General features: G+C 65.9%; 396 protein-coding genes, 17 tRNA genes, 3 rRNA genes and 7 pseudogenes (2 of these 423 cut by a window edge). 153 read left to right on the plus strand and 270 right to left on the minus strand.

Going from position 1 to position 461,373, the window contains the following annotated elements; translation table 11 throughout:
* Positions 1–190 carry the 5' end (the start) of a dTMP kinase gene (tmk, locus tag LMA02_RS09595; RefSeq protein WP_006755651.1) on the minus strand. 431 nt of this gene lie to the left of the window's left edge, so the window shows 190 of its 621 coding nt (coding positions 1–190); its start codon is at positions 188–190; its stop codon lies beyond the left edge, outside the window.
* Positions 190–1,209 (minus strand): endolytic transglycosylase MltG, encoded by a 1,020-nt coding sequence (gene mltG / locus LMA02_RS09600; RefSeq protein ID WP_228904545.1) that lies wholly within the window; start codon positions 1,207–1,209, stop codon positions 190–192. The genes tmk and mltG overlap by 1 nt, the downstream gene beginning before the upstream one ends.
* Positions 1,210–1,286: 77 nt before the next feature.
* On the opposite strand from mltG, the gene LMA02_RS09605 reads away from it, so the two are divergent.
* Positions 1,287–2,321, plus strand: coding sequence for a YgfZ/GcvT domain-containing protein (locus LMA02_RS09605; protein WP_228904546.1), 1,035 nt, complete (start codon positions 1,287–1,289; stop codon positions 2,319–2,321).
* Between the two features lie 76 nt (positions 2,322–2,397).
* The gene (locus LMA02_RS09610; RefSeq protein ID WP_228904547.1) at positions 2,398–3,243 is read left to right on the plus strand and encodes an NRDE family protein; all 846 of its coding nucleotides are present in this window, start codon (positions 2,398–2,400) and stop codon (positions 3,241–3,243) included.
* 45 nt (positions 3,244–3,288) lie between these two features.
* Here the strand turns inward: LMA02_RS09610 and LMA02_RS09615 are convergent, their stop codons facing one another.
* The 5 genes and pseudogenes from LMA02_RS09615 to LMA02_RS09635 form a co-directional block, all read right to left on the minus strand.
* Complete coding sequence (locus LMA02_RS09615; RefSeq protein WP_228904548.1) at positions 3,289–3,729, minus strand: GNAT family N-acetyltransferase; 441 nt, start codon at positions 3,727–3,729, stop codon at positions 3,289–3,291.
* Positions 3,730–3,763: 34 nt separating this feature from the next.
* Complete coding sequence (locus LMA02_RS09620; RefSeq protein WP_228904550.1) at positions 3,764–4,723, minus strand: alpha/beta hydrolase; 960 nt, start codon at positions 4,721–4,723, stop codon at positions 3,764–3,766.
* A 61-nt stretch (positions 4,724–4,784) separates the two neighbouring features.
* A pseudogene (locus tag LMA02_RS09625) lies at positions 4,785–5,108 on the minus strand (NADP-dependent oxidoreductase); the annotation flags it as partial.
* A gap of 70 nt (positions 5,109–5,178) precedes the next feature.
* Entirely contained in the window at positions 5,179–5,658 is a 480-nt protein-coding gene (locus tag LMA02_RS09630) for a PaaI family thioesterase (protein ID WP_006753420.1), read from the minus strand.
* A complete protein-coding gene (locus LMA02_RS09635) occupies positions 5,655–5,969 on the minus strand; it encodes a Dabb family protein (RefSeq protein ID WP_228904551.1) in 315 nt (104 codons plus the stop codon). Before LMA02_RS09635 ends, LMA02_RS09630 begins: the two co-directional genes overlap by 4 nt.
* On the opposite strand from LMA02_RS09635, the gene LMA02_RS35395 reads away from it, so the two are divergent.
* Entirely contained in the window at positions 5,950–6,342 is a 393-nt protein-coding gene (locus LMA02_RS35395) for an Arm DNA-binding domain-containing protein (protein ID WP_324251165.1), read from the plus strand. The two genes, LMA02_RS09635 and LMA02_RS35395, sit on opposite strands and share 20 nt — an antisense overlap.
* A gap of 39 nt (positions 6,343–6,381) precedes the next feature.
* On the opposite strand, the gene LMA02_RS35520 is transcribed toward LMA02_RS35395, so the two are convergent.
* Positions 6,382–6,564, minus strand: coding sequence for a hypothetical protein (locus LMA02_RS35520; protein ID WP_416378648.1), 183 nt, complete (start codon positions 6,562–6,564; stop codon positions 6,382–6,384).
* On the minus strand, positions 6,561–7,091 hold the full coding sequence (locus LMA02_RS09645) for an isochorismatase family protein (protein ID WP_228904552.1): 531 nt from the start codon (positions 7,089–7,091) through the stop codon (positions 6,561–6,563). Before LMA02_RS09645 ends, LMA02_RS35520 begins: the two co-directional genes overlap by 4 nt.
* Positions 7,092–7,796: 705 nt before the next feature.
* Between LMA02_RS09645 and LMA02_RS09650 the strand changes: the two genes are divergently transcribed.
* The gene (locus LMA02_RS09650; RefSeq protein ID WP_228904553.1) at positions 7,797–9,938 is read left to right on the plus strand and encodes a hypothetical protein; all 2,142 of its coding nucleotides are present in this window, start codon (positions 7,797–7,799) and stop codon (positions 9,936–9,938) included.
* Positions 9,939–10,083: 145 nt separating this feature from the next.
* Here LMA02_RS09650 and LMA02_RS09655 read toward each other — a convergent pair whose 3' ends face one another.
* From LMA02_RS09655 to LMA02_RS09675, 5 genes are all read right to left on the minus strand, one after another.
* Complete coding sequence (locus tag LMA02_RS09655) at positions 10,084–11,484, minus strand: GGDEF domain-containing protein (protein ID WP_228904554.1); 1,401 nt, start codon at positions 11,482–11,484, stop codon at positions 10,084–10,086.
* A 299-nt stretch (positions 11,485–11,783) separates the two neighbouring features.
* On the minus strand, positions 11,784–12,962 hold the full coding sequence (locus LMA02_RS09660) for an acetyl-CoA C-acyltransferase (RefSeq protein WP_228904555.1): 1,179 nt from the start codon (positions 12,960–12,962) through the stop codon (positions 11,784–11,786).
* A gap of 45 nt (positions 12,963–13,007) precedes the next feature.
* Positions 13,008–13,640: a bifunctional nicotinamidase/pyrazinamidase gene (pncA, locus tag LMA02_RS09665; protein ID WP_228904556.1), complete on the minus strand. Its 633-nt coding sequence runs from the start codon at positions 13,638–13,640 to the stop codon at positions 13,008–13,010.
* 45 nt (positions 13,641–13,685) lie between these two features.
* Entirely contained in the window at positions 13,686–15,770 is a 2,085-nt protein-coding gene (locus LMA02_RS09670; RefSeq protein ID WP_228904558.1) for a 3-hydroxyacyl-CoA dehydrogenase NAD-binding domain-containing protein, read from the minus strand.
* 182 nt (positions 15,771–15,952) lie between these two features.
* Entirely contained in the window at positions 15,953–17,596 is a 1,644-nt protein-coding gene (locus LMA02_RS09675; RefSeq protein WP_228904560.1) for a 3-(methylthio)propionyl-CoA ligase, read from the minus strand.
* A 163-nt stretch (positions 17,597–17,759) separates the two neighbouring features.
* Between LMA02_RS09675 and LMA02_RS09680 the strand changes: the two genes are divergently transcribed.
* The 5 genes from LMA02_RS09680 to LMA02_RS09700 all read left to right on the plus strand — a co-directional run bounded on the left by LMA02_RS09680 (position 17,760) and on the right by LMA02_RS09700 (position 21,564).
* Positions 17,760–19,328, plus strand: coding sequence for a protein adenylyltransferase SelO (locus LMA02_RS09680; RefSeq protein WP_228904562.1), 1,569 nt, complete (start codon positions 17,760–17,762; stop codon positions 19,326–19,328).
* Positions 19,329–19,366: 38 nt separating this feature from the next.
* Positions 19,367–19,798 (plus strand): peptide-methionine (R)-S-oxide reductase MsrB, encoded by a 432-nt coding sequence (msrB, locus tag LMA02_RS09685; protein WP_228904565.1) that lies wholly within the window; start codon positions 19,367–19,369, stop codon positions 19,796–19,798.
* 124 nt (positions 19,799–19,922) lie between these two features.
* Positions 19,923–20,453: a septation protein A gene (locus LMA02_RS09690; protein WP_006753406.1), complete on the plus strand. Its 531-nt coding sequence runs from the start codon at positions 19,923–19,925 to the stop codon at positions 20,451–20,453.
* 1 nt (position 20,454) lies between these two features.
* On the plus strand, positions 20,455–20,763 hold the full coding sequence (locus tag LMA02_RS09695; protein WP_228904567.1) for a BolA family protein: 309 nt from the start codon (positions 20,455–20,457) through the stop codon (positions 20,761–20,763).
* A gap of 18 nt (positions 20,764–20,781) precedes the next feature.
* Entirely contained in the window at positions 20,782–21,564 is a 783-nt protein-coding gene (locus LMA02_RS09700) for a peptidylprolyl isomerase (RefSeq protein ID WP_228904568.1), read from the plus strand.
* 225 nt (positions 21,565–21,789) lie between these two features.
* On the opposite strand, the gene LMA02_RS09705 is transcribed toward LMA02_RS09700, so the two are convergent.
* The 3 genes from LMA02_RS09705 to ltrA form a co-directional block, all read right to left on the minus strand.
* Positions 21,790–22,332, minus strand: coding sequence for a GNAT family N-acetyltransferase (locus LMA02_RS09705; protein ID WP_228904570.1), 543 nt, complete (start codon positions 22,330–22,332; stop codon positions 21,790–21,792).
* A complete protein-coding gene (purL, locus tag LMA02_RS09710; protein WP_228904571.1) occupies positions 22,332–26,396 on the minus strand; it encodes a phosphoribosylformylglycinamidine synthase in 4,065 nt (1,354 codons plus the stop codon). The genes LMA02_RS09705 and purL overlap by 1 nt, the downstream gene beginning before the upstream one ends.
* Positions 26,397–26,546: 150 nt before the next feature.
* Complete coding sequence (gene ltrA, locus LMA02_RS09715) at positions 26,547–28,247, minus strand: group II intron reverse transcriptase/maturase (RefSeq protein ID WP_228904573.1); 1,701 nt, start codon at positions 28,245–28,247, stop codon at positions 26,547–26,549.
* Positions 28,248–29,566: 1,319 nt separating this feature from the next.
* Here ltrA and LMA02_RS09720 point away from each other — a divergent pair.
* The 3 genes from LMA02_RS09720 (at position 29,567) to pgi (ending at position 34,202) form a co-directional block, all read left to right on the plus strand.
* On the plus strand, positions 29,567–30,871 hold the full coding sequence (locus LMA02_RS09720) for an FAD-dependent oxidoreductase (RefSeq protein WP_228904576.1): 1,305 nt from the start codon (positions 29,567–29,569) through the stop codon (positions 30,869–30,871).
* Positions 30,872–30,923: 52 nt separating this feature from the next.
* Complete coding sequence (locus LMA02_RS09725) at positions 30,924–32,468, plus strand: NAD(P)H-hydrate dehydratase (protein WP_228904578.1); 1,545 nt, start codon at positions 30,924–30,926, stop codon at positions 32,466–32,468.
* A gap of 111 nt (positions 32,469–32,579) precedes the next feature.
* Positions 32,580–34,202: a glucose-6-phosphate isomerase gene (pgi, locus tag LMA02_RS09730; protein WP_228904580.1), complete on the plus strand. Its 1,623-nt coding sequence runs from the start codon at positions 32,580–32,582 to the stop codon at positions 34,200–34,202.
* A 75-nt stretch (positions 34,203–34,277) separates the two neighbouring features.
* On the opposite strand, the gene LMA02_RS09735 is transcribed toward pgi, so the two are convergent.
* Entirely contained in the window at positions 34,278–34,979 is a 702-nt protein-coding gene (locus LMA02_RS09735) for an ABC transporter ATP-binding protein (RefSeq protein ID WP_011657158.1), read from the minus strand.
* On the opposite strand from LMA02_RS09735, the gene LMA02_RS09740 reads away from it, so the two are divergent.
* Entirely contained in the window at positions 34,978–35,655 is a 678-nt protein-coding gene (locus LMA02_RS09740; protein WP_228904582.1) for an arylesterase, read from the plus strand. The genes LMA02_RS09735 and LMA02_RS09740 overlap by 2 nt on opposite strands.
* Positions 35,656–35,745: 90 nt before the next feature.
* Here the strand turns inward: LMA02_RS09740 and LMA02_RS09745 are convergent, their stop codons facing one another.
* The 7 genes from LMA02_RS09745 to tig all read right to left on the minus strand — a co-directional run bounded on the left by LMA02_RS09745 (position 35,746) and on the right by tig (position 44,408).
* A complete protein-coding gene (locus tag LMA02_RS09745) occupies positions 35,746–37,680 on the minus strand; it encodes a SurA N-terminal domain-containing protein (RefSeq protein ID WP_228904584.1) in 1,935 nt (644 codons plus the stop codon).
* 137 nt (positions 37,681–37,817) lie between these two features.
* Positions 37,818–37,894: transfer RNA gene (locus LMA02_RS09750), tRNA-Asp, on the minus strand.
* A 23-nt stretch (positions 37,895–37,917) separates the two neighbouring features.
* Positions 37,918–37,993, minus strand: a tRNA-Val gene (locus LMA02_RS09755).
* A 216-nt stretch (positions 37,994–38,209) separates the two neighbouring features.
* Entirely contained in the window at positions 38,210–40,633 is a 2,424-nt protein-coding gene (gene lon, locus LMA02_RS09760) for an endopeptidase La (protein ID WP_006754178.1), read from the minus strand.
* 197 nt (positions 40,634–40,830) lie between these two features.
* Positions 40,831–42,102, minus strand: coding sequence for an ATP-dependent Clp protease ATP-binding subunit ClpX (clpX, locus tag LMA02_RS09765; RefSeq protein ID WP_006754177.1), 1,272 nt, complete (start codon positions 42,100–42,102; stop codon positions 40,831–40,833).
* Positions 42,103–42,267: 165 nt separating this feature from the next.
* Positions 42,268–42,921, minus strand: a complete 654-nt coding sequence (clpP, locus tag LMA02_RS09770; RefSeq protein WP_006496351.1) for an ATP-dependent Clp endopeptidase proteolytic subunit ClpP — start codon at positions 42,919–42,921, stop codon at positions 42,268–42,270.
* Between the two features lie 140 nt (positions 42,922–43,061).
* Entirely contained in the window at positions 43,062–44,408 is a 1,347-nt protein-coding gene (gene tig, locus LMA02_RS09775) for a trigger factor (RefSeq protein ID WP_228904585.1), read from the minus strand.
* A gap of 386 nt (positions 44,409–44,794) precedes the next feature.
* Here tig and LMA02_RS09780 point away from each other — a divergent pair, with 386 nt between their 5' ends.
* Positions 44,795–45,940 (plus strand): glycerate kinase, encoded by a 1,146-nt coding sequence (locus tag LMA02_RS09780; protein ID WP_228904586.1) that lies wholly within the window; start codon positions 44,795–44,797, stop codon positions 45,938–45,940.
* Positions 45,941–46,002: 62 nt separating this feature from the next.
* Entirely contained in the window at positions 46,003–46,452 is a 450-nt protein-coding gene (locus LMA02_RS09785) for a MarR family winged helix-turn-helix transcriptional regulator (protein ID WP_166726741.1), read from the plus strand.
* Positions 46,453–46,723: 271 nt separating this feature from the next.
* Here the strand turns inward: LMA02_RS09785 and LMA02_RS09790 are convergent, their stop codons facing one another.
* Together LMA02_RS09790 and LMA02_RS09795 are read right to left on the minus strand one after the other, a co-directional pair.
* Positions 46,724–47,722: a 2-dehydropantoate 2-reductase gene (locus LMA02_RS09790; RefSeq protein WP_228904588.1), complete on the minus strand. Its 999-nt coding sequence runs from the start codon at positions 47,720–47,722 to the stop codon at positions 46,724–46,726.
* 100 nt (positions 47,723–47,822) lie between these two features.
* On the minus strand, positions 47,823–48,968 hold the full coding sequence (locus LMA02_RS09795; RefSeq protein ID WP_228904591.1) for a helix-turn-helix transcriptional regulator: 1,146 nt from the start codon (positions 48,966–48,968) through the stop codon (positions 47,823–47,825).
* Positions 48,969–49,263: 295 nt separating this feature from the next.
* Here LMA02_RS09795 and LMA02_RS09800 point away from each other — a divergent pair, with 295 nt between their 5' ends.
* From LMA02_RS09800 to LMA02_RS09815, 4 genes are all read left to right on the plus strand, one after another.
* Positions 49,264–50,310, plus strand: a complete 1,047-nt coding sequence (locus LMA02_RS09800) for a porin (RefSeq protein WP_228904593.1) — start codon at positions 49,264–49,266, stop codon at positions 50,308–50,310.
* Between the two features lie 22 nt (positions 50,311–50,332).
* The gene (locus tag LMA02_RS09805) at positions 50,333–51,550 is read left to right on the plus strand and encodes an MFS transporter (RefSeq protein WP_228904594.1); all 1,218 of its coding nucleotides are present in this window, start codon (positions 50,333–50,335) and stop codon (positions 51,548–51,550) included.
* A gap of 16 nt (positions 51,551–51,566) precedes the next feature.
* Positions 51,567–52,676 carry a class II histone deacetylase gene (locus tag LMA02_RS09810; RefSeq protein ID WP_228904595.1) on the plus strand — a complete coding sequence of 370 codons (1,110 nt, stop codon included), beginning with the start codon at positions 51,567–51,569 and terminating at the stop codon, positions 52,674–52,676.
* A 101-nt stretch (positions 52,677–52,777) separates the two neighbouring features.
* Positions 52,778–53,008, plus strand: coding sequence for a hypothetical protein (locus LMA02_RS09815; protein ID WP_006752038.1), 231 nt, complete (start codon positions 52,778–52,780; stop codon positions 53,006–53,008).
* Between the two features lie 108 nt (positions 53,009–53,116).
* Here the strand turns inward: LMA02_RS09815 and LMA02_RS09820 are convergent, their stop codons facing one another.
* Together LMA02_RS09820 and LMA02_RS09825 are read right to left on the minus strand one after the other, a co-directional pair.
* A complete protein-coding gene (locus LMA02_RS09820) occupies positions 53,117–53,410 on the minus strand; it encodes a hypothetical protein (RefSeq protein ID WP_228904599.1) in 294 nt (97 codons plus the stop codon).
* A 199-nt stretch (positions 53,411–53,609) separates the two neighbouring features.
* Positions 53,610–53,696, minus strand: a tRNA-Leu gene (locus LMA02_RS09825).
* A 237-nt stretch (positions 53,697–53,933) separates the two neighbouring features.
* Between LMA02_RS09825 and hpnD the strand changes: the two genes are divergently transcribed.
* Positions 53,934–54,767, plus strand: coding sequence for a presqualene diphosphate synthase HpnD (hpnD, locus tag LMA02_RS09830; protein WP_228904600.1), 834 nt, complete (start codon positions 53,934–53,936; stop codon positions 54,765–54,767).
* 25 nt (positions 54,768–54,792) lie between these two features.
* Here the strand turns inward: hpnD and LMA02_RS09835 are convergent, their stop codons facing one another.
* The 3 genes from LMA02_RS09835 to LMA02_RS09845 form a co-directional block, all read right to left on the minus strand.
* Positions 54,793–56,004, minus strand: coding sequence for a DUF1501 domain-containing protein (locus LMA02_RS09835; protein ID WP_228904602.1), 1,212 nt, complete (start codon positions 56,002–56,004; stop codon positions 54,793–54,795).
* A 67-nt stretch (positions 56,005–56,071) separates the two neighbouring features.
* Entirely contained in the window at positions 56,072–57,634 is a 1,563-nt protein-coding gene (locus LMA02_RS09840; protein WP_228904604.1) for a DUF1800 domain-containing protein, read from the minus strand.
* A 120-nt stretch (positions 57,635–57,754) separates the two neighbouring features.
* On the minus strand, positions 57,755–58,033 hold the full coding sequence (locus tag LMA02_RS09845) for a hypothetical protein (RefSeq protein WP_228904607.1): 279 nt from the start codon (positions 58,031–58,033) through the stop codon (positions 57,755–57,757).
* Between the two features lie 258 nt (positions 58,034–58,291).
* On the opposite strand from LMA02_RS09845, the gene ompR reads away from it, so the two are divergent.
* The 4 genes from ompR to LMA02_RS09865 all read left to right on the plus strand — a co-directional run bounded on the left by ompR (position 58,292) and on the right by LMA02_RS09865 (position 61,769).
* On the plus strand, positions 58,292–59,026 hold the full coding sequence (gene ompR, locus LMA02_RS09850) for a two-component system response regulator OmpR (RefSeq protein WP_004192636.1): 735 nt from the start codon (positions 58,292–58,294) through the stop codon (positions 59,024–59,026).
* A 40-nt stretch (positions 59,027–59,066) separates the two neighbouring features.
* Positions 59,067–60,428 carry an ATP-binding protein gene (locus LMA02_RS09855; RefSeq protein ID WP_175764088.1) on the plus strand — a complete coding sequence of 454 codons (1,362 nt, stop codon included), beginning with the start codon at positions 59,067–59,069 and terminating at the stop codon, positions 60,426–60,428.
* A gap of 188 nt (positions 60,429–60,616) precedes the next feature.
* Complete coding sequence (locus tag LMA02_RS09860) at positions 60,617–61,165, plus strand: peroxiredoxin (RefSeq protein ID WP_006478563.1); 549 nt, start codon at positions 60,617–60,619, stop codon at positions 61,163–61,165.
* Positions 61,166–61,241: 76 nt separating this feature from the next.
* Positions 61,242–61,769, plus strand: coding sequence for a carboxymuconolactone decarboxylase family protein (locus LMA02_RS09865; RefSeq protein ID WP_006752031.1), 528 nt, complete (start codon positions 61,242–61,244; stop codon positions 61,767–61,769).
* Between the two features lie 160 nt (positions 61,770–61,929).
* Here LMA02_RS09865 and ispF read toward each other — a convergent pair whose 3' ends face one another.
* Together ispF and ispD are read right to left on the minus strand one after the other, a co-directional pair.
* Positions 61,930–62,415: a 2-C-methyl-D-erythritol 2,4-cyclodiphosphate synthase gene (gene ispF, locus LMA02_RS09870; protein WP_228904609.1), complete on the minus strand. Its 486-nt coding sequence runs from the start codon at positions 62,413–62,415 to the stop codon at positions 61,930–61,932.
* 29 nt (positions 62,416–62,444) lie between these two features.
* Positions 62,445–63,155: a 2-C-methyl-D-erythritol 4-phosphate cytidylyltransferase gene (gene ispD / locus LMA02_RS09875; protein WP_043173613.1), complete on the minus strand. Its 711-nt coding sequence runs from the start codon at positions 63,153–63,155 to the stop codon at positions 62,445–62,447.
* Between the two features lie 108 nt (positions 63,156–63,263).
* Here ispD and mfd point away from each other — a divergent pair, with 108 nt between their 5' ends.
* From mfd to LMA02_RS09890, 3 genes are all read left to right on the plus strand, one after another.
* Complete coding sequence (gene mfd, locus LMA02_RS09880; RefSeq protein WP_228904611.1) at positions 63,264–66,734, plus strand: transcription-repair coupling factor; 3,471 nt, start codon at positions 63,264–63,266, stop codon at positions 66,732–66,734.
* A 96-nt stretch (positions 66,735–66,830) separates the two neighbouring features.
* Positions 66,831–68,051 carry an acetylornithine deacetylase gene (gene argE / locus LMA02_RS09885; RefSeq protein WP_105834009.1) on the plus strand — a complete coding sequence of 407 codons (1,221 nt, stop codon included), beginning with the start codon at positions 66,831–66,833 and terminating at the stop codon, positions 68,049–68,051.
* Positions 68,052–68,113: 62 nt separating this feature from the next.
* Entirely contained in the window at positions 68,114–69,133 is a 1,020-nt protein-coding gene (locus tag LMA02_RS09890; RefSeq protein ID WP_228904614.1) for a threonine/serine dehydratase, read from the plus strand.
* Positions 69,134–69,578: 445 nt separating this feature from the next.
* Here LMA02_RS09890 and LMA02_RS09900 read toward each other — a convergent pair whose 3' ends face one another.
* On the minus strand, positions 69,579–72,095 hold the full coding sequence (locus LMA02_RS09900) for a penicillin-binding protein 1A (protein ID WP_228904616.1): 2,517 nt from the start codon (positions 72,093–72,095) through the stop codon (positions 69,579–69,581).
* 437 nt (positions 72,096–72,532) lie between these two features.
* Between LMA02_RS09900 and LMA02_RS09905 the strand changes: the two genes are divergently transcribed.
* The 4 genes from LMA02_RS09905 to LMA02_RS09920 all read left to right on the plus strand — a co-directional run bounded on the left by LMA02_RS09905 (position 72,533) and on the right by LMA02_RS09920 (position 75,955).
* Positions 72,533–73,213 carry a PspA/IM30 family protein gene (locus LMA02_RS09905; protein WP_006752024.1) on the plus strand — a complete coding sequence of 227 codons (681 nt, stop codon included), beginning with the start codon at positions 72,533–72,535 and terminating at the stop codon, positions 73,211–73,213.
* A gap of 78 nt (positions 73,214–73,291) precedes the next feature.
* Positions 73,292–74,482 carry a tetratricopeptide repeat protein gene (locus tag LMA02_RS09910; RefSeq protein WP_228904617.1) on the plus strand — a complete coding sequence of 397 codons (1,191 nt, stop codon included), beginning with the start codon at positions 73,292–73,294 and terminating at the stop codon, positions 74,480–74,482.
* A gap of 250 nt (positions 74,483–74,732) precedes the next feature.
* Positions 74,733–75,164 (plus strand): large conductance mechanosensitive channel protein MscL, encoded by a 432-nt coding sequence (gene mscL / locus LMA02_RS09915; RefSeq protein WP_050013307.1) that lies wholly within the window; start codon positions 74,733–74,735, stop codon positions 75,162–75,164.
* A 344-nt stretch (positions 75,165–75,508) separates the two neighbouring features.
* Complete coding sequence (locus LMA02_RS09920) at positions 75,509–75,955, plus strand: hypothetical protein (RefSeq protein ID WP_027784713.1); 447 nt, start codon at positions 75,509–75,511, stop codon at positions 75,953–75,955.
* 77 nt (positions 75,956–76,032) lie between these two features.
* Here LMA02_RS09920 and LMA02_RS09925 read toward each other — a convergent pair whose 3' ends face one another.
* On the minus strand, positions 76,033–76,926 hold the full coding sequence (locus LMA02_RS09925) for an NAD(P)-dependent oxidoreductase (RefSeq protein ID WP_228907628.1): 894 nt from the start codon (positions 76,924–76,926) through the stop codon (positions 76,033–76,035).
* A gap of 146 nt (positions 76,927–77,072) precedes the next feature.
* On the opposite strand from LMA02_RS09925, the gene LMA02_RS09930 reads away from it, so the two are divergent.
* Both LMA02_RS09930 and LMA02_RS09935 read left to right on the plus strand, forming a co-directional pair.
* A complete protein-coding gene (locus tag LMA02_RS09930; RefSeq protein ID WP_006755984.1) occupies positions 77,073–77,282 on the plus strand; it encodes a dodecin in 210 nt (69 codons plus the stop codon).
* Between the two features lie 215 nt (positions 77,283–77,497).
* Positions 77,498–78,427: a LysR substrate-binding domain-containing protein gene (locus LMA02_RS09935; RefSeq protein WP_006478550.1), complete on the plus strand. Its 930-nt coding sequence runs from the start codon at positions 77,498–77,500 to the stop codon at positions 78,425–78,427.
* Positions 78,428–78,533: 106 nt separating this feature from the next.
* Here the strand turns inward: LMA02_RS09935 and LMA02_RS09940 are convergent, their stop codons facing one another.
* The gene (locus tag LMA02_RS09940) at positions 78,534–79,946 is read right to left on the minus strand and encodes an 8-oxoguanine deaminase (protein ID WP_228904618.1); all 1,413 of its coding nucleotides are present in this window, start codon (positions 79,944–79,946) and stop codon (positions 78,534–78,536) included.
* Between the two features lie 510 nt (positions 79,947–80,456).
* On the opposite strand from LMA02_RS09940, the gene uraH reads away from it, so the two are divergent.
* Positions 80,457–80,810, plus strand: coding sequence for a hydroxyisourate hydrolase (gene uraH / locus LMA02_RS09945; RefSeq protein WP_011657188.1), 354 nt, complete (start codon positions 80,457–80,459; stop codon positions 80,808–80,810).
* Between the two features lie 53 nt (positions 80,811–80,863).
* Entirely contained in the window at positions 80,864–82,057 is a 1,194-nt protein-coding gene (locus LMA02_RS09950; protein WP_228904619.1) for a urate hydroxylase PuuD, read from the plus strand.
* A gap of 96 nt (positions 82,058–82,153) precedes the next feature.
* On the opposite strand, the gene LMA02_RS09955 is transcribed toward LMA02_RS09950, so the two are convergent.
* The 13 genes from LMA02_RS09955 to LMA02_RS10015 all read right to left on the minus strand — a co-directional run bounded on the left by LMA02_RS09955 (position 82,154) and on the right by LMA02_RS10015 (position 93,114).
* On the minus strand, positions 82,154–82,564 hold the full coding sequence (locus LMA02_RS09955; protein ID WP_228904620.1) for an ACT domain-containing protein: 411 nt from the start codon (positions 82,562–82,564) through the stop codon (positions 82,154–82,156).
* An 84-nt stretch (positions 82,565–82,648) separates the two neighbouring features.
* Positions 82,649–82,876 carry a hypothetical protein gene (locus LMA02_RS09960; RefSeq protein WP_228904621.1) on the minus strand — a complete coding sequence of 76 codons (228 nt, stop codon included), beginning with the start codon at positions 82,874–82,876 and terminating at the stop codon, positions 82,649–82,651.
* Positions 82,877–82,882: 6 nt separating this feature from the next.
* Positions 82,883–83,395: an ureidoglycolate lyase gene (locus LMA02_RS09965; protein ID WP_166723331.1), complete on the minus strand. Its 513-nt coding sequence runs from the start codon at positions 83,393–83,395 to the stop codon at positions 82,883–82,885.
* Positions 83,392–84,405 carry an allantoicase gene (gene alc, locus LMA02_RS09970; protein ID WP_175762889.1) on the minus strand — a complete coding sequence of 338 codons (1,014 nt, stop codon included), beginning with the start codon at positions 84,403–84,405 and terminating at the stop codon, positions 83,392–83,394. Before alc ends, LMA02_RS09965 begins: the two co-directional genes overlap by 4 nt.
* 62 nt (positions 84,406–84,467) lie before the next feature.
* Positions 84,468–84,989 carry a 2-oxo-4-hydroxy-4-carboxy-5-ureidoimidazoline decarboxylase gene (gene uraD, locus LMA02_RS09975; protein ID WP_228904622.1) on the minus strand — a complete coding sequence of 174 codons (522 nt, stop codon included), beginning with the start codon at positions 84,987–84,989 and terminating at the stop codon, positions 84,468–84,470.
* On the minus strand, positions 84,986–85,939 hold the full coding sequence (puuE, locus tag LMA02_RS09980; protein ID WP_228904623.1) for an allantoinase PuuE: 954 nt from the start codon (positions 85,937–85,939) through the stop codon (positions 84,986–84,988). The genes uraD and puuE overlap by 4 nt, the downstream gene beginning before the upstream one ends.
* Before the next feature lie 150 nt (positions 85,940–86,089).
* On the minus strand, positions 86,090–86,929 hold the full coding sequence (locus LMA02_RS09985; protein ID WP_228904624.1) for an aspartate/glutamate racemase family protein: 840 nt from the start codon (positions 86,927–86,929) through the stop codon (positions 86,090–86,092).
* Between the two features lie 10 nt (positions 86,930–86,939).
* Complete coding sequence (locus tag LMA02_RS09990) at positions 86,940–88,424, minus strand: NCS1 family nucleobase:cation symporter-1 (RefSeq protein ID WP_228904625.1); 1,485 nt, start codon at positions 88,422–88,424, stop codon at positions 86,940–86,942.
* A gap of 149 nt (positions 88,425–88,573) precedes the next feature.
* Positions 88,574–89,278, minus strand: coding sequence for a GntR family transcriptional regulator (locus LMA02_RS09995; protein ID WP_228904626.1), 705 nt, complete (start codon positions 89,276–89,278; stop codon positions 88,574–88,576).
* Positions 89,279–89,586: 308 nt separating this feature from the next.
* Positions 89,587–90,525, minus strand: coding sequence for a muramoyltetrapeptide carboxypeptidase (gene ldcA, locus LMA02_RS10000; RefSeq protein WP_175797905.1), 939 nt, complete (start codon positions 90,523–90,525; stop codon positions 89,587–89,589).
* Between the two features lie 109 nt (positions 90,526–90,634).
* Entirely contained in the window at positions 90,635–91,216 is a 582-nt protein-coding gene (gene tadA, locus LMA02_RS10005) for a tRNA adenosine(34) deaminase TadA (RefSeq protein ID WP_228904628.1), read from the minus strand.
* Complete coding sequence (locus LMA02_RS10010; RefSeq protein WP_006760552.1) at positions 91,213–91,614, minus strand: DnaJ family domain-containing protein; 402 nt, start codon at positions 91,612–91,614, stop codon at positions 91,213–91,215. The genes tadA and LMA02_RS10010 overlap by 4 nt, the downstream gene beginning before the upstream one ends.
* Before the next feature lie 282 nt (positions 91,615–91,896).
* Complete coding sequence (locus LMA02_RS10015; RefSeq protein ID WP_228904629.1) at positions 91,897–93,114, minus strand: MFS transporter; 1,218 nt, start codon at positions 93,112–93,114, stop codon at positions 91,897–91,899.
* A 305-nt stretch (positions 93,115–93,419) separates the two neighbouring features.
* On the opposite strand from LMA02_RS10015, the gene LMA02_RS10020 reads away from it, so the two are divergent.
* The 5 genes from LMA02_RS10020 to LMA02_RS10040 all read left to right on the plus strand — a co-directional run bounded on the left by LMA02_RS10020 (position 93,420) and on the right by LMA02_RS10040 (position 97,650).
* On the plus strand, positions 93,420–94,190 hold the full coding sequence (locus tag LMA02_RS10020; RefSeq protein ID WP_175660539.1) for a GntR family transcriptional regulator: 771 nt from the start codon (positions 93,420–93,422) through the stop codon (positions 94,188–94,190).
* A complete protein-coding gene (locus LMA02_RS10025; RefSeq protein ID WP_228904630.1) occupies positions 94,187–95,926 on the plus strand; it encodes a fumarate reductase/succinate dehydrogenase flavoprotein subunit in 1,740 nt (579 codons plus the stop codon). Before LMA02_RS10020 ends, LMA02_RS10025 begins: the two co-directional genes overlap by 4 nt.
* A gap of 17 nt (positions 95,927–95,943) precedes the next feature.
* Entirely contained in the window at positions 95,944–96,189 is a 246-nt protein-coding gene (locus LMA02_RS10030) for a 4Fe-4S dicluster domain-containing protein (protein ID WP_006755644.1), read from the plus strand.
* 148 nt (positions 96,190–96,337) lie between these two features.
* On the plus strand, positions 96,338–97,333 hold the full coding sequence (locus LMA02_RS10035; protein WP_228904631.1) for a HEAT repeat domain-containing protein: 996 nt from the start codon (positions 96,338–96,340) through the stop codon (positions 97,331–97,333).
* Positions 97,330–97,650: a gamma-butyrobetaine hydroxylase-like domain-containing protein gene (locus tag LMA02_RS10040; RefSeq protein WP_228904634.1), complete on the plus strand. Its 321-nt coding sequence runs from the start codon at positions 97,330–97,332 to the stop codon at positions 97,648–97,650. The genes LMA02_RS10035 and LMA02_RS10040 overlap by 4 nt, the downstream gene beginning before the upstream one ends.
* Before the next feature lie 110 nt (positions 97,651–97,760).
* Here LMA02_RS10040 and guaA read toward each other — a convergent pair whose 3' ends face one another.
* The 5 genes from guaA to LMA02_RS10065 all read right to left on the minus strand — a co-directional run bounded on the left by guaA (position 97,761) and on the right by LMA02_RS10065 (position 103,447).
* On the minus strand, positions 97,761–99,380 hold the full coding sequence (gene guaA / locus LMA02_RS10045) for a glutamine-hydrolyzing GMP synthase (RefSeq protein WP_175700498.1): 1,620 nt from the start codon (positions 99,378–99,380) through the stop codon (positions 97,761–97,763).
* Between the two features lie 107 nt (positions 99,381–99,487).
* On the minus strand, positions 99,488–100,087 hold the full coding sequence (locus tag LMA02_RS10050; RefSeq protein ID WP_175660533.1) for a hypothetical protein: 600 nt from the start codon (positions 100,085–100,087) through the stop codon (positions 99,488–99,490).
* Between the two features lie 6 nt (positions 100,088–100,093).
* Entirely contained in the window at positions 100,094–101,554 is a 1,461-nt protein-coding gene (gene guaB / locus LMA02_RS10055; RefSeq protein ID WP_006755813.1) for an IMP dehydrogenase, read from the minus strand.
* 276 nt (positions 101,555–101,830) lie between these two features.
* Positions 101,831–102,652, minus strand: a complete 822-nt coding sequence (locus tag LMA02_RS10060) for a DUF2182 domain-containing protein (protein ID WP_228904636.1) — start codon at positions 102,650–102,652, stop codon at positions 101,831–101,833.
* A gap of 30 nt (positions 102,653–102,682) precedes the next feature.
* Positions 102,683–103,447, minus strand: a complete 765-nt coding sequence (locus LMA02_RS10065; protein WP_228904637.1) for a DUF899 domain-containing protein — start codon at positions 103,445–103,447, stop codon at positions 102,683–102,685.
* Positions 103,448–103,560: 113 nt separating this feature from the next.
* Between LMA02_RS10065 and LMA02_RS10070 the strand changes: the two genes are divergently transcribed.
* From LMA02_RS10070 to LMA02_RS10080, 3 genes are all read left to right on the plus strand, one after another.
* Positions 103,561–104,781 carry a helix-turn-helix domain-containing protein gene (locus LMA02_RS10070; protein ID WP_228904638.1) on the plus strand — a complete coding sequence of 407 codons (1,221 nt, stop codon included), beginning with the start codon at positions 103,561–103,563 and terminating at the stop codon, positions 104,779–104,781.
* Positions 104,782–104,811: 30 nt separating this feature from the next.
* The gene (locus LMA02_RS10075) at positions 104,812–105,495 is read left to right on the plus strand and encodes a glutaminyl-peptide cyclotransferase (RefSeq protein ID WP_228904639.1); all 684 of its coding nucleotides are present in this window, start codon (positions 104,812–104,814) and stop codon (positions 105,493–105,495) included.
* Between the two features lie 180 nt (positions 105,496–105,675).
* Entirely contained in the window at positions 105,676–106,647 is a 972-nt protein-coding gene (locus tag LMA02_RS10080; RefSeq protein WP_228904640.1) for a DMT family transporter, read from the plus strand.
* Positions 106,648–106,710: 63 nt separating this feature from the next.
* Here LMA02_RS10080 and LMA02_RS10085 read toward each other — a convergent pair whose 3' ends face one another.
* Both LMA02_RS10085 and LMA02_RS10090 read right to left on the minus strand, forming a co-directional pair.
* Positions 106,711–107,034 (minus strand): RnfH family protein, encoded by a 324-nt coding sequence (locus tag LMA02_RS10085; protein WP_228904644.1) that lies wholly within the window; start codon positions 107,032–107,034, stop codon positions 106,711–106,713.
* A 4-nt stretch (positions 107,035–107,038) separates the two neighbouring features.
* Entirely contained in the window at positions 107,039–107,476 is a 438-nt protein-coding gene (locus LMA02_RS10090; protein WP_228904646.1) for a type II toxin-antitoxin system RatA family toxin, read from the minus strand.
* A gap of 98 nt (positions 107,477–107,574) precedes the next feature.
* Here LMA02_RS10090 and smpB point away from each other — a divergent pair, with 98 nt between their 5' ends.
* Entirely contained in the window at positions 107,575–108,021 is a 447-nt protein-coding gene (smpB, locus tag LMA02_RS10095) for an SsrA-binding protein SmpB (protein ID WP_228904648.1), read from the plus strand.
* A 226-nt stretch (positions 108,022–108,247) separates the two neighbouring features.
* Here smpB and LMA02_RS10100 read toward each other — a convergent pair whose 3' ends face one another.
* The 3 genes from LMA02_RS10100 to ppsA all read right to left on the minus strand — a co-directional run bounded on the left by LMA02_RS10100 (position 108,248) and on the right by ppsA (position 112,217).
* Positions 108,248–109,183 (minus strand): SPFH domain-containing protein, encoded by a 936-nt coding sequence (locus LMA02_RS10100; RefSeq protein WP_228904650.1) that lies wholly within the window; start codon positions 109,181–109,183, stop codon positions 108,248–108,250.
* Positions 109,184–109,216: 33 nt separating this feature from the next.
* Positions 109,217–109,651 (minus strand): NfeD family protein, encoded by a 435-nt coding sequence (locus LMA02_RS10105; RefSeq protein ID WP_228904651.1) that lies wholly within the window; start codon positions 109,649–109,651, stop codon positions 109,217–109,219.
* A gap of 166 nt (positions 109,652–109,817) precedes the next feature.
* Positions 109,818–112,217 carry a phosphoenolpyruvate synthase gene (gene ppsA, locus LMA02_RS10110; RefSeq protein ID WP_228904652.1) on the minus strand — a complete coding sequence of 800 codons (2,400 nt, stop codon included), beginning with the start codon at positions 112,215–112,217 and terminating at the stop codon, positions 109,818–109,820.
* Positions 112,218–112,593: 376 nt separating this feature from the next.
* Here ppsA and LMA02_RS10115 point away from each other — a divergent pair, with 376 nt between their 5' ends.
* Positions 112,594–113,409 (plus strand): pyruvate, water dikinase regulatory protein, encoded by an 816-nt coding sequence (locus LMA02_RS10115; RefSeq protein WP_228904653.1) that lies wholly within the window; start codon positions 112,594–112,596, stop codon positions 113,407–113,409.
* A 115-nt stretch (positions 113,410–113,524) separates the two neighbouring features.
* Here the strand turns inward: LMA02_RS10115 and LMA02_RS10120 are convergent, their stop codons facing one another.
* From LMA02_RS10120 to rpsB, 16 genes are all read right to left on the minus strand, one after another.
* A complete protein-coding gene (locus LMA02_RS10120; RefSeq protein ID WP_228904654.1) occupies positions 113,525–114,307 on the minus strand; it encodes a TrmH family RNA methyltransferase in 783 nt (260 codons plus the stop codon).
* Positions 114,308–114,599: 292 nt separating this feature from the next.
* Positions 114,600–115,253, minus strand: a complete 654-nt coding sequence (rnhB, locus tag LMA02_RS10125; RefSeq protein WP_228904655.1) for a ribonuclease HII — start codon at positions 115,251–115,253, stop codon at positions 114,600–114,602.
* Entirely contained in the window at positions 115,250–116,419 is a 1,170-nt protein-coding gene (gene lpxB, locus LMA02_RS10130) for a lipid-A-disaccharide synthase (protein WP_228904656.1), read from the minus strand. The genes rnhB and lpxB overlap by 4 nt, the downstream gene beginning before the upstream one ends.
* Positions 116,420–116,422: 3 nt before the next feature.
* The gene (gene lpxA / locus LMA02_RS10135) at positions 116,423–117,211 is read right to left on the minus strand and encodes an acyl-ACP--UDP-N-acetylglucosamine O-acyltransferase (protein ID WP_166724710.1); all 789 of its coding nucleotides are present in this window, start codon (positions 117,209–117,211) and stop codon (positions 116,423–116,425) included.
* Positions 117,212–117,278: 67 nt separating this feature from the next.
* Positions 117,279–117,746, minus strand: coding sequence for a 3-hydroxyacyl-ACP dehydratase FabZ (fabZ, locus tag LMA02_RS10140; protein ID WP_006495559.1), 468 nt, complete (start codon positions 117,744–117,746; stop codon positions 117,279–117,281).
* Positions 117,747–117,876: 130 nt separating this feature from the next.
* Positions 117,877–118,986 (minus strand): UDP-3-O-(3-hydroxymyristoyl)glucosamine N-acyltransferase, encoded by a 1,110-nt coding sequence (gene lpxD, locus LMA02_RS10145; protein WP_228904658.1) that lies wholly within the window; start codon positions 118,984–118,986, stop codon positions 117,877–117,879.
* Positions 118,987–119,002: 16 nt separating this feature from the next.
* On the minus strand, positions 119,003–119,500 hold the full coding sequence (locus tag LMA02_RS10150; RefSeq protein ID WP_041489826.1) for an OmpH family outer membrane protein: 498 nt from the start codon (positions 119,498–119,500) through the stop codon (positions 119,003–119,005).
* Positions 119,501–119,564: 64 nt separating this feature from the next.
* The gene (gene bamA, locus LMA02_RS10155) at positions 119,565–121,871 is read right to left on the minus strand and encodes an outer membrane protein assembly factor BamA (protein WP_006752157.1); all 2,307 of its coding nucleotides are present in this window, start codon (positions 121,869–121,871) and stop codon (positions 119,565–119,567) included.
* A 64-nt stretch (positions 121,872–121,935) separates the two neighbouring features.
* Entirely contained in the window at positions 121,936–123,324 is a 1,389-nt protein-coding gene (gene rseP, locus LMA02_RS10160) for an RIP metalloprotease RseP (protein ID WP_228904660.1), read from the minus strand.
* 11 nt (positions 123,325–123,335) lie between these two features.
* Positions 123,336–124,532 carry a 1-deoxy-D-xylulose-5-phosphate reductoisomerase gene (locus LMA02_RS10165; protein WP_228904669.1) on the minus strand — a complete coding sequence of 399 codons (1,197 nt, stop codon included), beginning with the start codon at positions 124,530–124,532 and terminating at the stop codon, positions 123,336–123,338.
* A 15-nt stretch (positions 124,533–124,547) separates the two neighbouring features.
* The gene (locus LMA02_RS10170) at positions 124,548–125,369 is read right to left on the minus strand and encodes a phosphatidate cytidylyltransferase (protein ID WP_228904671.1); all 822 of its coding nucleotides are present in this window, start codon (positions 125,367–125,369) and stop codon (positions 124,548–124,550) included.
* Positions 125,363–126,145 carry a polyprenyl diphosphate synthase gene (gene uppS / locus LMA02_RS10175; RefSeq protein ID WP_006758563.1) on the minus strand — a complete coding sequence of 261 codons (783 nt, stop codon included), beginning with the start codon at positions 126,143–126,145 and terminating at the stop codon, positions 125,363–125,365. The genes LMA02_RS10170 and uppS overlap by 7 nt, the downstream gene beginning before the upstream one ends.
* 49 nt (positions 126,146–126,194) lie before the next feature.
* On the minus strand, positions 126,195–126,755 hold the full coding sequence (gene frr / locus LMA02_RS10180; protein ID WP_006752152.1) for a ribosome recycling factor: 561 nt from the start codon (positions 126,753–126,755) through the stop codon (positions 126,195–126,197).
* 101 nt (positions 126,756–126,856) lie between these two features.
* Entirely contained in the window at positions 126,857–127,570 is a 714-nt protein-coding gene (gene pyrH / locus LMA02_RS10185) for a UMP kinase (RefSeq protein ID WP_006752151.1), read from the minus strand.
* Positions 127,571–127,726: 156 nt separating this feature from the next.
* Positions 127,727–128,608, minus strand: a complete 882-nt coding sequence (gene tsf, locus LMA02_RS10190) for a translation elongation factor Ts (protein ID WP_228904673.1) — start codon at positions 128,606–128,608, stop codon at positions 127,727–127,729.
* Positions 128,609–128,770: 162 nt separating this feature from the next.
* Positions 128,771–129,511: a 30S ribosomal protein S2 gene (rpsB, locus tag LMA02_RS10195; RefSeq protein ID WP_011352461.1), complete on the minus strand. Its 741-nt coding sequence runs from the start codon at positions 129,509–129,511 to the stop codon at positions 128,771–128,773.
* A gap of 380 nt (positions 129,512–129,891) precedes the next feature.
* On the opposite strand from rpsB, the gene map reads away from it, so the two are divergent.
* From map to LMA02_RS10210, 3 genes are read left to right on the plus strand one after another with little or no spacing between them, the layout of a single operon-like run.
* Positions 129,892–130,707 (plus strand): type I methionyl aminopeptidase, encoded by an 816-nt coding sequence (map, locus tag LMA02_RS10200; RefSeq protein ID WP_228904675.1) that lies wholly within the window; start codon positions 129,892–129,894, stop codon positions 130,705–130,707.
* 55 nt (positions 130,708–130,762) lie between these two features.
* Entirely contained in the window at positions 130,763–133,339 is a 2,577-nt protein-coding gene (locus LMA02_RS10205) for a [protein-PII] uridylyltransferase (RefSeq protein WP_212085710.1), read from the plus strand.
* Positions 133,340–133,355: 16 nt separating this feature from the next.
* Positions 133,356–135,416, plus strand: a complete 2,061-nt coding sequence (locus LMA02_RS10210; protein ID WP_228904683.1) for a pseudouridine synthase — start codon at positions 133,356–133,358, stop codon at positions 135,414–135,416.
* A gap of 103 nt (positions 135,417–135,519) precedes the next feature.
* Here the strand turns inward: LMA02_RS10210 and def are convergent, their stop codons facing one another.
* The 5 genes from def to LMA02_RS10235 form a co-directional block, all read right to left on the minus strand.
* Positions 135,520–136,053 (minus strand): peptide deformylase, encoded by a 534-nt coding sequence (gene def, locus LMA02_RS10215; protein ID WP_166724928.1) that lies wholly within the window; start codon positions 136,051–136,053, stop codon positions 135,520–135,522.
* Positions 136,050–138,125, minus strand: a complete 2,076-nt coding sequence (ligA, locus tag LMA02_RS10220; protein ID WP_228904685.1) for an NAD-dependent DNA ligase LigA — start codon at positions 138,123–138,125, stop codon at positions 136,050–136,052. The genes def and ligA overlap by 4 nt, the downstream gene beginning before the upstream one ends.
* Before the next feature lie 171 nt (positions 138,126–138,296).
* On the minus strand, positions 138,297–139,586 hold the full coding sequence (locus LMA02_RS10225) for a cell division protein ZipA C-terminal FtsZ-binding domain-containing protein (protein ID WP_228904687.1): 1,290 nt from the start codon (positions 139,584–139,586) through the stop codon (positions 138,297–138,299).
* Between the two features lie 85 nt (positions 139,587–139,671).
* The gene (smc, locus tag LMA02_RS10230; RefSeq protein WP_228904689.1) at positions 139,672–143,184 is read right to left on the minus strand and encodes a chromosome segregation protein SMC; all 3,513 of its coding nucleotides are present in this window, start codon (positions 143,182–143,184) and stop codon (positions 139,672–139,674) included.
* 138 nt (positions 143,185–143,322) lie between these two features.
* Positions 143,323–144,264 (minus strand): DMT family transporter, encoded by a 942-nt coding sequence (locus LMA02_RS10235; RefSeq protein ID WP_228904691.1) that lies wholly within the window; start codon positions 144,262–144,264, stop codon positions 143,323–143,325.
* A 174-nt stretch (positions 144,265–144,438) separates the two neighbouring features.
* Between LMA02_RS10235 and dapC the strand changes: the two genes are divergently transcribed.
* The 6 genes from dapC to cls all read left to right on the plus strand — a co-directional run bounded on the left by dapC (position 144,439) and on the right by cls (position 150,616).
* Positions 144,439–145,671, plus strand: a complete 1,233-nt coding sequence (gene dapC, locus LMA02_RS10240) for a succinyldiaminopimelate transaminase (protein ID WP_228904693.1) — start codon at positions 144,439–144,441, stop codon at positions 145,669–145,671.
* Positions 145,672–145,716: 45 nt separating this feature from the next.
* Positions 145,717–146,544, plus strand: a complete 828-nt coding sequence (dapD, locus tag LMA02_RS10245; RefSeq protein WP_006478479.1) for a 2,3,4,5-tetrahydropyridine-2,6-dicarboxylate N-succinyltransferase — start codon at positions 145,717–145,719, stop codon at positions 146,542–146,544.
* Positions 146,544–146,912 carry an ArsC family reductase gene (locus tag LMA02_RS10250; protein WP_006755454.1) on the plus strand — a complete coding sequence of 123 codons (369 nt, stop codon included), beginning with the start codon at positions 146,544–146,546 and terminating at the stop codon, positions 146,910–146,912. Before dapD ends, LMA02_RS10250 begins: the two co-directional genes overlap by 1 nt.
* Before the next feature lie 90 nt (positions 146,913–147,002).
* The gene (gene dapE, locus LMA02_RS10255) at positions 147,003–148,142 is read left to right on the plus strand and encodes a succinyl-diaminopimelate desuccinylase (RefSeq protein WP_166724923.1); all 1,140 of its coding nucleotides are present in this window, start codon (positions 147,003–147,005) and stop codon (positions 148,140–148,142) included.
* Between the two features lie 11 nt (positions 148,143–148,153).
* The gene (gene prmB / locus LMA02_RS10260; RefSeq protein ID WP_228904695.1) at positions 148,154–149,062 is read left to right on the plus strand and encodes a 50S ribosomal protein L3 N(5)-glutamine methyltransferase; all 909 of its coding nucleotides are present in this window, start codon (positions 148,154–148,156) and stop codon (positions 149,060–149,062) included.
* Between the two features lie 114 nt (positions 149,063–149,176).
* Complete coding sequence (gene cls, locus LMA02_RS10265) at positions 149,177–150,616, plus strand: cardiolipin synthase (RefSeq protein WP_228904696.1); 1,440 nt, start codon at positions 149,177–149,179, stop codon at positions 150,614–150,616.
* A gap of 128 nt (positions 150,617–150,744) precedes the next feature.
* Here the strand turns inward: cls and LMA02_RS10270 are convergent, their stop codons facing one another.
* A complete protein-coding gene (locus LMA02_RS10270) occupies positions 150,745–151,224 on the minus strand; it encodes a glutathione peroxidase (protein ID WP_166724920.1) in 480 nt (159 codons plus the stop codon).
* 136 nt (positions 151,225–151,360) lie between these two features.
* Here LMA02_RS10270 and LMA02_RS10275 point away from each other — a divergent pair, with 136 nt between their 5' ends.
* On the plus strand, positions 151,361–153,292 hold the full coding sequence (locus LMA02_RS10275) for an ATP-binding cassette domain-containing protein (protein WP_228904697.1): 1,932 nt from the start codon (positions 151,361–151,363) through the stop codon (positions 153,290–153,292).
* Between the two features lie 180 nt (positions 153,293–153,472).
* On the opposite strand, the gene LMA02_RS10280 is transcribed toward LMA02_RS10275, so the two are convergent.
* From LMA02_RS10280 to alr, 3 genes are all read right to left on the minus strand, one after another.
* Positions 153,473–153,739, minus strand: a complete 267-nt coding sequence (locus LMA02_RS10280; RefSeq protein WP_228904698.1) for a DUF2866 domain-containing protein — start codon at positions 153,737–153,739, stop codon at positions 153,473–153,475.
* 148 nt (positions 153,740–153,887) lie between these two features.
* Positions 153,888–155,264: a DNA repair protein RadA gene (gene radA / locus LMA02_RS10285; RefSeq protein WP_228904699.1), complete on the minus strand. Its 1,377-nt coding sequence runs from the start codon at positions 155,262–155,264 to the stop codon at positions 153,888–153,890.
* A gap of 11 nt (positions 155,265–155,275) precedes the next feature.
* Entirely contained in the window at positions 155,276–156,346 is a 1,071-nt protein-coding gene (gene alr / locus LMA02_RS10290; protein ID WP_228904700.1) for an alanine racemase, read from the minus strand.
* A 218-nt stretch (positions 156,347–156,564) separates the two neighbouring features.
* Between alr and lplT the strand changes: the two genes are divergently transcribed.
* The gene (gene lplT, locus LMA02_RS10295; protein ID WP_006759633.1) at positions 156,565–157,872 is read left to right on the plus strand and encodes a lysophospholipid transporter LplT; all 1,308 of its coding nucleotides are present in this window, start codon (positions 156,565–156,567) and stop codon (positions 157,870–157,872) included.
* A 58-nt stretch (positions 157,873–157,930) separates the two neighbouring features.
* Positions 157,931–158,740 (plus strand): bifunctional hydroxymethylpyrimidine kinase/phosphomethylpyrimidine kinase, encoded by an 810-nt coding sequence (thiD, locus tag LMA02_RS10300; RefSeq protein WP_228904702.1) that lies wholly within the window; start codon positions 157,931–157,933, stop codon positions 158,738–158,740.
* An 18-nt stretch (positions 158,741–158,758) separates the two neighbouring features.
* On the opposite strand, the gene LMA02_RS10305 is transcribed toward thiD, so the two are convergent.
* From LMA02_RS10305 to tsaB, 4 genes are read right to left on the minus strand one after another with little or no spacing between them, the layout of a single operon-like run.
* Entirely contained in the window at positions 158,759–159,718 is a 960-nt protein-coding gene (locus LMA02_RS10305; RefSeq protein WP_228904703.1) for a DUF1853 family protein, read from the minus strand.
* Entirely contained in the window at positions 159,715–160,770 is a 1,056-nt protein-coding gene (locus LMA02_RS10310; RefSeq protein ID WP_228904705.1) for a uracil-DNA glycosylase, read from the minus strand. Before LMA02_RS10310 ends, LMA02_RS10305 begins: the two co-directional genes overlap by 4 nt.
* Positions 160,757–161,257 (minus strand): ribosomal protein S18-alanine N-acetyltransferase, encoded by a 501-nt coding sequence (gene rimI, locus LMA02_RS10315; RefSeq protein WP_228904708.1) that lies wholly within the window; start codon positions 161,255–161,257, stop codon positions 160,757–160,759. The genes LMA02_RS10310 and rimI overlap by 14 nt, the downstream gene beginning before the upstream one ends.
* Positions 161,254–162,021: a tRNA (adenosine(37)-N6)-threonylcarbamoyltransferase complex dimerization subunit type 1 TsaB gene (tsaB, locus tag LMA02_RS10320; RefSeq protein WP_228904710.1), complete on the minus strand. Its 768-nt coding sequence runs from the start codon at positions 162,019–162,021 to the stop codon at positions 161,254–161,256. Before tsaB ends, rimI begins: the two co-directional genes overlap by 4 nt.
* Before the next feature lie 147 nt (positions 162,022–162,168).
* Between tsaB and LMA02_RS10325 the strand changes: the two genes are divergently transcribed.
* From LMA02_RS10325 to aceA, 3 genes are all read left to right on the plus strand, one after another.
* Positions 162,169–162,438 (plus strand): acyl-CoA-binding protein, encoded by a 270-nt coding sequence (locus LMA02_RS10325; RefSeq protein ID WP_228904712.1) that lies wholly within the window; start codon positions 162,169–162,171, stop codon positions 162,436–162,438.
* Positions 162,439–162,799: 361 nt separating this feature from the next.
* Positions 162,800–164,344, plus strand: coding sequence for a DEAD/DEAH box helicase (locus tag LMA02_RS10330; protein ID WP_228904713.1), 1,545 nt, complete (start codon positions 162,800–162,802; stop codon positions 164,342–164,344).
* A gap of 378 nt (positions 164,345–164,722) precedes the next feature.
* Positions 164,723–166,030, plus strand: a complete 1,308-nt coding sequence (aceA, locus tag LMA02_RS10335) for an isocitrate lyase (protein WP_006755975.1) — start codon at positions 164,723–164,725, stop codon at positions 166,028–166,030.
* Positions 166,031–166,250: 220 nt separating this feature from the next.
* Here aceA and LMA02_RS10340 read toward each other — a convergent pair whose 3' ends face one another.
* Together LMA02_RS10340 and LMA02_RS10345 are read right to left on the minus strand one after the other, a co-directional pair.
* Complete coding sequence (locus LMA02_RS10340) at positions 166,251–166,685, minus strand: universal stress protein (RefSeq protein WP_006755353.1); 435 nt, start codon at positions 166,683–166,685, stop codon at positions 166,251–166,253.
* A gap of 159 nt (positions 166,686–166,844) precedes the next feature.
* Complete coding sequence (locus LMA02_RS10345) at positions 166,845–167,750, minus strand: LysR family transcriptional regulator (RefSeq protein ID WP_228904715.1); 906 nt, start codon at positions 167,748–167,750, stop codon at positions 166,845–166,847.
* Between the two features lie 154 nt (positions 167,751–167,904).
* Between LMA02_RS10345 and LMA02_RS10350 the strand changes: the two genes are divergently transcribed.
* Both LMA02_RS10350 and aceB read left to right on the plus strand, forming a co-directional pair.
* Positions 167,905–168,666 carry a haloacid dehalogenase type II gene (locus tag LMA02_RS10350; protein ID WP_228904717.1) on the plus strand — a complete coding sequence of 254 codons (762 nt, stop codon included), beginning with the start codon at positions 167,905–167,907 and terminating at the stop codon, positions 168,664–168,666.
* A gap of 67 nt (positions 168,667–168,733) precedes the next feature.
* Complete coding sequence (gene aceB / locus LMA02_RS10355) at positions 168,734–170,326, plus strand: malate synthase A (protein ID WP_228904719.1); 1,593 nt, start codon at positions 168,734–168,736, stop codon at positions 170,324–170,326.
* A 132-nt stretch (positions 170,327–170,458) separates the two neighbouring features.
* Here the strand turns inward: aceB and LMA02_RS10360 are convergent, their stop codons facing one another.
* Positions 170,459–170,872, minus strand: coding sequence for a gamma-glutamylcyclotransferase family protein (locus LMA02_RS10360; protein ID WP_228904721.1), 414 nt, complete (start codon positions 170,870–170,872; stop codon positions 170,459–170,461).
* Positions 170,873–171,173: 301 nt separating this feature from the next.
* On the opposite strand from LMA02_RS10360, the gene LMA02_RS10365 reads away from it, so the two are divergent.
* Positions 171,174–172,055 carry an AraC family transcriptional regulator gene (locus tag LMA02_RS10365; protein ID WP_228904723.1) on the plus strand — a complete coding sequence of 294 codons (882 nt, stop codon included), beginning with the start codon at positions 171,174–171,176 and terminating at the stop codon, positions 172,053–172,055.
* Between the two features lie 27 nt (positions 172,056–172,082).
* Here the strand turns inward: LMA02_RS10365 and LMA02_RS10370 are convergent, their stop codons facing one another.
* From LMA02_RS10370 to gltX, 9 genes are all read right to left on the minus strand, one after another.
* Positions 172,083–172,547 (minus strand): GNAT family N-acetyltransferase, encoded by a 465-nt coding sequence (locus LMA02_RS10370; RefSeq protein WP_006762691.1) that lies wholly within the window; start codon positions 172,545–172,547, stop codon positions 172,083–172,085.
* A 208-nt stretch (positions 172,548–172,755) separates the two neighbouring features.
* Positions 172,756–172,832, minus strand: a tRNA-Asp gene (locus LMA02_RS10375).
* 73 nt (positions 172,833–172,905) lie between these two features.
* Positions 172,906–172,981 (minus strand) — tRNA-Glu (locus tag LMA02_RS10380).
* A 65-nt stretch (positions 172,982–173,046) separates the two neighbouring features.
* Positions 173,047–173,123 (minus strand) — tRNA-Asp (locus LMA02_RS10385).
* 80 nt (positions 173,124–173,203) lie between these two features.
* Positions 173,204–173,279 (minus strand) — tRNA-Glu (locus LMA02_RS10390).
* 63 nt (positions 173,280–173,342) lie between these two features.
* Positions 173,343–173,419, minus strand: a tRNA-Asp gene (locus tag LMA02_RS10395).
* Between the two features lie 79 nt (positions 173,420–173,498).
* Positions 173,499–173,574: transfer RNA gene (locus tag LMA02_RS10400), tRNA-Glu, on the minus strand.
* A 139-nt stretch (positions 173,575–173,713) separates the two neighbouring features.
* Positions 173,714–173,789 (minus strand) — tRNA-Ala (locus LMA02_RS10405).
* Positions 173,790–173,917: 128 nt separating this feature from the next.
* Entirely contained in the window at positions 173,918–175,327 is a 1,410-nt protein-coding gene (gltX, locus tag LMA02_RS10410) for a glutamate--tRNA ligase (RefSeq protein ID WP_228904726.1), read from the minus strand.
* Between the two features lie 280 nt (positions 175,328–175,607).
* Here gltX and LMA02_RS10415 point away from each other — a divergent pair, with 280 nt between their 5' ends.
* On the plus strand, positions 175,608–176,534 hold the full coding sequence (locus LMA02_RS10415) for a patatin-like phospholipase family protein (RefSeq protein ID WP_228904729.1): 927 nt from the start codon (positions 175,608–175,610) through the stop codon (positions 176,532–176,534).
* A 146-nt stretch (positions 176,535–176,680) separates the two neighbouring features.
* Here the strand turns inward: LMA02_RS10415 and LMA02_RS10420 are convergent, their stop codons facing one another.
* The 6 genes from LMA02_RS10420 to LMA02_RS10445 form a co-directional block, all read right to left on the minus strand.
* Positions 176,681–177,355 carry a C40 family peptidase gene (locus LMA02_RS10420; RefSeq protein ID WP_228904731.1) on the minus strand — a complete coding sequence of 225 codons (675 nt, stop codon included), beginning with the start codon at positions 177,353–177,355 and terminating at the stop codon, positions 176,681–176,683.
* A 128-nt stretch (positions 177,356–177,483) separates the two neighbouring features.
* Complete coding sequence (locus LMA02_RS10425; protein ID WP_228904733.1) at positions 177,484–179,106, minus strand: ABC transporter ATP-binding protein; 1,623 nt, start codon at positions 179,104–179,106, stop codon at positions 177,484–177,486.
* Positions 179,103–180,200, minus strand: a complete 1,098-nt coding sequence (locus LMA02_RS10430) for an ABC transporter permease (protein ID WP_006754533.1) — start codon at positions 180,198–180,200, stop codon at positions 179,103–179,105. Before LMA02_RS10430 ends, LMA02_RS10425 begins: the two co-directional genes overlap by 4 nt.
* Before the next feature lie 48 nt (positions 180,201–180,248).
* On the minus strand, positions 180,249–181,292 hold the full coding sequence (locus LMA02_RS10435; protein ID WP_228904735.1) for a microcin C ABC transporter permease YejB: 1,044 nt from the start codon (positions 181,290–181,292) through the stop codon (positions 180,249–180,251).
* A gap of 52 nt (positions 181,293–181,344) precedes the next feature.
* A complete protein-coding gene (locus LMA02_RS10440; protein WP_228904738.1) occupies positions 181,345–183,228 on the minus strand; it encodes an extracellular solute-binding protein in 1,884 nt (627 codons plus the stop codon).
* A 222-nt stretch (positions 183,229–183,450) separates the two neighbouring features.
* Positions 183,451–183,813, minus strand: a complete 363-nt coding sequence (locus tag LMA02_RS10445) for a hypothetical protein (protein WP_175672289.1) — start codon at positions 183,811–183,813, stop codon at positions 183,451–183,453.
* 324 nt (positions 183,814–184,137) lie between these two features.
* On the opposite strand from LMA02_RS10445, the gene LMA02_RS10450 reads away from it, so the two are divergent.
* The 4 genes from LMA02_RS10450 to LMA02_RS10465 all read left to right on the plus strand — a co-directional run bounded on the left by LMA02_RS10450 (position 184,138) and on the right by LMA02_RS10465 (position 190,297).
* Positions 184,138–187,356: an efflux RND transporter permease subunit gene (locus LMA02_RS10450; protein WP_228904739.1), complete on the plus strand. Its 3,219-nt coding sequence runs from the start codon at positions 184,138–184,140 to the stop codon at positions 187,354–187,356.
* A complete protein-coding gene (locus LMA02_RS10455; protein ID WP_228904743.1) occupies positions 187,346–188,521 on the plus strand; it encodes an efflux RND transporter periplasmic adaptor subunit in 1,176 nt (391 codons plus the stop codon). The genes LMA02_RS10450 and LMA02_RS10455 overlap by 11 nt, the downstream gene beginning before the upstream one ends.
* Positions 188,514–189,929 carry an efflux transporter outer membrane subunit gene (locus LMA02_RS10460; RefSeq protein WP_228904745.1) on the plus strand — a complete coding sequence of 472 codons (1,416 nt, stop codon included), beginning with the start codon at positions 188,514–188,516 and terminating at the stop codon, positions 189,927–189,929. The genes LMA02_RS10455 and LMA02_RS10460 overlap by 8 nt, the downstream gene beginning before the upstream one ends.
* A gap of 110 nt (positions 189,930–190,039) precedes the next feature.
* Complete coding sequence (locus tag LMA02_RS10465; RefSeq protein WP_228904747.1) at positions 190,040–190,297, plus strand: DUF4148 domain-containing protein; 258 nt, start codon at positions 190,040–190,042, stop codon at positions 190,295–190,297.
* Positions 190,298–190,382: 85 nt separating this feature from the next.
* On the opposite strand, the gene LMA02_RS10470 is transcribed toward LMA02_RS10465, so the two are convergent.
* The 3 genes from LMA02_RS10470 to LMA02_RS10480 are packed head-to-tail and all read right to left on the minus strand — an operon-like array spanning position 190,383 to position 193,148.
* Positions 190,383–191,048: a response regulator transcription factor gene (locus LMA02_RS10470; protein ID WP_228904749.1), complete on the minus strand. Its 666-nt coding sequence runs from the start codon at positions 191,046–191,048 to the stop codon at positions 190,383–190,385.
* Positions 191,049–191,067: 19 nt separating this feature from the next.
* The gene (locus LMA02_RS10475) at positions 191,068–192,462 is read right to left on the minus strand and encodes a sensor histidine kinase (RefSeq protein WP_228904751.1); all 1,395 of its coding nucleotides are present in this window, start codon (positions 192,460–192,462) and stop codon (positions 191,068–191,070) included.
* An 11-nt stretch (positions 192,463–192,473) separates the two neighbouring features.
* Positions 192,474–193,148, minus strand: coding sequence for a response regulator transcription factor (locus LMA02_RS10480; protein ID WP_059679325.1), 675 nt, complete (start codon positions 193,146–193,148; stop codon positions 192,474–192,476).
* A gap of 216 nt (positions 193,149–193,364) precedes the next feature.
* On the opposite strand from LMA02_RS10480, the gene LMA02_RS10485 reads away from it, so the two are divergent.
* Entirely contained in the window at positions 193,365–193,667 is a 303-nt protein-coding gene (locus LMA02_RS10485; RefSeq protein ID WP_228904753.1) for a DUF4148 domain-containing protein, read from the plus strand.
* 99 nt (positions 193,668–193,766) lie between these two features.
* Here the strand turns inward: LMA02_RS10485 and cyoD are convergent, their stop codons facing one another.
* The 7 genes from cyoD to LMA02_RS10520 all read right to left on the minus strand — a co-directional run bounded on the left by cyoD (position 193,767) and on the right by LMA02_RS10520 (position 201,462).
* Positions 193,767–194,099 (minus strand): cytochrome o ubiquinol oxidase subunit IV, encoded by a 333-nt coding sequence (gene cyoD / locus LMA02_RS10490; protein WP_006759069.1) that lies wholly within the window; start codon positions 194,097–194,099, stop codon positions 193,767–193,769.
* The gene (gene cyoC / locus LMA02_RS10495) at positions 194,100–194,708 is read right to left on the minus strand and encodes a cytochrome o ubiquinol oxidase subunit III (RefSeq protein ID WP_006753712.1); all 609 of its coding nucleotides are present in this window, start codon (positions 194,706–194,708) and stop codon (positions 194,100–194,102) included. It abuts the gene before it with no gap.
* On the minus strand, positions 194,708–196,714 hold the full coding sequence (gene cyoB / locus LMA02_RS10500) for a cytochrome o ubiquinol oxidase subunit I (protein ID WP_228904755.1): 2,007 nt from the start codon (positions 196,712–196,714) through the stop codon (positions 194,708–194,710). Before cyoB ends, cyoC begins: the two co-directional genes overlap by 1 nt.
* 3 nt (positions 196,715–196,717) lie before the next feature.
* On the minus strand, positions 196,718–197,605 hold the full coding sequence (gene cyoA, locus LMA02_RS10505) for a ubiquinol oxidase subunit II (RefSeq protein WP_228904756.1): 888 nt from the start codon (positions 197,603–197,605) through the stop codon (positions 196,718–196,720).
* Between the two features lie 287 nt (positions 197,606–197,892).
* Positions 197,893–199,422 (minus strand): complex I subunit 4 family protein, encoded by a 1,530-nt coding sequence (locus tag LMA02_RS10510; protein WP_212062922.1) that lies wholly within the window; start codon positions 199,420–199,422, stop codon positions 197,893–197,895.
* A 581-nt stretch (positions 199,423–200,003) separates the two neighbouring features.
* Positions 200,004–200,097: transfer RNA gene (locus LMA02_RS10515), tRNA-Ser, on the minus strand.
* A 111-nt stretch (positions 200,098–200,208) separates the two neighbouring features.
* A complete protein-coding gene (locus tag LMA02_RS10520) occupies positions 200,209–201,462 on the minus strand; it encodes an aspartate kinase (protein WP_011657335.1) in 1,254 nt (417 codons plus the stop codon).
* Here LMA02_RS10520 and LMA02_RS35525 point away from each other — a divergent pair.
* Positions 201,445–201,682 (plus strand): annotated as a pseudogene (locus tag LMA02_RS35525) (hypothetical protein); the annotation flags it as partial. The gene LMA02_RS10520 and the pseudogene LMA02_RS35525 overlap by 18 nt on opposite strands.
* 122 nt (positions 201,683–201,804) lie before the next feature.
* Here the strand turns inward: LMA02_RS35525 and tilS are convergent.
* The 4 genes from tilS to cysS form a co-directional block, all read right to left on the minus strand.
* Positions 201,805–203,226, minus strand: a complete 1,422-nt coding sequence (gene tilS / locus LMA02_RS10525; protein WP_228904757.1) for a tRNA lysidine(34) synthetase TilS — start codon at positions 203,224–203,226, stop codon at positions 201,805–201,807.
* Positions 203,227–203,269: 43 nt separating this feature from the next.
* Entirely contained in the window at positions 203,270–204,241 is a 972-nt protein-coding gene (locus tag LMA02_RS10530) for an acetyl-CoA carboxylase carboxyltransferase subunit alpha (RefSeq protein WP_006478433.1), read from the minus strand.
* Between the two features lie 99 nt (positions 204,242–204,340).
* On the minus strand, positions 204,341–205,204 hold the full coding sequence (locus LMA02_RS10535) for a DNA-3-methyladenine glycosylase family protein (protein WP_228904758.1): 864 nt from the start codon (positions 205,202–205,204) through the stop codon (positions 204,341–204,343).
* 43 nt (positions 205,205–205,247) lie between these two features.
* Complete coding sequence (gene cysS, locus LMA02_RS10540; RefSeq protein WP_228904760.1) at positions 205,248–206,645, minus strand: cysteine--tRNA ligase; 1,398 nt, start codon at positions 206,643–206,645, stop codon at positions 205,248–205,250.
* Between the two features lie 234 nt (positions 206,646–206,879).
* Between cysS and LMA02_RS10545 the strand changes: the two genes are divergently transcribed.
* The 4 genes from LMA02_RS10545 (at position 206,880) to LMA02_RS10560 (ending at position 209,624) form a co-directional block, all read left to right on the plus strand.
* Positions 206,880–207,602: a tetratricopeptide repeat protein gene (locus LMA02_RS10545; RefSeq protein WP_228904762.1), complete on the plus strand. Its 723-nt coding sequence runs from the start codon at positions 206,880–206,882 to the stop codon at positions 207,600–207,602.
* Between the two features lie 39 nt (positions 207,603–207,641).
* A complete protein-coding gene (locus LMA02_RS10550) occupies positions 207,642–208,217 on the plus strand; it encodes a peptidylprolyl isomerase (RefSeq protein ID WP_006760912.1) in 576 nt (191 codons plus the stop codon).
* 88 nt (positions 208,218–208,305) lie between these two features.
* Complete coding sequence (locus LMA02_RS10555; protein WP_006751616.1) at positions 208,306–208,797, plus strand: peptidylprolyl isomerase; 492 nt, start codon at positions 208,306–208,308, stop codon at positions 208,795–208,797.
* Between the two features lie 26 nt (positions 208,798–208,823).
* On the plus strand, positions 208,824–209,624 hold the full coding sequence (locus LMA02_RS10560) for a UDP-2,3-diacylglucosamine diphosphatase (protein ID WP_006751615.1): 801 nt from the start codon (positions 208,824–208,826) through the stop codon (positions 209,622–209,624).
* Positions 209,625–209,681: 57 nt separating this feature from the next.
* Here the strand turns inward: LMA02_RS10560 and cysE are convergent, their stop codons facing one another.
* Both cysE and LMA02_RS10570 read right to left on the minus strand, forming a co-directional pair.
* Positions 209,682–210,455, minus strand: coding sequence for a serine O-acetyltransferase (cysE, locus tag LMA02_RS10565; RefSeq protein ID WP_006751614.1), 774 nt, complete (start codon positions 210,453–210,455; stop codon positions 209,682–209,684).
* 288 nt (positions 210,456–210,743) lie between these two features.
* The gene (locus LMA02_RS10570; RefSeq protein WP_228904763.1) at positions 210,744–211,565 is read right to left on the minus strand and encodes an RNA methyltransferase; all 822 of its coding nucleotides are present in this window, start codon (positions 211,563–211,565) and stop codon (positions 210,744–210,746) included.
* 279 nt (positions 211,566–211,844) lie between these two features.
* Here LMA02_RS10570 and LMA02_RS10575 point away from each other — a divergent pair, with 279 nt between their 5' ends.
* Positions 211,845–212,648 carry an inositol monophosphatase family protein gene (locus tag LMA02_RS10575; protein ID WP_006751612.1) on the plus strand — a complete coding sequence of 268 codons (804 nt, stop codon included), beginning with the start codon at positions 211,845–211,847 and terminating at the stop codon, positions 212,646–212,648.
* Positions 212,649–212,958: 310 nt separating this feature from the next.
* A complete protein-coding gene (locus tag LMA02_RS10580) occupies positions 212,959–214,581 on the plus strand; it encodes an NAD(P)/FAD-dependent oxidoreductase (RefSeq protein WP_228904765.1) in 1,623 nt (540 codons plus the stop codon).
* Positions 214,582–214,932: 351 nt separating this feature from the next.
* Here the strand turns inward: LMA02_RS10580 and LMA02_RS10585 are convergent, their stop codons facing one another.
* Positions 214,933–216,054 carry a sensor histidine kinase gene (locus tag LMA02_RS10585; protein ID WP_228904767.1) on the minus strand — a complete coding sequence of 374 codons (1,122 nt, stop codon included), beginning with the start codon at positions 216,052–216,054 and terminating at the stop codon, positions 214,933–214,935.
* A 682-nt stretch (positions 216,055–216,736) separates the two neighbouring features.
* On the opposite strand from LMA02_RS10585, the gene mutS reads away from it, so the two are divergent.
* Both mutS and LMA02_RS10595 read left to right on the plus strand, forming a co-directional pair.
* On the plus strand, positions 216,737–219,394 hold the full coding sequence (gene mutS, locus LMA02_RS10590) for a DNA mismatch repair protein MutS (RefSeq protein WP_228904769.1): 2,658 nt from the start codon (positions 216,737–216,739) through the stop codon (positions 219,392–219,394).
* On the plus strand, positions 219,375–220,634 hold the full coding sequence (locus LMA02_RS10595) for a hypothetical protein (protein ID WP_228904771.1): 1,260 nt from the start codon (positions 219,375–219,377) through the stop codon (positions 220,632–220,634). The genes mutS and LMA02_RS10595 overlap by 20 nt, the downstream gene beginning before the upstream one ends.
* Here the strand turns inward: LMA02_RS10595 and LMA02_RS10600 are convergent.
* A complete protein-coding gene (locus LMA02_RS10600; RefSeq protein WP_166722624.1) occupies positions 220,614–221,162 on the minus strand; it encodes an FKBP-type peptidyl-prolyl cis-trans isomerase in 549 nt (182 codons plus the stop codon). The genes LMA02_RS10595 and LMA02_RS10600 overlap by 21 nt on opposite strands.
* 32 nt (positions 221,163–221,194) lie before the next feature.
* Between LMA02_RS10600 and LMA02_RS10605 the strand changes: the two genes are divergently transcribed.
* Both LMA02_RS10605 and LMA02_RS35530 read left to right on the plus strand, forming a co-directional pair.
* Complete coding sequence (locus LMA02_RS10605; protein WP_228904772.1) at positions 221,195–222,415, plus strand: cupin domain-containing protein; 1,221 nt, start codon at positions 221,195–221,197, stop codon at positions 222,413–222,415.
* Positions 222,416–222,469: 54 nt separating this feature from the next.
* Entirely contained in the window at positions 222,470–222,715 is a 246-nt protein-coding gene (locus tag LMA02_RS35530) for a hypothetical protein (protein WP_011657350.1), read from the plus strand.
* 20 nt (positions 222,716–222,735) lie between these two features.
* On the opposite strand, the gene LMA02_RS10610 is transcribed toward LMA02_RS35530, so the two are convergent.
* The 11 genes from LMA02_RS10610 to LMA02_RS10660 form a co-directional block, all read right to left on the minus strand.
* The gene (locus tag LMA02_RS10610) at positions 222,736–222,918 is read right to left on the minus strand and encodes a hypothetical protein (RefSeq protein WP_011657351.1); all 183 of its coding nucleotides are present in this window, start codon (positions 222,916–222,918) and stop codon (positions 222,736–222,738) included.
* 112 nt (positions 222,919–223,030) lie between these two features.
* A complete protein-coding gene (locus LMA02_RS10615; RefSeq protein WP_228904774.1) occupies positions 223,031–223,807 on the minus strand; it encodes an MBL fold metallo-hydrolase in 777 nt (258 codons plus the stop codon).
* A gap of 4 nt (positions 223,808–223,811) precedes the next feature.
* Positions 223,812–224,954 carry an outer membrane protein assembly factor BamC gene (bamC, locus tag LMA02_RS10620; protein WP_006751603.1) on the minus strand — a complete coding sequence of 381 codons (1,143 nt, stop codon included), beginning with the start codon at positions 224,952–224,954 and terminating at the stop codon, positions 223,812–223,814.
* Positions 224,955–225,062: 108 nt separating this feature from the next.
* The gene (gene dapA, locus LMA02_RS10625; protein WP_006751602.1) at positions 225,063–225,968 is read right to left on the minus strand and encodes a 4-hydroxy-tetrahydrodipicolinate synthase; all 906 of its coding nucleotides are present in this window, start codon (positions 225,966–225,968) and stop codon (positions 225,063–225,065) included.
* Between the two features lie 47 nt (positions 225,969–226,015).
* Positions 226,016–226,618 carry a class I SAM-dependent methyltransferase gene (locus LMA02_RS10630; RefSeq protein ID WP_228904777.1) on the minus strand — a complete coding sequence of 201 codons (603 nt, stop codon included), beginning with the start codon at positions 226,616–226,618 and terminating at the stop codon, positions 226,016–226,018.
* Positions 226,619–226,627: 9 nt separating this feature from the next.
* Entirely contained in the window at positions 226,628–227,830 is a 1,203-nt protein-coding gene (locus LMA02_RS10635) for a tryptophan--tRNA ligase (protein WP_011657355.1), read from the minus strand.
* Between the two features lie 8 nt (positions 227,831–227,838).
* Positions 227,839–228,501 (minus strand): site-2 protease family protein, encoded by a 663-nt coding sequence (locus LMA02_RS10640; RefSeq protein WP_011657356.1) that lies wholly within the window; start codon positions 228,499–228,501, stop codon positions 227,839–227,841.
* 49 nt (positions 228,502–228,550) lie between these two features.
* A complete protein-coding gene (locus LMA02_RS10645; protein ID WP_228904778.1) occupies positions 228,551–229,183 on the minus strand; it encodes an L-threonylcarbamoyladenylate synthase in 633 nt (210 codons plus the stop codon).
* Between the two features lie 72 nt (positions 229,184–229,255).
* Positions 229,256–230,086, minus strand: coding sequence for a 3',5'-nucleoside bisphosphate phosphatase (locus tag LMA02_RS10650; RefSeq protein ID WP_228904781.1), 831 nt, complete (start codon positions 230,084–230,086; stop codon positions 229,256–229,258).
* An 82-nt stretch (positions 230,087–230,168) separates the two neighbouring features.
* Positions 230,169–231,059 (minus strand): alpha/beta fold hydrolase, encoded by an 891-nt coding sequence (locus LMA02_RS10655; RefSeq protein WP_228904782.1) that lies wholly within the window; start codon positions 231,057–231,059, stop codon positions 230,169–230,171.
* 207 nt (positions 231,060–231,266) lie between these two features.
* A complete protein-coding gene (locus LMA02_RS10660) occupies positions 231,267–232,118 on the minus strand; it encodes a ferritin-like domain-containing protein (RefSeq protein WP_228904785.1) in 852 nt (283 codons plus the stop codon).
* Between the two features lie 146 nt (positions 232,119–232,264).
* Between LMA02_RS10660 and LMA02_RS10665 the strand changes: the two genes are divergently transcribed.
* The 3 genes from LMA02_RS10665 to LMA02_RS10675 all read left to right on the plus strand — a co-directional run bounded on the left by LMA02_RS10665 (position 232,265) and on the right by LMA02_RS10675 (position 234,260).
* Entirely contained in the window at positions 232,265–232,789 is a 525-nt protein-coding gene (locus LMA02_RS10665; RefSeq protein WP_006761906.1) for a gamma carbonic anhydrase family protein, read from the plus strand.
* Between the two features lie 24 nt (positions 232,790–232,813).
* Positions 232,814–233,764, plus strand: a complete 951-nt coding sequence (gene hslO / locus LMA02_RS10670) for an Hsp33 family molecular chaperone HslO (RefSeq protein ID WP_105834244.1) — start codon at positions 232,814–232,816, stop codon at positions 233,762–233,764.
* Positions 233,765–233,903: 139 nt separating this feature from the next.
* Positions 233,904–234,260, plus strand: a complete 357-nt coding sequence (locus tag LMA02_RS10675) for a hypothetical protein (RefSeq protein WP_228904786.1) — start codon at positions 233,904–233,906, stop codon at positions 234,258–234,260.
* Positions 234,261–234,354: 94 nt separating this feature from the next.
* On the opposite strand, the gene ftsB is transcribed toward LMA02_RS10675, so the two are convergent.
* From ftsB to LMA02_RS10705, 6 genes and pseudogenes are all read right to left on the minus strand, one after another.
* A complete protein-coding gene (ftsB, locus tag LMA02_RS10680) occupies positions 234,355–234,780 on the minus strand; it encodes a cell division protein FtsB (protein ID WP_006751591.1) in 426 nt (141 codons plus the stop codon).
* A gap of 81 nt (positions 234,781–234,861) precedes the next feature.
* Positions 234,862–236,145, minus strand: a complete 1,284-nt coding sequence (gene eno / locus LMA02_RS10685; protein WP_006751590.1) for a phosphopyruvate hydratase — start codon at positions 236,143–236,145, stop codon at positions 234,862–234,864.
* A 106-nt stretch (positions 236,146–236,251) separates the two neighbouring features.
* On the minus strand, positions 236,252–237,106 hold the full coding sequence (gene kdsA / locus LMA02_RS10690) for a 3-deoxy-8-phosphooctulonate synthase (RefSeq protein WP_006761902.1): 855 nt from the start codon (positions 237,104–237,106) through the stop codon (positions 236,252–236,254).
* Positions 237,103–238,761, minus strand: coding sequence for a CTP synthase (locus LMA02_RS10695; RefSeq protein ID WP_006751588.1), 1,659 nt, complete (start codon positions 238,759–238,761; stop codon positions 237,103–237,105). The genes kdsA and LMA02_RS10695 overlap by 4 nt, the downstream gene beginning before the upstream one ends.
* Before the next feature lie 171 nt (positions 238,762–238,932).
* Positions 238,933–239,778, minus strand: a complete 846-nt coding sequence (locus tag LMA02_RS10700; protein WP_228904787.1) for an alpha/beta fold hydrolase — start codon at positions 239,776–239,778, stop codon at positions 238,933–238,935.
* A 22-nt stretch (positions 239,779–239,800) separates the two neighbouring features.
* Positions 239,801–241,510, minus strand: a pseudogene (locus LMA02_RS10705) (DNA internalization-related competence protein ComEC/Rec2); the annotation flags it as partial.
* A 61-nt stretch (positions 241,511–241,571) separates the two neighbouring features.
* Between LMA02_RS10705 and LMA02_RS10710 the strand changes: the two are divergent.
* Together LMA02_RS10710 and LMA02_RS10715 are read left to right on the plus strand one after the other, a co-directional pair.
* Positions 241,572–243,416 (plus strand): recombinase family protein, encoded by a 1,845-nt coding sequence (locus tag LMA02_RS10710; protein ID WP_228904788.1) that lies wholly within the window; start codon positions 241,572–241,574, stop codon positions 243,414–243,416.
* Between the two features lie 66 nt (positions 243,417–243,482).
* Positions 243,483–244,187, plus strand: a complete 705-nt coding sequence (locus tag LMA02_RS10715) for a hypothetical protein (protein ID WP_228904789.1) — start codon at positions 243,483–243,485, stop codon at positions 244,185–244,187.
* 13 nt (positions 244,188–244,200) lie between these two features.
* Here LMA02_RS10715 and LMA02_RS10720 read toward each other — a convergent pair whose 3' ends face one another.
* The 7 genes from LMA02_RS10720 to LMA02_RS10750 all read right to left on the minus strand — a co-directional run bounded on the left by LMA02_RS10720 (position 244,201) and on the right by LMA02_RS10750 (position 252,778).
* On the minus strand, positions 244,201–244,488 hold the full coding sequence (locus LMA02_RS10720) for a PAAR domain-containing protein (protein WP_228904790.1): 288 nt from the start codon (positions 244,486–244,488) through the stop codon (positions 244,201–244,203).
* A gap of 8 nt (positions 244,489–244,496) precedes the next feature.
* Entirely contained in the window at positions 244,497–245,840 is a 1,344-nt protein-coding gene (locus LMA02_RS10725; protein ID WP_228904791.1) for a type VI immunity family protein, read from the minus strand.
* A 38-nt stretch (positions 245,841–245,878) separates the two neighbouring features.
* Positions 245,879–247,144, minus strand: a complete 1,266-nt coding sequence (locus LMA02_RS10730; protein ID WP_228904792.1) for a VRR-NUC domain-containing protein — start codon at positions 247,142–247,144, stop codon at positions 245,879–245,881.
* 25 nt (positions 247,145–247,169) lie between these two features.
* The gene (locus tag LMA02_RS10735; protein WP_228904794.1) at positions 247,170–250,022 is read right to left on the minus strand and encodes a type VI secretion system Vgr family protein; all 2,853 of its coding nucleotides are present in this window, start codon (positions 250,020–250,022) and stop codon (positions 247,170–247,172) included.
* A 257-nt stretch (positions 250,023–250,279) separates the two neighbouring features.
* Entirely contained in the window at positions 250,280–250,732 is a 453-nt protein-coding gene (locus LMA02_RS10740; protein ID WP_228904796.1) for a YbjN domain-containing protein, read from the minus strand.
* 92 nt (positions 250,733–250,824) lie between these two features.
* Positions 250,825–251,139 carry a hypothetical protein gene (locus tag LMA02_RS10745; RefSeq protein WP_228904798.1) on the minus strand — a complete coding sequence of 105 codons (315 nt, stop codon included), beginning with the start codon at positions 251,137–251,139 and terminating at the stop codon, positions 250,825–250,827.
* Positions 251,140–251,173: 34 nt separating this feature from the next.
* A complete protein-coding gene (locus LMA02_RS10750) occupies positions 251,174–252,778 on the minus strand; it encodes a lysozyme inhibitor LprI family protein (protein ID WP_228904800.1) in 1,605 nt (534 codons plus the stop codon).
* A 103-nt stretch (positions 252,779–252,881) separates the two neighbouring features.
* Here LMA02_RS10750 and LMA02_RS10755 point away from each other — a divergent pair, with 103 nt between their 5' ends.
* Positions 252,882–253,124, plus strand: a complete 243-nt coding sequence (locus LMA02_RS10755; RefSeq protein ID WP_228904801.1) for a helix-turn-helix domain-containing protein — start codon at positions 252,882–252,884, stop codon at positions 253,122–253,124.
* Here LMA02_RS10755 and LMA02_RS10760 read toward each other — a convergent pair.
* On the minus strand, positions 253,119–253,754 hold the full coding sequence (locus LMA02_RS10760; RefSeq protein ID WP_228904804.1) for a recombinase family protein: 636 nt from the start codon (positions 253,752–253,754) through the stop codon (positions 253,119–253,121). The genes LMA02_RS10755 and LMA02_RS10760 overlap by 6 nt on opposite strands.
* A 1,504-nt stretch (positions 253,755–255,258) precedes the next feature.
* Here LMA02_RS10760 and LMA02_RS10765 point away from each other — a divergent pair.
* Positions 255,259–256,041, plus strand: a complete 783-nt coding sequence (locus LMA02_RS10765) for a hypothetical protein (RefSeq protein WP_228904806.1) — start codon at positions 255,259–255,261, stop codon at positions 256,039–256,041.
* Positions 256,042–257,043: 1,002 nt separating this feature from the next.
* Here the strand turns inward: LMA02_RS10765 and LMA02_RS10770 are convergent.
* The 10 genes and pseudogenes from LMA02_RS10770 to LMA02_RS10815 form a co-directional block, all read right to left on the minus strand.
* A complete protein-coding gene (locus tag LMA02_RS10770; protein ID WP_228904808.1) occupies positions 257,044–257,406 on the minus strand; it encodes a hypothetical protein in 363 nt (120 codons plus the stop codon).
* 413 nt (positions 257,407–257,819) lie between these two features.
* Positions 257,820–258,872 (minus strand): GTP pyrophosphokinase, encoded by a 1,053-nt coding sequence (locus tag LMA02_RS10775; protein WP_228904809.1) that lies wholly within the window; start codon positions 258,870–258,872, stop codon positions 257,820–257,822.
* 146 nt (positions 258,873–259,018) lie between these two features.
* Positions 259,019–259,948 carry a restriction endonuclease gene (locus LMA02_RS10780; protein ID WP_228904810.1) on the minus strand — a complete coding sequence of 310 codons (930 nt, stop codon included), beginning with the start codon at positions 259,946–259,948 and terminating at the stop codon, positions 259,019–259,021.
* 70 nt (positions 259,949–260,018) lie between these two features.
* Positions 260,019–260,483 carry a hypothetical protein gene (locus LMA02_RS10785; protein ID WP_228904811.1) on the minus strand — a complete coding sequence of 155 codons (465 nt, stop codon included), beginning with the start codon at positions 260,481–260,483 and terminating at the stop codon, positions 260,019–260,021.
* 95 nt (positions 260,484–260,578) lie between these two features.
* Positions 260,579–262,081: a caspase family protein gene (locus LMA02_RS10790; protein WP_228904812.1), complete on the minus strand. Its 1,503-nt coding sequence runs from the start codon at positions 262,079–262,081 to the stop codon at positions 260,579–260,581.
* A gap of 171 nt (positions 262,082–262,252) precedes the next feature.
* Positions 262,253–263,209, minus strand: a complete 957-nt coding sequence (locus LMA02_RS10795) for a toll/interleukin-1 receptor domain-containing protein (protein WP_228904813.1) — start codon at positions 263,207–263,209, stop codon at positions 262,253–262,255.
* Positions 263,210–263,404: 195 nt separating this feature from the next.
* A pseudogene (locus tag LMA02_RS10800) lies at positions 263,405–264,199 on the minus strand (ComEC/Rec2 family competence protein); the annotation flags it as partial.
* Between the two features lie 57 nt (positions 264,200–264,256).
* The gene (locus LMA02_RS10805) at positions 264,257–265,045 is read right to left on the minus strand and encodes a TatD family hydrolase (RefSeq protein WP_228904815.1); all 789 of its coding nucleotides are present in this window, start codon (positions 265,043–265,045) and stop codon (positions 264,257–264,259) included.
* Positions 265,046–265,110: 65 nt separating this feature from the next.
* Positions 265,111–265,869: a lipoprotein-releasing ABC transporter ATP-binding protein LolD gene (gene lolD, locus LMA02_RS10810; RefSeq protein ID WP_392840290.1), complete on the minus strand. Its 759-nt coding sequence runs from the start codon at positions 265,867–265,869 to the stop codon at positions 265,111–265,113.
* On the minus strand, positions 265,862–267,115 hold the full coding sequence (locus LMA02_RS10815; RefSeq protein ID WP_105787636.1) for a lipoprotein-releasing ABC transporter permease subunit: 1,254 nt from the start codon (positions 267,113–267,115) through the stop codon (positions 265,862–265,864). Before LMA02_RS10815 ends, lolD begins: the two co-directional genes overlap by 8 nt.
* Positions 267,116–267,267: 152 nt before the next feature.
* Between LMA02_RS10815 and LMA02_RS10820 the strand changes: the two genes are divergently transcribed.
* The 5 genes from LMA02_RS10820 to LMA02_RS10840 all read left to right on the plus strand — a co-directional run bounded on the left by LMA02_RS10820 (position 267,268) and on the right by LMA02_RS10840 (position 274,014).
* Positions 267,268–268,344 (plus strand): regulator, encoded by a 1,077-nt coding sequence (locus LMA02_RS10820; RefSeq protein ID WP_228904817.1) that lies wholly within the window; start codon positions 267,268–267,270, stop codon positions 268,342–268,344.
* A gap of 10 nt (positions 268,345–268,354) precedes the next feature.
* Complete coding sequence (gene recJ / locus LMA02_RS10825) at positions 268,355–270,052, plus strand: single-stranded-DNA-specific exonuclease RecJ (RefSeq protein ID WP_228904819.1); 1,698 nt, start codon at positions 268,355–268,357, stop codon at positions 270,050–270,052.
* 152 nt (positions 270,053–270,204) lie between these two features.
* A protein-coding gene (gene prfB / locus LMA02_RS10830) for a peptide chain release factor 2 (protein WP_098143590.1) occupies positions 270,205–271,309 on the plus strand; the annotation gives its coding sequence in 2 pieces (ribosomal slippage) (positions 270,205–270,285 and positions 270,287–271,309; 1,104 coding nt in all).
* A gap of 75 nt (positions 271,310–271,384) precedes the next feature.
* On the plus strand, positions 271,385–272,911 hold the full coding sequence (gene lysS, locus LMA02_RS10835; protein ID WP_228904825.1) for a lysine--tRNA ligase: 1,527 nt from the start codon (positions 271,385–271,387) through the stop codon (positions 272,909–272,911).
* Between the two features lie 347 nt (positions 272,912–273,258).
* A complete protein-coding gene (locus LMA02_RS10840; protein WP_228904827.1) occupies positions 273,259–274,014 on the plus strand; it encodes a glycine zipper 2TM domain-containing protein in 756 nt (251 codons plus the stop codon).
* Between the two features lie 132 nt (positions 274,015–274,146).
* On the opposite strand, the gene iscX is transcribed toward LMA02_RS10840, so the two are convergent.
* From iscX to LMA02_RS10900, 12 genes are all read right to left on the minus strand, one after another.
* Entirely contained in the window at positions 274,147–274,356 is a 210-nt protein-coding gene (iscX, locus tag LMA02_RS10845) for a Fe-S cluster assembly protein IscX (protein ID WP_006754136.1), read from the minus strand.
* Positions 274,357–274,432: 76 nt separating this feature from the next.
* The gene (gene fdx, locus LMA02_RS10850; RefSeq protein WP_011657374.1) at positions 274,433–274,774 is read right to left on the minus strand and encodes an ISC system 2Fe-2S type ferredoxin; all 342 of its coding nucleotides are present in this window, start codon (positions 274,772–274,774) and stop codon (positions 274,433–274,435) included.
* An 88-nt stretch (positions 274,775–274,862) separates the two neighbouring features.
* Entirely contained in the window at positions 274,863–276,731 is a 1,869-nt protein-coding gene (gene hscA / locus LMA02_RS10855) for a Fe-S protein assembly chaperone HscA (RefSeq protein ID WP_228904829.1), read from the minus strand.
* A gap of 54 nt (positions 276,732–276,785) precedes the next feature.
* Positions 276,786–277,313: a Fe-S protein assembly co-chaperone HscB gene (gene hscB / locus LMA02_RS10860; protein ID WP_043174956.1), complete on the minus strand. Its 528-nt coding sequence runs from the start codon at positions 277,311–277,313 to the stop codon at positions 276,786–276,788.
* Positions 277,314–277,407: 94 nt separating this feature from the next.
* On the minus strand, positions 277,408–277,731 hold the full coding sequence (gene iscA, locus LMA02_RS10865; RefSeq protein WP_014896627.1) for an iron-sulfur cluster assembly protein IscA: 324 nt from the start codon (positions 277,729–277,731) through the stop codon (positions 277,408–277,410).
* 62 nt (positions 277,732–277,793) lie between these two features.
* The gene (gene iscU / locus LMA02_RS10870; protein WP_006754131.1) at positions 277,794–278,201 is read right to left on the minus strand and encodes a Fe-S cluster assembly scaffold IscU; all 408 of its coding nucleotides are present in this window, start codon (positions 278,199–278,201) and stop codon (positions 277,794–277,796) included.
* A gap of 68 nt (positions 278,202–278,269) precedes the next feature.
* Positions 278,270–279,493, minus strand: coding sequence for an IscS subfamily cysteine desulfurase (locus LMA02_RS10875; RefSeq protein ID WP_228904831.1), 1,224 nt, complete (start codon positions 279,491–279,493; stop codon positions 278,270–278,272).
* 63 nt (positions 279,494–279,556) lie between these two features.
* Positions 279,557–280,096: a Fe-S cluster assembly transcriptional regulator IscR gene (gene iscR, locus LMA02_RS10880; protein ID WP_006401955.1), complete on the minus strand. Its 540-nt coding sequence runs from the start codon at positions 280,094–280,096 to the stop codon at positions 279,557–279,559.
* A gap of 117 nt (positions 280,097–280,213) precedes the next feature.
* Positions 280,214–280,696 (minus strand): low molecular weight protein-tyrosine-phosphatase, encoded by a 483-nt coding sequence (locus tag LMA02_RS10885; protein WP_228904833.1) that lies wholly within the window; start codon positions 280,694–280,696, stop codon positions 280,214–280,216.
* 101 nt (positions 280,697–280,797) lie between these two features.
* The gene (locus tag LMA02_RS10890; RefSeq protein ID WP_166725150.1) at positions 280,798–281,025 is read right to left on the minus strand and encodes a hypothetical protein; all 228 of its coding nucleotides are present in this window, start codon (positions 281,023–281,025) and stop codon (positions 280,798–280,800) included.
* A gap of 127 nt (positions 281,026–281,152) precedes the next feature.
* Complete coding sequence (locus LMA02_RS10895; RefSeq protein ID WP_228904840.1) at positions 281,153–282,565, minus strand: lactate utilization protein B; 1,413 nt, start codon at positions 282,563–282,565, stop codon at positions 281,153–281,155.
* Positions 282,566–282,599: 34 nt separating this feature from the next.
* On the minus strand, positions 282,600–283,322 hold the full coding sequence (locus LMA02_RS10900; RefSeq protein WP_228904844.1) for a (Fe-S)-binding protein: 723 nt from the start codon (positions 283,320–283,322) through the stop codon (positions 282,600–282,602).
* Positions 283,323–283,505: 183 nt separating this feature from the next.
* Between LMA02_RS10900 and LMA02_RS10905 the strand changes: the two genes are divergently transcribed.
* Complete coding sequence (locus LMA02_RS10905; RefSeq protein ID WP_006754125.1) at positions 283,506–284,315, plus strand: IclR family transcriptional regulator; 810 nt, start codon at positions 283,506–283,508, stop codon at positions 284,313–284,315.
* Between the two features lie 102 nt (positions 284,316–284,417).
* Here the strand turns inward: LMA02_RS10905 and pbpG are convergent, their stop codons facing one another.
* A complete protein-coding gene (gene pbpG, locus LMA02_RS10910; protein WP_228904846.1) occupies positions 284,418–285,572 on the minus strand; it encodes a D-alanyl-D-alanine endopeptidase in 1,155 nt (384 codons plus the stop codon).
* Between the two features lie 658 nt (positions 285,573–286,230).
* Here pbpG and LMA02_RS10915 point away from each other — a divergent pair.
* Positions 286,231–286,797: a phasin family protein gene (locus LMA02_RS10915; protein WP_006755449.1), complete on the plus strand. Its 567-nt coding sequence runs from the start codon at positions 286,231–286,233 to the stop codon at positions 286,795–286,797.
* Between the two features lie 205 nt (positions 286,798–287,002).
* On the opposite strand, the gene lpdA is transcribed toward LMA02_RS10915, so the two are convergent.
* The 4 genes and pseudogenes from lpdA to LMA02_RS35535 all read right to left on the minus strand — a co-directional run.
* Positions 287,003–288,769: a dihydrolipoyl dehydrogenase gene (gene lpdA, locus LMA02_RS10920; RefSeq protein WP_228904848.1), complete on the minus strand. Its 1,767-nt coding sequence runs from the start codon at positions 288,767–288,769 to the stop codon at positions 287,003–287,005.
* Positions 288,770–289,038: 269 nt separating this feature from the next.
* Positions 289,039–290,694: a dihydrolipoyllysine-residue acetyltransferase gene (aceF, locus tag LMA02_RS10925; RefSeq protein WP_228904853.1), complete on the minus strand. Its 1,656-nt coding sequence runs from the start codon at positions 290,692–290,694 to the stop codon at positions 289,039–289,041.
* Positions 290,695–290,764: 70 nt separating this feature from the next.
* Complete coding sequence (gene aceE, locus LMA02_RS10930; RefSeq protein ID WP_228904856.1) at positions 290,765–293,461, minus strand: pyruvate dehydrogenase (acetyl-transferring), homodimeric type; 2,697 nt, start codon at positions 293,459–293,461, stop codon at positions 290,765–290,767.
* 136 nt (positions 293,462–293,597) lie between these two features.
* Positions 293,598–293,815, minus strand: a pseudogene (locus LMA02_RS35535) (hypothetical protein); the annotation flags it as partial.
* Between LMA02_RS35535 and fixL the strand changes: the two are divergent.
* The 4 genes from fixL to LMA02_RS10950 all read left to right on the plus strand — a co-directional run bounded on the left by fixL (position 293,735) and on the right by LMA02_RS10950 (position 300,332).
* Positions 293,735–296,251, plus strand: a complete 2,517-nt coding sequence (gene fixL / locus LMA02_RS10935; RefSeq protein WP_228904858.1) for an oxygen sensor histidine kinase FixL — start codon at positions 293,735–293,737, stop codon at positions 296,249–296,251. The pseudogene LMA02_RS35535 and the gene fixL sit on opposite strands and share 81 nt — an antisense overlap.
* Complete coding sequence (gene fixJ / locus LMA02_RS10940; protein WP_006493245.1) at positions 296,248–296,886, plus strand: oxygen response regulator transcription factor FixJ; 639 nt, start codon at positions 296,248–296,250, stop codon at positions 296,884–296,886. The genes fixL and fixJ overlap by 4 nt, the downstream gene beginning before the upstream one ends.
* Positions 296,887–297,131: 245 nt before the next feature.
* Positions 297,132–297,989, plus strand: coding sequence for a bifunctional methylenetetrahydrofolate dehydrogenase/methenyltetrahydrofolate cyclohydrolase FolD (gene folD / locus LMA02_RS10945; RefSeq protein WP_228904860.1), 858 nt, complete (start codon positions 297,132–297,134; stop codon positions 297,987–297,989).
* A 255-nt stretch (positions 297,990–298,244) separates the two neighbouring features.
* A complete protein-coding gene (locus tag LMA02_RS10950; protein WP_228904865.1) occupies positions 298,245–300,332 on the plus strand; it encodes a M3 family metallopeptidase in 2,088 nt (695 codons plus the stop codon).
* 60 nt (positions 300,333–300,392) lie between these two features.
* On the opposite strand, the gene dinB is transcribed toward LMA02_RS10950, so the two are convergent.
* Positions 300,393–301,676 carry a DNA polymerase IV gene (gene dinB / locus LMA02_RS10955; RefSeq protein ID WP_228904867.1) on the minus strand — a complete coding sequence of 428 codons (1,284 nt, stop codon included), beginning with the start codon at positions 301,674–301,676 and terminating at the stop codon, positions 300,393–300,395.
* Between the two features lie 136 nt (positions 301,677–301,812).
* Between dinB and LMA02_RS10960 the strand changes: the two genes are divergently transcribed.
* Positions 301,813–302,505, plus strand: a complete 693-nt coding sequence (locus LMA02_RS10960) for an aspartate/glutamate racemase family protein (protein WP_228904869.1) — start codon at positions 301,813–301,815, stop codon at positions 302,503–302,505.
* 326 nt (positions 302,506–302,831) lie between these two features.
* The gene (locus LMA02_RS10965) at positions 302,832–303,635 is read left to right on the plus strand and encodes a DUF3472 domain-containing protein (RefSeq protein WP_228904870.1); all 804 of its coding nucleotides are present in this window, start codon (positions 302,832–302,834) and stop codon (positions 303,633–303,635) included.
* Positions 303,636–303,731: 96 nt separating this feature from the next.
* Here LMA02_RS10965 and LMA02_RS10970 read toward each other — a convergent pair.
* Positions 303,732–303,808, minus strand: a tRNA-Met gene (locus LMA02_RS10970).
* A gap of 181 nt (positions 303,809–303,989) precedes the next feature.
* Here LMA02_RS10970 and xth point away from each other — a divergent pair.
* On the plus strand, positions 303,990–304,766 hold the full coding sequence (xth, locus tag LMA02_RS10975; RefSeq protein ID WP_228904872.1) for an exodeoxyribonuclease III: 777 nt from the start codon (positions 303,990–303,992) through the stop codon (positions 304,764–304,766).
* 25 nt (positions 304,767–304,791) lie between these two features.
* Here the strand turns inward: xth and LMA02_RS10980 are convergent, their stop codons facing one another.
* The 4 genes and pseudogenes from LMA02_RS10980 to glnA all read right to left on the minus strand — a co-directional run bounded on the left by LMA02_RS10980 (position 304,792) and on the right by glnA (position 311,288).
* Entirely contained in the window at positions 304,792–306,915 is a 2,124-nt protein-coding gene (locus tag LMA02_RS10980; protein WP_228904874.1) for a prolyl oligopeptidase family serine peptidase, read from the minus strand.
* An 80-nt stretch (positions 306,916–306,995) separates the two neighbouring features.
* Positions 306,996–308,523, minus strand: a pseudogene (gene ntrC, locus LMA02_RS10985) (nitrogen regulation protein NR(I)).
* Between the two features lie 45 nt (positions 308,524–308,568).
* Positions 308,569–309,711 carry a nitrogen regulation protein NR(II) gene (gene glnL, locus LMA02_RS10990; protein ID WP_006755023.1) on the minus strand — a complete coding sequence of 381 codons (1,143 nt, stop codon included), beginning with the start codon at positions 309,709–309,711 and terminating at the stop codon, positions 308,569–308,571.
* 161 nt (positions 309,712–309,872) lie between these two features.
* Entirely contained in the window at positions 309,873–311,288 is a 1,416-nt protein-coding gene (gene glnA, locus LMA02_RS10995) for a type I glutamate--ammonia ligase (RefSeq protein ID WP_228904876.1), read from the minus strand.
* Between the two features lie 409 nt (positions 311,289–311,697).
* Between glnA and LMA02_RS11000 the strand changes: the two genes are divergently transcribed.
* Positions 311,698–312,162 carry a rhodanese-like domain-containing protein gene (locus tag LMA02_RS11000; protein WP_166724911.1) on the plus strand — a complete coding sequence of 155 codons (465 nt, stop codon included), beginning with the start codon at positions 311,698–311,700 and terminating at the stop codon, positions 312,160–312,162.
* Positions 312,163–312,289: 127 nt separating this feature from the next.
* Here the strand turns inward: LMA02_RS11000 and LMA02_RS11005 are convergent, their stop codons facing one another.
* The 5 genes and pseudogenes from LMA02_RS11005 to hrpA all read right to left on the minus strand — a co-directional run bounded on the left by LMA02_RS11005 (position 312,290) and on the right by hrpA (position 320,414).
* Positions 312,290–313,105 (minus strand): competence/damage-inducible protein A, encoded by an 816-nt coding sequence (locus tag LMA02_RS11005; RefSeq protein WP_228904879.1) that lies wholly within the window; start codon positions 313,103–313,105, stop codon positions 312,290–312,292.
* Positions 313,102–313,929 (minus strand): EI24 domain-containing protein, encoded by an 828-nt coding sequence (locus LMA02_RS11010; RefSeq protein WP_166724913.1) that lies wholly within the window; start codon positions 313,927–313,929, stop codon positions 313,102–313,104. Before LMA02_RS11010 ends, LMA02_RS11005 begins: the two co-directional genes overlap by 4 nt.
* Before the next feature lie 111 nt (positions 313,930–314,040).
* The gene (locus LMA02_RS11015) at positions 314,041–315,015 is read right to left on the minus strand and encodes a sterol desaturase family protein (RefSeq protein WP_228904881.1); all 975 of its coding nucleotides are present in this window, start codon (positions 315,013–315,015) and stop codon (positions 314,041–314,043) included.
* A gap of 16 nt (positions 315,016–315,031) precedes the next feature.
* The gene (locus tag LMA02_RS11020; protein WP_006755029.1) at positions 315,032–316,021 is read right to left on the minus strand and encodes a beta-propeller fold lactonase family protein; all 990 of its coding nucleotides are present in this window, start codon (positions 316,019–316,021) and stop codon (positions 315,032–315,034) included.
* A 179-nt stretch (positions 316,022–316,200) separates the two neighbouring features.
* Positions 316,201–320,414: pseudogene (gene hrpA, locus LMA02_RS11025) on the minus strand (ATP-dependent RNA helicase HrpA).
* 23 nt (positions 320,415–320,437) lie between these two features.
* Between hrpA and argA the strand changes: the two are divergent.
* Together argA and LMA02_RS11035 are read left to right on the plus strand one after the other, a co-directional pair.
* A complete protein-coding gene (gene argA, locus LMA02_RS11030) occupies positions 320,438–321,817 on the plus strand; it encodes an amino-acid N-acetyltransferase (RefSeq protein WP_011657403.1) in 1,380 nt (459 codons plus the stop codon).
* A 49-nt stretch (positions 321,818–321,866) separates the two neighbouring features.
* Entirely contained in the window at positions 321,867–322,142 is a 276-nt protein-coding gene (locus LMA02_RS11035; RefSeq protein ID WP_006755553.1) for an oxidative damage protection protein, read from the plus strand.
* A gap of 147 nt (positions 322,143–322,289) precedes the next feature.
* Here LMA02_RS11035 and LMA02_RS11040 read toward each other — a convergent pair whose 3' ends face one another.
* From LMA02_RS11040 to LMA02_RS11050, 3 genes are all read right to left on the minus strand, one after another.
* A complete protein-coding gene (locus LMA02_RS11040) occupies positions 322,290–323,723 on the minus strand; it encodes an MFS transporter (protein ID WP_228904883.1) in 1,434 nt (477 codons plus the stop codon).
* A 163-nt stretch (positions 323,724–323,886) separates the two neighbouring features.
* On the minus strand, positions 323,887–325,116 hold the full coding sequence (locus LMA02_RS11045) for a CaiB/BaiF CoA transferase family protein (protein ID WP_228904884.1): 1,230 nt from the start codon (positions 325,114–325,116) through the stop codon (positions 323,887–323,889).
* Entirely contained in the window at positions 325,113–326,867 is a 1,755-nt protein-coding gene (locus LMA02_RS11050) for an acyl-CoA dehydrogenase family protein (protein ID WP_228904885.1), read from the minus strand. The genes LMA02_RS11045 and LMA02_RS11050 overlap by 4 nt, the downstream gene beginning before the upstream one ends.
* Before the next feature lie 172 nt (positions 326,868–327,039).
* Between LMA02_RS11050 and LMA02_RS11055 the strand changes: the two genes are divergently transcribed.
* The gene (locus LMA02_RS11055; protein ID WP_228904888.1) at positions 327,040–327,942 is read left to right on the plus strand and encodes a LysR family transcriptional regulator; all 903 of its coding nucleotides are present in this window, start codon (positions 327,040–327,042) and stop codon (positions 327,940–327,942) included.
* Between the two features lie 10 nt (positions 327,943–327,952).
* On the opposite strand, the gene LMA02_RS11060 is transcribed toward LMA02_RS11055, so the two are convergent.
* The 4 genes from LMA02_RS11060 to LMA02_RS11075 form a co-directional block, all read right to left on the minus strand.
* Positions 327,953–329,371, minus strand: a complete 1,419-nt coding sequence (locus LMA02_RS11060; protein ID WP_228904889.1) for an amino acid permease — start codon at positions 329,369–329,371, stop codon at positions 327,953–327,955.
* Positions 329,372–329,463: 92 nt separating this feature from the next.
* The gene (locus LMA02_RS11065) at positions 329,464–330,525 is read right to left on the minus strand and encodes a porin (RefSeq protein WP_228904891.1); all 1,062 of its coding nucleotides are present in this window, start codon (positions 330,523–330,525) and stop codon (positions 329,464–329,466) included.
* Positions 330,526–330,635: 110 nt separating this feature from the next.
* Complete coding sequence (locus tag LMA02_RS11070; protein WP_228904892.1) at positions 330,636–331,022, minus strand: RidA family protein; 387 nt, start codon at positions 331,020–331,022, stop codon at positions 330,636–330,638.
* Between the two features lie 30 nt (positions 331,023–331,052).
* Positions 331,053–332,267, minus strand: a complete 1,215-nt coding sequence (locus tag LMA02_RS11075) for an amino acid aminotransferase (protein WP_228904894.1) — start codon at positions 332,265–332,267, stop codon at positions 331,053–331,055.
* A 191-nt stretch (positions 332,268–332,458) separates the two neighbouring features.
* On the opposite strand from LMA02_RS11075, the gene LMA02_RS11080 reads away from it, so the two are divergent.
* Complete coding sequence (locus tag LMA02_RS11080) at positions 332,459–332,941, plus strand: Lrp/AsnC family transcriptional regulator (protein WP_228904896.1); 483 nt, start codon at positions 332,459–332,461, stop codon at positions 332,939–332,941.
* An 82-nt stretch (positions 332,942–333,023) separates the two neighbouring features.
* Positions 333,024–333,098 (plus strand) — tRNA-Val (locus tag LMA02_RS11085).
* 152 nt (positions 333,099–333,250) lie between these two features.
* On the opposite strand, the gene LMA02_RS11090 is transcribed toward LMA02_RS11085, so the two are convergent.
* The 10 genes from LMA02_RS11090 to hutH all read right to left on the minus strand — a co-directional run bounded on the left by LMA02_RS11090 (position 333,251) and on the right by hutH (position 345,643).
* Positions 333,251–334,645, minus strand: coding sequence for an aspartate aminotransferase family protein (locus LMA02_RS11090; RefSeq protein WP_228904898.1), 1,395 nt, complete (start codon positions 334,643–334,645; stop codon positions 333,251–333,253).
* A gap of 28 nt (positions 334,646–334,673) precedes the next feature.
* The gene (locus LMA02_RS11095; protein WP_165751698.1) at positions 334,674–336,011 is read right to left on the minus strand and encodes a glutamine synthetase family protein; all 1,338 of its coding nucleotides are present in this window, start codon (positions 336,009–336,011) and stop codon (positions 334,674–334,676) included.
* Between the two features lie 12 nt (positions 336,012–336,023).
* A complete protein-coding gene (locus LMA02_RS11100; RefSeq protein WP_228904899.1) occupies positions 336,024–336,830 on the minus strand; it encodes a gamma-glutamyl-gamma-aminobutyrate hydrolase family protein in 807 nt (268 codons plus the stop codon).
* Between the two features lie 724 nt (positions 336,831–337,554).
* Positions 337,555–338,352: an N-formylglutamate deformylase gene (gene hutG / locus LMA02_RS11105; RefSeq protein WP_228904900.1), complete on the minus strand. Its 798-nt coding sequence runs from the start codon at positions 338,350–338,352 to the stop codon at positions 337,555–337,557.
* Positions 338,353–338,411: 59 nt separating this feature from the next.
* Complete coding sequence (locus LMA02_RS11110) at positions 338,412–339,788, minus strand: formimidoylglutamate deiminase (protein ID WP_228904901.1); 1,377 nt, start codon at positions 339,786–339,788, stop codon at positions 338,412–338,414.
* Positions 339,789–339,811: 23 nt separating this feature from the next.
* Positions 339,812–341,035 carry an imidazolonepropionase gene (hutI, locus tag LMA02_RS11115; protein WP_228904902.1) on the minus strand — a complete coding sequence of 408 codons (1,224 nt, stop codon included), beginning with the start codon at positions 341,033–341,035 and terminating at the stop codon, positions 339,812–339,814.
* Between the two features lie 4 nt (positions 341,036–341,039).
* Entirely contained in the window at positions 341,040–341,690 is a 651-nt protein-coding gene (locus LMA02_RS11120; protein ID WP_228904903.1) for a HutD family protein, read from the minus strand.
* 2 nt (positions 341,691–341,692) lie between these two features.
* Positions 341,693–343,381, minus strand: coding sequence for a urocanate hydratase (gene hutU, locus LMA02_RS11125; RefSeq protein WP_166725203.1), 1,689 nt, complete (start codon positions 343,379–343,381; stop codon positions 341,693–341,695).
* A gap of 38 nt (positions 343,382–343,419) precedes the next feature.
* Complete coding sequence (hutC, locus tag LMA02_RS11130) at positions 343,420–344,115, minus strand: histidine utilization repressor (protein ID WP_006754586.1); 696 nt, start codon at positions 344,113–344,115, stop codon at positions 343,420–343,422.
* A 4-nt stretch (positions 344,116–344,119) separates the two neighbouring features.
* Positions 344,120–345,643: a histidine ammonia-lyase gene (hutH, locus tag LMA02_RS11135; protein ID WP_228904904.1), complete on the minus strand. Its 1,524-nt coding sequence runs from the start codon at positions 345,641–345,643 to the stop codon at positions 344,120–344,122.
* A 226-nt stretch (positions 345,644–345,869) separates the two neighbouring features.
* Here hutH and LMA02_RS11140 point away from each other — a divergent pair, with 226 nt between their 5' ends.
* Entirely contained in the window at positions 345,870–346,790 is a 921-nt protein-coding gene (locus LMA02_RS11140) for a glutamate/aspartate ABC transporter substrate-binding protein (RefSeq protein ID WP_175670762.1), read from the plus strand.
* A gap of 21 nt (positions 346,791–346,811) precedes the next feature.
* Here the strand turns inward: LMA02_RS11140 and LMA02_RS11145 are convergent, their stop codons facing one another.
* Positions 346,812–347,567: a 4'-phosphopantetheinyl transferase family protein gene (locus tag LMA02_RS11145; protein WP_228904906.1), complete on the minus strand. Its 756-nt coding sequence runs from the start codon at positions 347,565–347,567 to the stop codon at positions 346,812–346,814.
* Between the two features lie 142 nt (positions 347,568–347,709).
* Positions 347,710–348,759, minus strand: a complete 1,050-nt coding sequence (locus LMA02_RS11150; protein ID WP_228904908.1) for an alpha/beta fold hydrolase — start codon at positions 348,757–348,759, stop codon at positions 347,710–347,712.
* Positions 348,760–348,877: 118 nt separating this feature from the next.
* On the opposite strand from LMA02_RS11150, the gene LMA02_RS11155 reads away from it, so the two are divergent.
* The 3 genes from LMA02_RS11155 to LMA02_RS35255 all read left to right on the plus strand — a co-directional run bounded on the left by LMA02_RS11155 (position 348,878) and on the right by LMA02_RS35255 (position 351,475).
* Positions 348,878–349,819 (plus strand): LysR substrate-binding domain-containing protein, encoded by a 942-nt coding sequence (locus LMA02_RS11155; protein WP_175726170.1) that lies wholly within the window; start codon positions 348,878–348,880, stop codon positions 349,817–349,819.
* Positions 349,820–350,129: 310 nt separating this feature from the next.
* The gene (locus LMA02_RS11160; RefSeq protein ID WP_228904910.1) at positions 350,130–351,362 is read left to right on the plus strand and encodes an MFS transporter; all 1,233 of its coding nucleotides are present in this window, start codon (positions 350,130–350,132) and stop codon (positions 351,360–351,362) included.
* Positions 351,353–351,475, plus strand: a complete 123-nt coding sequence (locus LMA02_RS35255) for a hypothetical protein (RefSeq protein ID WP_267478966.1) — start codon at positions 351,353–351,355, stop codon at positions 351,473–351,475. Before LMA02_RS11160 ends, LMA02_RS35255 begins: the two co-directional genes overlap by 10 nt.
* A gap of 9 nt (positions 351,476–351,484) precedes the next feature.
* On the opposite strand, the gene LMA02_RS11165 is transcribed toward LMA02_RS35255, so the two are convergent.
* Positions 351,485–352,987, minus strand: coding sequence for a cryptochrome/photolyase family protein (locus tag LMA02_RS11165; protein ID WP_228904912.1), 1,503 nt, complete (start codon positions 352,985–352,987; stop codon positions 351,485–351,487).
* A gap of 380 nt (positions 352,988–353,367) precedes the next feature.
* Here LMA02_RS11165 and LMA02_RS11170 point away from each other — a divergent pair, with 380 nt between their 5' ends.
* Complete coding sequence (locus LMA02_RS11170; protein WP_228904914.1) at positions 353,368–353,847, plus strand: SRPBCC domain-containing protein; 480 nt, start codon at positions 353,368–353,370, stop codon at positions 353,845–353,847.
* A 141-nt stretch (positions 353,848–353,988) separates the two neighbouring features.
* Here LMA02_RS11170 and LMA02_RS11175 read toward each other — a convergent pair whose 3' ends face one another.
* Genes LMA02_RS11175 through LMA02_RS11190 form a run of 4 tightly spaced genes read right to left on the minus strand, consistent with a single transcriptional unit; the run spans position 353,989 to position 358,118 of the window.
* The gene (locus LMA02_RS11175; RefSeq protein WP_228904916.1) at positions 353,989–354,969 is read right to left on the minus strand and encodes an acetyltransferase; all 981 of its coding nucleotides are present in this window, start codon (positions 354,967–354,969) and stop codon (positions 353,989–353,991) included.
* A 17-nt stretch (positions 354,970–354,986) separates the two neighbouring features.
* Positions 354,987–355,778 (minus strand): SDR family oxidoreductase, encoded by a 792-nt coding sequence (locus LMA02_RS11180; RefSeq protein WP_228904918.1) that lies wholly within the window; start codon positions 355,776–355,778, stop codon positions 354,987–354,989.
* A 40-nt stretch (positions 355,779–355,818) separates the two neighbouring features.
* Complete coding sequence (locus LMA02_RS11185; RefSeq protein ID WP_228904920.1) at positions 355,819–357,012, minus strand: sulfotransferase family protein; 1,194 nt, start codon at positions 357,010–357,012, stop codon at positions 355,819–355,821.
* A complete protein-coding gene (locus LMA02_RS11190; RefSeq protein WP_228904921.1) occupies positions 357,009–358,118 on the minus strand; it encodes a DUF1214 domain-containing protein in 1,110 nt (369 codons plus the stop codon). Before LMA02_RS11190 ends, LMA02_RS11185 begins: the two co-directional genes overlap by 4 nt.
* A gap of 213 nt (positions 358,119–358,331) precedes the next feature.
* On the opposite strand from LMA02_RS11190, the gene cysD reads away from it, so the two are divergent.
* The 5 genes from cysD to LMA02_RS11215 all read left to right on the plus strand — a co-directional run bounded on the left by cysD (position 358,332) and on the right by LMA02_RS11215 (position 365,181).
* Entirely contained in the window at positions 358,332–359,228 is an 897-nt protein-coding gene (cysD, locus tag LMA02_RS11195; protein ID WP_228904922.1) for a sulfate adenylyltransferase subunit CysD, read from the plus strand.
* On the plus strand, positions 359,228–361,141 hold the full coding sequence (gene cysN / locus LMA02_RS11200; protein WP_228904924.1) for a sulfate adenylyltransferase subunit CysN: 1,914 nt from the start codon (positions 359,228–359,230) through the stop codon (positions 361,139–361,141). The genes cysD and cysN overlap by 1 nt, the downstream gene beginning before the upstream one ends.
* A 150-nt stretch (positions 361,142–361,291) precedes the next feature.
* Complete coding sequence (locus tag LMA02_RS11205; RefSeq protein ID WP_228904925.1) at positions 361,292–362,479, plus strand: helix-turn-helix transcriptional regulator; 1,188 nt, start codon at positions 361,292–361,294, stop codon at positions 362,477–362,479.
* A gap of 304 nt (positions 362,480–362,783) precedes the next feature.
* The gene (locus LMA02_RS11210) at positions 362,784–364,145 is read left to right on the plus strand and encodes an MFS transporter (protein ID WP_228904928.1); all 1,362 of its coding nucleotides are present in this window, start codon (positions 362,784–362,786) and stop codon (positions 364,143–364,145) included.
* On the plus strand, positions 364,132–365,181 hold the full coding sequence (locus LMA02_RS11215) for a lactonase family protein (protein WP_228904930.1): 1,050 nt from the start codon (positions 364,132–364,134) through the stop codon (positions 365,179–365,181). Before LMA02_RS11210 ends, LMA02_RS11215 begins: the two co-directional genes overlap by 14 nt.
* A 69-nt stretch (positions 365,182–365,250) precedes the next feature.
* On the opposite strand, the gene LMA02_RS11220 is transcribed toward LMA02_RS11215, so the two are convergent.
* Positions 365,251–366,288, minus strand: coding sequence for an AraC family transcriptional regulator (locus tag LMA02_RS11220; protein WP_228904931.1), 1,038 nt, complete (start codon positions 366,286–366,288; stop codon positions 365,251–365,253).
* Positions 366,289–366,514: 226 nt separating this feature from the next.
* Between LMA02_RS11220 and LMA02_RS11225 the strand changes: the two genes are divergently transcribed.
* On the plus strand, positions 366,515–367,627 hold the full coding sequence (locus LMA02_RS11225) for a fatty acid desaturase (protein ID WP_228904933.1): 1,113 nt from the start codon (positions 366,515–366,517) through the stop codon (positions 367,625–367,627).
* A 41-nt stretch (positions 367,628–367,668) separates the two neighbouring features.
* Here the strand turns inward: LMA02_RS11225 and LMA02_RS11230 are convergent, their stop codons facing one another.
* Positions 367,669–368,289, minus strand: coding sequence for an HAD family hydrolase (locus LMA02_RS11230; protein WP_228904935.1), 621 nt, complete (start codon positions 368,287–368,289; stop codon positions 367,669–367,671).
* Positions 368,290–368,509: 220 nt separating this feature from the next.
* Between LMA02_RS11230 and LMA02_RS11235 the strand changes: the two genes are divergently transcribed.
* Positions 368,510–368,600 (plus strand) — tRNA-Ser (locus tag LMA02_RS11235).
* Between the two features lie 436 nt (positions 368,601–369,036).
* On the opposite strand, the gene LMA02_RS11240 is transcribed toward LMA02_RS11235, so the two are convergent.
* The 4 genes from LMA02_RS11240 to acs all read right to left on the minus strand — a co-directional run bounded on the left by LMA02_RS11240 (position 369,037) and on the right by acs (position 379,221).
* Entirely contained in the window at positions 369,037–374,643 is a 5,607-nt protein-coding gene (locus tag LMA02_RS11240; protein WP_228904937.1) for a DUF3320 domain-containing protein, read from the minus strand.
* 146 nt (positions 374,644–374,789) lie between these two features.
* Positions 374,790–376,805, minus strand: a complete 2,016-nt coding sequence (locus tag LMA02_RS11245; RefSeq protein ID WP_228904938.1) for a sodium:solute symporter family protein — start codon at positions 376,803–376,805, stop codon at positions 374,790–374,792.
* A 3-nt stretch (positions 376,806–376,808) separates the two neighbouring features.
* Positions 376,809–377,153, minus strand: coding sequence for a DUF4212 domain-containing protein (locus LMA02_RS11250; RefSeq protein ID WP_228904941.1), 345 nt, complete (start codon positions 377,151–377,153; stop codon positions 376,809–376,811).
* Between the two features lie 85 nt (positions 377,154–377,238).
* Positions 377,239–379,221: an acetate--CoA ligase gene (gene acs, locus LMA02_RS11255; protein ID WP_228888706.1), complete on the minus strand. Its 1,983-nt coding sequence runs from the start codon at positions 379,219–379,221 to the stop codon at positions 377,239–377,241.
* Positions 379,222–379,547: 326 nt separating this feature from the next.
* On the opposite strand from acs, the gene LMA02_RS11260 reads away from it, so the two are divergent.
* The 9 genes from LMA02_RS11260 (at position 379,548) to LMA02_RS11300 (ending at position 386,850) form a co-directional block, all read left to right on the plus strand.
* Positions 379,548–380,456, plus strand: coding sequence for a DMT family transporter (locus LMA02_RS11260; RefSeq protein WP_228904943.1), 909 nt, complete (start codon positions 379,548–379,550; stop codon positions 380,454–380,456).
* A 113-nt stretch (positions 380,457–380,569) separates the two neighbouring features.
* A complete protein-coding gene (locus LMA02_RS11265) occupies positions 380,570–381,175 on the plus strand; it encodes a TIGR00645 family protein (RefSeq protein WP_105789192.1) in 606 nt (201 codons plus the stop codon).
* A 34-nt stretch (positions 381,176–381,209) separates the two neighbouring features.
* Positions 381,210–382,733 (plus strand): fumarate hydratase, encoded by a 1,524-nt coding sequence (locus LMA02_RS11270; protein WP_006762441.1) that lies wholly within the window; start codon positions 381,210–381,212, stop codon positions 382,731–382,733.
* Positions 382,734–382,926: 193 nt separating this feature from the next.
* Positions 382,927–383,403, plus strand: coding sequence for a bacterioferritin (bfr, locus tag LMA02_RS11275; RefSeq protein WP_047898567.1), 477 nt, complete (start codon positions 382,927–382,929; stop codon positions 383,401–383,403).
* A 37-nt stretch (positions 383,404–383,440) separates the two neighbouring features.
* Positions 383,441–384,304 carry a glutamate racemase gene (gene murI, locus LMA02_RS11280; RefSeq protein ID WP_228904945.1) on the plus strand — a complete coding sequence of 288 codons (864 nt, stop codon included), beginning with the start codon at positions 383,441–383,443 and terminating at the stop codon, positions 384,302–384,304.
* A 150-nt stretch (positions 384,305–384,454) separates the two neighbouring features.
* Positions 384,455–384,691, plus strand: a complete 237-nt coding sequence (locus LMA02_RS11285; protein ID WP_011885486.1) for a (2Fe-2S)-binding protein — start codon at positions 384,455–384,457, stop codon at positions 384,689–384,691.
* A gap of 217 nt (positions 384,692–384,908) precedes the next feature.
* Positions 384,909–385,640: an energy transducer TonB gene (locus LMA02_RS11290; protein WP_228904947.1), complete on the plus strand. Its 732-nt coding sequence runs from the start codon at positions 384,909–384,911 to the stop codon at positions 385,638–385,640.
* Between the two features lie 36 nt (positions 385,641–385,676).
* Positions 385,677–386,408, plus strand: a complete 732-nt coding sequence (locus LMA02_RS11295) for a MotA/TolQ/ExbB proton channel family protein (RefSeq protein ID WP_228904949.1) — start codon at positions 385,677–385,679, stop codon at positions 386,406–386,408.
* A gap of 13 nt (positions 386,409–386,421) precedes the next feature.
* Positions 386,422–386,850: an ExbD/TolR family protein gene (locus tag LMA02_RS11300; protein WP_006754473.1), complete on the plus strand. Its 429-nt coding sequence runs from the start codon at positions 386,422–386,424 to the stop codon at positions 386,848–386,850.
* Between the two features lie 378 nt (positions 386,851–387,228).
* Here the strand turns inward: LMA02_RS11300 and LMA02_RS11305 are convergent, their stop codons facing one another.
* Positions 387,229–388,206, minus strand: a complete 978-nt coding sequence (locus LMA02_RS11305) for a LysR family transcriptional regulator (protein ID WP_166724388.1) — start codon at positions 388,204–388,206, stop codon at positions 387,229–387,231.
* A 122-nt stretch (positions 388,207–388,328) separates the two neighbouring features.
* Between LMA02_RS11305 and LMA02_RS11310 the strand changes: the two genes are divergently transcribed.
* The 3 genes from LMA02_RS11310 (at position 388,329) to hemP (ending at position 390,166) form a co-directional block, all read left to right on the plus strand.
* Positions 388,329–389,201, plus strand: coding sequence for a pirin family protein (locus tag LMA02_RS11310; protein WP_228904951.1), 873 nt, complete (start codon positions 388,329–388,331; stop codon positions 389,199–389,201).
* 99 nt (positions 389,202–389,300) lie between these two features.
* The gene (locus LMA02_RS11315; RefSeq protein ID WP_228904952.1) at positions 389,301–389,783 is read left to right on the plus strand and encodes an SRPBCC family protein; all 483 of its coding nucleotides are present in this window, start codon (positions 389,301–389,303) and stop codon (positions 389,781–389,783) included.
* A 137-nt stretch (positions 389,784–389,920) separates the two neighbouring features.
* A complete protein-coding gene (gene hemP, locus LMA02_RS11320; protein WP_006760849.1) occupies positions 389,921–390,166 on the plus strand; it encodes a hemin uptake protein HemP in 246 nt (81 codons plus the stop codon).
* A 320-nt stretch (positions 390,167–390,486) separates the two neighbouring features.
* Here hemP and LMA02_RS11325 read toward each other — a convergent pair whose 3' ends face one another.
* The 5 genes from LMA02_RS11325 to uvrB form a co-directional block, all read right to left on the minus strand.
* The gene (locus LMA02_RS11325; protein WP_228904954.1) at positions 390,487–391,884 is read right to left on the minus strand and encodes a 4Fe-4S binding protein; all 1,398 of its coding nucleotides are present in this window, start codon (positions 391,882–391,884) and stop codon (positions 390,487–390,489) included.
* Entirely contained in the window at positions 391,881–392,723 is an 843-nt protein-coding gene (locus LMA02_RS11330; RefSeq protein WP_228904955.1) for an FTR1 family iron permease, read from the minus strand. Before LMA02_RS11330 ends, LMA02_RS11325 begins: the two co-directional genes overlap by 4 nt.
* Positions 392,724–392,781: 58 nt before the next feature.
* Entirely contained in the window at positions 392,782–393,114 is a 333-nt protein-coding gene (locus tag LMA02_RS11335) for a cupredoxin domain-containing protein (RefSeq protein WP_059467825.1), read from the minus strand.
* Between the two features lie 55 nt (positions 393,115–393,169).
* On the minus strand, positions 393,170–393,721 hold the full coding sequence (locus LMA02_RS11340) for an iron transporter (RefSeq protein WP_006754465.1): 552 nt from the start codon (positions 393,719–393,721) through the stop codon (positions 393,170–393,172).
* A gap of 219 nt (positions 393,722–393,940) precedes the next feature.
* Positions 393,941–396,031: an excinuclease ABC subunit UvrB gene (gene uvrB / locus LMA02_RS11345; protein WP_228904957.1), complete on the minus strand. Its 2,091-nt coding sequence runs from the start codon at positions 396,029–396,031 to the stop codon at positions 393,941–393,943.
* A gap of 248 nt (positions 396,032–396,279) precedes the next feature.
* On the opposite strand from uvrB, the gene LMA02_RS11350 reads away from it, so the two are divergent.
* Complete coding sequence (locus LMA02_RS11350; protein ID WP_228904958.1) at positions 396,280–397,479, plus strand: amino acid aminotransferase; 1,200 nt, start codon at positions 396,280–396,282, stop codon at positions 397,477–397,479.
* Between the two features lie 148 nt (positions 397,480–397,627).
* Here LMA02_RS11350 and LMA02_RS11355 read toward each other — a convergent pair whose 3' ends face one another.
* A complete protein-coding gene (locus tag LMA02_RS11355) occupies positions 397,628–398,416 on the minus strand; it encodes a 3-hydroxybutyrate dehydrogenase (protein ID WP_006478299.1) in 789 nt (262 codons plus the stop codon).
* Positions 398,417–398,580: 164 nt separating this feature from the next.
* Between LMA02_RS11355 and LMA02_RS11360 the strand changes: the two genes are divergently transcribed.
* Positions 398,581–399,552 carry a potassium channel beta subunit family protein gene (locus LMA02_RS11360; protein WP_006755757.1) on the plus strand — a complete coding sequence of 324 codons (972 nt, stop codon included), beginning with the start codon at positions 398,581–398,583 and terminating at the stop codon, positions 399,550–399,552.
* Positions 399,553–399,663: 111 nt separating this feature from the next.
* A complete protein-coding gene (locus LMA02_RS11365) occupies positions 399,664–400,509 on the plus strand; it encodes a 23S rRNA (adenine(2030)-N(6))-methyltransferase RlmJ (RefSeq protein WP_105789183.1) in 846 nt (281 codons plus the stop codon).
* A 15-nt stretch (positions 400,510–400,524) separates the two neighbouring features.
* On the opposite strand, the gene LMA02_RS11370 is transcribed toward LMA02_RS11365, so the two are convergent.
* From LMA02_RS11370 to LMA02_RS11405, 8 genes are all read right to left on the minus strand, one after another.
* Positions 400,525–400,893 carry a hypothetical protein gene (locus tag LMA02_RS11370; protein WP_006762479.1) on the minus strand — a complete coding sequence of 123 codons (369 nt, stop codon included), beginning with the start codon at positions 400,891–400,893 and terminating at the stop codon, positions 400,525–400,527.
* A 114-nt stretch (positions 400,894–401,007) separates the two neighbouring features.
* Entirely contained in the window at positions 401,008–401,154 is a 147-nt protein-coding gene (locus LMA02_RS11375) for a DUF3563 family protein (RefSeq protein WP_006478295.1), read from the minus strand.
* A gap of 217 nt (positions 401,155–401,371) precedes the next feature.
* Positions 401,372–401,776 carry a Cu(I)-responsive transcriptional regulator gene (gene cueR, locus LMA02_RS11380; RefSeq protein WP_228904960.1) on the minus strand — a complete coding sequence of 135 codons (405 nt, stop codon included), beginning with the start codon at positions 401,774–401,776 and terminating at the stop codon, positions 401,372–401,374.
* A gap of 220 nt (positions 401,777–401,996) precedes the next feature.
* A 5S ribosomal RNA gene (rrf, locus tag LMA02_RS11385) occupies positions 401,997–402,109 on the minus strand.
* A gap of 129 nt (positions 402,110–402,238) precedes the next feature.
* Positions 402,239–405,120 (minus strand): 23S ribosomal RNA (locus LMA02_RS11390).
* Between the two features lie 284 nt (positions 405,121–405,404).
* Positions 405,405–405,480 (minus strand) — tRNA-Ala (locus tag LMA02_RS11395).
* 86 nt (positions 405,481–405,566) lie between these two features.
* Positions 405,567–405,643, minus strand: a tRNA-Ile gene (locus tag LMA02_RS11400).
* A 62-nt stretch (positions 405,644–405,705) separates the two neighbouring features.
* Positions 405,706–407,238: ribosomal RNA gene (locus LMA02_RS11405) — 16S ribosomal RNA — on the minus strand.
* The 16S, 23S and 5S rRNA genes sit together here with 2 tRNA genes alongside, the layout of an rRNA operon.
* Positions 407,239–407,803: 565 nt before the next feature.
* Here LMA02_RS11405 and LMA02_RS11410 point away from each other — a divergent pair.
* The 4 genes from LMA02_RS11410 to LMA02_RS11425 all read left to right on the plus strand — a co-directional run bounded on the left by LMA02_RS11410 (position 407,804) and on the right by LMA02_RS11425 (position 411,600).
* Positions 407,804–409,021 (plus strand): DUF2863 family protein, encoded by a 1,218-nt coding sequence (locus tag LMA02_RS11410; RefSeq protein WP_228904962.1) that lies wholly within the window; start codon positions 407,804–407,806, stop codon positions 409,019–409,021.
* Between the two features lie 211 nt (positions 409,022–409,232).
* Positions 409,233–410,069, plus strand: a complete 837-nt coding sequence (locus LMA02_RS11415; RefSeq protein WP_228904963.1) for a LuxR C-terminal-related transcriptional regulator — start codon at positions 409,233–409,235, stop codon at positions 410,067–410,069.
* A gap of 75 nt (positions 410,070–410,144) precedes the next feature.
* Positions 410,145–410,819, plus strand: a complete 675-nt coding sequence (locus tag LMA02_RS11420) for an energy-coupling factor ABC transporter permease (protein WP_228904965.1) — start codon at positions 410,145–410,147, stop codon at positions 410,817–410,819.
* A gap of 136 nt (positions 410,820–410,955) precedes the next feature.
* A complete protein-coding gene (locus LMA02_RS11425) occupies positions 410,956–411,600 on the plus strand; it encodes a BspC domain-containing protein (RefSeq protein ID WP_228907629.1) in 645 nt (214 codons plus the stop codon).
* An 84-nt stretch (positions 411,601–411,684) separates the two neighbouring features.
* Here LMA02_RS11425 and LMA02_RS11430 read toward each other — a convergent pair whose 3' ends face one another.
* Together LMA02_RS11430 and yaaA are read right to left on the minus strand one after the other, a co-directional pair.
* Complete coding sequence (locus LMA02_RS11430) at positions 411,685–412,839, minus strand: M14 family metallopeptidase (RefSeq protein WP_228904967.1); 1,155 nt, start codon at positions 412,837–412,839, stop codon at positions 411,685–411,687.
* Positions 412,840–412,976: 137 nt separating this feature from the next.
* Entirely contained in the window at positions 412,977–413,759 is a 783-nt protein-coding gene (gene yaaA / locus LMA02_RS11435) for a peroxide stress protein YaaA (protein WP_228904969.1), read from the minus strand.
* A gap of 57 nt (positions 413,760–413,816) precedes the next feature.
* Here yaaA and LMA02_RS11440 point away from each other — a divergent pair, with 57 nt between their 5' ends.
* Both LMA02_RS11440 and LMA02_RS11445 read left to right on the plus strand, forming a co-directional pair.
* Positions 413,817–414,314 (plus strand): putative toxin-antitoxin system toxin component, PIN family, encoded by a 498-nt coding sequence (locus LMA02_RS11440; RefSeq protein ID WP_166723662.1) that lies wholly within the window; start codon positions 413,817–413,819, stop codon positions 414,312–414,314.
* A 32-nt stretch (positions 414,315–414,346) separates the two neighbouring features.
* Positions 414,347–415,519: a pyridoxal phosphate-dependent aminotransferase gene (locus tag LMA02_RS11445; protein ID WP_228904971.1), complete on the plus strand. Its 1,173-nt coding sequence runs from the start codon at positions 414,347–414,349 to the stop codon at positions 415,517–415,519.
* A gap of 47 nt (positions 415,520–415,566) precedes the next feature.
* On the opposite strand, the gene LMA02_RS11450 is transcribed toward LMA02_RS11445, so the two are convergent.
* Positions 415,567–416,223: a glutathione S-transferase gene (locus LMA02_RS11450; protein WP_228904975.1), complete on the minus strand. Its 657-nt coding sequence runs from the start codon at positions 416,221–416,223 to the stop codon at positions 415,567–415,569.
* Positions 416,224–416,434: 211 nt separating this feature from the next.
* Here LMA02_RS11450 and LMA02_RS11455 point away from each other — a divergent pair, with 211 nt between their 5' ends.
* Both LMA02_RS11455 and LMA02_RS11460 read left to right on the plus strand, forming a co-directional pair.
* Entirely contained in the window at positions 416,435–417,226 is a 792-nt protein-coding gene (locus tag LMA02_RS11455) for an oxepin-CoA hydrolase, alternative type (RefSeq protein ID WP_228904977.1), read from the plus strand.
* Positions 417,227–417,399: 173 nt separating this feature from the next.
* The gene (locus LMA02_RS11460; protein ID WP_228904980.1) at positions 417,400–418,092 is read left to right on the plus strand and encodes a glutathione binding-like protein; all 693 of its coding nucleotides are present in this window, start codon (positions 417,400–417,402) and stop codon (positions 418,090–418,092) included.
* Positions 418,093–418,143: 51 nt separating this feature from the next.
* Here the strand turns inward: LMA02_RS11460 and LMA02_RS11465 are convergent, their stop codons facing one another.
* The 28 genes from LMA02_RS11465 to LMA02_RS11600 all read right to left on the minus strand — a co-directional run bounded on the left by LMA02_RS11465 (position 418,144) and on the right by LMA02_RS11600 (position 445,058).
* Positions 418,144–418,620, minus strand: coding sequence for a MaoC family dehydratase (locus LMA02_RS11465; RefSeq protein ID WP_228904981.1), 477 nt, complete (start codon positions 418,618–418,620; stop codon positions 418,144–418,146).
* Positions 418,617–419,078 (minus strand): MaoC family dehydratase, encoded by a 462-nt coding sequence (locus LMA02_RS11470; protein ID WP_006750473.1) that lies wholly within the window; start codon positions 419,076–419,078, stop codon positions 418,617–418,619. Before LMA02_RS11470 ends, LMA02_RS11465 begins: the two co-directional genes overlap by 4 nt.
* Before the next feature lie 34 nt (positions 419,079–419,112).
* Positions 419,113–420,246: an acyl-CoA dehydrogenase family protein gene (locus LMA02_RS11475; RefSeq protein WP_228904983.1), complete on the minus strand. Its 1,134-nt coding sequence runs from the start codon at positions 420,244–420,246 to the stop codon at positions 419,113–419,115.
* Between the two features lie 19 nt (positions 420,247–420,265).
* Positions 420,266–421,462 (minus strand): acyl-CoA dehydrogenase family protein, encoded by a 1,197-nt coding sequence (locus tag LMA02_RS11480; protein WP_011657475.1) that lies wholly within the window; start codon positions 421,460–421,462, stop codon positions 420,266–420,268.
* A gap of 54 nt (positions 421,463–421,516) precedes the next feature.
* A complete protein-coding gene (locus tag LMA02_RS11485) occupies positions 421,517–421,939 on the minus strand; it encodes a DUF1178 family protein (RefSeq protein ID WP_006756910.1) in 423 nt (140 codons plus the stop codon).
* 138 nt (positions 421,940–422,077) lie between these two features.
* Entirely contained in the window at positions 422,078–422,668 is a 591-nt protein-coding gene (locus tag LMA02_RS11490; protein ID WP_228904985.1) for an NUDIX domain-containing protein, read from the minus strand.
* A 254-nt stretch (positions 422,669–422,922) separates the two neighbouring features.
* Entirely contained in the window at positions 422,923–423,219 is a 297-nt protein-coding gene (locus LMA02_RS11495; protein WP_228904987.1) for a DUF2818 family protein, read from the minus strand.
* Positions 423,219–424,673: an NADH-quinone oxidoreductase subunit NuoN gene (gene nuoN / locus LMA02_RS11500; protein ID WP_228907630.1), complete on the minus strand. Its 1,455-nt coding sequence runs from the start codon at positions 424,671–424,673 to the stop codon at positions 423,219–423,221. Before nuoN ends, LMA02_RS11495 begins: the two co-directional genes overlap by 1 nt.
* Before the next feature lie 36 nt (positions 424,674–424,709).
* Positions 424,710–426,200 (minus strand): NADH-quinone oxidoreductase subunit M, encoded by a 1,491-nt coding sequence (locus LMA02_RS11505; protein WP_228904989.1) that lies wholly within the window; start codon positions 426,198–426,200, stop codon positions 424,710–424,712.
* Between the two features lie 18 nt (positions 426,201–426,218).
* Positions 426,219–428,273: an NADH-quinone oxidoreductase subunit L gene (nuoL, locus tag LMA02_RS11510; RefSeq protein WP_212086688.1), complete on the minus strand. Its 2,055-nt coding sequence runs from the start codon at positions 428,271–428,273 to the stop codon at positions 426,219–426,221.
* 17 nt (positions 428,274–428,290) lie between these two features.
* Positions 428,291–428,596, minus strand: coding sequence for an NADH-quinone oxidoreductase subunit NuoK (gene nuoK, locus LMA02_RS11515; protein WP_004185739.1), 306 nt, complete (start codon positions 428,594–428,596; stop codon positions 428,291–428,293).
* A gap of 17 nt (positions 428,597–428,613) precedes the next feature.
* A complete protein-coding gene (locus tag LMA02_RS11520) occupies positions 428,614–429,264 on the minus strand; it encodes an NADH-quinone oxidoreductase subunit J (RefSeq protein WP_006750464.1) in 651 nt (216 codons plus the stop codon).
* A gap of 114 nt (positions 429,265–429,378) precedes the next feature.
* Positions 429,379–429,867, minus strand: coding sequence for an NADH-quinone oxidoreductase subunit NuoI (gene nuoI / locus LMA02_RS11525; RefSeq protein WP_006398806.1), 489 nt, complete (start codon positions 429,865–429,867; stop codon positions 429,379–429,381).
* A 15-nt stretch (positions 429,868–429,882) separates the two neighbouring features.
* On the minus strand, positions 429,883–430,950 hold the full coding sequence (gene nuoH, locus LMA02_RS11530) for an NADH-quinone oxidoreductase subunit NuoH (RefSeq protein WP_006750463.1): 1,068 nt from the start codon (positions 430,948–430,950) through the stop codon (positions 429,883–429,885).
* Positions 430,951–433,281, minus strand: a complete 2,331-nt coding sequence (gene nuoG, locus LMA02_RS11535) for an NADH-quinone oxidoreductase subunit NuoG (RefSeq protein WP_228904991.1) — start codon at positions 433,279–433,281, stop codon at positions 430,951–430,953. It abuts the gene before it with no gap.
* Positions 433,282–433,365: 84 nt separating this feature from the next.
* On the minus strand, positions 433,366–434,676 hold the full coding sequence (gene nuoF, locus LMA02_RS11540) for an NADH-quinone oxidoreductase subunit NuoF (protein WP_006756904.1): 1,311 nt from the start codon (positions 434,674–434,676) through the stop codon (positions 433,366–433,368).
* The gene (gene nuoE / locus LMA02_RS11545) at positions 434,673–435,158 is read right to left on the minus strand and encodes an NADH-quinone oxidoreductase subunit NuoE (protein WP_228904993.1); all 486 of its coding nucleotides are present in this window, start codon (positions 435,156–435,158) and stop codon (positions 434,673–434,675) included. The genes nuoF and nuoE overlap by 4 nt, the downstream gene beginning before the upstream one ends.
* Positions 435,159–435,326: 168 nt before the next feature.
* The gene (locus tag LMA02_RS11550; RefSeq protein WP_011657482.1) at positions 435,327–436,580 is read right to left on the minus strand and encodes an NADH-quinone oxidoreductase subunit D; all 1,254 of its coding nucleotides are present in this window, start codon (positions 436,578–436,580) and stop codon (positions 435,327–435,329) included.
* 9 nt (positions 436,581–436,589) lie between these two features.
* The gene (locus LMA02_RS11555; RefSeq protein ID WP_228904996.1) at positions 436,590–437,192 is read right to left on the minus strand and encodes an NADH-quinone oxidoreductase subunit C; all 603 of its coding nucleotides are present in this window, start codon (positions 437,190–437,192) and stop codon (positions 436,590–436,592) included.
* Positions 437,193–437,213: 21 nt separating this feature from the next.
* Entirely contained in the window at positions 437,214–437,693 is a 480-nt protein-coding gene (locus tag LMA02_RS11560; RefSeq protein WP_006398799.1) for a NuoB/complex I 20 kDa subunit family protein, read from the minus strand.
* Positions 437,694–437,756: 63 nt separating this feature from the next.
* Entirely contained in the window at positions 437,757–438,116 is a 360-nt protein-coding gene (locus LMA02_RS11565) for an NADH-quinone oxidoreductase subunit A (protein WP_006398798.1), read from the minus strand.
* A gap of 154 nt (positions 438,117–438,270) precedes the next feature.
* Positions 438,271–438,355, minus strand: a tRNA-Leu gene (locus LMA02_RS11570).
* A gap of 110 nt (positions 438,356–438,465) precedes the next feature.
* Complete coding sequence (secG, locus tag LMA02_RS11575) at positions 438,466–438,843, minus strand: preprotein translocase subunit SecG (RefSeq protein WP_114177584.1); 378 nt, start codon at positions 438,841–438,843, stop codon at positions 438,466–438,468.
* A 72-nt stretch (positions 438,844–438,915) separates the two neighbouring features.
* Complete coding sequence (gene tpiA, locus LMA02_RS11580) at positions 438,916–439,671, minus strand: triose-phosphate isomerase (protein WP_228904997.1); 756 nt, start codon at positions 439,669–439,671, stop codon at positions 438,916–438,918.
* A gap of 141 nt (positions 439,672–439,812) precedes the next feature.
* A complete protein-coding gene (locus LMA02_RS11585; RefSeq protein WP_166723646.1) occupies positions 439,813–440,832 on the minus strand; it encodes an NAD(P)H-quinone oxidoreductase in 1,020 nt (339 codons plus the stop codon).
* Between the two features lie 142 nt (positions 440,833–440,974).
* On the minus strand, positions 440,975–443,119 hold the full coding sequence (gene pnp / locus LMA02_RS11590; RefSeq protein WP_228904998.1) for a polyribonucleotide nucleotidyltransferase: 2,145 nt from the start codon (positions 443,117–443,119) through the stop codon (positions 440,975–440,977).
* 291 nt (positions 443,120–443,410) lie between these two features.
* Positions 443,411–443,680 carry a 30S ribosomal protein S15 gene (rpsO, locus tag LMA02_RS11595; RefSeq protein ID WP_006398792.1) on the minus strand — a complete coding sequence of 90 codons (270 nt, stop codon included), beginning with the start codon at positions 443,678–443,680 and terminating at the stop codon, positions 443,411–443,413.
* Between the two features lie 118 nt (positions 443,681–443,798).
* Complete coding sequence (locus LMA02_RS11600) at positions 443,799–445,058, minus strand: branched-chain amino acid ABC transporter substrate-binding protein (RefSeq protein WP_228905000.1); 1,260 nt, start codon at positions 445,056–445,058, stop codon at positions 443,799–443,801.
* Between the two features lie 190 nt (positions 445,059–445,248).
* On the opposite strand from LMA02_RS11600, the gene LMA02_RS11605 reads away from it, so the two are divergent.
* The 3 genes from LMA02_RS11605 to LMA02_RS11615 all read left to right on the plus strand — a co-directional run bounded on the left by LMA02_RS11605 (position 445,249) and on the right by LMA02_RS11615 (position 448,384).
* Complete coding sequence (locus LMA02_RS11605) at positions 445,249–445,761, plus strand: hypothetical protein (protein ID WP_228905003.1); 513 nt, start codon at positions 445,249–445,251, stop codon at positions 445,759–445,761.
* Between the two features lie 392 nt (positions 445,762–446,153).
* Entirely contained in the window at positions 446,154–446,795 is a 642-nt protein-coding gene (locus tag LMA02_RS11610; protein WP_228905005.1) for a carbonic anhydrase, read from the plus strand.
* Positions 446,796–446,833: 38 nt separating this feature from the next.
* On the plus strand, positions 446,834–448,384 hold the full coding sequence (locus tag LMA02_RS11615) for a SulP family inorganic anion transporter (RefSeq protein WP_228905007.1): 1,551 nt from the start codon (positions 446,834–446,836) through the stop codon (positions 448,382–448,384).
* 71 nt (positions 448,385–448,455) lie between these two features.
* Here LMA02_RS11615 and LMA02_RS11620 read toward each other — a convergent pair whose 3' ends face one another.
* From LMA02_RS11620 to LMA02_RS11645, 6 genes are all read right to left on the minus strand, one after another.
* Entirely contained in the window at positions 448,456–450,000 is a 1,545-nt protein-coding gene (locus LMA02_RS11620) for a 2-isopropylmalate synthase (RefSeq protein ID WP_228905008.1), read from the minus strand.
* A gap of 313 nt (positions 450,001–450,313) precedes the next feature.
* Positions 450,314–451,183, minus strand: coding sequence for a CDP-diacylglycerol--serine O-phosphatidyltransferase (gene pssA, locus LMA02_RS11625; protein ID WP_006750448.1), 870 nt, complete (start codon positions 451,181–451,183; stop codon positions 450,314–450,316).
* Between the two features lie 15 nt (positions 451,184–451,198).
* Positions 451,199–451,843: a phosphatidylserine decarboxylase gene (locus tag LMA02_RS11630; RefSeq protein WP_059468119.1), complete on the minus strand. Its 645-nt coding sequence runs from the start codon at positions 451,841–451,843 to the stop codon at positions 451,199–451,201.
* Between the two features lie 127 nt (positions 451,844–451,970).
* Positions 451,971–452,987, minus strand: coding sequence for a ketol-acid reductoisomerase (gene ilvC, locus LMA02_RS11635; protein WP_006750446.1), 1,017 nt, complete (start codon positions 452,985–452,987; stop codon positions 451,971–451,973).
* Positions 452,988–453,082: 95 nt separating this feature from the next.
* Positions 453,083–453,574: an acetolactate synthase small subunit gene (gene ilvN / locus LMA02_RS11640; RefSeq protein ID WP_034207977.1), complete on the minus strand. Its 492-nt coding sequence runs from the start codon at positions 453,572–453,574 to the stop codon at positions 453,083–453,085.
* Between the two features lie 110 nt (positions 453,575–453,684).
* Positions 453,685–455,448, minus strand: a complete 1,764-nt coding sequence (locus LMA02_RS11645) for an acetolactate synthase 3 catalytic subunit (RefSeq protein WP_006750444.1) — start codon at positions 455,446–455,448, stop codon at positions 453,685–453,687.
* A gap of 353 nt (positions 455,449–455,801) precedes the next feature.
* On the opposite strand from LMA02_RS11645, the gene LMA02_RS11650 reads away from it, so the two are divergent.
* The 8 genes from LMA02_RS11650 to LMA02_RS11685 all read left to right on the plus strand — a co-directional run.
* Positions 455,802–456,365, plus strand: a complete 564-nt coding sequence (locus LMA02_RS11650; protein WP_166723640.1) for an RNA polymerase sigma factor — start codon at positions 455,802–455,804, stop codon at positions 456,363–456,365.
* On the plus strand, positions 456,362–456,802 hold the full coding sequence (locus tag LMA02_RS11655) for a DUF3619 family protein (RefSeq protein WP_228905009.1): 441 nt from the start codon (positions 456,362–456,364) through the stop codon (positions 456,800–456,802). The genes LMA02_RS11650 and LMA02_RS11655 overlap by 4 nt, the downstream gene beginning before the upstream one ends.
* Positions 456,803–456,828: 26 nt before the next feature.
* Positions 456,829–457,593 (plus strand): DUF3106 domain-containing protein, encoded by a 765-nt coding sequence (locus LMA02_RS11660; RefSeq protein WP_228905010.1) that lies wholly within the window; start codon positions 456,829–456,831, stop codon positions 457,591–457,593.
* A 75-nt stretch (positions 457,594–457,668) separates the two neighbouring features.
* Complete coding sequence (locus LMA02_RS11665; RefSeq protein ID WP_416378664.1) at positions 457,669–458,109, plus strand: RDD family protein; 441 nt, start codon at positions 457,669–457,671, stop codon at positions 458,107–458,109.
* 236 nt (positions 458,110–458,345) lie between these two features.
* On the plus strand, positions 458,346–459,284 hold the full coding sequence (locus LMA02_RS11670) for a UDP-2,3-diacylglucosamine diphosphatase (protein ID WP_228905015.1): 939 nt from the start codon (positions 458,346–458,348) through the stop codon (positions 459,282–459,284).
* Between the two features lie 29 nt (positions 459,285–459,313).
* On the plus strand, positions 459,314–460,348 hold the full coding sequence (locus tag LMA02_RS11675; protein ID WP_228905016.1) for a glycosyltransferase family 4 protein: 1,035 nt from the start codon (positions 459,314–459,316) through the stop codon (positions 460,346–460,348).
* Positions 460,345–460,881 (plus strand): diacylglycerol kinase, encoded by a 537-nt coding sequence (locus tag LMA02_RS11680; RefSeq protein ID WP_228905017.1) that lies wholly within the window; start codon positions 460,345–460,347, stop codon positions 460,879–460,881. Before LMA02_RS11675 ends, LMA02_RS11680 begins: the two co-directional genes overlap by 4 nt.
* Positions 460,882–461,074: 193 nt before the next feature.
* Positions 461,075–461,373: the 5' end (the start) of a TetR/AcrR family transcriptional regulator gene (locus LMA02_RS11685; protein ID WP_059680581.1), read on the plus strand. The gene runs 457 nt beyond the window's last position; only the first 299 of its 756 coding nucleotides appear in the window; its start codon is at positions 461,075–461,077; its stop codon lies off the right edge, out of view.

A 461,373-nucleotide genomic window follows, 5' to 3' on the forward strand; every position in this document is an offset into this window, starting at 1 on the left:
CCATCGGCTGGTTCAGCAGGATCTCGCGCAGCTTCTCGCCGAGCTGCGTGCCGCCCGGCTCGCGGGTGACGACGACCTGCCGGCCGCTCGCGGCCAGCTTCGCCTGGAGACGTTCGCAGAACCATTGCAGGTGGGTGGTCTTCCCCGCCCCGTCGATGCCTTCGAACGTGATGAATTTACCGCTCGCCATTATTGACCTCGTATGTACTTGTCCACGGCCTTGTTGTGATCGCCGAGCGTATCCGAGAACACGCTCGTGCCGTCGCCCTTCGCAACGAAATAGAGCGCGCCCGTCTGGGCCGGATTGATCGCCGCCTGCAGCGAGGCGACGCCCGGCAGGGCGATCGGCGTCGGCGGCAGCCCGCGGCGCGTATAGGTATTGTAAGGAGTGTCTGCCTGCAGGTCGCGCTTGCGCAGACGGCCGTCGTAGGCGTCGCCGAGGCCGTAGATCACCGACGGATCGGTCTGCAGCGGCATCCCGATGCGCAGCCGGTTCGCGAACACCGCCGCGACGAACGTGCGGTCCGCCGCGTGGCCCGTTTCCTTTTCGACGATCGACGCGATCGTCAACGCTTCGTAAGGCGTCTTGTACGGCAGCCCCGGCGCGCGCGCGGCCCATGCTTCGTCGAGACGCGTCTGCATCAGGTGGTACGCGCGCCGGTAGATGTTCAGGTCGCTCGTGCCCTTGTCGAACAGGTAGGTGTCGGGGAAGAACAGCCCCTCGCCGCTGCCGCGCTGGATCGCGGCGTCCGACGCGCCGATCGCGCGCAGCAGCTCGGCGTCGCTCATGCCGGCGCTCGCGTGCGCGAGATCGGGATTGCCGTCGATTTCCGCGCGCATCCGCTTGAAGGTCCAGCCCTCGATCACGGTCGCGACGTACTCGTTCACGTCGCCGCGCGCGATCTTCTGCAGTACATCGTACGGCGTGATGCCGGTCTTGAATTCGTAGTTGCCGGACTTGAGCCGGCTCGACAGCCCGAGCAGGCGCGTCATCGCGACGAAGCCGAGCGGCTCGACCGGCACGCCGCCGCGCTTGAGCTGCAGCGCGACGCTCTTCACGCTGCTGCGCGGCTTGATCGTGACGTCGAGCGACGCGGCGCCCAGCAGCAGCGGCCGGGTCGCCCAGTAATACCCGCCGCCCGCGCCGGCAGCGGCCACAACGACGGCCAGCGCCACGACCGTCGCGGCGCATTTCTTCAGTAGGGACATGGAAACGAGACTCAGGTAAGACCCATATAATACTTGCTCGCCTCCGTCAAAGTCAGAGTTGACTGTTCCCTCATTCCATGAGCACACCGTTCGCTTCACCGGCTGCCCAGGCCGCACCTGCCTCGCTCCCCGTTTTCCGCCGCCCGTCCGCCGCCGATTTCGATGCGCCGGGCGCCTGCATGCCGCTCCCGCAGTTCGGCGTGATCGACGTGGCCGGCGACGACGCCGCGACGTTCCTGCACAGCCAGCTCACCAACGACATCGAGCATCTCGATGCCGCGAGTGCGCGCCTGTCCGGCTACTGCTCGGCGAAGGGCCGCCTGCTCGCGTCGTTCCTCGCATGGCGCGCCGGTCACGGCGTGCGCCTGCTGGTCTCGAAAGACGTCCAGGCCGCCGTTCAGAAACGCTTGTCAATGTTCGTGCTGCGCTCGAAGGCGAAACTGTCGGACGCGAGCGACACGCTCGCGGTGGTCGGCTTCGCGGGCGACGTGCGCGATGCGCTGTCGGGCATCTTCGACGCGCTGCCTGACGGCGTGCACGTGAAGGTCGACGGCCCGGCCGGGGCGCTGATCCGCGTGCCGGACGCGGCAGGCCGCAAGCGCTATCTGTGGATCGGGCCGCGCGCGGAAGTCGACGCGCGCCTCGCCGCGCTCGGCGGCACGCTGCCGGTCGTGTCGCCGGCCGTATGGGACTGGCTCGACGTGCGCGCGGGCGAGCCGCGCATCACGCAGCCGGCCGTCGAACAGTTCGTGCCGCAGATGGTCAACTTCGACGTGATCGGCGCCGTTAACTTCAGGAAGGGGTGCTACCCAGGCCAGGAAGTCGTCGCGCGCAGCCAGTACCGCGGCACGATCAAGCGCCGCACCGCGCTCGCGCATGTCACCGGCGAGACCGACACCGTGCATGCCGGTGTCGAGCTGTTCCACAGCGACGACCCGGGCCAGCCGTGCGGAATGATCGTCAATGCGGCGGCCGCACCCGCGGGCGGCGTCGACGCGCTCGTCGAGATCAAGCTGGCCGCGCTCGACAGCGGCACCGTGCACCTCGGCGCGGCCGACGGACCGACGCTCGCGTTCGACGCGCTGCCGTACGCATGGCCGACGGAAGCGTGACGCACTGATAACCTGTTCGCACGCCGGTTCGCACGTGGCGGCCGGCGCACGATGTTTCCTGCGAGAGATTCGCCTGATGTGTCTGATTGCCTTCGACTGGCAGCCTGATGCCGCCGCCGGTCCTGTCTTTACCCTCACCGCCAACCGCGACGAGTTCTTTCGCCGTACGAGTGCGCCGCTTTCGTGGTGGGAGGACGTGCCGGGTGTGCTGGCCGGCCGCGATCTCGAAGCGGGCGGCACGTGGCTCGGCGTATCCCGCGACGGCCGCTTCGCGGCGCTGACCAATTACCGCGCGCCGTTCGACATTCGCGCGGGCGCACCAACCCGCGGCAAGCTCGTGTCCGATTTCCTCGGCGGCCCGTCCGTCGCGCCGCTCGATTATCTCGGCGCGCTGGCCGAGCACGCGGCCGTGTACAACGGCTTCAACCTGCTGGTCGGCGACTGGAAGCGACGCGAACTCGCGTGGTTCTGCAACCGCGCGGCCGAAGGCGAAACCGCTGTCGCCCCGCCGGTCGCGATCGGCGCCGGCGTGCATGCGCTGTCGAACGCGCGGCTCGATACACCCTGGCCGAAAGTCGTGCGCAAGCGTGCGGAACTCGGCACGCTGCTCACCGACAATCCGACCCCGTCGCTCGACGAATTGATCGAGCTGATGCGCGATCCGCACGTCGCGGACGACGACGCGCTGCCGCACACCGGCATTCCGATCGAGCGCGAGCGTGCGCTGTCGGCCGCGTTCATCGAGACACCCGAATACGGTACGCGCGGCACGACTGCGCTACGCGTGACGATGAAGGAAGGCGTGCGGCTGACGGTCGACATCAAGGAACGCTGCGACGACGACGGCTCGCACCGCACCGTTCGCCCGGGCACGTTCGAGCGCACGTTCACGTTCGACATCGACGCGACGCAGCCGCGCTGAGCCTGCGCGTGCGGCGCCCGGACCTGTTCATACGAATAACGGGCTCTAGGGCGCGCGCGCCATCTCGACGTGCGGCACGCCCACTTCGACGAACCGGTCGCCGATCGTCGTGAAACCGTGCCGTACGTAGAACGCCACCGCGGCATCCTGCGCGTAGAGCCGCACGACCGGTTCGCCGCGATGCCGCGCCGCCTCCAGCAGCGCGTGCAGCACGGCCGATCCGGCGCCCTGCCCGCGCGCGTCGGCCAGCACCGCGACGCGGCCGATCGTGCCGGAGCGCAGCAGCCGTCCGGTCCCGACCGCGCGGCGTGTGCCGGTCGCCGCATCGACACGGTAGGCAACCGCGTGCAGCGACAACGGATCCTCGTCGTCGAGCTCCCATTCCGGCGGAATCCGCTGTTCGCGCACGAACACCGCATCGCGAATGCGTGCGGCATCGCCGCCCAGCACCGTCCAGTCGCCCGTTTCCACCCAGTCGTCGGTCATCGCTTCCTCCGCGCGGCGTCGAGCGCCGCCGCCGTCAAACGTCGTCGAATGCCGCCTTGAGCGCCGCCACCGCGTCGGCATGCGCGGCCCGTACCTCCGGTACGTAGCCACCCATCTTGAAGAACTCGTGGATCATCCCCGGATAGCAGACCAGCGTGACCGAATTGCCGGCTGCGCGCAGCTTGTCCGCGTACGCGGCGCCCTCGTCGCTCAGCGGATCGTATTCGGCCGTCGCGATCCATGCCGGTGCGACACCGGCGAACGACGGCGCATCGCGCTTGCCGTCGAGCGGCGCGAACCGCCAATCGTCGCGATCGGACCGATCGCGCACATATTGCGTGAAGAACCACTGGATCGTGTCCTGCGTCAGCAGGTAGCCGTTCGCGAGCCGCGCGTGCGATTCGGTGTCCTGGTAGCCCGTCACGCCCGGATAGATCAGCATCTGCAGCGCAAGGTCGATGCCCGCGTCGCGCGCGAGCACCGCGCAGACGGTCGCGAGCGTGCCGCCCGCGCTGTCGCCGCCGAGCGCGAGCCGCGTCGCGTCGATGCCGAAGGCGGCGGCCTCGCGATGCAGCCAGCGCAATGCGTCGTCGGCGTCGTTCACCGCGGTCGGGAACCGGTGTTCGGGCGCGAGCCGATAGTCGACCGACAGCACCGCGCACTGCGCGTCGCGCGCGAACATCCGGCACAGCGCGTCGTGCGTATCGACGCTGCCGACCGTGAAGCCGCCACCGTGGTAATAGACCAGCGCCGGCAGCGGTTCGGCGAGGCTCGGCTCGACCGGCAGGTACAGCCGCGCGCCGATCGAGCGGCCGTCGCGCGTCGGCACGACGCAGGCCTCGATCGAATGCATCGGCGCGGGTGCGACGTCGAGAATCGGTGCGCTCTTCTCGTACGCGGCGCGCGCCTGCTGCGGCGTCTGGTGGTGATAGGACGGACGTTTCGCGCGCTCGACCATATCGAGCACCTGGGCGATCTTCGGATTCAGCGGCATCGGTGAGGACGGCGCGTGCGGCGCCGTGAGCGGACAAGCGTCACATGATGCCACGCGCGGGTCAGACGAGCTGCACCAGCTGCTTGCCGAAATTGCGGCCCTTCAGGAGCCCAAGGAGCGCGGGCGGCGCCCGCTCGAGCCCGTGTGCGATCGTCTCGCGGTAATGCAGCCGCTTCGTCGCGACGAGTTCGCTCAGCTCGGCCAGCGCGGGCGGCCACGCGTCCGGATGCTCGAATACGATGAAACCCTGCATCGTCAGTCGCGAGCGCAGGATCAGGCCCGGATTCGCGAGCGGCGCGGGCACGCCGTCGTAGCCGGCGATCATCCCGCATACCGCGATCCGACCGAACGGTCTCCTTGGCTTCATTCGCGCCATATCGCCATCCCGTCGCGGATCCGTGCCGCAAAACAAAACGGCCCTGCCTTCGATCAGGCAGGGCCGCTCGTTCCGGCGCTTACGCGTCGCTCGGGCCGGGCTGGGCATCCGGCGCCGTGCGCGTGCGTTGTCGCTTGATGTCGCGGCCCACTGCGAGCCGCCGCATGTACTTGAACGTGCCGAGCGCCTTCGCGACGAAGTTGCCGTCGCTGTCGCGCACTTCGCCTTCGCAGTACGCCATCGTCGTCGAACGATGCATCACGCGTCCGTACGCGCGCAGCTCACCGCGCCCCGGTTGCATGAAGTTCACCTTCATCTCGACCGTGACGACGCCAACGCCGTCGTCGGTCAAGCTGCGCGCGGCCATCGCGAGCGCGATGTCCGACAGCGTCATCGTCACACCGCCGTGCGCGATGCTCCACGTGTTCATGTGCCGCTCGTCGAGCGGCAGCACGATCTCGCTCGCGCCGTCCTTCGCGGACACGAGCCGCACGCCGAGCAGATCGACGAACGGGCTTTCGATCGACGGGCCGTCCGTCGGGGATGCCGCGTCGCTCATCGTGCGCTTTCGGAGAAATAGTCGACGCACTGGCGCGATTCGGCCACCGCAACGACGAATTTCTTCACTTCCTGGTGAATCGGGTGCACCTGGTACGCATCGAGCGCGGCCTGGTCCGTGAAATCGGACACGAGCACGACGTCCGACGTCGCGTCGAGGCCGGGCGTCGCCACGCCGACGTCGAGCTGCAGGATGCCCGGCACGAGATCGCGGCAGCCTTCGAGCTTTTCCTTCAGCTTCAGCGCGTTCTGCGCACGCGTGCCGCCTTCCGCCGATTCCTTCAACTTCCACATGACGATATGTCTGATCACTTCGTTCGCTCCAGTTCGTGGTGGTTCCGCGATTCGCGTAGAACCCTTACCAGTGGGGCATCAACTGCCCTTTCATCGTTCGCTCACGCTCGTCGGAAATCGCGCCCAGCCGACGAAAAGACGGGTATCAAAGCGGGTTCAATTTCAAACTTCCAACGACGATACGCGCTTTTTCACCGTGCCACTTACCGACGTCAAGATCCGACAAGCGAAAGCAGGCAACAAGCCTACCAAACTTACCGACGGCAATGCGCTGTATCTCGAGGTGCGTCCATCAGGCTCGAAGCGCTGGCGATATCGATACGGATCAGGCGACGGTCGCTGCATTCAATCCCGCTTACGTTTCTGTCTTCCCGAGAAGCTACGTCACTAAGCAAGTATTCGACGACAAGCCGGGCGTCGGGTGGATGATCTATTTGCCGAAGGTCGTCACGCAATAGAGATCCGGCTCGTCGAGCAAGATCTCCTGCCCGCCTTCAGGGATCTGTAAGCGCGCTGCCGGCTCGAAAGTGCGCACCGGCATCGTCAGTTGGAACAGCCCCACAGGCTGCGCCGCGTCGTCCCGGCTATAGATGATCAGCTCGTCGTGCTTCACTTGATCAATTGCAGCACGTCGCGAAAGCGCGGATGCCGACTGGACCCGAGCCATTCGAACCCGATCATCTCGACGGTCGCGATCTCTACGCCGTTCGCCCCGAGCCTGCCGATCGCCGCTTCTCGATCGACCGTTTTGCGGGAACCCACGGCGTCGCTGACCACCGTGACTTTACGGCCGCTCCGCAACAGGCCGAAGGCCGTTTGCAACACGCAGACGTGTGCCTCGCAACCGGCCACGATGACGCTATTGCGTTCGGCCGGAAGCGCATCGGCCAGACCATCCGCACACGCGTCGAAATGGTCCTTGGTCACGGTGTCCGAGCACAACCCTTTGATCTCCGACACGCTCTCGCCGAGTCGGAGCGGGCTTTGCTCGGTCCCGATGACCGGCACCTCGAATATCCGTGCAATACGGCCGAGTCGAACGGCCTGCGCCACGACAGACGCCCCGGCGTGGATCGCCGGCATCAGTCGTGTCTGAAAATCGACCAATACGAGCACTGAATCGTCGGGTACGTGCAGCACCGCGCATTCTCCAAAATGATGTAAAGGCAACCTCGTCCGGCGCCGATCATCGATGCAACATCCAGCTACGCGAAGGACCGAAATCGAAAGCGGCGGACGCCTCCAAGCCTACCAAATTTGTCGGCGCCGACGGGCGATCGCGAACGCTGCGGTACGGGACGGAACTCGGAAGCGGCATCGCGCGACGGCACCCGGCTCCATGCCGGGAACACCGATTGCTAAAGCACCGGCAAATGGCCTATACCGACATCCATTGCCGATCGATTCTCGCCCAATCTCAAACTCGATTATTTTCAATTCATCCTGATTCGAACATTTTACCGACCCATCTGGAAATAATTGCATCCGCTTTTCAAGCAATCATCCGAGAGTTTTCAAAAACATTATTGACTCCATCTTTATCCGAACTTTAGAATCCCCTACGACAGCTTACGTTTCACTTCCCCGCCGCACACGCGCCGCTTCCGGCGCCATGCCGGGGCACCTGTAGAAGAATTCATTCGTGCCTCACCGGGGCGAAGTCTCCTTTTGCTTTTCAATTCGGGCATTTAACCGCCTGCCGGTTATTCCATCCAATTCGCCCGCATCGCGTCCGGATTAAATCGCGCATTCATCCGAATGTCGTCGCGCCGGACGAAGCAGGCCGATCGCCCGCTGATTCGATCATTCTCATAAAAAATCACCATTCACCAGGAGGGACATCACATGCATCGTTTCGCGAAGTCGCTGTGTATGGGATTCGTCTGCGCCGGCCTGCTCGCGGCCTGCAACGACGACGACGTCAAACCGGCCAATCCGCCGTCGAACCAGGCCGCACTGTCGTTCCGCATGGACGCCGGCGGACAGATCAATGCGTTCTACCGGCAGGACCAGGTCGCCGCGCATCTGCTGGTGCGCTCGTCGACGAAACCGCGCCTGCTCGTGGTGTTTCCGGCCGGCAACAGCGGCACCGGGCTGTGGTTCGACGATACGGCGCAGCCGGTGAACTGGAGCCTCGACACGCCGCCCGCCGCGCTGTCGGCGCCCGACTCGCACGGTCGTCCGCTGCACGGCATCGGTGCCGACGTGTCGGTCGACACCGATACGCTGGCGATCCGCCAGGGCCTGCTCAGCAACGTGCGCTTCCTGCGCGACTTCAACGGCGGCGCGACGATTCCGCCGGAGATCGTCACCGCCCCGACGATCCAGGGCAGCGCCGCGCAATGGCAGCGCGACAGGATCGACGGCGCCCCCGGTTACGCGCTGCGCATCACGCTGCGCGACGGCGGCAGCATCGCACCGGCCGCAGGCGGCAAGCTCGTGCTGCGCGCGGCGCCCGGCACACGCACGCTGAAACTGCACGTCGACGCGCTGTCGGGCGAGACGCCGCTGTCGCCGATCACGCGCGCCGACCTGCTCGCGCCGTCCGTGAACCCCGACCCGGTCAGCCAGAACGTGCTCGAATTCCTGAGCTTCCACGACAAGCTGCTGGCCGGCTCGTGGCAGTACGACACATACTTCGGCCGCGACACGCTGATCTCGGTGCGCATGCTGATGCCGGTGCTGGAGCCGGCGGCGATCGAGGCCGGCCTGACGTCGGTGCTGAGCCGCCTGTCGAACGACGGCAAGGTCGCGCACGAGGAAGGCATCGGCGAATTCGCGCTGGTCGACAACGCGAAGAAAGGCCGGCCGAACGATGCGACGCCGGCCTACGACTACAAGATGATCGACAGCGACTACCTGCTCGCGCCGATCGCGGCGGCCTGGCTGATCGACGACACGCGCGGCCAGGCACGCGCGGCCGCCTATCTCGCGCAACGCGGCAGCGACGGCCAGACCAACGGCAGCCGGCTCGTCGTCAACCTGCTGCACGTCGCGGCGACCGCGCAGCCATTTGCGCAGCAGCCGTCGGTCGCGAACCTGATCCGCCTGCGGCCCGGCGAGATCGTCGGCAACTGGCGCGACAGCACCGACGGGCTCGGCGGCGGCGTCTACCCGTACGACGTGAATGCAGTGCTCGTGCCGGCCGCGTTGCGCGCGGCGAACGCGTTCCTCGCGCGCGGCCTGCTCGATCCGTACCTGGACGCCGGGCAACGCGCGGCGCTCGCGAACACGGCGACCGAAGCGGCCACCTGGGAGCAACAGGCGCCGCCGCTGTTCCAGGTGAGCGTGCCGGCCGCGCAGGCGGCGACCGACGTGTCGACCTATGCGCCGTCCGCCGGCGTACCAGCCGGCACCGCGCCGAGCGCACCGCTGTCGTTCTACGCGCTGTCGCTGGACCAGCAAGGCACCCCGATCCCGGTCATGAATTCCGACGGCGGCTTCGCGCTGCTGTTCGGCACGCCGCCGGACGACGAACTCCAGCGGATCGTCGCCGACGTCACGCGGCCCTTCCCGACCGGGCTCGTCACCGATGTCGGGATGCTGATCGCGAACCCCGCGTATGCGAGCCAGGCGCTGTGGTCGAAGTTCACGAGTTCCGCGTATCACGGCACGGTGATCTGGTCGTGGCAGCAGGCGATGTGGGTCGCCGGGCTCGATCGCCAGCTCGCGCGCCAGGACCTGTCGGACACGACGCGCACGCTGCTGACGCAGGCACGGCAGACGATCTGGCAGGTGATCTCGAACGGACGTGACATGCGCACGTCGGAGATGTGGACCTGGTCGTACGTCAACGGCCAGTACCGGACCGACGCATTCGGCACGCGCAGCGCAGATGCGACCGAGGCCAACGCGGCGCAGCTGTGGAGCACGACGTATCTCGCGATCCGCGATCCGCAACTGCGCACGGGCAAGTACTGGTGGCAGGCAGCGCAGCGGATTCAGGACGCGCAGCCTGTGAACGCGGCGGCGATTGCGTCGCGATAGTCGGGCCGTCGGTGAAACGAAAGCCCCGCGCGCGGATTCGCGGGCGGGGCTTCGTTCGGGTTGCGCGCCAAACGGCGGTACGTGGCATCACGCCCTTGGCCCGCATCAACGCGCGCGGCGCCGCCGGGTGCGCAGCGGTCGCTCGTCAGTGCGCGACCACGCGATTGCGCCCGTCGCGCTTCGCCTGGTACAGCCGTTCGTCGACCGCGCGCAGCAACGCATCGACCGTACTCCCGTCGACACCGTACTGCGCGACGCCGACGCTGACCGTCACCTGCACGCGCTTGAAATCCAGCCCGAACGGCGAACTCGCGATCGACGAACGCACGCGCTCGGCCGTCATGCGGGCGCCTTCGAGCGGCATCTCGGGCAACAGCGCCATGAACTCCTCGCCGCCGACCCGCGCGAGCGCACCTGCCGGACGAATCGCCTCGAGACACTGGCGCACGACGCCGCGCAGCACCTCGTCGCCGATCTGGTGCCCGTACGCGTCGTTGATGTTCTTGAAGTTGTCGAGATCGAGCGCCAGCAGGCAAAACGGCGTGCCGTCGCGCTCCGCACGCACGATCTCGCGCTCGACCTGCCCGATGAACTGGCGGCGGTTCGAAGCCCCCGTCATCGGATCGGTCGCGGCCATGTACTCGAGCTTCTGGTTCGTGCGCCGCAACTCCTGCAGCGCGCTATCGGTGCGCGCCATCGATTCCGACAGCCGGCTCATCAGGTCTTCCTGGCGGTAGATCGCCGAGAACGAGCGCGTCGTCTGCAGCGCCTGCACGACGCCATAGCTGAGCAGGAAGAACCCGCCCGCGAAGATCGCATGCGCGAGCCACCACATGTGATTCCATGGCTTGCCGAGGATGAACGCGAGCGACGATAGCGCGAACGCCATGATCGACATGCCGTAGATCACCATCAGCGGCGAACGGATGCGCCTTGCGAGCAGCACGCCGACGTTCAGCAGCGAAAACACCAGCGCGCCGCCTTCCATCGACAGCCGCGTGCCCAGCGCGCCGGCGACCGGCGAATAAGCGATGTAGGCGACCACCACATTGATGATCACGAAGAACGCGATCCATGGCAGCCAGGTTAGCGCGCGCGTGCGCTTTTCCGGCCGATCGGGCGGATTCGAATACGACAGCATGCCCGTCAGCAGCAGGATCGACATCACGAGCCGCGACGCGGGCCCGTACAGCAGGAACAGCCAGATATTGTGGTGCGCCATCCCGGTGAAGACGCCGTGCAGCGAGTAGATCATCGCGAAACCGAGAAAGCCGAGTGTCAGCCAGCGCAGCAGCGGCTCGCCGGACGACCGGTAGCACACCCACGTCACGTAGGTGACGAATGCGCCTTCGAGCGTGGCAGCCGCGATCGCGATTTCATGGAATGCGTGGCTCTCGAACACGACGCGCGGGTCGCCGAAGAACCACAAATAGGCAATCAGATAGGCCGGCAAGAGCGCGAATCCGACCAGCAGGCATTTCGCGTAGAGCCTTGCGGCCGCGCTGACGACGCGCGGCGGTTCCCCGGATGCATAGGTCGTGCTCAATTTGAACCCCGTTTCGGTCTGCTGCGTGGTTCGAACGTCCACGGTGCCGGAAACGCGTGCTGCATCGTCTTCGCCGGCTACCGGAAACGCGTCGCGAGCGTCGGTGCAACGCACGCGCCGGCCCATCCCGCCGAAAGGCAAATGTCAGAGCAAGTATAGATGCGGCAATTCGTTTGACAAGTAAGGGGAAACGGCAGCATGAAATCTACACCTTTTGCTGCCCATTCCTTGCGAATAGCATGCGAATACCGGCGCTCGCGGCTTCCACCCACGAAGCCGCGAGCGCCGGTCGGTCAAAATCAAACGATTTCGAACAGGCCGGCCGCCCCCTGCCCGCCGCCGATGCACATCGTGACGACCACATATTTCACGCCGCGCCGCTTGCCTTCGATCAGCGCATGGCCCGTCAGGCGCGCACCCGACACACCGTACGGATGGCCGACCGCAATCGCGCCACCGTTCACGTTCAGGCGGTCCTCGGGAATCCCGAGCGTGTCGCGACAGTACAACACTTGCACCGCGAACGCTTCGTTCAGTTCCCACAGGCCGATGTCGTCGACCTTCAGCCCCGCCTGCTTCAGCAGCTTCGGCACGGCGAACACCGGGCCGATGCCCATCTCGTCCGGCTCGCAACCGGCCACCGCGAAACCGCGGAACACGCCGAGCGGACGCAGCCCTTCGCGCTGCGCGACATCCGCGTTCATCACCACGCACGCCGACGCGCCGTCCGAGAACTGGCTCGCGTTGCCCGCGGTGATCACGCCGCCGGGCACGGCCGAACGGATCTTCGACACGCCTTCGAGCGTCGTGTCGGGCCGGATGCCTTCGTCGGCCGCCACCGTCACGTCCTGCGTGAACAGCCGGCCCGTCGCCTTGTCGGCAATGCCGGCGCGTACGGTGATCGGCACGATCTCGTCGTTGAAGCGCCCGGCTTCCTGCGCGGCCGCGGCCCGCAGTTGCGACTGCACGCCGTACGCGTCTTGCCGCTCCTTCGAAATCCCGTAGCGCTTCGCGACGTTCTCCGCCGTCTGCAGCATGTTCCAGTAGATCTCGGGCTTGTGCTCGACGAGCCAGCCTTCCTGGACCATATGCCGGTTCATCTCGTTCTGAACGCACGAGATCGATTCGACGCCGCCTGCGATGTACACGTCGCCCTCGCCCGCGATGATCCGCTGCGCGGCGAGCGCGATCGTCTGCAGACCGGACGAGCAGAAACGGTTCACCGTCATCCCCGGCACGCTCACCGGCAGCCCGGCGCGCAGCGCGATCTGCCGCGCGATGTTGGCGCCGGTCGCGCCTTCGGGGTTCGCGCAACCCATGATCACGTCCTCGATGCGCGCGGGGTCGAGCTTCGCGCGTTCGAGCGCGGCCGCGACCACGTGGCCGCCGAGCGTCGCGCCGTGCGTCATGTTGAATGCGCCGCGCCACGATTTCGCGAGCGGCGTGCGTGCGGTCGATACGATTACGGCTTCGGTCATGCGAGTCTCCTTCGGTCCTGCTGTCCTGAATCGGATGGGAATGCGCTACGCCGTCGGGCGCGCGCCCGCGGACGTCACATGTGCGACGCCCGCCGCCTGCATCTGTTGCCATGCGTGCGCGAGCGACCCGTTCAGGTCGATCGCACGGCACGCATCGTTGATCACCGCGGCCTCGAAGCCAGCCGCGCGCGCATCGAGCGCGGACCACGCGACGCAATAGTCGGTCGCGAGCCCGCAACACCACACGCGCTTCGCGCCGAGCTCGCGCAGATAGCCGGCGAGCCCCGTGCGCGTCGTGCGGTCGGCTTCGACGAACGCGGAATAGCTGTCGAGCTGGGCGTCGCCGCCCTTGCGGATCACGAGCCTGGCATGCGGGATGTCGAGATCGCGATGCAGCGCCGCGCCTTCGGTGTCCTGCACGCAGTGCACGGGCCACAGCACCTGCTCGCCGTACGGCAGCGCGAGCGTCGAGAACGGCTCGTGCCCCGGGTGGTTCGCCGCGAACGACACGTGTTCGCGCGGGTGCCAGTCCTGCGTCAGCACGACTTGGTCGAAGCGTCGCGCGAGCACGTTGATCACCGGCACGACCGCGTCGCCGTCCGGCACCGCGAGTGCGCCGCCCGGCATGAAGTCGTACTGCACGTCGATCACGAGCAATACGTCGTCAGTGCGTTTCATTGCGTTTCTCCTTGCGGGCTTCGCCGTGCCGTCACGCGGGGCCCGTCAGTCGTTGAATCCGCGTCCGGCCGCCGCCCGCTCGACGATCGACGGTGCGAGCTGCCACGCGTCGCCGTTCGGCGCGGCCGCGTAGCGGCGGATCGCCCGCTCGACGTTGTAGAGGCCGACCATGTCCGCGTACAGCATCGGGCCGCCCCGCCAGAGCGGGAAGCCGTAGCCGGTCAGATAGACCATGTCGATGTCGGACGCCTTCGACGCGATCTTCTCCTCGAGAATCTTCGCGCCTTCGTTGACGAGCGCGAACACGAGCCGCTCGACGATCTCGTCGTCGCCGATCTTGCGCCGCTCGACGCCGCGCTCCTTCGAATACGCGACGACCATCTCGTCGACAAGTGCCGACGGCTTCGCCTTGCGATCGCCCGGCACGTAGTCGTACCAGCCGCCGCCCGTCTTCTGGCCGAAGCGGCCCTGCTCGCACAGGCGGTCGGCGATCTTCGAGTACTGCAGATCGGGCTTCTCGACATAGCGGCGTTTGCGGATCGCCCAGCCGATGTCGTTGCCGGCGAGGTCGCTCATCCGGAACGGGCCCATCGCGAAACCGAACTTCTCGATCGCACGATCGACCTGCGCGGGCAGCGCGCCTTCCTCGAGCATGAAGAGCGCCTGGCGGATGTACTGCTCGATCATCCGGTTGCCGATGAACCCGTCGCACACGCCCGACACGACCGCCGTCTTGCGGATCTTCTTGGCGATCGCCATCACGGTCGCGAGCACGTCCTTCGCGGTCTGCGCGCCACGCACGACCTCGAGCAGCTTCATCACGTTCGCGGGGCTGAAGAAGTGCATGCCGACCACGTCCTGCGGACGCTTCGTGAACGCGGCGATCTTGTCGACGTCGAGCGTCGACGTGTTCGACGCGAGGATCGCGCCCGGCTTCGCCACCGCGTCGAGCTGGCCGAACACCTGCTCCTTCACGCCGAGCTCCTCGAACACGGCCTCGACGATCAGATCCGCGTCCTTCAGGTCGTCGTAGGACAGCGTCGGCGTGATCAGCGCCATGCGCGCGTCCAGCTTCTGCTGCGTGAGCTTGCCCTTCTTCACCTGCGCGTCGTAGTTCTTGCGGATCGTGACCAGCCCGCGCTCGAGTGCGTCCTGCTTCGTCTCGAGGAGCGTGACGGGCAGGCCCGCGTTGATGAAGTTCATCGCGATGCCACCGCCCATCGTGCCCGCGCCGATCACGCCGACGCGGCGGATCTCGCGCACCGGCGTGTCGGCCGGCACGTCGGGAATCTTGCTCGCCGCGCGCTCGCCGAAGAATGCATGCCGCAGCGCGCGGCTTTCCGGCGTCATCATCAGCGCGACGAAGCCCTCGCGCTCCGCGACGCTGCCCTTGTCGAAGCCGTTCAGCACGCCGGCTTCGATCGCGTCGATGCACTTGTGCGGCGCGGGGAAATTCGGTGCGGCGGCCCGCGCCGAATTGCGCGCGAACTGGATGAAACCCGCGGCGTTCTCGTGGACGATCTTGCGATCGCGCACGCGCGGGTGCGGCCCCTTCTGCGCACCGACCTTGCGCGCGAACGCGACGGCCGCGTCGAGCAGGTCGCCGTCGGCCATCGCGTCGAACAGCCCGCTGTTCGCGAGTTGCTCCGACGGCACCGGGGCGCCCGACACGATCATGTTCAGCGCGGTTTCGAGGCCCACCGCACGCGGCAGCCGCTGCGTGCCGCCCGCGCCCGGCAGCAGGCCGAGCTTCACTTCGGGCAGCGCAACCTGCGCGCCGGGCGCCGCGACGCGATAGTGCGCGCCGAGCGCGAGCTCCAGGCCGCCGCCCATCACGACGCTGTGCAGCGCCGCGACGACCGGCTTCGCGCTCGCCTCCACCGCGCGAATCACGGTGTGCAGCGTGGGCTCCTGCAGGGCCTTCGGGGTATTGAATTCGGTGATGTCGGCGCCGCCCGAGAACGCGCGGCCCGCGCCCGTCAGCACGATCGCCGTGACCGACGGATCCTGCATGGCGCGATCGAGCGCGTCCATGACGCCCTGGCGCGTCGACAGGCCGAGCCCGTTGACGGGCGGATTGTTGAGCGTAATGACGGCCACGCCGTCGCGAGTCGAGTAATCCACTGCCATCTGCCTGCCTCCATGCATCGCGCGCCGGGGTGGCTGCGCTTCATTGTGCGCGGTCGAACGGCCGCATGTCCGGATCGAACGGAGGCAGCATACAACGAAAAAGCACGGTCGTTCAATTTGAATTTTTCCCGATCCGGGGGGCGGATCGGGCGACCGCGTGGCGGACCGTGGCCGGCCCTGACTTACGACTCGCTGACGGCCGTCGGCAGCACGTAGTCGCGGAACGTCTCGCGCAGCTTCAGCTTCTGCAGCTTGCCGGTCGCGGTGTGCGGCAGCGACTCGACGAACACGACGTCGTCGGGCACCCACCACTTCGCGACCTTGCCCTCGTAGAACGCGAGCAGCGCGTCGCGGCTCAGGTTCGCCCCCTCGCGCGGCACCACGACGAGCAGCGGCCGCTCGGTCCATTTCGGGTGCGCACAGGCGATGCAGGCGGCTTCGGCGACGCCCGGGTGCGCGATCGCGACGTTCTCGATGTCGATCGAGCTGATCCACTCGCCGCCGGACTTGATCACGTCCTTGCTGCGATCTGTGATCTGCAGGAAGCCGTCGGGGTCGATCGTCGCGACGTCGCCGGTGGGAAACCAGCCGTCCGACAGCGGCGACGTATCGCTCCGGAAGTAGTGATCGATCACCCAGGGCCCGCGCACCTGCAGTTCGCCGAACGCGACGCCATCCCACGGCAGTTCGTGGCCGTCGTCGCCGACGATCCGCATGTCGACGCCGCAGATCACGCGCCCCTGCTTCTCCAGCAGCCGGCGCTGCGTGTCGAGCGGCCGCTGTGACTGCGCCCAGTTGAGCTTCGCGAGCGTGCCGAGCGGCGACAGCTCGGTCATCCCCCACGCATGGATCACGCGCACGCCGTATTCGTCCTCGAACGTGCGCAGCATCGCGGGCGGGCACGCGGAGCCGCCGATCACCGTGCGGTTCAGCGTCGAGAAACGCACGCCGGCCTCGCGCATGTAGTTCAGCAGCCCGAGCCACACGGTCGGCACGCCCGCGGAAAACGTCACGCGCTCGGCCTCCATCAGTTCGTACAGCGACTTGCCGTCGAGGTCCTTGCCGGGCAGCACGAGCTTGCCGCCCGTGAGCGGCACCGCGTACGGCAGCCCCCACGCGTTCACATGGAACATCGGCACGACGGGCAGCACGGCGTCCAGCGCCGACAGGTTCATCGCGTCGGGCAGTGCGGCGCCGTATGCGTGCAGCACCGTCGAGCGATGCGAATACAGCACGCCCTTCGGATTGCCCGTCGTGCCCGACGTGTAGCACAGGCCCGACGCCTGCAGCTCGTCGAGGCGCGGCCAGTCATAGTGGCCATCTTCGGCGTCGACGAGCGTTTCGTAGCACAGGTACGGCAGCGCGCCGGACGGCACGTGCGCGGCGTCGGTCATCGCGATCCAGCCCTTCACGTGCGGGCACTGCGGCGCGATCGAATCGACGAGCGGCGCGAAATTGATGTCGAAGAAAACGTAGCGGTCTTCCGCGTGATTGACGATGTAGGCGATCTGCTCCGGAAAGAGGCGCGGGTTGATCGTGTGGCACACGGCGCCCATTCCGCCGATCCCGTAATACGCCTCCAGGTGCCGGTAGCCGTTCCAGGCCAGCGTGCCGACGCGGTCGCCCGATTCGACGCCGAGCCGTGCGAGCGCCTGCGCGAGGCGCTTCGCGCGTTGCTCGCAATCGCGGTACGTGTAGCGATGCAGGTCGCCTTCCACGCGCTTCGACACGATCTCCGTGTCGCCCGCATAACGCGCGGCATGCGCGATCAGCGACGACACCAGCAACGGCATGTCCATCATCTGGCCCAGCAACGGCTTACCCATCGTCTTGTTCTCCCGGAAGGACGCGAATCGGTGACCAGCCTTGAAGCGGTGCGCCGGCTTGCGGCCTGTCCACGGCCGGACGGGCCTCGCGCAACGCACGCGGGCCGCCGTGCGGGCGGCGCGGCGCCGCCTTACAATATCGGCTTACCCAGAGGCGCTCAACATGTCGTTTTCCCGAAGCGCAGCCGATGCGGCTGACACTCTCCCCGACCTCGCCGCCACGCTCGGCGCGCCGGCCCTTGGCGCGTTCGTCACGCTCGGCGACGCGTTTCATACGCGGCTGCCGGCCGCGCCGCTGCCCGCGCCGTACGTCGTCGGCTGTTCCGACGAAGTCGCGCAGCTGCTCGGCCTGCCGGCATCGTTCGCCGCCCAACCCGGATTCGCCGAGCTGTTCGCCGGCAACCCGACGCGCGACTGGCCCGCGAACGCGCTGCCGTACGCGTCGGTGTATTCCGGTCACCAGTTCGGCGTGTGGGCCGGCCAGCTCGGCGACGGCCGCGCGCTGACGATCGGCGAACTTCCCGGCACCGACGGCCAGCGCTACGAGTTGCAGATCAAGGGCGGCGGACGCACGCCGTATTCGCGGATGGGCGACGGCCGCGCCGTGCTGCGTTCGTCGATCCGCGAATTCCTGTGTTCCGAAGCGATGCATCACCTCGGCATCCCGACCACGCGCGCGCTCACGGTGATCGGCTCCGACCAGCCGGTGGTGCGCGAGGAGATCGAGACGTCGGCCGTCGTCACGCGCGTGTCGGAGAGCTTCGTGCGCTTCGGCCACTTCGAGCACTTCTTCTCGAACGATCGCCCGGACCTGTTGCGCCAGCTCGCCGATCACGTGATCGACCGCTTCTATCCGACGTGCCGCGACGCCGACGATCCGTACCTCGCCCTGCTCGAAGCCGCGACGCTGCGCACGGCCGACCTCGTCGCGCAATGGCAGGCCGTCGGCTTCTGCCACGGCGTGATGAACACCGACAACATGTCGATCCTCGGCCTGACGATCGACTACGGTCCGTTCGGCTTCGTCGACGCGTTCGACGCGAATCACATCTGCAACCACTCCGACACGAGCGGCCGCTATGCGTACCGGATGCAGCCGCGCATCGCGCACTGGAACTGCTACTGCCTCGCACAGGCGCTGCTGCCGCTGATCGGGCTGCAGCACGGCATCGCCGACGACGATGCGCGCGCCGAGCGCGCGGTCGAGGACGCGCAGGCCGTGCTCGCGAAGTTTCCGGAGCGCTTCGGACCCGCGCTCGAACGCGCGATGCGTGCGAAGCTCGGCCTCGAGCTCGAACGCGAAAACGACGCCGAGCTCGCGAACAAGCTGCTCGAAACGATGCACGCAAGCCATGCGGACTTCACGCTGACGTTCCGCCGGCTCGCGCAGCTGTCGAAGCACGACGCGAGCCGCGACGCGCCGGTGCGCGACCTGTTCATCGATCGCGACGCATTCGACGCGTGGGCGAACCTCTACCGCACGCGGCTGTCCGAGGAGACGCGCGACGACGCGGCCCGCGCGGCCGCGATGAACCGCGTGAACCCGAAATACGTGCTGCGCAACCATCTGGCCGAAGTCGCGATCCGGCGCGCGAAGGAAAAGGACTTTTCCGAAGTCGAACGACTCGCGCAGGTGCTGCGCCGGCCGTTCGACGAACAACCGGAACATGAAGCGTATGCGGCATTGCCGCCCGACTGGGCCGGGTCGCTCGAAGTGAGCTGTTCGTCGTGACCCGCACGACCCGACCGACCGATCAGGAGAACACCCACATGTCACACGATACCGACGATAAAACCTACCCGTACCCGAAGGATGACGACGAACTGCGCCGCCGACTCACGCCGATGCAGTACGAAGTCACGCAGCATGCGGCGACCGAGCGCGCGTTCACCGGCGAATACACCGACACCGAAGATGCCGGCATCTATAAATGCGTCGTCTGCAGCACGCCGCTGTTCGAATCCGGCGCGAAATTCCATTCGGGCTGCGGCTGGCCCAGCTATTTCAAGCCGCTGAACGGCGAGGTGATCGACGAGAAGATCGACCGCACGCACGGGATGGTGCGCGTCGAGGTTCGCTGCAACCATTGCGGCGCGCATCTCGGCCACGTGTTCGAGGACGGCCCGCGCGACAAGACCGGTTTGCGGTACTGCATCAATTCGGCTGCGTTAAACTTCGAGTCTCGACCCGAAAACGAATGAGCGGCGCCGGACGGATCGGTCGGACAGCCTTGCCGGCTGCGCCGATCCCGGACGGTGTCGCCTGGCGGGTCCCCACAACGGTGAAAGACCGCGCGATGCGGTCTTTCACGCAGCTGCGAGCGCCATGAAATTCCTGTTCGATCTGTTTCCGATCATCCTGTTTTTCGCCGCCTTCAAGGTCTGGGGCATCTTCACCGCCACCGCCGTCGCGATCGTCGCGACGCTGGCCCAGGTCGCGTGGGTCGCCTTCCGGCACCGGAAGGTCGACACGATGCTGTGGGTCAGTCTCGGCGTGATCGTCGTGTTCGGCGGCGCCACCCTCGTCCTGCATGACGAAAAATTCATTCAATGGAAACCGACAGTGCTGTACTGGTTGTTTGCGATCGGGCTGCTCGCCGCACGCTATGCGTTCGGCAACAACCTGATCGAGAAGATGATGGGCAAGCAGCTCACGCTGCCGCATCCCGTGTGGGACAAGCTGAACGTCGCGTGGGCGCTGTTCTTCGCGGTGCTCGGCGTCGCGAACCTGTACGTGGTGCACAACTACACCGAATCGCAGTGGGTGAACTTCAAGCTGTTCGGGACGACGGGCGCGATGGTCGTGTTCATCATCCTGCAGAGCCTGTGGCTCACGAAGTACCTGAAGGACGAATGACATGACCGACGCCTTTCTCGACGCCTCGCCCGACGAGCGCATCGCGCTGATCGAAGCGCGCCTGACCGCCTCGCTCGCGCCGCTGTCGCTCGCGGTGCGCGACGATAGCGCGCAGCACGCGGGCCACGCCGGCGCGGCCGCCGGCGGCCACTACACGGTCACGATCGTGTCGTCCGCATTCGCGGGCAAGCCGCGCGTGGCGCGGCACCGGCTGGTGTATGATGCGCTCGCTGATGCGATGCAGCGCGGCATACACGCGCTCGCGATCGTGGCTTATACGCCCGAAGAATTCAACGAATCTTCAATCTAGTCTCAACAGGAATTCCCGATGATCCTGAAATCCCCCCGCCTGTGGGTCGCGGCGGCTGCTTTTGCAGCGGCACCGGCATTCGCCCAGAACATCGCCGTCGTGAACGGCACGCCGATTCCGAAGTCACGCGCCGATGCGATGGTCGCGCAGCTGGTCCAGCAAGGTCAGACCGACAGCCCGCAACTGCAGCAGGCCGTGCGCCAGGAACTCGTGAACCGCGAAATCCTGATGCAGGAAGCGATCCGCGAAGGCATCCCGAACCGCCCGGACGTGAAGGCGCAGGTCGCCGTCGCGCAGCAGACGGTCGTGCTGCGCTCGATGATCGAGAGCTTCCTGAAGAAGAACCAGCCGAGCGAAGCGGATGTGAAGGCGCGCTATGACGAGCTCGTGAAGGGTGCCGGCGGCAACCGCGAGTACCACCTGCATCACATCCTCGTCGACAACGAGCAGCAGGCGAAGGACCTGATCGCGAAGATCAAGGGCGGCGCGAAGTTCGAGGATCTCGCGAAGCAGTACTCGAAGGATCCGGGTTCGGGCAAGAATGGCGGCGACCTCGACTGGTCCGACCCGAAGGCGTACGTGCCGGAATTCGCGGCGGCCGCGCAGAAGCTGCAGAAAGGCCAGATGACCGACACGCCGGTGAAGACGCAGTTCGGCTGGCACATCATCCGTGCCGACGACATCCGCGATGTCGCGCCGCCGCCGTTCGATCAGGTGAAGGCGCAGATCGCCCAGCAGCTCGTGCAGCAGAAGCTGCAGGCGTTCGAAGAAGGCCTGCGCCAGCAGGCGAAGATCCAGTAACGTCGGCGACACTCGCCCACGCAAAGGCCGCTCCCCGGAGCGGCCTTTTTCATGCGCGCGTGCTGCTGCGGCATGCGACGCGCCGGACGCAGCCGACCCGCGCGTCACGGCCCGGATGTGCATGGTTGCGGCTCGCCGCCCTGCCCGGCCGCGCAAAGAAAAAGCCGCTTCGAGGCGGCTTTTTTTCGGAACGGCTGGATCCTGTACGGACAGCGCGGTGAACCGCTATGCCGGATAGAACGCAGCGTGATAGCGGACCTCACCCGACGGCCGCGGCGCAGCTTCGTCGAACGCCAGCGCGAGGAAATACTCGCGCGGCGCATCCGCGAACACGAGATCGCCGGACGGCACGAAGCCGAAACGCGCGTAGTACGCGGGATCGCCGAGCACGACGCAGCCGCGCGCACCGCGCCGGCGCAATGCGTCGAGCCCCGTGCGCACGAGCCCCGCACCGATGCTCTGGCGCCGACATTCGGGTCGCACCGCGAGCGGTGCGAGCCCGTACCACGCGTGACTGCCGGCCGGCTCGCCGCCGATCGAGACCGGCGAGAACGCGACGTGACCGATCACGCGCTCGTCGCGCTCCGCGACGAGCGACACGCCGAGCGCGCCATCCGCGCGCAGCGCGTCGACGACCTGCCGCTCGAGCTGCCCGTGCTGCGGTTCGTCCGCGAACGCGGCCATGATCACACGACCGATCGCATCGACGTCGCCGGCGCGTTCATCGCGCAGCGTGACGATCTCGACCGGTGCGTGCGGATCGAACATCAACCGATCCAGCGGCGTGCGTTACGGAACACGCGCATCCACGGGCTTGCTTCGTCCCAATCTTCCGGATGCCAGCTCATCGTGACCGTGCGGTGCACGCGCTCCATGTGCGGCATCAGCACCGAGAAGCGGCCGTCGGCCGTCGTGACCGACGTAATGCCGGCCGGCGACCCGTTCGGGTTGAACGGATAGCGCTCGGTCGCTTCGCCGCGGTGGTCGATGTAGCGCATCGCGACCGCGACGCGATCGATGTCGCCCTGCTGCGAGAAGTCCGCATAGCCTTCGCCGTGCGCGACCGCCACCGGAATCCGCGAGCCTTCCATTCCGGCGAAGAAGATCGACGGCGACTTCTCGACTTCGACGAACGAGAAGCGCGCCTCGAACTGCTCGGACTTGTTGCGCGTGAACTTCGGCCAAGCCTCGGCACCCGGAATCATCGACGCGAGGCTCGACAGCATCTGGCAACCGTTGCAGATGCCGAGCGCGAACGTGTCGGGGCGCGCGAAGAACGCCGAGAACATGTCGGCGAGGTTCGCGTTGAAGCGGATCGTCTTCGCCCAGCCTTCGCCGGCACCCAGCACGTCGCCGTACGAGAAACCGCCGCACGCCACCGCGCCCGCGAAATCGGCGAGCGTCGCGCGGCCCGCGAGCAGGTCGCTCATGTGCACGTCGTGCGCGTCGAAGCCCGCGCGGTCGAACGCGTACGCCGTTTCGAGGTGCGAGTTCACGCCCTGCTCGCGCAGGATCGCGACGCGCGGGCGTGCGCCCGTCGCGATGAACGGCGCGGCGATGTCGTCGGCCGGATCGAACGTCAGCACCGGCGAGATGCCCGGATCCGCCGCATCGAGCAGCGCGTCGTATTCGGCGTCCGCGCAAGCCGGGTTGTCGCGCAGGCGCGCGATGCGCCAGCTCACTTCGCCCCAGGCACGATGAAGTTCGGCGCGCGGCGCGTCGAAGACCTTCTTCGCATCGCGGTACACCTCGATCACGTCGCGCTCGTTGACCGTGCCGATCACATGCGAGCACGCCGACAGGCCGAACTCGCGCAGCGCGCCAAGCACCGCGTCGCGATCGGCCGTGCGCACCTGCACGACGGCGCCGAGTTCTTCCGAGAACAGCGCGCGCAGCGTGCGATCCTCGCGACGGCCGCTCGTCTGCTTCGCCCAGTCCTTCGCGTCGCCGTAGTCGGATTCGTGATTCGGGTCGAGCGTCAGCATGTCGACGTTCAGCGACACGCCCGCGTGACCCGCGAACGCCATTTCGCACACCGTCGCCCACAGGCCGCCGTCCGAGCGGTCGTGGTACGCGAGCAGCTTGTCTTGCGCGTTAAGCGTCTGGATCGCGTTGAAGAAGCGCTTCAGGTCTTCCGGATCGTCGACGTCCGGCGTCGCGTCACCGACCTGCTGCGTGACCTGCGCGAAGATGCTGCCGCCCATCCGGTTCTTGCCGCGGCCGAGATCGATCGCGATCAGCACGCTGTCGCCCGCGTCGGCGATGCGGCGCAGTTGCGGCGTCAGGTGGCGGCGCACGTCCTCGACCGGTGCGAACGCGGAGATGATAAGCGACACCGGCGACACGACTTCCTTCGCGACGCCCTGCTCGTCCCACTTGGTCTTCATCGACAGCGAGTCCTTGCCGACCGGAATGCCGATCCCGAGCGCCGGGCACAGCTCCATGCCGATCGCCCGGACCGTATCGAACAGCGCGGCATCCTCGCCGGCCGTGCCGCACGCGGCCATCCAGTTCGCCGACAGCTTGAGCTTGTCGAGCGACGCGATCGGCGCGCTCGCGATGTTCGTGATCGCCTCGCCGACGGCCATGCGGCCCGATGCCGGCGCGTCGATCACCGCGAGCGGCGTGCGCTCGGCCATCGTCATCGCCTCGCCCTTGAAGCCCGCGTAGTCGAGCGCGGTCACTGCGCAGTCGGCCACCGGCACTTGCCACGGGCCGACCATCTGGTCGCGCACCGACGTGCCGCCGACCGAACGGTCGCCGATCGTGATCAGGAACGACTTGCTGCCGACCGTCGGGTGCTTCAGCACGTCGACCGCGACTTCCGACAGCGCGATGCCCGTCACGTCGACCGGCGCGCGCTCGGTGGCGACGCGCGCGACGTCGCGGTGCATGCGCGGCGGCTTGCCGAGCAGCACTTCCATCGGCATGTCGACCGGGTATTCGTCGGTGCCCGTCGCTTCGTCGTCGACGAGCTTCAGCTGGCGTTCGTCGGTCGCGACACCGACCACCGCGAACGGGCAGCGCTCGCGTGCGCAGATCGCCTCGAAGCGCGGCAGGTCGGCCGGCGCGATCGCCAGCACGTAGCGCTCCTGCGCCTCGTTCGACCAGATTTCGCGCGGCGACAGGCCCGATTCCTCGAGCGCGACCTTGCGCAGTTCGAAGCGCGCGCCCTTGCCCGCGCCGTCGACGATCTCGGGGAACGCGTTCGACAGGCCGCCCGCGCCGACGTCATGGATGCTCAGGATCGGGTTTTCCGCGCCGAGCTGCCAGCAGCCGTTGATCACTTCCTGCGCGCGCCGCTCGATTTCCGGGTTGCCGCGCTGCACCGAGTCGAAGTCGAGTTCGGCCGTGTTCGCGCCGGTCGCCATCGAGCTCGCCGCGCCGCCGCCCATGCCGATCCGCATGCCGGGGCCGCCGATCTGGATCAGCAGGGAGCCTGCCGGCACGTCGTGCTTGTGCGTATGCTGATCCGCGATGTTGCCGAGGCCGCCCGCGATCATGATCGGCTTGTGATAGCCGCGCACCTGACCGTCGACGTTCTGCTCGTACACGCGGAAGTAGCCGCCGAGGTTCGGACGGCCGAATTCGTTGTTGAACGCGGCGCCGCCGAGCGGGCCGTCGATCATGATCTGCAGCGGCGATGCGATGCGGTCCGGACGGCCGTACGGGCCGTGCGCATCGTTCGGGTTGCGCTCGCCGAGCGGCTGCGCCGCGTCGCGTGCGTTTTCCCACGACTGGCGCGCGCCGGGCAGGTCGAGGTTCGACACGGTGAAACCGGTGAGGCCGGCCTTCGGACGCGCACCGCGGCCCGTCGCGCCTTCGTCGCGGATCTCGCCGCCCGCGCCGGTCGCCGCGCCCGGGAACGGCGAGATCGCCGTCGGGTGGTTGTGCGTCTCGACCTTCATCAGCGTGTGCGTGAGTTCGGTGTGGCGCCCGTAGCGCTCGCCCGGCTCGCCGGCCGCGCCCGCGTTGCGCGGGAACCAGCGCTCGGCCTCGGCACCGACCATGATCGACGAGTTGTCCGAATACGCGACGATCGTGCCCTGCGGGCTCAGCTTCTCGGTGTTGCGGATCATCGCGAACAGCGACATGTCCTGCGGCTCGCCGTCGATCGTCCACTGCGCGTTGAAGATCTTGTGGCGGCAGTGCTCGCTGTTCGCCTGCGCGAACATCATCAGCTCGACGTCGGTCGGGTTGCGTTCGAGCTTGCGGAACGCGTCGACCAGGTAGTCGATTTCGTCATCGGCGAGCGCGAGGCCCAGCTCGACGTTCGCGCGCTCGAGCGCGCCGCGGCCGACGCCCAGCACGTCGACGGTCGCGAGCGGCTTGGCCGGCAGTTCGTCGAACAGGTGCTTCGCGTCGTCGCGCGCGGCGACCACGCTTTCGGTCATCCGGTCATGCAGTGCGGCCGCGACCGCTGCGCGCGCGTCATCGGACAGCGCCTTCTTGCCGCCGAGCAGGCCCGACTTCAGCGTGACCGTGAATTCGACGCCGCGCTCGATGCGACGCACCTGCGTGAGGCCGCAGTGCTGCGCGATGTCGGTCGCCTTGCTGGCCCACGGCGACACCGTGCCGAAGCGCGGCAGCACCACGAAGGTCTCGGTCGCGCCCTTCTCGGCCGCCGGCTCGAACGGCGCGCCGTAGTGCATCAGCGCGTCGATGCGTGCGCTGTCGTCGGTCGACAGCGGCTCGGCCGCATTGACGAAGTGCAGGAACTGGCCGCGCACCGCGACGATGTTGGCGTCGATTTGCCTGAGCGTGTCGAGCAGACGGGTTTGACGGAAATCGGAGAGGGCCGAAGCGCCGGGAAAACACGAGAAGTGAGCCATGGGCTGGACTGACGTCGATGAGTCGCGCGAGGTGGCGACGTGGGGCGAAAGGTAGGGTAGCCCCCCTTCCTTACGGAAGAAGGGCCCCCTAAGAACCGTACGTGCGAGTTTCCCCGCATACGGCTCAAGCCTACAAGAGCGAAATCTGGCCTACGGCCAGACCGGCTTAGTTACTGCAATTTTACCGGCGTGCACCTGCCGATGACAGTCCGGATGTAGCAAAACCCGGTTGGAGAGAGAGTCCGATCCGCCATGCATCCGATATTCCAGATGATGATCGTGCCAACCCGTCTCGTCCGTCAGGGCACTGCCGCAATGCGCACAACAGCCGCTTTGTGACATGTACAGCGAAGCCCATTGCTTCCGATAGCGCATCGAATTCCACATACGCTCCTGCCGCAATTCTTCGCCATACTGCTCCATCGTCGGATCGAAGGGATTGAAGTCCCCCTTCACCTTCTTGTGCCTTCTGATTTCCGTACCGCTGAGTTGGTACATCTCCAGAAGGCCCTTACTGCCGTCTTCGCGCACCGTGGGCGCCGCGAACACCCAATTGCGGTTTCCGACCGTGTGAAAGTACTTCCTCTTCACCCAGTCTTTACCCTTGTTTGGATGCCGCCGTTTCGACCACCGCCAGAGCCTCCTGACCACTAGGTGCTCCATGCGGGTGTACGCCTGCTTGGCAACTACGGGGCTGTGATACTGCGCCCAACCTCGTAGTATCGGGTTCAGCAGAAGGATCAAGCTCTCCTGCTTCGCCGCCTTGTTGCTGCTGATTGTTTCCTCGACCTTGCGATAGAACGTCTTTACGTTCTTCTTGCTCGGTTTGATGAGCAGCGTTCCCGAGTACTTCCGGAAATTCCACCCAAGGAAATCGAAACCGTCGTTGATGTGGACGATCCGCGTCTTTTCCTCGGAAAGTTGCAGTCCTCGTTGTGCAAGGAAGGCTTCTACCCAAGGTCTGACATCGTTTTCTAGCACCTCTTGCGAAGTGCCTGTGATCACAAAGTCGTCGGCGTACCGCACCACTCTTACCTTCAGCTTCTTGGCCCGAACAATCCCGAACGTAACATTCAGATGCCCCGCCAGTTCTCGTTCAAGCCCATTCAGCGTCACATTGGCCAACGTCGGGGAAATAATGCCTCCCTGTGGCGTACCGGCCTCAGTCGCCTGCAGCTGCCCTTCGTAAATCAGGCCAGCCTTCAACCACTTCCGGAGGATCCCCTTGTCCATTGGGACGTGGTTCACCAGCCAGTCATGGTTGATGTAGTCGAAGCAGCCTTTGATGTCTGCCTCCAGGACCCATTGGGCCGAAGCCTTCTGAGCCAAAGAAACAAACAGTTGCGACATGGCGTCGGCCGTTGAGCGGTTGATCCGAAACCCATATGAGTTCGGGTCGCTCGTCGATTCCGACACTGGCTCCAAAGCCAACAGATACAGAGCTTGCATCGCCCTGTCCCGCATGGTCGGTATGCCCAGAGGGCGTAACTTCCCATTGGCCTTGGGGATAAAGACTCTCCGTAATGGCAGAGGCTTGTATCCGCGCCGCTTCAACTTGCCGACAGCTTCCCATCGGCTCTCAGGCGTGTCCCACAGTTCGCGATCGACTCCAGCCGTTCGCGCACCTTGGTTTTGCGTAACACGTCGTACCGCGTACAACTTCGCGGACAACGTGCGGGTCAGCATCCGTTGCAGGGCTTTCACCCTGCGCCAGTCACCTTCCCGCGTCGCCTTCGCAATTCGAATCTGCATCCCTCTCACGTTCCGTTCCACGCGACGCCAATCGACGTCGTGCCAGTGGTTCGGCGCATGGGAAAGCGCAGACCCACCCTTACGGGTAGATACTTTCATGCTGCTCTCCTGCTCAAAGAAGTGAATCCCTTCGCGGAAAGCAACACGCCCCTTGCGGGAGCGTTTTGCTCCCACAAGGGAAAAGAACAACACTGATAGCTAAGAAGCCACCAGCAATCACCATTTCAGCTTGAGGGTTAGTCAGCCGTCTTGCGACGGTAGACCAGACGGAAGTCTGCCCGCTTTCGCGTGGGGTGATGTCTCAACCCCTATCCGAGCCATTACAGCCCGGCATTCGCTTTTTCCGTCCTCCCATACCCGCACGGCCAACAGCATCCCTTGCGGTCTGCCTGCCGAGCCAGTGGCCCGGCAGCCATACGGGCTTACCACGTTCCCGGCGTGTCACACGACTGGTTTAGGTCCTGCCTCTTCCCCGGCGGTCCGATGACGACGTAACCCGAACCTTCAGCGGGTTATCCGACCGCGCACCTTTTGGTCGATGCCTAACAGCAGCTTTGGCACCACAATTATTACGAGGTTTATCAGCAGTTCACTTACGTTGACCCTGCCAGTCAGCCTAGCTCCTCGATCCGATTGCTGCTCCGAATCTCTACGTGGGGATCTCACGATCTCCACGTACCCGAAACGTCCGGGGGCTTCATTGTCAGGAGAGCTTCAAACCCCACCGTTACCAGTGACGCATGTCTCCCTAGGCTACTGCTGGTCGTACAACAGGTTCTCTATCTCCCCAACTGCGGAGAGATTGAACAATGACACACCGAGCTTTCGCTCGTATCAAGCTGCGAAACCCGAACCGCGAGCGGCCCTGGGAATTGCATACGACACTCCACCCTGTCGGCGGAGATGAAGCCGCTGACTGGGCGGAACCTGATGGTAGTCAGGTCAATACAATGCGTTCAGACGACCAAAATCGGCCGCTTCACGCTTCACAAATGTGGGGTGTAGTCGTTAAACCACACACTCAGCTACTAGAAATGCCGCCTTCCCGTAGGAACTTGGCTGGTACCGCAGTCGATGCTCGTAACGTGAGCTAACGGACACGAGCGTGCGTGTCGCACGAAGGCCGTAATTATACCCGGAACTCGGTCGTCCCAGACCGGCCGATCGGGACCCGTCGCGCACCGCGACGGTGCGCCGCAATCCGCCGCAATCCCCCGCGCCCAGCCACCCGCGCAGCCGCCCGCCGGGCCGGCGTGCCCGGCCGCGGCAGCCGGCGGCCGCACGATGGCGGAATCGGATGGGCTCGCGTGGCGCCGGTTCGCGCGATTTTGGCGCTATCATTCCCGGTTCACCGGGCCGGGGCCCGTCAGCGAATTCTCACCGGGCGGCGTGCGCGCCGCCCGTCATCGAAGCAATCCATGGATGTCATCGTCATCGGCGGCGGACTCAGCGGCGTCGCCACCGCCTACCAGCTGCGCGCGGCCGGCCATCGGGTGTGCGTGGTCGAGCGCCACGCGACCGTCGCGCAAGGCGCGACCTACGGCGACGGCGGCACGCTGCTGCCGAGCCCGCTCGACGTCTGGTTCGGCCCGACCTTCATGCGCGAGCGCCAGCCGCGCGACACCGGCATCGTGTACAAGCCGGGCTTGAACGGCGGCGTACGCCGCTTCGTCAAGCAGCTCGCGGCGCTGCGCGAGCCCGACGCATTCGTCGCGCAGTACGCGCGGCTGCGCCCGCTGGTCGACGCGTCGCGCGAGTCGCTCGCCGACATCGAGGCGCGCTTCCAGCTCGAATTCGAGCAGAAACCGGGGATCCTGCACGTCGTGCGCGACACGCGCGACTGGGAAGCGCTGCAGCCGGCGCTCGACCTGCTGCGCACGCTCGACCAGCCATACCGGGTGCTCACCGCCGACGAATGCGCGGCACTCGAGCCGTCGGTGCCGGCCGAGCCCGGCTTCGCCGGCGGCGTGCTGCTGGAGGCCGAGCGCACCGGCAACTGCCCGCTGTTCGCGAAGCTGGTCAAACAGACGCTCGACGAGCACGGCGTGCAGTTTCGCTTCGGCGCGGACGTCGCCGCGATCCGCATCGACACCGGCCGCGCCGCGGTCGAGCTCGCGCCGCCAGCCGGCGGCCGGCACGCGGCAAAGGCGCACGAGGTCGACGTGATTTCGGCCGACGCGATCGTGGTCGCCGCCGGCGCCGGCAGCCTGCCGCTGCTGGAGCGACTCGGCTGGCGGCTGCCGCTGCATCCGGTTCGCGCCCATACGCTGACCGCGCCGGTCGCGTACGAAGAACATGCGCCGCACCTGAGCGTCGTCGATTCGATCAAGCGGATCTCGATCACGCGCACCCACCAGCGGTTGCGCATCGGCGGCGGCGCCGTGCTGCAGAGCCTCGCCGACACCGCGAAGCCGCTCCCCGAGCCGTTGTCCGAGGCGGCGCTCGCGCTGCTTGGCCAAGCCGTCCACGACTGGGTGCCGGGCGCCGCGAAGATTTCCGCCGCGCTGTCCTGGCAAGGCACGCAGTTGCTGTCGCCGGACGGCCTGCCGGTCGTCGGTCCGACCCCACATCCGCGCGTGTTCGTCAATTTCGGCCACGGTCCGGCCGGCTGGGGCCTCGCGTGCGGGTCTGCTAAAGTGGTGACCGACTGCGTGGGCGGCGACACGCAGCAGTGGCCGGCCGACACGCTCGCCGCGCTGAGCGCCGCGCGCTTCACGACCTGACCGCCGCGGGCCCGTCCCGGGGCGGCTCCCTCCCCGCCGCCATGACCCCGCGATGACGAATGCCCGCCCGCTTCCCGACTCCGCCCCGCTTGCGCTGCTGCGCGTCGCCGACCTGCGCGCGGCCGAGGCCGCCGCAACCGCCGAACTGCCGCCGCACACGCTGATGGGCCGCGCGGGCACCGCCGCCGCGCGCTGGCTGTCCGAACGGGTCGCCGGCGACGAACTCCCGGTCTGGTTCGCGGTCGGCCCCGGCAACAACGGCGGCGACGCGCTGGTGGCCGCCGCGCAGTTGCAACAGCTCGGCGTCGCCACGCAGGCGTGGATGCCGTTGGAGGTCAAGCCGGACGATGCGCAATGGGCGCTCGGCCTCGCGCGCGCGGCCGGCGTGCCGCTGTCGACCGAACCACCTGCATCGCTGGACGATTACGCGTGGGTCGTCGACGGACTGTTCGGCATCGGCCTCGGCCGCGCACTCGACGGCCCGTTCGCCGCACAGGCCGCGCGCATCGCCGCGCACACACGAAACGGCGGCCGCGTGCTCGCGCTCGACGTGCCGAGCGGACTGGACAGCGACACCGGCCGGATCGTCGGCGCGGGCGTCGCCGTCGCCGCGACACATACACTCACCTTCATCGGCGCGAAGCCGGGCCTTTACACGGGCGACGGCCGCGATCTCGCCGGCAAGATCGACATCGCGTCGCTCGACGTCGCACCACCCGCCGCGCCGGCCGTCGTGCTGAATGCGCCGGCCCGGTTCGCCGCCGCGCTGCCCGCCCGCGCGTTCGCGTCGCACAAGGGCACGTTCGGCAGCCTGGCGGTTCTCGGCGGCGATACCGGCATGTGCGGCGCGCCGATCCTCGCCGCGCGTGCCGCGCTGTTCGCGGGTGCTGGCAAGGTGCATGTCGGCTTCCTCGGCGCCGGCGCGCCGCCGTACGACCCGCCTTTTCCGGAGCTGATGCTGCATCCCGCGGACGGCCTCGACCTCGATGCGATGTCCGCGATCGCGGCAGGCTGCGGCCTCGGCACGCGCGAGGCCGCGGCAACCCTCGTGCGTGACGTGCTCGCGCACGACGCCGTGACGCTGCTCGACGCCGACGCGCTGAACCTCGTCGCGACCCACGCCGAGCTCGCGACTGCCATTGCCGCCCGCGGCACGCGCGGCCTCGCGTGCGTGCTGACGCCGCATCCGCTCGAGGCGGCCCGGCTGCTCGGCAGCGATACCGCGACGGTGCAGCACGATCGGCTGGCCGCGGCTCAGGCGCTCGCCGCGCGCTACGCGAGCATCGTCGTGCTGAAGGGTTCGGGCACGGTGATTGCGGCGCCCGACGGCCGCCTGACGATCAACCCGACCGGCAATGCCGCGCTCGCGACCGGCGGCACCGGCGACGTGCTCGGCGGCCTGATCGGCGCGCTGCTCGCGCAGCGCGTCGCGCCGTACGAAGCCGCGCTCGCGGGCGTGTATCTGCACGGCCTCGCGGCCGACACGCTGACCGCGGACGGCAACGGCCCGGCCGGCCTCGTCGCGGGCGAACTCGCGCCGATGGTGCGCACGCTGATCAATCGCCTTTTTTACCCGTCGCCGCGCGCCGACATATAACGCCGCTATACTGAGTGCCCCGCCGCACGGCGGGTCCTCTCGTCCGCCGGCCTTCCGATCCCGATGAGCCGGCGCGGCATTCCTCCCGATTCACGCTTCACTCGAACCGCCATGACGCTGAATTCGCTCCCCGCCTGGACTGCCCTTCAATCCCACTTCGAACAAATCCGCCATGCGCGCCTGCGCGACTGGTTCGCGCCGGAAAACGACCGCGCGCCGACTCGTGCCGAACGCTTCACGATCCCCGGCGGCGGCCTTGCGGCCGACTTGTCGAAGAACCGCATCAACGACGACACGCTGCGCCTGCTCGTGCAACTGGCCCGCGAAGCGGGCGTCGAAGCGCGCCGCGACGCGATGTTCGCCGGCGAGATCGTCAACCCAACGGAAGGCCGCGCCGCGCTGCACACGGCATTGCGCGCGACCGACCCGCACGCGCCGTTCCATGCGCAGATCAGTGCCGAGCGCGCGAAGATGGCGACCTTCGCACGCGCCGTGCGCAGCGGCGCGTGGACCGGCTACACCGGCAAGCGCATCCGCCACGTGATCAACATCGGCATCGGCGGCTCGGATCTCGGACCGAAGATGGTCACGCATGCGCTGCATCACGTCGCGAGCCCGGACATCTCGACCCACTTCGTGTCGAACGTCGACGGCGCCGATCTCGCGCGCGTGCTCGAACAGGTCGACCCGGAGGAAACGCTCGCGATCATCGTGTCGAAGACCTTCACGACGCTCGAGACGATGACGAACGCCCGCTCGCTGCGCGACTGGTTCGTCGCGCGCGGCTGCCCCGAGGCCTCCCTCGCGAAGCACTTCGTCGGCGTGTCGGCGAACCCGGCCGAAGTCGTGAAGTTCGGCATCGACGCGGCCAACGTGTTCGAAATGTGGGACTGGGTCGGCGGCCGCTATTCACTGTGGTCGGCGGTCGGCCTGTCGATCATGATCGCGATCGGGCCCGAGCAGTTCGATGAACTGCTCGCCGGCGCGAACGACATGGACCGCCATTTCCGCCAAGCGCCGCTCGAGCGCAACCTGCCGGTGCTGCTCGGCCTGATCGGCATCTGGTACCGCAACTTCTTCGGCTCGCAGAGCTATCTCGTCGCGCCGTATTCGGAAGCGCTGCACTACCTGCCGTCGTACCTGCAGCAGCTCGAAATGGAAAGCAACGGCAAGTCCGCGCGCCTGGACGGCACGTTCGTCGACTATCCGACGTCGGCCGTCACGTGGGGCGAGCCGGGCACCAACGGCCAGCACGCGTTCTTCCAGATGCTGCACCAGGGCCCGACGATCGTGCCGATCGACTTCATCGCGGTGCTGACGCCCGAGCATCCGCTCGCGAGCCATCACCCGAAGCTGCTCGCGAACTGCTTCGCGCAAAGTGAAGCGCTGATGCTCGGCCGCACGCTCGACGAAGCGCGCAAGGTCGCCGGCCCGGGCAAGGAAGCGCTCGCGCCGCACCTGACGTTCCCGGGCAACCGGCCGACGACGACACTGCTGGTGGATGCGCTGACGCCGCGCACGCTGGGCGCGCTGATCGCGCTCTACGAGCACAAGGTGCTGGTGCAGGCGACGGTGTGGGACATCAATCCGTTCGACCAGTGGGGCGTCGAGCTCGGCAAGATTCTCGGCAAGGTCGTCGAAGCCGACCTGTCGGCCGAGTCGGTCGATCCCGCGAAGCACGATTCATCGACGACCGCGCTGATCGAGCGCGCGCGTGCGGCGCTCAAGCGCTGACGCGGCAACGTCATGCGCATGCCGGTCGCACCGGCAATTTACCGTGTGCGACCGGCGCAAGCATTCAGCGCCGTGCTACGCCGCCTGCGGCGCGACGATGCGTCCGGCGTCGATGGTGACCGTCGTCGCGCAGCGCCGCGCGAGTTCGGCATCGTGCGTGACGAGCACGAGCGTCGCGCCGTGCGCACGATTCAGCTCGAACATCAGGTCGATGACCGCATGGCCCGTGGCCGCATCGAGGCTGCCAGTGGGTTCGTCGGCGAACAGGATCGCCGGGTGCGTGACGAACGCGCGCGCGAGCGCGACGCGCTGCTGTTCGCCACCGGACAGCAGCTTCGGATAATGCGCGGTGCGCTCGCCTAGACCGACCTGCACGAGCAGCGCGCGGGCCCGCTCGGCCGCTTCGCGCGCACCGATGCCGCCCCTCAGCTCAAGCGGCAGCATCACGTTCTCGAGCGCCGTCAGGTGCGGCATCAACTGGAATGACTGAAACACGAATCCGACGGCGCCGTTGCGCAGCGCGGCGCGCTCGTCCTCGTCGAGCTGGTCGAGCGCGCGACCGAGCAGGCGAACCGTGCCGCTCGTCGCGCTGTCCAACCCCGCAAGCAGGCCGAGCAGCGTCGATTTGCCGGACCCCGACGCACCGACGATCGCGAGGCTGCTGCCGGATCGCACACTGAGCGTGATGCCGTCGAGGATCGTCAGCTCGCCCGTTGCGTCGGCGACCCGCTTGCATACGTCTTGGACTTCGATGATCGGATCGGTAATCTTGAACATGGACACGACATTCCACTGGAAGAGACGCGCGGCGCTCGCCGCGCTGCTGGGTACGCTGCTCGCAGCAACCGTGCCCGCACGCGCCGCGACGGCGGCGCCGACATCGGGCCAGGGCCGGCCCGCGCTCGTCGTGCTCGGCGACAGCCTGTCGGCCGAATACGGACTGCCGCGCGACACCGGCTGGGTTGCGCTGCTGCGGCAACGGCTCGCGACCGAGCGAATCGATTATAGCGTCGCGAACGCAAGCGTCAGCGGCGACACCACGAGCGGCGGCCGCGCACGGCTGCCCGCGGTGCTGCAACGGCTCAAGCCGTCGATCGTCGTCGTCGAACTCGGGTCGAACGACGCACTGCGCGGCGTGCCGCTCGCGACGACCGAACAGAACCTGCGTGACATCATCGCCGATGCGCGGCAAGCGCGCGCGAAGGTCGTGCTGGTCGGCATGTACGTGCCGCCCAACTACGGGCCCGATTACACGCAGAAATTCCATGCGGTCTATACGCGGCTGTCGAAGGAACTCGGCGTCCCGCTCGTGCCGTTCCTGCTGGCCGGCATCGAGAACAAGCCGGCGATGTTCCAGTCGGACCAGATGCACCCCGCTCAACAGGCGCAGGGCATCCTGCTCGACAACGTCTGGCCGGCGCTGAAACCGCTGCTCGGCAAACCGCGCGGCTGACCTGACGATTCACCGTTGCCGGAAAACAAAAAGCCCCGCTTGAAGCGGGGCTTTCTGTTGTTGCGTGCGAAACCGTGAACGGCGCTTCGCTCAGTTGCCGCTGTCCTGCGACTGGCTCGGCGTGGTGCCGTACAGCTTCACCTTCGAGCGGTCGCGCAGCGCGGCGAGATACGCTTCGCCTTCGCTTTGCGCTTCGACCTGCGCCATCTGCTGCTGCGCGGCCGCGAGCTGCTGCGGATCGACGGCCGTGCCCGGGATCACCGCGTTCACGCGATAGATCGCGTAGCCGTCCGCACCGAGATCGACACCGACGTAGGCCGGCAGCGTCTTCGCATCGACCTTGTAGACGGCGCTCAGCGCCGCCGGCGTCAGGCCTTGCGATTGCATGCGCGACACCTTCTGCACGGCCGTGAAGCCATCGGCCGATTTCGACTTCTGCAGCTCGGCCAGCTTCGCCGCGCCGTCCTTCTTCGCGAGTTCCGCGGCCTGCTCGGCGACGACCTTCTGACGCACCGCGTCCTTGATCGTGTCGAGCGCCGGCACGGCAGCCGGCTTGTAGTCGGTCACGCGTGCCGAGATCAGCGTGTTGTTGCCCACGTCGATCGCCTGCGTGTTGTTCTGGCTCTTCACCGAGTCGCTCGCGAACACGGCAGCGAGGAACTTCGGATTGTTCAGCGGGCTCGTCGGCGGCAGTTGCGGATTCGGCGTCGGCATGACCGTGGCCGTCTGGATCGTCAGCTTGTACTTGTCGGCGGCCGGCTGCAGCGTCTTCGCCTTTTCGTACACGGTCGACGTAAAGCCTTCCGCGTTGTCCGTGAACGCCTTCGCTGCATACTGCTGCTTCAACTGCACCGCGATCTGGTCCTTCACGTCGGCGAACGGCTTGACCACCGACGGCTTCACTTCCGTCGCCTTCAGGATGTGGAAGCCGAGATCCGACTGCACGACACCGCTGACGTCGCCCTGCTTCAGCGCGAACGCGGCATCGTCGAACGCCTTGCCGCCCGCCGTCGAGCCGCGCGTGATGAAGCCGAGATCGCCGCCCTTCGCTGCCGACGGTGCATCCTGCGAGTTCTTCTGCGCGATCTGCGCGAACTGGTCCGGATGCGCCTTCACGTCGGCCAGCAGCTGCTCGGCCTTCGCCTTCGCGGCCGCCTTGTCGGCAGCGCTCGCGTCGCTCGCCGCGGCGATGAAGATGTGGCTCACGCGTACCTGCGCTTCCGAGCGGAAGTGCGTCGGGTTGTCGTCGTAGAACTTCTTGATGTCCGCATCGTTCGGCTGTGCGCTCGCGGCGGCCGCGGCCGGCGAATAGACGAGATACTGGATCGTCGCCGTTTCCGGCGTCGCGAAGCTCTGCTTGTGCGCGTCATAGTACGCGGTGAGCTGCGCGTCGGTCGGCTGCACCTTCGCCGCGTAGTCGCTCGTCTTCAGCACGAGCGCCTGCACTTCGCGCTGCTGCGCGGCCAGATCCGACAGGCGTTGCGCCGGGCCCTTCGGGGTGAATGCGCTCGCCACGATGCTGGCCGGAATCTGCTGCAGCGCGAGGCTGTAGCGCACGCGCTCCTGGTACTGCTCGGGCGTCATCCCCTGGAACGACAGCAGCTGGGCATAGCGCTCGACGTCGATCGAACCGTCGGGTTTCTTCAGCGACGCGATCATCGGGTCGCTCATCAGCGCGTCGCGCACGGCGTTGTCGGATGCGGTCAGGTGCAGACGTTGGGTCTCGTCGGCCAGCACGCGTTGCTGGATCAGGCCGTCGAGGACCTGCTTGCGATGTTCCGGCGTGTCGAATGCCTTGATGTCGAACTGCCCACCGAGCGCCTGGCGCGCCTGGTCGATCTGCTGGCGGAACGCGCCGTCGAATTCGACCCGCGTGATCTTGTGTCCGTTGATCGCCGCGACGTTCGCGCTGTCGTCGAAGAAGCCGCGGAAACCTTGGATCCCGACGAAACCCAGCCCCGGTAACACGATCAGGAGCAGGAGCGCCATCATCAGGCGCTGGTGATTACGGAAGAAATCGAGCATGCGTGACGGGAAAATTGGACAAAACGTCCGATATTACAACATACGGGGTGGCACGGGAGAAAAGCAGGTGCGCAACGAACGGGCGCGACCGGCGATGCAAATGAAAAAGCCCGCACAAGGCGGGCTTTCTCATTTTCTGGCGGAGCGGACGGGACTCGAACCCGCGACCCCCGGCGTGACAGGCCGGTATTCTAACCAACTGAACTACCGCTCCTTGGTCTGGCTGAATCGGGAAACTGGTGGGTGCTGAGGGGTTCGAACCCCCGACCTACGCCTTGTAAGGGCGCCGCTCTACCAGCTGAGCTAAGCACCCGTTTCCGATTCGTTCTGGCTGCGATCTGCGTTTCCGCATCAACAACCAGCGAGCCCGCAAGTTTAATTCATCCCCGATCATTTTGCCAAGCCCGCACGAGAATTTTTTTCAACGCCCATTGTTCAACGCGCACGCACGCGATGCCGATGCGCATAAAAAAACCCGCGGACACGCCGCGGGTTTCGTGAACAACCGTCAGTGACGGTGTTCAGCTTCTCAGTGCTTGACGACTTCCGTCGAGCCGGCATCCTTCGCCGCCTCGCCAACCGGCGCCGCAGCCTTCGCCTCTTCTTCCGGCGGCAGCGGGGTCGGCGTACGTTCGAGCGCGAGCTCGAGCACCTTGTCGATCCAGCGGACCGGCACGATCTCGATCGCGTTCTTCACGTTGTCCGGAATGTCCGCGAGATCCTTCACGTTCTCTTCCGGAATCAGCACGAGCTTGATGCCGCCGCGATGCGCAGCCAGCAGCTTTTCCTTCAGCCCGCCGATCGGCAGCACTTCGCCACGCAGCGTGATCTCGCCCGTCATCGCGACATCGGCACGCACGGGAATCCCCGTCAGCACCGATACCAGCGCGGTCGTCATCGCACCGCCGGCCGACGGACCGTCCTTCGGCGTCGCACCTTCCGGCACGTGGATGTGGATATCCTGCTTCTCGAACGCTTCGTCCTTGATGCCCAGACGCCGCGAACGCGAGCGCACGACCGAACGCGCAGCCTCGACCGACTCCTTCATCACGTCGCCGAGCGAACCCGTGCGAATCACGTTGCCCTTGCCCGGCATCACCGCGGCTTCGATCGTCAGCAGGTCGCCGCCGACTTCCGTCCACGCGAGGCCCGTCACCTGACCGACCTGGTTTTCCTTCGCCGCGAGGCCGAAGTCGTACTTGCGCACGCCGAGGAACGTATCGAGGTTCTCGCCATCGACCTTGATCGCGCCCGATGCCTTCTTCAGCAGCAGCATCTTCACGACCTTGCGGCAGATCTTCGACACTTCCCGCTCGAGCGAACGCACACCGGCTTCGCGCGTGTAGTAGCGGATGATGTCGCGGATCGCCTGTTCGGTGACGTCGACCTCGCCGTCCTTCAGCCCGTTGTTCTTCTTCTGCTTCGGCAACAGGTAACGCTGCGCAATGCTGACCTTCTCGTCTTCCGTGTAGCCCGACAGACGGATCACTTCCATCCGGTCGAGCAGCGGCGGCGGGATGTTCAGCGAGTTCGACGTCGCGACGAACATCACGTCCGACAGGTCGAAGTCGACTTCGATGTAGTGATCAGCGAACGTGTGGTTCTGTTCCGGATCGAGCACTTCGAGCAGCGCCGACGACGGATCGCCGCGGAAATCCATGCCCATCTTGTCGACTTCGTCGAGCAGGAAAAGCGGATTGCGCACGCCGACCTTCGCGAGGCTTTGCAGGATCTTGCCCGGCATCGAGCCGATGTACGTCCGGCGGTGACCGCGGATCTCGGCTTCGTCACGCACGCCGCCGAGCGCCATCCGGACGAACTTGCGGTTCGTCGCACGCGCGATCGACTGGCCGAGCGAGGTCTTGCCGACGCCCGGAGGCCCGACGAGGCACAGGATCGGCGCCTTGACCTTGTCCACGCGCTGTTGCACCGCGAGGTACTCGAGGATGCGTTCCTTCACCTTCTCGAGGCCGAAGTGATCCTCGTCGAGCACCTGCTCGGCGTTCGACAGATCGTTGTTGACCTTGCTCTTCTTGCGCCACGGCAGGCCGATCAGCGTGTCGATGTAGTTGCGCACGACGGTCGCTTCCGCCGACATCGGCGACATCAGCTTCAGCTTCTTGAGCTCGGCGTCGGCCTTCTTCTTCGCTTCCTTCGGCATGCGCGCGGCGTTGATGCGCTTCTCGAGTTCCTCGAGATCCGCACCTTCCTCGCCTTCGCCCAGTTCCTTCTGGATCGCCTTGACCTGTTCGTTCAGGTAGTACTCGCGCTGGCTCTTTTCCATCTGGCGCTTCACGCGCCCGCGGATGCGCTTTTCGACCTGCAGGATGTCGATCTCGGCTTCGAGCTGCGCGAGCAGGTGCTCGAGGCGCTCGATGACCGGGAACATCTCGAGGATGTGCTGCTTCTGGTCGAGCTTCAGCGGCAGACGCTCGGCGATCATGTCCGCGAGGCGACCGGCTTCATCGATGCCCGACAGCGACGTGAGAATCTCCGGCGGGATCTTCTTGTTCAGCTTCACGTACTGGTCGAACTGCGACACGATCGCGCGGCGCAGCGCTTCCGTTTCCGCGCTGTCGGCGTGATCGGGCTCGAGCGGCATCACGTCGCAGGAGAACTGCGTCTCCTGTTCTTCGATCGACAACGCCTTCGCACGCTGCAGGCCCTCGACGAGCACCTTCACGGTGCCGTCCGGCAGCTTCAGCATCTGCAGGATGTTGGCGATACAACCGACCTCGTACATGTCCTTTTCGGTCGGTTCGTCCTTGGCCGCGGTTTTCTGGGCGACGAGCATGATGTGCTTGCCGCCTTCCATCGCTGCTTCGAGGGCCTTGATCGATTTCGGCCGGCCCACGAAGAGCGGGATCACCATGTGCGGGAAAACGACGACGTCCCGCAGCGGCAGCAGCGGGAGCGTGATGCGTTCCGGCGGGAGAAGTTGGGTGCCTGACATTTCATTTCCCCATGAGTGGAATCAATTGTTCGGTAATTGAGGCCGCCACAACGAATTGCAAGCCTTCAAGTGCGGGAAATATTCGGTAAGAAAGTAACCACCGCGTGTCGAGTCAGAGTTACCCACAAGATAAACGAAAAAAAGCCGCCCACGGACTCATGAACGGCCTTTTTCGCAGAACATCGTCGGCAAGCCGGTCAGTTCGAACCCGCCACTTTCGGCGTGTCCTCATAGATCAGCAGGGGTTTGCCGTCGCCATCGATCACGTTCTCGTCGATGATGACCTTGCTGACCCCTTTCATCGCCGGCAGCTCGTACATCACGTCGAGCAATGCCTGTTCGATGATCGAACGCAAGCCGCGCGCGCCGGTCTTGCGGCGGATCGCCTTGCGGGCGACTGCCTGCAACGCGCCCGGCCGGATTTCCAGCTCGACGCGCTCCATCGCGAACAGCTTGTGATACTGCTTGACGAGCGCGTTCTTCGGCTCGACGAGGATCTTCATCAGTGCGGCTTCATCGAGCTTGCCGAGCGTCGCGACCACCGGCAGGCGGCCGATCAATTCGGGGATCAGACCGAATTTGATCAGGTCTTCCGGTTCCGTCTCGCGCAGCACTTCGCCCGCGTCGCGTTCCTGCTTGCTCTTGACCGTCGCGCCAAAGCCGATGCCCGTCTTTTCCGTGCGATCGGTGATCACCTTCTCGAGACCGTCGAACGCGCCGCCGCAAATGAACAGGATGTTGGTCGTGTCGACCTGGATGAAATCCTGGTTCGGATGCTTGCGGCCACCCTGCGGCGGCACCGACGCCATCGTGCCTTCGACGAGCTTCAGCAGTGCCTGCTGGACGCCCTCGCCCGACACGTCGCGCGTGATCGACGGGTTGTCCGACTTGCGGCTGATCTTGTCGATTTCGTCGATGTAGACGATCCCGCGCTGGGCCTTGTCGACCTCGTAGTTGCAGTTCTGCAACAGCTTCTGGATGATGTTCTCGACGTCCTCGCCGACGTAGCCGGCTTCGGTCAGCGTCGTCGCATCGGCGATCACGAACGGCACGTTCAGCAACCGCGCGAGCGTCTGCGCGAGCAGCGTCTTGCCGGAGCCCGTCGGGCCGATCAGCAGGATGTTGCTCTTCGACAGCTCGACGTCGTCCTTCTTGTCGAGATGCTTCAGGCGCTTGTAGTGGTTGTACACGGCCACCGCGAGGATCTTCTTCGCGCGCTCCTGCCCGATCACGTACTGATCGAGGATGTCGCGAATTTCCTGCGGGCTCGGCAGATCCGACCGGGACAGGCTGGCCTCGACGCCGGCGGCAGCCGCCTCGTCGCGAATGATCTCGTTGCAGAGGTCGATGCATTCATCGCAGATGAATACCGACGGGCCGGCAATGAGTTTCTTCACCTCATGCTGGCTCTTTCCGCAGAACGAGCAATACAACAGCTTCTCGCTGTTCGAACCTTTTTTGTCCGCCATGAATGTAGAGCCTCCGGACAGGTAAATGACATGATACGCCGAATGCTCCGAACGCCGCGCCTAGGGCGCGACCGGAGCCGGCTGGATGCGCTTGCCGCAGATGCTCAAGGCACTCGGGACGTTGCAGGGGGCGCCGCCCGAATCGGGGCGGCACCCCACTTAAATTCAGGGGCGCTTCAGCAGCACCTGGTCGATCAGCCCGTACGCCTTCGCGTCCTCGCTCGACATGAAGTTATCACGGTCGGTGTCGCGCGCGATGCGCTCGACGTCCTGGCCCGTATGTTGCGCGAGCAGGTTGTTCAGCCGTTCCTTCAGGTAGAGGATTTCGCGCGCCTGGATCTCGATGTCGGATGCCTGGCCGCGTGCGCCGCCGAGCGGCTGGTGAATCATCACGCGCGAGTTCGGCAGCGCGAAACGCTTGCCCTTCGCGCCCGATGCGAGCAGGAACGCGCCCATGCTGGCCGCGAGGCCCATGCAGAGGGTCGACACGTCCGGCTTGATGAACTGCATCGTGTCGTAGATCGCCATGCCGGCCGACACCGAGCCGCCCGGGCTGTTGATGTAGAGGCTGATGTCCTTGTCGGGATTCTCGCTCTCGAGGAACAGCAATTGCGCGACCACGAGGTTGGCGGTCTGGTCGTTCACTTCGCCGACCATGAACACCAGACGCTCCTTCAGGAGACGCGAATAAATATCGTACGAACGCTCGCCGCGGCCGCTCGTTTCGACGACGATCGGCACCAGCCCCAGCGCTTGCGCCTCGAAACCCTGCGGCGCGTTCGAAGCAAGCATGTCCAGCAATTCAGCGCGAGTGATCATTCAATGAACCTTGTTCGAATGGAAAATTGAACGGAAGGAAGCCGCCCGCTCAATCGCCATATTAATGGCAACCGTGCGCTTGACGTAAAAACGGCGTGCAGGCCGTCGCTCAGACAGCCGGCACGCCGCTAGAGCGAAACTTACGCTTGCGCCGATGCGCTCGCGAGTGCCTCGAAGCTCACTTCCTTGTCCGTCACCTTTGCCTTGCCCAGCACGAAGTCGACGACGTTGCTTTCAACGACGAACGCTTCCATCTCGGCGAGGCGCTGCTGGTTGGAATAATACCAGCGGACCACTTCCTTCGGGTCTTCGTAGCTCTTCGCGAACTCGTCGACTTCCGCACGGATCTGTTCCGGCTTCGCTTCGAGGCCGTTCGACTTCACCAGCTCGGCCAGCACGAGGCCCAGCTTCACGCGACGCTCTGCCTGCTCGGCGAACATCTCGGCCGGGATCGGTGCGTCCTTCGCGTTCGGCACGCCGCGCTGCGCCAGATCCTGGCGAGCCATTTCGACGAGGCGTTGCTGGTCCTGCTCGATCAGCGCCTTCGGCACGTCGAGTTCGGAAATCTTCAGCAGCGCGTCCATCACCTGGTTCTTGACGATCGACTGCGTGCGGCGCTTCGCTTCGCGCTCGAGGTTTTCCTTGATCTCGGCACGCATCTTCGTCAGGTCGCCGTCTTCGATGCCGAGCGACTTCGCGAATTCGCCGTCGATTTCCGGCAGGTGCGGCCACTCGATCTTCTTCATCGTGACTGTGAATTGCGCGGTCTTGCCCGCCACGTCCTTGCCGTGGTAGTCGTCCGGGAACTTCAGGTCGAACGTACGCGCTTCGCCGACCTTCAGGCCGAGCGCCGCCGTTTCGAATTCCGGCAGCATGCGGCCTTCGCCGAGCACGAACGGGAAGTCTTCGGCCGTGCCGCCCTGGAACGCGACGTCGTCGATCTTGCCGACGAAGTCGACCGTCACGCGGTCGCCGTTCTTCGCCGCGGTGTCCGCGCCGCCGTCGCCGTGCTCGCCGGCTTCGCCGCGAGCGTGGAAGTGCACGCGCTGCTTGCGCAGGATGTCCAGCGTGCGGTCGATTTCGGCGTCGCCGATCGACGTCGTCGAGCGCTCGACTTCAGCCATCGCCAGGTCGCCGATCTTCACTTCCGGGTACACCTCGAACGTCGCGTCGAACGCGTATGCGTCCTCGGCCTGCTCCTGCTTCGGCTCGAAGCTCGGCTGGCCGGCCACGCGCAGGTTTTCCGCGCGGCTGATCGTGAAGAATTCCTGGCCGATCTTGTCGCTCAGCACTTCCGCTTCGACCTGACCCGAGTACTGCTGGGCGACCATCTTAAGCGGCACCTTGCCCGGGCGGAAACCCGGCATGCGAACGTTCTTCGCGAGTTTCTGGATACGGGCGTCGATTTCCTTCTGCACGGTGTCTTTCGGCAGGGAAATCGTCACGCGGCGTTCAAGCTTGCCGAGGTTCTCAACAACGTTAGCCATGGCTTCAATCGTCCTAAAATTATTCGAGCGAATCGGGTTTTCCTTGCCGTGCCTGCCTGCGGCGAGATGTGCATCACATGCACACGCCGCGCCGGAGCGCCACGCCATCCCTGCACGCGCCGAATGGCTAGCGCAAGCGGCTCGGAGCACGGCTTTGGCCGGAAGAATCGACTATTCTAGCAAACAATTTTCCTCGTACCGCCAGATCCCTCATGACAGGGGTGCGCACCCGCGTGCCGCCCGCGCCCGTGCAAGGCAATGCGCGCGGATTGTCGCTATGCCGAACGCCGTATCCACCGCGTGCCCGCCATCCTGTAAGCTCCGATTGAGGGTGCGCCACCGTCGCCGCCCCATTTTTCACACCAATTACGCTTCCCGGAGACACCATGCCGCACCACCCGTCCGCGCCTGTCGTCGTCATCGCGCCCGATTCGTTCAAAGGCTCGCTTTCCGCCGAGCAGGTCGCGGACGCGATCGCCACCGGCATCCGCCGGGCCCGGCCCGACGCGATCGTGCGCTGCTGCCCGATGGCCGACGGTGGCGAAGGCACGCTCGATGCGATGCTGGCAGGCGGCGGCACGCGTCGTGCGCTGCGGGTGGCCGGCGCGTCGCTCGCGGCACGCGACGCGGCGGTCGGCGTGATCGACGCGCGCACCGCGATCGTCGAGACGGCCGAGATCGTCGGCATCACCGACGCGGTCGGCATGAGCGTGCCGGTCGACGCGCGCAGCACGCGCGGGATGGGCGAAGCGATCCGCACGCTGCTCGACGAAGGCGTGCGCCGCTTCTTCGTCGCGCTCGGCGGCAGCAGCACCAACGACGCGGGCGCAGGGTTGCTTGCGGGCCTCGGCCTGCAATGCTTCGACGCGGCCGGCCAGCCGGTCGAGCCCGTCCCCGCGCGGCTCGCCGACATCGCGCGGATCGACGCGTCGGGGCTCGATCCGCGCCTGAAGGAAGCGGAATTCATCGGCATGTCCGACGTCGACAATCCGCTGACGGGCGCGCATGGCGCGACCGCGGTGTTCGGTCCGCAAAAGGGCGTGGCGCCCGAGCAAGTCGCGACCCTCGACGCCGCGCTCGGCCACTTCGCCGACGTGCTCGAGGCGGCGCTCGACCGGCGCGGCCGCGACCTGGCCGGTGCCGGCGCCGCGGGCGGCCTCGGTTTTGCGCTGCACATGCTGGGCGCGCGGTTCGAAGCCGGCGCGGAGGTCGTCGCGCGCCAGGTCGGGCTCGACGCGGCGCTCGTCGGCGCCGACTGGCTGATCACCGGCGAAGGCCGCTCCGACGTGCAGACGCTGCACGGCAAGGCGCCGTTCATCGCCTGCCGTCACGCGCAGGCCACAGGCGTACCCGCGTCGCTGCTGTCGGGCGCCGTCGACCCGGCCGCGCTGCCGCGCCTGTCCGAACACTTCGCCGGCTGCTTCTCACCGGCACCCGGGCCGATCACGCTCGACGTCGCGATCCGCGACGCGGCGAATCTGCTCGCGAACGAAGCTGAGCAGTTGACACGGCTGAAGTACGGCGCACACTGACCGTTGACCCGAGCGCGCGATACAGGAACAATCGGGCCCGCCCTTTTTCTTCAGGATTCGACATGAAAGGCCGTCAAGCCGGGCTCGATCAGTTTCTGACCTATCGCCTCCATGCGCTCGCGAAGCGATCCGACCGCGGGATCGCCGACGTGTACCGGCACAAGCTGGACATCTCGCTGCCCGAGGCGCGCGTGATCGCCGCCGTCGGCGCCTTCGGTCCGTTTTCGATCATGGATCTCGCACGCCACACCAATCTCGACAAGAGCCAGGCGAGCCGCGCGGCGGAAGCGCTGCTGCGCCAGGGGCTGCTCGAGCGCAGCGCGAGCGAGGACGACGGCCGGATCGTGCTGATCGCGCTGACGACCGACGGTCGCGCGCTGCATCGTCGGATCATGCCGATCGTGCGCAAGTGGAATGAAGGCTTGCTCGCATGCCTGTCCGACAACGAGCGCCAGACGTTCGAGCGGCTGCTCGACAAGGTGGTCGCGCACGCGGTCGAACGCGACGAGTGAATCGCCCGGCCGGCGCGATCCGTGCCCTACCCGCGTTGCGAATGTGTGGCGCATGCACCGGAATCGCCACGCTGGCCGCGCAGAGGCGTCACGAGCGATCCAGCGCCCGCCGCTTTATTCAGACGAATCCTGCAGATCGCCCCAGTCGTCCCAGTCGAGTGAATCGCGCAAGCGCATGGGCGGCGGCCCGGTTTTCCCTGCCGGGCATGTATCGAACGACTGCCCGTCGTTCTTCATCAGGCCAGACCATCGCCGCGGCGATCCCCTTGCGCTATAGCCCGCTGTTCGCCGCGCGCTGACGCAGCAACCCCAGCACCGCGTCGCAATACGGCGTCGGCACGTCGAGCTTGCGCCCCAGTTCCGGAAACACGCCGAGGATCGGCCCAATCTCGAGCGGTCGCCCGGCCTCGAAATCCTGCAGCATCGACGTCTTGAACGCGCCGAGCTTGCGCGTCACGGCGATCCGCTCCGGCCCGCCCATCCCCGCATCGAGACCGAGCTTCGCGCCGATCGCGGCCGCCTCCTCCATCATCCGCAACGCGAGATCCCGCGTGAACGGATCGTCGAGCAGTTGCTCGGCGGTCGAACCCGTGAGCGCGCTCAACGGATTCATGTTCATGTTGCCCCACAGCTTCGCCCAGATCTCGGTGCGGATCGCCGGCGTCGATTCGACGTCGAAGCCGCCCGCGGCGAGCGCCGCTGCGAATCGTGCCGTCGGCGCGTCAAGGCGCGCATCGGGCGAGCCAATGATCAGGCGGTTGCCGCGGCCGCGGCGCACGACACCCGGCGCATCGGTACTCGACGACAGGTGCACGACGCAGCCGATCGCCTGCTCGGGCGGCAGCGCCGCCGAGACCGCACCGTCCGGGTCGACCGCGTCGAGCCGCACGCCGTCGAGCGGGCCCGCGAGCCCGTGCGTGAACCACCACGGCAGCCCGTTCATCGCGGCGACGATCACCGTGCCGGGCCCGACCAGCGGCGCGATGCGCGCGGCCAGCGCCGGCAACGCCTGCGCCTTCAGCGCGATCACCACGTAGTCCTGCACGCCGAGCGCGGCCGCGTCGTCGCTCGCGCGCACCGGGACCGACGACACCGCGCCCGCCTCGTCGATCACGCGCACGCCGTGCGCATTCAGCGCATCGAGCGTCGCGCCACGCGCGTAGGCGCTCACCGTCATGCCGGCGCGCGACAGCGCAGCCGCGAGCAATCCGCCGATCGCGCCGACACCGACCACCGCGGCGCGCACCGACCCTGAATTCGTGTCGTTCATGATGGAATTCCGTCTGCTGGGAGCTGACGAGCATAACGCTCAATGGTTGCGGGCACAACCATTTACGCAAGCGCCCGCAGCATCGCTTCGCACGAGCGATTCAGCGCGACGCGCCGCTCGCCCCCGGCGGCTCGTCGACGCTCGGGCCGCCGGCCGCGCCGAGCACGCCGGCGATCTGGCTCTTGTCGTGCATGCCGAGCTTGCGGTACGCGCAGCGCAGGTAGTGACGCACGGTCGTCGGCGAAATCGCCATCTGCTGCGCGACCTCCTTGTGCGAGCGCCCGGTGCCGTAATAGCGGATCGCCGCCAGTTCGCGCGGACTCAGCCGGTCGAGCAGCGAGCGCGGCCGTGCCTCGATCTGGAACAGCCCCGCAACGGGCACGCACTGGATGCGCAACGCCTCGCCGATGAACGGCTGGCCCGACTGACGCCGCCCATGCGCGACCAGCGGCTCCGGGACGCGCGGGCCCGTCCACGTCGGCCATTCGGTGCGCAGCACGTCGTCGAAGCCGTGATCGGCGTGATGCAGCACGCCGAAGTTGTCGCACAGCGCTCGTGCCGCCGGCGCAACCGCGTCGTCGCGCTCGCGCGTGAGCTGCGCCGCGCGGTTGATCGTCAGCGCGGCCGCCAGATGCGGGATCACTTCCTCGAAGCGGCTCGCATCGTCGTCAGTGAACGGACGATTCAGGCCCTGGCGATAGATCGACATGAAGGTCGTCAACCCGAAGCGGCGATCGAGCGTACACACGCACATCAACTGAGCCAGCCCGTACTTCACGCACCAGTCGCGAAACCGCGCGTCGAACCCCGGTTCGACGACCGACAGGCGCACCGCTCGACCGTGTGCGCCGAGCAGCGTGCGTTGCGCGAGCGGATCGCAGTCGCGCACGCGTTTCCAGTCGCTGAAGAACGCGTGCGGAAGGCGATACAGGAAACTGTTGTGCATCACGGGGCCGGTCGGCACGTGCGTTGCGACGCCGGTCCACGCGGCGTCGAAGGGGATGAGCGCCTGCAGCAGCGAAAAGAAGCGGCACTCGAATTCGCCGATGCCCGACTGCGCGGCGACCGCGTACAGGTCGAGCAGCATCAGGCCGAGTTCGCGCTGCGCTGCATCGCCGCGCGTCACGCCGTCGAAATCGGCCCGCCGTGACGGCAACGCCGGCCATGCGGATTCGTCGAGCACGATCGCAGCCGGCACGTCGCGCAGCGCGTCGAGATCCTGCCCGATATCCGTCGTGATCCTCACCTTCCGCTCCCCTGCCCGACCGGGCCGCTGATGCGCGCAACGCAGACCGGCCGATTATAGCGACCGGCATTTTTGGCGGGCGTCGCTGCCGGAACACACGCCAGCCCCATCCATTTGAACGGTACGCCCCCGTTGCTGCCGCGCAGCACGCCGCATCGCGGCGTCGCGGCACGTCCACGCCGCGCACCGCGGGTTTTCCACACCGTTCATCTGCACGACTGTTCGCCCGCTTTCCCGCTGCGGACACTGCGTCGCGACAACAACACACGATGCAGGACGGTATGGAGAACCCCACGTGATGACACCCCGCTTCATCCGCACGGCCACGGCCGCCGCGGCGCTCGCCGCGTGCAGCGTTGCCGCGCACGCGCAATCGACCCTCACGCTGTACGGCGCGCTCGATGCCGGCGTGCAGTACCTGACGCATGCCGACGGACGGCACGCGGCCGTGCAGCTGCAGAACTACGGAATCCTGCCTTCGCAGGTCGGACTGAAGGGCCACGAGGATCTCGGCGGCGGCTGGCGCGCGCTGTTCAAGCTCGAACAGGGCCTCAACCTCAACGACGGCACCGCGACCGTCCCCGGCTACGCCTTCTTTCGCGGCGCGTACGTGGGTATCGCGGGCCCGGCCGGCACCGTCACGCTCGGCCGGCAATTCAGCGTGCTGTTCGACAAGACGCTGTTCTACGACCCGCTGTGGTACGCGTCGTACAGCGGCCAGGGCGTGATCGTGCCGATGACGGCGAACTTCATCGACCACTCGATCAAGTATCAGTCGCCGACGTTCGCCGGCTTCGACGTCGAGGCCCTCGCGGCGACGGCCGGCGTCGCGGGCAATGCGCGCGCCGGGCGCGTGCTCGAACTCGGCGGCCAGTACACGAGCAACGGGTTGTCGGTCAGTGCGGTGCTGCATCAGGCGCACGGCGACGCATCCGCCGCGGACGACGCGTCCGCACGCCGCCGCGACCTCGGCACGCTCGCCGCACGTTATGCATTCGCATCACTGCCGCTCACCGTCTATGCGGGCGTCGAACGCCTGGGCGGCGACCTCGAGGCGGCGCGCACGATCGTGTGGGGCGGCGCGCGCTACCTGACCTCGAGCGGAGTCGGACTGAACGCGGGCGTCTACCACACCGATTCGCACACGCCGGCGATCGGCCACCCGACGCTGTTCATCGCGAGCACCACCTACGCGCTGTCGAAACGCACCGTCGCCTACGCGAACCTCGGCTACGCGCGCAACAGCGGCCAGAGCTCGCAGACCGTCTACGAATACGACCCAACGCCGCTTGCCGGCGCATCGCAGTTCGGCGCGATGGTCGGCATGTACCACCTGTTCTGATTCCGTCCAGCGAGATCCCGCCATGAAAACCCTTTGCTCCGATGCCGCACTGCCGTGCGACGGCCGCGCAGCGCCCTTCGCGCGCTCGACACTCGTCGCACTCGTCGTGTTCGCGGCCATCACGCCGCTGCTGCTGCTCGTCGCGCCGGCCGTCGCCGGTCAGCTGGCGACGCAGCTCGGGCTGTCCGCGTCGCAGATCGGCACTTACTTCTTCGTCGAACTCGGCGCGTTCAGCCTCGCAACCGTACCGTCGTACCTGTGGCTCGGCCGCGTCGATGCGCGCCGCGTCGCTGCCTGCGCGATCGCCCTGTTCGGTATGGGAAACCTGCTGACCGCGCTGTGGATGCCCGGCTTCACCGCGCTGCTCGCGCTGCGTGCCGTCACCGCGCTCGGCGGCGGCTCGCTGATGGTGCTCTGCATGACCAGCGCGGCCACGAGCGAGAACAGCGATCGCGTGTATGGACTGTGGGTCGTCGGCCAGTTGACCGCCGGCGCGATCGGCCTGTTCGTGCTGCCTCACGTGTTCGCCGCGTTCGGGCTGCGCGCGCTGTATGTCGCGCTGGCCGTGCTTGCGCTGCTCGCGGCGCCGCTGTCGCGCGGCTTTCCGGCGACGCTCGGTGCACGGACCGCATCGGCGCAGGCCGCGCGCGGCGCCGCGGCGGATGCATCACGACGTTTCGTCGCGCTCGCGATCGGCGCGGTGCTGACGTTCTATCTCGCGATCGGCAGCGTGTGGACGTTCGCGAGCCGCGCGGCAGCGGAAGCCGGACTCGATTCGCAGTCGACCGGCAACGTGCTCGCGATCGCGAGCGTGATGGGGATTGCCGGCGCAGCGCTCGCAGCGTGCGCGGGCGGCCGGCTTGCCCGGCGCGCGATGCTGGCCGCCGGTTACGCGCTGCTCGCGGCATCGCTCGTCGCACTCGCCGCGCTGCCGGATGCGAGCGGCTACAGCGCCGCGATCTTCGCGTTCAAGTTCGCATGGACGTTCGTGCTGCCGTTCATGCTCGCGACCGTCGCGCGGATCGATACGTCGGGGCGCCTCGTCGCGACGCTCAATTTCGTGATCGGTGCGGGCCTCGCGGCCGGCCCGCTGCTCGCGGGGCTGTTGCTCGATGCCGGCGGCACGATGCATGCGCTGTTCGCGGCCGCCACCGCCGGCGCGATCGCGTCGTTCGCCGCGCTGCGCCATATCGATCGCCGCGCGCGCACGCCCATGACTTCCGTTTCTTCCCAACCGTGACAGGTCAAGCTCATCCATGAATCGCACTGCCTTCTTCACCGACGAACGCACCTTCTGGCACACCGGCGGCACACACGCGCTGTTCTTCCCGGTCGGCGGCTGGGTCCAGCCGCCATCGAGCGCCGGCTACGCGGAGTCTCCCGATTCGAAGCGCCGCTTCCTGTCGCTCGTGCAGGCGTCGGGCCTTGCCGCTCACCTCGACATGCGCGGCGCCGCGCCGGCCACCCCCGGCGATCTGCTGCGCATCCATCCGGCGAGCTATCTCGACGCGTTCCGCGCGCTCAGCGATGCGCACGGCGGCGACCTCGGCGATCTCGCGCCGTTCGGCAAGGGCAGCTACGAGATCGCCACGCTGTCCGCGGGCCTCGCGATCGCGGCGATCGACACCGTCGTCGCCGAGCATGCGGCCAACGCGTTCTCGCTGTCGCGGCCGCCCGGCCATCACTGCCTGCGCGATCGCCCGATGGGCTTCTGCCTGCTCGCGAACATTCCGATCGCGATCGAGGCCGCGCGCGCGAAGCACGGCATCGGCCGCGTCGCGGTGATCGACTGGGACGTGCATCACGGCAACGGCACGCAGTCGATCTACTACGACGATCCGGACACGCTGACGATCTCGCTGCATCAGGACCGCTGCTTTCCGCCCGGCTACAGCGGCGGCGGCGACCGCGGCGAAGGCGCGGGCGTCGGGGCGAACCTGAACGTGCCGTTGCTGGCAGGCAGCGGCGATGACGCGTATCGGTATGCATTCGAGCGGATCGTGCTGCCGGCGCTGGAACGGTTCCGGCCGGAACTGATCGTCGTCGCGAGCGGCCTCGACGCGAGCGCGGTCGATCCGCTCGCGCGCATGCTGCTGAATACCGACAGCTACCGGTTCATGACGCGGGCGGTGAAGGACGCAGCACAGCGCCACTGCGGCGGGCGGCTCGTGATCGTCCATGAAGGCGGGTATTCGGAGGCGTACGTGCCGTTCTGCGGGCTCGCGATCGTCGAGGAACTGGCCGGCGTGCGCACCGAGGTCGCCGATCCGATGCTCGACCTCGCGATCGCGCAACAGCCGGGCGAGCGGTTCGTCGCGTTCCAGCGCGAACTGCTCGACGAACTGGCGGCGTCGTTCGGGTTGTAACGCGCCTTCACACAAGATACGGGGCCGGCATGCGCCGGCCCTTGCGCGATCGATGCGGATGGGGTTTCCTGTGCTTTTACACTTGCCAGGCCCCTCGTCAGATGAAATCGTCTCCGCGCGAACCCGACACCAACGACAAAGCGCGCCGCCAGCCTTCAAAGCTGGCTCTGAATATCGCCGCCGTGCTGGTCGGCCTCATCACGTTCGCGATCGGCGTGGCGTGGTTGATCTATAGCTGGATCGTCGATCGCGAAGCGCAGTATTTCGCGATTCCGCTGGTGTTTTCGGTGCCGGTGATCGTGGCGGTCGCGGTGCGGAGTTTCTGGGACTAGACGCGTCACTCAAAACGACAAAGCGCTGCGGTTGGGCGATGCGCGACGCGGGTTATCGGGTTTGATTCAGGGTGAAGCGATGATCGCTGCGGTTCGCTTGCGCGCCCATCACAAGCCGGGCCGCGCGCACGGATTGGGGGCTGCGCCCTGGTGCGCGCCAATGACGAGGGGGGGTGCTGTGCCGGCCAGCGCCCTGCCGACCGCTTTCAGCACGGTTTCCGTCGTCATCCGGTCACCGCTCGAAATCACGCGCCCCAAATAAGCAGAGCACACCGACGACGATGCAACCGTCTGCGCCGGCCCGGTGCTCCATGCGATGTTATCGGCGGGCGTTGATGCACATGCCGGCGCGGCGAGCATCAGCGCCAGAACGGAAATCGGGGCGTACACGGTGGTCTTCATCGATTGCCCTCGGTGTAGTTGTGCTTCTTATAGGTAAAGTGAGCACGATATTACACTCGCCAGGCACGATTTTCCGTGCGTGCGCGTGGACGGATCCCCGGCGGAGAAAAACACCGGCGTCAAGAAAAAAGCGCTGCCGGTCGGTCGACCGGCAGCGCTTTTTCGGGAACGGCCCCCTGACGGGAGCGCGTCCAACTTCTGGTGCGTGAGGCCGGACTCGAACCGGCACACCCTTGCGGGCGTCAGGACCTAAACCTGGTGCGTCTACCAATTTCGCCACTCACGCGCATTGTCCGTCACCTGACCGCGCGGCACGCAAGATGCGTTCTCCACGCGCCCGGGACTTCATGCCGGTCCGAAAACCGGCACGCCCGATCAGGCGAGCGCGAGATTCTACCCGATCTGTGCAGCATTGTCTCGCCCCGCCGGCGCCCGCCGGACAGCGGTGCTAGAATGCCGCGCTCGACGTGCCGGCCACGCGCCGGCGCGCGCCCCCGAACCCGCCTCCGCCACGATCCCACCCGTGAACTTCGACGACTACTGTCAGCAAAAGGCCGCCCCCGCGGGCTCCAGCGTCTACTACGCGCTGCGCCAGGCGCCGCTCGCCGCCGAACCGCGCCTGACCGCCCTGTTCGCGCTGCGCCGCGAACTCGAGGAAACCGTCAAGGAAACCAGCGACCCGACCGTCGGACACACGAAGCTCGCGTGGTGGCACAAGGAACTCGCGGCGCTCGCCGCCGGCGAACCGTCGCACCCGGTCACGAAGGCGCTCGCGCAGCATCACCCGGCGATCGCGGCCGAAGCCGATGCGCTGCGCACGTTGGTGAACGGTTACGGGATGGATCTCGAACAGGCGCGCTACCTGGATTTCGCGAACCTGCAACGCTACATCGCGCAGGTCGGCGGCACCTTCGCGTCGCTGGTCGCGCGCGCAAGCGCCGCGAATCCGGCCGACCCGCAGCCGTGGGCCGCGAATGCCGGCCACGCGCTGATGCTCGCGCAATTCGTTCAGGAGCTCGGCAACGATGCGCGCCATGGCCGCATCTATCTGCCGATCGACGAACTGCAACGCTACAACGTGACCGCGGCCGACCTGCTGAACCGCCGCTACAGCCCGGCCTTCACCGAGCTGCTGCAGTTTCAGACGGCCCGCGCGCGCGAAGCGCTCGCCGCCGCCGAAGCAGCGATCCCCGCCTCCGAACGCCGCATGCAACGCACGCTGCGTGCGCAGATCGCACTGGCCGGCGCGCTGCTCGACGAAATCGAGCGCGACGGCTACCAGGTGCTGCACCAGCGCATCGCGCTGACGCCGATCCGCAAGCTGTGGATCGCATGGCGCGCCGCGCGCCGCCGCTGACCCGCGCCGCAACGCGCGACCCCCATCACACCTTCAGCAGCGGCAGCGTGTCGAAGCGCTGCTGCAGCACGCGCGTCGCATCGAGTCCCCACCACGGCCCGAGCACGGTCGCATACAGCTGACGGAAATCGACCGCGACCGGCAGGTTGCCGTTGCCGTCGAGGTGCCCGAGCGCGGGCGCCGCACCGTACAGCCCGCCGGCCACGCGGCCGCCCATCACGAAGTGCGGCGCAGCGGTACCGTGATCGGTGCCGTTGCTCTGGTTCTCGCGCACGCGCCGTCCGAATTCCGCATACGTCATCACGAGCGTCTGGTTCCAGCGCCCGAGCTCGATCAGCGCGTCGCGCATCGCACTCATCCCTTCCCCGAACTGCTTGAGCAGCGCGGCGTGCTGCCCCGGCTGGTTCTGGTGCGTGTCGAACCCGTTGAGCGTGAGCCGCAGCACCGCGACGCCGTCCTGCGCGCCGGGCCCCGACGCTTCGCATGCCGCGAGCACCTGCATGGCGGTCTTCACCGACGTCCCGAACGTACCGGCCGGAAAGGCCGTCCTGAACTCGCGCATCCCGCCGCGCGGGCGCAGCCGGTCCGCTGCCTTCACGATGTCGTTCTCGACGTCGATGATGTGTGCGAGCGCCGGGTTGCGTTCGCGCAACGACGACGGCTCGGCCAGCCGCGCCGCGCGGATGAACTGTGCGGGATTGACGAGCGCGATTGCGCGCGCGCCGTTCGCGAGCGGTCCCATCTCGGCGCTGCCGAGCACGACGCCGTCCGCCGCGAAGCCCGGCGGCACCGGCGCCTGCGCGAACGTGCGCGTGAGCCAGCCTTCGTGCAGGTACTGGTCCGAGCGCGACGCGGTATCCCAGATCTCGATCGAACGGAAATGCGACAGGTTCGGCTGCGGATAGCCGACGCCCTGCACGATCGCGACCTGCCCGTCGCGCCACAGCGGCATCAGCGGCGCGAGCGCCGGGTGCAGCCCCGTATGTTCATCGAGCTGCAGCACCTGGTCGCGCTTGATGCCGATGCCGCGGCGGAACGGGTAGTAGAGCGGATCCGCATACGGCACCACCGTGTTGAGGCCGTCGTTGCCACCCTTCAGCTCGACGAGGATCAGCACGTTCGCATAGCCGGCCCGCCCCGCCGCGGCCATCGAAGCCGCCTGCGCGGCCGGCTGCCACAACGACACGCCCGCCGCGGCCGCGGCGCCCGTGAGCGTCAGAAAATCACGTCGGTTCATCGTGCATCCTTCGGTTCGCCGCGCGGCATGGCCGCCGCTGCAGCACGCCTGTTCGTCGTCGTTTCGGTCATTTCAGTTGATAGGCCGGATCCATCAGCAATGCCTCGAGATACGCGCTGCCGGTCGAGTCCGTATCGATCGCCGCGACCGGCGACACCGGCAGCACCGCGTGCTGCAGTTGAAGCTCGGTGGACAAGCCGGCGCGCGCCTGCGGCCGGACACGATACTGCGCGAGCCAGCGTTCGAGGTCGAACCGCAGGCCGCCGCGTGCCGGCTTGACCGGCGCGCCGGGCATACCGGCACCGGGCGTACCGGCACCGGGCGTACCGGCACCGGGCATACCGGCCCCGGGCATGCTGGCACCGGAGGCGGTGTCCGCAACCGGCATCGCATGCGCACGCGCATTCGGCAACGGCTGCGCCATCGCATGCGCGGGTGCCCGCATGCCGGCCGCCTCGGTCGCGCGGAACAGCTGTTCGACGAACTGCTTGCGCGCGAGCAGCGTGGTGCTGTTGATCCACATCGCGCCGCCCGGCCAGCCCTTCACGTTCGGCGGATAGAACAGGTTCTGCCCGAGCGTGCGCACGGTGTTCGCGAGCATCTGCGGATCGCCGTACGCGACGTCGAACAGTCGCACCGACCCGACGACGAACTCGGCCGGCGACTTGACGAGCACGCCGCGATTGTCCGGGTCCCAGAACGCGTCGGTCGACCATAGCGCGGCGAGCGCCGTGCGTATGTCGTAGCCGCTCGCGCGAAACCGTTCGGCCACGACCTCGAGCGCGCCGGCGTCCGGCGTATCGGACACGAACTCGCGCCACAGCTTGCCCGCGATGAAGCGTGCGGTGTCGGGCCGCTTCAGCAGGATGTCGAGAAACCCGTCGCCGTCGAACGCACCGGTCTCGCCGAGTATCGTCTTGTCGCCGGTGTCGTGCCACTCGGGCCGCGCCACGAAGCGCAACGTATCGGGATCGACGCTCCAGCCGGTCATCGCGCGCGCGGCTTCGGTCACGTCGTGCTGCGTGTAGTGCCCTTCGCCGAGCGTGAACAGCTCCATCACCTCGCGCGCGAAATTCTCGTTCGGGCGTCCCTTTCGATTGCTCGCGCCGTCGAGATACTGGAGCATCGCCGGATCCTTCGCGACCGCATGCAGCAGCGTGTCGAAGCTGCCGAGCGCCTCGCGGCGAAACAGCGCATGCTGCGCGGCCATCGTCTGCGGATACGGGACCTTGTCCTGCCCGGACGTGAAGTGCCCGTGCCAGAACAGCGTCATGCGCTCGGTGAGCGGCGACGGCGTCGCGACCATCTCGTTGACCCACGCCGCGCGCAACGCATCGTAGCGGCGATTGCGTTCGCGCTGCTCGTCGCGCCGCATGTCGGGCGTCAGCGCCTGGCGCTGCGCGCGGGTCGGCGGCAACTCGGCGACCCAGTCGGGCCAGGGCGTCACGGGGTCGCGGCGCACGTTGCCGAGCGTGTCGGCGACGACCTGCGCGCGCGTCATGCCGACGATGCGGGCGACCTCGGCCGGTGCGGGAGAAAAGCCGGTACGGCTCAGGAAGAACAGCGCGTCGTCGGCGTCGAGCGGCGCCTGCATCGCGGGCGATGCCGGGGTGGCAGCGTTCGCTTTCATCGTCGTGGACTCCCGGAACGCACCGGCGGTGCGGATGCAGGTTCAACGGCAGCACGCATGCGAAAGTTGACGGGAAAATTGCTACGGAATCTTTCGTTGCCGTGCGAGCACGCGTGCGTGTCAGCGCTTGTACAGCTCGCGAACGGCGTCCTCGATGTGCTGGCGCAGCAGGTGGCGCTCCTCGGGCGTCATGTGCCCGTCGCGGCGGTGCTGGTCGAGATCGGGAGGCACGGCGGACCGGACCGCCGTGTCGGCGGCGCGGTCGGACTGCGGCGCCTTGCCGCGCGGCAGCTTGCGCGACGATGCGCCCGGCTCGGGGCGCTGCGCATACGCGAAGTTCGACGCATATGGACCGGCAAGTGCGATCGTCAGCATCAGTGCAATCCGCGCAGATCGCATGACCGTCCTCGCTTCTCTGGTCGATTTGTTCGCTTCGTCACGCGGCAACCGGTTACCTCTGGTACTTGAAAAACCCTGCGGAATTCGGGTGTACAAAGATGAAAGATGGAGTGCAGGGGAGTATCTACCGAACTCCGGCTTCGAGTAAAGGAATCTCTATAGCGTGCCTTTACTCCGCGCGACACTACGGGTAAATTTTGTAACGGACTGTAACGCGCGAAATTACGCGACCGTGCGTGATTTCCCATTCGCGATAAGATGCCGCTCATGGAAACGAAAAACCCCTCCAAGATTCTCGTCGTCGACGACGACCCGCGCCTGCGCGATCTGCTGCGCCGATATCTCGGCGAGCAGGGTTTCAACGTATACGTCGCGGAGAACGCGACTGCGATGAACAAGCTCTGGGTGCGCGAGCGCTTCGACCTGCTCGTGCTCGACCTGATGCTGCCGGGCGAAGACGGCCTGTCGATCTGCCGCCGCCTGCGCGGCAGCAACGATCGCACGCCGATCATCATGCTCACCGCGAAGGGCGAGGATGTCGATCGCATCGTCGGCCTCGAGATGGGCGCCGACGACTACCTGCCGAAGCCGTTCAACCCGCGCGAACTCGTCGCACGCATTCACGCGGTGCTGCGCCGCCAGGCGCCGGCCGAACTGCCGGGCGCGCCGTCGGAAACCACCGAGGTATTCGAGTTCGGCGAGTTCTCGCTGAACCTCGCGACGCGCACGCTCACGAAGTCGGGCCAGGAAATTCCGCTGACGACCGGCGAATTCTCGGTGCTGAAGGTGTTCGCGCGCCATCCGCGCCAGCCGCTGTCGCGTGAGAAGCTGATGGAGCTCGCGCGCGGCCGTGAATACGAAGTGTTCGACCGCAGCCTCGACGTCCAGATCTCGCGCCTGCGCAAGCTGATCGAACCGGATCCGGGCAGCCCGCGTTTCATCCAGACCGTCTGGGGCCTCGGCTACGTGTTCATTCCGGACGGCGCCGCCTGATCTTTTTCCTTTCCGGTTTCGCCTGTCCTCGGCCCGTCCCATGCGTATCGACCGGCGCCTCCTGCAGCTCGCGTTCGGCGGGCTGTTCTGGCGCACCTTCCTGCTGATCGCGCTGCTGATCTCGGTCAGTCTCGCCGCGTGGTTCCAGAGCTTTCGCGTGATCGAGCGCGAGCCGCGTGCGCAGCGCGTCGCGCTCCAGCTCGTCGCGATCGTGAAGCTCACGCGCACCGCCCTGCTCTATTCCGATCCCGATTTGCGGCGCGCGCTGCTGCAGGATCTCGAGAGCAACGAGGGCGTGCGCGTCTACCCGCGCGAAAAAACCGACAAGTTCAAGCTGCAGCCCGACGAATCGCTGAACCGCCTGATCGAACACGATATCCGCAGCCGGCTTGGCGACGAGACCGTGATCGCGCAGTCGGTCAACGACATCCCCGGCGTGTGGATCAGCTTCAAGATCGACGACGATGACTACTGGGTCGCGCTCGACCGCGACCAGCTCGACAGCGTCACGGGCCTGCAGTGGGCGGGCTGGGGCCTGTTCGCGCTCGCGCTGTCGCTGTTCGGCTCCGCGTTCATCACGAGCCTCGTGAACCGGCCGTTCTCGCGGCTCGCGCTCGCCGCGCGCCAGATCGGCTCGGGCCAGACGCCCGAGCTGCTGCCCGAGCGCGGGATGGGCGTCGCGGCCGAGACCAACCGCAGCTTCAACCAGATGGTGCGCGACCTCGAACAGCTCGAGGCCGATCGCGCGCTGATGCTCGCGGGCATCTCGCACGACCTGCGCACGCCGCTCGCGCGGCTGCGGCTCGAGACCGAGATGAGTCCGTCCGACCAGGCGACCAAGGATGCGATGGTCGACGACATCGAACAGATGGACCGCATCATCGCCGCCTTCATCGACTACGCGCGTCCGTCCCAGCGCAAGCCGGAGCCGGTCGACCTGTCGTCGATCGCGCACGAAGTCGCCGCGCGCGTGTCGAGCGAGGACGGCGTCGAGATCCGCACGCGGCTCGCGCCGAGCGCCGTGATCGAAGCCGACGAGACCGACATGCGCCGCGTGATCGGCAACCTCGTCGAGAACGCGCGCAAATACGGCCAGAGCCGGCAGGACGGCGTGTCGCGCATCACGCTCGAGACGCGCGTGACGCACGCGCGGGTCGAGCTGTCGGTGAGCGACGAAGGCCCCGGCATCCCCGAGGACCAGCTGCCGCTCGTGATGCGGCCGTTCTACCGCGTCGACACGGCGCGCACCAAGGCGGACGGCACGGGGCTCGGCATGGCGATCGTGCTGCGCCTCGTCGGCCGCTATCGCGGCGCGCTGCGCCTGCGCAACCGCAGCCCCGACGCGGGCCTCGAAGTCACGCTCGAATTTCCCGGCGCCGGCAAGGCGCGTGCGACGGCGTGACGCGTTCGCGCACGCCGCTTGCGCGTCACACTATCGCCGCGGTTGAAAAAAACTATGGGGATCGTTAGTCAAAATCTATTGAATCGCCTGGTTAATAGTGTTACAGTCTTCGCATGCTGTCACATCAACGTTGCAGCACCGAGGTAGCTTGACTCAGTCTTCTTCCCAACTCATACAGGAGTATCCGCATGAAAACCGTGGGCGATAAACTCGAAGCATTCACCGTCGTAGCCGCGAAGCCGGGCTTCAACAATCACGAGGAAAACGGCCAGTCGGCGTTCGAGACCGTCACCGAAGCGTCGTTCCCGGGCAAGTGGAAGATCATCTACTTCTATCCGAAGGATTTCACGTTCGTGTGCCCGACGGAAATCGTCGAGTTCGCGAAGCTGACGAAGCAGTTCGAAGAGCGCGACGCCGTCCTGCTGGGCGGCAGCTCGGACAACGAATTCGTGAAGCTCGCATGGCGCCGTGAGCACAAGGACCTCGACAAGCTGAACCACTACTCGTTCGGCGACGTCAAGGGCGAGCTGATCGACCAGCTCGGCGTGCGCGACAAGGAAGCCGGCGTGGCCCTGCGCGCGACGTTCATCGTCGATCCGGACAACACGATCCAGCACGTTTCGGTGAACAACCTGAACGTCGGCCGTAGCCCGGAAGAAGTCCTGCGCATTCTGGACGGCCTGCAAACGGACGAACTGTGCCCGTGCAACCGTGCAGTCGGCGGCGCAACGCTGTAAGCGCATCGATGCACGAAGCCCGCGGCGCACGTCCTGCCTGCGGGCTTTTTTAACGGCCAACCCATAGGAGATATCAATGGAATTCATCGACTCGATTAAGGCGCGTATCCCCGACTACGCGAAGGACATTCGCCTGAACCTCGACGGCACGATCTCGCGCTCGTCGCTCGAAGGCAACGATGCGGTCGGCGTGGCGCTGGCGGCGGCGGTCGCGGCGAAGAGCACCGTGCTCGTGAAGACGATCCGTGAAGCCGGCGTGCTGTCGCCCGAAGAGACGAACGCCGTGCTGACGGCGGCCGCGCTGATGGGGATGAACAACACCTGGTATCCGTATGTCGAGATGGCCGACGACGCCGACCTGAAGACGCAGCGCGCCGAGCTGCGGATGGGCGCGTATGCGTCGCACGGCGGCGTCGACAAGCGCCGCTTCGAGATGTACGCGCTCGCCGCGTCGATCGTCGGCAAGTGCCACTTCTGCGTGAAGTCGCACTATGCGCTGCTGAAGAACGAGCAAGGGATGACGACGACGCAGCTGCGCGACGTCGGCCGCATCGCGTCGGTGATCAACGCCGCCGCGCAGGTGATCGCCGCCGAAGGCGAGTAAGCGCACCGCGCGGCCGGCAGCGCGGTGCGGCGGTCATTCGACGCCGCACCCGCCGCTCCGGGCCAAAAATGAAAAATGCCACGCAAGCGCGTGGCATTTTTCATTGCGGCGGCGCAACCTGCGCGCCGCTTCGGGCCGGCGTCAAACCGGCCTCAGGCGCTCACGCGCCCTCTTTCACCAGCAGCGCGGCGGCCTGCGCCTCGATGCCGTCGCCGCGGCCGAGGTAGCCGAGCTTCTCGTTGGTTTTCGCCTTCACGTTCACGCGCTCGAGCGGCAACCCGAGATCGGCCGCGATGTTCGCGCGCATCCCGTCGATATGCGGCGCGAGCTTCGGCGCCTGCGCGATCACGGTGCTGTCGACGTTCTGGATCGTGAAGCCGGCCGCCTTAATGCGGGCGGCGCACTCGCGCAGCAGCACGCGGCTGTCCGCCCCCTTGAACGCGGCGTCGGTGTCGGAGAAATGACGGCCGATGTCGCCGAGCGCCGCCGCGCCGAACAGCGCGTCGGTGATCGCGTGCAGCAGCACGTCCGCGTCCGAATGGCCGAGCAGGCCGCGCTCGTACGGAATCGTCACGCCGCCGATGATGAGGGGGCGCCCCGGGACGAGCTGGTGCACGTCGTAGCCTTGTCCGATTCTGAAATCCATGCGTATTCCGGTGTGAGATGAGGTGAAAGTCAGGAAGCGTTCGTGGCGCGCGCGAGGATTGCCTCGGCGAGCGCGAAATCTTCCGGGTACGTGACCTTGAAGTTGCGCAGGCTGCCCTGCACGACGCGCGGGGTATGACCGGCCCATTCGATCGCGCTGGCCTCGTCGGTCAGGTCGTGCCCTTCCCGCTGCGCGCGCAGGATCGCGTCGCGCAGCATGCCGATGCGGAACATCTGCGGCGTCTGCGCCTGCCACAGCGCGTCGCGCGACTCGGTGCGGGCGATCGCGTCGCCGCCGGCCGGCACGCGCTTGAGCGTATCGGCCACCGGCAGCGCGACGATGCCGCCGACCGGATCGTCCTTCAGCGCCGCGACCAGCGTGCGGATCAGCTCCGGCGTGATGCCGGGGCGCGCGGCGTCGTGCACGAGCACCCAGTCCTGGTCGGTCGCGCCGAATTCGCCCAGCTCCAGCAGGCCGTTCAGCACCGACGCCTGCCGCGAGCCGCCGCCGCAGCGGCGCACCGCGAAGCGCAGGCCCGCGAAGCGGCGCGCGTCGAAGTGCGTGTCGTCGGGCGCGAGGACGACGAGCGTCTGCGCGAATTCGCTGCACGCGTCGAACGCGGCGAGCGTGTAATGCAGGAGCGCGCGGCCGGCCAGCGTGCGGTATTGCTTCGGCACGGCCGAACCGGAGCGGCTGCCCGTGCCGGCGCAAGGAATCAGGGCGAAAAGTCGGGGAGTCACGAAGTGGAAACGCCGGAAAGATGAAATCGAGAAGCGGATTTTATAATAGGTCTTTCGTCTCGACCGGCGCACCGCGCCGCGCCCGTGCCCGCCACCCCTGCCGTCCCTATGCCAGACAACGCTTCCATCCCGTTCGCCTCGCCCGTCGCCCGCGTCAAACCGGGCCAGCGGTTCGCCTTCGACGGCACGCACGGCTCCGCCGACGCACTCGCCATCGCCCGCTATCTCGCCGAGAACCGCGCCGCGGTGCCGCTCCTTGCGGTGATCTGCGCGAACGCGGTCGACGCGCAGCGGCTGTCGCAGGAACTCCGCTACTTTTCGCCCGATGCGCGCGTGCGCCTGCTGCCGGACTGGGAAACGCTGCCGTACGACACGTTCTCGCCGCACCAGGATCTCGTCTCCGAGCGCCTCGCGACGCTGCACGACCTCGGCGAGGGCCGCTGCGACATCCTGCTGGTGCCCGCGACCACCGCGCTGTACCGGATGCCGCCCGCGTCGTTCATGGCCGCGTACACCTTCGCGTTCGCGCAGGGCGAGCGGCTCGACGAGGCGAAGCTGAAGGCGCAGCTCACGCTGGCCGGCTACGAACACGTGAGCCAGGTCGTGCGGCCCGGCGAATACTGCGTGCGCGGCTCGCTGATCGACCTGTACCCGATGGGCTCGCCGCTGCCGTACCGGATCGACCTGTTCGACGACCAGGTCGACTCGATCCGCGCGTTCGATCCCGATACGCAGCGCAGCCTCTACCCGGTGCGCGACGTGCGCCTGTTGCCCGGCCGCGAGTTTCCGTTCGACGAAGCCGCGCGCACGGCCTTTCGCAGCCGCTGGCGCGAGACCTTCGAAGGCGACCCGAGCCGCGCGCCGATCTACAAGGACATCGGCAACGGCGTGCCGTCGGCCGGCATCGAGTACTACCTGCCGCTGTTCTTCGACGAGACGGCCACGCTGTTCCACTACCTGCCGCAGGACGCGCACCTCGTGTTCACCGGCGATCTCGAGGTGTCGATCCGCCGCTTCACGGCCGATACGAAGCAGCGCCACGCGTTCCTCGCGCACGACCGCGAGCGGCCGATCCTCGAGCCGCAGCGCCTGTTCCTGTCCGACGAGGATTTCTTCGCGTTCGCGAAGCCGTTCGCGCGCGTCGTGCTGCCCGCGCAGCCGGCCGGCGGCTGGGCGACGGGCCTGCCCGAGCTCACGGTCGATCGCCATGCCGACGATCCGCTCGCCGCGCTGCGCACGTTCGTCGAATCGTCGGGCAAGCGCGTGCTGCTGACGGTCGAATCGGCCGGCCGCCGCGAAACGATCCTGCAACTGCTCGCCGAGCATCACCTGCGCCCCGCGTCGAACGACCACTTCGCGGGCTGGCTCGAAAGCGATGCGCCGTTCGCGCTCGGTGTCGCGCCGCTCGCGAGCGGCTTCGCGGTGCCGGGCGAAGGCTACGCGATCGTCACCGAAACCGAGCTGTACGGCGCGCTCGGCCGGCGCGCGGGCCGCCGCCGCCAGGAACAGGCGAGCAACGTCGATGCGATGGTGCGCGACCTGTCCGAGCTGAAGGTCGGCGATCCGGTCGTCCATGCGCAGCACGGCATCGGCCGCTACATGGGCCTCGTGTCGATGGATCTCGGCGAAGGCGAGACCGAATTCCTGCACCTCGAATACGCGGGCGACAGCAAACTCTACGTGCCGGTCGCGCAATTGCACGTGATCTCGCGCTACAGCGGCGCCGATCCCGACAGCGCACCGCTGCACGCGCTCGGCTCGGGCCAGTGGGAGCGTGCGAAGCGCAAGGCCGCGCAACAGATTCGCGACACGGCGGCCGAGCTGCTGAACCTGTACGCGCGCCGCGCGGCCCGCGAAGGCCATGCGTTCGCGCTCGAGCCACGCGACTACGTGAAGTTCGCGGAGAGCTTCGGCTTCGAGGAAACGCCCGACCAGGCCGCGGCCATCGCGGCCGTGATCGGCGACATGACGAGCGGCAAGCCGATGGACCGCCTCGTGTGCGGCGACGTCGGCTTCGGCAAGACCGAGGTCGCGCTGCGCGCCGCGTTCATCGCGGTGATGGGCGGCAAGCAGGTCGCGCTGCTGTCGCCGACCACGCTGCTCGCCGAGCAGCACACGCAGACCTTCGTCGACCGCTTCGCGGACTGGCCGGTGCGCATCGTCGAGCTGTCGCGCTTCAAGACCACGAAGGAAGTGAATGCGGCGATCGCGCAGATCAACGAAGGCACCGTCGACATCGTGATCGGCACGCACAAGCTGCTGTCGTCGGACGTGCAGTTCAAGCGCCTCGGCCTCGTGATCATCGACGAGGAACACCGCTTCGGCGTGCGCCAGAAGGAAGCGCTGAAGGCGCTGCGCGCGGAAGTCGACGTGCTGACGCTGACCGCCACGCCGATCCCGCGTACGCTCGGGATGGCGCTCGAGGGGCTGCGCGACTTCTCGGTGATCGCGACCGCGCCGCAGAAGCGGCTCGCGATCAAGACCTTCGTGCGCCGCGAGGAAGAAAGCGTGATCCGCGAGGCGATGCTGCGCGAGCTGAAACGCGGCGGCCAGGTGTACTTCCTGCACAACGAGGTCGAGACGATCGAGAACCGCAGGGCGATGCTCGAGGAACTCGTGCCCGAAGCGCGCATCGTGATCGCGCACGGCCAGATGCACGAGCGCGAACTCGAACGCGTGATGCGCGATTTCGTCGCGCAGCGCGCGAACGTGCTGCTGTGCACGACCATCATCGAGACCGGCATCGACGTGCCGAGCGCGAACACGATCATCATGCACCGCGCGGACAAGTTCGGCCTCGCGCAGCTTCACCAACTGCGCGGCCGCGTCGGCCGTTCGCACCACCAGGCGTATGCGTACCTGCTGGTCCACGATCCGCAGTCGCTGACCAAGCAGGCGCAGCGCCGGCTCGAGGCGATCCAGCAGATGGAGGAACTCGGTTCGGGCTTCTATCTCGCGATGCACGACCTCGAGATCCGCGGCACCGGCGAGGTGCTCGGCGACAAGCAGTCGGGCGAGATCCACGAGATCGGCTTCCAGCTATACACCGACATGCTGAACGACGCGGTGAAGGCGCTGAAGAACGGCAAGGAGCCCGACCTCACCGCACCGCTCGCCGCGACGACGGAAATCAACCTGCATGCGCCCGCGATCCTGCCGGCCGACTACTGCGCGGACGTGCAGGAGCGGCTGTCGCTGTACAAGCGTCTCGCGAACTGCGAGCACGGCGACGCGATCGACGGCATCCAGGAAGAGCTGATCGATCGCTTCGGCAAGCTGCCGCCGCAGGCGCACGCGCTGGTCGAGACGCACCGGCTGCGGCTGGCCGCGAAGCCGCTCGGCATCGTCAAGATCGACGCGAGCGAGGCCGCGATCGGGCTGCAGTTCGAGCCGAACCCGCCGATCGATCCGATGCGCATCATCGAAATGGTACAGAAGCACCGGCACATCAAGCTCGCGGGCCAGGACAAGCTGCGCATCGAGACGCGCTCGCCCGATCTCGCGATCCGCGTGTCGACGATCAAGGAAACGCTGCGCGCGCTCGCGCCGCGCGCCGACGCCGCGAGCGCGGCACGCTGACGCCGCGGCCGCGATGCTGCACCGCATCGCGGCCGGCAAAGGCGGGCCGACGCGTTTTTGAGTATGATTTTCCCATTCCTCAGACGGAGTTTTGCCATGTCCACTCTCGACGCGACGGCGCCGTCCGCCGCCGACCAAGGCGACGCTTCGCTCGTCAGCCTGCCCTGGATCAAGCAATTGGTGTCGATGGACACGACGAGCCGCGTACCGAACCTCGGCCTGATCGAAGCGGTGCGCGACGCCCTTGCCGCGAAGGGCATCGTGTCGACGCTCACGCACGATCCGCGCGAAGGCTGGGCCAACCTGTTCGCGACCGTGCCCGCGCACGACGGCTCGACCGACGGCGGCATCGTGCTGTCGGGGCACACCGACGTCGTGCCGGTCGACGGCCAGCAGTGGGACAGCAACCCGTTCGCGCCGGAAATCCGCGACGGCCGCCTGTACGGCCGCGGCACCTGCGACATGAAGGGCTTCATCGGCACGGCGCTCGCGCTGCTGCCCGAGATGCAGGCGACGAAGCTCGCGAAGCCGATTCATTTCGCGCTGTCCTACGACGAGGAAATCGGCTGCGCGGGCGCACCGCTGCTGATCGCCGATCTCGTCAAGCGCGGCGTGAAGCCGTCCGGCTGCATCGTCGGCGAGCCGACCAGCATGCGGCCGATCATCGCGCACAAGGGCATCAACGCGTACCGCTGCTGCGTGCGCGGTCACGCCGCGCACTCGTCGCTGACGCCGAAGGGCCTGAACGCGATCGAATACGCCGCGCGCCTCATCTGCCACATCCGCGACATCGCCGAGCGCTTCCGTGCCGAAGGCCCGTTCGACGAGCTGTACGACGTCCCGTTCACGACCGCGCAGACGAGCACGATCCAGGGCGGCAACGCGATCAACACGGTGCCGGCCGAATGCCGGTTCGACTTCGAGTTCCGCAACCTGCCGACGCTCGATCCCGAGCAGATCTTCACGCGCATCGAAGCGTACGCACAGGAAACGCTGCTGCCGCAGATGCTGCGCGAACATCCGAACGCGGCGATCGAGTTCTCGAAGATCGCGGCAGCACCCGGCCTCGACGCGACGGAACAGGCCGCGATCACGCAGCTCGTGCGCGCGCTGACGGCCGACCAGGACAAGCGCAAGGTCGCGTACGGCACCGAGGCCGGCCTGTTCGAACGCGCGGGCATCCCGAGCGTCGTGTGCGGGCCCGGCAACATCGAGCAGGCGCACAAGCCGAACGAATATGTCGAGCTCGCGCAGCTCGCCGCCTGCGAGCAGTTCCTGCGCAAGTTCATCCGCAGCATGTCGGTCGACGCACACTGACTGCCCCCCGCCACGCCGGCCTGCGTGTGCGGGCCGGCCCCACCCCCGCCACCCGCCACGTCATGTCGACTGAACAACAGGGCACTGCCCATACGACGATCGACGGCGAGCCGATTCCGACGCTCGACGAAATCGCCGCGCAACATTTCGCGCTGTCGCCGTGGGTCGCGCGCACGCCGGTGTTCGAGCGCGCCGACCTGCCGTCCCTCGAGGGCACGCACGTCAACTTCAAGTTCGAGCTGCTGCAGGCGAGCGGCAGCTTCAAGGCGCGCGGTGCGTTCACGCACCTGCTGGCACTCGACGAAGCACGCAAGAACGCCGGCGTCACGTGTGTCTCCGCCGGCAATCATGCGGCGGCCGTCGCGTATGCGGCGATGCGGCTCGGCAGCAGTGCGAAGGTCGTGATGTTCCATACCGCAAGCCCGACGCGCATCGCGCAGTGCAAGCAGTACCGCGCGGAAGTCGTGCTCGCCGGCAGCGCGTCGCAGGCGTTCGACCTCGTGCGGCGGATCGAGGCCGAGGAAGGCCGCTTCTTCATCCATCCGTTCAACGGCTATCACACGATTCTCGGCACCGCGACGCTCGGCTACGAATGGGCGACGCAGACGCCCGATCTCGACGCGGTAATCGTGCCGATCGGCGGCGGCGGGCTCGCGGCCGGCATGGCGACCGCGCTGCGGCTCGCGAATCCGCGCGTGCACGTGTACGGCGTCGAGCCGGAAGGCGCCGACGCGATGTGCCGCAGCTTCGCGGCGAATCACACGATCAAGATGAGCGCAATGCAGACCATCGCCGATTCGCTGATGGCGCCGCACACCGAGGAATACAGCTACCAGCTGTGCCGGCGCCACCTCGACCGCATCGTCACGGTGTCCGACGACGCGCTGCGCGCGGCGATGCTGTTCCTGTTCTCACACCTGAAGCTGTCGGTCGAACCGGCGTGCGCGGCGGCGCTCGCGGCGCTGCTCGGCCCGCTGCGCGAGACCTTGCAGGGCAAGCGGGTCGGCGTGCTGCTGTCGGGCACGAATACCGACCCCGCGACACTCGGCATGCATCTCGCGCACGCGAAACTGCAGCACTGAACCTGCGCATGGTGCTCCGGGTTATCCCCAGTTTATGTTGACAGCCCTGTTGATAACCCGCCGGGCAAACACGCAAGTGGTTGAGCGCGCAGCGTTTTACCCGCACGAAGCGGGCCGGACGCGAAATAGGCAGACGACGCCGCCGAGCACACATGCCGCGGCGTGGCGGCGCCGCGGCCATCGCACGGCTCGCCCCACCGGCCGGATCATTCGCGAAGCGAGTTTCGTGGTCCGTATCGTCACCGACGATACCGCCGACACGCACATACGATTCATAGCGATCCGGCACGCGTACCGCGCGCGCTAACGGCAGGAATCGGTCGGCATCACGTTCGGGCCGGCCTGCGGGTCATTCCGAATCGCCCTCCCCGGCTGACGCACGACGACACGCAAAAAAAACGGGCGCCCGAAGGCGCCCGTCGCATGCGAAACATCCGCGTATCGCTTACTTGTTCTCGAACATGTCCATGATCTGCTGCTTCTCCTGCTGCGTGACGGGCGGCGGCGCAAGCCCGGCCGCGCCGGCCGAGCCGAGTGCGTCGTTCGCGCTGATCGCGTTCTCGGCCGGGTTGATGTCCACGCTCCCGACGAAGCCGTTGCCCGGCGTGCGATCGGCGTAGTACAGCTCGCCGTCGACCGTCGTCAGGCCGTCCGGCATCGGCATCTGCTGCTCGGGCACGCCGTTCAGCGCGGTGCGCATGTAGTTCACCCAGATCGGCAGCGCGAGCTGCGCGCCGAATTCGCGGCTGCCGAGGCTCTTCGGCTGGTCGAAGCCCATCCACGCCACCGCGACGAGCGACTGCTGGTAGCCGGCGAACCAGCCGTCCTTCGCATCGTTCGTCGTACCCGTCTTGCCCTGCAGGTCGCCGCGGCCGAGCGCGTTGGTGCCCGCGCCCGTGCCGGCCGTCGCGACCGTGTGCAGCAGGCTGTTCATCACGTACGCGTTGCGACCTTCGATCGTGCGCGGCGCCGTGCCGCCGGCCACCACCGGCTGCGACTTCTGCAGCGCCTGCCCGTGCGCGTCGTCGACTTCGGCGATCAGGTACGGATCGACCTTGTAGCCGCCGTTCGCGAACACCGCATAGCCGGTCGCGAGCTGCAGCGGCGTCACGAGACCCGCACCGAGCGCCATCGGCAGGTACGGCGGCGTCTTCGCCGGATCGAAGCCGAAGCGCTGCGTCACGTACTGCTGCGCGTACTGCGTGCCGATCGACGCGAGGATCCGGATCGACACGAGGTTCTTCGAACGCTGCAGGCCGGTACGCATCGACATCGGGCCGTCCGGCTGGTCGTCGTCCTTCGGCTCCCACGCGGTGCCGCCCGGCACGCTCGGCGGGAAGTACAGCGGTGCATCGTTGATGATCGTCGCCGGTCCGAGGCCCTTGTCGAGCGACGCCGAATAAATGAACGGCTTGAACGACGAACCCGGCTGGCGCCACGCCTGCGTCACGTGGTTGAACTTGCTCTTGTTGAAGTCGAAGCCGCCGACGAGCGAGCGGATCGCACCGTCCTGCGGCGCGATCGCGACGAGCGCGCCTTCGACCTGCGGCAGCTGCACGACCTGCCAGCCCGTCTTGCCATCCTTCAGCACGCGCACGATCGAACCCGGCTTGATCCGCAGCGTGGCATTCGCGCGCTGACCCAGCGCGGCCGACACGAAGCGCAGCCCGGTCGGGCCGATCGTCGTCGTCGCACCGCCGACGAACTGCACCTCGACCGCATTCGGCGACGCCGCCAGCACCACCGCCGACTGCAGATCTCCGTTGTCCGGATGATCGGCGAGCGCGTCGTCGATCGCCTCGTCGCGCTCGTCGCCGGCCGCCGGCAGGTTGATCGAGGCTTCCGGCCCGCGATAGCCGTGGCGGCGCTCGTAATCGAGAATGCCGCGACGCACGGCCTGGTACGCCGCTTCCTGGTCGGCCGAGTTGATCGTCGTCGTGACGGTCAGCCCGCGCGTATAGGTTTCGTCCTTGTACTGCTGGTACATCATCTGCCGCACCATCTCGGACACGTATTCGCCGTGCACCGCATACTGGTTGCCCGGCGTGCGCACGCGGATCTCCTCCTTCACCGCCTGGTCGTACTGCGGCTGCGTGATGTAGCCGATCTCGAGCATGCGCTTCAGGATGTATTCCTGACGCACCTTCGCGCGCTTCGGGTTGACGACCGGGTTGTACGCGGACGGCGCCTTCGGCAGCCCCGCGAGCATCGCCGCTTCCGCCAGCGTGATGTCCTTCAGGTCCTTGCCGAAATACACGCGCGCGGCAGCCGCGAAGCCGTACGAGCGCTGGCCCAGGTAGATCTGGTTCATGTACAGCTCGAGGATCTGGTCTTTCGTCAGCGCCTTCTCGATCTTGTACGCGAGCAGCATCTCGTAGATCTTGCGCGTGTAGGTCTTCTCGCTCGACAGGAAGAAATTGCGCGCGACCTGCATCGTGATCGTGCTCGCGCCCTGGCGCGCGCCGCCGTGCATCAGGTCGGCCACGCCCGCGCGCAGGATGCCGAGGAAGTCGACGCCGCCGTGTTCGTAGAAGCGGTAGTCCTCGATCGCGAGCACGGCCTTCTTCATCACGTCGGGAATGTCCTGGAAGCGCACGAGGCTGCGGCGCTCCTCGCCGAACTCGCCGATCAGCACGTGATCGGCGGTGAACACGCGCAACGGCACCTTCGGCTGGTAGTTGGTCAGCGCATCGAGCGACGGCAGTTGCGGTGCCATCACGACGAGTGCGTAACCGACGATCAGTGCGCCGACGATCGCGAGCGTCGCGAACAGCCCGACGAACCACAGCGCGACGCGCGAACCGAACGAGCGGCCGCCGCCCCCGCCTCCACGGCGCTGCGTGCGCCGATCGTCGTCGCCGTTGTCGTCATCGGGGTAGTAGGCTCCCGACGGCGAACGGCGCAATGTGTAGTGGGGTTCGTTCCGGTCGGAAGAAGAAGACGGTCGTTTGATAATTGGCATGTCGGAATGGCAGGCGGCGTGGCGCCCTCGGACGCATGCGGAAATGCAAGCGGATGAATCAGAGTGGGTGCATCGTGGCAACTGTCACGTCGACAGACCCCGCCGCGCGGCGATCCGTTCCCGCGACGTGACAGCGCATTTTAATGAAATCGACCGATTGACTTCGCGATTTTTTGTAAAAATTCCCGCACGGCCGTGATTTGCAGAACGTATTGGCGGCATGCTCCGCCTATCATGGACACGCAGCCCGGCGCGTGCCGCGACGTTGCTTTCAAACGCGAAAGGTTCGAATACTGCGCACGCATGGCGCTTGAACTCCAGCGCTTAAGCCGTATTTAAGGAGGCGGCGGTGTAATATCCGCCGGCTCACGCGGGTCGGAACCGATTCGCGACGGGTACTGCCGCTCACGCGGCACCTTTCAACCACGGAGGATTTCATGTCGCTTTTCGACTCTATTTCGCGCACGATCAAAGGCCTGCTGAACGATGCGGCCGACTCGGTACAGGATCCGTCGCGCGACGCACGGCAGATCGTGCGGGAGCTCGACGACAGCATCGGCCGTGCCGAGAATTCGCTGATCGAGATCGAGGCACAAGTCGCGACCCAGCGCAGCAAGCGCGATGCGGCCGACGACAAGGTGAAGAAGTATGAAGACGGCGCGAAGCGCGCGCTGCAGGCCGGCGATGAAGCACTCGCACGCGAGGCGCTCGCCGCGCAGTCGAACGCGGAAGCCGAGCGCGATGCACTCGCGGCCGAGTTGACGACGCTCGAACCGTCGGTCGACAAGCTGAAGGGGCAGATCGCCGACATGCGCCAGCGCCGCAACGACCTGAACTCACGCTCGAACATCCTGCAGGCGAAGCACGAAATCGCGCAGGCAAAGGACGTCGCGGCAAGCGCGCTCGGCGGCATCGGCGGCAAGAACCTGTCCGAGGATTTCCAGAAGCTCGAGGACAAGGTCGCGCTGCAGAACGCGCGCTCGGACGCACGCCTGAACTCGGCCGACACGTCGAGCGGCAAGGCGCTCGAGGACAAGCTCGCCGCGCTGAATAAGGGCCCGTCGGTGGAAGACCGCCTCGCCGCGCTGAAGAAGCAGCTCGACACGCCCGCGCAGTAACGGCAACCGCGCCGCGGCCCGCCCGGCTCGCGGCGCGCATCGATCGTCAGGAGACGGGCGCTCGCGCCCGGTTCGACCATGAAGAAATCTCTCGCCGCACTCGGCTTCTCGCTGATGCTGCTGTCGTCCGCCGCATTTGCAGGCCCGTCGCTGCAGCAAGTCGAGCAGTCGATCGCACAACGCGACTGGCAGCGCGCCGACACGCAGCTGTCGCAAGTCATCGACGCCCATCCGAACAACGCGCATGCGCGCTACCTGTACGCACAGGTGCTGGACCGTGAAGGCCGCGCGTCGGACGCGCTCGCGCAACTGCAGCAGGCGAAGTCGCTCGATCCGCAACTGCGCTTCACCGATGCGTCGCACTTCGCGCAGACCGAATCGCGCATTCGCGCGGACGCCGCGCGCGTGAGCGGCAACACGCCATCGGCCACGCAGACCGGCTCGTTGCAGTCGTCGCTCGCACCGGCCGCGCCGGTCGCGAAACACGGTCCGTCGACCGGCATGTGGATCGGCATCGCGCTGATCGTCGCGCTCATCGCGCTGGTGCTGCGCTGGACGCTGCGGCGCGCGCGCTCGGCCGACGACGGTCGCGCCGACGACGAACGCCGCACGCAATTGAAGCGCGCGACCGACGTGCTGAACGACATTCGTCCGCTGAAACTCGACGCGAAGCTGTCGACGTTGCCCGGCGCCGCCGCGCTCACCGGCGAGCTCGAAGGCATCGAGACCGATGCACGCACGCTCGTCGAAACGCTGTCGAACGGCAAGAACCCGGTGCCGCCGTATCGCATCGACGAACTCGAGCAGCGGCATGCGAGCGTGAAGGCGCGCGTCGAAGGCCGCCCCGATCCTGGCGCGCAGCCCGCGGCGCCGGCGAACGGCAGCGGCTCCGTGTATGCGCAGGAAGCCGATCGCATGACCGGCATGCAAGGCCAGCCGTATCAGCAACAGCCATACCCGCAACAGCCGTATCCCCCGCAACCGTATCCGCAACAGCAGCCGCCCGTCGTGGTCCAGCAAGGCGGTGGTTTCGGCGGCGGGATGGGCGGGCTGCTGACCGGCGTGCTGCTCGGCGAAGCGATGTCGGGCGGGCGCGAGCGCGTGGTCGAACGCGACGTGATCGTCGACGACCAGCGCCGGCGCCAGGAGAACAACGATCCGGGCTTCGACTTCGGTCGCGGCGACAATGCGAACTGGAGCGACGGCAACGGCGGCGGCGGTGTCGATCTCGGCAGCAACGACGACGGCTGGACCGACGACAACACCTGAGCATTCGCACGCGGGCGTCGACGCATCGCGCGACGCCCGCCTCTCATGCCACGCCTCCTTTGATTGCCACTCGCGCCGGCCGCCGGATCGCCGGCCGCAGGATTTGTCAATCATTTCAAGATGGGCTACCGGCAATGGGGCACGTTCGCTATCATGCGGCCATCGGCGTGCCTCCGATCCCATCCGACGTTTCGCAGCCCTGCGCGTCGCGGCACGCCTTCCCCTCGCCCCAACCAGGAGAAAGCCGCTCATGAGCATAATCAAGGAATTCAAGGAGTTCGCCGTCAAAGGCAATGTGATGGATCTCGCCGTCGGCGTGATCATCGGCGGCGCATTCTCGAAGATCGTCGACTCGGTCGTGAAAGACCTCATCATGCCGGTCATCGGCGTGCTGACCGGCGGTCTGGATTTCTCGAACAAGTTCGTTCTGCTCGGCACCATCCCCCCGTCGTTCAAGGGTAATCCCGATTCGTTCAAGGACCTGCAGGCTGCGGGCGTCGCCGCATTCGGCTACGGCTCGTTCATCACCGTGGCGATCAACTTCGTGATCCTCGCGTTCATCATTTTCCTGATGGTGAAATTCATCAACAAGCTGCGCAAGCCTGACGAAGCCGCGCCGGCCGCGACGCCGGAAGACATCGTGCTGCTGCGCGAGATCCGCGATTCGCTCAAGCAACGCTGAGCACCGCGCCACGCTGCGCTGCGTCTGCCGGGCCCGCACAATGCGGGCCTTTTTCATGCGCACGCCGCACGCCGCCGCGCGAGGCTTATCTCATTTTTTTGTGACGCACGAATGCACGCGCGGGAAAAGCAGGTCTATGATGGAGACTAAACGACAGTACGGGCGCCGAGACGCTGGCTGTGTCGATCATCGTGGCAAGCGGGTCGACGGGAGACATTGATCGTCGTACCGCACGAGTGCAGCATTTTCGTGTGCTATAAAGGATCGACATGCGGCGTACATAGCCGGGAGTGGGTCGCATGAAAGTGCCGCATTTCTTGCAATTGTTTTTGAGGCGAGTGTTTATGTCCTTCCCGAAAAAACGTCGACGGGCGCAGCAGGATGGCCAGGAGTCATTCCTCGCGGTATTGCGCCACTCGAAACCGTTTGCGCAGCTCGACACCAAGATTGCCCGCGCCCGTGCGCAGGACGAACCCGTCCTCTACGCGCATGTGCTGCCCGGCCTCGACGTGCTCCTGTGCAGCGTGCGCGGCGCGCAGCCGCCCTATCCGGCCATCGCCGAACTGCGCAAGCGCTGCATCGAATCGATTGCCAACGCGCTCGAACAGCCGCTCGACGGCCTCGAGAACGGCGGCTATTGGTACGAGGCGAACGGCTTCGGGTTCCTCGTGTTCGCGAGCCGCGCCCGCGCGCGGATCCTGCCCGAATTTGGTGCGGGCACGAAGGCGAGCCTGCGCGGCGGCCTCGGACGCCAGAACGCCGGCGACACGACACCGCGCTCCCTCGGCTGAACCGATACCGACACGATGGGCCGCCTCCGGGCGGCCCATCGGCCATTCAGGCTTCCCGCTTCACGGCCGCCGCGCAATCACCGTGCCGTCCCGCGCCCGTTGCCGGGCCGGACGATGTCGATGAACGCGGCGAAATCGGCGCCGGCGAGCCCCTGCGCGGCGCCCAGCCGCAGCACCTGCTGGACCGTGGCCGATACAGGCATCACCGCGCCCGTGTCGCGCGCGGCGTCGGCGATCGCATCAACGTCTTTCTGGAACGTGCTCAGCGCACCCATCGGTGGATGCCCGCCTGACGTCATGCGCGGCACGAAGGTCTGCAGCAGCACCGAGTCGGCCCACCCGCCCGCCAGCGCATCGGCCAGACGCGCGGCGTCGATGCCGCTCGCCTGCGCCAGGCCAACGGCTTCCGCGATCGCGGTCACCGTCGCGGTGACGATCGCCTGGTTGCACAGCTTCGCGGTCTGGCCCGCGCCGGCGTCGCCCATGTGCGTGATGCGCGACGCGTAAGCGTCGATCAGCGGCCGCACCGCGTCGAGGTCGGCCGCACCGCCGCCCGCCATCACCGCGAGCGTACCGGCCTGCGCGCCGGGCACGCCGCCCGATACGGGCGCGTCGATCCAGCCGACGCCGAGCGCGGCCGCGCGCGCCGCGTAGTCGCGCGTCGTGGCAGGCGGAATACTCGAATGATCGACGATGCGCTTCAAGCGGCGTGCATTCGCATCGCCCGCAAGGAGCCCGTGCTCGCCGAACACGACGTCGCCGACCGCACGCCCGTCGAGCACGCACATGAACACCGTGTCGACGCGCTCGGCCAGTTCGCGCGGCGTATCGACCACCTGCGCGCCGTCTTTTTCAAGCGCCTCGGCCTTGCCGCGCGTCCGGTTCCATACGCTGACCCGGTGGCCCGCCGCCAGCAAATGCCGAATCATCGGCGCGCCCATCAATCCCGGTCCGCAAAATCCGACTTCCACGATGTTCCCCGCCTCCAATTGAGGTTGCACTTGCCGCCCATCATACCTATCACTCAAGAAGCCGGACACGCACGGCGCCGCTTCGGGCCCGCCGCTCGCGCCGGCCGCCCATACTGACCACATACCGACATACCAGGGAGCGCATCATGAGCGACCACGTCTACAAGCTGATCGAACTGACCGGCTCGTCGCGGCAATCGTGCGACGACGCCATCCGCAACGCGATCTCGAAAGCCGGCAAGACGCTGCACAACCTGCACTGGTTCCAGGTGACCGAAACACGCGGCCACATCGAAGGCGATCAGGTCATCCACTGGCAGGTCACGCTGAAGGTCGGCATGCGCATCGACGACTGACGCACCGCGCGCGGCGCCCCTGACCACCGGATGGGTGCAACGCACATCCGCGCGGCGCCGCGCCCGCCTGCTTTGCGCCCCGTTCGGGCCCCGTGTCGAGGCCCGGCCGGCGGGCGTCTGCGGGTATCCATCTCTTGACGCTGGTTTTCGTTCATATTAAAAACCATATACCCCAACGCCCCCTCGATCAGCCCGGACATATAAACGGAGATATCATGAGTCAGCAACGCGAGGCGATCGACACGTACCTCTTGCGCGTCTTGCATACCTTGTTGATGGAGCGCAGCGTCACGCGCGCGGCCGTCAAACTGAACCAGTCGCAACCGGCGATCAGCGCCGCGCTGCGGCGCTTGCGCGACATCACCGGCGACCCGCTCCTCGTGCGCGGCAAGTCCGGCATGGTCCCGACCGAATACGGGCTGCGCCTGCTCGAACCGGTGCAGAACGCCCTGCGTGAAATCGAGCGCATCAAGTTCCAGCAGCACAATTTCGACCCGGCCACGTCGATCCGCTGCTACCGGATCGGCTGCCCCGACTACCTGAACGTGCTGTTCGTGCCGACCGTCGTCGAGCGCTTCCGCCTGGCCGCGCCGAATGCGACACTCGAGTTCCACTCACTCGGCCCCGCGTTCGACTACGAGCTCGCGCTGGAAGACGGCAAGCTCGACATCGTCGTCGGCAACTGGCCCGAGCCGCCCGAACAGCTGCACCTGTCGAACCTGTTCGTCGACGAAATCGTCTGCCTGATGAGCAACACGCACCCGTTCGCGAAGCGCGGCGGGCTCACGCTCGACCAGTACCTGAACGCGCCGCATCTCGCGCCGACGCCGTACTCGGTCGGCCAGCGCGGCGCGATCGACGTGCACCTCGCGCGCGAGCGGCTCAAGCGCCACGTGGTCGTCACGCTGCCGTACTTCAACCTCGCACCGTACGTGCTCGTGAAGTCCGACCTGATCTTCACGACGACGCGCCTGTTCGCCGATCATTACGCGAAGTTCCTGCCGCTGTCGGTCGTGCCGGCGCCGCTCGACTTCCCGCCGATGCAGTACTACCAGCTGTGGCACGAACGCTGCCACTATTCCGACGAAGTGCGCTGGCTGCGCAGCCTCGTCGCCGAAGCGACCCGCACGCTGATCGAGGCTTGATCGCGCACGGCGCGCGCCGGTCAGGCTGTCGCGGTACGGCCTGGCGGCCGCAACCGCCGCCGCGCGCCTGATCCGCGGCGCGCGACGCGAGCCCCCCGCCCGTGCGTCAGCGGGACGCCTCCACGAGGGCGTGCGCAAGGGCGTTGTGGCGCTCGATGACGGGTGGCAGGTCGAGCGTCGCGAGCCGCCCTTCCCGCACCACCACCTTCCCGTTCACCACCGTGTACGCCGTCTGCGATGGCGCGCAGAACACGAGCGCCGCGACCGGATCGTGCAGCGCGCCCGCGAACAGCGGCTGGCGCAGGTCGAATGCGACGAAGTCCGCGGCCATGCCGGGCTTCAGCGCACCGATATCGTCGCGGTTCAGCACCTTCGCGCCACCCAGCGTCGCGATCTCGAGCGCTTCTCGCGCGGTCATCGCGTCGGGCCCGAAGCCGACCCGCTGCAGCAGCAGCGCCTGCCGCACTTCCGCGACCATCTGCGCGCCGTCGTTCGACGCGGAACCGTCGACGCCGATCCCGACCGGCACGCCCGCGAGACGCATCTTCTTCACCGGCGCGATGCCCGACGCGAGCCGCATGTTCGAACACGGACAGTGCGCGACGCCGGTGCCGGTGCGCGCGAACAGGGCGACGCCCGCATCGTCGAGCTGCACGCAGTGCGCGTGCCACACGTCGTGGCCGACCCAGCCGAGATCTTCCGCGTATTCGGCGGGCGTCATCCCGAACTTCTCGCGGCTGTACGCGATGTCGTTGACGTTCTCGGCCAGGTGCGTGTGCAGCGACACGCCGTAGTCGCGGGCCAGCACGGCCGCGTCGCGCATCAGGCCGCGGCTCACCGAGAACGGTGAGCACGGCGCGACGACCACGCGCAGCATCGCGTAGCGGCCTTCGTCGTGATAGGTCTCGATCAGGCGCTGCGCGTCGCGCAGGATGTCGGGCTCGCGCTCGACGACCGAGTCGGGCGGCAGCCCGCCGTCGCGCTGGCCGACGCTCATCGCGCCGCGGCTCGCGTGAAACCGCATGCCGATCCGCTGCGCGGCGCCGATGCTGTCGTCGAGCCGGCTGCCGTTCGGGTAGATGTACAGGTGGTCGCTCGACGTCGTGCAGCCCGATTGCAGCAGCTCGGCCATCGCGGTCAGCGTCGACACCTCGATCATCTCGGGCGTCAGGTGCGCCCAGATCCGGTACAGGTTCGTGAGCCACCCGAACAGCTCGGCGTTCTGCGCGGCCGGCACCGCGCGCGTGAGGCTCTGGTACATGTGATGGTGCGTGTTCACGAGCCCCGGGATCACCAGGTGACCACGCAGGTCGAGCACTTCGTCGGCGCTCTCGGGCAGCTCGGCGCTCGGGCCGACCGCGACGATCCGGTTGTCTTCGATATAGAGCCCCGCGTCGCGCAGTTCGCGGCGCGTGTCGTCCATGGTCACGAGCACGTCGGCGTGCTTGACCAGCAGGGTTTTCGGGCGGGATGAGGATGGCTGTGGCGCGCGTGCGCCGGCGTGCTGCTCGAGGTTCATGCGTTCTCCGCGTCGTTCTGCCGCCGGGAGCCGCTCCCGGAGACGTTCACAAAGCCGTTCGAACGCTGATTCGCGGCACGCCCCGGTGCCTGCGTCCGTTCGAACGCGCTGGCCCGGTTACCCGGCGTGCATGCCGTCTTCGGGGTGCGCGCGGGCTCACGGCCCGACGCGCACGGCGGCAGCATCGCCCAAGCGCGCGCGGCGCACAATGCGCGAACCCGAATACCGCGCTTCACGGTTTCGATATGGTACGCCGCGCACGAGGCGCGACGCCCCGGAATCGCAGGCCGCGGGCCGCTCCCGGCGTGCCGTCGACAGCGGTTCATGCGCGGCGCATTATCTTTGCTATCGCGCCCGTATTTGCGCGGGGAACCTTTTTACAATGCCTGCACGGCGCTCGCTTCAATCTCGCCGACGGGTATGTAGCCACGTGACGTGGAGCCTCGATCCGCCGCACAGTCAATGGATCGAGTCGCCGCCGAACCTCGCATTCACACAAGGACACAACGAATGGGAAAGCTCACTACCCACGTACTCGATACGGCGCACGGTCGTCCCGGCGCTGCCATCAAGGTGGACCTCTACGCGCTGGACGGCGAATCGCGCCGCGCGATCAAGACCGTGCTGACCAATAGCGACGGCCGCTGCGACGAACCGCTGCTCGAAGGTGCCGCGCTCGCCGCCGGCGAATACGAACTCGTATTCCATGCCGGCGACTACTTTGCGTCGCTCGGCGTGAAGGTGCCCGAACCCCGTTTCGTCGACCGCGTCGTGCTGCGCTTCGGCATCGCCGACACCGCATCGCACTACCACGTGCCGCTGCTCGTGTCGCCGTGGTCGTACAGCACCTATCGCGGCAGCTGACACACGCATCGGCGCCCGCATCAAAGATAACGATCTGAGTCTGGAGGAGTTTCATGGAAGGCTTCATCACCGACTGGCTGAACCTCGCGCTGCGATGGCTGCACGTCATCGTCGCCATTGCGTGGATCGGCGAGTCCTTCTATTTCGTCGCGCTCGACAACAGCCTGAAACCGCCTACCGACGCGAACCAGCGCAAGCGCGGCGTGTTCGGCGAGCTGTGGCACGTCCACGGCGGCGGTTTCTACAACATGCAGAAGTACACGGTCGCCCCGCCGGAAATGCCGGATGACCTGCACTGGTCGAAGTGGCCGTCGTACACGACCTGGCTGTCGGGCTTCTCGCTGTTCTTCGTGCTGTACCTGCTCGCACCGAACACGTACCTGATCGACAAGAGCGTGCTCGACATGGGCCCGGTGGTCGCCGTCGCATCCGCGCTCGGCTTCCTCGCGGCCGGCTGGATCGTCTACGACTCGCTGTGCCGCATCCTCGGCACCAACGATCGCGTGCTCGGCATTTGCGTCGGCATCTACGTCGTCGTCGCCGCGTACCTCGCGTGCCACATCTTCGCGGGCCGTGCGGCGTACCTGATCGTCGGCGCGATGCTCGCGACGATCATGTCGGCGAACGTGTTCTTCGTGATCATCCCGGGCCAGCGCAAGATGGTCGACAAGATGCTCAAGGGCGAAGAGCCGAACCCGATCTACGGCAAGCGCGGCAAACAGCGCTCGGTGCACAACACGTATTTCACGCTGCCGGTCGTGTTCGCGATGCTGTCGAACCACTACGCGATGACGTACACGAACAAGTTCAACTGGGTCGTGCTCGTGCTGATCATGCTGGCCGGCGCGCTGATCCGTCAGTTCTTCGTGATGCGTCACCGCGGCAAGCAGCTGTGGTACCTGCCGATCGGCGGCGTCGCACTGCTGTCGGGCGCGCTCGTGTGGACGATGCCGAAGCCGGTCGCACCGGAAGCGCAGGCAGCGAACGCCCCGAAGATCGTGATCAACGACATCATGCCGATCCTGCAGCAGCGCTGCGTCGCGTGCCACTCGGCCAAGCCGACGCTGATGGGCAGCGCGCCCGCCGGCGTGATGTTCGACACGCCGGACGAAGTGTCGAAGAACGCGCAGCGTATCTACGAACAGGCCGTGCGCCTGAAGGCGATGCCGATCGGCAACGTCACGCACATGACCGACGACGAGCGCGTAAAGCTCGCCGCCTGGTTCGAGGGTGGCGCGGTCAAGTAAGCCGCCGTGCGCCGGCGGTCGGTTGCCGGCGTATCCTCTCCGTTCGCGGGCCCGGAAACGGGCCCGCTTTTTTGCCTGGATGAAATGCGTCGCCCGCTAGCCGCGCATCGCGTCGCGCTGCAGCGCGACGAGCGCATCGAGCGCGCGCGGGCCGTCGTCGAACGGCACGAAGATGTGGTCATGATACGCAGCGGCCATCACGTTGCAGCTGATGCCGGCCGCGCCCAATGCCCGCGCGAACGCGGCCGTCAGGCCGACCGCCGCGAGATCCGAATGCACGGTCAGCGTGATCCACGCGGCACGAAACAGCACGGGCCAGCCGCGACGTACTGCAGTCTCTTCGTCGACCACGACCGTCATGCCTTCCGCTTCGCGGAACGTCGCGATCGCTTCGGATAACGATATTTCTGAATCGGCCGGCAGTGCGACGAATGCGAAGGCACCGCGATGCAGCTCGGGTTGCATCGTGCGCAGCAGGACGGCGAGGTCGTTTTCAGGTTGACTCATCGGGGACGGGTCCGGAACCGGACTTCGGGCAGTGGCGATGCGGGCACGATAGCACGCGGCCGATGCCCCGGCGCACCCGCAACGTCACGTCCGTGTCGTCGCAACTTCGTCCGCGAGCCCGCCGCGAAACGCGACGATGCGTGGATCGTCATGCGCACGCCCCGGAGCCACGACGTCGTACGCGTACGCGACGTCGGGCGCAAGTGCGACACCCACGTCGAAGAGCCCCGAGCCGCGCCGTGATGCCCGCGCGCCACGCATAAAAAAACCCGCGCGAATCGCGCGGGTTGCTTCGAACGGCAACGGCAGCAATCCGGCTCAGGCTGTCAGCGCATCGAGTGCGTCCTCGGTAAGCCACAGCGATTCCTGCAGGTCCTGCTCGTTCAGGTTCAGGCCTTCACCGCCGCGATCGACGACGATGAAGTCGCTGACGCCGCCGAGTGCGATCAGCGGGTGATGCCACACGCCCTTCGCATAGTTGACGCCCTGCCACCCGCTCGTCACGAACGCGCGGATCTTCGACGCATCGAGATCGCCCGCCGGCGCGACGACGACGAGATACGGCTGGTCGTTCAGCGGCACGAACGCCTGGCTGCCGAGCGGGTGCCGCTCCAGCATCTTCACTTCGAACGGCAGCGTGCGCGGCTGACCGCGAAACAGGTTGACGAGCGTGCGGCCGTCTTCGTCCGCCACGTCGACTTTCGCGAGATCGTGAAAGCGGATCGTCGTGCCGAGGTTGATCGGAATCTGCTTCGCGCCCTCCGTTTCGATCACGTCGCCGAACGGCGCGAACGCTTCCTTGGTCAGCGGTTCGATGGCAAGCGTCTTCATTTGTCGAGCGTCCCCCACAGACGCACGCGTGATACGCCACCGTCCGGAATGATGTTCAGGCGTACGTGGGTTACCGGGCCCAACGAGGCGATTTCGTGTTCGAAGTAATGCTGCTTGTCCATCTGCAGCTTCTGTTCGCCGAGCAGCACCGGCCAGAACATCGACTGCGTGATCAGCGAGCTGTCGGTGCCGCCCGACACGTACGCGGCCTGGATCGAGCAGCGGTCCGGGTAGTTGCCCTTGAAGAACGCGGTATCGACTTCGATCTTGCGGATCACGCCCGGCTGCGCGAGCGCGATGATCGCCCAGTCGTTGCCCGGTTCGCGGCGCCGCCGGGTTTCCCAGCCGTCGCCCATGTTCACGCCGCGGCCCGGCAGCAGCAGGTTCGACGCGACGCCGAAGTGCTGGTTGTTCGCGGCCACCACGTAGCCGCCGTTTTCCATCGCCGCGAGGTCGAATTGCTCGGTCGCGCTCGCGCCGGCCCAGTCGAGCTGCGGCTGGCCGTACACGCGCAGGCGCGCGATGCCGCCGTCCGGATAGATGTTCACGCGCAGGTGCGTGAACGCACGGGCATCGCTCGCTTCGACGTAGTGATGGCTGTTGCCCTGCAGCGTCGTCGACGGCACGATCTCGACCCACTCGGTCGCATGCGTCGGCGCGCCATCGGCCACGTACGCGGCCTCGATCGACGCGGCCGGCGGGAAATTGCCGGTGAAGTGGCTCGTGTCGATGTCGAAACCCTTGATCACGCCCGGCCGCGCGAGCTTGACGATGCACCAGTCATAGCCCGTCGTGCGCTTGCGGCGCGTCTCCCAGCCGTCCATCCACTTGCCGTGATCGTCGTACTTGCCGGGGATGAACACCGCCGGCTCGGGGTTCAGCATCCGGTCCTTCGGCGCGAAGAAGTCGTCGCTGGCCTCGAGCGCCTGCGCACCGAGACGCGGGTCGGCAAGGTTCACGTAGCGCCGCGTGAAATCGGGTGCGTTGGGATCGAGAAGCGGAACAGCCATGATGTTTCCTTGTTTCAGTGAGACGATCAGGCCGCTGCGACGCAGCAGGCCGTGTTGCGGTGTCAGGCGTCGATCAGGTCGTCGAGGCGAAAGCGCGCGATCCGGTAGATCTGGTCGAGGCTCGCGCGCAGTTCCTCGGTGCGTGAGTGATTCACGCGCGACTCGAAGTTCGCGATGATGCCGTGCCGGTCATAGCCGCGCACCGCGAGGATGAACGGGAAACCGAACTTCTCGCGATACGTGCGGTTCAGCGTCAGCAGCTTGTCGAACTCTTCCTGCGTGCACTGGTCGAGACCCGCGCCGCTCTGCTCGCGCGTCGACTCGGCCGTCAGCTCGCCGCGCACGGCGGCCTTGCCGGCCAGCTCCGGGTGAGCGTTGATCAGGGCGAGCTGGCGCGCTTCGCCACCCGTCTCGACCGCACCCGACATCGTCTTGTGCAGCGCGTCGATGCTCGCGAACGGCCGCTCGGCCGCGGCGACCTCGGCCACCCACGGCGAATGTTCGAAGATCCCCGACAGCGCCGCGACGAATGCGCTCGGCGCCATCGTGTTCAGTTGATCCAACGTGTAACGCATCGCCTTCATGCTTTCCCTTCGTTTCGATGATTGGGCTGATACGGATGATGTTCACGCCAATGACGCGCGATATCGACACGGCGCGTCACCCATACGCGATCGTGCTGCTCGATGTGGTCGAGGAAACGCTGCAGCCCGCGAAAACGCCCCGGCCGGCCCAGCAACCGGCAGTGCATGCCGATCGACAGCATCTTCGGCGCTTCGTCGCCCTCGGCGTACAGCACGTCGAATGCGTCGCGCAGGTAGTCGAAGAAGTGATCGCCGGTGTTGAAGCCCTGCGGCGTCGCGAAGCGCATGTCGTTCGTATCGAGCGTGTACGGGACGATCAGCTGCGGCGACGTACCGCCGCCCGACACGGCGACGTCCATCCAGAACGGCAGGTCGTCGCCATAGTTGTCGGAGTCGTACAGGAAGCCGCCGTATTCCGCGACGAGACGGTGCGTGTTCGGGCTGTCGCGGCCGGTATACCAGCCAAGCGGGCGCTCGCCCGTCACGCGCTCGATCGCTTCCATCCCGAGGCGCATGTGCTCGGCCTCGAGTTCGGGCGTCATGCTCTGGTAGTGGATCCAGCGCCAGCCGTGGCACGCGATCTCATGACCGAGCTCGACGAACGCGCGCGCCAGTTCCGGATGGCGCTCGATCGCCATGCCGACGCCGAACACCGTCAGCGGCAGCCCGCGCTTCTCGAATTCGCGCAGGATGCGCCATACGCCGGCACGCGAACCGTATTCGTAGATCGACTCCATGCTCATGTGGCGGTCCGGATACGCGGCCGCGCCGACGATTTCGGACAGGAACTGCTCGGAGCCCGGATCGCCGTGCAGCACGCAGTTCTCGCCGCCCTCCTCGTAGTTCAGGACGAATTGCACGGCGACGCGGGCGCGCCCGGGCCAGTTCGCCTGCACGGGATGGCGGCCGTAGCCAATCAGGTCGCGAGGATAGTTGGAATCGAGTGACATGGGTTCGAAGTGCGACGAAAGCTTGCCGGAATAATGGGTTCGCATCGACCCGCGCGTGTGCCGGAGGCCGGCCGCGCGGGGCGATGCGATGACGGCCCAGTGTAGCGAAAAGGTGCAGACGCGCCCATACAGCGGCGCAGATAGTGCAGGTCAGACGGTGTGTATGTGCGGGTGCGGCAAATTCGGCGCCCGTTCCGGCTCGGCGGTCCCGCTGCGCCCCGTGGTGGTGGCGGCCGGCGCGGCCGGCGAAGCGTCCTCTGCGGGGCTGAAGCGCGCGAATTCGCCGTCATAGCGCTTCGGCAGCGGCCGCGCATAGTCGCCGCGCTTCGCGGTCGCGAGGCGCAGCGCGACGAGCGCCTCGGCCCACTTGACGGCCGCCGTCACGCCTTCCACGACCGGCGCGCCGATCTGCTGCTCGATCTCGTGCGCGAATTCGGCCATCCCCGCACAGCCGAGCACGATCGCGTCGGCGCCGTCCTCGTCGAGCGCGCGCCGGCATTCGTCGACGATGATCCGCCGCGCGGCCGAGCCTGGCCGGTCGAGCTCGAGCACCGCGACGTCGGTCGCGCGCACGTTGCGGCAGAACCGCTTCATCCCGTAGCGCTCGGCGAGATGCCATGCCATCCCGCAGGTGCGCGCGAGCGTCGTGACGACCGAGAAGCCCGGCGCGAGCACGCTCGCCGCGTGCATCGCCGCCTCGGCGATCCCGATCACCGGCCCGCGCGCGACCTCGCGCGCCGCATACAGGCCCGGATCGCCGAAACACGCGATCACGTACGCGTCGCAGCCGTCGCGCTCGCCCTGCGCGATCTCGGCGAGGAGCCCGGGCGTCGCGAGCGCCTCGTCGTAATAGCCTTCGATCGACGGCGGCCCCATTGGCGGGCTCACCGCGACGATCTCGGTGCCCGCGGCCGCGACTTCACGCGCGCAGCGGCCCATCGCATCCGTCATCCGCTGCGTCGTATTCGGATTGATCAGCTTGATCTTCATCGCGCGCTCCTCAGGCCTTCGTGCTCACGAGCAGCCGGTAGAACACGAAGCCGAGCCCCGCGCCGATGAACCACGAGAAGTTCGCGGCAGCCTGCCAGCCCGGCACCATCACGCAGACGACCGCGATCACCGCGGCCGGCAGCAGCGCGGCGAGCGCGCGGCGGTTCACGCCGCCCGTGTACCAGTAGGTGCCGCTCTCCGACATCGTGTAGAGGTCGTCGCGCACGAGGCGGCCGCGCTTGACGAGGTAGAAGTCGGCGATCAGCACGCCGTACAGCGGGCCGATGAATGCGCCGAGCACGTCGAGCGTGTAGTGGATCACGGCCGGGTTGTTGAACAGGTTCCATGGCGTGATGAAAATCGACGCGACGGCGGCGAGCATCCCGCCCGCGCGCCAGCTGATCAGCCGCGGCGCGACGTTCGAGAAGTCGAACGCGGGCGACACGAAGTTCGCAACGATGTTGATGCCGATCGTCGCGATCGTGAAGGTCAGCGCGCCGAGGATCACCGCGGTCGGATGATCGATGCGGCCGACCGTCGCGACGGGGTCGGTGATGAGTTCGCCGAACACCGGCAGCGTCGCGGCCGTCGTGATCACCGTGACGAGCGAGAACGCGAGGAAGTTGACCGGCAGCCCCCAGAAGTTGCCGCGCTTCACGTCGCCGAACGAGCGGCAGTAGCGCGAGAAGTCGCCGAAGTTCAGCATCGGCCCGGAGAAGTACGACACAACGAGCGACACGGCCGTGATCATCACCGGAATCACTTCCGCGCCGTGATACTTGACGCCGCCGAGGTTCAGGCCGATGTTGCGCCAGCCCGCGCGCCACACCATGTAGCCGGCCAGGATGAACATCACGACGTAGACGGCCGGGCCCGCGAAGTCGATGAACTTCTTGATCGTCTCCATCCCGTTCCAGAACACGAACGCCTGCAGCACCCACAGCAGCATGAAGCCGGCCCAGCCGACCGCGGACAGCCCGAGGAAGCCGTAACGATGGACGTCCGCGTACGGCAGCCATTGCGGGAAAAACTTCAGCACGACGATCACGAGCGCGCTGGACGCGAGATAGGTCTGGATGCCGTACCACGCGATCGCGATCAACCCGCGGATCACGGCCGGCACGTTCGCGCCGAGCACGCCGAACGTCGCGCGGCACGCGACCGGATACGGCACGCCGATCTGCTGGCTCGGGCGCGCGATCAGGTTGCACAGCCGGTTCACGATCGTGATGCCGACGATCAGTGCGATCAGCACCTGCCAGCTCGTCAGCCCGAGCGCGAACAGGCTGCCGGCGAACACGTAGCCGCCGACGCTGTGCACGTCCGACATCCAGAACGCGAAGATGTTGTACGCACCCCATGTCTGATTTTTAAGGGGTGCTAAATCTTCGTTGTACAAACGTTGACTGTAACCGTCCGGCAACGGGGAACCCCCGCCCTCGCCGCGTTCTTCCGCCGGATAGGTGCTGTCGTGCGCCACACTGAACTGAGCCATGACTTCTCCTTGACGCGGCCGCCCGGCCGCTCCACCGTCATCGATATCGCTCCGGATCGTCGCCCGGAGTCGGACTGGCGGCCGGCGGCGCAAACCGCCGGCCTGCATTGCTCTCGTCGTGTGGCGCGCGGGCCGGTTCGCGTCGCCGCTCAGGCGCCGCCGAACACTTCGCGCAAATCGACCTGCCCTTGCGCGGGCCGGTCCAGCATCTTCAGTTCGACATGCTGCAGGTGGTGCGCCATCAGCGTCACCGCCCGCTTCGGATCCCCCGCTTCCAGCGCGCTCAGGATCTCGTCGTGGTCATCGCACGAGCACGGGCTGCGCCCGTGCGATTCATACAGCGCCGACATCAGCGTCGAGCGTGCGACGAGCCCGTCGAGGCACTCGCAGAGCGTCGCATTGCCCGTCAGCGCCGCGAGCGCCGTATGGAATTCGCCCGACAGGCGGATCCACGCCGCGAAATCGTGCCGCTCGAACGCCTTGCGTTCCTTGTCGATCAGCGCGGCGACACCCTTCAGCCGCTTCGCGCCCGGCCCCGTCGCGAGCCGCTCGACGACGGCCAGCTCGATGATCCGGCGCATCTCGAACACCTCGTGCACGTCCTGCAGCGTCGGACTCGCGACGAACGCACCGCGGTTCGGCTCGAGATCGACCAGCTTGTCGGCCGCGAGCAGCGCGAGCGCCTGCCGGATCGTCCCGCGCTTCACGCTGAACACGTCGCAGAGCTGCGCCTCCGTCAGCTTCGCGCCGGGCGCGAGCCGATGCTCGAGGATCGCCGTGCGGATCCGCTCGGCGATCGCTTCGGGGCCGGCCGTACCGGACGGAGGGGAATCGGGCTCGTTCATGATCTGCATCGTGTGATGGTCCTCATCCTAGGATGGACATAAAGATTGTCAACAATTCTTTTCCTGAAATGCGCACAATCCGTGTGCACGCCGTCGCGCCAGATCCGTGCGCGGCGCACGAAATCCAGGCACACCAAGAATCTCACGCTTATTCAAGGCGGTTTCCGGTGTAGACCCTTCCGGCTATTTTGTTGACAAAAATGGTGCACGCCATGAGACAAACCCGATCGGCGGTGATGAAAATTTATGACCGTTAGTTGCACACTTACCTAAAGAAAAGGCGGGGAACCCCCGCCTTTCGATGGTGCCTGCCCGGCTCAGCCGAGATGCGGATAGTCCGACAGCGTAAGCCGGAAACCGTGCGCATTCGCGACGAGCTGCGCCTGCGCGCCGAACGGCAGCGTCAGCAGGTCGGGCACGTGACCGAACTGCAGCCCCGTGACGACCGGGATGCCGATCACCGAGCGCACCTGGTCGATCATCGCCTGCATGTCGTAGCCGTTGTCGTAGTCGAACGGCCGCGCGCCCGTGAACTGCCCGAGCACGAGCGCCTGCTGGCGCGCGAGCAGCCCCGACAGATGCAGCTGGTAGATCATCCGTTCGATCCGGAACGGCTGCTCGTTGACGTCCTCGATGAACAGGATGCCACCTTCGATATCGGGCATGTACGGCGTGCCGACGAGCGACGTGAGGATCGCAAGGTTGCCGCCCCACAGCGTGCCCGTCACGTTCACGGTCTGCACCTGCGGCGCTTCGGCGATGATCGTCGTGGTCGGCTGCGACAGCGTCTGCCAGAAGTGTTGCATCGTGAAGTCGCTCGGCGTTTCCGCGCCGAAGTCGGCCGACAGCATCGGGCCGCCGAAGGTCTTGATGCGCGCCTTCGCGTACAGCGCGAGCTGGATCGCGGTGAAGTCGCTGTGGCCCACCAGCGCGATCGGCTGGTCGCGCAGCCGGCGCTCGAGCCCGCGATAGTCGAGCCCGTGCAGGATGCGGGCGGCACCGTAGCCGCCGCGCACTGCGAGCCCGATGTCCGGCAGCGCGCGCTCCGGATCCGCCAGGCGATTCAGGTCGCCTGCCCGCTCGCCGTCGGTCCCGCCAAAACGCTGAAAGCGGCGCTGCGTCGCCTCGATATTCTCGATGCGCTGCTGCGCGCCGCTTAGGCGTTCGAGCGCGCGATTGATCGCGTCGGGATCATGCGGATAACCGGACGGCGCCAGCAGGCGGATGGTGTAGGACGCGGCGGGCTGGAAGGACATGGCGGAAGGGTTCAGGGTCGTCAAACCTGCTTAGAGGGTCCGAACCGTCTCGGGTTCACGGAACCGAGCAGCCCGCCCCGCTTCGGGGGACGGGCGCGTTCGGGGGCGCTTATGACGCGCCGGCTTCGGCGTCGCGGGCGAGCCGCGCTTCACGCAGCGCGCGGCGGCGTTCCGCGAAGAACGACTTGAGCGCGGCGCCGCACTCGTCGGCGAGCACGCCGCCGGTCACCTCGGTATGGTGGTTGAGCTGCGGATTCGCGAACGCGTCGATCACGCTGCCGCATGCGCCCGTCTTCGGATCGGCGGCGCCGTAGACGACCCGTGCGATGCGTGCGTGCATGATCGCGCCCGCGCACATCAGGCATGGTTCGAGCGTCACGTACAGCTCGCAGCCGGGCATCCGGTAATTCTGCAGATGCTGCGCGGCCATGCGCAGCGCGGCCATTTCCGCATGGGCCGACGGGTCGTGCCCGCCGATCGGATGGTTGAAGCCGCGTGCGATCACCTCGTCGCCGCACACCAGCACCGCGCCGACCGGCACTTCACCGGCCGCGCGCGCCTCGTCGGCGGCGGCCTGCGCGAGACGCATGAAATGCAGGTCGCGCGCCGACACGGGTGCGGTTTCGGGAACGGGAGAATCGGTAGAGGCTGCGGATCCGGCTGCCGCGTCGTGCAGCGCGTCGGTGCTCACATCGGCCCCGCTTCGGCGGGCATGTCATCGAGCCCGCGCTCGCACAGACGTTCCGCGATGCGCCGGCAATAGTCGCGCGGCATCACCATCGGGCCGCCGCGCAGCGATTCGAGCGCCATGTCGAGCGCGAGGATCTTCGCCTGCAGCCGGCAGCGCGCGGCGCGGTCGCTGACCGCCTGCAGTTCGTCCTGCAGGTTGCGCAGCGCGCGCAGTTGCTCGACGGCCGGCGGCACGAAGCCCGCGTTCTTCAGGATACGGTTGGCCACCCGCACCTCCTCGGGTACGAGCAGGTCGTCATCCAGCGCCTGCGGCGCGCCGGTACCCGGCAAATCGTCGAACTCGCCCCGCGCGGCGGCGGCGGCGATTCGTTGTTCGACCAGTGCGTCAAGCAGTCTCATCAGTCAATCGGAACAATGCGGCAGCCGAATTCTAGCAGGGTGACGCGCGTATGACAGGCCATTCGAACGGATGCTCGATATTGTATTTTTAGGGGCCGAATCGGCGCGCATGCGCGCCGATCGCCGCGACTTGCCGCTGTGCTGCGCCGCAGCAGGCTCCGCGCGGGTTTCGCGTGGTCTTGGCGCGATTTATGCAGGCAACGCCACCCCCGTTTTTTTATTTTCGTCCGGGGGAACCCGCGTTCGTCATTCCGCCGAAATCGCCGTTTCGGGGCAGCCAGGTCATGCGGCGACCGGCTGCGAGCGCTCCTTGGGAAACGGCCGGAACATCATCGCGACGAGGAACGCGCCGATGCCGATCGCGAACGATCCGAGGTACAGCCAGCCGTAGCTGCCCAGCGCATCGACGATCAGGCCGCCGGCGACCGGCCCCGCCGCCATCCCGAGGCTGCCGGCCATCGCACAGCCGCCGATCACGGTGCCCATCATCCGCAGCGGGAAGTTCTCGCGCGCGAGCACCGCATAGAGCGGCATCACGCCCGCATAGATGAAGCCGAACAGCGTCGCGACCACGTAGAACCCGTCCAGCGTGCGCACGAAGTAATAGCCGAGCGCGCCGAGCGCCTGCGCGAGCAGCCCCGCCGCCAGCATGCGCTTCGCGCCGAGGCGGTCGCCCAGCAGCCCGAACGCGACGCGTCCGCCCATGCCCGCGAGCCCCTCGACGCTGTAGATCGACACCGCGGCGATCAGCGGGATTCCGCAGGTCACCGCGTAGCTGACCGTATGGAAGATCGGGCCGGAGTGCGTCGCGCAGCAGAAGAAGTTGGTCAGCAGCAGCACGAGGAACTGCGGCGAGCGCAGCGCGCCGCCGACCGACAGCGGCGCGGTCGCGGGCCCGCCTGCCGACGTCGGCCCGTCGAGTGGACCGTCAAGCGCGGGCGCACGGCGCACGAGCAGCGACGCCGGAATCATGACGACGGCGGCCAGCACGGCGATCGCCAGCATCGACGTGCGCCAGCCGTGGCTCGACACGAGCCAGGCCGCGAGCGGCGCCATCGTCATCGGCGCCATGCCCATGCCGGCCGACACCAGCGATACCGCGAGGCTGCGGTGCGTGTCGAACCAGCCGGTCACGCATGCCATCATCGGCGCGAACACCGCGGCCGTCGCACTGCCGACGGCCAGCCCGAAAATCAGCTGGAACGCGAGCAGCGACGGTGCACGGCTCGCGAGCGCCAGGCTCACCGACAGCAGCACGGCGCCCGTCACGACCACCGCGCGCGTGCCGATGCGGTCCGACAGGCTGCCCCAACCGATGCTCGCGAAGGCCATCGCGAGGAAGCCGAGCGTCATCGCGGCGGAAATGCCGGTCATCGACCAGCCCGTGTCGCGTGCAATGGCTCGCAGGAACACGGGCAGCGAGAACATCGCGCCGATCGCGATGCAGCCCATCAGGCCGCCCGCGGCGACGATCACCCAGCGATAGCGGGAATCAGGCATATGGTCTCTCCTTTCTCTCCGTCGTACAGGCATCGATGAGGAACCGGACCGCGGCCGCGCGGCCAGCCCGGTCGATATCAACACGACGAACGGCGTACCGGAAAATCGACACGCACGACACCGGGCAGCGCGAATGTCCGATCGTCGGCCGATTCGAGCGACCGACAAGGGGCAGATCCCGACGAGCGTCGACCGCGCCGCCGCCCCGCTTTTCCGGAATCGGAAAGTCGAAATCAGAAATCGTTGGTTTGGACGCGCGAGCGCGCTCACTACACTCGAGTCATCTTGTCATAACAAGTTGACCGATGACCCCACCCAACGTCGTGCCGCTGTCGGCGGCCCCGCTCTACGTGCAGATCAAGGACACGCTGCGCGCGCGGATCCTCGACGGCACCTATGCGCCGCACAGCCGGATGCCATCCGAGCACGAACTGTGCGCGATGTTCGACGTGAGCCGCATCACGGTGCGCCAGGCGCTCGGCGACCTGCAGAAGGAAGGTCTGTTGTTCAGGCTGCACGGCAAGGGCACCTTCGTGTCGAAGCCGAAGGCGTTCCAGAACGTGACGTCGCTGCAGGGCTTCGCCGAGGCGATGTCGTCGATGGGCTACGAGATCGTCAACCAGCTGCGCAGCGTTCGCACCGTGAAGGCCGACCGCCATCTCGCGACGAAGCTGAACGTGCCGGAAGGCGCGCCGCTCGTCGAGATCCACCGCGTGCGGCTGCTCAACCGCGAGCCCGTGTCGCTCGAACAGACGTGGGTGCCCGAGGCGCTCGGCAAGCGGCTCGCGGGCGCGGATCTCGCGACCCGCGACATCTTCCTGATCCTCGAGAACGACTGCGGCGTGCCGCTCGGCCACGCCGACGTGTCGATCGACGCGATCCTCGCCGACGATGAAATCGTCGATGCGCTGCGCGTCGAGGAAAGCAGCCCGGTGCTGCGGATCGAGCGCCTGACGCACGACGCGTCGGGTACGCCGATCGACTACGAACACCTGTACTTCCGCGGCGACGCCTTCCAGTACCGGTTGCGCATCGATCGGCAGAAGGCGCTCCAACCTGCAAGGAACCCGCAATGAATACCCATGTACTCGAATACGACATCGTCGTGGTCGGCGGCGGCACGGCCGGCCCGATGGCCGCGATCAAGGCCAAGGAGCGCGACCCGTCACTGCGCGTGCTGCTGCTGGAGAAGGCCAACGTGAAGCGCAGCGGCGCGATCTCGATGGGGATGGACGGCCTGAACAACGCGGTGATCCCCGGCCATGCGACGCCCGAGCAGTACACGCGCGAGATCACGATCGCCAACGACGGGATCGTCGACCAGGAAGCCGTCTACGCGTATGCGACGCACAGCTTCGCGACGATCGAGCAGCTCGACCGCTGGGGTGTGAAGTTCGAAAAGGACGGCACCGGCGACTACGCGGTGAAGAAGGTCCACCACATGGGTTCGTACGTGCTGCCGATGCCGGAAGGACACGACATCAAGAAGGTGCTGTACCGGCAGCTGAAGCGCGCGCGCATCGCCATCACGAACCGGATCGTCGCGACGCGCGTGCTGACCGACGCGCAGGGCCGCGCGAGCGGCGTGCTCGGCTTCGACTGCCGCACCGCCGATTTTCACGTGATCCGCGCGAAGGCCGTGATCCTGTGCTGCGGCGCGGCCGGCCGTCTCGGGCTGCCGGCGTCCGGCTACCTGATGGGCACGTACGAGAACCCGACCAACGCGGGCGACGGCTACGCGATGGCGTATCACGCGGGCGCGGCGCTCGCGAACCTCGAGTGCTTCCAGATCAACCCGCTGATCAAGGACTACAACGGCCCGGCCTGCGCGTACGTGACGGGCCCGCTCGGCGGCTTCACCGCGAACGGCAAGGGCGAGCGCTTCATCGAATGCGACTACTGGAGCGGCCAGATGATGTGGGAGTTCTACCAGGAACTGCAAAGCGGCAACGGTCCAGTGTTCCTGAAGCTCGACCACCTCGCCGAGGAAACGATCCAGACCATCGAACAGATCCTGCACACGAACGAGCGGCCGAGCCGCGGCCGCTTCCATGCGGGACGCGGCACCGACTACCGGCGCCAGATGGTCGAGATGCACATCTCCGAGATCGGTTTGTGCAGCGGCCACAGCGCGTCCGGCGTGTACGTGAATGCGCGCGCGGAAACGACCGTGCCGGGGCTCTACGCGGCCGGCGACATGGCCGCCGTCCCGCACAACTACATGCTCGGCGCGTTCACCTACGGCTGGTTCGCCGGGCAGAACGCCGCCGACTACGTGGCCGGCCGCGATCACGCGCCGGTGGACGACGAACAGGTCGCCGCCGAACGCACCCGCGTGCTCGCGCCGCTCGCGCGCGAGCGCGGCCTCGCGCCGGCGCAGGTCGAATACAAGCTGCGCCGCATGGTGAACGACTATCTTCAACCACCGAAGGTGACGCGCAAGATGGAAATCGGGTTGCAACGTTTTGACGGAATTACTGAGGATATCGAAGAAATCAAGGCGAATCACCCGCATGAACTGATGCGCGCGGCCGAAGTGCGCGCGATCCGCGACTGCGCCGAAATGGCCGCGCGTGCGTCGCTGTTCCGCACCGAGAGCCGCTGGGGACTGTATCACCATCGGGTCGACTTCCCGCATCGCAATGACGCCGAATGGTTCTGCCACACCTGGCTGCGCAAAAGCGTCGACGGCACGATGCGCAGCGAGAAGCGGCCGGTCGAACCCTACGTCGTGCCGCTCGCCGACGACGAACGCAGCGCCTACGCGCACTTGCGCATCCGCGAACCGGCCGCACGCGCGGCCGTACTCTGACTCCGAGGAGCCTTACCGTGCCCCATACCCCGCACGACATCTTCCTGCGCAGCAGCGCGCCCGTGACGATCGACGAGGACCGCTGCATCGCCGACAAGGGCTGCACCGTCTGTGTCGACGTGTGCCCGCTCGACCTGCTCGCGATCGACGTGACCAAGGGCAAGGCGTACATGCAGTTCGACGAATGCTGGTACTGCATGCCATGCGAACGCGATTGCCCGACCGGCGCGGTCAAGGTGGACATCCCGTACCTGCTGCGCTGATCCCGCGCGCCGCCGGCGCGGCGCTTTCCCACTACCGTGCTCACGACACATGAAACCTGCGCTGCGCGTTCGTCGACATCAAGCGCCGCTGCCTCTGCTGCGCGACGCCGCCTGACCGCACGCTCCTGACTGCTCCGAGTTTTCGACCATGACCGCTTCTTCCCCTGCTTTCCCGCTGCCCGGCGCGCACGATTCCGACCATGCCGCGCTCGTCTCACGCGTTGCCGCAGCCGATGCATCGGTGCGCCGCATTGCGCTGCTCGAACTCGCCGATCTCGAGGATCCCGAGCTCGTGCCGACCTTCGTTGCGGCACTGCGCGACGATCCGTGCGCCGACGTGCGCGGCGAAGCCGCGCGCGTGCTTGCCGCGTGGGAACAACCCGATGTCGTCGACGCGCTGTGCCGTGCGCTGTTCGACCCCGACGACGGCGTGCGCGCGATCGCCGCGCAAGGCCTGTCCGAACTGAAGGACGTCGCGTCCGGCGCCGTGCTGTGCCGCTGGGCCGAACACGCCGAACCGTTCGTGCGCGTCGCCGTGCTGCGCGGGTTGCGCGAACTGCGCGATCCCGACGCATTCGTGCCGGCGCTGCGCGCGCTCGACGCGCCGGTGTCGGCCGTGCGCGCCGAGGCCGTCGCCGTGCTCGGCTGGCTCAAGGACGCCCGCGCGCTGCCGCCGCTCGCGCGCATTGCAACGACCGACACGCATGCGGACGTGCGGCGCATCGCGATCGGTGCGGCCGGATTCGCGGCGCCCGACGACGCGGCCGTCGTCACCGCGTTGCTTGCGGCGCTGCGCGACGCCGAATGGCAGGTACGCGAGGAAGCCGCCGCGACGCTCGGCAAGCTGCGCGTGGAGGCCGCACATGCACCGCTCGTCGCCGCGCTCGACGACGATTACTGGCAGGTGCGCTTGCGTGCGGTGCGTGCACTCGGGCAATTGCGCGACGCGGCCGCGGCGCCGGCCGTCGTCGGACTGCTGTCGCATGCGATCAGCAACCTGCGCAAGGAGGCGGCACTCGCGCTGGGCGAACTGCGCGATCCGGCGACGCTGCCCGCGCTGCGCGGCGCTCTTGAGGATCGCGATCCGGAGGTGCGCAAAGCCGTGCGGATCGCAATCGCGCAGATCGGAGATGACGCACGATGATGATGCCGACCGAGATCCGAGTCGATCATGCGGCCCGTGCGTTGGTGCTGCGCTGGCCGGACGGCGACATGCAACGCATCGGCTACGCGCGGTTGCGCAGCGATTGCCCGTGCGCCGCATGCCGGAAGATCCGTCTCGGTGGCGGCCGGGTCGACGCGCAACCCGGCCTGACGCTGGACGGCGTGGAAGCGGCCGGCTACGGCATCCGCCTGCTGTTCGGCGACGGTCATGCGCGCGGCATTTATCCGTGGCCGTATCTGGCGGAGCTCGGCAGAGATCGGGCGGATGCGACCGCCTGCTTGTCGAAGCAGCCCTGAGATGCCATCCCGGCTCGGGCTGCACAAAAAAACGCCCGGCAGGTTCCCCTGCCGGGCGTTCGCATCATCCGATGCCGTGATTGGCTACCGAGGCACGCCTCGGCGCCGCATCACTCCCACTCGATCGTCGCCGGCGGCTTGCCCGAGATGTCGTACACCACACGGTTGATCCCGCGCACCTCGTTGATGATCCGGTTCGACGCACGGCCGAGCAGCGCGTACGGCAGGTGCGCCCAATGCGCGGTCATGAAATCGGTGGTCTGCACCGCGCGCAGCGACGTCACGTAGTCGTACGTACGGCCATCGCCCATCACGCCGACCGACTTCACCGGCAGGAACACCGCGAATGCCTGGCTCGTCAGGTCGTACCAGGTCTTGCCGACGTCGGCCTCGCCGCACAGGCCGGCTGCCGCGTCTTGCGCCGTCGCGGTCGTGCCGCGCAGTTCCTCGATGAAGATCGCATCCGCGCGACGCAGCAAGTCCGCGTATTCGCGCTTCACTTCGCCGAGAATCCGCACGCCGAGGCCCGGGCCCGGGAACGGATGGCGGTACACCATCTCCGGCGGCAGGCCGAGCGCGACACCCAGTTCGCGCACTTCGTCCTTGAACAGGTCGCGCAGCGGTTCGAGCAGCTTCAGGCCAAGCGTTTCCGGCAAGCCGCCGACGTTGTGGTGGCTCTTGATCGTCGTCGCCTTCTTCGTCTTCGTACCGCCCGACTCGACCACGTCCGGATAGATCGTGCCCTGTGCGAGCCACTTCGCCTTCGACAGCTTCTGCGCTTCGGCCTGGAACACCTCGACGAATTCGCGGCCGATGATCTTGCGCTTCGCTTCCGGATCCGTCACGCCGGTCAGGTGGCCGAGGAACTGCTCGGATGCGTCGACGTGCACGACCTTCGCATGCAGGCGGCCCTCGAACATGTCGAGCACCATCTTGCCCTCGTTCAGGCGCAGCAGGCCGTGATCGACGAACACGCAGGTCAGCTGGTCACCGATCGCACGGTGGATCAGCGCGGCCGCGACGCTCGAATCGACGCCGCCCGACAGGCCGAGAATCACTTCCTCGTCACCGACCTGCTCGCGAATCTTCGCGACGGCTTCCTCGATGTGGTTGCTCATGATCCAGTCGGGCTTCGCGCCGGCGATCTGCAGCACGAAGCGTTCGATGATCTGGCGGCCCTTCACCGTGTGCGTGACTTCCGGGTGGAACTGCACCGCGTAGTAGCCGCGCGCCTCGTCGGCCATGCCGGCGATCGGGCAGCTCGGCGTCGACGCCATCAGCGCGAAGCCCGGCGGCAGCTCGGCGACCTTGTCGCCGTGGCTCATCCAGACCTTCAGCATGCCGTGGCCTTCGGCCGTCGTGAAATCCTCGATGCCGTCGAGCAGGCGCGTATGGCCGTGCGCGCGCATTTCCGCGTAGCCGAATTCGCGGTGGTCGCTCCACTCGACCTTGCCGCCGAGCTGCACGGCCATCGTCTGCATGCCGTAGCAGATGCCGAGCACCGGCACGCCGAGATCCCACACGGCCTGCGGCGCGCGCAGCTGGTGGTCTTCGTACGTGCTCGCGTGGCTGCCCGACAGGATCACCGCCTTCGGCGCGAACTCGCGGACGAAGTCGTCGGACACGTCGTTCGGGTGGATTTCGCAGTAGACGTGCGCTTCGCGCACGCGGCGCGCGATCAGTTGGGTGACTTGCGAACCGAAGTCGAGAATCAGGATTTTGTCGTGCATGGCTGCGGACGGGATGAAGAGAATAAGAAAAGCAGCGCATGAAGCGCTGCGTCAATAACATGGACAACGGCGTCGGGCGGCAGGCGGCTCGCGCGACGCATCGCCGGTCAATCCCGCGACGGCGGGCGCGCGTCGAATGCGACGCTGCCTGACAATCGGTCGGAGGCGGCCGGCGTGGCTGCCGCGGCCGGCGCCGCAGGCGCGGCCGGACGGCCGACGACCGGTTCGACCCGCTGCTGCGGTGCGGAGGCCGGCGCCGGTTCGGCCGGACGCTTCGCGTCCCGGGCCTCGAGCACCTGCGCCTTCTCGCGCCGCCGCACGGCCGATGCGAGCCGCACGCCGCCGAGGCCGAGCACGATCAGCGCGACACCGGCCATCGCCGACAGCACCCGGCCGGCGGCCGCGAGCGCGGGACCGTTGCCGGTGCCGAACGACCACACGACCGTCAGCACGCCGATCAGCCAGTTCACATGGCCGACCACGCGCGCGACGGGCGTCGTGAGTTCGCCGTTGACCGCCGCATGGAACGCGAGCCACGCGAGCCCGAGCAGCGCGATGCCGAACGCCTGGCCGAGCATCGCCGGCTGGATGTTCGCGAGTTGCAGCGCATTGAACAACGCCTGCCAGGGTGTCAGCACGAACAGCACGCCGAACCCCAGCAGCAGCATGGCATCGACGATCAGCACGGCTCGCAGCAGCGGTTTCATCGGCGATTAGTCCACGTGGTAGTTCGGTGCTTCCTTCGTGATCTGCACGTCGTGCACGTGCGACTCGCGCATGCCCGCCGCGGTGATCTGGACGAATTCGGCCTTGTCGTGCAGTTCGTCGATCGTGCGGCAGCCGCAGTAGCCCATGCTCGCACGCACGCCGCCGACCAGCTGGAACAGGATCGCGTTGACCGACCCCTTGTACGCGACGCGGCCTTCGATGCCTTCCGGCACGAGCTTGTCGATGTTCGCGGAGTTGTCCTGGAAGTAGCGGTCCGCCGCGCCGTCCTTCATCGCGCCGACCGAACCCATGCCGCGATACGACTTGTACTGGCGGCCCTGATACAGGAACACGTCGCCCGGCGCCTCTTCGGTGCCCGCGAACATGCTGCCCATCATCACCGCGTTCGCGCCGGCCGCGAGGGCCTTCGACACGTCGCCCGAGAAACGCACGCCGCCGTCGGCGATGCACGGCACGCCGGTGCCCTTCAGCGCGTCCGACACGTTCGCGATCGCGCTGATCTGCGGCACGCCGACGCCCGCGACGATCCGCGTCGTGCAGATCGAGCCCGGGCCGATACCGACCTTGACCGCGTCCGCGCCGTATTCGACGAGCGCCTTCGCGGCAGCGGCCGTCGCGATGTTGCCGCCGATCACCTCGACGTGCGGGAAGTTCTGCTTGACCCAGCGCACGCGCTCCAGCACGCCCTTGCTGTGACCATGCGCGGTATCGACGACGATCACGTCGACGCCGGCCTGCACCAGCAGCTCGACACGCTCTTCGTTGTCGGGGCCGACACCGACCGCCGCGCCTGCGCGCAGCTTGCCGTGTTCGTCCTTGCACGCATCCGGGTGTTCGGTCTGCTTCGTGATGTCCTTGACGGTCATCAGGCCGCGCAGTTCGAACGCGTCGTTGACGACCAGCACGCGCTCGAGGCGGTGGCTGTGCATCAGCGCCTTCGCTTCGGCGAGCGGCGTGCCTTCCTTGACCGTGACGAGACGCTCGCGCGGCGTCATGATCGACTTGACCGGTTCGTCGAGGCGCGATTCGAAACGCAGGTCGCGGTTCGTGACGATACCGACGAGCTGCGGGCCTTCGACGACCGGGAAGCCCGAGATGCCATGCTGACGCGACAGCGCGATCACATCGCGCACCTTCATCTGCGGCGGGACCGTGATCGGGTCGCGCACGACACCCGATTCGAAACGCTTGACTTTCGCGACCTCGCGGGCCTGCTCGGCCGGCGTGAGGTTCTTGTGGACGATACCCACACCACCCTGCTGCGCCATCGCGATCGCGAGGCGACCTTCGGTGACCGTGTCCATCGCGGCGGACACGAGCGGCATGTTCAGGGAGATGTTGCGGGTCAGCTTGGTCTTCAGGCTGGTGTCACGCGGGAGAACGTCGGAGAAGGCGGGAACGAGGAGCACGTCATCGAAAGTGAGTGCTTTTTGGATCAGACGCATGGCAAATCCTATGGGCGCAAAAGCGAATTATACGCGAAGCGCCGCGAATTTTCACAACACGAACAACGGGTTAGCCGTCTTCGAGCGTTCGGGGGCCGAATCGTTCGGATCGCCGTTCGGTTCGTTTTCGATCGCTTTTCGTTTCACCCGGGCATCGACCCATTCGCGCAGCCGGCCGGAATTCGGGCCGATCGCGCGTCGTCGCCGTACGACGCAGGCTCCAACGGCGGCGCAGCGGCCGCCCCGCTCGATGCGCGGTGGCGGCCTCGAGCGCCGCTAGGCGAGCCCCGCCGCGGCACACGCGATCATCGCTGCGCCGGCGCCGGTCGCGACGCCTCCGACCATCCGCGCGACCCATTCGCCGGCCGGAACCAGCCGCTCGGCGGCAATGGCCACCGTCACGACCGCCATCACGCGTAGATCCATCATGCCGGCCGCCAGTGCAACGGCCATCAGGTTCCCGCAGCAGGCACCGCACCGCGTGGCGGCCCGCACGCCGTGCCGCCACGCGGCGCCGGCACCTGCCCGCCGCGCACCTTCGTCGTCCGGTGCGTGCCGGCAGCACGCAAGCCGGCGCAGCTTCCAGCCGGAAAACTGCAGCATGCCGGCGCCAAGCATGACCGCGCCGGCAGCAAACGGCATTGCGGCAGCGAGTGCGGACAGGCGCGTGGTGGCCGCCGCCAACGCGGCACCGACGGGAAACACCACCGCACCGACCGCCATCCACACCGAGAAATACCCGGCGCCCGCAATCGCGACGCACCATGCCGCACGCGCGTCGCCCACCGGGCCGAGGCTTTGCCGGTATCGCCAGAGCACCGGCGCCAGCACCGGCAGCATCATCGTCACCGTCATCGCGCCCCACATGCCGGCGAACCCGGCGAACGCGTGCCCTGCGTGCCATCCGCACGGCCTGAGCCATCCGGCCGACAGCGTCCAGCCGCCCGCCATCGGCATGCCGCCGATCGCGTCCATCGCTGCGTGCTGCGCGAGCGTCGCCCACGCGGCGGCGGCGAACACCGCGACGAGCGCGGCGCCGAACGCGAGCCGGCCGCCTGCCGCAGCGCCGGTCGCAGCCGATTTCGTCGCGATGCCCATCACTCGCTCCCGTTGCAGTTCGACCCGCGCTCAACCGCGTGCGTATTCGTCATGACGACGCCACCACACGCCCGTCTCGTTGCGCCCGAGCGGAGCGCGATCGAGCCACTGGTACATGCCCCACAGTCCGTCGAGCCCGCGCGCGTAGGTCGAATACGTGTGATAGACGACGCCGTCCTCGCGCACGAACGCGCTCATCCCCGGCCGGTCGAGCGCGTACGTGGCGGCGTCGGTGCCGCACGTCGCCGCGAACTGGGCGACGGCGGCCGGCGGCGGGTCCATGTCCATCGCGTGGCCGGCCCGCGCGTAGTTGTATTCGACGTCGCCCGCGCGCTGCTGCGCTTCGGTGAACGACACGTTGAAGTCGAAATTGAACTCGCCGCCGTCCGACGACGCCCACGGAAAGCGCCAGCCCATCCGCTGCCGGTACGCGAGCAGCTTCGCGAGCGGCGCGCGCGACACCGCGGCGAGCGTCACGTCGTGGTTCGCAAGGTGGACCGCAAAGCCGTCGAAGCCATCCGCCAGCGCCGAGCACGACGGGCAGCCTGCCTTGTAGTCGGGGCCGAACATGAAGTGATAGACGAGCAGCTGCGAGCGGCCGCCGAACAGATCGTCGAGCGTCGCCGGGCCGTCCTCGGTATCGAACCGGTAGGTCTTGTCGACGCGCACCCACGGCAGCGCCTGGCGCCGCCGCGCGAGCTCGTCGCTCTGCCGTGTCAGTGCCTTTTCCGCGTCGAGCAGCGCGCGGCGCGCAGCCAGCCATTCGGCGCGTGTTCCGGTGAGATGGTTCGTCATTGCGGGTTCCTCCTTGGGACAGGGATCCGGGCACGGCGCATCTGCCGTGTGCGTGGTGCTAGATTAGGGCCGGGCATCGGACGGCAGGGAGTGACAACTGTGTCGGGATTCGGATGGATTCGCTGATCACGGCCGCGGCACGCGCGCTCGCGGCGGGCGACCCGCTCGGCGCGCTGAACCGCGTCGCGCTGCGCGACGACGCGCCGGCGCTCGCGTTGCGCGGCATCGCGATGGCGCAACTCGGCGATTTCGAGCGTGCGCGGGCGCTCGTGCGCGGCGCGGCCCGCGCATTCGGCACGAAAGAGGCCGTCGCGCGGGCGCGCTGCGTCGTCGCGGAAGCCGAGATCGCGCTGGCGTCGCGGGATCTCGGCTGGCCGTCACGCGCGCTCGACGCCGCCTGCGCGACGCTCGACGCACACGGCGACCACGCGAACGCCGCGCATGCGCGCTATCTCGTCGTGCGCCGGCTGCTGCTGATCGGGCACGTCGACGACGCCGAACGCCGGCTCGCGAGCCTCGATCCCGCACCGCTGCCGGCCGCGTCGCGCGCGGCGCATGAACTGATCGCGGCCGGCATCGCGATGCGCCGGATCCGCCCGCACGCGGCGCGCATGGCCCTCGCCCGTGCACGCGCGGCCGCACGGGACGCCGGCATCGCCGCGCTGACGGCCGAAGTCGACACGGCCGCGCGCGTGCTCGATACGCCGGCCGCGCGACTCATCGCGCGCGGTGCGTCGCGGCTCGTGTTGCTCGACGAGGTCGAGGCGCTGCTCGAATCGAACGCACTCGTCGTCGATGCATGCCGCCACGCGGTGCGCGACGCGCGCACGACGGTGTCGCTCGCGCGCCGCCCAGTGCTGTTCGTGCTCGCCCGCATGCTCGGCGAAGCGTGGCCTGGCGACGTGTCGAGAAACGCGCTCGTCGCCGCGGCGTTTCGCGCGAAACACGCGGACGAATCGCATCGTGCCCGCCTGCGCGTCGAGATCGGCCGCCTGCGCGCGATGCTGCGGCCGCTCGCGAACGTCACCGCGACGCCACACGGCTTCGCGCTCGAACCGCTCGGCCCGCGCGAAACCGTCGTGCTCGCGCGCCCCGTCGACGACCGCCACGCGGCCGTGCTCGCGCTGCTCGCGGACGGCGAGGCGTGGTCGAGTTCCGCACTGGCCCTCGCGCTCGGCGCGAGCCAGCGCACCGTCCAGCGTGCGCTCGACGCGCTCGCCGAAGCGGACAAGGTGCAGGCGCTCGGCCGTGGTCGAGCGCGCCGCTGGATGACGCCGCCGCTGCCCGGATTCGCGACGACCTTGTTACTCCCCGCGCCGCTGCCGGGCGACTAGGATGGGTACACCAACGACGAGGCGACAGACATGAAACGATCCACGGCAAACATCCTCCGCGAATACGGCCCGTTTCCGGGCGGCGACGGCGTGCACGGCGTCACGTTCGACGGGCAGCACGTATGGTTCGCGTCCGGCGACAAGCTGAACGCGCTCGACCCGGAACGCGGCACGACCGTGCGCACACTCGACATCGCCGCGCACGCGGGCACCGCGTTCGACGGACGCCACCTGTTTCAGATCGTCGAGGACCGCATCGAGAAGATCGATCCCGACTCGGGCCGCGTGCTCGCGACGATACCCGCGCCCGGCGGCGGCGCCGATTCCGGGCTCGCCTGGGCCGAAGGCACGCTATGGGTCGGCCAATACCGCGAGCGCAAGATTCATCAGGTGGATCCGCAATCGGGCGCCGTGCTGCGCACGATCGAATCGAATCGCTTCGTCACCGGCGTGACGTGGGTCGACGGCGAGCTGTGGCATGGCACCTGGGAGGCAGACGAGAGCGAGCTGCGGCGGATCGACCCGCGCACCGGGCAGGTGCTCGAGCAGGTCGACATGCCGCCCGGCGTCGGCGTGTCGGGGCTGGAGTCCGACGGTCGCGACACGTTCTACTGCGGCGGCGGCAACAGCGGCAAGCTGCGCGCCGTACGCCGCCCTGGGCGGTCATCCGCGGCGGGCGACAGTGCGGCGGCGGCCGAACCGGCCGAGGGCTGATCCGCCGGTCGTCGCAGGGCGTGCCTGCGCGCCGCGATCCGCGACAAACAGGACCGGATCGCGGCAGCGCTCGCGGCCGATCCCGAACGCCACCCGCTTCCGAGTGCAGGAATGAACAAGACGCGCTCGCGCCGCCGTCGCTAAGATGCGCGCTCGTCAGTCTTTCGTTCGGAGCAGTCGATGCAGCGCGGTGTAGTGTATGGCGTCCTCGCAGGCGCGTTGTGGGGCATGGTGTTTCTCGTGCCGCGGCTGATGACCGACTTCTCGCCGCTGCTGCTGAGCGCGGGCCGCTATGCGATGTACGGCCTCGTGTCGCTGGCGGCGGCCTTGCCGGCCGCCCGCTCGCTGCTCGCGCGGCTGACCCGCGAGGATCTCGTCGCGCTCGTGAAGCTCGCGCTCGTCGGCAACGTCGCGTACTACATGCTGCTGTCCGGCGCCGTGCACCTGATCGGCATCGCGCCCAGCTCGCTGATCGTCGGCGTGCTGCCCGTGACCGTCACGCTCGCGGGCCTCGGCGACCATGGCGCGGTGCCGCTGCGGCGTCTCGCCGCCCCGCTCGCGCTGGTGATCGCCGGCATCGTCTGTATCAACGTCGACCTCTTCACATCGGAAGCCGCGCAGGCGACGACGCTCGGCCAGAAGCTCGCCGGTATCGCGTGCGCAAGCGGCGCGCTGGCAAGCTGGACCTGGTACGCGGTCGCGAACGCGCGCTACCTGCAGCGCCACCATCATTTCGGCGGCAACGAATGGTCGGTGCTGTGGGGTGTCGTGACGGGCCTGATCGGCGGCCTCTGCTGGCTCGCGATCCTCGCGCTGCCGGCCGGCACGGCGCAGGCGGCCGTCCCGGCATCGCGCTGGCAACTGTTCTGGCTGCTGAACCTCGCGCTGGCGATCGGCGCGTCGTGGCTCGGCAACGGACTGTGGAACGCGGCGTCGAAGCGGCTGCCGCTCACGCTGTCGGGCCAGTTGATCGTGTTCGAAACCGTGTTCGCGATGCTCTACGCGTTCGTCTACGACCACCGGATGCCGCGCGCGCTCGAGATCGCGGCGCTCGCACTGCTGCTGGCGGGCGTCTATGCGTCGGTGCGCCGGCACGGCGACACGCACGCGGGGGGCGATACGGCCGGCCGCGCGAATGTCACGGCCCACTGAGCGCGGCCGCACCTGGTCTGACGAATCGGAACGAAAGCGCCGGAGCGGCGCCGGAGCAACGCGTCAGCGCGCGTCCTTGTGCATCCACTTGCGCCCCTCGACGGAGCCCTCGCGGCGGGTCTTGTCGACGCGCCGCTGGCGCGCGAGCTTCGGATCGACGATCAACGGACGGTAGATCTCGACACGGTCGTGGTCGGCGAGCGGCGCGTCGAGGGACGCGAGCTTGCCGAACACGCCGGTTTTCGCGTGGGCGAGATCGATCTCCGGGTGCAGCGCGAGCACCCCGCTCGCATCGATCGCCGCGCGCACGGTCGCGCCGTCGGGCAGCGACACCGGAATCAGCGTCTGGCGATCCGGCAGCGCGTAGCAGACTTCGATCGACAGCATCGCGTCACCCCTTCCCGTAGCGCTGGTCGGCGCGCTTCACGAACGAATCGACGAACGTGTTCGCGATATGGCTGAACACCGGCCCGATGATCTTCTCGAGCAGGATGCTCGAGAACTCGTAGTGCAGCGCGAATTCGATCTTGCACGCATCGGCGCGCAGCGGAATGAAGCGCCACGAGCCCGTGAACTTCTTGAACGGGCCGTCCGCGAACTCCATGTCGATCCGCGTCGGGCGCTGCTGCGTGTTGCGCGTCGCGAAATGCTGCTTGATACCCTTGAAGTTGATGTCGATGCGCGCTTCCATCCCGCTGTCGTCCTGACGGCGAATCTCGACGCCGCCGCACCAGGGCAGGAAATTGGGGTAGTCGGCCACGTCGGTGACGAGGTCGAACATCTGTTCCGCCGAATGACGGATCAATACTGTTTTCTGGACATCTGCCATAAATCGCGCGGCATCGCTCGAAGTGAGAACGCAAGCCGGGCGATTCTCGCCCCGCTTTGCTAAAATCGTGATTTTAAACGAGTTGGCCCAATCCTTTCATGAGCATCATCGACAACAGGAAAGCGCACTTCGATTATCACATCGAGGAACGCTACGAGGCGGGGCTCGTGCTGGAGGGCTGGGAAGTCAAGGCGCTGCGCGCCGGGCGCGGCCAGATCAAGGAAGGCTACGTCGTGGTCAAGAACGCCGAGATCTTCCTGATCGGCACCCACATCAGCCCGCTGCCCGAAGCCTCGACGCACATCACGCCCGATCCGGTCCGCACGCGCAAGCTGCTGCTGCACCGCGCGGAAATCAAGAAACTGATCGGCAAGGTCGAGCAGCGCGGCTACACGCTCGTGCCGCTGAACTTCCACTACAAGGGCGGTCGCGTGAAATGCGACATCGCGCTCGCGAAGGGCAAGAAGCTGCACGATAAGCGCGAAACCGAGAAGAAGCGCGACTGGGAACGCGAAAAGGCCCGCATCATGCGCGCCGGTACCTGACCACCCGATCCGCATCGCAAACGACACGGCCCGCTCGAAGCGGGCCGTGTTGCTTTGTAGGGCGTGATTCGTGCGGGTGCCGATCGAGCGGCCGATCAGCGCCCCGAATGAAGCCCTGCGCCGCCCGTGGCCATGCAAATAAACGGGATCGCGATTGCGCCGTGCGACGATTCGCCGCAGGCGCGGCGCATGCCACGCCCGCCTGCGCCTGGAACCGCGCGTGCGCTCAGCCCTTCCCGCCCGCGGCCGGCGCCGCGTTCTTGACGATCGTGAGCGCCGACGCGATCGCGGTGCCGAGATCCGACAGGTTCGCCGGCACGATCAGCGTATTGCCCTGTTTCGCGAGGTTCGAGAACGCGCCGACATATTGTTCGGCGACCTTCAGGTTCACGGCATCCATCCCGCCCTGCGACTGGATCGCGTTCGCGATCTTCTGGATTGCCTGCGCGTTCGCCTCGGCCACCGCGAGAATCGCGGACGCCTCACCCTGCGCCCGGTTGATCGCGGCCTGCCGCTCGCCTTCGGACTTCTGGATCGCCGCCTCGCGCGCGCCCGACGCGAGGTTGATCTGCTCCTGCTTGCGACCTTCGGATGCGGCGATCAGCGCGCGCTTTTCCCGCTCGGCGGTGATCTGCGCCTGCATCGCGTGCAGGATCTCCTTCGGCGGCGTCAGGTCCTTGATCTCATAGCGCAGCACTTTCACGCCCCAGTTCGCGGCGGCCTGGTCGAGCGCCGACACGATATTGTGGTTGATGAAGTCGCGCTCCTCGAAGGTCTTGTCGAGTTCGAGCTTGCCGACCACCGAGCGCAGCGTCGTCTGCGCGAGCTGCGTGATCGCGAGCACGAAGTTGCTCGACCCGTATGAGGCCTTCATCGGATCCGTGACCTGGAAGTACAGCACGCCGTCGACCTGCAGCTGCGTGTTGTCGCGCGTGATGCAGACCTGGCTCGGCACGTCGAGCGGAATTTCCTTCAGCACGTGCCGGTAGGCGACCCGGTCGATGAACGGCAGCACGATATTGAGACCGGGCGACAGCGTCGCGTGATAGCGCCCGAATCGTTCGAGCACCCACGCATGCTGCTGCGGCACGATCTTCACCGTCTTCGACACGATCACGATGGCGATGACGAGCAGGACGACCCAGATGATCAGCGAATCCATGAAGCATTCCCTCCTTGTTATATGCGTGGACGATCAGCGCGCGGGTTTCGCGACGACGACGAGGCTGTTGCCGCGCACGGCACTCACCTGATACACGTGCGCATCGTCACGCTCGCCGGTCGCGAGCTCGACGTCCCAGTCGGCGCCGCGATACTGCACGCGCGCGCGGCCGTCATGCCACGCGTCGACCGTCAAGGTCGAGCCAATATCGAGATTGACGTCCGGATTCGCCGACGTGTCGCGTTTCTGCTTGCGCCCGAGCCCCGAGCGACGCAGCACGATCATCGCGATGATCGCGACCGCGGCGGCCGCCCCTAACTGCACGTGCAGCGCGAAACCGGCGAGCTGCAGCAGTGCGCCCGCGAGAAAGCCGAGCGCGATCATCAGCAGATAAAACGTGCCGGTCAGCAATTCGGCGACGACCAGCACGCCGACTCCCACCCACCAGAACAGATGCCCCGACATCATTGTGGTCTCCCGAAAAACAGCCCTCACGCTCGCTATGTTCGCGGCTCGGTGAGTACAAACAAAAACACCCCGGTGCCTACCGGGGTGTTTATAGCATGAACCTTGCATTCTGCCTTCATCGAAAGAGCGGCGGGCCGCCCTTTCGTCGAAGCTGCATGACCGACCGTTACTTCCGGTTGGCAAGCGCCTGCCACGTATCGATGATCGTGTCCGGGTTCAGCGAGATCGACACGATGCCTTCGTCGGTCAGCCATTGCGCGAAGTCCGGGTGATCGGACGGGCCCTGGCCGCAGATGCCGACGTACTTGCCCATCCGGAGGCAGGTATCGATTGCACGCTTCAGCAGGAACTTGACGGCCGGGTCGCGCTCGTCGAAGTCGACGGCCAGCAGTTCCATGCCCGAGTCGCGATCGAGGCCGAGCGTGAGCTGCGTGAGGTCGTTCGAACCGATCGAGAAACCGTCGAAGTGTTCGAGGAACTCTTCGGCAAGAATCGCGTTGGTCGGGACTTCACACATCATCACGAGGCGCAGGCCGTTCTCGCCACGCTTCAGGCCGAACTTCTCGAGCAGGCCGACGACGCGCGCCGCCTGCTTCACGGTACGCACGAACGGCACCATGATCTCGACGTTGGTCAGGCCCATCTCGTCGCGCACGCGCTTCAGTGCACGGCACTCCATCTCGAACGCCTGCGCGAAGTCTTCCGCGATGTAGCGCGACGCGCCGCGGAAACCCAGCATCGGGTTTTCCTCGTCCGGCTCGTAACGCGAACCGCCGATCAGCTTCTTGTACTCGTTCGACTTGAAGTCGGACAGACGCACGATCACGGGCTTCGGATAGAACGCCGCGGCGATCGTCGCGACGCCTTCCGTCAGCTTGTCGACGTAGAACTGGCGCGGCGACGCGTGACCACGCGCCACGCTCTCGACCGCCTTCTTCAGGTCCTGGTCGATGTTCGGGTACTCGAGGATCGCCTTCGGGTGCACGCCGATGTTGTTGTTGATGATGAACTCGAGACGCGCGAGGCCAACACCTGCGTTCGGCAGTTGCGAGAAGTCGAACGCGAGCTGCGGGTTGCCGACGTTCATCATGATCTTGACCGGGATTTCCGGCAGCTCGCCGCGCTGCACTTCCGTGACTTCCGTCTCGAGCAGCCCGTCGTAGATCTTGCCTTCGTCGCCTTCCGCGCACGACACGGTGACGAGCGCGCCGTCCTTCAGCACGTCGGTCGCATCGCCGCAGCCGACGACTGCCGGCACGCCGAGCTCACGTGCGATGATCGCCGCGTGGCAGGTCCGGCCGCCACGGTTCGTGACGATCGCCGCCGCACGCTTCATCACCGGCTCCCAGTTCGGGTCGGTCATGTCCGCCACCAGCACGTCGCCCGGCTGCACGCGTTCCATTTCCGACGGATCCTGGATCACGCGCACGGGGCCCGCGCCGATCTTCTGGCCGATCGCGCGGCCCGTCGCCAGCACCTGCGACTGGCCCTTCAGCTTGAAGCGCTGCTCGGCCTTGCCGCTCGCCTGGCTCTTCACCGTTTCCGGACGTGCCTGCAGGATGAAGATCTTGCCGTCGCGGCCGTCCTTGCCCCACTCGATGTCCATCGGACGCTGGTAGTGCTTCTCGATGATGACCGCGTACTTCGCGAGCTCGATCACGTCTTCGTCGGTGATCGAGTAGCGGTTGCGCTGCTCGTGCGACACGTCGACCGTCTTCACGCGGCCCGGCTCACCCGGCTGCGTGAATTCCATCTTGATCAGCTTCGAGCCGATCGAGCGGCGGATGATCGGGTACTTGTCCTGCGCGAGCGTCGTCTTGAACACGTAGAACTCGTCCGGGTTCACGGCGCCCTGCACGACGGTTTCGCCCAGGCCGTAGCTCGACGTGATGAACACGGCGTCCTTGAAGCCCGATTCGGTGTCGATCGTGAACATCACGCCGGCCGCGCCGACGTCCGAGCGAACCATGCGCTGCACGCCGGCCGACAGTGCGACCTCGGCGTGCGTGAAGCCCTTGTGCACGCGATACGAGATCGCGCGATCGTTGTAGAGCGACGCGAACACGTGCTTCATGCGATCGAGGACGTCCTCGATGCCGACGACGTTCAGATACGACTCCTGCTGACCGGCGAACGAGGCGTCGGGCAGGTCTTCCGCGGTCGCGGACGAACGCACGGCGAACGACAGCTCGGCCGGCGAGCCACTCTTCAGGATTTCGAACTGGGCGCGAATTTCCTCTTCGAGACGTGCCTGCATCGGCGCATCGACGATCCATTTGCGGATTTCGGCACCGGCTTCGGCGAGCGCCTTCACGTCGTCGATGTCGAGCGACTCGAGACGCTTGGCGATGCGATCGGTCAGATCGTTGTGCTTGAGGAAATCACGGAAGGCGAGCGCGGTCGTGGCGAAACCGGTGGGTACGCGAACGCCTGCTTCGGAAAGCTGGCTGATCATCTCGCCGAGCGACGCATTCTTGCCGCCCACGATTTCCACATCGGTCATCCGCAACTGCTCGAACGGGATTACATACGCCTGGTCCTTTGCGACGTTTGCTGCGTTAGTCATACAAGCCCCTAAGTGTGAAAAAAATGCTCGATTGCGCAAGTGGGCTCGGACGCGGGCGCCTGCAAAAAGGCGCGGCGCGTCTTGCGCAACCTGTTGGAGAAACAATCGCAGCGGCGAAAAATCTTTCGACCCGATTTGCAAAAATCCCGGCAGAAGGGCGATATATTCAGACAAATCGCCGAACTTGCCGGGAATTTTTGAATCGAGCGGCCAAGCCTGGGGCGCCGTTCGTATCCTGCCCCCGCAATTGCTTATCCAACAGGTTGCCGCTATTCTACCGTGCCGGCTGCCGGATGTGGCGCGACCTTGTCACCGCGTCTGGAGGCGAACCTCCAGCCGCCCGCGCAACCGCCCTTCACGCTCGACGCCCAGATTCATGCTGCCTACCGTTTTCATCGTCTCCGACGGCACCGGGATCACTGCCGAAACCTTCGCGCATTCGATCCTCTCCCAGTTCGACCAGAAATTCCGCCTCGTGCGCCTACCGTTCGTCGACTCGCTCGATAAAGCCTATGCGACCGTCGAGAAGATCAACGACGCCGCGGTGCACGACGGCCGCCGCGCGATCGTCTTCACGACGCTCGTCGACAGCGAGTCGAACGACATCGTCAAGCGCTCGAACGCGCTCGTGCTGGACATGTTCCAGCGCTTCGTCGAGCCGCTCGAGCAGGAACTGGAGCTGAAGTCGAGCCACGCAATGGGTCGCGGCCACCAGAACGCCGATACCGAGGAATACAAGACGCGGATCGAGGCGATCAACTTCTCGCTCGCGCACGACGACGGCCAGTCGAACCGCAACCTGTCCGAAGCCGACGTGATCCTGGTCGGCGTGTCGCGCAGCGGCAAGACGCCGACGAGCCTGTATCTCGCGATGCAGTACGGCGTGAAAGCGGCCAACTATCCGCTGATTCCGGAAGACTTCGAGCGCGGCAAGCTGCCGTCGGCGCTGTCGCCGCATCGCGACAAGCTGTTCGGGCTGTCCATCGACCCGCAGCGCCTGTCGGAGATCCGCAACGAGCGCCGCCCCGGCAGCAAGTACGCGGCGCCGGAGAACTGCCGCTACGAGATCAACGAGGCCGAGGCGATGATGCGCCGCGAAGGGATCAAGTGGCTGTCGTCGACGCACAAGTCGATCGAGGAAATCGCGACGACGATCCTGCAGGAAATCCGTCTCGACCGGCAGTCGTACTGACGACTGGCGCGCCGGCCGCCGTCAGGCCGCCGCCAACAGCAAAAAGGCCGCTTACGCGGCCTTTTTTTCGTGATGCGGGATACGCGCGGGCAACGCCGTGCGTCACGTCGTCATGTCATGCGCGCCGCTGCTGCCGCACCTGCTCGAACAGGCACACCGCCGCCGCGGCCGCGACATTCAGCGACTCCATTCCACCGGGCTGCGGGATCGTCACGCGATGCGTGGCCGCGTCGCGCCAGAACGCCGACACGCCGGCGCCCTCGTTGCCGAACACCCACGCGACGGGCCCGGCCAGGTCGCAGTCGTAGACCGCTTGCGCGCCGTGCGAATCCGTCAGCGCGACCGGCACATCGAGCCGCCCGGCGAGCGCGTCCGGCTCGACATCCTCGTGGATCGACAGCAGGAAGTGCGCGCCCATCCCCGAACGCAGCACCTTCGACGACCACGCATAGGCGGTGCCCGGCGCGCAGAACACGTGCCGCACGCCGGCCGCCGCCGCGCTGCGCAGGATCGAGCCGACGTTGCCGGCATCCTGCACGCCGTCGAGCACGACCGACGTATGCGTGACGCGCTCGGGCAGCGGCTGCGCGGGCCGATCGACGAGCAGCAGGAAACCCACGCCGCTGACCACGTTCGACAACTGGCCGAACAGCGCGTCGGGCAGCGTGACGACCCGCTGCGCGTCGATGCGCGCGATGATCGCCTGCGCTTCGGCGTGCGCGAGCGCGCCTTCGGTCGCGACGCACAGCTCCGGGGTCGCGCCCGTATCGAGATACGCGCCGGCGAGATGGAAACCTTCGAGCAGCGCCTGGCCGCCGCGCCGCTGCTGGGACGTCGAGCCCGCGAGCGCCTTCAGGCGTTTGTACAGCGGGTTGTCGCGGGATGTAATGCTCTTCATCAGGGGCCTGTTCCCGCTAATCACGGGCTTGCGAACGTGCGTTGCCGGCGGTCCCCCAAGGGGAGTGCCTTCGGGCGCGTGCAAGAAGCACGGCGCGCCGTCGGGCCGCGCCGAACCCGCGACGCGCGACGTCGCAATGCGGCCGGCAACGCCCGTTCACGAAACTAAAAAATCCCTTTCCGGCGGGAGCCGCCGGAAAGGCCGATCGTGGCGTCATGCTCGTTGCGAATACGCCAGCGCCGCTTCCGCTTCCTTGCGCTCGGCCCTTCTGGCGGCCGGCGCAAGCCCGTTCTCAGCGGGAACCGGCCATCAGGTCGAATGCCTCGCGCACGGGGGCGAACGAGCGCCGATGCGCTTCGCACGGGCCGTGCTCGCGCAGCGCGGCAAGGTGTTTCGGGGTGCCGTAACCCGCATGCACGTTGAAGCCGTACACCGGGAAGCGTTCATGCAGATCGACGAGCATGCGGTCGCGCGTGACCTTCGCGAGAATCGACGCGGCCGAGATGCTCGGCACGAGCGCGTCGCCGCTGACGATCGCCTCGGCACGCACCATCAGCGTCGGACAGCGGTTGCCGTCGATCTGGGCAAGCGTCGGCAGCACCGACAGGCCCTCGACGGCCCGCTTCATCGCCAGCATCGTCGCGTGCAGGATGTTCAGCGTGTCGATTTCGTCGACGCTGGCCGACGCGACGCAATACGCGCTCGAGCGCGCGACGATCAGGTCGTACAGCGCGTCGCGCTTCTTCGCGGACAGCGCCTTCGAATCGTCGAGCCCGTCGATCGGCCGCGCGGGATCGAGGATCACCGCGGCGGCCACGACCGGCCCCGCGAGCGGGCCGCGGCCCGCTTCGTCGACGCCGCAGACGATCTCGTCGGGCCGACTGAAGTCGAAACCGCCCTGCAGGTCGGTCGACGCGCGGCGGCGTGGTGCACGGGCGGCCGTCATGCGCGCCCCCTGCGCTGCTCGAGTACGCGCACAACGGCTTCGGCGGCCTTCGCGGCCGTGTTCTGCCGCAGCGAAAGATGCATTTCGGTAAAGACTTCGGTCAGCGTGCGGCGGTTCGCGTCGTCGCGCAGTTGCGTGAGCGTCGCATCGGCGAGCGCCTCGGGCGTCGCGAAATGCTGCAGCAACTCGGGCACGACGAAGCGCCCCGCCAGGATGTTCGGCAAGCCGACGTACGGCAGATAACCCTGCCGGCGCATGATCTGCCCGGTCAGCCAGGGCACCTTGTACGAGATCACCATCGGCTTCTTCAGCAGCGCGGCTTCCAGCGTGACGGTGCCGCTCTTCACGAGGATCGCGTCGGCGGCCGTCATCGCGACCTGCGAGCGGCCGTCGGTGATCGTCAGCGCGAGTTGCGGATGCGCGTCGACGAGCGGCTGCAGCAGTTCGCGCAGCGCAGGCGTCGCCGCCGGCATCACGAACCGCACGCCGGGCTCACGCTGCTGCATCAGCGCCATCGCCGCGAAGAACGTCGGGCCGATCAGCCCGATCTCCGAGCGCCGGCTGCCCGGCAGCACCGCGATCACCGGGCCGTCTGCCGGCAGGCCGAGCGCGATGCGCGCGCCGTGCGTGTCGGGCTCGAGCGGAATATCGTCGGCGAGCGGATGACCGACATACGTCGATGCAACGCCCGCCTTGTCGAGGATCGCCGGTTCGAACGGGAACAGGCACAGCATGTGGTCGACGGACTTCGCGACCTTCTTGATCCGCCCACCGCGCCACGCCCAGATCGACGGGCACACGAAGTGGATCGACGGGATGCCCGCATCGCGCGCGGCCTGCTCCACGTTGAAATTGAAGTCCGGCGCGTCGACGCCGATGAACGCGTCGGGCCGCTCCGCGAGCAGCTGGCGCTTCAACTCGCCGCGAATCCGCAGGATCTCGGGAATCTGGCCCAGCGCCTCGACGTAGCCACGCACCGTGAGCTTGTCCATCTGCCAGTGCGAGTCGAAGCCGTGCGCGAGCATCCGCTGCCCGCCGATCCCGTAGTATCGGGTCGACGCGGGCAGTCGTTCTTGAAGCCCGCCGAGCAGCGACGCCGCGAGCAGATCGCCCGACGGCTCGCCGGCCACCATCGCGAGCCGGAGCTGATTGGTCGGGAGCGACATCGCTTAGCGGATGATGCCGCGTTGGGACGCGTCGATGAACTCGACGAACGCGGTGACCGCTGCGTCGCCTTCGCCGCCCGCGACCGCCAGCTCGCGCAACTGCACCTTCGCTTCCTCGAGCGACAGGCCGTTCTTGTACAGCAGGCGGTACGCGCTGCGCAGCGCCGAGATCGCGTCGGGCGAGAAACCGCGCCGGCGCAGGCCTTCGACGTTGATGCCGTGCGGCTCGGCCTTGTTGCCGGCGGCGATCACGAACGGCGGCACGTCCTGCACGAGCGCCGACGCGCCACCCAGCATCGAATGCGCGCCGATGCGCACGAACTGGTGCACGCCCGACATCCCGCCGATGATCGCGTAGTCGCCGATCTCGACGTGACCGGCCATCTGCGCGTTGCTCGACAGGATCACGTTGCTGCCGACGCGGCAGTCATGACCGATGTGCACATAGGCCATGATCCAGTTGTCGTCGCCGAGCGTCGTCACGCCGACATCCTGCACGGTGCCGGTGTGGATCGTCGTGAATTCGCGGATCGTGTTGCGGTTGCCGATCACGAGCTTCGTCGGCTCGTCCTTGTACTTCATGTCCTGCGGACGGCCGCCGACCGACGCGTAATGGCCGATGCGGTTGTCCTCGCCGAGCGTCGTGTGACCTTCGATCACGCTGTGCGAGCCGATCGTCGTACGCGCGCCGATCGTGACGTGCGGCCCGACGATCGCATACGGCCCGATCTCGACGGACTCGTCGATCTGCGCGCCCGGTTCGACAATCGCGGTTGGATGAATCCTGGTCATGCGCCGTTGCCTCTCGATATGATGTGTCGCGTTGCTCGCGTTACGATACCCATGCGTGCCGCGTCGCTCAGGGCGCCGCGTCGGCCGTCTTGACCGTGCACATCAGTTCGGCTTCCGCCGCCACCTTGCCGTCCACTTCCGCCACCGCCTTGAACTTCCAGATGCCGCGGATGTAACGTTCGAACGTCACGTTCAGAATCAGTTGGTCGCCCGGTTCGACCACGCGCTTGAAGCGCGCGCCGTCGATGCCGACGAAGTAGTACAGCGTGTTTTCCGGATCCTTCGGCTGCTCTTCCGCGAACGTCAGCAGCGCGGCTGCCTGAGCGAGCGCCTCGAGGATCAGCACACCCGGCATCACCGGCCGCTTCGGGAAGTGTCCCTGGAAGAACGGCTCGTTGATCGACACGTTCTTCAGCGCTTTGATCCCCTTGTGCGGCTCGAGTTCGAGCACGCGATCGACGAGCAGAATCGGGTAGCGGTGCGGCAGCAGCGTGAGGATCTTGTGGATGTCGAGATTGATTTTTTCAGTGCTCATGATGGTTCGTCTCACGCAGAGGCTGCGCGGTGGTGATGCAAAGGCTGAAGCGGGCCGCCGCGCGGCCCAGTCTGGCAAACCGGGCCGGTAGCGCTGGCCGTGCCCGGTTGCTGGTCTCGCATGGCGTCGGTCAGGCGTCCGTGCCGCCCTGGGCGGCCAGCGCGGTTTCGAGCGCCTTGATGCGCTCGCGCAGCTTGTCGAGGTTGCGCACGAGCGCGGCGCTCCGGTTCCATTCGCCGTGGTCGACGGCCGGGAATGCGCTCGTGTAGATGCCGGCCTTCGGCAGCGACTTCGACACGCCCGACTTCGCGGTGATGATGACATAGTCGCCGAGCGTCACGTGGCCGGCGATGCCCGCCGCGCCGCCGATCATGCAGTGGCGGCCGATCGTCGTGCTGCCGGCGATGCCCGCACTGCCCGCGATCACCGTATAGGCGCCGATCCGGCAGTTGTGGCCGATCTGGACCTGATTGTCGATCTTCACGCATTCCTCGATGACGGTGTCCGCCATCGCGCCGCGATCGATCGTCGTGTTCGCGCCGATCTCGACATCCGGGCCGACCGTCACGCCGCCGACCTGCGGGATCTTGACCCAGCTGCCGGTACGCGCATCGCCGTCGCCGACGAAATCCGGCGCGAAGCCGAACCCGTCGGAACCGATCACGGCACCCGAATGGATGATCGCGCGCGGGCCGATCTTGCAGCCGTGGTACACCGATGCGTTCGGATACAGGTGCGAACCCGCGCCGATCGTCGTGCCGCGGCCGATGAACACGTTCGCGTCGAGCTGCACGCCGTCCTCGATCACCGCACCGGCCTCGACCGTCACGTGCGGACCGATCACCGCGCTCGCGGCAACCTGCGCGGCCGGATCGATCGTCGCGCTCGGATGCACGCCGGGCGCACGCGGCGGCGTGGCGAGATCGATGAACATCTGCGCGACGCGCGCGAAGTACGCGTACGGATTCGGCGTCACAATGAAATTACGGGGGACGGCCATCCCGGGGCCGGCCGGCTGGCCGTCAGTGGCCGCGCGCAGCTTTTCGAGATCCTTCGGCGCGATCAGCACCGCGCCGGCGCGGGTCGTCTCGACCTGCGACAGGTACTTCGGATTCGCGAGAAATGCGAGTTGCTGAGGGCCTGCCTGGTCGAGCGGCGCGAGGCCGCCCACCTTGCACTGGGCGTCGCCGGCGATCTCGCCGCCGAACCGCTTTACGAGTTCCTCGAGCGTCAATGCCATTCGTCGTCTGCTCCGTTCAGTTCGTCGAGCCGGACGCGAGCGCCTTGAGCACCTTGTCGGTGATGTCGATGCGCGGACTGACGTACACGGCTTCCTGCACGATCAGGTCGTAATTCTGCTGCTCGGCTATCTGCTTGATGACCTTGTTCGCGCGCTCCAGCACCGCCGCGAGTTCCTCGTTGCGGCGTTGGTTCAGGTCCTCGCGAAACTCGCGCTGCTTGCGCTGGAAGTCGGTGTCGAGCTGCGCGAGATCGCGCTGCTTTTGCGCACGATCGGCCGCCGACAGCGACGCACCGTTCTTGTCCAGCGAGTCGGACATCGACTTCAGGCGCGCCGCGAGGTCCTGCAGTTCCTTGTCGCGCTTCGCGAACTCGGCTTCGAGCTTCGTCTGCGCCACCTTGGCGGGCGCCGACTCGCGCAGGATCCGATCCGAATTGACCGCCGCGATGCGGGCGACGTCCTGAGCATGCGCCGTCGCCGCGCCCAAGGCCAGCGCAACGGTCAGCGCACACATCACTCGTTTCGAAAACTTACCGGTTAGCAAAATTACCCTCTCGTTGCTGTTGTCATGCGTTCGATCAGAACGCCGTCCCGATCTGGAACTGGAATTTCTGGTACTGGTCGCCTTCATGCTTCTGCAGCGGGAAGCCGAGGCTCAGCTTCAGCGGGCCGATCGGCGAGATCCACGCGAGACCCACACCGTAGCCGTAACGCAGGCCGTTCGCGCCGGTACTCGTGCCGCCCGGCGCGTTGCCCCACACGTTACCGCCGTCGAGGAACGTGAACACGCGCAGCGTACGGTCGTAGCCGGTGCCCGGCAGCGGGAACGTCAATTCGATGTTGCCGACGAGCATCTTCGAACCGCCGATCGGGTCGTTCGTCTTCGTGTCGCGCGGGCCCAGCGAGCTCGGCTCGTAGCCACGCACGGAGCCGATACCGCCCGCGTAGTAGTTCTTGAAGATCGGGTACGGGTTGCCGATACCGTTACCGTAGCCGCCTTGCAGGTTCATGCCCAGGATGAAGCCGCGCGAGAACGAATAGTAGTACTGCGCCTGCAGGTCCGCCTTGTAGTACTGGATCTTGCCGACCGGCACACCGTACTCGACGTTCGCCTGCGTGAAGTAGCCGCGGCTCGGGATCAGCGCGCTGTCACGCGCATCGCGCGACCACGCGACGGTCAGCGGCACCGTGTTCGACACGCGGCCGAACTGGTTCACGTAATCCTGGTAGCTCTGCGGCGTGTTCGAATCGACATCGAGACGGTTCTGCTCGAAGCCCGCGCCGAAGTAGACGGTGTCGACTTCCGAGAACGGAATGCCGAACTTCAGGTTGCCGCCCGCGCTGATGATCCGGAAGCTCGAGCTCGTCGAATAGTAGAGCGGCTGGTACGTGCGGTAGTAGACGTCCGTGATCCGCTTGATGCCGTCGACCGTGAAGTACGGGTCGACCTGCGTGACGGTCAGCGTGCGGTAGCTCTTCGCGGTGTTGACGTTCACCGACAGGCTCGTGCCCGAGCCGAACACGTTGTCCTGCGACACGCCCGCCGACAGCACCACCTTGTCCGTCGACGAGAAGCCCGCGCCCAGCGTGATCGCGCCGGTCGGCTTTTCATCGACCTTCACGGTCACGTCGACCTGGTCGTTCGTGCCTTCGACCGGCACCGTCGTCACGTCGACGTTGGTGAAGTAGCCGAGACGGTTCACGCGGTCCTTCGACAGCGCGAGGCGGTTCGAATCGAACCACGAGCTTTCGAGCTGGCGCATTTCACGGCGCACGACTTCGTCGCGCGTACGCGTGTTGCCGACCACGTTGATGCGGCGCACGTACACGCGGCGGCTCGGATCGACGACGAGATTCAGGTTCACCTTGTGGTTCGCCTGGTCGATGTCCGGCTGCGCATTGACGGTCGCGAATGCATAGCCGTATTCGCCGAGCTTGTCGACGATCGACTTCGTCGTTTGCTGCAGCTTTTCGGCCGAGAAACGATCGCCCGGCTTGATCTTGATCAGCTTGGTCAGTTCGGCTTCGCGATCGAGCAGATTGCCCGACAGCTTGATGCCCGACACCGTGTACGGCTCGCCTTCGTGCAGCGTGACCGTCAGGTACATGTCCTTCTTGTCGGGCGAGATCGACACCTGGGTCGACTCGATATTGAACTCGAGGTAGCCGCGGTTCAGGTAGTACGAGCGCACGGCCTCGAGGTCGCCCGTCAGCTTTTCCTTCGAGTACAGGTCGTTCTTCGTGTACCAGGAGAACCAGTTCGGCGTAGACAACTGCATCTCGTCGCGCAGCTTGCTGGTGCTGAACGCCTTGTTGCCGATGAAGTTGATCTGGCGGATCTTCGCGCTCGGGCCTTCGGCGACCGCGAACAGGATCGACACGCGGTTCGCGTCGACCGGCGTGACCGTCGTCTTGACCTCGGCTGCGTAGAAGCCGCGCGTCAGGTACTGACGCTTGAGCTCCTGCTCCGCCTTGTCGACGAGCGCCTTGTCGTAGTAGCGGCCGTCGGCCAGACCCACCGCGCGCAGCGCCTTCGTCAGGTTGTCCTTGTCGAATTCCTTCGTGCCGGTGAAGTCGATCGACGCAATGGCCGGACGCTCCTGCACCTGCACGATCACGACGTTGCCCTGGGTGGCGATGCGCACGTCGTTGAAGAAGCCCGTCGCGTACAGCGCGCGGATTGCTTCGGATGCCTTGTCGTCGGTGAAGGTATCGCCCTGCTTGATCGGCAGGTAGGCAAACACCGAACCCGCTTCGACGCGCTGCAACCCCTCGATCTTGATGTCTTGCACCACGAACGGTGCCGCTGCATGCGCCGCGAGGCCGTGCGCGGCGAGCGCGGCCGCTGCAACTGTCTTAGGTACAAAGCGATGAGGTTTGAACAACGTGCATCCCCAATATTTAGCTGCATCAAATCAGGCGGCGGCCGACTGGCCGCCGCCTGACGCTTCAGAAATGGATTAACCGAGCCAGGTCGTTGAACAGCGCGATCGCCGACAATGCGACGATGCAGATCAACCCGGCTCTTTGCAGAATCAGCTGCCAGCGCTCCGAAACGGCTTTCCCGGTCGCGGCTTCAACCAGATAATATAACAGATGCCCCCCGTCCAAAACGGGAATCGGCAGCAAGTTCAACACCCCGAGGCTAATGCTGACAAGGGCGAGGAACGACAGGAAGGCCGACGGACCGAGCCGCGCGCTCTTGCCCGCGTAGTCCGCAATCGTCACCGGACCGGACAGGTTCTTCAGCGACGCGTTGCCCGTGATCATGCGCCCGAACATCTTCAGCGAATAAACGGCGATGTCCCACGTGCGGTGCGCGCCGAGCTGCAGGCTCTCGATCGGCCCGTAGCGCACGTCGACCGACGGCGTATGCATCGACAGCGCCGCGCCGATGCGGCCGACCTGCTGCCCCGTCTCGTCGTCGCGCTGCGCCTGCGGCACGATCGACACCGTCTGTGTGGCGCCGCCCCGCTCGACCCGCAGATCGACCGCCTGGCCGGCGTGGTGCTTCACCGCGTCGATGAAGCGCGAGGCGCCGCCGATGGGCTTGCCGTCGAGCGCGAGCAGCTTGTCGCCGGCCTTCAGGCCAGCGTGCTCGGCCGCGCTGCCGGGCTGCACCGACGCCACCGACAACGTGCCACCGCCGGTCTCGAAGCCCAGGTGCATCATGAAATCGTCGTCCAGCGCGCTTTCGGGAACGTTGCGCAGGTCGACGCGGAAATCGAACGTCGATGCGCCGCCGTCGCGCGCGCCGAGCACGACCTCGCGATGATCGAACGCGGCGGCCAGCAGCTTCCAGCGCAAATCCGACCACGAACGCACCGGCACGGCCTCGCCGCCCTGCGCGTCGCCTGCGTGCACGTCACGGATCGACACGATCGTCTCGTTGCCGTCGAAGCCCGCGCGAGCCGCCACCGTGCCGGCGGCCGGCGGCGCGAGCACCGCGGCCGGCTCGGTCACGCCGGTTGCGAATACGACGGAAAACAGGACGATTGCCAACAGGAAGTTCGCGATCGGGCCGGCGGCGACGATCGCGATGCGCTTGAACACCGATTGCCGGTTGAACGCCTGGTCGAGCTCCTCGGGCTTGATGCCCGGCCCCGGCTCGCGCTCGTCGAGCATCTTCACGTAACCGCCGAGCGGCAGTGCGGACAGCGTCCACTCGGTGCCCGTCCTGCGGCTGACCCAGCGCGCGACGGGCTGGCCGAAACCGATCGAGAAACGCAGCACCTTCACGCCGCACCAGCGCGCGACGCGATAATGTCCGTACTCATGCACGACGACCAGCACCCCGATCGCCACCGCAAACGCGATCAGTTCGACCAGCACGTTCATGAGCACCTCATTCAGACAGTACGCTCCACGCGTGGCGCAGGCGCTTTCGCAATGATCTCGGCGGCGAGGCGGCGTGCCTCGGCATCCGCCGCAAGGACGTCGTCGAGCCCGTTCGGGCTGCGGTTCGGCAGCGCGTTGAGCACTGCGTCGACCGTGGCCGCGATCGCCATGAAGCCGATCCGGCGCTCGAGAAACGCTTCGACCGCAATTTCGTTCGCCGCGTTCAACGCGGCGCTCGCGATACCGCCCTCCTCAAGCGCCTTCAGCGCGAGCGCGAGGCACGGGAACCGCGTGTAATCGGGTTTCTCGAATGACAGCTGCGCGATCTGCGCGAGGTCGAGCTGGTCGACGCCCGCGTCGACGCGCTCCGGGAACGCCAGCGCGTGCGCGATCGGCGTGCGCATGTCGGGGTTGCCGAGCTGGGCGAGCACCGAGCCGTCGCGGTACGACACGAGCGAATGGATCACGCTCTGCGGGTGGATCAGCACGTCGATCCGGTCGCCCGGCAGACCGAAGATCCAGTGCGCCTCGATCACCTCGAGGCCCTTGTTCATCATCGTCGCGGAATCGACCGAAATCTTGCGGCCCATCACCCAGTTCGGGTGCTTGCAGGCTTCGTCCGGCGTCACGTCGGCGAGCGTGGCCGGCTCGCGCGTGCGGAACGGGCCGCCCGACGCGGTCAGGATGATCTTCGAGATCCCGCCGTGCTCGTTCTCGTCGCGCGGCATGCACTGGAAGATCGCGTTGTGTTCGCTGTCGACCGGCAACAGGATCGCGCCATGGTCGCGCACGGCGTCCATGAAGATCGCGCCAGACATCACGAGCGATTCCTTGTTCGCAAGCAGGATGCGCTTGCCGGCGCGCGCGGCCGCAAGGCTCGGCGCCAGGCCGGCCGCGCCGACGATCGCCGCGACGACCGTGTCGCAACCGTCGCTCTTCGACACGTCGACGAGCGCCTGCGGCCCGTACAGCACCACGGTCGTGCTGCCCGCCGCGCGCAGTTTTGCCTCGACGTGCGCCGCCGTGTTCGCATCGCCTACCACCGCGACTTCGGGCGCGAAGCGCAGGCACTGCTCGACGAGCTTGTCGCCGTTGCGGTGCGCGGTCAACGCATAGACCGAGAAACGCTCGGGATGGCGGGCGACCACGTCGAGCGTGCTGTCTCCGATCGAGCCCGTGGAACCGAGCAGTGTCAGACGTTTTTGCATAACAGAAATAGTGGTTTAACCAAGCAGCAGCATTGCGAGCGGCAGCACGGGCAGCAGCGCGTCGACGCGGTCGAGCACGCCGCCGTGCCCAGGCAGCAGGCCGCTGGAATCCTTCACGCCCGCCTGACGCTTGAGCAGCGACTCGAACAGGTCGCCGATCACGCTGTAGGCGACCAGCAGCGTCAACGCGGCCCACGCGCCGGGCATCCCGTAGCGGGTCGCGAATGCGGAAAACAGGGTCGGCTCAAACCAGTGCGCGGCCATCGCGACACCCGCGACGACCATCACGGCGAACCAGCCGCCGATCGCACCTTCCCAGCTCTTCCCGGGACTGATCGTGATGGCCAGTTTACGCTTTCCGAAGGCCTTGCCCGCGAAGTATGCACCGATATCGGCCAGCCAGACGACCAGAAGCAGCGACAGCACGAACGGAACGCCCTCGGCGCGCGCCGCGACGAGCGCGTGCCAGCAGGCCGCGAACACGACGAGCCCGGCCGCGAGCAGGAACGCCCGCCACACGCCGCCCGCGAGTTCCGGCTTGCGTCGCAGCGAGAACGGGCCGACCAGCAGCCAGAACACGCCGGCTGCCATGAAAAGGGGACGGGACGAAGCCGCACCGACGCCGAGCGGCGCGGTCGCCGCGAGCGCGGCCGCCGCGACGATCGCGTAGACGACGGAGCCGACCGCGCCGAGCTTCAGCAGGCGCGCCCATTCCCACGCGGCGAACACGAGCACGACGCCGATCAGCGCGCCGAACGCGGCAAGCGGCGCGAACAGCGTCACCGGCAGCAACACTGCCAGCATCACGACCGCCGTGATCACACGGGTCTTCAGCATGAAAGGGAATCGGCGTTCTGCGATTGCGGTTCGAGCTGCGCGCTGGTGCGCCCGAAACGGCGCTCGCGCTCGGTATACGACGCGATCGCGTCGGCCAGCGCCGCGCCGTCGAAGTCCGGCCAGTATTTGTCGGTGAAATAGAATTCCGCGTACGCGAGCTGCCACAGCAGGAAATTGCTGACGCGCTGCTCGCCGCCGGTGCGGATGAAGAGATCGGGCTCCGGCGCATAGGCCATTGCCAGGTGCGGCGCGAACGCGTCTTCGGTCACGTCGACCTCGCGACCCTCGCGCACGGCCTGCTCGACGAGCTTCTTCGTCGCCTGCAGGATGTCCCAGCGGCCGCCGTAGTTCGCGGCGATCGTCAGGGTCAGGCGGGTGTTGCGCGCCGTCTTGGTTTCGGCGCGGCGGATCAGTTCGCGGATGCGCGGCTCGAAGCGTTCGAGATCGCCGACCACCCGCAGGCGGATCCCGTTCGCATGCAGCTTGCCGATCTCGCGCTCGAGCGCGGTGATGAACAGCCGCATCAGGAACGACACTTCGTCGTTCGGCCGGCGCCAGTTTTCCGAACTGAACGCGAACAGCGTCAGGTATTCGACGCCGGCGCGCGCGCAGCCTTCGACCACCGCCCGCACGGCATCCACGCCGCGGGTGTGCCCCGCGACGCGCGGCAGGCGGCGTTCGGTCGCCCAACGGCCGTTGCCGTCCATGATGATCGCGATATGACGCGGCACGGCGCCGACGTCAGGCACGCGAACAGTAGAGCTTGTATAGGTCATGGCCGTTGAGACAGTAATGCGGAAAGAAGGCGGCGCGCGAGGACGGTCGTCAGACCGTCATGATCTCGGCTTCCTTGCTCTGCACGAGCTTGTCGACTTCGGCAACGTGCTTGTCCGTCAGCTTCTGCACGTCGTCGCTCGCACGGCGCTCGTCGTCTTCCGAGATTTCCTTGTCCTTCACGAGCTTCTTGAGCGCTTCGTTCGCGTCGCGGCGCAGGTTGCGGATCGCGACCTTGGCCGTTTCGCCTTCGCTCTTGACCACCTTGGTCAGCTCGCGGCGGCGCTCTTCCGTCAGCGCCGGCATCGGCACGCGGATCAGGTCGCCGGCCGTCGCCGGGTTCAGGCCGAGATCGGCTTCGCGGATGGCCTTCTCGACCTTCGCGACCATGTTCTTTTCCCACGGCTGCACACCGATCGTGCGTGCGTCGACGAGCGTCAGGTTCGCAACCTGCGAGATCGGCACCATCGAACCGTAGTAGTCGACCTGCACGTGATCGAGCAGACCGGTATGCGCACGGCCCGTGCGGATCTTCGCCAGATCGTTCTTGAACGCTTCGATCGAGCGCTGCATCTTCTGCTCTACGCCCTTCTTGACATCAGCGACACTCATTTCAACCTCCAAACCTTCCAACCTTCAAAGAACGCGGGCCCGCCCGGCGCGCGACGCACCACGGCCGGCGACCCACGCCGCTTGCCCGCATCCGCGGGAGTTTACACGTGGACGAGCGTACCTTCGTCCTCGCCCAGCACGATACGCTTGAGCGCGCCCGGCTTGTTGATCGAAAACACGCGAATCGGCAGCTTCTGGTCGCGGCACAGCGCGAAGGCCGTCGCGTCCATCACCTGCAGATTCCGGCTGATCGCCTCGTCGAAGCTGATCGTCGCGTAGCGCGTGGCCGACGGATCCTTCTTCGGATCGGCAGAATATACGCCATCGACCTTGGTCGCCTTCAGCACGACCTCGGCGCCCACTTCCGAACCGCGCAGCGCGGCGGCCGTGTCCGTCGTGAAGAACGGGTTGCCCGTGCCGGCCGCGAAGATCACGACCTTGCCTTCCTCGAGCTGACGGATCGCACGGGGCCGGATGTACGGCTCGACGACCTGGTCCATGCGCAGCGCGGACTGCACGCGCGCGACGATGCCGGCGTGGCGCATCGCGTCCTGCAGCGCCAGCGCGTTCATCATCGTCGCCAGCATCCCCATGTAGTCGGCCGTCGCGCGGTCCATGCCGGCCGCACCGCCCGCGACACCGCGGAAAATGTTACCGCCGCCGATCACGACCGCAAGCTGCGTACCGAGACCCACGACTTCGGCAATGTCCGCCACCATCCGTTCGATCGTCGCGCGATTGATGCCGAAGGCATCGTCGCCCATCAGCGCTTCGCCGGAGAGTTTGAGGAGGACGCGTTTATAGGCATTGGACATAGGGGCTTCCGAGCGACGAGAGGATGACAACCACGAACTGTAGGGGCGAAATACTGATTCGGGCAAGCGCCGACGGTCGGACCGGGGTTCCCGGCCGGCCGACGGCGCCGCCGACCGCGGCGGAGCGGACGCCCGCCGCGGATACTGCCTGACTGCTTACTGCTGCTTTGCTGCTGCGACTTGCGCGGCCACTTCGGCGGCGAAGTCGTCCTGGCGCTTCTCGATGCCTTCGCCGACGACGAACAGCGCGAACTTCTGCACCGTGGAGTCCGCTGCCTTCAGCATCTGCTCGATCGTCTGCTTGTCGTTCTTCACGAACGTCTGGTTGAGCAGCGACACTTCCTTCAGGTACTTCTGGACGCTGCCGTCGACCATCTTCGCGACGATTTCAGCCGGCTTGCCCGATTCCGCAGCCTTCTGCTCGGCCACGCGGCGTTCCGTGTCGATCAGTTCCGCCGGCACGTCGGCCGACGACAGCGCGACCGGCTTCATCGCGGCGATGTGCATCGCGACGTCCTTGCCGACCTGCTCGTCCGCACCCGTGTACTCGACGATCACGCCGATACGCGCGCCGTGCAGGTACGTCGCGATCTTGTTCGCGGTTTCGAAGCGCACGAAACGGCGGATCGAGACGTTCTCGCCGATCTTGCCAATCAGTGCCAGGCGCACTGCGTCGACCGTCGAGCCTTCGAGCGGCAGCGCCGACAGCGCGGCCACGTCGGCCGGGTTCTGCGTCGCGACGAGTTCTGCAACCGTCTTCGAGAATGCGAGGAAGTCGTCGTTCTTCGCGACGAAGTCGGTTTCGCAGTTCAGTTCGACCAGCGCGCCTGCATTGCCGCCGACGAACGATGCGACGACGCCTTCGGCCGTCACGCGCGATGCCGCCTTGCTCGCCTTGTTGCCGAGCTTGACGCGCAGCAGCTCTTCAGCCTTGGCCAGGTCGCCGTCGGCTTCCGTCAGCGCCTTCTTGCACTCCATCATCGGTGCGTCGGTCTTTGCGCGCAGTTCTGCCACCATGCTTGCGGTAATTGCCGCCATCATTCGCTCCTTGAGTCTGTATTCACAACGCCGCCCGCTTGGACGCGAACGGCCGAAAATCGTTTCCGGACCCGCGCCGATTCAGCGCGATCAGGTCCGGCGCACAAGCTTAAAAAAAGGGGGCCTGTTGAGAGCCCCCTTTTTGCGCCGGCTCGGGGCCAGTTACGCGTTTTCCTCGACGTACTCGTCGTCGCCGCGCGCTGCCTGGACCACTTCGTTGACCGCGTTCGCACGGCCTTCGAGGATCGCGTCGGCCACGCCTTCAGCGTACAGCGCGACTGCCTTGCTCGAGTCGTCGTTACCCGGGATCACGTAATCCACGCCTTCCGGCGAGTGGTTCGTATCGACCACGGCGATGACCGGCACGCCCAGCTTGTTCGCTTCGGTAACGGCAATCTTGTGGTAGCCGACGTCGACGACGAAGATCGCGTCCGGAATGCCGCCCATGTCCTTCACGCCGCCGATCGACTTCTGCAGCTTGGCGATTTCGCGTTCGAACAGCAGCGCTTCCTTCTTGCTCATCTTCTCGGTTTCGCCCGATTCGACGGCCGCTTCCATGTCCTTCAGGCGCTTGATCGAAACCTTCAGCGTCTTGAAGTTGGTCATCATGCCGCCGAGCCAGCGTGCGTTGACGTACGGCATGCCTGCGCGCTGCGCTTCCTGGGCGATCGTGTCACGCGATTGACGCTTCGTGCCGACGAACAGGATCGTGCCGCGGTTTGCTGCCAGCTGGCGCACGTACTTCTGTGCGTCCGTGAACATCGGCAGCGTCTTTTCGAGGTTGATGATGTGAATCTTGTTGCGGTGACCGAAAATGAACGGAGCCATCTTCGGGTTCCAGAAGCGCGTCTGGTGACCGAAGTGGACACCCGCTTCCAGCATTTGGCGCATCGTAACTGCCATGTAAATTCTCCACGAGGGTTGGGTCTTAAGCCGGCTGCCGTACCGCCGCGCGAACGCGCCCCGAAGGACCTTCGTTCCGCGCGGCCGGCACCCTTGGTTGCGCCGGCTTGCGATTCGGCACGTGCGAAAATGCGCGTGCCGCAAGCCTTTCATCGCCATGCCGCCCCAAAACGAGGCATGTTCGGCATTTGGATGTCGACTTAGCCAAAGAGTATAGCACGCCGATTTGTCGGCTCTCAAGTCGCCCGCCACTTTCGCTTGCCGCGCGGCAGCCGGCCGGACAATCCCCGAAAACCCGCATCGGCACCGCCGGCAGGGGCTGCGAGGCCAGCCATAAGGTGCGATAATCCGTCAATTCACCGCATTCCAGGCATACCTCGATGGCTATTACGCTCAAAAACGAACACGACATCGCCGAGATGCGCGTCGCCTGCCGTCTCGCGAGCGAAGTGCTCGACTTCATCACGCCGCACGTCGTCGCGGGTGTCACGACCGCCGAACTCGACCGGCTCTGTCACGAATTCATGCTCAACGAGCAGGGCACGATCCCCGCGCCGCTGAATTATCAGCCGCCCGGCTACCCGCCGTACCCGAAGGCCACCTGCATCTCGGTCAACGACGTGATCTGCCACGGCATTCCGGGCGAGAAGGTAATCAAGAACGGCGACGCGCTGAACATCGACGTCACCGTGATCAAGAACGGCTACTTCGGCGACACCAGCCGGATGTTCATCGTCGGCGAGGGCTCGATCCTCGCGAAGCGCCTCGTGCAGACCACCTACGAGTGCATGTGGCTCGGCATCGACCAGGTCAAGCCCGGCGCGCACCTCGGCGACATCGGCTACGCGATCCAGAAGCACGCGGAAGCGCAGGGCTACAGCGTCGTGCGCGAATACTGCGGCCACGGCATCGGCACGGTGTTCCACGAAGATCCGCAGGTCGTCCACTACGGCCGTCCGGGCACCGGCATCGAGCTGAAGGCCGGGATGATCTTCACGATCGAGCCGATGATCAACGCCGGCAAGCGCGACATCCGCACGATGCCCGACCAGTGGACGGTCAAGACGCGCGACCGCAGCCTGTCCGCGCAATGGGAGCACACCGTGCTCGTCACCGAGACGGGCTACGAGGTGCTGACCGTGTCGGCCGGCACGCCGGCACGCCCGGTGTTCGCGCAACCGGCCGCCGCGATCTGAGCGCCGTCGCGCCCGCCCTGCCCACCTTGCCCGCCCTCGACCTGAACGGCCACCCATGAGCGCTCACGCCGCCCCCTCGCCCGAAGCGCTGTCGCGGCGCGCCGAATTCAAGGCCGCCAAGGTCGACATGCTCGAGCGCTTTCGCAGCGCGGCGAACGTCGCGTCGCTGATGCACGCGCTGTCGAAACTCACCGACGATGCGCTCAAGCGCGTGTGGGACGAGTGCGGAGTACCCGCGACGCTCGCGCTCGTCGCCGTGGGTGGCTACGGACGCGGCGAGCTCGCGCCCTACTCCGACGTCGACATCCTCGTGCTGCTGCCCGACGCGCACGACCCGGCGCTCGACGCCCGCATCGAGCGCTTCATCGGGATGGCGTGGGATCTCGGCCTCGAGATCGGCAGCAGCGTGCGCACGGTCGCGCAATGCATCGAGGAAGCGTCGCAGGACGTCACCGTGCAGACCTCGCTGCTCGAGGCGCGCCGCATCGTCGGCAGCACCGCGCTGTTCGAGCGCTTCACGGTGCGCTATCACGAGGCGCTTGACGCCCGCGCGTTCTTCACCGCGAAGGTGCTCGAGATGCGCCAGCGCCACGCGAAGTTCCAGGATACGCCGTACAGCCTCGAGCCGAACGTGAAGGAAAGCCCCGGCGGGCTGCGCGACCTGCAGACGATCCTGTGGATCGCGCGCGCGGCCGGCTTCGGCAGCAGCTGGCGCGAGCTCGACACGCGCGGGCTCATCACCGAGCGCGAGGCGCGTGAGCTGCGCCGCAACGAAGGATTCCTGAAGACGCTGCGCGCGCGGCTGCACGTGATCGCCGGCCGCCGCCAGGACATGCTCGTGTTCGACCTGCAGACGCAGGCCGCCGAGAGCTTCGGCTACCGGCCGACGCAGGCCAAGCGCGCGAGCGAGCAGCTGATGCGTCGCTACTACTGGGCCGCGAAGGCGGTCACGCAGCTCGCGACGATCCTGATCCAGAACATCGAGGCGCAGCTGTTCCCCGCGACGAGCGGCATCACGCGCGTGCTGTCGCCCGATCGTTTCGTCGAGAAGCAGGGCATGCTCGAGATCGTCGACGACGGCGTGTTCGAGCGCCATCCCGACGCAATCCTCGAAGCCTTCCTGCTGTACGAGGTGACCCGCGGCGTGAAGGGCCTGTCCGCCCGCACGCTGCGCGCGCTGTACAACTCGCGCGAGATCATGAACAACACGTGGCGGCGCGATCCGCAGAACCGCCGCACGTTCATGCAGATCCTGCAGCAGCCCGAGGGCATCACGCACGCATTCCGGCTGATGAACCAGACGAGCGTGCTCGGCCGCTACCTGCTGAATTTCCGCCGCATCGTCGGCCAGATGCAGCACGACCTGTACCACGTGTATACGGTCGACCAGCACATCCTGATGGTGTTGCGCAACCTCCGCCGCTTCGCGGTGGCCGAGCATGCGCACGAATACCCGTTCTGCAGCCAGCTGATCGGCAATTTCGAGCGCCCGTGGGTGCTGTATGTCGCCGCGCTGTTCCACGACATCGCGAAAGGCCGCGGCGGCGACCATTCGACGCTCGGGATGGCCGACGCACGGCGCTTCTGCCGCGAGCACGGAATCACCGGCGACGACGCGGCGCTGATCGTGTGGCTCGTCCAGCATCACCTGACGATGAGCCAGGTCGCGCAGAAGCAGGACACGAGCGACCCCGAGGTCATCAAGCGCTTCGCCGAAGTCGTCGGCAACGAACGCTACCTCACCGCGCTCTACCTGCTGACCGTCGCCGATATCCGCGGCACGAGCCCGAAGGTGTGGAACACGTGGAAGGGCAAGCTGCTCGAGGACCTGTACCGCATCACGCTCGCGGTGCTCGGCGGCGCCAACCCCGATGCGCATTCGGAACTGAAGTCGCGCCAGGAGCAGGCGCTCGCGCTGCTGCGCCTCGAGACCGTGCCCGACGACGCGCACCGTGCGTTGTGGGATCAGCTCGACGTCGGCTTCTTCCTGCGTCACGACGCGGCCGACATCGCATGGCAGACGCGCGTGCTGTACCGGCACGTGAACGCCGAGACGGCGATCGTCCGCGCGCGGCCGTCGCCGATCGGCGACGCGCTGCAGGTGCTCGTGTACGTGAAGGACCGCCCCGACCTGTTCGCGGGCATCTGCGCGTACTTCGACCGCAACGGACTGTCGGTACTCGATGCGCGCGTCAGCACCACGCGGCATGGCTATGCGCTCGACAATTTCATCGTCACGCAGACCGAACGCGACGTGCGCTATCGCGACATCGCGAATCTCGTCGAACAGCAGCTCGCGACGCGCCTCGCCGAGACCGCGCCGCTGCCGGAGCCGTCCAAGGGCCGCCTGTCGCGGCTGTCCCGGACGTTTCCGATCACGCCGCGCGTCGACCTCCGGGCCGACGAGCGCGGCCAGTACTACATCCTGTCCGTGTCCGCCAACGACCGGCCGGGCCTTCTCTATTCGATCGCGCGCGTACTGGCCGAGCATCAGGTCGGCGTCCACGCGGCGCGGATCAATACGCTCGGCGAACGCGTCGAGGACATCTTCCTGCTCGATGGTGCCGGCCTGTCCGACAACCGCCTGCAGATCCAGCTCGAAACCGAATTGCTGCGCGCGATCGCAGTCTGAATGAATCCCAGCGTTTATGCGCACCAAATTAACCGTCAAGAATCCGCGTCCGGCGTCGCCGACCCGCGCACCCGTCCGCTCCGGCAGCCTCGTCGCTCGCAAGGCGGTGCGCCCCGCCCCGCCGCCCGCGGCCGACAAGTCGCCGCGCCCGAAGAAGGCCGGCGCTCCGGCAGCCGCCGGCGAACGCGCGTTCAAGCCGCGCGGCGCGGAACGCCCGGGTGCGGATCGTGCGCCGGCGAAGCGCGCACCGCGTGACGGCGGTGCCGAACGCGGCGACGCGCGTCCCGCGCGTCCGTATCGCAGCGCCGAAGGCCAGCCCGATGCGCGGCCGCGCCGCGCGGGCACCGAAGGCGGTGCCCGCGCCCCCTATCGCGACAAGGCAGACGGCTACGGCGAGAAGCGCAGCTTCGGCGAACGCCGTACGTCGTCGGACCGCCCGGCTCGCCGCAGCGACGACGATGCACGGCCGCGCCGTGCAGGCGCGGAAGGCGGTGCACGCGCACCGTATCGCGACAAGGCGGCCGGCGAAGGCGCGAAGCGCAGCTTCGACGATCGCCGTCCGCCGTCCGACCGCCCGGCTCGCCGCAGCGATGACGATACGCGGCCGCGCCGCGCAGGTGCCGAAGGCGGCGCACGCGCACCGTATCGTGACAAGGCAACCGGCGACGCACCGAAGCGCAGCTTCGGCGAACGCAGTACATCGTCCGACCGCCCGGCTCGCCGCAGCGACGACGATGCACGGCCGCGCCGCGCAGGTGCTGAAGGCGGCGCACGCGCACCCTATCGCGACAAGGCAACCGGCGAGGCACCGAAGCGCAGCTTCGGCGAACGCCGTACGTCGACCGACCGCCCGGCACGCCGCAGCGACGACGATGCGCGTCCGCGCCGCGCTGGCGCCGAAGGCGGCGCACGCGCGCCCTATCGTGACAAGGCAACCGGCGATGCGCCCAAGCGCAGCTTCGGTGAACGCCGTACGTCGACCGACCGCCCGGCACGCCGCGACGACGATACACGGCCGCGTCGCGCAGGCGCCGAGGGCGGCGCACGCGCCCCCTATCGCGACAAGGCAACCGGCGATGCGCCCAAGCGCAGCTTCGGCGAACGCAGTACCTCGTCCGACCGCCCGGCACGCCGCAGCGACGACGATGCACGACCGCGCCGCGCTGGCGCCGAAGGCGGCGCACGCGCACCGTATCGTGACAAAGCAACCGGCTACGGCGAAAAGCGCAGCTTCGGCGAGCGCCGCTCGACCGGCACCGCGCCGACGACCGCACAACCGGTCAAGCGCCGCGCCCCCGACATCGATCACGGCGACGAAACCGGCCTGATGCGCCTGTCGAAGCGCATGTCCGAGCTCGGCCTGTGCTCGCGCCGCGAAGCCGACGAATGGATCGAAAAGGGCTGGGTGCTCGTCGACGGCGAACGCATCGACACGCTCGGCACCAAGGTTCGTCCCGACCAGAAGATCGAGATCGACGAGCGCGCGAGCGCCGCGCAGGCCGCGCAAGTGACGATCCTGCTGCACAAGCCGGTCGGCTATGTGTCCGGTCAGGCGGAAGACGGCTACGAGCCCGCGTCGGTGCTGATCACGCGCGCCAACCAGTGGAGCGGCGACCGCTCGCCGCTGCGCTTCTCGCCGCAGCATCTGCACGCGCTCGCACCGGCCGGCCGGCTCGACATCGATTCGACCGGCATGCTCGTGCTGACGCAGAACGGCCGGATCGCGAAGCAGCTGATCGGCGAGCAGTCGGACATCGACAAGGAGTATCTGGTGCGCGTGCGCTTCGGCGAACGGCTGCTCGACATCGACCAGCACTTCCCCGCCGAATCGCTCGCGAAGCTGCGCCACGGCCTCGAACTCGACGGTGTCGCCCTGAAGCCTGCGATGGTGAGCTGGCAGAACGGCGAACAGCTGCGTTTCGTGCTGCGTGAAGGCAAGAAGCGCCAGATCCGCCGGATGTGCGAACTGGTCGGTCTCGAAGTGATCGGCCTGAAGCGCGTGCGGATGGGCCGCGTGATGCTCGGCGCGCTGCCGCAAGGGCAATGGCGCTACCTGTCGCCCGACGAGTCGTTCTGACAGCGGGCACGCACCGCGTGCCACGCAATGAAAAAGCCCGCGCAAGCGGGCTTTTTCGTTTCCAACACGACGGCGCGCAACATCGCGCACCGCCGCGTGCCGGTCAGTCGTCGTCGGTCGGATCGAGCCCCGGGAACAGCACCTCGGTGAAGCCGAAGCGCGTGAAGTCGGTGATTCGCATCGGATACAGCTTGCCGATCAGGTGGTCGTATTCGTGCTGGACGACCCGCGCGTGGAAGCCTTCCGCGACGCGGTCGATCTTCGCGCCGAACTGGTCGTAGCCGCTATAGCGCACCTTCGCATAGCGGCTGACGACGCCGCGCATGCCCGGCACCGACAGGCAGCCTTCCCAGCCCTCTTCCATGTCCGGCGGCATGTACTCGAGTTTCGGGTTGATCAGCACGGTCTCGGGCACGGGCGGCGCGTCCGGATAGCGGTTGTTGCTGCCGAAGCCGAAGATTATGAGCTGCAGCCCGATGCCGATCTGCGGCGCGGCGAGCCCCGCGCCGTTCGCGTGATGCATCGTCTCGAACATGTCCGCGACGATCTCGTGCAGTTCCGGCGTGTCGAACTGCTCGACCGGCTTGGCGACTTCGAGCAGGCGCGGATCGCCCATCTTCAGGATCTCGCGAATCATGGGGTGTTGCCCTCCAGGAGTTGGTGCAGTCCGTCTTCGTCCAGTACGGGGATGCCGAGTTCCTCGGCCTTCGCGAGCTTGCTGCCGGCATCGGCGCCCGCGACCACGTAATCCGTCTTCTTCGATACCGAGCCCGCGACTTTCGCGCCCGCCGCTTCGAGCATCTCCTTCGCCGCGTCGCGGGTGAGATTCGGCAGCGTGCCCGTCAGCACGACCGTCTTGCCGGCCAGCACGCCCTGCGGCGCCTTCGGCGCGGGCGGGCCTTCGGCCCACGTGACCTTGCCGGGCGCGCGCAGCTGCTCGATCACGGTGCGGTTGTGTTCTTCCGCGAAAAACTGGTGGATCGACTCGGCGACGATCGGCCCGACGTCGTTGACTTCGAGCAATTCCTCGATCGACGCGTCCATGATCGGGGTCAGCGACCCGAAGTGCTTCGCGAGATCCTTCGCGGTCGATTCGCCCACATGACGGATGCCGAGCCCGTAGATGAAGCGCGCGAGCGTCGTGTGCTTCGCCTTCTCGAGCGAGTCGAGCAAATTCTGTGCGGACTTCTCGGCGAACCGGTCGAGTTCCGCGAGCGTCGCGAAACCGAGATTGAACAGGTCGGCCGGCGTGCGCACGAGATTCAGTTCGACGAGCTGATCGATGATCTTCTCGCCGAGCCCGTCGATGTCGAGCGCGCGACGCTGCGCGAAGTGCCACAGCGCCTGCTTGCGCTGTGCCGGGCAGAACAAGCCGCCCGTGCAGCGCGCGATTGCCTCGTCCGGCAGCCGCTCGATCTTCGAGCCGCACACCGGGCACTCGGTCGGCATCACGAATTCGGCCGCGTCTTCCGGCCGGCGATCGAGCAGCGCGCCGACGACCTCGGGGATCACATCGCCCGCACGCCGCACGATCACGGTATCGCCGATCCGGATGTCCTTGCGGCGCACTTCGTCCTCGTTGTGCAGCGTCGCGTTGGTCACCGTCGCGCCGCCGACGAACACGGGTTCGAGCCGCGCGACCGGCGTGATCGCACCCGTGCGGCCGACCTGCACGTCGATCGCGACGAGCTTGGTCAGCGCTTCCTGTGCGGGAAACTTGTGCGCGAGCGCGAAGCGCGGTGCACGCGACACGAAGCCGAGGCGATCCTGTTCGTCGCGCCGGTTCACCTTGTAGACGACGCCGTCGATGTCGTACGGCAGCGACTCGCGCTTCTCGCCGACCTTGCGGAAGAACCCGAGCAGGCCGTCGGCGCCGTACACGACCGCGCGCTCGCGGTTCACCGGCAGACCGAACGACTCGTACCAGTCGAGCAGCGCGCTGTGCGTGTCCGGCATCGGCATGCCGTCGAGCACGCCGATCCCGTACGCGAAGAACGACAGCGGACGCTGCGCGGTGATCTTCGGATCGAGCTGGCGCAGGCTGCCGGCCGCCGCGTTGCGCGGGTTCGCGAATTCGCGTTGCTCGGCCGCGCGCTGGCGTTCGTTCAGGCGTGCGAAATCGCGCTTGAACATCAGCACCTCGCCGCGCACGTCGAGCAGGGCCGGGACGTGCGCGCCCTTCAGCTTCAGCGGGATCGAGCGGATCGTGCGGACGTTTTCCGTCACGTCCTCGCCGGTCGTACCGTCGCCGCGCGTCGACGCCTGCACGAACACGCCGTGCTCGTAGCGCAGCGAGATCGCGAGCCCGTCGAACTTCAGCTCGCACGCATATTCGACAGGATCCGTCACCGAGCCGGCGAGATCGGTCGTCTTGTCGAGCGCATCGGCGACGCGCTTGTCGAACGCGGCGATGTCCTCGTCGGCGAAGCCGTTGTTCAGCGACAGCATCGGCGCATCATGGACGACCGGCGTGAAACCACCCGCCACTTCGCCGCCGACGCGCTGCGTCGGCGAATCGGGCGTCACGAGTTCGGGATGATCGGTTTCGAGTTGCTGCAGCTCGCCGAACAGTCGATCGTATTCGGCGTCGGGCAGATCCGGCTGGTCGAGCACGTAATAGGCGTAATTCGCCCGCTCGAGTTGGTCGCGCAGCCACGCGGCACGCGTGTCGGGCTGGCTGGCTGGCGGTTCGGCTTGGGTTCGGGCCATGCTGGCGGCAGTTTCGTTCTGAAAAATCGGATGTTCGATTATCTCAGTTTGACGCCGCGACGGGGGCACGCGATGCGTGCCGCGCAAGCCGGCTGCAGCGCACACAGGCCGCGTGTGTGCGGCAGTGCAGCGACGGACGGCGGCACCGAGGGCCACCGCCCGTGAAACGCGTTACTGGCTGAACAGGCGGCGCGTGACCGGCGAACCGGCCGGGATGCCCGCTTCCTCGAGCTTCGCGTACAGCTTCATCAGTTGCTGGTCGATCGCGACGAGCGTCGATTCCGGCAGCGGCCGGCGCGAATCGTCGACGACCCGCGCACCGATCCGCTCGGACAGCGACTTCGCGTAGTCGCACATCAGCCGGAACGGCAGGATGTCCTCTTCAGCGACCGGCACGTCGAGCACCAGCGTGATCATGTTGCCGCCCTTGTACGTCAGGTCGTCGCGCAGGAAGTTCGTGTCGCCGAACTGCAGCATGAACACGGGGTTCTGCTTCGCGTCGAGCTTCACGAAACGCGTGCCGTCGCGCGACAGCAGCAGCCCGTCCTGCGATGCGACGGCCTGCACGTAGTTCGCCGACCACGGCGCGCCGTCCGACATCACGTTGATCGACAGTTGCGCGTCGCACTGCGCGGCAAAGCCGTCAAGCTCGCGCGCCATCGCGACCGTCTCCATCATGTCCGGGAATTCCGGTGCGCCGTCGATCGCATCGGCGAACTGCTGGACGCCCGTCACGAACTCGGAGAATTCGAGCTCGTTCAGCGCGCCGCTGCGGTTCGCGAGTTGCGCGGCCGCGCGCAGTTCTTCATAGCGCACGCCGTTCTGCAGCAGTTCCCACTGGCCGCCTTCCGGCTTGCCTTCGATATGCACGGGCTTGCTGCCCGCGCGGCGCAGCCGTTGCGCGGCCGGCAGGATCTTCTCGCCCGGCAGCGACCCGCCGAGGCGAATCGGCACGATGCAGTCGATCCGGCGGTCGACGATCGCGGGCGGTGCCGAGGAGACCGTCGTCGCGGCCGGCAGCACGGGTTCGGCCGGTTCGTTCGATGCGTCGCCGGCCGGCGCTTCATGTGCGGCGGCGACCGAACCTGCGTCGACGGACTGCCTGGCCGGCTCGGTCGATTCCGACGGCGTGTCGCCGCCGGTGGCCTCGGCCTGCAGATCGGCCGGCATGTCGGCAGGCGCCACGCCGCCGAAGGTCGGCTCGACGCGCGCTGCTTCAGCCGGCGTGCTCGCTGCGCCCGGCGCCGGTGCCGCAGGTTCGCGGCGCGCGGGCTGGCGCACCGGCTCGATGAACGGCAGCTCCTCGTCGCGCTCGGGGCGATTCATCGCCTCGGCCGCCTCTTCCGGCATCGGGCGCGGCATCCTGCGCCGCACCTTCGCGCCCTGCCACGCGTTGTAGACCACGACGCCGCCCACCACGACGGCGCCGGCGCCGATCAAACCGAGTGTCAACTCGTCCATGCACGCTCCATCAGCAATTCTTTTTCGTCGGACCCGCGAACGGGCGCCCATGCGCCGCGCGAACGCGGTCCGGTTTCGTCAAACGTCAATTCTGGGCAAAACCCGCGGCGGTTTCCATGTCCACCGCGACGATCCGCGATACGCCCTGCTCCTGCATCGTCACGCCGATCAGTTGCTGCGCCATCTCCATCGCGATCTTGTTGTGCGAGATGAAGAGGAACTGCGTCTTGGCGGACATCGCGCGCACGAGATTCGCGAAACGCTCGGTGTTCGCGTCGTCGAGCGGCGCGTCGACCTCGTCGAGCAGACAGAACGGTGCCGGGTTCAGCTGGAACATCGCGAACACCAGTGCGGTGGCGGTCAGCGCCTTCTCGCCGCCCGACAACAGGTGGATGGTCGCGTTCTTCTTGCCCGGCGGCTGCGCCATCACCTGCACGCCCGCGTCGAGGATTTCGTCGCCCGTCATGATCAGCTTCGCCTGGCCGCCGCCGAACAGGCGCGGGAACAGGTCGCTGAAGTGACGGTTGACCTCGTCGAAGGTGCCCTGCAGCAGCGTGCGGGTTTCCTGGTCGATCTTGTGGATCGCGTCCTCGAGCGTCGTGATCGCATCGGTCAGGTCGGCCGACTGCGCATCGAGGAACACCTTGCGCTCGCTCGCGGCCTTCAACTCGTCGAGCGCGGCCATGTTCACCGGGCCCAGCGCGTTGATCGCGTTGTTCAGGCGCGTGACCTCGCCCTGCAGATACGACGGTTTCAGGTCCGGCGTCAGCTTCTCGCGCAGCGCTTCCTCGTCGACCTCGGCTGTCGTGAGCTGCTCGGCAAACTGTTCGACGGACAGGCGCGCGGCCTGCTCCTTCAACTGCAGCTCGGTGATGCGGTCGCGCAGCGGCTGCAGCGAACGCTCGGCGACGAGACGCTGCTCGTCCGACGCGCGCAGCTTCGCGGTCAGGTCGTCGAGTTCGATCCGCGCGGCCTGCAGCGCTTCTTCCTTCACCGCGCGAATTTCGAGCGCGTCCTGCAGGCCCGTGTGCGCGGTCTGCTCGTTGATCGTTTCGAGTTCGGCGCGCGCGTCTTCCAGCGACGCGGCGACACGCTCGCTCTGCTCGTGCGCGACCTGGATGCTGCGCTTGAGCTCGTCGATCCGCGTAACCGCGTTGCGCGCGGCGAAGCGCGCGTCGTTCGCGCCGCGCTCGAGGTCACGCGCTTCCTGGCGCGCCTGCGTCAGCGATTCGTCGAGCGCTTCGAACGCGAGCTGGTTGTCCTCGAAGCGCGCCTGCAGTTCCGCGAGTTCGCCGTCGAAACGCTCGAAGTTCGCTTCCGATTCAGCACGCAATGCGCGCTGCTCGTCGATCTGCGCACCGATTTCCTCGAGTTCCTCGCGGATCTGCGTGCTGCGCTGCGTGTAGCGTTCGTGCGCCTGCGCGAGCTTCAGCACGTCCATCTGCAGCGCGTGCACGCGCTGCGTCGCGCGTTCGGCCTGCGCGCGCACGTCGCCGAGCGCCTGCGCGGCCTGCGTGTGCGCGGCTTCCGCCCGCACCGCGGCCGTGCGGGCTTCGTCGGCGAGCAGCGCCTGCGCACGCACCTGGCGGGCCAGGTTCTCGATTTCCTGCTGGCGGGCCAGCATCCCGGCCTGCTCCGAATCGGCCGCGTACAGCTGCACGCCGACGCGCGTGACGATGTGGCCGGCCTTGACGACGAACGCGCCGCCTGCCGGCAGTTGCGCACGCGTCGCGAGCGCCTGCGCGACGTCGTCGGCGACGTACACGTTGCCGAGCCAGTCGTTCAGCACCGCACGAATGCCCGCATCGTCGATGCGCACGAGCGACAGCACCGGGCGCAGCCCGGCCGCGGCGGCCGGCGGTTCACCGGCGGCCGGCGGCGCGTAGAACGCGAGCTTCGCGGGCGGTGCATCGGTCGCGAACGCCTTCACCCAGTCGAGATTCGACACTTCGAGCGCAGCGAGGCGCTCGCGCAGCACGGCCTCGAGCGCCGCTTCCCAGCCCGCTTCGACGTGCAGCTTCTTCCACAGGCGCGGCAGCGCGCCGAGTTCGTGCTTGTCGAGCCACGGCTGGATCTTGCCTTCGGTCTGCACGTTCTCCTGCAGCTGCTTGAGTGCGGCGAGCCGCGCCTCGAGCTGGTGGATCTGCGTGCTTTCGGCCTGCACGCGCTCCTGCGCGGCACGGCGTTCGCCGTCGAGACGCGGCAGCGCTTCCTGCGCATCGGCCAAGCGCGCCTGCGCCTCGGCGAGGATCTCTTCCTGCTCGGCGAGCTGCATGCGCAACTCTTCGAGTTGCGTTTCGTCCGGCGCATCAAGCCCGCCCGCCTCGGACTTCAGGCGCTCATGGCGCTGCTGAAGCTGCTGGAGCTGCTGGTCGGCATTGCGCTGGTGCGCGGCCTCGAGCTTCAGCGACTGCTCGGTCTGCGCAATGCGCGCGCGCTCGTCGTTGAGCTGCGCCTGCGCATCGCGCCACTTCGCTTCGAGCGCCGGCAGCGCGTCGTGTTTCGCGGCCGCGTTGTCTTCAGCGAGCGCGGCCTTCTCGTCGGCCATCGCGCGCGCTTCCTCGGCTTCCTCGAGCTCGTCCTGCGCCTTCTCGGCCTGCGCGCGCCATTGCTCGCGCTGCGCGTTCAAGGCGGCGATCTGCGCCTGCACGCGGTTGCGCGATTCGACGATGAACTTGATCTCGGCCTCGAGGCGGCTCACTTCAGCGTTCGCCTCGTAGAGCGCGCCCTGCGCGCCCTGCATTGCGTCGCTCGCCGAGTAATGCGCGACCCGCAGCGTCTCGAGCTGCGACTCGACCTCGCGCAGCCGGGCCGTCTGCGCCTCGAGGTCGATCTGCGCCTGCTCGATCGCGCGCAGCTGCTTCTGCTGCTCGCCCGCGGCCTCGTTCTTGCGCAGCAGCCACAACAGGCGCTGCTTCTCCTCGCCATCGGCGACGAGTTCCTTGTACCGGGTCGCGACGACGGCCTGCGCCTCGAGCTTCTCGAGGTTCGCGCCGAGCTCGCGGACGATGTCCTCGACGCGCGTCAGGTTCTCGCGCGTGTCGTGCAGGCGGTTCTCGGTCTCGCGGCGGCGCTCCTTGTACTTCGACACGCCCGCGGCTTCCTCGAGGAACACGCGCAGCTCTTCCGGCTTCGCCTCGATGATCCGCGCGATCATGCCCTGGCCGATGATCGCGTACGCACGCGGGCCGAGGCCCGTGCCGAGGAAGATGTCCTGGATGTCGCGGCGGCGCGCCGGCAGGTTGTTGATGTAGTAGCTCGACGTGCCGTCGCGCGTCAGCACGCGCTTCACGGCGATCTCGCCGTACTGGCCCCACTGTCCGGCCGCGCGGCCGTCGGAGTTGTCGAAGATCAGCTCAACGCTTGCCCGGCTGCCGGGTTTGCGGGCGGTCGAGCCGTTGAAGATCACGTCCTGCATCGACTCGCCGCGCAGCTCGGACGCGCGCGACTCGCCGAGCACCCAGCGCACGGCATCGATGATGTTGGACTTGCCGCACCCGTTCGGGCCGACCACGCCGACTAGCTGGCCCGGAACCTGGAAATGCGTGGGATCGACAAAGGATTTGAAGCCAGCGAGTTTGATCGAGCTCAGACGCACGGCGGTATCGGATGTGAAGAAGGTGTGAAACGGACGGGCCGCGACGCGCGGGGCCGGACGGCCCGTGTGCGCGATGCGCCCCGGAATTCAAAAGCGGGGCCGCGCGCATCCAGCGTTGGGCCCCGCAAACGGCTTCCATCATACCATCGCGCGTGCGCCGTCCCGCCCGTCGCCGGGTTTGCCCCGTGCCGGCGCGGCACGATGGACCCGGCTCGACAGCAGCGTCGCCAGCACGATGCACGCGCCGCCCGCCCACTCGCGCGCGCTCGGCAGTTCGCTCGCGAACACCCATGCGGACAGCGCGGTGATCACGATCTCGAACAGCATGATGATCGACGCGCGGTTTGCCGGCACGCGCGCAAGCCCGTATTGCACGAGCAGGTTGTTCACCGCGATCGTCACGCCGATCGCGACGATGATCAGCGCGGCGGTGCCGAGCTGGCCGCCGGCCGGCGCGGCCGGCAGCCCCTCGAACAGCGACGCGATCGCGCCGAACACCGCCGCGCCGCCGAACAGCGTCGCGGTGCGCATCTCGGCGCGCATCTCCGGCAGCTCGCGGCTCGCCTTGATCACGAGCACGTTGCTCATCGCGAAACTCAGGCCGGCCGCGAGCCCCGCCCATTCGGCCGGGTTGGCCGGCAGCGGCACGCCGAGCGTCGGCGACCACAGCATCAGCATCGCGCCGCCGATCGACAGCGCCGCGAGCCCCGCGCCGGCCCAGGTCAGCCGCTCGCGCAGCAGGAAATGCGCGTAGATCGCGGTCCACGCCGGCGTCAGGTAGAACAGCAGCATCACGCGCAGCACTTCCCCGTGGATCGTGCCCCACACGAAGCCGAGGTTGGTCACGCCGGCCGTGATCGCGATGCCCGGCAGCACCCAGTGCCAGCGCAGCGTCGCGATCGTGCGGTGGCGCACGACGACCACGAACAGGAAAGCGACGAGGCTCGTCAGCGCGCTCGCCAGCGTGCCGGTGAGGCCGAGCGACGCAAGGATGCGCAGCGGATACCAGATCAGGCCCCATACCGAAGCGCCGATCAGGATGGCCAGCGTCGGCAGGCTGCCGCGTACCGCGTTATTCATTTGGTTCGATACCCTTTATTCGACCGGCCCGGCCGCCGCTCCGGCGGGCCGTGACCGCATTGCGTCACGCTATAATCGTCCGCTGCGAGCCGCGCGCCGTCGGCGCCCGTTCGCAGCCGTGCGGCACCTGCGCCGCCCCTTTCGCTCCAACCGGCCGCGACGGCCGCTTCGCCCGTGAACCCTCGACTCGACTCGCTCCAGCCCTATCCCTTCGAAAAGCTGCGCGCCCTGTTCAAGGACGTGACGCCCGGTGCCGGTACGCCCGGTGCCAGCCTGAAACCGATCAGCTTCGGCATCGGCGAGCCCAAGCACCCGACGCCGGCGCTGATCCGCGACGCCGTGGTGGCCGCGCTCGACGGCCTCGCCTCGTACCCGGCCACGGCCGGCTCGGACGCGCTGCGCACGTCGATCGCGCACTGGCTCGAACGCCGCTACGGACTGCCGGCGATCGATCCGGCCACGCAAGTACTGCCCGTGTCGGGGTCGCGCGAAGCGCTGTTCTCGCTCGCGCAGACGGTGATCGACTCACGCGTGAGCGCGGACGGCAAGAAGGCGATCGTACTCTGTCCGAATCCGTTCTATCAAATTTACGAAGGCGCGGCGCTCCTGGCCGGTGCCGAACCCTATTTCGCGAACAGCGACCCGGCGCGCAATTTCGCGTGCGACTACGCGGCCGTGCCCGACGAGGTCTGGGCGCGCACCCAGCTGCTGTACGTGTGCTCGCCGGGCAACCCGACGGGCGCCGTGCTGACGCTCGACGACTGGCGCGAGCTGTTCGCGCTGTCCGACCGACACGGTTTCGTGATCGCGTCCGACGAATGCTATTCGGAAATCTATTTCGACGAAGCGGCGCCGCCGCTCGGCGGCCTCGAGGCCGCGCACCGCCTCGGCCGCGGCTTCGAACGCCTCGTGATGCTGTCGAGCCTGTCCAAGCGCTCGAACGTGCCGGGCATGCGCTCGGGTTTCGTCGCCGGCGACGCCGCGCTGCTCAAGAAATTCCTGCTGTACCGCACCTACCATGGTGCGGCGCTGTCGCCGGTCTGGCAGCACGCGAGCATCGCCGCGTGGAACGACGAGGCGCACGTGCGCGAGAACCGCGCGCTGTACCTGCAGAAGTTCAACACGGTCACGCCGATGCTGGCCGACGTGATCGACGTGAAGCTGCCCGACGCCGCGTTCTACCTGTGGGCCAATGTCGCGCGCACCGGCCTGTCGGACACCGAGTTCGCCCGCCGCCTGTACGCCGACTATAATGTGACGGTTCTGCCCGGCTCGTACCTGGCGCGCGACGCGCATGGCACGAATCCGGGCCGCGATTTCATCCGGATCGCGCTCGTCGCGGGCACCCCTGAATGCGTCGAGGGCGCGCAACGCATCGTCGATTTCTGCCGGGCTCTCGCGCGGTAAGACGTCCATCCCGATCAATTCCATTCATCTTCTGCGAAAACGAACATGTCGCAACAACTTCAGCAAATCATCGATACCGCCTGGGAAAACCGCGCCGAGCTGTCGCCGAAGGCCGCGCCCGCCGACGTCCGCGAAGCCGTCGCTCATGCGATCGAGCAACTCGACAAAGGCGCACTGCGCGTCGCCGAGAAGATCGACGGCAACTGGACCGTGCACCAGTGGCTGAAGAAGGCCGTGCTGCTGTCGTTCCGCCTGGAGGACAACGCGCCGATGCCGGCCGGCGGCTACTCGCAGTTCTACGACAAGGTGCCGTCGAAGTTCGCGAACTACACGGCTGAAGACTTCGCCGCGGGCGGCTTCCGCGTCGTGCCGCCGGCCATCGCGCGCCGCGGCTCGTTCATCGCGAAGAACGTCGTGCTGATGCCGTCGTACACCAACATCGGCGCGTACGTCGACGAAGGCACGATGGTCGACACGTGGGCCACGGTCGGTTCGTGCGCGCAGATCGGCAAGAACGTGCACCTGTCGGGCGGCGTCGGCATCGGCGGCGTGCTCGAACCGCTGCAGGCGAATCCCGTCATCATCGAGGACAACTGCTTCATCGGCGCGCGCTCGGAAGTCGTCGAAGGCGTGATCGTCGAGGAGAACTCGGTGATCTCGATGGGCGTGTACCTCGGCCAGAGCACCAAGATCTACGATCGCGAAACGGGCGAAGTCAGCTACGGCCGCATCCCGGCCGGCTCGGTCGTCGTTGCCGGCAACCTGCCGTCGAAGGACGGCTCGCACAGCCTGTACTGCGCGGTGATCGTGAAGAAAGTCGACGCGAAGACCCGCGCGAAGGTCGGCCTGAACGAGCTGCTGCGAGGCGACTGATGGCCAAGCCGCACACCGTGGTCGTCTACGGCATTCCGAACTGCGACACCGTGAAGAAGGCCCGCGTGTGGCTCGACGATCACGGCGTCGAGTTCGAGTTCCACGACTTCAAGAAGCTCGGCGTCAGCGCACCGCTCGTCGAAGACTGGCTGAAAGACGTGTCGCTCGACGCGCTCGTGAACAAGCGCGGCACGACGTGGCGCGGCCTGGACGACGCCATGAAGGCGGCCGCGGAAACGCGGTCCGGCGCGGTCGCGCTGATGATCCACAAGCCGTCGGTCATCAAGCGCCCCGTGCTCGTCGTCAACGGCCGCGTGAAATCGCTCGGCTTCGTGGCCGATCAGTACGCGGCGCTGTTTGCCGCCTAGGGCCGCCCGCGCTGCGCCCGCGGGTGCAGCCCGACGTCTCGTCACTGCCGGCCACCGCGCCGGCATTTTTTATCGAAAGTGGTCCGAACCATGTCCGCCACCCTAGCCCTTACCGAACAGCTGATCGCCCGCGCGTCCGTCACGCCCGACGACCAGCATTGCCAGCAGATCATGACCGAGCGCCTCGCCGCGCTCGGCTTCGAATGCGAGACCATCGCGTCGCATGGCGTGACCAACCTGTGGGCCGTCAAGCGCGGCGCCGACGGCCGCGATGGCAAGCTGCTCGCGTTCGCGGGCCACACCGACGTCGTGCCGACCGGCCCGCTCGAGCAGTGGACCTCGCCGCCGTTCATCCCCGCACATCGCGACGGCAAGCTGTACGGCCGCGGCGCGGCCGACATGAAGACGTCGCTCGCGGCGTTCGTCGTCGCATCCGAGGAATTCGTCGCGGCCCACCCCGGCCACCGCGGCGCGATCGCGTTCCTGATCACGAGCGATGAGGAAGGCCCGGCCACCGACGGCACCGTGAAGGTCGTCGAACTGCTCGAAGCGCGCGGCGAACGCCTCGACTACTGCATCGTCGGCGAGCCGACCTCGACCACGGAGCTGGGCGACGTCGTGAAGAACGGCCGCCGCGGCTCGATGTCGGGCGAGCTGGTCGTCAAGGGCGTGCAGGGCCATATCGCGTACCCGCACCTCGCGAAGAACCCGATCCACCTGCTCGCGCCGGCGCTCGCCGAGCTCGCCGCCGAACAGTGGGACGAAGGCAACGAATACTTCCCGCCGACCACCTGGCAGGTGTCGAACCTGCATGCCGGCACCGGCGCGACCAACGTGATCCCCGGCCACGCGGACCTGATGTTCAACTTCCGCTTTTCGACGGCGAGCACCGTCGAGGGCCTGCAGGCACGCGTGCATGCGATCCTCGACAAGCACGGCCTCGAATACACGCTGAAGTGGTCAGTGAGCGGCCTGCCGTTCCTCACGCCACGCGGCGACCTGTCGAACGCGCTGGAGAACGCGATCCGCGCCGAGACCGGCCTCACGACCGAGCTGTCGACGACGGGCGGCACGTCCGACGGACGCTTCATCGCGCGCATCTGCCCGCAGGTGATCGAGTTCGGCCCGCCGAACGGCAGCATCCACAAGATCGACGAGCACATCGACGTGCGCTTCGTCGACCCACTGAAGAACGTGTACCGACGCGTGCTCGAACAACTGATCGCCTGACGGAGCCTCGCATGACGACACCATTTGCAACTATTCGCGACCTGCTGCGCTACGCGGTCACGCGCTTCTCGAAGGCCAAGCTCGCATTCGGCCACGGCTCGGACAACGCGTACGACGAAGCCGCCTACCTCGTGCTGCACACGCTCGACCTGCCGCTCGACACGCTCGAGCCGTTCCTCGATGCGCGCCTGCTGCCCGATGAAATCGCGGCCGTGCTCGCGGTGATCGAACGACGCGCGACCGAACGCGTGCCGGCCGCGTACCTCACGCATGAAGCGTGGATGCACGGCCACCGCTTCTACGTCGACGAGCGCGTGATCGTGCCGCGCTCGTTCATCGGCGAGCTGCTCGACGACGGGCTGCAGCCGTATGTCGCCGATCCCGAGCAGGTCGGCGCTGTGCTCGAGCTGTGCACCGGCTCCGGCTGCCTCGCGATCCTCGCCGCCAGCGCGTTCCCGAACGCCGAGATCGACGCGGTCGACCTGTCCGACAAGGCACTCGAAGTCGCCCGGATCAACGTGGGCGACTATGGCCTCGACGAGCGCATCACGCTGCATCGCGGCGACCTCTACGCGCCGCTGCCCGCGTTCCGCGCGGAACCCGACGCACGCTACGACGTGATCCTGACGAACCCGCCGTACGTGAACGCGACGTCGATGGCAGCCCTGCCGCCCGAGTACCGGCACGAGCCGGAGATGGCGCTCGCGGGCGGCGAGGACGGAATGGACATCGTGCGGCGAATCATCTCGGAAGCGCACAAGTGGCTGCACGACGACGGCGTGCTCGTCGTCGAGATCGGCAACGAGCGCGAGCACGTCGAAGCCGCGTTCGGCGGCCTCGAACTCACGTGGCTGCCCACCAGCGCGGGCGACGACACGGTGTTCCTGATCCAGGCGTCGGACCTGCCGCGCAAGGCCTGACGGCGCGCCGCGGCTGCAACCGTGCGGTACGGCACACCGCTGTCCCGCACGGTTGGGTAAGATGCGCGTAAGCGGCCGTCGCGCCGCACGACCTCAGGAGTCCGTCACGCGCCCATGACCCTCGACTGGCTACATCTCGGCACCCTGATCCTGGCCGTCCATGTGCTCGGGATCATCGCGGCGTGTCACGCGCTCATGAACACGCGCACGTCGCAAGGTGCGATCGCGTGGGCCGTGTCGCTCGCCGCGATGCCGTACCTGACGCTCATCCCCTACCTGTTCCTCGGTCGCAGCAAGTTCTCCGGCTACGTCGACGCGCGGCGCCACGAGATGGAAGCGTTGCGCACGCACACGCCGCGCGTGCCGTGGCTCGATGCGGACGCAACCAACGGGCCGGCGGCCGATGCGATCGGCCGGGCTGCCGTGCTCGCGCTCACGCGGCTCGGCGGGATGCCGTTCGTCGGCGGCAACTCGGTGCGCACGCTCGTCAACGGCGATGCGACCTTCTCGGCGATCCTGTCGGCGATCGACTCGGCGCGCGATTACGTGTTCGTCCAGTTCTTCATCGTGCGCGTCGACGCGCTCGGCCTGATGCTGCGCGACGCACTGCTCGCACGCGCGGCAGCCGGCGTGCGCTGCTACCTGCTGTACGACAGCATCGGCAGCTTCGACCTGCCGCACAGCTACGTCGACACGCTGCGCCGCGGCGGCGTCGAGGTCCACCCGTTCGCGACCCACCGCAAGTTCGTCAACCGCTTCCAGCTCAACTTCCGCAACCATCGCAAGATCGTCGTCGTCGACGGCAATCGCGCGTTCGTCGGCGGACACAACGTCGGCGTCGAATATCTCGGCGCGAACCGGCGCCTGTCGCCGTGGCGCGACACCCATATCGAAATCCGCGGCCCGGTGGTCGCCAGCATTCAGTACGTGTTCGCCGAAGACTGGCACTGGGCCACGCAGACGCTTCCGCCGCTCGCCGCGCCGCCGGAGGCGCTGCCCGGCGACGCGATGCATTGCCTCGCCGTGCCGATGGGGCCCGCCGACAAGCAGGAAACCGGCTCGCTGTTCTTCGTCGGGGCGATCAACGCCGCGCACGAACGGGTGTGGATCACGACACCGTATCTCATACCCGACGAAGCGGTGATCGCCGCGCTGAAGCTCGCGGTGATGCGCGGCGTCGACGTGCGCATCCTGATCCCGAGCCGGCGCGACCACTACGTCGTGTTCGAGGCGTCGAAGCTCTATGCACGCGATCTCGTCGACGCAGGCGTCAAGGTGTTCCGCTACCGGCCCGGCTTCCTGCACCAGAAAGTCGTGCTGATCGACCGCATCGCGGCCGCGGTCGGCAGCGCGAATCTCGACAACCGCTCGTTCCGGCTGAACTTCGAAATCATGGTGCTGACCGTCGATCGCGCGTTCGCCGACGAAGTCGAGGCCATGCTCGACGCCGATTTCGCGCAGGCCTACGAGGTCGATGCGAACGAGTATCGGCACTCGCCCGCGTGGCGGCGCATCGCCATGCACGTCGCGCGCCTGTTCGCACCCATCCTGTAGCGCCCGTAGCGCTCGCGCGAGCGCCGGCCTGGCGCCGCCCGGATGGCAGCACCGCTTTCGCACCGTCCGGCCCGGCATGGCGGTCACGGCCCGTTCGGCCCGGCCAGCCCGCTCGCCGCGTCACGGCGTTACAGCAGCTTGTCGATATCCGCGGCGATTTCCTCGGGCTTCGTCGACGGCGCATAGCGCTTGACGATCCGCCCGTCGCGGTCGACCAGGAATTTCGTGAAATTCCACTTGATCGCCTTCAAGCCGAGAATGCCGGGCGCCTCGTCGGTCAGATAGCGGTACAGCGGATGCGCATGGTCGCCCTTCACGTCGACCTTCGCGAACATCGGGAACGTGACGCCGTAGTTGCGCTCGCAGAACGCGCCGATCTGCGTAGCGTCGCCCGGCTCCTGCTTGCCGAACTGGTTGCACGGAAAGCCGAGCACGAAGAAGCCGCGCGCCGCGTACTGGTCGTACAGTTTCTGCAGGCCCGCATACTGCGGCGTGAAACCGCACTCGCTCGCGGTATTGACGATCAGCAGCACCTTGCCGCGATACGCATCGAGCGACGCCGGCTCACCGGCGAGCGTCTCCGCGCTGAACGAATACAGGGTGGACATCGGGCACTCCTTTTATGAGACCGGAACGACGTGGAGTCTAGGCGAAATCGCGCCGTTGCGGCACCCGCCGTTCGGCCGATATCCGGAGCGACGCGCGCGCAGTCTAGAATAGCGGTTTTGGTCAGTCATTCCCGCCGTGATCCGTTTCAATCAGTTCAGCCTTGCTCGAGGCACCAAACCGCTGTTCGAGTCGGCCTCGTTCGTGCTCAATCCCGGTGAAAAGGCCGGCCTGATCGGCGCGAACGGCGCCGGCAAATCGACGCTGTTCTCGGTCCTGCGCGGCGAGCTGCATTCCGACGCCGGCGATTTCTCGATGCCGCCGTCGTGGCGGATCGCCCACGTGTCGCAGGAAACGCCCGCGGTCGACCGCTCGGCGCTCGACTACACGCTCGACGGCGACACCGCGCTGCGCGAGATCGAAGCGCGCATCGCCGCCGCGTCGGCCGCGCATGACGGCGCGGCCGAAGCCGACGCGCACGCGGCGTTCGCCGACGCCGACGGCTATACCGCACCGGCGCGCGCCGAAGCGCTGCTGCTCGGCCTCGGCTTCACGCTCGCGCAGACGCGCGAGTCGGTCGCCAGCTTCTCCGGCGGCTGGCGCATGCGCCTGAACCTGGCGCAGGCGCTGATGTGCCGCTCCGATCTGCTGCTGCTCGACGAACCGACCAACCACCTGGACCTCGACGCGATCGTCTGGCTCGAGGACTGGCTGCACCGCTACGCCGGCACGCTCGTCGTGATCTCGCACGACCGCGAATTCCTCGACTCGATCTGCAACGTCACGCTGCATCTGGAAAATCGCCAGGTGAAGCGCTACGGCGGCAACTACTCGCAATTCGAAGTGCTGCGTGCGCAACAGCTTGCGCTGCAGCAAAACGCATACGAAAAGCAGCAGAAGACGATCGAGCACCTGCAGAGCTTCGTCGACCGCTTCAAGGCCAAGGCGACCAAGGCAAAGCAGGCGCAGAGCCGGATGAAGGCGCTCGAGAAGATGGAACTGATCGCGCCCGCGCACATCGCGTCGCCGTTCACGTTCGAGTTCCGCACGCCCGACGCCGCGCCGAACCCAATGATGGTGATGGAAGATGTCCGCTGCGGCTACCATGCGGACGACGGCACGGACATCCCGATCGTCGAACGCGTGGCGCTGTCGATCCAGAACGGCCAGCGCATCGGCCTGCTCGGCGCGAACGGCCAGGGGAAGTCGACGCTGATCAAGACGCTGGCCGGCACACTCGCACCGCTGTCGGGCCACGTGCGCGACGGCAAAGGCCTGACGATCGGCTATTTCGCGCAACACCAGCTCGAAACGCTGCGCGAGGACGATTCGCCGCTCGCGCATCTCGCACGGCTCGCACCCGACACGCGCGAACAGGAATTGCGCGACTTTCTCGGCGGCTTCAATTTCTCCGGCGACATGGCGACGAGCCCGGTCGCCCCGTTCTCCGGCGGCGAGAAAGCGCGGCTCGCGCTTGCGCTGATCATCTGGCAGAAGCCGAACCTGCTGCTGCTCGACGAGCCGACCAACCACCTCGACCTCGAAACGCGTCACGCGCTGACGATGGCGCTCGCGCAGTTCGAAGGCACGCTGATCCTCGTCTCGCACGACCGCCACCTGCTGCGCGCGACCACCGACCAGTTCATGCTCGTCGCGAAGCACCGCCTGCAACCATTCGACGGCGACCTCGACGATTACCGCGACTGGCTGCTGCAGCACGCGGCCGAGCAACGCGCGGCCGCGAAGGCCGACAGCGCGGCGGCGACGGGCGCCGATACGGGTGTCAACCGCAAGGACCAGAAGCGCCAGGCGGCCGAGGAGCGCCAGCGCCTGTCGCAGCTGAAAAGGCCGCTGCAGAACCGCGTCACGAAGCTCGAAAAGGAAATGGAAGCGCTGCATGCGGAGAAGGCACGCCTCGACACGTTCGTCGCCGATCCGGCGAGCTACGAGGCCGCGCGCAAGACGGAGCTGACCGAAGCGATCCGCAAGCTCGGCGAGGTCAATACGCGGCTCGAAACGGTCGAGGCCGACTGGCTCGCCGTGCAGGAAGAGCTCGAGCAGATCGGCTGAACGCGGCCCGGGGGCCGTCGGCCGGTCGCTTGATCGCTGGCGCGGCATCCACGGCGGCGTCAATAACCGACGAACCGGGCCGGCTGCATCCGGCCCGCAAACGACAAGGCCGGGCGCCCTGGCCCGGCCTCTTCATTGCAGGTACGACTGTCGTTGTCGGGTCGGCCGTACGCCGCCCGCTCAACGCCGCGGCAACGTATCGCGCGGCAGTTGCTCGTCATCGCCCATCAGGTGACGCCGCCCTTCGGGCGGCCGGCGGATCGCCGCGGCGACTTCCGCTTCCGTCACGTCCTCGGACACGACCCGGCGTGCCAGGCGCCCTTCGTCGTCGATCCACTCGACGATCCGGCATCCGCCGCCCCACGGGTGAACGATGGGCTCCGATACGCGGCAGCCGCGCAGGTTGTAAAGGCGTCCGCTGGCCGCATCCCCATACTGTTTCAACATAGGTTCCCTTCCATTGCGCGGTTCGACAATCCGGCAAAGGATAGGGAAAAGCGATGTCCGGCGGGTTACAGAAGCCTACATATTCTTTACAACGAATTACGCGACAGATCGTGGCCGGCCGCCACGCGCGGGTGCCGGCCACGCACGGTCACTCGAGATCGCGCACGCGGTCGATCGCCTGCTCGATCCGCTCGACGGCCATCACGTTCAGCCCTTCGATCGGCTGCTTCGGCACATTCGCCTTCGGGATCAGCGCGGCCGTGAAGCCGAGCTTCGCGGCCTCGCGCAGCCGTTCCTGGCCCCGCGGGGACGGCCGGATCTCGCCCGCCAGCCCCACCTCGCCGAATACGATCAGTCCCTTCGGCAGCGCCTTGTTGCGCATCGACGAATGGATTGCAAGCAGCACTGCGACGTCAGCGGCCGGTTCGGTGATCTTCACGCCGCCCACCGCGTTCAGGAACACGTCCTGGTCGAAACACGCGATGCCCGCGTGCCGGTGCAGCACCGCGAGCAGCATCGCGAGCCGGTTCTGCTCGAGGCCGACCGCGAGCCGGCGCGGGTTCGGCACGTGCGCCGTATCGACGAGCGCCTGGACTTCGACGAGCAGCGGGCGCGTGCCCTCCTGCGTGACGAGCACGCAGGAACCCGGCACGACCTGCTCGTGCTGCGACAGGAACAGCGCGGACGGGTTCGCGACGCCGCGCAGCCCGCGCTCGGTCATCGCGAACACGCCAAGCTCGTTGACCGCGCCGAAGCGGTTCTTGAACGCGCGCACGAGCCGGAACGACGAATGGGTGTCGCCCTCGAAGTACAGCACCGTGTCGACGATGTGCTCGAGCACGCGCGGGCCGGCGAGGTTGCCCTCCTTCGTCACGTGCCCGACCATGATGATCGCGGTGCCGGACTGCTTCGCGATGCGCGTGAGCTGCGCCGCGCATTCGCGCACCTGCGCGACCGAGCCGGGCGCCGACGTCAGCGCTTCGGAATAGACGGTCTGGATCGAGTCGATGACGGCGACGTCCGGGCGTTCCGCGTCGATCGCGGCCTGGATCTTCTCGAGCTGGATCTCGGCGAGCAGCTTCAGCTCGGCCGCCGGCGCGCCGCCGTCGAGCAGCGCGAGCCGTTGCGCGCGCAACGCGATCTGCGCGGCCGATTCCTCACCGCTGATATAGAGCGCGCGCCGCTCGTTCGCGATGTCCGCGAGCGACTGCAGCAGCAGCGTCGACTTGCCGATACCCGGATCGCCGCCGATCAGCACGACGCCTCCCGGGACCAGCCCGCCACCCAGCACGCGATCGAATTCGCCGATGCCGGTGGAGAAGCGCGGCACGTCGGCCGCCTCGATGTCGGCGAGCCGCTGCACCGGCGCCCGCTTCGCGAGCGACTGGAAGCGATGGGCGGACGGCGACTCGGCGACCGATTCGACGAGGGTGTTCCAGGCTTGGCACGACGGGCATTGCCCCTGCCACTTCGGGGTTTGTCCGCCGCACTCGCTGCAGACATAGACGGTTTTCTGTTTCGCCACGCGTGCCGTCCTTATTCCGCGCGCACCGGTACGCGGCCGGCGACCGCGCACATCAGTTCATAGCCGATGGTCCCGCAATGGCGCGCGACATCGTCGATCGGCAGCGCGTTGCCCCACAGCTCGACCCGCGCGCCGACCCCTGCCTGCGGGCACGGGGTGAGGTCGACGGTGATCATGTCCATCGACACGCGGCCGACGATCCGCGTGCGGATGCCGTCGACGATCACCGGCGTGCCTTCCGGCGCGACGCGCGGATAGCCGTCCGCGTAGCCGCACGCGACGACGCCGATGCGCATCTGGGCCAGCGCGGAGAACGTCGAGCCATAGCCGATCGCCTGCCCCTTCGCGATCGTCTGCACCGCGATCAGCTCGGACGCGAGCGTCATCGCGGGCTTCAGCCCGGTGTCGGCGATGTCGGCCGACAGTCCCGACGGCGACGCGCCGTACAGGATGATCCCCGGCCGTACCCAGTCGAAGTGCGTATCCGGATGCCACAGCACAGCCGCCGAATTCGCGAGGCTGCGCGCGCCGGCGATGTTTTCCGCGCCGCGCTCGAACGTCGCGAGCTGCTCGGCGACGCCGCGCTCGTTGTCGGCATCCGAAAAATGGGTCATCAACGTGATCTGGCCGATCCCGGGGCACGCACGGGCGCGCTCCCACGCGGCGCGGTATTTCTCCGGCACGTAGCCGAGCCGGTTCATCCCGCTGTTCATCTTGAGCTGCACGTTGACGGGCTTCGACAGCCGCGCCGTCTCCAGCATCCGCATCTGCTCGTCGTTGTGGACGGTGGTCGTCAGGCTGTAGCGGTCGATCACGTCGATGTCGGTCGAGCGGAAGAACCCCTCGAGCAGCAGGATCGGGCCGGCCCACCCAAGCTCGCGCAGCTTCACGGCCTCGTCGAGGTCGAGCAGGCCGAAGCCGTCGGTGCCGCGCAGGCCGGGAAACACGCGCGCGAGACCGTGGCCGTACGCGTTGGCCTTGACGACCGTCCAGACCTTGGACGGGCCGGTAAATCGGCGGACGACGGAGAGATTGTTCGCGAGAGCGGCGGTATGGATGGTGGCGGAGATCGGGCGCGGCATGGGAAATTTACGTAAAGACGCTTGCGAATCATCAGCTTACCGCGCCTTTTGAGCACCGAAGCCGACAATTTGCGGAACGATCGGGGAATCTTGCTAGTCCGAATTGCCGTATTTTCGTGTTATAAAGCCGTGCGCACAACCCATTTCGAACGGAATAAGCCGATCGCATACCAGGCGGCCTACGCGGCCCTGCCGCAGCGACGAAAGCATCGCATCAGATGAAAAAAGGTTTTTACACCATCATGGCCGCGCAGTTTTTCTCGTCGTTGGCCGACAATGCGCTTCTCATCGCCGCCATCGCCCTGCTGAAAGACCTTCACGCCCCCAACTGGATGACACCGCTGCTCAAGCTGTTCTTCGTGTTGTCCTATGTGGTGCTGGCGGCTTATGTTGGTGCGTTCGCCGATTCGCGTCCGAAGGGGCGCGTGATGTTCATCACCAACTCGATCAAGGTGGTCGGCTGCCTGATCATGCTGTTCGGCGCCCACCCGCTGATCGCGTACGGGATCGTCGGGTTCGGCGCCGCGGCCTACTCGCCCGCGAAATACGGCATCCTGACCGAGCTGCTGCCGGCCGACCGGCTCGTCGCCGCGAACGGCTGGATCGAAGGCACGACCGTCAGCTCGATCATTCTCGGCACCGTGCTCGGCGGCGCGCTGATCAGCCCGCACATCGCGTCGCACGTGATCGCGCACACGCCCGCCTGGATCAGCACGCCCGCCGAAGCGGCGATGGCGATCATCATGGCGATCTACGTGATCGCCGCGATGTTCAACCTGCGGATCCCCGATACCGGCGCGCGCTACCCGAAGCAGGAGCGCGGCCCGGTCAAGCTCCTCACCGATTTCGCCGACTGTTTCATGGTGCTCTGGCGCGACAAGCTCGGCCAGATCTCGCTCGCGGTCACGACGCTGTTCTGGGGCGCGGGCGCGACGCTGCAGTTCATCGTGCTGAAGTGGGCTGAAGTCTCGCTCAACATGTCACTGTCCGAAGGCGCGCTGCTGCAGGCCGTGGTCGCGGTGGGCGTCGCGGGCGGCGCGATCGCCGCCGCCGCGCGAATCCCGCTGAAGAAGTCGCTCTCCGTTCTGCCCGTCGGCATCATCATGGGCATCGCGGTCATGCTGATGGCGTTCTACACGCGCGACCTGTTCCCCGCGCACTGGGCCCTGCACTTCGGCCACCTGCGCCTGCCGGTGTACCTGATCGTCGCGTACATCTTCCTGATCGGCGTCGGCGCGCTGTCCGGCTATTTCGTGGTTCCGATGAACGCGCTGCTGCAGCATCGCGGCCACGTGCTGCTGTCGGCCGGCCACTCGATCGCGGTGCAGAACTTCAACGAGAACCTGTCGGTGCTCGTGATGCTGTGCCTGTATGCGGTGCTGGTCTGGCTCGACGTGCCGGTCGGCGTCGTGATCGTGCTGTTCGGCACGTTCGTCTGCCTGACGATGTGGCTCGTGATGCGCCGCCACCAGGCGAACCAGCGCCAGTTCGACTCGGTCGCGCTGATCGGCGAATCGCGGCACTGACGCTACACTTTCCGTTTCCGTCCGTCGGCGCCGGTCTTCGCACCGGCGCCTTGCCATCATGACGCACCCGATACCCAACGTCCTGACGATCGCCGGCTCCGACTCGGGCGGCGGCGCAGGCATCCAGGCCGACCTCAAGACCTTCTCCGCGCTCGGCGCGTACGGCGCGAGCGTGATCACCGCGCTGACCGCGCAGAACACGCGCGGCGTGAGCGGCGTGCACGCGCCGGACGCGGCGTTCGTGACCGCGCAGCTCGACGCGGTGTTCGACGACATCCGCATCGACGCGGTCAAGATCGGCATGCTCGCGAACGCGGCGATCGTGCAGGCGGTGGCCGACGCGCTGCGGCGTTACGCGCCGCGCTTCGTCGTGCTCGACACGGTGATGATTTCGAAGAGTTCGCACGCGCTGCTCGCACCCGACGCGGTCGACGCGTTGCGCGACGTGCTGCTGCCGCTCGCGACCGTCGTCACGCCGAACCTGCCCGAAGCGGCCGCCCTGCTCGGCGACACGCCCGCGACGACCGAAGACGAGATGGTCCGGCAGGGCCAGGCGCTGCTGCAGTCCGGCGCGAACGCCGTGCTGATGAAAGGCGGCCACCTGCCCGATGCGGCCGCGAGCCCCGACTGGCTCGTCGATGCGACGCATGCCGTGCGGCTCGGCGGCACGCGCGTGCCGGTCAGCAACACGCACGGCACGGGCTGCACGTTGTCGTCGGCGATCGCCGCGCTGCTGCCGCAGCGGCCGGATCTCGAGAGTGCCGTACGCGAGGCGAAGGTCTACCTGACCGGCGCGATCGCCGCGAGCGGCCGGCTCGACGTCGGCCACGGCGTCGGCCCGGTCCATCACTTCCATCGCTGGTGGTAAGCACCGGCTGACGCGGCGTCAGTCGTCCTGCGCGGCGAACGCCTGCGCGCGCGCCGGCCAGTCGTCCGGCACGATGAAGCCGCGCGCCGTCTCCCGCCACACACCGTCGCCGTCCTGTCGATGAACGCCGATCAGCGCGGGCGCCTGGCGCGCCGTCAATACGGATGGCAGCGCAAGCGAATTCGCCAGCGGTTCGGGCGCGGCATCGGCCGCCGCCCGCCGCGGCGCGAGCCAAGCCAGCCGCGCCAGCACGTTCCACGCCGCACCGTCGGGTTGCGCGGCCGCCCAGGCCGGCCACTGCGCGTGCGTCAGCCAGAAGCCGCGCGGATGATCGGCCGCGATTTCCGCGCAGACCGGCGGCAGCGGCACACCGTGCGGATAGAACAGCCAGCCCTTGATGAACATCTGCGCATCGGACGGCGCGCCGTAGCCGAGCAGCGCAAACCCGTGGCGATCGCTCAACCGCAACTGATGCTCGAGCAGCCGGCTGCGCTTGCGGTCGAGGCGGTCGACGAGATTCGGACCGACGAAATCCGCGAGCGATGCGTCGCCCTCCACCGGCGCGCACAGGTAGCACTTCACGGCGAGCTCCCAGTGCAGGCGCTGCCCGCCCGGCGCATCGACGAGGAAATCGACCTCGCCAAGCGTCTTGCCGTTGCTGCGCAGCGGCAGATTGGCGGCGACGAGCCGCAGCGACGGCCCGTGCGTGAGGAAATATTCGAGCAGGCATTCGGCATAGCGTCCGAGCCGCACCGGCCGCAGCCCGTCGAGCGCGCGGTGCAGCGGCTCGGGCGCGGCGTCGAGCGCGACGAGCCACGCTTCGACGGCCACCCGTTCGGGCGCATCCGACCACGGATGCGCGAGCGGCGCGCCGGGCGCCGCGGTGAGCAGGCTCGGGCTCGCGAGGAGCCACCCCAGATCGCGGACCGCGGCATCGCGCAGCGTATCGACGAACGCGAACGCCGCGCCGTGCGTCATTGTCCGACCGGCCCGGTCGCGTCGGCGTCCCCCGCCTGCTGGAACGTATCGCGCGCAAGGCATAAGTCGGCCCACGCCTTCGACTTGTCCTGCAGGCTGCGCAGCAGGTACGCCGGGTGGTAGGTGACGATCACCGGCACGCCTTCGTACGTATGCACGCGGCCGCGCAGCGACGCGATGCTCGCGTCCGTCTTCAGCAGCGTCTGCGCGGCGAAGCGGCCGAGCGCGACGATCAGCTTCGGCTTCACGAGCGCGACCTGGCGCTGCAGGTACGGCTCGCAGCGCGCGACCTCGTCGGGTTCGGGGTTGCGATTGCCGGGCGGCCGGCACTTGATCACGTTCGCGATGTAGACGTTCTCGCCGCGTTTGAGCGCCAGCGACTGCAGCATGTTGTCGAGCAGCTTGCCGGCCTGGCCGACGAACGGCTCGCCCTGCTTGTCCTCGTTCTCGCCCGGCGCTTCGCCGATCAGCATCCAGTCCGCTTCACGATCGCCGACACCGAACACGGTATTGGTGCGCTTCTCGCACAGGCGGCAGCTCGTGCAGTCGGCGACGCGTGCGGCGAGCGTATCCCAGTCGAGCATCGCCACCGGCGTTGCGGCAGGGCGCGATTCGCCCGGCGGCAGCGGATCGCCGGGCGGCGCCGCGTCGAACCACGCGAAATCGTCTTCGGTGGCCGGCGGCATGTCGTCCGCGACGGCGGCCGGCGCGGACTCGACGGACGCACGATCGTCGTCGATCGCGGCCGTACCCGTACCCGTACCCGCTTCACCGCTCGGCGCCGCATTGCGAGCCGCGCCGCCCACCGGCGGCGTATCGTCACGCGGGACCACACGCGCCGGCGGCTGCGTGTCATGCGGCGGCTGCGCCGCCGGCCGCGGCTTGGCCGCGTCGGTTACGCCGGTTGCGGCCGCAACGGTGGACGCATCGTCCGCCGCGCCGGACGCCGCAGCCGGCGTTTCGCCCGCTTCAGCGCTTTCCGCGCGCTGCCCGCGCCGCACCCAGATTTGCGCGAGACCCATTTCCTCGAGCGCTGCTTCAGCCCACGCCATGCGTGTCCCCTTCGTCCTTGTTCAGCGTCAGACGCATCACGATCGCGTCCTCCCTGCCGCGATGCCGCGCCGGATAGTAGTTCTTGCGCCGGCCGATCGTCAGGAAGCCGAAGCGCTCGTACAGATGGATCGCGCGCAGATTCGACGGCCGCACCTCGAGCAGCACGCCGTCGAGCCGCTCCGCGCGCGAGACGCGCACCGCTTCGCGCAGCAGCGCGAGGCCCGCGCCCGAGTGCTGGGCGGCCGGGGCGACGCACAGGTTCAGCAGGTGCATCTCGTCGATCACCGGCATCAGCACGCAATAGCCGACGAGCGCGCCCGTCACGTGCCGCAGGCACACGCCGAAATAGCCGTTGCGCAGCGAATCCTCGAAGTTGCCGCGGCTCCACGGGAATTCGTACGCGACCTGCTCGATCGCGACGACCTCGTCGAGATCGGTGTCGGTCATCGGCGACAAATAGCGGTCGCTCAGCAGTACACCCGTCATCCTTTCGCTCCGCCCGTCTGCGCGGCGCGCGCCGCGATGCGCTCGGCGGTGGTCTGCGCGACCTTGTCGCGCACGTATTCCGGCGCAGCCTGATCGGCCGGCACCGTACGGCCGGCGCGAAACGCCCGCAGCGCGGCATGCGCGACCGCCAGCGCATGCGGCAGCGCATCGCCGTCGATCACGGCTGCCGCGGCGGCAGCCGGCAACTTCGCGCCGAACGCGGCCGCCGCGTTGCCCGCGAGCGTGAACGGCACGTCGGGCACGCCGACGGCGCCCGGCGCATCGAGCGACGCCGGATGCAGCGTGCGCCAGTCGCCGGCCTGATCGTCCCACGCGAAATCGGCCCAGTACGCTTCGTCCATCCGCGCATCGAGCGCGGCCAGCACACGCGTCGTGCCGGGCGCGCGCAGCCGCGCGTGCTCGGCGCACGCGAGCAGCGTGCTGACCGGCACGACCGGCAGCCCGCGCCCGAACGCGAGCCCCTGGGTAATGCCGGTCGCGGTACGCAGGCCGGTAAACGAGCCGGGGCCCGCGCCGAACGCGATCGCGTCGCAGTCGCCGAACGAGAGACCCGATTCGGCGAAGAGTTCCTGGATGGCCGGCAGCACGCGCGTGCTCGACACGGCGCCCGTCGGTTCGTGGCGGACCCAGGTTTGCGGGGTGGAAACGGCGTCATCGGCCGGAGCCGAGCGCAGCAGCGCGACCGAGCAGTATTCGGTCGACGTATCGATGGCGAGGAGCACTGTTTGCGTCATGGCCGACATTGTAATGCGGCGCCCCGCTCCCACGGGCGATCGGACCCGATCCAGGTGCGTGCGCCGCGTGGCCGGCGGTTTGGAAGGATCGCTCGACCCCGCGCGGCGCTGCGCTTGTTAAGATCGGCCGACTTGAAACCCTTACGGAGACACACGATGAGCGAACTCACCGCCCAATTCGACCAGGCCCAGGTCGACGTCAAGCAACTGACCGAGCGACCGGGCAACCTGACGCTGCTGCGCCTGTACGCGCTCTTCAAGCAAGCGACCGACGGCGACGCGCACGGCGACAAGCCGGGCTTCACCGATATCGTCGGCAAGTACAAGTACGACGCGTGGGAAGCGCTGAAAGGCACGCCGCAGGACGCCGCGAAGCAGCAATATGTCGAACTCGTCGAATCGCTGAAGAACGGCACGGCATCCTGACCGGATCGCCCCCAGCGCAATCGGCAATCAAATCAGTGGCGCAGCGCAGCAAATTTCTTTATAATGCGGCCTGCGTCACCCCCGCGCTCGGCTCGAAAGCCGTTCCGGCCAGACGCCTCGTAGCGTTATGCTCCAATCCGGTTTAGAACCTGTCCCCTCCTGCTTCGACCCTCGCGGTCGTCACTCATCAGGCTGGCGGCCCCGCTCCTGAAGCGCGCCGCACCCAAAACAGCTTCTAATGCCTCATCCGCCGACGGTTCGGCGGATTGCACCCCCGTTTCCTGATTTGCTCGCTGAATCCGACGACTTGGGTATGCGCGATTGGCGCCGACGTTTCACCCACTGTGTTTCAAGGATTGTTATGACTTCGAGCATTAACTCCAGCCCGCTCAACGCGATCGCCGACCAGGCGCTCGGTCTCGACGACGCCGCCGTACCGGCCGCGATCGAACCGGCGTCGGACGAGCCGAGCTTCGCGTCGCTCGGGCTGTCGCCGGAGATCGTCTCCGCGCTGGAGGCCGCCGGCTATGTGAAGCCGACGCCGGTCCAACAGCGCGCGATTCCGGCCGGCATCGCCGGCCGGGACCTGCTGGTGTCGAGCCCGACCGGTTCGGGCAAGACGGCCGCCTTCATGCTGCCCGCGATCGAACGTTTCGCGCAGCTTCAGAAGACGCTGGCGCAGCAACCGCGCACGCCGCGCGAACCGAGCCAGGGCGACCGCCGCGTGCGCCGCCCGCAACCCGTCGCGCGCCCGGGCCTGCTCGTGCTGACGCCGACCCGCGAACTCGCGATGCAGGTCACGACGGCCGCATCGACCTACGGCAAGCATCTGAAGCGCCTGCGCACCGTCAGCATCCTCGGCGGCGTCGCCTATGGCCAGCAGCTGATGCTGCTCGCGAAGAACCCGGAAATCCTGGTCGCCACGCCGGGCCGCCTGCTCGATCACCTCGAGCGCGGCCGCATCGACCTGTCCGAACTGAAGATGCTCGTGCTCGACGAAGCCGACCGCATGCTCGACATGGGCTTCATCGATGACATCGAGACGATCGTCGCGGCCACGCCCGCGTCGCGCCAGACGATGCTGTTCTCGGCCACGCTCGACGGCAAGATCGGTTCGCTGACGGGCCGCCTGCTGAAGGACCCCGAGCGCATCGAGATCCAGCAGCGCCTCGAGTCGCGCACGAACATCGCGCAGACCGTGCACTACGTCGACGACCGCGACCACAAGGACCGCCTGCTCGATCACCTGCTGCGCGACGACGCGCTCGACCAGGCGATCATCTTCACGGCGACCAAGATCGACGCCGACCAGCTCGCCGGCCGTCTCGCCGACGCTGGCTTCGAATCGGCCGCACTGCACGGCGACCTGCCGCAGGGCGCGCGTAACCGCACGATCCGTGCGCTGCGCGAGCGCCGTGTGCGCGTGCTGGTCGCGACCGACGTCGCGGCCCGCGGCATCGACATCCCGGGCATCACGCACGTGTTCAACTACGACCTGCCGAAGTTCGCGGAAGACTACGTGCACCGTATCGGCCGTACGGGTCGCGCGGGCCGTTCGGGCACCGCGGTGAGCCTCGTGCACCACGCCGAGCAGGGCGCGCTCAAGCGCATCGAGCGCTTCGTGCGCTCGCCGCTGCCGGTCAACGTGATCGAAGGTTTCGAGCCGCGCAAGGCACCGGCGCGCAACGATCGCGGCACCGGCGGCCGCGCCCGTCCGGGCGGCGGTAACGGCGGTCGTCGTTTCGGCGGCAAGCCGGGCGGCGGCGGTCATGGCGGCAACGGCCGCAGCTACGGCGGCGGCAATGGCGGCGGCTGGAGCGGCAAGCCGAGCGGCAGCCGTGACGGCGGCCCGCGTCGCGACGGCCAGCGCAGCAGCGGCCCGCGTCGCAGCAACTCGGCGTCGTAAGCACGCCCGGGCGGCTCCGGCCGCCCCGCCCATCCGGCAGACCGGCGCACCCGCGCCGGTTTTTTTTCGTCCCGCACCGAATTTCACAATGCGGAAAATTTTTTTGCGTCGTAAAAAATCATGCTGCGCGGCACAACCTCATGATTGCGAGATGGGAAAAATCGTTTCTCATTGCGAAACGTGATTGGCAACCGTTTGATTCATAACGATTAAAAAATTTCGAGCTTCCTGAGATAGCCCCTGTTTCACGTCGACCGGTTTGCCTAGACTCTTATACAAGACTTCGCGAAACGGCACGCATCCCGCTCCGCTTCGAGAACAGCATCATCACCGTCCGATTCGACTCATCAGGCAACGCACCGTATCAAGGAGCTCATCATGTCGCGACAGCAACAGGCGCAGGAACTGCAAAAGCAATGGGAAACCGATCCGCGCTGGAAGGGCATCAAGCGCAGCTACACCGCTGACGACGTGGTTCGCCTGCGCGGCTCGATCGCCGTCGAGCACACGCTGGCCAAGCGCGGCGCGCAAAAGCTGTGGAGCCTCATGAACGAAGAGCCGTTCGTCAACGCGCTCGGCGCGCTGACCGGCAACCAGGCGATGCAGCAGGTGAAGGCCGGTCTCAAGGCGATCTACCTGTCGGGCTGGCAAGTGGCCGGCGACGCGAACGTCGCGGGCGAAATGTACCCGGACCAGTCGCTGTACCCGGCGAACTCGGTGCCGCTCGTCGTCAAGCGCATCAACAACACGCTGACGCGTGCCGACCAGATCCAGTGGTCCGAAGGCAAGAACCCGGGCGACGAAGGTTACGTCGACTTCTTCGCACCGATCGTCGCGGATGCGGAAGCCGGCTTCGGCGGCGTGCTGAATGCGTTCGAACTGATGAAGGCGATGATCGAGGCAGGCGCATCGGGCGTCCACTTCGAGGACCAGCTTGCGTCGGTGAAGAAATGCGGCCACATGGGCGGCAAGGTGCTCGTGCCGACGCGCGAGGCCGTCGCGAAGCTGTCGGCGGCGCGTCTCGCCGCTGACGTGATGGGCACGCCGACCGTGCTGGTCGCGCGGACCGACGCGGAAGCAGCGGACCTGATCACGTCCGACATCGACGACAACGACAAGCCGTTCCTGACGGGCGAGCGTACGGTCGAAGGTTTCTTCCGCACGAAGCCGGGCATCGAGCAGGCGATCTCGCGCGGCCTCGCGTATGCGCCGTACGCCGACCTGGTCTGGTGCGAAACGGGCAAGCCGGATCTCGAGTACGCGAAGAAGTTCGCGGAAGCGATCCACAAGCAGTTCCCGGGCAAGATGCTGTCGTACAACTGCTCGCCGTCGTTCAACTGGAAGAAGAACCTCGACGACGCGACGATCGCGAAGTTCCAGAAGGAACTGGGCGCGATGGGCTACAAGTTCCAGTTCATCACGCTGGCCGGCTTCCATGCGCTGAACTACTCGATGTTCAACCTCGCGCACGGCTATGCCCGCACGCAGATGAGCGCGTTCGTCGAACTGCAGCAGGCCGAGTTCGCGGCGGCCGACAAGGGCTTCACGGCCGTCAAGCACCAGCGCGAAGTCGGCACCGGGTACTTCGACGCGGTGACGCAGACGGTCGAGCGCGAGGCATCGACGACCGCGCTGCACGGCTCGACCGAGGACGAACAGTTCTTCGACGGCAAGAAAGTCGCGTAACGCGCGAAAGCGTCACGCCGGTGCCCGCCCGTCACGCGACGGTGCGGCATCGGCAGCACAGAACAAAAATCAGGGAGGAGACGGCAGGCGCGCGGTGACCCGCGCGACCCGCCGCGCGGCCTGCGGCCGCCAGCAACGACGCGCGCCGGCTTCGTCCGGCGCGCCCTTTTTCAGCGGCGCTGCCGGGCCGCCGCGCGCGCGGCCACGAACGACGTCGCCGCTACCGATAGACGATCACCGGAATTTTCGTATGGGTCAGCACGCGCTGCGTCTCGCTGCCGATCAGCAGGCTGCCGAGCCCGCGGCGTCCGTGGGACGCCATGAAGATCACGTCGCAGCCGCCGCGTTCGGCCGCCTCGATGATGCCGAGATACGGCGACGGATGCACGCTCGTCCAGCTGTCGCAGACGACGCCGGCCGCCTTCGCGGCCGCCTGCACCTCGTCGAGGTGCGCGCGCGCCTCGCGCTCGCTGCGCGCCCGGAAATCGGCGGGCGGCTCGATGATCACTTCGGAAAACGGCGAGTACGGATACTGCGGCAGGCACGCGTAGGCCGTGACCTGCGCGCCGACCGCGCGCGCCAGGTCGATCGCGCCGTCGATCGCCTTCTGCGACAGTTCGGAACCGTCGGTTGGAACGAGGATGTGCCGGAACATCGCGCCCTCCTGCGTCAGACGCACCGCGCGCGCCGCGAACCCATGCGAGCCGGCCCCGGCGCGTCGCGCATGCCAGTTTCGATTGTAGTGCGCGAAACCGGGCGGCCGGCGCCGTCAGCGGGTTCGCCCTCATATCGGAAACGCGCGGGGGGGCGCGCCCTACTCGCCCCAATACCCGGGCCGCTCGTAGGTATGTTTCAGGTAATCGAGAAACAGCCGCACGCGCAGCGGCAGGTGGCGGCGCTGCGGAAACACCGCGTGGATACCGATCGGCGGCGCCGCGAACGCATCGAGCACGCTGACAAGGCGGCCGGCCGCGATGTCGTCGCCGACCTCCCACCACGATCGCCACGCCAGGCCGTAGCCGGCGAGGCACCACTCGTGCAGCACCGCGCCGTCCGAGCATTCCATCGTGCCGTTCACGCGGATCGACACGACCTTGTCGTCCTCCTGGAACGCCCAGCCGCGCTGCTGGTTCGCGTTCGCGGCAAGGGCGAGGCAGTTGTGGCGCGCGAGTTCGGCGAGCGTGGCCGGCGTGCCGCGCCGCGCGAGATACGCCGGAGACGCGACGCACACGCGCCGGTTCTCGCCGAGCCTCAGCGACACCAGCGACGAATCGGGCAGCTCGCCGAGCCGCACCGCGCAATCGAAGCCTTCGTTGACGAGGTCGACCATCCGGTCGGACAGGTCGAGCGTGACCGACACGTCCGGATGCGCACCGCTGAACTCGGGTACGAGCGGCGCGACGTGGCGCCGCCCGAAGCCGGCCGGCGCGGAAATGCGCAGGTGGCCGCTCGCCTTCACGCCGCCGGCGGACACGCTCGCCTCCGCATTCTGCATGTCGTTGATGATCCGCTGGCAATCCTCGAGGAAGGCCGACCCCTCGAAGGTCAGCGTGAGCTTGCGCGTCGTACGCACCAGCAGCTTGACGCCGAGCCGCTCCTCGAGTGCGTCGAGGCGGCGGCCGATGATCGCCGGCGCGACGCCTTCGGCGTGCGCGGCCGCCGACAGGCTGCCCTTCGCCGCGACCGCGGCGAACGTTTCGATCTGTTTGAACCGGTCCATGACTCGAAAGGACGGCCATCCCGCCCTGCAAATAGCTTAAGCCGCTCCAGATTAGGTATATGAAAGTAAAAGATCAAGTGATGATTAGCGTCTTTTTTAGTACATGTGATCACGAATAGAATCGACTCGACCTCTGAAACTGGAGCGCAAGGCTATGTCGGCCACAACGACACTCTCCTCTCCCGACGCAATCCTCTTCGACGCATTCGGCACGTTGTTCGACGTGCATGCGGTCGTGGCCGCGGCGGAGCAGATGTTTCCCGGTCACGGGGAGCGGTTGTCGCAGCTGTGGCGACGCAAGCAAATCGAATACTCACAGTTGCGCACGCTCGCCGATCCGGCCGGCGCCCGCTATCGCCCGTTTCGCGACATCACGCTCGACGCGCTGCGGTTCGCCGCGCGCGTGCTCGGCCTCGCGCTGAACAGCGCGGCCGAGAAGCGGCTGATGGACGAATACGCGTGCCTGTCCACCTACCCCGACACGGTGCCCGCGCTGCGCAAGCTGCGCGCGCTCGAACCGCGCCCGCCGCTCGCGATCCTGTCCAACGGCAACCCCGAGATGCTCGACATCGCGATCAAGAGCGCCGGCATGACCGGGCTGTTCGATCGCGTGCTGTCGGCCGACACCGTGCGCGCGTACAAGCCGAGTCCGGCCGTCTACGCGCTCGGCACCGCCGCGTTCGGGCCGAACGCGCGCGACATCGTGTTCGTGTCGTCGAACGCCTGGGACGTCGCGGGGGCCGCCTGGTTCGGCTACACGACGTTCTGGCTCAACCGCACGGGCGCGCCCGCCGAGGAACTCGGCGCGCCGCCCGACGGCACCGGCAGCGGCATGGCCGATCTGCTCGCCTTCCTCGCCACCCCGGCTCCGTCCGGCAAGCCCGCAAACCGCGCGCGCCCCGGCCCGGGCGCATGACGTTCACGGCGCTGCCGCCTTCCCCCTTCACCGAAACCGCAACTGACCGACCAAGGAGATGAGACTCATGAGCACCCCGATCACGCTGCCGCAAGGCATGGCGATCACCGGCGAAATCAAGCCGGGTTACGAAGCAATCCTGACGCCTGAAGCGCTCGCACTCGTCGCCGCGCTGCACCGCACGTTCGAGCCGCGCCGCCAGACGCTGCTGCAGGCCCGCGTCGAACGCACCAAGCGCCTCGACGCCGGCGAACGCCCCGATTTCCTGGCCGACACGAAGGCGATCCGCGAAGGCGACTGGAAGGTCGCGCCGCTGCCGGCCGACCTGCAATGCCGCCGTGTCGAGATCACGGGCCCCGTCGAGCGCAAGATGATCATCAATGCGCTGAACTCCGGCGCCGACTCGTACATGACGGACTTCGAGGATTCGAACGCGCCGAGCTGGACGAACCAGATCGACGGCCAGATCAACCTGAAGGACGCGGTGCGCCGCACGATCTCGCTCGAGCAGAACGGCAAGTCGTACCGGCTGAACGACAAGGTCGCGACGCTGATCGTGCGTCCGCGCGGCTGGCACCTCGACGAGAAGCACGTGACGGTCGACGGCCAGCGCGTGTCCGGCGGCATCTTCGATTTCGCGCTGTTCCTGTTCCACAACGCGAAGGAACTGATCGCGCGCGGCTCGGGCCCGTACTTCTACCTGCCGAAGATGGAAAGCCATCTCGAGGCACGCCTGTGGAACGACATCTTCGTCGCGGCACAGGAAGCGGTCGGCGTGCCGCGCGGCACGATCCGCGCGACGGTGCTGATCGAGACGATCCTCGCCGCGTTCGAGATGGACGAGATCCTGTACGAGCTGCGCGAACACAGCTCGGGCCTGAACGCCGGCCGCTGGGACTACATCTTCTCGGCGATCAAGAAGTTCAAGAACGATCGCGACTTCTGCCTGGCCGACCGCGCAAAGATCACGATGACGGTGCCGTTCATGCGCGCGTACGCGCTGCTGCTGCTGAAGACCTGCCACAAGCGCAACGCACCGGCAATCGGCGGGATGAGCGCGCTGATTCCGATCAAGAACGATCCGCAAGCGAACGACAAGGCAATGGGCGGCGTGCGCTCGGACAAGCAGCGCGACGCGACCGACGGCTACGACGGCGGCTGGGTCGCGCACCCGGGCCTCGTGCCGATCGCGATGGAAGAATTCGTCAAGGTGCTCGGCGACAAGCCGAACCAGATCGCAAAGCAGCGCGACGACGTGCAGATCGAAGGCAAGAACCTGCTCGACTTCCAGCCTGAAGCGCCGATCACCGAAGCCGGCCTGCGCAACAACATCAACGTCGGCATCCACTATCTCGGCGCGTGGCTCGACGGCAACGGCTGCGTGCCGATCCACAACCTGATGGAAGACGCGGCCACCGCCGAAATCTCCCGCTCGCAGGTATGGCAGTGGATCCGCTCGCCGAAGGGCGTGCTCGACGACGGCCGCAAGGTCACGGCGGAACTCGTGCGCGAATTCGCGAAGGCCGAGCTCGACAACGTGAAGCGTTCCGTCGGCGGCAATACGCAGCCCTATGAACGTGCCGCGGCGATCTTCGAACAGATGTCGACGTCTGAAGGCTTCACCGAATTCCTGACGCTGCCGCTGTACGAGGAAATCTGACGGCGCGGGCCGGTCCTGCCGGCCCGGGTCGTGCCCATCCTGCCCGCCGCCGGTCGCACCATCCGGCGGCATGAAAAAAGCGCCCGGCTGGGCGCTTTTTCTTTGCGACGTCGCGGTTGGCCGCGCGGACGCTCAGGCGACTTCCCGCTCGTGCCGGTGCTGAACCCAGTCGCCCGACGCGATGCGCGGACGGTCGGCTGCCGCATGCGCGGCGACCGGATAGTAGACGCACGCGTACGTACGGCCGCCGAGCTGGACGGTCACCGGCTCCTGCCGGAACAGCGTGTCGACGCCCGGATAGACGCGCTCGATCTCGTCGAGCACGGGCATCAACTGCTCGTCGATCTCGTAGACGTCACCCCATACGAGCGACTGGCCGCCCGGCCCGGCGATCATGCCCGGGTACGTACCGAAATCGTACAGTTCGCCCGGCAGCGCGGCCGCACCGAGCAGCGTCGGCGCGGCGATCCCGTGCCGCGCGGCCGCATGGCCGATGTCGTTGGCTTCTCCCGCTCTCAACGTGCCGTAGACGAATACGTAGCGCATCGTGGTTCTCCTCTTCGATTCAGGTGTTGCCGTGCCGGGCCGTCGCGGCCGCGCCGCGGGCACCGGCGTCTTCAGAGCGCCGCTCGCGCGACAACGCGGCTGCATCGGTAGACCGCGATCGCGGCCCGATGTTTTTTGGCCTGACGCGTCGTGCAGGCCCAAACTTGCGCGAGGTCGGAATGCGCGCGGCCCCATACAAAGTTCATTTGAACGGTGCATTATCGGCCGAAAAACCGCCGCATGCGCCTGCGCGGCGCCTTCTAAAATAACGGCATCGCCCGCCGCGCCGACCGAGTCGTCCATGAATCCGCCTGCCCAAGCCGACACATCGAACCCCTACGACGTCATCGACATCCCGCCCGAGTTCGCGCCGACCCGCGTCCACCCGATGCGCGTCCGGGCGCGGCAGGTGGATGCCGGCCGCCGGATCCCGCTGCACACGCATGCGTGGGCGCAGCTCGCGTACGCGTCGCGCGGGGTGCTGCGCGTCGCGACGACCGGCACGACGTGGATGGTGCCGCCGTCCCGCGCGATCTGGGTGCCGCCGCACATCACGCACGAAGTCGTGATCGTCGAGGAGGCGTATCTGCGCACGCTGTATATCGACGAGTCGATCGTGCCGGACGGGCTCGATGCATGCCGGGTGGTCGAGGTGACGGGCTTGCTGCGCGAACTGATCGTCGCGCTCGACGCGCGCGACCTGAGCGATGCGCGCGAGCGGCTGCTGTGCGGGCTCGTGCTCGACGAGCTGAGCCGCGCCGAACCGCTGCCGCTCGCGGTGCCGATGCCCGACGAGAAGCGCCTGCGCATGCTGTGCGAGTCGGTGCTCGCGCAGCCGGCGCATGCGGAATCGCTCGAACACTGGGCAAGCGAGGTCGGCGCGAGCACGCGCACGATTTCGCGGCTCTTCAAGCAGGAACTGGGCGTGAGTTTTTCGCAGTGGCGGCAGCAGGCGCTGCTCGCGCGCGCGATCCCGCTGTTGAACCAGGGGCGTCCGCTATCGCATATCGCGCGCGAGCTCGGCTACCAGAGCCAGAGTGCGTTTTCGGCGATGTTCCGGCGCGCGTTCGGCGAAAGCCCGCGCGCGTTCATGCTGCGCGGCTACGAGCACCGCGGCGCGGAAGACGGCAGCGCGACGGACGACGCCCTCGACGACGACGACGCGTTCGGCACTGCCCGCTGACCGTCGCCGCGTCGCACCGCTACTCGCTCAGACCGTACGCACCATGTGGCGGATCGAGCCGAGCTGCGCCAACCTCGGCCCGGTGACGCGGTAGCCCATGCGCTGGTAGAGCCGCGCGGCCGGATTGTCGACGAACACGCGCAACTGCAGTTCGTGCAGCCCACGGGCGCGCGCCCAGCGGAGCGACATGTCGAGCATGTAGGTGCCGGCGCCCTGACCGCGATGACCGGCTGCAATCTGCACGTCGCGAATGTGCAGCGAATCGCCCTCCTCGGTCACGCGCAGCACGCCGATGCGTTCGCCGTCGGCTTCCAGGATGAAGTTTTCGGATTCGCGCCAGCTCGCATAGAACAGGTCGCTGCGCCAGACGAGTCCATGGCGCTTGTAATAGCCGCCCATGTTGCCGTGCGTCAGCGCCTCGGCAAACGGAAAATCGCCAGGCTCCGCGGGCCGGAGCTGATACAGCAGTCGCAGGTCGGTCGGATCGAGCATCGCGCGGGGGTCAAGAACGCATCCCGCCACGATAGCGCAGTCGCGGGCGGATGCAATCGCGAATTTCTCGTAGCGGCGCGCAACCGGTGATGCGTCCCGCCGGAAGCCGCGCAGGCGGCTTCCTCCACTCCGCAGTCACGCGCCCGCAAGCGGGCACGACCAGAAACACAAATGAAAAAGCCCGCACGAGGCGGGCTTCTTCATTTTCTGGCGGAGCGGACGGGACTCGAACCCGCGACCCCCGGCGTGACAGGCCGGTATTCTAACCAACTGAACTACCGCTCCAGTGTTGCTTCTTGCCTGGCAGGCGTCGGTTACTTCCTGCCGGCGCATCGTTTGTTCGAACGACGCCGAAATCTGGCGTCCCCTAGGGGATTCGAACCCCTGTACTCACCGTGAAAGGGTGATGTCCTAGGCCTCTAGACGAAGGGGACAACGTACTGCTTACATCTTTAATACAAAAGCCCGTTCAAAACGTTCATTTGAACGGGCTTGGTTCTGGCGGAGCGGACGGGACTCGAACCCGCGACCCCCGGCGTGACAGGCCGGTATTCTAACCAACTGAACTACCGCTCCAGCTTTCTGCACCACCACCTGCAGGACCACGTTCACGTCCTGCAAGCGTTGCGACACTTCTACGAAACGCCGCTGAATCCTGGCGTCCCCTAGGGGATTCGAACCCCTGTACTCACCGTGAAAGGGTGATGTCCTAGGCCTCTAGACGAAGGGGACAACGTACTGCTTACATCTTTAATACAAAAGCCCGCTCAAAAACGTCTTGAACGGGCTTCGTTCTGGCGGAGCGGACGGGACTCGAACCCGCGACCCCCGGCGTGACAGGCCGGTATTCTAACCGACTGAACTACCGCTCCAACTTTCTGCACCGTTACCTGCAGGACGTCGGTTACGTCCTGCAAGCCTCGCGACACTTCTACGAAACGCCGCTGAATCTGGCGTCCCCTAGGGGATTCGAACCCCTGTACTCACCGTGAAAGGGTGATGTCCTAGGCCTCTAGACGAAGGGGACATAATCTTTTCAGATCTGTCTGACTTTCGCTATTCAATCACCGCAACAGCGAAGGCCGAAATTCTAACTGCTTTAAATCATTTTGTGAAGCATTTATTACTACTGCCACTGCTTCACAAATCAATCCATTCTGCTCTGATGGTGGAGGTAAGCGGGATCGAACCGCTGACCTCTTGCATGCCATGCAAGCGCTCTCCCAGCTGAGCTATACCCCCTTGCAGAACAGAAATGAGATTATATGGACCGATTTTGAACTTGTAAATACCCTTTTTGCGATTCGAGCGAAATTTTTTGCGAAGCCGCGCCGCTCTCACGCGCGGACGGCCTCGCTCCCGCCCCAACCTCAGGCCAGCGCGGCCTCGATACGCGACACCACGACGTCGCGACCGAACAGCACGAGCACCGCGTCGATCGACGGCGTATGCGTCGTGCCCGCCACCAGCAGGCGCACCGGCATCGCGAGCTGCGGCATCTTCATCTTGTGCGTGCCGAGCGTCGCCTTCAGCGCCGCGGACACGGCTTCCTTCGTCCAGTCGGCCGCCTTCAGTGCGGCGGCGAGGTCGGCCAGCGCCGGACGCACCGCATCGGTCACGTGCTGCGCGAGTGCGTCGGCGTCCGGCGCCGGCACACGGTAGAACATCGCGGCGCCTTCGGCGATCTCCTTGACCGTCGTCGCGCGATCCTTCATCAGGCCGACCACCGCGTCGAGCGCGGGGCCCGTCGCGATCGCCGCGTCCTCGATGCCGAGCGCGTCGAGGAACGGCTTCGCCAGCGCGGCGAGGCGCGCGTTGTCGGCTTCCTTGATGTAGTGCGCGTTCAGCCAGCTCAGCTTGCTGTGGTCGTACTGCGCGGGCGACTTGCCGAGATGATCGAGGTCGAACCATTCGACGAACTGTTCGCGCGAGAAGATTTCAGCGTCGCCGTGCGACCAGCCGAGACGCGCGAGATAGTTGACGACGGCCTCCGGCAGGAAGCCGGCGTCACGATAAGCCGTCACGCTCATCGCGCCATGCCGCTTGCTCATCTTCTCGCCCTGCTCGTTCAGCACGGTCGGCAGGTGCGCATAGACGGGCGGCTCGCCGCCGAGAGCGCGCAGGATGTTGATCTGGCGCGGCGTGTTGTTCACGTGGTCGTCGCCACGGATCACGTGCGTGATGTTCATGTCCATGTCGTCCACGACCACGCAGAAGTTGTAGATCGGCGTGCCGTCCGGGCGCGCGATCACGAGGTCGTCGAGTTCCTCGTTCGAGATCTCGACACGGCCCTTCACCGCGTCGTCCCACACGACCGTGCCGGTCAGCGGGTTGCGGAAACGCAGCACCGGCTTCACGCCGGCCGGCGGCTCGGGCAGCACCTTGCCCGGCTCCGGACGCCACGTGCCGTCGTAGCGCGGCTTCAGGCCGGCCTCGCGCTGGCGTTCGCGCAGCGCGTCGAGCTCCTCGGCCGACATGTAGCACGGGTACGCGAGGCCCTTCTCCAGCATCTGCGCGAGCACCTCGCGATAGCGGTCCATCCGCTGCATCTGGTAGATCGGGCCTTCGTCGAAATCGAGGCCGAGCCACTGCATCCCTTCGAGGATCGCATCGACGGCTTCCTGCGACGAACGCTCGACGTCGGTATCCTCGATACGCAGCACGAACGTGCCCTTCATCTTGCGGGCGAACGCCCACGGATAGAGCGCGGAGCGGATGTTGCCGAGGTGGATGAAGCCGGTGGGACTCGGCGCGAAGCGGGTACGGACAGGACGGGTCATAAACGGTAACTCGAACGCCTGGGGCGCATGAATGATTCGACGCGGGATCGACGGCGGCAGCCCGGACAGCAATGGGGCCGGCCGCGCCCGGAACGGGAAAGAAGCCGCAATTATACTCGCGCCGGTCTTCGCGCCAAGCGCGCCGCTTGCTTTATGATGTGCGCGCCGCGGCCGCCAGTCGGCGCCGCGCCGGCCGCCCGGATTCCGCCGCACGGCCGCTCGGAACCTATCGCCGCCGCGGGCCGCACGGCCCGCCGCCAAGCCGCCGGAGAATCAATCGATGTCGTCCCCTCGCCTGTCGCGCCGTCACTTCACGATCGCGTGCGCGTCCGCCAGCCTCGCCGCCTGTACGTCGTTCGGCGACAAGTCCCGTCCCGACAACGCCGCGAATTCCGCGCAGTCGCACGAAAAGCCCGTGAAGATCGGCATCGCGCTCGGCGGCGGCGCCGCCCGCGGTTTCTCGCACATCGGCGTGCTGAAGGCGCTCGAGGCACGCGGCATCCCGGTCGAGATCGTCGCGGGCACGAGCGCGGGCTCGGTGGTCGGCGCGCTCTACGCGTCCGGGATGAGCGCGCTGCAGATCAACAAGATCGCGCTCGACATGGATCAGGCGTCGATCAGCGACTGGGCGCTGCCGTTCCGCTCACGCGGATTGCTGCAGGGCGTCGCGCTGCAGAACTTCCTGAACAAGACGCTCAACAACCGGCCGATCGAGAAGATGGCGAAGCCGCTCGGCATCGTCGCGACGGATCTGCAGAGCGGCCAGCCGATCCTGTTCCAGCAGGGCAATACGGGGCTCGCGGTGCGCGCGTCGTGCAGCGTGCCGTCGGTGTTCGAACCGGTGAGGATCGGCAACCGCGAGTACGTCGACGGCGGCCTCGTGAGCCCGGTGCCCGCGTCGTTCGCGCGCAAGATGGGCGCGAGCTTCGTGATCGCGGTCGACATCTCGGCGCGGCCGGATGGCGCGGCGACCAACAACCCGATCGAGATGCTGTTGCAGACCTTCACGATCATGGGCCAGACGATCAAGTCCTACGAGCTCGAGAAGTACGCGGACGTGGTAATCCGCCCGAACCTCGCGGCGATGGGCGGCAGTGACTTCAACCAGCGCAACGCGGCCATCCTCGCGGGCGAGGAAGCTGTCGCGCGCATCATGCCCGAACTGCAGCGCAAGCTCGCGGCGGCCCGCGGTGTCGCGGCGGCCTAATCGGACTCAGCGCGGTGCGCGACGCGTGACGGCGCGCGCCGCCCACGGTGACACGGCCGCCCGCCGGTTCCGCGCGCCTCAAAACAAAAAACCCTGCCGCCTTTCGGTGACAGGGTTTTTTTGATTCGGCGGAGCGCCGGCGAGCGTCAGTTGCTGCCGTTCGCCGCGTCGTCGCCGATCGTCGCGCGCACGCGCTGGCGCAGGTCGTCGGCCTTCATCGGAAACTCCGATTCGAGTCGGCGCGCGCCGGTGAACCGCTTTTCCCAGTAGCCGTTGTCGAGATCGTCGACGCGAATGGTGCTGCCCGTCGACGGCGAATGCACGAACTTGTTGTCGCCGATGTAGATGCCGACGTGCGAGAACGTACGGCGCATCGTGTTGAAGAACACGAGGTCGCCCGGCTTGAGGTTGCTCATGCTGACCTTCTCGCCGACGCGGCTCATTTCTTCCGCACGGCGCGGCAGCGACATGCCGAGCGTGTCCTGGAACACGTAACGCACGAAGCCGCTGCAGTCGAGGCCCGAATCCGGCGAGTTGCCGCCCCAGCGATAGCGCACGCCGATCATGTTGAGCGCGCCGACGACCACGTCGCCTGCCTTGCCTGCCATGCCGGCGAGGAACGACTTCGCACCGCCGCTGGACGGCTGCGCGCTGGTCTGCTGGAGGGAAGAACCCGACCCGATCTGAGTCGAATTGCTGGCATTCTGGTTAAAACTGCTGACTTCGTCGGCGAACGCGCCGGGAGCTGCTGCGAACAGGGCGCCGATGAAGAGCCCGGCGATGGTGCGCGCGCATGCCTGGGTCAAGGATCGATGCTGCATTGGGCGATGGAATTTGCTTAAAAATCAGCTGATTGGCGGAAAATTTCGGTCGATACTAGCCAGCGCGTAATCGTTTGTCAAAACAAATTAATAAATACAATCGAGATGGTCAGACCATTGGCGGCCTATCACGCTTTCCAGACCGCTTTCAACAGCTTTTGTGTGTAAGGATGTGACGGTCTGGCGAAGATCTCGGCGACCTCTCCCGACTCCACGACGACGCCGTCCTGCATTACCGCGACGCGGTGTGCCATCGCGCCGATCACCTCCAGATCGTGGCTGATGAACACATAGCCGAGGTTGTATTTCTGTTGCAAATTCGCGAGCAGTTTCAGCACCTGCTGCTGGATCGACACGTCGAGCGCGGACGTCGGTTCGTCGAGGATCAGGATGCGCGGCTCCAGCACCAGCGCGCGCGCGATTGCGATCCGCTGGCGCTGGCCGCCCGAGAATTCATGCGGATAACGATGCAGCACCGTGCGGTCGAGCCCCACTTCCCGCAGCACGGCCAGCGACTTCGCGCGGCGCGCGTCCGGCGTCAGTTCCGGACGATGCAGTTCGAGCCCCTCGCCGACGATCCGCTCGATCGTGTGACGCGGGGAAAGTGAACTGAAGGGATCCTGAAAGACGACCTGCATGTTCGAGCGCAGCGCGGTCTGTTCCCGGCCGCGATAGGTCGACAGCGCGCGCCCCTGGAATTCGATTTCGCCGTGCGCCGTCTTCTGCAGCCCGAGCAGCGCCATCGCGAGCGTCGACTTGCCGGACCCCGATTCGCCGACGATGCCGAGCGTCTCGCCCTGCCGCACCGACACGGACACGTCCGCGACCGCCGTCACAGGCACCGTGCCGAACCAGCCCGCGAAGCCCGGCCGCTTGCGCGCGAACTGCACGCTGACGTGGCGCGCGTCGAGCACGACGGGCGCAATTGGCATCACCGGCACGACCGTGCGCTGCGGGCGGCTGTTCAGCAGCCGCTGCGTATACGGATGTTCCGGCTCCGCGAAGATCCGCTCGACCGGCCCGCTTTCGACCAGCTTGCCGCGCTCCATTACCGCGACCCGATCGGCGAAATGCCGCACGAGGTTCAAATCGTGCGTGATCAGCAGGATCGCCATCCCGCGCTTTTCCGCCTCCTCGCGCTGCAGTTCGAGCAGCAGGTCGACGATCTGCGCGCGGATCGTCACGTCGAGCGCGGTGGTCGGCTCGTCCGCGAGCAGCAGGCGCGGCCGGCACGCGAGCGCCATCGCAATCATCGCGCGCTGCCGCTGGCCGCCTGACAACTGGTGCGGGTAGCTGTCGACGCGCTTCTCCGGCTCCGCGATGCCCGTGCGCGCCAGCAGCGCGATCGCGCGCTTGCGCGCCACGGCCGCCGTCACGCCGTCGTGCAGCACGATCGTCTCGCCGATCTGCGCGCCGATCGTATACAGCGGGTTGAGCGCCGTCATCGGCTCCTGGAAGATCATCGCGATGTCCGAGCCGCGCAGCCCGCGCATCTCGCGCTCGCTCTTGCCGGCGAGGTCTTGTCCGGCGAGGCGGATCGTGCCGCTCACGTCGGCATCGCGCAGCAGCCGCAGGATCGCCAGCGCGGTCACGCTCTTGCCCGAGCCCGACTCGCCGACGAGCGCGACGCGCTCGCCGCGACCGATCGAGAGCGTCACGTCGTCGACGGCCACCGTGTCGCCGAAGCGCACATGCAGATGCTCGAGCGACAGCAGCGGTTCGCCCGATTTCGCTACGACCGTGTCGCTCATCGCTGGCCTCCCGCCGCGCGCACCGAGTCGGCGATCCGCGTGTCCAGCGCGTTGCGCAGCGCGTCGCCCATGAAGGTCAGCAGCAGCAGCGTCGCGACCAGCACGCCGAACGTCGACAGCGAGATCCACCACGCGTCGAGGTTGCCCTTGCCCTGCGCGAGCAGTTCGCCGAGGCTCGGCGTCGGCGGCGGCACGCCGAGCCCGAGGAAGTCGAGGCTCGTGAGCGCGAGGATCGCGCCGCTCATCCGGAACGGCAGGAACGTGATCACGGGTGTCAGGCTGTTCGGCAGCACGTGGCGCCAGATGATCTGCCAGTTCGTGAGCCCCATCGCGCGAGCCGCGCGCACGTAGTCCTGGGTACGGTTGCGCAGGAATTCGGCGCGCACGTAGTCGGCCAGGCCGATCCAGCCGAACAGCGACAGCAGCACGATCAGCAGCAGGAAGCTCGGCTCGAAGATCGACGCGAAGATGATCAGCAGGTACAGCTCCGGCAGCGAACTCCAGATCTCGATCAACCGCTGTCCGACGATGTCGATGCGCCCGCCGAAGAAACCCTGCACCGCGCCCGCGGCGATCCCGAGCAGCGTGCCGATCACGGTCAGGATCAGCCCGAACTCGACCGACACGCGGAACCCGTACACGAGCCGCGCGAGCAGGTCGCGCCCCTGCGCATCGGTGCCGAGCCAGTTCTCGCGCGACGGCGGCGCCGGGTTCGGCACGCTCGAGAAGTAGTTCAGCGTGTCGTAGTAATAGCGGTTCGGCGGATAGACGACGAAGTTGCCCGGCGCCTCGAGCCGCTTGCGCACGTACGGATCGAGATAGTCGGCCTGCGCCGGGAAGTCGCCGCCGAAGGTCGTCTCCGGGTACGCGTGGAACATCGGGAAATAGTAGTGATCGTCGTAGCGCACGACGAGCGGCTTGTCGTTCGACCACAGCGGCGCCGCGAGGCTCGCGGCGAACGCGACGAAGAAAATCACGAAGCTCCAGTAGCCGAGGCGCTGCTGGCGAAAGCGCTGCCAGACGCGGCGCGCGGGCGACGGCGACACGCGCGCACGCGCGGCGTCGAGGCGGGACGACACGACGGCCCGGTTCATCGCGATCCTCGCCCGATCGCGCCAGGCATGCGGATGGATCGTTTCATGTCAGCGCTCCAGGTTGTCGAATTGAATGCGCGGGTCGACCCACACGTAGCAGAGGTCGGAGACCAGCTTGGTCGCGAGCCCGATCAGCGTGAACAGGTACAGCGTGCCGAGCACGACCGGGTAGTCGCGCCGCACGACCGACTCGTACGACAGCAGCCCGAGGCCGTCGAGCGAGAACAGCGTCTCGATCAGCAGGCTGCCCGTGAAGAACGCGCCGATGAATGCGGCCGGAAAGCCGACGATCAGCGGCAGCATCGCGTTGCGGAACACGTGCTTCCACAGCACGGTGCGCTCGGCGAGCCCTTTCGCGCGCGCGGTCAGCACGTACTGCTTGCGGATCTCGTCGAGGAACGCGTTCTTCGTGAGCATCGTGATGACCGCGAAGCTGCCGACGACCGACGCCGTGATCGGCAGCGCGATGTGCCACAGATAGTCGAGCACCTTGCCGGCGAGCGACAGCTGCGCGAAGTTATCCGACGTGAGCCCGCGCAGCGGGAACAGCTGCCAGAACGAGCCGCCGCCGAACAGCACGAGCAGCAGCACGCCGAGCACGAAGCCCGGGATCGCATAGCCGACCAGCACGACGAGGCTCGTCGCGACGTCGAACGGCGAGCCGTTGCGCACGGCCTTCGCGATGCCGAGCGGCACGGAGATCAGGTAGGTGACGAAGAACGTCCACAACCCGATGCTGATCGACACCGGCAGCTTCTGCACGATCAGCGACCACACGCTCTGGTGGCGGAAGTAGCTGTCGCCGAGATCGAAGCGCGCGAAGCGCTTGAGCATCAGCCAGTAGCGCTCGAGCGGCGGCTTGTCGAAGCCGTACAGCGCCTTGAGCTGTGCGAGCTGCTGCGCGTCGACGCCGGTATGCGCACGCATCCCGAACGGCGTCGCGCCCTGCTCCGTCGCGCCCTTGCGCAGTTCCTGCACGGCCTGTTCGACCGGGCCGCCCGGCACGAACTGGATCACGGCGAACGTGAGCGTGAGCACGCCGACGAGCGTCGGGATCATCAGCAGCAGGCGTTTGAGGATGTAGCTCCACATAGGGTGGCGACTCGCGATCGATAGGCTGGGTTGAACGAAGGGCCGGCGTGCGTCAATGGCCGGGCTTGGCCCACCAGGTCGACACGACCCAGCCCTCGGCCGAATAGTACAGCGGCAGCGTTTGCGGATAGCCCAGCGTGCGCTTGTAGGCGATCCGGTGCGTCGTGCTGTACCACTGAGGAACCGCGTAATAGCCGTGCATCAGCACGCGGTCGAGCGCATGCGTCGCGTCGAGCAGGTCGTCGCGCGTCTGCGCGGTGCCGAGTGCATGCAGCAGCGCGTCGACGGCCGGCGACTTCAGGCCGATGAGGTTGTCGGAGCCCGGCTCGTCGGCGAACTTGCTGGCGTAGCGCGAGAACTGCTCGGCACCCGGCACCTGCACGCCCGGCAGGCGGACCGTCGTCATGTCGTAGTCGAACGCGTCGAGCCGCTTTTGCAGCAGCGCGTAATCGGCCGTCCGAAAGCGCGCTTCGATGCCGAGCTTCGCGAGGTTGCGCCGATAGGCGGTCACGATGCCTTCCATCGCCGCGCCCGAATCGTCGAGGATCTCGAACTCGAACGGCTCGCCTTGCGCATTGCGCAGCGCGCCGTCGCGGTAGGTCCAGCCGGCCTGCGCGAGCAGCGCGCGCGCCTTCAGCAGGTTCGCGCGCAACGAGCCCGGCGGGTTCGTGCTCGGTTGCGAGACCATCGGGCCGAATACGGCCGGGTCGAGCTGCGCGCGCAGCGGCTCCAGCAGCTTCAGCTCGCCGGGGCCCGGCGTGCCGGTCGCCTGCAGGTCGGTGTCGGCGAAATAGCTGTCGAGGCGCGTGTACGCGCCATAGAACAACTGGCGGTTCAGCCATTCGAAGTCGAACGCGAGATCGAGCGCCTGGCGCACGCGCACGTCGCGAAACAGCGGCCGGCGCTGGTTCATGAAGAAACCCTGCATGCCCGCGCCGTTGTGCTGGCGGAATTCGCGCTTGACGAGCTCGCCGCTGTCGAAGCGCTTGCCGACGTCGCGCCGCGTCCAGTTGCGCGCGATGTATTCGACCAGCACGTCGTACTCGCCGGCCTTGAACGCCTCGAGCCGCGCGACGCCGTCGCCGTACAGCTTGTAGACGATCCGCTCGAAGTTGTGGGTGCCGACCCGCACCGGCAAGTCGGCGCCCCAGTACGCGGGATTGCGCCGATACGTAATGGTGCGGCCGTTGTCGTGGCGCTCGATCAGATACGCGCCGCTGCCGATCGGCTGCTCGAACGCGAGCTGGTCGAACGGAATCCGCGAACCGTCCGCGCGCAGCCCCCACTTGCGCGAGAACACCGGCACGCCGCCGGCGATCAGCGGCAGCTCGCGGTTCGCGCTGCGGAATTCGAACCGCACGGTCGCGCGGTCGATCACGACGGCCTTCGCGATTTCAGCGAAATACGCGCCGAACTGCGGCGCGGCCTGCTTGCTCTTCAGCGTGTCGAACGAAAACCTGACGTCGTCGGCCGTGACCGGGTCGCCGTTCGAGAAGCGCGCGCGCGGGTTCAAGTGGAACGTGACCGAGCGGCGGTCCGGCGCGATCTCGATGTCGTCGGCGAGCAGCCCGTAGGCGGACGCCGGTTCGTCCGAGCTGCCGGTCGTGAGGCTCTCGAACAGCATGTCGATGCCCGGCGCGGGGTTGCCGCGCATCGTGAACGGATTGAACTTGTCGAACGACGTCAGCCGGCTCGGATTCGCGAGCACGAGCGTGCCGCCCTTCGGCGCATCCGGGTTCACGTAGTCGAAATGCTTGAAGCCCGGCGGATATTTCGGCTCGCCGTACTGCGCGATCGCATACGCCGCATGCGCGGCCGTCGCGGCCAGTACCGCCTGTATTGCCCATACTGCCGCCGTGCGGCCGGCGGCCCGTACCGCATGCGCGGCGCCGAAACGGATGCGCGCGGCGGCGGTCCGGGACGAACCTTTCGTCATAGAGGCCCTGTCGGTCGATTGAGGGGATGGAACGTAGGTCGATTCTACCCATTCAATTCGACGCCGAGCCAGCTTGCGGCGCGGTCGTGCGTGACTTCACCGCGCCGCGACCTCCGCGCGCGGTCGGCGCGGGCAAAAGAAAACCGCCACGCGGGCGGTTTTCTGCTGATGCGGCGCACGCGTCACGCTTGCGCGATGTGCACCCTGTGCGCCATCGGTCGATCAGCGCCAGCCGTTGTGGCGGCCGTTATCCCAGTGACCGTGGCGACGATCGTCGCCCCAGCCGCGGCCGTGATGGCGATACCACTCGTCGCGCCCCCAGTAGCGGCGGCCGTCCCAGTAGCGATCGCCGTGCCAGCCGATCACGATCGCCGGTGCCGGCGCATAGACAGGTGCCGGTGCATACACGGGCGCCGGCTGGTAGACGACCGGCGGAGGCGGCGGCGCATACACGGGCGCAGGCGCGACGTAGACCGGAGCCGGTACGCCGACGTTGATCCCGACATTGACTCCCGCCATTGCTGCGCCCGACACGAGCAAGGCCGTCATACCGGTCAAGAGCGAGGCAACACGCAAAGTCTTCATGGATTCCTCTTCGAGTTGTTTCATGTGTGATTCGACTATAACGGCAAGCGCCGTGCCCGCATATTTCAAGTTTGTAAGAACTGATGCGCGGGATGGCAACCGGAAGCGCGGCTAACGTCTTGTAACAATTGACGCCCGGCCGCCGTGCCCCGCCTTGCCGCACCGCCCGCCCGTCCTGTCCGCCCTTTCCTAAAACATCTTTCATCCTGGCCCGCGCCCGGCGTTAAGCGGCGCCACGCACACTGCGCGAGCCGATGCGGGCTCACGCCGCGCTTCGGCACCTCGCTGACAGGCCGGCGCCCCGCGCCGGCGGAGACCTCGCCGATGCTGAAACTCGTCCGACTCGCGCTCGCGCGCCCCTATACGTTCATCGTCCTTGCGCTGCTGATCCTGATCGCGGGACCGCTCGCGGCACTGCGCACGCCGACCGACATTTTCCCCGACATCCGGATTCCGGTCATCAGCGTCGTGTGGAATTACGCGGGCCTGCAGCCGGCCGACATGGCCGGGCGCATCGTCACGTACTACGAGCGCACGCTCGGCACGACGGTCAACGACGTCGCGCACATCGAGTCGCAGTCGTTCCGCAGCTTCGGGATCGTCAAGATCTTCTTCCAGCCGAGCGTCGACATCCGCACCGCGACCGCGCAGGTCACGTCGATCTCGCAGACGGTGCTCAAGCAGATGCCGCCCGGCACCACGCCGCCGCAGATCCTCAACTACAACGCGTCGACCGTGCCCGTGCTGCAGCTGGCGCTGACGAGCGACACGCTCAACGAGCAGCAGCTCGGCGACTACGCGACCAACGTGATCCGGCCGCAGTTGCTGTCGGTCGCCGGCGTCGCGGTTCCGTCGCCCTATGGCGGCAAGGTGCGCCAGGTGCAGATCGACCTCGATCCGCAAGCGCTGCAGGCGAAGGGGCTGTCCGCGCAGGACGTCGCGACCGCGCTCGCGCAGCAGAATCAGATCATCCCGGCCGGCACGCAGAAGATCGGCCGCTTCGAGTACAACATCCGCCTCAACGACAGCCCGCTGAGCGTCGACCAGCTCAACGCGCTGCCGATCCGGACCGTCAACGGCGCGGTGATCTTCATGCGCGACGTCGCGCACGTGCGCGACGGCTTTCCGCCGCAAGGCAACATCGTGCGCGTCGACGGCCGCCGCGCGGTGCTGATGAGCATACTGAAAAGCGGCTCGGCGTCGACGCTCGACATCATCGCCGGCGTGAAGGCGCAGTTGCCGCGCATCGAGGCAACGCTGCCGCCGTCGCTCAGGCTCGTCGTGATGGGCGACCAGTCGGTGTTCGTCAAGGGCGCGGTGAGCGGCGTCGCGCGCGAAGGGCTGATCGCCGCCGCGCTCACGTCCGCGATGATCCTGCTGTTCCTCGGCAGCTGGCGCTCGACGCTGATCATCGCCGCGTCAATTCCGCTCGCGGTGCTGGCGGCGATCGCCGCGCTCGCCGCCGCGGGCGAGACGCTCAACGTGATGACGCTCGGCGGGCTTGCGCTCGCGGTCGGCATTCTCGTCGACGATGCGACCGTCACGATCGAGAACGTGAACTGGCATCTCGAACAGGGCAAGGACGTGCGCAGCGCGATCCTCGACGGCGCGTCGCAGATCGTCGCGCCCGCGTTCGTGTCGCTGCTGTGCATCTGCATCGTGTTCGTGCCGATGCTGCTGCTCGACGGCGTCGCGCGCTTCCTGTTCGTGCCGATGGCCGAAGCCGTGATCTTCGCGATGATCGCGTCGTTCGTGCTGTCGCGCACGTTCGTGCCGATGATGGCGCGCTACCTGCTGCGCCCGCACGCCGCCCATCCGGCGGCCGTGCTCGCGCCGCACGGCGCGCCATTCCCGACGCCGCGAGCGCGCAATCCGCTCGTCTCGTTCCAGCAGGGCTTCGAGCGCCGCTTCGCGGCCTTGCGCACCGGCTACCGTGCCGTGCTCGGCCTCGCGCTCGCGCACCGCGCGCGCTTCGTCGTGCTGTTCCTCACAGCGGTCGCGCTGTCGTTCGTCCTGGTGCCGGGGCTCGGCCGCAACTTCTTCCCGTCGGTCGACGCGGGCGAAATCGCGCTGCACGTGCGCGCGCCGATCGGTACGCGCATCGAGGAGACGGCCGCGCTGTTCGATCGCGTCGAGCGCACGGCGCGCGGCGTCGTGCCGCCGCGCGCGCTCGCGAGCATCGTCGACAACATGGGGCTGCCGAACAGCGGGATCAATCTCACGTACAGCAACAGCGGCACGATCGGCCCGCAGGACGGCGACATCCTCGTGTCGCTCACCGGCGAGCACGCGCCGACCGCCGACTACGTGAAGAAGCTGCGCGCCGTGCTGCCGCGCGCGTTCCCGGGCGTCACGTTCTCGTTCCTGCCTGCCGACATCGTCAGCCAGATCCTCAACTTTGGCGCCCCCGCGCCGATCGACGTACAGGTGACGGGCCCCGATCTCGCGGCGAACCGTGCGTATGCGACCGAGCTGCTGCGGCGCATCCGCACGGTGCCGGGCGTCGCCGACGCGCGCGTGCAGCAGGCGTCGACCTATCCGCAGTTCACGGTGTCGGTCGACCGCGCGCTCGCCGCGCAGCTCGGCATCACCGAGCAGGACGTCACCAATGCCGTCGTCGCGAGCCTGTCCGGCACGAGCCAGGTCTCGCCGACCTACTGGCTCGATCCGCACAACGGCGTGTCCTACCCGATCGTCGCGCAGACACCCCAGTACCGGATGACGTCGCTGTCGGACCTGCGCGCGCTGCCCGTCACGGGCCGCTCGGGCGCACCGCAATTGCTCGGCGGCCTCGCGACGATCGTACGCGGCCAGACCGACGCGGTCGTGTCGCACTACGACATCGCGCCGCTGGACGACATCTTCGCGACGACCCAGGACCGCGATCTCGGCGCGGTCAGCGCCGACATCGAGCGCGTGCTCCACGCAAGCGCGGCCGACTTGCCGAAGGGGTCGCGCGTGACCCTGCGCGGCCAGGTGCAGACGATGAGCAGCGCGTTCGGCGGGCTGCTCGCGGGCCTCGCCGGCGCGGTGCTGCTGATCTATCTGCTGATCGTCGTGAACTTCCATTCGTGGCGCGACGCGTTCGTGATCGTGAGCGCGCTGCCCGCGGCGCTCGCCGGCATCGTGTGGATGCTGTTCGTCACGCGCACGCCGCTGTCGGTGCCGGCGCTGACGGGCGCGATCCTGTGCATGGGCGTCGCGACCGCGAACAGCATCCTGGTCGTCACGTTCGCGCGCGAGCGGCTCGCGCACACGGCCGACGCGACCGTCGCCGCGCTCGAGGCCGGCTTCACGCGCTTCAGGCCCGTGATGATGACCGCGCTCGCGATGATCATCGGCATGGCGCCGATGGCGCTCGGCCTCGGCGACGGCGGCGAACAGAACGCGCCGCTCGGCCGCGCGGTGATCGGCGGCCTGCTCTGCGCGACCGTCGCGACGCTCGTGTTCGTGCCCGTCGTGTTCAGCCTCGTCCATCGGCGCGATCGTGCGCCCCACTCCGAATCCCCGTCCCTCACTCCGGGAGAACAGCATGTCCACTGAATTCGACGTCCGTCCCCCCGCCACGCCGCGTTACCTGAAACCGCTCGCGATCGCCGGCGTGATCGCGGCACTTGCCGCCGCCGCGGCCGGCGCCGTCGAGCGCGCGCACGATGCGCGTGAAGTCGCCGCGTGGACCGCCAGCCAGGCGATCCCGACCGTCGCGACGGTCGCGCCGCAGCCGGCCGCCGCCGATGCGCTGGTGCTGCCAGGCCGCCTCGACGCCTACGTCGATGCGCCGATCTACGCACGCGTGCCCGGCTACCTGCACGCGTGGTACGTCGACATCGGCACGCACGTGAAGGCCGGCCAGTTGCTCGCGTCGATCGACACGCCCGACCTCGACCAGCAGCTGCAGCAGGCGCGCGCCGACCTGCAAAGCGCGAATGCGAACGAACGGCTCGCGGCCGTCACCGCCGCGCGCTGGTCCGAGATGCTCGCGCAGGATTCGGTGTCGCGCCAGGAAGCCGACGAGAAGCGCAGCGATCTCGATGCGAAACGCGCGGCCGTGGCCGCCAGCACCGCGAACGTGCGGCGGCTCGAGGCGCTCGAATCGTTCAAGCGCCTCACCGCGCCGTTCGATGGCGTCGTGACCGCGCGCAAGACCGATGTCGGCGCGCTGATCGACGCGGGCAGCGGCAACGGCGCCGAGCTCTTCACCGTCTCGGATGCACGGCGGCTGCGGCTCTACGTCCATATTCCGCAGGACGACGCGGGCGCGATCCGTGCGGGCATGCATGTCGCGCTGACCGTCCCCGAGCGTCCCGGCACGACGTTCGATGCGACGCTCGCCGATTCCGCCCAGGCGATCGATCCTGCTTCCGGCACGCTGCTTGCGCAGTTCTCGATCGCGAACCCGGCAGGCACGCTGTTCCCGGGCGAATACGCGCAGGTGCGGATCGCGGTGGCCAACGCCGCGCACGCGCTGACGATTCCGGCGAGCACGCTGATCTTCCGCCACGACGGGTTGCAGGTCGCCGTGCTCGACACGACCGGGCATGCGCGCTTGCGCCACGTGTCGATCGCGACCGATCTCGGCACGCGCGTCGAGATCGCGTCGGGGCTCGCGGCGAGCGACCGCGTGATCGACAATCCGCCCGATTCGCTCGCGGACGGCGACCCGGTGCGCATCGCCGGCACCGCGACGAAGGAGCCTGCGCATGGCTGACCGTACGCTCGCTGCTTGGCTCGGCAGCGCCGCGCTGCTCGCCGGCTGTTCGTTCGCGCCGACGTATCACGCGCCGGCCGTGCCGGTGCCGGCCGCGTTTCGCGAAACCGGCCCGTGGGTCGATGCCGCTCCGGCCGATCGCCTGCCGCGCGACGGCTGGTGGCGCGTGTACGGGGACGCGACACTCGACCGGCTCGAGCCGCTCGTCGCACGCGCGAATCCGGACCTCGCCGCCGCCGTCGCACGGCACGACGAAGCGGCTGCATTGTTCGACGAGGCGCATGCCGCGTTGCTGCCGACCATCGGCATCGGCGCGGAGACCGACCGCGACCGGCAGTCCGCACGCCGGCCGCTGCGCGGCAGCGGGCAGCCCGACGTCTACGAATCGAACACGCTCGACGCCGGGCTCGGCTACGACATCGATCTGTGGGGCAAGGTCCGCAACACGGTCGCCGCCGGCCGCGATCACGCGCAAGCCGCGGCCGATGATCTCGCATCCGTCCGGCTCAGCCTGCAGGCCCGCGTCGCCAGCACCTACTTCGATCTCGCGGGACTCGATCGTGAAGCGGGCTCGCTCGCGCAGACGATCGATGCGTACCGCCGTGCGTGGCAACTGACGGTCAGCCGCCATCGCGGCGGCCTCGCATCGGGGCTCGATGTATCGCGCGCGCAGACGCAGCTCGCGCTCGCGCAGGCGCGCGCATCCGACATCGCCGCGCGCCGTGCGCTCGACGAGCATGCGATCGCCGTGCTCGTCGGCGTATCCGCGTCGACGTTCTCGCTGCCGGCCGCCGCCGCGCTGCCCGCCGTTCCGTCGATTCCGACCGGGCTCGCGTCGACGCTGCTCGAACGCCGCCCGGACATTGCCGCCGCGGAACGCCGCGTCGCGGCCGCGAACGCACGGATCGGCGTCGCGCGCGCCGCGTACTTCCCGGACCTGTCGCTCGGCCTCGATGCGGGCTTCCAGAGCGACACGTTCTCGCCGTGGCTCGCCGCACCGAACGAAATCTGGTCGATCGGGCCGCGCCTCGCGACGACACTGTTCGACGGCGGCCTGCGTGCGGCGGGTGTACGCCACGCACGCGCGCAGTTCGCCGAACAGGGCGCACGTTACCGCAGCGTCGTACTGGCGGCGTTCCGCGAAGTCGAGGACGATCTCGCGCTGCTGCACCGGCTCGGAGACGAATCGGCCCAGGACGACACAGCACTCGTCTCAGCGCAGCAGTCGCTTGCGCTTGCGATGTCGCGCTATCGCGACGGCGCCGTCAGCTATCTCGACGTGGTCACCGCGCAGACCACCGAGCTCGATACACAGATCGCGTCGCTCGACGTCGATGCCCGACGCCTGCAGGCGTCCGTCGCGCTGGTACGCGCGCTCGGCGGCGGCTGGCGCGACGCGCGTTCATGAACGTTTCTTCATCGGCGCGCCCGGTGCCCGACGGAGCGCGCCCGATAACGTGTGACCTGCCGGCTTCGCATTCGCGGCGCCGGTCTCCGCCCTTCGCAAAGGATCACGTCATGAAGACACTGCTGTTCGCCACCCTGCTCTGCGCCCTCTGTGTCGCGCTGCCCGGCCGTGCCGCCGCATCGCAATCCGCCGCGGCGAGCGCGCCGCAGACGCTTGCATCGACCGCCCCCGCGCCGGCGTCATCGCGCGATGCGTGGCATGCGCCGCCGGTGACGCCGCTCACGCCCGCCCAGGTCTATCGCGAGCTCGTTCGCGCCCAACGCGATGGCCAGCTCGCGCAACTCAACCGCGAGCTTTATTCCCACTGATTGCGCCGCAACGGCGACGCCGCGCGCCATGCCGCCGGCGTCCGTTCGCCATTCGCCGTTCTCAAGCCCGAGCGATACCGCGTCGTCAACCGCCGGCATCGAACCTGAATCCGAATCGCGCAACCGTCTCGATGCGCGCGGAAAACGCGTGCGCGACGAGCTTGCGCCGCAGCCGCACGACCAGCGCATTGACGGTTTCCGGTTCGATGTCGGCTTCGCCCCATGCGTAACGCAGCACGGCATCGCGCCCGACCGGCCGCCCGGCTTCGCGCAGCAGGCATTCGACGACACGGAATTCGCGTGCGCTGAGTGCGAGCCTGCGGCCGCGCTCCTCGAGCGCGCGCGTGGCCGCGTCGAGCCGCACCGACTCGCGCAACGCGATGACGCCCGCGCGACGCCACAGCGCGCGCAAGCGTTCGTGCAGTTCCACGAACGAACACGGCTGGGCAAGACACACGTCGCAGCCGGCCTGCAGCATTCGCGCACGCCGTGCGGGCGTCGCACCGACGACGAGCGCGGCGATCGTCGCGCCGCCAGCCGAGGCGGCAAGCCGCGGCAACATGTCGAGCAGCACGGTCCCGGCAGCCGCATCGGGTTCGACAAGCACGATCGCGTCGAAGCGGTCCTGCGTCGCCGCGAAGCAGCCGTCGCGCCACTCGTCGACGCGCTCCACACCGTGCGTGCTTTCGCGGAACGCCTTGTTGAGCCGCGCCGCCTCCGGCGTCGGGGGGGAAATCAGCAGGATGCGCATCGATCGTTTTCCCGTGCGCTCATCCGAGCGAGCGCGGCCAGCATTCGACGGTGATCGCCGCACCGGCCGGCTGCGCATCGCCGATCCGCAGCGCGAAGCCGTGCACGCGCATCACCGCCGACACGATGCTCAATCCGAGCCCCGAACCGTTCACGTGACGCGTGCGCGCGCCGCGATAGAAGCGCTCGAGCACCGCGTCGCGCTCGCCCGGTGCGATCCCGGGCCCGGTGTCCTCGAACCGCACGAGCGGGCCGTTCGGCGTCGCGTGGAGCGCGACGCGCACGCGACCGCCGGGCGGCGTGAACTTGATCGCGTTGTCCGCGAGATTGCTGAATGCCTCGAACAGCAACGCTCGGTCGCCATGAATACCGTCGACCGGCATCGCGTCGAGCCCGAATGCGACGCCGCCCGCTTCGGCGAGCGGCTCGTACAGCTCGCACACGTCGCGCAGCAATGCCGCGACGTCCACCGCGGCGAACCCGCCGCGCCGGCTCAGCGTCCCGATCTCGGAGATGCGCAGCATCGCGCGAAAGCGCTCGAGCAGCCGGTCGGTTTCATCGCGCGCCGACGCCAGCAGTTGCGCCGACGCCGGATCGTGCGCGCAATGCGGCTGTTCGGCGAGCCGCGCCAGCATCGTATGCACGCGCGCGAGCGGCGTGCGCAGATCGTGCGCGATGCCGTCGCAGGTGTGACGCACCTCGCCCATCAGCCGCTCGACTTCGTCGAGCATGTGGTTCACGAGATGCGCGAGCAGGTCGAGCTCGTCGTAGCGGCCCACCGGCAACCGCTTGCCGAGATCGCCCTCGGCGATCTGTCGCGTGACGCGCCGGATCGCGGCGACGCGGCGGATCTGCCGCATGCCGAGCATGCTGCCGCCCGCGATGCCCGCGATCAGGATCAGCACGCCGCCGATCACGAGCCCGCGGATCGCGACTTCGCGAATCTGGATGAAATGCGACAGGTCGCGCGCAACCACCAGCGTCATCCCGTCGTCGCGATGCACGGCCATCGCGCGCGTGATCGGCGCGGGCTGGCCGTCGAGCGGCACGAGCGTACGGTCAAGCGTGCGTCCACGGCGATCCGTGCGCAGCGCGGGCGGCGGCGTCGCGATGTCGCCGGCCACGCGGCGCCCGCTCGCGTCGAACAGTCCGTAGAAATTCGTATGCATGTGCTCGTGCTCGAGCCGCCGGTGAATCGCAAGCGGCAGCTCGGCGTCGGGGATCGAATCGAAGTAGATCAGTTGCCACGCGAGCACCTCGTCGGTGTCGCGCGCCATCGTATGCGTCGCGGCGACGTTGATCACGCCCGCGAGCAGCAGCAGCGAAACCGAGAAGATCGCCGCGTACGCGCACAACCACCGAAACGTCGTCGTATGCCAGCGACGCGTGAAGTTCGCCGCACGGTCCGCATCCATCCGTGCCTCCGTCATCGGAGCATGTAGCCCGAGCCGCGCACGGTCTGGATCATCGGCACGGCGCCCGGTGGGTCGATCTTCTTGCGCAGCCGCCCCATGTGGACATCGATCAGGTTGGTGCCCGGATCGAAGTGATAGCCCCACACGGCCTCGAACAGCATCGTGCGCGTGATCGTCTGCCCCGCGTTGCGCATCATGAATTCGAGGACGCGAAACTCGGTGGGCAGCAACGGAATCTCGTCGACGCCACGGCGCGCGCAACGCGAAATGAGGTCGAGTTCGAGCGCGCCGACCGTCAACAGCGTCTGCTGAGGCACGCCCGAGGCCTGCCGGCGGCGCAGCAGCACTTCGATACGCGCGCTCAGCTCGCCGGAATCGAACGGCTTGGTCAGGTAGTCGTCGCCGCCCGCGCGCAGCCCACGGATGCGCTCGTCGACGTCGCCGAGCGCGCTCAGCATCAGCACCGGCGTATCGATACCGACCGTGCGCATCGCGGTCAGGATCGCGAGGCCGTCAGCGCCGGGCAGCATCCGGTCGAGCGTGATCGCATCGTAGGATGCGCTCATCGCGCGCATCATTCCTTCGCGGCCGTTGTCGATCCAGTCGACCTCGAATCCGCGCGCGGTCAGTTCGCCAACGATCTCGTTCGCGGTCACCGCATCGTCTTCGACCGTCAGTACTCGCATGTCCGTCCTCGCAATGGCTGTCACGACGCGCTTATCGATGCGCGCGCAACTATCGTAGCCGTGTCGATCGCCGTCCGGCGTTAGATGAAAATAGCTTCATTCGGCATCGGGCGAATGCGGGTGAAAGATGTTTCATCCGTGCGTCGCCCACCTGGCTCCGCGCGCTGCCTACGCTGACGTCATGCGGCATCGAGCCGCGAATTCAGGAGCCACCGGATGAAACTGTCGATTACCGTCGCCTGCATGCTAAGCGCATGCGCCTGCACCGCCGCGTTCGCGGCGCCTCACCTGACGCCGCAGGAATGCAACGCCTACCCGTTCGTTCACACGCGGCACGAAGTCACGCACGCGGATCTCGTGCGCGAGCTGACCGAACTCGAACAGGTCGGCTACGATCCCTCGCACAACAGCCCCTACTATCCCGACGATCTCGACGGCGCGCAGCAGCGGCTCGCCGCCGAATATCGCGCGGACTGCACGCATGCACTGACGGCGGACGCGCGCACGGACACGCACTGACCGGCGTGCGCGGCGCGCCGAAATAGAAAAAGGCGACACGCGCGTGCCGCCTTTTTGCATGAATGCGCATGGAGATCGTCCGCTGCGCCGCGATGCCGCTCAGCGCGACATCATGTTCATGCTGACGTTGTGCATCACCCACAGCGTGCCGACGATCAGGATCGCCGCGGTCAGCACGGTGTAGCTGAACGCCATCACGTTCCAGCGCTGGCCGGACGAGCCGTTCATGTGCAGGAAGTACACGAGGTGCACGACGATCTGCACGAACGCGAGCGCGGCCAGCGCGATCAGCGATGCGTGCGGCGACAGCACGCCGCCCATCACGAGGCCGAACGACGCGGCCGTGAGCAGCACCGACAGGATGAACCCGGCGACATAGCCGCCGACGCTGCCGTGCCCTTCTTCGAGTTGAGACGAATGCGAATGGGCCATTTAGATCACGCTCGCGAGATAGACAAAGGAAAACACGCAGATCCACACGATGTCGAGGAAGTGCCAGAAGAGGCTCAGGCACGTCAGACGCCGCAGGTCGCGGTCGGTCAGGTCACCGCCGCGCAATACGATCTGCCCCGCGAGCACGATCATCCACAGCAGGCCGGCCGTCACGTGCAGCCCGTGCGTGCCGACCAGCGTGAAGAACGCGGACAGGAACGCGCTGCGCTGCGGGCCCGCGCCATCCGCGATCAGGTGCGAGAACTCGCGCAGTTCCATCGCGAGGAACGCCGCGCCGAGCACGAACGTCACCGCGAGCCACGCGAGCAGCGCGCCGCGCCGCTGCTTGTACGCGGCCAGCATCGCGAAGCCGTAGGTGATGCTCGACAGCAGCAGCGCGGCGGTTTCGACCGCGACGCCCGGAATGTCGAACAGGTCCTTCGCGGTCGGACCGCCCGCGTGCTGGTTGCCGAGCACCGCGAACGTCGCGAACAGCGCCGCGAAGATCACGCAGTCGGTCATCAGGTACAGCCAGAAGCCGAACACCGAGTGCGACGGCGGATGGTCGTCGTGCTCGAGCAGGGTTGCGCTCAAGGTTTTCTGCAGCATCAGTTGGCCTCCAGTTCCACGTCGTCGACACGCGTGGCCACGCGCGCCGCCGGTTGCTTCTCTTCGATCTTGCGCACTTTCGACGCCGGGATGTAGTAGCCGTCGTTGTCACGCGAGCTGTAGACCACGAGCGTCGCGATGATGCCGACCAGTCCGCCGATCGCCATCCACCAGATGTGCCATACCAGCGCGAAGCCGAGCACCAGGCTGAAGACCGCGATGACGAGACCCGCACACGTGTTCGACGGCATGTGGATGTCGCGGATCGTCGCCGGGTTCGGCCGGCCGTCGCCGCGTGCCTTCATGTCGGCGTACGCGTCCAGCGTGCGCACTTGCGGAAGCACCGCGAAGTTGTAGTCGGCCGGCGGCGACGATGTCGCCCATTCCAGCGTGCGGCCGCCCCACGGATCGCCCGTGGTGTCGCGATACGCCGGCAGGTTGCGGTTGCGGATGCTGACGACCAGTTGCAGCAGCTGGCAAGCGATGCCGATCGCGATCAGCACGGCGCCGAACGCGGCGACCAGCAGCCACGGATGCCACGCCGGGTTGTCGTAGTGGTTCAGGCGACGCGTCATGCCCATGAAGCCGAGCACGTAGAGCGGCACGAATGCGACGTAGAAGCCGATCTGCCAGAACCAGAACGCGGCCTTGCCGAGCTTCTCGTTCAGCTTGAAGCCGAACGCCTTCGGGAACCAGTAGTTGAAGCCCGCGAGATAACCGAACAGCACGCCGCCGATGATCACATTGTGGAAGTGCGCGATCAGGAACAGGCTGTTGTGCAGCACGAAGTCCGCGCCCGGGATCGCCATCATCACGCCGGTCATGCCGCCGAGCGTGAACGTGACCATGAAGCCGATCGTCCACAGCACGGGCGTCGTGAATTCGATCCGGCCGCGGTACATCGTGAACAGCCAGTTGAATACCTTCACGCCGGTCGGGATCGCGATGATCATCGTCATGATGCCGAAGAACGCGTTCACGTTCGCACCGGACCCCATCGTGAAGAAGTGATGCAGCCACACGAGGAACGACAGCACCATGATCGCGCAGGTCGCGTACACCATCGTCTTGTAGCCGAACAGCGGCTTCTTCGAGAACGTCGCGATGACTTCCGAGAAGATGCCGAACGCCGGCAGGATCAGGATGTACACCTCCGGATGGCCCCACGCCCAGATCAGGTTCAGGTACAGCATCGCGTTGCCGCCGGCTTCGTTCGTGAAGAAGTGCATGCCGAGGTAACGGTCGAGGCCGAGCAGCGCGAGCGTCGCGGTCAGGATCGGGAACGACGCCATGATCAGCACGTTCGTGCAGAGGGCCGTCCACGTGAACACCGGCATCTTCATCAGCGTCATGCCGGGCGCCCGCATCTTGATGATCGTCACGAAGAAGTTCACGCCGGTCAGCAGCGTGCCGACGCCCGAGATCTGCAGCGCCCACAGGTAGTAGTCGACCCCTACCCCCGGACTGAACTGCAGCTCCGACAGCGGCGGATACGCGAGCCAGCCCGTCTGCGCGAACTCGCCGATCACGAGCGACACGTTGATCAGGATCGCGCTGACCGCCGTCATCCAGAAGGACAGCGAGTTGATGAACGGGAACGCGACGTCGCGTGCGCCGATCTGCAGCGGCACGACCAGGTTCATCAGGCCGACCATGAATACCATCGCCATGAAGAAGATCATGATCACGCCGTGTGCCGTGAAGATCTGGTCATAGTGGTGCGGCGGCAGGTAGCCGGGCGCGTTGTACGCGAGCGCGAGCTGCATGCGCATCATGATCGCGTCGGCGAAGCCGCGCAGCAGCATGATCAGCGCGACGATGATGTACATCACGCCGAGTCTCTTGTGGTCGACCGTCGTCAGCCATTCCGTCCACAGCCACTTCCAGCGGCCGGTGATCGTCAGCGCGGCGAGGATGCCCAGCACGACCAGCCCCATGAAGGCGCCGGCCACCATGATGATGGGCTGATCGAACGGGATCGCCGATAGTGTGAGTTTTCCGAACATGCGTTACCCCTTCGTGCCGCAGGCGGCGTCCTTCAGGTCGAGAACGTGGCCGTCGTTGTATTTCGCGATGATGTTGTGGAAGAGCCGCGGATCCACCGACGAGAAGTAGCGCACCGGCGCCTTCTCGCTCGGCTGCGCGACGGTGCCGTACACGGTCGCGTCGAGCCGCTCGGGCGAGGCCTTCACCTTCTGCACCCATGCGTCGAACTGCTCGCGCGGCTCGGCGAGCGTGCGGAACTTCATGTCGGAGAAGCCGCGGCCGCTGAAGTTGGCGGACGTGCCTGCGTAGTCGCCTGCTTCATCGGCGATCAGGTGCAGGCGCGTCTGCATGCCGGCCATCGCGTAGACCTGGCCGCCGAGCTGCGGAATGAAGAACGAGTTCATCACCGAATCCGACGTGATGCGGAAGTTCACCGGCGTGCCGACCGGAATCGCGAGCTGGTTCACCGACGCGATGCCGAGTTCCGGATAGATGAACAGCCACTTCCAGTCGAGCGCGACGACCTCGACGTCGATCGGCTTCACCGACGACTCGAGCGGCTTGTACGGATCGAGCTCGTGCGTGGTTTTCCACGTGAGCACGCCGAGGAACAGGATGATCAGCGTCGGCACCGTCCAGATCACGACCTCGATCGCGGTCGAGTGCGACCAGTTCGGCGCATAGGTGGCGTTGCGGTTCGATGCGCGGTAACGCCACGCGAACCACAGCGTGAGCAGGATCACCGGCACGACGACGACCAGCATCGCCCATGTCGAGGTGGCGATCAGCGCCTTTTCGGCAGCGCCGACACTTCCTTTCGGATTTAGTACATCTAACTTACAGCCTGACAGGCTCAGCGTCGCGCCGATCGACATCAGCGCAATCCAGCCTTTTGAAGCTCTTCTTTTCATCACACCGCCCGAGGGTCATTGAATCCGTTGCGTATGCCCGATGCGCATTCGATCCACGAAAGTGGCCGAATCATACGTCGCGCGGGTGCGATGAAAAACCGGTGCATGCGGCAAATCATCATTGCAGAATCTGCTGTGAGACAGATTGTCGCGGGGCAATTTCACGCAGCCGGAAGCCGGCCGAAGACCGGGCGACAACGTTCGCGCGTTCGCGCCCGCCAAGATGGATGCGCGCACAACGACTGCATCGCCGCGCGATGCAGCCGTCGTGCGCGAGGTCACGCGATTCAGCCGTGCGCCGATGCCATGAACGCCGGCTGCGCCGGTGCAACGCCGTCCCCGGCCGGCAGCTTCGAACGGCTGGCGTCGTCGATCAGCCGTGCGACGGTCGGATCGATCGCGTCGGTGAACGGCTTCGGATCGACGCCGACCATCAGCACGATCAGCGCGAGCGACGCGAACATCACGATCTCGCGGCGGCTGAGGTCGGCGAGCTTCGCGATGCGCGGGCTGGCAACCTTGCCGAACACGACGCGCTTGACCATCCAAAGCGTGTACGACGCGCTGAGAATCAGCGTGAGCGCGGCGATCGCGCCGATCCAGAAGTTGACGCGGATCGCGCCCATGATGACCATGAACTCGCCGACGAAACCCGACGTGCCCGGCAGGCCGACGTTGGCCATCGCGAACAGCAGCGCGAAGGTCGCGAAGCGCGGCATCACGCCCGCCACGCCGCCGTATGCGCCGATCTCGCGCTGCTTCGTGCGATCGACCAGCACGCTCACGCAGAGCAGCATCGCGCCCGCGACGAAGCCGTACGACACGAGCTGCACGATCGCGCCTTCGACGCCGATCTGGTTGAACAGGAACAGGCCGAGCGTGACGATCCCCATGTGCGCGACCGTCGAATACGCGAGCAGCTTGCCGAGGTCGGTCTGCGCGAGCGCGATCAGGCTCGCGTAGACGATCGCGAACAGCGACAGCGCGATCACGGCCGGCGCGAAGAAGTGGCTCGCGTCCGGCGTGATCGGCAGCGCGAAGCGCAGGAAGCCGTAACCGCCGAGCTTGAGCATCGCGAGCATCAGCGCGGCGCCCGTCGGGCCGTCCGTGTAAACGTCGCGCAGCCACGTATGCACCGGCCACATCGGCACCTTGACCGCGAACGCGGCGAAGAAGCCGAGAAACACCAGCAATTGCGGCGCGAAGCCGAGCTGCAGCGTGCGCCATGCGTTCATGTCGAACGTGTGCGACTTCGCGAACAGGTACAGCATCGCCATCAACAGCAGCAGCGAACCCGCGAACGAGATGAAGAAGAATTTCACGGCCGCGTAGACGCGATGCTCCCTGCCCCACGTGCCGATCAGCAGGTACAGCGGAATCAGCGTCGCCTCGAAGAAGATGAAGAACAGCAGCCCGTCCTGCGCGACGAACACGCCGACCATCAGCCCCGACAGGATCAGGAACGACGCGTAGTACTGCGCGACGCGCACCGTGACCGATTCCCACGACGCGATCACGACGACGAGCGTCGTGAAGGCGGTCAGCACGACGAGCCACAGCGACGCGCCGTCGATCCCGACGCGCCAGCCGGCGTTGAAGGCCGCCAGCCAGTCGCGGGTTTCGGCGAACTGCATCGCGGCCGAGTGCGAATCGAAACCGGTGACGAGCGGCACGACGGCGGCCAGCCCCGCGAGTGCGCCGACGAGCGCGATCAGTCTCGTGCGATGCGGATGACGGTCGGAACCGGCGCGCAGCAGGCACGCGCCGAACAGGATCGGAACCCAGATCGCCAGGCTCAGAAAGGGGAAATCATGCATGTCAACAGGCCTTGAGAGGGTCGCGCGCTGTAGTGGGAACAGACGTGACGATGGGAACGAAATCAAATCGACAGCTAGATTTCGTGGATCGCCAATGTTGGCAAAATGTAAAGCGGGATCAGGGCAAAGCTTGATGCCGCTCAAACGCAATCGGGTTTACCAGCATAAAGCGGTTGATTATTTTTTGCAGCGCAGCAGAGCTTCGTTTTATGTCCCGCAGATAGGCTTCTGATTTTTATGAGTAATTTTTTGTAGTGCGGAGCGGCATCGATCGCACGGATCGGTGCGATGCCGCATTTTTTTCGGAAACGCGGCGCGTGGGTGCGCAAGAACGGAATGTGGGGAGCGATGAATGAGAGCGACTCGATCCTTACACGAATGCTTTCATTTTTATTTCAATGAGCGCCGATCGCCGCGATTCGCAACATCGGACGCCGCCGCGTATGTCGGCGAATCCGTCGACAGGTCGATGCGAAAGGATGATGGTCAGGACGGAATGCCCGAGCGGCGTAGCCGGAAAGGAAGCGGGAAAAGAAAAAGCCCCGCAAGTCCGAGAACTTGCGGGGCTTTGTCACCGCTTTTGGCGGAGACGGAGGGATTCGAACCCTCGATCCAGGTTTTGGCCCAGATGCTCCCTTAGCAGGGGAGTGCCTTCGACCTCTCGGCCACGTCTCCCAAACTTTCGCTCGCACCAGGGAGGCAGTGCGACGAGAACGAAATAATATAGGGTTTCGAACCGCTCGTCAATTTCCGTGATGCATTTTCTTCAATGCATCACACATAAATTCACGCTGCCTGCTCGAGTTCGAATGCCTTGTGCAGCGCGCGGACGGCCAGCTCCATGTACTTCTCGTCGATCAGCACCGAAATCTTGATTTCGGACGTCGAGATCATCTGGATGTTGATGCCCTCTTCCGACAGCGTGCGGAACATCTTGCTCGCGACGCCCACGTGCGAACGCATGCCGACGCCGACCACCGACACCTTCGACACCTTCGGGTCGCCCTGCACGCGCTCGGCGCTCACATGGCCCTTCACCTGGTTGGTGAGGATGTCCATCGCCTTCTGGTAGTCGCCGCGACCGACCGTGAACGTGAAGTCGGTCTTGCCTTCGACGCTCTGGTTCTGGATGATCATGTCGACGTCGACGTTCGCGTCGGCGACCGGGCCGAGGATCTGATACGCGATGCCCGGCTTGTCAGGCACGCCCATCACCGCAATGCGTGCTTCGTCGCGCTGGAACGCGATGCCGGAAATGACTGCCTTTTCCATGGTCTCGTCTTCTTCAAAAGTAATCAGGGTGCCCGAGCGCATTTCTTCGTCGAGCGCAATCAGCGGATCGGTCAGGCTCGACAGCACACGCGTCTTCACCTGGTATTTGCCGGCGAATTCGACCGAGCGGATCTGCAGGACCTTCGAGCCGAGGCTGGCCATTTCCAGCATTTCCTCGAACGTCACGCGGTCGAGGCGTCGCGCCTCTTCGACCACGCGCGGGTCGGTCGTGTAGACGCCGTCGACGTCCGTGTAGATCAGGCACTCTGCGGCATCCAGCGCGGCCGCGACCGCCACCGCCGACGTGTCCGAGCCGCCGCGGCCCAGCGTCGTGATGTGGCCGTCCGGATCGACGCCCTGGAAACCCGTGATGATCACGACCTTGCCGGCGTTCAGATCGGCCTTCACCCGCTCGTCGTCGATCGAGTGGATACGCGCCTTCGTGTACGCGTTGTCCGTCTTGATCGGCACTTGCCAGCCGGCATAGCTCACGGCTTCGACGCCGATTTCCTGCAGCGCGATCGACAGCAGGCCGACGCTGACCTGCTCGCCGGTCGACGCGATCATGTCGAGCTCACGCGGGCTCGGCTGGCTCGAAATCTCTTTCGCGAGACCGAGCAGACGGTTGGTTTCGCCGGACATCGCGGACGGCACGACCACCATCTGGTGCCCGGCCTGATGCCATTTTGCGACGCGTTTCGCGACGTTCTTGATGCGCTCGACCGAGCCCATCGAAGTGCCGCCGTATTTGTGTACGATGAGTGCCATTGTCGTTCTGAACTGGAGGAGAAACCGCACGGGCGCGCTGGGCAGGCCGCGTTGCCGTTCGGTCACGCGGCTTGTGGCTGTGGACGGACGACGAGAGGGACGGCTGGGACGCAACACGCAAGCGTGACGGATTTTGCCCGGAAGGCCGATCAGGCCGCGCAAACCGGGTACGTCACGCGGAAAACCTGCACAAAACGCTCAAAAATCGAGCCGAGCAAACGTCCGAGCGTACCCGATAGAGGCCCGCTTGACAAGCCGCTCGCCTGTTTGGCAGGCGTTCCGGCGCTGTTTACCAAATGGTGAAAACCGGCGCGCGATCGCGCAGCCGCAAGCATGCCGCCGCTACGCGATCAGCAGGTCGGGACGCCACTCGATCCGGCGCCATCCACCGTCGCCGGAGAGCCCGTCGCCGGAAAGCCCGTCGCCATGATTCACGCCGAGCCGCGGCACGTAGACGAGCCGATCGCCCGCGAACAGCAGCGGCACGTCGCGCTGCCACGCCGGCACGCCGCGCTCCTGGAACAGGTTCTTCAGCGTGCGCCCCGGGCCACCGGGCGACGTGCGCAGCCGCTCGCCGCCCGCCCGGGCGCGCACGACGAGCGTCGCACCGCGCAGCAGCGCCTCCGGCACCGCCCCGTCGCTGCCGGCCTCGGCCGGCGCGAACACGAACGTGCCGCGCCACGCCGGCACGTGCCAGACTTCCTGTCCTTCCCAGGCGAGCGAGGACTCGGGACGCGGCATCCCGGTGCCGTCGTCGGCCGGGTCGGCACTGTCGCCCGCCTCCCAGTACACGACATCACGATAGAGTCGCAGGCACTGCCCCGCGTGATCGACCCGCAGCGCATGCGCGTCGTGCGCATCGCGCAGTTGCCGCATCATGTTCGCGAGCCGGCCTGCCGACGCACTGGGCAAGCCGAGCCGGCGCATCCAGAAACGCAGCAGGTTCGCGCCGCGCGTGTCGTCGAACGCGACCAGCCCATCGCGCGACAGCGCGCGGCCGTCGTCGCGCGCGGCGCCGGCGAAATCCAGTTCGGCCAGGTCGTCGAGCAGCCGTTGCGCGGCGGCCGCATGCTGGGCCGCACGGCCCAGCGCATCGCGAAAGCCCGGGAAGTGCATGGCGAGCGTCGGCAGCACGTCGATGCGCAACGCATTGCGCGCGTAGCGCGTGTCGCCGTTCGATTCGTCGTCGATCCACGCGAGCTCACGCTGCGCCGCGTAACGCTCCAGTTGGGCACGCAACAATCGCAGGAACGGCCGCACGCGCTCGACGCTCGCGCCGTCGGGGCGATAGCGCGGCGCCATCGCGGCCAGGCCTGCGATCCCCGCGCCGCGCAACAGTTGCAGCAGCACGGTCTCTGCCTGGTCGTCCGCATGCTGCGCGACCCAGAGCGCCGCCACGCCGTGACGCTCGCACATCGCATCGAGCGCCGCATAGCGACGCTCGCGGGCGGTCGCCTCGATGCCGAGGCCGCTGTCGCGCGGCACGTCGACACGCTCCGATTCGAACGTGACACCAAGGCGCTCGGCCGTCGCTTGCGCATGCGCCACCCAGGCGTCGGCGTTCGCACTCAGGCCGTGATGCACGTGCAGCGCGACGCAGCGCGACGCGCCGGCCATGCGCACGGCCGCATCGAGCAGCACCGTCGAGTCGAGGCCGCCGCTGTACGCGATCGCGATGCGCGCATCGGCCGGCAGATCGGCAAGCGCAACGCCGACCGCGTCGAGTATGACGCGGTCGGCGAAAAGTTCGGTCGGGGGGATCACGAGAGGGACGCGCGCCGGACGGCGCGCGATGTGAACACGCCGGTCATGCGCCGGGCGTGGTTTCCTTGAACTTGCCGTAGGCCATCAGGCGCTCGAAGCGGCGCTCGCGCAGCGCATCGATGCTCATGCCCTGGAACTGGCGCAGCGAATCGGCAAGCGCGCGGCGCAGCAGCGCGGCCATGCCCTTCGGATCGCGGTGCGCACCGCCGAGCGGCTCGTTGATGATCTTGTCGATCAGGCCGAGCGCCTTCAGGCGATGGGCGGTCAGGCCCAGTGCTTCCGCGGCTTCGGGCGCCTTCGCGGCACTCTTCCACAGGATCGACGCGCAGCCTTCCGGCGAGATCACCGAGTAGGTCGAGAACTGCAGCATCATCACGGTGTCGGCCACGGCGATCGCGAGCGCGCCGCCCGAACCGCCCTCGCCGATCACGGTCGTGATGATCGGCGTCTTCAGTTCGGCCATCACGTACAGATTGCGGCCGATCGCTTCCGACTGGCCGCGCTCTTCCGCGCCGATGCCCGGATAGGCGCCCGGCGTATCGACGAACGTGAAGATCGGCAGCCCGAACTTCTCGGCGAGACGCATCAGGCGCTCGGCCTTGCGATAGCCTTCCGGACGCGGCATCCCGAAGTTGCGCGCCGCGCGTTCCTTCGTGTCGCGGCCCTTCTGATGGCCGATCACCATGCACGGATGGCCGCCGAAGCGCGCGAGACCGCCGACGATCGACAGGTCGTCCGCGAATGCGCGGTCGCCATGCAGTTCGTGAAAATCGGTAAACAGTTCCGCAACGTAATCGAGCGTGTACGGACGCTGCGGATGACGCGCGATCTGCGAGACCTGCCACGGCGACAGGTTCGCGTAGAGGTCCTTCGTCAGTTGCTGGCTCTTCTTCGACAGCCGCTCGATTTCTTCCGAAATATCGACAGCCGAGTCGTCCTGCACGAATCGCAACTCTTCGATCTTGGCCTCGAGTTCGGCGATCGGCTGTTCGAAATCCAGAAACGTGGTCTTCATGTGTTCGAATCCTTGGGTCTTGCGGCAGCGCGTATTCTACCCGCGCGGGCGATGTGCAAAACCGGCTCTCAACTATTGATGTTTAAAACCCGATAGCCATCAATCGGCGTCGGGCGCGTCGAGGCTGCGCCACATGTACCAGGTCGCGACGGTACGCCACGGCTCCCAGTTGGCGGCCACCTCGCGCGCCTCGCTGCGCGTGACGGGCTCCCCGCTGAAGTAATTGACGCTGATCGCCCGGATCAGGCCCGGATCGTCGAGCGGCAGCACGTCCGGCCGCGACAGGTTGAAGATCAGGAACATCTCGGCCGTCCAGCGACTGATGCCGCGGATCTGCGTGAGTTCCGCGATCACGTCCTCGTCGTCCATCGACGTCCATTTGTCGACGTGCAGCGCGCCGGACACGAAGTGTTGCGCGAGATCGAGAATGTATTCCGTCTTGCGCTTCGACAGCCCGCATGCGATCAGCTTGTCCGCGCCGAGCCGGATGACCGGTTGCGGTGCGAGTTTCGGACACGCATCCTCGATGCGCGCCCACAGCGCCTGCGCGGACGGCACCGAGATCTGCTGACCGACAACCGAACGCGCGAGCGTGACGAACGGGTCGCCGCGCTTCACGAGATGCGCGGGACCGAACTTCGGGATCAGTTTCTTCAGGATGCGGTCGCGCTTGACGAGATCGGCGCATGCTTTGTCCCAGTAAGCGGGACGCACGACACCATCGGCGCCGTCGGCTGCCGCATCGGATGCACGCACCTTGCGCACCGCGTCGGCGGCCGCCATCGCGGCCTCCGGCTGCGCCGCGTCCGCGCCCTTCGCGCGCGCGGGCCTCGCATGACCGTTGAGCGCGCCATTCGGCACGGCGCGCGTCGCGTCCGTCTTCGCCGCCGGCGCGCGCCTGGCTGCCGGACGCGCGGCGACCGGGGTCGCGCGCCTGACCGGCGCTTTTCTTGCCGTTGCCATCTTGCCTCCTACCTGACGGATCGGTCAGTGGAACGCGCCGCGCTCATACGCGACGCCATTCGGTCGATCCGCCCGGTTTGTCTTCAAGTGCGATGCCGGCGTCGAGCAGTTCCGCCCGAATCCGGTCCGCTTCGGCATAGTCCTTCGCTTGCTTCGCCGCGACACGCGCGGCGATCTTCGCTTCGATCTCGTCGGCTGCGAGCCCGCCTGCCTGCGCGACACCGGTGCCCTGCTGCAGGAACGCGCGCGGTTCGCGGCCAAGCAGGCCCAGCAGGCCCGCCAGTTGTTTCAGCTGCCGCGCGAGCGACACATCGCGCGTGCGGTTGACCTCGCCCGCCAGTTCGAACAGCGTCGCCACCGCGACCGGCGTGTTGATATCGTCGTTCATCGCCGCCGCGAAACGCTGCGCGTGCGGCTCGTTCCAGTCGAGCGCGAGCGCGTCGGGCTCGACATCCTTCAGCGCCGTGTACAGGCGCGTGAGCGACGCGCGTGCATCGTCGAGATGCACGTCGCTGTAATTGAGCGGCGACCGGTAGTGCGTGCGCACGATGAAGAAGCGCATGACCTCGGCGTCGTACCGATCGAGCACTTCGCGGATCGTGAAGAAGTTGCCGAGCGATTTCGACATCTTCTCGTTGTCGACCTGCACGAAGCCGTTGTGCATCCAGTAATTGACGAACGTCTGGCCGGTCGCGCCTTCGCTCTGCGCGATTTCGTTCTCGTGGTGCGGGAATTGCAGGTCCTGCCCGCCGCCGTGGATGTCGAAATGCTCGCCGAGCAGCGTGCAGCCCATCGCGGAGCACTCGATGTGCCAGCCCGGCCGGCCCATCCCGTACTTCGATGCCCACGATGCGCCTTGCGGGTCGTCCGCCTTCGCGCGCTTCCACAACACGAAATCGAGCGGATCTTCCTTCGCGTCGTTCGCGGCGACGCGCTCGCCCGCGCGCAGGTCGTCGAGCGACTTGCCCGAGAGCTTCCCGTAGTTCGCGAACTTGCGCACCGAATAATTGACGTCGCCGTCGGCCGCCTGGTAAGCGTAGCCGTTCGTCTCGAGCTTCTCGATCATCCCGAGCATCTGCGGAATGAACTGCGTCGCGCGCGGCTCGATGTCGGGCCGCTGGATGCCGAGCGCGGCTTCATCCTCGTGCATCGCGCCGATGAACCGGTCGGTCAGCGACTTGATCGTCTCGCCGTTCTCGACTGCGCGGCGAATGATCTTGTCGTCGATGTCGGTGATGTTGCGCACGTACGTGACCCGATAGCCGATCGCACGCAGCCAGCGCTGGACGAGGTCGAACACGATCAGCATGCGCGCGTGGCCCACGTGACAATAGTCGTAGACGGTGATCCCGCATACGTACATCCGCACTTCGCCGGACTGGCGCGGCACGAAGACTTGCTTGTCACGCGCGAGCGTGTTGTAGATGCGCAGTGATTCCATAGAGATGAACCGTGAGCCGAAGGAAACCGCCCTGGCGAAGCTCGCCCAGCATGCGAAACGGAAGGACCACTTGCTGCGGCACGACGCCGGGCGTCCTCGGTATCACATGGGGCGGTCAGGCTGCAAGCACAGCGGTGACGGCCACGAGAGGCAAAGAAAGACTGTCTACGGCTCGCCGGAACGCGCAGACGTTTTGTTAGAATGGCTCGGAGTATAACATTCCGATTTACGCCTATGAAACCTCATCGCGGCCGCGCGCCGAGCGCTGCGACCCTCGTTGCGACCGCCGTCATGGGCGTCGCACTGACGCTTTTCGCGGCCCCCGCGGCACATGCGCAAAAGGCCCCGGCCACCGCCGACGGCACGCCCGAAATCGACGCGTCGATCACCGGCAAGCAGTGGAAGCAGGCGCTCGCGCAACTCGACGCGCGCATCGCGGCGAATCCGCACGACGTGCAGGCGCAGTTCAAGCGCGGCACCGTGCTCGCCCGCATGAACCGCGACGACGACGCGATCCAGCAGTTCGTCGCGATCACGCAGGCCTACCCCGAACTGCCCGAGCCGTACAACAACCTCGCGGCGCTCTACGCGAAGCACGGCCGCTATGACGAAGCGCGCAGCGCGCTCGTCACCGCGACGCAATCGAACCCGAGCTACTCGCTCGCGTACGAGAACCTCGGCGATCTCTACCTGCGCCTCGCGGCCGAATCGTACAAGCGTGCGCAATCGCTCGGCCGCACGAGCGGCGCGACCGCGCAGCGCCTCGCCGATCTGCAGAAGATCGTGTCACCGCCGAAGGCCGTGCCGAACGCCCACGCGGCGAAGCCGGCCACGCGCGAGTACACCGATCGCGCCGCCGCGAACGTGAGCACCACCACGCTGCCGATGTCGCCGACGTTCCAGTTCAGCGGTCCGTCGGGCGCGCTGGCGGCGCCGTACGTCGCGCCGTCGCAATAAGCGGCGCGGCCTTCTTTCCCTCCCAACCTGAGGATCGCAATGAAACGTCTGTTGCTGGCGCTTGGCGGCGCCGCCCTTCTCGCGACCGCGCCTGCTTTCGCGCAATCGGCTACCGCGCACCCCGTCGTGCAGCTGAAGACCTCGCAGGGCGACATCCGCGTCGAGCTCTACCCGGAAAAGGCGCCGAAGACGGTCGCCAACTTCCTCGATTACGTGAAGGCTGGCCAGTACAACGGCACGATCTTCCATCGCGTGATCAAGGGCTTCATGATCCAGGGCGGCGGCTACAAGACCAACTTCGAGGAGAAGCCGACCCGCGCGCCGATCCCGCTGGAAAGCCGCAATGGTCTGAAGAACCTGACGGGCACGATCGCGATGGCGCGTACCAGCGATCCGAACTCGGCCACCGCGCAGTTCTTCATCAACACGGTCGACAACGGCGGCCTCGACTACCCGAACCCGGACGGCAACGGCTATGCGGTGTTCGGCAAGGTCGTGTCGGGCCTCGACGTCGTGAAGAAGATCGAAGGCGTGGCGACGACCTCGCGCGGCCCGATGCAGGACGTGCCGGCCCAGCCGGTCTTGATCGAATCGGCCAGCATCGTCTCGAAATAAGCACTTGCCGGCACGTCCGGCGCCACACGCGGCCGCGTCGCACGACCGGCCGCGTGCCATTTAAACCGCCTTACCGAAGGAATTCATCATGGTTGAACTGCACACGAACCACGGCGTGATCAAGCTCGAACTGGACGCCGCGAAGGCACCGAAGACGGTCGAGAACTTCCTCAACTACGTGAAGAAGGGCCATTATGACGGCACGGTGTTCCACCGCGTGATCAACGGCTTCATGATTCAAGGCGGCGGCTTCGAGCCGGGCCTGAAGCAGAAGCCGACCGACGCGCCGATCGACAACGAAGCGAACAACGGCCTGAAGAACGACAACTACACGATCGCGATGGCGCGCACGAACGATCCGCACTCGGCGACCGCACAATTCTTCATCAACGTGAACGACAACGACTTCCTGAACCACTCGTCGCCGACGCCGCAGGGCTGGGGCTACGCGGTGTTCGGCAAGGTCGTCGAAGGCCAGGACGTGGTCGACAAGATCAAGGGCGTCAAGACGGGCAACGCGGGCTTCCACCAGGACGTGCCGGCCGACGACGTCGTGATCGAAAAGGCCGTGGTGGTCTGACGCACGGTTGTTACGGAGGCACTTCGATGTTGCAGGAGAGTCCGCCGCGAAGCGTCTCCGCGGGCGTGCCGGGCGAGCGCGAATACGCGCAAGCCGCACGCCCGTTCCTGTTTCTGTCCGATCTGCACCTGAGCGAGGCGATTCCGAAGACGGTCGCCGCGTTCGAGCATTTCGTGAAATACACGGCCGACAGCGCCGACTCGGTGTTCATCCTCGGCGACCTGTTCGAATACTGGATCGGCGACGACGTGCTCGACGACGATCCGTTCGCGGCACGCATGGCCGCGCTGATGCATACGTTCTCGGAGCGCGGCATCGCGCTCTACGTGATGCACGGCAATCGCGATTTCCTGCTCGGCCGGCGCTTCATGAAGGCGGCCGGCGCGATGCTGCTGCCCGACCCGGCACTGATCATGGCGTTTGGTCAGCGCATCGTGCTTGCGCACGGCGACGCGCAATGCACGGCCGATCGTGGCTATCAGGTGTTCCGGCGGTTCGCGCGCAATCGCGTCGCGCAGGCGCTGTTTCTCGTGTGGCCGTTCCGCTGGCGTCGCGCGCTCGCCCAGCGGATGCGCTCGAACAGCGAAGCGGGCCGGATGCGCCCCGTTTCGGCGATCTACGATGTCACGCGCGAAGGCGTGGCCGCGCTGTTCAAGAAGAGTCGTGCGAGCGTGATCATTCACGGCCACACGCATCGCCCCGCGCGCCACCTCGAACCGGGCGGGATTCGTTGGGTACTGCCCGACTGGGATCTCGACCACGGCACGCGGCGCGGCGGCTATCTGCGCGTCGATGCCGAGGGCATCCACGCGATGCCGCTCGACTGACGCGATTGGTACGATCGGCGCGACTGCCGCTGCCGGCAGCCGCCGGCAGGCGCCGCGTTACGACTGGCGCTCGACCGCCTTGCCTTCCAGCACCGCCGACAGCCTGCGCAAATCGAGACGCGCCGCGTCCGCACCCTGCAGCGTTTCCAGATGCGTGCCGAGTTGCTCGAGCGCCGCGACGATCTCGTCGACGCGCCGGCTTTCCTTCGCCGCATGATCGATCAGCCCATGAATCGCGAGCGACATCGGGTCGTCCGCGTTCGGCGTGATCCCGTATGCGCAGAACGCGGCGCGCTCGGGCTGCGGCTTCGGTTGCGCCGGCATCACGATGCGCGCCGGATTGCCGACCGCGGTGCCGCCTGCCGGCACCGGCTTCACGACGACCGCGTTCGAACCGATCTTCGCACCCGCGCCGACCGTGAAACCGCCGAGCACCTTCGCGCCCGCGCCGACGATCACGCCGGCCTCGAGCGTCGGATGGCGCTTCGCGCCGCGCGTGAGCGACGTGCCGCCGAGCGTCACGCCCTGATAGATCGTGCAGTCGTCGCCGATGATCGCGGTTTCGCCGATCACGACACCCATCCCGTGATCGATGAATACGCGCCGGCCGATCGTCGCGCCCGGGTGAATCTCGATCCCCGTCAGGAAGCGCCCGGCCTGCGACGCGAAGCGTGCGAGCCAGTAGCGTTTCGCGCGCCAGCACGCATGGGCGAAACGATGCAGCACGAGCGCGTGCAGCCCCGGATAACAGGTCAGCACTTCCCAGGCACTGCGAGCGGCGGGATCCCGCTCGCGAATCGTCGCAACGTCTTCGCGCAGTCTAGTGAACATGATCTGGTCTGGGCTGGGGAAAAGGCCGGCCGTTATCGCGCCGGGTAATTTGCTTATGATGTCCGGCGATTGTAGGGCCACTCGGGCGAGGCCGCACACCGTCGCGCGTTCACCCCGCCGGCGGCACGGGTATTCACGCGGGGCGCCTGTTGTCGCCGAGCGACACGACCAGCCGGTGGATTCGCGCGGGCCGGGACGCAGTCATCGGGCGGCCGACGCAGCGCGGCCGCAGCAGGCGAAACGCAGCCGCCGAACGCCTGAGCGCCCGGCCGCCGGCGTAGCGGCCGCTTACGCGTCGCCGGCAGGCGTACCGGACTTCAGCAGGATGTGCTTCGCGATGCCGCGCAGGATGTTGACTTCCTCGCGCTCGAGGCCCGTGCGCGCGAACAGGCGCCGCAGCCGCGGCATCAGCTTCTTCGGGTTGCGCGGGTCGAGGAAATCGAGTGCGACCAGCGCGTTCTCGAGGTGCGCGTACATCCGCTCGATCTCGTCGCTCTGCGCGAGCGTGCCGACCTCGGCCTGCGCGTGGTGCAGCTCGCTCCCCCGCTCCAGGAACGCGACGCGCAGCTCGTACGCGAGCACCTGTATGGCCTGCGCGAGATTTAGCGAGCTGTAGGCCGGATTCGCCGGGATGTGCGCGAGCGCGCTGCATTGCTCGACGTGCTCGTTCGCGAGGCCCGTGCGCTCGTTGCCGAACACGAGCGCGATGTCGCCGGCACCGACCTGCATGCACGCCTGCTCGGCGGCCGCGCGCGGCGCCAGCCGCGGCGGCCCGTATTCGCGCGTGCGGGCGGTCAGCGCGATCGACCAGTGGACGCCTGACAGCGCGTCGCCGAGCGTGGGCACGACATGCGCGGACGCCAGGACGTCATCGGCGCCGCTCGCCATTGCGATCGCCTCAGGGTCATCCTTCACGTGCGGCACGCGCGGCGCGACCAGCACGAGCCGGGAGAAACCCATCGTCTTCAGCGCGCGGGCGGCCGCCCCGACATTGCCGGGATGGCTCGGCTCGACGAGCACGAAACGGGTGGACGTGAAGCCGCCAGACGGTGGCGGGGACGAGGCCGCGCCGGATTCGGACGGCGCGGCGGGGTTCAGCGGAGTTTCCACTACATACGACTCGGTTCATCGGAATGGCAGTATGGTAGCGCCATTGCCCCGGCAAACCCACTCGTCCGGACGGCCAGTGGGGTTTCCCCGCATCCCGGTCACCCGAAACTCTCGAAAATCGGGTAAAATCATGTGTTTACGCGTCGCATCTCGTGCGACGCGGGTCGTACCCCGCTCTTTGTCAATTCGCGTCTCATTTCGCCCGGCACGTTTGCGCCGTTCCAGGCGGTGTGTTCCACTTCGTGGCGGCTCGTGCCGCCGGCTACAGGATCCAGGCTCATGCATCCCATGCTCAACATTGCTGTCAAGGCTGCGCGCCGCGCCGGACAGATCATCAACCGCGCGTCCCTCGACCTCGACCTGATCGAGATCCGCAAGAAGCAGCAGAACGACTTCGTCACCGAAGTGGACAAGGCCGCCGAAGAGGCGATCATCGAGACGCTGAAGACCGCCTACCCCGACCACGCGATCCTCGCGGAAGAATCGGGCGAATCCGAGAACGAATCCGAATTCAAGTGGATCATCGATCCGCTCGACGGCACGACCAACTTCATCCACGGCTTCCCGTACTACTGCGTGTCGATCGCGCTCGAGCACAAGGGCGTCGTCACGCAGGCCGTCGTCTACGATCCGAACAAGAACGACCTGTTCACGGCTACCCGCGGCCGCGGCGCGTACCTGAACGACCGCCGCATCCGCGTCGGCCGTCGCGACCGCCTGGCGGACGCGCTGGTCGGCACGGGCTTCCCGTTCCGCGAAAAGGACGGCCTCGATGCGTACGCGCGCCTGTTCACCGAAATGACGCAGGCCTGCACGGGCCTGCGTCGTCCGGGCGCGGCCGCCCTCGATCTCGCGAACGTCGCGGCCGGCCGTCTCGACGCATTCTTCGAGCAAGGCATCAACGTGTGGGACATGGCGGCAGGCAGCCTGCTGATCACCGAAGCTGGCGGCCTCGTCGGCAACTACACGGGCGACGCCGACTTCCTGCATCGCCATGAGATCGTCGCGGCGAACCCGAAGATCTATGCACAGATGATCCCGATCCTGAACCGCTACAGCCGCGTGCATCCGGCAGCGGAGTAAGCCCGGGCCGCGCCCGCGCGGCACGGCTTGCGCATCAACCACTCGCTGGCACCGTCATGATGGAGCGCTCGTTGCCTTTCCGTTATCCGGGGGGCGAAGTAATCTTCTCCACGGAGCGCTCGCTTCGGGCGCCCGTCCTGACATTGCCCGAGTGGCCCGGCCTGACCGGTGTACCGCCGCGCGTGCCGCGCTTTCCGATGCCGGATGATCGGCTTCGGGGCTGCCCTGGCAGCGCACGCCGCCGCCAGCACGCCGGCCCCCGCCTGTCTCAACACCGCCACGACTGCGTGGCGACCGTATCCGAATACTCATGTTACGGCTAAGCGAACTGAAACTCCCGCTCGATCACCCCGAGAGCACCCTCGAAGCCGCGATTCGCGCGCGCCTCGAGGAGCTTGGCGTGGCGGCTGACGGGCTCCTCCGTTACACGGTGTTCCGCCGTGCGCACGATGCGCGCAAGCGCTCCGACATCAAGCTCACGTATATCGTCGATGTGGAGGTCAAGGACGAAGCATCCGTGCTTCCTCGACTCGCGTCCACGCCGCATTGCGCCGTGACGCCTGACATGGCGTACCACTTCGTCGCGAAGGCGCCCGAGCACGGCAACTTCCTGCGCCCGGTCGTCATCGGCATGGGGCCGTGCGGCCTGTTTGCGGGGCTGATCCTCGCGCAGATGGGGTTCCGTCCGATCATCCTCGAACGCGGCAAGGCCGTGCGCGAGCGCACCAAGGACACCTTCGGCCTGTGGCGCAAGAGCGTCCTCAATCCCGAGTCCAACGTGCAGTTCGGCGAAGGCGGGGCCGGGACGTTTTCCGACGGCAAGCTGTACAGCCAGATCAAGGATCCGCACCACTACGGCCGCAAGGTGCTCGACGAATTCGTCAAGGCCGGCGCACCGGAGGACATCCTGTATCTGAGCCGGCCGCACATCGGCACGTTCCGCCTCGTCAGCATGGTGGAAAAGATGCGCGCGACCATCCACGAACTGGGCGGCGAAGTGCGCTTCGAAAGCCGGGTCGAGGACATCGAGATCGATCAGGGCAAGGTGCGCTCGCTGACGCTGTCGAACGGCGAAACGCTGCGCTGCGACCACGTCGTGCTGGCCGTGGGCCACAGCGCGCGCGACACGTTCCAGATGCTGCACGATCGCGGCGTCTACGTCGAAGCGAAGCCGTTCTCGCTGGGCTTCCGGATCGAACATCCGCAGGGGCTGATCGATCGCAGCCGCTTCGGCAAGTTCGCGGGCCACAAGCAGCTCGGCGCGGCCGACTACAAGGTGGTCCACCACTGCAGCAACGGACGCGCGGTCTACAGCTTCTGCATGTGCCCGGGCGGCACGGTGGTCGCGGCGACTTCCGAGCCGGGCCGCGTGGTCACCAACGGCATGAGCCAGTATTCCCGCGCCGAGCGCAACGCGAACGCGGGCATCGTCGTCGGCATCACGCCGGAAGACTATCCCGGCGGGCCGCTCGCGGGCATCGCGTTCCAGCGCAAGTGGGAAGAGCGCGCGTTCGAACTCGGCGGCGGCGATTACAGCGCGCCGGGCCAGCTGGTCGGCGACTTCATCGCTGGCCGGCCGTCGACGTCGCTGGGCTCCGTGGTGCCGTCGTACAAGCCTGGCGTGCGCCCGACCGATCTCAGCACGGCGCTGCCCGACTACGTGATCGAAGCCATTCGTGAAGCGCTGCCGCAGATCGACAAGAAGATCGCCGGCTTCGCGATGCACGATGCGGTGCTCACGGGCGTGGAGACGCGCACGTCGTCGCCGATCCGGATCCGTCGCAAGGACGATTACCAGAGCGTGAACGTCGAAGGGCTGTATCCGGCCGGCGAAGGCGCCGGATATGCGGGTGGCATCTACTCGGCGGCGATCGACGGGATCGAAGTCGCGCAGGCGGTGGCGCTCGATCTAGTGTCGGCGCACGCGTCCTGATTGGGTGGCGAGACTCGGCGCACGCAGGTCGGTGCGCCGGGTGAAGCCGGCTTTTCAATCCCTGCCCGGGAATGAGATCGAATCGCCGTATCGGGCCGACGGCTTCCACCGCGATTTTCTGCTACTGGCTGAACGGTGAACTTCGCGCTTGTGCGCTGAAGCCACTCGTAAGCTCGGGTAGCTCAAGCGACCACTTGGCGCCGGATCTGTGACCACGCTGTCGCCCGAGGCCTTTGCTGGCCACACTCCGATGGTGCAGCAGTACCTGCGCCTTATCTGACAAAGTCTCGATCAGAAAGCTACGCCACGACCTACGCCCGGCAATTGCCTTCGGTTAGCAGCACTCTGCCCTCACACGCCTTTTGGCAGGCGCACCGCGAATATTGTTTCCGTCTGATCGGACCGCGCGTCAATACGGCCATGGTGTGCCTTTGCGATTTCGCTCGCGATGAACAAGCCGAGCCCCAAGCCAACATCGTCACCCGCTACGTCTGCTTGATGCGCTCCGCGCTGAAGCGGGTCGAAGATGCGGTCCAGCGTGCGCCGATCCATGGCCGGCCCACTATTCCTAATCTCGATGAGCACTTCCGCATCAGCCGATGCTGCCGCGACCCATACCGGTGTCTCGGGTGTTCCGTACTTAACGGCGTTGCTCACGAGATTGCTCAGCAACCGCTGCATTCGCTGATCATCCCAGTCACCTCGGAGGTCGCCGCTTACATCGAGATTGATTTCGCGATCGGGATGAGCCACCTGCAATTCCTCAACCACATTGGCGAGCACATGGGCGAGATCAATATTGCGGGGAACGACATTGATGCCTACCCCGAGCTGGGTCCGATTGAAGTCGCAGAGATCGTCAAGGAGGCCCTGCATCCGGCCACCGCTTCTGATCAGCCGGGCCGCGGCCTCCGACACCGCCTCCCCCGCATTGAGCGCGGCAAGATAGGACGCTGTTACGTGAATGGTCTGCAGCGGGGTACGCATGTCGTGACCCAGCATACCGAGCAACAAGTTGCGAGACTGTTCGACCTGTTCGGTAAAGAAAGCAAGCGATTCCGCCAGCGCTTGATCTATCGCTTCATTGAACCGAATCATGTCGTCCAGATCAGGCGGACTCGGCTCGCACTCGTCGATCCATAAGCGCAGCACACTGGCACGCAGCGCTCGATACTCGGCCGCCAACTGGTTGATGTTAAAGCCCCGCCGGGCCCGCAAAACGGCATGAGTCTGCGCGGCCGTCTCCGTGGCCTTCACCGGCTGGGGCGCGCGCCCCAACGATTTTTCACGTTGCTCTTCCGTTGTTTGCGGGGTCGTTATGTCGTTGGCTACGGCCTCCAGGATCTGGCGCGCGTGGTCGCGCAACGCGAGCGAATCCATGCTCCTGGCGGCTGGTAGCAGCGTGGCGGCAAACGCTTCCCACTGCACCAGGATCGGCTCTATGTTCCTAACAATGAAATCAGCTAGCCGCATGTCGCCCCTCATAACAGAATGACCGACGGGTGCTTCTGTCGTACTTGCGCGATATTAAGTGAATACCGGGGACCGGCGCAATTACATCGAAAGCGAGGCATAATCCGGCCGTCGAATGCCCGCTACCCGCGAGAATCGAGCTGGAACAAGGCGGCAAAAATAATGGCGGTAAAGAACGCCGGGGCCATCCCCCTTGGAATCTGGTTCGTCGAACCATTTTGGCAGACGTAATATCTTCTGCAGACATGTTGAACCGGAGCTTGTACCACCATCGCCAGACCGTTGATCTGCTATAGAAGGCCAATATCCGCTCTGGACGAAACGCCATGATCGCGGATATCGCGGTGCAGTATGCGATCACGAAAAAGCCGAAAATGACGCGGTAGGTCGATTCGTTCACGTAGCGGTCTCCGATCGACACATGGAGGAAATGGACAGAACGTCCGAAGTTCGATCAATGAACCCATACAGTCAGAATCTAGACTGTCGACCGCAAATGGCATGTCGGGATTAGCACTACGTTGCGTGTTGTGCCTGCAGCGCTACGCCCACGAGCTAGGACAGCCCCCTGTCGCTGCCGATTCCCCAACCCCTGCAACTGGCCAAACGGCGAACTTCGCGCGTGTCCATCCGGCCCACTGGTAAACTCGGGCAACTCAAGCAACAACTTTACGCCGGATCTATGACCACGCTGTCGCCCGAGGCCTTTGCTGGCCACACCCCGATGATGCAGCAGTACCTGCGCATCAAGGCCGATCACCCCGACACGCTCGTCTTCTACCGGATGGGCGACTTCTACGAGTTGTTCTTCGAAGACGCGGAGAAAGCCGCGCGCCTGCTCGACCTGACCCTCACCCAACGCGGCGCATCGGCCGGCACGCCGATCAAGATGGCCGGCGTCCCGCACCACGCGGTCGAACAGTATCTGGCGAAGCTCGTGAAGATGGGCGAATCGGTCGCGATCTGCGAGCAGATCGGCGACCCGGCCACGTCGAAGGGGCCGGTCGAGCGCAAGGTCGTGCGCGTCGTCACGCCCGGCACGCTGACCGATGCCGCCCTGCTGTCCGACAAGAACGACGTCTACCTGCTTGCAATGTGCACGGGCCACAACAAGCGTGGCGTCGCGGTCAACATCGGCCTCGCGTGGCTGAACCTCGCGAGCGGCGCACTGCGGCTCGCCGAAATCGAACCCGACCAGCTCGGCGCCGCGCTCGAACGCATCCGGCCGGCCGAGATCCTGACGGCGGACGGCGCAACCGACGCGGTGCCCGCAGGCGCCGGCGCGATCAAGCGCGTGCCGGCATGGCACTTCGACATCGCATCGGGCACGCAGCGCCTGTGCGACCAGCTCGACGTCGCGGGCCTCGACGGCTTCGGCGCGCATTCGCTGACGAGCGCGTGCGGCGCCGCGGGCGCGCTGCTGCTGTACGCGGCGGCCACGCAGGGCCAGCAACTGCGGCACGTGCGCAGCCTGAAGGTCGAGAACGAAACGGAATACATCGGGCTCGATCCGGCGACACGCCGCAACCTCGAGCTGACCGAAACGCTGCGCGGCACCGAATCGCCGACGCTGTACTCGCTGCTCGACACGTGCTGCACGACGATGGGCAGCCGCCTGCTGCGTCACTGGCTGCATCACCCGCCGCGCGCGTCGGTCGCCGCGCAATCGCGCCAGCAAGCGATCGGCGCACTGCTCGATGCGCCCGCGGACGCGAGCCTCGACGCACTACGCAGCGCGCTGCGTCAGATCGCCGACGTCGAACGGATCACCGGGCGTCTCGCGCTGCTGTCCGCGCGGCCGCGCGACCTGTCGAGCCTGCGCGATACGTTCGCCGCGCTGCCGGCACTGCGTGAGCGCATCAGCGCGATCGTCGCGAACGCGGATGCGCTCACGCGCGTCGACGCGGCGCTCGCACCGCCCGCCGAATGCCTCGACCTGCTGACGAGCGCGATCGCCCCCGAGCCGGCCGCGATGGTGCGCGACGGCGGCGTGATCGCGCGCGGCTACGACGCGGAGCTCGACGAGCTGCGCGACATCTCCGAGAACTGCGGCCAGTTTCTGATCGATCTCGAAGCGCGCGAGCGCACCCGCACGGGCATCGCGAACCTGCGCGTCGAATACAACAAGGTGCACGGCTTCTACATCGAGGTCACGCGCGGCCAGACCGACAAGGTGCCCGACGATTATCGCCGCCGCCAGACGCTGAAGAATGCCGAGCGCTACATCACGCCCGAACTGAAGACCTTCGAGGACAAGGCGTTGTCCGCGCAGGAGCGCGCACTGGCCCGCGAGCGCGCGCTGTACGACGGCGTGCTGCAGGCGCTGCTGCCGTTCATTCCCGAATGCCAGCGCGTCGCGTCAGCGCTCGCGGAGCTCGACGTGCTCGCCGCGTTCGCCGAGCGTGCCCGCACGCTCGACTGGGTCGCGCCGGCCTTCACCGACGAAATCGGCATCGAGATCGAACAGGGTCGCCACCCGGTCGTCGAAGCGCAGGTCGAGCAGTTCATCGCAAACGACTGCCGGTTCGGCGTCGAGCGCAAGCTGCTGCTGATCACCGGCCCGAACATGGGCGGTAAGTCGACGTTCATGCGCCAGACGGCGCTGATCGCGCTGATGGCGTATATCGGCAGCTACGTGCCCGCGAAGTCGGCCTGCTTCGGCCCGATCGACCGCATCTTCACGCGGATCGGCGCGGCCGACGACCTCGCCGGCGGCCGCTCGACCTTCATGGTCGAGATGACCGAAGCCGCCGCGATCCTCAACGACGCGACGCCGCAAAGCCTCGTGCTGATGGACGAAATCGGCCGCGGCACGTCGACGTTCGACGGCCTCGCGCTTGCGTGGGCCATCGCGCGTCACCTGCTGGCGCAAAACGGCTGCTACACGCTGTTCGCGACGCACTACTTCGAGTTGACGCAACTGCCGGCCGAATTCCCGCAAGCGGCGAACGTCCACCTGTCGGCCGTCGAGCACGGCCACGGCATCGTGTTCCTGCACGCAGTCAACGAAGGTCCGGCGAACCAGAGCTACGGGCTGCAGGTTGCGCAGCTCGCGGGTGTACCGGCGCCGGTGATCCGTGCCGCACGCAAGCATCTCGCGTATCTCGAGCAGCAGTCGGCCACGCAGCACACGCCGCAGCTCGACCTCTTCAGCGCGCCGCCCGCCGCGGCCGACGAACTCGAATGCGCGGATGCGCCGGCGGTGTCCGCCATCCCGCATCCGGCGCTCGAAAAGCTGCGCGACATCGATCCCGACGACCTCAAGCCGCGCGACGCGCTCGACCTGCTGTACGAACTGCGCACGCTCGTCCGCTCGCACGATGCCGACGGGCACGCATAAACGCCTCCCGCAGGGCCGGTCGGCCCGCACCGCCGCCGCCGCGCTAATCGCGGCGGTGCTCGCGCTGGCGCAGGCCGGCGCGCTGGCCGCGCCGCCCAAGCGTGCCTCCGCACCCTACTCGTTCGCGATCGTATCGGGCGTGATCACCGCGCCGGCCGACGAACCGGCCGCGCAGCGACTGTTCGAATCGATCGCGCGCGAGCGCAATCTGGCTTTCGTCGTCTATGCGGGCGACATCAAGGGCACGAAGGAAGCGTGCCGCGACGCGCTGTATACGCAGCGCGGCGCGATCCTGGACGCGTCGCGCGTGCCGCTCGTGTTCATTCCCGGCCATGACGACTGGGTGACGTGCAACACCGCGGCCGGCGGCGGCTACGATCCGGTCGAACGTCTGGACTTCCTGCGGCAGACGCTACTTGCCGACGCGGCGCTGCCCGACCCCGGCGCGCTTCAGATCACCCGCGAAAGCGAAGTCGCCCGATTCCGGCCATATCGCGAAAACGCGCGCTGGATGCATGACGACGTCGTCTACGTCGCGCTGAACGCACCGGCGCCGAACAACCATTACCTGACGGCCGGCGGCCGCAACGGTGAATTCGAGGACCGCATCATCGCGAACGGCTTCTGGATCGACCATGCGGCCGAATATGCGAAGCGGCGCGAAGCGCGCGCGATGGTGGTGATTTTTGAAGGCGATCCGCAGTTCGATCGCTATGAGCGAGCCGAACGCTTTGCGTGGTTGCGCTTCAACCGGCCGCGCATCCGCGATGGCTTCCGCGAGCTGAAACGAACGCTGGTGAAGGCGGCGGCGACTTTCCGCGGCCCGATCCTGGTGATGCACGCGAGCAGCGAGCCGCTTGCGAACGGCTTCCTGATCGATCGCCCGCTGCATGCGGACGACGGTGTGCTGGTGGGAAATGTGACGCGCGTCGCGATCGGACCGCGCCATCCGGCGAATCAGTGGGTGAAGGTGAGCGTGTCGCCGGCACGACAGACGATCTTCAACGTGAGCCTGCAGGACGTGCCGAAGAACCTGCCGATCCCGCCCGCACTGCCGGCCGTGCCGCGCGACGATGTGCCGCTGCCGCAGATGCCGGAAATTCCGGCCTTGCCGGCACTGCCCGACTCGTCGTCGGTCGCGCCGCCGCTGCAAGGCGACGGCGCGACGCCGGGTGCGCCGCCCCCTGCTTCAGGGCCGGCGCCCGGCCTGCCCGCCAGTTCAGTGCAGAGTCCGCCCTGACGGCGTGTCACCGTCACCGTCCTCGTCTTCGTCCTCGTCGACGATTTCGAGGCCTTCCGCGCCGTGCGCGTGCTCATGCTCGATCTCGTCCTCGGTCGCTTCGCGAACGTCCTTGACCGTGAGCGCGAAACGCAGCGCCATGCCCGCGAGCGGGTGGTTGCCGTCGAGCACGACCTTGTCTTCGGCGACGTCGGTGACCGTGTAGATCAGCGAATCCACTTCCTCGTCGCCGTCTTCCGGCGTGCCTTCGAACTGCATGCCCACTTCGAGCGGCTCGGGAAAACGATCGCGCGGCTCGATCTTCACGAGTTCGGGATCGTAGTCGCCGAACGCGTCCTGCGGCTCGAGCTGAATCTGCGCCTGGTAACCGGGCTCGTGGCCGTCGAGCTGTTCCTCGATCTTGGGGAACGTGCCATCATAGCCGCCGTGCAGATAGACCATCGGCTCGTCGCTTTCCTCGATCAGATTGCCTTGTGCATCCGACAGCTTGTAAGTGACAGACACGACGGTGTTTTTTGCGATTTTCATCCAATTCTCCCAAATACAAGTCTCATTATACGATGCGCAACCGGTCTCAAGCCGAACCGCGGGATGCCGCTGCCGCCCCGTTCGGCGCGCCGCCTTCCGATCTTCCCACACCGCTGCTCGGCGGTCTCTCGCCCGCGCAATTCATGCGCCGCTACTGGCAGAAGAAGCCGCTGCTGATCCGCCAGGCGATCCCCGGCGTGAAGCCGCCGGTCACGCGCGACGCGCTTTTCGAACTGGCGGCCGACTATGACGCCGAGTCGCGACTGATCACCCATTTTCGTAACAAGTGGCAACTCGCGCACGGCCCATTCGAGCCGGGCGCGCTGCCAGCCGTGTCGCGCAAGTCCTGGTCCCTGCTCGTGCAGGGGCTCGACCTGCACGTCGATGCGGCACGCGCGCTGCTCGACCGCTTCCGCTTCATCCCGGACGCACGCCTCGACGACCTGATGATTTCGTACGCGACGGACGGCGGCGGCGTCGGCCCGCACTTCGACTCATATGACGTGTTCCTGCTGCAGGTCGAGGGCCGGCGCCGCTGGCGCATCGGCGCGCAGAAGGATCTGTCGCTGCAGCCGGACGTGCCGCTGAAGATCCTCGAGCATTTCGAACCGAGCGACGAGTGGGTGCTGGAGCCGGGCGACATGCTGTACCTGCCCCCGCACATCGCGCACGACGGCGTGGCCGAAGGCGAATGCATGACCTGCTCGATCGGCTTTCGGGCACCGTCCGCCGGCGAGCTGGGCGCGCAATTCCTGTACTACCTCGCGGAACGCGGCGGCCTGCGTGACGAGCGCGGCGACGCACTCTACCGCGACCCGAAGCAGCCGGCGGTCGACACGCCGGCGCAACTGCCGCCGGCGATGGTCGAGCGCGTGGCCGAAATCGTCGATGCGATCCGCTGGCGCAAGCGCGACGTCGCCGAATTCCTCGGCTGCTACCTGAGCGAGCCGAAACCGAGCGTCGTATTCGAGCCGCCGGCACGCCCGCTGTCCGAGGCCGCGTTCGTTACGCAGGCGTCACGCCGAGGCGTGTATCTCGACAGAAGGGCCGCATTGATGTATAACGCGCGATCGTACTTCATTAATGGTGAAGAAGAACCGCTCGAGCAAGCCGGCGAATGGCTGCCCGAACTGGCCAATCTGCGCCATATGGAGGCGAAACGGTTTGTAACACTCTCCCGGGCTCCCTCCATGACAGCCTTGCTGCACGAGTGGTATTGTGCGGGCTGGATACGGGTCGGAAACCGGATTTAGTGAGTTGCCCCGTATGCCCATGCAGATCAAATTCTGTATGGGAAAGACAACGTATTGACCCCGCATTTGTCGACGGTCGATAGGAAAGTGCATATAATTTCCGCCCAAGCCGTAGGGAAGATTCACGCTCTAGAAGTGCGTCTCCACCAGCGGCCCAGGTCGGTGTTGGAGCACATTACCGGTATTGTTTCGCGCTGTTGCTTACCTTTAACCATAAAAGGACGTGATCATGAAGAAATCCCTCCTCGTAGCTTCCCTGTTGGCTGCTGTTGCACTGGCTGCTTGCAACAAGAGCGCTGATCAAGCTGCTTCGTCGGCTGCTAGCGACGCATCGGCTGCTGCTTCGTCGGCTGCTTCGGCAGTTGCTGGTGCTGCGAGCGACGCTTCGGCTGCTGCTTCGTCGGCTTCGGCTGCTGCGAGCGATGCAGCTGCTGCTGTGGCGTCGGCTGCTTCGGCAGCGACGGCTGCTCCGGCTTCGGGCGCAAGCCAGTAAGCCTCAGCATCAGCTGAAAAAAAACCGGCCCTCTGGGCCGGTTTTTTTATGTCTGTCGGTTCCGCATCTCGCGCCCGGCAGCCAGGACGGCCAAGACGCCGCCCCGCCCCTCTTGCGCCCGCTCAGCCGAGCGTCAGCCAGTCGAAGCCCGCGTCCTGCGTGGCCACGACCACCTCCTCCCCGTCCGTTCCCAGCACGCCGGCCAACGCCTGGCGCGCCAGCTCGGGCCGATTGTTCTGCTGGCTCAGGTGCGCCGCGACCAGATGCTGGAGGCGGCTGCGTTCGAGCGACGCGAGGATGTCGGCGGCGGCATCGTTGCTCAGGTGGCCGTGATTGCCGCCGATCCGCGCCTTCAGCGACTGCGGATAGCGGCTCCCGGCCAGCATCGCGGTATCGTGGTTGGATTCGAGCATCAGCGCGTCACAGCCGCTCAGGACAGTCGTGATGTGCGGCGTGGCCATCCCGACGTCGGTCAGCACGCCGAGCCGGCGGCAACCGTCCATAAAGACGAACTGGAGCGGTTCCCGCGCGTCGTGGGGCACCGTATAGGGCATCACGGCCAGATCACGTATCGCGGCCGTCTCGTCGCCCCACAACACGTGGAGATCGACATCGGCCTCGTCCGCGCCGACCGCACGCGCCGTGCCCCAGCTCATGTAGAGCGGCAGCGACCCGCGCCGCGCGAGCGTCAACGCGCTGCCGACGTGGTCGCTGTGTTCGTGGGTGATGAGGATCGCATCGAGATCGTCGATGCCGAGATTCAGGCGGCCGAGGCGGCGCTCGACCTCCTTCGCTGAAAAACCGCAGTCGAGCAGCACGCGGGTGGTCGTCGTGCCGCTCGCGACCTCGACGACCAGTGCGTTGCCTTCGCTGCCGCTACCGAGGCTGGCGAAGCGCACGCGTTCAGTTCAGTTCGGCGTGCAGCAGCGAAATGATCCGCTGCGCGTCCGACGAGTTGTCGACCTTGCCGCTGGCGTCGACCACCGCGACCTGCGTGCCGCTGCCTTGGGCGCGCACGTTGACCAGGTATTCCTTGCCGGGCTTGGCCGCCGCCGGGCCGCCGTAGAACAGCTTGCCGAACAGCCCGTCGCGCTTGAGCTCTTCCATCGTGTTCGCGTAGCGGACCGTGTACAGGCCCTTCTCGCGGTCGCGATTGTCGACCGCGAAATTGGTGCGGTCGAGCGCAAGACCGACCCGCAGCCATGCGCGGTCGAACGATTCAGCCAGTTGCAGCGTCGCGGCGCCGCTGCTCGCGTCGCCAACCTGCGCCGGCGCCGTCGCCGGACGCGCGTCCGTCAGCAGCTGCTTCGCCTGCGCGTCGCTCAGGCCGAACTTCTGCATCAGCTTCGACAGGAACACGGCTTCGAGCACCGGGTTGCGCGGACGCTCTTCCCAGCGCGACGACGTACCGCCCTGCGGACCGACCATCATTTCCTCCATCGCGCTGTGCGTGATCGAGATGTCGGTGTTGCCGTTCGACGTGCGGTTCACGAGCGTACGGAAACGGTCGCGCGTGCCGGACGAGTATGCGAAGTCGATGACCTTGCCGATCGTGCGGCGGAACCAGTCGTCGGGAATGTTCGCGCGGTTCTCGGCCCAGTCGGTGGCCATGATGCCGGTCGACGGTGCGTCGGTCTTCAGCGAGAAGCCGTTCTCCTGCCAGAATTCCTTCAGGATCGGCCACAGCTGCTCAGGCGTGCGCCCGTCCACGACGAGCCAGCGGCGGTCGCCGTCGCGCTCGATATGCATGCCGAGCGGATCCTGCGCGCTCGGGACGCCGTCGGTCGCGTTGCCGGCGGCCGTCGTCGCCCGCGGCGGCAGCGTGCCGAGACCTGCGTTGCTCGGCGGCGCGACGAACTGCTGGGTCGTCGGCACCGGCTTCAGGTCGCTCGGCACCGCGAGCGGCGGCGCCGAACCCGTGTTCTTGTAGTTGACCCGGTCAGGAGCCAGATAGTCGTTCAGCGTATCGCAGCCGGCGAGCGCGCCCAGCGCCAGCGCCACCACCGAAACCTGGATGGCGCGAGATGAAAAGGCGAAACGTTTCATGAAATCCTTCGTCTTGCTAGAGCGCTCGTCAGGAGCGGCGCCGGACGGAGCCGGCCGGTGCGGGTTGATGAGGGGTGCCGGCGGCCGCAGGACGCGGCCGCCTGTGCATCAGGCGAGGACGCCGGCCTCGACCAGGGCCGAACGCACGACATCGTGACAGCGCTCGTCGAGCGGCGTAAGCGGCAGGCGGATGCCGCCCTGCATCTTGCCCATCGCCTGCAGCGCCCACTTCACCGGAATCGGGTTCGCCTCGATGAACAGGTTCTTGTGCAGCGACAGCAGCTTCATGTGCAGCGCGCGCGCCGTGGCGACGTCGCCGGCCAGCGCCGCGCGGCACAGGTCGCTCATCGCGCGCGGTGCGACGTTCGCGGTGACCGAAATGTTGCCGTGGCCGCCGAGCAGCATCAGCGCGATAGCGGTCGGATCGTCGCCGCTGTAGATCGCGAAATGCTTCGGCGCGGCCTTGATCAGGTGCGCGGCGCGATCGATGTTGCCCGTCGCTTCCTTCACGCCGATGATGCCCGGCACCTGCGCGAGGCGCAGCGTCGTCTCGTGCGCCATGTCCGCGACCGTGCGGCCCGGCACGTTGTACAGGATCACCGGCAGGTCGACCGCTTCTGCGATCGACTTGAAGTGCCGGTACATCCCTTCCTGCGTGGGCTTGTTGTAGTACGGCACGACCTGCAGCGTCGCGTCGGCGCCGACGGCCTTCGCGTGCTTCGTCAGTTCGATCGCCTCCGCGGTCGAATTGCCGCCTGCGCCCGCGATGATCGGGATGCGCTTCGCCGCATGCTCGACCGCCGTGCGGATCATCAGGATGTGCTCTTCGACGTTGAGCGTTGCCGACTCGCCACTCGTGCCGACCACGACGATTGCGTCGGTGCCTTCCGCGATGTGCCAGTCGATCAGTTTGCGAAACGCCGGCAGATCGAGACTGCCGTCTTCGAGCATCGGAGTGACGATCGCGGGGATGCTGCCGCGGATTTGAATGCCGTCTTGGGTGCCGTTAGCCATGAAACGCGATTGATTGATGTACCGGTAAACGTTGAGATTGTAGCGGATTAGCCGGGCAGTTCGTAACGTGGAATTCCCGCCCCCGCCGTCGGGGTCGCGCCCTCACGTACCGCGCAGATGCGCTGCACGAACGCCTCGCGCGGCCCGGCGACGAATCCGTCCTCGTAAGCGACCACCCGCAGGCGGCCGCGCACCGCGTCCAGCAACTCGCCCGGTGCGAGCAGGAACGCGGGATTGGACGGTTTGCCGACCGTTTCGTTTCCTTGCGCGAAGGTTTCGTAGATGAGCACACCGCCCGGCGCCACCGCATCGAGCAGATGGGGCCAGAGCGGACGATGCAGATAATGGGTGACGATCACAGCCGCGAACGACGCACCGGCCTGCAGCGGCCAAGGCGCGCCCTCGAGATCGGCGTCGCGCACGTCGACGCCTGCGATCGCCCGCAATGCGGCCAGCGCGGCCGGATCACGGTCGAGCGCGACGACCGGATGCCCGTGCGACGCAAACCAGCGCGCATGGCGGCCGCCGCCCGCGGCGACGTCGAGCACCGCACCGCCCGCCGGGACGAGCCGCGACCACCGGGCGACCCAGCGCGACGGCTCGGTCTGGGCGACGTGGCCGCCCGCGGCGACAATGACGGATTCGCGCATGCCGTCAGCTCAGGTGTACGACAGGCCCATCGCCTCACGCACGTCGCGCATCGTCTCGACCGCGTGCTTGCGCGCCTTGTCGCAGCCGTCCGCGACGATCGCGCGCAGCAGCGACGGATCGTCCATGTACTTCTGCGCGCGCTCGAGCATCGGCTGCTGTTCGCGCAGGATCCCTTCGACGACCGGCTGCTTGCAGTCGAGGCAGCCGATGCCCGCCGAGCGGCAGCCGTGCTGCACCCACTCGTGCGTCGTTGCGTCCGTATAGACCTGGTGCAGCTGCCACACGGGGCACTTGTCGGGATCGCCCGGATCGGTGCGGCGCACGCGCGCCGGATCGGTCGGCATCGTGCGGACCTTCTTCGTGATCGTCTCCGCGTCTTCGCGCAGGCCGATCGTATTGCCGTACGACTTCGACATCTTCTGGCCGTCGAGGCCCGGCATCCGGGACGCTTCGGTCAGGAGCGCCTGCGGCTCGACCAGGATGATCTTGCGCGCGCCTTCGAGATAGCCGAACAGGCGCTCGCGGTCGCTCATCGACAGGCTCTGCGATTCCTGCAGCATCGCGCGCGCCTGTTCGAGCGCCTCGTCGTCGCCCTCCTGCTGGTATGCATTGCGCAGCTCGTGATAGAGCTTCGCGCGCTTGCCGCCGAGCTTCTTCGCGGCTTCGAGCGCCTTCTCCTCGAAGCCCGGCTCGCGGCCGTACAGGTAGTTGAAGCGGCGCGCGATCTCGCGCGTCATCTCGACGTGCGGCACCTGGTCTTCACCGACCGGCACGAGCGAGCCGCGATACAGCAGGATGTCGGCGGCCATCAGCACCGGATAGCCGAGGAAGCCGTAGGTCGACAGATCCTTGTCCTTCAGCTTCTCCATCTGCTCCTTGTAGGTCGGCACGCGCTCGAGCCAGCCGAGCGGCGTGCTCATGCCGAGCAGCAGCGCGAGTTCCGCATGCTCGGGCACCTTGCTCTGGATGAACAGCGTCGCCTGCGCCGGATCGATGCCGGACGCGAGCCAGTCGATCAGCACGTCCCACACGTTCTTCTCGATGACCTCGGGCGTCTCGTAGTGCGTCGTCAGCGCATGCCAGTCGACCACGCAGAAGAAACACGGGTACTCGGACTGCAGCTTCACCCAGTTTTTCAGCACGCCGTGGTAGTGGCCGAGGTGCAGCGACCCGGTGGGTCGCATGCCGGAGAAAATACGATCTGGGAACATGATTGTCGTTAGAAAAGCGAGGCGAAGGGAGACAGGATGGCGCTCAGCACGCCGGCCGCGGCGTTCACGAGCGGACGCAGCCAGAAATTCGTCAGCACGCCCGTCGCGACCAGCGCGAGGACGATGATGAAACCGTACGGCTCGATGCGCGACAGCGCGATCGATTGCTTCGGCGGCAGCAGCGCCGCCAGGATACGGCCGCCGTCGAGCGGCGGCAGCGGAAACAGGTTCAGCACGCCGAGCACCAGGTTCGCGCTGACGCCCGCATAGGCCATCCGCGTGAAGAACGGCTCGTCGACGCCGGCCGCGGGCAGCACGATGGTCAGCACGCCCCAGATCAACGCCTGCACGAAGTTGCAGGCCGGGCCCGCGAGCGCGACCCACAGGCTGCCCCAGCGCGGATTGCGCAGGTTGCCGAACGAGACCGGCACCGGCTTCGCATAGCCGAACAGGAACGCGCCGCCGGTCAGGAAATACATCGCGAGCGGGATCGCGATCGTGCCGAGCGGATCGATGTGGCGCATCGGATTGAAGGACACGCGCCCCATCATGTAGGCGGTGTTGTCGCCGAGCAGGCGCGCGGCATAGCCGTGCGCGGCCTCGTGCAGCGTGATCGCGAAGATCACGGGCAGCGCGTAGACAGCGATGGTCTGTATCAGGGAAGCATCCATATCGCGTTATTGTAACAAGCGCATTCGCGCAAAAATGAACGGCGTGCGCTTACGCGGCCACGAGCCCGAACGGTTCGAGCGCGCCGCGCCCCGCACGCACGAGCTGCGGCTCGTCGCCCGTGAGGTCGATCACCGTCGACGGCTCGCGCGGACACGCACCGCCGTCGATCACGAGATCGACCTGCTTCTCGAGCCGCGCGCGGATGTCTTCCGGATCGTTGAGCGGCTCGTCGTCCGGCGGCAGGATCAGCGTCGTGCCGAGCAGCGGCTGCCCCAGCGATTCGAGCAGCGCGAGCGTGATCGCGTGATCGGGCACGCGCAGCCCGATCGTCTTGCGCGACGGGTGCGACAGCCGGCGCGGCACTTCCTTCGTCGCCTGCAGGATGAACACGTACGAACCCGGCGTCACCGACTTGATCTGTCGATACTGGCGATTGTCCACCATCGCGAAGTTGGCCAGCTCCGACAGGTCGCGCACGAGCAGCGACAGGTGCTGCTTCTCGTCGAGGCCGCGGATGCGGCGCACGCGCTCGACCGCGTCCTTGTCGTCGAGGTGGCACGCGAGCGCGTAGCTCGAATCGGTCGGCATCGCGATCACGCCGCCCTTGCTGACGATGTCCGCGGCCTGCTTGATCAGGCGCGGTTGCGGATTATCGGGATGAATCCTGAAGAACTGGGACATGGGGGCACGTAAAGGGGGAAAAGTCGGATGCGGGCGCGACGGGCACCGCGTGCGGCAAGCGGCCGCTGCGCGTCAGAGCCAGCGTTCCCAGACCGGTTTCAGGTCGGGCGGCAACGGCGGCAGGCCGCCGAGCTCGATGCGGCCCTCGCCCGGCGCGTGGAAATCCGAACCGCGCGACACTTCGAAGCCGAAGCGGCGGGCGACGTCCGCGTATTCGCGGTACTGGTCGGGCGTGTGGCTGCCCGTGATGACCTCGATCGCGCGGCCGCCGAGATCGATGAATTCGCCGAAGAACGCGTCGAATTCGACCGGCGTATAGCGGTAGCGGCCCGGGTGAGCGACCACGGCCTCGCCGCCCGCCGCACGAATCCACGCGACCGCATCGGACAATGTCGCCCAGCGGTGCGGGACGAATCCGGGCTTGCCGTCGCCGAGCAGGCGGTCGAACACGTCGGATGTGGATTCGGCGTGGCCGTGCTCGACGAGAAAGCGCGCAAAGTGGGTACGGGAGATCAGGTCGGGATTCGATACGTACTTCAGCGCGCCTTCATACGCGCCGGGGATGCCGAGCGTCTCGAGCTGCGCGGCGATCGCCTGCGCGCGGGCGGCACGGCCGTGGCGCGTGCGATAGAGGCCGTCGACGAGCGTCGGGTTCGACGGATCGATGTGCAGCCCGACGATGTGCACGGTGCGCGACGCCCACGTGACCGAAATCTCGACGCCGCTCAGGTAGCGCATGCCGAGCGCCTCCGCCTCGCTGCGCGCCGCCGCCTGGCCGCCGATCTCGTCGTGGTCGGTCAGCGCCCACAGCGTCACGCCGCCGGCATGGGCGCGGCGCGCGACGTCGGCAGGCGACAGCAACCCGTCGGAAACATTCGAATGGCAGTGGAGATCAGCGTTCATTGTCGGTATGGCAGGTGAAGCTTCATTCTACTGCAATGCGGCAATTCCGCCGCCCGCCTGCCCTGCCGCTACCGCCGCCCGCCTACGCGCAGAAGGCCTCGATCAGCGCCGCGATCTGCTCCGGCTGGTCATGATGGACCATGTGGCCGGCATCCTCGACGAGCTTTTCGCGCCAGTCGGGGAACGCGCCGAAGCGCGCCTTGAACTCCGGCAGCGGGATATCGCCCGCGAGGTACGCGAGCGTCGGCGAAGCGACGGCCTCGACGTGCAGCACCTTCGCGCGCACCTGCTTCCAGACGGCCATCACCTCGTCGAGCCGGTACAGCATCGGGCCCGCCATCTTGTGCGCGGGGTCCGCCAGCAGGTGGTACAGGCCGTCGTCGCCGCGCTTCGACCAGTGTGCTGCAAGGAATGCGGCGCGGCGCGGATCGAGCCGCGGATTGGTCTTGACCAGCCGGGCCGCCACGTCGTCGAGCGACGCGTACGGGCGCAGCACCGGCGGCTCGCGCAGCTCGTCGAGCCAGCCGCGCAGCCGGCGCGGCGCCTGCTCGGCCCGCGCGGGGGCGAGCCCGAACCCTTCGAGATCGACCACACGCCGCACGCGCTCCGGCCGCGCGCCCGCGTACAGGCATACGACGTTCGCGCCCATGCTGTGCCCGACCAGATTGACTTCGCCGGTCGGCGCATAGTGATCGACGAGCGCATCGAGGTCGCCCAGATATTCGTGGAACCAGTAATGACCGCCGCCGTGCCGTGCGACCGGCCAGTCGGACAGGCCGAAGCCGCGCGCATCCGGCGCGATCACCTGCCAGTCGCCGGCGAGCGCGTCAACGACGAACTGGAACGACGCCGCGACGTCCATCCAGCCGTGCAGCATGAACAGCGTCGGCGCATCGGGCCGGCCCCAGCGCCGCACATGCAGCTTGACGCCGCGCACCGTGACGAAATCGGAAACAGAACTCGAGGCACTCATTGCAGCCGCCGAAAAAAGAATGGTCGTTCGATTATAGCGTTGACGCTTGCGTTCCGGCGGCCGGCAGTCGAGGCCGCTCTCTAGCGCCAGGGAAGCCGATGGCGCGTGCAAGCGGCGCACCGGATGCCCGCGGCATGGCGCCGAACGCTCGTGCGGCCGGCCTGCGGCCGCTTTCGCACCGCGGCAGCCGGCGGCCCCACAGCCGCCCTAACCCGCCGCGTTGCCGTCCGCCGCGTCCTGCGCGGCGAGTTCGTCCAGCTCCGCCTGCTCGAATCCCGCGGTGCGGCGCGCGTCGAAATTGAACGGACCGCGCAGCCGCGGCGCATGGTACTGCTCGGCGAGCTCGCGGTAGGCAGGCACCGGATCGCGGCCGGCCGCGTCGCACAAGTGCCGGAACCAGCGGTTCCCGATCGCGACATGGCCGATCTCGTCGCGCAGGATCACGTCGAGGATCGCCGCGGATGCGTCGTCGCCCGCCTGCACGAGCCGCGCGCGGATCGGCGGCGACGCGTCGAGCCCGCGCGCCTCGAGCGTGCGCGGCACGAGCGCCATCCGCGCGAGCACGTCGGCCTTGGTCCGCTCGCACATCTCCCACAGCCCGTTGTGCGCGGGAAAATCGCCGTATGCATGCCCGAACCCGGCCAGCCGGTCGGACAGCAGCGTGAAGTGATAAGCCTCCTCGGCCGCGACCTTCAGCCAGTCCGCATAGAACGCGTCCGGCATCCGGGCGAAGCGCCACACGGCGTCGAGCGCGAGGTTGATCGCATTGAATTCGATATGCGCGAGCGCGTGCAGCAACACCGCGCGCCCCGCAGGCGAGCGCATGCTGCGACGCTCGAGCTGGCGCGGCTCGACAAGCGGCGGGCGCGCCGGGCGGCCCGGCAGGTCGGCCGGTTCGTCCAGGTCGAGCGCCGGCGCGATCGCGGCCTGCCCGCCCAGCAGTGCGTCGTACAGCGCGCGGACCTGCGCGGCCTTCGCGGCCGGCTCGGACATCCGCAGCGCGTCGAGCGCGGCGCGGCGCACACAGCGCGGCGCGGCGGTGAAAGAAGAAGGCTCCATGCTCGTCCAACGGGGCGTCCGTGCGCATCGCGGGAGCGCATGCACGCGACGGTTTACAATATGCGTTTGTGCCGGGACGCAATGCGCCCGGCACGCCAGACGCGCCATTCTACCGGCGCCCATCATCGAAGAGACCAGGAGACTCCGTGACGATCTACAAACTGGGCGAGACGGCCCCGACGATCCACGAAAGCGTATTCGTCGCCGATACGGCGGCCATCATCGGCAAGGTCGTGCTGGAGGAAAACGCGAGCGTCTGGTTCGGCGCGACGATTCGCGGCGACAACGAGACGATCACGGTCGGCACCGGCAGCAATGTCCAGGAAGGCGCGGTCCTGCACACTGACCCCGGTTTTCCCCTGACGATTGCGGAAAACGTGACGATCGGGCACCAGGCGATGCTGCATGGATGCACGATCGGCGAAGGTTCGCTGATCGGGATTCAGGCGGTGGTCTTGAATGGTGCGGTCATCGGCCGCAACTGTCTGGTTGGTGCAGGCGCGGTCGTGACGGAAGGCAAGGTGTTCCCGGACAACTCGCTGATTCTCGGCGCCCCGGCGAAAGTCGTGCGCGAGCTGTCGGCGGACGACATCGCGCGGCTGCGCGCCAATGCGAAGACGTACGTCGAGCGACGTGCGCATTTCAAGGAGCAACTCGTGCGGATCGGGTGATTCGCGCGATTTCAAGGAAGAAGAGTGAGCGACCAGTTACAGAAATTCATGTTCAATTCGGCACCCGTGCGCGGCGAAATCGTGTCGCTGCGCAACACGTGGCAAGAGGTGCTTTCCCGCCGTGACTACCCTGCCCCGGTGCGCACGGTGCTCGGCGAGATGATGGCCGCGTGTGCACTGCTGTCCGCGAACCTGAAATTTCACGGCACCCTGATCATGCAGATCTTCGGCGACGGGCCGGTCCAGATGCTGGTCGTCCAGTGCAGCTCGGACCTGTCGATGCGCGCCACGGCCAAGTTCGCCGGCGACGCCGCGCAGACGATCGGCGACGACACGAGCTTTGCGTCGCTCGTCAACGCGAGCGGCCACGGCCGTTGCGTGATCACGCTCGACCCGGCCGAGAAGCTGCCGGGCCAACAGCCGTACCAGGGCATCGTGCCGCTGAACGGCGTCGACGGTCCGCTCGAATCGGTGTCGCAGGTGCTCGAGCACTACATGCATCACTCGGAGCAGCTCGACACGCGGCTGTGGCTCGCGGCCGATCGCGACCGGGCGGTCGGCATGCTGCTGCAGAAGCTGCCGGGCGACGGCGGCATCGTGCCGCGCAACGCCGAGACGGACATCGATACCTGGGAGCGTGTCTGCACGCTCGGCGGCACGCTGTCCGCGAAGGAACTGCTCGAGGTCGAACCGGAAGTCGTGTTCCGCCGGCTCTTCTGGCAGGAAAACGTGCAGCACTTCGAACCGGCCGGTACGCGCTTCCAGTGCTCGTGCTCGCGCGAGAAGGTCGGCGCGATGCTGCGCATGCTCGGTCGCGATGAAGTCGACAGCGTGATCGTCGAGCGCGGTCACGTCGAGATTCACTGCGAGTTCTGCAACCAGCGCTACGAGTTCGATCCCGTCGACGTCGCGCAGTTGTTCGCCGCGCCGGAACTCGCGACCGGCATCACGCCGGCGACCGACCAGCGTCACTGAGCCGCGCGTCCGTGCCCGCGATGCGGGCGCGGGCGCATAATGACGCATGAGCGTCGCACGCACGGCTCAGCTCAGTTGCCGCAGGCCTGGCCTTCGGTGCAAGCCGCTTCTCGCTGTCGGCGCGCTGCTGGAGAGATACATGAATCGCCCGTTCCGCACCCTCGTCCTGACCAGCGTCGCCGCCGGCACGCTGGCCCTCGCCGGCTGCGCGGTGCAGCCGCCTTCGTCAACGATCCTCAGCCGCCTGCCCGAACCGGGCACGTCGGGCGGCCAGCCGCCCGCGCTGTCGAGTGCGGAACGCAAACGCTACGACGATATCGACCGGCAGGTGCTGCGCGAGCAGAACGATGCAATGGCAGCCGAGGCAGCCGCACGCGCGTGGGCGTATTACTCGCCGCCGCCCGTGACAGTCTATGGCGGCTATTACGGCGGTTGGGGAAACCGGTGGGGCACCGGCATCGGCTATGGCTACGGTTACCCGGGCTGGTGGTGGTGATGCGCGAACGCGCTGATCGACCCGATTGAAAACTGGCAGGAAATAAAAAAGCGCGGCATTTCCCGCGCTTTTTCAATGGTTCGGACTGCCGTGCTCAGTGATGCGCGGGCTTGCCCTTCTCGCCGCCGTGATGCCGCGACGGCTTTGCAATCGACTGAGGGTTCGGCACGACACGCACGGGCGCCGCGGACACGGCGCCACGCGTCGACGTGTTGGACGGCGTGGTGTTCAGCGGCCCGGCCGGCGTGTTCGGCGACACGAACTGCACGAACACTTCGCCGTCCTTCACCATGCCCATCTCGTAGCGCCCACGCTCCTCGATGGCCGCGGTGCCGCTTTGCAGATCCTGCACTTCCCCCGCGATCCGTTCATTGCGCAGCTTCTCGTCCGCGTTCTTCTGCAGCTGATCGCCGAGTTGCTGACGCAATTCGTGCACCCGCAACCAGCCGCCGTGTCCCCACCATAGGGGGTACTGAATGAGCGCCAGCAAGGCAATCAGGACGACAGTGACAAGCCGCATGTAAGAGACGCAGATATAAGAAGCGCCGCTTCGCGCGAATGCACGGAGCGGCGTCGAGGTGACGAACCCGATAGTAACGCGTTAGCGCAGGTTATAGAAAGCCGATTTGCCCGGGTAGCTCGCGATATCGCCGAGATCTTCCTCGATACGCAGCAGCTGGTTGTACTTCGAGATGCGGTCGCTGCGCGACAGCGAACCCGTCTTGATCTGACCGGCGTTCAGGCCGACCGCGATGTCCGCGATCGTCGAATCTTCCGTTTCGCCCGAGCGGTGCGAGATCACGGCCGTGTAGCCCGCGCGCTTCGCCATTTCGATTGCCGCGAACGTTTCGGTCAGCGTACCGATCTGGTTGATCTTGATGAGGATCGAGTTCGCGATGCCCTTCTCGATGCCTTCCTTCAGGATGCGCGTGTTCGTGACGAACAGGTCGTCGCCGACGAGCTGCACCTTCTTGCCGAGGCGCTCGGTCAGCAGCTTCCAGCCTTCCCAGTCGCTTTCGTGCATGCCGTCCTCGATCGACACGATCGGGAACTTGTCGGCGAGCGTCGCGAGGTAGTCGGTGAATTCGGCCGACGACAGTTGCAGGCCTTCGCCGGCGAGCTGGTACTTGCCGTCGTGGTAGAACTCGGAGGCCGCGCAGTCGAGCGCGAGCAGCACGTCTTCGCCCGCACGGTAGCCGGCCTTCTCGATCGCCTGCAGGATCGTCGACAGGCACTCGTCATTGCTGCCGAAGTTCGGTGCGAAGCCGCCTTCGTCGCCGACTGCCGTGCTCATGCCGCGGTCGCTCAGGATCTTCTTCAGCGCGTGGAACACTTCCGCGCCGCAACGCAGGGCTTCACGGAACGTCGGCTGGCTGACCGGGACGATCATGAATTCCTGGATGTCGAGGCTGTTGTTCGCGTGCGCGCCGCCGTTGACGATGTTCATCATCGGGACCGGCAGCTGCATCGCGCCCGAGCCGCCGAAGTAGCGGTACAGCGGCAGGCCGGCTTCTTCGGCCGCTGCCTTCGCGACGGCCATCGACACGGCCAGCATCGCGTTCGCGCCGAGGCGCGACTTGTTGTCGGTGCCGTCCAGCTCGAGCAGGGTCTTGTCGAGGAACGCCTGTTCCGACGCGTCGAGGCCCATGATGGCTTCGGAGATTTCGGTGTTGATGTGCTCGACCGCCTTCAGCACGCCCTTGCCGTTGTAGCGGCCGGCTTCGCCGTCACGCAGTTCGATCGCTTCACGCGAGCCGGTGGACGCGCCCGACGGTACCGCCGCGCGGCCCATCGTGCCCGATTCGAGCAGCACGTCGCATTCGACGGTGGGGTTTCCGCGCGAATCCAGAATCTCGCGGCCGATGATATCTACGATTGCACTCATGGGTTTCCTCTGAGAATGACGATGGATTCTTCAAACTGCGACGACACGCGTGCCGAAACTGCTTTCGCTACAGACGCGCGAAGCCGCCGCAAGGTTCATTCGATCTTTAGTTGAAATCGTTTTCCAGGAACGGATGACGCTTCACCGCCTGGTCGAGCGTGACGAGGGTCTCCAGCAACGCGCCCATCCGATTCAGCGGCACCGCGTTCGGGCCGTCCGACTTCGCTTCGGCCGGATTCGGGTGCGTTTCCATGAACAGGCCCGCGACGCCCGTCGCGACCGCGGCACGCGCGAGCACCGGCACGAATTCGCGCTGGCCGCCCGAGCTCGTGCCCTGCCCGCCCGGCAGCTGCACCGAGTGGGTCGCGTCGAACACGACCGGCGCGCTCGTCTCGCGCATGATCGCGAGCGAACGCATGTCGGACACGAGGTTGTTGTAGCCGAACGAGACGCCGCGCTCGCACGCCATGAAGCGGTCTTCCGACAGGCCGGCTTCACGCGCCGCTTCGCGCGCCTTGTCGATCACGTTCTTCATGTCGTGCGGCGCGAGGAACTGGCCCTTCTTGATGTTGACGGGCTTGCCCGAGCGCGCGCACGCATGGATGAAGTCGGTCTGGCGGCACAGGAACGCGGGCGTCTGCAGCACGTCGACGACCGACGCGACCTGCTCGATCTCGTCGATCGAATGCACGTCGGTCAGCACCGGCAGGCCGAGCTGGCGTTTCACTTCGCCGAGGATCCGCAGGCCCTCATCCATTCCGAGGCCGCGAAACGACTTGCCCGAGCTGCGGTTCGCCTTGTCATAGGACGACTTGTAGATGAACGGCACGTTCAGCTTCTCGCAGATCTCCTTCAGGCGGCCCGCCGTGTCGATCGTCATTTGCTCCGATTCGACGACGCAGGTACCCGCGATCAGGAAGAAAGGCTGGTCGAGACCGACCTCGAAATCGCACAGCTTCATGCTTTCACTCCGCGCGCTTGCTTGTTGGCGAGCGCGGCTTCGACGAACGATTTGAACAGCGGATGGCCGTCACGCGGCGTCGACGTGAATTCCGGGTGGAACTGGACGCCGACGAACCACGGGTGCATCGAACGCGGCAGCTCCATCATTTCCGGCAGATCCTCGCTCGGGGTACGGGCGCTGATGATAAGGCCGCCGGCTTCGAGCTGGGGCACGAAGCGGTTATTGACTTCATAACGGTGGCGATGGCGCTCGTTCACGTCCTTGCCATAGATCTCTTCGGCCATCGTGCCCGGCTTGATCGGGCAGCGCTGCGAGCCGAGGCGCATCGTGCCGCCGAGATCCGACTCTTCGGTGCGCGTCTCGACCTTGCCGTCGCGGTCGTACCACTCGGTGATCAGCGCGACCACGCGTTCCGGCGTTTCCGGATCGAATTCCGTGCTGTTCGCCTGTTTCAGGCCGACGACGTCGCGTGCGAATTCGATCACCGCGAGCTGCATGCCGAGACAGATGCCGAGGTACGGCACCTTCGACTCGCGCGCGTAGCGGATCGCCCCGATCTTGCCTTCCGTGCCGCGACGGCCGAAACCGCCCGGAACGAGCACCGCATCCAGGTGCTTCAGGCTGTCGACACCGTTCGCCTCGATCTCTTCCGAGTCGATGTACTCGATGTTGACCTTGGTCGACGTGTGCAGCGATGCGTGGCGCAGCGCCTCGATCAGCGACTTGTACGACTCGGTCAGATCGACATACTTGCCGACCATGCCGATCGTGACTTCGTGCTTCGGGTTTTCCAGCTTCTCGACGAGCTCCGACCACATGCTCAGGTCGGCGTCCTTCGGCGACAGCTTCAGCTCCTCGCAGATGATCCGGTCGAGGCCCTGGTCGTGCAGCATCTGCGGAATCTTGTAGATGCTGTCGGCGTCCCACACCGAAATCACCGCGTCTTCCGGCACGTTCGAGAACATCGAGATCTTCTTCGATTCGTCGTCGGGGATGCGGCGATCCGCACGGCACAGCAGCACGTGCGGCAGGATGCCGATCTCGCGCAGCTTCTGCACGCTGTGCTGGGTCGGCTTCGTCTTCAGCTCGCCGGCCGTCGCGACGTACGGCACGAGCGTCAGGTGCACGAAGCACGCGCTGTTGCGGCCGAGGCGCAGGCTCATCTGGCGCGCGGCTTCCAGGAACGGCAGCGACTCGATGTCGCCGACGGTACCGCCGATCTCGACGATCGCGACGTCCGGCTCGCCGCAGGTGGCCGATGCCGCCCCGCGCTCGATGAATGCCTGGATTTCGTTCGTGATGTGCGGGATCACCTGCACGGTCTTGCCGAGATAGTCGCCGCGGCGTTCCTTGCGGATCACCGATTCGTAGATCTGGCCGGTCGTGAAGTTGTTGGCCTTGCGCATCTTCGTGCTGATGAAGCGCTCATAGTGGCCGAGGTCGAGGTCGGTCTCCGCTCCGTCTTCCGTCACGAACACTTCGCCGTGCTGGAACGGGCTCATCGTGCCGGGGTCGACGTTGATGTAGGGATCGAGTTTGAGGAGGGTGACTTTCAGACCGCGCGATTCAAGGATCGCGGCGAGAGAGGCGGCGGCAATACCCTTGCCGAGGGAAGAAACTACGCCGCCGGTGACGAAAACATATTTGGTCATCGCTGGATGCTCGCGGGAAAAACGGATTATACCGTAAAGCCCGCCCTTCTCTCAGCAATTGGCGCGATGATCGCGCCCCTTCGCGCATTGCCGCACCGGCCGTGCGGGCCGACGCGAACCGACCGGCCGGTCGATGCACCGCGCATGTGCAACGCAGTGCACCGGACTGCGTCAGGCGCGCTTCGCGAGCGCCACGCTGTCGCGCGGCACGCCGCCCTCCGTCGCCTTCAGCGAATTCAGCATCCGCTGCAATGCGCGGGCCGTCTCGATCGGCCGCTCCATCGGGAACAGGTGGCTGCCCTCGAGCCATTCGATGCGCCCGCGCGCCGCGCGGCGCGTCGCGTCGAGCCCGACCTGCCGCACTTCGCGCGAGCGCGTGCCGGCGAGAAAGCCGAGCGGCACCGGCGCGCCGTGCGCGAGCCGCGGGCCGAGCGTGTGCGGCAACGTCCGGTAGATCAGGTATTCGACCTGGCGGTCGAATGCGAGCGCGCGTTCGCCGTCGGCACCCGCCTGCGGGATGCCGTAGTCGATGTAGTCGGACAGCATCCGTTCGTCCCAGCGGGCGAACGCCGGTTTCTCGTGGAAGTGCCGCCAGACTTCGTCGCGGCTCGTCCAGCGCGTGCGCCGGTTGCGGGTCGCGGCCGCCGGCGACAGCCGTTCGTCGAGCCCGGCCCACTGGCTCGCGCGCAGCGCGCCGGCACGCCAGCCCGCGATGATCGGCGAATCGATCATCACCACGCCGCGCACCCATTGCGGTTTTTTCAGCGCGGCCATCAGCGACAGGTAGCCGCCGAGCGAATGGCCGACGAGCCAGACCGGGCGCTCGTAGCGGCCGCCGATGTCGTCGAGCAGCTGCTCGACGAGATGCGGCCAGTCGCGCGTCACCGGGTAGCGGCGATCGTGACCGATGCGCTCGATGTAGCGCAGCTCGTAGTCGTCTGCCAGCTCGGCGAAGATCGTCCGGTACGTCGACGCCGGAAAACCGTTCGCATGCGAGAAGTGGAGGATATCCTTCAAACGCCAATGTCTCCTGTGTCGATCACCGGTCCATCCAGTACCGTCGCCGCGCATCGCGATAACGCTCGAACGCGAACACGCCGCCCGCCGGCGCGACGTCGAACCGCACGGCCCCGTCGCGATCGGTGCGGGGCAGCGGGATCCCGCGCGCCTCGTAGCGCGCGAGGACCGTCCGGTGCGGATGCCCGAAGCGATTGCGATAGCCTACAGGAAATACCGCGACGCGCGGCTCGACCGAATCGAGGAAAGGCTCGACCGACGACGTGCGGCTGCCGTGATGCGGAACGACGAGGATCTGCGCGGCCAGTGCGTCGCGCGCGTCGGCCACCAGCCGCCGTTCGGCGCGCGCCTCGATGTCGCCCGTCAGCAGTGCCGACGTGCCGCCCGCGTCGATGCGCAACACACAGGATCGCTCGTTCGACGGGCCTGCGCCTGCCACGCCGGGCGGCCACAGCATCGTGAAGACAACACCGTCCCAGGTCCACCGCTGCCCGGCCGCGCACGGCAGCCGATCGGCCACGCCGGCCGCCTGCGCGTCGCGCCACAGCCGGTGCCGCGGCGCAATGCCGGCGAGCAGCTGGCGGACCTCGGCCGCCGCATAGACGGCCGGCGCGCCGCCCGCGTGATCGGCGTCCGCATGGCTGAGCACGAGCGAATCGAGGGTCCGGATTCCACGTGCACGCAACGCCGGCGCAATGATCCGCGTACCGGCATGGGTCGACTCCGCACCCGGCCCCGCGTCAAACAGCAGGGTCCGGCGCGCGGTCTCGACCAGCACCGACGCGCCCTGCCCGACGTCGAGCACGGTCAGCCGGAAACCGCCCGGCGGCGGCGCATCGGGCGCCGGTGCGACCAGTGGCAGCCATGTGAGCGGCGCCGCCCAGCGCAGCGGCCAGCCGCGCGGCATCAATGCCCACCCGACACCCACGCACGCAAGCGCCAGCACCGGCCAGTCCGGCATGCGCAGCCAGAACACGCCGGCCGGCCAGTCGGCGAGGTGCCGGAGCAGCGCCATCATCGGTTCGAGCGCCGCGTGCGCGAGCCGGAATGCAACCGCGTCCAACGGCGCGGGCAACCCGATACCGGCGAGCACGATCGGCGTCACGACGGAACTGACCCACGGAATCGCAAACGCATTGCCGAGCGGACCCGATACCGAGATCTGCGCGAACCACGCGGCCGTGAGCGGCGCGAGGCCGAGCGTCACCGCGTACTGCACGCGCGTCGCCTCCGCGATCCGGCGCCCGGCACGCGTGCACCATGTGCGCAGCGGGCGCCAGCGATCGACCGCGGCGGCGCCATCGGGCGCACTGTCGTCGCCGCCGTCGAATTCACGCACCGCGCGCCAGCCCGCCACCGCCATCAGGATCACGGCGACCGCCCCGAACGACAGCCAGAACCCGGCCGACAGCACCGCCCACGGATCGGCCAGCAGCACGCCGCCGAGCGCCGCGCACAACACCGCGGAAGTCGGCACGCTGCGTCCGGCCAGATAGGCAGCCGCCCCGGCCGCGATCATCCACCACGCGCGCTGCGCCGGCACGTTGAAGCCGGCAAGCGCCGCATAGCCGGCGGCGGCCGTCAGCGCCGCCAGGGAAGCGACGTATGGCGCGGGCATCACGAGCGCCGCGGCACGTCCGCGCCAGCGCAGACGCCGCCAGACCATCGAAACGATCCCGCCCGCGATCGCGCCGACGAGCCCGACGTGCAGGCCCGAAATCGCAAGATCGTGGTGATCAACACACACTCGATTGATACAATCACTTGCCTAGCAACCGCACGATGGATCAACCTTGCCGACAGCGTATTCCTACATCAGGTTCTCCACTCCCGAACAGAAAAAGGGAGACTCGCTGCGCCGCCAGAAGGAACTGTCTGAGCAGTACGCGAACGATCACGGATTAACGCTCGACACGTCGCTGCACCTCCACGACCTTGGCATATCTGCATTCGACGGGTCCAACGTCACTCGCGGCGCTCTCGGGGGCTTCCTCAAAGCAGTCGATGAGGGACGCGTTGCGTCGGGTTCATATCTGCTTGTCGAATCTTTGGACCGGTTGTCTCGCGACCGCGTGATGGAAGCATTGAATCTGTTTCTGTCGATTGTGAACCGGGGTATCACCATCGTTACCCTGTCTGATGGACGGGTGTACAACTCGGACACGGATAACACTGCTGACCTGATCGTGTCGATCACGATCATGGCACGTGCGCACGAAGAGTCACTGACCAAAAGCAAGCGCCTGAAGGCTGCATGGACGAACAAACGCTCTCGGCTTCATGAGAAGAAGTTGACCGCGCGCTGCCCGCTGTGGATGAAGCTCAGCGATGATAGAACTCAGTTCGAATTCATCCCTGAACGGGTGACAGTTGTCCGAGAGGTCATTGCCCTCGCCAAAAACGGGATGGGCCAGACGATCATCGCCAAAACGCTGAACGCCCAGTCTATACCAAGCTTTTCCGGCAATCCGAAGGGGTGGCATCCGAGCTACATTCAAAAAATCCTGACCTCTACGGCCCTGTATGGCGCGTATCAACCGGGCATTTTTGAAGGCGGACGAGCGATTCCACATGGCGAACCGGTCGCCGATTACTATCCCGCCCTCATCTCGAAGGAAGAGTTCTACGCTTTGCAAGCCTATCGTTCGCAAAATGCGGTCGGCGGCGGCAAAGCCAGAAAGGGCGAGACGGTACCCAACCTGCTAAGTGGCCTGCTGCGATGCGGGTATTGCGGCAGCCCGATGGTTATCGCGGGCGCAGCGGCAAGACGGGTCCGCAGCGAAGATGGCAAGGAAGTGCAGCGCCCCCCAAAGAAGGTTTTGGTCTGCGACGGTGGGCGACGCGGCTTAGGATGCTACGCCGTTCAGTGGGGACACAAGGACTTCGAGACCAGCTTCCTCTCCTTTTGCCGTGGGGTTGAATTCGAGAAAGTGTTGGCCGATGTGCGATCCGACCACAACGAAAGTCGCGAACTGACGCTTGATGAAAAAATTCGCGGCACGGAAGCCGAAATATTCGCGAAGGACGCTCGCATCAAGAATCTGATGGTCGCCATCGAAGACGGCAACGCTCCCGCTTCACTAGTGGAGAGAATTCGCTTGCTAGAAGAGGAAACCGCTGAACTCACACGCGCCAAGACACAACTTTCGACCGAACTGAACTTGCATCGCGCTGCGCACCAAGAACTCACATCCACGGCCCAAAACGCGCGGTCGCTAATCGATACGATGGGATCGATGGAAAACGACGAACTGTTCCGTGTTCGGGCGGCCCTTGCGGCGCAGTTTCGACGGGCCATCGCATCGGTTACGCTACACCCGGCCGGACGGTTGTTCACGCACGAACAAGTGGAAAAGCAGCGAACTTTACTAATCGAGACCGGTTTGGGCGTGGATCAGGTGGACCGATATGTGACGGAAATGTACCCCACAGAACCAAGAAGACAGGGGCGCGGCAATAGCGGTCGCTATGCTTCTCGGAAAGACATCGGCCGGTTCTTCACTATCGAGACTGTCAACGGTGGATTCCGCGTCATCTACCCTGATTTCGATGACCCCACGGTGGCGAAAATCGACGCCAGCATTGAAGGGCGGGCCGGATTCATTGCGACAGGGCCAGATTCGCTGGCAACATACTGATGGCGGGCGCGATCATCGTGCCCATCGCAATAACATCAAATGCATAACCACACATCACGGGGAATCATGAAAGGGTTGACGTTGACATGCTTGGCTACCTGCCTGCTGGCTGCGTGCGGAAAATCTACCGAAGCGAACGCGCCAGTGCCAAATTCCAATGTGCCGACCGTTGCCGCTCTTCCGTTCACCATCGAAGGCGCATCATTGAGCGATATGTTTCAGAACAACCTCAAATTCGCCAAAGTACAAGTCGGCGTGAATGGGGGATCAGCGGCACAATGGTCAGCAACGTCGATTGCGATAGCCGAGAAGGTCGCGACGTTCGGCGCGGATTCGATCGAAGTGTCAGTGCGTCGGAATGAAGTCACCCAATCGCACGGCGACAGATTCCGGGAAGTCGCACACGCGTACTACAGCCCCAACCCCAGCCATTCCGTCTGGGACGACAAGGAAAAATGGAAGGTCTTACAAGCTGATGCCGCGCATCTTTCCACGCAACAGGACGTGAATATCTACGACGAATTCTCGGACCTGAATCAAAAGCTGATCGACAAGGGCATGGACGACAACGCCGCCGACCAGAAGGCGGGAGCGGTCATTGCGAAGAAATATCACCTTCCGAAAGATTGGCGACTACCCATCGGAAACGTCCTGAAAGACGCGTCCCGAGACGCAATGAATGTGGATGTCGAACCCGCCAACGACGGCTTGGCAGCACTGGATCGGTGTTTGAACGGCAAGATCGTCCGCATGATGACGACATGTTCATGAATACATCGGGCGATCACACGTCAACCGACATGACCTGCTGAGATGGGATAAGCTTCGGCGGCGGTACGCACTTGCAGATACAAAGATCGTCGCTCAGTGCCACACGCCGTCCGTCCGGCCCCGTCATCGGCAGTCGTGGGCCGTCGCACTGAATCTTGCCAATCGTTTTACACACCGGGCAAAACACATCGTCGTCTTCATGAGCGATGTGCCTGCCGTCAAGGGCGAACGGCGTAGCCTTGGCTTGGACCGTTCCCGCCACCGTCGTATGGTCGCCGTCGAGGATCAGGTATCTCGTCATGATCGGCGTTACCCGTCTTGCCTCTCGGTCGGTGACCAATGCCAGTTCGTCGTACCCCATTGGCTACCCTCGATCACCGGCATGATTTCCCCCACTTCGAAATAACGACGGCTTCCAGCCTTTGCAGGCGTGTGCCACCAGCCAGCTTCCGGGCATGGGCTACCACCACGCACGCTTTGGCGGGCAGGTTCGCACTTCACTGGTTGTGGAACGATAGTCGGCGGATCGGGAATCGGCGGAGCATCGGGCAAATCAAAGCGGGCAACCCACCTGCGTGCGTTCTTTGTGTCTGCGCTTGGCAGATCGGGAATGTAGGTATGCAAGGCATCGGGCTTCGGATCGCGTAGCACACGCAGGACGCTGTTCACGAAAACATATGGTTCGGGCAAACCTTCTTCCGGAGCACCAAGGCGAGGGAAGTTTCCCGCCCGGATCATCAGACACGCATTGGCACGCTCGATATGAATATCGGGACGGTCTAGCTTTTCCCGAATCACCGCCTCACCGCCCAGTCGCTCGATGAATAGTTCGCCCAGAATGGTGTACCAGTTCACACCCTTGATGAAACCCCATCGGGCAACCTTTGCCCCCGGATGCAGATGGTCGTAGGAGGCTGTTAGGTCGTCCCTAGACTCACCTTCGTAGGACACTGGATCGTATTCTTGCTTCTGCAAGTGCGCGGTGCTGTCAATGTCCAACCCGCTGAAACGTTCTGCAAGCACCCATTCTTGCGGCATATAGCGGTGGTAACTGAACGCGAGAACAGGTGCAAGCCCGCCATAGCCACCGCGAACCACAAGTTTGTTACACACATAACGCAGAAATTCCTCGTACTTCGCGATGCCCTCGTCGGTAGCGACCAAGTTCATCGGCACATTGAATTTCAAATGCGATAGACCCGTCTCCCGCCCCTTAGGTACTGTCAATCGTCCAGTAGGCGAGACATAGTCCTCTTGGAGTGCCGTTCCGGTTAGCACCCCGATATTGTATTCCGCCGCTGTGTCTTGATCGGTTGCGCTGGAACGCAACACGCTGACTTGCATATAGGACGGTGTATCGGAAATTGCACGACGAATCTTCTCAACGCCCTTGGCATTCCGTGTCATGAACTTCCCAAGGTCGGCATCCTTCCCACCCTTCAGGTGCTCGCCGAACATTTCATCAAAACGGTCGAAGCAATCAAGGATCGCCCGTCGTACCTCAGGTTGCGAGCCACGCTCAAAGAACACCGTACCAATGACACCCGGCAACACTCCCATCGAATTGTCGGCAAGGCGCACGCATAAATCTTCCTGATAGCGGGAAAGCGCCTGCAACGGCGTCAAGACAGGTTTCGAATCACTCAAAGTCATAATCGGATTGTCTATTGATCAGTCGGGCATGAATTCAGTCAGCTTGCAGCCAGTGCTGCGACTGCGCTCCCACCGCCAAGTGCTACGCCAAGCGCCGCAGCTAGTGCCGCAGCAGCTTCTGCGCCAGCCGCGATGATCGCACACAGGGCAGCGAATATCGCGATCAACTCGGGAAGCAACAGGATCACGATGGCAACGCCGACCACAACGGCTACCGCTATCGCGGCTCCTTTCAGCATCGTCACGCCGACCTGCGCCCAGTCGATATGCGTGAGAACATCCCACGTCATATCGGTCATACGCGCGATTGCATCCCATCCAGCCTTGAGTTGCGCAGTGGTGTAGCGGAATATTTCGTGCCCTTTCTCGTCCACCCATACCCATGCGCTGTGCGCCTTGTCGGCGACCCACTGACCGGCCGTAAACATCCATGCCGCATGCTGATGCAGGAACGCACTTGTCTCAGCGGACAAGTAAGAATATCCACGGTGAACCGCATCCCAAACCGGGGCGACAGCCTTCTCAATTTCATCGCCATACTCATGTGCCTTTTGCCACCAATCCTCGTACCAAACGTGATGAGGAACGGCAGGAACGCTACGAATGGGTACACGTTGACGTTCCTTCTCGTCTTCCGTTTTCGGTGCGGGAATGGGCGCAGGCTTGGGGATTTTCTGCAAGTCTCCATTGCAATCGGTCACATCGATCACGGTCATGCGGTTTTTGAAGTCGCCTGAAATCGCCCGGTAAGCTTCCTCCTGACCTAGCCCCCAATTGTCGCCGGGGAATTTGACCTCGACCAATCGCAGCATATTGTTGACATGATGCCCACCTTCGCGATCAACCGTGCCACGACCGGGCCAGAGAATCGCATCACTTTCTACAATGATCACATCGGGGCGTCGAAGAGCACCGGGCTTCGCTCCGGGCGGGAATGGGTTCAGGCTGCGACGACGCTCTGTCCCGTAGGGCTTTTCGTTACTCAAGAATGGAATCGGAGCGGCAACGCCGCCTGTCGCGAAAAACGGCATCATGTCGAAGCTGACTTCTGCCTTGTACTTAAATATCCACTTCCACTTGAACTCTTCCTCAATAATCATCGGCACACTCATCGCGGACTGCATGAGCAACCGGTGAACAATCGAGCCGTCGCGCAACTTGACGGGAATGTATTTCGCCGTTTTTAGCGCAGTCTCGACCTTCTCCTGCAAATACCCCTTGGTTCCCGGCGGCAGAAGCGCGTATTCAGGTACACGCTCTTTGATCGTCTCGCACGCGCCTGCCGGTTGAAGTGATCCGCCCATCGTGTTCTCCTAGTATCGTCGGCGCTCACGTGCGCTCGTCAGGGTCGATCTTCACGTAATCGGCCCAAATATCAGGCTCCCCACCGCCTGCGTATTGCCACGGCTCCACGTTCTGCTTTTCCTGTTCGAACGCCTTGAGGCCCACGCTTTGCGCGTTCGGCGTGAAAACCGGCACCGTCTCGCCAAGATCGTTCGTATGTCCGACCACGGTTCGTCCCGATGGCAGTTTCAGTTCGTAGGCGTGTCGAATCATCGGCGTGCCATCCGTCTGGTTCTTCAGGACGTATTGCGCCTGATACGACGGCTTGAACTGCGGCATCCTGTACGACTCGCTGACTGGCCCCGCGAAGCTGAACGACGCCCCCTTGAAATCGACGTTGCCCGGTGCGTGTATCGAGACGTTGCCGCCCTTGATGCGAATCGTCGCACCACCGCAATACAGGACCAGCTCCTGATCGGCCGCGATTTCCATCCGTCCGGCCACCGACAACAGCTTCACAAGCTGTTGCGCGATCATTTCCAGATCGCCGTCCTGTGCCTGTATCTCGACCTTGCCCTTACCCGCAACGGCTTTGATCCCCTGATTGCGTGCGAACAGGCTCAGATGTTCAATCGCCGCCGCATGCATCGACCCGCCCGCCGCCAAGTACGAATCCTGACCACTGACCCAGTTCGCCTGTTGGTCCGCGCTCGCATGTAGCGACTGATGTGTTGATAGGCCAATCCCGGCTGGACTTCCGAGCAACAACAGCGGCGCGGCAAATGCATTGGCGTTTCCGGTCCCGCCGCCCGCTGTACGGCCGCCTGTAGCTTCTCCGGATGCGGACTGCCGGGTAGCATCGGTGAACGCCGTCAGCGCATCGACGCCCGGTTTCAGGCTCTCGGCCTGATGCTGTTCGCTGGCGTCCGAGATGCTGCCAAGCAGATTCTTCGAACGGGTAAGCTGTTCACGGGCTTCGTCAACATCAAGCTGATCGCTGTCACGCGGAACAGGGTGAGTGCTGATCGACATACCGCGACCGCCGCGCATCGACGCGTAGTGGTCAGCATGCAACAGCAATCCCGAACCGAGATACCGCCCACGCGTGTTGCCGCTTTGCTGGATCAGGTAACCCTGCGCGATTGATGCATAACTGCTGCCCGTGTAGCTGACGAGTCGCGTACCACTCTGGTTCGTGGCGTCATCGTGAACGAACGAGTTGAATGCGCCCGTCCCGCCGAACCCTTGGGACTGAAACCCCGACAGCAGGACATTCGAATGCCATTGCGAAGGGGTCGTGCCGCCGTTGACTCGCCCCAAGATGAAGGGCTTGTCACAATCATTTCCCCAGTACGCGACGAGTACCCATTCACCGGCACGTGGCACGTGAACCGATCCGTAGCCGTTACCGGTATCGGCCTGCATGGTGGATAGCAGCGGCGACGAAGCAAACGTGCCATCCGGATTCTTGCGGTCCCACGCAAAATGGACGCGGACTTGATTCCGCTCGTTCGTCCATGCCTCCGATCCTTGCTGCGTTACGACAATGGCATGTTCAATCGTCATCTGCGGCTTCGGATGCGCGAGTGGGCTGCGATATTCGACGCTTGCCTCCTGTGCCTCAACCTCGATGACGAAAAATCCGGCTGTCCCGTCTTGCGGGTGTTCCTCCGTCTTGAAGCGCGTCCCGTGTGCCGCCTGTTGCTCGGCAAGCGTCGCACGCAAACTGAGCGGATATTCAGTCGCCTGTTGACCGATCGACACGTTGTTCTCGATATACCAACGCGCCTCGATGGCGAGGAATTCCCGCTTCTTCGGATCGCCGTCCGGATGACGAGGATGGTTGTCTAACGTGAATCGCAATCCGGCATCAAGCCAGCGCAGACCGCCGACGCCGAAGTAGCGACGCGCGCGCGAATCCCACGCCTGTACACGCCGACTTGCACGGGCTGCGCCGCTGTCAGAATCGGGGTAGCCATAGGCAGTCGGCTCGTAGACCGTCATCGGTGCGGTGGGGATGCTATGAGACTCCGACTGCCGTCCATTGCCTGCGGCGTAAGCCGTGGATTGCAGGGCGCTGTCTGCTTGAAAATGGGAGGTCGGCCGCTTGTAGTCGAACGCACGCGACATATAGAGCAGACTCTGCATCGTCTGCATGACGGCCCATTGCGTGAACCCGTCCGCTTCGTGATCAGTGTTGCCGCGATAGTATTCGGCCGGTTTCGCCTCCGGCAGCGATGAAACTCGATCCAGAATGATGAGCGTCGTTTTCGGCGAATCACCGTCCTTCGTCGGTTCGTGTACCCAATAGAAATACCAGCCTTCATCTTCGAGAAGGCGGTGTACGAAATGAAGGTCGGACTCGCTTTGACGGCACCATGAGCGCACGACAGGTTCGCGTGTCAGATTGAAACGGAATCGTCCCTGAAGCTGCGGATACCGGTTGAATACGTCCGAAATGATTTCGCGCGCGTCTTTCTCAAGCCATCCTTCGTCGTTTCGGGTCTTGCCGAGAAAAATCAGGGCGGAAGAAAATTCGAGTTGGAACGTTGACACGCTGCCGTCATCGCCCAGATAGCCAACCTGATGCACGAATCCGTGGACGGGGCGATAGACCGAATCGGCATAGAGCGCAGTGCGCTGCTGAATCCATAGGGTAACGGGCTGATGCATCAGCGACAGCAGTGCCGTATCGTCGCGCAGCGACGCGACATCGACAGTCCAGTGGTAGTCGCCACCGATTCCGGACGAACCGCGTGCCCGCAATGGGGTCAACGCGTTCTTGCCAAGCGGCGTATCCAGCATCAATAGCCGGTCGTGCTGCAACAAGCCTCGGTGGACGGCCTCGTACAGGTCGCGATTTTTCAAATCCCCGATGGCGGGTGGTCTGAGTGCCATTTCTCGTTGTCCTTCTCTCTCAGGTTCGACCGTCAGAGAAGTGACACGAAGACGGTCAGCCATTGCGGCGTAGGCCGCTTGTTCGATTTTATCCGGAACAATGCAGATTCACGTAAGTTGTACGTTTGCTCTCGGAAATTTGACAATATTTGACTCAAAGACGGCTTGCGGCGCACCTTATCCTGTGGCTGCGCGCCGCATCTTTCATTGCATTTCTATCTCTAAATCGTTTTCAGGACTGGCGTACTCTCTTCCAGCTAGTGCCGCATTGTCGGCACGGCCTGCGGCGGGTTGAAATCGATCAGGCCGTCGTCGTTGCACGTATGCACGATGAATTCCAACAAGGACGCAAATCTGTTCACAACGGCAACAAAGTTGCCCGCAATCAGCCCATGCGCATATGGCAGGACATAGGTCACCGTCAGGTCTTCGTCCGGGTCGATGGTGAAGACCGGGAGGAACACGTCTTCGTTGAGGCGCTTCGCCAGCGCATGCTTCAGGTCGATGGGAGCCTGCCGGTTCAACGGAAGATATGTGCCGAACCGGATGAACTTCCGGTCGGCGATGAGGGAGATGCGATACCCGATGCCCTGCTCCGTGCGTAATCGGATGCAGTCGGGCTGCACGCTGTAGGGCACCACGCCACTATCGCGGAGATGTGCGTCGAGGGCTTCGATAGTAACTGCGGATTCTTCAAAGATTTTCGTCAATAGGCGCTCCATCTGTGGGTTCTGCCGATCTTGGTTGAACGACCGGGACGACATCCGGCGTACTGTCGTCCCGCTGTGGCCGCGTCGTAAGATTAGTCGTTGGCCGGACCGACAAATTTCTTTCCGAACGCGGTCAGCCGCACATCCTTGCCAAGGGTGTATTTGCGCGTCGTCGCGGGACTGGTGCCGTCCGACTCGTCAACCTCGATGATCCCGTCAATGTCGGTGTAGTTCCAGCTCGCGTTCACGCCCTTCGCGGTCGTGCTGGCCTCAAATTCGCAGCCGTCGCACGAACGCTTGTCCGACAGCGTGATGCGTTCGCCGCCGTCCTTGATAGTCCCGATGACGTGTGCGTTGGCAACCGTCACGCCAGCGGTCAACAGCAGTCCAATAATCAATCGCTTCATTGCATTCCCCTCATGTAGTCGTTGTCGAAAATCTTCACATCGCGGACAGGGCTTGGATTCGAGTGTCCGTCACACGGACCAAGCAGGCCGCATCGTCACAGGCGTTGCGTTCCTTCAGCCACTCCCGTTGTTGCTGCTTCAGTGCTGTTGGGTCACTCGTTTTCGCTACTGCCGTACGGTAGGCAGAGGCAAGTTGCTTGTCCGCAGTCGCGGTTTCCCGACTGGAACAGATCAGCTTCTCGATCTTCGAAGCAGCCTTCGTGCAATCGAACGACGCGACGATGGCGGCCTGCGCGAACTGCGCTGTTTCCGGTTGTGCCGCATTGCCGACAGGAGTCGCCGCACTGTCTTGTGCGGGTGCTTCCGCTGACGATGTAGGAACCTGAGCGCCAAGAATCGACGCAACGCCTTGCGTCATCGGGCACTGCTGGCCGAGGGACCGCACCACCTTATTGAGATTGACGTACCGGTTTGCGAACATGCCGCCTGCCTGCTGCGTGAAGCCGAATCGCCACATGTCCTTCTCGGGAACGATCTTTTCTAGTTCGGCGATCCGGCACGTGCATCGATCAAGGCCGAAGGTCTTGCTGCACGACTGGACCGCGTTGTCCTTGAACGTCTTGTCCCACGACGTCGTGTTGTTCGAATTCGCCGTGATATCGGCCCCGGAAAGGGACAGCACCTCGTAGTACATCGCGTAGGTCTTCAGCAGCTTATCGACCCGACGGTCCCCTTCAGTCGTCATCGTGACAATCGGGCCATTCTTCTGTTCGGCGGCATCCGAGGGCGTAGCAACCTGATACGTGATCGCCGCCGTGAACGTCGAGTCCGAAACCGGCGTATGGTTGCCAACGAGCATCACGGGACCAAAGGAGTCCTGCTGCTGCGCCCGTTCCAAGTCGTCCTTGGGGAAATCGATCACGAAGGTGGCCGCACAATCGATGTTCTTGGACTCGTCGTTTCGAGCCGTTTCCCGGATTGCATCAACGTGAATCTTGATCCGGTTGTCGCGCAAGGCCCAGGCCAGATCAGGAATGCCGGTCTTCATCAGCGGATCGGTGCCGTAAGCGTCGATGACGTATTGCTTCACGTTCGGCGCGGCGCAGTCCAGCTTGTTGCCGCTGCCGAACAGGCTGGCAAGACTGAAGGACGATCCGCCCGACGACGACTGATCGGTAGCCGAACCATCAGCATCGGCACCGCCGTGCGTCGCGACCAGCAAACCGAAGATGACGGCGGCATAGGCAATGACGCAGGCGAATGCAACCAGTAAGGGTTTCGCCAGCGATTTCTTCGCATAGGTCTTGCCGAGCTGTTCCCTCACATAGCTGACCTGCTTTCGCCCGGACAGCACGTACCAGACGACGAAGTAGACCAGTCCGCCGATATTGACGGCACCGCGAATGGCGTCCTTGTCCGGGCCAGCCTTGCCGACCAGACCAATGGCAACGAAACCCATCGCAGCCAGGATCAGCAGGCTGACATAGAACCATACCTTCGACTCGGCAGCGCGTTCCAGTTGGCCGAGAGTGCGCCAGTTCGATGCGTGCAAATAACTACCGAACGCCGGGGTCAGCAGGACGCTGAGACTGGCGGCAGTTGATGGATTCCAGATCGGTCGATTCTGGGTGTTTTGCATATAGAGGTTCCCCGCAGTTGTACTTCTTCTGACTCGTACCTTTACGTCAAATAAGGTACATGTACCGTAGTGACGAGCGCATCATATCCGAATGATTCGGGGGATGCCAAACCTCAGCAGCCACCGCCAAGACCCCGTCCTTGTTGCTCTCGGGCAAACGATCCGTCGCATTCGCAAAGAACGCGACATGTCGCAGGAACAGCTTGCGCTGTCCGCCGACGTCGATATGAGCTATCTCGGGCGAGTGGAACGCGGCGATAACAACGTCGCCGTTCTCAGGCTAAAGCGGATTGCCGACGCACTCGGCATTACGATGACCGCACTGATGAACGAGGCAGGGTTATGAGACGGCCTCAGCCGCCGACGCTTCCTTGATCTGTCGTGACAGGCGCGACAGCGTGGACCGGGAACACTTGGTCGCTGCAATGATCGTGTTCCAACTGTCGCCACGACGCAGCATTGAAATGATCCCGGCATTCCGTTGGTCGTCGGGTTTGCGACCGCGATAGCCACCTTCGGCCTTCAGTTTCTCGATCCCTTGCTTCTGTCTGCGTCGCCGATCCTCGTAGTCCTTGCGCGCGATAGCCGCCAGCATGTCTAGCATCATCGAGTTCAGGGCATCCATCATCCGGGACGTGATGTCGTCCGCAGCGGTGGTCATCATCCACGATGTCGGCAAGTCCAGCGCGACAACACGAACCCGGCGTGATTGAAGCTCAGCCTTCAGCTTGTTCCAATCGTCGGCATTCAGGCGCGAGAGGCGGTCCACCTGTTCAATCAATAGGATGTCGCCTTCGTGGCAGTCCGACAGCAACCGGAACAGTTCAGGACGATGGAGCGATGCCCCGGATTCATGTTCGACATAGAAGGCTGCGATTTGAAGCCCACGTTCCTTGGAGAACTCGATCAAGTCATTTTTCGCCCGATTGGCGTCTTGTTCTTTGGTTGATGCCCTGAGGTACGCGCGGACGAACATGAAACACCTCGATCAGTCTTTTTTGGATGGTTCTTATATTATCAGTCTGATATGGGTTACGTCCAGCCATTTATCGAACCAACTGTAGACCGGTTCGCCTGACGTACACCTGTCGGAAACCAGTAGATTGAGGTAAGCGGCAATCATCGGTCGCGCCGCCTTGCGGCACTCCCGACGACTGCACCGAGGGATGCAAGTGGCCGCACTGCCTGAATGGACGGAAGGTGCCTATTCGTGATATAATTCCAATTCAGTTTGTCGCACCGGCTTTCACTAGTGCAGCAAGTTGACCCACCTGTTGTTCTATGACTGCGATTCCTCCGCAGTTTTCGTAAAGCTCCCCCTCTTGTTGTCTGATCGTCCTAACACAGGCGCACCTGCCGGACTTGGGCTTCGCGATTGCCTCGATTAGGTCATTGATCCGCAATCACTGGCAGGTCATGGATTGACGTGACATTGACCAGCACACGTACCAAGGCCGTAGGCCGCGATGAGTGCAAGCAGAATTGGTCGATGAAAGAGGAATTCAACCAGACCTCATCAATTCACTGAGGTAGGAAGCAGCTAGGTATCTGCACGTCTCATCGACCAGTTCGACGTGACGGCCCGAGCGTAGCGAGGGGCGGCAACGTGTTCGGACGCGTAGCGGACGAACGGATTCGTTCATCAATGAGGTTCTACGTCGCCTTTGGTCCCGATTACACGAAGTTGTCGCAGTTGATGTCAGGTCGAAGTCTGATGGTGGCCAATTACGCAAGATGAGGCCAATCGGAACCCATTGGGGCAATGAAGTTCTGGCACAAGCCGATACTAAGTCGATCTTCGTTTGTTACATCAACGAGGTGTGAACTCGACGGCGCGTAGTGCCGGCGATTCACGCGAAGGCCGTAGGCCGAAGCAGGTAATACGTCACAACATGTCCTTGGACAAGGATCGATCTTAACCAACAAAGATTGGAAATAGGCAGAAAATTCATTCCATTCCTTGGTTCCGCTCACTGCGTTCGCTTCACGGCGCTGATCCTCACTTCGTTCGGATCGCGCCTGGACGAACCGACACGTCGTCAAATGAAGATCAGTTCATGAATTCGACGACGCAACGCGGCGGCGATTCAAACGGAGGCCGTAGGCCGACGTTGGTTGGTTATTCATGAGGTTCCACTGCCCGATAATCAAGTCTTCATTGATGAACGAATCCGTTCGTCCGCTACGCGTCCGAACACGTTGCTGGCCCTCGCTGCGCTCGGACCATCACGTGGACTGGTTTCTTCGGATCAACAGGACAAGATCAGTCGCCGCACGTGGACGACATCAAGATGATATTTTCCCATCGCGTTTAAGTATTACTAGGTAGCATTATAAGCCACTGATTCATAAAGATATTTCATTTGTAAGATTGCGGTATTGCCGCAAATTTTTAGCACTTGATTGCTCGGCATTCAGAGTCAGTTCCGAGCTGATGCCGACACAACACCAGATGTAACCGAGCACATTCACCAGCAGCGATGATGCAGCCCATCATCCCCGAATACACAACTATGCACTTCAGCCCCACCGAATTCAGCGCATTATCAGAAGCATACACAACCGCTGTCACCGATCCTGAAATCGACCACACCGAATCAGATCGAGAACAAAATGAACCACAGCATTCGGAACCCAGATTTGAGATTTTCTCTTTAAAAAACATGCCGTTCCGTGATTCAGAACTGAAAGCGATAGGATGGAAACGTCCGAAAAACGCACCACCAGTAACATGCCCCGAATCATCGCTCTGGGTAGATATGAATACGGGCGAAATTTTCACGGAAAAACAAGTTCGTGAATATGATGTCACGGTCAGTCAATCAAAATCATTGCGGATGATTTTCATCCAATATGTCATTCAGTCATGCCCACCCAAAAAAAGAGAGTTCGTTCGATACATTCTCAGACTTCGAAACACGCGTGGTGGACTAGTCGTCGATTTGGAAACGGCACTTGATCGCTGGATCGCACATGAAAGTCCCAACATGCATTCAACAGATCGGGCACGGAAACGGAATGCACTTGAAAAGTTTCTATATGATCGCGGCATATTGGCGAACAACCAAACTTTTACGAAAGATCTACAATTCATCGCGGATTCGAGACGGGCAGATTATCTCGGTGAAGAATCCAAGTTCGTCAATGCATTTCCAGTCATCGCCAAGCCCGGTTGTGGGTTACCGGCCATCATGGGGGATACCACGGTTGTGCCAGCAACCACGAATACTAATCATGGTGGGTGTATCACTACCATCGGCTAGGCTGGCATCACCACCGTCAATGGGTACCACCGGGTTCCGACCGTGGCGTATATATTACCGTCGCTGGCATGCACCGTCACCGTTGACGGTAACAGTGTCACCATTAATGGTAGCATCGGTCAATGCAGCGGGGACGACAGCACCAATGCCGCCGACCACTGTACGGCCCAGTATTGATAGTGAGCCATCGCGGGCCAGTCATGCAATCAATGTGGCATACCGTTGTGTGGTTACTGTAGTGACTCTTGCTGGGTCCGATCCCGTACAACAGTCCGGCGCAACAGTCGGTGCCAATAGTGACATCGCCACCATTGGCGGCAACGGTGCTTCACTCTCAATGGTGATGTAACCTCATCATTGGCACAATCGTTGATCGACTGCAACAACAAAAGAGTGGTGGTGAGTCAATCGCTGTTCTCACCGTACACCGCATCCCTGCCCGGGTGGTGCGACTGTAGGACCATTAAGCATCGTGTCCGACAATCACAGGTACTGTCAGAGTTGGCAATCCCTACAGCACCAGTCGAACATCACATCAGGATCAACGTAAGATTGGGCTAAATCTTCATCGAATAGCTAGAAACCATGCCTACTTTTGCCGAATATTTGTCGGGCGCAGCGTTCGCCGTCTCGTTCGCAAGTCTGTGCATCTCTGGATACATTACGTCAAGGCCAGCCCGGTTGTACTCGCAGCCAACATCGAAATTCGGGAATCGGCTTGTCAAGTGCATCGCAAGCCGATGGCTGATACTTCGTTCGCTTGTGTCAACGCGCAATAGATGGTGATCTACTGCGAAAAGAGAATCGATGGAGCTTTCTAAAAGCTTTCTGAACTCAAGTTCAGGCATAGACTTGCCCCTCGACCCATGAACGGAATCTCAGCTTCCATACTCCGCCACCTCGGCATTGTCACGGACGGTTGGCGAACTGCCTACCGGTGCTACTGCTGACCGACGCGTTGCAGCGAGGAGAGGTGGTGTGAGATCACTCCCAGGATATCGATTACTTCTGACATGTGGCCCCGCGCGCACATAAGCCCTTTTTTCGCGCAATTTCATTTGCCAGGGTTAACGCTGCTTCAAATGAGTCTGAAAGCGGATTCGACTTGCAGTAGTTCGTTACCCAAAGAGCGAGTGATGTGAGGTCTGTATTGGCGAGAATGTCCACGTCTAGCGAAACAGCCTCGCCCGATAGAAATCCGGCCAGCCATTCATCCTCGACAATCGTGCGCCAGCTTTTTCTGTCGGTGTGATCTTCTACCCATTTGCCGCACGGGATCGCCCCGATCTGATTCACACCAAGAACATTGGCAGAAGCGGCCATCACTACAACCAATACAACAGTTAATCGAGCTATGCTGTTCATTAGATTGGTCTCCGTGGCGTTCTATTCCCACCGCAGCAGTAGTTCACACAAGACATCGCTTGCAAATCAGGACAAATACGAGGACCCGCCGCTGCCGAAGTAATGAATGGCTATGAAGCCACCCCTGCGGTTACATCAATAACTACATCACCTTCACCAGTAGCAATTGCTGGTTGCCGTTTCACCGTCACGGGTGACCGTACCGCGACTCCCGTTGCCACAACGGTAACCACGTCACCAATCGCTGAAAGCAGCCGTAGGTAGGCAACCGCATCGTTAGCGTGACCATTGATCGACAGTGGCAACCAGTGGTTCAGGTTGATCTTCGTTCAAACGACTAGCGGCGGCGACAGGTGCCCTTTGTTCTCGGGCTAGAACCTGTCAGGCCAACAGCTTACTTAACGCTTGTGGCGCTATTCGCTGTCTGGGTCATAAGGTTCGTCGTCTACGGTAGGGAACACCTGGTAGAGTTTGTCCACCTCCTCATCGGACATGAACTCATGATAAATTTTACTTTCGGCGGGAGATAAAAGCCAATCAAAATCTACAGTTTGCAGGAAACGTCGCCAGTCACTGATAATCATCCAGTCGCGAACCAATCCAAACAAGTTTGTCGTATAATCATCCGCCCTTGCTTTTTCTGCATAATCCCCTGGAATTATCTCCTTCAGCTCCTCCAGGGTTTCAATTTTAAACTGCCGCAACTCCCGAACTATATCAGCCACATCCTGCTTATTCTTCATTGACTCCAATTCAAATCCACTCTCCGCACACCATTTATCAACAAATGTCGCGAGGCTTAGTGAATTGATTGATGAATGCGAGGCGTCTTTCTCTGAGTTCTGTTGCAAATCCAAGACATATTTGTCTATTTTTTGCGAAAGCTCGTTAAATCCCTTGTCCGCTATTTCAAGCAATCCTGCATACAAAAACAATTGCCTCTCCAAATCGCGAGGCAATTGGCTGTTGAATTTGTAATTTCTGTCATGAGCCAACTCAGCCCATGCATGCTGCAGCACCGTTCGAACTTGAAACTCAAATTTCAATCCGGACAACCCCTGAAATTCGGGTAGGGCCGCTCGTGGCTCACCAAGATCACAGACAAAATGGACTGAACGATAGCCGTTTTCACTTACGCTCAATCGTTGAATATCGGGGTTGTGTGAATTTTCCTGGTCGACATTGAACGATTCCCGGATTATTTCCGATACTCTCTCAACATCCGATTCCAAAAAGACGATAACTCTTATCCCAGACAAGTCAGTCAACTGAGTCGACGGATCTTTGTAGCCTTTGCGCACAATTTTCTCCAATGCGCTTTGTCGATCTTTTGTTCTCCCGGTAACTGCCAGGCAGTCAATTTTTTGAGAAGCTAGCAAACTTTGCATTAAAGTCACCACGACTTCGGTAAGCCTATTGTGACGTATCAAAGAGCCGTCCAGCCAGTGCTCGTACCTCGATTCCATGCCATTCCCCCTGTGTTTGTTGCGTATAGAACGACCTCTATATCGGTTCGATGTCCGCAAACTTGAGATCACCAAGCCTTAATTCTACGTGAGAGAAGTACACAAAAAAGCATTGCGACCTGCATCTGTATCAATGGCTACGCGGCCTACAGCGCATCCAGTTGAATCGCGTCAGGAACCCGCTCGAACGCGCGGGAATGGACTTCAAGTTTTACGTGCAAAAAACCTGTCGTTGGTCTCTGCTGGCTGCTACGCGGCTGCCATCGTGTGAAATCCATCGGGACTGCGTCAGTAAGAATTGACGTGCCCGGCGGAAACGTAGCCTTTTGTTCATGCCAGTTGTAGAAGCCCGTTCCACTTATACCAACGTACCGCTCAAACTGGTCACATACGCGCTCCGCCGCAAACGAGATCGCGGAACATTGATATTCTTCGCCAGCACGCACCGCGACAGTTTGTGGGTCGTCAAATACCCCCCGGAAGTTCACTACCCATCCGAAGCCTGAGACTTCCGCTGTGTTGTCGAGAAGATAGTTCTTGAACCAGTCGATCACCTTCTTCCCAGCAATGGTGACATTTCCCGCGTCGAAGTGAACCGGTTGTGCTGGTTCATTGACAAAATGAAGCGATAACGAAAGCCGTCTCCATCGGATTACGTCTGCCTCCCATCGCGTACCGATAAAGAAATTCCTGTTTGCAGGATCGTTGTTCAGCAACGAAAGCGCCTGCACGCCATAATGCGCACATTTCGCGAGCGCCGGTTTGGTGAAGCCGCGACGAGATACCAGCACCTTGAAGTTGGCATTGATGTCGTGCGCCTTCGTGACGAACGCGTCAACGCCCGGCGTTCCGACCTTGCCGCCCAAATCCTTGCACTCGATGATTCCCAACATCTGCTGACCAGCGAACGTTCCCCGCACGACGACATCAAACTGCCGTCTTTGACCGAGACGGTCGATCAAAAATTCGCTGTGCGTCACAGTAGCTTGCGGATCGATTTGCGACTGAATCGCGGCGACCAGCTTCTCGAAGGCGATGCCCGGTTGTTCAGGTTTGAGGCGGCGTGCTTTCTTCATTGTGGCAGTCAAATGGGGGCCGTGTTGCAGACATTATGAGGTTCGGCTAACCAAGCCATACCTGATGAAATCACGAAGCATCGGCCCACAAGATACGTCTAATGAGCTTACCGCATCGGTTGTAGCCGATGGTACAGTGAGCCGAATGTCTGTACCCCAGTTGCCGCCGAAACGCTTCGAGTTTCTTCAAGTCGTAGCTAGAGCCTACGTTCGATGAAATCTTTTTTATTTCTACGACCAGGAGATTCGATTCGTTGCTCCCCCGCTTGTGAACCACGATGTCTGGAAAGACAGTGACCGCCTCAACGTCATCGTCGCGAACTTCCCGTTGTGACAACGCGAGACGTTTCACATCAAAACCATCCCGGTTGTACTCGCAATCCACATCGAAATCAGGGAACTGGCTCGCCAAGTGTACAGCTAGACGGTGACTGATACTCCTTTCATTTGCATCCACGCGCAATAGATAGTGATCAACGGCACAAAGAGAATCGACTGCACTTTCGAAAAGCTTCCTTAACTGAAGTCCGGACATAGACTTGGCACTCCCGATCCATAATGCAAATTCGGTCTTAGTGCCGAGATGCGAAGATTATGTAGACATGATCTCGGATGATCGGCAGTTTGATGTTAAGTATTATTTGATGCAGGTGAGGCATCAGTAGGTTCTCCTCCGGATGTGAGGTCATCCGCAATATTGAGGGACGTTGCAATTCTGTCTTTCATCCAGATGTGTAGCTTTTCCGACAGAACTTCCAAAAATCTGGCTCCACCATCAAACTCGGAAAATTTCGTCGAATAAGATGTCCATTCGGTCTGCGCGGCAGATTTGTACTCATTCCACGCCACCTCCTTATATTCTGAGAAGCAAAATGATATTTGAATTTCCTTTTTTGATAAAAAGCAGGTCACCCAGGCGGCGTATTTTCTTAGGTTCGGCAATTTTGGAATAAGCTCAACAAAAACAGAATTAAATGGCATTCCCTTAATTTGAGTCACCAAGCCATCAATTACATTGCGGTATTTTGTCACCGTCCTTTCGGGTGCGCCGTTGTTTACAAGTCTCGCTATCGATCCGAATGGATTTTCTGCTGGTGCCTCGTATGCCTCTCTGTTATATGTGGGGACGACAAAAAAACCGCGATCATCCTTTTTTGCCCATTCGCCGAGCACCGCTGCCTTCGGGACGGCGTAGTCCTCACGAAACTCCTTAACCACTTCGAATAGTGGCAAGAGTTCCCCCAAGATATTATTCTTTTCTATATTTGACTTAAAATTAGATACATGCTGGATAGCTTGATCGACTGTCACGTAATCTTTCGCCAGCATGCTGACAACGTCAACGAAGCTACGTCGCTCAGTCACGACGATGGATGTTTCATCACCGTCTTTCTTCGAAACTCTAAGCGCCAACCGTTCGCGGACCTCCGCCGAAAATTCGCCGAAGACCTCGGTGAAACTTCCTTGAGTTACAAACAATGGTTTCTGCTTTGAGTCTCGCTGGAAGGCATCCGAAATATAATCAATTACATCCTTGTATCTAATCGAAGCCAGGGAAGAAGACGCCACCGCCTCAACAAATGATCGAGTAAAGTAGCTCAAATCACTTGCAGCCCACGATCGCTGATCGCTCTGAGAACTGCATAGAAAATAACAGGTTTCAAAAACATTCTGCGTGGAAGACTTCATGTATTCCGAGAATCCATTTCCATCTTTTATGTATGGCATTCCGGAATAGCAAGCATCAATTACCTTCACAACTACTTTTGGTCCTAATGCTCGCAGTAGATTATCTAATTCAGTATTCGTCAGTGATGTTTGGGCCGGCTTTGCCTTTGAGTAGTCTCGCAGCAAAAATCGGAACTCATCCTCAACGAAATCTCCGTGCCCGGTAAAATAAAAGAAGAGTTCATCTATATCGTCGTTGCTGTGTCGAGCAATGTAGTCAGCGATGCGTGATTTGGTATGCTGACCGTCCTCGCCGGGTGGTGTAACGAAAATTTCGTCAAATTTACCAACTGCACCGTTTAATAGCTCCTTCATAACATCAACATCATTTGCGCACGCAGGAAGCACGCTTTCGCTATCCAGGTAATCAGTTACCCCAACGAGTATTGCTAGATTTTTTGCCATTTTTCCTCAAATTTGGAACCGTAGGTCGTTCGCTGCCACTCGGGCAGGATGAACCAAGCTTTTCAAATATTTCAGTATGCTTAAAGAAAAAATTCGTCCGCACATTAGCATCCATGCATGCGGAAATCAGAAGCGTGCGCGATATCCGACATAGCGGGTCGCTACCAGATACTACGATTCTAGCGCCCGTCGAAGTGACGGATTCACCTTATAGACGAACCTCGACCCACCCGTCGGTCGGCTGGCTTTTACATGCTGTAAGCTTTCGAGCCGGAAAATAGCGTGATCTACGAGTGCCAGTGTTTCGCCCGTCGCAGCTGCAATCGCTGAAGCCTCCTGCACTCCATCGTTCACGATGCACAAAGCGACCTTGCGAATTAATTGTCCCTCGGTGTCACCGAGCATCGTCGATACACCGGCAGGCAGAATGCGAGAGAGGTATGGTCCCGGCCCTATATGCTTGTGCACTTCGATATAGCCTCGTTGCGCCAAGATTTCCATGCAGTCCGATAAGATCGACGCATCCAACCCATGATCGGTCGCGGCGGCAAGAAGCTCGTTCGGCTGAATGTACACTCGCCCTTGACCTACAAAAAATTCGTACAGTGCCTGCAACACGAAACTGTCGCTAACAGTTAGGTCGCCGACAGGTGGTATCGCAACGGCTGTCTGAACGTAGGCCGGGGCGCTTCCGATTGGCGGCTTGGTCGTATGGCCGAATATCGCATCTACAACCCGGGCTAGGCAGTCGCCAAAATCGTTGACGTCCTTAACCGACTCCCATAGTAGGGATTTGATGGCTCCTGGAACCTCACATTCTTCGAGTACGACCGGAATGATCTTGGTTCCCTTCTGAATACGCGCCACCACTGCCGTATTCAATTCTTCTCGAACCCAAGGCTTCGTGACACTGACCTTGGAGAGGACGATGACGACCGCCGCAGCCTCTTCTAATCCCTCTTCGAAAATCTTATCGACCAGACTATCTCCGGGAAGCATTTCCCAGCGATCTACCCAGGCATCGATGCCACGCTCTCTCAACGCCGTGGCGAACGGAATCACGAAACGCTGTTTGTCCTCACTCGCGTGACTGACAAAGACCTTGGGAGCAATGGGTGTTGATTGCATGTTCAGTCTGTGCGGAGGGCAGCCAATAGGACCGGAATACATTTATACCGCACGGAACTGAAACTGTCCCAGTGAAGTTTTCAATGCTCCGAGAGAGGACGCGGCATATAAGCGGCATGCCACGGGACTTGCGGCGCACATTCCGGTACGGGTCATCACCCGAATGCAGGCTATAGCGTGTGTTCTTCACCATATTATTGCGACCAGATGGCTCGTGCCCGTATTGCGCAGCACGCGCCAGTCGTCGTCGCCGATACCGGCTTGATCACCGACCGCGAGCGCGGTGACGATGCCGCGATGGCGCGCGTTATCGAGCGCGTCGCCGATACGGGTGCGCAACGCGTCGCGCAGCCGATCGATCGATGCGCGCCATCCCGCTGCGCGCGCGTCGAGCAATTCCGCGCGCTCGGGCGCGACGACGTAGCCGATCGCACGAATGCCCGCGGCCAGCCACGCCGCCTCGCTGTCGCGCACGCCGGGGTTCGCCTCGGCATGCGGGCGCTTCAGGCGCACGACGAGACGCCAGCGCTGCGCCGCGCGCAAGTCGGGAATCGTATCGCGTGCGGCGGGCGCGCCGTATGTGCGCCATGACAACCGGATCACCGGCGGGAAACGGGCCAGGCCCGCGTCGTTCGATTCGACGGCCAACAGCAGTCGCGCGCCGGTGTCGTCGATCACCGGCAACCCGCGAATCACGCCGGTGACGGCGATGTCGCGCCCTTCCCGCTCGACGGGCAGGCTGTCACGCAGCCGCCATTCGGCGCGCGCGGCCGCATAGCCGAATCCGATCGCACAGGCCGCGCTTGCGCACAGCATCCACCGGAGCGCGACGATCGCACGGGTTCGACGGCGCCGCGCACACCATGCGAGCAGCGCGCCGCAACCGGCCAGCACCGCCGCCCCGATTACCCAGCCGCTCGCGCCCGGCAACGCCGCCTGCCGCTGCAGCACGACGACGCCGAGCGCGAACGCGATCCACCACACCCGCATCGCGCCTCCTCGTCGACCCGGCGCCGCCGATGTCGATGCGGCGCCTTCCGGCAACGATTATGCGGACGAAAGTGCGAGGCGCGGCAGCGCAGCGAGCGCGTTAGCCGTTGTGGATAGGGACAGGGAGTGAACGTCGATCCCGCGCAGTTCGGCGAGCACGGCGCCGATGCGCGGCACCTGGTCGGGCGCGTTGCGGGATTTGTACGCCCACTCGGGCGCGATGTCGGGCGCGTCCGTCTCGACGACGATCGCGTCGAGCGGCAACTGCGCGGCGAGCCGGCGGATCTGCAACGCGCGTCCGAACGTCACGTTGCCACCGAAGCCAAGGTGCAGCCCCTGCGCGAGATACGCCTCGGCCTGCTGGAAGCTGCCGTTGAACGCATGTGCGATACCGCGCCGCACGCCGAAGCGACGCAACCCGGCGAGCACGCGGTCCTGCGACTTGCGCACGTGGCACAGCACCGGCAGGTCGAATTCGCGCGCGAGCTTGAGCTGCCCCTGATAGAAGAATTGCTGCCGCTCTTCATCGAGCCCCGGCACGAAGTAGTCGAGGCCGATCTCGCCGATCGCGACGAAGCGCGGATCGTCGAGGCTCGCCTCGATCTCCATGCGCAGCCGGTCGAGATCCGCGTCGTGCGCCTGTGGCGTAAACATCGGATGGATGCCGAGCGCATAGACCGCGCCCGGCGTGCGCTGCGCGAGTTCGCGCACCGTCGTGAAATTGTCGCGCCCGACGCTCGGGATCACGATGCGCGACACGCCGGCCGCGCGCGCCGCCTGGGCGACCGCGTCACGGTCGGCGTCGAATTCGGCGGCATCGAGATGGCAATGCGTATCGATCCACATGGCGGTTTTCCTGCGCCCTCGCCGCGCCGCCGGGGCTCACCCGGCAGCGCAGCGGGAGCGCTCGTTCACACCGGCAGCGCCGGTTCCTCGTGCAGCACGCCGTCGCGCAGGCGCATGATGCGGTCGCAGCGCGCGGCGAGCTCGGGGTCGTGCGTGACGATCACGAAGCTCGTTTCGAGCGTCTCGGACAATTCGAGCATCAGGTTGAACACCGTATCGGCCGTCGTGCCGTCGAGGTTGCCGGTCGGCTCGTCGGCGAGCACGCAGGCCGGCTTCGTCACCAGCGCGCGCGCGATCGCGACGCGCTGTCGCTCGCCGCCCGACAGCTCGCCCGGCCGATGCTTCGCACGCGGACCGAGACCGACCCGCTCGAGCATCGCCTGTGCCTGCTCGCGCGCATCCTCGGTCGTCATCCGGCGAATGCGCAGCGGCATCGCGACGTTGTCGAGCGCGGTGAATTCCGGCAGCAGGTGATGGAACTGATAGACGAACCCGAGCGCGCGATTGCGCAACTCGTTGCGCTCGCGCTCGGCGAGCTGCGTAAACGGCTTGCCGAGCAGCGACACTTCGCCCGCGCTCGGTTCGTCGAGGCCGCCCAGCACGTGCAGCAGCGTGCTCTTGCCGGAGCCCGACGCGCCGACGACCGCGAGCTTCTCGCCGCGCCGCACCGTCAGCTCGGTGTTGTTGAGCACCTGCACATTGAAGCCGCCCTGCACGAACGCCTTCGTGATCCCGCGCGCCTGAAGCACGTATTCCTGCATACCTGCCGAATCCTGTCTGATGGGTTGTCGTGAATCCGCGAATGCGGTCGCGCGATCATTCATAGCGCAGCGCCTCCGCCGGCTTCACCTTCGCGCCGCGCCAGCTCGGATAGAGCGTCGCGACAGCCGACAGCACGAACGCGATCAGGCCGATCTTGATCACGTCCCCCGCGACGAGCTCGGACGGCAGCTCGCTGATGAAGTACACCGACGGCGGCAGGAACTGCACGCCGAACAGATGCTCGATCATCGGGATCAGCCACGGAATGCTCCATGCGATCAGGCACCCGAGCGCGACGCCCGACGCGGTGCCGACGAAGCCGATCGTCACGCCCTGCACGACGAAGATCTTCATGATCGAACCCGGCTGCGCGCCGAGCGTGCGCAGGATCGCGATGTCGGCCTGCTTGTTGGTCACCGTCATCACGAGCGACGACACGAGGTTGAACGCAGCGACCGCGATGATCAGCGTGAGGATGATGAACATCATCCGCTTCTCGATCTGCACGGCCGAGAACCAGGTCTTGTTCTGCTGGGTCCAGTCGCGGATGTACAGGCTGCCCGACAGCGTGTGCGACAGCTCGACCGCGACCTGCGGCGCCTTCTGCATGTCGGTGAGCCGCAGCCGCACGCCGGTCGGCGCGGACATCCGGAACAGCGCCTCCGCGTCGCGGATGTCGACCATCGCGAGCGTGCTGTCGTATTCGTAGTGGCCCGATTCGAACACGCCGACGACCGTGAACTGCTTGAGCCGCGGCATCATCCCGGCCGGCGTGATCGTGCCTTCGGGCGCGACCAGCGTGATCTTGTCGCCGACCGTCACGCCGAGGTTGCCGGCGAGCGCATCGCCGAGCACGATGCCGAACTGGCCGGGCACGAGCGCGGTCAGCTGGCCCGCCTTCATGTCCTTGCCGATGTCCGACACCTGCGGTTCGAGCGACGGCTCGATGCCGCGCAGCATCACGCCGCTCACCGCGTCCTGGCGCGTGAGCAGCGCCTGCGCGTCGACATAAGGCGCCGCGCCCGTCACCGACGGATTGCGGCGCGCCTCTTGCGCGGTCAGTTGCCAGTTGGGCATCGAGCCGGTCGGCGAGAACACCTCGACGTGCGCGAGCACCGACAGCATGCGGTCGCGCACTTCCTTCTGGAAGCCGTTCATCACGGACAGCACGACGATCAGCGCCGCGACGCCGAGCGCGATCCCGAGCATCGACACGAGCGCGATGAAGGAAATGAAGCCGTTGCCGGTCGTGCGTTTGCCGGCGCGCGTGTAGCGCCAGCCGATCTGCCATTCGTACGGAAGTTTCAAGCGAATCCTTTCTGCTGGTTACGGCGGGGATGACGGCCCGCGCCCGGGAGCGCCATCCGGCGGCGGCCGGCCGCCCGGGCGCGGTCGAAAAACGGTCGCCGGACGCAATCGGGCCGTCCGCCGGCCCGATCACGCGCGCAGTTTGCCATACAATGCGCACCATCATGCACGACCGACGCCTCCATTTTCTCGTTCCGTTCGCGCTGCCGTCGGCAGCCGATGCGGCCTCGTCCCTGCACACGCTGGACAGTCCCGCGCTCGAAAAGTTGCTGGCCCGCGCGAGCCTCGTCGAGCGCGTGGCCGGCGAGGACTTCCAGCGCACGCTGCCGCACGAGCGCTGGCTGGCCCGCCAGTTCGGCGCGAGCCGGGGCAACGCCGCCGACGAGGCGCCGCTCGCGCCCTACATGCTGCTGGCGGACGGCGGCGACCCCGGCACGCAGGCCTGGGCGTGCGTCGAGCCCGTGCACGTCCAGATCGCGCACGATCACCTCGTGCTCGTCGACCCGGCCAGCCTCGCGCTCGACGACGGCGACGCGGCCGCGCTGCTGGCGGTCGCGCGCCCGCTGATCGAGGAGCTCGGCGTGCGGCTGGAAGCGCCGCAGCCGACGCGCTGGTACCTGTCCAGCGAACAGCTCGCCCGCCTCGCCGGCGCCGCGCCGCTGCGCGCGAGCGGCCGCAACATCGAAATCTGGCTGCCGCACGAGGCGCACACCGGCGAACGTTCGCGGATGTGGATGAAGCTGCAGAACGAAGTGCAGATGGCGTGGTTCCAGCACCCGGTCAACGAAGCGCGCGAAGCGCGCGGGTTGCCCGCCGTCAATTCGATCTGGTTCCATGCGCAAGGCACGCTGAAGCCGGTCGGCAAGCCGTTCGAGCGCGTACTGTCCGCTTCCCCCGCGGCGCTCGGCCTCGCGCGCGCCGCGCACGCCGAGGCCGGTGCCGCGCCGGCCGCCTTCGGTGCGCTGCCCGCCGCCGCCGGCGCGACGCTCGTCGAACTGCCGGCACTGTCCGCCCCGTTCATCGAACAGGACTGGGCACGCTGGCACGACGCGCTCGCCATGCTCGAGCGCGACTGGTTCGCGCCGACCCTCGCCGCGCTGCGGTACGGCGAGCTGGCCAGCGTCGATTTCACGCTGTGCGGCGACACCAGCTCCGTGACGCTGCACGCGACGCGCGGCGACCTGCGCAAGTTCTGGCGCCGCCGCGCGCTGGCGTCCCTGTTCGAATGACCCCACTCGTATGACCCGGATCGTTACCCGCCCCGTCGCGCCCGCCGACGCCGAAGCGCTCGCGCGCCACGGCCTGCACCCCGTCCTCGCGCGCCTGTATGCGTCGCGCGGCGTGCAGTCCCCGACCGACATCGAGACCGCGCTCGCGCGCCTCGTGCCGCCCACCGAACTGAAAGGCTGCGCGGACGCCGCGGCGCTGCTCGCCGATGCGATCGCCGACAAGCGGCGCCTGCTGGTCGTCGCCGACTACGACTGCGACGGCGCGACCGCCTGTGCGGTCGCGGTGCGCGGCCTGCGGATGTTCGGCGCGCAGATCGACTACCTGGTGCCGAACCGCTTCGAATACGGCTACGGGCTCACGCCCGAGATCGTCGAACTCGCGGCCGCCCGCAAGCCCGACCTGCTGATCACCGTCGACAACGGGATCGCGAGCGTGGCGGGCGTCGAAGCCGCGAATGCACGCGGCATCGACGTGCTCGTGACCGACCACCACCTGCCCGGCGACGCGCTGCCCGCCGCGCGCGCGATCGTCAACCCGAACCAGCCCGGCTGCGCGTTCCCGAGCAAGCACATCGCCGGTGTCGGCGTGATGTTCTACGTGTTGCTCGCGCTGCGCGCCGAGCTGCGCCGCCGCGGCGCGTTCGCGAGCAAGGAAGCCGAGCCGCGCCTCGACGGACTGCTCGATCTCGTCGCGCTCGGCACCGTCGCCGACGTGGTGCGGCTCGACGGCAACAACCGCGTGCTCGTCGCGCAGGGGCTGCAGCGCATCCGCAACGGCCGCATGCAGCCGGGCATCGCCGCACTGTTCCGCGCCGCCGGCCGCGAGGCGCGCACCGCATCGGGGTTCGACCTCGGCTTCGGCCTCGGCCCGCGCCTGAATGCCGCCGGGCGGCTCTCCGACATGTCGCTCGGCATCGAATGCCTGATCACCGACGACATCGGCCGCGCGTGGGACCTCGCGCAGCAGCTCGACGTAATGAACCGCGAGCGCCGCGAGATCGAGGCCGGCATGCAGCAGCAGGCGCTCGCCGACCTCGCCGACGTCGATCCGGCCGACGCGTGCACGATCACGCTGTTCAATCCCGAATGGCACCAGGGCGTGATCGGCATCGTTGCCGGGCGGCTGAAGGAGAAATTCCACCGCCCGTCGTTCACGTTCGCGCATGCGGACGAAGCCGGCACGCGGGTCAAGGGTTCGGGCCGCTCGATTCCCGGCTTCCACCTGCGCGACGCGCTCGACCTGGTGTCGAAGCGCGAGCCCGACCTGATCGTCGCGTTCGGCGGCCACGCGATGGCGGCCGGCCTCACGCTCGGCACCGACGACGTGCCGCGCTTCGCGGCCGCGTTCGAGGCCGTCGCGCGCGAGTGGCTGTCCGACGACGCGCTCGCGCGCGTGATCGAGACCGACGGCGAACTGGAGGAAGCGTATTTCACGCCGCAGTTCGTCGGGCTGCTCGACGAAGCCGTCTGGGGCCAGGGCTTTCCGGCCCCGCTTTTCTCCGGCGAGTTCGACGTCGTGTCGCAGTCGCTCGTGAAGGAAAAGCACCTGAAGCTGCAGCTGGCGCGCGGCCGCCAGCGCTTCAACGCGATCTGGTTCAACCACACCGAGCCGCTGCCGGCGAGCGCGCTGATCGCGTATCGCCTCGTCGCGGACACGTGGAATGGCGTCACGCGCGTCCAGCTGATCGTCGAGCACGCGGCCGGCTGAGCACCGGCCATCCGGCCCGCGCGCTCGCGGGCCGCATGCGCGCCGCGCCGAACGGGGCCACGGCGCGCATGCAAGCACACTCCGCGTCACCGGGAAACCCCGCCGATCGGCTATAATTCCGCTTTTTTACGAAGCAAGAACAGCGAACGATCATGGAAGCGGAACGTCTCAACGCGATCGAAAGCTCCCTGCTCGACCTGCGCACCCGCGCGGGCGAGCTTCGGGGGTATCTTTGACTACGACGCCAAATCTGCGCGTCTGACCGAAGTCAACAAGGAACTCGAAGACCCGAACGTCTGGAACGATTCGAAGAACGCCCAGGCACTCGGCCGCGAGAAGAAGCTGCTCGAAGGTGTCGTCACGACGCTCACCGCGCTCGATAGCGACCTGCGCGATGCGCTCGACCTGTTCGAGCTCGCACGCGAGGAAGGCGACGAAGACACCCTCGTCGCATCCGAAGACGACGCGAAGAAGCTCGAAGCGCGCGTCGGCGACATCGAATTCCGCCGGATGTTCTCGAACCCGGCCGACCCGAACAACTGCTTCATCGACATCCAGGCCGGCGCCGGCGGCACCGAGGCGTGCGACTGGGCGTCGATGCTGCTGCGCCAATACCTGCGCTACTGCGAGCGCAAGGGCTTCAAGGCCGAAGTGCTCGAAGAGTCGGACGGCGACGTCGCCGGCATCAAGAACGCGACGGTCAAGGTCACGGGCGAATACGCATACGGCTTCCTGCGCACCGAAACGGGCATCCACCGCCTCGTGCGCAAGTCGCCGTTCGACTCGTCCGGCGGCCGCCACACGTCGTTCTCGTCGGTGTTCGTGTATCCGGAAATCGACGACTCGATCGAAGTCGAGGTCAATCCGGCCGACCTGCGCATCGACACATACCGCGCGTCGGGCGCGGGCGGCCAGCACATCAACAAGACCGATTCGGCCGTGCGGATCACGCACATGCCGACCGGCATTGTCGTGCAGTGCCAGAACGATCGCTCGCAGCACCGCAACCGCGCCGAAGCGATGGCGATGCTGAAGTCGCGCCTGTACGAAGCCGAGATGCGCAAGCGCCAGGCCGAGCAGGACAAGCTCGAATCGAGCAAGACCGATGTGGGCTGGGGCCACCAGATCCGTTCGTACGTGCTCGACCAGAGCCGCGTGAAGGACCTGCGCACGAACGTCGAAATGAGCAACACGCGAGCCGTGCTCGACGGTGATCTCGACGACTTCATCAGCGCGAGCCTCAAACAGGGCGTGTAAGCGCCGCGGCGCGGCCTCTCCGGTCGCGCCGCCCTTCCCGTTGCGTTGCCGCACCCATTCCGAATTCCGACCATCATGACCGAACCGACCCAAACGCAGCCCGCCGTCGCGGCGGACGAAAACCAGATCATCGCCGAGCGCCGCGAGAAGCTGCGCGCATTGCGCGAGCAAGGCGTCGCCTATCCGAACGATTTCCGGCCGACGCATCACGCCGCCGATCTCCAGGCAACCTTCGCCGACTCGGACAAGGCCGCGCTCGAAGCGAACCCGGTCGAGGTGTCGGTCGCCGGCCGCATGATGCTCAAGCGCGTGATGGGCAAGGCGAGCTTCGCGACGGTGCAGGACGGTTCGGGCCAGATCCAGTTCTTCGTGACGCCGAACGACGTCGGCGCGGAAACCTACGACGCATTCAAGAAGTGGGACCTCGGCGACATCGTCGCCGCCCGCGGCGTGCTGTTCCGCACCAACAAGGGCGAGCTGTCGGTCCAGTGCAAGGAGCTGCGCCTGCTGTCGAAGGCGCTGCGCCCGCTGCCCGACAAGTTCCACGGCCTCGCCGACCAGGAGATGCGCTATCGCCAGCGCTACGTCGACCTGATCGTCACGCCGGAAACGCGCGACACGTTCCGCGCGCGCACCCGGACCATCGCGTCGATCCGCAAGTTCATGGACAACGCCGACTTCATGGAAGTCGAAACGCCGATGCTGCACCCGATCCCGGGCGGCGCCGCGGCCAAGCCGTTCGTCACGCATCACAACGCGCTCGACATGCAGATGTTCCTGCGCATTGCGCCGGAGCTGTATCTCAAGCGCCTGATCGTCGGCGGCTTCGAGCGCGTGTTCGAGATCAACCGCAATTTCCGGAATGAAGGCGTGTCGCCGCGCCACAACCCGGAATTCACGATGATGGAGTTCTACGCCGCGTACACCGATTACCGCTGGCTGATGGACTTCACCGAGCAGCTGATCCGCCAGGCGGCGATCGATGCGCTCGGCACCGCGACGATCCAGTACCAGGGCCGCGAACTCGACCTTGCAAAGCCGTTCCACCGCCTGACGATCACGCAGGCGATCCAGAAGTACGCGCCGCAGTACACCGACGGCCAGTTGTCGGACGACGCATTCCTGCGTACCGAACTGAAGCACTTCGGCGTCGACGTGTCGCAACCGGCCTTCCTGAACGCCGGCATCGGCGCACTGCAGCTCGCGCTGTTCGAGGAAACCGCCGAATCGCAGCTGTGGGAGCCGACCTACATCATCGACTACCCGGTCGAAGTGTCGCCGCTCGCACGCGCGTCGGATACGACGCCGGGCATCACCGAGCGTTTCGAGCTGTTCATGACGGGCCGCGAGATCGCGAACGGCTTCTCGGAGCTGAACGATCCGGAAGACCAGGCCGCGCGCTTCAAGAAGCAGGTCGAGCAGAAGGATGCCGGCGACGAGGAAGCGATGTTCTTCGACGCCGACTACATCCGCGCGCTCGAACACGGGATGCCGCCGACGGGCGGCTGCGGGATCGGCATCGACCGTCTCGTGATGCTGCTGACCGACAGCCCGACGATCCGCGACGTGCTGCTGTTCCCGCACCTGCGCCGCGAAGACTGACGCTCGTGCCAGCGTGTGCGCCGCGCCCCGCGGCGCGCACGCGTGCGGTTTGTAACCACGCGTAAATCCCGCCTGCCGGCGTCCGCCGGTTTTCGATCCTCCCCCGTTTTATCCCCTCGTCGCGACGGCCTTCTCCGGGTTTTCCCGGTTACGCCCGCCGGCACCGCGCTGCAATTCGTTACACCTTGATACGGTGCGCCGCTCGCCGGTAGACGACACTCCTGTTGCGTCACCACGCATGACCACGGGACCAGAACGCGGCGCCGGAACGCCAAGTCTGCTCGCTCCCGAAGCGTGGGATCCGGCCAGCGCCAACGTGCGGAGCCGGATCGACACCGGAGAAAAACATGGACAACCAGAATCAGACCACGCCGCAAAAACAACGCCTCCACCCGCTCATCGCGACCGCGGCAGGCGCCGTCATCGTCGCCAGCCTCGCCGCCACCGCCGCGATCACCGGCATCTTCCCGAAGGCCAGCAGCAACAACGCGCAGAACGGTCAGACCCAGGCCGCGCTGATCGCGTCGCAGCCGGCCGTCGATACGGCCGCGGCAGCCAGTGCCGCCCTGGCCGCGCAAGCGCAGCAGCAGGCAGCCGAACAGGCCGCGCAGCAAAAGGCTGAACAAAAGGCTGCGGCCGAGAAGGCGGCGGCGGCACAAGCCGAACCGAAGCCCGCGCCGCGCCCGGCAGCCACGCACCACCGCCATACGCCGGCACCGCAACCGCCGCAATATGCGCAACAGCAGTCCGCGCCCGCTCAGCCGGCCTATTGCCAGAGCTGCGGCACGATCGTCTCGATCACGCAATCGCGCACGCCGGGCCAGAGCTCGGGGATCGGCGCGGTCGGCGGCGCAGCAGCCGGCGGCCTGCTCGGCAACCAGTTCGGTCACGGCAACGGCCGCACCGCGATGACCATCATCGGCGCGCTCGGCGGCGGTCTTGCCGGCAACCAGGTCGAGAAGCAGGTGCGCGCGGAAACCGACTACCAGGTGCAGGTCCAGATGGAAAGCGGCGCGACGCGTACGTTCACGTACCACAGCCCGCCGCCGTTCGGCCAGGGTCAGCGCGTGCGGATCGAGAACGGCACGCTGGTCGGCGCGTAACACGCAACGCATGACGAATCGCCGGGCGGCCGGTGTGCCGCGCCGGAAATGAAAAAGGCTCGTGACAGCATCACGAGCCTTTTCTTTTTGCGGGAGCGGTGCCGAGCGAGTGCCGGGCGCCGGGCGCGAACCTCAGTCTTCGTCGTCGAAGTCGGATTCGTCGATCCAGTGAGCCTGGATCGCTTCGAGGATCTTCTCGCCCGAGTGGCTGGGATCGTCGGAGAAGCCATCGAGCTCGATGACCCATTGGCGCAGGTCGACGAAATTGATCCGCTGCGGATCGACGTCCGGATGCTTGTCTGCCAGCGCGATGGCGATTTCGCGCGAATCGGTCCATTTCATGGCCTGCTCTCCCGTGTACGTAGCGAGTTCGCTAGGCGGAACGCACATGATGCGCGCCGCCCGCCCCGCCGAACCGTCAGTGATTTTCCTTCGCGTGGTTGATCGAGTACTTCGGAATCTCGACCACCAGGTCCGAATCTTCCTGCACGATCGCCTGGCACGACAGGCGCGACGTCGGCTCGAGGCCCCACGCCTTGTCGAGCAGGTCGTCTTCGTCCTCTTCCGACGGCTCGAGATCGTTGAAGCCCTCGCGGATCACCACGTGGCAGGTCGTGCATGCGCACGACTTCTCGCATGCATGCTCGATCTCGATTCCGTGGTCGAGCAGGTTGTCGCAAATACTCTTGCCAGGCGTCGCGTCGATCACTGCGCCGTCCGGACACAGTTCGACGTGAGGCAGCACTACCAGTTGAGGCATGTCCGTTCCGTCAGTCAGGGTGCGGCGGCTGGCGCCGCACGGTTCAATATCGCGCGGGCCGTCGCCGGCCCGCGTGCAGGTCGTTCGTTCAGATCTCGTCGAGCCGTCGGCCCGACAGTGCGCGCTTGATGCTCTTGTCCATCCGGCGCGCCGCGAATTCGTCGGTGCCGTCGGCCAATGCCTTGGTCGCGGTTTCGATCGCGTCCGCGTCGTCGCCCTGAGCAATCGTGCGCAGCGCCGCGACGAGCGCGTCGACCTGCGTGCGTTCGGCGTCATCGAGCAATTCGCCGTCGGCCGCCAGCGCCGCCTGCGTCGCCTCGATCATCCGCTGGGCCTCGACCTGAGCTTCGCGCAGCGCACGTGCACGCATGTCGATCTCGGCGGTCTTGAAGCTGTCCTCGAGCATCTTCGCGATGTCGTCGTCGGCGAGGCCGTACGACGGCTTCACGACGACCGATGCCTCGACGCCCGAATGCTGCTCGCGTGCGAACACCGACAGCAGCCCGTCCGCATCGACCTGGTAGGTCACGCGGATGCGCGCCGCACCGGCCGTCATCGGCGGGATGCCGCGCAGCTCGAAGCGTGCGAGCGACCGGCAGTCGGCGACGAGCTCGCGCTCGCCCTGCACGACGTGGATCGCCATCGCGGTCTGACCGTCCTTGAAGGTCGTGAACTCCTGCGCACGCGCGATCGGAATCGTCGAATTGCGCGGAATGATCTTCTCGACGAGACCGCCCATCGTCTCGACACCGAGCGACAGCGGAATCACGTCGAGCAGCAGCCAGTCGTCGCCACTGCCGCGATTGCCGGCGAGCAGGTCGGCCTGGATCGCCGCGCCGAGCGCGACGACCTGGTCCGGATCGAGATTGACGAGCGGCGGCTGGCCGAAATACTTCGCGACCGCATCGCGGATCACCGGCATGCGCGTCGCGCCGCCGACCAGCACGACACCCTTGATGTCGGCCGGCGTCACCTGCGCGTCGCGCAATGCCTTGCGGGTCGGCGTCAGCGTACGCTGCACGAGCGGCTCGACGAGCGACGCGAACGTGTCGTGCGAGATCGTCTGCACGAGCTGCGCACCGCTCGACAGCGTCACGTCGAGCGACGCCTGCGGCGCGGACGACAGCGCTTCCTTCAGCACGCGCACGCGATCGAGCAGCAGGCGCACGTCCTCGGGCGCAAGCGCCTTCACGTCGATGCCGGCCTGTGCGAGCACGTGACCGAACAGCACGTGATCGAAATCATCGCCGCCGAGCGCGGAATCGCCGCCCGCGGCCAGCACTTCGAACACGCCCTTCGTCAGCTTCAGGATCGACAGGTCGAACGTGCCGCCGCCGAGGTCGTACACCGCGTAGAGGCCTTCGGCCGCGTTGTCGAGACCGTAGGCGATCGCGGCCGCGGTCGGCTCGTTCAGCAGCCGCAGCACGTTGAGGCCCGCGAGACGCGCGGCGTCCTTCGTCGCCTGGCGTTGCGCCTCGTCGAAATACGCGGGCACCGTGATCACCGCGCCGACCAGCTCGTCGCCGAGCGTGTCTTCCGCGCGGTAACGCAGCGTCGCGAGAATCTCGGCGGACACCTCGACCGGGCTCTTCACGCCGTCGATCGTGCGGATCTGCACCATGCCCGGCGCATCGACGAATTCGTAAGGTGCGTTCGCCGCGCCTTCGACCTCGGCCTTGCCGCGGCCCATGAAGCGCTTGACCGACACGATCGTGTTGCGCGGATCGGTCGCGGCCTGCTCCTTCGCTTCGTGGCCGATGCGGCGGCCGCCCTTCTCCAGATAACGGACCACCGACGGCAGCAGCGCGCGGCCCGCGTCGTCCGGCAGCACTTCGGGCACGCTGTTGCGCACGGCCGCGACGAGCGAGTTCGTCGTGCCGAGATCGATCCCGACAGCGAGTCGCCGCTGGTGCGGCGCCGGCGCCATGCCCGGTTCGGAAATTTGCAGTAAAGCCATCTTGGTTCGTTCGGGCGCTCGGCCCGTTTGCTGCGCGTGCCGCGAGGCACGCGGTTAAGTTTCGAGGCGCTCGATCTGCGCGCCCACTTCCGACGCGACGCGTTCGATGAACATCAGCTGGCGCACGGCCTCGGCGGCGGCCTGGTCGGCCGCGCTGTCGAGCAGCGTGCCGAGGCGCTCGAGGCGCACGCGCTTCTCATCACGCAGTTCGGCGAGCAGCGCATCGAGCGCGTCGACGTTGCGGGCGGCCGCGGCATCCTCGATGCCTTCGCGCCACTCCATCTGCTGCATCAGGAACGCGGGCTCCATCGCGGTGTTGTTTTCAGCACCGATGTCGACGCCGCGCAGCAACAGCAGATAGGTCGCACGCTTCAGCGGATCGCGCAACGTGCGGTAGGCCTCGTTCGCACGCGTCGCCCATTGCATCGCGATGCGTTTTTGCGCATCGCCGGCCGCCGCGAAGCGATCCGGGTGCACCTGCGTCTGCACCGTGCGATACGCGCTGTCGAGCGCCGCCTCGTCGAGAGCGAATTGCGCCGGCAGATGAAACAGATCGAAGTGGCTGTCTTTCAGCGAAACCATCGTCGCGTTCAATTCCGGTTCGTCGCGCGGCAAACGCCGCACATTAAAAAGGCGGCCCGTGCCGCCTCTTGCCCGCATTGCGCGGAAGACCGCGTCAGACGCGGAACGATTCGCCGCAGCCGCACTCGTCCTTCACGTTCGGGTTGTTGAACTTGAACCCTTCGTTCAGGCCTTCGCGCGCGAAGTCGAGTTCGGTGCCGTCGATGTACGCGAGGCTCTTCGGGTCGACGATGACCTTCACGCCATGGCTCTCGAATACCTGATCCTCGGGAGCCAGCTCGTCGACATACTCGAGCTTGTACGCGAGCCCCGAGCACCCGGTCGTGCGAACGCCAAGCCGCAGGCCCACACCCTTGCCGCGACGGACGAGGTATTTCTGGACGTGCTGTGCTGCTTTTTCGGTCAGTGTAATTGCCATGATGTCCTTGCCGCGGCACGCCTGGGGCCAGCCGCGATCCTTCACAAGCCGCTCGATGCCGCTCAGGCCGCTGCCTGATCGCCTTCCGTGGTGTCGTGGCGCTTCTTGTAGTCGGCCACGGCTGCCTTGATCGCGTCTTCCGCGAGAATCGAGCAGTGAATCTTCACCGGCGGCAGTGCAAGCTCTTCGGCGATCTGCGTGTTCTTGATCGACAGCGCCTCGTCGAGCGTCTTGCCCTTCACCCATTCGGTCACGAGCGAGCTCGACGCGATGGCCGAACCGCAGCCGTACGTCTTGAACTTCGCGTCTTCGATCACGCCGTCCGCGCCGACGCGGATCTGCAGCTTCATCACGTCGCCGCAGGCCGGCGCGCCGACCATGCCCGTACCGACCGCGTCGTCGTCCTTCGCGAACGAACCGACGTTACGCGGGTTTTCGTAGTGATCCAGAACCTTGTTGCTGTATGACATGACTCAGACTCCTTGACTCGTTACGTCTGCGTGCGCAAATTCGCCCGCGAATGTACTCAATGCGATGTTCAGTGCGCAGCCCATTCGATCGTCGACAGATCGATGCCTTCCTGGTGCATTTCCCAGAGCGGCGACAGTTCGCGCAGCTTCGAGATCTTGCTGTTCAGCAGGTCGATCACGAAGTCGACGTCCTGCTCCGTCGTGAAGCGGCCGACCGTGAAGCGGATCGAGCTGTGGGCGAGTTCGTCGTTGCGACCGAGCGCACGCAGCACGTACGAAGGCTCCAGCGACGCCGACGTGCAAGCGGAACCCGACGACACCGCGACATCCTTGATCGCCATGATCAGCGACTCGCCTTCGACGAAGTTGAAACTGATGTTCAGGTTGTGCGGGACACGGCGCTCCATGTCGCCGTTCACGTACGTTTCCTCGATCTGCGACAGACCGCGCAGCAGCTTGTCGCGCAGCATGCGGACGCGCTCGTTCTCGGTCGCCATTTCTTCGCGCGCGATGCGGAACGCTTCGCCCATGCCGACGATCTGGTGCGTCGCCAGCGTGCCCGAACGCATGCCGCGCTCGTGACCGCCGCCGTGCATCTGCGCTTCGATGCGCACGCGCGGCTTGCGGCGCACGTACAGCGCGCCGATGCCCTTCGGGCCGTAGGTCTTGTGCGCCGAGAACGACATCAGGTCGACCTTCAGCTTCGCGAGGTCGATCCCGACCTTGCCGGTCGACTGCGCGGCGTCGACGTGGAACACGATGCCCTTCTCGCGGCAGATTTCACCGATCGTCTCGATGTCCTGGATCACGCCGATCTCGTTGTTCACGTGCATCACCGACACGAGGATCGTGTCCGGGCGCAGCGCGGCCTTGAACACGTCGAGGTCGATCAGGCCGTCATCCTTCACGTCGAGGTAGGTGACTTCGAAACCGTCGCGCTCGAGCTCGCGGCACGTATCGAGCACGGCCTTGTGCTCGGTCTTCACCGTGATGATGTGCTTGCCCTTGCCCTTGTAGAAGTTCGCGGCACCCTTGATCGCGAGGTTGTCCGACTCCGTTGCGCCGGACGTCCAGATGATCTCGCGCGGATCCGCGTTCACGAGCGCGGCCACCTGCTCGCGCGCTTCCTCTACCGCGCGCTCCGCATCCCAGCCGTATGCGTGGCTGCGCGATGCCGGGTTGCCGAACTGCTCGCGCAGGTACGGCACCATCTTGTCGACCACGCGCGGGTCGACCGGCGTCGTCGCGCTGTAATCCATGTAGATGGGCAGGTGGAGAGTCTCTTGGGTCATCTGTCGCTCCGGGTATTCTGTGCAGGGACTATGTGCGTTATGGGGTGTGCGGCGCGTTCGCGCTCACGAACTCGCGATGTTGAACACCGAATTGGGACCGAGCGGCATCGTGCGCACCGGTTCGGCCGGCGCCGCGACGGGCTCCGGCGCACGCCGGTCGCGCAGCACCGCGGGTGCGCCCTCGCGTGCTCGCTGCTGATCGACGAGATCCTGCAGCGACACCGAATCGAGGTATTCGACCATTTTCTGGTTCAGGGTCGACCACAGCTCGTGCGTCATGCAATGGCCGTCGGGCTGCTTCGAGCCGTCGCACGTGCCTTTGCCGCCGCACTGCGTGGCGTCGAGCGGTTCATCGACCGCGATGATGATGTCGGCGACGGTGACGTCCTGCGCGCGGCGCGCGAGGTTGTAGCCGCCGCCCGGGCCGCGCACGGATTCGACGATTTCATGCCTGCGCAGCTTCCCGAACAGCTGTTCGAGATACGAGAGCGAAATCCGCTGGCGCTGGCTGATGCCTGCAAGCGTCACCGGGCCCTGCTCCTGGCGCAGTGCCAAGTCAATCATCGCCGTGACGGCGAAACGGCCTTTGGTGGTGAGTCTCATGGTGTCTAGGGGACTGCAATCTTGACGATTTTGGTCAAGTATAAATATTTGACGATTTTAGTCAAGTATCCATGTCTGCGACAGGGTATTCGCAGCACACTGAATACCTTGCCGCGCTCAGTGTCCGGTACGGCTCCGGAGGGTGTTCAGCAGGCCCGCGCAGGCGCGCTCGACCTGATCGAGCACCTGTTCGAAGCCCTGCGCGCCGCCAAAATAAGGATCGGCCACTTCGGTTTCGGCCGCGCCTGATGCGAATTCCATCAGGAGGCGCACCTTGTCGCGATGCTCGGGCGGACAGCGCCGGCGCAATTCCGCGAGATTGGCTTCGTCCATCGCCAGCAGCAGGTCGAACCGCTCGAAATCCGCCGCGCTCACCTGCCGCGCCCGCAGCGCCGACAGGTCGTAGCCGCGGGTACGGGCCGCCGCCTGCGCGCGGGTGTCGGGCGGTTCGCCGACGTGCCAGTCGCCGGTGCCGGCCGAATCGATCGCGATGTGCTCGGTCAGCCCGGCCGCGTCCACCTGGTGACGCATCACGCCTTCCGCGGTGGGCGAACGGCAGATATTGCCGAGACAGACAAAACAGATCGCAACGCGGGTCATCGCACTATCGGAAAGCCGCGGCGAACCGCGTCGGAGAAGAACGCGCCATTATACAAAGGCGCCCGAAATCGCGCCGCCGCGCAAAGCGACGGCGGCGTGCCTTACAGCGCCTTGGGTGCGGCGAGCACGACGTCACCGGAGGCGGCCGGCAACGGTTGCGCCGCGTCGTCGACGAGCCCGAACGACACCGCGCGCGCCAGTTCGGCCGATGCCTGATGCACGGCGAGCGGACCACGCGACGGCGCGTCGGCCATCGCGTGCAGATAGGCGAGCGCGGCGAGCGGGACGACGATTGCCAGCGGCCAGTACATCGATATTGTCTTTTTCATGATGCGGCTCCTTGACCTCATTCCCCGAAACCCAATTCCGGGGACTACAGACGAGATTCTATAGGCCGCATCTATCGAGATAAATACATAAATAGCGAACGCACTGTTGTCGCCCGATGAACAGTCGTCAGCCGAGGTGGCTTTGCGATGCCGCGTACAGTTCGCGGAACGTGCGGCCGGTCGGTGTCGGCATGTCGCGCGTGTCCATCCAGCCGCCCATCATCGGCAGGCGCCGCAGCATGCCGCCGCTGCCGCCGAGCCGCTCGAGGACCCGAACCGCGAGCTTGGTCGTCAGCGCGTAAAGCAGCGGCCGGCGCGCGAAAAAGCCCCACGCGGCGAGTGCGGCGCGCTCGCGCCACGGCCGCAGGTGCCGCTCGACCTGTTTCTCGCGCAGCGTGCGCAGCAGGTGCGACAGCGGGATCCCCACCGGGCAGACGCTGTCGCATTCGCCGCACAGCGTCGCGGCCTGCGGCAGGTCGAGCGCACGGTCGATCCCGACGTAGCTCGGCGTCAGCACCGACCCCATCGGGCCCGGATAGACCCATCCGTACGCGTGCCCGCCGACCTTCTGGTACACCGGGCAATGGTTCATGCACGCGCCGCAGCGGATGCAGCGCAGCATCTCCTGGAATTCGCCGCCGAGCAGGCCCGTGCGGCCGCCGTCGACGAGCACCACGTAGTTGTGCTCCGGGCCGTCCTCGTCTGCCGGGCCGCGCGGCCCGGTGAGCAGGGAGAAGTAGTTCGACGTCTTCTGCCCGGTCGCCGAACGCGGCAGCAGACGCATCGCGGTCGCGAGATCCTCGAGCGTCGGCAGCACCTTCTCGATGCCCGTCACCGCGACATGCACGCGCGGCATCACCGTGCACATGCCTTCGTTGCCTTCGTTCGTGACGATCGCGACCGAACCCGTCTCGGCGATCACGAAGTTGCCGCCCGTCACGCCCATGTCGGCCGACAGGAAATGCGGGCGCAGCACCTCGCGCGCCTCGCGCGTCATGTCGGGAATCTCGGTCAGCCGCTCGCGGTGGTGCGTGCGCGCGAACAGGTCGGCGATCTCGTCCTTGTCCTTGTGCACCACGGGCGCAATGATGTGGCTCGGCGGCTCGTTGTCGTTGATCTGCAGGATGTATTCGCCGAGGTCCGTCTCGATCGACTGCACGCCCATCTCGGCGAGCACCGCGTTCAGGCGCATTTCCTCGGACACCATCGACTTCGTCTTGATGACCTTCTTCACGTCGTGGCGTCGTGCGATGTCGGCGACGAGCCGCGCGGCGTCCTCGGTCGTTTCCGCGAACAGCACCGTCGTGCCGCGCCGCGCCGCCTCGCGCTCGAACGCCTCGATCCACACGTCGAGGTTCTCCAGCGCACGGTTGCGGCGCGCCTTCAGCGCGGCACGCGTCGCCTGGAAGTCGATCGCGGTCATCGCGTCGGCGCGCGCGGACACGAACTTCGTCGACAGCTTCTTCAGGTTCTGCTGCAAGCGCTGATCAGCCAGCTTCTGGCCGGCACGCGCCTTGAAATGCATCGATTGGACTTGCATCGCGGTATCGGGGAAAAGTGAGCGGAACCGGGCGTCAGACGTCGCCCGCCAGCACCTGCGCGACGTGCAGCACGCGCGTGTCGCGGTCGCCCGTGCGGCGCAACCGCCCTTCGATGTTCAGCATGCAGCCGAGATCGCCCAACACGACGGCGCCCGCGCCGGACGCGCGCACGTTCGCGCATTTCTCGTCCGCGATGGCTGCCGAAATGTCGCCGTACTTGACCGCGAACGTGCCGCCGAAGCCGCAGCAGTGCTCGCAGTCCTTCATCTCGGTAACGGCCACGCCGCGCTGCGCGAGCAGCGCACGCGGCTGCGCCTTCACGCCGAGTTCGCGCAGGCCCGAGCACGAGTCGTGGTAAGTGACGGGCCCCGCGAATTCGCCGGGCGCGAGCGTGACCTTCGCGACGTTCGCGAGGAAATCGGTCAGTTCGTAGACTTTCTGCTGGAACCGCGCATAGCGCCCCATCAGTTCGGGGTCGTCGCGGAACAGGTCGCCGTAGTGCGCGCGGATCATGCCGCCGCACGAGCCCGATGGCGCGACGACGTAATCGAACTGCTCGAACTCGCGCAGCGTCTTTTCCGCGAGGTCGCGCGCGAGCGCGCGCTCGCCCGAGTTGTAGGCCGGCTGGCCGCAGCAGGTTTGCGCGGGCGGCACGAACACCTCGTAGCCGGCGTCGCGAATCAGTTTCAGCGCGGAAAAGCCGATTTCCGGACGCATCAGGTCGACCAGGCAGGTCACGAACAAACCGACTCGCATACGCGCTCCTTCGAGAAAACGGCTCTCATTATCCGCCGTTTGGCCGGCAAGACCAACGCCGGCGCATGCGCAAGCATGCATGTCAGGAAACGAGGACTTCCTCGAACGGCGTTCGCTTTTTTCACAATACGAGATACAATCGACGCAACAACCGCTTGACGCGTCAACCGATTCTCCCCCGACATGAGCCAACCCACCCCGGATTCCAAAACGTCGATCCAAGTGATCGAACGCATGATGCGGTTGCTGGACGCGCTCGCCGCGCACAGCGACCCTGTCAGCCTGAAGGAGCTTGCCCAGCGCACGGAGCTGCATCCGTCGACCGCGCACCGTATCCTCAACGACATGGTGACCTGTCGCCTCGTCGACCGCTCCGATCCCGGCACATACCGGCTCGGCATGCGGCTGCTGGAGCTCGGCAACCTCGTGAAGGCGCGCCTGTCGGTACGTGACGCGGCACTGATGCCGATGCGCGAGCTGCACCGCCTGACGGGCCAGACCGTGAACCTGTCGGTACGCCAGGGCGACGAAATCGTCTATATCGAGCGCGCGTATTCGGAACGCTCGGGGATGCAGGTCGTCCGCGCGATCGGCGGCCGCGCGCCGCTCCACCTGACGTCGGTCGGCAAGCTGTTCCTCGCGGTCGACGAAACGTCGCGCGTGCGCGCGTATGCGACGCGCACCGGGCTGTCCGGCCATACGCAGAACAGCATTACCGACATCGCGAAGCTCGAACGCGAGCTGACGCTCGTACGCCAGCAATCGTGCGCACGCGACAACGAGGAACTGGAGCTGGGCGTGCGCTGTATCGCGGCCGGCATCTACGACGACTCGGGCAAGCTCGTCGCCGGCCTGTCGCTGTCGGCACCGGCCGACCGCCTGCAGGACGCGTGGCTCGGCCAGTTGAGCCGCACCGCGCTGACCATCTCGGAATCGCTCGGCTACCGCCCCGCGCCCGCGAAGGATACGGAAGGACTGCAGCGGCACGCATGAGCCGCGCCACCCGCCGCACGGCGGCCGAACGAAAAAAAGCCCCGCGATTGCGGGGCTTTTTCTTTGCGGCGACCGATGCGGCGGCAAACCGCCGCGACGCGATCAGGTGCCGCCGTTCGCCGTGTTGGCCGCCGTCAGGCGCTCGCCACCGCCGGCGTCGAGCCAGTTGCGCAGGCGCGCCGCGTCGGCAAAGCGCGAATACTTGCCGAACGAATCCAGCAGCACCATCACCATCGGCCGGCCATGGATCGTCGCCTGCATCACGAGACATTCGCCTGCCTCGTTGATGAAGCCCGTCTTCTGCAGGCCGATGTCCCACGAGCCGTTGCCGCGGATCAGCGCGTTCGTGCTGTTGTAGACCAGGTTGCGCTTGCCCGTATAGACGTCGTACGTCCGATCGGTCGAGAACTGGCGAATCATCGGGTACTGGTACGCCGCATTGACCATCTTCACGAGGTCGCGCGCGCTCGACACGTTCGAGCTCGACAGGCCCGTCGAATTCTCGAAGTGCGTGTCGTTCATGCCGAGCGTCTTCGCCTTCGCGTTCATCGCGGCGATGAAGGCCGGACGGCCGCCCGGGTAGTAGCGCGACAGCGCGGCGGCCGCGCGGTTTTCCGACGCCATCAGCGCGATGTGCAGCATGTCCTCGCGCGACAGGACCGAGCCGACCGACAGGCGCGAGCCCGTGCCCTTTTCGTAGTCGCGATCTTCGTCGGTGACTTCGATCTGGTCGGTCATCGGCGACTTCGAGTCGAGCACGACCATCGCCGTCATCAGCTTCGAGATCGACGCGATCGGCACGACGGCGTGCGAATTCTTGTCGAACAGCGGCTCGCCGGTGTTCTGGTCGACGACGTACGCGACACTCGAGCGCAACGCGAGCGCGTCCGGCGTGTCGTGCAGGCCGAACGCCTGGCCGACCGTCGGGCGACGCGGCTGGAACGCGACCTTGCGCACCGAGCCGCGGTGGCCATGCACGTTCGCCGTGAGCGTCGCGCGCTTGCGCGATGCCTTCGCGCGCGGCGCATCGGCCGACGCGACGTCGGCGGATTTTGCGGAGGCAGCCTTCAGCGACTTCTTCGCGGACGAAGTGGAAGCGGCTTTCTTGGTGGCCTGGTGGGTCTTCGCAGTGGCGGCAAAGGCGTCAACCGGCGTGACGGACGCGGTGGTCGCCAGCAAGGCGACGGCGACCGACACAGCCGTGCCGAGCGTCATGCTCTGCAACAATCTGCGTGGTGAAAACGATTCGGCTTTCATTGGGGTCTGGACAAAGCGGGCGGGAGGTTTCCGCAAGTGTAGTTAAAGCTTAAAAAAAGAGCAATATTAGGCACTTACCGATCGTCGTTAAACCGGAATGTAAGGGTCGCCCGACGATCCATCGATCGACCCTCCCGCTCCCATCGAAAAAATTCATGAGATGCGCTGCCCGACAGTACCCGCCTCCCGAATTACCACGCGGTTAATTGAGATAACGTCACTTTGACGAGAAATTAAAGCGGGGAAAGTACGGATCCGGCGCTCGGTGTGCCTGCGGCACCGGTCTCGGCCGCGGCGGCGGCACGTCGCCACGGCACGCGCATTGAAACGGCGCGCTTTTCGACAGGAACAGAAGCATAACGTTCCACATGCCTGTCAGGTTTACCTGTGCATGATCATGGTGCGGCGCGCCTGCCCCGGCCGGGTGCGCACCATGTGGGAAAACACGCATGAAACCGATTCCGGACGCGCGCGATAACTCATTGTTTTATCGATAATTTGTCGCGATTGTGCAACGCACAAAAAATGCTTGACAAGACTTTTCTGTGCCCTAAAATACGACTCATTGCTGCGATGCACAAAGCGCGCAGCTCCGAGGTTCCCCAGCGTAGTGCCCTTTATCCCTGCGATCGACGCGATCGCTTTTCAGGAGCTTGACATGTCCTTGCTGACCCCCGAGCAAATCGCCGCCGCCCAGAAAGCCAACCTCGAAAGCCTGTTCGGTCTGACGACCAAGGCATTCGAAGGCGTCGAAAAGCTGATCGAACTCAACCTGCAGGTCGTGAAGTCGACGCTGACGGAAAGCCAGGAAAACGCACAACGCCTGCTGTCGGTGAAGGACGCGCAAGAGCTGATCGCGCTGCAAGCGAGCCTGTCGCAGCCGGTCGCGGAAAAGGTGCTGTCGTACACCCGTCACCTGTATGAAATCGCGTCGTCGACGCAAGCCGAGTTCGCGAAGGTTGCAGAAGCGCAATTCGAAGAGCAGAACAAGAAGGTCCAGGCGCTCGTCGACAACGTCGCGAAGAACGCCCCGGCCGGTTCGGAAACGGCTGTCGCCGCACTGAAGTCGGCGCTGAACGCAGCGAACACCACGTACGAAACGGTCCAGAAGGCTGCCAAGCAAGCCGTCGAGATCGCTGAAACGAACTTCAACGCGGCTGCCGCTGTCGCGACGAAGGCTGCAAGCGCTGCTGCATCGCGCCGTTCGACCAAGCCGGCCGCGTAAGCGTCCCTGCTCCTGAAAAAGCCGCGCACTGCGCGGCTTTTTCTTTTCCGGCGCCGACATACTGCGCGGCCGATCATCGTCGATGCGTCGACGCGACACGGACGGCGGGCTGCCGTCGGCCTCGGGCAAAAGAAAACGCCGCCGTCCGGATGTCCGGGCGGCGGCGTTTTTGATGGCCGGCGCGAGGCCGGCCATGCCGGTCGAGTTACTTCTTGCGTTGGGGCGGCAGGTCCGTACACACGCCTTCGTACAGTTCGGCGGCCATGCCGACCGATTCACCGAGCGTCGGGTGCGGATGGATCGTCTTGCCGATGTCTTCCGCGTCCGCGCCCATCTCGACGGCGAGACACACTTCGCTGATCAGGTCGCCCGCGTTCAGGCCGACGATCCCGCCACCGATCACGCGATGGGTTTCCTCGTCGAAGATCAGCTTCGTGAAGCCTTCGTCGCGGCCGTTCGCGATCGCGCGGCCCGATGCGGCCCACGGGAACACCGCCTTGCCGTACTTGATGCCTTCGGCCTTGCACTGGTCTTCCGTCTTGCCGGCCCACGCCACTTCCGGATCGGTGTACGCCACCGACGGGATCTGCAGCGCGTCGAAGTACGCCTTCTCGCCGTGCGCGGCTTCCGCTGCGACGTGGCCTTCATGCACCGCCTTGTGCGCGAGCATCGGCTGGCCGACGACGTCACCGATCGCGAAGATGTGCGGGACGTTCGTGCGCATCTGCTTGTCGACGTCGATGAAGCCGCGGTCGGTGACGGCCACGCCGGCCTTGTCGGCGCCGATCGTCTTGCCGTTCGGGCTGCGGCCCACCGCGACGAGCACGAGGTCGTAGCGCTGCGCTTCCGCCGGCGCCTTCTCGCCCTCGAACTTCACGTAGATGCCGTCTTCCTTCGCTTCCGCGCCGACCGTCTTGGTCTTCAGCATCACGTTGCCGAAGCGCTTCGCGTTGTACTTTTCCCAGACCTTCACCAGATCGCGGTCCGCGCCCATCATCAGGCCGTCCATCATTTCGACCACGTCGATCTCGGCGCCGAGCGTCGCGTACACCGTTGCCATTTCGAGGCCGATGATGCCGCCGCCGATCACGAGCATCCGCTTCGGCAGTTGGCGCAGTTCGAGTGCGCCCGTCGAATCGACGACGCGCGGGTCTTCCGGCATGAACGGCAGCTTCACGGCTTGCGAGCCCGCGGCGATGATCGCCTGCTTGAACTTGACGACCTTCTTGCCGTTTTCGCCCTGCACTTCCATGTGATACGGATCGACGAATGCGCCGACGCCCGTGACGACTTCGACCTTGCGCGCCTTCGCCATGCCGGCCAGGCCCGTCGTCAGTTTCTTGACGACGCCGCCCTTGAAGTCGCGCAGCTTGTCGAGATCGACCTCCGGCTTGCCGAACGTGATGCCGTGCGATGCGAGCGCCGCGGCTTCGTCGATGACGAGTGCCGTGTGCAGCAGCGCCTTCGACGGGATGCAACCGACGTTCAGGCACACGCCGCCGAGCGTCGAGTAGCGTTCGACCAGCACCGTCTTCATGCCGAGGTCGGCTGAGCGGAACGCGGCCGAGTAGCCGCCGGGGCCGGCGCCGAGCACGAGCATGTCGCACTCGATGTCCACCGCGCCGGCATAGCTGCCGGCTTGCGGCGCGGCTGCCGGAGCGGCTGCGGCCGGTGCCGGCGCAGCGGCTGCGGGTTTCGCTGCCTCAGGTGCTTTCGCGGGTGCGGCGGCGCCTGCCGCTGCTTCGACGATGGCGATGACGGTGCCTTGCGAGACTTTCTCGCCGGCTTTGACCTTGACTTCCTTGACCGTGCCGGCGACGTCGCTGGGCACTTCCATGGAGGCTTTATCGGATTCGAGCGTGATGAGCGTTTGCTCTTTTTCGATCACGTCGCCCGGCTTCACGTTGACTTCGATGACATCGACGCCGCTGAAATCGCCGATATCCGGAACCTTGACTTCGATGAGACTCATTACTGTCCCCTTCTTGATTAGCTGCTGACAGAGGCAGAGGGCTCAACCGCTGAACTACGGTCTGACTGGAGAACGGGGACTTGGGCAGGACCACCTTTGCTGTCCGCCCAAGGACGCGCCTTTCTTTTGGTTACTTTTCTTTGGAAGACAAAGAAAAGTGACCGCCGCCCCGCGCAGGGGCGACGCCAGCAGACCGTTAGCGAAACAGGTTCAACGACAGGGCGAGGCGGACCGACAAAAAACCACGCCCCTGCGAGCCCCTCTGCTCATCAAAGAATGATGCGACGGAAATCCCCGAGCAGCGCTCCGAGATACGCATTGAACCGCGCGGCTTCCGCGCCATCGATCACGCGATGGTCATACGACAGCGACAGCGGCAGCGTCAGACGCGGCACGAACTGCTTGCCGTCCCACACCGGCTTCATCTGGCCGCGCGACAACCCGAGGATTGCGACTTCCGGCGCGTTGATGATCGGCGTGAAGTTGGTGCCGCCGATCCCGCCGAGCGACGAGATCGAGAAGCAGCCGCCTTGCATCTGGTCCGGCTTCAGCTTGCCGTCGCGCGCGGCCTTCGACAGCTCGGCCATTTCCTTCGCGATGTCGACGAGCCCCTTCTTGTCCGCATCGCGGATCACCGGCACGACGAGGCCGTTCGGCGTATCGGCGGCGAAACCGACGTGGTAGTACTGCTTGAACACCAGGTTGTCGCCGTCGAGGCTCGCGTTGAAGGTCGGGAACTTCTTCAGCGCGGCGACGACCGCCTTGATCACGAACGCGAGCATCGTGAACTTCACGCCCGCCTTCTCGTGTTCCTTGTTCAGCTGCACGCGCAGCGCTTCGAGCTCGGTGATGTCCGCTTCGTCGTTGTTCGTGACGTGCGGGATCATCACCCAGTTGCGATGCAGGTTCGCGCCCGAGATCTTCTTGATGCGCGACAGCGGCTTCGCTTCGAACGGGCCGAACTTCGAGAAGTCGACCTTCGGCCACGGCAACAGGTTCAGCTCGCCGCCGCCTGCCGGCGCGGCTGCCGCGGCCGGTGCCGCGCGCTGGCCCGTCATCACGCCCTTCACGAAGCCCGTGATGTCTTCCTTCGTGATGCGGCCCTTCGGACCGGAACCCTGCACGCGTGCGACTTCGACGCCGAGTTCGCGCGCGAACTTGCGCACGGACGGCGACGCGTGGCTTGCACGGTACTCGCCCGACGGTGCCGCAGCCGGTGCAGCTGCAGCCGGTGCCGGCGCAGCCTTCGCGGGCGCCGGTGCGGCGGCAGGTGCCGGCGCGGCCGCGGCCGGAGCCGGTGCGCTCGCCTGCGGCGCGGCGGCAGCCGGTGCGCCGGCGGCGTCGAGCAGCACGATCAACGTGCCTTCCGACACCGAATCGCCCACCTTGACCTTGATTTCCTTCACGACGCCAGCGGCCGGGCTCGGCACGTCCATCGTCGCCTTGTCCGACTCGAGCGTGACGAGCGACTGCTCCTTCTCGACCGTGTCGCCGACCTTCACGCCGATCTCGATCACCGGGACGTCCTTGTAGTCGCCGATGTCGGGCACCTTCACCTCGAGCGTGCCGCCCGACGCTGCCGGCGCGGCGGCCGGTGCCGCTGCGGCCTGTGCTGCCGGTGCCGGAGCTGCCGCCGGAGCCGGGGCCGCCGCCGGCGCTGCCGCGCCGTTCACCTGCGCCGCGGCGCCGCCTTCGAGCAGGATGATCAGCGAGCCTTCCGACACGGAATCGCCCACCTTGACCTTCACTTCCTTGACCGTACCGGCGGCCGGGCTCGGGACGTCCATCGTCGCCTTGTCCGACTCGAGCGTGACGAGCGACTGCTCGGGCTCGACCGTGTCACCCGCCTTCACGAGCACCTCGATGACGGGCACGTCCTTGTAATCGCCGATATCCGGCACCTTCACTTCGATCGCTTGACTCATCTTTTTGTGTCTCCATGGCCGCGCGCGCCCCTCCCGGAAGCGGCGCGCGGCATCACACGGCGCGTGTGCGTTAAACGGTCATCGGGTTGGGCTTCGACGGATCGAGGTTGTACTTGGCGATCGCGTCCGCGACCACCTTGCGCTCGATCGTGCCTTCGTCGGCCAGCGCGTTGAGCGCGGCGACGGTGACCCAGTGACGGTCGACTTCGAAGAAGTGACGCAGCTTTTCGCGGGTGTCCGAACGACCGAAGCCGTCCGTGCCCAGCACGACGAAGCGGCGATCGACCTGACCACGGATCTGGTCGACCAGCGCGCGCACGTAGTCGGTCGATGCGATGACCGGACCCTGCGTGTCCTTCAGGCACTTCTGCACATGCGACAGGCGACGCTCCTCGCTCGGATGGAGCAGGTTCCAGCGCTCGACTTCATGGCCTTCACGCGCGAGTTCGGTGAAGCTCGGCACGCTCCACAGGTCGGCCGCGACGCCCCAGTCGTTCTTCAGCAGGTCGGCAGCAGCGATCACTTCGTTGAAGATCGTGCCCGCGCCGAGCAGCTGCACGCGCGGCGCCTTCTTGTCGGCGTCGGCCTTCTTGAACGCGTACATGCCCTTGATGATGTCGGCCGCCACGTGCTCGCCCTGCGGAATCGCCGGGTGCTCGTAGTTCTCGTTCATCACCGTGACGTAGTAGTACACGTCTTCCTGGTCCTGCACCATGCGGCGCAGACCGTCCTGGATGATCACCGCGAGTTCGTAGCCGAACGTCGGGTCGTAGCTCACGCAGTTCGGCACCGATGCCGCCCACAGGAGCGAGTGGCCGTCTTCGTGCTGCAGGCCTTCACCGTTCAGCGTCGTGCGGCCCGCGGTGCCGCCGAGCAGGAAGCCGCGCGAGCGCATGTCGCCCGCCGCCCATGCCAGGTCGCCGATCCGCTGGAAGCCGAACATCGAATAGAAGATGTAGAACGGCACCATGATCTCGCCGTGCGTCGAATACGACGTCGCCGCCGCGATCCAGTCGCACATGCCGCCCGCTTCGTTGATGCCTTCCTGCAGGATCTGGCCGGTTTCCGATTCCTTGTAGAACATCAGCTGATCGGAATCTTCCGGCACGTACTTCTGGCCTTCCTGGTTCCAGATACCGATCTGGCGGAACAGGCCTTCCATGCCGAACGTACGCGATTCGTCCGGGACGATCGGCACGACGCGCTTGCCGAGTGCCTTGTCCTTCAACAGGATGTTCAGGATCCGCACGAACGCCATCGTCGTCGAGATCTCGCGGCCTTCGCCCGTGCCCTTCAGGAGCGGCTCGAATGCGTCGAGCGCCGGCACCGGCAGCGAGGTCGCCTTTTCGCGGCGATGCGGCAGGTAGCCGCCGAGGTCCATGCGCTTCTGGCGCATGTATTCGAGTTCCTTCGAGCCTTCCTCGAACTTCAGGTACGGCACGTCGGCGATCTGCTCGTCGGCGATCGGCAGGCGGAAGTGGTCACGGAACTTCTTCAGTTGCTCGACCGGCAGCTTCTTCTGCTGGTGCGTGATGTTCATCGCCTGGCCCGACTCGCCCATCCCGTAGCCCTTGATGGTCTTCGCGAGGATGACGGTCGGCGCGCCCTTCGTGTTGGTCGCTTCGTGGAATGCCGCGTAGATCTTGTGCGGATCGTGGCCGCCACGGTTCAGCGCCCAGATGTCGTCGTCCGACCAGTCGGCGACGAGCGCCTTCAGTTCAGGCGTGTTGAAGAAGTGTTCGCGGACGAACGCGCCCGACTCCGACTTGTACGTCTGGTATTCGCCGTCGACGACTTCCATCATGCGGCGCATCAGCGCGCCCGTCTGGTCGCGTGCGAACAGCGCATCCCAGCGGCTGCCCCAGATGACCTTGATCACGTTCCAGCCGGCGCCGCGGAATTCCGATTCCAGTTCCTGGATGATCTTGCCGTTGCCGCGCACCGGACCGTCGAGACGCTGCAGGTTGCAGTTGATCACGAACACGAGGTTGTCGAGCTTCTCGCGGCTCGCCATGCCGATCGCGCCGAGCGATTCCGGTTCGTCCGTCTCGCCGTCGCCGAGGAACGCCCAGACCTTGCGGCCGGCGGTCTTCGCGATGCCGCGCGATTCCAGGTACTTCATGAAGCGGGCCTGGTAGATCGCCATGATCGGGCCGAGACCCATCGACACCGTCGGGAACTGCCAGAAGTCCGGCATCAGCCACGGGTGCGGGTACGACGAGATGCCCTTGCCGTCGACTTCCTGGCGGAAGTTGTCGAGCTGCTCTTCCGACAGGCGGCCGAGCAGGAACGCGCGCGAGTACACGCCCGGCGACGAGTGACCCTGCACGAACACGAGATCGCCGCCGTGCTGGTCGGACGCCGCGTGCCAGAAGTGGTTGTAGCCGACGTCATAGAGCGTCGCGGCCGACGCGAACGACGCGATGTGGCCGCCGACGTTGGTGTCCTTGCCTGCGCGCAGCACCATCGCCAGCGCGTTCCAGCGCGTGTACGAACGAATGCGGTGCTCGATGTCCTGGTCGCCCGGGATCTTCGCCTGCGCGGCAACGGGAATCGTGTTGATGTAAGGGGTGTTGGCGGAGAACGGCAGGTGTTCGCCGTGCATGCGGGCGAACTCGATCTGCTTTTCGATCAGGTAGTGCGCGCGGCCGGTGCCCACGGAGGAGATTACGCCGTCGAGCGACTCGAGCCATTCAACGGTTTCTTGCGGGTCGTCGTCACGTTCGGCGGCGACATACTTCATCACTTCGTTCGGTACAGCGGACATTCTCGTCTCCTGGGTCCTGGAATGTGAGGATCGCTCTCATGCAGACGACGCGACGCGACCGGCTGCGGGCAAGCTCCGACGGATTGTAATGAGCGTGGACGGGCACGCGCAACTGAATTTTCGAATTATGAGATCTTTTCTCGCAATGCGAAATATTGCTGCGCTGCACCCATGCATCGGGCCTCCGCGGCGCGCGCCGCGGGCACAAATCCGTTTCCGTTCAACATATCCGGTATAGGTTTTCCATGTATTGCGCTGCGCTACAATCCTGCCATGTTGACCGATCGGCTTTTCGCACGCTCGGCGCGACCGTCGGGCCCGCCGGCGGAGTCGCAGCCGTCCCGTTGGCACCACGGACCGTGGTGGTCCAATTCCTATTTGCTGACGCCGCTGCTGTCGATCCTCGTGTTTCTCGTGGTGATGAGCCTGATTCTATGGAGCCTCAATCGCCGCGAACAGCAGCAGCAGGAAGACACGCTGTTCCGTAACGTCGCGTGGGCGCAGCAGCAGATCCGCCTGTCGATGACGGGTGCGCAGGAGCAGTTGCAGGCGCTGTCGCGCGATCTCGCGTCGGGCCGCCTCGACCAGAACGCGTTCCAGATGGCCGTCGCGGACGTGATGCAGACGCATCCGGAAATCCTCTATCTGAACTGGTACACCGCGCCCGGCGTGCAGCGCTGGCCGGCCGTGCACCCGCCGCTGCTCGGCCAGCGGCTCGCGAAGCCCGGCGACGCGCAGATGCAGGACGCCGTGCGCGGCGCGTATGACGAAGCGCGCAGCACGCGCCGCCAGGCCTATTCGCCGCTGATCTACGACGACTTCGGCAACGGCTTCATCACGCTGCAGACGCCCGTGATGCGCGGCGACCGCGAATATCTCGGCTCGATCGCCGCGGTGTTCTCGGTCGAAGGCATCCTGAAGCACGACATCCCGCAGGAGTTGTCGTCGAAGTACAAGATCTCGATCACCGACTCGAACAATCGCGAGCTGTCGTCCACGTCGACGCGCCCGCGCCTGCCGCGCGACTCCCATTACGACCTGCCGCTCGATCCGCCCGGCCAGGGGCTGACCGTGCGCGTGTACGCGTTCCCGCAGCTCACGAACCTGACCAACAACACGCTCGTCTGGCTCGTCGCCGGGCTGTCGTGCTTCGTGCTGTGGAGCCTCTGGAGCCTGTGGAAGCACACGCGCCAGCGCTTCGAGGCACAGCAGGCGCTGTACGCGGAGGCGTTCTTCCGCCGCGCGATGGAAAATTCGGTGCTGATCGGCATGCGCGTGCTCGACATGCACGGCCGCATCACGCACGTGAACCCCGCGTTCTGCCGGATGACGGGCTGGGACGAAACCGACCTGGTCGGCAAGGTCGCGCCGTTCCCCTACTGGCCGCGCGACTCGTATCCGGAAATGCAGCGCCAGCTCGACATGACGCTGCGCGGCAAGGCGCCGAGCTCGGGCTTCGAGCTGCGCGTGCGGCGCAAGAACGGCACGCTGTTCCATGCACGCCTCTACGTGTCGCCGCTGATCGACAGCTCGGGCCGCCAGACCGGCTGGATGTCGTCGATGACCGACATCACCGAGCCGAAGCGCGCACGCGAGGAGCTCGCGGCCGCGCACGAACGCTTCACGACGGTGCTCGAAAGCCTCGACGCCGCGGTGTCGGTGCTCGCCGCCGACGAAGCCGAGCTGCTGTTCGCGAACCGCTACTACCGCCACCTGTTCGGGATCCGCCCGGACGGCCACCTCGAGCTGTCGGGCGGCGGCTTCGACCGCGCGCAGGCGTCGTCCGACTCGATCGACATGGTCGACGCGTTCGCGGGCCTGCCGGCCGCCGCGCTGACGAGCAGCACGGCCGACGCACAGGAGGTGTACGTCGAGAGCATCCAGAAGTGGTTCGAGGTGCGCCGCCAGTACATCCAGTGGGTGGACGGCCACCTCGCGCAGATGCAGATCGCGACCGACATCACGACCCGCAAGAAGGCGCAGGAACTCGCGCACCAGCAGGAAGAGAAGCTGCAGTTCACGAGCCGATTGATGACGATGGGTGAAATGGCGTCGTCGATTGCTCACGAATTGAACCAGCCGCTCGCCGCGATCAACAACTACTGCTCGGGCACGCTCGCGCTCGTGAAGAGCGGCCGCGGCACGCCCGAGACGCTGCAGCCCGCGCTGGAAAAGACCGCGCAGCAGGCGCTGCGCGCGGGGATGATCGTCAAGCGGATCCGCGAATTCGTGAAGCGCAGCGAGCCGAAGCGCCAGCCGGCGCGGGTCGCGGACATCGTCGCCGACGCAGTCGGGCTCGCCGAAATCGAGGCCAGGAAGCGCAGGATCCGGATCGTCACGGAAATCCTCGCAAGAATGCCTATTATTTATGTCGACCCCGTGCTGATCGAGCAGGTGCTCATGAACCTGATGAAGAACGCGGCCGAGGCAATGGCCGACGTGAAGCCGGCGTCGGTGGACGGCGTGATCCGCGTCGTCGCCGACATCGATGCGGGTTTCGTCGACATCCGCGTGATCGACCAGGGTCCGGGCGTCGACGAAGCGACCGCCGAACGCCTGTTTGAACCGTTTTACAGCACCAAGTCCGACGGCATGGGCATGGGGCTGAACATCTGCCGTTCGATCATCGAATCGCATCGGGGGCGTCTGTGGGTGGTCAACAATGTCGAACCGGACGGCCGCATTTCCGGCGCGACATTCCACTGCAGCCTGCCCATTGGGGAACCCGCTGATCTCGGCCAAGGGGGGCGCGAGGCATCGGCATCACATACCGTTACGGGAGAACTATGAATAGCCCTGTCACCACCACTCAGGAAACCGTCTTCGTCGTCGACGACGACGAGGCCGTACGGGACTCGCTGCGCTGGCTGCTGGAGGCGAACGGCTATCGCGTGCAATGCTTCTCGAGCGCGGAGCAATTCCTCGATGCTTACCAGCCGGCGCAGCAGGCCGGCCAGATCGCCTGCCTGATCCTCGACGTGCGGATGTCGGGCATGAGCGGCCTCGAGCTGCAGGAGCGCCTGATCGCCGACAACGCCGCGCTGCCGATCATCTTCGTCACGGGCCACGGCGATGTGCCGATGGCGGTGTCGACGATGAAAAAGGGTGCGATGGACTTTATCGAGAAACCGTTCGACGAGGCCGAGCTGCGCAAGCTCGTCGAGCGGATGCTCGACAAGGCCCGAAGCGAAAGCAAGAGCGTCCAGGAACAGCGCGCCGCGAGCGAGCGCCTGTCGAAGCTGACCGCGCGCGAGCAGCAGGTGCTCGAGCGAATCATCGCCGGCCGCCTGAACAAGCAGATCGCCGACGATCTCGGGATCAGCATCAAGACGGTCGAAGCGCACCGCGCGAACATCATGGAAAAGCTCAACGTCAACACGGTAGCCGACCTGCTGCGCCTCGCGCTGTCGAAGAAGCAGGCCTGAACGTTGCGTGCGGCCGCGGGGCACCTGCCCGGCCGGCCGCACCCACGCACCCTCGCGCCGCGCAACGCAGCCCACTCGCGCGGCGCGGCCCGGCGCTTCCTCCCCGGGGCGCCGGCATCGCCGCCATGACGCTTTCCTTGTATTCGCTGTCGGACGACAGCAGGCGACCGGTATAATTGCGTGCTTTGCTGCGACGCTTCGTGCGCCGCACACTCGCATTCCAACTTCCCGGCAGGACCACCACCATGACAGCCCTCCTCATCGACGGCAACGCCCTCTCGAAGACCTTGCGCGCGCAGGCCGCCGAACGCGCCGCCGCCCTGACCGCCCGCGGCCACCAGCCCGGTCTCGCGGTGATCCTCGTCGGCGCCAACCCGGCGAGCGAAGTCTATGTGCGCAACAAGATCAAGGCGTGCGAGGACAACGGCTTCTTTTCGCACAAGGATGCGTACCCGGACACGCTGTCGGAAGCCGACCTGCTCGCGCGCATCGAGGAACTGAACCGCGATCCGAAGATCCACGGCATCCTGGTCCAGCTGCCGCTGCCCGCGCACATCGACAGCCACAAGGTGCTCGAGGCGATCGCGCCGGAGAAGGACGTCGACGGCTTCCACGTCGCGAACGCCGGCGCGCTGATGACCGGCAAGCCGCTGTTCCGTCCGTGCACGCCGTACGGCGTGATGAAGATGTTCGAAGCGCATGACATCCCGCTGCAAGGCGCGAACGCGGTCGTGATCGGCCGCTCGAACATCGTCGGCAAGCCGATGGCGATGCTGCTGCTCGAAGCCGGCGCGACCGTGACGATCTGCCACAGCAAGACGCGTGACCTCGCCGCGCACACGCGCCAGGCCGACATCGTGGTCGCCGCGGTCGGCAAGCGCAACATCCTGACGGCCGACATGGTCAAGCCCGGCGCGACGGTGATCGACGTCGGCATGAACCGCGACGACGCGGGCAAGCTGTGCGGCGATGTCGACTTCGCCGGCGTGAAGGAAGTCGCCGGCCACATCACGCCGGTGCCGGGCGGCGTCGGCCCGATGACCATCACGATGCTGCTGATCAACACGATCGAAGCCGCCGAGCGCGCCGCCGCGGCCGCCTGATCGCGCTGTTCGCCCAGCCGGCGCGCATTCGTGCGCCGGCATCTCGCCGGTCGCCCTCGCGGCCGCGCGTCACACCGCCACACTCCGCCGCGTTTCGCCCGTATCCGACCCCGCGTCGAGCGTATCCAATCGCGTCGTTAGAAACTAACGATTGGAAAGCGCGCGATGCGCCCCAATAATGTCGATATCGGGCGCCGCTGCTTCGCGCCTCACCCTTTTCACCCCGGTTCATCCGGCAACAGACAGGGAGTCTTAATGTCCGCCAGCGCCAATACCAATCCGCTTCTCGATTTCTCCGGCCTGCCCCGCTTCGGCGAGATTCGTCCGGAACATGTGACGCCCGCGCTCGACACGCTGCTCGACACCGCCAACCGCGCAGTCGACACCGCGAGCGCACCCGCGACGCCGGCGACCTGGGCCACGATCGTCGAGACGGTCGAGCAGGCGACGGAGCCGCTCGGGCGCGCATGGGGCGTCGTCGGCCACCTGAACGCCGTCGCCGATACGCCGGAACTGCGGGCCGCCTACGGCGAAAACCTGCCGCGCGTGACCGAATTCTGGTCGAGCGTCGGCCAGAATCTCGCGCTGTACGAGAAGTACAAGGCGATCGCCGCGAGCGCCGAATACGCGACGCTGTCCGCCGAGCGCAAGAAGATCCTCGACAACGCGCTGCGCGATTTCCGCCTGTCGGGCGCCGAGCTGCCGGAAGACCAGAAGCCGCGCTTCGCGGAACTGCAGGAGCAGCAGGCCGCGCTGTCGAAGGCGTTCTCCGACCACGTGCTCGACGCGACCAACGCGTATGCGTACTTCGCGCAGGACGAGGCCGAACTCGCCGGCCTGCCGGGCGACGCGATCGAAGCGGCACGCGAAGCCGCGCAGAAGGAAGGCAAGGAAGGCTGGAAATTCACGCTGCACTTCCCGTCCTACTTCCCGGTGCTGCAATACGCCGAGAACCGCGCGATGCGCGAGACGCTGTATCGCGCGTATGCGACGCGCGCCTCCGAACTCGGGCCGCAGTACGGCGGCGGCAAGGCCGAATGGGACAACACGGCGATCGTCGCCGACGAGCTGAAGCTGCGCCGTGAAGAGGCGCAGATGCTCGGCTACCGCAACTTCGCCGAAGTGTCGCTCGCGCCGAAGATGGCCGAGTCGCCGCAGCAGGTCATCGCGTTCCTCGAGGATCTCGCGACGCGCGCGCGCCCGCACGCTGACAAGGACTGGGACGAACTGCGCGCGTTCGCCGCGAAGGAACTCGGCCTGACCGAACTCGCGCCGTGGGACGTCGCGTTCGCGGCCGAGCGGCTGCGCCAGCAGCGCTACGCGTTCTCGGAAAACGAGGTCAAGCAGTACTTCCCGGAACCGGCCGTGCTGAAGGGCCTCTTCACCGTCACCGAAACGCTGTTCGGCGTGCGGATCAAGCCGGACGACGCGCCGGTCTGGCACCGGGACGTGCGCTTTTTCCGCGTCGAGAACCGCGACGGTTCGCTCGTCGCGCAGTTCTATCTCGACCTGTATGCACGCGAAGGCAAGCGCGGCGGCGCGTGGATGGACGATGCGCGTGCGCGCGCGAAGCGCGGCGCCACCGTGCAGACGCCGGTCGCGTACCTGACCTGCAACTTCTCGGCGCCGGTCGGCGGCAAGCCCGCGTGCTTCACGCACGACGAAGTCATCACGCTGTTCCATGAATTCGGCCACGGACTGCATCACATGCTCACGCGCGTCGACGAGCTCGGCGTGTCGGGCATCAACGGCGTCGAATGGGATGCGGTCGAGCTGCCGTCGCAGTTCATGGAAAACTTCTGCTGGGAATGGGACGTCCTGTCGTCGATGTCATCGCACATCGATACCGGCGCCGCGCTGCCGCGCGAGCTGTTCGACAAGATGATCGCCGCGAAGAACTTCCAGAGCGGCCTCGGCACGCTGCGCCAGATCGTGTTCTCGATGTTCGACATGCTGCTGCACGTCGACTTCGACCCGGCCGGCGCGACCGGCGTGAACGCGTTCGCGCGCGAGATCAACGAGCGCTACCACGTGATCCCGCAGGCAGCGTTCTCGCGCTGGCCGAACACGTTCAGCCACATCTTCGCGGGCGGCTATGCGGCCGGCTACTACAGCTACAAGTGGGCCGAGGTGCTGTCGGCCGACGCGTACGCGGCGTTCGAGGAAGCGGCCGCCGCAGGCGGCAGCGTGCTCGACGCGGCGACCGGCACGCGCTATCGCCGCGAGATCCTCGAAGTCGGCGGCAGCCGCCCGGCGATGGATTCGTTCAAGGCGTTCCGCGGCCGCGAGCCGGAAATCGACGCGCTGCTGCGCCACAACGGGATGACCTCCCCCGCGCACTGAGCACGCGCTGGCCGGCTCGTCCGGCTGCATCGGAAGGCACCGCTTCGGCGGTGCCTTTTTTCATGGCGCGGGTGTCTCGTCGTTGGCGTCGTTGGCGTCGTTGGCGTCGTTGGCGTCGTTGGCGTCGTTGGCGTTGGCGTTGGCGTTGGCGTTGGCGTTGGCAGCGTTACCGGCGTCGTCGGCACGGTCGGCTTCATCGTCGAACAAGGAGAACTGCCCGTGCCGCTCGGCCGTGTCCTCGTCGATGCGCACGCCGACGCCCAGCAGCCGCACGGCCTGAGCGCGCCGCTGCAGCCCCTTCGCGAGCAGCGTGACCGCCGTCTGCGCATTCGTCGCGTCGGCCACGCATTCCACCGTCGTTCGCTGGAAATCGGCGAAGCGGATCTTCACGTACAGCTTGCGGATCGCGCGCACCGCACCCGCGCGCGCGATCCGCGCGTCGAGCTGCACGACGAGGCGGCGGATCTCGTCCGCGCATTGTTCGAGCGTCGTCAGATCGGTCACATAGGTCGTCTCGACGCTGACCGACTTGCGCTCCTGGTCGGCCTGCACCGGCCGCTCGTCGATCCCCCGCGCCAGCTGGTACAGCCGTCGACCGAACGCGCCGAAGTCGCGATGCAGGTCGATCAGCGACCAGTCGCGCAACTGCGCGCAGGTCTGGATGCCGAGCCGGTCGAGCCGCGTGGCCGTCACCTTGCCGACGCCGTGCAGCTTGCGCACAGGAAGCGCCGCGACGAACGCATCGACTTCATGCGGGCGCACGACGAACAGACCGTCGGGCTTGTTCCAGTCGGACGCGATCTTCGCGATGAACTTGTTCGGCGCGACGCCCGCCGACACCGTCACGCCCACCGTGTCGTACACACGCTGGCGGATCTCCCGTGCAATCAGCGTCGCGCTGCCCTGGCACAGTTCGGAGCCGCTGACGTCGAGATAAGCCTCGTCGAGCGACAGCGGCTCGACGTCGTGCGTGTAGTCGCGATAGATCGCCATGATCTGCCGCGACGCCACGCGGTACTTGTCCATCGCGGACGGCAGGATCAGCAGGTCCGGACACTTGCGCATCGCCAGCGCCGACGACATCGCCGAATGCACACCATAGCGCCGCGCCTCGTAGTTGCAGGTCGCGATCACGCCGCGCTGGTCGGGCCGGCCGCCGACCGCGAGCGGCCGGTTGCGCAGCGACGGGTCGTCACGCATCTCCACCGACGCGTAAAAGCAGTCGCAGTCGCAGTGGATGATCTTGCGCACGCGCGGTGGCGCTTGGCCAGGCGGCGGCTCGCGCGGAGGATCGGCAGGCGGGATGATGGTCGGATTCACGGTGCCGATACTGTACAAAAACACAGTGCCGGTTTCAACTGTCGCGTACTGCCGCGTTCGGTCGCCCCGTACCGGTGCGCTTCGCACGGATCGTACCGCCGCGCGCACGGGGCGGCCCCTATACTCGTCTGTCACGCCATACGAAACGCACAGGTGACGGATGAAGACGATCGGACTGATCGGCGGGATGAGCTGGGAATCGTCGGCGGAGTACTACCGGATGATCAACCGCCATTCGAAGGCGCTGCACGGCGGCCATCACAACGCGAAGAGCGTGCTGGTCACGGTGGATTTCGCCGAGATCGAAGCGCTGCAGCGCGCGCAGGACTGGGTCGCGCTCGGCGAACGGATGGCCGACGCCGCGCGTCAGCTCGAAGCGGCCGGCGCCGATCTCGTCGTGCTGACGACCAACACGATGCACCGCGTACACGGCGCGATCGAAGCGGCGGTAGCGCTGCCGTTCCTGCACATCGCCGATCCGACCGGCGCCGCGCTGCGCGCCGCGGGCGTCGAGCGCGTCGCGCTGCTCGGCACGCGCTACACGATGGAATTGCCGTTCTATGCGGAGCGCCTGCGCGACAAGTTCGGCCTCGACGTGCTGGTGCCGGACGAAGCCGCGCGCGGCGACGTGCACCGGATCATCTACGACGAGTTGTGTCACGGCGTGATCGATGCGGCGTCGCGCGCAACCTACGTGGCGATCATCGACGAACTGGCGAAACGGGGCGCGCAAGCCGTGATTCTCGGCTGCACGGAAATCACGCTGCTGATCGGCGCGGACGATTCGCCGCTGCCCGTATTCGATACGACCGCGCTGCATGCGAAGGCGGCGGTCGAGTGGGCGGCGGCCTGACCACCGCGCGCCGTCGCGCGGCGGACCTCGGCCGGAGGCCGGCGCGCTCGCCGGCAACCCTCGCCGCGATTTGATGGCCGGATTATTCCACGCGGCGGGAATCACTATCTTGCCCGTCGCATCGCCTCGCGCCCGACGCCTCGCTCTCGCCCGCGGCACGGGGCCGGCGGGAACGATCCGCGAATTAGGCGGCGCGTGTCGCGCGGCCTCGCCGATTCAACTGGTTATCTATTGGTAATAAAGTGGGCGCAAATTGGTATTCGGGCGGCATCGCTTCAATCGGTGCTGCTCGTGCGCTCTCTTTTCCACCAACGGGAAACCGGAACATGAAACGACTCAAGTCCACGGTCGCTGCGATGCTCGCCATGTCGACCATGCTCGGCGCACACGCCGACCCCACCATCCACGCGTCGGCCCCGACGACACCCAACGGCGGTTTCGATCGCCTCACGTGGGACATCACGCCGGACGTCGTACCGACCACGATCAACGCCAGTTACTACTGGGCCACCCAGGTGTCGTCCGAACATGGCAGCCACCCGATCTATACCGGCATCCAGCCGCGCACCCAAAGCACCAACGTCGTGATCTTCAGCGCGTTCGGCGCCGGAACGGCGCCGCTGTCGGCGAATTGCCGCGGCGGTGCCAACGGCGGCTCGGGAACCTCGTGCTCGATCGGCTATGCGTGGAAAACGGGCCATGCCTACCGGCTGCAAATCGTCCATGCGCAGGCCGATCGCGCCGACGGACGCTCGACCATCGAAGGCTTCATCACGGACGTCGCAACCGGCGTCACGACACCGACCGGCAGCATCGCGGTGCCGGCAGACTGGGGCGGACTGTCGAACACCGCTTCCGTGTTCGACGAGTTCTTCCCGTTCAACGGCGCGTCGAGCGACCCGATGCAGCGGCCGTGCGTGCCGTACGTACGCTACACGACGTCGCTGCCGCATTTCTATCTGAAGGGGGTCGACTACCCGACGACCGAACGGTCGGTCCGGCTGAATACGGGCAAGGACAAATGCGCGGCGCTGACCGGCACGCCGAACGCGCGGGCCACGCTCGTCAACACATCGACTTATCTGATCGAGAACGGCTTCCTACCGGGGAGCCCCGGCGCGCCGAAATGACATTCGGACGCTGAAAACAAAAAACCCGGCACGAGGCCGGGTTCCTGTCGACGAAGCGCGCATCGGTCATATGCGCTGCACATCGTCTGGTGTGCTTGGTTGCGGGGGTAGGATTTGAACCTACGACCTTCGGGTTATGAGCCCGACGAGCTGCCAGACTGCTCCACCCCGCGTCAGAGAAATAAATTATAGGGTGAGGAAGCACTCACGTCAACACCTTTGTCACAATTTCTTCGCGGGTCGTCGATATCGCGATGCGCGATGCGTGCTTCGCATCGCGTGTCGCGCGCGTTCGCGCCCCGTGCTCGCGGTAAGATGGCGGCCTTCGCATTCACCCCGCACGCATTCCCGTTCATGAAAATCGCCACCTGGAACGTCAACTCGCTCAACGTCCGCAAGCAACACGTGCTCGACTGGATCGCGCACAGCGGAACCGACGTGCTGTGCCTGCAGGAATTGAAGCTGCCGGACGAGAAATATCCGCGCGCCGATCTCGAGGCCATCGGCTACCGCAGCTGGTTCACGGGCCAGAGGACCTACAACGGCGTCGCGATCCTCGTGCGCGACACGCTCGCCGTCGACGAATCCGACGTCGTGCGCAACATTCCCGGCTTCGACGATCCGCAGCAGCGCGTGATCGCCGTGACGGTCGAGGGCGTGCGCATCGTGTCCGCGTATTTCCCGAACGGCCAGGCGCCCGACTCCGACAAGTTCGTCTACAAGATGCAGTGGCTCGACGCACTGCATGCGTGGCTGAGCGCCGAGCTGCAGCGCTATCCGAAGCTCGCGCTGCTCGGCGACTACAACATCGCGCCGGAAGACCGCGACGTGCACGATCCGGCGAAATGGGAAGGCCAGAACCTCGTGTCGCCGCAGGAGCGCGCGCACTTCGCGAAGCTGATCGAGCTCGGCTTCGTCGATGCATTCCGCCGCTTCGACCAGCCCGAGAAGACCTTCACGTGGTGGGACTACCGGATGCTCGCGTTCCGCCGCAACGCGGGGCTGCGCATCGACCACATCCTGCTGTCGCCTGCGCTCGCCGCCAACTGCACGTCGTGCGAAGTCGACCGCCTCCCGCGCACGTGGGAACAGCCGTCCGACCACACGCCCGTCGTCGCGGTCGTCGGCTGAGCCCCCCACCCGCTCGTGCCCGCGCTCAACCGCGCGCGGGTGCGGGCGGGGGCCCGAGATGAGCCCACAGGAAGCCGAATTCCGCCGCATCTGCTTCGGCACGCTCCAGATCGTCGGCGCTGCCGTGGCCGCCGTCCGTGTTCTCCCAGTACCACACCCGTTCGTGTCCGAGCGCATGCATGCGCGCGGCCATCTTGCGCGCATGCGCGGGATGCACGCGATCGTCGCGCGTCGACGTCGTCAGCAACAGCGGCGGATACACGACACCTTCGCGCACGCGGTGATACGGCGAGTAGGCGGCCAGCGCCGCGCCCTCGCGCGAATCGTCCGGGTCGCCGTATTCGTCGAGCCACGCGGCGCCCGCATGCAGCTTCGGATAGCGCCGCATGTCGAGCAGCGGCACGCGGCACAGCACCGCGCCGAACAGCTCCGGACGCTGCACCATGCACGCGCCGACCAGCAGCCCGCCGTTGCTGCCGCCCTCGATGCCGAGCTGCGCGGCCGTCGTCACGCCGCTGCGGATCAGATCCTCGGCCACCGCGATGAAGTCGTCGAACGCACGCTGCCGATGCTCGCGCTGCGCGTCGACGTGCCAGCCCGGCCCGAATTCGCCGCCGCCGCGGATGTGCGCGAACACCGCGACGCCGCCGCGCTCGAGCCATGCGATGCCCAGCGCATCGCTATAGCCCGGCAGGTTCGGAATCGCGAAGCCGCCATAGCCTGACAGCAGGCAGGGCCGCGCGACGCGGGTGACGCCGTCGGGGTGATCCAGCCCATCGAGCGCGTCACGCGGCCCGATCAGCGTGCACGGCACCACCGTGCCGTCGCGCGAGCGTGCATTGGCGCGCCGCACGACGAGTCCGGCCGCGTCGAAGCGCACCGGCGGCCGGTCGAGCAGCACGCGGCGCGACGCCGCATCGTCCGCGCGATCGGCCAGATCGGCAAGCCAGCATTCGGGCGGATCGAGATAGGTGTCGACGTCCACGTACACGTCGTCGTTCAGCGTCGACTCGACCGGCTCGACGTCGACCTGCGCATCGCCCGGCCACTCGAACGGCCGCGCGTGCCACGTCCATGCGCCGTCCTCGCCCTGGCGCGGCTGCCACAGCATCGTGCGGTTCTGCACGTCGTCGAGCCAGCTCGCGATCAGCATCGTGCGGGTATGCGTCCACGTGCACGCGGACGTCGACGGCCGCGGTTCGAACAGCGTCGTGAGCTCACGCGCGCCGGCGAGGAACGCCTGCTCGCGGATCGCGAGCAGCGAGCCGCCCGCGTGACGCACGCCGCCGCAGTCCCAGTCGAGTCGCGGCTCCAGCACGAGCCAGCCTTCCCAGAAGCCGACCTCGACATGCGTCGGCACGTCGTAGCGCGCCCACTCGCCCGCGTCGGTCAGCCAGTACGCGTGCGCGTCGAAGAAATCCACGCTGCGCCACGCGACGTGGCGGCCGTCGATCGGATCGAACGCCGCGCCCGCGCTGATGTCGTCGGGTTCGCCGCGAAACACGACCGGCGCATCGGCGAGCGGCGTGCCGCGTACCCAGCGGCGCGCGTCGTACGGATAGCCGGCCGCGGTCGCATGCGCCTCGCCGCGATCCCAGCTCACGTAGACGGTATCGCGGTCGATCCAGCCGACCGTGTGATGCCCCGGCTCGTCGATCGTGAACCCGTCGTCGACGAAACGGCGCTGCACGAGATCGAACTCGCGCACGACGACCGCGTCGGCGCCGCCCGGTGACAGCGACAGCAGCGCGCGATCGCCGTCCGGGTACAGGATCGCGTCCTGCTCGAACACCCACGACTCGCCCTCTTGCGCGCCGAGCGCGTCGACGTCGAGCAGCGTTTCCCACTCGGGCCGGCCCGCGCGCCAGTCGTCCCAGCGCGCGCGGCGCCACAGTCCCTTCGGGTGGAGATCGTCCTGCCACAGGTCGTACGCCCACTCGCGCCAGCGGGTCGGAATCACCGGGCGCTCGCGCGGCAGATACGCCTGTGCGAGCCGCGCGGTGAGCGCGCGATACGCATCGTCGTCGCGCAGCGCGGCACGCGTGCGCGCGTTCTGCTCGTCGACCCACGCGCGGGCGCGCTTGCTGTCGAGCGATTCGAGAAAACGGAAGGGATCGGCCCCGGCGGGCCAGCGGAAGGAATCGGACATGACGGATGCGCACGTGACGGCAAACCGAGATTATGTCCGATCGCGGCATGCGCGATGCCCGCGCATGCCGCGACGGCGGCTCAAGGCTCCAGGTGCAGTTCCTGGATCTTGCGCGTGATCGTGTTGCGGCCGATGCCGAGCCGCTCCGCCGCCTCGACCTTGCGGCCGCGCGTGAAGTCGAGCGCCTCGCGGATCACGGCCGCCTCGAAGCGGCGCGCGAGCTCGTCCATCACGTCGGCCGAGTTCTCGCGCAACAGCCGCGCGACTTCGGTGCGCAGCCCGTTTTCCCACATCGGATAACCGGCCGGCGCGCCGTTCGGCGCGGCCGCGACGGGCGCCGCCGTCAGCGGCGCCGCACCGAGCCGCCGCCTGCACGCGCAGCCCGTCGCCACCGCCGATGCTCGCGCCGCCGTGCGCATCCATGCCATCGGCCGTCGCAGTCACCGGCGCACCTGCCGGCACGAGGTCGGGCGGCAGGTCCTTGATCTCGACCGTCTGCGCGGGCGCCATCACGGTCAGCCAGTTCGCGAGATTCTCGAGCTGCCGCACGTTGCCGGGGAACGACAACGACGTCAGGTACGCCAGCGCGTCGTCGGACACGCGCTTGGGCTCGACGCCGAGATCGCGCGCGCTCTTCTGCAGGAAGTGGCGCGTGAGCAGCGCGATGTCCTCGCTGCGTTCGCGCAGCGGCGGCAGTCGCAGCCGGATCACGTTGAGCCGGTGGTAAAGGTCCTCGCGGAACAGCCCCTGCCGCACGCGCGCCTCGAGATTCTGGTGCGTCGCGGCGATCACGCGCACGTTCGCACGCAGCGGGTTGTGGCCGCCGACCCGGTAGAACTGCCCGTCCGACAGCACGCGCAACAGGCGTGTCTGCAAGTCGAACGGCATGTCGCCGATTTCGTCGAGGAACAGTGTGCCGTTCTCGGCCTGTTCGAAGCGGCCCTGGCGCGTCGTCTGCGCGCCGGTGAACGCGCCGCGCTCATGACCGAACAGTTCGGATTCGAGCAGGTCCTTCGGAATCGCCGCGGTGTTCAGCGCGATGAACGGTCCGTTCGCCCGCGGGCTGTGCCGGTGCAGCGCCCGCGCGACGAGCTCCTTGCCGGTGCCCGATTCGCCGGTGATCAGCACGGTCGCGGCCGAATGCGACAGGCGGCCGATCGCGCGGAACATGTCCTGCATCGCGGGTGCCTGGCCGAGCATCTCGGGCGCCTCGGCCACGCGCTCGTCCTGCGGCGCGCCGCTGCGCAGGCTTTCCTCGACCGCGCGGCGGATCAGCTCGACCGCCTTGTCGACGTCGAACGGCTTCGCGAGATATTCGAACGCGCCGCCCTGGAACGCCGCGACGGCGCTGTCGAGGTCGGAGAACGCCGTCATGATGATGACGGGCAGGTCCGGCAGACGCTCGTGCACCGCCTGCAGCAGCTCGAGGCCGGAGCCGCCCGGCATCCGGATGTCGGATACGAGCACCTGCGGCGTCTCGTGGTCGAGCGCGGCCAGCGCGTCGCGCACGTTCGCGAAACTCTTCGTCGCGAAGCTGTCCCGGGCGAGCGCCTTTTCGAGCACCCAGCGGATCGATTGATCGTCGTCTACTATCCAGATCGGCTTCATAGGTCGGTCAGTATTGGGGAATCCGGTGAATCGCCATGCCGCCGCTCAATGGTCGAGCGGCAGCAGGATCTGAAATTCGGTACGTCCGGGCCGGCTGTCGACCTCGATCATCCCGTCGTGCTGCTGCACGAACGTCTGCGCGAGCGTGAGGCCGAGGCCGCTGCCGTCGTCGCGCCCGGACACGAGCGGGTAGAAGATCCGGTCGCGGATCTCTTCCGGAATGCCCGGTCCGTTGTCGACTACATGCAAGTCCAGTGCCAGCTTGTACAAGCGCTTCGCGACCGTCACCTTGCGCGCGACGCGCGTGCGCAGCTCGATCTTCGCGTCGCCCTGCGCGATCCGTTCGCGCAGCGCCTGCGCGGCGTTGCGCACGATGTTCAGCAGCGCCTGGATCAACTGCTCCTTGTCGCCGCGCAGGTCGGGCACGCTGACGTCGTAGTCGCGCTCGATCGTGAGCCCGCGCGGAAATTCCGCGAGCATCACCGCGCGCACGCGTTCGCACACTTCATGAATGTTCACGTCGCCGACGATGTGCGGATGCCGGTGCGGCTCGAGCAACCGGTCGACGAGCGTCTGCAGGCGGTCGGACTCCTTGATGATCACCTGCGTGTATTCGCGCAACTCGCCGCGCTCGCGCTCGCTCAGCTCGAATTCGAGCAGCTGGGCTGCGCCGCGAATGCCGCCGAGCGGGTTCTTGATCTCGTGCGCGAGATTGCGGATCAGTTGCTTGTTGACCGCGGTCAGGTCGTGGATCCGTTCCTCGCGATCGGTGCGCGACTGCCGTTCGTTCTCGAACAGTTCGACGAGCACGAAATCGGGCGCGGTCTCGAGGAAGCCGACGATCGCATGCACGTGCAGCGCCTCGTGGCCGGGCCGGTCGAGCACCGTGTCGAGATGCGTCGCGTGAAAGCGCTCCTGGCCGATCGCGGTGATCGTCGACGCGAGCTCGTTCGCGTTCGGAAAAATCTCGCCCCACGGCCGCTGCGCGAGCTGCCGCCGAGAGATGTCGAGCATCGCCTCCGCGGACGGGTTCGCGAACGCAACCCTGAGCGTCTTGCGGTCGAGCACGATCACGACCGTCGGCAGTGCTTCCAGCCCCGCAAGCAGGCCCGAGCGCGCGAGCCGCTCGTCTTCCGTCAGTCGCTCGGGCTGCCCCGTCTTCGCCTTGATCAGATTCTTGAGAGCCATCTTGCGTATCGTCGCGCCTCACCGGGTGGGAACATGAAAATTTGCGGAACAAAAAAGGGACGGCTGGACGCCGTCCCCTTTCAGACTCCGCGGTTCCCGCCGCAGGCCGCGCGACGGGAACGAACCGGCATGACGGCGCTCACTCGAAGCGCCATCGCCGATTACAGCGAGTAGTACATCTCGAACTCGATCGGATGCGTCGTCATGCGGAACTTCGCCAGCTCCTGCTCCTTCAGCGCGAGGTACGCATCGAGCATGCTGTCCGTGAACACGCCACCGCGCGTCAGGAACTCGCGATCCTTGTCGAGCGCTTCCAGTGCCTGGTCGAGGCCCGCGCAGACGGTCGGGATCTTTGCATCCTCTTCCGGCGGCAGGTCGTACAGGTTCTTGTCCGCGGCTTCGCCCGGATGGATCTTGTTCTGGATCCCGTCGAGGCCGGCCATCATCAGCGCCGTGAAGCACAGGTACGGGTTCGCCATCGGATCCGGGAAGCGCGTTTCGATACGGCGACCCTTCGGGTTCGACACGTGCGGAATGCGGATCGATGCCGAACGGTTACGCGCCGAGTAAGCGAGCTTGACCGGTGCTTCGAAGTGCGGGACCAGACGCTTGTACGAGTTCGTCGTCGGGTTCGTGATCGCGTTCAGTGCACGGGCGTGCTTGATGATGCCGCCGATGTAGAACAGCGCCAGTTCCGACAGGCCGGCATAGCCGTTGCCCGCGAACAGGTTCTGGCCGTCCTTCCAGATCGACTGGTGAACGTGCATGCCCGAACCGTTGTCGCCGACGACCGGCTTCGGCATGAACGTCGCCGTCTTGCCGTACGAGTGCGCGACGTTATGGATGATGTACTTCGACCATTGCGTCCAGTCGGCGCGCTGAACCAGCGTCGAGAACTTCGTGCCGATTTCGTTCTGGCCCTGGCCCGCCACTTCGTGGTGGTGCACTTCGACCGGGATGCCGAGCTGTTCGAGCAGCAGGCACATTTCCGAACGCATGTCCTGGAACGTGTCGACCGGCGCGACCGGGAAGTAGCCGCCCTTCGTGCCCGGACGGTGGCCCGTGTTGCCGCCTTCGAATTCCTTGCCTGCCGACCACGGTGCTTCTTCCGAGTTGATCTTCACGAAGCAGCCCGACATGTCCGTGTTCCACTGGACCGAGTCGAAAATGAAGAATTCCGGTTCCGGACCAAAGTAGGCCGTGTCGCCGATGCCCGTGCTCTTCAGGTACGCTTCGCCGCGTTTCGCGAGCGAACGCGGATCGCGTTCGTAGCCCTTGCCATCGGCCGGCTCGACCACGTCGCAGGTCAGCACCAGGGTCGACTCTTCATAGAACGGGTCGACGAAGGCGGCGCTCGGGTCCGGCATGAGCAGCATGTCCGACGCCTCGATGCCCTTCCAGCCGGCGATCGACGAGCCGTCGAATGCATGACCGCTTTCGAACTTGTCTTCGTCGAACGCCGAAACCGGCACCGACACGTGCTGCTCCTTGCCGCGCGTATCCGTGAAGCGGAAATCGACAAACTTGCAGTCCTCGTCCTTCACGAGCTGCATGACGTCGGCGACGGTTTTACTCATAACCTCTTCTCCTGATTGAACAATTCCGGCGGACTGGGAACCGCCTCGTTTATCGAGCTGCCCGGAGTCTGGCTTTGGCGCAGCGCGCCCCGGGTCGACCGAATTCTATATAGCAGCTTCCGTGCCAACCATACACAGAAGCGACATGAATCGCGCCAGCCCGCGCCACTGCGGGGCCCTGCTGCGCGATTCCGGGGCCGGGCGCCGCACCGGCGCTTGCGGGATCGCACCAACATGGTGCAATCGCTGAGAGACGCCGGCGCGACGGAATCATCCTGGTGCATGCGCACCATTCTGCACTCTTTTGGTGAGCGCGGGGCGGTGCATGCGCGGCAGGCCACGCGCACATCCGCGCGGCGCCGCCGCGCTAGAATGATCGTTTGACCGAACCATACGGAGACCTCCTGCCATGAGTACGCTCGACCAGCTTTACGCGAAGGCCGAAGAACGCCGCACCCAAGGCGCGCTCAACTATGCCGGCGCGCTGCTGCCGGTCGAGGCATTCGAACTGCTGCAGCTCGACCCGTCGGCGCGCCTCGTCGACGTGCGCACCCGCGCCGAGCTCGACTGGATCGGCCGCCCGCTCGTCGGCGACGGCCAGTACCTGCACCTCGAATGGACGCGCTACCCGGGCGGCGTGCCGAACGCCGAATTCGTCAACGAACTGAAGGCGGCCCTCCCGGCCGATACGCCCATCCTGTTCCTGTGCCGCAGCGCCGCGCGCTCGAAGCTCGCCGCGGTCGCGTCGTCGCAGGCCGGCTTCACGAAGGCGTTCGACCTGCTCGAAGGCTTCGAGGGCGGCAAGGACGCCGAAGGCCACCGCAAGACGGTCGACGGCTGGTGCTTCCGGAAACTGCCGTGGATCGGCGCCTGAGCGCGCATCCGTTCAGGCACGCCCGACTGCCACATCGTCGAGCCGGGCGATGACATCCCGATGACGGGCCGCGTTGCGCGGCCCGTGGTTTTTGCGTGGCCCGTTTGCGCGATTGATCGCGGGCCGCTCAGGCGCGCGGCGCATCCGGCTCGACGACATCGCCGCCGAGCAGATGCACGCCTTCGCGCAGCTTCACGAACGCGGCCGCGACCGCTTCCGGCTCGCCCTTCACGCCGAGATCGATATGCCGGCGCGCGTAGATCCCGCCGCGCTCCGCGTCGCCCACGCTCGGCAGGCTGAAGACGCGCACGCCCGGGAAGTCGCGCTCGATGTTCTCCATCAGCGGCGTCAACGTCGATTCGGGCAGTTCGAACACGAACAGCGAGCGCTCCGCGTGCGGTGTCACATGATGGAGATGCTGGTACTTCGTATCGAGCACCCATTCGATCATCGGCCACGCCATCACCGGGAAGCCGGGCACGAAATGGAGATCGCCGACCGAGAAACCGGGAATCCGGTTATAGCCGTTCGGGATGATCGTCGCGCCCACCGGAAACACGCCCATGTTGAAGCGGTGCCGGTTTTCCGGCGAATCGAAATCGACCGGCGTGGCCGGATCGGTGTGCGTCTCGCGAATGCGCTCCGAAATCAGCGCCTTCGCTTCCGGATGCAGCGCGAGCGGCACGCCGAGCGCGGCGGCGGCGCACTGCCGCGTATGGTCGTCCGGCGTCGCGCCGATCCCGCCCGTGGAAAACACGATGTCGCCGGACGCGATCGCGCGTCCGAGCGTCGCGGTGATCCGCGCCGGATCGTCGCCGACGTATTCGGCCCAGTCGAGCGCGAGGCCGCGCGCGCCGAGCAGCTCGATGACCTTCGCCAGATGCTTGTCCTGCCGGCGGCCCGAGAGGATTTCGTCGCCGATGATGATGATGCCGATGCTCATGCCTGCCCCATGTCGATTGCGGTGGCGCGCGAACTCGCGCGCAGGTCGTCCAGCGCGCGCAGGCAATAGTGCCCGAACCACAGCGCCGAGAAGACCAGGATGAAAGCGTAAACCCAGATCATCGCCGCCGCCACGAACGGAAACAGCACCATCATCCAGACGGACGACACCCACACGAAGGTCGGCACGGTGCCGAGCAGCCCGGTCGCGACGCCGATGCCGATCAGCGGCCAGCGATGCTGCCGCACGAGCGCGCGGCGCTCGTCGCGGCTCGCGTGCTGGGCGAGCGCGTCGTAGGTCATCACGCGGTACGTGAGCCAGCCCCAGATCACGGGCGGCAGCAGCGCGAAGAACGGCGGAATCAGCCACAGCGGGATCGTGACGACGAGCAGCACGACGCCGACGAGCGCCGCGCCGAGCGAATTGACCGCGCTGCCGAGGAATGTGCCGCCCCGCTTCGCCTCGAGCGCGGCGAACTGTCGGTTCGACAGGTGCTTGATCACGACCGGCATCGAGATTGTCGCGATCAGCAGCAGCACGGTCAGCACGATCAGCGGAATCGCGAGCGACACGACGACGAACGGCGCGACGACCGCATGCAGCTGCGACATCCCGATCGCGTCGAACGCGCGGTACAGCGCGGCGGTCAGCACGAAGCCGTCGAGCGCGCCGCGCGCGGCATCGATCAGCGCCTGCCACGAGAACCACAGCAAGACGCCCCACAGCAGCGCCGAGACGACGAACGGCATCAGGGTCAGCCACAGCATGCGCGGGTGCAGCGCGCTGGCGAACGCCCGGATGAAGGAGCGCAGCAAGTCGTTCATGCGAACCTGTATCGACGGAGAAAAACGGGGAAAGGATAAACCACACGGCCCGCATGCGCCAAAGCGCATGCGGGCCGTGTAGGGAAGCGGTTCAACGGGACGGTGACGAGGTCAGGCCGACGCCGCGCCGCGCTTCGCGGGAACGAGGCGCCGGAAGATCCGCACGAACGCGAGGCCGTGCTGCGCCCAGAAGCCGTCGCCGTAGGACACGCCCTCGACCTGCTCGCGGATGCCGGTCGGCTCGACCGTGCGGTTCCACGACGCGGTGCCGAACATGACGTCCCACCACGGGAACAGCACGCCGAAGTTGCAGCCGTACTTGGTGCCTTCATGGCCGTAGCCGACCGCGTGGTGGCGCCGGTGGAAGGTCGGGCTCACGAGCAGGCGCTCGCCGAGCCGGCCGAACGACAGTCGCGCATTCGTATGCTGGATGCTCTGCAGGAAATTGGTGACCGCGGTCAGCACGACGAACTGCGACGGCGTCACGCCGATCACGAGCGCGATCGCCGCGAAGAAGCACGACTGGAGCACGTCGTCGAGCAGATGGTTGCGGTCATCGCACCACAGCGACATCTGCCGCTGGCTGTGATGCACCGCGTGCAGCTCCCACCAGATGCCGAACTTGTGCTGCCAGCGGTGATACCAGTAGCCGGCGAAGTCGAGCACGATGAGGTAGATCGCGAACGCGACGATCGGCTGCGAGGTCACGCCGGGCCACAGATAGTCGAGGTTGAAGTTCGCGACGCCGTGCAGGCGCAGCCACGACTGGAACTTGTCGAACACCGGCTGCAGCGCGAAGAAGAAGAACAGCGTATAGATGCCGAGCTTCGAGATCGCCGTGTAGATCACGTCGACCCGCACCGCGCGGCGGTTCTTCCAGCGCTCGACGGGCGCGAGCGCCTCGAGCGGGCGCAGCAGCGCGAACATCAGCACCATCTGCAGCGCGCCGATGATCACCCAGTACAGTGCGTCGTAGGTGTCCTCGTCATAGTCCATCAGGTTGAACTTGAAGAGGAGCGGCTGCACGACGTCGACGTACAGCCAGGTCTGGATGTCCGACACGAACGCATCGATCAGGTGCAGCATCGTTCGCCTCCGCCCGTCACGCGCCGTTCGCAGCCTTCCACGGCGCGCGGTCGTAGAAGTAGATCCCGTGCGGCGAACGGCCGACGGCGATCGTCTGCACCAGCTTGCGCGATGCCAGATCGATGATACCGACCTTCTTCGCGAAGCGGAACGTCACCCACAGCGTCTTCTTGTCGGCCGACAGCTCCATGTCGTCCGGCCCCGGCAGCAGGCCGGTGATGTCGCCGACGTTGGTGAGGGTGTTCTCGTCGAGGATGCTGATCGTGTTCGCGACCCGGTTCGTGACGGCGACGTGCGTGCCGTCGGCGAGCGAGCGGAAGTTGTGCGCGCCCTTGCCCGTGTAGATCTGCTTGACGACCTTCTGGTTGCGCCAGTCGACGACCGCGACGTAATCCGCGCCGGTCATCCCGACCAGCAGGAACTTGTCGTCCGGCGTGAGCCACAGGCCGGCCGGCACCTTGCCGACCTTCATCTTCCACTTGACCGTCTGCGTCGGCAGGTCGATCGCCGCGATCTCGCCGGACACCTGCAGCGACACGAGCAGCGTCTTGCTGTCCTTCGTGAACGCGAGGTGGCTCGGCATCACCGCCAGCGGCACGCGCTTCGCGAGGTGCACGTCGTGGCCGTCGTAGCTGTAGATGTCGACGCGGTCGAGCCGCAGCCCCGCCGCCGCGAACCACTTGCGGTCGGGCGAGAAGCCGAGCTGGTACGGATCGTCGATCCCTTCGACGGTGCGCTGCAGCTTGCCCGTCTTCGGATCGAGGAACATCAGGCTGTTCGAGATCGAATTTGCGACGATCAGCGACGAATTGTCGGGCGTCGCCATCAAATGGTGCGGCTCCTTGCCGGTCGGCAGCGTGGAGACGACCTCGCGGGTCTGCTGATCGATCAGGGAAAGCGTCGCTTCGGCCGAGTTGAGGATGATCACGTTATTCGCGTGTGCGGCCGGCGCCAGCACGGCGGCGGCCAGCGCGAGTGCGCGGCCGAGGGAAAGGAAAGTGCGCATGAAGACTCACGTCGTGGAACAGCAGTCATTGTAGAACGTTCGACCGGCCCCGCCGGTTGACGCAAGCCGGGGTTGCGCCACATCGACGCACGCCGCGGCGGCCGTGCGGCCGACTGCGGCAGGCGCCACGGGCCGGCCGCGGTCGGCAGCCGGCGCGGGGCCGGCGGGCCGCCGTGGCGCTAGCGCTGCATCGACTCCCACACCTTGTGCAGACGCTTGACAGAGATAGGCATCGGCGTGCGCAGTTCCTGCGCAAACAGCGAAATTCGCAATTCTTCCAGCAACCAGCGGAATTCCGCGAGCCGCGGATCGGCGACGCCGCCGCGCTGCGACACCGCGCGCTGGTACTGCTGCACGAGCGGCAACAGCTCGCTGGACTGCTTCGCGTCGCGCGCCGGGTCGGCCTTCAACTTGTCGATCCGCAACGCGATGCCCTTCAAATAGCGCGGGAAGTGCGCAAGCTGCGTGTAAGGCGTGTCGATCACGAAGCGCTTGCCGACCAGCGCCGCGAGCTGCTGCTGAAGATCCGCGTGGGCCTGCGCGAACGGCTTCGCCTGCGCGAGCTTCTTCACGAGCCCCGCGTATTCGGCGAGGATCTGCCCGACGAGCCGCGCGATCTCCTGCGCGAGCAGGTTCAGGCGGCTCCGGCCCTCGTCGCGACGCGCATGGAAGCTCGCGTCGTCGTCGGGCAGCGGATCCTGCAGGCACGCGCGGTCGAGCGCCGTGTCGATCAGCTGGTCGCGCAGCTCGTCCTGCGTGCCGAGCGACATGTACTGCATCGCCATCTCGCGCAGCCCCGGCAGGTTCTTCTCGAGGAACTTGATCGGCTCCTTCAGTTGCAGCGCGAACAGCCGCCGCAAGCCGGCCCGGTGAATCCGCGCGGCCTCCTCCGGCGAGTCGAACACCTCGACGTCGCAATGCGTGCTGCGATCGACGAGTGCCGGATAGCCGTACAGCGTCTGGCCGCGCCGACGGATCTCCAGCAGCTCGGGAGCTTGCCGAAGTTCCACGTCGTCAGGTTCTCGTACAGCGCGGTCGCGCCGGCTTCCGCCGCGGCGGCCGTGTTCGGCGCCGCGCCCTTGCCGGCCTTGCCGCCCTTCGCCGCCGAACCCGGCGCGGCAGCGGGCGCCGGCGTGTCGCCAGCATTGCCCGCGTCGCCCGTGCCAGCCTCGCCGCCGGGCGCGATCGTCGACGCCGCCGCGATCTTCTGGAACTGCTGCTGCGCCTGCGCGCCCAGTTCCTGCCGCAGCTGCGCGAGATTGCGCCCCATCGCGAGCTGGCGGCCGTGCTCGTCGATCACCTTGAAGTTCATGAACAGGTGTGCGGGCAGCGTCTCGAGCTTGAAGTCGGCCGTCTTCATCGCGACCTGCGTCTCGCCGCGCACGTCGGCGATCAGCGCCTCGACGAGGCCGCCCGCGCCGAAGCGCTCGCGCCCCATGCGCTCGACGAAGCCGGCCGCGTACTCGGGCAGCGGCACGCAGTGCCGGCGCAGCTTCTGCGGCAGCGACTTCAGCAGCAGCTGCACCTTCTCCTTCAGCATTCCCGGCACGAGCCATTCGCAGCGACGCGCGTCGACCTGGTTCAGCGCATACAGCGGCACCGCGAGCGTCACGCCGTCGCGCGGCGTGCCGGGCTCGAAGTGGTACGTGAGCGCCATCTCGACGCCGGCCATCGTCGCGCGCTTCGGGAACAGCTCGGTCGTCACACCGGCCGCCTCGTGGCGCATCAGGTCGTCGCGCGACAGGTACAGCAGCCGCTGCTTGTCCTCCGCCCGGCCGCCCCTGCTCACCTCGTCGCGATACCAGCGCTCGAACGCGGCGCCCGTGTGGATGCCCTCCGGAATCGCCTGATCGTAGTACGCGTAGATCAATTCGTCGTCGACCAGCACGTCCTGCCGGCGCGACTTGTGCTCGAGCTGCTCGATGTCGGCGAGCAGCTTGCGGTTGTGCGCGAAGAACGGCAGCTTCGTGTCGAACTCGCCCTCGACCAGCGCGCCGCGAATGAACAGCTCGCGCGCTCGCGCCGGATCCTGCCGGCCGAACGCGACGCGCCGGCGGTGATAGATCGGCAGCCCGTACAGCGTCGCGCGCTCGAACGCGCTGACCTGCGCGGGACGCTTTTCCCAATGCGGCTCCGACAGCGACTTCTTCAGCAGGTGCGCGCCGATCTTCTCGACCCACTCCGGCTCGATCTTCGCGAGGCAGCGCGCGTACAGCCGGCTCGTCTCGACGAGTTCGGCCGCCATCACCCAGCGGCCGGCCTTCTTCGCGAGCGCGGAGCCCGGCCACAGGTAGAACTTGATCCCGCGCGCGCCGAGATAGTGCGGATCGTCGTCGGCCTTCATGCCGAGATTGCCGAGCAGGCCCGTCAACAGGGCCAGATGGATCTGCTCGTAGGTCGCCTCGACTTCGTTGAGCCGCCAGCCATGCTCGCGCACGACCGTCAGCAGTTGCGAATGCACGTCGCGCCATTCGCGCAGCCGCAGGTGCGACAGGAAGTTCTGCCGGCACGCGTCAATCAGCTGACGGTTCGATTTCTTGTGCGCGACGGCCTCTTCGAACCACGCCCAGATCTTCAGCCACTGCAGGAATTCGGAGCGCTCGTCGGCGAATCGGCGGTGCGCCTGGTCGGCCTGCTCCTGCGCTTCGATCGGACGGTCGCGCGGGTCCTGCACGGACAGCGCGCTCGCGATGATCAGCACCTCGCGCAGCGACTGCTGGTCGCGTGCGGCGAGGATCATCCGGCCGACGCGCGGATCGAGCGGCAGCCGCGCGAGCTCGCGGCCGAGCGGCGTCAGCGCGTTGTCGTCGTCGACCGCCCCGAGTTCGTTGAGCAGCTGGTAGCCGTCCGCGATCGCGCGACCGGGCGGCGGCTCGAGGAACGGGAACGATTCGATCTCGGTCAGGTGCAGCGACTTCATCCGCAGAATCACCGACGCGAGCGACGAGCGCAGGATTTCCGGATCGGTGAAGCGTGCGCGCGCCTGGTAGTCGCTTTCCTCGTACAAGCGGATGCAGACGCCATCGGCCACCCGGCCGCAGCGACCCGCGCGCTGATTCGCGGCGGCCTGCGAGATCGACTCGACCTGCAACTGCTCGACCTTGTTCCGGTACGAATAGCGCTTCACGCGCGCGAGACCGGTGTCGACGACGTAGCGGATGCCCGGCACCGTCAGCGACGTTTCGGCCACGTTGGTGGCGAGCACGATGCGGCGCGCGTTCGACGCCTTGAACACCTTGTCCTGGTCGGCCGCCGAGAGTCGCGCGAACAGCGGCAGGATCTCGGTATGCGGCGGATGGTGCTTGCGCAGCGCCTCGGCCGCTTCGCGAATCTCGCGCTCGCCGGGCAGGAACACCAGCACGTCGCCGGGGCCTTCGCGGCACAGTTCGTCGACCGCGTCGACGATCGCGTCCATCAGGTCGCGTTCGGCCTCGCGTGCGGTTTTCACGCGGTCGCGGCCGCCCGTGCCCTCGGCGTTCTTCACGGCCGGGCGATCCTCGGCCACCGGGCGGTAGCGCATCTCGACCGGATACAGCCGCCCGCTCACCTCGATCACCGGCGCCGGGCGCTCGTCGCTGCCGAAATGGCGCGCGAAGCGGTCGGCGTCGATCGTCGCGGACGTGACGATCAGCTTCAGGTCCGGCCGCCTCGGCAGGATCTCCTTCAGGTAGCCGAGCAGAAAGTCGATGTTCAGGCTGCGCTCGTGCGCCTCGTCGATGATCAGCGTGTCGTACGCCTTCAGCAGCGGGTCGGTCTGCGTCTCGGCGAGCAGGATGCCGTCCGTCATCAGCTTCACGGACGCGCCCGGCGCGAGATTGTCGGTGAAGCGCACCTTGTAGCCGACCACCTCGCCGAACGGCGTGCCGAGTTCCTCGGCGATCCGCCGGCCGGTCGACGACGCGGCCAGGCGCCGCGGCTGCGTATGGCCGATCAGGCCCGTGCCGCCGGCGCCGAGGCCGCGGCCGAGATCGAGACAGATCTTCGGCAGCTGGGTGGTCTTGCCCGACCCCGTTTCGCCGCAGACGATGACAACCTGGTGATCGGCGATCGCGCGCGCGATTTCGTCGCGCTTGCCCGATACGGGCAGGCTTTCGGGATACGTGATCGGCGGAACGGGATTCGGTGCGACAGCCGCGCGCGGCGCACGCTCGCGGCGTGGGGTGCGCGCATCCGCCCGTGGCGCGTCCGTCGCCGCGGCCGGCTGGCGCGCGTCGCCGCGCCGTTCGTCACCGCGCGGCCCGCGCGGCCCGCGCGGCGGCTTGCCTGCCTGCTGTTGCTGCGGCTGGCGCGGCGGCTGGCCTTGCTGCTCACGCGCATCGGCCGCACCATCCGGGTGCCTGGCCGACGGCGCTTTGGCCCGCGTCGGCGCGGGACTTTTAGGTACATTCGACATGGGGGCGCATTATAATCCCGCCCATGAATTCCCAAACCGACCTCCCTCCCGCCCAGACCGGCGCCGCGACGCCGCCGGCTGCCGACGATTCGGCCGCCAGCCACGCGCAGTTCGTCGACTGGATGCGCTCCGTCGCGCCCTATATCCACAAGTTCCGCAACAGCACGTTCGTCGTGGGGTTCGGCGGCGAGGTGGTGCAGCAGGGACTCCTGAACGCGCTCGTGTCCGACATCGCGCTGCTGCAGGCGATGGGCATCCAGATCGTGCTGGTGCACGGCTCGCGCCCGCAGGTCGAGGAGCAGCTGAGCCTGCATGGTGTCGAATCCGAGTTTTCGCACGGACTGCGCATCACCGATGCGCGCGCGCTCGAATCCGCGAAGGAAGCGGCCGGCGAAGTGCGTCTCGACATCGAGGCCGCGATCAGCCAGGGTCTGCCGAACTCGCCGATGGCGCACGCGCACATCAGCGTCGTGTCCGGCAACTTCGTGACCGCACGGCCGGTGGGGATTCTCGACGGGGTCGATTTCGCGCACACGGGCATCGTGCGCAAGATCGACGCCGAATCGATCCGTCATTCGCTCGCGAGCCGCAAGCTCGTGCTGCTGTCGCCGCTCGGTTTCTCGCCGACCGGCGAAGCGTTCAACCTGTCGATGGAAGACGTCGCGTCGGCGGCCGCGATCGCGCTGCGCGCCGACAAGATCATCTTCCTGACCGAGGCGCCCGGCATCGTCGGCGACGAAGGCGAGCTGGTCCGTGAAATGTCGCTCGACGCAGCCGCCGAGCTGCTCGATTCCGGCAACGTCCAGGGCGACGACGCGTTCTTCCTGAAGCACTCGATCCGCGCGTGCCGCGGCGGCGTGACCCGTGCCCACCTGATCCCGCAGTCGCTCGACGGCAGCATGCTGCTCGAACTGTTCCTGCACGACGGCGTCGGCACGATGATCTCGTACGAGAATCTCGAGAGCCTGCGCGAAGCGACGCCGGACGACGTCGGCGGCATCCTGTCGCTGATCGAGCCGCTCGAGTCGGACGGCACGCTGGTACGGCGCGGCCGCCACCAGATCGAACGCGACATCGACCACTTCTCGGTGATCGAGCACGATGGCGTGCTGTTCGGCTGTGCGGCGCTGTATCCGTACCAGCAGGAAAAGATCGGCGAGATGGCGTGCCTGACGGTCGCGCCGGAAGCGCAGGGCTCGGGCGACGGCGAACGCCTGCTCAAGCGCATCGAGCAGCGCGCCCGCGCGCGCGGCCTCACGCATATCTTCGTGCTCACGACGCGCACCGAGCACTGGTTCCTCAAGCGCGGTTTCGTCAAGGTCAGCGTCGACGACCTGCCGGAAGACCGCCGCAAACTCTATAACTGGCAGCGCAAGTCGCTCGTGCTGATGAAGCAGCTCTGAGCGCAGGCACGACTGCCCTCCCCCAGTCCGATTACAGGAGAAGTACACGATGGCTCGAATGATTCAATGCGCGAAGCTCGGCAAGGAAGCCGAGGCTCTCGATTTCCCGCCGCTGCCGGGCGAACTCGGCAAGCGCATTTACGAAAGCGTGTCGAAGGAAGCGTGGCAAGGCTGGCTCAAGCAGCAGACGATGCTGATCAACGAGAACCGCCTGAACATGGCCGACCCGCGCGCGCGTCAGTACCTGATGAAGCAGACCGAGAAGTACTTCTTCGGCGACGGCGCGGACCAGGCGTCCGGCTTCGTGCCGCCGACGGAAGGCTGAGCACCGCGCATCGCGCGGGCCGGCCGTGCCGGCCTCGCGCGAAGCAGTGCAACGCAAACGGCACCGTGCATCGCACGGTGCCGTTTGCTTTTGGGGACGGGCAATCGAGCCGATGCGAGTCTGCCCGGCGCATGCGATGCCGCCAGGTCAGGTCGCGCCGGCCTGCCCCGCCGGCTTCAACGTGCCGCGCTCGTCCGGCTGCGCGGACTCGCCGGCCGCGGCGTCGGCGCTCGCGCTTGCGCTTGCGATGCCCCATTCGGCCGCATCGCTGCGCTCGGCGCTCGACAGCTCATCCGCACGGTAGCCGGTGCGATTGAGCAGCGCGAGCATGCAGCCGAGCGACACGAGCGCGTACAGCCCCGACGCGATCGCGACGCCGACGATGCTGCCGGTCGCGTTCAGGATCGCCTGCGCGAGCACCGGCGTGCCGCCGCCGACGACGAGCGCGCTCAACTGATACGCGAGCGACAGGCCCGTATAGCGGATGTTGGCCGGAAACACGCGTGCGAGCACGCCGCCGACCGCACCGTAGAACATCGCCGACGGGATCGTCGAGATGCACATCCCCACGACGGCGACCCAGTACGACCGGGTCGCGAGTGCATGGAACATCACCGGCATCAGCACGATCTCGGGAATCAGGATCCAGCACATCGCGCGGCGCATGTCGATCTTCGACACGAACCACGCGCCGATCGGCTGCATCAGGAACTGCACGACGAGCGAGATCGACAGGATGCCGAGGAACGTGCCCTGCGCGTAGCCGAGCTCCTTGGTCGCCCACGACAGCGCGAACGTGCTGCGGAAATACGTGACGTTGATCACCGGCAGCGTGCCGGCCGCGAGCAGCACGACGGCCCAGTGGTCGCGCACGACGTCGCGCAGCGGCAGCTTCACCGTCCGCTTGCGCGCGAGCACGCGCTGCATGTCGATCGATTCCTCGAGCCGCAGCCGGATCACCATCCCGATGATCACGAGCACCGCCGACAGCAGGAACGGAATGCGCCAGCCCCACATCAGGAACGACGGCGTCGGCAACGCGCTCAACGCGAAGAAGGCGACCGTCGCGAGCAGGTTGCCGGTGGGCGAGCCCTGCTGAGCGAATGCCGCATACAGGATGCTGCGATGCTTCGGCGCGTTCTCGCTCGCGATCAGCACCGCACCGCCCCACTCGCCGCCGACCGCGATGCCCTGCAGCACACGCAGCACGACGAGGCCCGCGGGCGCCCACACGCCGATCGACGCATAGCCGGGCAAGAGGCCGATGCCGGTCGTGGCAAGCCCCATCATGATCAGCGTGATCACGAGCGCGGTCTTGCGGCCGACGCGATCGCCGAGATGCCCGAACACGATCCCGCCGAGCGGCCGCGCGGCGAAACCGGCCCAGAACGTGACGAACGCGAGCAGCGTCGCGACGCCGGGATCCATCGTGCTGGAAAAGAACACCTTGCCGAACACGAGCGCGGCGGCGGTGCCGTAGATGTAGAAGTCGTACCACTCGATCGTGGTGCCGACGAAGGCCGCGAGGGCGGCGCGGCCGGGCCTTGGCGGCACGGCGGACGGGGATTGCGGACGGCTCATCGATGTCTCCATGTTTGTGATCGGCGGCGCGACTGTCGCGCGCCTTGCCGGATGGCCGGCCTTGCGCCGCCGGCTGGCGGTGTTGCTTTACGGCTTTACGTTCTGCTGCTTTGCGTTCTGCTTCCTCGGCCGGGAACGCTCACCCACGTGCCCCGTCGGCCGGTCACGTCTGGTCCGGCGCGACCTTCAGCACGCCGGCGTCGAGCAGTTGCTGCTGGAGCGCGGGATCGACGCCGAGGCGATCGAGCACCGCGCGCGTGTCGCGGCCGAGCGCCGGTGGCGGCGAGCGATAGGTCGCCGGCGTGCGCGACAGCTTCACCGGCGATGCGGTGCCGCGATATGCGCCGATCTCGACGAACAGCTCGCGGTGCAGCGCATGCGGGTCGCGCGCGACATCGGCGACCGTGCGCACCGGCCCGCACGGCACGCCCGCCGCCATCAGGTCGCGCGCGAGCGGCTCGCACGGATGGGCGGCAAGCCGCGTCTCGAGTTCGGCCTTCAGCTCGGGCCGGTGCGCGCAGCGGCTGCGGTTGTCGACGAAGCGCGGATCGCCGGCGAGCGCCGGCGCGCCGAGATGCGCGACGAGCCGTGCGAACTGCCGGTCGTTGCCGACCGCGAGGAAGATCGGCACCGTCGCCGTGCGGTAGCTGTCGTACGGCGCGATGTTCGGATGCGCGTTGCCGCTGCGCTCGGGCACGCGCCCCGAGCCGAAGAAGTTCGGCAGGTGCGGATGCAGCAGCGACACGCCGCAGTCGTACAGCGCGATGTCGATCGACTGGCCCTGCCCGCTCTGCTCGCGCTCCGCGAGCGCGAGCAGGATGCCGGCCAGCGCGTTGAGCCCCGTCACCATGTCGACGATCGGCAACCCGATGCGCATCGCGTCGCCGTCGCGCTCGCCGTTGACGCTCATCAGCCCGGCCATCGCCTGGATCACCGCGTCGTAGCCAGGCAGCCCGCCGAGCGGACCGTCTGCGCCGAAGCCGGTCACCGCGCAGTGGATCAGGCGCGGGAAGCGCGGCCGCAGCTCGCGCGCGTAGTCCATCCCCCAGCGCGCGAGCGTGCCGGGCTTGAAGTTCTCGACGAGCACGTCGGCGTCGTCGAGCAGGCGCCACAGGATCGCGCGCCCTTCGTCGCGGGACAGGTCGAGCGCGAGGCCTTCCTTGTTGCGGTTCACGCCCATGAAATACCACGCGGTGTCGCCGAGGAACGGCGGCCCCCAGCCCCGCGTCTCGTCGCCGTCCGGCGGCTCGATCTTGATCACCGTCGCGCCGTGGTCGCCGAGCGCCTGCGTGCAGTACGGGCCGCCGAGCACGCGGCTCAGGTCGACGACCTTCAGGCCATCCAGTGCGCCGCGTGTCGCGTTCGTCGCGTTCGTCACGTTCGTCGCGTTCATCGTTCGACCTCCGGCAGCAGGTCGAGCGCCATGTCGAGCGGCACCGGCGTGCCGCGCACCAGCGCGTCGAACGCCATCGCTTCGTCGTCGCGCGACGCCGGCGCGAACGGGTCGATCGGCAGCAGCTTGTGACGCACGATCAGGTGCGCGAGCGCAAGGCGCCGGTAATCGGGCGCGAGCCGCACGCCCTCGCACGCCATCAGCACGGCCGCGCTCGCGTAGTACAGCGCCGACGCGGCCTGCCGCACGCACGCGTCGTCGCCTGCCGCCGCAACCCGGGCGAGCGCATCGCATGCGCGCGCGAGAATGCGCCGCAGCGCCGCGCGACTCGCGTCGGGCAGCGGCGCCGCGCCGAGCCGATCGCCGAGGAACGTGCGCAGCGCGTCCAGCGCCTGCTCGCGCTGCGCGGCGCGCGCGACATCGAGCGCGACGATGTTGCTGGTGCCTTCCCAGATCGAGCCGAGATGCGCGTCGCGCACGACGCGCGCATCGCTCCATTCCTCGATGTAGCCGGTGCCGCCGCGCACCTCCATCGCGTCGCCGGTCACGCGGCGCGCATCGCGGCACGCGCGGAACTTGATCAGCGGCGTCAGGATGCGCACGCAGCGCGCGGCCTGCTCGTCGCCCGCATCCGCCTGCGGCAGCAGCAGCGCGATCTGCATGAACATCGCACGCGCGGCCTCGGCGGGCAGCAGCATCTTCATCAACTGGCGCTGCATCAGCGGCATCTCGATCAGCGTGCGGCCGAACGCCGTGCGGTGCGCGGCCACGTGCAGCGACTCGTTCAGCGCGCGCCGCATCAGCCCGGCCGCGCGCACGCCGTTCGACAGCCGCGACATGTTGATCATGTCGGCCATCTGGTGAAAACCGCGGCCGATCTCGCCGATCAGGTAGGCCTGCGCGCCTTCGAGCGCGATCTCGCCGCTCGCCATCGACCGGCTGCCGAGCTTGTCCTTCAGCCGCACGATCCGGTAGCGGTTACGCGTGCCGTCCGGCAGTGTCTTCGGCAGCAGGAACAGCGCGAGCCCCTTGATGCCGTCCGGCGCGCCGTCGGGCCGCGCGAGCACCATCGCCAGATCGGCGTCGGCGTTCGAGCAGAACCACTTGTCTCCGTACAGGCGCCACACCGCTTCGCCCGGCGCGTGCGTTTCGCGCACCGCGCGCGTCGCGATGCGGCCGACGTCGGAGCCGGCCGCCTGCTCGGTCATGAACATCGCGCCCTGGAACAGCGTGTCGAAATCGCGCGACGCGAGCCTCGGCAGGTAGTGCTCGACGAGCGCCGGTTCGCCGAAACGGCGTAGCGTGCGCGTGAGCGAGTCGGTCATGCTGACCGGGCAGCACAGCCCGAATTCCGCCTGCACGAACAGGAACGTCAGCGCGTACTTGACGAGCGGCGCCACCGCCTCGGGCTGGTGGCTCAGCGCCGCGAGCCCGAGTTCCGAATACGCGACGCGTTCGAGCGCGACGTACGCCGGGTCCTTGTCGATCCGCTGCACGGCCTCGCCGCGCCGGTTGCGATGTTCGAGCACGGGCGGATGCTTGTCCGCGCGCGACGCCCATTCGTCGAGTTCGCCCGACACGCGCGCGCCGAGTGCATGCAGTTGCGGTTCGAGTCGTGCGTATTGGGCGGCGCCGAGGTGCAGCTTCAGCAACGCGCCGAGATCGGGATCGGCCGTGAAGAAATTGATGCCCCGGCTGTCGGGGATGTTGCCGGATGCGCCGGCGTCCGGCGTGCGAGCGGTGTCGTTCATGCATGCGTCTCCATGGTGGCCCGGCTGCCGGCCGGCGCCCGCATCGTAGCGGCGCGGCGGCCGATGCCAGGCGTTACGCAGAGCCTAGGCGCGTGATCGATAAGCGTCCAATACAGGATTTATCCGGTACGATAGACGGCACTTATCGATGCCGAAGCCGGGAGGAGACACCATGGAACTGCGGCAGTTGCGTTACTTCGTGGCGGTCGCCGAGGAACTGCATTTCGGGCGCGCGGCGAAGCGCCTGTTCATCTCGCAGCCGGCGCTGAGCTTCGACATCCGCAAGTTCGAGGAAGCGCTCGGCGTGCAGCTCTTTTCACGCACCAACAAGACGGTCGCGCTGACCAACGCGGGCGCGGTGCTGCTCGGCGAAGCGCGCCGGCTGCTGCTGCAGGCGAGCGAGGCCGAGCGTCTCACGGTGCGCTCGGCGTCCGGTCTCGCGGGTCGGCTGCGGATCGGCTTCGTCCATTCGATGCTGTATCGCGGGCTGCCCGATGCGGTGCAGCGCTTCGAGGCCGACTATCCCGGCGTGGAGATCGTGCTGAGCGAGATGAACACGCACGCGCAGGTGCAGGCGGTCCAGCGCGGCCAGATCGATCTCGGTTACGCGCACTGGGGCCACTGCCCGCCCGAGGTCGAATCGACGCCCGTCTACGCGGAACCCTTCGTCTGCTGCCTGCCGGCCGCGCATCCGCTCGCGCGGCGCCGGCAGGTCGCGCTCGCCGCGCTTGCCGCGGAACCGTTCATCCTGTTTCCGCGCGACGCGGCGCCGCACTATCACGACCTGATCATCGCGCAATGCGTGAACGCGGGCTTCAGTCCGCTGATCCGTCACGAGGCGCGGCTGTGGCAGACGATCCTGTCGATGATCGAGTTCGGGATGGGCGTCGCGCTGGTGCCGCGCGTGCTGCAGCAGGTGAAGAGCGACCGGCTCGCGTTCCGGCCGCTGAAGGATGCGTCGCTCGAATCGCGCACGCTGGAACTGAAGCGCAGCGGCACCGCCGAACCGGTCGCGCTGCGCTTCGCCGACTACGTGCGCGCGTCGATCGACGCGCTGCCCACCCTCGCGGGGTGAGCCGCCGCCGCTACTTCGCGTCCGGCTGCAGCACCGGCTGCGCGCGCCGGTACCACACCGCATACACGACCGACAACGCGATCAGGAACGGAATGCCGAAGATCAGCGTCATGTGGAATTCGGCGGTGAAGTAGGTCGTCACCATCACCGCGAGCATCAGCGCCGCGCCGAGCAGCGTCAGCAGCGGAAAGCCGCGCATCCGGAACGCGGGCGCCGGCAGGCCGAGCGCCGCGCGACGCCGCCGGAAGCAGTAGTGCGTGACGAAGATCATCATCCACGTGAACAGCGCGCCGAACATCGACACCGACATCATGATCGTGAACGATGCATCCGGATACAACACGCTCAGCACCGTCGCGAGCGCAATGCCGAGCGTCGACAGCATCAGCGCACCGAACGGCACGCCGCGCGCGTTCACCTCGCCGAGCGCCTTCGGTGCGTGGCCCGCGCGCGACAGGCTGAACATCATCCGCGTCGTGATGTAGAGCTGGCTGTTCATCGCGGACAACGCGGCGATCAGCACCACGAAGTTGATCAGCCCGGCCGCGCCCGGCAGGTGGATCGCCTCCATCACCTTCACGAACGGGCTCTCGTCGCGCCCTGCCGCCGTCCACGGCACGATCGCGAGCATCAGCGCGAGCGTGACGAGGTAGAACAGCACGAGCCGCACGATCGTCGAGCGGAACGCGCTCGTCACCGCACGCTCGGGATCTTCCGCCTCGCCCGCCGCGACGGCGATCATCTCGATGCTCAGGTAGCTGAAGATCGACACGATCACCGCGACCCACATCCCCCACATGCCCTTCGGAAAGAAGCCGCCGCGATCGGTGTAATGATGGAAACCCGCGCGCGCCGCGCCGTCGCCGACCAGCGCCGGATTGCCGAAGACGACGTACGCGCCGAGCACGATGAAGCCGACGATCGCCGCGATCTTCACGACCGAGAAACCGTATTCGACCGCACCGAACACGTCGACGCTGCGCGCGTTGACGAACACGAGCAGCGCCGAGAAGCCGACGATCCACAGCCAGCCCGGCACGCCCGGGAACCAGTACTTCATGTACAGCGCGATCGCGGTGACTTCGGTGCCGACCGCGAGCACGATGCACGCCCAGTACGCATAGCGCACGAGAAACCCGGCCCACGGGCTCACGTAATGTTCGGCGTAGGCGCCGAACGATCCGGAGGTCGGGTGCGCGACCGTCATCTCCGCGAGACAGCCCATCAGCAACAGCGAGATGAACGCGCCGATCGCGTAACTGACGAGCACGCTCGGGCCCGCGAAGCCGATCGCGAACCCGCTGCCGAGAAACAGACCGGTGCCGATCGCACCGCCGATCGCGATCATCGCCATCTGTCGTGCGGAAAGCGTGCGGCGCAGACCGTGCTCGCGCGCCGCGATGTGCTGGAATTGCCCTTCTGGTTGCATCGAATGACCTCGTTCTAAAGCGTCAGTCCGGTCGAAACGTCCACGGCGCACGGGCCGGTGCCGGACCGCACCGGCCACCGCGCGCCGCGTACTCAGAACAGGTGGCGCAGGCCGCCCGCGATGCCCGTCTGGTTGCCGCGTCCGGGCATTTCGGTGAACACGCCGCCGCTCACCCGGTTGTAGTCGAGCGTCGCATAGACCTGCGTCGCCTTCGACAGTGCGTACTCGGCCTCGAGCACGCCCGTATAGCGCTTGCCGCCGTTACCTGCCACGCCGTTCACGTTGCGGATGTCGTCGTAGTAACCGACGCCCGTCACCGATACCGCCGGCGTGACCTTCACGCTCACGCCGGTATAGAAGATCGCGTCGCGGCGCGGGTTGTCGGCGAACGAACCGTAGGTCACGTCGCGGCCCGGCGCGTTCAGCAGTTGCCGGTCGAGCATGCCCGTGCGGTCGATGCCGCCGAGATAGCCGGCGTACAGCGTCGCCGCGCCGAACGCGTAGCGTGCGCCCGCGCCCCATGCCTGCTGTGCACGGCTGTTCAGGTCACGCACCTGCTGGTAGGTCGCGCCGACCATCAGTCCGCCGAGCGTGTACGACACGTGCGTGCCCCAGTACGCATTCGCGCCGAGGCTGCCCGCGACGCCGCCGAAACCGTAGCTCGCGCCGATGTCCAGGCCGCCGAACGTGCCGTCGTAGCTGACGGTGTTGCTTGCGCGGCCCTGCGTGAGGAAGTACGGCCACATGTTGGCCGTGTCGTTGCCGACCGTCAGCGGATCGAGATCGCCGAACAGGTTGAACGCCTCGGTCGCCTGCCGGCCGAGCTTCACGGTGCCCCAGTCGCTCGCGAGGCCGACATACGCGTAGCGGCCGAACAGCGCGCCGTCAAGCTGCCCGTTCTGCGGCTCGAAGCCGCTCTCGAGCTGGAAGATCGCCTTCAGCCCGCCGCCGAGCGCTTCGCTGCCCTTCAGGCCCCAGCGGCTGTTGGTGATCGCGCCGTTGGTCATCTGCACGCTCGCGTCGTTCGACGCATTCGCATGCGTCGTGTAGCGGATGCTCTGGTCGACGATGCCGTACAGCGTCACGCTGCCCTGCGCCATCGCGCCGCTCGCGGCGAGCAGGCCCGCCATCGTCGGTACTGCGAATCGAATCATTCTCGTCACGTTCGTCTCCATCCTTGTCTTTATCCTTGTTGCACTTCTTGGGGTTTGCTGGTGATTGCTGGTGATTACGGGTACTGCAAGCCGCGCCACGCGGCGTGGTGCTAGTCGCGCGCCGCCGGCAGCGCGACGTACGCGACGAGTTCGACGCGCATCGCCGGATGCGCGAAGCCCTGCACGCCCACGCATGTGCGGTTCGGATACGGTTCGCGGAAGTGGCGCCGGTATTCGGCGTCGAATTCCGGCATCGCCTTCACGTCGGACAGATAGACAAGCACCTGCGCGACGTCGTCCATCGTCGCGCCGGCCGCCGCGACGGCCTTCGCGAGATTGCCGAGCGTGATGTGCGCCTGGTCGGTCATCGTGTCGCCGGCGATCGCGCCGGATGCATCGACCGGCCCGTGGCCGGTAAACATCAGCCCGCCCGCGCGGGTCGCCCACGAGAACGGCTGGGCCAGTTGCGGCAAGTCGACCGGGATCGTGTCTGCCATGGTGTCCTCCTTCGGTTCGGGGTCGGCCGCTCAGGCGGCCTGGCGCGACGTGCCGCCGAGCACGTCGGCGATCGCGTTCGCGACATGGTCGAGGTTCGCGTCGTTCAGGCCGGCGATGCACATGCGGCCCGAGCGCAGCAGGTAGACGCCGTGCGACGCACGCAGGCGGTCCACGTCGGTCGCGGCGATGCCCGTATAGCTGAACATCCCGCGCTGCGTGACGAGTGCATCGAACGCGGGCGCGGGCAGGCGCGCGTCGAGCCGCGCCTTCAGCGCGCCGCGCATGCGCTTGATGCGCGCGCGCACCTCCGCGACTTCGTCCTCCCAACACGCGCGCAGCACGTCGTCGTTCAGCACGGTCGACACGAGCTGCGCGCCGAACAGCGGCGGACTCGAATAGGTGCGGCGCACGCCGGCTTGCAACTGGCTCAGCACCGTCGCCGCTTCGCCCGCGCTCGTGCAGACGATCGACAGCCCGCCGACGCGCTCGCCGTACAGCGAGAAATTCTTCGACAACGAGTTGCTGACGATCGCCGGCAGCCCGGCTTCGACGATCGCGCGCACGGCCCATGCGTCGTCGTCGAGCCCGTCGCCGAAGCCCTGGTACGCCATGTCGAGGAAGGGAATCAGCCCGCGGCGCGCGAGCACGTCGATCACCGCGCGCCACGCGTCGCGGCCGAGGTCGAGGCCCGTCGGGTTGTGACAGCACGGCTGCAGCAGCACGATGCTGCGCGCGGGCAGCGCATCGAGCGCCGCGAGCATCGCGTCGACGCGAAGATCGTTGCGCGCTTCGTCGTAGTACGGATACGTGTGCACGTCGAGGCCGGCCGCCGAGAAGATCACGCGATGGTTGTCCCACGTCGGATCGCTGATCCAGATCGCGCTGTCGGGGAAATAGCGCTTCACGAACTCGGCGCCGAGCCGCAGCGCGCCCGAGCCGCCGAGCGTCTGCAGTGTCGCGATGCGCCCTTGCGCGAGCGCCGCGCAGCCGGCGCCGAACACGAGACGCTGCACGCCGTGCCGGTACGCGGCGAGCCCTTCCATCGGCAGATACGTGTGCGGCGCGCCGGCCTGGCTCACGCGCTCGGCCGCGAGACGCGTGCTCTCCAGCACCGGGATGCGGCCCGCGTCGTCGTAGTAGAGGCCGATGCTGAGGTTGACCTTGTGCGGATGCGCATCCTGCTGGAACGCCTGAAACAGCGACAGGATCGGGTCGCCCGGATAGGCGGGAACATGTTCGTACATGGCGGAATGACGGTAGGAGTTGAAGGCGGCGATACGGCCGGCGGCGTGACAGCGCGTCAGGCCGTGCGGTCGAGGCATGGGGCGCATGTTATCGAGGACGAAATAGAATGAGCCTCACTTTTCGATGACGAATCGCGTCGATTGCAGTAGAGTCTGCGCCTGGCATCTCAAAATTCACGGGATTCTGCGAAATGACTTTGGATCGAACCGACATGCGGATCCTGCGGCACCTCGAGCGGGACGGCCGCATCAGCAATCAGGACCTCGCGAACGCGGTCGCGCTGTCGCCGTCGGCGTGCCTGCGGCGCGTGAAGCTGCTCGAGGAACGCGGCGCTATTGCGGGGTATCGCTGCACGATCGAGCCGAAGAAGGTCGGCGTCGCGTTCGAGGCGCTGGTGCATGTGTCGATGCGGCCGGACGTGCCCGAGTGGCACGACCGGTTCGTGGAGGCGATCCAGGCGTGGCCGGAAGTGATCGCCGCGCAGATCGTGACGGGCGGCTCGAACTACGTGCTGACGGTGCGGGCGCGCGACCTCGACCACTACTCGGACTTCGTGATCAATCGGCTGCACCGCGCGGCGGGCGTGATGTCGATCAATTCGAGCATCGTGCTCGCGACGCTCAAGCGCGACGGCTCGATCCTCGATCTCGTCGAGCCGTCGACGGTCGGCTGATGGATTGCTGCACGAACCTGAAAAATATTTGAAGAAAGGGCTTTACGAACCCTAAAAGCTCTGACATAATTTCAGCTTCTTTGGGCGGTTAGCTCAGCGGTAGAGCACTGCCTTCACACGGCAGGGGTCACTGGTTCGATCCCAGTACCGCCCACCAAAGAATTCAAGGGCCTGCGTCTCACGACGCAGGCCCTTTTCGTTTTGCGGTCGCTTTTCTGCGCCCCTCCTCTGCTGCCGAATGCTTCGGGCTCGCCCACCCCGTTCAAGAGTCGGCGCTTCGACGGCATGTCATCGAAGCACCGCGACCATTCACTTGCCTCGCCCCACCCGCTCCGCCGTCGCGTCGAACGCACGCCGCGCCTTGTCGACGATCTCGTCGACTTCCGCCTCCCGGATCACGAGCGGCGGCGACAGCAGCATCCGGTCGCCGGTCGCGCGCATGATCAGGTTGCCGTTGAAACAGAAGTCGCGGCAGATCGTGCCGATATCGACGTCCGCGCCGAATCGCTCGCGCCGGCTCCGGTCGCGTGCCAGTTGAACGCCCGCGACCAGCCCCGCTCCCGCGATCTCGCCGACGATCGGATGATCGCCGAGGGCTTCCCGCAGCCGGCGCTGGAAATACGGCCCGATGTCGCGCTTCACGCGCTCGACGATCCCTTCGTCGCGCAGCAGCTTCAGGTTCGCGACCGCGACGGCTGCCGCCACCGGGTGACCCGAGTACGTGAGGCCATGATTGAATTCGCCGTTGTCGATGATCGGCCGCGCGATGCGCTCGCGAATGCCCACCGCACCCATCGGCACGTAACCCGACGTCAGGCCCTTGGCCATCGTGATCAGGTCCGGCTCGAAGCCGAAGTGCTGGTGTGCGAACCATTCGCCGGTGCGCCCGAAGCCGCCGATCACTTCGTCGGCGACGAGCAGGATGTCGTACTTGCGACAGATCCGCTGGATTTCCGGCCAGTACGTCGACGGCGGGAAGATCACGCCGCCCGCGCCCTGGAACGGCTCGCCGATGAACGCGGCGACGTTCTCCGCGCCGAGTTCGAGAATCTTCGCCTCGAGCTGCTTCGCGCGTGCGAGGCCGAATGCTTCGGGCGTCTCGCCGGCTTGCGCTTCACCGAAGAAATACGGCTGGTCGATGTGCACGATGTGCTCGACCTTCGACGGCATCTGCTCGTGCATGTAGCCCATCCCGCCGAGCGTGCCGCCCGCGATCGTCGAGCCGTGGTAGCCATTCTTGCGCGAGATCACGAACTTCTTCTGCGGCTGGCCCTGCACGCGCCAGTACTGGTGCACGACGCGCAGCACGGTGTCGTTGCCTTCCGAGCCGCTGTTGCAATAGAAGAAGTGGTTGAAGCCCGCGGGCGTGAGTTCGGCGAGCAGCGCCGACAGTTCGATCACCGGCGGGTGCGTGGTCTTGAAGAACGTGTTGTAGAACGGCAGTTCCTGCAGCTGGCGATACGCGGCGTCGGCGAGCTCCTTGCGGCCGTAGCCGACATTCACGCACCAGAGGCCGGCCATCCCGTCGATCACCTTGTTGCCGTCGGAGTCCGATAAGTAGACGCCGTCGCCCTTCACGATCACGCGGCTGCCCGCGCGATTGAGCGCGCCCATGTCAGAGAACGGGTGAATATGATGCGCGGCGTCGAGCGCGCGGTATTCGGCGGTCGAGTGCGGCGGGAAGGCTTCGTTTCGATCGGTCATGTTTCCTCCGTAAAACAGCGCCGCACACTCACACGTGCAGCAGCAAATGGCGGCGTTCCCACGAGCTGATCACGCGGAAGAACGCTTCGTATTCGGTTTCCTTCAGCGCCAGGTACGCCTTCACGAACTTGTCGCCGAGAATGCCGGCGAGCGGCGTGCACGCGGCCATCAGCGAGATGCCCTCCTCGAGATTGCGCGGCAGCTGGTACGGCAGGTCGTAGCCGTCGGACGCGATCGGTTCGGTCGGCGCGAGCTGCTGCGTGAGGCCGAGATAGCCGGCCGCGAGCGTGGCCGCGAACGCGAGGTACGGGTTGCAGTCGACGCCCGGAATCCGGTTCTCGATGCGCCGCGCGACCGGCGTCGACTGCGGGATGCGGAAGCCGACCGTGCGGTTGTCGTAGCCCCACTGCACGTTGATCGGCGCGGCCATGAAGCGCGACAGCCGGCGATACGAGTTGATGTACGGCGCGAAGATCGGCATCAGCGCGGGCGTGTACTTCTGCAGCCCCGCGAGATAGCTGTGGAACATCGGCGACACGACCCCGTCTTCTTCGGCGAACAGGTTGCGACCGGTGTGCACATCGGCGAGGCTCTGGTGGATGTGCATCGCGGAGCCCGGCTCGCCTTCCATCGGCTTGGCCATGAATGTCGCGTACATGTTGTGCCGCAGCGCCGCCTCGCGCACCGTGCGCTTGAACAGGAACACCTGGTCGGCCAGCGACAGCGCGTCGCCGTGCACGAAGTTGATCTCCATCTGCGCGGCGCCGACTTCGTGGATCAGCGTCTCGATGTCGAGACCCTGCATCTCGCAATACTCGTAGATGTCCTCGAACAGCGGATCGAACTCGTTGACCGCCTCGATCGAATACGACTGCCGGCCGGTTTCCGCGCGGCCGGTGCGCCCGATCGGCGGACGCAACGGCAGGTCGGGATCCGCGTTCATGTCGACCAGATAGAACTCGAGCTCGGGCGCGACGACGGGATTCCAGCCCTTCGCCTTGTACAGGTCGAGCACGCGGCGCAACACGTAGCGCGGCGAGATCTCGACCGGCGAGCCATCGAAATGCACGCAATCGTGGATCACCTGCGCGGTCGGATCGACGGCCCACGGAACCAGGCAGATCGTCGATGGGTCGGGCACGCACACCATGTCGGGATCGGTCACACCGGTCAGCGTGCCGTCCTCCGGATAGTCGCCGGTGACGGTCTGCACCATCACGGCCTGAGGCAGGCGCATCGATTCGCCGGATTCGAATTTGTTGCGCGGAATGATCTTGCCGCGCGCGATGCCGGCCATGTCGGGAATGATCGCCTCGACTTCGGTGATGCGGTGCTGACGCAGGAATTCGCTCAGTTCGGGTTGCATGATCGGCCTCGTTCAGTCGATGTCGGATGCGGCCGGCGACGGCATGGTGCCGCCGGCCGCATGAATGCGGTGGGTCATGCGCGCGCGGCACGCCGCGCCGAATGCCGCGAAGATGTCGCGCGACAGCGGCTGTTCCGCGAAACGCCATTCGGGATGCCACTGCACGCCGAGCGCGAACGCGCGCGCACCGCGCACGCTGACCGCCTCGATCAGCCCGTCGGGCGCGCTCGCTTCGACCGCGAGCCCCGCGCCGAGCCGCGCGACGCCCTGGTCGTGCAGCGAATTGACCATCGCGTCGTGCGCGCCGCGCGCGATTCGTTGCAGCAGGCCGCCCGGCGCAAGCTGAATGCGATGCGCGGGGCCGTACTGGCGCTCGAGCGGATCGCCGTCGCGCTCGCGATGGTCATGGAAACCGGGGCTCGCATGCAGCCGCTGATGCAGCGTGCCGCCGTACGCGACGTTCAGCTCCTGCATGCCGCGGCAGATCGCGAGCACCGGCACGCCGGCATCGATCGCCGCGCGGATCAGCGGCAGCGCGGTCGCATCGCGCGCGGGGTCGTGCAGCGTGTCGGGCGTACTCGCCGGGCCGCCGTAGTGATGCGGCTCGACGTTCGAATAGCTGCCGGTCAGCAGCAGCCCGTCGACGGACGCAACGATCGCGTCGACCGGCTGCCGCGCACCCAGTGCGGGCAGCACGAACGCCAGCGCGCCGGCGCCGTCGACCAGCGCGACGAGATACTTCTCGCCGGCCGTGTGGCTCGGATGGGCGCCGCGCAGGATGCGGTCGGCGGTGACGGCTACGATCGGGCGTGCTCGCATGATCGCCTCCGCGATAAGCGCGCGACGCGTCCGGACGCGCAGAACGATGGAAGCCCGCCGTGGCGAAGCATGCGCCCGTGCGCGATCATGCCGCGCGCACGGTGCGGCAACAGACGGTACGACCCGATGCGAACACGGAAAACGACACTAGGGCAACAATGAAGCGCTGCCGTCGCGCTGCACCGCGCTGAACAGGTGCGCGGTCACGAGGTTGAAGCGGCGCAGGCCGCGATGGGACACAGCGAAGAAACCAGGCTCGCGTATGAGGGCGGCGCGCGTGCCGCGATCAGCATGCCGGATCGGCCCGGCCTGAGGCGGCGCGCCCGCCGACGGACTTCGGGTCCGGCGTATCGAAGGGCTGGCGGCTTTCACGATCGTACTCGACTGACTGATGAAGACAGGACACGTGTCGCGGTGAAGCGCAGGCGGCAATGCCGTGCGGCGACACGTAGGCAAGGTGTCTCGCATCGGATTCCGGCACGGTACGGCGCCAATCGACGCCGTCGCCGCCGGTGCGCGCGTGACGACTTCCTGACATTCAGCTTATATCACCTAAAAATTGCGTCAAATTTTAGGGTGCCGATCCCGACATCGATCAGACAAAAAAACGGCATCGACCGTTCGGATCGATGCCGTTTTGTGCGCTGCGTCAGCCTGCACACCGCGTGCCGGCAAGCCAGTGCGGAAAATATTACCGCACCGCCGCACGCAGCGTGCCGACGGATCAGCGATGCGCGAGCGCGGTTTCGACGAGCGTTTGCAGCAGCGGCACGAGCCGCGCGGCGCGCGCTTCGTCGTACGCGTACGGACGCGTCTCTTCCATGTAGGTGATCTGCGACAGTTCGAGTTGCACGGCTTCGACGCCGGTGGCGGGCACGCCGTAGTGACGCGTGATGTAGCCGCCCTTGAACCGCCCGTTCGCGACCGCCGTATAACCGCCGTGCGCGTTCACGCATGCGGCCAGCGCCTCGGCAAGGCCGGGCGCGGCGCTCGCGCCGCTCGACGTGCCGAAGTTGAAGTCCGGCAGGCGGCCTTCGAAGAATCGCGGCACGTGCGAGCGGATCGAATGCGCTTCCCACACGAGCACGCGGTCATGCTCGCGCTTCAGGCGCGCGATCTCGCCTTGCAGCGCGTCGTGATACGGGCGCCAGTAGCGGTCGCGGCGGCGCATGATCTCGTCGTTGCCGGGCAGCGCATTCGGCGGATACAACGGCGCCTTGTCGAACGTGTCGACCGGCACGAGCCCGGTCGTATCCTGTCCCGGGTACAAGTTCTCGTTGTCAGGCGGACGGTTCAGGTCGACGACGTAACGCGCGTGCGACGGCACGAGGATCGATGCGCCGAGCGTCGCCGCAAACCCGTACAGCCGCTCGAGATGCCAGTCGCAATCGTCGACGAAGCGCGCATCGGGCGTCATCGTCGCGGCGATGTCGTCGGGGATGTGGGTGCCTGCGTGCGGGATCGAGATCAGCAGCGGCAGCGTGCCCTGCTTCAGCGTGAATACAGCCGGTTGTTCAGTCATGTCGCATCACCGTAAAAGTCTGCCGGCGCACGCGCGCGGCGTGCGCCGGGCGCCACGCGTCAGCGCAGCAGTTGCGCCAGCGCGGCGCGGTAGTCGGCATAAGCAGCGGTTTCGTCGCGATGGCGGCGGCCGCTCACGACGCGTTCGCCGCCGGTGTAGACGTCGAGCACCGGCGTATCGCCGTGCTCGGCGAACACCGCGCCCGACAGCCAGGCCGCGCTGCCGTGTTCGGCGATCGCGGGATGATCGGGATCGAGCACGAGCCAGTCGGCGCGGCAGCCTTCACGCAGCGCACCGATGCGCCGCCCGCTTGCCTGCGCGCCGCCCGCGAGCGATGCGTCGAACAACCGGTCGGCGACATGCGCCTGCGTGTCACTCGCGAGCACGTTGCGCGCGCGATGCACGAGCCGCTGCCCGTATTCGAGCAGGCGCAACTCCGAGCGCCAGTCGACCGATGCATGGCTGTCCGAGCCGACACCGATCACGCCGCCCTGCGCGAGATAGTCGACGGCCGGGAACACGCCGTCGCCGAGGTTCGCTTCGGTGGTCAGGCAGAGGCCTGCCACCGCACGACGCTTCGCGAGCGCCGCCGTTTCGGCCGCATCGACGTGCGTCGCGTGCACGAGGCACCAGCGCGCGTTGACGTCGAAGCGATCGAGCAGCCATTGCACGGGCCGCGCGCCGTAGGCACGCACGCAATCGTCGACTTCGGCCGTCTGCTCGGCGATGTGGATATGAACCGGCGCGTCGTCGGGCAGGCCGTCGAGCAGCACGCGCAGCCCGTTCTCGGACACCGCGCGCAGCGAGTGCGGCGCGACGCCGTAGCGCAGCCCGCCGTGCTCGGGCGCGACGCGGCGCATCGCGTCGAGCAGTTCGAGCAGGCCGTCCGGCGTGTTGATGAAGCGGCGCTGGTCGTCGCGCGGCGGCTTGTTGCCGAAGCCGGCGAACTGGTACGACACGGGCAGCATCGTGATGCCGATGCCGGCCGAGCGCGCCGCGTCGATCACGCGCGTGCCGAGCTCCGCGAGCTGCGGATAGCGCGAGCCGTCCTGCGCGTGGTGCACGTAGTGGAATTCGCACACCGACGTGTAGCCGCACTTGAGCATCTCGACGTACAGCCAGCGCGCGATCGCCGCGAGCGCGTCGGGCGTGATCTTCAGCGCGAAGCGGTACATCAGGTCGCGCCAGCTCCAGAAGCTGTCGGTGGGATTCGCGCGGTATTCGGTGAGCCCGGCCATCGCGCGCTGGAACGCGTGCGAATGCAGGTTCGGCATGCCGGGCAGCACGGGCCCGGCCGCGCGCGCGACGCCCGCCGGCGCATCGGTGTCGGGCGTCACGTCGGTCAGCGTGCCGGCCGCGTCCCAGCGCAGCAGCACGTTGCGGCGCCAGCCGTCGGGCAGGTAGGCATGGTCCGCGAACAGCGTCATTTCGGTCATGGTGAGTCTCGTCTCCTGCAAGGCTAGCCGTTCATCCGGCGAAACACCGTCGCACCGCTGCGCACGACCTGCTCGCACAGCGGCCGGCCGATCCAGTAAGCGAGCTCCGACAGCGAGCCGACCGACCAGACCGCGAAATCGGCCTGGCGACCGATCTCGAGCGCACCGTGCCGATCAGCACGGCCGAGCGCCGCGGCCGCATGGCGCGTCACGCCCTGCAGCACCTCGGGCACCGTCATCCGGAACAGCGTGCAGCCCATGTTCAGCGTCAGCAGCAGCGATTCGAGCGGCGACGTGCCGGGGTTGTGATCGGTCGCGAGCGCGATCGGCACGCCGTGCTTGCGCAGCAGCTCGATCGGCGGCAATTGCGTTTCGCGGATGAAGTAGTACGCGCCGGGCAACAGCACGGCGACCGTGCCGGCCGCCTTCATCGCCTCGATGCCGGCTTCGTCGAGAAATTCGAGGTGGTCGGCGGACAGCGCGCGATACCGCGCGGCCAGCGCGGTGCCGCCCGCGTTCGACAACTGCTCCGCGTGCAGCTTCACCGGCAGGCCGCGCCGCGTCGCGGCCTCGAACACGCGCTCGGTCTGCGCGAGCGAAAAGCCGATGCGCTCGCAGAACACGTCGACCGCGTCGACGAGGCCTTCCTCGGCCAGCGTCGGCAGCATCCGTTCGCACACTTCGTCGATGTATGCGTCCGCGCGGCCCGCATATTCCGGCGGCAGCGCGTGCGCGCCGAGGAACGTCGTGTAGACGGTGACCGGGAAGCGCTCGCCGAGCTGGCGCGCGACGCGCAGCATCTTGCGCTCGCTCGCGAGGTCGAGCCCGTAGCCCGACTTGATCTCGATCGCGCTCACGCCTTCCGCGAGCAGCGGCTGCAGACGTGCGGCGGCCTGCACGAACAGCGCCGTCTCGTCGGCCGCGCGCGTCGCGCGCACCGTCGACACGATCCCGCCGCCCTGCCGCGCGATCTCCTCGTAGCTGACGCCGGCGAGGCGCTGCGCGAACTCGTCGGCGCGCGTGCCGCCGTACACGAGGTGCGTGTGGCAGTCGACGAGGCCCGGCGTCACCCACGCGCCGTGCAGGTCTTCCCGCTGCCAGTGCGCGTAACCGTGCGGCAGCGCGGAGAACGCGCCGAGCCACACGATCGTGCCGGTTTCGTCGACGGCGATCGCCGCGTCGTCGATGGTTTCGTCGGGGTGGCCGTGCGGACACAGCCTCAGGTGATGCCAGACAGTCGGTTTCATGCGTTCAGTCTCGTTCGCCGACGGCGAGCGACACGGCGAGCAGCGCGCCGCCTCCGCTCACGACGACGTCAAACGCACGCCGCGGCCCGTCGAGCCGCAGCGTGTCCATTTCCTGCAGCGCGTAATGCGCGCCGTCGATCTCGACGCCGACCGCGCCGGTCGCGCAGAACAGCAGCACGGTATCGGCGCGCTCGACGCGGTGCGTGCCTTCGGGCCACACGTCGACGGTCCCGCGCGCGGCCGAGCGGCGCGTCATCAGGTTGAAGTCGCGGGTCGGGCCGTCGTGCAGCGTCGCGTCGATCGCCGTTTCGCCGGCGAAATCCGCACGGGCGAGCGGCGCATCGAGCACATGGCGCGCGCCGCCCGCTTCCGTGAGCGTCATGCCCGCGCCGGACAGCAGCACCAGTGTGCGGTCGACGCCGTCGAAACGCGAGAACGGCCCGGCCGCGTCGACGTCCGCGACGCTCACGCGCCATGCGAACGCATCGAGCGCGGCGCCCGGCACCGGCCCGGATGATGTTCCCCGGGGCGAAAATGCCGCGATTTCGCGCGTCACGCCACCGCCGTTCTTCCACGGCGACGCAACGAGATCCGCCGCGCGGATCATCGCGGCGGCCAGTGTTGCGTGCACCGGCGCCTGGTCGAGCGCCGTCATGCTCAGCGGCCGAGCATCGGCAGCTTCAGGCCGGCTTCGCGGGCCGTCTGCTGCGCGAGTTCGTAGCCGGCATCCGCATGGCGCATCACGCCTGTCGCCGGATCGTTCAGCAGCACGCGGCCGAGGCGCTCGTGCGCTTCGGCGGTACCGTCGGCGACGATCACGACGCCCGAGTGCTGCGAGAAGCCCATCCCGACGCCGCCGCCATGGTGCAGCGACACCCACGATGCGCCGCCCGCGGTGTTCAGCAGGGCGTTCAGCAGCGGCCAGTCGCTCACGGCGTCCGAACCGTCCTTCATCGATTCCGTCTCGCGGTTCGGGCTCGCGACCGAACCGGTGTCGAGGTGGTCGCGGCCGATCACGATCGGGGCCTTCAGTTCGCCGTTCTTCACCATCTCGTTGAACGCCTGGCCGAGGCGATAGCGATCCTTCACGCCGACCCAGCAGATCCGTGCCGGCAGGCCCTGGAACGCGATGCGCTCGCGTGCCATGTCGAGCCAGTTGTGCAGGTGCGCGTCGTCGGGGATCAGCTCCTTCACCTTCTGGTCGGTCTTGTAGATGTCTTCCGGATCGCCCGACAGCGCGACCCAGCGGAACGGACCCTTGCCTTCGCAGAACAGCGGGCGGATATAGGCCGGCACGAAGCCCGGGAAGTCGAATGCGTTCTCGACACCCATTTCCAGCGCCATCTGGCGGATGTTGTTGCCGTAGTCGAGCGTGGCCGCGCCGCGTTCCTGCAGCGTCAGCATCGCGCGCACCTGCTCGGCCATCGACTGCTTCGCGACCTTCACGATGCTTTGCGGATCGACCTTCTGCGCCTCGCGCCATTGCGCGACGGTCCAGCCTTGCGGCAGGTAGCCGTTGATCGGGTCGTGCGCGCTCGTCTGGTCGGTCACGCAATCGGGCGTGACGCCGCGCTTGACGAGTTCCGCGAACACGTCGGCCGCGTTGCCGAGCAGGCCGATCGAGACCGGCTTGCCGGCGCGCTTCGCTTCGTCGATCATGCCGAGCGCTTCGTCGAGCGTCGTCGCCTTCTTGTCGACGTAGCGGGTCTTCAGGCGGAAGTCGATGCGCGTCTCGTCGCATTCGACCGCGATCATCGAGAAACCCGCCATCGTCGCGGCCAGCGGCTGTGCGCCGCCCATGCCGCCCAGGCCGCCCGTCAGGATCCAGCGGCCCGAGGGGTCGCCGTTGAAGTGCTGGTTCGCGACCGAGAAGAACGTTTCATAGGTGCCCTGCACGATCCCCTGGCTGCCGATATAGATCCAGCTGCCGGCCGTCATCTGGCCGTACATCATCAGGCCCTTGCGGTCGAGCTCGTGGAAGTGATCCCAGTTCGCCCAGTGCGGCACGAGGTTCGAGTTCGCGAGCAGCACGCGCGGCGCATCCGTGTGCGTGCGGAATACGCCGACCGGCTTGCCCGACTGGATCAGCAGCGTTTCGTTGTCCTCGAGATCCTTCAGCGACGCGAGGATCTGGTCGTAGCATTCCCAGTTGCGCGCCGCGCGGCCGATGCCGCCGTACACGACGAGTGCGTGCGGATGCTCGGCGACTTCCGGATCCAGGTTGTTCTGGATCATCCGGTAGGCCGCTTCGGCCAGCCAGGTCTTGCAGACCTTCTCGCTGCCGCGCGGTGCGCGGATCGTGCGCGTCGGATCGAGACGGGGATCGATGTGTTTCGGATGGTTCATGACAACTGCTCCCGAAGGAAAGTGAAGATCAATTGGAATCAGAAATGCCCGGTGAAGCGATAACGACTGCCCGGGTGCCACAGATTCGCCACCGAGGCGACGACGCCCTGCGACCAGGTACGCCGATGTAAAACCAGACACGGCTCGACGTCGTCCATCCGCAACTGCTCGCGCCGCTCGGGCGCCGGAGCCGCCGCTTCGATCCGGTACTCGACGCGCTGCAGCGGGGCCGCGCGCATCAGGTACAGGTTCGGCGTCGTGTTCGTGAAATCCTGCTCGGCATAATCCGGCGCGACCGCCGGATTCACCCATCGTTCTTCGAGCTGGACGGGTTCGTCATTCTCGAAGTGCAACACCTGCGAATAAAACAGCTTTGCGCGCACGGCCATCTGCATCTCGTCGGCGAGCGCCTCGTCGGCGCGGATCGTGTCGAGGCCGAGCACGCTGGCGCGGTACGCATGCCCGCGCGCGTCGACCTCTTCCGAAATGCTGCGGATCGCGACGAGCGTCGACTCGTACTTCGGCCGCGCGACGTAGGTGCCCGCGCCCTTCATGCGCGTGAGCACCTGCTCGGCCGTCAACTCGCGCAACGCGCGGTTGACGGTCATGCGCGCGACCTTGAACTCGCGGGCCAGTTCGTTCTCGGAGGGCACCTGGTCGCCCTCCGCCCACTCGCCGGCGTGAATGCGGCCCAGGATGAAATCCTTGATCTCCTGGTAGACCGGCGCGCTCATGGGCTTACTGTTCCGATGCGAACGAGAACGGCGCGACCTTCGCGAACGCGCGCTCGCTGACGAGCTTCGCGATCACCGCGATGTCCGGTGCGAAGTAGTGGTCGAGCTCGTAGTGCGCCACATGGCTGCGGATCGTTTCCATCACCGGCGCGAGCTTCGGGCTCGTGTGGTACGGCGCGCGCAGGTCGACGCCCTGCGCGGCGGCCAGCAGTTCGATCGCGAGGATGTACTTCGTGTTGTCCGCGATGTCGGCGAGCTTGCGCGCGGCGAAGGTCGCCATCGACACGTGGTCTTCCTGGTTCGCCGAGGTCGGCAGCGAGTCGACCGATGCCGGGTGCGCGAGCGTCTTGTTTTCCGATGCCAGCGCGGCAGCCGTCACGTGGGCGATCATGAAGCCCGAGTTCACGCCGCCGTCCTTCACGAGGAACGGGGGCAGGCCCGACAGCGTCGCGTCGATCAGCAGCGCGATGCGGCGCTCGGCCAGCGCGCCGATTTCGGCCGCGGCGAGCGCGAGGTTGTCGGCCGCGAATGCGACGGGTTCAGCGTGGAAGTTGCCGCCCGACAGCACTTCGCCGGTATCCGGGAAGATCAGCGGGTTGTCCGACACGGCGTTCGCTTCGATCAGCAGCACGTCGGCCGCGTGGCGCATCTGGTCCAGGCACGCGCCCATCACCTGCGGCTGGCAGCGCAGGCTGTACGGATCCTGCACCTTGTCGCAGTCGAGGTGCGACTGGTTGATCGGCGAGCCGTCGAGCAGGTCGCGGTACGACGCGGCCGCGTCGATCTGGCCGCGATGGCCGCGCAGCTCGTGGATGCGTGCGTCGAACGGCTTCACCGAGCCGGCTGCCGCGTCGACCGACAGCGCACCCGCGACGAGCGCGGTGCGGTACAGGTCTTCGATCGAGAACATGTTGTCGAGCGCCAGCGCCGTCGAGGCCTGCGTGCCGTTCAGCAGCGCGAGGCCTTCCTTCGCCTGCAGCGTCAGCGGCGCGAGGCCCGCGACGCGCAGACCATCGAGCGCGCTCGCGCGCTCGCCGCGGATGAACACTTCACCGACGCCGAGCAGCACGGCCGACATGTGCGCGAGCGGCGCGAGGTCGCCCGATGCGCCGACCGAGCCCTTCACCGGGATCAGCGGCAGCACGTCGGCGTTGAACAGCGTGATCAGCGCATCCATCACTTCGCGGCGAATGCCCGAGTGGCCGCGGCCGAGGCTCGACAGCTTCAGTGCCATCAGCAGGCGCACCGACGAGCGCGCCATCGGCTCGCCCACGCCGACCGCGTGCGACAGCACCAGGTTCTTCTGCAGCAGCTCGAGCTGGTCGTGCGGGATGTGCGTGCTGGCCAGGCGGCCGAAGCCCGTGTTGATGCCGTATGCCGGCTCGCCCTTCGCCGCGATGTCGGCGACGGCCTTCGCGCCGGCGTCGATCTTCGCGAAGCTCGCCGGGTCGAGCGTGAGCTGCACGGATTCGCGCGCGATCTTGCGCAGTTGCGGGAGGGTCAGGTGGCCGGGGGTCAACGTAATCATGTGAGCAATCCTGTCTAGACAAGTTCGGGATGGATTGCAGTGTAGCCATCGGAACTTGTCTAGACAACCCCGTTTTTAATGATTTCGACTCGGGAGTTTCCCTGATGTCGGGTGCGGCCCGCAGGAGTAGCCGGACAGGCTCCGCAATTAACATATGTTGCAATTATTTTGTCTTTGGCAACATACGAATCCGCACCTTCCTGCCATCCGCCTTCGGAGACCTGCCATGACCATCCCGCCCCGGTTGACCGCCCTTTTCGGCCGCAGCCTGCTCGTCGCCGCGTGCGCGCTCGCGTGCGGCGCGTCGCTTGCCGCGGAGCCGCTGTCCGGCACGCTCGAGAAGATCCGGCAGGCCGGCCTGATCTCGATCGGTCACCGCGAAACGTCGGTGCCGTTCTCCTACGTTGACGCGAGCGGCAAGGTGATCGGCTTCTCGCAGGACCTGTGCGATCGCGTGATCGCCGCCGTGAAGGCGCGCACCGGCAAGCCCGACCTGCAGGTGCGCTTCATCCCGGTCACGTCGCAGAACCGCATCCCGCTCGTGCAGAACGGCACCGTCGATCTCGAATGCGGGGTGACCACCAATCTCGCCGCGCGCCACGCGCAGGTCGCGTTCTCGACCACCTTCTTCGTCGCGACGACGCGCCTGCTCACGCGCACGAGCTCGGGCATCCGCGACTTCCCCGATCTCGCCGGCAAGACGGTCGTGACGAACCAGGGCACGACGTCCGAACGCCTGCTGCGCAAGATGAACGAGGAAAAGAAGCTGAACATGCAGATCATCAGCGCGAAGGACTACGGCGAAGGACGCCTCACGCTCGAATCGGGCCGCGCGGCCGCCTACATGATGGACGACGTGCTGCTCGCGGGCGTGCGCCAGCTCGCGGCGAAGCCGGCCGACTGGCAGATCGTCGGCACGCCGCAGTCGTCGGAAGCGTATGGATTCATGCTGCGCAAGGACGATCCGCAGTTCAAGGCGCTCGTCGACGGCGTGCTCGTGCAGCTGATGAAGAGCGGCGAGATCAATGCGCTGTACGACAAGTGGTTCATGAAGCCGGTGCCGCCGAAGGGGCTCGCGTTCGACTTCCCGATGAGCGACGTGATCAGGACGCGCTACGCGGCGCCGAACGACGCACCGCTCGAGTGAGCGCCGCGCGGTGACCTCGGCTCATGCGCGCGTCCACGCGACGCACGCCGCGTAGCCGGGCGCCGCGTCGAGCCAGAGCGCGTCGAACGCCGCCACGCCGGCCGCCGGCGCGCCCGGCTCGACGATCGTCGTCGCGGGCGTCGCCGCGTCGCGCGGCGGCACGACGGCGAACGCGCGCAGCCCACCGCCGATGCCGGTGCCGAGCGCCTTGAGCAGCGCCTCCTTCGCGGACCACACGCGCATGAACGCGTCGGCACGCGCGCCGGGCGGCAGGCCGTCGAGAAACGCGGCCTCGGCGGCCGCGCACACTTCGTCCGTCAGCGCGCGCCAGTCGGTCGTGCGGTTGCAGCTTTCGATATCGACGCCGACGCGCCCCGTCTCTGTCCATGCGATGAGCGCGTGATCGCCCGCGTGCGACACGTTGAAATCGAGCGATGCGCGATGCGCGGGATCCAGCGACGGCCGTCCCGATGCATCGACGACGATCGCGATATCGTTCGGCGCCAGATCGAGCGCCGCGCCGAGCACGTCGCGCAGCGCGGCGCGCGTCGCGGCGCTGCGCACCGCATCCTCGTGTCGAAGATAGCGCCCGGCACGCGCGCGCTCGGCGTCGCTCAATGCCGCATAGGCGGGCGACGCGAGCGGCACGCGCCAGTCGAAATCGATGCGCGCGACCTGCACGCCGGCACGCGACGCGGCAGGCGGCAGGTCGAGCAGGTGCACGCGCCATGCGCGCGACAGGTCGGCGGAAATCTCGGAATCGGGCGGAACGGACATCGGCACGCAGCAGGCAGTCGAATCAAACGTCCGATGTTAATCGATCGCGCCGGGTGCGGATCGATGCGTCGCGACCGGAATCGCCGGCAGCGGCAGGTGGCGCGGCCATCTGATCGACGCGGCCACCCGGTTGCGGGCGCGGTCAGCCTTGTGCGACGGCACCCGGCACGCCGCTTCCCGCCAGCCGCGCACGCTGCGCCGGATGGCGCGCGTGGACGTGGCCCGGCGCATCGGCCGGCAGCACGCCGTGTTGCAGCCAGTACAACGCGGCGGGCCACAGCGTGTCGGTGAAGCGGCTGTGGAAGAACGCAAAGTGGCCGATCGCATCGACGCCGATGTCGCGCGGCGCGATCCGCAGATGCGTGACGTCGCTGCCCGTGTAGTAGCCGACCAGCCGTTCGATCGCGTCGACCGTGCCGAAGCCGTCGTCTTCGAGGCCGATCGCGAGCATCGGCGCCGACAGCCGCGCGAAGCGGGTCGGCAACGCGGCGCGGCTCGCCGCGGTTTCGGCGAGCAGGCCATGCGTGTAGGCATCCTCGAAGCGCGGTTGCGCGCGCACCCACGACAGCGCGACGCCGCGCGGCGTGTCTTCCATCCAGCCGAGCCGTTTCGCGGGCACATAGCCGAACACGGCCGCGAGCGCCGGCATCGCGACGTGCCACTTCAACCACATGCGCCGCCGCTCTTGCGGCCGGTAGTCGCGCCAGTACGCATACTGCGCGCCGACGGTCACCACATGACGCACACACGCGTTCGACGCCGCGAGCCCGAGCACGCAGCCGCCGATGCTGTGCGCGACGACGTCGAGCGGCTGGCCCGCAAACGCGTCGCGCGCGTACTGCAGCGCGGCCTCGCAATCGAGCCGCCCCCAGTCGAGCCAGTTCGCGCGCAGCGTCGCGAGCCGCGCGGGGCGCGATCCGCCGATGCCGCGATAGTCGTAGACGAGCACGTCGCGCCCCTGCGCGAACAGCCACGCCGCGAAGCGGAAGTAATAGTCGCAGCGCACCGACGTCGCGCAATTGATGACCGTCACGGGCCGCCCGGCGCCACCGCCGCCGCCGCGATGGCGCCACACGTAGCCGCGCAACGCGTAGCCGTCGGCCGCGGTCAGCGTCACGGGCTGCGGCGGCAATACGCCCGCCGCTCGCTCGGCCGCGCGCGCCGTCCCGCCTGCTTCGTTCGAAATCGTCATCCTGTCTCCTGTGCGGCACCACCTGACGCGGCGCCCGCCCGTCGGCCAGCCTCCATTGAACTTGACGCGCCCGGCGTTCTCAACCAATCTTGCTGCTCCGTTCGCATGAGCCCTACGCATGTCAACGCCGCTCGTCCGTCTCCCGTCGCTGGACCTCGTGCGCGGCTTCGTCGCCGTCGGCCGCCGCATGAGCATCACGCTCGCCGCGCAGGACTTGTGCGTCACGCAGTCGGCCGTCAGCCGCCAGGTGCATGCGCTCGAAGCGCATCTCGGCGTCGCGCTGCTGCAGCGCGGCTATCGGAAGATCGCATTCACGCCCGAAGGCGAGCGGCTGTTCCGCGCCGCGGATGCGGCGCTGCTCAGCCTGCAGGACACCGTCGCGTCGCTCGCCGCCGCGCGCGAGCGCCAGCCCGTCACGATTACCGCGAGCATCGGCGTCACCGCGCTGTGGCTGCTGCCGCGACTCGGGCGCCTGCAGGCGCGCCTGCCCGAGGTCGACTTGCGCGTCGCCGCGAACGACAAGGTACTCGATTTGCGCGCGGAAGGCATCGACCTCGGGATCCGCTACTGCCCGCGCGAGCGCGCGCCGGCCGGCGCGGTGCGGCTGTTCGACGAGATCGTCGTGCCGGTCGCGCACCCCGCGCTGGCCGCCCGGCCCGTCACCGACGCGGCCGCGATCGCGGACCACGTGCTGCTCGAATTCGACGGACCGCCGCAAACGCAGCTGCAATGGCGTGCGCACCTGCACGCAGCCGGCCTCGGCGACGCGCGCCCCAAGGGCGTGCTGCGCTTCAACCAGTACGACCAGGTGATCCACGCCGCGATCGCCGGCCAGGGCGTCGCGCTCGGACGGCTCGCGCTCGTCGCGCCGATGCTCGCCGACGGACGGCTCGCGGTGCTCGGCCCACGCTCGCAGGCGTCGTCGGATGCCTATGGCTACTGGCTGTTCCGGCACGATCCGGCACCGCGCCGCGAAGTCGCCGACGTGCGCGACTGGATTCTCGCCGAAGCGGCCGAGTGCGACGCGGCAATGCGCGCGTACGACGTGGCGCAGCGGTAGCCGCGCGCGATTTTTCGCGTCGAGTCGATGCCGGCGGCGGCGATCGTTGTGCGACGGATCACGCCGCCGCAGGCGATGGACCGGCGCCGTAACAGCGCATCGGCCGCGTGTTGCGCCGACAGCCTGCGCGGCAGCGGCTCCACGCACCCGGCCCGCACCGCCCTCCTCTCCGGCAGCGCGTCCGACCCGTCTCGCATTCCCTGCACGCATGCGAACCCGACCGAATGATCGCTTGAGCGACACCGCGACCGGATCGTCTAATCGGATCGAACGCGGCCGTCGCGCCGCACGCATTCATCCGGAGACACGCATGACCCCGATCGAACGAGACGCCCGGCGCCGCTGGCTGCCGGTACTCGCAGGCGGCCTGATCATGGGCGCCGCGCTCGGCATCCGCCACGTGCAGGGATTATTCCTCGCGCCCGTCACGCTCGACCACGGCTGGTCGCGCGAAGCGTTCGGTCTCGCGCTCGCGCTGCAGAACCTGATCTGGGGCATCGCGCAGCCGTTTACCGGGATGATCGCCGACCGCTTCGGGTCGGTGCGCGTGATCGTCGCCGGCATGCTGCTGTACGCGGCCGGGCTCGTCACGATGGCGCTGGCGGCGTCGATCGGCGTGTTCACGGCCGGCGCGGGGCTCGTGATCGGCATCGCGCTGTCGGGGTCGGCCTTCGCGTCGATCTACGGGGCGCTGAGCCGGCTGTTTCCGCCCGACCAGCGCGGCTGGGCACTCGGCGTCGCCGGCGCGATCGGCGGACTCGGCCAGTTCTGCATGGTGCCGGTCGCGCAGGTCCTGATCGGCGGCATCGGCTGGCAGCATGCATTCGTCGCGCTCGCCCTCGTCGCCGCGCTGCTCGCGCCGCTCGCCGTGCTGGTGCGCGACCGGCCCGCGCAGGCCACGAGCCATGCCGACAGCACCGACCAGTCGATCGCGGCGGCCGTGCGCGAAGCGTTCGCGCACCGCGGCTTCTGGCTGCTGAACGCCGGGTTCTTCGCATGCGGGTTCCAGCTCGCGTTCATCGCGACCCACCTGCCGGCCTACCTGCTCGATCATGGCCTGCCCGCGCGCCATGCCAGCGTCGCGCTCGCGCTGATCGCGCTGACCAACGTGGCCGGCACCTACGCGTGCGGCCATCTCGGCGGGCTGCTGCGGCGCAAGTACGTGCTATCCGTGCTGTACCTCGTGCGCGCGCTGGCGATGGCCGCGTTCGTTGCCGCGCCGTTGTCGCCCGTGAGCGTCTACGTGTTCGCGGCCGTGATGGGCTTCACGTGGCTCGGCACGGTGCCGCTGACCAATGGCGTGATCTCGCAGGTGTTCGGCGTGCGCTACATCGCGACGCTGTTCGGCTTCGTCTTCTTCGGGCACCAGCTCGGCAGCTTCTTCGGCGTGTGGCTCGGCGCGCTCGTGTACGACGCGACGCATTCGTACCTGCCGCTGTGGATCGGCTCGATCGCGCTCGGCGTGCTAGCCGCGCTGCTGCACCTGCCGATCGACGACGCGCGCATCGCGCGCCCCAGGTCGGCCAAGGCCGCATGGGCCTGATCCGTGCGGCGCTGGCCGCCGGCGTGCTCGCGTTCGTCGCGTGGTGCGGCGTGACCTACTTCGATTCGGGCCTCGCGCTCGCGCTGCTCGAGCATGCGGCGTTCTGCAACTGACGCGGCACGTTACACCGCGCGCGGATGACCGGCGGCGCTCGACTTCGGCAACGTGGCCAGCGCATCGAGCGCACGACGGCGCGCGCCGTCGTGATCGACGATCGGCGCCGGATAGTCGAGCCCGAGCCGCACGCCGGCCGCCGCCAGCTGCGCCGCGGACGCCTCCCAGGGCGCATGGATCGCCGCCGCGTCGAGGCCCGCGAGTTCCGGCACCCAGCGGCGCACGTACGCGCCCTGCGGGTCGAACTTCCGGCCCTGCGTCACCGGATTGAAGATGCGGAAATACGGCGCGGCGTCGGCCCCGCAGCCGGCCACCCATTGCCAGTTCGCCGGGTTGTTCGCGGCGTCCGCATCGACGAGCGTGTCGTGGAACCAGCGCTCGCCCGCCCGCCAGTCGATCAGCAGATGCTTGACGAGGAACGACGCGACGACCATCCGCACGCGGTTGTGCATCCAGCCGGTCGTCCACAGCTCGCGCATTCCCGCATCGACGAGCGGGTAGCCGGTGAGCCCGCGCTGCCATGCGCGCAGCGCGGCGGGATCGTCGCGCCACGGCATCGCGTCGAACTGCGCGCGAAAGTTGTCGGTCGCGAGCGCCGGGAAGTGATACAGCAGCACGTGGCTGAATTCGCGCCAGCCGAGTTCGCTCAGGAATTTCTCGGCACCGGCCGCGCACGCCGCACCGCCCGCCGGTGCCGCCCCCTGCACCGCATGCCACACCTGTCGCGGCGACACGTTGCCGAAGCGCAGGAACGGCGACAGCCGGCTCGTCGCGGGCTGGCCGGGTCGATCGCGTGTGTCGGCGTAGCCGGCCAGCGACTCGTTCACGAACGCATCGAGCCGCGCGTGCGCGCCGGCTTCGTCGGGTGCCGGCCACGCGTCGCGCAGACCGCCCGCCCAGTCCGGCGCGTGCGGGCGCAACGCGAGTGTGTCGAGCGCCAGCGCGCGTTCGCGCACGCCGGCCGGCCACGGATGAAACGCGATCCGCTCCGGTTCGGGCAGCGGCGCCGCCACCGTGCGATCGCGCCGCACCGCGCGCCAGTATGCGGTGAACACCTGGAACGGCGTACCGGCGCCCGTCATCACTTCCCACGGTTCGTTCAGCAGGCTGCCGTTGCTGCTCTCGACCTCGAGGCCGTGCACCTTCAGCGACGCCTTCAACGCCGCATCGGCATCGCGCTGCGGCTGCGCGTAGCGGCGGTTCCAGTACACGGCCACCGCGCCCGTGTCGTGCACGACGCGCTCGATCTCGCGCTGCGCATCGCCGCGCAACAGCAGCAGGCGTCCGCCACGACGCGCGAGCGCCCCGTCGAGTGCGGCGAGCGAGCCGTGCAGCCACCAGCGCGCCGCGCCGCCGAGCGCACGCCCCGCCCCCTCGCCCGTATCGTCGACATACACGCATACGAGCGGCCGGCCCGACGCGACTGCGCGCGTCAGCGCGGGCTGGTCGGTCACGCGCAGATCGTCGCGGAACCACACGACGGCAGGAGCAACGGACGACTTGGCTGACACGGGCACCTCGCGGCAGGAAATTGAAAGTGACCCGTATTGTCGCGGCAGGCTCGCGCGATGTCGATGCATGCAACGCATGCGGCGCCCGCGCGTGCATCGCGTGCCGACGCCGGATCGCCGGCCCGGTGAAACGCCTTAGTCCATTCCGACGATTCTTCGTCGCATGCGCCGGCCTACGCTCGATGTCGGGTTCGCCGCGACGCGCGGCACGCGCCGGCCGCACACCGGCCACGCGCATCGCGCGACGCCTGTGCCCTGCCCGCCGGCGCCCGCGCGGACCGCTCCGTCCGCCGCAGTGCGTCCGGCCGTGCGGCCACGCGATCCCGCAGTCCCGCAGTCCCGCAGTCCCGTCCTCATCATCAATCTCACCCGATACCGCCATGACCAAACCAGCCAATCTCGTCACCTCGATCACCGTCGCGATCGACGCGCCCGCTTCCGTCGTCTGGGAAGTGCTGACCGACTTCCCGCGCTACGGTGAATGGAACACGTTCTGCGTCGGCCTCGAAACGACCGGCCGAATCGGCGACTTCGTCCACATGCAGGTGCGCATTCCCGGCACGGAGACCGTCATTCCCGTCAACGAAATCCTCGTTGCCTGCGAGCCGGAACGCCTGCTGTCGTGGGAGCAGCGCGCGACCGACGACAACCGGGACGCCGCGCGCCGCGATCAGTATGTCGAAGCCGACGGCGCCGAACGCTGCCGCTACTTCACGACCGACCAGTTTCTCGGCATCAACGCGGAAACGATCATGCGCGAGCACGGCGGCTGGGTGAAACAGGGGTTCGACCAGTGCGCGCGGGACGTGAAGCAGCGCGCGGAAGCGCTGCACGCGGCGCGCGGGCGCTCGGGCGCGTGACGGAAAGAAACCGATGCGGGGTTCACGCGCGACGCGGCGATCGACTCTCGCGCGACGGGCCTCGCCGACGCGATCGGCTGAAGCTGCGCGACGCGCGCGCCGTGGCATTGCAGCACGGCGCGCGCGTCGCAGGCCCGCGGGTCAGTCCAGACGGAACGCCGCTTCGAAACGCTCGGCGAACGCGTCGAACTCGGCTTCCGGCAGATGGTTGATGCCGCCCGCGCGCTTGCGCCCGCCGCCGGTCGGGAAACCGCGGCAGAACTCGTCGGCGCCGAGCGGCCTGCCGTCGGGCACGCGCACGCTGACCACGAGCCCGCCCTGCGCACGCGGCGACAGCACCGCAAGCGCCGCATGCGGCGCATTGCGCATCCGCTCGTTCGCGAGCATCCCCGACACGCGCCGCGCCCACGGTTGATCCGGCATCCTGATCAGCGTCGCGCCCGGCACGTCGCGCAGCGGCACGAGCGCGCATGCCCGCGCCATGTCGTCGCGATAGCCGTCGCGCAGCGCGGCGAACACCGGCGTGTCACGCACGAAGTCGAGCGGATCGACGCACGGCAGCATCGCATCGGCCAGCACCGCCGGATCGAAATGCAGGTCGCCGACGCAGTCGCCGTATGCGTTGTAGTTCAGGTAGAGCCCGAGCTCGGCCAGCGTGCAGCGTTCGGTTTCGTCGATTCCGTATTCGCGGGCGAGCGCGTCGCCAAGCGCCGGCAGTTCGTCGCCGAACGCCGCGACGATCGCCCAGCGCACGTGCCGGCCGCCGAGATAACGGTTCACGAGCGCGCTCGTGCAGATGTCGGCGGCCGTGTCGATATACGCATCGAAACGCGGATCGCCGGGCAACGCGCCCGCGAAGTGATGATCGAAGTAGCGAACCGCGGCGCCGTCGCGCAGCAGCCGCGCACATGCGTCGCGGTTCTGGTCGTGCGACACGTCGAGCACGGTCACGCGATCGCCGGCCCGCGCGTCGATTCGCTCGAGCAGCTTGATGTCGCGCTTCACGCCGGTCACGAGCGTGCCGCCCGCGCCCTCCACGAGCCGCAGCTGTTGCAGCGCGCAGAGGCCATCCGCGTCGCCGTTGAACGCGAAGAAATGCCGTGCCTGTCGAGTTTCCTGCATGATTCGCTGCTCCCTCCTCAGGGCATGAAATCGCCGCCGTTCGCATCCAGCGTCGCACCGGTCACCGCGTTCGCATAATCCGACGCAAGGAACAGCGCCGCGCGCGCGCAGTCGTCGTCGGTCGGCAGCTTCGCGAGCGCGATGTTCGACGCGACCGGCGCGATGATCTCCTCCTCCGTCATCCCGTACTCGGCTGCCGCCTGCCGGAAATACGTCTGCGTCGGCACGCCCCACATCCACCCCATGTGGATGCTGTTCGCGCGGATCCCGTGCACGCCGAGCTCGCGCGCCAGATATTTTGCCGCAACCGCGAGCGCGCCCTTCGATACAGCGTAGCCCGATTCCCCTGCAAATGGCTTGCGAGTCGCTTGCGTGTTGATCATCACGATCGCGCCGCGCTTCTGCCGCTTCATGTGCGGCACGATTTCCTGCGTGAGCGTCATCGTGCCGAACACGTTGGTGTCGAACACCGCGCGCCAGCCGTCGAGATCGGCGTCCTCCACTGCCTCCGGAAACGTGCCGTGCACGAACGCGCTGTTCACGAGCGCGTCGATCCGGCCGAAGCGCTCGATCGCCAGCGTCGCGAGTTGCCGGCATTGCGCGCGCTCGGCGATGTCGGTGCGCACCTTCAGCACGTCGCACGCGACGCCGAGTGCGCCGATCCGTGCTTCCGCATCCTCGAGCTTCTCCATCGTGCGCGCCGCGACGACGACGCCGCGCGCGCCCTCGCGCGCCGCCTCGACGGCGAGCTTCACGCCGAGCCCCGGCCCGATCCCGGAAATCACGACGATCTTGTCCTTCAGCAACATGGGTTGTCTCCTGGTGGTCGTTGGTCTCGCGGGCGCGCCGTCAGCCGGCCGCCTGCAGGTGCCGCGCGCGATACGCGGCGAAATCGTGCGCCAGTTGCGCAGCGGTGAAGCCGAAGCGCGCGATCGAATAGTCGTGCGCGGCACGCTTGTCGCGGCCGTTGCGCGCCATCCAGTCCGTCATCGCCGCGCACTGCCGCGCATCGAGCGGCATGCCGGCAAAGCGGTACACGGCTTGCGCGACGCCGAGCGGATTCGACACGGTGTCCTCGAAACGCACGTCGAGAAATCGCTCGGCCGGCAGCGCGTCGCGCGCCGTCATCGCCGCGCCGATCGCACGCGCCATCCCCGCGTTCCACTGCGTGCCGACCGTGCGCGGATCCGGGTCGTCCGCATACATCTGCCACAACGTGTGCGCCATGCTCGCCATCGACGGAATCGTCTGCGCCGGCTCGCGGTGCGTGAGCACCACCTGCGCCCGCGGGAACACGCGGCACAGCACGTCGAGCGCGTGCAGGTGCTGCGGCGTCTTGAGCAGCCAGCGCTCGGCCGGCGCGACGCCGCGCCGCGCCTTCTGCCACTGCAGGAACTGCAGCATCCGCTTCAGGTACGTATAGACCGGCGTCAGGTCCTGCTTCGCGAGCCACGCCGTATACGTCGGCACGTTCGCGTACGAATCCATCGCGCACACGAACGAGTGCTCCATCAGCATGAACTCCTCGTCGGCGAGCATCGCATCGAGCGGATGAATGGCCAGGATCTGCGGAATGCAGTCGATCATCATCGCGACCTCCGCCTGCGCGCGCGCGATGCGCACGGTCGGTGCGTCGAGCGTCTCGCCGGCGAGCGGCGCCGGATAGCGCGTTTCCCACCACGCGGCGGAATAAAAGCGCGGATCGACGGCGAGCAGCCGCTGCAGCAGCGTCGTGCCGGTACGCGGCAGCCCGACGATCACGAGCGGATCGTCGATCGCGATGTCGGCGATCTCCGGATGGCGGCGGCCGTAGTACTCGACGACGAGCCGGTTCACGAGCTGGCCGACGAGCTTCTCGCGCATCATCTCCGCGCCGCGCGCGGACAGCTTCGCTTCGTCGATCAGCGATGCGCACATCACGTCGAGCGCCTCGCGATACGGCCCGTCGCCGAACGCGGTGAGCCCGCCCGTGCGCGACACGGCCTCGGCGATCAACCCGTCGGCGTTAAGCTGCGCGCGGATCTGGTCGAGTGGCGCGTTCATGCCGCCGCCTGCAACGTGGCGAGCTTGACGACGCGCGTGCGCGGATGCACCGGCTGCGCGGCCCCGACCCAGCGCCAGCAGATCGTGCCGGTGCGATGCCCGGCCGTATCGAGCCAGTTCGCGTCACCCGGCCGCGACGCGGCGACCACCACCGTCACGCCGCCGTCGGCATTCAGCCGCGCGCCGTGCTTGTTCACGCAGATGTCGAAGTGCCGGTAGTCGAGCGACTCCATCCAGTAGTTGTTGAGCTGCACGTTCCAGAAGTCGCAGTCGGGCACCGTGTCGACGTCGATCACGAGCGCCTCGTCCTCGGCCAGCGACCAGCACGAGTGGTAGTAGTAGATGTTCGGATCGCCGCCGACCGACTGGCACAGCGCCTGATCGGCGGGCGGCAGCGCGTTCACGTGCGACCCGTAGCTCGCGGCCCAGTCGGCGAACAGCTTCGACGTCTGCTCGACGAACCGCGCGGCGCGCGTGAGGCCGCCCTGCAGCACGAGCGGGTCGAGCGGCGCCGGACGATCGTGCGCGCCGATGCGCGCGATCTTCAACTGCGCCGGCGTCTCCGCGCGCCGGTCGAGGAAGGTCTGGCGCACCAGCAGCGCGTTCGTGCCCGGCTCCATGCGCACCCAATTGCCCGCGCGCGGCGTCTCGCTCAGCACGATCTCGAAGCTGCCGTCCGGCGCGAGCTCGAGTTGCTTCGCATCGAGAAAGCCGGTCTGCAGCATCTTGCCGTCCGTCTCGTAGCCGCCCTTCTGCGTGCCGAAGCTCAGGTACGCGACCGTGCCGCGCCGCCCCGTCACGCGATATTCGCAGCGGCCGTCGAGGCGCGCGTACTGGTACAGGTTGTCGGGATTGTCGGCGCCGATCTTCGCGGTCTCGTGCGACGGCGAGAAGAAGCCGGGCCACGCGCCGTCCGCGAACTCGACGTGCATCTCGAGGGCAATGCGCATCAGCCGGCTCAGGTAGCGGAACCCTTCCGCGCGCGTGAGCGGATCGTCCGGCGCCTCGGCGCGCAGGATCTGCTGGCCGCTGCGTTTCAGGGTGTCGCAGAAATCGGCCCAGGTCTGGCCCGAAAGCAATTGCGTGGCACGTGTGTCGTCCGTCATGTGTCGTCTCCGCCGATGGTCGAGCGCTCACCTTAAGCGAGCGCCGCGCGCACCACTTCGTCCGGGTGGACTAAGGAAAGATCCGCTGCGCGAGCGCACCGCGGTTTAGTCCACCCGGACGAAGAACGGCCTCCCCTCGCTCGATACCGTTGGCGTCATGCACGAAACGCCGCACATGTCGCGCGGCGCCGGCATGAAACAAGGAGACGAACGATGTTGACCCACTTGGAGCGACTGGAGGCCGAAAGCATCCACATCATGCGCGAGGTGGTCGCGGAAAGCGAAAACCCGGTGATGCTCTATTCGATCGGCAAGGACAGCTCGGTCATGCTGCATCTCGCGATGAAGGCGTTCTACCCGGCGAAGCCGCCCTTTGCGCTGCTGCATGTCGATACGACGTGGAAGTTCCGCGAGATGATCGCGTTTCGCGACGAGACGGCCGCGCGCCTCGGCCTCGACCTGCGCGTGCACGTGAATCCCGACGGCGTGTCGAACGGCATCAATCCGTTCACGCACGGCTCGGCCATGCACACCGACGTGTGGAAAACCCAGGGGCTCAAGCAGGCGCTCGACCATTACGGCTTCGACGCCGCGTTCGGCGGCGCGCGCCGCGACGAGGAGAAGTCCCGCGCGAAGGAGCGCATCGTGTCGCTGCGCTCGGCGCAGCACCGCTGGGACCCGAAGCGCCAGCGCCCCGAACTCTGGTCGCTCTACAACGCGCGCAAGCGCAAGGGCGAAAGCCTGCGCGTGTTCCCGATCTCCAACTGGACCGAGCTCGACATCTGGCAGTACATCCAGCTGCACGACATTCCGATCGTGCCGCTCTACTACGCGAAGGAGCGGCCCGTGGTCGAGCGCGACGGCGCGCTGATCATGGTCGACGACGAACGCCTGCCGCTGCGCGAAGGCGAAGTGCCGCAGATGCGCAAGGTGCGCTTTCGCACGCTCGGCTGCTATCCGCTGACGGGCGCGATCGACAGCGACGCGACTTCGCTCGACGACATCGTGCAGGAGATGCGCGACACGCGCACGTCCGAGCGCCAGGGACGGCTGATCGACAGCGATTCGGCCGGTTCGATGGAAAAGAAGAAACAGGAGGGCTATTTCTGATGGCACACGTTCTCACCGCGCCCGACACGCGCGCGCAAGCGACACCCGACATGCATGCCGACGCTGCACCGACGCAGGACCTGCTGCGCTTCATCACCTGCGGCAGCGTCGACGACGGCAAGAGCACGCTGATCGGTCGCCTGCTCTACGAATCGAACATGCTGTTCGACGACCAGCTGACCCAGCTCGAGGCCGATTCGAAGAAGGTCGGCACGCAAGGCGGCGAACTCGATTTCGCGCTGCTCGTCGACGGTCTGTCGGCCGAGCGCGAACAGGGCATCACGATCGACGTCGCGTACCGCTTTTTCGCCACCGCGCGACGCAAGTTCATCGTCGCCGATACCCCCGGCCACGAACAGTACACGCGCAACATGATCACCGGCGCGTCGACCGCCGATCTCGCGGTGATCCTGATCGACGCGCGCAAGGGCGTGCTCTCGCAGACGCGCCGCCACAGCCACCTCGTCGCGCTGATCGGCATCAAGCGCGTGGTGCTCGCGATCAACAAGATGGATCTGGTCGACTACGACCGCGCCGTGTTCGAGCGCATCGACGCCGACTATCGCGCGTTCGCGGCCGAACTCGGTCTCGAGGAGATCGTCAGCATTCCGATATCCGCGCTGCGCGGCGACAACGTGATCGCGCCGGGCACGCGGATGCCGTGGTACGCGGGCCCGACGCTGCTGCAGCATCTCGACACGCTGCCGATCGTCGAGCGCGTGACACGCGACGAACCATTCCGGCTGCCCGTGCAATGGGTCAACCGTCCGCACCTGAACTTCCGCGGCTACGCCGGCAGCATCGCGTCGGGCGAAGTCCGCGTCGGCGAACGCGTGCGCGTGCTGCCGTCCGGCAAGGAAAGCCGCGTCGCGTCGGTGATCACGCCGGCCGGCGAAGCCGAGGTCGCGCGCGCCGGCGCAGCGGTGACGCTCACGCTCGTCGACGAAATCGACATCAGCCGCGGCGACATGATCGCGCGTGCCGACGCGCCGCCGGAGGTGGCCGACCAGTTCGAGGCGACGCTCGTGTGGATGCACGACGAGCCGCTGCTGCCGGGCCGGCCGTATTTCGTGAAGCTCGGCACGCAGACGGTCGGCGCGACCTGCGCGACACCGAAGTACAAGATCGACGTGAACACGCGCGAGCATCTCGCCGCGCGCACGCTCGCACTGAACGAGATCGGCGTGTGCAACCTGAGCTTCGACCGGCCGGTCGCGTTCGATCCGTACGACCGCAACCGCCACACGGGCGGCTTCATCGTGATCGACCGCTTCACCAACGACACGGTCGGCGCCGGCATGCTGCACTTCGCGCTGCGCCGCGCGCACAACGTGCACCGGCAGGCGGTCGACGTCGACCGCGACGCGCGCGCGGTGCAGAAGGCGCAGACGCCGCGCATCGTGTGGCTGACCGGGCTGTCTGGGGCGGGCAAGTCGACGATCGCGAACCTCGTCGAGCGTCGACTGCATGCGCTCGGCAAGCACACCTACCTGCTCGACGGCGACAACGTGCGGCACGGGCTCAACCGCGATCTCGGCTTCACCGAGGCCGATCGCGTGGAGAACATCCGGCGCGTGGCCGAGGTCGCGCGGCTGATGCTCGATGCCGGGCTCGTCACGCTCGTGTCGTTCATCTCGCCGTTCCGCGCGGAACGCGACATGGCCCGCGCGTTGGTCGGCCGCGACGAGTTCGTCGAAGTGTTCGTCGACACGCCGCTCGCGATCGCCGAGGAACGCGATCCGAAGGGCCTGTACAAGAAGGCACGCCGGGGCGAGCTGAAGCACTTCACGGGCATCGACTCGCCGTACGAGCCGCCCGCGCGGCCCGAGCTGCGCATCGATACGGTGACCGAGTCGCCGGAAGCGGCGGCGGAGCGCATCGTCGCGTACCTGCTGCGCGAGCGCGCGGCATAAGCGACGTAAGCAGCATAAGCAGGCTCGGGCAGCACAAGCGCCGCCGCCTAGCCACGGCCCGCGTCGTCTACTCCGTTCGGATGACGCGGGCCGCTGGCCGGTCGGTATGCTGGGTCGGCAGCATTCACCCCGACCCAGGAGAACACGAGCATGCGGATCGCGCTGGCGCCCGGCGACACGGCCGCGCACGACGGTTTCGACGACGCGGCATGGACGGCCCGCGAACTCAGCGCGTGGCTCGGGCTCGTCTATCAGGGCCCGTCCGAAACGACGCCGTGGGCGGACTTTCTCGAAGCGATGCGCGTGCGGCTCGACGCGAGCTTCACGACGCTCGTGCTGCGCAACCCCGGCGGCTCGCGGCGCGGGCTCATCATCAACGCATCGGCGCACGGCCCGCTGCTGCCCGGCGAGCCGTCGTACAGCGAGCAGTTCTACGCGCTGTGCCCGTTTCTCGACCAGCCGCCCGGCCAGGTGTTCACGGCCGACGCGCTGTTCGGCGCCGCCCGATGGTGCGCGCACGATTTCTACCGGCAGTACCTGCAACCGCTCGACCTGCGCTTCATCCTCGGTGCGGTTCTGCGCGGCGAGGGCGGCGTCGAGTGCGCGTTCTTCGTGAGCCGCGCGCATCACGGCCGCGATTTCGACGCGGCCGAACGCGCGCAGGTCGCGACGCTGCTGCCGCATCTGCAGCGCGCGGTCGAGCTGCATGCGGCGCTCGACGTGCTCGACGCCGAGCGCGCGCTGTACGCGGGCGCCGTCGACAGGCTCGACGTCGGCACCGCGATCCTCGACGAGGACGGCCGCGTGATCAAGCACAACCGCATCGCCGAGCGGCTGATCGAGCAGCAGGACGGCCTGTGCCTGCGCCAGGCGCGGCTCCATGCGTCGTGCCCGCTCGACGAGCGCCGGCTGCAGAAGGCGCTGCAGGCCACGCTCGAGCATTTCCGCGCGGGCGCGCTCGGGCGCATCGAGGCCACCACGCTGTCGCGCCCCGGCGGCGCGATGCCGTTGAACGTGCTGCTGCGCCCGCTCGCGCCGTATCACGGCGCGCAGGACCGCCAGCACCGGCCGGCCGTCGCGGTGTTCGTCCGCGATCCGGCGTCGTCGCCGCAGACCTCGCGCGACATGCTGCACCGGCTGTTTCGCCTCACGCCGATGGAAACCGAGATCGCGCTGCTGCTCGTCGACGGCCTGACACTCGACGAAGCGGCCGCCGCGACCGGCATCACGAAGAACACCGCCCGCGCGCACCTGCGCGGGATCTTCGCGAAGACGGGCGCGACGCGGCAGGCCGTGCTCGTGAAGACGCTGCTGAACAGCGTCGTGTCGATGGCGTAGCGGGCCGCGGCGGAACCCCGCCGGTTGCTCCCAGGGCGAAGCCCGCCGAAGCGCGGCGCCGCGGAGCCTGCCGAGCGCCGGCTGTCAGCCGGTGTTGGCGATCCCACGTCATACGTCATCAGATGTGATTGAACCCGTCGACACCCTCATGATATTCCCCAATATTTGGGTATATTCGGGGTAAACCCGCGACGCCACGCCTGGACCTCAGGCGTACCATGTCATACGACGACATACTACTTAAATCACCATCCCGACGCCGACGCGGGCCGCCGCCCCGTTCGCCGCCCGACCGGAGACACCCTTGACCTCACCCGCCCTGCCCGGCCGCGACCCGCTCGCGTCCGCCGTTTCGAAAGTGAAGTGGCACGTGCTGCCGCTCGTGCTGATCATGTTCATCGCGAACTACATCGACCGCGTGAACGTCGGCTTCGTCGATCGCCACCTCGAAGCGTCGATCGGAATCGGCGCGGCCGCGTACGGGCTCGGCGCCGGCCTGTTCTTCGTCGGCTACGCGCTGTTCGAAGTGCCGTCGAACCTGCTGATGCAGCGCTACGGCGCACGCATCTGGCTTGCGCGGATCATGGCGACGTGGGGCATCGTCGCGGCCGCGATGGCGTTCGTGTGGAACGACACGTCGTTCTATGCGCTGCGCTTCCTGCTCGGCGCGGCCGAGGCCGGCTTCTTCCCCGGCGTCGTGCTGTACCTGTCGCAATGGCTGCCGCCGCAGGAACGCGGCAAGGCGATGGCGATCTTCCTCGGCGGTTCCGCGTTCGCGTCGGTCCTGTCCGGGCCCGTCACCGGCGCGCTGCTGTCGATCCACGGCTTCGGCCTGCAGGGCTGGCAGTGGATGTTCCTGATCGAAGGGATGTTCTCGGTCGCCCTGTGCGGCGCGAACTGGCTGCTGCTGAAATCGCACATCCGCGACGCGACGTGGCTCACCGCCGACGAACGTGCGGCGCTCCAGAACGCCCTCGATGAAGAGCGCGCGACTCGCGACGTGCGCTCGAAGGTGCACGTGTCGGCCACCACGCTGCTGCGCGACCCGCAGATCATGCTGTTCTGCTTCCTGTATTTCGCGATCCAGCTGACGATCTACGCGGCCACCTTCTGGCTGCCGACGATCATCCGCAAGATGGGCGGCCTCACCGACTTCCAGGTCGGTCTCTACAACACGATTCCGTGGATGATCGCGATCGGCGCGATGTACGGCTTCGCGGTGCTGTCCGCGAAGTGGAAGCATCCGCAGCGCTGGCTGTCGTTCGCGCTGGTGCTGGCCGCGTGCGGGCTGTTCGCGTCGACGTCGCACGATCCCGTCTGGTCGTTCGCGTCGATCTGCTTCGCCGCGCTCGGCTTCAAGGCCGCGTCGTCGCTGTTCTGGCCGATCCCGCAGGGCTACCTCGACACGCGCGTGGCCGCGGCCGTGATCGCGCTGATCAACTCGATCGGCAACCTCGGCGGCTTCGTCGCGCCGACGGCATTCGGCTATCTGAAGCAACATACGGGTTCGATCACGGGCGGCCTGTATGCGCTCGCGATCGCGTCCCTCGTCGCGGCGGTCGCCGCGCTGTTCGCGCGCACGTACCGGCGCAGCGATCCGCCGCGCGGCCTGCCGGCCGACGAGTCCTTCACGAACACCGCGATGCTCCGCCATGCCGAACACTGATCGCCTGACCGTCGTCGTCTCGAATGCCGTCGACGGCGACCTCGCCACGTTCTCGCTCACGTCCGACGGCGCGCTCGCGCCGCTCGCCCGCTACCCGGTCGGCGACGCCGCGATGCCCATCGCCGTGCAGCCCGATCGCGCGCGGCTGTACGTCGCGACGCGCGGCGAGCAGCCGACGATCGTCGCGTTCCGCGTCGCGACCGGCACCGGCGCGTTCGCACGCATCGGCGCGACCGCGATCGACGCGAGCCATGCGTACCTGTCGCTCGACCGCAGCGGCCGCTGGCTGCTCGGCGCGTCGTACGGCGGCAATTCGCTGAGCCTCTACGACGCCGCACGCATGCGTGACGGCGACGGTGCGCCGCTGCAGGTCGCGCACGGCATCACGAACGCGCATGCCGTCGTCGTGTCGCCGGACAACCGCTTCGCGTATGTGAGTTCGCTCGGCTCGGACCGGATCTTCACGTTCGCGCTGGTCGAGGATGCCGGCGGCCTGCGTGCGCTCGAACACGGCGAAACGCGCGCGCCGGGCGGCTTCGGGCCGCGTCACCTGCGCTTCGCGCGCGACGGCCGTGCACTCGTCGTGGTCAGCGAATTCCAGGCCACGCTCGCGACCTTCGCCCGCGACACCGACAGCGGCCGCCTCGGCGACGCGCAGGTCAGCACGCGGCACCCGGCCGTCGCCGACCTCGCGCAAGGCCATGCGCGCCCGCCCGCGCCGACCGGGCCCGCCGTGTGGGCCGCCGATCTGCACCTCACGCCCGACGAGCGCTTCGCGTATGTCAGCGAACGCACGTCGAGCCAGTTGCTCTGCTATCGCCGCGCCGCGGACGGCAGCTTCGAACCCGCGCACGCGACGATCACCGAAACGCAGCCACGCGGCTTCGCGATCGATCCGTCGGGACGCTGGCTCGTCGCGTGCGGCGAACAGTCGGAATACGTGTCGGTCTACGCGATCGCGCCGGACGACGGCACGCTGGCGTTGCACGCGCGCGTGCCCGGTGGGCGCGGCGCGAACTGGGTTGCGCTCGTCTGATGGGTCGAATGACCGATGGATCGACGCCGTGCGCATGGCCGGCACCGGATCGCGCCGCCCGGCGCGCCGTCAGCGCCGCTCGCTCGGCGCGACGCCGGTCCAGCGCTTGAACGCGCGCGTGAAATTCGCGCGGTCGGTATAGCCGACCCGCGCGGCGATCTCGTCGACCGGCAGGCGCGTGCCCTCCAGTAACCGGAGCGCATCGCGCAGCCGGATCTCGTCGAGCAGCGCCGAATAGGTCGCGCCGAATTCCGCGAGCTTGCGTTTCAACGTTCGCGCCGATACATGCAGTTCGCGCGCGACGTCGTCCACCGACGGATAGCCGGCGTCACCGCAGATCAGCAGGTTGCGCACGCGCTCGACGATGCTTTCCGCATAGCCGAGCCGCGCGAGCTCGGCCTCGCATTGCTGGACGATCATCTGCGCGGTCTGCGCGTTCGCGGTGCCGATCGGCTCGTCGAGCAGCGCGGCGTCGCAACGGATGCGGTTCGCGCTCGCGTCGAAATGACAGCGCGGCAGCCGCGCACGATAGCGCTCGAACCACGGCGGCTCGGGCCATTCGAAATGCAGTTCCGCACGCGACTGCAGCGTGCGCCCCGGCGCGGGATCGAGCAGCGAGTTGAACAGGATCGCCGTCTCGACCAGGAAGTTTTCCACCGCGAACTGGCGCAGCCGGCCGAGCGCAAACGCCTCGAGCACGTCGATGTCGACGATCCCGTCGAGCTGCGTGAGCCGCACCGAAAAGAACGGCACGCGTGTCGGCAGGTAGCGGATGCCGAGCGCGATCGCTTCGCCGAGCGTCGCGCAACTCATCAGCCCGAAGCCGATCAGCCCGGATTTCGTCAGGCTGCTGCGCAGGCCGATCTCGATCGCGATCGACGGATCGTTCGTCGCGTCGAGCAGGTTGAACACGATCGCCGCCTGCTGCCGCGGCGTGATGCGTGCGTCGGGCTGTGCGAGCCGGTCGCGCGCGACGCCCGAGCCGGCGAGAATACGCTCGCCCTCGATGCCGCGCTCCTCGGCGAGCATCAGCATGAACAGCGCATACGCGGACGATACCGTCGCCTTGTTCAGCTGGCGCGCGGCATCCGGGGCGGACAGGGCCATGCGGCGGACTCCGGTGCGGTTTCGGCGGATTGTAGCGTCGCTGGCCCGCAATGACACCACGGCGGCACTCTAGCCGCGCGGGGCCGCATCGGTCGCCGTCGCGCCGGCGACCGTGGCCCGAAATGACACCATCATTGGCACCGGCGGCCCTCGTGTGCGCGACGGGGTGCGCCTATGCTTGTCACATCGGCATTGCGCCCCACTCTTTCCGCACGGATTCCGGTCGATGAGCCAACCCGCACGAACCGTCTTTCGACACGACGCCGACAAGGTCGCGTATGTCCGCCGCGAGGTGAACGCCGCGAGCGACGCGATCCGCGCGCGCTTTCCGCTGCTCGACAACCAGAACCTCGTCGGCGCGGCCGTGATGGCCGTGTCGGTCAGCGCGATGCTCGCGATCGCGTGGCTGTATGCGCGCGGCGCAATCGCGTGGTACGTCGCGCTGCCGCTCGCCGCGTTCGTCACGTCGCTGATCCACGAACTCGAGCACGACCTGATCCACCTGATGTACTTCAAGAAGACGCCGTGGGCCTATCACCTGATGATGGCGCTGTGCTGGCTCACGCGGCCGGGCACGATCAACCCGTGGACGCGCCGGCGCATGCACCTGCATCACCACAAGGTATCGGGCGGCGAATCGGATCTCGAGGAATTCGGCATCACCAACGGTGAACGCTGGGGCGTGAAGCGGCTGCTGATGATCGCGGACGGGATGCTCGCCGTCGTGTTGCGACCGGATGCGATGCGCCGCAAGGTCAAGCAGTATGTCGCCGCGCAATCGGTGCAGGATGCGTCCGAACGTGTGCAATTGCGTGTCGAGCAGGTGTCGTCCTACATGCCGATCGGTCACGCGTACTACGCGCTGTGGCACGCGTTCATCGTCTATCACGTCGGCCTGTTCGCGCTGCATGCGTTCGGCCATGCGATCACCGTGCCGGCCGTCGTCGAGCGCGTGATGCACGTCGTCGATTTCCTCGCGGTCGTGTGGCTCGGGCCGAACTTCGTGCGCAGCTTCTGCATCAACTTCGTCAGCTCGAACATGCATTACTTCGGCGACATCGACTCGCGCAACGTGATCCAGCAGACTCAGGTGCTCAACCCGTGGTGGATGCTGCCGTTCCAGCTGTTCTGCTTCAACTTCGGCAGCACGCACGCGATTCATCACTTCGTGGTGCGCGATCCGTTCTACATCCGGCAGTTGACCGCGCGCACCGCGCATGCGGCGCTGCGTGAAGTCGGCGTGCGGTTCAACGATGTCGGCACGTTCGGGCGGGCGAATCGCTGGGGCGCGTATCGTCCGACTCGCGAGATGCGCAGCGTGCAGCGGGCCGACGCGTAACGGCGACGCGCGGCGCGGGGCGCGCCGGTCCCGTCGGTTCGTCAGTCGCCGATCGGCGGCATCGGTCCGTGCCCGCGGATCCATGCCCAGTTCGCGAGTTCGGCCATTTCCTTGTCGCCGCGGCTGTCGCCGTAGGCGAACAGTTTCGCGGGCGCCCGATTTCCCCACCAGCCACGCAACCGCACGACCTTCTGCGGACCCCAGCAGTTCTCGCCGTTCAGCCGCCCGGTGAACCTGCCGCGCTCGAACGCGAGGCGCGTCGCGAGCACCGTGTCGATGCCCGCCGTCTTCGCCCACTTCTCCAGATACAGTGACGGCGACGCGCTGACCAGCACGACTTCGTGCCCGCGCGCGCGATGCTCGCGCACCCGTTCCAGCATGTCCGGACGCACGAGGTTCGGCAGATAGCCGTCGACGAACCGGCGCGCGAGCGCATCGAGCGCGTCGTCGCCCATCGGGCCGAATGCAAACCATGCGAACTTCGCCTTCGCATCGCCGCGCGACAGCAGGCCGGCTTTCATTGCGACGATCCACGGCAGCGCGCGCAGCCCGGCCCACGCGAAGCGCGGCGTGCCGACCGCGTAACGGACGAAATGGCGGAAGCTGTCGGTGGTCGTGATGGTGCCGTCGAAATCGAACGCGGCGACGATGCGGTCAGTCATGGAGAGGCGGAGGAAGCAATGAGATGCCGGGGAAGATAGCAGACTTGGGGCCGGGTGCTGGTCATCCCCGATCACGTCGATCGAGACGATCGTCGCCGCGAGGATCGCGTACAGCTGCACGGACGCGCTGGCCGCGGAAAGCGGATTTCCGGCAGCTTACAGCCGCTCGTCGAAGGGGGTGGCGGGAGGCCGCCGGAGTTTGCTATACTCTCGGTCTTCCGGAGAGATGGATGAGTGGTTTAAGTCGCACGCCTGGAAAGCGTGTATAGGTTAATCGCCTATCGGGGGTTCGAATCCCCCTCTCTCCGCCAGGACACCAGCAAAGACGGGCCTCTCGGCCCGTTTTTTATTTGTACCCGCCAAAGAGCCCATCAATCGTCGGCGTGGCCTGTCGTCGCTCAAATAACACCCATCGAGACTAGCTACATTCCTCTCGATTTCCTTTCGCCCCGTCACAACGATGGACGTTTATGTTCCGCGATAGCGTGCGCAGACGTAGCCAGCTTTGCCTCGTGCCAAAGAATGCCGTTTTCAAGTCGCATGCAAAACTGCCCAACATCTCCGGTCCGGAAGACGCATGAGGCTCGCGGAACTAACAGATGGCCATTCAGAGGCTCGACGTCGACAGGTTTACATAGAAGCAGCCTTGGCATGTGGACTCAACAGATGTCCGCCGCAGAGCAACCGCGGCGGGATATACCAATTCCACCGCGATTAGCCCGGTACGCCGAAATTTCTTCTCGTTCGCTATTGAATCGATCCCCTCGATTGATCTGTGGAGGTCAGCACCCCCGCGACCTCCTTCAATTGCTGTCGAGAAATCAAAGTGTCGACCGCCTGTTCAAGCACGCTTCGTATCTGACTGCTCGTGTTACGGATGCCAAATCCACGCGACACGGCCTGGATAACCTGATCTCGCGTCGCGCCGAAACTCCTTTCAATCAGTTGGAGAGCAGCAACTTCGATCTCCGCCGGTGGCAGCATATCGGCTCGACGGAGGGCGATGGCATTGACCGCTGAACGATCACGAGGCACGGGCACACTGTCAGGCGTAGACAGGAATTCCCCCGATCGCGCGATACGACCTGTCTCGGCTGCAATGTCAATGGATCGCCCGACCGCGTCTTCGATTCGGCCACCGGTCCGCTTCAAGCCCCACGCCTCTCGCATCCGTGTGACGATGTGGTCCCGATGTACCGGGCCCTCGACTTGGACTGCCTGGACCACCAATTCAGTCAGCGCTCCCAGCGGCGCCTCATAGAGTTCTCCGACGAGATGGCTGGGACGCACCAACGTCACTTCTTCATATGGCGCAAAACCGGCGGCGTCTTCTGCGTCGGTCACGGCCTCACGCTCCACATAGGGTGCCTCTGCATCCAACTGCTCCGTTAGCGCAACGTCCTCCTGCAGTTCGTCGAAATCGACCTTGAGAGCCTCGATACGACGAATCAACGCGTCTAATTGCTCGGTTGGACGCTGAAACCAATCCGTACTCCAAATCCGGTGGATGGCCCAACCGTGCTCCTCCAAGATTGTTTGCCGCAGTCGATCGCGATCTCGAGCCGAGCGAGCACTGTGGTAAGCCGCACCATCACATTCGATACCCAACAAAAATCGTCCCGGTCGGTCGGCATCGAGGACAGCCAAATCAATAAAGAACCCGGCCAGGCCCACTTGCGCCTGAACCTCATAGCCTCTCGCTCGGAGCGCGTTGGCCACCTGCGCTTCGAAAATGCTGTCGTGGTCGCGCCCCGTGACCTCCGCCATCGGCAGGCGTCCCGTGCGCGCATACTGGAGGAATATTCGGAACGCGTTTACCCCGGCCCGCTCCGCCGCATAGGCCGGGTCAATATCCTCGTCTGTCAGGGATGCAAACACGTCGCATCGCTGCTTGGCTCGACTAATCAAAACATTCAGCCGTCGCTCACCTCCCGCTGTACCCAACGGACCAAAACGCATCGGTACTCGACCGTTAGGTACAGATCGACCATAGCCGACAGAAATAAAGATGACGTCACGCTCATCACCCTGGACGTTTTCCAGGTTTTTAACGAAGAACGGTTCCGAGCGATGCGCCTTGAAGAAGTCCTCAACCTCTGAGGACAGCCCGCGGCGCAAAAGTTCAAGTTCGTCAATGATGGCGCGACGCTGGGCGGCAGAAAAAGCTGCTACGCCCAGCGAGAGCTTCGGGTACGTACGTGCGTGGGCAATGATCGCCTGTGCCACTGCCTTCGCTTCGATCAAGTTAGTACGCTTATTACCTGCGTCGAACAAACCGTCGTGTATATGGTGAAATCTCAACCCTCGCCCACCCTGCGCTGTATAGGGACTCGGCACGATATAAAGCTTGTTCTCGTAGAACTGACGATTGCTGACCGCAATCAATGACTGGTGGCGGCTGCGATAGTGCCAGCGCAACATCCTCGTAGGCAGGCCACGAGCTGTGAATAAGCCCAGGATGCTCTCGATATCAGCGACCGCAGTCGCTCCATCGTCATCCTCGTCTTCGTTGCTCGAGGTCATCTTGGCAAAAAAGGCGGTGGGCGGCAGTTGCTTTGGATCACCGACCACAACGACCTGCCTTGAACGCGCGATAGCTCCCAAGGCGTCAACGGGCTGGATCTGACTTGCCTCATCCATCACCAGCAAATCGAACTCCATAGTGCCCGGTACAAGGAACTGCGCCACCGACAGCGGACTCATCATGAATACCGGTTTGAGGGCCCGTAGAGCTGGACCGGCTCTCTCCACGAGCTTGCGCAGCGATATATGACCTTTCTTTTTTTGAATCTCACCCCGCAGTACACCAAGCGGGCCCAGCGCACCGCCATCCCGCGGAGGAACGTTCTGGTAATGCGTCCGCACTACTTCCGCACTTGCGGCAACAATCCGCTGCCGATCCAGGGCGACAAATTCCTGCACGAGGCGCCCATGAGTAGCCCCATCAAACCGGGCAAGATCGGGTTCGAGGCGAACCATGCGCGCATAAATCGCTTCAAAATAGGCCATCTCGAACGCGCAAGCCAGCGCTTCCGGTGCCAGTCGGCCATCGTCCAGGCGCGCCACCAAATCGCTGCAACCCTGAGCTCGGGCCCGCGCCGAGCGATCGCGGTAGTTCACCCAGCGAAAGAGCTGTTCATGCTCCTCGCTCCAGCGTCGCAGCCGCCAAACAAGGACATCAAGCCTTGCATCTAGAATCGTGCCGCCAATTGAAGCCTCCAAATCCAATTGGAGTTCGTCAGTCAAAGCCTTAAAGCTCGCCTGGATGAACGCCTGCGATGCCGCCAATACTTCTGCGCGCGGCGTCAAACTCTCTCGTTCGCCTATCCGACCAGCTAAAGCTCGGATATCTGGGTTCTGTCCGATCCAGTCCGCGGCCGACCGCAGCAACGCCCAGTTCGACTGTTCCGCTTGCCACTCACCATCGAAGGCGGCCCGCCCGCACATTAATCCCTCGCGCACTGCTTGACGATCGCATTGACCAGCGACCAACGCCTCCAAGACAGCGCGAATTTCTCCGACGTTGGAGACTCCATCCGGGATTAGCACACGTGCGGCCGAATACGCGCCCGTATATCGCACCGCGAGCTGGAGCAGCGAATCTAAATCGGCACGCTCCACCGCCGCGACTTCGCCAAATACAGGATCCCGGGCTATTCCAAGATCCGCCCATACCTCAATTAGCCCACGTTCAATCTGCTGGCAGACAGACGAGAGTTGCTGAGCACGTGCCGCCACCTCCGTCTTTGCCGGGCTGCGCGCGGCAATCAATCGCGGCTCTGCGCCCAGTCCTTTCAGGGACCGCATCCATTCGACCAACGCCAAGAGCGGCGCTGACTGCGACTTCGCCCCACGCCAATCATCGCCAAACGCGCTACGCCCAAAAGCATCTTCCGCGTCGACAATCTTTTTCGCGTCCTGCCCCTTGGTCAGCGTATCCAGCAACCCCAATACGATGGAAAGCGGCTGATTGGGTGTCGCGAGAACGGATCCGACCAATCGATTGGCCGCACGCCATTCACCACTCAAAAAACGAAAAATGCTTGTGCCACGCGATGCCAATGTCGCACGTGCATGCGCCAAGTTGAGGGACCATGCCGCCTCGGTCAGTTGAACTCCAATGGCGGCCTTGGCGGCTTCATAGTCGGCAATTGCTTGAGCGACCTCTCCGGCTCGCTCGACCCCGCCATCCCACAGATCCGACGCGAATGTTTCCGGGCTGGCAGGCGGCGCAGATGCCACTCGCTCCCCGATACGGGCCAGCGTCCGAAAATCTTCAAACGTGGATCCCGGCTCTCGCCCCAATTGGCGCGCAAGCGCCGCCGCCTCAGTCAGTAAGCGGGGCAGTTCTTCGGATATCCGGGCGAGGCGTTGGAACTGCTCCGCACTAAAAGTCTCGGGAAGCTCCGTGAAGGCACCGAGAGTGTCATCGAGGTTGGTATCCCATGCGTCCTCGACAACTCGTCCGATCAGGGCCTGTCGTTGTACCGCATACCGCTGACCCAGCTCGAGCAGATGCAAGATCGGATCTGGGGTTTTCCAACTGTCATGTCCCAAGGCAGACGCGGATAGTTTGGGTGCCTCCGCGATGCGCTTGAGCAGTTCCACCATCGGAGGAAGATCGGACAATCGAAGCGGCGGTTCCAGTTCCAAGAGTTCGGCGACAGCGTCGAACTGCTGCTGCTCTGCCAAGACCCGTTCAAGTAGCTGCTGAACACGCGCGACCAAACGCTCAGCATCCATCGGTGAGATCGCAGCCAATCCCACTCCTACCCAAGCATGATCGGCCGGCCGACCAATCTCTGTCACACGACTCGCCAAATCTGCCAGTAAATCCTGTCGCGCAGCGAAACCATCCTTACCCCACTGCTCCGGACTCTCTAGTTGAATGTCATTAGGACGCTCGCCCTGTTCGCGCAAACGAACCAAGTGACCAATGACCTGGAACGGTGATAGCTCCGATTTCGAATCGACGGTATGCAAATTCCTTGCATGGGTGTTGAGGCTGTCGCGCGCCTCAGTCAGACGCGCGAAAAGGCTTCCCGGGTCTGCAACCTTGGGAGCACCCAATTCCCACGTGCGCCGCAACTCATCCAACACCGCGCGCTTGTTGGCCTTGTTACTGTGCAGCTCCAAGCAAGCGTCGCCGACGCCTTTGTCATCGAGACGGCGTTTTACCACATCCAACGCGGCCATCTTTTCGGCCACAAAGAGTACGCTCTTTCCGTCCTTGACTGCGGCAGCGATGATGTTGGCGATCGTCTGGCTCTTACCTGTCCCCGGTGGCCCTTGGATGACTAAGTTTTTACCTCGCCGCACTTCATGGATCGCTAGTGCCTGTGAGCTGTCGCAATCAAGAATGTGGAGCATTTCAGATGGAGGAATCAACGCATCGATGTTAGCGTCCTCGTGTGCGAGGTCCTCGCCACCAGCAAATCCGTCCGCCAACAGCGAGCGGACCAGCGGGTGGTCACCTATCGCGGCGCCCTTGGGCCAAACCGCTTGATCCAGATCCCGATACATCAAAAACTTAGCGAAGGAAAAAAATCCCACCGACATCTGGTCGGGGAATACCTCCCACCCATCCTTCGTCTCAACGCTCTGCCGAACCAACTCCATGTAGTCGAGCGGATTGAACATGTCGCTCGCCTCAAAAGTTGGCATACGGAGCGCATGCACTCGGTCGAGATAAGCTTCAAGGGAAAGGTTGGACGCAAAGTCCTCCTGTCTTGCCTTTAGATTGAAGCGTTCACCGGCATTGCCTCGATCAAGCTGAACAGGAACGAGTAGAAGTGGTGCGTAACGCGTGTTCTCTGCATTGTTGGGATCGACCCATTTCAGGGCGCCCATCGCCAAGAAGAGTACATTGACACCCTGCTCCTCCTCCAACGTGCGTGCATCCAGATAAAGTTCCAAGAGACGCTTCTGGAGACCCTTGCTGGTCAACCGGGTTTGCAGGCGAGTGTCGGTGTGTCGTCGCAAGACACCCCGCTCGTCCGTGCTGTCATCTTCTGGCTGGGCCAATTCCTCGATTTCATCGGGTTCGACCAGTACTTGTTTCGAACCTTCGTCAGATTCCGAATTCTTGGTCTCTACGGCGCGTCCCGCCAAAAAGGTGAAAGTTTTCCCCTCTCGGACCAGCAACCGAAATATCTCACCGACTTTCTCATCGATGATTTCGATGAAGCGGCTTCCCCGTGCACCCCGTGGCACATTAAGCAGGCGGTTGCGTGCGGATAAATCGAGCAATTCAACCCGCGCTCGCTCCAGTTTTTCGGCGAGCGGCAAGTTACTCTGGAAAATAGATTGATCTTCACCTGCCGCAGACGCGACTTGCCCCTGTACTGGTTCCATGACTTCCCCCGGTCATTTCTTGCCTTCTCCTCGAAGGCATTCTATTCATTGACAGACACTATAACTCTCTATGAAATATACGAGCAGGACGGACGCAGACTGATGGCTATTTGCGAACCAAATACGATGTTGCCCGCACTCTCCCCTCACGGATGCCGAATGTAATCCACCAACGCCCGCGTATACTCATCCGGCGGCCGATCGAGCAAACTAACCGCGATCGCCACCACAAACCCCGCCGGCACCCCGAACACACCTGAACTGATCGGCTCGATCCCGAACCACGTCCGCCCCGCAAATCCCGTCAACTGCGTGAAATAGGGGTACGTCGACACGATGTAGTACACGCACACCGCAAGCCCCGTCACCATCCCGGCGATCGCACCGCGCGTCGTCGTACGTTTCCAGAACACCCCCAGCACGAGCACCGGGAAGAAACTGGACGCCGCGAGCGAAAACGCCGCACCGACGAGAAACAGAATCTTCCCCGTATTGAGCGAGGCGACATACGACGCGAACAGCGCGACGCCGAGCAGCAGCACCTTCGAGACGGTCACGCGCCGCTGGCTCGATGCGTCGGGCGCGACCATGCAGTAATACACGTCGTGCGACAACGCATTCGCGATCGTCAGCAGCAATCCGTCCGCGGTCGACAGCGCCGCGGCCAGCGCACCGGCCGCGATCAATCCCGACACGACATACGGCAGCCCCGCGATCTCCGGCGCGGCCAGCACGACCATGTCCGGTTGCATCTGGATTTCCGACCAGTGGACGATGCCGTCGCGAATCACCTCGACGATGCTGATCAGGTCCGGTTCGAAGTGATGCCACTGCGTGACCCACGCGGGCAGCTCGGCGATCGGCCGCCCGACGAGGCTGGTGAGAATCTCGTACTTGATCATCACCGCGAGCACCGGCACGCTCAGGTAGAACAGCGCGATGAAGAACAGCGTCCAGCCGACCGAGCGCCGCGCGGACGCCACCGACGTCGTCGTGTTGTAGCGCGTGAGGATGTGCGGCAGGCTCGCGGTGCCGAGCGACAGGCACAGCAGCAGCGCAAGGAAATTCCGCTCGCGCGGCTTGCGCTCGTCATCGCTCGCGGCAGGAAACGGCTCGTGCATCGGCACGGGCGGCTCGGCGCGTGCCAGCAGGTCGTCGCGCGCCTGGGTCCAGGTCACGCGTGCTCCTGTCGGGTCGCGCGGGAAGTCGGCCAGCTCGCGCTCGCGCTGGTTGATCTCGCGCAGCGGCCCGTTGTGGCGCCGCAGGTCCGCAAGCTGGTCGACGAGTTGCCGGCGAGCGTCCGCATACGATCCGGGCAAGCGATCGAGCTGCACCTGGACGAGCGCGGCCTGCCGGCGATACGCATCGCGCACCTGCTGCTCCTCGGCCGCGTCGCGCACCTGCGCCTCGCGCGCCGCCACGCGCTCCATCAGCTTGCCGTAATTGAACTGCGGCACCGGCCCGAGCCCGTTCTTCATCGCGATCAGCGACACGGGGATCAGGATCGCGCTGATCAGGATGATGTACTGCGCGACCTGCGTCCACGTGACCGCGCGCATGCCGCCGAGAAACGAGCACACGAGAATGCCCGCGAGCCCGCAGAAGATGCCGATCGCGAAGTCGACGCCAATGAAGCGCGTCGCGATCAGCCCGATCCCCTGGATCTGCGCGACCAGATAAACGAACGAGCACAGAATCGCCGCACCGGCCGCAAGCGCGCGCACGGCCGTACTCGAAAAGCGCGTGCCGAGAAAATCGGGAATCGTGTAGCGCGCGAGCTTGCGCACGTACGGCGCGAGCAGGAACGCGACGAGGCAGAAGCCGCCCGTCCACCCCATCACGTAGGCGAGCGCATCGTAGCCGGTTGCGTAAAGCGAGCCGGCGAGACCGATGAACGACGCGGCCGACAGCCAGTCGGCCGCGGTTGCCATCCCGTTGAACGCGGACGGCACGCGCCGCCCGGCCACGTAGTATTCGACGAGATCGGACGTGCGCGACAGCAGCCCGATCACCGCATACACGGCGATCGGCACGAACAGGAACACGTAGCCGATCCAGACGCCGGAGCCGGCCGCGCGCTCGATCCGCCACAGCAGCAGCACGAAGCCCAGAAAGCCGAGCGTGTAGAGCGCGTACGCGCGTATCAGTCGATGCGTCAGCATGGATCAGCGGGCATGGTGCGAATTGCCCGAGTGCGCGGCATGCTCGTCGTACGCACGCCGCAGCGCGCGGTCCGCGCGCTGCATCAGGCCGATGTAGACGACGATCAGCACCAGATACACGAGAATCGCGCCCTGCGCGCCGACGTAGAACGGCAGGCTGAAACCGGCGAAGCGGATGCCCGCGAGCGCGGGCGCGAAGAACGGCACGACGAACGACACCGTGAAACCGATCGCCATCAGCACCAGGATCAGCGCGACGTTGAAGCGCCAATAGCGCGCATGAGCGCGCGCGAGCGGCTCGGGAACGGGCGGCGGCGCGGCACGCGGCGGACGGGACGGAACGGTCATGCCGTTATTTAGCAAAAAGCCCCTGCGCGGACAATCGGGATTGCCGCGCGGGGGCTCGTGCGCACGACGTGCGCAACAGGTGCGATCAGCGCACTTCGGCGAGTTGATCGAGGATCGCCGGGTTCTCGAGCGTGGACGTGTCCTGCGTGATCGCCTCGCCCTTCGCGAGCGAGCGCAGCAGGCGCCGCATGATCTTGCCCGAGCGCGTCTTCGGCAGGTTGTCGCCGAAGCGGATGTCCTTCGGCTTCGCGATCGGCCCGATCTGCTTGCCGACCCAGTCGCGCAGCGTCTTCGCGAGCGCCGCCGCTTCCTCGCCTTCCGGACGCGAACGCTTCAGCACCACGAACGCGACCACCGCCTCGCCCGTCGTGTCGTCCGGACGGCCGACCACCGCCGCTTCCGCCACCAGCTCATGCGAGACCAGCGCCGACTCGATCTCCATCGTGCCGAGCCGGTGGCCCGACACGTTCAGCACGTCGTCGATGCGGCCCATGATCGTGAAGTAGCCGGTGTCCTTGTCGCGCACCGTGCCGTCGCCGGCCAGGTACAGCCGGCCGCCGAGTTCCTCCGGGTAATAGCTCTTCTTGAACCGCTCCGGGTCGCCCCAGATCGTGCGGATCATCGCCGGCCACGGCCGCTTGACGACGAGGATCCCGCCTTGCCCGTTCGGTACGTCCTGGCCGGTCTCGTCGACCACCGCGGCCATGATGCCCGGCAGCGGCAGCGTGCACGAACCCGGCACCGTCGGCGTCGCGCCCGGCAGCGGCGTGATCATGTGGCCGCCGGTTTCGGTCTGCCACCACGTGTCGACGATCGGGCAGCGCTCCTGGCCGACGTGCTTGTGGTACCACATCCACGCTTCCGGATTGATCGGCTCGCCGACGGTGCCGATGATGCGCAGGCTCGACAGGTCGTAGCTCTTCGGATGCACCTTGTCGTCGGCTTCGGCGGCCTTGATCAGCGAACGGATCGCGGTCGGCGCGGTGTAGAACACGGTGACCTTGTGATCGCCGATCATCTTCCAGAAGCGCCCGGCGTCCGGATAGGTCGGCACGCCCTCGAACACGACCTGCGTGCCGCCGCACGCGAGCGGGCCGTACGTGATGTACGTGTGGCCCGTGACCCAGCCGATGTCGGCCGTGCACCAGAACACGTCGGTGGGTTTCCAGTCGAAGGTCCACTTCATCGTCTGCGCGGCCCACAGCAGGTAGCCGCCCGTGCTGTGCTGCACGCCCTTCGGCTTGCCGGTCGAGCCCGACGTATACAGGATGAACAGCGGATGCTCGGCGCCGACCCATTCCGGCGCGCACGTGTCGGACTCGGCGTCCGCGAGTTCGTGCATCCACAGGTCGCGCCCGGCGTGCCAGTCGACCTTGCCACCGGTGCGGCGATAGACGATCACGCTCTTCACCGCTTCGCAGCCGCCCATCGCGATCGCTTCATCGGCGATGCTCTTGAGCGGCAGCGTCTTGCCGCCGCGCGCCTGCTCGTCGGCGGTGATGAGCGCAACCGCGCCGACGTCGACGAGCCGCTCGTTCAGCGATTTCGCGGAGAAGCCGCCGAACACGACCGAGTGGGTCGCGCCGATGCGCGCGCAGGCCTGCATCGCGACGATGCCTTCGATCGACATCGGCATGTAGATGACGACGCGGTCTCCCTTCGCGATCCCGCGTTTCTTCAGCGCATTCGCGAAGCGCGACACGCGTGCGAGGAGATCGGCGTAGGTGACGCGCGTGACGGTGCCGTCGTCGGCCTCGAAGATCACCGCGACGCGCTCGCCGTTACCGGCTTCGACGTGACGGTCGAGGCAGTTGTACGACGCGTTGAGTTCGCCGTCGTCGAACCACTTGTAGAACGGTGCGTCGCTCTCGTCGAGCACCTTCGTGAACGGCTTGTGCCAGCTGAGGCCTTCGCGGGCAAGACGCGCCCAGAAGCCCTCGTAATCGCGCTCGGCTTCGGCGGCCAGCGCCTGGTAGGCCGGCATGCCGGAAATGGTTGCCGCCTTCGCGAGCGCCGCGGGCGGCGCAAACTGACGGGTTTCGTGAAGAACCGATTCAATCGCAGACATCGACTACCCCTTGGTGAACATGAATCCTCTGCATGGCGGCGCGATTCGTGCGCACCGCGCGTCTTGGCCGGCGCATCCATGCGCCGCTGTCTCCCACCACCTGCGCGCGCCCCGAAGGCCACGCACGATGCTGCACCGCACCACGTCACGCGACGGTGATCGTATGGCCCGGCGATTTCCACGATAAGCGCTCGAACTTACCCGTCACTTACGCGGCCTCGCCGTTTCGCACACCGCCGCTTTACGGTCGGCGCTTGACCGTCAGCTTTACGCTGTTACAACTGCGACCCTACAATCGTAACTGAACTCGCCCCCCGGACTCCAGCTTGAATCGCTACGCCCTCTTCCTCATTCTGTCGATGCTGTTTGTCGGCAGCAACGTCGGTATCGGTAAATCCATCGTCGTCTTCGTCCCGGTCGCCATCCTCGCCACGCTGCGCTTCGTGATCGCGATCGCCGTACTGTGGCCGCTGTTCAGCCCGGTGAAGATGCGGGCGGTCCGGCGCGCGGAATGGCTGAACCTGTTCCTGCAGGCGTTCTTCGGCACCTTCATGTTCACGCTGCTGATGCTCAACGGCGTGCAGCGCACGAGCGCGGTTGCGGCCGGCGTGATCACCAGCACGATCCCCGCCATCGTCGCGCTGTTCGCGTGGCTGATCCTGCGTGAAAAACCGAACGGCCGTGCGCTCGTGTCGATCGCGCTCGCGATCGCCGGCGTCGTAACGATCAATCTCGCGAACGGCGGCGCGTCCGCGCACGGCGCCGACGGCACCTCGTCCGGCTCGCTGACCGGCAACCTGCTGATCCTCGGCGCCGTCTGCTGCGAATCGATCTACGTGATCCTGTCGCGCCGGCTCACGCAGACGCTCGCGCCGATCGACATCTGCGCGTACACCCACCTGTTCGGCCTGTTCCTGATGCTGCCGCTCGGCGCGTCGGCACTGTGGCATTTCGATTACGCGAGCGTGCCGGCCGGTACGTGGGCGCTCGTCGTCTGGTACGGGCTGTCGGCCAGCATCTTCTCGTTCTGGCTGTGGATGAAGGGCATCCGGCACGTGCCGGGCAGCCTCGCCGGCGTGTTCAGCGCGGTGCTGCCGGTCGCGGCCGCCGCGTACGGCATCGTGTTCCTCGGCGAACGCCCGACGCTCGCACACGGCATCGCGCTCGCGTGCGTCGTCACCGGCATCGTGCTCGCGAGCCTGCGCGTGAAACGCGCGCCGGCCACCGCCGCCTGATCCGTCCCCGGCTCTCCCGGCGCGTCGCTGCAGTCGCGCCGGCCAACGCGTTACAATAGCGCGCCTTTTCAAGATTACCCCCGATACCTGCGCACAGCGCCCGTACCTCCATCATGTCTGCCCCGCATTCGCCCGGCTCCACCCGTCGTTCGCTACGCCCGCTTCCCGCGCTGATATTCATGAGCCGCTGGCTCCAGGTTCCGCTTTATCTGGGCCTGATCGTCGCGCAGGCCGTCTATGTATTCCTGTTCCTGAAGGAAGTCTGGCACCTGCTGTCGCACGCGACCAGCCTCGACGAGATCAGCGTGATGCTCGCGGTGCTCGGCCTGATCGACGTCGTGATGATCTCGAACCTGCTGATCATGGTGATCGTCGGCGGCTACGAAACGTTCGTGTCGCGCCTCGGCATCGAGGGCCATCCCGACGAGCCCGAGTGGCTCGACCATGTGAACGCGGGCGTGCTGAAGGTCAAGCTGTCGATGGCGCTGATCAGCATTTCGTCGATCCACCTGCTGAAGACCTTCATCAACCCGGACCAGCACACGACGCACGCGATCATGTGGCAGGTGATCATCCACGTGTCGTTCCTCGTATCGGCGCTCGTGATGGCGTGGGTCGACCGCCTGACGACCCATACGCACCCGGCCCATTTCCACGAGACGCACGCGCCAGCAGCGAACGAGTCCCGCAAGCCGGCCGAAGCAGCCGTCAACGCATAAACGCATTCCCCACAGTCCCCACAGAGTCTCAGCCATGACCGTCATCAAACAGGAAGACCTGATCCAGAGCATCGCGGATTCGCTGCAGTACATCAGCTACTACCACCCGCTCGACTACATCCAGGCCCTCGGCCGCGCGTACGAGCTGGAAGAAAGCCCGGCCGCGAAGGACGCGATCGCGCAGATCCTCACGAACAGCCGCATGTGCGCGGAAGGCAAGCGCCCGATCTGCCAGGACACCGGCATCGTCACGATCTTCGTGAAGGTCGGCATGGACGTGCGCTGGGACGGCGCGACGATGGGCCTCACCGACATGATCAACGAAGGCGTGCGCCGCGGTTACACGCACCCGGACAACGTGCTGCGCGCATCGATCGTCAACCCGCCGGAAGGCGCCCGCAAGAACACGAAGGACAACACGCCGGCCGTGATCCACTACGAGATCGTGCCGGGCGACAAGGTCGACGTGCAGGTCGCGGCGAAGGGCGGCGGCTCGGAGAACAAGTCGAAGTTCGTGATGCTGAACCCGTCGGATTCGATCGTCGACTGGGTGCTGAAGACGGTCCCGACGATGGGCGCCGGCTGGTGCCCGCCGGGCATGCTCGGGATCGGCATCGGCGGCACCGCTGAAAAGGCGATGCTGATGGCGAAGGAATCGCTGATGGAGCCGATCGACATTCAGGAAATCATCGCGCGCGGTCCGAAGGACTGGGTCGAGGAACTGCGCGTCGAGCTGCACGAGAAAGTCAACGCGCTCGGCATCGGCGCGCAGGGCCTCGGCGGCCTCGCGACCGTGCTCGACGTGAAGATCATGGCCGCTCCGACGCACGCGGCGTCGAAGCCGGTCGCGCTGATCCCGAACTGCGCGGCCACGCGCCACGCGCACTTCGTGCTCGACGGCTCGGGTCCGGCCAAGCTTGAAGCGCCGTCGCTCGACGCATGGCCGAAGGTCCAGTGGGAACCGAACACCGAAACCAGCAAGCGCGTCGACCTGAACACGCTGACGCCGGAAGAAGTCGCGAGCTGGGCGCCGGGCCAGACGCTGCTGCTGTCGGGCAAGATGCTCACGGGCCGCGACGCCGCGCACAAGCGCATCGCCGACATGCTCGCGAAGGGCGAGAAGCTGCCGGTCGACTTCACGAACCGCGTGATCTACTACGTGGGTCCGGTCGATCCGGTGCGTGACGAAGTGGTCGGCCCGGCAGGCCCGACGACGGCCACGCGGATGGACAAGTTCACCGAGACGATGCTCGCTCAGACGGGTCTGATCTCGATGGTCGGCAAGGCCGAACGCGGCCCGGTCGCGATCGACGCGATCAAGAAGCACAAGGCCGCCTACCTGATGGCGGTCGGCGGTGCGGCGTATCTCGTGTCGAAGGCGATCCGCGGCGCGAAGGTGCTCGCATTCGAAGACCTCGGCATGGAAGCGATCTACGAGTTCGACGTGCAGGACATGCCGGTGACGGTGGCCGTCGATTCGTCGGGCACGTCGGTGCACCAGACCGGTCCGAAGGAGTGGCAGGCGAAGATCGGCAAGATCCCGGTCGCAACCGCTTAAGCGCGATCGAACGAAAGGCCGGACGGGAGTCCGGCCTTTTTACTTCCCATTCCCATTCTCGCGCGCGGCCCGTTACTCAAGGCTGATTCTCATTACACGCAAAAGGCAGGCCCGACAAGGCTTCGAGGCTTGGCTTTTCTCGTTCGAGCGATTATCGTTCGGTTTCTGAAGCCCCACTGAACAAGGAATAGCCATGCAAGGCGACAAGAAAGTCATCGAATACCTGAACGCCCAACTGAAGAACGAACTCACGGCGATCAACCAGTACTTCCTGCATGCGCGCATGTACAAGCACTGGGGCCTCGACAAGCTCGGCAAGCACGAATACGACGAATCGATCGGCGAAATGAAGCACGCCGACTGGCTGATCGAGCGCGTGTTCATGCTCGACGGCCTGCCGAACCTGCAGGACCTGCACAAGCTGCTCGTCGGCGAGGAAACCGAAGAGATCCTGAAATGCGACCTGAAGCTCGAGCAGATCTCGCAGACCACCTGCAAGGAAGCGATCGCCTACTGCGAATCGGTGCGTGACTACGTGTCGCGCGAAATCTTCGAAAAGATTCTCGACGACACCGAAGAGCACATCGACTGGCTGGAAACGCAGATCGACCTGATCGGCAAGGTCGGCCTGCAGAACTACCAGCAGACGATGATGGGTTCGCCCGAGTAATCGCCACCACGGCCCACATCGCCACCTCGCCGTCCGCATGACGATGACGCACCAGCCAGCCGCTTCCGGGGTCCGCCCCGCCGCCCCCGTCGGGATCTTCGATTCGGGGCTCGGCGGCCTGTCGGTACTGCGCGCCGTGCGCGCGCACCTGCCCGGCGAGTCGTTCGTCTACGTCGCCGATTCGCACCACGCGCCGTATGGGCCGCGCGACGAGGCGTTCATTACGGAACGCACGCTGGCCATCGGCGAGTGGCTCGCCCGCGAAGGGGCGAAAGCGCTCCTCATCGCGTGCAACACGGCAACGGCGCGAGCGATCGCGGCCATCCGCGAACGCCTGTCGATACCGCTCGTCGGTGTCGAACCGGGCATCAAACCGGCCGCCGCGCTGTCCACGACCGGCGTCGCGGGCGTCCTCGCGACGCAATCGACGCTGAACAGTCCCCGCTTCCAGGCGCTGCTCGACCGCTACGGCGCCGGCCGCCGCTTCATCTGCCAGCCGGGCCACGGGCTCGTCGAAGCGATCGAGCGCGGCGACACGAACTCGCCCGCATTGCGCACGTTGCTCGAGCGTTACCTGCAGCCGATGCTCGACGACGGTGCCGATACGCTGGTGCTCGGCTGCACGCACTATCCGTTCTTCACAGAAACGATTCGTGACCTTGTTGGCGACCGCCTGACGATCGTCGACACGAGTGATGCCATCGCGCGCCAGCTCGCGCGGGTGCTCGACGAACGCTGCCTGCGCGCGCCGGCCGGCACGCGTGCCGCGCCGCCGCGCTTTTGCTCGACGAGCGATGGCCTGCAACTGCGCGCCCTCGCCTCGACGCTGCTCGGCCTCGACGCGCCCGTCGAATCCGTCACCATCTCCTCGCCGAACGCGCGCGCCTGCGCGACCGCCTGACGCGCGCCGGCACCCCGCCGGCACGCCCTCTCCTGCCGCCCCCGCCTTTTCAAGGGTCCGATGGCCTTAAAAAAAGCCGTGCCCAGGCTTGTCAACACCCGCAAATTTAATGATAATAATTCGCATTACCGTTAGCTATCGCAACTCATCATGATCGTCTGCGTGTGCAAGTCTGTTTCGGATCGCAAGATTCGCGCGTCCCTCGCCGAGGGCGTGAGTTCCTTCGATGAACTCCAGTTCGAACTCGGCGTGGCCACGTGCTGCGGCAAGTGCGAGGAGTCCGTACGCGACCTCATGGCCGAGCAAGGCGTCTGCGCGAGCCGGTGCGGCGTCGAGCACCACGCTCACCCGATCCCGGTCACGTTCTACGACCGCAAGGCCGCCTGAGCGGCGCCGAGCGTGCGCATGCGGCCGCTGCCGCATTTTATGTCCGACCGTCAGCAAGCCATCTTCCGCGCGAGCCAGCGGCTTACCTGCCAAGGAGCCTGTCATGGAATTGCTGATCGGATTTGTGACCACCGTTTGCATCTCGCTGCTGATCTTCCGCAAGTAGTGCCGATTCACCCGCCGCGCCCCGGGTGCGACGTCGTTCTTTCAAGCTAACATGCAGGCTTCGCAATCCGCTCCTGCCGGCGTCTTGCCGGTTGCACCCCGTATGAATCCCCGGGTCATCACCGTCGCGGTCGGTGTGCTTGCCGCACACGCGATCATGCTGGCGGCCGCGTGGCTCCATCGCAACGCGCCGCCGCCGAAATCGGTCGAAGTCCAGTCGATCACCGCGCAGCTCATCACGCCTGCGCCGATCGCCCAGCAGGTCGCGGCCGAATCGATCCCGCAGCCCGCGCCGCCGAAGCCCACCCCGCGCGTCAAACCGAAGGTCGAGCCGAAGCCGGTGCAGAAAGCGGCGAAGCCTGCGCCTCAGCCGGTTGCGCAATCGCCTGCCCCGTCGCCGACGCCCGCGCCGGCTGCCGATCCGACGCCGGCTCCCGCCGCGCCCGCAGCTGCAGCGCCGGCCGCAACGCCCGCCCCGGCTCGCGAAACGATGCAGGTCAGCGCGCCCAAGAACGTGCCGGCGCTTCAATGCAACTTCGTGAAACCCGATTACCCGTCGATGTCGCGTCGCCGCGGCGAATCGGGCACCGCCTATGTTCACTTCGTCGTCGGCGTGACCGGCAAGATCGAAAGCGTCGAACTGCAGAAGAGCAGCGGTTATCCGCGCCTCGACGATGCCGCACTCGACGCGATGCGCTCGACCACCTGCCGTCCGTATATCGAGAACGGCCAGGCGATCCGCGCCGCCCGCACACAGCCCTACAACTTCGGGCTCACCGACTAACCTGCCTCATCCGGAAGATTCAAAGGAAACAAAAAAATGCAAAGCTACGGTATCGCGCACGTCTGGGCGCAAGGTGATTTCGTCACGCGCGCCATTGCGATCACGCTGCTCGTGATGTCGGTCCTGTCGTGGATCGTGATCCTCGTCAAGGGCTGGAACGTGATTCGCCTGAACCGCCTCACGAAGAACGCGGAACAGGCGTTCTGGCATTCGGACGACTTCGACGACGGCATCAAGAAGCTCGGCCTCACCGCATCGACGCCGAACGACAACCCGTTCCTCGCGCTCGCGCTGTCGGGCAAGGAAGCCGCCGATCACCACCATCAGACGCAGCCGCACCTGCACGACCGCATGGACGTGTCCGACTGGGTCACGCGCTGCCTGAAGGACACGATGGACGAAGGCATCTCGCGCATGCAGGCCGGCCTCGCGATTCTCGCGTCGATCGGCAGCACGGCGCCGTTCGTCGGCCTGTTCGGCACGGTCTGGGGCATCTACCACGCGCTGCTCGTGATCGGCGCAACCGGCCAGACGTCGATCGACCAGGTCGCGGGCCCGGTCGGCGAATCGCTGATCATGACGGCCTTCGGCCTGTTCGTCGCGATTCCCGCCGTGCTCGGCTACAACGCACTGACCCGCGCGAACAAGGGTGTCGTCAGCAAGCTGCGCCGCTTCGCACACGGTCTGCACGCCTACTTCGTGACGGGCGCGCGCCTCGCGTCGTCGTCGCCCCGCGACGGCCTGCGTCTTGCGACGCGCGCCAGCTGAGACGAGGTGAATCATGGCAATGAACACCGGCTTCAGCGATGACGACGACGATGGCGTGATGAGCGAGATCAACATGACGCCGCTCGTCGACGTCATGCTCGTACTCCTGATCATCTTCCTCGTGACGATCCCGGCGATGCAGCACGCGGTGAAGATCGACCTGCCGCACGCGAGCAGCCAGCCCGTCGACGAAAAGCCGCAAACGGTCGACGTCGCGATTCAAGGCAACGGCACGATCCTGTGGAACGACCAGACGGTCACGCGCGAGCAGCTGCAGGCACACATCGCGGAAGCGGCACAGCATCAGCCGCAACCGGAGTTGCACCTGCGCGCCGATCGCAAGGTTGCCTATGAGCGTGTGGCGGAAGTGATGTCCGACGCGCAGGCCGGCGGCCTGACGAAGCTTGGCTTCGTGACAGAGCCGACCGCGAAGGCGAAGTAACGCACGCGCATTTCGCGCGTCGCTGTTGACCGTCGCCGGCCGCACCTCGCCGGCCGCACAAAGTAAAAGGCCTTCATCGCCAGATGAAGGCCTTTTTTCATGCGCACGCGGGCGCCTTCGGGCGGCGGGCTCTTCGGCGGTATCGGTTGCGCCTCGAGCAACGCAATGCGGCTACCGTGGTCTGCACGGACTGCGCGTTCTGCCCTATCTGGCTCGCAATATATGCTGCCACCTGACTCCGCTCAGAACTTCCTTCGCGAAATGGGATTTCAATATAGGCCCGCGCGCGGACGCATTCAAGGCCCCGGCGATTGAAACTTGCGATTGCAGGCGACGCTTCAATGACAAAACAAATTTGCCACGACGCGCATCTTGCATTCAGGTGGACGAAACATCGGCCGCCGTGGCTTCCTTCTTCGCACGCTCAGGGCAGCTCGGCTGCTTGTAATCGCCGTGATCGAGCTTCTCGACCAAATAGTCGACGAACGCACGGACCGCGGGCGGCATTCCCTGCCGCGACACGAACACCGCATAGAGTTGCGGCACCGGCAACGTCCAGCCCGGCATCACCGGCGACAACTGGCCGGCGCGCAATGCATTGCCGTACATCATCTCCGGCAGCGCCGCGATGCCGAGGCCGTCGAGCACGGCCTCGCGGATCGTCATCAGATCGGCCGTCACGAGCCTCGGATCGTGCTCGTGCAAGTGACGGGTGCCGTCCGGCGCGATCAGGTTGAACACGTGCCGTCCGTCGACGCTCGGCGTATCGAGCGTCTCGAAGCGTGCCAGATCGTCCGGCACGAGCGGCGGCGCATTCTGGCTCAGCAGGCTCGGCGCGCCGACCAGCATCTGCTCGGTCCGCCACAATGGCCGCACGACGATGTTTGCGTTCTGCGGCGGCTCCGAGCGCACGCGCAACGCGACATCGACCGAATCCTCGAACAGGTCGATCACGCGGTTCGTCACCCGGATGTGCACCTTCACCTCGGGATAGCGGTGCAGGAATTCGGGGAGGATGCGCGACAGCATCGTCTGCGACAGCGTGACAGGGACGCTCACGCGCACCGAGCCGCGCGGCGACGAGCGCAGCTGCTGCACGGCGTTCATCGCGGCCTGGGCTTCGGCGAGCATCGCCTGGCAATGCTGGTAGAAGAGCTCCCCGGCCTCGGTCAGGGCGAGCTTGCGCGTCGAACGCTGCAGCAGGCGCACGCCGAGCGCCGCTTCGAGTTCGGTCAGGCGCCGCGACAGGCGCGATTTCGAGATACCCAGCACGCGCTCCGCAGCCGAGAACCCGCCGTGTTCGACGACCTGCGAAAAATACATGAGGTCGTTCAGGTTGTGTGCATCGATGTTCATGTCATCGTTCCAATTTCAGAACAATCCATTGCGAACCGCCGCAAATCGGACCGCAAAACGCCCAATATAATAGCGCTATGTTTCAAAAATAACGCTATTCCGATGATTTCGAGGGCTTCTGCATGACGACCGCTCGCTCGCTTGACCGCACGTACCCCGCTCTTCGCACCACCGAGGGCGGCGGCTTCGTGGTTCACCGCCCGTTCCCGACCCGACTGCTGATGGATTTCGATCCGTTCCTGCTGCTCGATGAAATGGGCCCCGTCGACTATGCCCCCGGCGAAGCCAAGGGCGCGCCCGACCATCCGCATCGCGGCTTCGAGACCGTCACCTACGTTCTCGACGGGCGCTTTCGCCATCGCGACTCGGCCGGCCATGCCGGCACGCTCGGGCCCGGCGACGTGCAGTGGATGACGGCCGGCGCGGGCGTCGTGCACAGCGAAATGCCGGATCCCGAATTCGCGCAGGCAGGCGGGCGCTCGCACGGCTTCCAGCTGTGGGTCAACCTGCCGCGCCGCGACAAGCTGATCGCACCGCGCTACCAGGAAATCTCGGCCGACCGCATCCCGAGCGCCACGTCGCCGGACGGCCGTGCGCAGGTCCGCGTGATCGCCGGCGAAGCGTTCGGTGTGCGTGCCGCGATCGAGACGCGCACGCCGATCCTCTACCAGCATTTCACCCTGCAACCGGGCGCAACGGTCACGCAGCCGGTGCCGGCAGGTTATCGCGTATTCGCCTACCCGCTCGACGGAGCGGGCCGCTACGGGCCCGACAGGCAACGCGTCGACGCACGGCACATGGTCGTCTACGGTGACGATGGCGACGCCGTGACATTCGAAGCCGGCGATACGTCGCTCGAGCTGCTGCTGATCGGCGGCGTCCCGCTCAACGAGCCGATCGTCCGCTATGGCCCGTTCGTGATGAATACCGAGGAAGAGATCCGGCAGGCCGTCGTCGACTACCAGACGGGCCGCATGGGCCGCATCGAAGCGTGACGTGCAATCGGGGCCGCAACTGCCGCGAAACGGCTTGTTTTGCGTCACAATAACTTCTTGATCCATGTGGCTGCCCGCCACCAGAAGGAATCCGTCCCCTTGAACTTCGAACATCTGATCCAGATCAACTCCGACGATCCGGGTGTGCCGTCCCTGACCCGCGACCAGCTCTGGGAAGGCCTCGTGCTGCGCGCCGAACAGCCGCAGCTGTTCCTGATCGGTCTCGACAGCTGTGTCGTCCACGAACGGACGGACACGACGCTCGAACGCGAGCTGCACTACGGGCATGCGATCGTGCGCGACCGCGTGACGTTCATCCCGAACCAGCAAGTGCGCTACGACATCCATGCGGCCGGCGGTGAAATCGGCGGCTCGCTGACGATGACGATCGAGGAGCGTGAAGACCACGAGCTGTTCCTGCGTTTCGAATACCGCACGACGCTGACCGTCACGGACGACAGCGAGGAAGCGCGTCACACGCACGGTATCGTCAAGGAAGCGTATCGCACGTCGGACATCGATACGGTGCGCCTGATCCGCGAATACGCACAAGGGCGCAAGGACCCTGATCCGCTCCACTGACGGCGGCGGCGGCTGCGGGCCGCCTCTTTGACTCAAGCTATCAGGTTTGTTGCATCGATCGATAAAGAGTTTTTGTAAATGGGAATAGTTATCATTTAGAATTCATTCCATCGCATCGACTGTTACCGATCAACCGAATGACCGACACCACGCGCCCGACCACGCTGACCTTGCGCCGCACGACCGGCACCGCAAGCGGCAACCGTCAGAAGACGGCAGCGGTCACGACGCCGGCGAAACCCGCCGGAAGCCGCGATGCCGGCACACGGACCCTCAGCAGCGATGCGCTGCTGCAAGGTCACAGCCACATCAGCATCGCGCATAACGGAGAGACATATCAGTTGCGTGCCACGCGGCTCGGCAAACTGATCCTGACGAAGTAACGACAGAGTATTGTGGGGACCACCTCCCTGAGAGGTGTTGGGCAGTAGCCAGCGTAACGGCTTGCACGCGAGATCTAGACCCCTTCGTGCAAATACACTCAAGCAGCCGTTGCAGCAAGCCAAGCCACTTTTTTGGTTCTCGCACAAGGAAGAAAAAAAGCGACACGTCGAAAGACGTGTCGCTTTTTGTTTGGGCGTCCACAGACAAAGGAAAAGGCATCGCAGCTGTCGGCGCTGCTGTTTCAGCGGACTCCGGAGCCCGGCGGCGGAACACCTCGCCTCCTACTCCTGAGCGCGGCCGCAAGGCCTTCAATCCCGCATCAGAAACCCCAGAACATCAACCACCACGCGCTGTCGATGACGGCCAGGCCGGCCGCGAACCACGCGAATGCAGCCAGTCGGCGCGGCCACGCGGCATAGCGCCCCGTCACCTTCCAGGCCAGCCACGCGCTCCACGCGTTCGCACAAACCAGAATCGCGATGCGCACATCCGTCGCCCAGCCGAGCGGCACGTGCTCGGCCCGCAGCAGCGATAGCGTCGTCGCCGACAGCCCGAGGAACACGCCAGCACCCGCGATCGGGATCAGCGCCTGCGCGAGATGATGAAGACGCACGCGGTCGAAACGGCCGAGCATCAGCGTCGCGCCGGCCAGCAGCACGAGCAGCGCGGTACCGTACACGAGCCCCGTGCCGACGATATAGCCGACGACCAGCCCGCCGTCGAGCCACGAGAACACGTCGTTGCGATCCGGGTAATGCGTGAGCAGGAACCACGGCGCATTGGTCTCGAGCGGCCACGTGATGTCGTGGTCGATCAGCCAGCCCGCGAGGAATTGCTTGATCTGCACGAACCACGGGCTGACGGTCCAGTGGAACGCACCGATCGCGACGCCGAGCAGGCCGTACAGGATCAGTGCCGTGTCCCACGGGTTCGCCTGTTGCGCGCCGAGGTTCACGACCTCGTCGGACGGCGAGCGCCACGACAGTTCGATCGCATCGCGGTGCCCGCTACAGCGGCCGCACATGTGGCACTCGGCGGCGCCTTTCATGTTGCGCAACGGCACGAGCGGCGCGCAGTTGATCGGAATCACGCGATGTCCGTGCTCGCCGTTCTTGTACGAGCGTCGCCAGGCATCCTCGTCGACCTTGTAGCGCATCGGCGCGAGCCGCGACAGCAATCCGAACACGCCGTTGACCGGGCACAGGTACTTGCACCACACGCGCTTCTCGCGGCCGTACAGCAGGCCGATCACGATCGCGCCGACGGTCGAGCCGCCGAGCACGAACAGCACGGCGAGCGGGTACTGGTACACGCTGACCATCTGCCCGTAGATCGTCGTGAGCCCGAACGCGACGAACGGCCAGCCGCCCCACCGCATCCAGCGCGGAATCGCGGCGCCGCGGCCGAACCGGCTCGCGTATTCGGTGAGCGCGCCTTCCGGGCACAGCACGCCGCACCAGACGCGGCCGAGCATCACCATCGACAGCAGCACGAACGGCCACCAGATGCCCCAGAACACGAACTGCGCGATCAGCGTGAGGTTGTTCCACAGGTGCGCGGAATCGTCCGGCAGCGGCAATACCGCCGGCACGATGATCAGGAATGCATAGACGGCGACGACGACCCACTGGATGCCGCGGATCGCCGCGCCGTGGCGCTGCATCCACTGGCCGGCCTGTGCGAGCCAGCCCGGCTTGGTTGCGGCGGCAACGCTCATGCCGTGCGGCCCGCTGTGACGGCCGGACGGCGGCTCGCGCGCTTCATCAGCAACCAGACGACCGCCCAGTACACCGCATAGGCGACCAGGTTGGTCAGCGCCGGGTGCGCGCGATAGCCGGTCAGCGTCGCGACGAGCGAACCGAACGTGCCGGAATCATCGAGGATCGCGGACGTGTCCCACACCTGCGAGATGCCGAGCGGCAGGATTTCCTTGTCGATCAGCTTGTCGACGCCGGTCTGGAACAGGCCCGCACCGAGGAACAGCAGCATCACTTCGGTGACGCGGAAGAAATGCCGCCACGAGAAGTACTTGCCGCCGAGCTGCAGCAGATAGAACGTGAGGAACGCGAGGCCGAGGCCGATCAAGACCGCGAGCATCTGGCTGGCGTCCACGTGCCCCGACTGGCCGAAACCGAGGCCGTACAGGAAGATCACCGTTTCGCTGCCTTCGCGGGCGATCGCGAGCGCGACCAGCACGGCAACGCCCCACCAGTTCGAATCGCGCGTGCTCTGCTGCAGCGACTGCTCCATGTCGCGCTTCAGCGTGCGGCCGTGCCGGCGCATCCACAACACCATCTGCACGATCAGCACGCAGGCGATCAGCACCATCGCGGTCTGGAAATAGTCCTGTGCGTCGCCGGACAGCACTTCAGTGAAGCCGACGAGTGCGGCGCCGAGGCCGACTGCCATCAGCAGGCCGACTGCCACACCCGTCCACAGAAAGGGCAGGCCGCGGCGCGCGTCGTCGTCGCCGTTCTTCAGCCATGCATAGAGGATGCCGACGACGAGCAGCGCTTCGACGCTCTCCCGCCAGACGATGAACAAGATCTGACCCATTGAATCCTCCTGACGTGCGGGGCACGGCACGCGTGCACCCGTACGCAGATAAAACGCATTACTTCGCGACGATCACGCCCTGTGCCTGCTGGTGGAAATCGTCGAAAAACTTGTACTCGCCCGGCGACAGCGGGGCGACAACCACGAACGAATCGGCGCCCGGCGCGAGCACCTTCTCCTTGCGCAACTGCACGCTCTCGAATTCGGCGGCGCCCTTGCCGGTATTCCTGATCTCGATCTTGAAGCGCTGACCGGCCGGCACTTCGATGCGGGCGGGACTCAGCTTGCCGTCCGTCATCTCGAGCTTGAACGTCGGCAGATCGGCGGCATGCGCCGCGCCGGCAAGCCACAGCGCGGCGGCTGCGGCGACGATTTTCTGGGGAAATTTCATTCTGGGTTCTCTACGCTGACGGCGCGCCGAAGCGCGCCGTCCGTGATGCCGCCGATCAGTACCCGCCCTTCTTGCCGATGCCGGCGAACGGGAAGTCGTATTCGAGGGTGACGGGCTTGAACCATGCACCCACGCCGGTTTCCTTGTCGACGTGACGGCCGAACGCCATGTGGCCCGACTGCATCGGCGGCTTGACGATCATCGTCAGGTGGTACTTGCCCGGGCCGGCCAGCTTCACGTTGTCGCCGTAGTGCGGGCCGTCGCTCGCGACCATGCCCATCAGGTCGCCTTCGGCCTTCCACTTCGTATCGCCCTGCTTCGTCAGCTTGTACGTGACCTGCAGGTACGGCATCCAGTCGCCTTCCGCGAAACCCGTCGGGTTGTTCTTGACCGCGTGGATGTCCGCCTCGAGGTGGATGTCCGAATCCGACGCCTTGCGCATCATCCCTTCCGGATCCATCGTGATCGGCTGCAGGTACACCGCGCCGATTTCCATGCCGCCCTGGATCTGCTGCTTGCCGATCGGATATTCGGCCGCCGAGGCCGACATCGCGGCAAGCGCCGCCGCTACCGCAACCGACGTGCGGATGAACGAAGAACCCAACATGGACACTCCTTGTTATTTGTCTGACAAGCTGCCAACCGCCCTCCTGGACGGCTCGCCGAAAACACTAACGCAATGAAGAACGCTAATGCGAACTATTCTCAATACTTGCGAAGTGTAGCACCGAACCGGCGCCGGAACAAACAAGCCCCCCGGTAAACCCCTGATGCGACAAGGCTTACAGCCGAGTTACCGGGAGGTTTCAGTGACGTTTGGAAAGATTTACCGGCCGCCGTTGACGTGGTCGCCCACGTTCGCGCCGAACACACGTTCGCGCAGCAGCGCCAGCTGGTCGCGGGTGGCCGCGGCCTTTTCGAATTCGAGGTTCTTCGCGTAGTCGGCCATCTGCTTTTCGAGACGCTTGATTTCTTTCGCGAGCTGCTTTTCCGACATGTCCTCGAACTTCGCGCGTTGCTGCGCTTCCTTCAGCTCGGCGCGCGCGTCGTCGGCGTTGTAGACGCCGTCGATGATGTCCTTGATGCGCTTCACGACGCCGCGCGGCGTGATGCCCATCTTCTCGTTGTGCGCGATCTGCTTCGCGCGGCGCCGTTCGGTCTCGCCGATCGCGCGCTTCATCGATTCGGTCATCGTGTCGGCGTAGAGGATCGCCTTGCCGTTCACGTTGCGCGCCGCGCGGCCGATCGTCTGGATCAGCGAGCGCTCGGCGCGCAGGAAACCTTCCTTGTCCGCGTCCAGAATCGCGACGAGCGACACTTCCGGAATGTCCAGGCCTTCGCGCAGCAGGTTGATCCCGACCAGCACGTCGAACGTGCCGAGTCGCAGGTCGCGGATGATCTCGACCCGCTCCACCGTGTCGATGTCGCTGTGCAGGTAGCGTACCTTGACGCCGTGGTCGGCAAGGAACTCGGTGAGCTGCTCGGCCATCCGCTTCGTCAGCACGGTGATCAGCACGCGCTCGCCGGCGTTCACGCGCGCGTTGATCTCGGCCAGCACGTCGTCGACCTGCGAGCTGGCCGGGCGCACTTCGATTTCCGGATCGACGAGCCCGGTCGGCCGCACCACCTGCTCGGCGATCTGCCCCGTCACGCGCTTCTCGTAGTCGGCAGGCGTCGCCGACACGAACACCACCTGGCGCATCTTGCGTTCGAACTCCGGGAACTTGAGCGGTCGGTTGTCCAGCGCCGACGGCAGCCGGAATCCGTAGTTGACGAGATTCTCCTTGCGCGCGCGGTCGCCGTTGTACATGCCGTTCAGCTGGCCGATCAGCACATGCGATTCGTCAAGCAGCATCAGCGCGTCGGGCGGCAGGTAGTCGACGAGCGTCGGCGGCGGCTCGCCGGGCGCGGCACCCGAGAAGTGCCGCGAGTAGTTCTCGATGCCCTTGCAGAAGCCGAGCTCCTGCAGCATCTCGAGATCGAAGCGCGTGCGCTGCTCGAGGCGCTGCGCCTCGACGAGCTTGCCATCGCGGTGGAAGAACTCGAGGCGCTCGCGCAATTCGTCCTTGATCGTCTCGACCGCACGCATCACGGTGTCGCGCGGCGTCACGTAGTGCGACGACGGATATACCGTGAAGCGCGGAATCTTCTGCCGCACGCGGCCGGTCAGCGGGTCGAACAGCTGCAGCGTCTCGACCTCGTCGTCGAACAGCTCGACGCGCACGGCCATCTCCGCATGCTCGGCCGGGAAGATGTCGATCGTGTCGCCGCGCACGCGGAACGTGCCGCGCTGGAAGTCCTGATCGTTGCGCGAGTACTGCATCGCGATCAACCGCGCGATCACGTCGCGCTGGCCGAGCTTGTCACCGGCGCGCAGCGTCAGGATCATCTTGTGGTACTCGGACGGGTTGCCGATACCGTAGATCGCCGACACCGTCGCGACGATCACCACGTCGCGGCGCTCCATCAGGCTCTTCGTCGCCGACAGCCGCATCTGCTCGATGTGCTCGTTGATCGACGAGTCCTTCTCGATGAACAGGTCGCGCTGCGGCACGTACGCTTCCGGCTGGTAATAGTCGTAGTACGAGACGAAGTACTCGACCGCGTTGCGCGGGAAGAACTCGCGGAACTCCGCGTAGAGCTGCGCCGCGAGCGTCTTGTTCGGTGCAAACACGATCGCCGGGCGGCCGAGCCGCGCGATCGTGTTCGCCATCGTGAAGGTCTTGCCCGAACCCGTCACGCCGAGCAGCGTCTGGAATGCGAGGCCGTCGCCGACGCCTTCGACGAGCGTTTCGATCGCGGTCGGCTGGTCGCCTGCGGGCGGATACGGCTGGTATAGCTGAAATGGCGACCCTTCGAAGGTCACGAATTTCGATTCGTCGAGCGCGTCGCCGACTTCGGCGTGATGTTCGGACATGGAGTGCGGCCGGAGCGAGGGCAAAAGACTATTCTAGCGCTTCGCGACGTTGCGGACCGCTGACGGCTCCTGACGCGCGGCAACGACCGAAATCGCAATTCGCCGCGCAATCGCCGCCTCCGGCAGCGTGAATTCGCTACAATATCAGGCTGCTGCGCTTTCCGGCGCCGTGCCCGTTGGCGCGCGGTCCGCTGCGCCCGCCCCGCCGGCTGAAAGCCTGACCCTCTTTTCACTACTGCCGAATCATCATGTCGCTCTTCTCCGCTGTCCAGCTTGCTCCCCGCGACCCGATCCTGGGCCTGAACGAAGCCTTCAACGCCGATGCGCGTCCGACCAAGGTCAACCTCGGCGTCGGTGTGTACACGAACGAAGAAGGCAAGATTCCGCTGCTGCGCGCCGTTCGCGAAGCGGAAAAGGCACGTGTCGACGCCGGCCTGCCGCGCGGCTATCTGCCGATCGACGGGATCGCCGCCTACGACGCAGCGGTGCAGAAGCTGCTGCTCGGCAACGATTCGCCGCTGATCGCCGCAGGTCGTGTGGTCACGGCGCAGGCGCTGGGCGGCACGGGCGCGCTGAAGATCGGCGCCGATTTCCTGCGCACCGTGAATCCGAACGCGAAGGTTGCGATCAGCGACCCGAGCTGGGAAAACCACCGCGCGCTGTTCGAAGCCGCCGGCTTCGAAGTCGTCGCCTATCCGTACTACGACGCCGCCACCAACGGCGTGAACTTCGAAGGCATGCTGTCGGCGCTGAACGGCTATGCGGCAGGCACGATCGTCGTGCTGCACGCGTGCTGCCACAACCCGACCGGCGTGGACCTGACCGAAGCGCAATGGCAGCAGGTCGTCGACGTCGTCAAGACGCGCAACCTCGTGCCGTTCCTCGACATGGCCTACCAGGGCTTCGGCGAGAACATCGAGGCAGATGCAGCTGCGGTGCGCCTGTTTGCCGCGGCCGACCTGAACGCATTCGTGTCGTCGTCGTTCTCGAAGTCGTTCTCGCTGTATGGCGAGCGCGTCGGCGCGCTGTCGATCATCACGTCGAGCAAGGAAGAAGCGACGCGTGTGCTGTCGCAACTGAAGCGCGTGATCCGCACGAACTACTCGAACCCGCCGACCCATGGCGGCGCCATCGTCGCGGCCGTGCTCGCGTCGCCGGAACTGCACGCTGCGTGGGTGCAGGAACTCGGCGAAATGCGCGACCGCATCCGTGCGATGCGCAACGGCCTCGTCGAGCGCCTGAAGGCGAGCGGCGTGGATCGCGACTTCAGCTTCATCAACGCGCAGCGCGGGATGTTCTCGTATTCGGGCCTGACCTCGGCGCAAGTCGATCGCCTGCGCGAAGAGTTCGGCATCTACGCAGTCGGCACGGGCCGCATCTGCGTCGCAGCGCTGAACACGCGCAACCTCGACGCGGTCGCCAATGCAGTCGCAGCGGTCCTGAAGTAAGTCGGCATCAGCGGGCGGCGGCCGTCACCGGCCCACCCTGCCGAAACAAAAAACGCGCTCCCCGGAGCGCGTTTTTTTATGCCGTCGTGCATTGTCGGCGACTGCTCGGCACGAGCAGTACGCGTCGCGACCACCCGTGCCGGACCCGTTACTGCATGAACCAGCCGTGGCTGACGACGACCGACTGCCCCGTGAGCGCGGCGCTCGGGAACGCCGACAGGAACAGCACTGTCTGCGCGACGTCCTGCACCGTCGTGAACACGCCGTCGACCGTGTTGCCGAGCATCACCTTCTTGATCACTTCCTCTTCGCTGATCCCGAGCTCCTTCGCCTGCTCCGGAATCTGCTTGTCGACGAGCGGCGTGCGCACGAAGCCCGGACACACGACGTGCGAGCGCACGTTGTGCTTCGCGCCTTCCTTCGCCAGCACGCGCGCCAGGCCGAGCAGACCATGCTTGGCCGTCACGTAGGCCGACTTCAGCGGCGACGCTTCGTGCGAGTGCACCGAACCCATGTAGATCACGACGCCGCCGCGATCATCCTTGTACATGTGCTTGAGTGCGGCCTTCGTCGTCAGGAACGCGCCGTCGACGTGGATCGCCTGCATCTTCTTCCAGTCGGAGAACGAATAGTTCTCGATCGGATTGACGATCTGGATGCCGGCGTTCGACACGAGGATGTCGACCGAGCCGAACGCTTCAGCAACCTTGTCGATGCCGCTGTTCACGGCGTCCTCGTTGGTCACGTCCATCGCGACGCCGATCGCCTTGCCGCCTGCCTTGTTGATCTCGTCGGCAACCGCGTTCGCGCCGTCCTGGTTCAGGTCGGCGATCGCGACTGCCGCGCCCGCCTTGGCGAGCTCCAGTGCGATTTCCTTGCCGATGCCGCTTGCGGCGCCCGTGACGACTGCGGTCTTGCCGCTCAGATCTGCTGCCATGTCAGTCTCCTTCCTTTATCGGATCGAAAAAGCGCGCCCCCGCCGCATCCGCTTTCGTCGCGTGGTCGTGCCGGCGGGCCAGCCGCTATTGTGCACGATCGGCCCCGCCGTTCGCGCGCAAAACGTCTAAGCTTAAGGTCGGTTCCGAGTCGCGGGAGATTCTCATGCACTATCGACGGCTAGGCCGCTCCGGCCTGCAGATCAGCGAGCTTTCGCTCGGCTCATGGGTCACTTACGGCAACCAGGTCGATCAGCGGGCCGCCCGCGAATGCCTCGCGGCGGCCCGCGATGCGGGTGTCAATTTCTTCGACAACGCCGAGGTCTACGCGGGCGGCAAATCGGAGGAAATCATGGGCCAGGCGCTCAAGTCGCTCGGCTGGCCGCGCATCAGCTACCTCGTATCTACGAAGTTCTTCTGGGGACTCGCGGAAGCCCCGAATCAGTACCATACGCTGAACCGGAAATATCTGCTGAACGCGATCGACGGCTCGCTGCGACGGTTGCAGCTCGACTATGTCGACCTCGTCTACTGCCATCGCCCGGATCCGAACACGCCGATCGAGGAAACCGTCTGGGCGATGAGCGACATGATCGTGCGCGGCAAGGCGCTGTACTGGGGCACGTCCGAATGGAGCGCCGACGAGATCCGCGCGGCGTACGAGATTGCTGAGCGGCACCATCTGCACAAACCGGTCGTCGAGCAGCCGCAGTACAACCTGTTCCACCGTACCCGCGTCGAGCGGGAATACGCGCGGCTCTACGACGACTACGGCCTCGGCCTGACGACCTGGAGCCCGCTTGCATCGGGGTTGCTCACCGGCAAGTACCGCAATGGCGTACCGCCGGGCAGCCGCGCGCAACTGCAGGGCTACGACTGGCTCCGCGACCGGCTGACGGACCCGACCAGCAACGATGTGGTCGAACGGCTCGGCGGGATCGCGGCCGAACTCGGTTGCAGCACCGCCCAGCTCGCGATCGCGTGGGTACTCGCGAATCCGCGCGTGAGTTCGGTCATTACGGGCGCGTCCCGGATCGAGCAGATCGGCGACAACATGCGCGCGCTCGACGTTGCCGCAAAGCTGACGCCGGAGGTCAAGCAACGCATCGAGGAGGCCGTCGGCGACGCATACGAGTAAGGCGACTCACGTCCACTCGCGTACAATACGCGGCCGCATTGGGGCACGGCCCGACGGCCGCGCGCGATCGTCCGTTTTCATCGATTCATCTTTCGTTTCAGGCAGCCAGCCATGCTCAGTTATCGTCACGGTTTTCACGCAGGCAACCACGCGGACGTGCTCAAGCACGCCGTCGTCGTCCAGCTGCTGCGCTACCTGAACAAGAAAGACAAGTCGTACTGGTACATCGACACGCACGCGGGCGCCGGCGTGTATTCACTGCGCGAGGGTTATGCGGCCAAGACGGGGGAATTCGACACCGGCATCGGCCCGCTGTGGAACGACAAGAACCTGCCTGAGGCGCTCGGCGACTACATCGACGAGGTGCGCGCGCTGAACGACGACGGCGAGCTGCACTACTATCCGGGCTCGCCGTATCTTGCATGGCGCGCGATGCGCGAGCAGGACCGGATGCGCCTGTTCGAAATGCACACGACGGAAATCGACGTGCTGCGTCACAACTTCCGCGACGCCGGGCGACGCGCGATGATTTTCGCCGGTGACGGCTTCGAGGGCATCAAGGCGCTGCTGCCGCCGCCGCCGCGACGCGCGCTCGTGCTGATCGATCCGTCCTATGAGGACAAGAAAGATTACGCGCGCACGGTGGCCTGCGTAACGGAATGCCTGAAGCGTTTCGCCACCGGGTGTTACGCGATCTGGTATCCGCAGGTTGCGCGGGTGGAGTCGCAGCGTTTTCCTGAACAGCTCAAGCGCCTGCAGCCGAACAACTGGCTGCACCTGACGTTGACGGTATCGAATCCGCCGGCCGATGGCCTGGGACTTTACGGCAGCGGAATGTTCATCCTGAATCCGCCGTACACGCTCGCACAGAGCATGAACGAAGCGCTGCCCTATCTCGTCGAACGCCTGGGACAGGACAGCGGCGCCCGGTGCGAGATCGAGCACCGCGGGAACTGAGCGGGCGGCGTGCCGTTACGGTTGCAGTCTCGGGGTGGGTCTTGGCTGATTCGCAGGCGACGCACCCCAGCCCGGAACATTGATATACGGCGCGACGAACAACGGGACCGACGAATTCGGTCCCTGCCCGGCCGGCGTTCGCATGCCCGCGGGTTCGACAATCGGCTCGGACGATAACGGCGCCGTTTGCAACACCAGGCCACCCTTGCCATCCTGGATCCCGCGTTGCGTATCGAGAATCAGCGGCTTGGACGAAGTCGCTGCACCAGCCGCGATGCCGTGAACGAGCACCGCAGCGCCCAAAACGAGACGCGCACGGGAAGCGTGACGCACATCCAGACGCAAGCGCATGGTCGTAATCTTCCGGTTGAAAAGCAGGTCCATACCATAGCGCTGCGCTGACGATTTCGCCAGATCCGGCGCACAAAAAAACAAAGCCCCGTCAATACGGGGCTTGCTTTTCGTTCGGTGCCACACGGCACCTGACGGTGACTCCGATTACAGCGAGTAGCCGTTGGTCTCGAGCGAACGAATGCGGCTCTCGAGTTGGACGATATCCGACGACGTAGCGAGGTAAGCCTCACGGCGCTCGCGCTCTGCGGATTCGAACCAGTTGCTCAGCTTTTCGACGATGTAGGCGATCATGACGTTCTCCAAGGAAGGGGGGAACCCTGGCGAATTCGAGATTCAGGGATTTCCCGTATAGGGTTATCCCGAATTATAGCGATGCCGCACCAAGATGCTAGTGAAATGCTTGCATGGAAGCCATTCCAATTCGGAATGGTTTGTGAAGCATCTTCGTCAACCCACTGATTTATAAGGATATTGAATTGAGGTCCATCTCCGGCCTCGAGGACGCGCACTAATCTGGTTCATCGACCGGGTCGGCCAGACGCGCCAAGATCGGGCATTCCGGGCGTCCGTCACCATGGCAGTGCGCGGCGAGATCGGCGAGCGTATTGCGCATGTCGCTCAATTCCGCGATGCGCTTGTCGAGTTCGGCCACGTGTTCGAGGGCGATCGACTTCACTTCGGCGCTGGCGCGGGAGCGGTCTTGCCAGAGCATCAGCAACTTGCGGATATCCTCGACGAGAAAGCCGAGCCGCCGTGCCTGGCGGATGAAGCGCAGGATATGGACTTCGTCCGAACCGTAGATCCGGTATCCGGCGTCGCTACGCTTGCTCGGCGCAAGGAGGCCGACCTGTTCGTAGTACCGGATCATTTTTGCGCTGACGCCGGATTCGCGTGACGCGTCGCCGATATTCATTCCCTGCCCTCTCTCCATCAAGCTCTGGTCGAACACGAACGTCGATGCACGCAGCTGTCGACGATACTTCGATCGTATCAAATCGCGTGATTTCGTTCCGACGTGGGTAATGACGGCAGGATCGACAGCGATCCACGCCCCCACCTCGCTGCCATCGCTCTTTTCTGCCGCGCAAATGCAAAAACCCCCGCCTTTCGGGCGGGGGTTCTTGGCTTAGGGAGCCTGACGATTACCTACTTTCACACGGGAATCCGCACTATCATCGGCGTAGAGTCGTTTCACGGTCCTGTTCGGGATGGGAAGGGGTGGGACCGACTCGCTATGGTCATCAGGCAAAGAGGGTTGTCGCGCTGCTTCGCAACGCGACCAATCTGGGAAGAAGCAGTAATTTTGAGTTGTGTGTATCACACACGAGAATCCAACTTGTCCGACGCGCTCTCTAGCGCGAAACAGACTTGTTATAGGATCAAGCCTTACGGGCAATTAGTATCAGTTAGCTGAACGCATTACTGCGCTTACACACCTGACCTATCAACGTCCTGGTCTCGAACGACCCTTCAAGGGGATCTAGTCCCCAGGGATATCTCATCTTAAGGCGAGTTTCCCGCTTAGATGCTTTCAGCGGTTATCTCTTCCGAACATAGCTACCCGGCGATGCCACTGGCGTGACAACCGGTACACCAGAGGTTCGTCCACTCCGGTCCTCTCGTACTAGGAGCAGCCCCCTTCAAATATCCAACGCCCACGGCAGATAGGGACCAAACTGTCTCACGACGTTTTAAACCCAGCTCACGTACCTCTTTAAATGGCGAACAGCCATACCCTTGGGACCGGCTACAGCCCCAGGATGAGATGAGCCGACATCGAGGTGCCAAACACCGCCGTCGATATGAACTCTTGGGCGGTATCAGCCTGTTATCCCCAGAGTACCTTTTATCCGTTGAGCGATGGCCCTTCCATACAGAACCACCGGATCACTATGACCTGCTTTCGCACCTGCTCGACTTGTCGGTCTCGCAGTTAAGCACGCTTATGCCATTGCACTATCAGCACGATTTCCGACCGTACCTAGCGTACCTTCGTACTCCTCCGTTACGCTTTGGGAGGAGACCGCCCCAGTCAAACTGCCTACCATGCACTGTCCCCGACCCGGATCACGGGCCAAGGTTAGAACCTCAAACAAACCAGGGTGGTATTTCAAGGACGGCTCCACCGAAACTAGCGTTCCGGTTTCATAGCCTCCCACCTATCCTACACAGATCGGTTCAAAGTCCAATGCAAAGCTACAGTAAAGGTTCATGGGGTCTTTCCGTCTAGCCGCGGGTAGATTGCATCATCACAAACACTTCAACTTCGCTGAGTCTCGGGAGGAGACAGTGTGGCCATCGTTACGCCATTCGTGCAGGTCGGAACTTACCCGACAAGGAATTTCGCTACCTTAGGACCGTTATAGTTACGGCCGCCGTTTACCGGGACTTCAATCAAGAGCTTGCACCCCATCATTTAATCTTCCGGCACCGGGCAGGCGTCACACCCTATACGTCCACTTTCGTGTTTGCAGAGTGCTGTGTTTTTATTAAACAGTCGCAGCCACCAGTTTATTGCAACCCCTTCACCCTCTGCGCGCAGGCGCATCAAGCTACAAGGGCGTACCTTATCCCGAAGTTACGGTACCAATTTGCCGAGTTCCTTCTCCCGAGTTCTCTCAAGCGCCTTAGAATACTCATCTCGCCCACCTGTGTCGGTTTGCGGTACGGTCATCGTTAGACTGAAGCTTAGAGGCTTTTCTTGGAACCACTTCCAATTGCTTCGCTCCCTAAGGAGCTCGCGCCACACCCTTGAATTACGCACCCGGATTTGCCTAAGTGCCTTCTCCAATGCAGCGACCGGGACTTCCAACACCCGGACAACCTTCCGCGATCCGTCCCCCCATCGCATCTAACAATGGTGCAGGAATATTGACCTGCTTCCCATCAGCTACGCATTTCTGCCTCGCCTTAGGGGCCGACTCACCCTACGCCGATGAACGTTGCGTAGGAAACCTTGGGCTTACGGCGAGGGGGCCTTTCACCCCCTTTATCGCTACTCATGTCAGCATTCGCACTTCCGATACCTCCAGCACGCTTTTCAACGCACCTTCGCAGGCTTACGGAACGCTCTCCTACCATGCGTGCAAAGCACGCATCCGCAGCTTCGGTATATAGCTTAGCCCCGTTACATCTTCCGCGCAGGACGACTCGATCAGTGAGCTATTACGCTTTCTTTAAAGGGTGGCTGCTTCTAAGCCAACCTCCTGACTGTTTTAGCCTTCCCACTTCGTTTCCCACTTAGCTATATTTGGGGACCTTAGCTGGCGGTCTGGGTTGTTTCCCTCTTGACACCGGACGTTAGCACCCGATGTCTGTCTCCCGTGATTGCACTCTTCGGTATTCGGAGTTTGCTATGGCGGGGTAATCTGCAATAGACCCCCCAACCATGACAGTGCTCTACCCCCGAAGGTGAGACACGAGGCACTACCTAAATAGTTTTCGGAGAGAACCAGCTATTTCCAAGTTTGTTTAGCCTTTCACCCCTATCCACAGCTCATCCCCTAACTTTTCAACGTTAGTGGGTTCGGACCTCCAGTACGTGTTACCGCACCTTCATCCTGGCCATGGATAGATCACTTGGTTTCGGGTCTACGCCCAGCAACTGAACGCCCTATTCGGACTCGCTTTCGCTACGCCTGCCCTATACGGTTAAGCTTGCTACTGAACGTAAGTCGCTGACCCATTATACAAAAGGTACGCCGTCACCCCTTACGAGGCTCCGACTGTTTGTATGCATGCGGTTTCAGGATCTATTTCACTCCCCTCCCGGGGTTCTTTTCGCCTTTCCCTCACGGTACTGGTTCACTATCGGTCGATCACGAGTATTTAGCCTTGGAGGATGGTCCCCCCATCTTCAGACAGGATTTCACGTGTCCCGCCCTACTTGTCGTACACTTAGTTCTTTCATACTGTTTTCGCCTACAGGGCTATCACCTGCTATGGCCGCACTTTCCAGAGCGTTCGGCTAACAATACAAATAAAGAGTACAAGGCTCATCCCATTTCGCTCGCCACTACTTTGGGAATCTCGGTTGATTTCTTTTCCTGCGGTTACTTAGATGTTTCAGTTCACCGCGTTCGCTTCGCATGGCCTATGTATTCAGCCATGGATACTCCAAAAGGAGTGGGTTTCCCCATTCGGACATCTACGGATCAAAGCTCGTTTGCCAGCTCCCCGTAGCTTTTCGCAGGCTACCGCGTCCTTCATCGCCTGTGATCGCCAAGGCATCCACCACATGCACTTGTTCGCTTGACCCTATAACGAGTCTGTCTCGTTACAGGTTGAGTTCTCGCGTTGTGCCGTATTCCAATTGAGTCAAACATAGAGTTCGAATCATCTTGAGATACATCGATACAATCACAACCCGGATAACTTTCACGTCCATCTCATAGACGCTTCCGCTATCCAAATTACTTACTTCTTCCAGATTGTTAAAGAACGACAGCCGATATGGTGTTACTCATATCACTCTGACTGGCTCAATCGCCAATGCAAAATTCTCGGTTCAGTGTCTGAACCAAGCCCTTAGCGTTGGTGATTGGTGGAGGCAGACGGGATCGAACCGACGACCCCCTGCTTGCAAAGCAGGTGCTCTCCCAGCTGAGCTATGCCCCCATGTGTACAGAGATCTCAGGTTTCAGCCTAGCGGTAGAGGTATTCGTCAGCGCTGAAGCGCTAACGACCACCGACACGTCAGACAATGGTGGGTCTGGTTGGATTCGAACCAACGACCCCCGCCTTATCAAGACGGTGCTCTAACCGACTGAGCTACAGACCCCTGAGTCTGTCTTTAATTTACAGCCGATAAGCGTGAGCGCTCAACTTTGCGAGAAGCTCTGGAAAGGAGGTGATCCAGCCGCACCTTCCGATACGGCTACCTTGTTACGACTTCACCCCAGTCATGAATCCTACCGTGGTGACCGTCCTCCTTGCGGTTAGACTAGCCACTTCTGGTAAAACCCACTCCCATGGTGTGACGGGCGGTGTGTACAAGACCCGGGAACGTATTCACCGCGGCATGCTGATCCGCGATTACTAGCGATTCCAGCTTCATGCACTCGAGTTGCAGAGTGCAATCCGGACTACGATCGGTTTTCTGGGATTAGCTCCCCCTCGCGGGTTGGCAACCCTCTGTTCCGACCATTGTATGACGTGTGAAGCCCTACCCATAAGGGCCATGAGGACTTGACGTCATCCCCACCTTCCTCCGGTTTGTCACCGGCAGTCTCCTTAGAGTGCTCTTGCGTAGCAACTAAGGACAAGGGTTGCGCTCGTTGCGGGACTTAACCCAACATCTCACGACACGAGCTGACGACAGCCATGCAGCACCTGTGCGCCGGTTCTCTTTCGAGCACTCCCACCTCTCAGCAGGATTCCGACCATGTCAAGGGTAGGTAAGGTTTTTCGCGTTGCATCGAATTAATCCACATCATCCACCGCTTGTGCGGGTCCCCGTCAATTCCTTTGAGTTTTAATCTTGCGACCGTACTCCCCAGGCGGTCAACTTCACGCGTTAGCTACGTTACTAAGGAAATGAATCCCCAACAACTAGTTGACATCGTTTAGGGCGTGGACTACCAGGGTATCTAATCCTGTTTGCTCCCCACGCTTTCGTGCATGAGCGTCAGTATTGGCCCAGGGGGCTGCCTTCGCCATCGGTATTCCTCCACATCTCTACGCATTTCACTGCTACACGTGGAATTCTACCCCCCTCTGCCATACTCTAGCTTGCCAGTCACCAATGCAGTTCCCAGGTTGAGCCCGGGGATTTCACATCGGTCTTAACAAACCGCCTGCGCACGCTTTACGCCCAGTAATTCCGATTAACGCTCGCACCCTACGTATTACCGCGGCTGCTGGCACGTAGTTAGCCGGTGCTTATTCTTCCGGTACCGTCATCCCCCGGTTATATTAGAACCAAGGATTTCTTTCCGGACAAAAGTGCTTTACAACCCGAAGGCCTTCTTCACACACGCGGCATTGCTGGATCAGGCTTTCGCCCATTGTCCAAAATTCCCCACTGCTGCCTCCCGTAGGAGTCTGGGCCGTGTCTCAGTCCCAGTGTGGCTGGTCGTCCTCTCAGACCAGCTACTGATCGTCGCCTTGGTAGGCCTTTACCCCACCAACTAGCTAATCAGCCATCGGCCAACCCTATAGCGCGAGGCCCGAAGGTCCCCCGCTTTCATCCGTAGATCGTATGCGGTATTAATCCGGCTTTCGCCGGGCTATCCCCCACTACAGGACATGTTCCGATGTATTACTCACCCGTTCGCCACTCGCCACCAGGTGCAAGCACCCGTGCTGCCGTTCGACTTGCATGTGTAAGGCATGCCGCCAGCGTTCAATCTGAGCCAGGATCAAACTCTTCAGTTTAAACCTGTTACTGTTTTCGGTTCGGTTAAGAACCGGTCGCTCACTCAAAGCTGACAGGAATATGAATTGCTTCATAAACCTGACTTACTTTAGTGTGAGACTCTTGATACTTTCGCTATCTGATCCGAGGATCAGCTCGCTTCCATCAAGCGCCCACACTTATCGGCTGTTAATTTTTAAAGAGCATTTCTGCGAGAAACCTTCTGTTTCCCAGCAGCGCTGCGTTTTCAGCAGCAGAGAAGCGAGATTATGAACCGTCTTTCTTCGCTCGTCAACAACTTTTTGAACTGCTTCGTTGCGACGGCGGGGGTTCAACTTCGTGTGCGCCGGGGCTCTACAACCTACCCTCGACAGCACCGCTTCCCTTCCCTCCCGCGCCGCGTTTCCGTTAGCGCGAAAGAGGCGTGATTGTAGGCAGCGTCCTCGAACTGCGCAAGGGGTTTGATGGATTTTTCTTCAACCCCGTCGATACGGCCTTCCGGCCATGCCGGAGCACAAGGCCGCTTATGGTGCAAAGAACGGACTAGAATGTGAGGTTCTTCGCCTCTTTCTATACGTATTTAATATGCGCCAGCGAATCGCCAAACGCCTCCCCCCCGACGCCGACAAACTGGTCGGCCTGTCGCTTGCGCTCTTCGCCTCGGGCAGCCGCATCGAGGATCGCTTCTGGGAAGCGAAGCTCGATGCGCTGCTCGCCAAGATCGTTCGCAACGGCAACCAGACCACGCTCGACGCGGCACTCGACCATCTGCAGCAGAACCACCCCGATGCCTATGGCGCGCTCGCCGACATGGCCGAGACGCACAGTGAATCGATGGTGATCGAGCACGACGGCCAGCCGTACGATGCGCTGCTGGTTGCCGTGCCCGTTCTCGCGTGGACGCGTTACATGATTCCGTCGGGCCCGCTGAAAGGCGACGTCGCCGACGCACTGCGCACGCAACTGCAGGCGCACGTGCTCGCAACCGGCACGCTCGTCGGACTGGCCCCGTTCCTGTACAGCATCGACCAGTTGCCGCGCCACCACGTCGAGACCTACCGGCTCGCCCAGCAGCTTGCACATGCGGCACTCGGCCAGCACGCCGCCAAGCTGAGCTTCGGCGACCTGCCCGAAACCTCGCCGATCCTGGCCGACCCGCGCTTCCTGCTCGCCGTGGTTGCCGCGCCGGCCGGCGCACCGCTGTTCCGCTGGCAGGAAGAAGAGCACGGCAACCGGATCGAACGCGGCCAGTGTCTCGAGCAGTGGACCGCCCAGGGCGGCCCGAACCTGTCGATTGCCCTCCCCGGCTGCGAGTTCGAATGCCTGCTTCCGGACGCGTACTATTCGGCCTGCCGCGATGCGGACGAGCGGATCCGTCCGCACACGGTCCGAACGGCCATCCGTTATCTTTTCGACACACTTGGTGCGGCACCGCAGGAACTGCGCGCCGTGGTCGCGGGCTTCGGCGAGCGCCGGATCGACGAGTATCGCGTCGGCTTCACGCGACGTGCCAGCAACGACGTGATCTATGGCGTCGTGTGGCCGCTCTACGGCCGCGAGAACGGCGACGTGTCGACCGACAGCGCGACGCTCGAAGGCGAAGCGCCGATCGAAGGGCCGATCGAGGAAATCGTGAGTCTGCTGAAGGAATGCGGCGTAACCGACGTCCGCCGGCACGCAGGCCGCTTCGAGCCCGAGTACTGCGACGACTGCGGCGTGCCGCTCTATGCGGACCCACTCGGCGAGATCGTCCATGCGGAAATGCCGGAAGACGCATCGCCGGCCCAGCCGCACTTTCACTGATCGCGCACCGCGGGCTCACCGAGCCTGCCCGACAAAGCCGCTCCCGGTTCCCGCCGGAGCGGCTTTTTTTCTCGCCCGCATTTCCCTCCACTCAAAATTTCGGACTTTTCCTAAGCCTTTCAGCCAAGCAGACATCGTGTAAGGTATTTGTCATGATCGAACCCAAGACATGCCGACGGCAGATCAATGACTCACCTTATGGAGGTTGAATATGCGGTTCCTGGTGCTGAACTCAGACGCCGAACGGCGTGACGGACTGAAGGCCCTGCTTCGGCAGATCGACCGTCACGCCAGCATCAACGATGCGCCCGACGGTTTCCAGGCGCGCCGGCTGCTGCGCACCCAGCGTTTCGACCTCGTCGCAATCAACTGGCTGGACGTCGGCCGGCTCAGCGAACTGCAGGCGCTCTGCAGCGCCTGCTCGCCGACGCCCGCCGCGGTACTGATCGACGAATCCACGCCGGAAGCCATCCAGCGCTTCTACAACTATGGCATCGCGGGCGTCATCCCGCACTCCATGCGACCGCACCTGATCGTGCGAGCACTCGAAATGGTTCTGCTGGGCGGCCACTACATCCCGCCCATCGCGCTCAGCCTGCTGCCCTCCGCTGCCGCGGCACGCCACGACGCCCATTTCCAGACGCTCGCCGGATCGCTGCCGCGCCGCCCGGCAAGCCGCCTCCTGTCGCCGAGACAGGCGCAGATCATGCGCTTCGTCCATATGGGCAACACCAACAAGATGATCGCCCGCACGCTCGGCATCAGCGAAGGCACCGTAAAGATCCACCTCGCCAGCATCTTCCAGCAGCTTGGCGCGGCAAACCGCGCCGCCGCCGTCGCGATCTACAACGGCTGGCTGTCGCCGCATCTCGAGGTGCTGCTGGCGAACCGCGAGCGTGCGGACAAGCCGGCCATCGGCGAACGCGGCCCGGTTCCTCTGCGCACGCAACGGAACAACCGTCCGTACCCGCTGCCGGACGCGAACACCGACACCGCGGACCTGCCGCTCGCGGCCGAACCATCGGCGCGGTTTCGGCGCGAACGCTAGTCGGACAGTATCGATATTGCGACGGTCAGCAAGTGCGGATTCCCACCTTTGATGCTCAACGAGTAATATGGACGCATGGGTTTTCTTTTCACACCGCTTCCGCTCTGGGTTGGCATCGGCGGCTGGATCGCCGCCGTGGCTCTGCTCGCGCTCGCGCTCTGGAAGCGTCCCTTCGTCCGCCTGCAGGACGCAACGCTCCAGCACGTGTGGCTCGCGCTCGTCACAGCGATCACGGTTCTGTGGGCCTCGAATGCATGGCTCGAGGACGGCATCGTCATGCACCTGCTCGGCGCGACACTGCTCGTCACGCTGTTCGACTGGACGCTTGCGCTGATCGCGATGGGTGCCGTCACGGGCGTCGCCGCGATCGTCTTCGACGCGCCGTGGCAAGGCATCGGCCTCACCTATCTGATCTACGGCGCGCTACCAGTCGCCGTGTCTGCGTTGCTGCAGCGCGCCGTGATCGCGTGGCTCCCGCATAACCTCACGTCGTTCATCACAGGCCAGGGATTCCTGTCTCCGGCCATCGCGATCGTCGCGGTCGCCGCGGCCGCGGCCGGCGTCCAGCTCGCACTCGCGGACGGCGTGCCCGTCGTGATTCCCGCCGGCTATCTGCTCAACACCGCGCTGCTCGCGCTTGGCGAAGCGTGGTTCACCGGCATGGCCACCGCGCTCATCGCCGTCTATCGTCCGGCGTGGGTCACGACGTTCGATGTGCGGCGCTATCGACTCGGCGGCCCGCGCGCGTGAGTGCACCTGTCCCGATGCGATCGGTGCATGCGGCGATCCGATTCCGCAGCGCGGGAGAGTGTGGCATCTACTGCCGCCCAACTTTTTTACGCTAAGATTGAACTCCTGTTCTTCATCGGGCATCTATACCTGCCCGATGCCTCATTCGCTCCTCACCAATAACCAGATGGACAGCTCTCCTGCCTCGCTCCGGATTTTCCGGGCGCTCGGCAAGCTGGCGGCCTGTGTCGCGGGCCTGTCGCTTGCGCTTCCGGCACCGGTATTCGCCGACCTCCTCGACCAGCGCTCCGAACTGATCAACAAATTCGTCAACGAGATGCATGCCGATCCGATCGTCGCCGATTGTGCGGCGCACGGCAGCTTCATCGCCAGCACGTCGTCGGCCTTCGACCGCGTCGACTTCGCGCCGAACGCATTCGAAAACGGCAACGCGACGATCACGCCGTGGAACGATTCGTTCGATCAGGGCAAGCAGCGTGTAAAGGTCGACAACATCGTCGCCGTGGACGGCCTCGGCATCCACAGCGACGGCAGCGAGCCGACACCGCTGAAATTCCGCTGCGGCTATGTCGGTCAGCAAATGCTGGCGTTCAGCTGGAACGATCCCGTGCCGCCGCTGAAGCCGCGCGTCGAGCGCTCGTCGTCGACGAAGAAGTTCAAGGGCAAGACGCACCGCGGCAAGGTCAAGGCATCCGGCCGCACCGGCAAGAAAGCCGCCGCAACGAAGAAATCAAGCGGCCAGAAGAAAACCGTGAAGAAGAAAACCGCGAAGAAGTCCTGATACGACCGAAGCGGCAACGACAGAAGCGAAAAAGCCGGCGCATCGCACGATGCGCCGGCTTTTTTCATGTCGACGGCGGTGCGCTTACGCGAACGTCTCGACGTGCACCAGGATGGCCGCCAGCATCGCGGCACCAAGCGCCGCGCTGCGTTCGCCGTTCCAGCCGACCCGCTCGTCGGGCAGGTTCGCGTTGTCCTTGAACGGCATCTCGAGCGTCAGCGACAGGCAGCCGAACTGGTGGCCGATGTATTTCGACGCGAGCTTGAGCGCGTCTTCCTTGTACTTGCTCGCCGCGTAGCCGTGCTCGGTCTGGAAATCCGGGCTCGCGACCTTGAACGCATCGATGAACGCCGTCTGCTCCTTGCGCTGCTGCTCGGTGAAGCTCGGCAGCATCTCCGAACCCGCGACGAACACGTACGGCAGATCCTCGTCGCCGTGAATGTCGAAGAACATGTCGCAGCCGATCACATGAATCGCATCGCGCACGGCCAGCACTTCGGGGCTGCGCTCGGCATCGGGCTCCATCCACTCGCGGTTCAGGTTCGCGCCCGCCGCGTTGGTGCGCAGGTTGCCGTGCACGCTGCCGTCCGGGTTCATGTTCGGGACGATGTAGAACGTCGCGCGGTCGTAAAGCTTGCGCGCCACCGGATCGCCCGCCCAATCGCCCCATCCGGCCAGCCGCTTGACGAGCCCTTCGATGAACCACTCGGCCATCGTCTCGCCGGGGTGCTGGCGCGCGATGATCCACACCTTCTTCTTCGGTGCGTCATCGACTTCCGGCGTACCCAGCGTCAGCAACGACATCGGACGGCCTTCGACCGTGCGACCAAGCTCGACGACGCGCGCCTGCGGCAACTGCTGGACCGCGCCGAGAAACGCCGCATGGCGCTCTTCGGAATACGGCTCGAAATACGCGTAGTAGATGCTGTCGAACTCGGGCGTATGGTCGATGGTCATCGTCTTGCCGTCGAATGTCGTCGGCACGCGGAACCAGTCGACGCGGTCGTAGCTCGCGACCGCGCTGTAGTTACGCCATCCCGACGGATACGCGCATTCGGCCGCATTCTCGAACGACATCACGCACCGCTCGCCGCGCGCGCCCGTCAGACGGTAGTAGAACCATTGTGCGAATTCCGAGCGGTTGTCGCCGCGCACGCGCAGCCGGATCGCGTCCGGGCTGTCGCACGACACGACGTCGATGGCGCCCGCGTCGAAGTTGCTGGTGATCGAAAGGGTCATCTGTCTCTCCTCTGTCGACCGGAGTTTGTGCTTCAGCACTGACTCCGGGCCCATGCAGAGCTGTCGAGCGGAACAGGCGGTTTGCCGCGTGCCCGGCCTCATGCATGCGCGGGCCGTCTCGTGAACGGCCGCCAGGGTCACTCGCCGATTCGCCGGCGATATACGTAAGTCGAATCGTTCGATGCAGCGGCGTCGAACGCGTAGTCTTCCATCGCGAAATCCTTCAGCGCCGCCGGTTCGGCAATGCGGTTCTCGACGATATAGCGCGCCATCAGGCCACGGGCGCGCTTCGCGTGGAAGCTGATGATCTTGTAGCGGCCGCCCTTCCAGTCCTCGAACACCGGCGTGACGACCGGTGCGGCCAGCAGTTTCGGCTTGACCGACTTGAAGTACTCGGTCGACGCGCAGTTGACCAGCACGCGCGCCGCACCGCTGCGCGTCTCGAGCTGCTCGTTCAGCGCACGCGTGATCCGGTCGCCCCAGAACGCATACAGATCCTTGCCACGCGCGTTCGAGAAACGGGTACCCATCTCGAGCCGGTACGGCTGCAGCAGGTCGAGCGGGCGCAGCAGCCCGTACAGGCCCGACAGCACGCGCACGTGCTGCTGCGCGTAGTCGAGATCGGCGGCCGACAGCGATTTGGCATCGAACCCTTCGTACACGTCACCGTTGAACGCGAGCACCGCCTGCTTCGCATTGGCCGGCGAGAAGGTCGGCGACCAGTCCGCGTAGCGCTGGAAGTTCAGGCGCGCGAGCGGGTCGGAGATGTCCATCAGCGTCGCGATGTCCTGCGGCGACAGCTTGCGCAGGCCGTCGATCAGTTCCGACGCATCGTCGACGAATGCAGGCTTCGTGTAAGACGGGACGTGGGCGGGCGTATCGTAGTCGAGGGATTTGGCGGGGGAGAGAACGATTATCATAGAGGCTCGCTGGCACGCCGTGCCTTGCGGTCAGACGAAAACCACCGATTGTAACGAATGACCCGCTCCTCCGCCCCGCATGTCGCACATCGCGTCGTGCTCGACTCGAACGTCTGGATCGACATACTCGTATTCGACGACCCTGCCACACGCCCGATCCGGGCTGCGCTCGAACGCGGCACGCTGGCCGCCGTGATCGACGGCCGCTGCCTGAACGAACTCGAGCTCGTGCTCGACTACCCGCAGTTCCGCGAGCGCGCGATCGACAAGGCCCAAGCGCTCGCGACCGTCGCACGCCTGACGAGCCTCGTCGAGCCGCCGCCCGTCGACGCCGACGCGCCGCCGCTGCCGAAGTGCAAGGACCGCGACGATCAGAAGTTTCTCGAGCTCGCGCGCGCCGCGCAGGCCGATTGGCTCGTGTCGAAGGACCGTGCGCTGCTCAAGCTCGCGAAGCGCACCGCACGCGACTTCGGCTTCCGGATCGCGCAGCCCGCGCCGTTTACCGAAGCCTGCGCGCTCGATGCCGCGTCGGCCATCCCCACCACGCCGGCCTGACGGGCCGACGCAACACGCTTGCGACCGTATCGATGAACGCTCCTTCCGACATGCCTACGAATCCCGTTTTCCCATCGCGCCTGCCGACCGTCGGCACCACGATCTTCACGGTCATGAGCGCGCTCGCCGCCGAGAAAGGCGCCGTGAATCTCGGCCAGGGCTTCCCCGATTTCGACTGTGACCCGCGCATCGTCGACGCGGTCGCGGCCGCGATGCGCAACGGCCACAACCAGTATCCGCCGATGGCGGGCGTCGCGCCGCTGCGCGACGCGATCGCCGACAAGATCGCGCAGGTCTACGGCCGGCGCTACGACCCGGCCACCGAGATCACGGTGACGGCCGGCGCGACGCAGGCACTGCTGACAGCGATCCTGTGCGCGGTGCATCCGGGCGACGAGGTAATCGTCGTCGAGCCGACCTACGACAGCTACCTGCCGTCGATCGAACTCGCCGGCGGCAAGCCGGTGTTCGTCACGCTGGAGGCGCCCGACTACGCGATCCCGTTCGATCGTCTCGCCGCCGCGATCACGCCGAAGACGCGGATGATCATGATCAACACGCCGCACAACCCGACCGGCACCGTGTGGCGCGAGGCCGACATGCGCAAGCTCGAGGAGATCGTGCGCAGCACCAACGTGCTGATCCTGTCCGATGAAGTGTACGAGCACATGGTCTACGACGGCGCCCGGCACGAGAGCGTCGCACGCTACCCGGAATTGGCCGAGCGCAGTTTCATCGTGTCGAGCTTCGGGAAGACCTACCACGTGACGGGCTGGAAGATCGGCTATGTCGCGGCGCCCGCCGCGCTGACCGCGGAGTTCCGCAAGGTCCATCAGTTCAACGTGTTCACGGTGAACACGCCGACGCAGATCGGGCTCGCCGACTACCTGCGCGATCCGGCACCGTACCTGACGCTGCCCGACTTCTACCAGAAGAAGCGCGACTTCTTCCGCGCCGGCCTCGAACGCACGCGCTTCAAGCTGCTGCCGTGCACGGGCACGTATTTCCAGTGCGTCGACTATTCGGCGATCAGCGACCTGCCCGAAGCGGAATTCTCGAAGTGGCTCACGTCGGAGATCGGCGTGGCGGCGATTCCGGTGTCGGCGTTTTATCACGAGCCGCACGAATCGGGCGTCGTGCGCTTCTGCTTCGCGAAACAGGAAAGCACGCTCGCGTCCGCACTCGAACGGCTCGCGCGCCTGTAAGTCCGGCACGGGCGGCCAGACGCGGCCCGTGCCGTGCCGGGTCGCGCTTACGAACGCGCGGTGCTCGTCGCCTCGACATAGGCCTTGCGATCGGCCGCCACGCGCTGCGCGGCCGGCCGCTCGCCGACCAGCTTCGCGTGCGCCTTCCAGTCGATGCCTGCGTCGAGCAGGAAATCGCGGCCGAACATGGCCTTCGTCGCCATCCCGATCACCGGCAGATGGACCGATGCGGCGATGTCCGCAAGACCGAATGTGTCACCGAGCACGTAGGGCGAGAATTGCGTCATCCGCTTGAATGCATCGATCGCACGCGGCAGGCGCTTCTCGACATGCGCCTTGATCCCGTCGCTAACCTTGCCGCCGAAAAACGCTTCCGTATAGACCTCTCGCGCGGTCCATTCGAGATACAGCTCGAGCGTCTCGATGAGCTCGCGCACCTTCGCGGCCGCGAACGGACCCGCCGGGAAAATGGCCTTGTCGGGATAACGCGCTGCCAGATACTCGATGATCACCTGCGACTCGAACAACGCACCCTCTTCCGTCTTCAGGAACGGAATCTTGCCGAGCGGCGAATCGGCGAGCAATGCCGGATCGCCGATCGGCAAGCGGCAGGTCGCTTCCTCGAACGGGATGTCATGTTCGAGCAGAACGAACTTCACCTTGTTGTAGTAGTTGGACAACGGAATACCGCACAGCTGTAGCATCGGAGTCTCCTTCGTTGCCGGAGCGCGGCCGCAGCGACGCCGGCCGCATCAGGATTCGTCGCGCTGAAAAGCACGTTCGTGCTAGTCTAAAACAGTTTCGTGTCCGTCACGACAACAATGCATCCGCTGCGGCAGCGCCCTCACGGGTATGCGCACGAGCCCGCGCAACGCGCGGCGCCGCAGCCTCGCCATCCGATGGAGACACCCTCGCATGAGTGCTGAACTGCTGGCCTCGCGTCCGCCCGAGAGCGAATCGACGCTCGTCCTCACGCTGTCCAATCCCGGCGCGCGCAATGCGCTGCATCCCGACATGTATGCGGCCGGCGTCGAAGCGCTCGCCACCGCCGAGCGCGATCCCGCGATTCGCGCGGTCGTGCTCACGGGGGCCGATCGTTTCTTTTGCGCGGGCGGCAACCTGAACCGGCTGCTCGACAACCGCTCGAAGGATCCGTCCTACCAGGCCGACAGCATCGATCAGCTCGGCGCGTGGATCACGGCGATCCGCGCATCGACGAAACCCGTGATCGCGGCGGTCGAAGGTGCGGCGGCCGGTGCGGGCTTCTCGCTCGCGCTCGCATGCGACCTGATCGTCGCCGCACACGACGCGAAGTTCGTGATGTCGTATGCGCGCGTCGGCCTCACGCCTGACGGCGGCGGCTCATGGTTCCTCGCGCGCGCGCTGCCGCGCGCGCTGGCCTCCGAAATCCTGTTCGAAGGCAAGCCCGTCGCGGCCGAACGCCTGCATGCGCTCGGCGTCGTCAATCGGCTCGCCGTGCCCGGTGCCGCATTCTCCGATGCGCTCGCGTGGGCCGACTCGCTTGCCGGCATCTCGCCGAACGCACTCACGCGCATCAAGTCGCTGCTCGACGATGCGCCCGCGCAGCCGCTCGAAACCCATCTCGGCACCGAGCGCGATCACTTCGTCGCATCGCTGCATCACGCGGACGCGTTCGAAGGCATTACCGCGTTTCTCGAGAAACGCCAGCCGCGCTACAAGCGCTGATCCGCGCAATCCCGCTGTTCTAACGGCCTCGCCGTCGCCGCATCGACACGCGTGCGCCGGCGCGCGGCCGCGCATTTCCGCCGCCTGCAACGCACGTCGATCCATGCTCTAATGACCGCCTGTCGCGGCGTCCTGCCGGCGCCGTTTTCGCGCATGCAACGAAGGAGTTGACGATGATCGACGTCTACAGCTGGGCGACCCCGAACGGCCACAAGGTACACATCATGCTCGAGGAAACAGGCCTCGCGTATCGTGTGCATCCGGTCGATATCGGTGCGGGCGACCAGTTCAAGCCCGAATTCCTGAAGATCAGCCCGAACAACAAGATTCCCGCGATCGTCGACGCGGACGGCCCTGGCGGCAAACCGATCTCGCTGTTCGAATCGGGCGCGATCCTCGTGTACCTTGCGGAAAAGACCGGCAAGTTCCTGCCGACCGACCCGGCCGCGCGCTACGCGACGCTCGAATGGCTGATGTTCCAGATGGGCGGCGTCGGCCCGATGCTCGGGCAGGCGCATCACTTCCGCCTCTACGCGCCGGAGCAGATCGAATACGCGGTCAATCGCTATACGAACGAAGCGAAGCGCCTGTACAACGTGATGGACAAACGCCTCGGCGAATCCGAATATCTCGCGGGCGACACGTACACGATCGCGGACATTGCGACGTTCCCGTGGACGCGTTCGTGGCAGAACCAGGGCATCGTGCTCGATGAACTGCCGAACGTGAAGCGCTGGCAAGAAGCGATTGCCTCGCGTCCTGCCGTGCAGCGCGGCGTCGAAGTCCTCGCATCGCTGCGCAAGGCACTGCAGGACGACAAGGCGCGCGAGATGCTGTTCGGCGCAACGCAATACGCGAAGCACTGAAGCAGCACGGGTGGGCAACGCGGGCGGCATCCGTCGATGCCGCCGCGCGCATCAGAAGTAGTGCAGCGTAATGAATTCCGCCGCGCAAACAAGCAACGGCGCGTCGGGACGCTCGGCCTGCACCGACACCGACCACGTGACCTGCACGCCGCCCTGCGCGGCCTCCGCGGTTTCCTTCACCGCGAACAGCGCGCGCACACGCGTGCCGACCGGCACCGGCTTCAGGAACCGCACGCGATTCAGTCCGTAGTTCACGCCCATCTTCTGCTCGAAGCGCATCGCATCGGCCATCAGCGCGGGAATCAGCGACAGCGTGAGGAAGCCATGCGCGATCGGACCGCCGAACGGCGACTCGCGCCGCGCGCGCTCGGGATCGACGTGTATCCACTGGCGATCTCCGGTCGCGTCGGCGAAACCGTCGACCCGGCGCTGGTCGATCTCGACCCAGCCGCTTGCAAGCGGTTCCGCGCCGACGCGGGCATGCAGGGCCTGCGTCGACGCGATCAGCGGCAATGTCACGTCCGTCATGCGTCCGCTCCTTGCGGATGGCGCAGCCCGAAGATCACCTTGGTATGCACGGAGATGACCGTGTCGCCGGCGCCGTTGATGCCGATCCACTCCGTCGACACGATGCCGCGGTCGGGCTTGCTCGCCGACACGCGCTTATCGTGGATCTTCTGGTGCATCGTGATCGTGTCGCCCGCACGCACGGGCTTGAGCCACCGGATCGAATCGATGCCGGGCGAACCCATGCTGGTCGAATCCGGCCCAAGCTTCTTGATGAGCAGGCTCATGAACACCGAACACGTATGCCAGCCGCTCGCGACCAGTCCGCCGAACGGCGATGCCTTGCCGGCTTCCTCGTCCAGGTGGAACGGCTGCGGATCGTAGCGTTGCGCGAACGCCTTGATGTCGTCCGGTTCGAACGTGTAGCGGCCGATTTCGGTCGTACTACCGACTTCCAGGTCTTCGTAACTGATACCCACTGTGTGTCTCCTCTGGCGCGCTCGCGCATCGCCGTCATGCCGCGTCGGCCTGCGCGAAATCCGGCAGGGCCGCGATACGCGCAAGATGGTGATCGATGTCGCCGAGTGTCGTCTCGATGATCGACAGCCGCTTGAACAGGTGCGCGGCGGCCACCTCGTTGGTCACGCCCATGCCGCCGTGCAGTTGCACGGCCTGCTGGCCGACGAAGCGCGCGGCCGCGCCGACCCGCGCCTTCGCGGCCGAAACCGCCTTGCGCCGCGCATCGGCATCGTCGCCCGCGTAACGCACCGCGGCCAGGTAGGTCAGCGAACGCGCCTGCTCCGCGTGAATCAGCATGTCGACCATCCGGTGCTGCAGCGCCTGAAAACGCGCGATCGGCACGCCGAACTGTTCGCGCGTCTTCGTGTATTCGACCGTCGCGCGGTTCAGTTCGTCGAGCGCGCCGACCGCTTCCGCGCAGAGCAGGAAGGTCGCGTAATCGGCAATCTGCTCGAGCGCGGCCGCGTCACGTGTGCCGCCCGTCAGTTGCCGTGCGGGCGTTTCATGCAGTTCGATCGTCGCGGCGCGCTGGCCGTCGATCGTCCGATAGTCGACGAGCTTCACTCCCGCGGCGTCGCGCTCGACGACGAACAGGCCGATGCCGCCGCCGTCGACCCGCGCGGGCACGATCCACACATGCGCCTGTGCGCCGTGCTGGACGACCGACTTGGTGCCGGTCAGCCGGTAAGAGCCGTCCTGCTCGCGCGCCTGCGTGCCGAGTTCGTACAGGTCGTAGCGCGCCCGCGGTTCGTGAAACGCAACCGCCAGGCGCTTTTGCCCCTGTGCGACCGCTTCCAGCAGCGCGGCATCGTCGCCCGTGCCGGACCCGGCCACCCGCAGCGCCTCGATGCCGACCGCCGTCGCCCAGTACGGCTCGACCACGAGTGCGCGGCCGAGCTCCTGCATCGCGACCAGCATGTCGACCGCGCCGCCGCCGAATCCGCCCTGTGCCTCCGGCACGGGCAGCGCGGTCAGGCCCAGTTCCGCGAATGCGCTCCATTGCGCGTCCGATACGCCCGCATCGCTGCGCACGATGGCCTGGCGTGCGTCGAAACCATACTGCTCGCCAAAATAGCGGCGCAGCGCGTCGGCGAACTGTTGCTGCTCATCGGTAAAGCTGAAATCCATGGTTGTCTCCGTTCCCTGATCACAGCCCGAGAATCATCTGCGCGATGATGTTCTTCTGAATCTCGTTCGAGCCGCCGTAGATCGACGTCTTCCGATAATTGAAGTAATACGCGGCGAGCGGCGCGGCATCGTCGTCGCCCGCGATGCTGTGTTCGCGCTCGCCCTCGAGGAACGGAACGTCGAACGGCGCCGCGAGCGGCCCGATCGCCTCGAACATCAGCTCGGTGAGCGCCTGCTGCACCTCGGTACCCTTGATCTTCAGCATCGACGCTTCGGGGCCCGGCCCCTTGCCGCTCGTCTCGCGGCTCACGACGCGCAGCACCGTCACCTCGAGCGCCATCAGCTCGACCTCGAGCGCCGCGACCTTCGCGGCAAACACGGGATCCGCGAGCAACGGCTTGCCGTTCTTCTGCTGGTGCGACGCCACGCGCTTCAGGAACACGAGCTCGCGCTTCGACGCGCCGACGCGCGCGATACCGGTGCGCTCGTGACCCAACAGGTATTTCGCGTAGGTCCAGCCGCGGTTTTCGTCGCCGACGAGATTCTCGACGGGCACCTTCACGTCCTCGAAGAACACCTCGTTGACCTCGTGATCCTCGTCGAGCGTGATGATCGGACGCACCGTGATGCCGGGCGTCGCCATGTCGATCAGCAGGAACGAGATGCCCTCCTGCTTCTTCGCCGCCGGATCCGTGCGCACGAGGCAGAACATCATGTCCGCGAACTGGCCGAGCGTGGTCCAGGTCTTCTGGCCGTTGACGACGTAGTGATCGCCGTGGCGTTCGGCGCGCGTGCGCAGCGATGCGAGGTCCGACCCGGAGCCCGGCTCCGAATAGCCCTGACACCACCAGTCGGTGCCGTCGAGGATGCGCGGCAGATAGTGACGCTTCTGCGCTTCGCTGCCGTATTTCATCAGCACCGGCGCGACCATCGACACGCCGAACGGCAGCACGGTCGGCGCGCCGATGCGGGCGCACTCCTCGTCCCAGATGTGCCGCTGCGTCGCGTTCCAGCCCGGGCCGCCATATTCAGCGGGCCATGCGGGCGCGGACCAGCCGCGCTGGCCGAGAATCCGGTGCCAGCTCGCGAAATCCTCGCGGTCGAGTCGTTTGTGATCGAGTACTTTGGCGCGCAGGGCGTGAGGCAGATTGGCCTCGAGCCAGGCGCGGACGTCAACGCGGAACGCGTCGTCGGCGGGGGAATAATCCAGATCCATGCGCAGTGTCTCCTGACCGCGGCCATCCGGCCCGGCCAAGACCCCCTGCGTACGTCATTGCAGCGGTTCTTTCAGCGCGGCAGGAATCGGCAGCGGCATCACGTCGATGCCTTCTTCAGCCAAGGATTGCGCATCCTCCGGCGTCGTGACGCCACGAATGCTGCGTGCCGGCGCCTCGTTGTAATGGATGCGCCGCGCTTCCTCAGCGAAGCGCTCGCCCACATTCTCGGTCTTCTCCAGCACCTCGCGCAGCGCGCGCATCACCTGCGCCTGCAGCGCACGCGGATCGGCCGGCTGTGCCTGCGTCGCACCCGACAGGTTCAGGCGCGGCGCCGACGGCATCCGGTTGATCTCGGTCGTCCCGCACACCGGACATTCGACCAGCTTGCGGGACAACTGCGCTTCGAACTCATCGGCGGAAGCGAACCAGCCTTCGAACCGATGACCGTGCGGGCACTGTAAATCGAGGACCTTCATGCTGTGAATCAGGGCGTGTGACGAGTGTAGCGCAAAACGCGCTTTTGTGAACGATCGTGCTAAATCAGGATCGCGCAGCCGGAAAGCGGCCGCGTCACTGGATTGTAACGCTGCGCCCCACCCGCCGCTGACGCGCCGTCAGGGTTTCTGGACCGGGCCGAGCGGCCAGGTGCCGGACAGTACCTTGTCGAGCCACATCATGCCGATGATGGTCTTCACGTCGGTGATCTGGCCCGTGCGCACCCACTCCTGCAGGTCGGCTGGCGTCGCCGTGAAGGTTTCGAGGAATTCGCCTTCGTCGAGCTTGCGCTCGCCGGCCGTCAGCCCGCGCGCCAGATACAGGTCGATGAATTCGGTCGAGTAGGAAATGATCGGATGAATTCGGGCCAGGAACACGTATTCGCGTGCCGTGTAGCCGGTTTCCTCGCGCAGCTCGCGCACCGCGCAGGCGAGCGCGCCTTCGTTCGGATCGAGCTTGCCGGCCGGGAATTCGGCCATGACCTTCCCGATTGGATAGCGATACTGGCTTTCCATCAGCACGCGGCCGTCGTCGAACAGCGGGATCACCATCACCGCGCCCGGGTGCTGAACGTATTCGCGCGTGGCCTGCTTGCCGTCCGGCAAACGGACGGTGTCGCGCTTGAGCTTGAGGAACGAGCCTTCGAAAATCGCCTCGCTCTCGAGGCAGGTTTCGGTCAGTGCGGCGTCGTGATTGGGTAGTTCGGCCATCGGCGGCTCCGTGATTGAGCGCGACGGCCAAGGGCCGGTCCGCGCTAATAACAAACTTGCGCTGGCCGCCAGAAGGGCCGAACACAAGGATTGCGACGAAGAGAATACTCGACGTATTCGCAACGAGCATGACGCCGCGATCGGCCGTGCTGGCGGCCAGCCCCACTACTACTGTGTTTTTTCAATCAGGCGAACGCGCATAGCGGGCCGCACCGCGCGTACGCAAGCTTGCGATCAGCGCGGACAGGCCCTTGTCAGCGTCGTTTGACGAGATACTGGAACGTGAAGCCGGGAAACGCGAACACGACAAAGAGACTGAAGGTGATCGCGTAAAACTGCCAGCCCTGTTCGAAGCGGTTGCCGGCGCGCGACTCGAGCCAGAAGCCGAGGGCGCCGACGACGAAATACAGCACGATCAGCTCGCCGATCCGAACCCACGCGTTCTTCTTCGTCGTGCCGAACGGCACGACGGCGAAGAGGCGTTGGTTCAGGAACGGCACGTTGGCGCATACGAGCGCCAACAGCACGATGAACCAGCCGGCTGCCGACATTACAGCGGCAGCGTATGACGGATCGCCTGCAGGCAGGCCGTCAGCAGCGGGCTCGGGATCAGGCCGAGCACGACGACCGCGATGCCGTTCAGCGCGAGGATCGTGCGCTTGCAGAAATCGCCGGTGATCGGGGTCGTGTCCTGCGGGGCATCGAAGTACATCAGCTTGACGATGCGCAGGTAGTAGAACGCGCCGAACAGCGACGTGATCACGGCCAGCACGGCCAGCCACGTGAGGCCCGCGTTGACGGTCGCCTCGAGCACCGCGAGCTTCGCGTAGAAGCCGACGGTCGGCGGGATACCGGCCAGCGAGAACATCATGACCATCATCACGAACGCAAACACGGGGCTGCGCTTGTTGAGGCCCTTGAAGTCGTCGATCGTCTCCGCTTCGAAATCGCGGCGCGCGAGCAGCATCACCACGCCGAACGAGCCGAGCGTCGTGATCAGGTAGACGATCGCGTAGAACATCGCCGAGCTGTACGCGTTTGCCGGTGCGGCCGCGTCGCCCTTCACGATGCCGGCGAGCAAGCCGAGCAGCACGAAGCCCATGTTCGAGATCGCCGAGTACGCGAGCATCCGCTTGATGTTGCGCTGGACGATACCGGTGATGTTACCGACGATCAGCGACAGCGCGGCGAGGATCACGAGCGCGGTCTGCCAGTTCTGAGCGAGCGGCAGCAGGCCCATCACCAGGAAGCGCAGACCCCACGCGAACGCGGCAACCTTCGGGCCGCCGCCGACGAACAGCGTCATCGCGGTCGGTGCGCCCTGGTAGACGTCCGGCACCCACATGTGGAACGGCACGGCGCCGAGCTTGAACGCGATACCGGCGACGATGAAGACCACGCCGAACATCAGCACGGCTGCGTCGGTGTTGCCGCCGACTGCCTTGTACACCTCGCCCAGCTCGAGCGAGCCGGTCGCGCCGTAGAGCATCGAGATGCCGTACAGCACGAAGCCCGACGCGAGCGCGCCCAGCACGTAGTACTTCATCGCGGCTTCGCTCGACTGCGGGGCATCGCGGCGCAGCGCGATGACCGCGTACAGCGACAGCGACATCAGTTCGAGGCCAAGGTACAGCGTCAGGAAGTTGTTGCCCGACACCATCACCAACTGACCGAGCAGCGAGAACATGCCCAGCAGGAATACGTCGCCGCGGAACATGTCGCGGTCTTCGAGGTATCTGCGCGAATAGACGAGCGAGACCGCGAAGCCGATCGACACGACGGCCTTCATCATGCTCGCGAACGAGTCGACGACGACCATTCGCGAGAAGAAGTAGTACTGGTGCGGGTCCAGCGCCTGCACCGCGAACCATACGCCGGCGACGACCGACGAAACCACCGCGATCAGATAGGTCAGGCGACGGCCAGCGGCACCGGTAAAGGTGTCGTTCAGCCATGCGACGACGATGGCGACCATCACCAGCGCGTCAGGCAACAGGACATTCATAGGTGCGTTCATGATCTTGATTTCCTCCGCTCGCGATTACTGGGCCAGCGGCAGTTTCGACTGCGCGACATGGGAGAGGAGGTTTTCCACGGAAACGTGCATCACGTCGGTGAAAGGCTTCGGATACAGGCCCATCAGCATCGTGAACGCGGCAAGCACGGCCAGCATCAGGAATTCGCGACGGCCGATGTCCTTCAGCTTGGCAACGTGATCGTTCGCGACCGCGCCGAAGTACACGCGCTTGTACATCCACAGCGTGTAGGCGGCGCCGAGGATCAGCGTGAATGCCGCGCCGAATGCGATCCAGAAGTTGTACTGGACGGCCGCGAGAATCACCATGAACTCACCGACGAAACCCGAGGTACCCGGCAGGCCGCAGTTGGCCATCGAGAACAGCATCGCGAATGCCGCGAACTTCGGCATCACGTTCACGACGCCGCCGTAGTCGGCGATCTGGCGCGAGTGCACGCGGTCGTACAGCACGCCGATGCACAGGAACATCGCACCCGACACGAAGCCGTGCGAGATCATCTGGATGATCGCGCCTTCGACGCCGAGCTGGTTGAAGATGAAGAAGCCGAGCGTCACGAAGCCCATGTGCGCGATCGACGAATACGCGACCAGCTTCTTCATGTCGGCCTGCACCATCGCGACGAGGCCGATGTAGATCACCGCGATCAGCGACAGCGTGATCACGACCGGTGCCAGGAAGTGGCTTGCGTCAGGCGTGATCGGCAGCGAGAAACGCAGGAAACCGTACGCGCCGAGCTTCAGCATGATCGCCGCCAGCACGACCGAGCCGCCCGTCGGCGCTTCCACGTGCGCGTCCGGCAGCCAGGTATGCACCGGCCACATCGGCACCTTCACCGCGAACGCGAGGAAGAATGCAATGAACAGCAGGATCTGCGGCGTCATCGCGATCTTGGCGTTCTGCCACGTCGCGAGGTCGAACGAATGCGTCTGCGTGTACAGGTAGATCAGCGCGACCAGCATCAGCAGCGAGCCGGCCAGCGTGTACAGGAAGAACTTGAATGCCGCATACACGCGGTTCGGGCCGCCCCACACACCGATGATGATGTACATCGGGATCAGGGTCGCCTCGAAGAACACGTAGAACAGCAGGCCGTCGGCCGCCGAGAACACGCCGATCATGATCCCGGACAGGATCAGGAAGGCCGCGAGGTACTGCGCGACGTTCTCGGTGATCACTTCCCACGCGGCGATCACGACGATCACCGTGATCAGCGCGGTCAGCACGACGAACCACATCGAAATGCCGTCGACGCCGAGGTGGTACGAGATGTCGAAGCGTTCGATCCAGGTCGACTGCTCGACGAACTGCAGCGCGGCCGTGCTCGAGTCGAAGCCCGTGATCAGCGGGATCGTGACCGCGAGACCGAGCAGCGAACCGATCAGCGCGACCCAGCGGGCCGTCCCCGGATTTTTGTCGTTACCCACCGCGAGCACGAGGAGGCCGAAAACGATCGGCAGCCAGATCGCGGTACTGAGAATCGGAAAAGCGTGCATTAGTGTTGTCCCCCCGCCTTATTTGCCGCCGAGCGTTACAAACAGGGTCAGGAGCCCCAGCATGCCGATGATCATGGCGAACGCGTAGTGATAGATGTAACCGGATTGGAGGAAGCGGATCACGCCGGCGAACCAGCCGATGAACCGGGCGCTGCCGTTGACGAGGCCGTCGATCACGACGACGTCACCTTCCTTCCAGAGGCCGCGGCCGATCGCCACCGAACCACGGGCGAACACCACTTCGTTGATCTTGTCCATGTAGTACTTGTTGTCCAGCAGCGTGTAGATCGGGCCGAACGCGCGGCGGATCGACGCCGGCAACTCCGGACGCTTCAGGTACAGGAACCATGCGACGACGACACCGGCGAGCGCCAGCCACACCGGCAGGCCCGACACCGAGTGCAGGCCCATGCCGACCCAGCCGTGGAACTCTTCGGCCATCTCGGTCAGTGCCGGATGGTTCGCGCCGATGAAGATCACCTTGTCGAATGCGACGCCGTGCTGGAAGAAATCGCCGAACAGCATCGGGCCGATCGCGATCGCGCCGATGATCACCGACGGAATCGCCAGCAGGACCAGCGGCACCCACACGACCCACGGGGTCTCGTGCGGCTCGTGCGCGTGGTCGTCATGACCGTGGCCATGGCCGTGATCGTCGTGGCCGTGCGCAGCCGCCATGCCCATCGGCGATTCCGGATGCTTCGGCTTGCGGAAGCGCTCTTCGCCGTGGAACACCAGGAAGTACATGCGGAACGAGTACAGCGCCGTGACGAACACGCTCGCGACGACCGCGAAGTACGCGAAGCCCGAGCCCGGCAGGTGCGACAGCTTCACCGCGTCGATGATCGAGTCCTTCGAGTAGAAGCCCGAGAAGAACGGCGTACCGATCAGCGCCAGCGAACCGACGAGCGACGTGATCCACGTAATCGGCATGTACTTGCGCAGGCCGCCCATGTTGCGCATGTCCTGGTCGTGGTGCATGCCCATGATCACCGAACCGGCGCCGAGGAACAGCAGCGCCTTGAAGAACGCGTGCGTCATCAGGTGGAACACGGCGACCGGGTAAGCGGACACGCCGAGCGCGACGGTCATGTAGCCGAGCTGCGACAGCGTCGAGTACGCGACAACCCGCTTGATGTCGTTCTGGACGATCCCGAGGAAGCCCATGAACAGTGCCGTGATCGCGCCGATCACCGTGATGAACGACAGCGCGGTATCCGACAGTTCGAACAGCGGCGACATGCGCGACACCATGAAGATGCCGGCCGTCACCATCGTCGCCGCGTGAATCAGCGCGGAGATCGGGGTCGGGCCTTCCATCGAGTCAGGCAGCCACACGTGCAGCGGGAACTGTGCCGACTTGCCCATCGCGCCGATGAACAGGCAGATACAGGCGACGGTCAGCAGGCCCCAGTCGGTGCCCGGGAAGTGCAGGCTTGCGAGCTCGGCGCGCTTCGCGAACACTTCGCCGTAGTTCATCGAACCCGCGAACGCGAGCAGCAGGCCGATGCCCAGCAGGAAGCCGAAGTCGCCCACGCGGTTCACGAGGAACGCCTTCATGTTCGCGTAGATCGCGCTCTCACGCGTGAAGTAGAAGCCGATCAGCAGGTACGACACCAGACCCACCGCTTCCCAGCCGAAGAACAGCTGCAGGAAGTTGTTGCTCATCACGAGCATCAGCATCGAGAACGTGAACAGCGAGATGTACGAGAAGAAGCGCTGGTAGCCATCTTCCTCCGACATGTAGCCGATCGTGTACACGTGCACCATCAGCGAGACGAAGGTCACGACGACCATCATCATCGCTGTCAGCGAATCGACGAGGAAGCCGATTTCGAGTTTCAGCGAGCCGACGTTCATCCATTCATAGACGGTCGCGTTGAAGCTCGCGCCGCCCATCACGTCGAGGAAGACTTTCGCCGACAGGAGGAACGCGATCAATACGCCGAGGATCGTGATCCGGTGTGCGCCCTTGCGCCCCACTGCGTTCCCGAACAGCCCCGCAATCAGCGAGCCGGCCAGCGGAGCGAGCGGAATCGCCAGCAGCAGGTTTTCATTGAGTGTCATTGACATAACAGCGTTGCCTGAAATTAACCTTTGAGCTGATCGAGATCCTCGACATTGATCGTGTCGAGCTTACGGAACAGGGTCACCAGAATCGCGAGACCGATCGCGGCTTCCGCTGCGGCGACGGTCAGCACGAAGAACACGAAGATCTGGCCGTGCACATCGCCGAGGTAGTGCGAGAACGCGACGAAGTTGGTGTTCACCGCCAGCAGCATCAATTCGATCGCCATCAGGATGATGATGATGTTGCGGCGGTTCAGGAAAATCCCGACGATCGCGATCGCAAAGAGGATCGCGCCGAGTACGAGGTAGTGAGCAAGAGTCAGCATGGTTTCTTTTCCTCCGCTTAGCCGTTGGTGCTCGTACCGGCTTCGCTCTGCGCCGTTTCCGGCTGCGGCTTTTCCGCTTCCATCTTCACGAGGCGCACGCGGTCGTTGCGGCGCACCTTGACCTGATCCGACACGCGCTGGCGCTTGCTGTCCTTGCCCTTGCGCTCGGTCAGCCCGATCGCGGCGATGATCGCGACCAGCAGCACCAGGCCGGCGATTTCAAACGCGAAGATGTAGTCGGTGTAGATCACCTTGCCGATCAGTCGCGTGTTCGACCAGTCGGCCATCGCGCCCGTCGCCATTGCGTGCACCGTGTGCGTGTCGCCGTAGCCGCGCCACAGGATCAGCGCGGTCTCGACCACGATGATCGCGCCGACCACCGTTGCCATCGGCACGAAGCGCTTGAAGTCGCGGCGCAGGTAATCGATGTTGATGTCCAGCATCATCACGACGAACAGGAACAGCACCATCACGGCGCCCACGTACACCAGCACCAGCAGGATCGCGAGGAACTCCGCTTCCAGCAGCATCCAGATCGCGGCGGCGTTGAAGAACGCCAGCACAAGGAAAAGCGCAGACGCCACCGGGTTGCGCGAAGTGATCACCTTCAGCCCTGATACCACCAGGAGCAGCGCGAAGATGTAGAACAGTACGGTCGTGAATTCCATGATTACCGGTTCATCGTTAGGCCATAGTCAGGCGCGGCTTGCGGGACGCTCTCGCGTGCCGCACCCGTCGCGGCGGCTCGACCCGTTCATGCCGGGCCGGCACTGCAAACACAATCAACGATACGGCGCGTCGGCGGCCTTCGCCGCAGCGATGTCCTTCTCGTAGCGATCGCCCACCGCGAGCAGCATTTCCTTCGTGAAATACAGGTCGCCGCGCTTTTCGCCGTGGTACTCGAGAATCTGCGTCTCGACGATCGAATCGACCGGGCAGCTCTCTTCGCAGAAACCGCAGAAGATGCACTTCGTCAGGTCGATGTCATAGCGCGTCGTGCGGCGCGTGTTGTCCGCACGCGTTTCCGATTCGATCGTGATCGCCAATGCGGGGCACACGGCCTCGCAGAGCTTGCACGCGATGCATCGCTCTTCGCCGTTCTCATAGCGGCGCAGCGCATGCAGCCCGCGAAAGCGCGGCGAAATCGGAGTCTTCTCTTCCGGGAACTGCACGGTGAACTTGCGCCGGAACGTGTAGCGACCGGTCAGCGCGAGCCCCTTCAGCAGCTCCGTCAGGAAGAAGGTCTTAAAGAAGTGTTGGATTGCCGTCATGATTTCGTCCGATCTTTACTTCACCCAGATGTTGAGCGGCGACATCATCCAGAAGCCGACCACGACCACCCAGATCACCGTGACGGGCAGGAACACCTTCCAGCCCAGACGCATGATCTGGTCGTAACGGTAGCGCGGGAACGTCGCGCGAACCCAGATGAACACCGACAGCAGCGCGAACACCTTCAGCACCAGCCAGAAGACGCCCGGAATGAACGACAGGAATTCGAACGGTGCATCCCAGCCGCCGAGGAACAGCGTCGCAGCGAGCGCCGAGATCACGATCATGTTGATGTACTCGGCGAGGAAGAACAGCGCGAACGCCATGCCCGAGTAATCGATCATGTGACCCGCGACGATCTCCGACTCCCCTTCCACCACGTCGAACGGGTGACGGTTCGTTTCGGCGATACCGGACACGAAGTAGACGACGAACGCCGGCAGGAGCGGCAGCCAGTTCCACGACAGGAAATTCACGCCGTGGCCGGCGAAGAAGCCGTGCTGCTGCGAGCCGACGATTTCCGACAGGTTCAGGCTGCCGGCCGTCATCAGCACGAGCACCAGCGCGAAGCCCATCGAGATTTCATACGACACCATCTGCGCAGCTGCGCGCATCGCGCCGAGGAACGCGTACTTCGAGTTCGACGCCCAGCCGGCGAGAATCACCGCGTACACGCCGATCGACGAGATCGCCATCGCATACAGCAGGCCGGCGTTCACGTTCGCGAGCACGGCTTCGGCCTGGAACGGGATCACCGCCCAGACGGCGAACGCCGGCACGACGGTCATGACCGGCGCGATCAGGTACAGCCAGCGGCTGGCGGCGCTCGGCTGAATGACTTCCTTCAGCAGCAGCTTCAGCACGTCGGCGATCGGCTGCAGCAGGCCGGCGGGGCCGACGCGGTTCGGGCCGAGACGCACGTGCATCCAGCCGATCAGCTTGCGTTCCCACAGAATCAGGTACGCGACGCACAGCAGGATCACGACGGCGACGACGAGGATGCGCACGATGGCCCACACCGTCGGCCATGCGATGCCGAGAAGCTGGGCTCCGCCCGCGTTGATCGTATCGAACAAGCTCATTTACGCCTTCTCCACCACCAGTTCACCGGACAGGCTGCCGAGCGCTGCGCCGGCAGGCGTCGCCGCCGACACGCGAACGACCGTCTCCGCAAGATTCGCGTCGCGCACGGCCGGCAACTGCACCGCACGCTCGCCCTGGCGCACGCGCACCGCGTCGCCTTCCTTCAAGCCCAGCTTGTCGAACAGCGCGGCCGGCAGGGCTGCGGCGTTCGCCACCTTCGCGGCGGCCGTCAGGTGCAGCGCACCTGCGCGGCGCACGAGTGCGTCGGCGTGATAGATCGGCACATCGGCGAGGCGCTCGAAACCGCCGTTCGCGGCAGTCGCCGCGACGCGTGCCGGCGCGACCGACGCCTGGTTCGACAGACGGCTCGCGACACCTGCATCGCCGAGCGCCGCAAGACGCACTTCTTCAGCGGTCTCGTATTCGAAGTTCGGCAGGCCGAGCAGGCTGCCGAGCACGCGCAGCACCTTCCACGCCGGACGCGTGTCGCCGAGCGGACGCACGACGCCGTTGAAGCTCTGCACCGAGCCTTCCGCGTTCACGTACGTACCGGCCGTTTCCGTGAACGGCGCGATCGGCAGCAGCACGTCGGCGTAATCGAGGCCGTGCTTGAACGGCGACATCACGACGACCATTTCGGCCTGGTTCAGCGCGGCAAGCGCCTGCGCCGGATCGGCGGTGTCGAATTCCGGTTCGACGTTCAGCAGCACGTAGCCCTTGCGCGGCTGCGCGAACGCTTCGCGCGCGTTCAGGCCGCCTTCGCCCGGCAGCGCACCGACGACGTGCGCGCCGACCGTGTTCGCCGCTTCCGTCAGGAAGCCGAACGTGGCGCCGGTGTTGTCGGCGATCCACTGTGCGACGGCGTGCAGCTGCGCGAATTGCGGATGACGGACGGCCACGTTGCCGAGCAGCACCGCACGGCGCTCGCCGTTCGCGAGCGACTGGGCGACCGCTTGCGCGGCCGGCGACGCAGTGACGCCCGCGAGCGTGTCCGGCAGCGCGACGCCGCGCAGTTGCGCAACGGCCGCGGCGACGCCGGCCAGTTCGTCGAGCCATGCCGACGGCGCGGCGACGATGCGCTTCGCGGTCGGGATCAGCGAGTCGTCGGCGGTCGCGTGCAGGAAGTGCAGCTTCGCGCCGTTCTTCGCGGCCTGACGCAGGCGTGCGGCGAACAACGGGTGGTCGCGGCGCAGGAACGAACCGACGACGAACGCGGCATCCACGTTCGACAGGTCGGCGATCGGCATGCCGAGCCACGGTGCGCCCTGGACCGGCGCCGAGAAATCCTGCTGACGCAGACGGAAGTCGACGTTCGGCGTCTTCAGTTCGTTGGCGAGCTGCTTCACGAGGAACAGCTCTTCAGCGGTGCTGTGCGCGCTCGCGAGCATCGCCAGCGCGTTCGCGCCGTGATCCGCGGCGATGCCCTTCAGGCCCTTCGCGACATACTCGAGCGCGGTCTGCCAGTCGGTTTCGATCCACTGGCCGCCCTGCTTCAGCATCGGCTTCGTCAGGCGCTCTTCGCTGTTCAGGCCTTCGTACGAGAAACGATCCTTGTCCGAGATCCAGCATTCGTTGATCGCTTCGTTCTCGAACGGCAGCACGCGCATCACGCGGTTGTTCTTCACCTGCACGACGAGGTTCGCGCCGACGGAATCGTGCGGGCTCACCGACTTGCGGCGCGACAGTTCCCACGTACGGGCGCTGTAGCGGAACGGCTTGCTGGTCAGCGCGCCGACCGGGCACAGGTCGATCATGTTGCCCGACAGCTCGGAGTCGACCGTCTTGCCGACGAACGTCGTGATTTCCGAGTGCTCGCCGCGACCCAGCATGCCGAGCTCCATCACGCCGGCGACTTCCTGGCCGAAGCGGACGCAGCGCGTGCAGTGGATGCAGCGCGACATCTCTTCCATCGAGATCAGCGGGCCCACGTTCTTGTGGAACACCACCCGCTTTTCTTCCGAGTAGCGCGACGACGACTTGCCGTAGCCGACCGCCAGATCCTGCAACTGGCATTCGCCGCCCTGATCGCAGATCGGGCAGTCGAGCGGGTGATTGATGAGGAGGAATTCCATCACCGACTGCTGCGCCTTCACGGCCTTGTCGGACTGCGTGTGCACGATCATGCCGGCCGATACGGGCGTCGCGCAGGCAGGCACGGCCTTCGGCATCTTCTCGACTTCGACGAGACACATCCGGCAGTTGGCCGCAACCGACAGTTTCTTGTGATAGCAGAAGTGAGGAATGTACGTATCCGCCTTGTGCGCAGCCTGGATCACCATGCTGCCTTCGGGCACCTCGACCTTCTTGCCGTCTATTTCAAGTTCAACCATGATGGTGAATGGTCCTTAACCTATTTCCGCCCGTTCGCGCCTTCGCCCGACCGTGCGCTCAAATTCCGCAACCGGTGCTTCGCTTCAGGCTGCCGCCGCGTGCGCGTGGCCGCCGACCATGCAGTGCTTGTGCTCGACGTGGTACGCGAATTCGTCCCAGTAATGCTTGAGCATCCCGCGCACCGGCATCGCCGCCGCATCGCCGAGCGCGCAGATCGTGCGGCCCATGATGTTCTCGGCAACCGAGTTCAGCAGGTCCAGATCTTCCTGGCGGCCTTCGCCGTGCTCGATACGATTCACGACGCGATACAGCCAGCCGGTGCCCTCACGGCACGGCGTGCACTGACCGCACGATTCCTCGTAGTAGAAGTACGACAGGCGCAGCAGCGAACGCACCATGCAGCGCGTCTCGTCCATCACGATCACCGCGCCGGAGCCGAGCATCGAGCCCGCCTTCGCGATCGAGTCGTAATCGAGATCGGTCTGCATCATGATGTCGCCCGGGATCACCGGCGCCGACGAACCGCCCGGAATCACGGCCTTGATCTTGCGACCGCCGCGCATCCCGCCGGCGAGTTCCATCAGCGTCGCGAACGGCGTGCCGAGCGGCACTTCGTAGTTGCCCGGACGCTCGACGTCGCCCGACACCGAGAAGATCTTCGTGCCGCCGTTGTTCGGCTTGCCGATCTCGAGGTAATTCTGCGGCCCGATGGACAGCAGGAACGGCACCGCGGCGAACGTCTCGGTGTTGTTGATCGTGGTCGGCTTGCCGTACACGCCGAAGCTCGCCGGGAACGGCGGCTTGAAGCGCGGCTGGCCCTTCTTGCCTTCGAGCGACTCGAGCAGCGCCGTTTCCTCGCCGCAGATGTACGCGCCGTAACCGTGGTGCGCGTGCAGCTGGAACGAGAATTCCGAGCCCATGATGTTGTCGCCGAGGAAACCCGCGGCACGCGCTTCATCGAGCGCGGCCTCGAAGCGTCGATACACTTCGAAGATTTCGCCGTGAATGTAGTTGTAGCCGACGGTGATGCCCATCGCGTACGCGCCGATGGCCATGCCTTCGATCAGCGCATGCGGGTTCCAGCGCAGGATGTCGCGATCCTTGAACGTGCCCGGCTCGCCTTCGTCCGAGTTGCAGACGAGGTACTTCTGCCCCGGGAACTGGCGCGGCATGAAGCTCCACTTCAGGCCGGTCGGGAAGCCCGCACCGCCACGGCCACGCAGGCCCGACGCCTTCACGTCGGCGATCACCTGCTCCGGCGGAATCTTTTCTTCGAGAATGCGGCGCAGCTGCTTGTAGCCGCCGCGCGCAACGTAATCTTCGAGATGCCAGTTCTCGCCGTTCAGACCAGCGAGGATCAGCGGTTTGATGTGACGGTCGTGAAGGGACGTCATTTCGAAAGCTCCTCAAGCAGCTGGTCGATCTTCTCGCGGCTCATGAAGCTGCACATTCTGTGATTGTTCACCAGCAGCACCGGCGCATCGCCGCACGAGCCCATGCATTCGCCTTCCTTCAGCGTGAACTTGCCGTCAGGCGTGGTCTCGCCGAAGCCGATGCCCAGCTTCTGTTTCAGGTACTCGGCCGTCGCCTCGGCGCCGCCGTCCGGACCAAGCTGGCACGGGAGGTTCGTGCAGAGCGTGATCTTGTGCTTGCCGACCGGGTTGAGCTCGTACATCGTGTAGAACGTCGCGACTTCCTGCACGGCGACGGCCGGCATGCCGAGATAGTCCGCGACGAACTGCATCAGTTCGGGCGACAGCCAGCCGTGCTCTTCCTGAGCAACGGCCAACGCCGACATCACGGCGGACTGTTTCTGATCGGCGGGATACTTCGTCAACGCTCGATCGATTTCCTTCAGGCCTTCAGCTGAGATCATTTTCAGACACGACTCTTTCAATTCCTACCGAACGAACAACCTGCCGCACTGCTGTGCATGGACGGCAGACCTGGCGCTCACTGTTGACAGCTTGCGAAGCCGCGCCGGCTCAGCGCGCATCGCGTGTGACTTACTGCTCGCCGCCCGCACGCGCAGGCGGCGCAACCATTAGCGATCGATTTCGCCGAACACGATGTCCTGCGTACCGATGATCGTGACGGCGTCGGCAATCATGTGGCCGCGCGCCATTTCGTCGAGCGACGCGAGATGCGCGAAGCCCGGGGCGCGAATCTTGAGGCGATACGGCTTGTTGGCACCGTCCGACACGAGGTAGATGCCGAATTCGCCCTTCGGATGCTCGACTGCTGCGTACGCTTCGCCTTCCGGCACGTGAAAACCTTCGGTGAAGAGCTTGAAGTGGTGAATCAAGTCTTCCATGTTGGTCTTCATGCCAACGCGCGACGGCGGTGCAACCTTGTGATTGTCCGTCATCACCGGGCCCGGATTCTTGCGGAGCCACTCAATACACTGTTTCGCGATGCGGATCGATTGGCGCATTTCTTCGACGCGCACCAGATAGCGGTCGTAGCAATCGCCGTTCACCCCGACCGGCACGTCGAAATCCATGCGGTCGTACACTTCGTACGGCTGCTTCTTGCGCAGATCCCATGCGATACCCGAACCGCGCAGCATCGGGCCCGTCAGGCCCATCTGCAGCGCACGTTCCGGGCTGACGACACCGATCCCGACCAGACGCTGCTTCCAGATCCGGTTGTCGGTCAGCAGCGTTTCGTATTCGTCGACGCACTTCGGGAAGCGCGTGAAGAAGTCGTCGATGAAGTCGAGCACCGAGCCGCTGCGCGCTTCGTTCATCCTCGCGAGCGCTTTCTCGTTGCGAATCTTCGACGCCTTGTATTGCGGCATTGCGTCAGGCAGGTCGCGGTAGACACCGCCCGGACGGTAGTACGCCGCGTGCATCCGTGCACCGGACACCGCTTCGTACACGTCCATCAGGTCTTCGCGCTCGCGGAATGCGTACAGGAACACCGCCATCGCGCCGACGTCGAGTGCGTGCGCGCCGATCCACATCAGGTGGTTCAGCACGCGCGTGATTTCGTCGAACAGCACGCGGATGTACTGCGCGCGCTCCGGCACGTCGATGCCGAGCAGACGCTCGATCGCGAGCACGTAGCCGTGCTCGTTGACCATCATCGACACGTAGTCGAGACGGTCCATGTACGGCACGGACTGGATGAAGGTCTTGCTTTCCGCGAGCTTTTCAGTCGCGCGGTGCAGCAAGCCAATGTGCGGATCGGCGCGCTGAATGACTTCGCCGTCGAGCTCGAGCACCAGGCGCAGCACGCCGTGCGCTGCCGGGTGCTGCGGGCCGAAGTTGAGGGTGTAGTTCTTGATTTCTGCCATGACGCCCCCTTAATGTTTCAGACCGCCATAGCGATCCTCGCGGATCACGCGCGGCGTGATTTCGCGCGGCTCGATCGTCACCGGCTGGTAGACGACCCGCTTCTCTTCCGGGTCGTAACGCATTTCGACATAGCCCGACACCGGGAAGTCCTTGCGGAACGGGTGGCCGATGAAGCCGTAGTCGGTGAGGATGCGGCGCAGGTCGGGGTGCCCTTCGAACACGAGGCCGTACAGGTCGAACGCTTCGCGCTCGTACCAGTTTGCGGAGGTCCAGATGTCGACGAGCGACGCCACGATCGGCAGATCGTCGTCCGGCGCGAACACGCGCAGGCGCAGGCGCCAGTTGTTCGTGATCGACAGCAGCTGCGACACGGCCGCGAAACGCGGGCCGTCGTACGCACCGTCGCCGTACGCCTGGTAGTCGACGCCGCAGAGGTCGATCAGCTGCTCGAAACGGAGCTTCGGATCGTCGCGGAGCGTCTTTGCGACTTCGAGGTAATCGCTCGCCTTCACGACGAGCGTCAGTTCACCGATCGCTTCGGTGAGGCTCACCACGCGCGCGCCGAGCGCGGCTTCGAGGTTTGCCTTGAGGATCTCGATTTTGCTTGCCATATTGAGGGGACGCTCGGGGCTTTATTGACGGGCGATGGTGTTGGTGCGGCGGATCTTCGCCTGAAGCTGGATCACGCCGTAGACCAGCGCCTCGGCCGTGGGCGGACAGCCCGGCACGTAGACGTCGACCGGCACGATCCGGTCGCAACCGCGGACCACCGAGTACGAGTAGTGGTAGTAGCCACCACCGTTCGCGCACGACCCCATCGAGATCACCCAGCGCGGCTCGGCCATCTGGTCGTACACGCGGCGCAGTGCAGGCGCCATCTTGTTGCACAGCGTGCCGGCAACGATCATCACGTCGGACTGACGCGGGCTCGGACGGAACACGACCCCGAACCGGTCCAGATCGTAACGGGCCGCGCCCGCATGCATCATCTCGACGGCGCAACATGCGAGCCCGAACGTCATCGGCCACAGCGAGCCGGTACGCGTCCAGTTGATCAGCTTGTCAGCCGTCGTGGTGACAAACCCTTCCTTCAAGACCCCTTCGATACTCATTTGCTTTCCACTCCAGACGAGCGACCCAGCGTGGCCGCCCATGCAAACCGGCGATTAACCCCATCACTCCCAGTCGAGACCGCCTTTCTTCCAGATATAGGCAAAGCCCAGCAGGAATTCGAGCAGAAAAATCATCATTGCGATGAAACCGGGCCAGCCGATGTCCCGCAGCGCGACGCCCCACGGAAACAGGAATGCGGTTTCGAGATCGAAGATGATGAACAGGATGGCGACGAGGTAGTACCGGACGTCGAATTTCATCCGGGCGTCTTCAAAGGCTTCGAAGCCGCACTCGTATGGTGCGTTCTTCTCGACGTCCGGCTTGTTGGGACCAAGGAGCTTGCCGATGCTGACCAGCGCTATACCTAAACCAGTGCCCACGAGGAGGAACAACAAGACGGGGTAATAGGCTGCGAGGTTCAAGGCAATCCTCTATCGGTTGGTTCTGAGCGTCCGGAGAATACCACTTCCGGCGGAAGGAATCATTTCGGAGTGCGTGCGATCACAAGACAATCGCAAGACATACCCCACAAATGAAAAATGCCAGCCACTAGAAGCGGCTGGCATTGAGTAACTTTGGTGCCGACGGCGAGACTCGAACTCGCACAGCTTTCGCCACTACCCCCTCAAGATAGCGTGTCTACCAATTTCACCACGTCGGCACTGCATGCAACTCGGGTTGTGCTGCTTGTTCCCGCGAATCGCTTCAAGAATTAAATTCTAACCCGAGTTCCAGATTTGTTCAACGCACAAACGCAAAAAATTCGACTTTTTATTTCGGGACATCCTGGCCCGGCGCGCTCGCGGCCGAACCGGCTGCAGCGGACGCCGCGACGGCCGGCGCCGACGCTGCGGGCGCCGATGCCGGTGCAGTCGCAGCCGCGCCCAGCACGCCTGCCGACGGCGTTGACTTGTACGAGCCGAGGTACGTCAGCGCGAGCGTCGCGACAAAGAAGATCGTGGCCAGCACGCCCGTCGTGCGCGACAGGAAGTTCGCCGAACCCGTCGCACCGAACAGGCTGCCCGACGCGCCGCTGCCGAATGCAGCGCCCATGTCGGCACCCTTGCCGTGCTGCAGCAGCACGAGCCCAATCACACCGAGTGCAGACAGCACCTGCACGACAATAATCAGCGTCTTGAATAACAGCATCACACCCACCCGATTGGATCAGGCGACCGGACCAACCGGCCGCCATCATGTTTCAATTCGACCCCGGACCGCTCAACGTGCGGCCCGGCAGATCGCCAGGAAATCTTCCGCCTTCAGCGACGCGCCGCCGATCAGGCCGCCGTCGATGTCCGGCTGCGCGAACAGCTCTTCCGCGTTGTCCGGCTTCACGCTGCCGCCGTACAGCACCGACACGTCCGCCGCACCCTTCGCCGCGAGGCGCGCACGCAGGAACGCGTGCACATCCTGCGCCTGCGCCGACGTCGCGCTCTTGCCCGTACCGATCGCCCAGACCGGCTCGTACGCGACGACGATGCGAGCCGCCTCGTCAGCCGTCAGCACGGCCAGCACGGCGTCGAGCTGAGCACCGACCACCTGCTCGGTCGCGCCCGCTTCACGCTCGTCGAGCGTTTCGCCGACGCACACGACGGGCGTGAGGCCTGCCGCGAGCGCGCGCTGCGTCTTTGCCGCGACGGTCTCGTTGCGCTCGCCGTGATACGCGCGACGCTCCGAGTGACCGACGATTGCATAATGCGCGCCGAACTCCGCCACCATCGCGGCAGCCACTTCGCCGGTGAACGCGCCCTGCTCGTGCGCGGACACGTCCTGCGCGCCGAACGCGACACGGCCAGCGCCGAGCTGCGCCTGAACCTGCGCGAGATACGGGAACGGCACGCACACGCCGATCGACGTTTCAGCCGCCACCGCGCCCGCGCCCTGCACCACTTCATTCAGCAACGCCTGGTTGCCGGCCAGCCGGCCGTGCATCTTCCAGTTGCCGATCACTCGCTTTGTTCGTTGTTTCGACATCGTGTCTGTCTCGTCACTATCGTGTCATTAACGTACCGGAAACCGGCCGTCAGGCTGGATCTGGCGAAGCAAACCCGCGATTTTACTGCGCGCGGCTTGAACCGGTCAAACCGCGCATGTCAAGTCCGGCCGCACGGACCGTCAGGCGGTCGTACCCCAATCGAGCACGATCTTGCCGATATGCTCGCCGCTCTCCATCAGCGCATGCGCCTGCGCGGCCTCGCCGGCCGGCAGCACGCGGTAGATGACAGGCTTGATGCGACCGTCCGCGAGCAGCGGCCAGACGCGCGCCTTCAGCTGGGCGGCGATGCGCGCCTTGAACTCGACCGGACGCGGACGCAGCGTCGAACCCGTCACCGTCAGCCGGCGACGCAGGATCTCGTTCAGGTTGACCTCGGCCTTCGCGCCGCCGAGCAGCGCGATCAGCACGAGGCGGCCGCCATCCGCGAGCGCGGACAGCTCGCGCGGCACGTACGAACCGGCCACCATGTCGAGAATCACGTCGACGCCGCGATCGTGCGTCAGCGACTTCACGACTTCGACGAAATCTTCGGTCTTGTAGTTGATCGCGCGTTCGGCGCCGAGCGCCTCGCACGCACGGCATTTGTCGGCGGTGCCGGCCGTCGCGAACACGCGAAAGCCGAGCGCATGCGCGATCTGGATCGCCGTCACGCCGATCCCGCTCGAGCCGCCCTGCACGAGCAGCGTTTCCTGCTCGCCGCCCTCGCCCGCGCCCAGCAACGCACGGTCGAACACATTGCTCCACACGGTGAAGAACGTTTCGGGCAACGACGCGGCTTCGATGTCGGTCAGCCCGTCAGGCACCGGCAGACACTGCGGCAACGGCGCGACCGCATATTCGGCGTAGCCGCCGCCCGCGAGCAGCGCGCAGACGCGGTCACCGAGCTTCAGGCCGAACGGGTTCAGCGCGGCATCCGACAGGTCGCCGCCGACGATCTCGCCCGCGACCTCGAGGCCCGGCAGATCGGAGGCGCCCGGCGGCGGCGCATACGCACCCTTGCGCTGGAAGACATCCGGCCGATTCACGCCGGAAGCCGCCACCTTGATCAGCACTTCGCCGCGCTTCGGTTCGGGACGCGGACGCTCCGCGAGCTTCAGCACGTCGGGGGCGCCGAATTCGGTGATTTCGATGGCTTTCATGGTGGTCGCTCCAGGATCGGAATCGGGGGCACATCCGTGCGCGGCACGGACGCCTCGCCGGCGCTGCTGCACCGCGCAACGATGCTACAGAAAAAACGGCCGGCGCGCTTTCGCACAGCCGGCCGTTCTCACGCCTTTGCGCTTACTGCTGCGGCGGCGTATCCGACTGCGACGCCGCTGCTTCGTTCAGCAGCGCCTTCGCCGACAGACGCACGCGACCCTTCTCGTCCGTCTGGATCACCTTGACCTTCACCTGCTGGCCTTCCTTCAGGTAGTCGTTGATGTCCTTCACGCGCTCGTTGACGATTTCCGAGATGTGCAGCAGGCCATCCTTGCCCGGCAGCAGGTTCACGATCGCGCCGAAATCGAGCAGCTTGAGCACCGTGCCTTCGTACACCTGGCCGACTTCGATCTCGACCGTGATGTTCTCGATGCGCTTCTTCGCTTCGGCCATGCCTTCGCTGCTCGTGCTCGCGATCGTCACGACGCCGTCATCCGAGATGTCGATGGTCGTGCCCGTTTCTTCCGTCAGCGCGCGGATCACCGAACCGCCCTTGCCGATCACGTCGCGGATCTTTTCCGGGTTGATCTTGATCGTGATCATGCGCGGCGCGAATTCCGACAGCTGCGTGTTCGCACCCGAAACCGCCGACGTCATCTTGCCGAGGATGTGCATGCGGCCTTCCTTCGCCTGCGCGAGCGCGACCTGCATGATTTCCTTCGTGATGCCCTGGATCTTGATGTCCATCTGCAGCGCCGTCACGCCTTGCTCCGTGCCGGCCACCTTGAAGTCCATGTCGCCGAGGTGATCTTCGTCGCCGAGGATGTCGGTCAGCACCGCGAACTTGTTGCCCTCGAGGATCAGGCCCATCGCGATACCCGCGACGTGCGCCTTCATCGGCACGCCGGCGTCCATCAGCGCGAGGCAGCCGCCGCACACCGACGCCATCGACGACGAACCGTTCGACTCGGTGATTTCCGACACGACGCGGATCGAGTAGCCGAATTCGTCGGCGCTCGGCAGGCACTTGACCAGCGCGCGCTTCGCGAGACGGCCGTGGCCGATTTCGCGGCGCTTCGGCGAGCCGACGCGGCCCGTTTCGCCGGTCGCGAACGGGGGCATGTTGTAGTGGAGCATGAAGCGCTCGCGGTATTCGCCCTCGAGCGCGTCGATGATCTGCTCGTCACCCTTCGTGCCGAGCGTCGCGACGACGAGCGCCTGCGTTTCGCCACGCGTGAACAGCGCCGAACCGTGGGTGCGCGGCAGCACGCCGGTGCGGATCTCGATCGGACGCACGGTGCGCGTGTCGCGACCGTCGATGCGCGGCTCGCCGTTCAGGATCTGCGAACGGACGATCTTCGCTTCGATGTCGAACAGGACGTTGCCGACGGTGGCCTTGTCGGCCGCAACCGTACCGGCCGCCACTGCGTCTTCCTCGAGCTTCGCCGAGGTCGCCGCGTAGACTTCCTTCAGCTTCGTCGAACGCGCTTGCTTGTCGCGCAGCTGGTAAGCGGCGAGCAGGTCGCCGTGCGCCAGTTCCGTCACGCGCGCGATCAGCGCCTCGTTCTTCGGTGCCGGCTGCCAGTCCCACTCGGGCTTGCCGCCTTCGCGCACGAGTTCGTGGATCGCGTCGATCGCCGTCTGCATCTGCTCGTGGCCGAACACGACCGCGCCCAGCATCACGTCTTCCGGCAGCTGGTCGGCTTCCGATTCGACCATCAGCACCGCGCGCTCCGTACCGGCGACGACGAGGTCGAGGCTCGATGCCTTGAGCTGGTCACGCGTCGGGTTCAGCACGTACGCGTTGTCGATGTACGCCACGCGCGCGGCACCGACCGGACCGTTGAACGGCAGGCCCGACACGGCGAGCGCGGCCGACGCACCGATCAGCGCGGGGATGTCCGCCGGGATTTCCGGGTTCACGGACAGCACGTGGATCACGACCTGCACTTCGTTGTAGAAGCCTTCCGGGAACAGCGGGCGCAGCGGACGGTCGATCAGGCGCGACGTCAGCGTCTCGTGTTCCGACGGACGGCCTTCGCGACGGAAGAAGCCGCCCGGGATCTTGCCGGCCGAGTAGGTCTTTTCGAGGTAGTCGACGGTCAGCGGGAAGAAATCCTGGCCCGGCTTCGCCGACTTCGCGCCGACGACGGTTGCCAGCACGACGGTGTCTTCCACGTCGACGATCACGGCACCGCTCGCCTGGCGAGCGACTTCACCGGTTTCGAGGCGCACCTTGTGCTGGCCCCACTGGAATTCCTTCACGACCTTGTTGAACATGGACATGGTTGCTCCTTTGAATTCATTCATTTCATTCGCCGTACGGGCCATCCCGTGCGGCGGCGTCCCGACCGAATCACCCGGAGCAAGGTGTGTTTTTTATGCCATTCCAGCGCAACGCTCATCGAGCGACGCGCTGGAATGACACAAATCCCGACCCCGGCATCAGCCGTTCCGGCAGTCCGGCAAGCACGTGCCGAACAACCTGCGGTGCGCGTGACGCTACGCACCGCGCAAAAACAAAATGCCTGCATCAGCGGACTGACACAGGCATCTTGCTGGCGGCAATCGCCTCGATTACTTACGCAGACCCAGCTTCTCGATCAGCGCGCGGTAACGGTCGGCATCCTTGCCCTTGAGGTAGTCGAGCAGCTTGCGGCGGCGGCTCACCATACGCAGCAGGCCGCGACGGCTGTGGTGATCCTTCGCGTGGGTCTTGAAGTGACCCGTCAGTTCGACGATACGTGCGGTCAGCAGTGCGACCTGGACTTCGGGCGAACCCGTGTCGTTGGTACCACGGGCGAACTGAGCAACGACTTCCGACTTCTTGATATCTGCAACAGACATGTGATTTCCTTGGTTTCCTACTTGCTAACTAAACAGGCGGACACGGAAGAATGGCCGTGCCGTGACTTACAACCGGCGGGCATTGTAACACAACTGCACACCGTTCTACCGCCTCCTGTCACGGGCGCGTCATCGAGCAGGTCGACGACATCTGCGTCCGCTGGGCGGGCACCGCGAGGACGGTCCGGAAGCCGTAGCCCGAGCCCTCGTTGTCGAAGCGCACGCCCGGCGTGCCGGCCTTGTCCATTTCCATCACGTAAAGGGGCTGGATCAACTGGTGATCCCGCGCGCGCATCGTCGACGCGTGGAACCCGTCGTCGAACGACAGCCCCTCCAGCGCGCGCGCCACCGCGACCGGGTCAGCTGAACCGGCCCGAGTCATCGCCGCCGCGAGCATGTCGATCATCAGGCTCATGCGCCGCACCGGATAGTCGTCCTGCGCCGCGGGGAAACGGGTCCGGAACGCGCGGTAGAACGCATCCGACTTCGCGCCGCCGGCGTTCGGATGCCAGTCCGCGACGGCGATCACCCGCCCGACGCCGGCGTCGCCGAGCGCGGCCGGCGCGCCGAGGCTGTTGCCGTAGAACGTATAGAACTTCGCGTTCAGCCCCTGCTCGCGCGCCGCCTTCACGAGCAGCGTGAGATCGTTGCCCCAGTTGCCGGTCACGACGGCGTCCGCGCCGCTCGCCCGGATCTTCGCGATGTACGGCGCGAAATCCTTGATGCGACCGATCGGATGGAATTCGTCGCCGGCGATCGTCACGTCGGGGCGCCGTTCGGCCAGCGCCTGCCGCGCGAGCGTGCTGACGTCGTGGCCGAAGCTGTAGTCCTGGTTCAGCAGGTAGACCTTGCGCAGCGCGCGGTCGCGCGCCATCACGTCGGCCAGCGCAGCCATCCGCATCCCCGCGTGCGCATCGAAACGGAAATGCCAGAAGCTGCACCGCGCGCCGGTCAGCGCCGGATCGTCGGCCGAATAGTTCACGAACACCATCCGGCTGTCCGGATTGCGCGCGTTCAGCTTGTCGAGCGCCGCGACGAGCGCGGCCGCGACCGCCGAACTGTTGCCCTGCGCGACGAAGCCGATGTGCCGGTCTGCCGCCGCGCGCAACTGCACGAGCGCCTCTTCCGGGCTGCCCTTGCTGTCGAGCACGACGAGTTCGAGCGGATGCGCGCCATCGCGCAGCTTCACGCCGCCCGCCGCGTTGACCTGCTCGACGCCGAAACGCAGGTTGCGCTCGACGGCCGCGCCCGCATTCGCGAACGGGCCCGACATTCCTTCGATCAGCGCGATCCGCACCGGCTCGCCTGCCGCGAACGCGGACGACACCAGCATCCACCCCGCGCTCAACGCGAGCGCGCACCGTTTCCACTGCTGCATCGGCTACCTGCCCTTCAATCTGTCCGAGAAGCGCGGATCATAGGCCGCGGGCGCTGCCGGCCGCAAGCGCGGTGCGACACCGCGCCCCGACGGCACACCGGCGGCGATCCGCACCGATTTTTTCGGCACGACGCGCCGGCGCGCGCCGTCCGTGATACAACTGAACGGTCAGAGAGTTCTGGAGAATCCGATGCGCATTAGCATTTCCGTGCGCCTGCCGGTGCTGGTCGCCTGCGCGGCGGCGCTGCTCGCCGGCTGCGCGCAACCGTGGCAGCAATACCAGGCCGGCCAGGACGAGTCGGCGATCGTGGCGCGCATGGGCCCGCCGCGCGAAATCTACGACCTGCCGGGCGGCGGCAAGCGCCTGATGTGGCCGACTCAGCCGATGGGAGAGATCACTGTCGCGGCCGATGTCGACGCGGCCCACCGCATCGTCAACGTGCGTCAGGTGCTGCAGCCGAGCGAGTTCTATCGCGCGGAAATCGGCAAGTGGACCAAGACCGACGTGCTCGTGAATTTCGGCCGCCCGGTCGAGACGTCCTACTTCCCGCTGATGAAGCGCGAGGTGTGGACCTACCGCTATCTCGAAGACAACGTCTGGTACATGATGTACAGCTTCTACTTCGACCCGCAGGGCATCCTGCGCACGACGCAGAAAACACCGGACCCACTTCACGATCCCGACCGCCGCAACCTGTTCTGACCGATTACGCATTTATCTGCAATTTTCACAATGGCCATTCACGAATTATTGCGTGAATGGCCATTTCATTTTTTCCGTCATATTCGATTAATTCCCCAATCGCGCGGCAATCCTTTCCGATTGACGGCGCTCTGCAAGCGATCCCGCGAAACGCCGCGCCACGCGGCCGCAGCGGGAAACAGGCATGCGCGATACATCTCATGCGTCGCATTGGTGCATTTAGTGCACCTCGCCCGATCCAGTTGAAACAATTTGTATCAGTGGCACCCGGCGTTAGGGCATACCCCTAATATCAGTCGAAATTGAACCTTTCAGTTCAGAAAGGATCCTATTGCTCCACTTCGTCCCGTATTTGTTTGCCATTTGTTTTCCTTTATCGGAAAGGAGTCCTTATGAACCGCCCCAAGAGCATGCTGGTTGCCAACATCGCCTGGGCCCGCGAGACGCGCGAACACACGCCCGGCTTCTTCGACGCGCTCGCGCGCGGCCAGAACCCGCGCGTGCTGTGGATCGGCTGCGCCGACAGCCGGGTGCCGGCCGAAACCATCACGCACAGCGTACCCGGCGAGCTGTTCGTCCATCGCAACATCGCCAACCTGTTCCATCCCGACGATGACAATTCCGCGAGCGTGCTCGAGTACGCCGTGCGCGTGCTCGAAGTCGACCACGTGATCGTGTGCGGCCACTACGGGTGCGGCGGCGTGCGCGCGTCGCTGCTGCCGCCGCCCGCCGACCTGCCGCACGTCGCGCGCCGCATTGCGCCGCTTTGCGCGCTCGCGCGACGCCATCGCGACGCGCTCGACGGACTCGACGACACGGCCGCCGCCGACCGCCTGGCCGAGCTGAACGTGCTCGAACAGGTGCGGCTGCTGCGTGCGTCGCCGATCGTGCATGGCCGGCAGCGGCCGCCGCTCGTGCACGGCTGGATCTTCTCGCTCGCCGACGGCCGCCTGAAGGAGCTCGACTCCGGCTATGCGGCACCGCCGGCCGAAGCCGAACCGGAGCATGCCGCCACGGCCGCCGCAGTCGCCTGACCCGCGCCCTTCCCCAACGCCACGAAATCGCCCCAACCATGAAACTGAACGAGCGCCTGTCCACCCTGCCGCGCGACATCGTCGCCGGCATAGTCGTTTTCCTCGTCGCGCTGCCGCTGTGTCTCGGCATCGCCAATGCATCCGGTGTCGAGCCATTCGCCGGGCTCGTGTCCGGCATCGTCGGCGGCATCGTCGTCGCGCTGCTGAGCGGCTCGTCGCTGTCGGTCAGCGGGCCTGCCGCCGGCCTCGTCGTGATCGTCGTCGAAGGGATCGCGCAACTCGGCAGCTTCTCCGCGTTCCTGCTCGCGGTGCTGCTGTCCGGCGTGCTGCAGTTCGGCTTCGGCATGCTGCGCGCCGGCCGCTTCGCCGCCTATGTGCCGTCGCCCGTCATCAAGGGCATGCTCGCGGCGATCGGTCTGCTGCTGATCCTGAAGCAGATTCCGTTCGCGTTCGGCCTTGGCGGCTCGGCCGCGCAATCGTTTGCATCATGGCCAAGCCTGCCGACCGCCTGGGCCGCCACGGCCATCGCGCTCGCCTCGCTCGGGTTGCTGATCGCCTGGGACACGCCGGCGCTCAAGCGCTTTGCCTGGGTGCGCTCGGTGCCCGCGCCGCTCGCGGTCGTCGTGTTCGGCATCGGCGCCACGCTGGTGCTCGGCGCCTTCATGCCGTCGGTCGCGCTGGGTGCCGCGCATCGCGTCACGTTGCCCGAGCTCGAATCGTTCGCGGCGCTCGCGGCATCGCTGAAGCACGCCGAGCTCGGCCCGAACTTCGCGCAACTCGTCAATCCGGACGTATGGCGCGTCGCGATCACGCTCGCGGTCGTCGCGAGCCTCGAAACGCTGCTGAGCCTGGAGGCGGTCGAACAGATCGATCCGAAGCGCCGGCCGACCCAGCCGGACCGCGAACTGAAGGCGCAGGGCGTCGGCAATCTCGTCGCGGGCGCGGTCGGCGGGCTGCCGATCACGTCGGTGATCGTGCGCAGCTCGGTCAACGTGAACGCGGGGGCGCAGAGCCGGATGTCGGCGATCGTGCACGGGATCCTGCTGCTCGCCAGCGTGTTCGCGCTCACCGGGCTGATCAACCTGATCCCGCTCGCGAGCCTCGCGGCAATCCTGATCCACACCGGCTTCAAGCTCGCGAAACCGGCGCTGTTCCGCTCGGTGCTGAAGCAGGGTCCGACCGCGTTCGTGCCGTTCGCCGCGACGATCGCGGGCGTGCTGGCGGTCGACCTGCTGTTCGGCATCGCGCTCGGCCTCGCATGCAGCGTGCTGGCGGTCGCGGTGGCGAACCTGAAGAGCCCCGTCACGCTCGCGCAGCACGACGACCACTTCCTGCTGTCGTTCCGCAAGGACGTGTCGTTCCTCGGCAAGGTGCAGGTCAAGCATCACCTGCGGCACATTCCGGACCGCGCGGCCGTGATCATCGACGCGACGCGCGCCGACTACATCGATCACGACGTGCTCGAACTGCTCGATGCATTCGTCGCCGATGCGCCGCGGCGCGGGATCACGGTGGAATTCCGCCGCCGCAGCCCGGCGCCCCGCCCGGCCGCGCGCCGCTGGCTGTTCCGCACCCCGGCCGCCGAATGAGCGACGCATGAAAAAACGCCCCGGGCGGCGCAGGGCCGCACGGGGCGTTTCGGGCGCTCGACGCGCAGCGCTTACGAGCGCTGCGGGTTGAGCTTGTCGTCCTTCGAGTGCAGCTTGTTCAGCGCGGCGATGTACGCCTTCGCGGAAGCCGCGACGATATCCGGGTCGGTGCCGACGCCATTGACGATCCGCCCGCTCTTCGACAACCGCACCGTCACTTCGCCCTGCGCCTGCGTACCGGTCGTGATCGCGTTCACCGAGTACAGCAGCAGTTCCGAACCGCTGCCGACTTCGCTCTCGATCGCGTTGAACGTCGCGTCGACGGGGCCATTGCCACGTGCCTCGCCGGTCACTTCCTTGCCCTCGAGCGCGAACACGACCTTGGCCTGCGGCTGCTCGCCGGTTTCGGAGCGCTGCGACAGCGACACGAACTTGTAGTGCTCGTGCTCCTGCGCGAACGCCGACTCCTCGGAGACGATCGCGATGATGTCTTCGTCGAAAATCTCGGACTTGCGGTCGGCGAGGTCCTTGAAGCGCATGAACGCGGCGTTCAGTTCGGTTTCGCTGTCGAGCGACACGCCGAGCTCCTGCAGGCGCTGCTTGAACGCATTGCGGCCCGACAGCTTGCCGAGCACGATCTTGTTCGCGGTCCAGCCCACGTCTTCCGCGCGCATGATCTCGTACGTGTCACGCGCCTTCAGCACGCCGTCCTGATGGATCCCCGACGCGTGCGCGAAGGCGTTCGCGCCGACCACGGCCTTGTTCGGCTGCACGACGAAACCGGTGATCTGCGACACGAGCTTCGACGTCGGGACGATCTGCGTGGCGTCGATGCCGACGTCGAGGCCGAAATAGTCCTTGCGGGTCCTCACGGCCATCACGATTTCCTCGAGCGACGTGTTGCCCGCGCGCTCGCCGAGACCGTTGATCGTGCACTCCACCTGCCGCGCTCCGCCGATCTTCACGCCGGCGAGCGAGTTCGCTACCGCCATCCCGAGGTCGTTGTGGCAATGCACGGAGAAGATCGCCTTGTCCGAGTTCGGAATGCGTTCGCGCAGCGTCTTCACGAGGTTGCCGTAGAGTTCCGGCACGCCGTAGCCGACCGTGTCGGCGATGTTGATCGTCGTCGCCCCTTCGGCGATCACGGCTTCCAGCACGCGGCACAGGAAGTCGAGATCCGAACGGCTGCCGTCTTCCGGCGAGAATTCGACGTTGTCGGTGAACTTGCGCGCGAAGCGCACCGCGAGGCGCGCCTGCTCGAACACCTGGTCCGGCGTCATCCGCAGCTTCTTCTCCATGTGCAGCGGCGACGTCGCGATGAACGTGTGGATCCGCGCACTATTGGCCGGCTTCAGCGCGTCGGCCGCGCGCTGGATGTCCTTGTCGTTGGCGCGCGCCAGCGAGCAGATCGTGCTGTCCTTCACGAGACCGGCGATCGTGTGGATCGCGTCGAAGTCGCCGTTCGAGCTGGCTGCGAAGCCGGCCTCGATCACGTCGACCTTCATCCGCTCGAGATGCTTCGCGATGCGGATTTTCTCTTCCTTCGTCATCGACGCGCCGGGCGATTGTTCACCGTCACGCAACGTCGTATCGAAAATGATCAGCTTGTCTGTCATGGGGGGCTCCAGGGCTCTTTATACGGGAATCAAACGTAATGAGATCGCGCCACCGCTGGCGACGCTCAACAACAGACGAGGCTTGACGGAGGGCGAGAACGGTCAGCGCGGCAGGCGCGCCAAAGCTAGCGCGCGTAGCGGCGCACCGGCTAGAAGGAGGGAGAGGCGGGAAAATGCAGTCATGCCAAAGACTATAGCGGCATTCCGCAAGGTGCGCAATCGGACGGCACCCGCGAGACCGGGCCGCGCGATGCGCAAAAGGGGCACATGAAAACGGCGGCCGCGAGGCCGCCGTTTCCGGGCAGGTGGCGCGTCAGTGATCGCGCTGCGACGAGCGTGCGGGATTCGCCCGCCCGCGGATGGCCATGTAGGCCCAGAACACATAGCCGGACAGCCCATACAGCACGAACAGGCAGAACAGCATCAGCGGCGGATCGGACGACACGAGCACGAACGCGACGACGACCAGCAGGATCGCCGCGAACGGCACGCGGTGCCGCACGTCGAGCGCCTTGCCGCTGTAGAACGGCGCGTTCGATACCATCGTCACGCCCGCGTAGATCGTCAGCACGAACGCAACCCACGGCAGCCAGCCGAGCTTCATCGGCACGCGGTTGTCGGTCGCGAGCCAGACGAAGCCGGCGATCAGCGCGGCGGCGGCCGGGCTCGGCAGCCCCTGGAAGAAGCGCTTGTCGACGACGCCGATGTTGGTGTTGAAGCGCGCGAGGCGCAGCGCGGCGCCCGAGCAGTAGACGAACGCGGCGAGCCAGCCCCAGCGGCCGAGATCCTTCAGCACCCATTCGTACATCACGAGCGCGGGCGCGACGCCGAACGACACCATGTCCGACAGGCTGTCGAACTGTTCGCCGAACGCGCTTTGCGTATGCGTCATGCGCGCGACGCGCCCGTCCATCCCGTCGAGCACCATCGCGACGAAGATCGCGATCGCGGCGATCTCGAAGCGCACGTTCATCGCCTGCACGACCGCGAAGAAACCGCAGAACAGCGCGGCGGTCGTGAACGCGTTCGGCAGCAGGTAGATGCCGCGCGTCTTCAGGAACCGCTGGCGCGCGGCGCGGCGGCTTTCGGGCACCGGATCGGGCGCCATTATCTTGTTGCGGCGGAACGGGCGTGGCGTCTGGCTGGAGCCGTTGCGCGGCCGGCGCGGTTTGAATGCGGCCATCGTGCGTTCCGCCGGTTACTGTTCGAGCTCGGCGAGGATCGTCGACGACGCGTAGACCTTCTCGCCGATCGACACCTTCGCGCGGCTGCCGAGCGGCAGGTACACGTCGACGCGCGAACCGAAGCGGATGAAACCGTAGCGCTGGCCGCGCGACAGCGGCTCGCCGGCGCGCACGTAGCAGAGGATCCGGCGGGCGACGAGGCCGGCGATCTGCACGGCGGTGACGGTCTTGCCGCTCGCCGTCTGGATCACGACCGCATTGCGCTCGTTCTCGGTCGATGCCTTGTCGATTGCCGCGTTCAGGAACGCGCCCGGGAAGTACTCGACCTTGGTGACCGCGCCGTCGACCGGCGAACGCTGCGAATGGACGTTGAAGACATTCATGAACACGCTGATCTTCAGCGCTTCGCGGTTCGCGTACGGATCCTGCGTGGTCTCGACCGCGACGATGCGGCCGTCCGCCGGACACAGCACCGCGTTCGGCTGCGCCGGAATCGGGCGCTGCGGATCGCGGAAGAACTGGACGACGAAGACGAGCAGCAGCCAGAACGGCCACGCGAAGCCGAAGCCCCCGACGGCGTGGATCAACAGCGCGATGACGGCAGCAATCGCGATGAACGGCCAGCCTTCGCGCGCGATGATCGGATGAGGATAGTTCATGGATTCGTTCTGTGTTCGGTGAATTGCAAAGCCCGTAGGATAGCAAAAGCCGCCCGGGGCACTACTGCCTTCGGGCGGCTTTTTGATGCCGACCCTCCAATCGAAGGGCCGGAACGGCGCGCAATGCTTAGTTCTTCGTCTGGTCGACGAGCTTGTTCTTCGCGATCCACGGCATCATCGCGCGCAGCTTCGCGCCGACTTGCTCGATCTGGTGCTCGGCCGTCAGCCGGCGACGCGACTGCAGCGTCGGGGCGCCTGCCTTGTTCTCGAGGATGAAGCTCTTCGCGTACTCGCCCGTCTGGATGTCGGTCAGGCACTGCTTCATCGCCTTCTTCGTCTCTTCCGTGACGACGCGCGGGCCCGTCACGTACTCGCCGTACTCGGCGTTGTTCGAGATCGAGTAGTTCATGTTCGCGATGCCGCCTTCGTAGATCAGGTCGACGATCAGCTTCAGCTCGTGCAGGCACTCGAAGTACGCCATTTCCGGCGCGTAGCCGGCTTCGACCAGTGTCTCGAAACCTGCCTTGATCAGCTCGACGGTACCGCCGCACAGCACGGCCTGCTCGCCGAACAGGTCGGTTTCGGTTTCTTCACGGAAGTTCGTCTCGATGATGCCGGCACGGCCGCCGCCGTTCGCTGCCGCGTACGACAGCGCGATGTCGCGTGCCGCGCCCGACTTGTTCTGCGCAACCGCGATCAGGTGCGGCACGCCGCCACCTTGCGAGTACGTGCCGCGCACGGTGTGGCCCGGTGCCTTCGGCGCGATCATGATCACGTCGAGGTCGGCGCGCGGGATCACCTGGCCGTAGTGGACGTTGAAGCCGTGTGCGAATGCCAGCGCCGCGCCCTGCTTGATGTTCGCGTGCACTTCCTTCGCGTACACGTCGGCGATCTGCTCGTCCGGCAGCAGCATCATGACGACGTCCGCGCCCTTCACCGCTTCAGCGACTTCCTTGACCGACAGGCCTGCGTTTTCGGCCTTGCTCCACGACGCGCCGTCCTTGCGAAGGCCGACCGTCACGTTTACACCGCTGTCCTTCAGGTTCAGTGCGTGCGCATGGCCTTGCGAGCCGTAGCCGATGATCGTGACTTGCTTGCCCTTGATGAGGGAGAGGTCGGCGTCTTTGTCGTAGAAAACGTTCATGATGGTTCCTTCGCTAATTCAAAAATTCAACAATTCGTTCGGATTGGGTACTGCGGGCCGGGCCATGACGGCGCACCCGGCGTGCCTCTTCGGCATTACACCTTCAGGATGCGCTCGCCGCGTCCGATGCCGGAGCTGCCGGTACGCACGGTCTCCAGGATCGCGGTGGCGTCCAGCCCCTGGATGAATGCGTCGAGCTTGTCGCTCGCGCCCGTCAATTCGATCGTGTAGGTCTTTTCGGTCACGTCGATGATGCGGCCGCGGAAAATGTCCGACATCCGCTTCATTTCTTCGCGCTCCTTGCCCACTGCACGTACCTTGATCAGCATCAGCTCGCGTTCGATGTGTGCACCGTCGGTCAGGTCCACCACTTTCACCACCTCGATCAGGCGGTTCAGATGCTTCGTGATCTGTTCGATCACGTCGTCCGAGCCAATGGAAACGATGGTCAGCCGCGACAGCGATTGGTCTTCGGTCGGCGCCACCGTCAAGGTTTCGATGTTGTAGCCGCGTGCGGAAAACAGACCGACCACGCGCGACAGCGCGCCCGGTTCGTTTTCCAGCAGGACGGAAATGATGTGTCTCATGTTCGCTTCTTCCAGAATGTGTCCGTGTCGATTCACTCGCGCCGCGCGCCGCCCGGTGCCGCACCGCCCTTCGTGAAGGCGGCCGCACGGCCCACGCGCGCGTCGCGCCGTTACAGATCTTCCGATCCGAGCAGCATCTCGGTGATGCCCTTGCCGGCCTGTACCATCGGCCAGACGTTTTCGGTCGGATCGGTCTGGAAATCGAGAAACACGGTGCGGTCCTTCAGGCGCAGCGCTTCCTTCAGCGCCGGCTCCACATCCGAGGTCTTTTCGATCCGCATGCCGACATGGCCGTACGCTTCGGCGAGCTTCACGAAATCGGGCAGCGCATCCATGTACGAATGCGAATAGCGCTTGCTGTATTCGATCTGCTGCCACTGGCGGACCATGCCGAGATAGCGGTTGTTCAGCGAAATGATCTTCACGGGCGTGTCGTACTGCAGGCAGGTCGACAGTTCCTGGATGCACATCTGGATCGAGCCTTCGCCCGTGATGCACAGCACGTCGTCGTCCGGGTGCGCCATCTTGACGCCCATCGCTGCCGGCAGGCCGAAGCCCATCGTGCCGAGGCCGCCGGAATTGATCCAGCGACGCGGCTTGTTGAAACGGTAGAACTGCGCGGCCCACATCTGGTGCTGGCCGACGTCCGAGCACACGAACGCGTTGCCGTCCGTCAGCTCCCACGCCTTCTCGACCACGTACTGCGGCTTGATGATCTCGCTTTCGCGGTCGAACTTCAGGCAGTCCTTCGAGCGCCAGCCCTCGATGTCCTTCCACCATTGCGCGAGCGCGTCGGTGTCGGGGCCATGCTCGGCCGTCTGCAGCTGCTCGATCAGCTCCTTCAGCACTTCCTTCACGTCGCCGACGATCGGGATATCGACCTTCACGCGCTTCGAGATCGACGACGGGTCGATGTCGATGTGGATGATCTTGCGCGGACGCGACGCGAAGTGCGCCGGGTCGCCGATCACGCGGTCGTCGAAGCGGGCGCCGATCGCGATCAGCACGTCACAGTGCTGCATCGCCATGTTCGCTTCGTAGGTGCCGTGCATGCCGAGCATGCCGAGGAATTTCTTGTCCGACGCGCGATAGCCGCCGAGGCCCATCAGCGTGTTCGTGACCGGGTAGCCGAGCAGGTCGGCGAACTGGTTCAGTTCGCGCGCCGCGTCGGCGAGGATGATGCCGCCGCCCGTGTAGATGTACGGACGCTTCGCCGACAGCAGCAACGACACGGCCTTGCGGATCTGACCCGAATGACCTTTCGTGACGGGGTTGTACGAGCGCAGCGACACGCTCTTGACCGGCTCGTACTGGCACGGCGTCTTGGAGATGTCTTTCGGGATGTCGATCAGCACCGGGCCCGGACGGCCGGTGCGGGCGATGTAGAACGCCTTCTTGACGGTTTCCGCGAGGTCGCGCACGTCCTTCACGAGGAAGTTGTGCTTCACGCACGGACGCGTGATGCCGACGGTGTCGCATTCCTGGAACGCGTCCTGGCCGATCGCGGCAGTCGGCACCTGGCCGCTGATCACGACCATCGGGATCGAATCCATGTAGGCCGTCGCGATGCCGGTCACCGCATTGGTGACACCGGGGCCGGACGTCACGAGACAGACGCCGACGTTGCCGGTGGAACGCGCATACGCATCGGCTGCGTGCACGGCCGCCTGTTCGTGGCGCACCAGCACGTGCTGAATCTTGTCCTGCTTGTAAAGCTCGTCGTAGATGTAGAGTACCGAGCCGCCGGGGTAGCCCCAGATGAATTCGACGTTCTCGTCGGCCAGTGCCTTCATGAGCACGGTGGCGCCGATGGAGTCGCTATCGGGAGGGGAAAGGGGTTCCGACGTGGAGAATTCCGCGCTGGGCATGTTCATTTTGACCTTTCGAATTTTCGGCAAAAAATTGATCGGGTGCTCTCTGCCGGGCTTGTGGCTCGGGTTCAAGCGGCGCGTCCAGTTTGAAGGGCGGGCTTCTTGGGCCAGCCTCAAATGAGACCATCACTTCATGTTGCGAATCGTTGACGATAGCGGCTCATGATTGGGTCGTCAAGCAAAATATCCCGCAGCGCATCATGGCCCCCGCCCGGCGGCCCGCGGACGCGGCTCGCGCGCAACGTGGCACGCCGTAACCGGTGCCAAGTTGCGCGAAAATTTGTTAGCATCCGCGGGTTTTACGAAATTTTTCGACCTTTTCACACGCCGCAGTCCGCAGCGCATACCTTTACGGAATGGCATCAGACAAGGAACTCGCCGACTTTCTGGCGGGCGTCGAAAGGCGCGCGTTCAAGCAGGCTGCGTACGCCGTGCGTGACGACGATGCGTCGCTCGACATCGTGCAGGACGCGATGATCAAGCTGGCGGAGAAATATGGCGACCGGCCGGCGGCCGAGCTGCCGCTGCTGTTCCAGCGGATCCTGCAGAACACCATCCACGACTGGTTCCGCCGGCAGAAGGTCCGCAATACGTGGGTCACGCTCTTCTCGTCGCTCAACAATACCGACGACGACGACTTCGATCCGCTGGAAACACTCGAATCCGCGGACGACAATGCGGGTGTCGAGAGCACAGAGCACCGCCTCGAGCGGGAACAGGTTCTGGCCCTGATCGACGAAGAAATCCAGAAACTTCCGGCGCGTCAACGGGAAGCGTTCCTGATGCGTTATTGGGAAGATATGGATGTCGCCGAGACTGCCGCCGCAATGGGGTGCTCCGAAGGCAGCGTCAAGACGCACTGCTCGCGAGCCACTCACACCCTGGCACACGCGCTCAAGGCCAAAGGAATCACGCTATGAGCTCCGCTCCCGTAAATCGAGAATACGAATTCGCGCTGAAGGTCCGCCGCGCGCTGGACGAACGTGCCGCGGCGCTGCCTGCCGCGACCACCGACCGTCTGGCCGTCGCGCGCCGGGCCGCGCTCGCGCGCAAGAAGCCGGAACCCGCGAACGCGCCGGTGTTCGTGCCCGCCTTCGCCGGTGCGGCCGGCGCATACGGCATGTCGCCCGCGAGCCACCCGCAGGCCGGCCGCCCGTCCGTGTCGCTCGCGCGCCGGCTGCTGCGCGCGTGGCCGCTCGCGCTGCTGCTGGCGGGGCTCGTCGGCATCGCCTACTGGGAAGACATGCAGCGCACCGCCGAGCTCGCCGACATCGACGCGGCAATGCTCAGCGACGACCTGCCGCTCAACGCGTATCTCGATCACGGGTTCAACGCGTATCTTTCGCACGCACGCTAACAGACAATAACGAGGGGATCGCACGGGTGAATCAGAAACGCGGCCTGGCCGTATTTTTCGGATGCGTGATCGCGATCGCCGTTTCCTACGTCGCCACCTACTCCCGATTCAACCCGCCCCCCGCGACGGTCTCCGCCGCGGCCAGCAGCGCGCCCGCGCCGACCTCGGCCGCCGCCGCGCTGTCCACCGAACTCGCCCCGCTGCCCCTGCCGCTGCCGGCCGCCAACGGCCCGCTGTCGTGGGCGCGGCTGACGCCCGCACAACGTGTGGCGCTCGCGCCGTTCGCCGATCAGTGGGACGGCTTCAGCGATGCGCGCAAGCGAAAATGGCTGAAGATCGCATCGCGTTTCGCGAAATTGACGCCTGATGCGCAAAAAAACCTGCAGGACAGGATGTCCGAATGGGCGCGGATGACGCCCGAGCAGCGTCGCGTCGCGCGCGAGAATTACCAGAGCGCGAAGGAGCTGTCCGCGCAGGCGCGCGAGCGCGCGTGGAAGGCCTACCAGGAATTGCCCGAAGAACAGAAGCAACGCCTCGCCGCGACCGAGCGCCGCCGCCGGCCGAGCGTCGTCAGCGCGCCGCCGACCGTCGCCGACCGCGATGTGCGCCGCCTCGTCAATTCGCACGAGCATCCGGCGAGCAACGTCGCAGCCGTGCCGGTGCCCGCATCGGCCGGTGCCGGCGTGCCGCCCGCCGCGTCATCCACGTCCGGTACCGGGCCCGCAACCGCACCGGCCGTCGTCACGCCCGTATCACCGGCCGACGCGCCGTCGATGTTCAAGGGTTCCTGAGCGGCCGTGGCGAGCGCCCCCGCACCCCAGGCCCCGGCCATCGCCGCGCCGTCCGTGCGGCGGCGCCTCGCGGCGATGCTGTATGAGGCCGTGCTGCTGTTCGGCGTCGTGTTCTTCGCGGGCCTCGCATTCAGCCTCGCCACGCAGCAGCGCAACGGCCTCGTCCATCACGACATCCTCGCCGCGTGGATCGCGCTCGTCGTCGGCGCGTATTTCGTCTGGTTCTGGACCCATGGCGGCCAGACACTGCCGATGAAGACCTGGCGGCTGCGGCTCGAATCGTCGAGCGGCCGGCCGCTGAGCGCCGTGCATGCGCTCGTGCGCTATGCGCTCGGCTGGCTGTGGTTCCTGCCGCCGCTCGCGCTGCATCCGCTGCTCGGCCTGTCGGTGCCCGTCACGCTCGCGCTCGCCGCCGCGTGGATCGTCACGTGGGCCGGCGCCGCCCGCCTGCACGCCGATCGCCAGTTCCCCCACGACCGCCTCGCGCGCACGCGCGTCGTCGCGATTCCGCGCTGACGCACCGCGCGCGGTTCGCGCATCCATCAGACTAAACCCGTCGAAACCACCCGCAGGGCCGCCCCGCGCGGCTTGCCCGATAGCGACAGGCCCGTTGGTTCGGCAGGTGACACAACCCCGCCCCATTCACCGCTAAACACGCCGCGACGACAGTAATAAGAACGTCTCGTGACTGTCATGGCATGGTCACGCCCACATGGCGCAATGCCGGTAATGTCAACCGGCGCGAGTCATGCATGGGCCAGAAAACGTCCGCGACCTCCCTGTTCCGTCAACCGCTCGGCGCCCGCGCCGTCACCGCCTTCCTGTCCGGCTCGGCCGCAACCGATGCCCTTTCGACGCACGAGCCGCCGGCCGCGCACGCGACGCAGCATGACGACCCCGAACCGTCCGCGCATCGTTACCGCACGATTTGGCTGTCCGACATCCATCTCGGCTCCAGCGGCTGTCAGGCGCCGTACCTGCTCGACTTCCTGCGCCATAACGATTCGGAGTACCTGTACCTCGTCGGCGACATCATCGACGGCTGGCAGCTGAAGAAGGGCTGGTACTGGCCGCAGGCGCACAACGACGTCGTGCAGAAGGTCCTGCGCAAGGCGCGCAAGGGCACGCAGGTGGTCTACATCCCGGGCAACCACGACGAAGGCGCGCGGCAGTTCTGCGACCTCGCGTTCGGCGACATCCAGGTGCGCGGCGAGGCGTTTCACACGACGCTCGCGGGCAAGCGTCTGTGGATCGTGCACGGCGACCTGTTCGACGGCGTGATCCAGCACGCGAAATGGCTCGCGTATCTCGGCGACACGCTCTACACGCTGATCCTCGTGCTCAACCGCTGGTTCAACCGGATCCGCAGCCGGCTCGGCTTCCAGTACTGGTCGCTGTCGCAGTACCTGAAGCACCAGGTGAAGAACGCGGTGAACTTCATCTCGCAGTTCGAGACCGTGATGACCGACGAAGCGCGCCGCCGCGGCTGCGACGGTGTCGTGTGCGGGCACATCCACAAGGCCGAGATCCGCGACATCGACGGCGTGCTGTACTGCAACGACGGCGACTGGGTCGAGAGCCTGTCCGCCCTCGTCGAAACGATGGAAGGCGAACTGAAGATCGTCTACTGGACGGCGATGCGCACCGCGCCGTCCGCAGCCCCGTCGCGCAAGGCCAAGGCCACCGCCTGACACAACTCCACTTACAGGACACAGCCGCGATGAAGATCATGATCGTCACCGATGCATGGGAACCGCAGGTCAACGGCGTCGTGCGCACGCTGAAGAGCACCTGCCGCGAACTCACCGCGCTCGGCCACCGGGTCGAAATGCTGACGCCGCTGGAATTCCGCACGGTGCCCTGCCCGACCTACCCCGAGATCCGCCTGTCGATCCTGCCGTACCGCAAGCTGCGCGCCCGCATCGATGCGTTCGCACCCGACGCGCTGCACATCGCGACCGAAGGCCCGCTCGGCCTCGCCGCGCGACGCTATGCACGCTCGCGCAAGCTGCCGTACACGACCGCGTATCACACGCGCTTTCCGGAATACGTGCAGGCGCGCTTCGGCATCCCGCTGTCGGCCACCTACAAGTTCCTGCACTGGTTCCACGGGCCGTCGCTCGCGGTGATGGCGCCGACCCCGGTCGTGAAGCAGGATCTCGAGAAGTTCGGATTCACGAACGTCGTGCTGTGGACGCGCGGCGTCGATCTCGACATCTTCCGGCCGATGGAGTCGAAGGTGCTCAACACCGCGCGACCGATCTTCCTGTACGTGGGCCGCGTCGCGATCGAGAAGAACGTCGAGGCGTTCCTGCGTCTCGATCTGCCGGGCTCGAAGTGGGTCGCGGGCGAAGGCCCGGCGCTCGCCGAGCTGAAATCGCGCTATCCGGAAGCGAACTATCTCGGCGTACTGTCGCAAACCGAGCTCGCCAAGGTGTATGCTGCGGCCGACGTGTTCGTGTTCCCGAGTCGCACGGACACGTTCGGCCTCGTGCTGCTGGAGGCGCTCGCGTGCGGCACGCCGGTCGCCGCTTACCCCGTGACGGGCCCGATCGACGTGCTCGGCGGGGGCGCTGCCGGCGCGATGCACGAAGACCTGCAGGAAGCCTGCCTCGAGGCGCTGAAGATCGAACGCGAGACTGCCCGCGCGTGGGCCGAGCGCTTCTCGTGGCGCGCGGCGTCCGAGCAGTTCGCATCGCATCTGAAGCCGCTGCCGAAGACCTCGTACTCGCCCGCCGAAGGTGCCGCCGTTTGAAACGAGACCTGAACGACAAGATCCCACCCGCTGCCGCGACGGCGCAACTGCCTCATCCGTTCGACGAAGAAGAGCCGCACGCCGACGCGGACGTGCACACGCACGAACCGCTCGGCCCCGACGATCGTCTGGCGCCGCTGCCGCCGAACCCGTACAAGCGCCATCGCGGCATCACGCGCGCGTGGTACGCGCTCAAGCATTCACTGAACGGGTTTCGCGTCGCGATCCGTGAGGAAAGCGCCTTTCGCCAGGAGCTCACGCTCGCCGCGCTGATGCTGCCGATCGGTGCGTTCTCACCGGTCCCGGCCGCGTCACGCGCGCTGCTGATCGCGTCGGTGCTGCTCGTGCTGATCGTCGAACTGCTGAACTCGAGCGTCGAGGCCGCGATCGATCGCATCTCGCTCGAGCGCCACGAACTGTCGAAGCGCGCGAAGGACCTCGGCAGCGCGGCCGTCACGGTCGCGCTGTTCGCGTGCGTGACGACGTGGGGCTTCGTGCTCGGCCCGGTCGTCGCGCGCTGGCTCGGCTTCTAGCGGCATCCGCGGCATCGCCGCCGTGCGGCGGTGCACCATGCGCCGGGAACGCGCGCGATCACGAAATGCGCCCGTTGGCAGGAAACAGCGGTTTATAATCGTCCGCTAGACTTAGAACAGCAACCCGCGCCGGACGAATCTCGCAGCATCGATTGCAGCGCCCGCCAGTCCGGCACACACAGGGCCGGACGACATGGAAGCGAAACCTCCCCGCCGCACCCGCGAACGGATTCTCGAGTTGTCGTTGAAACTCTTCAACGAGATCGGCGAGCCGAACGTCACGACCACGACGATCGCCGAGGAAATGGAAATCAGTCCAGGCAACCTGTACTACCATTTCCGCAACAAGGACGACATCATCAACAGCATCTTCGCGCAGTTCGAGCAGCAGATCGAACGGCGGCTGCGCTTCCCCGAAGATCACCGTCCGACGATCGACGAGACCTGGTCGTATCTGCAGTACATGGCCGACTTCATGTGGACCTACCGGTT

The sequence above is a fragment of the Burkholderia sp. B21-005 genome (genome assembly GCF_020843965.1).
Classification (GTDB): domain Bacteria; phylum Pseudomonadota; class Gammaproteobacteria; order Burkholderiales; family Burkholderiaceae; genus Burkholderia; species Burkholderia ambifaria.

What these genes read in the sequence shown, in the direction of transcription:
- mltG (WP_228904545.1), bottom strand. Translation starts at nt 1,209, where the DNA reads ATGTCCCTACTGAAGAAATGCGCCGCGACGGTCGTGGCGCTGGCCGTC.
- LMA02_RS09605 (WP_228904546.1), top strand. Translation starts at nt 1,287, where the DNA reads ATGAGCACACCGTTCGCTTCACCGGCTGCCCAGGCCGCACCTGCCTCG.
- LMA02_RS09610 (WP_228904547.1), top strand. Translation starts at nt 2,398, where the DNA reads ATGTGTCTGATTGCCTTCGACTGGCAGCCTGATGCCGCCGCCGGTCCT.
- LMA02_RS09615 (WP_228904548.1), bottom strand. Translation starts at nt 3,729, where the DNA reads ATGACCGACGACTGGGTGGAAACGGGCGACTGGACGGTGCTGGGCGGC.
- LMA02_RS09620 (WP_228904550.1), bottom strand. Translation starts at nt 4,723, where the DNA reads ATGCCGCTGAATCCGAAGATCGCCCAGGTGCTCGATATGGTCGAGCGC.
- LMA02_RS09630 (WP_006753420.1), bottom strand. Translation starts at nt 5,658, where the DNA reads ATGAGCGACGCGGCATCCCCGACGGACGGCCCGTCGATCGAAAGCCCG.
- LMA02_RS35395 (WP_324251165.1), top strand. Translation starts at nt 5,950, where the DNA reads ATGACGATATGTCTGATCACTTCGTTCGCTCCAGTTCGTGGTGGTTCC.
- LMA02_RS09650 (WP_228904553.1), top strand. Translation starts at nt 7,797, where the DNA reads ATGCATCGTTTCGCGAAGTCGCTGTGTATGGGATTCGTCTGCGCCGGC.
- LMA02_RS09660 (WP_228904555.1), bottom strand. Translation starts at nt 12,962, where the DNA reads ATGACCGAAGCCGTAATCGTATCGACCGCACGCACGCCGCTCGCGAAA.
- pncA (WP_228904556.1), bottom strand. Translation starts at nt 13,640, where the DNA reads ATGAAACGCACTGACGACGTATTGCTCGTGATCGACGTGCAGTACGAC.
- LMA02_RS09670 (WP_228904558.1), bottom strand. Translation starts at nt 15,770, where the DNA reads ATGGCAGTGGATTACTCGACTCGCGACGGCGTGGCCGTCATTACGCTC.
- LMA02_RS09675 (WP_228904560.1), bottom strand. Translation starts at nt 17,596, where the DNA reads ATGGGTAAGCCGTTGCTGGGCCAGATGATGGACATGCCGTTGCTGGTG.
- LMA02_RS09680 (WP_228904562.1), top strand. Translation starts at nt 17,760, where the DNA reads ATGTCGTTTTCCCGAAGCGCAGCCGATGCGGCTGACACTCTCCCCGAC.
- msrB (WP_228904565.1), top strand. Translation starts at nt 19,367, where the DNA reads ATGTCACACGATACCGACGATAAAACCTACCCGTACCCGAAGGATGAC.
- LMA02_RS09690 (WP_006753406.1), top strand. Translation starts at nt 19,923, where the DNA reads ATGAAATTCCTGTTCGATCTGTTTCCGATCATCCTGTTTTTCGCCGCC.
- LMA02_RS09695 (WP_228904567.1), top strand. Translation starts at nt 20,455, where the DNA reads ATGACCGACGCCTTTCTCGACGCCTCGCCCGACGAGCGCATCGCGCTG.
- LMA02_RS09700 (WP_228904568.1), top strand. Translation starts at nt 20,782, where the DNA reads ATGATCCTGAAATCCCCCCGCCTGTGGGTCGCGGCGGCTGCTTTTGCA.
- LMA02_RS09705 (WP_228904570.1), bottom strand. Translation starts at nt 22,332, where the DNA reads ATGTTCGATCCGCACGCACCGGTCGAGATCGTCACGCTGCGCGATGAA.
- purL (WP_228904571.1), bottom strand. Translation starts at nt 26,396, where the DNA reads ATGGCTCACTTCTCGTGTTTTCCCGGCGCTTCGGCCCTCTCCGATTTC.
- ltrA (WP_228904573.1), bottom strand. Translation starts at nt 28,247, where the DNA reads ATGAAAGTATCTACCCGTAAGGGTGGGTCTGCGCTTTCCCATGCGCCG.
- LMA02_RS09720 (WP_228904576.1), top strand. Translation starts at nt 29,567, where the DNA reads ATGGATGTCATCGTCATCGGCGGCGGACTCAGCGGCGTCGCCACCGCC.
- LMA02_RS09725 (WP_228904578.1), top strand. Translation starts at nt 30,924, where the DNA reads ATGACGAATGCCCGCCCGCTTCCCGACTCCGCCCCGCTTGCGCTGCTG.
- pgi (WP_228904580.1), top strand. Translation starts at nt 32,580, where the DNA reads ATGACGCTGAATTCGCTCCCCGCCTGGACTGCCCTTCAATCCCACTTC.
- LMA02_RS09740 (WP_228904582.1), top strand. Translation starts at nt 34,978, where the DNA reads ATGGACACGACATTCCACTGGAAGAGACGCGCGGCGCTCGCCGCGCTG.
- LMA02_RS09735 (WP_011657158.1), bottom strand. Translation starts at nt 34,979, where the DNA reads ATGTTCAAGATTACCGATCCGATCATCGAAGTCCAAGACGTATGCAAG.
- LMA02_RS09745 (WP_228904584.1), bottom strand. Translation starts at nt 37,680, where the DNA reads ATGCTCGATTTCTTCCGTAATCACCAGCGCCTGATGATGGCGCTCCTG.
- lon (WP_006754178.1), bottom strand. Translation starts at nt 40,633, where the DNA reads ATGTCAGGCACCCAACTTCTCCCGCCGGAACGCATCACGCTCCCGCTG.
- clpX (WP_006754177.1), bottom strand. Translation starts at nt 42,102, where the DNA reads ATGGCGGACAAAAAAGGTTCGAACAGCGAGAAGCTGTTGTATTGCTCG.
- clpP (WP_006496351.1), bottom strand. Translation starts at nt 42,921, where the DNA reads ATGATCACTCGCGCTGAATTGCTGGACATGCTTGCTTCGAACGCGCCG.
- tig (WP_228904585.1), bottom strand. Translation starts at nt 44,408, where the DNA reads ATGGCTAACGTTGTTGAGAACCTCGGCAAGCTTGAACGCCGCGTGACG.
- LMA02_RS09780 (WP_228904586.1), top strand. Translation starts at nt 44,795, where the DNA reads ATGCCGCACCACCCGTCCGCGCCTGTCGTCGTCATCGCGCCCGATTCG.
- LMA02_RS09785 (WP_166726741.1), top strand. Translation starts at nt 46,003, where the DNA reads ATGAAAGGCCGTCAAGCCGGGCTCGATCAGTTTCTGACCTATCGCCTC.
- LMA02_RS09790 (WP_228904588.1), bottom strand. Translation starts at nt 47,722, where the DNA reads ATGAACGACACGAATTCAGGGTCGGTGCGCGCCGCGGTGGTCGGTGTC.
- LMA02_RS09805 (WP_228904594.1), top strand. Translation starts at nt 50,333, where the DNA reads ATGAAAACCCTTTGCTCCGATGCCGCACTGCCGTGCGACGGCCGCGCA.
- LMA02_RS09810 (WP_228904595.1), top strand. Translation starts at nt 51,567, where the DNA reads ATGAATCGCACTGCCTTCTTCACCGACGAACGCACCTTCTGGCACACC.
- LMA02_RS09815 (WP_006752038.1), top strand. Translation starts at nt 52,778, where the DNA reads ATGAAATCGTCTCCGCGCGAACCCGACACCAACGACAAAGCGCGCCGC.
- LMA02_RS09820 (WP_228904599.1), bottom strand. Translation starts at nt 53,410, where the DNA reads ATGAAGACCACCGTGTACGCCCCGATTTCCGTTCTGGCGCTGATGCTC.
- LMA02_RS09835 (WP_228904602.1), bottom strand. Translation starts at nt 56,004, where the DNA reads ATGAACCGACGTGATTTTCTGACGCTCACGGGCGCCGCGGCCGCGGCG.
- LMA02_RS09840 (WP_228904604.1), bottom strand. Translation starts at nt 57,634, where the DNA reads ATGAAAGCGAACGCTGCCACCCCGGCATCGCCCGCGATGCAGGCGCCG.
- LMA02_RS09845 (WP_228904607.1), bottom strand. Translation starts at nt 58,033, where the DNA reads ATGCGATCTGCGCGGATTGCACTGATGCTGACGATCGCACTTGCCGGT.
- ompR (WP_004192636.1), top strand. Translation starts at nt 58,292, where the DNA reads ATGCCGCTCATGGAAACGAAAAACCCCTCCAAGATTCTCGTCGTCGAC.
- LMA02_RS09855 (WP_175764088.1), top strand. Translation starts at nt 59,067, where the DNA reads ATGCGTATCGACCGGCGCCTCCTGCAGCTCGCGTTCGGCGGGCTGTTC.
- LMA02_RS09860 (WP_006478563.1), top strand. Translation starts at nt 60,617, where the DNA reads ATGAAAACCGTGGGCGATAAACTCGAAGCATTCACCGTCGTAGCCGCG.
- LMA02_RS09865 (WP_006752031.1), top strand. Translation starts at nt 61,242, where the DNA reads ATGGAATTCATCGACTCGATTAAGGCGCGTATCCCCGACTACGCGAAG.
- ispF (WP_228904609.1), bottom strand. Translation starts at nt 62,415, where the DNA reads ATGGATTTCAGAATCGGACAAGGCTACGACGTGCACCAGCTCGTCCCG.
- mfd (WP_228904611.1), top strand. Translation starts at nt 63,264, where the DNA reads ATGCCAGACAACGCTTCCATCCCGTTCGCCTCGCCCGTCGCCCGCGTC.
- argE (WP_105834009.1), top strand. Translation starts at nt 66,831, where the DNA reads ATGTCCACTCTCGACGCGACGGCGCCGTCCGCCGCCGACCAAGGCGAC.
- LMA02_RS09890 (WP_228904614.1), top strand. Translation starts at nt 68,114, where the DNA reads ATGTCGACTGAACAACAGGGCACTGCCCATACGACGATCGACGGCGAG.
- LMA02_RS09900 (WP_228904616.1), bottom strand. Translation starts at nt 72,095, where the DNA reads ATGCCAATTATCAAACGACCGTCTTCTTCTTCCGACCGGAACGAACCC.
- LMA02_RS09905 (WP_006752024.1), top strand. Translation starts at nt 72,533, where the DNA reads ATGTCGCTTTTCGACTCTATTTCGCGCACGATCAAAGGCCTGCTGAAC.
- LMA02_RS09910 (WP_228904617.1), top strand. Translation starts at nt 73,292, where the DNA reads ATGAAGAAATCTCTCGCCGCACTCGGCTTCTCGCTGATGCTGCTGTCG.
- mscL (WP_050013307.1), top strand. Translation starts at nt 74,733, where the DNA reads ATGAGCATAATCAAGGAATTCAAGGAGTTCGCCGTCAAAGGCAATGTG.
- LMA02_RS09920 (WP_027784713.1), top strand. Translation starts at nt 75,509, where the DNA reads ATGTCCTTCCCGAAAAAACGTCGACGGGCGCAGCAGGATGGCCAGGAG.
- LMA02_RS09930 (WP_006755984.1), top strand. Translation starts at nt 77,073, where the DNA reads ATGAGCGACCACGTCTACAAGCTGATCGAACTGACCGGCTCGTCGCGG.
- LMA02_RS09935 (WP_006478550.1), top strand. Translation starts at nt 77,498, where the DNA reads ATGAGTCAGCAACGCGAGGCGATCGACACGTACCTCTTGCGCGTCTTG.
- LMA02_RS09940 (WP_228904618.1), bottom strand. Translation starts at nt 79,946, where the DNA reads ATGAACCTCGAGCAGCACGCCGGCGCACGCGCGCCACAGCCATCCTCA.
- uraH (WP_011657188.1), top strand. Translation starts at nt 80,457, where the DNA reads ATGGGAAAGCTCACTACCCACGTACTCGATACGGCGCACGGTCGTCCC.
- LMA02_RS09950 (WP_228904619.1), top strand. Translation starts at nt 80,864, where the DNA reads ATGGAAGGCTTCATCACCGACTGGCTGAACCTCGCGCTGCGATGGCTG.
- LMA02_RS09955 (WP_228904620.1), bottom strand. Translation starts at nt 82,564, where the DNA reads ATGAGTCAACCTGAAAACGACCTCGCCGTCCTGCTGCGCACGATGCAA.
- LMA02_RS09965 (WP_166723331.1), bottom strand. Translation starts at nt 83,395, where the DNA reads ATGAAGACGCTTGCCATCGAACCGCTGACCAAGGAAGCGTTCGCGCCG.
- alc (WP_175762889.1), bottom strand. Translation starts at nt 84,405, where the DNA reads ATGGCTGTTCCGCTTCTCGATCCCAACGCACCCGATTTCACGCGGCGC.
- uraD (WP_228904622.1), bottom strand. Translation starts at nt 84,989, where the DNA reads ATGAAGGCGATGCGTTACACGTTGGATCAACTGAACACGATGGCGCCG.
- puuE (WP_228904623.1), bottom strand. Translation starts at nt 85,939, where the DNA reads ATGTCACTCGATTCCAACTATCCTCGCGACCTGATTGGCTACGGCCGC.
- LMA02_RS09985 (WP_228904624.1), bottom strand. Translation starts at nt 86,929, where the DNA reads ATGAAGATCAAGCTGATCAATCCGAATACGACGCAGCGGATGACGGAT.
- LMA02_RS09990 (WP_228904625.1), bottom strand. Translation starts at nt 88,424, where the DNA reads ATGGCTCAGTTCAGTGTGGCGCACGACAGCACCTATCCGGCGGAAGAA.
- LMA02_RS09995 (WP_228904626.1), bottom strand. Translation starts at nt 89,278, where the DNA reads ATGCAGATCATGAACGAGCCCGATTCCCCTCCGTCCGGTACGGCCGGC.
- ldcA (WP_175797905.1), bottom strand. Translation starts at nt 90,525, where the DNA reads ATGTCCTTCCAGCCCGCCGCGTCCTACACCATCCGCCTGCTGGCGCCG.
- LMA02_RS10010 (WP_006760552.1), bottom strand. Translation starts at nt 91,614, where the DNA reads ATGAGACTGCTTGACGCACTGGTCGAACAACGAATCGCCGCCGCCGCC.
- LMA02_RS10015 (WP_228904629.1), bottom strand. Translation starts at nt 93,114, where the DNA reads ATGCCTGATTCCCGCTATCGCTGGGTGATCGTCGCCGCGGGCGGCCTG.
- LMA02_RS10020 (WP_175660539.1), top strand. Translation starts at nt 93,420, where the DNA reads ATGACCCCACCCAACGTCGTGCCGCTGTCGGCGGCCCCGCTCTACGTG.
- LMA02_RS10025 (WP_228904630.1), top strand. Translation starts at nt 94,187, where the DNA reads ATGAATACCCATGTACTCGAATACGACATCGTCGTGGTCGGCGGCGGC.
- LMA02_RS10035 (WP_228904631.1), top strand. Translation starts at nt 96,338, where the DNA reads ATGACCGCTTCTTCCCCTGCTTTCCCGCTGCCCGGCGCGCACGATTCC.
- LMA02_RS10040 (WP_228904634.1), top strand. Translation starts at nt 97,330, where the DNA reads ATGATGATGCCGACCGAGATCCGAGTCGATCATGCGGCCCGTGCGTTG.
- guaA (WP_175700498.1), bottom strand. Translation starts at nt 99,380, where the DNA reads ATGCACGACAAAATCCTGATTCTCGACTTCGGTTCGCAAGTCACCCAA.
- LMA02_RS10050 (WP_175660533.1), bottom strand. Translation starts at nt 100,087, where the DNA reads ATGAAACCGCTGCTGCGAGCCGTGCTGATCGTCGATGCCATGCTGCTG.
- guaB (WP_006755813.1), bottom strand. Translation starts at nt 101,554, where the DNA reads ATGCGTCTGATCCAAAAAGCACTCACTTTCGATGACGTGCTCCTCGTT.
- LMA02_RS10060 (WP_228904636.1), bottom strand. Translation starts at nt 102,652, where the DNA reads ATGGGCATCGCGACGAAATCGGCTGCGACCGGCGCTGCGGCAGGCGGC.
- LMA02_RS10065 (WP_228904637.1), bottom strand. Translation starts at nt 103,447, where the DNA reads ATGACGAACCATCTCACCGGAACACGCGCCGAATGGCTGGCTGCGCGC.
- LMA02_RS10070 (WP_228904638.1), top strand. Translation starts at nt 103,561, where the DNA reads ATGGATTCGCTGATCACGGCCGCGGCACGCGCGCTCGCGGCGGGCGAC.
- LMA02_RS10075 (WP_228904639.1), top strand. Translation starts at nt 104,812, where the DNA reads ATGAAACGATCCACGGCAAACATCCTCCGCGAATACGGCCCGTTTCCG.
- LMA02_RS10080 (WP_228904640.1), top strand. Translation starts at nt 105,676, where the DNA reads ATGCAGCGCGGTGTAGTGTATGGCGTCCTCGCAGGCGCGTTGTGGGGC.
- LMA02_RS10085 (WP_228904644.1), bottom strand. Translation starts at nt 107,034, where the DNA reads ATGCTGTCGATCGAAGTCTGCTACGCGCTGCCGGATCGCCAGACGCTG.
- LMA02_RS10090 (WP_228904646.1), bottom strand. Translation starts at nt 107,476, where the DNA reads ATGGCAGATGTCCAGAAAACAGTATTGATCCGTCATTCGGCGGAACAG.
- smpB (WP_228904648.1), top strand. Translation starts at nt 107,575, where the DNA reads ATGAGCATCATCGACAACAGGAAAGCGCACTTCGATTATCACATCGAG.
- LMA02_RS10100 (WP_228904650.1), bottom strand. Translation starts at nt 109,183, where the DNA reads ATGGATTCGCTGATCATCTGGGTCGTCCTGCTCGTCATCGCCATCGTG.
- LMA02_RS10105 (WP_228904651.1), bottom strand. Translation starts at nt 109,651, where the DNA reads ATGATGTCGGGGCATCTGTTCTGGTGGGTGGGAGTCGGCGTGCTGGTC.
- ppsA (WP_228904652.1), bottom strand. Translation starts at nt 112,217, where the DNA reads ATGACTAACGCAGCAAACGTCGCAAAGGACCAGGCGTATGTAATCCCG.
- LMA02_RS10115 (WP_228904653.1), top strand. Translation starts at nt 112,594, where the DNA reads ATGCTGCCTACCGTTTTCATCGTCTCCGACGGCACCGGGATCACTGCC.
- LMA02_RS10120 (WP_228904654.1), bottom strand. Translation starts at nt 114,307, where the DNA reads ATGAAGAGCATTACATCCCGCGACAACCCGCTGTACAAACGCCTGAAG.
- rnhB (WP_228904655.1), bottom strand. Translation starts at nt 115,253, where the DNA reads ATGACGGCCGCCCGTGCACCACGCCGCCGCGCGTCGACCGACCTGCAG.
- lpxB (WP_228904656.1), bottom strand. Translation starts at nt 116,419, where the DNA reads ATGTCGCTCCCGACCAATCAGCTCCGGCTCGCGATGGTGGCCGGCGAG.
- lpxA (WP_166724710.1), bottom strand. Translation starts at nt 117,211, where the DNA reads ATGACCAGGATTCATCCAACCGCGATTGTCGAACCGGGCGCGCAGATC.
- fabZ (WP_006495559.1), bottom strand. Translation starts at nt 117,746, where the DNA reads ATGAGCACTGAAAAAATCAATCTCGACATCCACAAGATCCTCACGCTG.
- lpxD (WP_228904658.1), bottom strand. Translation starts at nt 118,986, where the DNA reads ATGGCATTGACGCTCGAGGAACTCGTAAAGCGGTTCGGCGGCGAGATC.
- LMA02_RS10150 (WP_041489826.1), bottom strand. Translation starts at nt 119,500, where the DNA reads ATGTGTGCGCTGACCGTTGCGCTGGCCTTGGGCGCGGCGACGGCGCAT.
- rseP (WP_228904660.1), bottom strand. Translation starts at nt 123,324, where the DNA reads ATGAACGTGCTGGTCGAACTGATCGCGTTTGCGGTGGCGATCGGGGTG.
- LMA02_RS10165 (WP_228904669.1), bottom strand. Translation starts at nt 124,532, where the DNA reads ATGCAAAAACGTCTGACACTGCTCGGTTCCACGGGCTCGATCGGAGAC.
- LMA02_RS10170 (WP_228904671.1), bottom strand. Translation starts at nt 125,369, where the DNA reads ATGCTGAAGACCCGTGTGATCACGGCGGTCGTGATGCTGGCAGTGTTG.
- uppS (WP_006758563.1), bottom strand. Translation starts at nt 126,145, where the DNA reads ATGACCTATACAAGCTCTACTGTTCGCGTGCCTGACGTCGGCGCCGTG.
- frr (WP_006752152.1), bottom strand. Translation starts at nt 126,755, where the DNA reads ATGAGTGTCGCTGATGTCAAGAAGGGCGTAGAGCAGAAGATGCAGCGC.
- pyrH (WP_006752151.1), bottom strand. Translation starts at nt 127,570, where the DNA reads ATGTCCAATGCCTATAAACGCGTCCTCCTCAAACTCTCCGGCGAAGCG.
- tsf (WP_228904673.1), bottom strand. Translation starts at nt 128,608, where the DNA reads ATGGCGGCAATTACCGCAAGCATGGTGGCAGAACTGCGCGCAAAGACC.
- rpsB (WP_011352461.1), bottom strand. Translation starts at nt 129,511, where the DNA reads ATGGCAGTTACGATGCGCCAAATGCTGGAAGCGGGTGTCCACTTCGGT.
- map (WP_228904675.1), top strand. Translation starts at nt 129,892, where the DNA reads ATGGCTATTACGCTCAAAAACGAACACGACATCGCCGAGATGCGCGTC.
- LMA02_RS10205 (WP_212085710.1), top strand. Translation starts at nt 130,763, where the DNA reads ATGAGCGCTCACGCCGCCCCCTCGCCCGAAGCGCTGTCGCGGCGCGCC.
- LMA02_RS10210 (WP_228904683.1), top strand. Translation starts at nt 133,356, where the DNA reads ATGCGCACCAAATTAACCGTCAAGAATCCGCGTCCGGCGTCGCCGACC.
- def (WP_166724928.1), bottom strand. Translation starts at nt 136,053, where the DNA reads ATGATTCGCGAGATCCTGAAGATGGGCGATCCGCGCCTGCTCGAAGTC.
- ligA (WP_228904685.1), bottom strand. Translation starts at nt 138,125, where the DNA reads ATGGCCCGAACCCAAGCCGAACCGCCAGCCAGCCAGCCCGACACGCGT.
- LMA02_RS10225 (WP_228904687.1), bottom strand. Translation starts at nt 139,586, where the DNA reads ATGGACGAGTTGACACTCGGTTTGATCGGCGCCGGCGCCGTCGTGGTG.
- LMA02_RS10235 (WP_228904691.1), bottom strand. Translation starts at nt 144,264, where the DNA reads ATGAATAACGCGGTACGCGGCAGCCTGCCGACGCTGGCCATCCTGATC.
- dapD (WP_006478479.1), top strand. Translation starts at nt 145,717, where the DNA reads ATGTCGCAACAACTTCAGCAAATCATCGATACCGCCTGGGAAAACCGC.
- LMA02_RS10250 (WP_006755454.1), top strand. Translation starts at nt 146,544, where the DNA reads ATGGCCAAGCCGCACACCGTGGTCGTCTACGGCATTCCGAACTGCGAC.
- dapE (WP_166724923.1), top strand. Translation starts at nt 147,003, where the DNA reads ATGTCCGCCACCCTAGCCCTTACCGAACAGCTGATCGCCCGCGCGTCC.
- prmB (WP_228904695.1), top strand. Translation starts at nt 148,154, where the DNA reads ATGACGACACCATTTGCAACTATTCGCGACCTGCTGCGCTACGCGGTC.
- cls (WP_228904696.1), top strand. Translation starts at nt 149,177, where the DNA reads ATGACCCTCGACTGGCTACATCTCGGCACCCTGATCCTGGCCGTCCAT.
- LMA02_RS10270 (WP_166724920.1), bottom strand. Translation starts at nt 151,224, where the DNA reads ATGTCCACCCTGTATTCGTTCAGCGCGGAGACGCTCGCCGGTGAGCCG.
- LMA02_RS10280 (WP_228904698.1), bottom strand. Translation starts at nt 153,739, where the DNA reads ATGTTGAAACAGTATGGGGATGCGGCCAGCGGACGCCTTTACAACCTG.
- alr (WP_228904700.1), bottom strand. Translation starts at nt 156,346, where the DNA reads ATGCCGCGCCCGATCTCCGCCACCATCCATACCGCCGCTCTCGCGAAC.
- lplT (WP_006759633.1), top strand. Translation starts at nt 156,565, where the DNA reads ATGAAAAAAGGTTTTTACACCATCATGGCCGCGCAGTTTTTCTCGTCG.
- thiD (WP_228904702.1), top strand. Translation starts at nt 157,931, where the DNA reads ATGACGCACCCGATACCCAACGTCCTGACGATCGCCGGCTCCGACTCG.
- LMA02_RS10305 (WP_228904703.1), bottom strand. Translation starts at nt 159,718, where the DNA reads ATGACGCACGGCGCGGCGTTCGCGTTCGTCGATACGCTGCGCGATGCC.
- LMA02_RS10310 (WP_228904705.1), bottom strand. Translation starts at nt 160,770, where the DNA reads ATGGCGTGGGCTGAAGCAGCGCTCGAGGAAATGGGTCTCGCGCAAATC.
- rimI (WP_228904708.1), bottom strand. Translation starts at nt 161,257, where the DNA reads ATGACGGGTGTACTGCTGAGCGACCGCTATTTGTCGCCGATGACCGAC.
- tsaB (WP_228904710.1), bottom strand. Translation starts at nt 162,021, where the DNA reads ATGTCGGCCATGACGCAAACAGTGCTCCTCGCCATCGATACGTCGACC.
- LMA02_RS10325 (WP_228904712.1), top strand. Translation starts at nt 162,169, where the DNA reads ATGAGCGAACTCACCGCCCAATTCGACCAGGCCCAGGTCGACGTCAAG.
- LMA02_RS10330 (WP_228904713.1), top strand. Translation starts at nt 162,800, where the DNA reads ATGACTTCGAGCATTAACTCCAGCCCGCTCAACGCGATCGCCGACCAG.
- aceA (WP_006755975.1), top strand. Translation starts at nt 164,723, where the DNA reads ATGTCGCGACAGCAACAGGCGCAGGAACTGCAAAAGCAATGGGAAACC.
- LMA02_RS10340 (WP_006755353.1), bottom strand. Translation starts at nt 166,685, where the DNA reads ATGTTCCGGCACATCCTCGTTCCAACCGACGGTTCCGAACTGTCGCAG.
- LMA02_RS10345 (WP_228904715.1), bottom strand. Translation starts at nt 167,750, where the DNA reads ATGGACCGGTTCAAACAGATCGAAACGTTCGCCGCGGTCGCGGCGAAG.
- LMA02_RS10350 (WP_228904717.1), top strand. Translation starts at nt 167,905, where the DNA reads ATGTCGGCCACAACGACACTCTCCTCTCCCGACGCAATCCTCTTCGAC.
- aceB (WP_228904719.1), top strand. Translation starts at nt 168,734, where the DNA reads ATGAGCACCCCGATCACGCTGCCGCAAGGCATGGCGATCACCGGCGAA.
- LMA02_RS10360 (WP_228904721.1), bottom strand. Translation starts at nt 170,872, where the DNA reads ATGCGCTACGTATTCGTCTACGGCACGTTGAGAGCGGGAGAAGCCAAC.
- LMA02_RS10365 (WP_228904723.1), top strand. Translation starts at nt 171,174, where the DNA reads ATGAATCCGCCTGCCCAAGCCGACACATCGAACCCCTACGACGTCATC.
- LMA02_RS10370 (WP_006762691.1), bottom strand. Translation starts at nt 172,547, where the DNA reads ATGCTCGATCCGACCGACCTGCGACTGCTGTATCAGCTCCGGCCCGCG.
- gltX (WP_228904726.1), bottom strand. Translation starts at nt 175,327, where the DNA reads ATGACCCGTCCTGTCCGTACCCGCTTCGCGCCGAGTCCCACCGGCTTC.
- LMA02_RS10415 (WP_228904729.1), top strand. Translation starts at nt 175,608, where the DNA reads ATGTCGTCCCCTCGCCTGTCGCGCCGTCACTTCACGATCGCGTGCGCG.
- LMA02_RS10420 (WP_228904731.1), bottom strand. Translation starts at nt 177,355, where the DNA reads ATGCAGCATCGATCCTTGACCCAGGCATGCGCGCGCACCATCGCCGGG.
- LMA02_RS10425 (WP_228904733.1), bottom strand. Translation starts at nt 179,106, where the DNA reads ATGAGCGACACGGTCGTAGCGAAATCGGGCGAACCGCTGCTGTCGCTC.
- LMA02_RS10430 (WP_006754533.1), bottom strand. Translation starts at nt 180,200, where the DNA reads ATGAACCGGGCCGTCGTGTCGTCCCGCCTCGACGCCGCGCGTGCGCGC.
- LMA02_RS10435 (WP_228904735.1), bottom strand. Translation starts at nt 181,292, where the DNA reads ATGTGGAGCTACATCCTCAAACGCCTGCTGCTGATGATCCCGACGCTC.
- LMA02_RS10440 (WP_228904738.1), bottom strand. Translation starts at nt 183,228, where the DNA reads ATGACGAAAGGTTCGTCCCGGACCGCCGCCGCGCGCATCCGTTTCGGC.
- LMA02_RS10445 (WP_175672289.1), bottom strand. Translation starts at nt 183,813, where the DNA reads ATGAAGACTTTGCGTGTTGCCTCGCTCTTGACCGGTATGACGGCCTTG.
- LMA02_RS10450 (WP_228904739.1), top strand. Translation starts at nt 184,138, where the DNA reads ATGCTGAAACTCGTCCGACTCGCGCTCGCGCGCCCCTATACGTTCATC.
- LMA02_RS10455 (WP_228904743.1), top strand. Translation starts at nt 187,346, where the DNA reads ATGTCCACTGAATTCGACGTCCGTCCCCCCGCCACGCCGCGTTACCTG.
- LMA02_RS10460 (WP_228904745.1), top strand. Translation starts at nt 188,514, where the DNA reads ATGGCTGACCGTACGCTCGCTGCTTGGCTCGGCAGCGCCGCGCTGCTC.
- LMA02_RS10465 (WP_228904747.1), top strand. Translation starts at nt 190,040, where the DNA reads ATGAAGACACTGCTGTTCGCCACCCTGCTCTGCGCCCTCTGTGTCGCG.
- LMA02_RS10470 (WP_228904749.1), bottom strand. Translation starts at nt 191,048, where the DNA reads ATGCGCATCCTGCTGATTTCCCCCCCGACGCCGGAGGCGGCGCGGCTC.
- LMA02_RS10475 (WP_228904751.1), bottom strand. Translation starts at nt 192,462, where the DNA reads ATGGATGCGGACCGTGCGGCGAACTTCACGCGTCGCTGGCATACGACG.
- LMA02_RS10480 (WP_059679325.1), bottom strand. Translation starts at nt 193,148, where the DNA reads ATGCGAGTACTGACGGTCGAAGACGATGCGGTGACCGCGAACGAGATC.
- LMA02_RS10485 (WP_228904753.1), top strand. Translation starts at nt 193,365, where the DNA reads ATGAAACTGTCGATTACCGTCGCCTGCATGCTAAGCGCATGCGCCTGC.
- cyoD (WP_006759069.1), bottom strand. Translation starts at nt 194,099, where the DNA reads ATGGCCCATTCGCATTCGTCTCAACTCGAAGAAGGGCACGGCAGCGTC.
- cyoC (WP_006753712.1), bottom strand. Translation starts at nt 194,708, where the DNA reads ATGCTGCAGAAAACCTTGAGCGCAACCCTGCTCGAGCACGACGACCAT.
- cyoB (WP_228904755.1), bottom strand. Translation starts at nt 196,714, where the DNA reads ATGTTCGGAAAACTCACACTATCGGCGATCCCGTTCGATCAGCCCATC.
- cyoA (WP_228904756.1), bottom strand. Translation starts at nt 197,605, where the DNA reads ATGAAAAGAAGAGCTTCAAAAGGCTGGATTGCGCTGATGTCGATCGGC.
- LMA02_RS10510 (WP_212062922.1), bottom strand. Translation starts at nt 199,422, where the DNA reads ATGCATGATTTCCCCTTTCTGAGCCTGGCGATCTGGGTTCCGATCCTG.
- LMA02_RS10520 (WP_011657335.1), bottom strand. Translation starts at nt 201,462, where the DNA reads ATGGCACTCATCGTACACAAATACGGCGGCACTTCGATGGGCTCGGTC.
- LMA02_RS10530 (WP_006478433.1), bottom strand. Translation starts at nt 204,241, where the DNA reads ATGAAGACCACGTTTCTGGATTTCGAACAGCCGATCGCCGAACTCGAG.
- LMA02_RS10535 (WP_228904758.1), bottom strand. Translation starts at nt 205,204, where the DNA reads ATGGCAACGGCAAGAAAAGCGCCGGTCAGGCGCGCGACCCCGGTCGCC.
- cysS (WP_228904760.1), bottom strand. Translation starts at nt 206,645, where the DNA reads ATGGAATCACTGCGCATCTACAACACGCTCGCGCGTGACAAGCAAGTC.
- LMA02_RS10545 (WP_228904762.1), top strand. Translation starts at nt 206,880, where the DNA reads ATGAAACCTCATCGCGGCCGCGCGCCGAGCGCTGCGACCCTCGTTGCG.
- LMA02_RS10550 (WP_006760912.1), top strand. Translation starts at nt 207,642, where the DNA reads ATGAAACGTCTGTTGCTGGCGCTTGGCGGCGCCGCCCTTCTCGCGACC.
- LMA02_RS10555 (WP_006751616.1), top strand. Translation starts at nt 208,306, where the DNA reads ATGGTTGAACTGCACACGAACCACGGCGTGATCAAGCTCGAACTGGAC.
- LMA02_RS10560 (WP_006751615.1), top strand. Translation starts at nt 208,824, where the DNA reads ATGTTGCAGGAGAGTCCGCCGCGAAGCGTCTCCGCGGGCGTGCCGGGC.
- cysE (WP_006751614.1), bottom strand. Translation starts at nt 210,455, where the DNA reads ATGTTCACTAGACTGCGCGAAGACGTTGCGACGATTCGCGAGCGGGAT.
- LMA02_RS10575 (WP_006751612.1), top strand. Translation starts at nt 211,845, where the DNA reads ATGCATCCCATGCTCAACATTGCTGTCAAGGCTGCGCGCCGCGCCGGA.
- LMA02_RS10580 (WP_228904765.1), top strand. Translation starts at nt 212,959, where the DNA reads ATGTTACGGCTAAGCGAACTGAAACTCCCGCTCGATCACCCCGAGAGC.
- LMA02_RS10585 (WP_228904767.1), bottom strand. Translation starts at nt 216,054, where the DNA reads ATGCGGCTAGCTGATTTCATTGTTAGGAACATAGAGCCGATCCTGGTG.
- mutS (WP_228904769.1), top strand. Translation starts at nt 216,737, where the DNA reads ATGACCACGCTGTCGCCCGAGGCCTTTGCTGGCCACACCCCGATGATG.
- LMA02_RS10595 (WP_228904771.1), top strand. Translation starts at nt 219,375, where the DNA reads ATGCCGACGGGCACGCATAAACGCCTCCCGCAGGGCCGGTCGGCCCGC.
- LMA02_RS10600 (WP_166722624.1), bottom strand. Translation starts at nt 221,162, where the DNA reads ATGAAAATCGCAAAAAACACCGTCGTGTCTGTCACTTACAAGCTGTCG.
- LMA02_RS10605 (WP_228904772.1), top strand. Translation starts at nt 221,195, where the DNA reads ATGCGCAACCGGTCTCAAGCCGAACCGCGGGATGCCGCTGCCGCCCCG.
- LMA02_RS10610 (WP_011657351.1), bottom strand. Translation starts at nt 222,918, where the DNA reads ATGCTGAGGCTTACTGGCTTGCGCCCGAAGCCGGAGCAGCCGTCGCTG.
- bamC (WP_006751603.1), bottom strand. Translation starts at nt 224,954, where the DNA reads ATGAAACGTTTCGCCTTTTCATCTCGCGCCATCCAGGTTTCGGTGGTG.
- dapA (WP_006751602.1), bottom strand. Translation starts at nt 225,968, where the DNA reads ATGGCTAACGGCACCCAAGACGGCATTCAAATCCGCGGCAGCATCCCC.
- LMA02_RS10630 (WP_228904777.1), bottom strand. Translation starts at nt 226,618, where the DNA reads ATGCGCGAATCCGTCATTGTCGCCGCGGGCGGCCACGTCGCCCAGACC.
- LMA02_RS10635 (WP_011657355.1), bottom strand. Translation starts at nt 227,830, where the DNA reads ATGTTCCCAGATCGTATTTTCTCCGGCATGCGACCCACCGGGTCGCTG.
- LMA02_RS10640 (WP_011657356.1), bottom strand. Translation starts at nt 228,501, where the DNA reads ATGGATGCTTCCCTGATACAGACCATCGCTGTCTACGCGCTGCCCGTG.
- LMA02_RS10645 (WP_228904778.1), bottom strand. Translation starts at nt 229,183, where the DNA reads ATGTCCCAGTTCTTCAGGATTCATCCCGATAATCCGCAACCGCGCCTG.
- LMA02_RS10650 (WP_228904781.1), bottom strand. Translation starts at nt 230,086, where the DNA reads ATGAACGCTGATCTCCACTGCCATTCGAATGTTTCCGACGGGTTGCTG.
- LMA02_RS10655 (WP_228904782.1), bottom strand. Translation starts at nt 231,059, where the DNA reads ATGAGTGCCTCGAGTTCTGTTTCCGATTTCGTCACGGTGCGCGGCGTC.
- LMA02_RS10660 (WP_228904785.1), bottom strand. Translation starts at nt 232,118, where the DNA reads ATGGAGCCTTCTTCTTTCACCGCCGCGCCGCGCTGTGTGCGCCGCGCC.
- LMA02_RS10675 (WP_228904786.1), top strand. Translation starts at nt 233,904, where the DNA reads ATGAATCGCCCGTTCCGCACCCTCGTCCTGACCAGCGTCGCCGCCGGC.
- ftsB (WP_006751591.1), bottom strand. Translation starts at nt 234,780, where the DNA reads ATGCGGCTTGTCACTGTCGTCCTGATTGCCTTGCTGGCGCTCATTCAG.
- eno (WP_006751590.1), bottom strand. Translation starts at nt 236,145, where the DNA reads ATGAGTGCAATCGTAGATATCATCGGCCGCGAGATTCTGGATTCGCGC.
- kdsA (WP_006761902.1), bottom strand. Translation starts at nt 237,106, where the DNA reads ATGAAGCTGTGCGATTTCGAGGTCGGTCTCGACCAGCCTTTCTTCCTG.
- LMA02_RS10695 (WP_006751588.1), bottom strand. Translation starts at nt 238,761, where the DNA reads ATGACCAAATATGTTTTCGTCACCGGCGGCGTAGTTTCTTCCCTCGGC.
- LMA02_RS10715 (WP_228904789.1), top strand. Translation starts at nt 243,483, where the DNA reads ATGAAAGGGTTGACGTTGACATGCTTGGCTACCTGCCTGCTGGCTGCG.
- LMA02_RS10720 (WP_228904790.1), bottom strand. Translation starts at nt 244,488, where the DNA reads ATGACGAGATACCTGATCCTCGACGGCGACCATACGACGGTGGCGGGA.
- LMA02_RS10725 (WP_228904791.1), bottom strand. Translation starts at nt 245,840, where the DNA reads ATGACTTTGAGTGATTCGAAACCTGTCTTGACGCCGTTGCAGGCGCTT.
- LMA02_RS10730 (WP_228904792.1), bottom strand. Translation starts at nt 247,144, where the DNA reads ATGGGCGGATCACTTCAACCGGCAGGCGCGTGCGAGACGATCAAAGAG.
- LMA02_RS10735 (WP_228904794.1), bottom strand. Translation starts at nt 250,022, where the DNA reads ATGGCACTCAGACCACCCGCCATCGGGGATTTGAAAAATCGCGACCTG.
- LMA02_RS10745 (WP_228904798.1), bottom strand. Translation starts at nt 251,139, where the DNA reads ATGAAGCGATTGATTATTGGACTGCTGTTGACCGCTGGCGTGACGGTT.
- LMA02_RS10750 (WP_228904800.1), bottom strand. Translation starts at nt 252,778, where the DNA reads ATGCAAAACACCCAGAATCGACCGATCTGGAATCCATCAACTGCCGCC.
- LMA02_RS10755 (WP_228904801.1), top strand. Translation starts at nt 252,882, where the DNA reads ATGCCAAACCTCAGCAGCCACCGCCAAGACCCCGTCCTTGTTGCTCTC.
- LMA02_RS10760 (WP_228904804.1), bottom strand. Translation starts at nt 253,754, where the DNA reads ATGTTCGTCCGCGCGTACCTCAGGGCATCAACCAAAGAACAAGACGCC.
- LMA02_RS10765 (WP_228904806.1), top strand. Translation starts at nt 255,259, where the DNA reads ATGATGCAGCCCATCATCCCCGAATACACAACTATGCACTTCAGCCCC.
- LMA02_RS10770 (WP_228904808.1), bottom strand. Translation starts at nt 257,406, where the DNA reads ATGAACAGCATAGCTCGATTAACTGTTGTATTGGTTGTAGTGATGGCC.
- LMA02_RS10775 (WP_228904809.1), bottom strand. Translation starts at nt 258,872, where the DNA reads ATGGAATCGAGGTACGAGCACTGGCTGGACGGCTCTTTGATACGTCAC.
- LMA02_RS10780 (WP_228904810.1), bottom strand. Translation starts at nt 259,948, where the DNA reads ATGAAGAAAGCACGCCGCCTCAAACCTGAACAACCGGGCATCGCCTTC.
- LMA02_RS10785 (WP_228904811.1), bottom strand. Translation starts at nt 260,483, where the DNA reads ATGTCCGGACTTCAGTTAAGGAAGCTTTTCGAAAGTGCAGTCGATTCT.
- LMA02_RS10790 (WP_228904812.1), bottom strand. Translation starts at nt 262,081, where the DNA reads ATGGCAAAAAATCTAGCAATACTCGTTGGGGTAACTGATTACCTGGAT.
- LMA02_RS10795 (WP_228904813.1), bottom strand. Translation starts at nt 263,209, where the DNA reads ATGCAATCAACACCCATTGCTCCCAAGGTCTTTGTCAGTCACGCGAGT.
- LMA02_RS10805 (WP_228904815.1), bottom strand. Translation starts at nt 265,045, where the DNA reads ATGTGGATCGATACGCATTGCCATCTCGATGCCGCCGAATTCGACGCC.
- lolD (WP_392840290.1), bottom strand. Translation starts at nt 265,869, where the DNA reads ATGAATGATCGCGCGACCGCATTCGCGGATTCACGACAACCCATCAGA.
- LMA02_RS10820 (WP_228904817.1), top strand. Translation starts at nt 267,268, where the DNA reads ATGCGCACCATCATGCACGACCGACGCCTCCATTTTCTCGTTCCGTTC.
- recJ (WP_228904819.1), top strand. Translation starts at nt 268,355, where the DNA reads ATGACCCGGATCGTTACCCGCCCCGTCGCGCCCGCCGACGCCGAAGCG.
- lysS (WP_228904825.1), top strand. Translation starts at nt 271,385, where the DNA reads ATGACCGAACCGACCCAAACGCAGCCCGCCGTCGCGGCGGACGAAAAC.
- LMA02_RS10840 (WP_228904827.1), top strand. Translation starts at nt 273,259, where the DNA reads ATGGACAACCAGAATCAGACCACGCCGCAAAAACAACGCCTCCACCCG.
- iscX (WP_006754136.1), bottom strand. Translation starts at nt 274,356, where the DNA reads ATGAAATGGACCGATTCGCGCGAAATCGCCATCGCGCTGGCAGACAAG.
- fdx (WP_011657374.1), bottom strand. Translation starts at nt 274,774, where the DNA reads ATGCCTCAACTGGTAGTGCTGCCTCACGTCGAACTGTGTCCGGACGGC.
- hscA (WP_228904829.1), bottom strand. Translation starts at nt 276,731, where the DNA reads ATGGCTTTACTGCAAATTTCCGAACCGGGCATGGCGCCGGCGCCGCAC.
- hscB (WP_043174956.1), bottom strand. Translation starts at nt 277,313, where the DNA reads ATGGTTTCGCTGAAAGACAGCCACTTCGATCTGTTTCATCTGCCGGCG.
- iscA (WP_014896627.1), bottom strand. Translation starts at nt 277,731, where the DNA reads ATGGCAATTACACTGACCGAAAAAGCAGCACAGCACGTCCAGAAATAC.
- iscU (WP_006754131.1), bottom strand. Translation starts at nt 278,201, where the DNA reads ATGTCATACAGCAACAAGGTTCTGGATCACTACGAAAACCCGCGTAAC.
- LMA02_RS10875 (WP_228904831.1), bottom strand. Translation starts at nt 279,493, where the DNA reads ATGACCCAAGAGACTCTCCACCTGCCCATCTACATGGATTACAGCGCG.
- iscR (WP_006401955.1), bottom strand. Translation starts at nt 280,096, where the DNA reads ATGAGACTCACCACCAAAGGCCGTTTCGCCGTCACGGCGATGATTGAC.
- LMA02_RS10885 (WP_228904833.1), bottom strand. Translation starts at nt 280,696, where the DNA reads ATGACCCGCGTTGCGATCTGTTTTGTCTGTCTCGGCAATATCTGCCGT.
- LMA02_RS10890 (WP_166725150.1), bottom strand. Translation starts at nt 281,025, where the DNA reads ATGAAAAAGACAATATCGATGTACTGGCCGCTGGCAATCGTCGTCCCG.
- LMA02_RS10895 (WP_228904840.1), bottom strand. Translation starts at nt 282,565, where the DNA reads ATGCAAGTCCAATCGATGCATTTCAAGGCGCGTGCCGGCCAGAAGCTG.
- LMA02_RS10900 (WP_228904844.1), bottom strand. Translation starts at nt 283,322, where the DNA reads ATGCGAGTCGGTTTGTTCGTGACCTGCCTGGTCGACCTGATGCGTCCG.
- LMA02_RS10905 (WP_006754125.1), top strand. Translation starts at nt 283,506, where the DNA reads ATGAGCCAACCCACCCCGGATTCCAAAACGTCGATCCAAGTGATCGAA.
- pbpG (WP_228904846.1), bottom strand. Translation starts at nt 285,572, where the DNA reads ATGAAAGCCGAATCGTTTTCACCACGCAGATTGTTGCAGAGCATGACG.
- LMA02_RS10915 (WP_006755449.1), top strand. Translation starts at nt 286,231, where the DNA reads ATGTCCTTGCTGACCCCCGAGCAAATCGCCGCCGCCCAGAAAGCCAAC.
- lpdA (WP_228904848.1), bottom strand. Translation starts at nt 288,769, where the DNA reads ATGAGTCTCATCGAAGTCAAGGTTCCGGATATCGGCGATTTCAGCGGC.
- aceF (WP_228904853.1), bottom strand. Translation starts at nt 290,694, where the DNA reads ATGAGTCAAGCGATCGAAGTGAAGGTGCCGGATATCGGCGATTACAAG.
- aceE (WP_228904856.1), bottom strand. Translation starts at nt 293,461, where the DNA reads ATGTCCGCTGTACCGAACGAAGTGATGAAGTATGTCGCCGCCGAACGT.
- fixL (WP_228904858.1), top strand. Translation starts at nt 293,735, where the DNA reads ATGTTGACCGATCGGCTTTTCGCACGCTCGGCGCGACCGTCGGGCCCG.
- fixJ (WP_006493245.1), top strand. Translation starts at nt 296,248, where the DNA reads ATGAATAGCCCTGTCACCACCACTCAGGAAACCGTCTTCGTCGTCGAC.
- folD (WP_228904860.1), top strand. Translation starts at nt 297,132, where the DNA reads ATGACAGCCCTCCTCATCGACGGCAACGCCCTCTCGAAGACCTTGCGC.
- LMA02_RS10950 (WP_228904865.1), top strand. Translation starts at nt 298,245, where the DNA reads ATGTCCGCCAGCGCCAATACCAATCCGCTTCTCGATTTCTCCGGCCTG.
- LMA02_RS10960 (WP_228904869.1), top strand. Translation starts at nt 301,813, where the DNA reads ATGAAGACGATCGGACTGATCGGCGGGATGAGCTGGGAATCGTCGGCG.
- LMA02_RS10965 (WP_228904870.1), top strand. Translation starts at nt 302,832, where the DNA reads ATGAAACGACTCAAGTCCACGGTCGCTGCGATGCTCGCCATGTCGACC.
- xth (WP_228904872.1), top strand. Translation starts at nt 303,990, where the DNA reads ATGAAAATCGCCACCTGGAACGTCAACTCGCTCAACGTCCGCAAGCAA.
- LMA02_RS10980 (WP_228904874.1), bottom strand. Translation starts at nt 306,915, where the DNA reads ATGTCCGATTCCTTCCGCTGGCCCGCCGGGGCCGATCCCTTCCGTTTT.
- glnL (WP_006755023.1), bottom strand. Translation starts at nt 309,711, where the DNA reads ATGGCTCTCAAGAATCTGATCAAGGCGAAGACGGGGCAGCCCGAGCGA.
- glnA (WP_228904876.1), bottom strand. Translation starts at nt 311,288, where the DNA reads ATGAGTAAAACCGTCGCCGACGTCATGCAGCTCGTGAAGGACGAGGAC.
- LMA02_RS11000 (WP_166724911.1), top strand. Translation starts at nt 311,698, where the DNA reads ATGAGTACGCTCGACCAGCTTTACGCGAAGGCCGAAGAACGCCGCACC.
- LMA02_RS11005 (WP_228904879.1), bottom strand. Translation starts at nt 313,105, where the DNA reads ATGAGCATCGGCATCATCATCATCGGCGACGAAATCCTCTCGGGCCGC.
- LMA02_RS11010 (WP_166724913.1), bottom strand. Translation starts at nt 313,929, where the DNA reads ATGAACGACTTGCTGCGCTCCTTCATCCGGGCGTTCGCCAGCGCGCTG.
- LMA02_RS11015 (WP_228904881.1), bottom strand. Translation starts at nt 315,015, where the DNA reads ATGCTGCACCTGATCGATGCGTTCGTGTCGGACATCCAGACCTGGCTG.
- LMA02_RS11020 (WP_006755029.1), bottom strand. Translation starts at nt 316,021, where the DNA reads ATGCGCACTTTCCTTTCCCTCGGCCGCGCACTCGCGCTGGCCGCCGCC.
- argA (WP_011657403.1), top strand. Translation starts at nt 320,438, where the DNA reads ATGAATTCCCAAACCGACCTCCCTCCCGCCCAGACCGGCGCCGCGACG.
- LMA02_RS11035 (WP_006755553.1), top strand. Translation starts at nt 321,867, where the DNA reads ATGGCTCGAATGATTCAATGCGCGAAGCTCGGCAAGGAAGCCGAGGCT.
- LMA02_RS11040 (WP_228904883.1), bottom strand. Translation starts at nt 323,723, where the DNA reads ATGAGCCGTCCGCAATCCCCGTCCGCCGTGCCGCCAAGGCCCGGCCGC.
- LMA02_RS11045 (WP_228904884.1), bottom strand. Translation starts at nt 325,116, where the DNA reads ATGAACGCGACGAACGTGACGAACGCGACGAACGCGACACGCGGCGCA.
- LMA02_RS11050 (WP_228904885.1), bottom strand. Translation starts at nt 326,867, where the DNA reads ATGAACGACACCGCTCGCACGCCGGACGCCGGCGCATCCGGCAACATC.
- LMA02_RS11055 (WP_228904888.1), top strand. Translation starts at nt 327,040, where the DNA reads ATGGAACTGCGGCAGTTGCGTTACTTCGTGGCGGTCGCCGAGGAACTG.
- LMA02_RS11060 (WP_228904889.1), bottom strand. Translation starts at nt 329,371, where the DNA reads ATGCAACCAGAAGGGCAATTCCAGCACATCGCGGCGCGCGAGCACGGT.
- LMA02_RS11065 (WP_228904891.1), bottom strand. Translation starts at nt 330,525, where the DNA reads ATGATTCGATTCGCAGTACCGACGATGGCGGGCCTGCTCGCCGCGAGC.
- LMA02_RS11070 (WP_228904892.1), bottom strand. Translation starts at nt 331,022, where the DNA reads ATGGCAGACACGATCCCGGTCGACTTGCCGCAACTGGCCCAGCCGTTC.
- LMA02_RS11075 (WP_228904894.1), bottom strand. Translation starts at nt 332,267, where the DNA reads ATGTACGAACATGTTCCCGCCTATCCGGGCGACCCGATCCTGTCGCTG.
- LMA02_RS11080 (WP_228904896.1), top strand. Translation starts at nt 332,459, where the DNA reads ATGACTTTGGATCGAACCGACATGCGGATCCTGCGGCACCTCGAGCGG.
- LMA02_RS11090 (WP_228904898.1), bottom strand. Translation starts at nt 334,645, where the DNA reads ATGACCGATCGAAACGAAGCCTTCCCGCCGCACTCGACCGCCGAATAC.
- LMA02_RS11095 (WP_165751698.1), bottom strand. Translation starts at nt 336,011, where the DNA reads ATGCAACCCGAACTGAGCGAATTCCTGCGTCAGCACCGCATCACCGAA.
- LMA02_RS11100 (WP_228904899.1), bottom strand. Translation starts at nt 336,830, where the DNA reads ATGCGAGCACGCCCGATCGTAGCCGTCACCGCCGACCGCATCCTGCGC.
- hutG (WP_228904900.1), bottom strand. Translation starts at nt 338,352, where the DNA reads ATGACTGAACAACCGGCTGTATTCACGCTGAAGCAGGGCACGCTGCCG.
- LMA02_RS11110 (WP_228904901.1), bottom strand. Translation starts at nt 339,788, where the DNA reads ATGACCGAAATGACGCTGTTCGCGGACCATGCCTACCTGCCCGACGGC.
- hutI (WP_228904902.1), bottom strand. Translation starts at nt 341,035, where the DNA reads ATGAAACCGACTGTCTGGCATCACCTGAGGCTGTGTCCGCACGGCCAC.
- LMA02_RS11120 (WP_228904903.1), bottom strand. Translation starts at nt 341,690, where the DNA reads ATGACGGCGCTCGACCAGGCGCCGGTGCACGCAACACTGGCCGCCGCG.
- hutU (WP_166725203.1), bottom strand. Translation starts at nt 343,381, where the DNA reads ATGAACCATCCGAAACACATCGATCCCCGTCTCGATCCGACGCGCACG.
- hutC (WP_006754586.1), bottom strand. Translation starts at nt 344,115, where the DNA reads ATGAGCGCGCCGGTCTACCAGGAGATCAAGGATTTCATCCTGGGCCGC.
- hutH (WP_228904904.1), bottom strand. Translation starts at nt 345,643, where the DNA reads ATGATTACGTTGACCCCCGGCCACCTGACCCTCCCGCAACTGCGCAAG.
- LMA02_RS11140 (WP_175670762.1), top strand. Translation starts at nt 345,870, where the DNA reads ATGACCATCCCGCCCCGGTTGACCGCCCTTTTCGGCCGCAGCCTGCTC.
- LMA02_RS11145 (WP_228904906.1), bottom strand. Translation starts at nt 347,567, where the DNA reads ATGTCCGTTCCGCCCGATTCCGAGATTTCCGCCGACCTGTCGCGCGCA.
- LMA02_RS11150 (WP_228904908.1), bottom strand. Translation starts at nt 348,759, where the DNA reads ATGACGATTTCGAACGAAGCAGGCGGGACGGCGCGCGCGGCCGAGCGA.
- LMA02_RS11155 (WP_175726170.1), top strand. Translation starts at nt 348,878, where the DNA reads ATGTCAACGCCGCTCGTCCGTCTCCCGTCGCTGGACCTCGTGCGCGGC.
- LMA02_RS11160 (WP_228904910.1), top strand. Translation starts at nt 350,130, where the DNA reads ATGACCCCGATCGAACGAGACGCCCGGCGCCGCTGGCTGCCGGTACTC.
- LMA02_RS35255 (WP_267478966.1), top strand. Translation starts at nt 351,353, where the DNA reads ATGGGCCTGATCCGTGCGGCGCTGGCCGCCGGCGTGCTCGCGTTCGTC.
- LMA02_RS11170 (WP_228904914.1), top strand. Translation starts at nt 353,368, where the DNA reads ATGACCAAACCAGCCAATCTCGTCACCTCGATCACCGTCGCGATCGAC.
- LMA02_RS11175 (WP_228904916.1), bottom strand. Translation starts at nt 354,969, where the DNA reads ATGCAGGAAACTCGACAGGCACGGCATTTCTTCGCGTTCAACGGCGAC.
- LMA02_RS11180 (WP_228904918.1), bottom strand. Translation starts at nt 355,778, where the DNA reads ATGTTGCTGAAGGACAAGATCGTCGTGATTTCCGGGATCGGGCCGGGG.
- LMA02_RS11185 (WP_228904920.1), bottom strand. Translation starts at nt 357,012, where the DNA reads ATGAACGCGCCACTCGACCAGATCCGCGCGCAGCTTAACGCCGACGGG.
- LMA02_RS11190 (WP_228904921.1), bottom strand. Translation starts at nt 358,118, where the DNA reads ATGACGGACGACACACGTGCCACGCAATTGCTTTCGGGCCAGACCTGG.
- cysD (WP_228904922.1), top strand. Translation starts at nt 358,332, where the DNA reads ATGTTGACCCACTTGGAGCGACTGGAGGCCGAAAGCATCCACATCATG.
- cysN (WP_228904924.1), top strand. Translation starts at nt 359,228, where the DNA reads ATGGCACACGTTCTCACCGCGCCCGACACGCGCGCGCAAGCGACACCC.
- LMA02_RS11205 (WP_228904925.1), top strand. Translation starts at nt 361,292, where the DNA reads ATGCGGATCGCGCTGGCGCCCGGCGACACGGCCGCGCACGACGGTTTC.
- LMA02_RS11215 (WP_228904930.1), top strand. Translation starts at nt 364,132, where the DNA reads ATGCCGAACACTGATCGCCTGACCGTCGTCGTCTCGAATGCCGTCGAC.
- LMA02_RS11220 (WP_228904931.1), bottom strand. Translation starts at nt 366,288, where the DNA reads ATGGCCCTGTCCGCCCCGGATGCCGCGCGCCAGCTGAACAAGGCGACG.
- LMA02_RS11225 (WP_228904933.1), top strand. Translation starts at nt 366,515, where the DNA reads ATGAGCCAACCCGCACGAACCGTCTTTCGACACGACGCCGACAAGGTC.
- LMA02_RS11230 (WP_228904935.1), bottom strand. Translation starts at nt 368,289, where the DNA reads ATGACTGACCGCATCGTCGCCGCGTTCGATTTCGACGGCACCATCACG.
- LMA02_RS11240 (WP_228904937.1), bottom strand. Translation starts at nt 374,643, where the DNA reads ATGGAACCAGTACAGGGGCAAGTCGCGTCTGCGGCAGGTGAAGATCAA.
- LMA02_RS11245 (WP_228904938.1), bottom strand. Translation starts at nt 376,805, where the DNA reads ATGCTGACGCATCGACTGATACGCGCGTACGCGCTCTACACGCTCGGC.
- LMA02_RS11250 (WP_228904941.1), bottom strand. Translation starts at nt 377,153, where the DNA reads ATGACCGTTCCGTCCCGTCCGCCGCGTGCCGCGCCGCCGCCCGTTCCC.
- acs (WP_228888706.1), bottom strand. Translation starts at nt 379,221, where the DNA reads ATGTCTGCGATTGAATCGGTTCTTCACGAAACCCGTCAGTTTGCGCCG.
- LMA02_RS11265 (WP_105789192.1), top strand. Translation starts at nt 380,570, where the DNA reads ATGTCTGCCCCGCATTCGCCCGGCTCCACCCGTCGTTCGCTACGCCCG.
- LMA02_RS11270 (WP_006762441.1), top strand. Translation starts at nt 381,210, where the DNA reads ATGACCGTCATCAAACAGGAAGACCTGATCCAGAGCATCGCGGATTCG.
- bfr (WP_047898567.1), top strand. Translation starts at nt 382,927, where the DNA reads ATGCAAGGCGACAAGAAAGTCATCGAATACCTGAACGCCCAACTGAAG.
- murI (WP_228904945.1), top strand. Translation starts at nt 383,441, where the DNA reads ATGACGATGACGCACCAGCCAGCCGCTTCCGGGGTCCGCCCCGCCGCC.
- LMA02_RS11285 (WP_011885486.1), top strand. Translation starts at nt 384,455, where the DNA reads ATGATCGTCTGCGTGTGCAAGTCTGTTTCGGATCGCAAGATTCGCGCG.
- LMA02_RS11290 (WP_228904947.1), top strand. Translation starts at nt 384,909, where the DNA reads ATGCAGGCTTCGCAATCCGCTCCTGCCGGCGTCTTGCCGGTTGCACCC.
- LMA02_RS11295 (WP_228904949.1), top strand. Translation starts at nt 385,677, where the DNA reads ATGCAAAGCTACGGTATCGCGCACGTCTGGGCGCAAGGTGATTTCGTC.
- LMA02_RS11300 (WP_006754473.1), top strand. Translation starts at nt 386,422, where the DNA reads ATGGCAATGAACACCGGCTTCAGCGATGACGACGACGATGGCGTGATG.
- LMA02_RS11305 (WP_166724388.1), bottom strand. Translation starts at nt 388,206, where the DNA reads ATGAACATCGATGCACACAACCTGAACGACCTCATGTATTTTTCGCAG.
- LMA02_RS11310 (WP_228904951.1), top strand. Translation starts at nt 388,329, where the DNA reads ATGACGACCGCTCGCTCGCTTGACCGCACGTACCCCGCTCTTCGCACC.
- hemP (WP_006760849.1), top strand. Translation starts at nt 389,921, where the DNA reads ATGACCGACACCACGCGCCCGACCACGCTGACCTTGCGCCGCACGACC.
- LMA02_RS11325 (WP_228904954.1), bottom strand. Translation starts at nt 391,884, where the DNA reads ATGAGCGTTGCCGCCGCAACCAAGCCGGGCTGGCTCGCACAGGCCGGC.
- LMA02_RS11330 (WP_228904955.1), bottom strand. Translation starts at nt 392,723, where the DNA reads ATGGGTCAGATCTTGTTCATCGTCTGGCGGGAGAGCGTCGAAGCGCTG.
- LMA02_RS11335 (WP_059467825.1), bottom strand. Translation starts at nt 393,114, where the DNA reads ATGAAATTTCCCCAGAAAATCGTCGCCGCAGCCGCCGCGCTGTGGCTT.
- LMA02_RS11340 (WP_006754465.1), bottom strand. Translation starts at nt 393,721, where the DNA reads ATGTTGGGTTCTTCGTTCATCCGCACGTCGGTTGCGGTAGCGGCGGCG.
- uvrB (WP_228904957.1), bottom strand. Translation starts at nt 396,031, where the DNA reads ATGTCCGAACATCACGCCGAAGTCGGCGACGCGCTCGACGAATCGAAA.
- LMA02_RS11350 (WP_228904958.1), top strand. Translation starts at nt 396,280, where the DNA reads ATGTCGCTCTTCTCCGCTGTCCAGCTTGCTCCCCGCGACCCGATCCTG.
- LMA02_RS11355 (WP_006478299.1), bottom strand. Translation starts at nt 398,416, where the DNA reads ATGGCAGCAGATCTGAGCGGCAAGACCGCAGTCGTCACGGGCGCCGCA.
- LMA02_RS11360 (WP_006755757.1), top strand. Translation starts at nt 398,581, where the DNA reads ATGCACTATCGACGGCTAGGCCGCTCCGGCCTGCAGATCAGCGAGCTT.
- LMA02_RS11365 (WP_105789183.1), top strand. Translation starts at nt 399,664, where the DNA reads ATGCTCAGTTATCGTCACGGTTTTCACGCAGGCAACCACGCGGACGTG.
- LMA02_RS11370 (WP_006762479.1), bottom strand. Translation starts at nt 400,893, where the DNA reads ATGGACCTGCTTTTCAACCGGAAGATTACGACCATGCGCTTGCGTCTG.
- LMA02_RS11375 (WP_006478295.1), bottom strand. Translation starts at nt 401,154, where the DNA reads ATGATCGCCTACATCGTCGAAAAGCTGAGCAACTGGTTCGAATCCGCA.
- cueR (WP_228904960.1), bottom strand. Translation starts at nt 401,776, where the DNA reads ATGAATATCGGCGACGCGTCACGCGAATCCGGCGTCAGCGCAAAAATG.
- LMA02_RS11410 (WP_228904962.1), top strand. Translation starts at nt 407,804, where the DNA reads ATGCGCCAGCGAATCGCCAAACGCCTCCCCCCCGACGCCGACAAACTG.
- LMA02_RS11415 (WP_228904963.1), top strand. Translation starts at nt 409,233, where the DNA reads ATGCGGTTCCTGGTGCTGAACTCAGACGCCGAACGGCGTGACGGACTG.
- LMA02_RS11420 (WP_228904965.1), top strand. Translation starts at nt 410,145, where the DNA reads ATGGGTTTTCTTTTCACACCGCTTCCGCTCTGGGTTGGCATCGGCGGC.
- LMA02_RS11425 (WP_228907629.1), top strand. Translation starts at nt 410,956, where the DNA reads ATGCCTCATTCGCTCCTCACCAATAACCAGATGGACAGCTCTCCTGCC.
- LMA02_RS11430 (WP_228904967.1), bottom strand. Translation starts at nt 412,839, where the DNA reads ATGACCCTTTCGATCACCAGCAACTTCGACGCGGGCGCCATCGACGTC.
- yaaA (WP_228904969.1), bottom strand. Translation starts at nt 413,759, where the DNA reads ATGATAATCGTTCTCTCCCCCGCCAAATCCCTCGACTACGATACGCCC.
- LMA02_RS11440 (WP_166723662.1), top strand. Translation starts at nt 413,817, where the DNA reads ATGACCCGCTCCTCCGCCCCGCATGTCGCACATCGCGTCGTGCTCGAC.
- LMA02_RS11445 (WP_228904971.1), top strand. Translation starts at nt 414,347, where the DNA reads ATGAACGCTCCTTCCGACATGCCTACGAATCCCGTTTTCCCATCGCGC.
- LMA02_RS11450 (WP_228904975.1), bottom strand. Translation starts at nt 416,223, where the DNA reads ATGCTACAGCTGTGCGGTATTCCGTTGTCCAACTACTACAACAAGGTG.
- LMA02_RS11455 (WP_228904977.1), top strand. Translation starts at nt 416,435, where the DNA reads ATGAGTGCTGAACTGCTGGCCTCGCGTCCGCCCGAGAGCGAATCGACG.
- LMA02_RS11460 (WP_228904980.1), top strand. Translation starts at nt 417,400, where the DNA reads ATGATCGACGTCTACAGCTGGGCGACCCCGAACGGCCACAAGGTACAC.
- LMA02_RS11465 (WP_228904981.1), bottom strand. Translation starts at nt 418,620, where the DNA reads ATGACGGACGTGACATTGCCGCTGATCGCGTCGACGCAGGCCCTGCAT.
- LMA02_RS11475 (WP_228904983.1), bottom strand. Translation starts at nt 420,246, where the DNA reads ATGGATTTCAGCTTTACCGATGAGCAGCAACAGTTCGCCGACGCGCTG.
- LMA02_RS11480 (WP_011657475.1), bottom strand. Translation starts at nt 421,462, where the DNA reads ATGGATCTGGATTATTCCCCCGCCGACGACGCGTTCCGCGTTGACGTC.
- LMA02_RS11485 (WP_006756910.1), bottom strand. Translation starts at nt 421,939, where the DNA reads ATGAAGGTCCTCGATTTACAGTGCCCGCACGGTCATCGGTTCGAAGGC.
- LMA02_RS11490 (WP_228904985.1), bottom strand. Translation starts at nt 422,668, where the DNA reads ATGGCCGAACTACCCAATCACGACGCCGCACTGACCGAAACCTGCCTC.
- LMA02_RS11495 (WP_228904987.1), bottom strand. Translation starts at nt 423,219, where the DNA reads ATGTCGGCAGCCGGCTGGTTCATCGTGCTGTTGGCGCTCGTATGCGCC.
- nuoN (WP_228907630.1), bottom strand. Translation starts at nt 424,673, where the DNA reads ATGAATGTCCTGTTGCCTGACGCGCTGGTGATGGTCGCCATCGTCGTC.
- LMA02_RS11505 (WP_228904989.1), bottom strand. Translation starts at nt 426,200, where the DNA reads ATGCACGCTTTTCCGATTCTCAGTACCGCGATCTGGCTGCCGATCGTT.
- nuoL (WP_212086688.1), bottom strand. Translation starts at nt 428,273, where the DNA reads ATGTCAATGACACTCAATGAAAACCTGCTGCTGGCGATTCCGCTCGCT.
- nuoK (WP_004185739.1), bottom strand. Translation starts at nt 428,596, where the DNA reads ATGCTGACTCTTGCTCACTACCTCGTACTCGGCGCGATCCTCTTTGCG.
- LMA02_RS11520 (WP_006750464.1), bottom strand. Translation starts at nt 429,264, where the DNA reads ATGGAATTCACGACCGTACTGTTCTACATCTTCGCGCTGCTCCTGGTG.
- nuoI (WP_006398806.1), bottom strand. Translation starts at nt 429,867, where the DNA reads ATGACGGCAATCCAACACTTCTTTAAGACCTTCTTCCTGACGGAGCTG.
- nuoH (WP_006750463.1), bottom strand. Translation starts at nt 430,950, where the DNA reads ATGAGCTTGTTCGATACGATCAACGCGGGCGGAGCCCAGCTTCTCGGC.
- nuoG (WP_228904991.1), bottom strand. Translation starts at nt 433,281, where the DNA reads ATGGTTGAACTTGAAATAGACGGCAAGAAGGTCGAGGTGCCCGAAGGC.
- nuoF (WP_006756904.1), bottom strand. Translation starts at nt 434,676, where the DNA reads ATGACGTCCCTTCACGACCGTCACATCAAACCGCTGATCCTCGCTGGT.
- nuoE (WP_228904993.1), bottom strand. Translation starts at nt 435,158, where the DNA reads ATGATCTCAGCTGAAGGCCTGAAGGAAATCGATCGAGCGTTGACGAAG.
- LMA02_RS11550 (WP_011657482.1), bottom strand. Translation starts at nt 436,580, where the DNA reads ATGGCAGAAATCAAGAACTACACCCTCAACTTCGGCCCGCAGCACCCG.
- LMA02_RS11555 (WP_228904996.1), bottom strand. Translation starts at nt 437,192, where the DNA reads ATGGCAAGCAAAATCGAGATCCTCAAGGCAAACCTCGAAGCCGCGCTC.
- LMA02_RS11560 (WP_006398799.1), bottom strand. Translation starts at nt 437,693, where the DNA reads ATGAGTATCGAAGGGGTCTTGAAGGAAGGGTTTGTCACCACGACGGCT.
- secG (WP_114177584.1), bottom strand. Translation starts at nt 438,843, where the DNA reads ATGCTGTTATTCAAGACGCTGATTATTGTCGTGCAGGTGCTGTCTGCA.
- tpiA (WP_228904997.1), bottom strand. Translation starts at nt 439,671, where the DNA reads ATGTCGAAACAACGAACAAAGCGAGTGATCGGCAACTGGAAGATGCAC.
- LMA02_RS11585 (WP_166723646.1), bottom strand. Translation starts at nt 440,832, where the DNA reads ATGAAAGCCATCGAAATCACCGAATTCGGCGCCCCCGACGTGCTGAAG.
- pnp (WP_228904998.1), bottom strand. Translation starts at nt 443,119, where the DNA reads ATGTCCATGTTCAACAAGGTCGTGAAGGAATTCCAGTGGGGCCAGCAC.
- rpsO (WP_006398792.1), bottom strand. Translation starts at nt 443,680, where the DNA reads ATGTCTGTTGCAGATATCAAGAAGTCGGAAGTCGTTGCTCAGTTCGCC.
- LMA02_RS11600 (WP_228905000.1), bottom strand. Translation starts at nt 445,058, where the DNA reads ATGCAGCAGTGGAAACGGTGCGCGCTCGCGTTGAGCGCGGGGTGGATG.
- LMA02_RS11605 (WP_228905003.1), top strand. Translation starts at nt 445,249, where the DNA reads ATGCGCATTAGCATTTCCGTGCGCCTGCCGGTGCTGGTCGCCTGCGCG.
- LMA02_RS11610 (WP_228905005.1), top strand. Translation starts at nt 446,154, where the DNA reads ATGAACCGCCCCAAGAGCATGCTGGTTGCCAACATCGCCTGGGCCCGC.
- LMA02_RS11615 (WP_228905007.1), top strand. Translation starts at nt 446,834, where the DNA reads ATGAAACTGAACGAGCGCCTGTCCACCCTGCCGCGCGACATCGTCGCC.
- LMA02_RS11620 (WP_228905008.1), bottom strand. Translation starts at nt 450,000, where the DNA reads ATGACAGACAAGCTGATCATTTTCGATACGACGTTGCGTGACGGTGAA.
- pssA (WP_006750448.1), bottom strand. Translation starts at nt 451,183, where the DNA reads ATGGCCGCATTCAAACCGCGCCGGCCGCGCAACGGCTCCAGCCAGACG.
- LMA02_RS11630 (WP_059468119.1), bottom strand. Translation starts at nt 451,843, where the DNA reads ATGAACTATCCTCATCCGATCATCGCGCGCGAAGGCTGGCCGTTCATC.
- ilvC (WP_006750446.1), bottom strand. Translation starts at nt 452,987, where the DNA reads ATGAACGTTTTCTACGACAAAGACGCCGACCTCTCCCTCATCAAGGGC.
- ilvN (WP_034207977.1), bottom strand. Translation starts at nt 453,574, where the DNA reads ATGAGACACATCATTTCCGTCCTGCTGGAAAACGAACCGGGCGCGCTG.
- LMA02_RS11645 (WP_006750444.1), bottom strand. Translation starts at nt 455,448, where the DNA reads ATGAACATGCCCAGCGCGGAATTCTCCACGTCGGAACCCCTTTCCCCT.
- LMA02_RS11650 (WP_166723640.1), top strand. Translation starts at nt 455,802, where the DNA reads ATGGCATCAGACAAGGAACTCGCCGACTTTCTGGCGGGCGTCGAAAGG.
- LMA02_RS11655 (WP_228905009.1), top strand. Translation starts at nt 456,362, where the DNA reads ATGAGCTCCGCTCCCGTAAATCGAGAATACGAATTCGCGCTGAAGGTC.
- LMA02_RS11665 (WP_416378664.1), top strand. Translation starts at nt 457,669, where the DNA reads ATGCTGTATGAGGCCGTGCTGCTGTTCGGCGTCGTGTTCTTCGCGGGC.
- LMA02_RS11670 (WP_228905015.1), top strand. Translation starts at nt 458,346, where the DNA reads ATGGGCCAGAAAACGTCCGCGACCTCCCTGTTCCGTCAACCGCTCGGC.
- LMA02_RS11675 (WP_228905016.1), top strand. Translation starts at nt 459,314, where the DNA reads ATGAAGATCATGATCGTCACCGATGCATGGGAACCGCAGGTCAACGGC.